The sequence below is a fragment of the Chryseobacterium taklimakanense genome, assembly GCF_900187185.1.
GTDB classification, from domain to species: domain Bacteria; phylum Bacteroidota; class Bacteroidia; order Flavobacteriales; family Weeksellaceae; genus Planobacterium; species Planobacterium taklimakanense.
In genome coordinates this window covers 1,497,203-1,958,575 of sequence record NZ_LT906465.1, presented here as the reverse complement: position 1 = coordinate 1,958,575, position 461,373 = coordinate 1,497,203, and the positions used below count along the sequence as shown (strand labels likewise).

429 protein-coding genes, 7 tRNA genes and 1 pseudogene (2 of these 437 only partly in view) are annotated in these 461,373 nt (G+C 41.0%); 183 read left to right on the top strand and 254 right to left on the bottom strand.

What is annotated here, in order from left to right; translation table 11 throughout:
- Positions 1-680 carry the end of a DNA recombination protein RmuC gene (rmuC, locus tag CKV81_RS09290; protein ID WP_095072680.1) on the top strand. It extends 832 nt beyond the left edge of the window, so only the last 680 of its 1,512 coding nucleotides appear in the window; its start codon lies off the left edge, out of view; its stop codon occupies positions 678-680.
- Positions 677-1,441 (top strand): TrmH family RNA methyltransferase, encoded by a 765-nt coding sequence (locus tag CKV81_RS09285; RefSeq protein WP_185116895.1) that lies wholly within the window; start codon positions 677-679, stop codon positions 1,439-1,441. Before rmuC ends, CKV81_RS09285 begins: the two co-directional genes overlap by 4 nt.
- Before the next feature lie 54 nt (positions 1,442-1,495).
- On the opposite strand, the gene CKV81_RS09280 is transcribed toward CKV81_RS09285, so the two are convergent.
- The 3 genes from CKV81_RS09280 to CKV81_RS09270 all read right to left on the bottom strand — a co-directional run bounded on the left by CKV81_RS09280 (position 1,496) and on the right by CKV81_RS09270 (position 3,638).
- Positions 1,496-2,850, bottom strand: a protein-coding gene (locus CKV81_RS09280; protein WP_095072675.1) for an IS3 family transposase whose coding sequence is annotated in 2 segments (ribosomal slippage) — positions 1,496-2,376 and positions 2,376-2,850 — 1,356 coding nt in all. Because the reading frame shifts where the segments join, the coding sequence is not laid out codon by codon here.
- A 79-nt stretch (positions 2,851-2,929) separates the two neighbouring features.
- Positions 2,930-3,163: a hypothetical protein gene (locus CKV81_RS09275; protein WP_095072673.1), complete on the bottom strand. Its 234-nt coding sequence runs from the start codon at positions 3,161-3,163 to the stop codon at positions 2,930-2,932.
- A gap of 136 nt (positions 3,164-3,299) precedes the next feature.
- Positions 3,300-3,638: a hypothetical protein gene (locus CKV81_RS09270; protein ID WP_095074412.1), complete on the bottom strand. Its 339-nt coding sequence runs from the start codon at positions 3,636-3,638 to the stop codon at positions 3,300-3,302.
- A 181-nt stretch (positions 3,639-3,819) separates the two neighbouring features.
- On the opposite strand from CKV81_RS09270, the gene CKV81_RS09265 reads away from it, so the two are divergent.
- Complete coding sequence (locus CKV81_RS09265; RefSeq protein WP_095072671.1) at positions 3,820-4,965, top strand: hypothetical protein; 1,146 nt, start codon at positions 3,820-3,822, stop codon at positions 4,963-4,965.
- Positions 4,952-5,527, top strand: a complete 576-nt coding sequence (locus CKV81_RS09260) for a hypothetical protein (protein WP_095072669.1) — start codon at positions 4,952-4,954, stop codon at positions 5,525-5,527. The genes CKV81_RS09265 and CKV81_RS09260 overlap by 14 nt, the downstream gene beginning before the upstream one ends.
- Here the strand turns inward: CKV81_RS09260 and CKV81_RS09255 are convergent.
- Genes CKV81_RS09255 through CKV81_RS09245 form a run of 3 tightly spaced genes read right to left on the bottom strand, consistent with a single transcriptional unit; the run spans position 5,479 to position 7,568 of the window.
- Complete coding sequence (locus tag CKV81_RS09255; RefSeq protein ID WP_095074410.1) at positions 5,479-6,051, bottom strand: 5-formyltetrahydrofolate cyclo-ligase; 573 nt, start codon at positions 6,049-6,051, stop codon at positions 5,479-5,481. The genes CKV81_RS09260 and CKV81_RS09255 overlap by 49 nt on opposite strands.
- A gap of 5 nt (positions 6,052-6,056) precedes the next feature.
- Complete coding sequence (locus CKV81_RS09250; protein ID WP_095072667.1) at positions 6,057-6,287, bottom strand: ferredoxin; 231 nt, start codon at positions 6,285-6,287, stop codon at positions 6,057-6,059.
- Between the two features lie 36 nt (positions 6,288-6,323).
- Positions 6,324-7,568 carry a peptidase U32 family protein gene (locus CKV81_RS09245; RefSeq protein ID WP_095072665.1) on the bottom strand — a complete coding sequence of 415 codons (1,245 nt, stop codon included), beginning with the start codon at positions 7,566-7,568 and terminating at the stop codon, positions 6,324-6,326.
- 280 nt (positions 7,569-7,848) lie between these two features.
- Between CKV81_RS09245 and CKV81_RS09240 the strand changes: the two genes are divergently transcribed.
- Positions 7,849-9,363, top strand: coding sequence for a trypsin-like peptidase domain-containing protein (locus tag CKV81_RS09240; protein ID WP_095072662.1), 1,515 nt, complete (start codon positions 7,849-7,851; stop codon positions 9,361-9,363).
- A gap of 145 nt (positions 9,364-9,508) precedes the next feature.
- Here the strand turns inward: CKV81_RS09240 and CKV81_RS09235 are convergent, their stop codons facing one another.
- Genes CKV81_RS09235 through CKV81_RS09225 form a run of 3 tightly spaced genes read right to left on the bottom strand, consistent with a single transcriptional unit; the run spans position 9,509 to position 13,022 of the window.
- Positions 9,509-9,958, bottom strand: a complete 450-nt coding sequence (locus CKV81_RS09235) for a hypothetical protein (protein ID WP_095072659.1) — start codon at positions 9,956-9,958, stop codon at positions 9,509-9,511.
- Between the two features lie 6 nt (positions 9,959-9,964).
- Complete coding sequence (locus tag CKV81_RS09230; protein ID WP_095072657.1) at positions 9,965-10,345, bottom strand: RidA family protein; 381 nt, start codon at positions 10,343-10,345, stop codon at positions 9,965-9,967.
- A 55-nt stretch (positions 10,346-10,400) separates the two neighbouring features.
- Positions 10,401-13,022 (bottom strand): putative LPS assembly protein LptD, encoded by a 2,622-nt coding sequence (locus CKV81_RS09225; RefSeq protein WP_258454125.1) that lies wholly within the window; start codon positions 13,020-13,022, stop codon positions 10,401-10,403.
- A 23-nt stretch (positions 13,023-13,045) separates the two neighbouring features.
- Here CKV81_RS09225 and CKV81_RS09220 point away from each other — a divergent pair, with 23 nt between their 5' ends.
- From CKV81_RS09220 to CKV81_RS09195, 7 genes are all read left to right on the top strand, one after another.
- The gene (locus CKV81_RS09220; RefSeq protein ID WP_095072655.1) at positions 13,046-14,344 is read left to right on the top strand and encodes an N-acetylmuramoyl-L-alanine amidase family protein; all 1,299 of its coding nucleotides are present in this window, start codon (positions 13,046-13,048) and stop codon (positions 14,342-14,344) included.
- A 67-nt stretch (positions 14,345-14,411) separates the two neighbouring features.
- Positions 14,412-14,483, top strand: a tRNA-Glu gene (locus CKV81_RS09215).
- Positions 14,484-14,785: 302 nt separating this feature from the next.
- Positions 14,786-15,514 (top strand): hypothetical protein, encoded by a 729-nt coding sequence (locus CKV81_RS09210; RefSeq protein ID WP_095072653.1) that lies wholly within the window; start codon positions 14,786-14,788, stop codon positions 15,512-15,514.
- A gap of 176 nt (positions 15,515-15,690) precedes the next feature.
- Positions 15,691-16,320: a type IV toxin-antitoxin system AbiEi family antitoxin domain-containing protein gene (locus CKV81_RS09205; protein ID WP_095072651.1), complete on the top strand. Its 630-nt coding sequence runs from the start codon at positions 15,691-15,693 to the stop codon at positions 16,318-16,320.
- Entirely contained in the window at positions 16,317-16,472 is a 156-nt protein-coding gene (locus CKV81_RS13365; RefSeq protein ID WP_198409815.1) for a hypothetical protein, read from the top strand. Before CKV81_RS09205 ends, CKV81_RS13365 begins: the two co-directional genes overlap by 4 nt.
- 91 nt (positions 16,473-16,563) lie before the next feature.
- Positions 16,564-16,818 (top strand): 30S ribosomal protein S20, encoded by a 255-nt coding sequence (gene rpsT / locus CKV81_RS09200; RefSeq protein WP_095072649.1) that lies wholly within the window; start codon positions 16,564-16,566, stop codon positions 16,816-16,818.
- A 10-nt stretch (positions 16,819-16,828) separates the two neighbouring features.
- A tRNA-Glu gene (locus CKV81_RS09195) sits at positions 16,829-16,903 on the top strand.
- A gap of 470 nt (positions 16,904-17,373) precedes the next feature.
- Here the strand turns inward: CKV81_RS09195 and CKV81_RS09180 are convergent.
- From CKV81_RS09180 to CKV81_RS09135, 11 genes are all read right to left on the bottom strand, one after another.
- On the bottom strand, positions 17,374-18,009 hold the full coding sequence (locus CKV81_RS09180) for a hypothetical protein (RefSeq protein ID WP_095072643.1): 636 nt from the start codon (positions 18,007-18,009) through the stop codon (positions 17,374-17,376).
- 10 nt (positions 18,010-18,019) lie between these two features.
- The gene (locus CKV81_RS09175; protein ID WP_095072641.1) at positions 18,020-18,331 is read right to left on the bottom strand and encodes a hypothetical protein; all 312 of its coding nucleotides are present in this window, start codon (positions 18,329-18,331) and stop codon (positions 18,020-18,022) included.
- Entirely contained in the window at positions 18,318-18,545 is a 228-nt protein-coding gene (locus CKV81_RS13360) for a hypothetical protein (RefSeq protein ID WP_157727399.1), read from the bottom strand. Before CKV81_RS13360 ends, CKV81_RS09175 begins: the two co-directional genes overlap by 14 nt.
- The gene (locus tag CKV81_RS09170) at positions 18,502-18,732 is read right to left on the bottom strand and encodes a hypothetical protein (protein WP_095072639.1); all 231 of its coding nucleotides are present in this window, start codon (positions 18,730-18,732) and stop codon (positions 18,502-18,504) included. The genes CKV81_RS13360 and CKV81_RS09170 overlap by 44 nt, the downstream gene beginning before the upstream one ends.
- An 8-nt stretch (positions 18,733-18,740) precedes the next feature.
- Positions 18,741-19,028, bottom strand: coding sequence for a hypothetical protein (locus CKV81_RS09165; protein WP_095072637.1), 288 nt, complete (start codon positions 19,026-19,028; stop codon positions 18,741-18,743).
- Between the two features lie 8 nt (positions 19,029-19,036).
- A complete protein-coding gene (locus CKV81_RS09160) occupies positions 19,037-20,239 on the bottom strand; it encodes a DUF6371 domain-containing protein (RefSeq protein ID WP_095072635.1) in 1,203 nt (400 codons plus the stop codon).
- A complete protein-coding gene (locus CKV81_RS09155; protein WP_095072633.1) occupies positions 20,223-21,575 on the bottom strand; it encodes a DUF3987 domain-containing protein in 1,353 nt (450 codons plus the stop codon). The genes CKV81_RS09160 and CKV81_RS09155 overlap by 17 nt, the downstream gene beginning before the upstream one ends.
- 5 nt (positions 21,576-21,580) lie before the next feature.
- Positions 21,581-21,805 carry a hypothetical protein gene (locus CKV81_RS09150; protein WP_095072631.1) on the bottom strand — a complete coding sequence of 75 codons (225 nt, stop codon included), beginning with the start codon at positions 21,803-21,805 and terminating at the stop codon, positions 21,581-21,583.
- A gap of 222 nt (positions 21,806-22,027) precedes the next feature.
- Positions 22,028-22,879: a hypothetical protein gene (locus CKV81_RS09145; RefSeq protein WP_095072629.1), complete on the bottom strand. Its 852-nt coding sequence runs from the start codon at positions 22,877-22,879 to the stop codon at positions 22,028-22,030.
- A 23-nt stretch (positions 22,880-22,902) separates the two neighbouring features.
- Positions 22,903-23,298, bottom strand: a complete 396-nt coding sequence (locus tag CKV81_RS09140) for a hypothetical protein (RefSeq protein WP_095072627.1) — start codon at positions 23,296-23,298, stop codon at positions 22,903-22,905.
- 158 nt (positions 23,299-23,456) lie between these two features.
- The gene (locus tag CKV81_RS09135; protein ID WP_095072625.1) at positions 23,457-24,833 is read right to left on the bottom strand and encodes a phage integrase SAM-like domain-containing protein; all 1,377 of its coding nucleotides are present in this window, start codon (positions 24,831-24,833) and stop codon (positions 23,457-23,459) included.
- A 253-nt stretch (positions 24,834-25,086) separates the two neighbouring features.
- On the opposite strand from CKV81_RS09135, the gene CKV81_RS09130 reads away from it, so the two are divergent.
- The gene (locus tag CKV81_RS09130) at positions 25,087-25,494 is read left to right on the top strand and encodes a type II 3-dehydroquinate dehydratase (protein WP_095072623.1); all 408 of its coding nucleotides are present in this window, start codon (positions 25,087-25,089) and stop codon (positions 25,492-25,494) included.
- 76 nt (positions 25,495-25,570) lie between these two features.
- Here the strand turns inward: CKV81_RS09130 and pckA are convergent, their stop codons facing one another.
- From pckA to CKV81_RS09085, 9 genes are all read right to left on the bottom strand, one after another.
- Positions 25,571-27,175, bottom strand: coding sequence for a phosphoenolpyruvate carboxykinase (ATP) (pckA, locus tag CKV81_RS09125; protein ID WP_095072621.1), 1,605 nt, complete (start codon positions 27,173-27,175; stop codon positions 25,571-25,573).
- A gap of 129 nt (positions 27,176-27,304) precedes the next feature.
- Positions 27,305-28,210, bottom strand: a complete 906-nt coding sequence (locus CKV81_RS09120) for a GYDIA family GHMP kinase (protein WP_095072619.1) — start codon at positions 28,208-28,210, stop codon at positions 27,305-27,307.
- A 5-nt stretch (positions 28,211-28,215) separates the two neighbouring features.
- Positions 28,216-29,094, bottom strand: coding sequence for an ACP S-malonyltransferase (gene fabD / locus CKV81_RS09115; protein WP_095072616.1), 879 nt, complete (start codon positions 29,092-29,094; stop codon positions 28,216-28,218).
- Positions 29,095-29,132: 38 nt separating this feature from the next.
- Entirely contained in the window at positions 29,133-31,043 is a 1,911-nt protein-coding gene (locus tag CKV81_RS09110; RefSeq protein ID WP_095074406.1) for a LysM peptidoglycan-binding domain-containing protein, read from the bottom strand.
- A gap of 38 nt (positions 31,044-31,081) precedes the next feature.
- Entirely contained in the window at positions 31,082-32,668 is a 1,587-nt protein-coding gene (bshC, locus tag CKV81_RS09105) for a bacillithiol biosynthesis cysteine-adding enzyme BshC (protein WP_095072614.1), read from the bottom strand.
- 123 nt (positions 32,669-32,791) lie between these two features.
- Positions 32,792-34,714, bottom strand: a complete 1,923-nt coding sequence (locus CKV81_RS09100) for a putative porin (RefSeq protein WP_095072612.1) — start codon at positions 34,712-34,714, stop codon at positions 32,792-32,794.
- A gap of 157 nt (positions 34,715-34,871) precedes the next feature.
- A complete protein-coding gene (locus CKV81_RS09095) occupies positions 34,872-36,344 on the bottom strand; it encodes a RagB/SusD family nutrient uptake outer membrane protein (RefSeq protein WP_095072610.1) in 1,473 nt (490 codons plus the stop codon).
- Positions 36,345-36,363: 19 nt separating this feature from the next.
- Positions 36,364-39,294, bottom strand: a complete 2,931-nt coding sequence (locus CKV81_RS09090) for a SusC/RagA family TonB-linked outer membrane protein (RefSeq protein ID WP_095072608.1) — start codon at positions 39,292-39,294, stop codon at positions 36,364-36,366.
- A 368-nt stretch (positions 39,295-39,662) separates the two neighbouring features.
- A complete protein-coding gene (locus tag CKV81_RS09085) occupies positions 39,663-39,863 on the bottom strand; it encodes a RagB/SusD family nutrient uptake outer membrane protein (RefSeq protein WP_258454598.1) in 201 nt (66 codons plus the stop codon).
- Positions 39,864-40,155: 292 nt separating this feature from the next.
- Between CKV81_RS09085 and CKV81_RS09080 the strand changes: the two genes are divergently transcribed.
- On the top strand, positions 40,156-40,851 hold the full coding sequence (locus CKV81_RS09080) for a hypothetical protein (RefSeq protein WP_157727398.1): 696 nt from the start codon (positions 40,156-40,158) through the stop codon (positions 40,849-40,851).
- A gap of 60 nt (positions 40,852-40,911) precedes the next feature.
- Here CKV81_RS09080 and CKV81_RS09075 read toward each other — a convergent pair whose 3' ends face one another.
- From CKV81_RS09075 to rimP, 5 genes are all read right to left on the bottom strand, one after another.
- On the bottom strand, positions 40,912-42,288 hold the full coding sequence (locus CKV81_RS09075) for a RagB/SusD family nutrient uptake outer membrane protein (protein ID WP_095072603.1): 1,377 nt from the start codon (positions 42,286-42,288) through the stop codon (positions 40,912-40,914).
- A 10-nt stretch (positions 42,289-42,298) separates the two neighbouring features.
- Positions 42,299-45,154, bottom strand: coding sequence for a SusC/RagA family TonB-linked outer membrane protein (locus CKV81_RS09070; RefSeq protein WP_095072601.1), 2,856 nt, complete (start codon positions 45,152-45,154; stop codon positions 42,299-42,301).
- Positions 45,155-45,426: 272 nt separating this feature from the next.
- A complete protein-coding gene (gene infB / locus CKV81_RS09065) occupies positions 45,427-48,225 on the bottom strand; it encodes a translation initiation factor IF-2 (protein WP_095072599.1) in 2,799 nt (932 codons plus the stop codon).
- Between the two features lie 77 nt (positions 48,226-48,302).
- Positions 48,303-49,538 carry a transcription termination factor NusA gene (nusA, locus tag CKV81_RS09060; protein WP_095072597.1) on the bottom strand — a complete coding sequence of 412 codons (1,236 nt, stop codon included), beginning with the start codon at positions 49,536-49,538 and terminating at the stop codon, positions 48,303-48,305.
- Between the two features lie 56 nt (positions 49,539-49,594).
- Entirely contained in the window at positions 49,595-50,062 is a 468-nt protein-coding gene (gene rimP, locus CKV81_RS09055) for a ribosome assembly cofactor RimP (RefSeq protein WP_095072595.1), read from the bottom strand.
- A gap of 128 nt (positions 50,063-50,190) precedes the next feature.
- On the opposite strand from rimP, the gene CKV81_RS09050 reads away from it, so the two are divergent.
- The 11 genes and pseudogenes from CKV81_RS09050 (at position 50,191) to CKV81_RS09000 (ending at position 61,596) form a co-directional block, all read left to right on the top strand.
- Entirely contained in the window at positions 50,191-50,379 is a 189-nt protein-coding gene (locus CKV81_RS09050; RefSeq protein WP_095072593.1) for a T9SS type A sorting domain-containing protein, read from the top strand.
- A 128-nt stretch (positions 50,380-50,507) separates the two neighbouring features.
- A complete protein-coding gene (locus CKV81_RS09045) occupies positions 50,508-51,818 on the top strand; it encodes a UDP-glucose dehydrogenase family protein (RefSeq protein ID WP_095072591.1) in 1,311 nt (436 codons plus the stop codon).
- Positions 51,819-51,838: 20 nt separating this feature from the next.
- Positions 51,839-52,831, top strand: a complete 993-nt coding sequence (locus CKV81_RS09040; protein WP_095072590.1) for a hypothetical protein — start codon at positions 51,839-51,841, stop codon at positions 52,829-52,831.
- 29 nt (positions 52,832-52,860) lie between these two features.
- Positions 52,861-53,709 carry an ABC transporter permease gene (locus tag CKV81_RS09035; protein WP_095072588.1) on the top strand — a complete coding sequence of 283 codons (849 nt, stop codon included), beginning with the start codon at positions 52,861-52,863 and terminating at the stop codon, positions 53,707-53,709.
- 85 nt (positions 53,710-53,794) lie between these two features.
- Positions 53,795-54,174 (top strand): annotated as a pseudogene (locus CKV81_RS09030) (four helix bundle protein).
- A gap of 171 nt (positions 54,175-54,345) precedes the next feature.
- The gene (locus CKV81_RS09025) at positions 54,346-55,638 is read left to right on the top strand and encodes an ABC transporter ATP-binding protein (RefSeq protein ID WP_095072586.1); all 1,293 of its coding nucleotides are present in this window, start codon (positions 54,346-54,348) and stop codon (positions 55,636-55,638) included.
- Positions 55,632-56,492 (top strand): glycosyltransferase family 2 protein, encoded by an 861-nt coding sequence (locus CKV81_RS09020; RefSeq protein ID WP_095072583.1) that lies wholly within the window; start codon positions 55,632-55,634, stop codon positions 56,490-56,492. The genes CKV81_RS09025 and CKV81_RS09020 overlap by 7 nt, the downstream gene beginning before the upstream one ends.
- A complete protein-coding gene (locus tag CKV81_RS09015; RefSeq protein WP_095072579.1) occupies positions 56,492-58,204 on the top strand; it encodes a glycosyltransferase family 2 protein in 1,713 nt (570 codons plus the stop codon). The genes CKV81_RS09020 and CKV81_RS09015 overlap by 1 nt, the downstream gene beginning before the upstream one ends.
- A 393-nt stretch (positions 58,205-58,597) precedes the next feature.
- A complete protein-coding gene (locus CKV81_RS09010; protein ID WP_095072575.1) occupies positions 58,598-59,515 on the top strand; it encodes a glycosyltransferase in 918 nt (305 codons plus the stop codon).
- Between the two features lie 16 nt (positions 59,516-59,531).
- Entirely contained in the window at positions 59,532-60,449 is a 918-nt protein-coding gene (locus tag CKV81_RS09005; protein WP_157727397.1) for a glycosyltransferase, read from the top strand.
- Positions 60,442-61,596 carry a glycosyltransferase family 4 protein gene (locus tag CKV81_RS09000; RefSeq protein WP_095072568.1) on the top strand — a complete coding sequence of 385 codons (1,155 nt, stop codon included), beginning with the start codon at positions 60,442-60,444 and terminating at the stop codon, positions 61,594-61,596. The genes CKV81_RS09005 and CKV81_RS09000 overlap by 8 nt, the downstream gene beginning before the upstream one ends.
- Here CKV81_RS09000 and CKV81_RS08995 read toward each other — a convergent pair.
- Both CKV81_RS08995 and CKV81_RS08990 read right to left on the bottom strand, forming a co-directional pair.
- Positions 61,573-62,322: an FkbM family methyltransferase gene (locus tag CKV81_RS08995; protein WP_095072566.1), complete on the bottom strand. Its 750-nt coding sequence runs from the start codon at positions 62,320-62,322 to the stop codon at positions 61,573-61,575. The genes CKV81_RS09000 and CKV81_RS08995 overlap by 24 nt on opposite strands.
- Positions 62,313-63,164 (bottom strand): glycosyltransferase family 2 protein, encoded by an 852-nt coding sequence (locus tag CKV81_RS08990; protein WP_095072564.1) that lies wholly within the window; start codon positions 63,162-63,164, stop codon positions 62,313-62,315. The genes CKV81_RS08995 and CKV81_RS08990 overlap by 10 nt, the downstream gene beginning before the upstream one ends.
- A gap of 129 nt (positions 63,165-63,293) precedes the next feature.
- On the opposite strand from CKV81_RS08990, the gene CKV81_RS08985 reads away from it, so the two are divergent.
- The 4 genes from CKV81_RS08985 (at position 63,294) to CKV81_RS08970 (ending at position 67,677) form a co-directional block, all read left to right on the top strand.
- Complete coding sequence (locus CKV81_RS08985) at positions 63,294-64,391, top strand: glycosyltransferase (RefSeq protein ID WP_095072562.1); 1,098 nt, start codon at positions 63,294-63,296, stop codon at positions 64,389-64,391.
- Positions 64,388-65,473, top strand: a complete 1,086-nt coding sequence (locus CKV81_RS08980) for a glycosyltransferase (RefSeq protein ID WP_095072560.1) — start codon at positions 64,388-64,390, stop codon at positions 65,471-65,473. The genes CKV81_RS08985 and CKV81_RS08980 overlap by 4 nt, the downstream gene beginning before the upstream one ends.
- Positions 65,474-65,671: 198 nt before the next feature.
- Positions 65,672-66,349 carry an NAD-dependent epimerase/dehydratase family protein gene (locus tag CKV81_RS08975; RefSeq protein ID WP_095072558.1) on the top strand — a complete coding sequence of 226 codons (678 nt, stop codon included), beginning with the start codon at positions 65,672-65,674 and terminating at the stop codon, positions 66,347-66,349.
- A 53-nt stretch (positions 66,350-66,402) separates the two neighbouring features.
- On the top strand, positions 66,403-67,677 hold the full coding sequence (locus CKV81_RS08970; protein ID WP_095072557.1) for a nucleotide sugar dehydrogenase: 1,275 nt from the start codon (positions 66,403-66,405) through the stop codon (positions 67,675-67,677).
- 12 nt (positions 67,678-67,689) lie between these two features.
- Here the strand turns inward: CKV81_RS08970 and CKV81_RS08965 are convergent, their stop codons facing one another.
- Positions 67,690-68,685 (bottom strand): glycosyltransferase, encoded by a 996-nt coding sequence (locus CKV81_RS08965; RefSeq protein ID WP_095074404.1) that lies wholly within the window; start codon positions 68,683-68,685, stop codon positions 67,690-67,692.
- 517 nt (positions 68,686-69,202) lie between these two features.
- On the opposite strand from CKV81_RS08965, the gene CKV81_RS08960 reads away from it, so the two are divergent.
- From CKV81_RS08960 to CKV81_RS08890, 15 genes are all read left to right on the top strand, one after another.
- The gene (locus tag CKV81_RS08960) at positions 69,203-69,760 is read left to right on the top strand and encodes an acyltransferase (RefSeq protein ID WP_198409814.1); all 558 of its coding nucleotides are present in this window, start codon (positions 69,203-69,205) and stop codon (positions 69,758-69,760) included.
- Positions 69,757-70,839 carry a DegT/DnrJ/EryC1/StrS family aminotransferase gene (locus CKV81_RS08955; RefSeq protein ID WP_095072553.1) on the top strand — a complete coding sequence of 361 codons (1,083 nt, stop codon included), beginning with the start codon at positions 69,757-69,759 and terminating at the stop codon, positions 70,837-70,839. Before CKV81_RS08960 ends, CKV81_RS08955 begins: the two co-directional genes overlap by 4 nt.
- A 73-nt stretch (positions 70,840-70,912) precedes the next feature.
- On the top strand, positions 70,913-71,545 hold the full coding sequence (locus CKV81_RS08950) for an acetyltransferase (protein ID WP_095072551.1): 633 nt from the start codon (positions 70,913-70,915) through the stop codon (positions 71,543-71,545).
- Positions 71,546-72,739 carry a TDP-N-acetylfucosamine:lipid II N-acetylfucosaminyltransferase gene (locus CKV81_RS08945; RefSeq protein ID WP_095072548.1) on the top strand — a complete coding sequence of 398 codons (1,194 nt, stop codon included), beginning with the start codon at positions 71,546-71,548 and terminating at the stop codon, positions 72,737-72,739.
- Positions 72,736-73,542 (top strand): glycosyltransferase family 2 protein, encoded by an 807-nt coding sequence (locus tag CKV81_RS08940; RefSeq protein WP_095072544.1) that lies wholly within the window; start codon positions 72,736-72,738, stop codon positions 73,540-73,542. The genes CKV81_RS08945 and CKV81_RS08940 overlap by 4 nt, the downstream gene beginning before the upstream one ends.
- Positions 73,539-74,558 (top strand): hypothetical protein, encoded by a 1,020-nt coding sequence (locus tag CKV81_RS08935; RefSeq protein ID WP_095072542.1) that lies wholly within the window; start codon positions 73,539-73,541, stop codon positions 74,556-74,558. The genes CKV81_RS08940 and CKV81_RS08935 overlap by 4 nt, the downstream gene beginning before the upstream one ends.
- Entirely contained in the window at positions 74,548-75,642 is a 1,095-nt protein-coding gene (locus CKV81_RS08930; RefSeq protein ID WP_095072540.1) for an acyltransferase family protein, read from the top strand. Before CKV81_RS08935 ends, CKV81_RS08930 begins: the two co-directional genes overlap by 11 nt.
- A complete protein-coding gene (locus tag CKV81_RS08925; protein ID WP_095072538.1) occupies positions 75,639-76,802 on the top strand; it encodes a glycosyltransferase in 1,164 nt (387 codons plus the stop codon). Before CKV81_RS08930 ends, CKV81_RS08925 begins: the two co-directional genes overlap by 4 nt.
- A 3-nt stretch (positions 76,803-76,805) precedes the next feature.
- Positions 76,806-77,384 carry an acyltransferase gene (locus tag CKV81_RS08920; RefSeq protein WP_095072536.1) on the top strand — a complete coding sequence of 193 codons (579 nt, stop codon included), beginning with the start codon at positions 76,806-76,808 and terminating at the stop codon, positions 77,382-77,384.
- A 62-nt stretch (positions 77,385-77,446) separates the two neighbouring features.
- Complete coding sequence (locus tag CKV81_RS08915) at positions 77,447-78,661, top strand: glycosyltransferase (protein ID WP_095072534.1); 1,215 nt, start codon at positions 77,447-77,449, stop codon at positions 78,659-78,661.
- A 74-nt stretch (positions 78,662-78,735) separates the two neighbouring features.
- Complete coding sequence (locus tag CKV81_RS08910; RefSeq protein WP_095072532.1) at positions 78,736-79,290, top strand: serine acetyltransferase; 555 nt, start codon at positions 78,736-78,738, stop codon at positions 79,288-79,290.
- Positions 79,291-79,452: 162 nt separating this feature from the next.
- Entirely contained in the window at positions 79,453-80,133 is a 681-nt protein-coding gene (locus CKV81_RS08905; protein ID WP_095072530.1) for a carbonic anhydrase, read from the top strand.
- Positions 80,134-80,241: 108 nt separating this feature from the next.
- Positions 80,242-80,541: a hypothetical protein gene (locus CKV81_RS08900; RefSeq protein ID WP_258454092.1), complete on the top strand. Its 300-nt coding sequence runs from the start codon at positions 80,242-80,244 to the stop codon at positions 80,539-80,541.
- A 145-nt stretch (positions 80,542-80,686) separates the two neighbouring features.
- Entirely contained in the window at positions 80,687-82,294 is a 1,608-nt protein-coding gene (locus CKV81_RS08895; protein WP_095072526.1) for a SulP family inorganic anion transporter, read from the top strand.
- Between the two features lie 91 nt (positions 82,295-82,385).
- Positions 82,386-83,021, top strand: a complete 636-nt coding sequence (locus tag CKV81_RS08890; protein WP_095072524.1) for a carbonic anhydrase — start codon at positions 82,386-82,388, stop codon at positions 83,019-83,021.
- Positions 83,022-83,084: 63 nt separating this feature from the next.
- Here the strand turns inward: CKV81_RS08890 and pth are convergent, their stop codons facing one another.
- Complete coding sequence (gene pth / locus CKV81_RS08885; protein ID WP_095072522.1) at positions 83,085-83,648, bottom strand: aminoacyl-tRNA hydrolase; 564 nt, start codon at positions 83,646-83,648, stop codon at positions 83,085-83,087.
- A 54-nt stretch (positions 83,649-83,702) separates the two neighbouring features.
- On the bottom strand, positions 83,703-87,071 hold the full coding sequence (gene mfd / locus CKV81_RS08880; RefSeq protein WP_095072520.1) for a transcription-repair coupling factor: 3,369 nt from the start codon (positions 87,069-87,071) through the stop codon (positions 83,703-83,705).
- Between the two features lie 342 nt (positions 87,072-87,413).
- Here mfd and CKV81_RS08875 point away from each other — a divergent pair, with 342 nt between their 5' ends.
- The 3 genes from CKV81_RS08875 to CKV81_RS08865 all read left to right on the top strand — a co-directional run bounded on the left by CKV81_RS08875 (position 87,414) and on the right by CKV81_RS08865 (position 89,786).
- A complete protein-coding gene (locus CKV81_RS08875; protein WP_095072518.1) occupies positions 87,414-87,806 on the top strand; it encodes a hypothetical protein in 393 nt (130 codons plus the stop codon).
- 98 nt (positions 87,807-87,904) lie between these two features.
- Positions 87,905-89,410: a GH3 auxin-responsive promoter family protein gene (locus CKV81_RS08870; protein WP_095072516.1), complete on the top strand. Its 1,506-nt coding sequence runs from the start codon at positions 87,905-87,907 to the stop codon at positions 89,408-89,410.
- A 28-nt stretch (positions 89,411-89,438) separates the two neighbouring features.
- On the top strand, positions 89,439-89,786 hold the full coding sequence (locus CKV81_RS08865) for a hypothetical protein (RefSeq protein ID WP_095072514.1): 348 nt from the start codon (positions 89,439-89,441) through the stop codon (positions 89,784-89,786).
- A gap of 3 nt (positions 89,787-89,789) precedes the next feature.
- On the opposite strand, the gene CKV81_RS08860 is transcribed toward CKV81_RS08865, so the two are convergent.
- On the bottom strand, positions 89,790-90,128 hold the full coding sequence (locus CKV81_RS08860; protein WP_095072512.1) for a DMT family transporter: 339 nt from the start codon (positions 90,126-90,128) through the stop codon (positions 89,790-89,792).
- Positions 90,129-90,206: 78 nt separating this feature from the next.
- On the opposite strand from CKV81_RS08860, the gene CKV81_RS08855 reads away from it, so the two are divergent.
- The 7 genes from CKV81_RS08855 to CKV81_RS08825 all read left to right on the top strand — a co-directional run bounded on the left by CKV81_RS08855 (position 90,207) and on the right by CKV81_RS08825 (position 100,590).
- Entirely contained in the window at positions 90,207-91,445 is a 1,239-nt protein-coding gene (locus CKV81_RS08855) for an MFS transporter (protein ID WP_095072510.1), read from the top strand.
- A 321-nt stretch (positions 91,446-91,766) separates the two neighbouring features.
- Entirely contained in the window at positions 91,767-93,374 is a 1,608-nt protein-coding gene (gene dnaB, locus CKV81_RS08850) for a replicative DNA helicase (RefSeq protein WP_095072507.1), read from the top strand.
- Positions 93,375-93,383: 9 nt separating this feature from the next.
- Positions 93,384-93,866 (top strand): ribonuclease HI, encoded by a 483-nt coding sequence (rnhA, locus tag CKV81_RS08845; protein WP_095072505.1) that lies wholly within the window; start codon positions 93,384-93,386, stop codon positions 93,864-93,866.
- Positions 93,867-93,927: 61 nt separating this feature from the next.
- Entirely contained in the window at positions 93,928-94,554 is a 627-nt protein-coding gene (locus tag CKV81_RS08840; protein ID WP_095072503.1) for an NAD(P)H-dependent oxidoreductase, read from the top strand.
- Between the two features lie 34 nt (positions 94,555-94,588).
- Complete coding sequence (nadB, locus tag CKV81_RS08835) at positions 94,589-96,187, top strand: L-aspartate oxidase (RefSeq protein WP_095072501.1); 1,599 nt, start codon at positions 94,589-94,591, stop codon at positions 96,185-96,187.
- 19 nt (positions 96,188-96,206) lie between these two features.
- Positions 96,207-97,070: a carboxylating nicotinate-nucleotide diphosphorylase gene (gene nadC / locus CKV81_RS08830; protein ID WP_095072499.1), complete on the top strand. Its 864-nt coding sequence runs from the start codon at positions 96,207-96,209 to the stop codon at positions 97,068-97,070.
- Between the two features lie 220 nt (positions 97,071-97,290).
- Positions 97,291-100,590, top strand: coding sequence for a TonB-dependent receptor (locus CKV81_RS08825; protein ID WP_095072496.1), 3,300 nt, complete (start codon positions 97,291-97,293; stop codon positions 100,588-100,590).
- Positions 100,591-100,655: 65 nt separating this feature from the next.
- Here the strand turns inward: CKV81_RS08825 and CKV81_RS08820 are convergent.
- Positions 100,656-102,010, bottom strand: a protein-coding gene (locus CKV81_RS08820; protein ID WP_095071642.1) for an IS3 family transposase whose coding sequence is annotated in 2 segments (ribosomal slippage) — positions 100,656-101,536 and positions 101,536-102,010 — 1,356 coding nt in all. Because the reading frame shifts where the segments join, the coding sequence is not laid out codon by codon here.
- 94 nt (positions 102,011-102,104) lie between these two features.
- Between CKV81_RS08820 and CKV81_RS08815 the strand changes: the two genes are divergently transcribed.
- From CKV81_RS08815 to CKV81_RS08805, 3 genes are all read left to right on the top strand, one after another.
- Positions 102,105-102,542, top strand: a complete 438-nt coding sequence (locus tag CKV81_RS08815; RefSeq protein ID WP_095072494.1) for a hypothetical protein — start codon at positions 102,105-102,107, stop codon at positions 102,540-102,542.
- Positions 102,543-102,793: 251 nt separating this feature from the next.
- Entirely contained in the window at positions 102,794-103,786 is a 993-nt protein-coding gene (locus tag CKV81_RS08810; RefSeq protein WP_095072490.1) for an aspartate-semialdehyde dehydrogenase, read from the top strand.
- Between the two features lie 65 nt (positions 103,787-103,851).
- On the top strand, positions 103,852-104,853 hold the full coding sequence (locus CKV81_RS08805) for a cation diffusion facilitator family transporter (RefSeq protein ID WP_095072488.1): 1,002 nt from the start codon (positions 103,852-103,854) through the stop codon (positions 104,851-104,853).
- Positions 104,854-104,987: 134 nt separating this feature from the next.
- Here CKV81_RS08805 and CKV81_RS08800 read toward each other — a convergent pair whose 3' ends face one another.
- Positions 104,988-105,416 (bottom strand): exosortase F system-associated membrane protein, encoded by a 429-nt coding sequence (locus CKV81_RS08800; protein WP_095072486.1) that lies wholly within the window; start codon positions 105,414-105,416, stop codon positions 104,988-104,990.
- On the bottom strand, positions 105,409-105,942 hold the full coding sequence (xrtF, locus tag CKV81_RS08795) for an exosortase family protein XrtF (RefSeq protein WP_095072483.1): 534 nt from the start codon (positions 105,940-105,942) through the stop codon (positions 105,409-105,411). The genes CKV81_RS08800 and xrtF overlap by 8 nt, the downstream gene beginning before the upstream one ends.
- A 59-nt stretch (positions 105,943-106,001) precedes the next feature.
- Here xrtF and CKV81_RS08790 point away from each other — a divergent pair, with 59 nt between their 5' ends.
- The 6 genes from CKV81_RS08790 to CKV81_RS08765 all read left to right on the top strand — a co-directional run bounded on the left by CKV81_RS08790 (position 106,002) and on the right by CKV81_RS08765 (position 110,259).
- Positions 106,002-107,021 carry an aminoglycoside phosphotransferase family protein gene (locus CKV81_RS08790; protein ID WP_095072480.1) on the top strand — a complete coding sequence of 340 codons (1,020 nt, stop codon included), beginning with the start codon at positions 106,002-106,004 and terminating at the stop codon, positions 107,019-107,021.
- Between the two features lie 174 nt (positions 107,022-107,195).
- Positions 107,196-107,612, top strand: a complete 417-nt coding sequence (locus tag CKV81_RS08785) for a RapZ C-terminal domain-containing protein (RefSeq protein ID WP_095072473.1) — start codon at positions 107,196-107,198, stop codon at positions 107,610-107,612.
- 9 nt (positions 107,613-107,621) lie between these two features.
- Entirely contained in the window at positions 107,622-108,335 is a 714-nt protein-coding gene (locus CKV81_RS08780; protein WP_095072471.1) for a nucleotidyltransferase family protein, read from the top strand.
- A gap of 3 nt (positions 108,336-108,338) precedes the next feature.
- A complete protein-coding gene (locus CKV81_RS08775) occupies positions 108,339-109,097 on the top strand; it encodes an LOG family protein (RefSeq protein ID WP_095072469.1) in 759 nt (252 codons plus the stop codon).
- Positions 109,098-109,151: 54 nt separating this feature from the next.
- Complete coding sequence (locus CKV81_RS08770) at positions 109,152-109,622, top strand: DUF6702 family protein (protein WP_095072467.1); 471 nt, start codon at positions 109,152-109,154, stop codon at positions 109,620-109,622.
- 205 nt (positions 109,623-109,827) lie between these two features.
- A complete protein-coding gene (locus CKV81_RS08765) occupies positions 109,828-110,259 on the top strand; it encodes a nucleoside deaminase (protein WP_095072465.1) in 432 nt (143 codons plus the stop codon).
- A gap of 127 nt (positions 110,260-110,386) precedes the next feature.
- On the opposite strand, the gene CKV81_RS08760 is transcribed toward CKV81_RS08765, so the two are convergent.
- Entirely contained in the window at positions 110,387-111,145 is a 759-nt protein-coding gene (locus CKV81_RS08760; RefSeq protein ID WP_095072461.1) for a type III pantothenate kinase, read from the bottom strand.
- Positions 111,146-111,165: 20 nt separating this feature from the next.
- Positions 111,166-113,010 carry a M1 family metallopeptidase gene (locus CKV81_RS08755; protein ID WP_095072459.1) on the bottom strand — a complete coding sequence of 615 codons (1,845 nt, stop codon included), beginning with the start codon at positions 113,008-113,010 and terminating at the stop codon, positions 111,166-111,168.
- Positions 113,011-113,137: 127 nt separating this feature from the next.
- On the opposite strand from CKV81_RS08755, the gene CKV81_RS08750 reads away from it, so the two are divergent.
- Positions 113,138-114,523, top strand: coding sequence for an aspartate kinase (locus CKV81_RS08750; protein WP_095072457.1), 1,386 nt, complete (start codon positions 113,138-113,140; stop codon positions 114,521-114,523).
- Positions 114,524-114,552: 29 nt separating this feature from the next.
- On the opposite strand, the gene CKV81_RS08745 is transcribed toward CKV81_RS08750, so the two are convergent.
- A complete protein-coding gene (locus CKV81_RS08745) occupies positions 114,553-116,226 on the bottom strand; it encodes a DUF6909 family protein (protein ID WP_095072455.1) in 1,674 nt (557 codons plus the stop codon).
- A 171-nt stretch (positions 116,227-116,397) separates the two neighbouring features.
- Positions 116,398-117,603 (bottom strand): NAD(P)/FAD-dependent oxidoreductase, encoded by a 1,206-nt coding sequence (locus CKV81_RS08740; RefSeq protein ID WP_095072453.1) that lies wholly within the window; start codon positions 117,601-117,603, stop codon positions 116,398-116,400.
- A 241-nt stretch (positions 117,604-117,844) separates the two neighbouring features.
- Here CKV81_RS08740 and CKV81_RS08735 point away from each other — a divergent pair, with 241 nt between their 5' ends.
- From CKV81_RS08735 to CKV81_RS08720, 4 genes are all read left to right on the top strand, one after another.
- Entirely contained in the window at positions 117,845-120,043 is a 2,199-nt protein-coding gene (locus CKV81_RS08735) for a glutamine synthetase III family protein (protein WP_095072451.1), read from the top strand.
- Between the two features lie 442 nt (positions 120,044-120,485).
- Positions 120,486-121,154, top strand: a complete 669-nt coding sequence (locus tag CKV81_RS08730; RefSeq protein ID WP_095072449.1) for a C40 family peptidase — start codon at positions 120,486-120,488, stop codon at positions 121,152-121,154.
- An 81-nt stretch (positions 121,155-121,235) separates the two neighbouring features.
- Positions 121,236-121,610 (top strand): hypothetical protein, encoded by a 375-nt coding sequence (locus tag CKV81_RS08725; RefSeq protein ID WP_157727395.1) that lies wholly within the window; start codon positions 121,236-121,238, stop codon positions 121,608-121,610.
- 104 nt (positions 121,611-121,714) lie between these two features.
- Positions 121,715-124,381, top strand: a complete 2,667-nt coding sequence (locus tag CKV81_RS08720) for a TonB-dependent receptor domain-containing protein (protein WP_095072445.1) — start codon at positions 121,715-121,717, stop codon at positions 124,379-124,381.
- Between the two features lie 127 nt (positions 124,382-124,508).
- Here CKV81_RS08720 and CKV81_RS08715 read toward each other — a convergent pair whose 3' ends face one another.
- Together CKV81_RS08715 and msrB are read right to left on the bottom strand one after the other, a co-directional pair.
- Positions 124,509-125,267: a murein L,D-transpeptidase catalytic domain family protein gene (locus CKV81_RS08715; protein WP_095072443.1), complete on the bottom strand. Its 759-nt coding sequence runs from the start codon at positions 125,265-125,267 to the stop codon at positions 124,509-124,511.
- Positions 125,268-125,398: 131 nt separating this feature from the next.
- Positions 125,399-125,842, bottom strand: a complete 444-nt coding sequence (gene msrB, locus CKV81_RS08710; RefSeq protein ID WP_095074401.1) for a peptide-methionine (R)-S-oxide reductase MsrB — start codon at positions 125,840-125,842, stop codon at positions 125,399-125,401.
- A 235-nt stretch (positions 125,843-126,077) separates the two neighbouring features.
- Between msrB and CKV81_RS08705 the strand changes: the two genes are divergently transcribed.
- Positions 126,078-127,322 (top strand): DUF445 domain-containing protein, encoded by a 1,245-nt coding sequence (locus CKV81_RS08705; protein ID WP_095072441.1) that lies wholly within the window; start codon positions 126,078-126,080, stop codon positions 127,320-127,322.
- Between the two features lie 9 nt (positions 127,323-127,331).
- Here the strand turns inward: CKV81_RS08705 and CKV81_RS08700 are convergent, their stop codons facing one another.
- On the bottom strand, positions 127,332-128,351 hold the full coding sequence (locus CKV81_RS08700) for a quinone-dependent dihydroorotate dehydrogenase (RefSeq protein ID WP_095072438.1): 1,020 nt from the start codon (positions 128,349-128,351) through the stop codon (positions 127,332-127,334).
- A 110-nt stretch (positions 128,352-128,461) separates the two neighbouring features.
- On the opposite strand from CKV81_RS08700, the gene CKV81_RS08695 reads away from it, so the two are divergent.
- The 4 genes from CKV81_RS08695 to CKV81_RS08680 all read left to right on the top strand — a co-directional run bounded on the left by CKV81_RS08695 (position 128,462) and on the right by CKV81_RS08680 (position 134,032).
- Positions 128,462-129,532 (top strand): DUF389 domain-containing protein, encoded by a 1,071-nt coding sequence (locus CKV81_RS08695; protein ID WP_095072436.1) that lies wholly within the window; start codon positions 128,462-128,464, stop codon positions 129,530-129,532.
- A 201-nt stretch (positions 129,533-129,733) separates the two neighbouring features.
- The gene (locus CKV81_RS08690) at positions 129,734-131,275 is read left to right on the top strand and encodes a glycine--tRNA ligase (protein WP_095072434.1); all 1,542 of its coding nucleotides are present in this window, start codon (positions 129,734-129,736) and stop codon (positions 131,273-131,275) included.
- A gap of 161 nt (positions 131,276-131,436) precedes the next feature.
- Positions 131,437-132,567, top strand: coding sequence for a serine hydrolase domain-containing protein (locus CKV81_RS08685; protein ID WP_258454067.1), 1,131 nt, complete (start codon positions 131,437-131,439; stop codon positions 132,565-132,567).
- Positions 132,568-132,811: 244 nt separating this feature from the next.
- On the top strand, positions 132,812-134,032 hold the full coding sequence (locus tag CKV81_RS08680) for an aminotransferase class V-fold PLP-dependent enzyme (RefSeq protein ID WP_095072429.1): 1,221 nt from the start codon (positions 132,812-132,814) through the stop codon (positions 134,030-134,032).
- A 19-nt stretch (positions 134,033-134,051) separates the two neighbouring features.
- On the opposite strand, the gene CKV81_RS08675 is transcribed toward CKV81_RS08680, so the two are convergent.
- Both CKV81_RS08675 and CKV81_RS08670 read right to left on the bottom strand, forming a co-directional pair.
- On the bottom strand, positions 134,052-134,465 hold the full coding sequence (locus tag CKV81_RS08675) for a DUF6146 family protein (protein ID WP_095072427.1): 414 nt from the start codon (positions 134,463-134,465) through the stop codon (positions 134,052-134,054).
- A gap of 69 nt (positions 134,466-134,534) precedes the next feature.
- Positions 134,535-135,728, bottom strand: a complete 1,194-nt coding sequence (locus tag CKV81_RS08670) for an endonuclease/exonuclease/phosphatase family protein (protein WP_095072425.1) — start codon at positions 135,726-135,728, stop codon at positions 134,535-134,537.
- Positions 135,729-135,926: 198 nt separating this feature from the next.
- Between CKV81_RS08670 and CKV81_RS08665 the strand changes: the two genes are divergently transcribed.
- Together CKV81_RS08665 and CKV81_RS08660 are read left to right on the top strand one after the other, a co-directional pair.
- Entirely contained in the window at positions 135,927-138,734 is a 2,808-nt protein-coding gene (locus CKV81_RS08665; RefSeq protein WP_095072423.1) for a TonB-dependent receptor, read from the top strand.
- Between the two features lie 22 nt (positions 138,735-138,756).
- A complete protein-coding gene (locus CKV81_RS08660) occupies positions 138,757-140,823 on the top strand; it encodes a DUF5689 domain-containing protein (protein ID WP_095072422.1) in 2,067 nt (688 codons plus the stop codon).
- Between the two features lie 49 nt (positions 140,824-140,872).
- On the opposite strand, the gene aat is transcribed toward CKV81_RS08660, so the two are convergent.
- Complete coding sequence (gene aat / locus CKV81_RS08655; RefSeq protein ID WP_095072420.1) at positions 140,873-141,514, bottom strand: leucyl/phenylalanyl-tRNA--protein transferase; 642 nt, start codon at positions 141,512-141,514, stop codon at positions 140,873-140,875.
- Positions 141,515-141,566: 52 nt separating this feature from the next.
- Positions 141,567-141,953, bottom strand: a complete 387-nt coding sequence (locus CKV81_RS08650) for a DUF3127 domain-containing protein (protein WP_095072417.1) — start codon at positions 141,951-141,953, stop codon at positions 141,567-141,569.
- Between the two features lie 164 nt (positions 141,954-142,117).
- On the opposite strand from CKV81_RS08650, the gene CKV81_RS08645 reads away from it, so the two are divergent.
- From CKV81_RS08645 to CKV81_RS08630, 4 genes are all read left to right on the top strand, one after another.
- Positions 142,118-142,199, top strand: a tRNA-Leu gene (locus CKV81_RS08645).
- 42 nt (positions 142,200-142,241) lie between these two features.
- Positions 142,242-142,314: transfer RNA gene (locus CKV81_RS08640), tRNA-Gly, on the top strand.
- 13 nt (positions 142,315-142,327) lie between these two features.
- A tRNA-Leu gene (locus tag CKV81_RS08635) sits at positions 142,328-142,411 on the top strand.
- A 76-nt stretch (positions 142,412-142,487) separates the two neighbouring features.
- Positions 142,488-143,045, top strand: coding sequence for a class I SAM-dependent methyltransferase (locus tag CKV81_RS08630; RefSeq protein WP_095072415.1), 558 nt, complete (start codon positions 142,488-142,490; stop codon positions 143,043-143,045).
- A gap of 191 nt (positions 143,046-143,236) precedes the next feature.
- Here CKV81_RS08630 and CKV81_RS08625 read toward each other — a convergent pair whose 3' ends face one another.
- The 10 genes from CKV81_RS08625 to rplU form a co-directional block, all read right to left on the bottom strand.
- Positions 143,237-144,835: a hypothetical protein gene (locus tag CKV81_RS08625; RefSeq protein WP_095072413.1), complete on the bottom strand. Its 1,599-nt coding sequence runs from the start codon at positions 144,833-144,835 to the stop codon at positions 143,237-143,239.
- Positions 144,836-145,399: an LptE family protein gene (locus tag CKV81_RS08620; RefSeq protein ID WP_095072411.1), complete on the bottom strand. Its 564-nt coding sequence runs from the start codon at positions 145,397-145,399 to the stop codon at positions 144,836-144,838.
- On the bottom strand, positions 145,399-146,685 hold the full coding sequence (locus CKV81_RS08615) for a sigma-54 interaction domain-containing protein (RefSeq protein WP_095072408.1): 1,287 nt from the start codon (positions 146,683-146,685) through the stop codon (positions 145,399-145,401). The genes CKV81_RS08620 and CKV81_RS08615 overlap by 1 nt, the downstream gene beginning before the upstream one ends.
- Before the next feature lie 75 nt (positions 146,686-146,760).
- The gene (miaB, locus tag CKV81_RS08610) at positions 146,761-148,209 is read right to left on the bottom strand and encodes a tRNA (N6-isopentenyl adenosine(37)-C2)-methylthiotransferase MiaB (protein ID WP_095074399.1); all 1,449 of its coding nucleotides are present in this window, start codon (positions 148,207-148,209) and stop codon (positions 146,761-146,763) included.
- 128 nt (positions 148,210-148,337) lie between these two features.
- Positions 148,338-149,045, bottom strand: coding sequence for a hypothetical protein (locus CKV81_RS08605; RefSeq protein ID WP_095072406.1), 708 nt, complete (start codon positions 149,043-149,045; stop codon positions 148,338-148,340).
- 95 nt (positions 149,046-149,140) lie between these two features.
- Positions 149,141-150,340, bottom strand: a complete 1,200-nt coding sequence (gene lysA, locus CKV81_RS08600) for a diaminopimelate decarboxylase (protein ID WP_095072404.1) — start codon at positions 150,338-150,340, stop codon at positions 149,141-149,143.
- 229 nt (positions 150,341-150,569) lie between these two features.
- Positions 150,570-151,796 carry a 3'-5' exonuclease gene (locus tag CKV81_RS08595; protein WP_095072402.1) on the bottom strand — a complete coding sequence of 409 codons (1,227 nt, stop codon included), beginning with the start codon at positions 151,794-151,796 and terminating at the stop codon, positions 150,570-150,572.
- A 56-nt stretch (positions 151,797-151,852) separates the two neighbouring features.
- On the bottom strand, positions 151,853-153,385 hold the full coding sequence (locus CKV81_RS08590; protein ID WP_095072398.1) for a helicase HerA-like domain-containing protein: 1,533 nt from the start codon (positions 153,383-153,385) through the stop codon (positions 151,853-151,855).
- Between the two features lie 171 nt (positions 153,386-153,556).
- On the bottom strand, positions 153,557-153,814 hold the full coding sequence (rpmA, locus tag CKV81_RS08585; protein WP_095072397.1) for a 50S ribosomal protein L27: 258 nt from the start codon (positions 153,812-153,814) through the stop codon (positions 153,557-153,559).
- 29 nt (positions 153,815-153,843) lie between these two features.
- The gene (gene rplU, locus CKV81_RS08580) at positions 153,844-154,272 is read right to left on the bottom strand and encodes a 50S ribosomal protein L21 (protein ID WP_095072395.1); all 429 of its coding nucleotides are present in this window, start codon (positions 154,270-154,272) and stop codon (positions 153,844-153,846) included.
- A gap of 434 nt (positions 154,273-154,706) precedes the next feature.
- Here rplU and CKV81_RS08575 point away from each other — a divergent pair, with 434 nt between their 5' ends.
- On the top strand, positions 154,707-155,795 hold the full coding sequence (locus tag CKV81_RS08575; protein WP_095072393.1) for an acyltransferase family protein: 1,089 nt from the start codon (positions 154,707-154,709) through the stop codon (positions 155,793-155,795).
- Between the two features lie 44 nt (positions 155,796-155,839).
- On the opposite strand, the gene CKV81_RS08570 is transcribed toward CKV81_RS08575, so the two are convergent.
- Complete coding sequence (locus CKV81_RS08570; protein WP_124785388.1) at positions 155,840-156,088, bottom strand: hypothetical protein; 249 nt, start codon at positions 156,086-156,088, stop codon at positions 155,840-155,842.
- A gap of 161 nt (positions 156,089-156,249) precedes the next feature.
- On the opposite strand from CKV81_RS08570, the gene miaE reads away from it, so the two are divergent.
- The 3 genes from miaE to CKV81_RS08555 all read left to right on the top strand — a co-directional run bounded on the left by miaE (position 156,250) and on the right by CKV81_RS08555 (position 158,929).
- Positions 156,250-156,828 (top strand): tRNA-(ms[2]io[6]A)-hydroxylase, encoded by a 579-nt coding sequence (gene miaE / locus CKV81_RS08565; RefSeq protein WP_095072389.1) that lies wholly within the window; start codon positions 156,250-156,252, stop codon positions 156,826-156,828.
- 17 nt (positions 156,829-156,845) lie between these two features.
- On the top strand, positions 156,846-157,466 hold the full coding sequence (locus CKV81_RS08560; protein ID WP_095072387.1) for a DUF502 domain-containing protein: 621 nt from the start codon (positions 156,846-156,848) through the stop codon (positions 157,464-157,466).
- 86 nt (positions 157,467-157,552) lie between these two features.
- Positions 157,553-158,929: a tryptophanase gene (locus tag CKV81_RS08555; RefSeq protein ID WP_095072385.1), complete on the top strand. Its 1,377-nt coding sequence runs from the start codon at positions 157,553-157,555 to the stop codon at positions 158,927-158,929.
- A gap of 247 nt (positions 158,930-159,176) precedes the next feature.
- Here CKV81_RS08555 and porW read toward each other — a convergent pair whose 3' ends face one another.
- From porW to CKV81_RS08540, 3 genes are all read right to left on the bottom strand, one after another.
- On the bottom strand, positions 159,177-161,567 hold the full coding sequence (gene porW, locus CKV81_RS08550) for a type IX secretion system periplasmic lipoprotein PorW/SprE (protein ID WP_157727393.1): 2,391 nt from the start codon (positions 161,565-161,567) through the stop codon (positions 159,177-159,179).
- A 117-nt stretch (positions 161,568-161,684) separates the two neighbouring features.
- A complete protein-coding gene (locus tag CKV81_RS08545) occupies positions 161,685-162,257 on the bottom strand; it encodes a Maf family protein (protein ID WP_095072382.1) in 573 nt (190 codons plus the stop codon).
- A gap of 45 nt (positions 162,258-162,302) precedes the next feature.
- A complete protein-coding gene (locus CKV81_RS08540) occupies positions 162,303-162,821 on the bottom strand; it encodes a KdsC family phosphatase (protein WP_095072381.1) in 519 nt (172 codons plus the stop codon).
- A 221-nt stretch (positions 162,822-163,042) separates the two neighbouring features.
- Between CKV81_RS08540 and CKV81_RS08535 the strand changes: the two genes are divergently transcribed.
- Positions 163,043-163,921, top strand: coding sequence for an IS982 family transposase (locus CKV81_RS08535; RefSeq protein ID WP_095070070.1), 879 nt, complete (start codon positions 163,043-163,045; stop codon positions 163,919-163,921).
- Positions 163,922-163,943: 22 nt separating this feature from the next.
- Here CKV81_RS08535 and CKV81_RS08530 read toward each other — a convergent pair whose 3' ends face one another.
- Entirely contained in the window at positions 163,944-166,631 is a 2,688-nt protein-coding gene (locus CKV81_RS08530; protein ID WP_095072379.1) for a carboxypeptidase-like regulatory domain-containing protein, read from the bottom strand.
- Positions 166,632-166,809: 178 nt separating this feature from the next.
- Between CKV81_RS08530 and CKV81_RS08525 the strand changes: the two genes are divergently transcribed.
- Entirely contained in the window at positions 166,810-168,324 is a 1,515-nt protein-coding gene (locus tag CKV81_RS08525) for a GH3 auxin-responsive promoter family protein (protein WP_095074397.1), read from the top strand.
- A 181-nt stretch (positions 168,325-168,505) separates the two neighbouring features.
- On the opposite strand, the gene CKV81_RS08520 is transcribed toward CKV81_RS08525, so the two are convergent.
- Positions 168,506-169,102: a superoxide dismutase gene (locus tag CKV81_RS08520; protein ID WP_095072377.1), complete on the bottom strand. Its 597-nt coding sequence runs from the start codon at positions 169,100-169,102 to the stop codon at positions 168,506-168,508.
- 168 nt (positions 169,103-169,270) lie between these two features.
- Positions 169,271-171,031: a transcription termination factor Rho gene (gene rho / locus CKV81_RS08515; protein ID WP_095072375.1), complete on the bottom strand. Its 1,761-nt coding sequence runs from the start codon at positions 171,029-171,031 to the stop codon at positions 169,271-169,273.
- Positions 171,032-171,174: 143 nt separating this feature from the next.
- On the opposite strand from rho, the gene CKV81_RS08510 reads away from it, so the two are divergent.
- Positions 171,175-171,564: a DUF4293 domain-containing protein gene (locus CKV81_RS08510; protein ID WP_095072374.1), complete on the top strand. Its 390-nt coding sequence runs from the start codon at positions 171,175-171,177 to the stop codon at positions 171,562-171,564.
- Positions 171,565-171,682: 118 nt separating this feature from the next.
- Entirely contained in the window at positions 171,683-173,521 is a 1,839-nt protein-coding gene (locus CKV81_RS08505) for an ABC transporter ATP-binding protein (protein ID WP_095072372.1), read from the top strand.
- On the opposite strand, the gene CKV81_RS08500 is transcribed toward CKV81_RS08505, so the two are convergent.
- The 6 genes from CKV81_RS08500 to rsfS all read right to left on the bottom strand — a co-directional run bounded on the left by CKV81_RS08500 (position 173,518) and on the right by rsfS (position 179,502).
- Positions 173,518-174,849, bottom strand: a complete 1,332-nt coding sequence (locus CKV81_RS08500; RefSeq protein WP_258454044.1) for a DUF389 domain-containing protein — start codon at positions 174,847-174,849, stop codon at positions 173,518-173,520. The genes CKV81_RS08505 and CKV81_RS08500 overlap by 4 nt on opposite strands.
- A 22-nt stretch (positions 174,850-174,871) precedes the next feature.
- Positions 174,872-175,525 carry a phosphatidylserine decarboxylase family protein gene (locus tag CKV81_RS08495; protein WP_095072370.1) on the bottom strand — a complete coding sequence of 218 codons (654 nt, stop codon included), beginning with the start codon at positions 175,523-175,525 and terminating at the stop codon, positions 174,872-174,874.
- 4 nt (positions 175,526-175,529) lie between these two features.
- Entirely contained in the window at positions 175,530-176,396 is an 867-nt protein-coding gene (locus CKV81_RS08490; protein ID WP_095072368.1) for a phosphatidate cytidylyltransferase, read from the bottom strand.
- 36 nt (positions 176,397-176,432) lie between these two features.
- The gene (locus CKV81_RS08485) at positions 176,433-177,014 is read right to left on the bottom strand and encodes an LUD domain-containing protein (RefSeq protein ID WP_095072366.1); all 582 of its coding nucleotides are present in this window, start codon (positions 177,012-177,014) and stop codon (positions 176,433-176,435) included.
- A 117-nt stretch (positions 177,015-177,131) separates the two neighbouring features.
- Entirely contained in the window at positions 177,132-179,111 is a 1,980-nt protein-coding gene (gene ftsH, locus CKV81_RS08480) for an ATP-dependent zinc metalloprotease FtsH (protein ID WP_095072364.1), read from the bottom strand.
- Positions 179,112-179,133: 22 nt separating this feature from the next.
- Entirely contained in the window at positions 179,134-179,502 is a 369-nt protein-coding gene (gene rsfS / locus CKV81_RS08475; RefSeq protein ID WP_095072362.1) for a ribosome silencing factor, read from the bottom strand.
- A gap of 86 nt (positions 179,503-179,588) precedes the next feature.
- On the opposite strand from rsfS, the gene CKV81_RS08470 reads away from it, so the two are divergent.
- The gene (locus CKV81_RS08470; RefSeq protein ID WP_095072360.1) at positions 179,589-180,302 is read left to right on the top strand and encodes a biotin--[acetyl-CoA-carboxylase] ligase; all 714 of its coding nucleotides are present in this window, start codon (positions 179,589-179,591) and stop codon (positions 180,300-180,302) included.
- Here the strand turns inward: CKV81_RS08470 and CKV81_RS08465 are convergent.
- Genes CKV81_RS08465 through CKV81_RS08450 form a run of 4 tightly spaced genes read right to left on the bottom strand, consistent with a single transcriptional unit; the run spans position 180,296 to position 183,659 of the window.
- Positions 180,296-181,390, bottom strand: a complete 1,095-nt coding sequence (locus CKV81_RS08465) for an LptF/LptG family permease (protein ID WP_095072358.1) — start codon at positions 181,388-181,390, stop codon at positions 180,296-180,298. The two genes, CKV81_RS08470 and CKV81_RS08465, sit on opposite strands and share 7 nt — an antisense overlap.
- Positions 181,391-181,426: 36 nt before the next feature.
- On the bottom strand, positions 181,427-182,563 hold the full coding sequence (tgt, locus tag CKV81_RS08460; protein ID WP_095072356.1) for a tRNA guanosine(34) transglycosylase Tgt: 1,137 nt from the start codon (positions 182,561-182,563) through the stop codon (positions 181,427-181,429).
- Positions 182,564-182,568: 5 nt separating this feature from the next.
- The gene (locus tag CKV81_RS08455) at positions 182,569-182,946 is read right to left on the bottom strand and encodes a DUF4296 domain-containing protein (RefSeq protein WP_095072354.1); all 378 of its coding nucleotides are present in this window, start codon (positions 182,944-182,946) and stop codon (positions 182,569-182,571) included.
- The gene (locus tag CKV81_RS08450; protein WP_095072352.1) at positions 182,943-183,659 is read right to left on the bottom strand and encodes a polyprenol monophosphomannose synthase; all 717 of its coding nucleotides are present in this window, start codon (positions 183,657-183,659) and stop codon (positions 182,943-182,945) included. The genes CKV81_RS08455 and CKV81_RS08450 overlap by 4 nt, the downstream gene beginning before the upstream one ends.
- Positions 183,660-183,735: 76 nt before the next feature.
- Here CKV81_RS08450 and CKV81_RS08445 point away from each other — a divergent pair, with 76 nt between their 5' ends.
- The 7 genes from CKV81_RS08445 to CKV81_RS08415 all read left to right on the top strand — a co-directional run bounded on the left by CKV81_RS08445 (position 183,736) and on the right by CKV81_RS08415 (position 190,438).
- Entirely contained in the window at positions 183,736-184,377 is a 642-nt protein-coding gene (locus CKV81_RS08445; RefSeq protein WP_258454036.1) for a DUF4271 domain-containing protein, read from the top strand.
- Between the two features lie 10 nt (positions 184,378-184,387).
- Positions 184,388-185,128, top strand: a complete 741-nt coding sequence (locus tag CKV81_RS08440) for a uroporphyrinogen-III synthase (RefSeq protein WP_095072350.1) — start codon at positions 184,388-184,390, stop codon at positions 185,126-185,128.
- 81 nt (positions 185,129-185,209) lie between these two features.
- Positions 185,210-187,249 (top strand): S9 family peptidase, encoded by a 2,040-nt coding sequence (locus CKV81_RS08435; protein WP_095072348.1) that lies wholly within the window; start codon positions 185,210-185,212, stop codon positions 187,247-187,249.
- Positions 187,246-187,614, top strand: coding sequence for a hypothetical protein (locus CKV81_RS08430; RefSeq protein ID WP_095072346.1), 369 nt, complete (start codon positions 187,246-187,248; stop codon positions 187,612-187,614). The genes CKV81_RS08435 and CKV81_RS08430 overlap by 4 nt, the downstream gene beginning before the upstream one ends.
- Before the next feature lie 126 nt (positions 187,615-187,740).
- Positions 187,741-189,288 (top strand): sensor histidine kinase, encoded by a 1,548-nt coding sequence (locus CKV81_RS08425; RefSeq protein ID WP_095072344.1) that lies wholly within the window; start codon positions 187,741-187,743, stop codon positions 189,286-189,288.
- A 56-nt stretch (positions 189,289-189,344) separates the two neighbouring features.
- On the top strand, positions 189,345-189,710 hold the full coding sequence (locus tag CKV81_RS08420; RefSeq protein WP_095072342.1) for a four helix bundle protein: 366 nt from the start codon (positions 189,345-189,347) through the stop codon (positions 189,708-189,710).
- A 41-nt stretch (positions 189,711-189,751) separates the two neighbouring features.
- Positions 189,752-190,438 (top strand): response regulator transcription factor, encoded by a 687-nt coding sequence (locus CKV81_RS08415; protein ID WP_095072340.1) that lies wholly within the window; start codon positions 189,752-189,754, stop codon positions 190,436-190,438.
- 46 nt (positions 190,439-190,484) lie between these two features.
- Here the strand turns inward: CKV81_RS08415 and rodA are convergent, their stop codons facing one another.
- From rodA to CKV81_RS08390, 5 genes are read right to left on the bottom strand one after another with little or no spacing between them, the layout of a single operon-like run.
- Positions 190,485-191,714, bottom strand: coding sequence for a rod shape-determining protein RodA (gene rodA / locus CKV81_RS08410; protein WP_095072338.1), 1,230 nt, complete (start codon positions 191,712-191,714; stop codon positions 190,485-190,487).
- Positions 191,711-193,804, bottom strand: coding sequence for a peptidoglycan D,D-transpeptidase FtsI family protein (locus CKV81_RS08405; RefSeq protein ID WP_095072336.1), 2,094 nt, complete (start codon positions 193,802-193,804; stop codon positions 191,711-191,713). The genes rodA and CKV81_RS08405 overlap by 4 nt, the downstream gene beginning before the upstream one ends.
- Positions 193,801-194,307, bottom strand: a complete 507-nt coding sequence (mreD, locus tag CKV81_RS08400) for a rod shape-determining protein MreD (RefSeq protein ID WP_095072334.1) — start codon at positions 194,305-194,307, stop codon at positions 193,801-193,803. The genes CKV81_RS08405 and mreD overlap by 4 nt, the downstream gene beginning before the upstream one ends.
- Positions 194,300-195,151 (bottom strand): rod shape-determining protein MreC, encoded by an 852-nt coding sequence (gene mreC / locus CKV81_RS08395; RefSeq protein WP_095072332.1) that lies wholly within the window; start codon positions 195,149-195,151, stop codon positions 194,300-194,302. Before mreC ends, mreD begins: the two co-directional genes overlap by 8 nt.
- 26 nt (positions 195,152-195,177) lie before the next feature.
- A complete protein-coding gene (locus tag CKV81_RS08390) occupies positions 195,178-196,203 on the bottom strand; it encodes a rod shape-determining protein (RefSeq protein ID WP_095072330.1) in 1,026 nt (341 codons plus the stop codon).
- 192 nt (positions 196,204-196,395) lie between these two features.
- On the opposite strand from CKV81_RS08390, the gene lepA reads away from it, so the two are divergent.
- A complete protein-coding gene (gene lepA, locus CKV81_RS08385) occupies positions 196,396-198,192 on the top strand; it encodes a translation elongation factor 4 (protein WP_095072328.1) in 1,797 nt (598 codons plus the stop codon).
- 168 nt (positions 198,193-198,360) lie between these two features.
- On the opposite strand, the gene CKV81_RS08380 is transcribed toward lepA, so the two are convergent.
- Positions 198,361-199,239: a cupin-like domain-containing protein gene (locus CKV81_RS08380; protein ID WP_095072326.1), complete on the bottom strand. Its 879-nt coding sequence runs from the start codon at positions 199,237-199,239 to the stop codon at positions 198,361-198,363.
- A gap of 180 nt (positions 199,240-199,419) precedes the next feature.
- Between CKV81_RS08380 and CKV81_RS08375 the strand changes: the two genes are divergently transcribed.
- From CKV81_RS08375 to CKV81_RS08365, 3 genes are read left to right on the top strand one after another with little or no spacing between them, the layout of a single operon-like run.
- Positions 199,420-200,730 carry a TolC family protein gene (locus CKV81_RS08375; RefSeq protein WP_095072324.1) on the top strand — a complete coding sequence of 437 codons (1,311 nt, stop codon included), beginning with the start codon at positions 199,420-199,422 and terminating at the stop codon, positions 200,728-200,730.
- Between the two features lie 26 nt (positions 200,731-200,756).
- The gene (locus CKV81_RS08370; protein WP_185116894.1) at positions 200,757-201,350 is read left to right on the top strand and encodes a SprT-like domain-containing protein; all 594 of its coding nucleotides are present in this window, start codon (positions 200,757-200,759) and stop codon (positions 201,348-201,350) included.
- A 1-nt stretch (position 201,351) separates the two neighbouring features.
- Positions 201,352-202,434, top strand: a complete 1,083-nt coding sequence (locus tag CKV81_RS08365) for a mannose-1-phosphate guanylyltransferase (protein ID WP_258454027.1) — start codon at positions 201,352-201,354, stop codon at positions 202,432-202,434.
- Here the strand turns inward: CKV81_RS08365 and CKV81_RS08360 are convergent, their stop codons facing one another.
- Complete coding sequence (locus CKV81_RS08360) at positions 202,435-202,818, bottom strand: group III truncated hemoglobin (RefSeq protein ID WP_095072320.1); 384 nt, start codon at positions 202,816-202,818, stop codon at positions 202,435-202,437. It abuts the gene before it with no gap.
- A gap of 89 nt (positions 202,819-202,907) precedes the next feature.
- Positions 202,908-205,034 (bottom strand): elongation factor G, encoded by a 2,127-nt coding sequence (locus CKV81_RS08355; protein ID WP_095072318.1) that lies wholly within the window; start codon positions 205,032-205,034, stop codon positions 202,908-202,910.
- Positions 205,035-205,279: 245 nt separating this feature from the next.
- Here CKV81_RS08355 and CKV81_RS08350 point away from each other — a divergent pair, with 245 nt between their 5' ends.
- Together CKV81_RS08350 and CKV81_RS08345 are read left to right on the top strand one after the other, a co-directional pair.
- The gene (locus CKV81_RS08350; protein WP_095072316.1) at positions 205,280-206,683 is read left to right on the top strand and encodes a nucleoside recognition domain-containing protein; all 1,404 of its coding nucleotides are present in this window, start codon (positions 205,280-205,282) and stop codon (positions 206,681-206,683) included.
- A 128-nt stretch (positions 206,684-206,811) separates the two neighbouring features.
- The gene (locus tag CKV81_RS08345; protein ID WP_095072314.1) at positions 206,812-207,192 is read left to right on the top strand and encodes a DUF6483 family protein; all 381 of its coding nucleotides are present in this window, start codon (positions 206,812-206,814) and stop codon (positions 207,190-207,192) included.
- Between the two features lie 46 nt (positions 207,193-207,238).
- Here the strand turns inward: CKV81_RS08345 and CKV81_RS08340 are convergent, their stop codons facing one another.
- The 16 genes from CKV81_RS08340 to mraZ form a co-directional block, all read right to left on the bottom strand.
- Positions 207,239-207,649 (bottom strand): BrxA/BrxB family bacilliredoxin, encoded by a 411-nt coding sequence (locus CKV81_RS08340; RefSeq protein WP_095072312.1) that lies wholly within the window; start codon positions 207,647-207,649, stop codon positions 207,239-207,241.
- Positions 207,650-207,927: 278 nt separating this feature from the next.
- The gene (locus CKV81_RS08335; RefSeq protein WP_095072310.1) at positions 207,928-208,374 is read right to left on the bottom strand and encodes a GatB/YqeY domain-containing protein; all 447 of its coding nucleotides are present in this window, start codon (positions 208,372-208,374) and stop codon (positions 207,928-207,930) included.
- Positions 208,375-208,459: 85 nt separating this feature from the next.
- A complete protein-coding gene (gene ftsZ / locus CKV81_RS08330; protein ID WP_095072308.1) occupies positions 208,460-210,325 on the bottom strand; it encodes a cell division protein FtsZ in 1,866 nt (621 codons plus the stop codon).
- 15 nt (positions 210,326-210,340) lie between these two features.
- Positions 210,341-211,705: a cell division protein FtsA gene (ftsA, locus tag CKV81_RS08325; protein ID WP_095072306.1), complete on the bottom strand. Its 1,365-nt coding sequence runs from the start codon at positions 211,703-211,705 to the stop codon at positions 210,341-210,343.
- A gap of 24 nt (positions 211,706-211,729) precedes the next feature.
- Complete coding sequence (locus CKV81_RS08320) at positions 211,730-212,707, bottom strand: cell division protein FtsQ (protein ID WP_095072304.1); 978 nt, start codon at positions 212,705-212,707, stop codon at positions 211,730-211,732.
- A 96-nt stretch (positions 212,708-212,803) separates the two neighbouring features.
- Positions 212,804-213,190: a GxxExxY protein gene (locus tag CKV81_RS08315; RefSeq protein ID WP_095072302.1), complete on the bottom strand. Its 387-nt coding sequence runs from the start codon at positions 213,188-213,190 to the stop codon at positions 212,804-212,806.
- A gap of 88 nt (positions 213,191-213,278) precedes the next feature.
- Positions 213,279-214,634, bottom strand: coding sequence for a UDP-N-acetylmuramate--L-alanine ligase (gene murC / locus CKV81_RS08310; RefSeq protein WP_095072299.1), 1,356 nt, complete (start codon positions 214,632-214,634; stop codon positions 213,279-213,281).
- Between the two features lie 54 nt (positions 214,635-214,688).
- Positions 214,689-215,801: an undecaprenyldiphospho-muramoylpentapeptide beta-N-acetylglucosaminyltransferase gene (murG, locus tag CKV81_RS08305; protein WP_095072297.1), complete on the bottom strand. Its 1,113-nt coding sequence runs from the start codon at positions 215,799-215,801 to the stop codon at positions 214,689-214,691.
- Complete coding sequence (locus tag CKV81_RS08300) at positions 215,802-217,043, bottom strand: FtsW/RodA/SpoVE family cell cycle protein (RefSeq protein WP_095072294.1); 1,242 nt, start codon at positions 217,041-217,043, stop codon at positions 215,802-215,804. It abuts the gene before it with no gap.
- A 27-nt stretch (positions 217,044-217,070) separates the two neighbouring features.
- Complete coding sequence (murD, locus tag CKV81_RS08295; RefSeq protein ID WP_095072287.1) at positions 217,071-218,420, bottom strand: UDP-N-acetylmuramoyl-L-alanine--D-glutamate ligase; 1,350 nt, start codon at positions 218,418-218,420, stop codon at positions 217,071-217,073.
- Between the two features lie 69 nt (positions 218,421-218,489).
- On the bottom strand, positions 218,490-219,731 hold the full coding sequence (gene mraY / locus CKV81_RS08290; RefSeq protein WP_095072285.1) for a phospho-N-acetylmuramoyl-pentapeptide-transferase: 1,242 nt from the start codon (positions 219,729-219,731) through the stop codon (positions 218,490-218,492).
- Positions 219,732-219,800: 69 nt separating this feature from the next.
- A complete protein-coding gene (locus CKV81_RS08285) occupies positions 219,801-221,261 on the bottom strand; it encodes a UDP-N-acetylmuramoyl-L-alanyl-D-glutamate--2,6-diaminopimelate ligase (protein ID WP_095072283.1) in 1,461 nt (486 codons plus the stop codon).
- Between the two features lie 57 nt (positions 221,262-221,318).
- A complete protein-coding gene (locus CKV81_RS08280) occupies positions 221,319-223,310 on the bottom strand; it encodes a penicillin-binding transpeptidase domain-containing protein (protein ID WP_095072281.1) in 1,992 nt (663 codons plus the stop codon).
- The gene (locus CKV81_RS08275; RefSeq protein ID WP_095072279.1) at positions 223,294-223,662 is read right to left on the bottom strand and encodes an FtsL-like putative cell division protein; all 369 of its coding nucleotides are present in this window, start codon (positions 223,660-223,662) and stop codon (positions 223,294-223,296) included. Before CKV81_RS08275 ends, CKV81_RS08280 begins: the two co-directional genes overlap by 17 nt.
- A gap of 31 nt (positions 223,663-223,693) precedes the next feature.
- A complete protein-coding gene (gene rsmH / locus CKV81_RS08270) occupies positions 223,694-224,587 on the bottom strand; it encodes a 16S rRNA (cytosine(1402)-N(4))-methyltransferase RsmH (RefSeq protein WP_095072276.1) in 894 nt (297 codons plus the stop codon).
- Positions 224,588-224,638: 51 nt separating this feature from the next.
- Positions 224,639-225,100, bottom strand: a complete 462-nt coding sequence (gene mraZ, locus CKV81_RS08265; protein ID WP_095072274.1) for a division/cell wall cluster transcriptional repressor MraZ — start codon at positions 225,098-225,100, stop codon at positions 224,639-224,641.
- Between the two features lie 252 nt (positions 225,101-225,352).
- Between mraZ and CKV81_RS08260 the strand changes: the two genes are divergently transcribed.
- The 4 genes from CKV81_RS08260 (at position 225,353) to CKV81_RS08245 (ending at position 227,908) form a co-directional block, all read left to right on the top strand.
- Positions 225,353-226,114 carry an alpha/beta fold hydrolase gene (locus CKV81_RS08260; protein ID WP_095072272.1) on the top strand — a complete coding sequence of 254 codons (762 nt, stop codon included), beginning with the start codon at positions 225,353-225,355 and terminating at the stop codon, positions 226,112-226,114.
- Between the two features lie 94 nt (positions 226,115-226,208).
- Positions 226,209-226,832 carry a ribosome biogenesis GTP-binding protein YihA/YsxC gene (gene yihA, locus CKV81_RS08255; RefSeq protein WP_095072270.1) on the top strand — a complete coding sequence of 208 codons (624 nt, stop codon included), beginning with the start codon at positions 226,209-226,211 and terminating at the stop codon, positions 226,830-226,832.
- A complete protein-coding gene (locus tag CKV81_RS08250) occupies positions 226,813-227,274 on the top strand; it encodes a GNAT family N-acetyltransferase (protein WP_095072268.1) in 462 nt (153 codons plus the stop codon). The genes yihA and CKV81_RS08250 overlap by 20 nt, the downstream gene beginning before the upstream one ends.
- A gap of 37 nt (positions 227,275-227,311) precedes the next feature.
- Positions 227,312-227,908 (top strand): DUF3267 domain-containing protein, encoded by a 597-nt coding sequence (locus CKV81_RS08245; protein WP_095072266.1) that lies wholly within the window; start codon positions 227,312-227,314, stop codon positions 227,906-227,908.
- Positions 227,909-227,958: 50 nt separating this feature from the next.
- Here CKV81_RS08245 and msrA read toward each other — a convergent pair whose 3' ends face one another.
- The 5 genes from msrA to CKV81_RS08220 form a co-directional block, all read right to left on the bottom strand.
- Entirely contained in the window at positions 227,959-228,615 is a 657-nt protein-coding gene (gene msrA, locus CKV81_RS08240) for a peptide-methionine (S)-S-oxide reductase MsrA (protein WP_095072264.1), read from the bottom strand.
- Positions 228,616-228,674: 59 nt separating this feature from the next.
- On the bottom strand, positions 228,675-229,646 hold the full coding sequence (locus CKV81_RS08235) for an ROK family protein (RefSeq protein ID WP_095072262.1): 972 nt from the start codon (positions 229,644-229,646) through the stop codon (positions 228,675-228,677).
- A 249-nt stretch (positions 229,647-229,895) separates the two neighbouring features.
- Complete coding sequence (gene secA / locus CKV81_RS08230; protein ID WP_095072260.1) at positions 229,896-232,970, bottom strand: preprotein translocase subunit SecA; 3,075 nt, start codon at positions 232,968-232,970, stop codon at positions 229,896-229,898.
- Between the two features lie 112 nt (positions 232,971-233,082).
- The gene (locus CKV81_RS08225; RefSeq protein WP_002662059.1) at positions 233,083-233,304 is read right to left on the bottom strand and encodes a DUF2795 domain-containing protein; all 222 of its coding nucleotides are present in this window, start codon (positions 233,302-233,304) and stop codon (positions 233,083-233,085) included.
- A gap of 183 nt (positions 233,305-233,487) precedes the next feature.
- Positions 233,488-234,510 carry a GDP-mannose 4,6-dehydratase gene (locus CKV81_RS08220; protein WP_095072258.1) on the bottom strand — a complete coding sequence of 341 codons (1,023 nt, stop codon included), beginning with the start codon at positions 234,508-234,510 and terminating at the stop codon, positions 233,488-233,490.
- An 80-nt stretch (positions 234,511-234,590) separates the two neighbouring features.
- Between CKV81_RS08220 and CKV81_RS08215 the strand changes: the two genes are divergently transcribed.
- Complete coding sequence (locus CKV81_RS08215) at positions 234,591-235,382, top strand: DUF2797 domain-containing protein (protein WP_095072256.1); 792 nt, start codon at positions 234,591-234,593, stop codon at positions 235,380-235,382.
- A gap of 96 nt (positions 235,383-235,478) precedes the next feature.
- Positions 235,479-238,154: a hypothetical protein gene (locus CKV81_RS08210; RefSeq protein WP_095072254.1), complete on the top strand. Its 2,676-nt coding sequence runs from the start codon at positions 235,479-235,481 to the stop codon at positions 238,152-238,154.
- Between the two features lie 12 nt (positions 238,155-238,166).
- On the opposite strand, the gene CKV81_RS08205 is transcribed toward CKV81_RS08210, so the two are convergent.
- Positions 238,167-238,517, bottom strand: coding sequence for a hypothetical protein (locus CKV81_RS08205; RefSeq protein WP_095072252.1), 351 nt, complete (start codon positions 238,515-238,517; stop codon positions 238,167-238,169).
- A gap of 196 nt (positions 238,518-238,713) precedes the next feature.
- The gene (locus tag CKV81_RS08200) at positions 238,714-240,825 is read right to left on the bottom strand and encodes a prolyl oligopeptidase family serine peptidase (RefSeq protein WP_095072250.1); all 2,112 of its coding nucleotides are present in this window, start codon (positions 240,823-240,825) and stop codon (positions 238,714-238,716) included.
- A gap of 106 nt (positions 240,826-240,931) precedes the next feature.
- Here CKV81_RS08200 and CKV81_RS08195 point away from each other — a divergent pair, with 106 nt between their 5' ends.
- Positions 240,932-241,123 carry a hypothetical protein gene (locus tag CKV81_RS08195; protein WP_095072248.1) on the top strand — a complete coding sequence of 64 codons (192 nt, stop codon included), beginning with the start codon at positions 240,932-240,934 and terminating at the stop codon, positions 241,121-241,123.
- A 144-nt stretch (positions 241,124-241,267) separates the two neighbouring features.
- Here CKV81_RS08195 and CKV81_RS08190 read toward each other — a convergent pair whose 3' ends face one another.
- Positions 241,268-241,813, bottom strand: coding sequence for a hypothetical protein (locus tag CKV81_RS08190; protein WP_095074388.1), 546 nt, complete (start codon positions 241,811-241,813; stop codon positions 241,268-241,270).
- Positions 241,814-241,933: 120 nt separating this feature from the next.
- On the opposite strand from CKV81_RS08190, the gene mnmA reads away from it, so the two are divergent.
- Positions 241,934-243,121 carry a tRNA 2-thiouridine(34) synthase MnmA gene (gene mnmA / locus CKV81_RS08185; protein ID WP_095072246.1) on the top strand — a complete coding sequence of 396 codons (1,188 nt, stop codon included), beginning with the start codon at positions 241,934-241,936 and terminating at the stop codon, positions 243,119-243,121.
- A gap of 42 nt (positions 243,122-243,163) precedes the next feature.
- Here mnmA and CKV81_RS08180 read toward each other — a convergent pair whose 3' ends face one another.
- The 7 genes from CKV81_RS08180 to CKV81_RS08150 form a co-directional block, all read right to left on the bottom strand.
- Positions 243,164-243,904 carry a LytR/AlgR family response regulator transcription factor gene (locus tag CKV81_RS08180; protein ID WP_095074386.1) on the bottom strand — a complete coding sequence of 247 codons (741 nt, stop codon included), beginning with the start codon at positions 243,902-243,904 and terminating at the stop codon, positions 243,164-243,166.
- A gap of 5 nt (positions 243,905-243,909) precedes the next feature.
- Positions 243,910-244,194, bottom strand: a complete 285-nt coding sequence (locus CKV81_RS08175) for a 2TM domain-containing protein (protein ID WP_095072244.1) — start codon at positions 244,192-244,194, stop codon at positions 243,910-243,912.
- Positions 244,184-244,483: a 2TM domain-containing protein gene (locus CKV81_RS08170; protein ID WP_157727392.1), complete on the bottom strand. Its 300-nt coding sequence runs from the start codon at positions 244,481-244,483 to the stop codon at positions 244,184-244,186. Before CKV81_RS08170 ends, CKV81_RS08175 begins: the two co-directional genes overlap by 11 nt.
- A 2-nt stretch (positions 244,484-244,485) precedes the next feature.
- The gene (locus tag CKV81_RS08165) at positions 244,486-245,817 is read right to left on the bottom strand and encodes a 2TM domain-containing protein (protein ID WP_095072240.1); all 1,332 of its coding nucleotides are present in this window, start codon (positions 245,815-245,817) and stop codon (positions 244,486-244,488) included.
- Between the two features lie 37 nt (positions 245,818-245,854).
- Positions 245,855-246,139: a 2TM domain-containing protein gene (locus CKV81_RS08160; RefSeq protein WP_095072238.1), complete on the bottom strand. Its 285-nt coding sequence runs from the start codon at positions 246,137-246,139 to the stop codon at positions 245,855-245,857.
- A 191-nt stretch (positions 246,140-246,330) separates the two neighbouring features.
- Positions 246,331-246,975, bottom strand: a complete 645-nt coding sequence (locus CKV81_RS08155) for a hypothetical protein (RefSeq protein ID WP_095072236.1) — start codon at positions 246,973-246,975, stop codon at positions 246,331-246,333.
- A 131-nt stretch (positions 246,976-247,106) separates the two neighbouring features.
- Positions 247,107-249,317 carry a TonB-dependent receptor gene (locus CKV81_RS08150; protein WP_095072234.1) on the bottom strand — a complete coding sequence of 737 codons (2,211 nt, stop codon included), beginning with the start codon at positions 249,315-249,317 and terminating at the stop codon, positions 247,107-247,109.
- Positions 249,318-249,508: 191 nt separating this feature from the next.
- On the opposite strand from CKV81_RS08150, the gene CKV81_RS08145 reads away from it, so the two are divergent.
- Positions 249,509-250,015: a superoxide dismutase family protein gene (locus CKV81_RS08145; protein ID WP_095072232.1), complete on the top strand. Its 507-nt coding sequence runs from the start codon at positions 249,509-249,511 to the stop codon at positions 250,013-250,015.
- A 140-nt stretch (positions 250,016-250,155) separates the two neighbouring features.
- On the opposite strand, the gene CKV81_RS08140 is transcribed toward CKV81_RS08145, so the two are convergent.
- Genes CKV81_RS08140 through rpiB form a run of 5 tightly spaced genes read right to left on the bottom strand, consistent with a single transcriptional unit; the run spans position 250,156 to position 254,814 of the window.
- Entirely contained in the window at positions 250,156-250,527 is a 372-nt protein-coding gene (locus CKV81_RS08140) for a YraN family protein (RefSeq protein WP_095072230.1), read from the bottom strand.
- A 17-nt stretch (positions 250,528-250,544) separates the two neighbouring features.
- Positions 250,545-251,477 (bottom strand): S66 peptidase family protein, encoded by a 933-nt coding sequence (locus tag CKV81_RS08135; RefSeq protein ID WP_095072228.1) that lies wholly within the window; start codon positions 251,475-251,477, stop codon positions 250,545-250,547.
- Positions 251,474-252,160: a LysE family translocator gene (locus CKV81_RS08130; RefSeq protein ID WP_095072226.1), complete on the bottom strand. Its 687-nt coding sequence runs from the start codon at positions 252,158-252,160 to the stop codon at positions 251,474-251,476. Before CKV81_RS08130 ends, CKV81_RS08135 begins: the two co-directional genes overlap by 4 nt.
- Positions 252,161-252,204: 44 nt before the next feature.
- A complete protein-coding gene (rnr, locus tag CKV81_RS08125; RefSeq protein WP_095072225.1) occupies positions 252,205-254,358 on the bottom strand; it encodes a ribonuclease R in 2,154 nt (717 codons plus the stop codon).
- Positions 254,359-254,385: 27 nt separating this feature from the next.
- On the bottom strand, positions 254,386-254,814 hold the full coding sequence (rpiB, locus tag CKV81_RS08120; RefSeq protein WP_095072222.1) for a ribose 5-phosphate isomerase B: 429 nt from the start codon (positions 254,812-254,814) through the stop codon (positions 254,386-254,388).
- 652 nt (positions 254,815-255,466) lie between these two features.
- Here rpiB and CKV81_RS08115 point away from each other — a divergent pair.
- The gene (locus tag CKV81_RS08115) at positions 255,467-256,657 is read left to right on the top strand and encodes a phosphoglycerate kinase (protein ID WP_095072219.1); all 1,191 of its coding nucleotides are present in this window, start codon (positions 255,467-255,469) and stop codon (positions 256,655-256,657) included.
- Positions 256,658-256,835: 178 nt separating this feature from the next.
- Here the strand turns inward: CKV81_RS08115 and CKV81_RS08110 are convergent, their stop codons facing one another.
- The 6 genes from CKV81_RS08110 to CKV81_RS08085 form a co-directional block, all read right to left on the bottom strand.
- The gene (locus CKV81_RS08110; RefSeq protein WP_095072217.1) at positions 256,836-257,669 is read right to left on the bottom strand and encodes a class I SAM-dependent methyltransferase; all 834 of its coding nucleotides are present in this window, start codon (positions 257,667-257,669) and stop codon (positions 256,836-256,838) included.
- Between the two features lie 28 nt (positions 257,670-257,697).
- Entirely contained in the window at positions 257,698-259,560 is a 1,863-nt protein-coding gene (mnmG, locus tag CKV81_RS08105; RefSeq protein WP_095072215.1) for a tRNA uridine-5-carboxymethylaminomethyl(34) synthesis enzyme MnmG, read from the bottom strand.
- Between the two features lie 181 nt (positions 259,561-259,741).
- Positions 259,742-260,152, bottom strand: a complete 411-nt coding sequence (ybeY, locus tag CKV81_RS08100; protein ID WP_095072213.1) for an rRNA maturation RNase YbeY — start codon at positions 260,150-260,152, stop codon at positions 259,742-259,744.
- A gap of 1 nt (position 260,153) precedes the next feature.
- Positions 260,154-262,319: a patatin-like phospholipase family protein gene (locus CKV81_RS08095; RefSeq protein ID WP_095072211.1), complete on the bottom strand. Its 2,166-nt coding sequence runs from the start codon at positions 262,317-262,319 to the stop codon at positions 260,154-260,156.
- Positions 262,320-264,767, bottom strand: a complete 2,448-nt coding sequence (locus tag CKV81_RS08090; protein WP_095072209.1) for a bifunctional UDP-N-acetylmuramoyl-tripeptide:D-alanyl-D-alanine ligase/alanine racemase — start codon at positions 264,765-264,767, stop codon at positions 262,320-262,322.
- An 18-nt stretch (positions 264,768-264,785) separates the two neighbouring features.
- Positions 264,786-265,373: a thymidine kinase gene (locus tag CKV81_RS08085; protein ID WP_095072207.1), complete on the bottom strand. Its 588-nt coding sequence runs from the start codon at positions 265,371-265,373 to the stop codon at positions 264,786-264,788.
- A gap of 98 nt (positions 265,374-265,471) precedes the next feature.
- Here CKV81_RS08085 and CKV81_RS08080 point away from each other — a divergent pair, with 98 nt between their 5' ends.
- The 5 genes from CKV81_RS08080 to CKV81_RS08060 all read left to right on the top strand — a co-directional run bounded on the left by CKV81_RS08080 (position 265,472) and on the right by CKV81_RS08060 (position 270,142).
- Positions 265,472-266,443 (top strand): hypothetical protein, encoded by a 972-nt coding sequence (locus CKV81_RS08080; protein WP_095072205.1) that lies wholly within the window; start codon positions 265,472-265,474, stop codon positions 266,441-266,443.
- A complete protein-coding gene (locus tag CKV81_RS08075; RefSeq protein WP_258453958.1) occupies positions 266,394-267,854 on the top strand; it encodes a UDP-N-acetylmuramate--L-alanine ligase in 1,461 nt (486 codons plus the stop codon). Before CKV81_RS08080 ends, CKV81_RS08075 begins: the two co-directional genes overlap by 50 nt.
- A 40-nt stretch (positions 267,855-267,894) precedes the next feature.
- Positions 267,895-268,569, top strand: a complete 675-nt coding sequence (gene rsmI, locus CKV81_RS08070; RefSeq protein ID WP_095072200.1) for a 16S rRNA (cytidine(1402)-2'-O)-methyltransferase — start codon at positions 267,895-267,897, stop codon at positions 268,567-268,569.
- A gap of 181 nt (positions 268,570-268,750) precedes the next feature.
- Positions 268,751-269,494, top strand: coding sequence for a 3-oxoacyl-[acyl-carrier-protein] reductase (fabG, locus tag CKV81_RS08065; RefSeq protein ID WP_095072199.1), 744 nt, complete (start codon positions 268,751-268,753; stop codon positions 269,492-269,494).
- Between the two features lie 72 nt (positions 269,495-269,566).
- Positions 269,567-270,142, top strand: coding sequence for a 5'-methylthioadenosine/S-adenosylhomocysteine nucleosidase family protein (locus CKV81_RS08060; RefSeq protein ID WP_095072197.1), 576 nt, complete (start codon positions 269,567-269,569; stop codon positions 270,140-270,142).
- Positions 270,143-270,184: 42 nt separating this feature from the next.
- On the opposite strand, the gene CKV81_RS08055 is transcribed toward CKV81_RS08060, so the two are convergent.
- On the bottom strand, positions 270,185-271,132 hold the full coding sequence (locus CKV81_RS08055; protein WP_095072195.1) for an isopenicillin N synthase family dioxygenase: 948 nt from the start codon (positions 271,130-271,132) through the stop codon (positions 270,185-270,187).
- A gap of 80 nt (positions 271,133-271,212) precedes the next feature.
- Here CKV81_RS08055 and menD point away from each other — a divergent pair, with 80 nt between their 5' ends.
- A complete protein-coding gene (menD, locus tag CKV81_RS08050; protein WP_095072193.1) occupies positions 271,213-272,919 on the top strand; it encodes a 2-succinyl-5-enolpyruvyl-6-hydroxy-3-cyclohexene-1-carboxylic-acid synthase in 1,707 nt (568 codons plus the stop codon).
- Positions 272,920-272,933: 14 nt separating this feature from the next.
- Here menD and CKV81_RS08045 read toward each other — a convergent pair whose 3' ends face one another.
- Entirely contained in the window at positions 272,934-273,560 is a 627-nt protein-coding gene (locus CKV81_RS08045; RefSeq protein WP_095072191.1) for an aminotransferase class IV, read from the bottom strand.
- A complete protein-coding gene (locus tag CKV81_RS08040; protein WP_095072189.1) occupies positions 273,544-274,488 on the bottom strand; it encodes an aminodeoxychorismate synthase component I in 945 nt (314 codons plus the stop codon). The genes CKV81_RS08045 and CKV81_RS08040 overlap by 17 nt, the downstream gene beginning before the upstream one ends.
- A 79-nt stretch (positions 274,489-274,567) precedes the next feature.
- Between CKV81_RS08040 and CKV81_RS08035 the strand changes: the two genes are divergently transcribed.
- From CKV81_RS08035 to CKV81_RS08020, 4 genes are all read left to right on the top strand, one after another.
- Positions 274,568-275,287, top strand: a complete 720-nt coding sequence (locus tag CKV81_RS08035; RefSeq protein ID WP_095072187.1) for a hypothetical protein — start codon at positions 274,568-274,570, stop codon at positions 275,285-275,287.
- Positions 275,288-275,349: 62 nt separating this feature from the next.
- Positions 275,350-276,087, top strand: coding sequence for a beta-carotene 15,15'-monooxygenase (locus tag CKV81_RS08030; protein ID WP_095074384.1), 738 nt, complete (start codon positions 275,350-275,352; stop codon positions 276,085-276,087).
- Between the two features lie 94 nt (positions 276,088-276,181).
- Positions 276,182-277,267, top strand: a complete 1,086-nt coding sequence (locus CKV81_RS08025; RefSeq protein ID WP_095072185.1) for an AI-2E family transporter — start codon at positions 276,182-276,184, stop codon at positions 277,265-277,267.
- Positions 277,268-277,278: 11 nt separating this feature from the next.
- On the top strand, positions 277,279-277,509 hold the full coding sequence (locus tag CKV81_RS08020; RefSeq protein WP_095074382.1) for a DUF3820 family protein: 231 nt from the start codon (positions 277,279-277,281) through the stop codon (positions 277,507-277,509).
- 108 nt (positions 277,510-277,617) lie between these two features.
- On the opposite strand, the gene CKV81_RS13705 is transcribed toward CKV81_RS08020, so the two are convergent.
- The 32 genes from CKV81_RS13705 to CKV81_RS07860 all read right to left on the bottom strand — a co-directional run bounded on the left by CKV81_RS13705 (position 277,618) and on the right by CKV81_RS07860 (position 310,146).
- A complete protein-coding gene (locus tag CKV81_RS13705) occupies positions 277,618-277,740 on the bottom strand; it encodes a transposase (RefSeq protein ID WP_157727391.1) in 123 nt (40 codons plus the stop codon).
- 169 nt (positions 277,741-277,909) lie between these two features.
- Positions 277,910-278,128, bottom strand: a complete 219-nt coding sequence (locus CKV81_RS13495; RefSeq protein WP_220096585.1) for a hypothetical protein — start codon at positions 278,126-278,128, stop codon at positions 277,910-277,912.
- Between the two features lie 792 nt (positions 278,129-278,920).
- A complete protein-coding gene (locus tag CKV81_RS08005) occupies positions 278,921-281,059 on the bottom strand; it encodes a heavy metal translocating P-type ATPase (RefSeq protein WP_095072179.1) in 2,139 nt (712 codons plus the stop codon).
- A 50-nt stretch (positions 281,060-281,109) separates the two neighbouring features.
- Complete coding sequence (locus tag CKV81_RS08000) at positions 281,110-282,345, bottom strand: efflux RND transporter periplasmic adaptor subunit (RefSeq protein WP_095072177.1); 1,236 nt, start codon at positions 282,343-282,345, stop codon at positions 281,110-281,112.
- A gap of 20 nt (positions 282,346-282,365) precedes the next feature.
- Positions 282,366-286,694: a CusA/CzcA family heavy metal efflux RND transporter gene (locus CKV81_RS07995; RefSeq protein ID WP_095072174.1), complete on the bottom strand. Its 4,329-nt coding sequence runs from the start codon at positions 286,692-286,694 to the stop codon at positions 282,366-282,368.
- Between the two features lie 112 nt (positions 286,695-286,806).
- Positions 286,807-287,079, bottom strand: coding sequence for a hypothetical protein (locus CKV81_RS13700; protein WP_407641686.1), 273 nt, complete (start codon positions 287,077-287,079; stop codon positions 286,807-286,809).
- Positions 287,080-287,327: 248 nt separating this feature from the next.
- Positions 287,328-290,243 (bottom strand): multicopper oxidase domain-containing protein, encoded by a 2,916-nt coding sequence (locus tag CKV81_RS07985; RefSeq protein ID WP_220096584.1) that lies wholly within the window; start codon positions 290,241-290,243, stop codon positions 287,328-287,330.
- Between the two features lie 7 nt (positions 290,244-290,250).
- Positions 290,251-292,377, bottom strand: coding sequence for a heavy metal translocating P-type ATPase (locus CKV81_RS07980; RefSeq protein ID WP_095072170.1), 2,127 nt, complete (start codon positions 292,375-292,377; stop codon positions 290,251-290,253).
- 36 nt (positions 292,378-292,413) lie between these two features.
- Positions 292,414-292,977 (bottom strand): DUF305 domain-containing protein, encoded by a 564-nt coding sequence (locus tag CKV81_RS07975; RefSeq protein WP_228438156.1) that lies wholly within the window; start codon positions 292,975-292,977, stop codon positions 292,414-292,416.
- 38 nt (positions 292,978-293,015) lie between these two features.
- On the bottom strand, positions 293,016-293,225 hold the full coding sequence (locus tag CKV81_RS13595) for a GDCCVxC domain-containing (seleno)protein (RefSeq protein WP_082423508.1): 210 nt from the start codon (positions 293,223-293,225) through the stop codon (positions 293,016-293,018).
- A 15-nt stretch (positions 293,226-293,240) separates the two neighbouring features.
- A complete protein-coding gene (merTP, locus tag CKV81_RS07965) occupies positions 293,241-293,870 on the bottom strand; it encodes a mercuric transport protein MerTP (protein ID WP_055042177.1) in 630 nt (209 codons plus the stop codon).
- 87 nt (positions 293,871-293,957) lie between these two features.
- Complete coding sequence (locus tag CKV81_RS07960; RefSeq protein WP_095072168.1) at positions 293,958-294,518, bottom strand: AAA family ATPase; 561 nt, start codon at positions 294,516-294,518, stop codon at positions 293,958-293,960.
- A 9-nt stretch (positions 294,519-294,527) separates the two neighbouring features.
- Positions 294,528-294,824, bottom strand: coding sequence for an MBL fold metallo-hydrolase RNA specificity domain-containing protein (locus tag CKV81_RS07955; RefSeq protein ID WP_228399656.1), 297 nt, complete (start codon positions 294,822-294,824; stop codon positions 294,528-294,530).
- A 117-nt stretch (positions 294,825-294,941) separates the two neighbouring features.
- Positions 294,942-295,283 carry a four-helix bundle copper-binding protein gene (locus CKV81_RS07950; RefSeq protein ID WP_095072166.1) on the bottom strand — a complete coding sequence of 114 codons (342 nt, stop codon included), beginning with the start codon at positions 295,281-295,283 and terminating at the stop codon, positions 294,942-294,944.
- Between the two features lie 230 nt (positions 295,284-295,513).
- The gene (locus tag CKV81_RS07945) at positions 295,514-295,765 is read right to left on the bottom strand and encodes a heavy-metal-associated domain-containing protein (RefSeq protein ID WP_157727390.1); all 252 of its coding nucleotides are present in this window, start codon (positions 295,763-295,765) and stop codon (positions 295,514-295,516) included.
- Positions 295,766-296,097: 332 nt separating this feature from the next.
- Positions 296,098-296,667, bottom strand: a complete 570-nt coding sequence (locus tag CKV81_RS07940; RefSeq protein WP_258453938.1) for a helix-turn-helix domain-containing protein — start codon at positions 296,665-296,667, stop codon at positions 296,098-296,100.
- 120 nt (positions 296,668-296,787) lie between these two features.
- Complete coding sequence (locus CKV81_RS07935) at positions 296,788-297,249, bottom strand: heme-binding domain-containing protein (protein WP_095072162.1); 462 nt, start codon at positions 297,247-297,249, stop codon at positions 296,788-296,790.
- A gap of 1 nt (position 297,250) precedes the next feature.
- Entirely contained in the window at positions 297,251-298,456 is a 1,206-nt protein-coding gene (locus CKV81_RS07930; protein WP_095072160.1) for an efflux RND transporter periplasmic adaptor subunit, read from the bottom strand.
- Positions 298,457-298,467: 11 nt separating this feature from the next.
- Positions 298,468-299,718: an efflux RND transporter periplasmic adaptor subunit gene (locus CKV81_RS07925; protein ID WP_258453935.1), complete on the bottom strand. Its 1,251-nt coding sequence runs from the start codon at positions 299,716-299,718 to the stop codon at positions 298,468-298,470.
- A complete protein-coding gene (locus CKV81_RS07920) occupies positions 299,715-300,962 on the bottom strand; it encodes a TolC family protein (RefSeq protein WP_095072158.1) in 1,248 nt (415 codons plus the stop codon). Before CKV81_RS07920 ends, CKV81_RS07925 begins: the two co-directional genes overlap by 4 nt.
- A gap of 18 nt (positions 300,963-300,980) precedes the next feature.
- Positions 300,981-302,939 (bottom strand): efflux RND transporter permease subunit, encoded by a 1,959-nt coding sequence (locus CKV81_RS07915; protein WP_095072157.1) that lies wholly within the window; start codon positions 302,937-302,939, stop codon positions 300,981-300,983.
- A 2-nt stretch (positions 302,940-302,941) separates the two neighbouring features.
- Positions 302,942-304,225, bottom strand: coding sequence for an efflux RND transporter permease subunit (locus CKV81_RS07910; RefSeq protein WP_095072156.1), 1,284 nt, complete (start codon positions 304,223-304,225; stop codon positions 302,942-302,944).
- A 14-nt stretch (positions 304,226-304,239) separates the two neighbouring features.
- A complete protein-coding gene (locus CKV81_RS07905) occupies positions 304,240-304,863 on the bottom strand; it encodes a DUF3347 domain-containing protein (RefSeq protein WP_095072154.1) in 624 nt (207 codons plus the stop codon).
- Between the two features lie 14 nt (positions 304,864-304,877).
- Positions 304,878-305,264, bottom strand: coding sequence for a hypothetical protein (locus tag CKV81_RS07900; protein WP_095072152.1), 387 nt, complete (start codon positions 305,262-305,264; stop codon positions 304,878-304,880).
- A gap of 225 nt (positions 305,265-305,489) precedes the next feature.
- Entirely contained in the window at positions 305,490-305,906 is a 417-nt protein-coding gene (locus CKV81_RS07895; protein WP_095072149.1) for a hypothetical protein, read from the bottom strand.
- 58 nt (positions 305,907-305,964) lie between these two features.
- A complete protein-coding gene (locus CKV81_RS07890) occupies positions 305,965-306,549 on the bottom strand; it encodes a hypothetical protein (RefSeq protein WP_095072147.1) in 585 nt (194 codons plus the stop codon).
- A 31-nt stretch (positions 306,550-306,580) separates the two neighbouring features.
- Positions 306,581-306,904: a hypothetical protein gene (locus CKV81_RS07885; RefSeq protein WP_095072145.1), complete on the bottom strand. Its 324-nt coding sequence runs from the start codon at positions 306,902-306,904 to the stop codon at positions 306,581-306,583.
- The gene (locus CKV81_RS07880) at positions 306,892-307,233 is read right to left on the bottom strand and encodes a helix-turn-helix domain-containing protein (RefSeq protein WP_059344231.1); all 342 of its coding nucleotides are present in this window, start codon (positions 307,231-307,233) and stop codon (positions 306,892-306,894) included. Before CKV81_RS07880 ends, CKV81_RS07885 begins: the two co-directional genes overlap by 13 nt.
- 392 nt (positions 307,234-307,625) lie before the next feature.
- Positions 307,626-307,699, bottom strand: a tRNA-Asn gene (locus CKV81_RS07875).
- 76 nt (positions 307,700-307,775) lie between these two features.
- Positions 307,776-309,113: an RIP metalloprotease RseP gene (gene rseP, locus CKV81_RS07870; RefSeq protein WP_095072143.1), complete on the bottom strand. Its 1,338-nt coding sequence runs from the start codon at positions 309,111-309,113 to the stop codon at positions 307,776-307,778.
- Positions 309,114-309,220: 107 nt separating this feature from the next.
- On the bottom strand, positions 309,221-309,682 hold the full coding sequence (locus CKV81_RS07865) for a hypothetical protein (protein WP_095072141.1): 462 nt from the start codon (positions 309,680-309,682) through the stop codon (positions 309,221-309,223).
- Between the two features lie 23 nt (positions 309,683-309,705).
- Entirely contained in the window at positions 309,706-310,146 is a 441-nt protein-coding gene (locus CKV81_RS07860) for a DUF6646 family protein (RefSeq protein WP_095072139.1), read from the bottom strand.
- A 114-nt stretch (positions 310,147-310,260) separates the two neighbouring features.
- Between CKV81_RS07860 and CKV81_RS07855 the strand changes: the two genes are divergently transcribed.
- On the top strand, positions 310,261-311,028 hold the full coding sequence (locus CKV81_RS07855) for a nitrilase-related carbon-nitrogen hydrolase (protein ID WP_095072137.1): 768 nt from the start codon (positions 310,261-310,263) through the stop codon (positions 311,026-311,028).
- Here the strand turns inward: CKV81_RS07855 and CKV81_RS07850 are convergent.
- The 10 genes from CKV81_RS07850 to CKV81_RS07805 form a co-directional block, all read right to left on the bottom strand.
- A complete protein-coding gene (locus CKV81_RS07850) occupies positions 311,025-311,519 on the bottom strand; it encodes a DUF6691 family protein (RefSeq protein ID WP_095072135.1) in 495 nt (164 codons plus the stop codon). The two genes, CKV81_RS07855 and CKV81_RS07850, sit on opposite strands and share 4 nt — an antisense overlap.
- 3 nt (positions 311,520-311,522) lie before the next feature.
- A complete protein-coding gene (locus CKV81_RS07845; protein WP_095072133.1) occupies positions 311,523-312,086 on the bottom strand; it encodes a YeeE/YedE family protein in 564 nt (187 codons plus the stop codon).
- A gap of 35 nt (positions 312,087-312,121) precedes the next feature.
- Entirely contained in the window at positions 312,122-312,421 is a 300-nt protein-coding gene (trxA, locus tag CKV81_RS07840; RefSeq protein WP_095072130.1) for a thioredoxin, read from the bottom strand.
- A 228-nt stretch (positions 312,422-312,649) separates the two neighbouring features.
- Positions 312,650-312,955 (bottom strand): rhodanese-like domain-containing protein, encoded by a 306-nt coding sequence (locus CKV81_RS07835; RefSeq protein ID WP_095072127.1) that lies wholly within the window; start codon positions 312,953-312,955, stop codon positions 312,650-312,652.
- A complete protein-coding gene (locus CKV81_RS07830; RefSeq protein WP_095072125.1) occupies positions 312,948-313,160 on the bottom strand; it encodes a DUF6132 family protein in 213 nt (70 codons plus the stop codon). Before CKV81_RS07830 ends, CKV81_RS07835 begins: the two co-directional genes overlap by 8 nt.
- A 126-nt stretch (positions 313,161-313,286) precedes the next feature.
- The gene (locus tag CKV81_RS07825) at positions 313,287-313,589 is read right to left on the bottom strand and encodes a hypothetical protein (RefSeq protein WP_095072123.1); all 303 of its coding nucleotides are present in this window, start codon (positions 313,587-313,589) and stop codon (positions 313,287-313,289) included.
- A 113-nt stretch (positions 313,590-313,702) separates the two neighbouring features.
- A complete protein-coding gene (locus CKV81_RS07820; RefSeq protein ID WP_095072121.1) occupies positions 313,703-315,109 on the bottom strand; it encodes an MBL fold metallo-hydrolase in 1,407 nt (468 codons plus the stop codon).
- A 185-nt stretch (positions 315,110-315,294) separates the two neighbouring features.
- Positions 315,295-316,086 carry a sulfite exporter TauE/SafE family protein gene (locus CKV81_RS07815; RefSeq protein WP_095072118.1) on the bottom strand — a complete coding sequence of 264 codons (792 nt, stop codon included), beginning with the start codon at positions 316,084-316,086 and terminating at the stop codon, positions 315,295-315,297.
- Between the two features lie 56 nt (positions 316,087-316,142).
- Complete coding sequence (locus CKV81_RS07810; RefSeq protein WP_095072116.1) at positions 316,143-316,751, bottom strand: Crp/Fnr family transcriptional regulator; 609 nt, start codon at positions 316,749-316,751, stop codon at positions 316,143-316,145.
- Positions 316,751-317,194, bottom strand: coding sequence for a hypothetical protein (locus CKV81_RS07805; RefSeq protein WP_095072114.1), 444 nt, complete (start codon positions 317,192-317,194; stop codon positions 316,751-316,753). The genes CKV81_RS07810 and CKV81_RS07805 overlap by 1 nt, the downstream gene beginning before the upstream one ends.
- Before the next feature lie 503 nt (positions 317,195-317,697).
- Between CKV81_RS07805 and CKV81_RS07800 the strand changes: the two genes are divergently transcribed.
- Entirely contained in the window at positions 317,698-318,186 is a 489-nt protein-coding gene (locus CKV81_RS07800; protein ID WP_095072112.1) for a YkgJ family cysteine cluster protein, read from the top strand.
- A gap of 112 nt (positions 318,187-318,298) precedes the next feature.
- Positions 318,299-318,763 (top strand): hypothetical protein, encoded by a 465-nt coding sequence (locus CKV81_RS07795; RefSeq protein WP_095072110.1) that lies wholly within the window; start codon positions 318,299-318,301, stop codon positions 318,761-318,763.
- A 253-nt stretch (positions 318,764-319,016) separates the two neighbouring features.
- Here CKV81_RS07795 and gdhA read toward each other — a convergent pair whose 3' ends face one another.
- From gdhA to CKV81_RS07780, 3 genes are all read right to left on the bottom strand, one after another.
- Positions 319,017-320,375 (bottom strand): NADP-specific glutamate dehydrogenase, encoded by a 1,359-nt coding sequence (gene gdhA / locus CKV81_RS07790; protein ID WP_095072107.1) that lies wholly within the window; start codon positions 320,373-320,375, stop codon positions 319,017-319,019.
- 185 nt (positions 320,376-320,560) lie between these two features.
- The gene (dprA, locus tag CKV81_RS07785; protein WP_095072104.1) at positions 320,561-321,670 is read right to left on the bottom strand and encodes a DNA-processing protein DprA; all 1,110 of its coding nucleotides are present in this window, start codon (positions 321,668-321,670) and stop codon (positions 320,561-320,563) included.
- Between the two features lie 31 nt (positions 321,671-321,701).
- Positions 321,702-322,475: a rhomboid family intramembrane serine protease gene (locus CKV81_RS07780; protein ID WP_095072100.1), complete on the bottom strand. Its 774-nt coding sequence runs from the start codon at positions 322,473-322,475 to the stop codon at positions 321,702-321,704.
- Positions 322,476-322,562: 87 nt separating this feature from the next.
- Here CKV81_RS07780 and CKV81_RS07775 point away from each other — a divergent pair, with 87 nt between their 5' ends.
- Positions 322,563-323,744, top strand: coding sequence for a DUF3078 domain-containing protein (locus CKV81_RS07775; RefSeq protein ID WP_258453914.1), 1,182 nt, complete (start codon positions 322,563-322,565; stop codon positions 323,742-323,744).
- Positions 323,745-323,759: 15 nt separating this feature from the next.
- On the opposite strand, the gene CKV81_RS07770 is transcribed toward CKV81_RS07775, so the two are convergent.
- The 7 genes from CKV81_RS07770 to CKV81_RS07740 form a co-directional block, all read right to left on the bottom strand.
- Positions 323,760-325,295, bottom strand: coding sequence for a YifB family Mg chelatase-like AAA ATPase (locus CKV81_RS07770; RefSeq protein ID WP_095072098.1), 1,536 nt, complete (start codon positions 325,293-325,295; stop codon positions 323,760-323,762).
- Positions 325,296-325,355: 60 nt separating this feature from the next.
- The gene (locus CKV81_RS07765; RefSeq protein ID WP_095072096.1) at positions 325,356-326,432 is read right to left on the bottom strand and encodes a calcium:proton antiporter; all 1,077 of its coding nucleotides are present in this window, start codon (positions 326,430-326,432) and stop codon (positions 325,356-325,358) included.
- 67 nt (positions 326,433-326,499) lie between these two features.
- The gene (locus CKV81_RS07760) at positions 326,500-326,829 is read right to left on the bottom strand and encodes a DUF6122 family protein (RefSeq protein ID WP_095072093.1); all 330 of its coding nucleotides are present in this window, start codon (positions 326,827-326,829) and stop codon (positions 326,500-326,502) included.
- On the bottom strand, positions 326,826-327,542 hold the full coding sequence (locus CKV81_RS07755; RefSeq protein ID WP_095074372.1) for a DNA alkylation repair protein: 717 nt from the start codon (positions 327,540-327,542) through the stop codon (positions 326,826-326,828). Before CKV81_RS07755 ends, CKV81_RS07760 begins: the two co-directional genes overlap by 4 nt.
- A gap of 83 nt (positions 327,543-327,625) precedes the next feature.
- Positions 327,626-328,840, bottom strand: a complete 1,215-nt coding sequence (gene hflX / locus CKV81_RS07750; RefSeq protein ID WP_095072085.1) for a GTPase HflX — start codon at positions 328,838-328,840, stop codon at positions 327,626-327,628.
- A 90-nt stretch (positions 328,841-328,930) separates the two neighbouring features.
- Entirely contained in the window at positions 328,931-329,188 is a 258-nt protein-coding gene (locus CKV81_RS07745; RefSeq protein ID WP_095072082.1) for a SemiSWEET family transporter, read from the bottom strand.
- A gap of 68 nt (positions 329,189-329,256) precedes the next feature.
- Positions 329,257-329,685, bottom strand: a complete 429-nt coding sequence (locus CKV81_RS07740) for an META domain-containing protein (protein WP_095072080.1) — start codon at positions 329,683-329,685, stop codon at positions 329,257-329,259.
- A gap of 83 nt (positions 329,686-329,768) precedes the next feature.
- Here CKV81_RS07740 and CKV81_RS07735 point away from each other — a divergent pair, with 83 nt between their 5' ends.
- The 3 genes from CKV81_RS07735 (at position 329,769) to CKV81_RS07725 (ending at position 333,006) form a co-directional block, all read left to right on the top strand.
- A complete protein-coding gene (locus tag CKV81_RS07735) occupies positions 329,769-331,904 on the top strand; it encodes a S46 family peptidase (RefSeq protein WP_095072078.1) in 2,136 nt (711 codons plus the stop codon).
- A 95-nt stretch (positions 331,905-331,999) separates the two neighbouring features.
- On the top strand, positions 332,000-332,470 hold the full coding sequence (locus CKV81_RS07730) for a YdeI/OmpD-associated family protein (protein ID WP_095072076.1): 471 nt from the start codon (positions 332,000-332,002) through the stop codon (positions 332,468-332,470).
- 2 nt (positions 332,471-332,472) lie between these two features.
- Positions 332,473-333,006: a GNAT family N-acetyltransferase gene (locus CKV81_RS07725; RefSeq protein ID WP_095072075.1), complete on the top strand. Its 534-nt coding sequence runs from the start codon at positions 332,473-332,475 to the stop codon at positions 333,004-333,006.
- Here CKV81_RS07725 and bcp read toward each other — a convergent pair.
- A complete protein-coding gene (gene bcp, locus CKV81_RS07720; protein ID WP_095072073.1) occupies positions 333,003-333,452 on the bottom strand; it encodes a thioredoxin-dependent thiol peroxidase in 450 nt (149 codons plus the stop codon). The genes CKV81_RS07725 and bcp overlap by 4 nt on opposite strands.
- Before the next feature lie 32 nt (positions 333,453-333,484).
- Here bcp and nth point away from each other — a divergent pair, with 32 nt between their 5' ends.
- On the top strand, positions 333,485-334,111 hold the full coding sequence (gene nth, locus CKV81_RS07715; RefSeq protein ID WP_095072071.1) for an endonuclease III: 627 nt from the start codon (positions 333,485-333,487) through the stop codon (positions 334,109-334,111).
- Here the strand turns inward: nth and CKV81_RS07710 are convergent.
- A complete protein-coding gene (locus tag CKV81_RS07710; RefSeq protein ID WP_095072069.1) occupies positions 334,108-334,461 on the bottom strand; it encodes a response regulator in 354 nt (117 codons plus the stop codon). The genes nth and CKV81_RS07710 overlap by 4 nt on opposite strands.
- Positions 334,462-334,655: 194 nt before the next feature.
- Entirely contained in the window at positions 334,656-336,455 is a 1,800-nt protein-coding gene (locus CKV81_RS07705; RefSeq protein WP_095074370.1) for a DUF885 domain-containing protein, read from the bottom strand.
- 186 nt (positions 336,456-336,641) lie between these two features.
- Between CKV81_RS07705 and CKV81_RS07700 the strand changes: the two genes are divergently transcribed.
- The 6 genes from CKV81_RS07700 (at position 336,642) to CKV81_RS07675 (ending at position 340,646) form a co-directional block, all read left to right on the top strand.
- Positions 336,642-337,103 carry a hypothetical protein gene (locus CKV81_RS07700; RefSeq protein ID WP_095072067.1) on the top strand — a complete coding sequence of 154 codons (462 nt, stop codon included), beginning with the start codon at positions 336,642-336,644 and terminating at the stop codon, positions 337,101-337,103.
- An 86-nt stretch (positions 337,104-337,189) separates the two neighbouring features.
- Positions 337,190-337,885, top strand: coding sequence for a MotA/TolQ/ExbB proton channel family protein (locus CKV81_RS07695; protein ID WP_095072065.1), 696 nt, complete (start codon positions 337,190-337,192; stop codon positions 337,883-337,885).
- 1 nt (position 337,886) lies between these two features.
- Positions 337,887-338,285, top strand: coding sequence for an ExbD/TolR family protein (locus CKV81_RS07690; RefSeq protein WP_095072063.1), 399 nt, complete (start codon positions 337,887-337,889; stop codon positions 338,283-338,285).
- Entirely contained in the window at positions 338,285-339,124 is an 840-nt protein-coding gene (locus tag CKV81_RS07685; RefSeq protein WP_095072061.1) for a ferric siderophore ABC transporter substrate-binding protein, read from the top strand. The genes CKV81_RS07690 and CKV81_RS07685 overlap by 1 nt, the downstream gene beginning before the upstream one ends.
- Positions 339,125-339,299: 175 nt before the next feature.
- On the top strand, positions 339,300-340,538 hold the full coding sequence (locus tag CKV81_RS07680; protein ID WP_095074367.1) for a bifunctional folylpolyglutamate synthase/dihydrofolate synthase: 1,239 nt from the start codon (positions 339,300-339,302) through the stop codon (positions 340,536-340,538).
- A 33-nt stretch (positions 340,539-340,571) separates the two neighbouring features.
- Positions 340,572-340,646: transfer RNA gene (locus CKV81_RS07675), tRNA-Val, on the top strand.
- Between the two features lie 153 nt (positions 340,647-340,799).
- Here CKV81_RS07675 and CKV81_RS07670 read toward each other — a convergent pair.
- The 5 genes from CKV81_RS07670 to CKV81_RS13590 are packed head-to-tail and all read right to left on the bottom strand — an operon-like array spanning position 340,800 to position 344,419.
- Entirely contained in the window at positions 340,800-341,696 is an 897-nt protein-coding gene (locus CKV81_RS07670) for a glycosyltransferase family 2 protein (protein WP_095072059.1), read from the bottom strand.
- Entirely contained in the window at positions 341,693-342,658 is a 966-nt protein-coding gene (locus tag CKV81_RS07665; protein WP_258453906.1) for a glycosyltransferase family 9 protein, read from the bottom strand. The genes CKV81_RS07670 and CKV81_RS07665 overlap by 4 nt, the downstream gene beginning before the upstream one ends.
- The gene (locus CKV81_RS07660; RefSeq protein WP_095072054.1) at positions 342,655-343,074 is read right to left on the bottom strand and encodes a SufE family protein; all 420 of its coding nucleotides are present in this window, start codon (positions 343,072-343,074) and stop codon (positions 342,655-342,657) included. Before CKV81_RS07660 ends, CKV81_RS07665 begins: the two co-directional genes overlap by 4 nt.
- 9 nt (positions 343,075-343,083) lie before the next feature.
- Complete coding sequence (locus CKV81_RS07655; RefSeq protein WP_095072051.1) at positions 343,084-344,190, bottom strand: glycosyltransferase; 1,107 nt, start codon at positions 344,188-344,190, stop codon at positions 343,084-343,086.
- Positions 344,191-344,203: 13 nt separating this feature from the next.
- The gene (locus CKV81_RS13590) at positions 344,204-344,419 is read right to left on the bottom strand and encodes a uroporphyrinogen decarboxylase (RefSeq protein ID WP_095072049.1); all 216 of its coding nucleotides are present in this window, start codon (positions 344,417-344,419) and stop codon (positions 344,204-344,206) included.
- Positions 344,420-344,578: 159 nt separating this feature from the next.
- On the opposite strand from CKV81_RS13590, the gene CKV81_RS07645 reads away from it, so the two are divergent.
- Together CKV81_RS07645 and CKV81_RS07640 are read left to right on the top strand one after the other, a co-directional pair.
- Positions 344,579-347,092: an ATP-dependent Clp protease ATP-binding subunit gene (locus CKV81_RS07645; protein ID WP_095072047.1), complete on the top strand. Its 2,514-nt coding sequence runs from the start codon at positions 344,579-344,581 to the stop codon at positions 347,090-347,092.
- A gap of 175 nt (positions 347,093-347,267) precedes the next feature.
- A complete protein-coding gene (locus tag CKV81_RS07640; RefSeq protein WP_095074364.1) occupies positions 347,268-348,311 on the top strand; it encodes a PA0069 family radical SAM protein in 1,044 nt (347 codons plus the stop codon).
- 55 nt (positions 348,312-348,366) lie between these two features.
- On the opposite strand, the gene CKV81_RS07635 is transcribed toward CKV81_RS07640, so the two are convergent.
- The 3 genes from CKV81_RS07635 to surE all read right to left on the bottom strand — a co-directional run bounded on the left by CKV81_RS07635 (position 348,367) and on the right by surE (position 350,846).
- The gene (locus CKV81_RS07635; RefSeq protein ID WP_095072045.1) at positions 348,367-349,407 is read right to left on the bottom strand and encodes a GMP reductase; all 1,041 of its coding nucleotides are present in this window, start codon (positions 349,405-349,407) and stop codon (positions 348,367-348,369) included.
- A gap of 45 nt (positions 349,408-349,452) precedes the next feature.
- A complete protein-coding gene (locus CKV81_RS07630; protein WP_095072043.1) occupies positions 349,453-350,010 on the bottom strand; it encodes an HD domain-containing protein in 558 nt (185 codons plus the stop codon).
- Positions 350,011-350,078: 68 nt separating this feature from the next.
- Positions 350,079-350,846 carry a 5'/3'-nucleotidase SurE gene (gene surE, locus CKV81_RS07625; protein ID WP_095072041.1) on the bottom strand — a complete coding sequence of 256 codons (768 nt, stop codon included), beginning with the start codon at positions 350,844-350,846 and terminating at the stop codon, positions 350,079-350,081.
- A 142-nt stretch (positions 350,847-350,988) separates the two neighbouring features.
- On the opposite strand from surE, the gene CKV81_RS07620 reads away from it, so the two are divergent.
- From CKV81_RS07620 to tsaB, 3 genes are all read left to right on the top strand, one after another.
- Positions 350,989-353,109 (top strand): carboxy terminal-processing peptidase, encoded by a 2,121-nt coding sequence (locus CKV81_RS07620; protein WP_095072039.1) that lies wholly within the window; start codon positions 350,989-350,991, stop codon positions 353,107-353,109.
- A gap of 88 nt (positions 353,110-353,197) precedes the next feature.
- Positions 353,198-353,950: an SDR family NAD(P)-dependent oxidoreductase gene (locus tag CKV81_RS07615; RefSeq protein ID WP_095074362.1), complete on the top strand. Its 753-nt coding sequence runs from the start codon at positions 353,198-353,200 to the stop codon at positions 353,948-353,950.
- A 9-nt stretch (positions 353,951-353,959) separates the two neighbouring features.
- A complete protein-coding gene (gene tsaB, locus CKV81_RS07610) occupies positions 353,960-354,637 on the top strand; it encodes a tRNA (adenosine(37)-N6)-threonylcarbamoyltransferase complex dimerization subunit type 1 TsaB (RefSeq protein ID WP_095072036.1) in 678 nt (225 codons plus the stop codon).
- A gap of 42 nt (positions 354,638-354,679) precedes the next feature.
- Here the strand turns inward: tsaB and CKV81_RS07605 are convergent.
- The 3 genes from CKV81_RS07605 to CKV81_RS07595 form a co-directional block, all read right to left on the bottom strand.
- Positions 354,680-356,034 (bottom strand): IS3 family transposase gene (locus CKV81_RS07605; RefSeq protein ID WP_095071642.1). Its coding sequence is split into 2 segments (ribosomal slippage): positions 354,680-355,560 and positions 355,560-356,034, totalling 1,356 coding nucleotides; the frame shifts between segments, so codons are not numbered across the junction.
- An 81-nt stretch (positions 356,035-356,115) separates the two neighbouring features.
- A complete protein-coding gene (locus CKV81_RS07600; RefSeq protein ID WP_258453902.1) occupies positions 356,116-356,607 on the bottom strand; it encodes a DUF6646 family protein in 492 nt (163 codons plus the stop codon).
- Between the two features lie 55 nt (positions 356,608-356,662).
- Positions 356,663-357,883 carry a PQQ-dependent sugar dehydrogenase gene (locus CKV81_RS07595; RefSeq protein ID WP_095072032.1) on the bottom strand — a complete coding sequence of 407 codons (1,221 nt, stop codon included), beginning with the start codon at positions 357,881-357,883 and terminating at the stop codon, positions 356,663-356,665.
- Positions 357,884-358,086: 203 nt separating this feature from the next.
- On the opposite strand from CKV81_RS07595, the gene CKV81_RS07590 reads away from it, so the two are divergent.
- The 4 genes from CKV81_RS07590 (at position 358,087) to uvrB (ending at position 363,684) form a co-directional block, all read left to right on the top strand.
- Entirely contained in the window at positions 358,087-359,643 is a 1,557-nt protein-coding gene (locus tag CKV81_RS07590; protein ID WP_095072030.1) for a S41 family peptidase, read from the top strand.
- A 116-nt stretch (positions 359,644-359,759) separates the two neighbouring features.
- Positions 359,760-360,134 (top strand): BlaI/MecI/CopY family transcriptional regulator, encoded by a 375-nt coding sequence (locus tag CKV81_RS07585; RefSeq protein WP_095072029.1) that lies wholly within the window; start codon positions 359,760-359,762, stop codon positions 360,132-360,134.
- A 143-nt stretch (positions 360,135-360,277) separates the two neighbouring features.
- Positions 360,278-361,591 carry a M56 family metallopeptidase gene (locus CKV81_RS07580; protein WP_157727389.1) on the top strand — a complete coding sequence of 438 codons (1,314 nt, stop codon included), beginning with the start codon at positions 360,278-360,280 and terminating at the stop codon, positions 361,589-361,591.
- 98 nt (positions 361,592-361,689) lie between these two features.
- The gene (gene uvrB / locus CKV81_RS07575; protein WP_095072026.1) at positions 361,690-363,684 is read left to right on the top strand and encodes an excinuclease ABC subunit UvrB; all 1,995 of its coding nucleotides are present in this window, start codon (positions 361,690-361,692) and stop codon (positions 363,682-363,684) included.
- A 2-nt stretch (positions 363,685-363,686) separates the two neighbouring features.
- Here uvrB and CKV81_RS07570 read toward each other — a convergent pair whose 3' ends face one another.
- From CKV81_RS07570 to CKV81_RS07540, 7 genes are all read right to left on the bottom strand, one after another.
- Positions 363,687-365,387: a M14 family zinc carboxypeptidase gene (locus tag CKV81_RS07570; RefSeq protein WP_095072024.1), complete on the bottom strand. Its 1,701-nt coding sequence runs from the start codon at positions 365,385-365,387 to the stop codon at positions 363,687-363,689.
- A 70-nt stretch (positions 365,388-365,457) separates the two neighbouring features.
- On the bottom strand, positions 365,458-366,009 hold the full coding sequence (locus CKV81_RS07565) for a DUF6973 domain-containing protein (protein ID WP_258453899.1): 552 nt from the start codon (positions 366,007-366,009) through the stop codon (positions 365,458-365,460).
- Between the two features lie 16 nt (positions 366,010-366,025).
- The gene (accD, locus tag CKV81_RS07560; RefSeq protein WP_095072023.1) at positions 366,026-366,877 is read right to left on the bottom strand and encodes an acetyl-CoA carboxylase, carboxyltransferase subunit beta; all 852 of its coding nucleotides are present in this window, start codon (positions 366,875-366,877) and stop codon (positions 366,026-366,028) included.
- A 71-nt stretch (positions 366,878-366,948) separates the two neighbouring features.
- Entirely contained in the window at positions 366,949-368,019 is a 1,071-nt protein-coding gene (gene fbaA, locus CKV81_RS07555; RefSeq protein WP_095072020.1) for a class II fructose-bisphosphate aldolase, read from the bottom strand.
- Between the two features lie 74 nt (positions 368,020-368,093).
- The gene (locus CKV81_RS07550; protein WP_095072018.1) at positions 368,094-368,960 is read right to left on the bottom strand and encodes an NAD kinase; all 867 of its coding nucleotides are present in this window, start codon (positions 368,958-368,960) and stop codon (positions 368,094-368,096) included.
- 5 nt (positions 368,961-368,965) lie between these two features.
- Positions 368,966-369,619: a CBS domain-containing protein gene (locus CKV81_RS07545; RefSeq protein ID WP_095072016.1), complete on the bottom strand. Its 654-nt coding sequence runs from the start codon at positions 369,617-369,619 to the stop codon at positions 368,966-368,968.
- A 175-nt stretch (positions 369,620-369,794) separates the two neighbouring features.
- A complete protein-coding gene (locus CKV81_RS07540; RefSeq protein ID WP_095072013.1) occupies positions 369,795-370,331 on the bottom strand; it encodes an RNA methyltransferase in 537 nt (178 codons plus the stop codon).
- Between the two features lie 100 nt (positions 370,332-370,431).
- Between CKV81_RS07540 and mutS the strand changes: the two genes are divergently transcribed.
- Complete coding sequence (mutS, locus tag CKV81_RS07535; protein WP_095074358.1) at positions 370,432-373,017, top strand: DNA mismatch repair protein MutS; 2,586 nt, start codon at positions 370,432-370,434, stop codon at positions 373,015-373,017.
- A 19-nt stretch (positions 373,018-373,036) separates the two neighbouring features.
- Here the strand turns inward: mutS and CKV81_RS07530 are convergent, their stop codons facing one another.
- On the bottom strand, positions 373,037-374,245 hold the full coding sequence (locus tag CKV81_RS07530) for a BaiN/RdsA family NAD(P)/FAD-dependent oxidoreductase (RefSeq protein ID WP_095072010.1): 1,209 nt from the start codon (positions 374,243-374,245) through the stop codon (positions 373,037-373,039).
- Between the two features lie 229 nt (positions 374,246-374,474).
- Here CKV81_RS07530 and CKV81_RS07520 point away from each other — a divergent pair, with 229 nt between their 5' ends.
- The 4 genes from CKV81_RS07520 to CKV81_RS07505 all read left to right on the top strand — a co-directional run bounded on the left by CKV81_RS07520 (position 374,475) and on the right by CKV81_RS07505 (position 378,797).
- Complete coding sequence (locus tag CKV81_RS07520) at positions 374,475-374,987, top strand: acyl-CoA thioesterase (RefSeq protein WP_095072006.1); 513 nt, start codon at positions 374,475-374,477, stop codon at positions 374,985-374,987.
- Between the two features lie 12 nt (positions 374,988-374,999).
- Complete coding sequence (gene thiL, locus CKV81_RS07515; protein WP_095074356.1) at positions 375,000-376,055, top strand: thiamine-phosphate kinase; 1,056 nt, start codon at positions 375,000-375,002, stop codon at positions 376,053-376,055.
- Between the two features lie 16 nt (positions 376,056-376,071).
- Positions 376,072-377,160 carry a biotin synthase BioB gene (gene bioB, locus CKV81_RS07510; RefSeq protein ID WP_095072004.1) on the top strand — a complete coding sequence of 363 codons (1,089 nt, stop codon included), beginning with the start codon at positions 376,072-376,074 and terminating at the stop codon, positions 377,158-377,160.
- 92 nt (positions 377,161-377,252) lie between these two features.
- A complete protein-coding gene (locus tag CKV81_RS07505) occupies positions 377,253-378,797 on the top strand; it encodes an IS1182 family transposase (protein WP_095072002.1) in 1,545 nt (514 codons plus the stop codon).
- 87 nt (positions 378,798-378,884) lie between these two features.
- Here CKV81_RS07505 and CKV81_RS07500 read toward each other — a convergent pair whose 3' ends face one another.
- Together CKV81_RS07500 and pepT are read right to left on the bottom strand one after the other, a co-directional pair.
- Positions 378,885-379,748: a UDP-2,3-diacylglucosamine diphosphatase gene (locus tag CKV81_RS07500; protein WP_095074354.1), complete on the bottom strand. Its 864-nt coding sequence runs from the start codon at positions 379,746-379,748 to the stop codon at positions 378,885-378,887.
- 141 nt (positions 379,749-379,889) lie between these two features.
- Complete coding sequence (gene pepT, locus CKV81_RS07495) at positions 379,890-381,149, bottom strand: peptidase T (RefSeq protein WP_095072000.1); 1,260 nt, start codon at positions 381,147-381,149, stop codon at positions 379,890-379,892.
- 230 nt (positions 381,150-381,379) lie between these two features.
- Between pepT and CKV81_RS07490 the strand changes: the two genes are divergently transcribed.
- Together CKV81_RS07490 and CKV81_RS07485 are read left to right on the top strand one after the other, a co-directional pair.
- Positions 381,380-382,228, top strand: coding sequence for a hydroxymethylglutaryl-CoA lyase (locus CKV81_RS07490; RefSeq protein WP_095071997.1), 849 nt, complete (start codon positions 381,380-381,382; stop codon positions 382,226-382,228).
- 53 nt (positions 382,229-382,281) lie between these two features.
- The gene (locus CKV81_RS07485) at positions 382,282-382,683 is read left to right on the top strand and encodes an OsmC family protein (RefSeq protein WP_095071995.1); all 402 of its coding nucleotides are present in this window, start codon (positions 382,282-382,284) and stop codon (positions 382,681-382,683) included.
- Between the two features lie 61 nt (positions 382,684-382,744).
- On the opposite strand, the gene CKV81_RS07480 is transcribed toward CKV81_RS07485, so the two are convergent.
- The 7 genes from CKV81_RS07480 to CKV81_RS07450 form a co-directional block, all read right to left on the bottom strand.
- Entirely contained in the window at positions 382,745-383,074 is a 330-nt protein-coding gene (locus CKV81_RS07480; RefSeq protein ID WP_095071993.1) for an SUF system Fe-S cluster assembly protein, read from the bottom strand.
- 8 nt (positions 383,075-383,082) lie between these two features.
- Positions 383,083-383,796, bottom strand: a complete 714-nt coding sequence (locus CKV81_RS07475) for a 3'-5' exonuclease (RefSeq protein ID WP_095071991.1) — start codon at positions 383,794-383,796, stop codon at positions 383,083-383,085.
- A 10-nt stretch (positions 383,797-383,806) separates the two neighbouring features.
- Positions 383,807-384,367 carry a hypothetical protein gene (locus CKV81_RS07470; protein WP_095071988.1) on the bottom strand — a complete coding sequence of 187 codons (561 nt, stop codon included), beginning with the start codon at positions 384,365-384,367 and terminating at the stop codon, positions 383,807-383,809.
- Positions 384,368-384,431: 64 nt separating this feature from the next.
- Positions 384,432-385,739: a Fe-S cluster assembly protein SufD gene (gene sufD, locus CKV81_RS07465; protein WP_095071986.1), complete on the bottom strand. Its 1,308-nt coding sequence runs from the start codon at positions 385,737-385,739 to the stop codon at positions 384,432-384,434.
- Positions 385,740-385,828: 89 nt separating this feature from the next.
- Positions 385,829-386,572, bottom strand: a complete 744-nt coding sequence (gene sufC / locus CKV81_RS07460; protein WP_095071984.1) for a Fe-S cluster assembly ATPase SufC — start codon at positions 386,570-386,572, stop codon at positions 385,829-385,831.
- Positions 386,573-386,768: 196 nt separating this feature from the next.
- The gene (sufB, locus tag CKV81_RS07455; protein ID WP_095071982.1) at positions 386,769-388,217 is read right to left on the bottom strand and encodes a Fe-S cluster assembly protein SufB; all 1,449 of its coding nucleotides are present in this window, start codon (positions 388,215-388,217) and stop codon (positions 386,769-386,771) included.
- Positions 388,218-388,289: 72 nt separating this feature from the next.
- On the bottom strand, positions 388,290-388,619 hold the full coding sequence (locus CKV81_RS07450; protein WP_095071978.1) for a HesB/IscA family protein: 330 nt from the start codon (positions 388,617-388,619) through the stop codon (positions 388,290-388,292).
- Positions 388,620-388,768: 149 nt separating this feature from the next.
- Between CKV81_RS07450 and CKV81_RS07445 the strand changes: the two genes are divergently transcribed.
- A complete protein-coding gene (locus tag CKV81_RS07445) occupies positions 388,769-389,614 on the top strand; it encodes a GLPGLI family protein (RefSeq protein WP_095071976.1) in 846 nt (281 codons plus the stop codon).
- A 67-nt stretch (positions 389,615-389,681) separates the two neighbouring features.
- Positions 389,682-391,036, top strand: a protein-coding gene (locus CKV81_RS07440) for an IS3 family transposase (protein WP_095071642.1) whose coding sequence is annotated in 2 segments (ribosomal slippage) — positions 389,682-390,156 and positions 390,156-391,036 — 1,356 coding nt in all. Because the reading frame shifts where the segments join, the coding sequence is not laid out codon by codon here.
- 65 nt (positions 391,037-391,101) lie between these two features.
- Here CKV81_RS07440 and CKV81_RS07435 read toward each other — a convergent pair.
- From CKV81_RS07435 to CKV81_RS07375, 13 genes are all read right to left on the bottom strand, one after another.
- Positions 391,102-391,752: a 50S ribosomal protein L25/general stress protein Ctc gene (locus tag CKV81_RS07435; protein ID WP_095071974.1), complete on the bottom strand. Its 651-nt coding sequence runs from the start codon at positions 391,750-391,752 to the stop codon at positions 391,102-391,104.
- Between the two features lie 107 nt (positions 391,753-391,859).
- Entirely contained in the window at positions 391,860-392,798 is a 939-nt protein-coding gene (locus tag CKV81_RS07430) for a ribose-phosphate pyrophosphokinase (RefSeq protein WP_095071972.1), read from the bottom strand.
- 263 nt (positions 392,799-393,061) lie between these two features.
- A complete protein-coding gene (ypfJ, locus tag CKV81_RS07425) occupies positions 393,062-393,916 on the bottom strand; it encodes a KPN_02809 family neutral zinc metallopeptidase (RefSeq protein ID WP_095071970.1) in 855 nt (284 codons plus the stop codon).
- Positions 393,917-394,003: 87 nt separating this feature from the next.
- Positions 394,004-394,513, bottom strand: a complete 510-nt coding sequence (ribH, locus tag CKV81_RS07420) for a 6,7-dimethyl-8-ribityllumazine synthase (protein WP_095071967.1) — start codon at positions 394,511-394,513, stop codon at positions 394,004-394,006.
- A 4-nt stretch (positions 394,514-394,517) separates the two neighbouring features.
- Positions 394,518-395,219, bottom strand: a complete 702-nt coding sequence (locus CKV81_RS07415) for a YfgM family protein (protein WP_095071965.1) — start codon at positions 395,217-395,219, stop codon at positions 394,518-394,520.
- A gap of 91 nt (positions 395,220-395,310) precedes the next feature.
- A complete protein-coding gene (locus CKV81_RS07410) occupies positions 395,311-395,847 on the bottom strand; it encodes an adenine phosphoribosyltransferase (RefSeq protein WP_095071962.1) in 537 nt (178 codons plus the stop codon).
- Position 395,848: 1 nt separating this feature from the next.
- Positions 395,849-397,006 carry a hypothetical protein gene (locus tag CKV81_RS07405; RefSeq protein WP_095071960.1) on the bottom strand — a complete coding sequence of 386 codons (1,158 nt, stop codon included), beginning with the start codon at positions 397,004-397,006 and terminating at the stop codon, positions 395,849-395,851.
- Positions 397,007-397,076: 70 nt separating this feature from the next.
- On the bottom strand, positions 397,077-398,408 hold the full coding sequence (locus CKV81_RS07400) for a quinol:cytochrome C oxidoreductase (protein WP_095071958.1): 1,332 nt from the start codon (positions 398,406-398,408) through the stop codon (positions 397,077-397,079).
- 14 nt (positions 398,409-398,422) lie between these two features.
- Positions 398,423-399,109 carry a c-type cytochrome gene (locus CKV81_RS07395; RefSeq protein WP_095071956.1) on the bottom strand — a complete coding sequence of 229 codons (687 nt, stop codon included), beginning with the start codon at positions 399,107-399,109 and terminating at the stop codon, positions 398,423-398,425.
- Entirely contained in the window at positions 399,102-399,623 is a 522-nt protein-coding gene (locus tag CKV81_RS07390; protein WP_095071955.1) for a DUF3341 domain-containing protein, read from the bottom strand. The genes CKV81_RS07395 and CKV81_RS07390 overlap by 8 nt, the downstream gene beginning before the upstream one ends.
- The gene (gene nrfD, locus CKV81_RS07385; RefSeq protein ID WP_095071953.1) at positions 399,610-401,004 is read right to left on the bottom strand and encodes an NrfD/PsrC family molybdoenzyme membrane anchor subunit; all 1,395 of its coding nucleotides are present in this window, start codon (positions 401,002-401,004) and stop codon (positions 399,610-399,612) included. Before nrfD ends, CKV81_RS07390 begins: the two co-directional genes overlap by 14 nt.
- 18 nt (positions 401,005-401,022) lie before the next feature.
- Entirely contained in the window at positions 401,023-404,187 is a 3,165-nt protein-coding gene (locus CKV81_RS07380) for a TAT-variant-translocated molybdopterin oxidoreductase (RefSeq protein ID WP_095071951.1), read from the bottom strand.
- A 22-nt stretch (positions 404,188-404,209) separates the two neighbouring features.
- Positions 404,210-405,586 (bottom strand): c-type cytochrome, encoded by a 1,377-nt coding sequence (locus CKV81_RS07375; protein WP_095071949.1) that lies wholly within the window; start codon positions 405,584-405,586, stop codon positions 404,210-404,212.
- 187 nt (positions 405,587-405,773) lie between these two features.
- On the opposite strand from CKV81_RS07375, the gene CKV81_RS07370 reads away from it, so the two are divergent.
- Positions 405,774-406,328 carry a sporulation protein gene (locus CKV81_RS07370; protein WP_095071948.1) on the top strand — a complete coding sequence of 185 codons (555 nt, stop codon included), beginning with the start codon at positions 405,774-405,776 and terminating at the stop codon, positions 406,326-406,328.
- A 48-nt stretch (positions 406,329-406,376) separates the two neighbouring features.
- Here CKV81_RS07370 and CKV81_RS07365 read toward each other — a convergent pair whose 3' ends face one another.
- From CKV81_RS07365 to CKV81_RS07345, 5 genes are read right to left on the bottom strand one after another with little or no spacing between them, the layout of a single operon-like run.
- Entirely contained in the window at positions 406,377-407,654 is a 1,278-nt protein-coding gene (locus CKV81_RS07365; protein WP_095071946.1) for a DUF6080 domain-containing protein, read from the bottom strand.
- A gap of 33 nt (positions 407,655-407,687) precedes the next feature.
- Positions 407,688-409,232 (bottom strand): protein adenylyltransferase SelO, encoded by a 1,545-nt coding sequence (locus tag CKV81_RS07360; RefSeq protein WP_095071944.1) that lies wholly within the window; start codon positions 409,230-409,232, stop codon positions 407,688-407,690.
- Between the two features lie 54 nt (positions 409,233-409,286).
- Entirely contained in the window at positions 409,287-411,677 is a 2,391-nt protein-coding gene (locus CKV81_RS07355; RefSeq protein WP_095071942.1) for a penicillin-binding protein 1A, read from the bottom strand.
- Position 411,678: 1 nt separating this feature from the next.
- Positions 411,679-412,140, bottom strand: coding sequence for a gliding motility lipoprotein GldH (locus CKV81_RS07350; protein ID WP_095071941.1), 462 nt, complete (start codon positions 412,138-412,140; stop codon positions 411,679-411,681).
- Entirely contained in the window at positions 412,133-413,458 is a 1,326-nt protein-coding gene (locus CKV81_RS07345) for a PSP1 domain-containing protein (protein ID WP_095071939.1), read from the bottom strand. The genes CKV81_RS07350 and CKV81_RS07345 overlap by 8 nt, the downstream gene beginning before the upstream one ends.
- 370 nt (positions 413,459-413,828) lie before the next feature.
- On the opposite strand from CKV81_RS07345, the gene CKV81_RS07340 reads away from it, so the two are divergent.
- From CKV81_RS07340 to CKV81_RS07325, 4 genes are all read left to right on the top strand, one after another.
- Positions 413,829-415,064, top strand: coding sequence for an OmpP1/FadL family transporter (locus tag CKV81_RS07340; protein WP_095071937.1), 1,236 nt, complete (start codon positions 413,829-413,831; stop codon positions 415,062-415,064).
- A 12-nt stretch (positions 415,065-415,076) separates the two neighbouring features.
- On the top strand, positions 415,077-416,537 hold the full coding sequence (locus tag CKV81_RS07335) for an SGNH/GDSL hydrolase family protein (protein WP_095071934.1): 1,461 nt from the start codon (positions 415,077-415,079) through the stop codon (positions 416,535-416,537).
- A 97-nt stretch (positions 416,538-416,634) separates the two neighbouring features.
- Positions 416,635-417,255: an energy transducer TonB gene (locus CKV81_RS07330; RefSeq protein WP_095071932.1), complete on the top strand. Its 621-nt coding sequence runs from the start codon at positions 416,635-416,637 to the stop codon at positions 417,253-417,255.
- Complete coding sequence (locus CKV81_RS07325; protein WP_258453872.1) at positions 417,256-418,140, top strand: DMT family transporter; 885 nt, start codon at positions 417,256-417,258, stop codon at positions 418,138-418,140.
- Between the two features lie 30 nt (positions 418,141-418,170).
- Here CKV81_RS07325 and CKV81_RS07320 read toward each other — a convergent pair whose 3' ends face one another.
- From CKV81_RS07320 to CKV81_RS07295, 6 genes are all read right to left on the bottom strand, one after another.
- Entirely contained in the window at positions 418,171-419,541 is a 1,371-nt protein-coding gene (locus CKV81_RS07320) for a tetratricopeptide repeat protein (RefSeq protein WP_095071930.1), read from the bottom strand.
- A gap of 94 nt (positions 419,542-419,635) precedes the next feature.
- Entirely contained in the window at positions 419,636-421,018 is a 1,383-nt protein-coding gene (gene glmM, locus CKV81_RS07315) for a phosphoglucosamine mutase (protein ID WP_095071928.1), read from the bottom strand.
- Positions 421,019-421,348: 330 nt separating this feature from the next.
- Entirely contained in the window at positions 421,349-423,385 is a 2,037-nt protein-coding gene (gene feoB, locus CKV81_RS07310) for a ferrous iron transport protein B (RefSeq protein ID WP_095071926.1), read from the bottom strand.
- 75 nt (positions 423,386-423,460) lie between these two features.
- Positions 423,461-423,673 (bottom strand): FeoA family protein, encoded by a 213-nt coding sequence (locus tag CKV81_RS07305; protein WP_095074347.1) that lies wholly within the window; start codon positions 423,671-423,673, stop codon positions 423,461-423,463.
- A gap of 175 nt (positions 423,674-423,848) precedes the next feature.
- Positions 423,849-424,733, bottom strand: a complete 885-nt coding sequence (locus CKV81_RS07300) for a GLPGLI family protein (protein ID WP_095071924.1) — start codon at positions 424,731-424,733, stop codon at positions 423,849-423,851.
- Between the two features lie 85 nt (positions 424,734-424,818).
- Positions 424,819-425,574, bottom strand: a complete 756-nt coding sequence (locus CKV81_RS07295) for a Rossmann-like and DUF2520 domain-containing protein (protein ID WP_095071922.1) — start codon at positions 425,572-425,574, stop codon at positions 424,819-424,821.
- Positions 425,575-425,730: 156 nt separating this feature from the next.
- On the opposite strand from CKV81_RS07295, the gene CKV81_RS07290 reads away from it, so the two are divergent.
- The 7 genes from CKV81_RS07290 (at position 425,731) to hemE (ending at position 431,572) form a co-directional block, all read left to right on the top strand.
- Positions 425,731-426,282, top strand: coding sequence for an RNA polymerase sigma factor (locus CKV81_RS07290; protein WP_095071920.1), 552 nt, complete (start codon positions 425,731-425,733; stop codon positions 426,280-426,282).
- Between the two features lie 13 nt (positions 426,283-426,295).
- Positions 426,296-426,892, top strand: coding sequence for a hypothetical protein (locus tag CKV81_RS07285; protein ID WP_095071918.1), 597 nt, complete (start codon positions 426,296-426,298; stop codon positions 426,890-426,892).
- A 7-nt stretch (positions 426,893-426,899) separates the two neighbouring features.
- The gene (locus CKV81_RS07280; RefSeq protein ID WP_185116893.1) at positions 426,900-427,523 is read left to right on the top strand and encodes a hypothetical protein; all 624 of its coding nucleotides are present in this window, start codon (positions 426,900-426,902) and stop codon (positions 427,521-427,523) included.
- Between the two features lie 163 nt (positions 427,524-427,686).
- Complete coding sequence (gene hemA / locus CKV81_RS07275; RefSeq protein WP_095071916.1) at positions 427,687-428,961, top strand: glutamyl-tRNA reductase; 1,275 nt, start codon at positions 427,687-427,689, stop codon at positions 428,959-428,961.
- On the top strand, positions 428,948-429,856 hold the full coding sequence (gene hemC / locus CKV81_RS07270; protein WP_095071914.1) for a hydroxymethylbilane synthase: 909 nt from the start codon (positions 428,948-428,950) through the stop codon (positions 429,854-429,856). The genes hemA and hemC overlap by 14 nt, the downstream gene beginning before the upstream one ends.
- The gene (locus CKV81_RS07265; protein WP_095071913.1) at positions 429,856-430,533 is read left to right on the top strand and encodes a uroporphyrinogen-III synthase; all 678 of its coding nucleotides are present in this window, start codon (positions 429,856-429,858) and stop codon (positions 430,531-430,533) included. The genes hemC and CKV81_RS07265 overlap by 1 nt, the downstream gene beginning before the upstream one ends.
- A gap of 10 nt (positions 430,534-430,543) precedes the next feature.
- A complete protein-coding gene (gene hemE, locus CKV81_RS07260; protein ID WP_095074345.1) occupies positions 430,544-431,572 on the top strand; it encodes a uroporphyrinogen decarboxylase in 1,029 nt (342 codons plus the stop codon).
- A 48-nt stretch (positions 431,573-431,620) separates the two neighbouring features.
- Here hemE and CKV81_RS07255 read toward each other — a convergent pair whose 3' ends face one another.
- The 8 genes from CKV81_RS07255 to CKV81_RS07220 form a co-directional block, all read right to left on the bottom strand.
- The gene (locus CKV81_RS07255; protein WP_157727388.1) at positions 431,621-432,010 is read right to left on the bottom strand and encodes a hypothetical protein; all 390 of its coding nucleotides are present in this window, start codon (positions 432,008-432,010) and stop codon (positions 431,621-431,623) included.
- Positions 432,011-432,020: 10 nt separating this feature from the next.
- Entirely contained in the window at positions 432,021-432,998 is a 978-nt protein-coding gene (locus CKV81_RS07250) for an endonuclease/exonuclease/phosphatase family protein (protein ID WP_095071909.1), read from the bottom strand.
- Positions 432,989-433,750 (bottom strand): rhomboid family intramembrane serine protease, encoded by a 762-nt coding sequence (locus tag CKV81_RS07245; protein WP_095071907.1) that lies wholly within the window; start codon positions 433,748-433,750, stop codon positions 432,989-432,991. Before CKV81_RS07245 ends, CKV81_RS07250 begins: the two co-directional genes overlap by 10 nt.
- Before the next feature lie 5 nt (positions 433,751-433,755).
- Positions 433,756-435,525 (bottom strand): DNA mismatch repair endonuclease MutL, encoded by a 1,770-nt coding sequence (gene mutL, locus CKV81_RS07240; RefSeq protein WP_095071905.1) that lies wholly within the window; start codon positions 435,523-435,525, stop codon positions 433,756-433,758.
- A 289-nt stretch (positions 435,526-435,814) separates the two neighbouring features.
- On the bottom strand, positions 435,815-436,462 hold the full coding sequence (locus tag CKV81_RS07235; RefSeq protein ID WP_095071903.1) for a DUF4126 domain-containing protein: 648 nt from the start codon (positions 436,460-436,462) through the stop codon (positions 435,815-435,817).
- Positions 436,463-436,523: 61 nt separating this feature from the next.
- Positions 436,524-436,883, bottom strand: a complete 360-nt coding sequence (gene rnpA / locus CKV81_RS07230; protein WP_095071901.1) for a ribonuclease P protein component — start codon at positions 436,881-436,883, stop codon at positions 436,524-436,526.
- An 8-nt stretch (positions 436,884-436,891) separates the two neighbouring features.
- Positions 436,892-437,647, bottom strand: coding sequence for a tRNA threonylcarbamoyladenosine dehydratase (locus tag CKV81_RS07225; protein ID WP_095071899.1), 756 nt, complete (start codon positions 437,645-437,647; stop codon positions 436,892-436,894).
- Positions 437,644-438,267: a TatD family hydrolase gene (locus CKV81_RS07220; RefSeq protein ID WP_095071897.1), complete on the bottom strand. Its 624-nt coding sequence runs from the start codon at positions 438,265-438,267 to the stop codon at positions 437,644-437,646. Before CKV81_RS07220 ends, CKV81_RS07225 begins: the two co-directional genes overlap by 4 nt.
- An 89-nt stretch (positions 438,268-438,356) precedes the next feature.
- On the opposite strand from CKV81_RS07220, the gene CKV81_RS07215 reads away from it, so the two are divergent.
- The 8 genes from CKV81_RS07215 (at position 438,357) to CKV81_RS07180 (ending at position 447,085) form a co-directional block, all read left to right on the top strand.
- A complete protein-coding gene (locus CKV81_RS07215) occupies positions 438,357-438,986 on the top strand; it encodes a TetR/AcrR family transcriptional regulator (RefSeq protein WP_095074342.1) in 630 nt (209 codons plus the stop codon).
- A 96-nt stretch (positions 438,987-439,082) separates the two neighbouring features.
- Positions 439,083-440,078 (top strand): outer membrane protein assembly factor BamD, encoded by a 996-nt coding sequence (locus CKV81_RS07210; protein ID WP_095074338.1) that lies wholly within the window; start codon positions 439,083-439,085, stop codon positions 440,076-440,078.
- Positions 440,079-440,117: 39 nt separating this feature from the next.
- Positions 440,118-440,441, top strand: a complete 324-nt coding sequence (locus CKV81_RS07205) for a DNA-directed RNA polymerase subunit omega (RefSeq protein WP_095071893.1) — start codon at positions 440,118-440,120, stop codon at positions 440,439-440,441.
- Between the two features lie 113 nt (positions 440,442-440,554).
- Positions 440,555-441,757, top strand: coding sequence for a bifunctional phosphopantothenoylcysteine decarboxylase/phosphopantothenate--cysteine ligase CoaBC (gene coaBC, locus CKV81_RS07200; RefSeq protein WP_095071891.1), 1,203 nt, complete (start codon positions 440,555-440,557; stop codon positions 441,755-441,757).
- A 36-nt stretch (positions 441,758-441,793) separates the two neighbouring features.
- Positions 441,794-442,699 carry a type IX secretion system protein PorD gene (gene porD, locus CKV81_RS07195; RefSeq protein WP_095071889.1) on the top strand — a complete coding sequence of 302 codons (906 nt, stop codon included), beginning with the start codon at positions 441,794-441,796 and terminating at the stop codon, positions 442,697-442,699.
- A gap of 78 nt (positions 442,700-442,777) precedes the next feature.
- Positions 442,778-444,427, top strand: coding sequence for a DNA repair protein RecN (locus CKV81_RS07190; RefSeq protein WP_095071887.1), 1,650 nt, complete (start codon positions 442,778-442,780; stop codon positions 444,425-444,427).
- A gap of 307 nt (positions 444,428-444,734) precedes the next feature.
- The gene (locus CKV81_RS07185; protein ID WP_095071885.1) at positions 444,735-446,201 is read left to right on the top strand and encodes a DUF5687 family protein; all 1,467 of its coding nucleotides are present in this window, start codon (positions 444,735-444,737) and stop codon (positions 446,199-446,201) included.
- Positions 446,202-446,374: 173 nt separating this feature from the next.
- Complete coding sequence (locus CKV81_RS07180) at positions 446,375-447,085, top strand: ABC transporter ATP-binding protein (RefSeq protein ID WP_095071883.1); 711 nt, start codon at positions 446,375-446,377, stop codon at positions 447,083-447,085.
- A gap of 36 nt (positions 447,086-447,121) precedes the next feature.
- Here the strand turns inward: CKV81_RS07180 and fumC are convergent, their stop codons facing one another.
- Positions 447,122-448,504, bottom strand: a complete 1,383-nt coding sequence (fumC, locus tag CKV81_RS07175) for a class II fumarate hydratase (protein ID WP_095071881.1) — start codon at positions 448,502-448,504, stop codon at positions 447,122-447,124.
- A gap of 372 nt (positions 448,505-448,876) precedes the next feature.
- On the opposite strand from fumC, the gene CKV81_RS07165 reads away from it, so the two are divergent.
- The 6 genes from CKV81_RS07165 (at position 448,877) to scpA (ending at position 455,406) form a co-directional block, all read left to right on the top strand.
- The gene (locus CKV81_RS07165) at positions 448,877-450,484 is read left to right on the top strand and encodes a fumarate hydratase (RefSeq protein WP_095074337.1); all 1,608 of its coding nucleotides are present in this window, start codon (positions 448,877-448,879) and stop codon (positions 450,482-450,484) included.
- A 92-nt stretch (positions 450,485-450,576) separates the two neighbouring features.
- A complete protein-coding gene (locus tag CKV81_RS07160; RefSeq protein ID WP_095071878.1) occupies positions 450,577-450,849 on the top strand; it encodes a hypothetical protein in 273 nt (90 codons plus the stop codon).
- Positions 450,850-451,283: 434 nt separating this feature from the next.
- A complete protein-coding gene (gene prfA, locus CKV81_RS07155) occupies positions 451,284-452,369 on the top strand; it encodes a peptide chain release factor 1 (RefSeq protein ID WP_095071877.1) in 1,086 nt (361 codons plus the stop codon).
- 63 nt (positions 452,370-452,432) lie between these two features.
- Entirely contained in the window at positions 452,433-452,714 is a 282-nt protein-coding gene (locus CKV81_RS07150) for a hypothetical protein (RefSeq protein ID WP_095071875.1), read from the top strand.
- A 137-nt stretch (positions 452,715-452,851) separates the two neighbouring features.
- Positions 452,852-453,148, top strand: coding sequence for a hypothetical protein (locus CKV81_RS07145; protein WP_157727387.1), 297 nt, complete (start codon positions 452,852-452,854; stop codon positions 453,146-453,148).
- Positions 453,149-453,288: 140 nt separating this feature from the next.
- Positions 453,289-455,406 carry a methylmalonyl-CoA mutase gene (scpA, locus tag CKV81_RS07140; RefSeq protein WP_095071871.1) on the top strand — a complete coding sequence of 706 codons (2,118 nt, stop codon included), beginning with the start codon at positions 453,289-453,291 and terminating at the stop codon, positions 455,404-455,406.
- Between the two features lie 81 nt (positions 455,407-455,487).
- On the opposite strand, the gene CKV81_RS07135 is transcribed toward scpA, so the two are convergent.
- A complete protein-coding gene (locus CKV81_RS07135) occupies positions 455,488-456,813 on the bottom strand; it encodes an alkaline phosphatase D family protein (RefSeq protein ID WP_095071869.1) in 1,326 nt (441 codons plus the stop codon).
- Between the two features lie 96 nt (positions 456,814-456,909).
- A complete protein-coding gene (locus CKV81_RS07130) occupies positions 456,910-457,185 on the bottom strand; it encodes a cytochrome C (RefSeq protein WP_095071867.1) in 276 nt (91 codons plus the stop codon).
- 67 nt (positions 457,186-457,252) lie between these two features.
- Here CKV81_RS07130 and CKV81_RS07125 point away from each other — a divergent pair, with 67 nt between their 5' ends.
- A complete protein-coding gene (locus CKV81_RS07125; RefSeq protein WP_095071865.1) occupies positions 457,253-458,245 on the top strand; it encodes an enolase C-terminal domain-like protein in 993 nt (330 codons plus the stop codon).
- A gap of 18 nt (positions 458,246-458,263) precedes the next feature.
- Complete coding sequence (meaB, locus tag CKV81_RS07120; protein WP_095071863.1) at positions 458,264-459,247, top strand: methylmalonyl Co-A mutase-associated GTPase MeaB; 984 nt, start codon at positions 458,264-458,266, stop codon at positions 459,245-459,247.
- On the opposite strand, the gene CKV81_RS07115 is transcribed toward meaB, so the two are convergent.
- Entirely contained in the window at positions 459,244-459,594 is a 351-nt protein-coding gene (locus tag CKV81_RS07115; RefSeq protein WP_258453851.1) for a DUF4251 domain-containing protein, read from the bottom strand. The two genes, meaB and CKV81_RS07115, sit on opposite strands and share 4 nt — an antisense overlap.
- A gap of 151 nt (positions 459,595-459,745) precedes the next feature.
- The gene (locus tag CKV81_RS07110; RefSeq protein ID WP_095071859.1) at positions 459,746-460,270 is read right to left on the bottom strand and encodes a DUF4251 domain-containing protein; all 525 of its coding nucleotides are present in this window, start codon (positions 460,268-460,270) and stop codon (positions 459,746-459,748) included.
- 119 nt (positions 460,271-460,389) lie between these two features.
- Between CKV81_RS07110 and CKV81_RS07105 the strand changes: the two genes are divergently transcribed.
- Together CKV81_RS07105 and CKV81_RS07100 are read left to right on the top strand one after the other, a co-directional pair.
- The gene (locus tag CKV81_RS07105; protein ID WP_095071856.1) at positions 460,390-461,199 is read left to right on the top strand and encodes a M48 family metallopeptidase; all 810 of its coding nucleotides are present in this window, start codon (positions 460,390-460,392) and stop codon (positions 461,197-461,199) included.
- An 87-nt stretch (positions 461,200-461,286) separates the two neighbouring features.
- Positions 461,287-461,373: the 5' portion of a DUF1049 domain-containing protein gene (locus CKV81_RS07100; RefSeq protein ID WP_095071854.1), read on the top strand. The gene runs 237 nt beyond the window's last position; the window shows 87 of its 324 coding nt (coding positions 1-87); its start codon is at positions 461,287-461,289; its stop codon lies beyond the right edge, outside the window.

The following is a 461,373-nucleotide window of genomic DNA, read 5'->3' as shown; positions in this document are numbered from 1 at the left end:
ATAATAAAGTGCTTTTCTCAGAATTCTCCGGGAAGAAAATGCGTCCCGACGCTGTAGTAAAATATCCCGACGAAAGAAATGTAATTATCGACTCCAAAGTTTCCCTCACCGCCTTCACCGAGCTGGTGGACGAAACCGACAGTGAAGTTTACCAAATGAAGCTCAACCAGCATTTGAATTCGGTGAAAAACCATATCACCCAACTTTCGCAAAAAGCCTATGACGATTACGGCAAATCACTGGATTTCGTCATGATGTTCATCCCAAGCGAACCGGCGTATATCGCAGCGATGCAGGCCGATCAGAATCTGTGGAATTTCGCTTACGAGAGAAGGATTTTACTTTTAAACCCAAGCAATTTAATCACATCACTGAAGCTTATTGCGGACCTTTGGAAGCGCGAATACCAAAATCGCAATTCGATGGAAATTGCGGAACGCGGCGCCAAGCTCTACGACAAATTTGTAAGTTTTGTTGAGAACCTCGAGAAAGTTGGAAAAAATATCGATCAGGCAAAAAATTCCTATTCAGAAGCCTACAAACAACTGTACGACGGCCGGGATAACCTGATTACTCAAACCCAGAAAATGAAATCTCTCGGAATCAAAAACAAAAAGGAACTGCCGGCAAGTTTGATTGAAAATTCTAAAATTGAGATCGATTTTACCGAAGAAAAATGATGATTGAAAGTTTACAGAACGAGAAAATAAAAACCCTCACGCGACTTTTAACCAAAAATTCGGACCGCAAGAAAGCAGGAGTTTTCATCGTGGAAGGAAGGCAGGAAAATGAAAGGGCGCAAATTTTTGGTTTTGAGCCGACCGAATTTTTCATCTGTGAAAAGATTTTTGACGGGAAAGTTCCGCAAGGAAAAATCAATTATGTCTCAGAAAAAATTTACGGAAAAATCGCCTACCGTGGAACTTCCGAAGGCATCATTGGCATTTATAAAACTAAAGAAAATAATCTCCACAATTTTCAGCCTAAAGAAAATGCATCAGTCATTGTGGTTGAAAGTGTCGAAAAACCGGGAAATCTCGGTGCCATTTTGAGAAGTTGCGAGGCTTTTGGAATCGATGCCCTCGTCGTGACCGATGCAAAAGTTGATTTCTACAATCCCAATGTTATCCGCTCCAGCGTTGGTTGCCTTTTCGGAATGAATGTGTTTCAAACATCCAATGAGGAATTATACGATTTCCTGCAAAAAAATAAGTTTAGTATTTACACGACTATTATGGCTGAAAATGCTGAGATGCTGAGTGAAAGAGATTTCACCAAAAAAGCAGCAGTGTTATTTGGGACAGAGCATTCCGGCCTATCTGAATTTTGGAAAGGAAAAGGAGAAAACACCCTGATCCCTATGTCGGGAACCATAGATTCATTGAATCTGAGCAATGCCGTCGCCATTACCTGCTATGAAATCCTGAGGCAGCGCCTTTAAAAGAGCATAAAAAAACCGTCCCAAAGTAGACTGCACCCAAAAGTTTAGACAAAATTAAACAATATTCTCAAAGGAAAGAGTTCGGTACTGTACCGGACTCTTTCCTTTGAGATTGAGTCTTATTCTATCATTGTTGTAATAGTGAATGTACTTCACTATTTCCATCTTAAGTTCCTGAATGGAACCAAACTTTCTGGTATAAAACATTTCTGATTTTATTGTTCCAAAAAAGTTTTCTATCACCGCATTGTCCAAACAGTTTCCTTTTCTGGACATACTTTGAATAATACCTTTTTCTTTTAACAAGTTTTGGTAATGTTTCATTTGATACTGCCAACCTTGATCAGAATGTAGAATGATGTTTTGTGTAGATTTTACTTTTCTGAATGATTTCTTTAGCATCCTGATGATTTGGCTAAACACAGGTCTTTCAGATAGGTCAAAACTGACAATTTCACCATTAAATAAATCGATGATTGGAGATAGGTAAAGTTTATTACCCGATACATTAAACTCTGTAACATCAGTTGCCCATTTCTGATTAGGAGTGTCCGATTTGAAATTCCTCTGTAGAACATTGGGCGCAATTTTCCCTTGCTCTCCCTTGTAAGATTTATATTTCTTCACTCGGATAATACTCTTTAAACCTAATATTTTCATAAGTCGTAAAACAGTTTTGTGATTAATCAAAATTCCTTTTTCTTTCAAAAGCAAAGTAATTCTTCTATAGCCCAACCTTCCTTTGTGACGATGATAAATCTGCTTAATCATTTCTTTTATTTCCGCATATTTATCTTTCATTTGAAATCGTTTTTGATAGTAATAAAAACTGCTTCTTGCCATCGATGTACAATGCAGCAGTACTGCTAAATCAAAGTCCTGCCTTAACTCTTCGATGGCTTTGGATTTTTCCTTTCCTGAATTAAGGCGTCTAACTTTTTTAAAATGGCGTTCTCGGCTTCTAAATAATAAATCCTCTCCAACAGTTCTTCCTCCCTTGTTAAGGGTTTGCCTGTTTTCTTTTTTTTTCGCTTGTAATTACTCATGGTTTTAGGTCTTCCCCTGGGTCTGTTTTCTAAACCTAAAATACCATTTTTTTTGTAATTACGCTGCCAACTAAGAATACTGGACTCCGCAGGAATATTAAACCTTCTCGACGCTTCTTTTAAACTTAAATTCTCTTTCTCAATTACTGATAAAATCTTTAATTTAAAATCTTTTGTGTAATGCGTATTGGAAAGCCGAACAAGTCCTGAAACTCCATAAAGTTCATAAAATTTTATCCATTTACGAACCAATGAACCACAAACTCCAATGCGTTTTCCTAAATCGTCTGTTCCAATGTCACCTTTGTGATATCTCTTTATAGCTTTTAATTTAAAGTCTACTGAATATTTACTTTTCCCCATAAAAAATGCCCCTAAAAAGTGTCTAACTTTTTGGGGGCAGTCCAAAGCAGGACGGTTATTTTTTTAACTGAATTACTAATTATTTAGCAGTTGCAGCAGCAGTTGAATCAGCAACAACTGCAGCACCAGTTGCAGCAGCCGCAGCAGAATCAGTAACAGCAGCCGTAGATGCAGTATCTACAACGTTAGCAGCAGAATCAACAACAGCAGCAGTAGAATCTACAGTACTTTCAGCTGCAGTTTCAGTTTCAGTTTTTTTACAAGCTACAAGAGCCAAAGCAGCGATAGCAGCCACGAATAATGATTTTTTCATAATAAATTTATTGTTTTAAAAGTTCTTTTCTCCTTAAGGCGTGCAAATATATATAAAATATTTACGCGAAGGGATCGTTTTTCAGAAAAAAACCGCTTCGCTGAGCGAAACGGTTCTATTTAATTGTGAGTACTAATTATTTAGTAGCTTCTTTTACAGCTTCTTTAGCATCTTTAGCAGCACCAGCAGCAGCGTCAGCAGCACCTTTAGCAGCATCAGCAGCACCAGCAGCAGCATCTTTAGCTACTTCAGCACCAGCAGCAGTTGTAGCAGCAGCAGCATCTTTAGCAGCGTCTACAGTAGCAGTAGCAGCAGAATCTACAACAGTAGCAGCAGAATCAGCAACAACAGCAGCAGAATCTACAGTAGCAGCAGCAGCTGAATCAGCAGGGTTAGCAGTTTCTACAGTTTCAGTTTTTTTACAAGCTACAAGAGCAAGAGCAGCGATACCTGCTACGAACAATGATTTTTTCATAATAAATAATTTAAATTTGTTTTGTTTATTTTCTTGTTTCACTTTTGTTCAATCATTTTGAACAGGACAAAGGTAGGGCGGTGAGAAAATTTGTGTTAGAAAATTAATTGTAATATCTTTGTAAAACCATTTTACAAAATAACATTATTGACAATCAACGTTTTAAACGTTTTTACATATTTTGGCAGATTTAGACTTACTACATTTTGAACAGCTGAAATCAGAGATTCAAACCAAATATCTGACGAATCATACCCCATCCAGTGAAGATATTTCTCATTGGAAAGGTATTGATATCATATATTTCCAGGAAGATTTGAGAAAAATCGCGAAAGGAAACATCAGCGAGAAGTCTTTTTACACCTATTTCAAGTCCACGCCGGCAACAAAACTTCCGAGGATAGACATACTCAATCTGCTGTCTGTTTATGCGGGCTACGCGTCATGGTACGATTTTAAAAAGAACCATCTTTTCGCAGATGAAATCCTGAGGGAACAGGAATCGGGTGAAGAAGTTCAGACAGCAGAAACCGAATCTGACCCGGGAAATGCCCAAAATCTGGCTTCTGATGGAAAAACAACGGGAAATGAGGCCGAAGAAATTCAATTAGAAGCCGTTTTACAAAACAACAGTACTGACAATCAGGAACATATTAAAAATGAAGATTTTTCGAACTTCTCCCAAAGTAAAGCAGAACCAAGGGTAAAAAAATTTGTAAAAAAGAACCTTTGGTATGGGATTTCTGGAATTTTAGCGCTTTTAGTTGGATTTCTAGGTTTAAAAGACCAGTTTATTTCAAAAAAATATTACTACACATTTATCGACGCGGACCGGAATTCAAAAATTAACGGTGATCTGCAGGTGAAAATTTTCAAGGAAAATGAGTCGCCTATCCTTTATACTGCAAAACCAAACGAACCTTTTGTCTATAAAAATCCAAGCTCAAAGACCTTGGTCATGGAAGTTTCATCGCCCTATTACAAAACAGACCGCATTGTCAGGAATCTGGAAACAGCTCCCGAAAGTGAAACCATAGAATTGAAGCCTAACGATTACGCCATTATGCTTTATTACTACTCCAATTCAAAGCAGGATATCAAACGTAAAAGGGAAAGGCTGAATTACCTGATCAGTGATAATGCCTTGATTTACCAGGTATACGATAATGACAAATATGGCGTGGAAACTTTGGACAAGCGGCGCTATATCACCTTAGTCACTACGCCGACTACATCTTTGAAAAACATGGAGGTTATTGATACCCAAATGGAAAAAGGTAAAATTGTATTAATAAAATTCAAAATCATCAGTAATGAAACACCATAATATCTTCTTCATATTGCTTATTGCAGTTTTTGCAGTAATCGCGTGTAAGAAAGAAGCTGAACTTTCCCTTGAAAGAGTGAAATACAACAATAATAAAACCACCTACCCGGAAACCAAAATGGACAGCGCGCAAGCTATAAACGCCATTACCAAGCAAAAAGTTCAGGAAGTGATTGACCTGTCGATATTGTACAGTTCCGGAAATCAGGACACTGAAATAGACACGGCTATGTACAGCCAGATTTTAGGATATTTCCACAAAGCGGATTCCACGACTTTGAAACCATTGCTGAGCGAACTCGACAGCCTGAAGGTAAAAAATGCACGGGTGAGCGATCTCGAAGTTTTCGAGAAAATTCATAAAAAGGATACGCTTAATTTTGCGAAATTCAATGTGGAATATTTTGATGCAAACAAAAAAGCAATCGCAACCAAACAGCGTGAAGCCCAATATATTCTGATGTCTGCGCCAAAGAAATTTAAAAAGGAATTTAAATTCTATTTCCTGAATTTTTACAACAAACCGTTGAACGACAGCACTTCCACCGGTGTTACAAGATAATCCAGCGGGATGTCATGCGGATTCAGATCTTCTACAACTTCATTTGGTGAGTAAAAGCCAACACCTACTTTTTTACATTTCCCGCTGATTTTCGCAAAAAAGCCGTCATAATAGCCTTTGCCAAACCCAACCCTGTTTCCGTGGGGATCACAGTAGAGCAGCGGTGTAATGATGTAATCAAAATCTGTCACACCGGCGTCTTCATCCGGCACAGTTTCAGCAATTCCCCAGGAATTTACCTCCATTTCTGTATTTTCGTCGAATGCCACAGCAATAATTTCATCATTAACTATTTTCGGAAGGTAAATCTGAATACCATTCTTCAGAAAATGCAAGATAAACAATTCGGTCTGTACCTCCTTGAACTTTGCAATGGAAATGAATATATGAATTTTCTGAAGTGGTTCAATTTCAAAGTTATCGACAAAATTTCTAAAAATCTTTTCAGAGAAAGACAAAACCTCATCATCTGACAAGGTTTTTCTCATTTCAAGATATTTTTTTCTGATTTCTTTTTTGGTCATCCTTTTTAAATTTCTTTTACTGAAATAATCTTCACCGGGCACGCTTTCGCAGCTTTCTCACAAGGTTCAAATGCATCAGGAAGCGGTGTTTTCAAAGTGAAAAACCCTTTCTTGTCGGTAGATTTCAATAATACGGATTTCCCGTCTTTCTTTGACATCCGGAAATACTCGGGCGCAAATTCTGCACAATAGTTGCAGCCGATGCATTTGTCGCGCTGTAATGTGATAATAACCATATAAATTCGAGATTCGAAATTTAAGTCACCATTGCTTTATGCCTGCACGATTTTGTACAGTTTATCCGAAGGTCTCACTCTGAATTGTGTTTTAAAGGTGATAACATCAGCCTTTGAAGCTTTTTCGGTCATTCCTTTTCCATCCACCATCAGTTCTGCAACTTCCATTTCCTGTGAACCGGTTGTAGGTCCCTGAATCAGGACTTTATCTCCCACATTTAGGTCATAGGCTTCAATCAGGAATTCTGCAATATTGGATTTTGGGTAAAAATGCCTTCCTTTTCCGATATAAATTTTCTTCTGGGTCGCGTTTGAACCCGGATTTGGTGACCATTCACCCAGTTCCTGCCCAAGATAATAGCCGCTCCAGAAACCTCTGTTATAAACGGTTTCCAACTGCTTCATCCATTCATCAACTTTTTCCTGAGAAAATGTTCCTTCTGCAATGGAATCAATTGCTTCCCGATAGCATTTGGTTACGGTGGCCACATACTCCGGCGCTCTTCCCCTGCCTTCCACTTTCAGGACTTTTACGCCTGCATCCACAATTTCATCTAAAAATCCGATGGTGCACAGATCTTTCGGCGACATCATATATTCATTGTCCAGCTCGATTTCAAAACCGGATTCCTGATCGATCACGGTATATTTCTTTCTGCAGTTCTGCTTGCACGCACCCCGGTTAGCAGAGGAATTATGAGAATGCAGACTGAGATAACACTTCCCGGAAACCGCCATACACAGTGCGCCGTGACCGAAGATTTCAATCTCAACCAAATTTCCGCTTGGGCCTTTGATCTGTTCGCGATCAATCTGGTCGCAGATTTTTTTGATCTGCGATATGGAAAGCTCGCGGCTCATCACCATCGTATCGGCGAACATCGCGTAAAATTTTACGGTTTCGATATTGGTAATATTGATCTGCGTGGAGATATGAACCTCCATCCCGATCTGCCTCGCGTAGGCAATCACCGCCTGATCCATAGCGATTACCGCCGTCAGATCCGCTGCTTTTGCTTTATCCAGAAGTGTTTTTATGATCGAAAGGTCATGGTCATAAATAATAGTGTTTAGGGTAAGATAAGTCCGTACTCCTTTTTCTTTACATCTCCTGGAAATTTCAGGAAGGTCATCAATGGTGAAATTCATGGAGGCGCGGGCCCTCATATTAAGCTGCTCCACACCGAAATAAACCGAATCAGCACCATTATCCAGAGCCGCCTGCAACGCAGTGAAATCACCTGCAGGAGCCATTAATTCTATTTTTCCGCTTTGCGTCATTTTTATTCTTGAAAATTTTTGCAAAGATAGGCTTTTTAAAATTCTGAATAATTGGACTTTTTATCGCACCGCTATCAGCCATATTGACAGGGAGATTCTGCTTAAAACTAAAGATTTTTGCGTTGTTTATTATAAAAACTTCTAAATTAGTACGATTCTTGTTAAATTATAGTTAAAAATGAAACAGTTGCATTTTATATAACACTTATTTAGCATTAAATTTGTTTACCCAAATATCAAATAACTGTTTAGTAAAAAAAAGAAAAAAAGAGATTATAAAATGAAGAATGAATTGAAAAAACTTTTACCTTACGCAATGGTTGGCGTGATTTCAGGCGCCACAGTTTTTGGAGGGATTAAATTCTCTGAGCGCAATAACGCCAACACTCAGGATTATTCCTACTTTACAAAAGCCAATGACACCAAATTTGCCGGAATGAATATGTCCGGGCTCGGTGAAGATTTTACTAAGGCCGCAAAAATGACGGTTCCTGCAGTAGTGACCATTAAAAATTATTCGAACCGCAGCGCTGGAAGATCAAGCGAGCAGGATATTTTCGAGTACTTCTTCGGGCAGCCGGGCAGACAACGCCAGCAGCAAAAGCCTGACAACATGCCTTCAGGAATGGGTTCCGGTGTCATTATTTCTCCGGATGGATATATTATTTCAAATAACCACGTTGTTGCTGGAGCGAGCAAACTTGAAGTCGTGCTGAACAACAGAAAGTCTTACATCGCAACTTTGGTTGGTACAGACCCAAACACAGACATTTCACTTTTAAAAATTGAAGAAAAAGGGCTACCTTACCTTAATTTCGCCAATTCAGATTTAGTGGAAGTTGGGCAATGGGTTCTAGCAGTAGGAAATCCGTTGGGTCTTAATTCAACGGCGACGGCAGGTATTATATCTGCAAAAGGCAGAGGAATTGGAATCCTTGGCAGCAAAGGCGAAGCCACAAATCCAATTGAAAGCTTCCTCCAAACCGATGCGGCGATTAATATGGGTAACTCCGGTGGTGCTTTGGTAAACACCAATGGCGATTTAATCGGAATTAACTCTGCCATTGCCTCACCAACAGGATATTACTCCGGTTATGGCTTTGCAGTGCCTTCTAATTTAGCAAGAAAAATTGTTGAGGACATCAAGAAATTCGGACTTGTACAGAGAGGTTTCCTCGGAGTAGGAACGCTTGACCTTTCAGATGACCAGCAAGTGGCACTATATAACAGAGAGTTTAAAACCAACCTTAAGCCGGGCAACGGCATGTATATCCGCGAAGTAACTGCAAACAGCGGTTCCGAAGATGCAGGCTTAAGAAAGGGTGATATCATCACAAAAATAGACAGTACTCCGATTACGGATTTTGCAGATCTTTCACTGGCGATCGGCAGTAAAAGGCCTGGTGACGCTGTGAACGTGACTTTTTTAAGAAACGGGGCCGAGAAGACTGTAAGAGTTGTACTGAAAGACCAGAAAGGTGGTATTTCTGCGAGAACAAGAGCCGACCTGACCGTGAGCGAAAAAATTGGTGGAGAGTTTCAGCCACTAAGCGAAAATTTCAAAACTAGATACGGGCTGAACAGCGGCGTGTTAGCGAGGAACGTCATTGATGGTGGCGAACTTTCTAAAATCGGCATCGTAGACAATTACATCATTATGGAAATAAACGGCAAGCCTGTAAATTCACAGAAAGATGTAGAAAAAATCCTGAACGGATTCAATGGAAACGTACAAATCAAGTATGTGGATGAGTACGGAAGAATTTATACACAAGGCTTCAGAATGCCAAACTAAAATATTTAATTTATAAAAAAGTAAAGAAGCCGTCTCACAACTGTGAAAACGGCTTTTTTGTGTTTTTTCTCGAGCTCTTGGTGGAGAGGTTTCCGTTTTAGACCATTCTCAGCCCAGATTACTTGGTTTTAAGACAGGTTGTTTTTTATTTGTTTATTTTCTCTGCGATTTTCCGTTTCCGGTTTCTTTCATAAATTACTTCAGTAATTTTACCGCCAAGCCAGGCAAAAGGAAAAAACGTAAGGAAAATACTGATTTTATAAAACGTTGGATGATAAGGGAAAATGATGATGTCGAGCATGGCGCAGAACAGCAGAATGAAGCCAATTAAAATCGCATAGGCAACTTTTGCATATTTGACGATCATCGCAGTAGCAACGCCACCAACAGACGCCCCAATCCCCGAAAGAAATAAGAGAAACACCCAAAAAGCAGTATTATTCCGCATCGAAAACAGGAACTTTTCCCAGTTCTGAAATGGCGAAAATTTTTCATAAGTCATCCAGTCCGGATTGATCCTGATCCCAACAGAAATGATAAGCCCGGCTACAGCCAGACCCACAATTACGCCTAAAGTGTTCCTTAAAAAATTCATCAATAACTAAAACTGATGAGCGATCATAGAAATTTCGATGTCAACATTTTTTGGAAGGCACGAAACCTGAACCGTTTCCCGCGCAGGGAAATTTTCGGCATCGAGGTAAGACGCATAAATATCGTTCATTACCGCAAAATCATCCATATTTTTCAGAAAGATTGTTGACTTCACTACATTTTTAAAACTCAAACCGGCTTCGCTCAAAATCGCTTCAAGGTTTTTCATAACCTGATGAGTTGCTTTTTCGATGCCTTCAGCAAGTTTCCCCGTAGAGGGTTCCACAGGAATCTGCCCGGAAATATAAAGGATCCCATTTGCAAAATTTGCCTGTGCATAAGGTCCGATTGCAGCCGGAGCGTTGGTAGTAGAGATAATTTTTTTCACGATACCGATATTTTTTTATCCAACAAATATAATACTATGTTTACGATCTTAAAAATTAGAATTTTGCACCCGGATCAGTGAAGCTTCGGTCCTTATATTTAATCGCATCGCGCAGGATATTCGCCTTGATTCCGATATAAAAATCATACACCTTGTACTGGCCGAACGGCACCCAGTTGAAATCTATGATAAAACTCCTCTGGTCCCGATGAAAACCCAATCTGGTGTACGCCAGTTTTTTAGTAATGAAATCGTAGTGCGTGCTACCGTTGATATTCCAGAATGGTGTAAGCTTTAAGCTGCCGTCGATTCCTACAGATGCAACTTTGTTCCCGAATCTCGTCATCCCTTTTGTATAGGCATAATTGGCATTAAGATTGAGCGACCACGGTTGTGAGAAATGTGCATAGTTATAATTATCAAAATAATAATTCTCATTTCGGATCTCACCCCGGGTGTTGTAAAGCTCTTCCGGTTTCTTTTTATCTTTATTGAACAGCGCATCGCTTAAAGGCACGGCAAACTGCACATTGAATCCCTGAAGATTGAATTTTCCGAAATTTTCAGTTCTTGTTCCCACACCCAACTCATTGTAAACCGTCTCATACGGATCGATGACCAAACTGGAATTTAAACTCACCTTACCGTCCAGTAACGAGGTTTGGCCATTCACGCTGATCATTGACCATTTGTGGTCTTTGGCTGCGAAGTTATAACCACCGGCAATATTGAGACTTTCGAAAAGTTTTACTTTTTTAATTCCCGTGGAGTCCTGCTTTGAGCGGACTTTCATCTCGATATTATTGCCGATGCTGTAAGTGAGCGCTCCAACCATTCCGGCACTTGGGGCACCGAAAATGCCGCCGTCGAATATGGAATATGGCGTCAGCTGCCCATTGGCATCGTAATAATTTCTGAAATAACCCCATTTCGATTCTCCGAAATCGGGCTGATAGGTAAAACCAATGCTTGGCGTCACCATGTGGCGAACCCGTTCAATCAGTGCGCCTTTCCGGAAATTGAGCATTCCGTAAAGTGTCGTTTGCAGGCTCGCATTGGTAGAAAAGGTTGAAAATCCTGCTATTTTTTTATTGTAAACATTTTCCACCTCGTTCGTTACGGGATTATAATTCCTGGTCAAAGTCTTAGTCGTTAAAACATTATTGGCCTGCGCCGAGACGGAAAAAGTGAAATATTTTGCTAAAGTTGTATTGGTACCGAGAGAAATATTGTTTTGTAAGCCGGTTTGCAGATTGTCCCACATTTGGGCCTTAAACATATCGCGCTCCTTCACATTACTTACAAAATTTGAGAAATTAAGACCGGTGTTAACGGTGATGTTCTCAAGCAAGCCTTCCCTGATGCCGCCGTTTCTTGGTTTGAAAAGATAAAACTGATTAATGGCGACGTTCATCTGTGGTAAACGAAGATTTACGGTATTATCCGCAAAATTCTGCGAATAGGAGGCTGCTCCTGTAATCGTTACAGGTAATGTAAGGAAACGTTTTGTAGCACTGATGGTAGAGTTCTGCTGTGTATTCAGAACCCTCTGGTTAAAGATATGGTTGTTGTTGATCGTGTTGTTGTAAAACTTATTGCTCACGATATCCACGGATGCTGAAAAATTGAAATACGGATTTGCTTTTGAGTCCTGCTGATGCCGCCAGCCGATGCGGTAGGTTGAAGATTTGCTGTAATCATCCAGGCCTTTGATTCCCCGAACCGTCGTTCCGACTTCTGAATTAAAATTACCGTTATACCGGTAATTCTTCTTGTAATTGACTTCCGGTCGGATGTTCCAGCTTCCTTTGGTAAAGAAATCAATCAAAACCTTCACGTCAAAATGTTCACCGATAGGCTGATAATATCCCAAACCATTCAGAAAAAATCCGACATCCTGCTTTTCCCCAAAGCTCGGAATAAGGATCCCCGCAGTCCTTTTATCAGAAAAAGGCAAGATCCCGAAAGGAAGCGCCAAAGGTGTAGGAACACGCTCAATGTACATCTGAACAGGGCCGGTGATTACCTGCGACTTATTTTTCCCTTTAATAAGTTTGATATTTGGAGCGAGCAGATAGTAATCCGCAATGGTATCTTTTTTCTTGATAAAGTACTCATCGGTGGTGTACTTACCCCGGCGCATAAAGAACACCGAGTCATTCACTTTCTTTGTTTTCTCAGCCACGATTACGCCTTCGCTTTCCTCTGTTCTGGCATTGTAGGCGATCGCCTGTTTGGTTTTATAATTAAAGTCGAAATAATCTGTTTCGTACTTTTTGCCGGCCTGTTCTGTAATTACGGGTTCTGTAACCCTTCCCTTTTCATCCTGCTTTCCGCGGGCGAATACCTTACCGGTACTCCAGTCGATTGAGATGTAATCTGCCATGATTTTCATATCCTGGTAAGTGACTACCGCATTTTTATTGAGGTAAGTCATCTTCTTTGGCGGATCTGTCCGCTGAAAATCTGATGTAAATTCTACGATATCCCGGAGTTGCTCGTTGGCTGCAATTACGGTATCCTTTTGGGAAACAGATGTGGTAACCCTCTCATTTTTAGGCAAATTTTGAGCATTTAATATTGCTAAAAAATTGTTAAAAATTAGGATAATTAAAATTTGTAATATATTTTTGAAGCCGATTTTGATTCGCTTTATATTAATTAATAATGGGCTCAAAATTAATTATTTTTACTTAAATAATGAATACTGATATTAAAACTCCAACTTTCACCAAATATTTTACCCTTGCGTTCTTGCTCCTTTTTATTTTTGGGGGCGCCCAGAAAAAATTTACTATTGTACTCGATGCCGGACACGGCGGAAGTGACCACGGCTCCAACAGAAGTTATCCCGATATTGGCTACATTGCCGAGAAAGACATCACGCTTTCAGTAACATTAAAAGTAGGCCGTATGCTGGAAAAAGATAAAGATTTCAAGGTGATATACACGAGAAAGACCGACGTTTATCCATCACTTACAGAGCGTACTGATTTGGCTAACAGAAGCAAAGCCGATTTGTTTGTATCCATCCACGTCAATGCCAATACAAAAACCTCCCCTTACGGAACAGAAACCTATTTGCTGGGGGTAGCTCAAAATAACACCAACCTGAACGTGGCCAAAGCAGAGAACGAGGTGATTTATCTCGATGCTCAGGACCGCCAGAGATTTGCATCTTACGATCCTACTTCACCGGAATCTCTGATTGCGCTGAAGCTTCAGCAGGCCCGCTACCGTGAGGCCAGCACTATTCTGGCTGGGTTTATAGAAGACCAGTTCGCCAATAAAGACAAAAGGCTTTCCCGTGGTGTAAAACAGGAAAACTTCCACGTTCTCCGGATGAATGCGATGCCTTCCGTTCTGGTGGAAATGGGATTTATAAGCAATTATGATGAGGCACATTATCTTGCATCAGAAATTGGGCAAAACGAGATTTCTGAGAGCATCTACAACGGAATTATGAGCTATAAAAAAGCTTATGACCGCAGAGGAGGTTCTGTAGCCGCAACCCCGGCACCCGAAAAGCCGGCAGAACAGCCACTGAAAAACGATTTCAGGATTTTGCTGATGAGCTCACCAAGCAAATACAACTCCGGAGATCCGGCGCTGAAAGGTCTGAATTACGTCCTTCCGATCAAAGAAGGTAATCTGTATAAATATTACTACGCCAATACCAACTTGGCCTCTGTTCGTGATAATAACCTGAAAACAGCAAAAGATGCGGGATTCAAAAATGCTGTTCCCATCGGTTTTGTACCCAACCAGAAACTGGGCAGCGGATATTACACCATAGAAGTTGCTGCTACGAAAGACAAACTGAGCAGTAATTCTTATGCAGTTCAAACGCTGAAAGACAAACTGATCCGCGAGAAGGTCAACGGAGTATTCTACTACACCTACGGAAATGCAAAATCACTTGAGGAAGCCATAGACCTACAGAAAGACCTTGACAAAAAAGGAATCCAAAATACCGTAATTCAAAAGGTGGTAAAATAATCCTGCCGCCTGTCTGATTTTGGAATTCAAAAGTTTTTCGATATTTTTGCAGGCCCAAATTTTTATTGGCCTATTCGTCTAGTGGTAAGGACTCAAGATTTTCATTCTTGCAACAGGGGTTCGATTCCCCTATAGGCTACAACTCACAAACTCGTTTAAACCAAACGGTTTTTTTATTGCCCGAACTTAAAACAATAAACGCCCTATTTATCAATAATAAGCGTTATTTTATCATTACCCCAATATCAGGAATACAAAAACAAATCCGGTTCAAAATCCGGTGAACAGTCGGCAAAGGTTCGAGCAAAGGAATTACCCAAAACACCAACTGCGTTTAAATTTGTGAGTGTATGATATGGAAACAATGAAAGTCTAACAAAGATTATTGGGAATGTTCCTTAATAATTTAGGTTTTGTTAATTTTGAATAAAACCTATGAATATGTTTTTTGGAGATTATCTTAAAAAAGACGAAACTGAACTCGAACGTCGATTAGCGCATTTTAATAAAAAATGCAAATGTCCCAATTGCAACAATGAACCGGACGAACAAAAGACACGAAAGTTTAAGTGCAAAAACTGCCAACAATACGTCTTTGTTAAAAAGAATAATGATAACTTTTATTATCTAACCGAACAACAATCGGAAGAAATGGAATACATTAAAAAATTTGTTTCATTTAAATACAAAAATTTTAACAAGTTGGTTAATTGTGGCTACGACAAAGAAATTCTACTTGAAGAATTTAACAACAGTTATATCGTTACATTTGAGCCTCTAAAGGAATTCATTTGGTCAAAATTCAATTTCTTGTTAGAATCACCAACAACCAAACCGCATCAATTCTCTCTTATTTATCCTTCAATGGCAAATTTCTCAAAAGAAGAAGGAAACCACGAACAAGTTATCGAATTTAGAAAGTTAGCATTGGATTCACAACTGAACGAAAACAGACGTTTTTTAAATTACCAATATTTCGAAGTCGAATGCGTTATTCTTTCTGTCAGTGGAACAGAATGTGAAAAATACGACAACACAGTAATTGAGTTAGAAAAACTGTTTGAGAATCCGCCTTTACCCCATAAAACAATAGAATTTGATTCTTGCCGTTGTCGCTATGGATTTCGGCCAAAAAAAGATAGTGAAGGTGACTGGTTGCTAAAATTATAGTCCCACCCCTTGCCTTTTTACGCTGATTATTATCTGCCTTGCCGATGTGAAAAATTCTACGGCATCGGCTTCAATTTTTTTTAAATTACTAAACAAGCAACATTAAAATTATGTAATTTTGAAAACAGATAATCGGAAATTATCCGATTATCTGTTATATTTTTTACATTTGTAGTGTGGATTTTGAAAAACAAATATCAGCCTTACATTCTCAGCCGATTCCTCATTCGGTTATGCTGTCGCTTTTGAAAAACTACAAAAGACCCAACGACAAAATTCACGAAATGATTCAGAAAGGAGAATTGTTATCTTTAAAAAAAGGTCTGTATACCCTTAATTCCGAACTGCTTCCGGAGCCTTTCGCTGTTGCAAATGCTATTTATGGCCCGAGTTATATCTCTGCTGAGTCAGCACTTTCATTCAGGGGAATTATTCCTGAAAAAGTTTTCAGCATTGTATCAATGACTTTGAAGCGTTCCAAAAATTTCAAAAACCAACTTGGAAATTTTGAGTTCATAAAAATTCCTGCGCCTTATTATGCTTTCGGGATTGAGCAAGTAGAACTGCGTGCGAATCAATTTGCTTTAATGGCAACGGCGGCAAAAGCAATTATGGATAAAGTGGTTACAACGCCAGGAATTATTCTCCGAAGCGTGGATTCTGCCGAAACCTTTATGCTGGAAAACATGAGGATGGATGAAAACCAACTAAAGGAATTAAACACCGCAGAAATGCAGAGTTGGATTTCCGGAGCGCCAAAAGAGGATTCGCTGAAGTTTTTAATAAAAGCCATTGAAAAATTATGATAAAGGACTGGGTTGATGAATATCAGCCAAAAACCGCGGAGGACTACAAACAGGCATTGCGGGAGATAATGCAGCAAGTGGCTTTGGCGGGTTTATCGAGAGGCGGTTTCTTTTCAAAAGCCGCGTTTTATGGCGGTGAAAAGAACGGGTGAACAATGATGAAAGTTTTTTTAATTTTTTTTAAAATAAATTTGTAGGAATAAAAAATAGTTATATCTTTGCACCCACAATTGAGAAACAATTATGGCAAATCATAAATCAGCACTAAAGAGAATCAGACAAAACGCAGCAAGAAGACTGCGTAACAGATACTATCACAAAACTGCCAGAACAGCTGTGAAAGTACTAAGAAATGAAGAGGATAAGACGGCTGCTACAGAGCAACTGCCAAAAGTTATCTCTTTGTTGGATAAGCTTGCTAAAAAGAACATTATCCACAAAAACAAAGCAGCTAACCTGAAAAGCAAACTGACTAAACACGTTAATAAATTAGCGTAATTTATACAGCGGCCCGTTCGTCTATCGGTTAGGACTCAAGATTTTCATTCTTGCAAGAGGGGTTCGATTCCCCTACGGGCTACCAAAAAAAGTATCAAACACTTTTTAATCAGGCATTTACATTTTATGTGAGTGCCTTTTTTGTATTATTTTTGTATTATTTCAATATTTTAGTACTAAAAATTCAATATTTCCTTAAAAGCAAAAAATTTAAACAAACATTTAATTAAACTTTTCTATTTGAAATATTCTTATATTTGCTGCGGTAGTTCCCCCACAGAAATACCATTATCTTTTTACAAATTTCCACTTGGTTTCCAGGTGGATTTTTTATTTCTCAAATACTTTATATAGGTGTATTTTACGTATTTTGCGTATTTAACCTTTATATAACTGATAATCATATCTTTACAAATTTGAAATATAGCGTATTTTGGGTGTATTTTAGGTGTATTTTCAGCGTATTTCATAAAGCTGGCATAAAAATGTGCTGGCCAACTATAAAAAAAACCGCCAGGATATTTCCCAGCGGCCACCAAAATATGAAGCGTACAATCAAACGCTGATTTGGATATATCTTCCTACATAACTTAACAAAGATGGTAATCTGTCTGTCTTTACACTCATATTCCCATAAATATCAATGGTGAACATATTGGGATAAAAGACTTCACGAAGATGTGTATAGCTACGTATTAAACCAGCAGCCTTGAATTCATTGTAAAGCTCCACCTGCTGCTCTAATAGTGAAATAAACTTCTTTTTCTCCGGTGTATCTACATAGGTGTAAAACTGCTGGAATACTGCCTGATCTTCATCAGCAATAAATTTTCCATCTTTGTACTGAAATGAATAACTGCTCCAGGTGTGTGCAAACTCTTTTCTCATTTCGTAAATAGGTTCCACGTTAATACCTAATGCATCCAGGTTAAACTGATCAGAAGCATTTGGAAACTGAAATCTGCTGGCAAGTTCTTCCTGCACCACTTCATTACTTTCTAAATGTAATCTTTTCAATTTGGCTGCTGAAAGATCACCTAAAACAGATTGCACCACTTGCACAAACTTGTTCAGGCTTTCCTCTGCTCGCTGCAGCTTTTCCTTCTCCCAATTTAGACGCATCTCGTCAATGTGGATAGGTTCTAATTTCCCTTTTTTTGGTAACTCTTCTTGAATAGTGAATTTTTTCATAATTGTACTTTTAATTTAAATTGTATTGTTCTTTAATTTGATTTAATAATTTTTCAAAATCATCCTCTGTAAGTTCATCCAGGATGTTTCCAAACTCCACTGCTTTGAGTGTCGGCAGAAAGAATTTAGCCATATCAAAAATGTACTTGAACCTTTCCTTTGGTTCTAATATCTCGAAATCATTCTGCAGCTCTTCCTTGTTCCTATCTACGAAATCAATAAAGAATTGCCTGATATTTTCTGTTTGCTTGTTCTTACTGCCTTTTGGCCTGCCTCCTCCCGGATTCCCAGGTGCGAAGGTGCCATCCTTATTCCTGCTCATCTTCAAAGGTTTTTAGGTTAAACTGCTTTTTAACTTCCTGATCAAAGAACAAAGGCATTTCTACTTTGGTTCCGGATCTGACTTCCTGCCGGTAATCTACTTCGGGAATTTCTATTCTGTTCCTGAAGAACATCATTCGATCATCAGCGTACATAAAGAAGTATTCATCTTTACTGCCGATTATCTGCTGTAATTTCTGTTTCCTGGTTTCCATTATTTTGTATTTTTTGAAGTTCTTTTTTTGTAGATTCGGAAAGATTAACCAAACCGCCCTCAATTATTGATAATTCAAATATTTCTAATTTTGCTGCATCAGATAATTTTGACAAAAATTCTTTACTGTCAAAAGCAGTATTAATTTCATTAATTACTTCTTGAAGTTTTTCTTTTCTTGTTTCCATAGATTCCGTTATTTTTCCGTTTGTTTATCGGGTTCATCATAAGTAATAAAGAAAGGCTTCTGCCTATTGAACCTCCACTTTGCTAAACTCTCCAAATATCTCTGCTTTGCTGCCTTGTAAACTTCCGGATCCTTCATAATTGAATGCTGCATTTTAACGTAATAGTATTTCCTGATAAATGCATCCCTTTGATCTTTATTTGCTTCTACGATAATTCCCGGTGAGCATAGCAGCCAAGTATAATTATCAATTTGAATTGTCCAATAGCTGCGAGAATTGTTTTTGTATATCATCATTTGTGTTTTTAGAATGGTGTTGAATTGAATAAAAAATAAGTGTTAAAGCTGGTGCAGTCTATAATGTTTTTTAAGCGCATTTGGGAAACTACATCAATAGGATTTTCGCCAGCAAAATGTTTTGAATCTCTAATTTTGTTCAGTAATACTTCAGCTGGTAAGGAATCGCACTCTTCGAGAATCTCACCGGCAAATGCTTTTAGATTATCAGAATTATATTCCTTCCTGGCCGGAACCGGTGCAGATATCTCTTTTGAAGCAGCCTTAAATAATTTCGGATCTTCCTTCAGTAAATCCATCACATAATCAGCAATATCATATCCGGCAGCTTTCTGATTTTCTGTAGCCATGTCTTCGATAAACCTGCACATTTGCACTTTTATCCCTGCTTCAACTGCTTCATCACAAATAAGTTTCCACTGATCAAAGGCTACGCTTTCCGGTGAAGTATCAGGAATCAGAAGTATTTTTCTTCCCTTCAGTTTACGCAGTTTGTTTACGCTTAAAGTACTTAAAGAACCTGAAGCCATCCACAAGTATTCCGGCAGAATGAAACTGCCTAAAATGGCATTCTTTGGACTTTCTGCAATAATTATTTCCTTTGAAGGATATACTTCGAGTAAATGCTCACCAAAAAAGCAGTTTGTTTTCTTCTCGTTATTATGGTAATCTGTAAGCCATTGCGGAATATTTCCTGAAGCTTTAAAATGATAATAGAGAATAGAATGCAGCCAATTTTGGTCAATAGTTTTATTTTCAGAATTAAAGACTTTCACTTGAACAGAATGCACTCTATTATGCTTATCAATGTAAGGAAAGCAGATACCACCGGCATACTTACCTTTGGTAATTGTTCCCACCTGATAATCTTCTACTTTCTTGATTTTCTCTGAAGGAATACCAGCCTTTTCCATGTTCTGCAGAAATACATTCTGATCAAAGTTCTTCCTGGTTTTTTGCAGGTATTCTTTAGGAAAGTAAACTTGTGGCTTTCTCACTGGTGCCACATAATCGGAAGTACTTTCAGAAACAGTATCAGGATAACGCAGATAACCGCATTTGTCAGCTCTGTCGCATCGGCCGAATTCATCCCCTTGATAATTTCCTGCAGCATCCTTATACTTGACAAGTTCCTTTTTACCGCATTGTGGGCAGATATACTTTTTGGAAGATCTATCCAGCTTGAATCTGTAGTTAATTATCGTTTCCATCTGCAATAAGTTTTTCGTAATTACCCTGCCCTAACTTCTTGAAAAGCCTTTTGTTTTTCAGGAAAGTATTAAAGGCCGTATGCCCTAACAATTTGTTATTCTTCGCAATCTGCTCTCCTTCACCGGTAGTAAACTGATCCGGAAGCATATCGTACAAAGTCAGTTTATTGGCATCCAAAGATTCTAAAGGATCATCCAGCTTCATGGCTTTGGTCATCTTTTCAGCATTATCCCGGAAGTATTTCACCAACTTAAGCGCATTTTCAGCAGTTTCTAATTCAATAAGATCATCATCATAAAAAGTACCTTCTACTGCCCTTTTCAGGATATGCAGAACCAAAGAAAACCTGATTGCATATATCTGCAGTTTTGCATCAAATAAGCGCATTGCGAAGTTATTTGCCCGGCTTTGGTTATTTCTCCAATTAACAAGTAATTCAGCGGCATCTCTTTCAAATTTTACGAGCCTGGATTCATTGTTTTCCGGCTGCATTTCAATTATTGATCTGATTATCTTATCCCATGTAGCATCCATACTTGCATCTACCGGGTCCAAGTTCCATTTTAATGGTGTAAGATTGTCAGCCACAACAAATAAGAATCTCGGTGCAAATCCATCAGAAAACATTTTCATAAATAGTTCGCTGGCTTCTTCCTTCTGAATTCCACCAATAAGCGTGAAGAAAACATTTTCAATAAAAATAGACTGATTAACTCTGTCTTTCATTGCTTTCTTTCCATTCCACACTGAAAGCCAAAACTGCCTATCATTACCTTTTCCACCTTTGTACTGTCCTTGTGAAGTCACAAAGCCTTTTATTTCATCTACATATCCCCCTAATCCACCTGGATTCTTTTCCATCCTATCAGCAAATGCTTCTGCAGTCAAATCCTGCATTATACGCTGCTTTCTGTAGGGCTTTGGAATATCCTGCTGCTGATCTAATGGAAGCGCTTTGTTCTTTTGGTATTGCTTTTCCTCCTCTAAAAATCTCTTATTGTTTTCTGATTCAATCTGCAGCAAAGGCTTCAGAAAAGATTCTATGCCTTCGGTTTTTCCGCTGCCACTTTCAGCAACTACCGATACATACAGCGAAGCATTTGTAAACATTCCCGGAATTAATTCTACTTTGAAAGAATTCCCAATAGCAATAGAAACCGCTGCAAGTGCTGAAGCAAATAAGAATTCCACCGCCAAGCTCTGCTTTGTTTTTTCAGAAATAATTTCACGTACCACTTCAGGAAATACTTCCAGCGGAATATTCTGCTGATCATCTTTGAAAGATTCTTTGATTGATTCCTTCAACTGATCTACATTCATTCTTACCGCATTCATGGCTGTTAGTTTGGAAATTTATAGTACTTTTTTCTTCCAATAAACACCGGTGCAATAAGACCATCCTTTTCTTCACGCCATAGCGAAGTATCAGATATGCCTCTTTTCTTAAGGTATTCCTTCCTGGTTAATAGTTCCGGCTGCGCATCTTTACCTTCCTGCAGTACCTGATCAAGTTTTGAATTGATTGTTGCGAGCTGCTTCTCAATTGCAGCAAATGGATTTTCCATCAGTAATAAGTTTAATAGTTTAACCTTACCACCTTTGGAAACTTTTGGAATTTGTATCTTTGAAGAAGATTAAGGGGTGCAATCTTTAATCCTTCGTTTGATACTTATCCATCGGTTTCGGCCGGTGGTTTTTCTTTTCACATTTCAAAGATAATCACGTCATATGCTGACTGTATTTATTGTTTTTTATTAATAAAATTTAAATAAAAATAAATCGTGTAATTATTTGTTTTTCTGTGTTTTAGCCAACTTCTGCTCATCACGATAATTTTCACTTATTTGCACATAGCACGAATTAAATTCATTTTCATTCATATCTTCCGTAATCAGGCGCAAGAATGGTTTTAGTCGAAATGGATCCACTAAAGTTCTCTTGCTTGCAAGTTCAGAAATATCTTTACCGGCGTTTTTGTAATCTCCAGCCTTTATTCTTTTCTTAAGCTCCCTGATTATTCTTTCTCTGCCCTCCATGCTTACATCCTTACCAAAGTATTCTTTTATACTTTTGACTAATCTCTTCTTTCTTTGGTTCACACCTTCTACATCAGCTGCAGCAAAAATATGATCAGATAATTGTCTGAATCTTAATATATTATTAGTTTCATAATCCGCATATGCTGCTAAAATTCCGCAGTAATAACCTGAATCAGTAATATTTTCATAATGTACAAGTGTACTTGCAAAACCATAGTAATGTCGCCACCTATCTATAAAATGATCATGTAAGGTTCTGATATGGTTTTCGCTTGGATCAATCGCTCTAAAATTATCAGCAAAGTACTTGAAACCATCAAAATAAGCCTGCCTGAATTTTGAAAATTGTTCTTCATCAGCAGTTTTGATATTGAGGTAAATCAAAGGATTAAATATGGTTATTCCATTTATTTTCCAATAGGATCCGCAAAACTCCTCTCTAAAATAACTCAAATCGAAGTTTGCTGGCGTATCCTGAATAAGGAACAATTCCACGCATCCTATAACTTCATAATGAAAGTGAACCTTACTTTGAATTTCCTCTAAAACTTTTAAATATTCAATCCAAAGATCTTCATCATTTGTTTGCTTTTCACTCATACCACTATCTTTTACTTCTTAATTTAACTGCATAATTCATCCATGTCTTCTTTCCGCATCATCCACCTGGAATAAGATTCTACAACTGCAATACCGGTGAAAGTATCTTTTAGTTCTTCAGGCTTGCAAAAAAAATCCCCTTCTGAAAATTCAGGATTCACACAATAAAACTTTATGTACTCCCCTTCAAATTTTGCAGCTCTAACAAAAAAATGTTTTTCTTTTGTTTCTGCTTCCATCCATTCTAACAGATAACACTTACCATCTTCAATTTGGATATTATTATAGAAATAGCAGTTCAATTCATCACCGGAAATAATTCCTGCACCTGGTTCTGTACTTCTCATATGTTCTGATTCAATTCTGAACATAATCTGATTAGTTCCAAATCTGTTTAATCTTGTTTCTTGTGTGTACATAATATTTAAATTTAAAAGTTAATTTCTACGAAATACGGACAAAATACACTTAAAATACGGGCAAAATACGCGTGTTTTTTGATTTATAATTGCTTGATTTTCATTTGTTTATATGTCAAAATACGGATAATACGCAAAATACGCCTATAGTATGTATTTTAATCTTTTGTAATATCAATATTCTGATAATAGTTTTTAATCATTTCAGATCTCGAAGCATCCTTCTTACCGATATACTCCAGCAAAGTTCTTTCTTCAGAATGTCCTGAAACTTCAAGTATTAAAGCAGTAGGAATTTTACCATAAAAATTGGTGCAATATGATTTTCTTCCGATATGGCTGCTGATCAGTTTATATTTTGGATAAACTCCTTCTACATTTCTCCAAACTCCTTTATCAATTTCAGTAAGGATTGAACCTTTTACTTTCTCTGTTAATCCGGAAAGCTCACAAACTTTTCTTATCTGATCATTATAAGCAGGTTCATCTATAGCTGCAGGAAAATTCATATCATTTTCTTTAAGAATTTTAACTACTTCCGGGTGAAGGAGCAAAGCCATCTTTTTATTAGTTTTTGCCTGAACAAAATCAATAAAGTAAGCAGTACCATCTCTACGGATCATAGTTTTTTCAAAGCGCATAAAATCAGAAATCCTTTGGCCTAAAAAACTGCTGATATAAAGCCATTTCCGAGCATTATCAAGTTCATCCGGAAGATCAGCATTCTTAATTGTCTGAAGTTCTTCAAATGAAAGATAAACTACATCCTTATCATCATAAGCCATTCTGAATTCCTCATACATTGGGCTTAACTCAATACCATATCTTTTGGAATAATTGCAGATAGTTCTAATGATCTTAATTGTTTTGGCAATGGTATTTTTTGAATAATGCATATTATTCTGCAGATAGGAAACTAAATCATATTTCAATAGTTCATCTACATCAGGAATTAATACCTGGAAAGAATATCCTTTTATTGAAGATTGAAATTCCTCAAAGCCTGCTACTATTTTTTTAGTATCCTGAAGCTTCAAGATAGTTCTTGGCTTCAACTCTAAACCTTTCACCTTGATATAGTTGTCGAAGTGCCATATAAGTTCGTTTGGTTTCTCCAGGTTCTTCTTCCTGGCTTCAGCTCTGATAATATCATCATAATATTCTTTAGCTACTGAAGAAAGCCATTCCTTACTTGGTAATGAATCACAACCTTCAGGATATGCAGCTTCAAATCTGTCAAGTATAAAAGATCTGAATTTATTCTGCTCTGAATTTATTCTTTCAATACGATTCTTAATATTGATATCAGAACCTTTGTATTTCTTAAATTCCTTCCAAAATCTTTGGCCATCTACTAAAGGCATTTCCTTAACCTCTTCCGGATTAAAAACGAATATTCTTGTTTTCACTTCTACGAAGTCAAGACCAAACTTATTGGAATCTGTAATTTTTGAAGGATTACTGAATTGTAATCTTGCAGTGAAAGGATCATTTTTTTTAACTGCAGAACGCAGTAAGAAATTAACTGAAGCCATTATCTATCTTTTTACACTTCAAAGATAAATAATATTTGTATTATTTCTGTATTATTTAATACAAATTCTGAAAGAGTTTTTAAACTGCTGAAAAAAGATATCATCGTTAAGTACTTCTAACAGCTTAATTAAGATTGCAGTACAATTATATTGAATTCGTTTGTATTAGTCCCCTACGGGCTACAAAAAAAACCTTCAGAAAATTTCTGAAGGTTTTTTGTTTTTATCTATATTTGAGCTAAAGTTTCAGGTCATGAAAATTCTTATTGTTAACGGACCCAATCTCAACCTTCTCGGAACACGCGAACCGCAAATATATGGCAACAAGTCCATGGAAGATGTTTTAGGCGAGCTGAAAGCTGAATTTAGCAGTGATGAATTTTCGTATTTCCAGTCGAATTCCGAAGGCGCAATTATAGACCATTTACAGCAGGCTGATTTTGACGCCTTGATCATAAATCCGGGTGCATATACCCATTACTCCTATGCGATTGCAGACTGCCTGAAAAACATTCAGAAAACTAAAATAGAGGTGCACATCAGCCATATTTATCAGCGGGAAGAGTTCAGACAGAAATCGGTCACCGCACCTTACACAAATGGGCTGATTTCCGGATTTGGAACCAAAGGTTACAGACTTGCGGTTTTAAGCTTAAAATAAGAAATTCCAGTTCAGAAAATAATAAATCCTCAAAGCGAACTTCGAGGATTCATCTGTACAAATTTAAATAGATTTATTACAACTGTGGCCCTGCAGCTACCAATTTTTTAGCCTCATCATTATCACAGTACTGCTCAAAATTCTCGATATATCTCGCAGCTAAATCTTTAGCTTTCGCTTCCCATTCGGAAACGTCGCTGTAGCTGTCTCTCGGGTCTAAAATTCCTTCAGAAACATTTGGCAAGGCCGTAGGAATTTCAAGATTCATAATTGGAATTCTGGTCTTTGGAGCGCTGTCGATTGATCCGTCGAGGATCGCATCAATAATCGCTCTGGTATCTTTCAGTGAAATACGTTTACCGGTTCCGTTCCATCCGGTGTTTACCAAATAAGCTTTTGCACCGTGCTCCTGCATCTTCCCGATCAGCGTTTTAGAATACATCGTTGGGTGAAGGGTAAGGAAAGCCTCACCAAAAGCCGGGGAGAATGAAGGCTGTGGCTCGGTAATCCCTCTTTCGGTACCGGCAAGTTTGGAAGTATAACCGCAAAGGAAGTGGTACTGTGCCTGATCATCATCCAGCACTGAAACCGGCGGCAATACACCGAACGCATCAGCGGATAGGTAAACGATTTTTTTAGCGTGACCGGCCTTTGAAGGGAGCACAATTTTATTGATGTGATAGATCGGATATGAAACACGCGTATTTTCGGTAATTGAGCCGTCTTTGTAATCGATTTCACCATTATCGTGTACCACAACGTTCTCAAGAAGAGCATCTCTTTTAATGGCTCTGAAGATGTCCGGTTCCTTTTCTTCAGTGAGGTCGATTACTTTTGCGTAGCAGCCCCCTTCATAGTTGAAGACACCGTTATCATCCCAACCGTGCTCATCATCACCAATCAGATATCTTTTAGGATCTGCAGAAAGTGTCGTTTTCCCTGTTCCGGAAAGTCCGAAGAACAAAGCAACATCGCCTTCCTCTCCTACGTTTGCTGAGCAGTGCATAGAGGCCATTCCTTTAAGCGGAAGGTAGTAGTTCATCATGGCAAACATTCCTTTCTTCATTTCACCGCCGTACCACGTACCACCAATGATCTGAATTCTTTCCGTAAGGTTGAACATCACGAAGTTCTCAGAGTTCAAGCCCTGCTCTTTCCAGTCTGGATTTGTAGTTTTAGAACCGTTCATGACGATGAAATCCGGTTTGCCAAAGTTTTCAAGTTCATAATTTGAAGGACGGATGAACATATTGGTCACAAAATGTGCCTGCCAGGCCACCTCCATCACAAATCTTACTTTCAGCCTTGTATCTGGGTTTGTACCGCAGAAAGCATCTACCACATAAAGTTTGTTGGAGCTTGCCAGCTGTTCAAGAACTCTCTCTTTACAGGACTTGAATATCTCCGGAGTGGTCGGAAAATTCACTTTTCCGTCCCAGTTAATCGTATCTCTTGTAACATCATCCAGTACGATATATCTGTCTTTGGGCGAACGTCCGGTAAAAATTCCTGTTTTTACCGCCACAGCACCAGATTCAGTCACAACGCCTTTTTCGTACCCTTTGTTTTTTTCAGACATTTCTGCCTGGTATAGTTCCTCGTAGCTTGGGTTATACGACACCTCCCGATAGCCGGTAATCCCCAATTCGTGCAGTTCCTGAATGATTCTAATGTTTTTCATAAATACAATTTAAATTTCTGTTTATTTTGTGTACCAAATTTACAATTATCTGAAAGTTTAGAATGTCTGAAAGTTACTGATATTAATCAGAATTCGCAAGAATTTAAATTGGCAGTAACGCATTGCCAATCAGTCTATTAATTCAGCATACGAAAAAACTGTACCGAAACCTTTTCCCGAAAAATAATCCCGGAAACCGCTAAACCGGGAAGCCATCACAAAATCGCCGCCCCAGGCGCCCAAACTTTTCACAAAGGAAGGGCAATCCGCAAAAAATTTTTCCTTAACGGTCTGCAAACCCAAAAATTCTGACAGTTTTCGTTCATGCTCAACCATCAGAAATGAAAATTCATCGATATTGCGGGCAACCAGAACCTTTTCAGTAATTTCAGAAAATTCATCGATCAGCGTGGGAGATTTTGTTTTGGAGCGGTAAAGACTGATGCCTTCCCGGGAATCCTGTTTTTGGTTCAGATGAATAAAAATTAGGTCTTTTGAAAATTCAGGATTGAAAGAGACGGGGTTTGAAATACGGGTTTGATCTTTAATCTGAAATAAGATCGCATTTTTTTCTTTTGCTACGGCAATATCGTATCCGCTTCCGCCAAGCGTGGAATCGCTCAGTAAATAAGCATCGGTTCCTGCCCATTCGGCAAGGTTGTTCATCAGGGTTGAACTGCTGCCCAAACCGAAATTGGACGGAAACTGAAGATTGGTTTTTAAGCGGTACGAAACGCCATTTTTAAATTTAATCTCAGAAAGCTCAGCAACTTTCGTTAAAACCTTTAAAATGAATTCGGCAGGCTCCTTAAGATTTGCATGCAGAATCCCTCCGTTTTTATAATCAATTTCTGTTTTTAACCAAAGTTGATTTTGGTGGTACGCCTCCCAATAAATAACCGATTTGCCATCGTCGGTTTCTTCAAAAAAAAACTCCTGCCCCAGCTGTGTTGGAACAGCCAAAGCAAGAGCTCCGTCGAGAACGACATATTCTGAAGTGAGTAATAATTTTCCGGGTGAAAATATCTTACCCATAATTTCTAGAGTGCTGAGGAAGCAGTAACTTCGGGATCAATTTTCTTAATTAAACCCTGAAGCGTCTTACCCGGACCAACTTCAATGAAGATTCCGGCACCGTCTTTAACCATATTCTGAATGGTTTGCGTCCATTTTACCGGGCCTGTAAGCTGAGCGATGAGGTTTTTCTTGATCTCATCCGGATTGGTAACGGCCGTAGTGGTTATATTTTGGTAAATCGGCATTGTAGCCTTACCGAACTTGGTCTTTTCAATCGCTGCGGCCAGTCTGTCTTGCGCCGGCTGCATCAAAGGCGAATGGAAAGCTCCGTTTACCGGAAGTTTTAAAGCTCTTTTTGCTCCAGCCTCTTTCAATGCTTCACAGGCAGCTTCTACCGCCGCGGTCTCACCGGAAATCACGAGTTGGCCAGGACAGTTATAGTTGGCAGGCACCACAATTCCGTCGATCTGGGCACAAATTTCTTCTACTTTCGAATCTTCCAAACCTAAAACCGCCGCCATAGCACTTGGATTTGCGTCGCAGGCCTCCTGCATTGCTTGTGCTCTTTCGGAAACCAAACGAAGCCCGTCTTCGAAAGACAGAACACCGTTGGCAACCAGGGCAGAGAATTCGCCCAAACTGTGCCCGGCAACCATTTCGGCACCAATCGCGTTGATGGCTTTCACTGCTGCTACGGAATGAATGAAAATTGCCGGTTGTGTTACGCTTGTTTTTTTAAGGTCTTCCTCGGTACCGCTGAACATTGCCGACAAGATATCAAAGCCTAAAATGTCATTTGCAGTGGTCATCAGGTCCTTAATATCTCTGCGGGAATCGTACAACTCTTTTCCCATCCCGACAAACTGAGAACCTTGACCGGGAAAAACTAATGCTTTCTTCATACTATTTTCATCAAATATTTACACTGAAACAGAATTTCTTAGTTCTGAGGCTCCAGCCTCACTACTCTGTACCCGGTGTTGATATATGCGCCATTCTTTTTGGCCCTTACGTATTCAAATTTTGTTGCCAGTTGTGTCTGTACCTTTCCGATCTGTTTGAAAACTTCTCCTTTCTTGTTTTCACGGGTTAAAATATCATTTACCACATCGAAACCGATCACAGCATATTTCGAAGGCGTTTTGCAGTACTTTTCTTTATAATCACCTAGAATTTCTTTCTCAAAACTGCCTTCTGTGTTGATTTTTCGGTCCATCAGATAAACCAAATGCCCAATCTCTTTTTCCTTTTTCTCAAAGCTGGAGCTGTAAGCAAGACTGAAAGATTTGGTTTGCGGAACCTCACTGTTCATCTGGATAATCCTGCTGGTAAAGGCATTGCCAAGCTCCTCATTGCTCGAAGCAAGGATTGCAATCACCGGCGCAGACTGGCCAGTCATCATGTTTTTATCCAGCTGTATATCGAGTGGTGAATTCACCATCGTGATATTTGGATTTTTAAAGGATTTCTCCAAACCGGATTTTACAAGGTTGGCATCGGCTTTATCTGAACCTGAAACGATATAGATTTTCTGGTCAGAATACACTTTACCCACCTCTTCCACGATTCTTTTTGCGTAAGAATCACCGGTAGTTTCCACGATGATCAGGTTGTCGTAACCATAGAGATCTTCCGAATTTGCAAAAGGTGCAACAACCGGAATTTTCTCTTTCTGAACGTAATTCAAAACTTCAACCACTGACGATTTGAAAAAAGGTCCGATAATTAGATCTGTATTGTTCTTATTGATCTGTGTAAGGCTGTTTTTGAAAGAAGCTTCATTACCCGCATCCACAACTTTCACGTCGAGCTTCTGACCGCTTTTCGCATTCCTTTCGATCGCAAGTTTCGCACCGGTAAGGAAATCTGTTGAAATGCTTCTGTATTTGCTGTCATTCGTATCAAACCCGAAAGGTAACATGATCACCACGTTCAGCGCATCGCCGGATTTTTTGACGTACTGGGCATCAAGTTTCTTGATTTTTAAGACCATTCCCGCTTTCAGACCGTTTGATAATTCAGGGTTCAGAGAAAGCAGTTCATCCAGAGAAACTCCAAATCTGTTCAAGATTCCGAAAACGGTATCACCATCTCTTACGGTATAAGTCACATAATCATCTGCAACAGCCGTAACCGTCTCCGAAGGTGATGGGCTTTGGGAAGCCCGCTCTGGTATCGTTTCTGCAGCTTTCGCTGCGCTTCCTTTTACTTTCAGCACATCGCCAGGCTGCAAACCCTTCTGTTCAAGACCCGGATTCATTGCAAAAAGCTGGTCCTGAGTGATATTGAAGTTTTTTGTAATCCTGTAGTAGTTGTCTTTAGGCTGAACGACATACGAATCTGCATCAGCATTTTGTTTTACAACGGTCCCGTTCGCAGTAGCAGTTTCTGCGGCTTTAGCAGCTTCCTGGGTTTGTCCGGCACCGTATTTTCTGATCTTCTCCAATGGCAGGGCCACCTTATCCCCAATTTTCATATTGGAATCCAGGTTAGGATTTATAGCTCTCAGTTCGGTTTCGGTTATATGGTACTGCTTGGTAATGCCGTAAACCGTTTGTTTCGGCTGTAGCGTGATGTATCCCATTTCACCGCTGTTTTTCGGTGTCGAAGGCACGGCAGTTTTTCTCTCACTTGCTGTGGCTGCAGATTTTTTATCCACTACCAGTACATCGCCAATGTTCACTTTACCGTCTTTCACACCGGGATTCAGCTTCAAAAGTTCATCCAGTGTAATTCCGTATCTCTTGGCAATATTATATGGATTGTCGCCCTTTGCTACAGTATGCTTTTTCTGGGCACTAACCGCCGAAAACATCGCAAACGCCGATAACAATAAGATCTTTTTTACCATTTTGTGAGTTCTATTTTTGCAAAAATAAGCCTTTAAAATCAAATCTGAATAATAAATAATTCCGATTTTTCTACATTCATTGTGCTGTAACAATTTTGAAGCCAATCCCGGCCTTCATCAGCATAAAACACGCTGAAATTCAGCACCCGTTCCTGCCAGTTTTTTGCAGGATGCACCTCAAGGAAAAGTTTTTCGAGACGGGAAAGTTTTTCGCTCTGTTTGATTTTCTCGGCCCTCAAAAGCCGCTTTCTCATCCTTTCATAAGACTTAAGCTGACGTTTTTCTTCGGCTGCAACAAGATTTTTGAAAGTAACATCAGTTTCCGCAGCCTGTTCTTTAATTTCTGAGAAAACAGATTTTACAGCATCTTCTTTTGCATCAAGAAGTGAAGTTAACCGTGAATTTTTAAGAATAATTTGGTTAATGACCTGAGTGAAATTTCTGAAGAAATCTTCAGTTTTAAGGTCGAGTTTTTCAGCTTTTTTAAGGGTCTTTTCCTTCAGGAACAGCATTGAATTTCTTGGGATAAGAATCGGGAACTGCAAGTCGATTTCGCGGAAATAATCCTTGATTTCCATCCAGTACATGATTTCGGCATTACCACCGATGTAAACAAGATTTGGAAGCACTTTTTCCTGATAAACCGGGCGCATCAAAGCATTAGGGCTAAATCTCTCCGGATAAGTTTCGAGCTCGTGCAAAATCTCGCCTCCTGTAAAGGAAATTTCCTTATCCACGACATTGTATTTTCCGTTGGCATATTCAATTCGGTCGCGGGTTTCCGAGAGGTAAAAAAGGTTGATTTCGCGGGGATTAACCTGAACTTTACCGTAATGCTCAGTGAGGAAATTTACTTTATCCTGGGAGCACTGAAAAAGTTTTTGATCGATAAGTTCCGCCTTGAAGATCTCTTTCATTTCATTTTTCAGCTTGGGGTCATCCCCGTCAATGATCAGCAAACCGTACTGTGAAAACAGCCGGTGCACCAAAATTGTGGTGGCCTGCGCAAGCGTATTGCCGGGCGAGTAAGCCTCCCTGATCCAACGCATGAGTTCTGTCCCGTAGACTGAATCTTTGAATTCTTCTTCAAATTCACGAATGAAATACTGGTCTTCAATTTGAATTCTTCCAACTGCACCTCCGGATTTCCCTTTGATTTCGTAATAATTGTTTTCTGTTTTAAAATGGTCGATTTCCTCAAAATCATGATCCTCCGTGGCCATCCAAAATACCGGGACAACATTGTTTTCAGGGAAGTGTTCAGTTAAATATTCCGCCGTTTTTATGGTTTGCAAGATCTTATAAATGAAAAAAGCCGGCCCCGTAAACAGGTTCAGCTGATGCCCTGTGACCACCGTGAAGGTATTGTCATTCTGCAGAGCGCTGAGGTTGGCTTCCTGATGCTCTGAAAGTTCAATCTTAGAAAGCTGGTCACTTAGAACTTCAAACAGAATGTTGCGCTTATGGGCAGTGAACTCGGATTTCTTACCTGAAATTTTTTGTCTAAAATTTTCGGGGCTGAATAAATCTTCTTTAAAATCCAAAAGTTTACCGTTCAGAAAATCTTTGATCAACTGGGGAATGCTTTCAATTTCCTGAAAGGGTATGTTTTTTAAATGCTTCAAATTCGATTTTAATTTTTTGAATTTAAACTAAAGGTCTTATACCCCATCGTCACATTATTTTTTTTTGTTGTGCTCCAGGATGCTTTCTCCAGAACACATTAACTGAAAATCAAAGATTTAATGTTAATGAAAAAGGTTCCAGACAATGCCGATATTTAACCTGAAATCATAAAACGGATAATACGGTGCAGTGTAAGTCCTGTTCTGAATAAAAGTTGTAGTAAAGTTCTGCGCCTCCACATAGAACTGCATCGTTTTCACCTTCATATTAAAATACGCATCCAAGACCGGCTGCCCGCCAATGGAGTATGCTTTCGAGTCCGGCAGAACAAACTCATTGATCACCGGAGAAAAATCCCGTGACGCGAATTTTGTAAAATAGTGAACTTTAAGCCCCGTCATGATCTCGGCAGCATCCTTGAAAGCCTTACTCTGCCAATAAATATTTGCTCTTCCCACAAAATTTGGTGCCGGCAGAAGTTCTTTATTGCTCAAATTGCTTTGAAAAAGCAACCGGGTGTTCAGGTGAAATTTGCTGTAACTGAATGTGGCATCACCGCCAATTTGCGAGATATTGAGCGATGAGCCGCTCTGCTGCGGTTGACCGGCAGAAGTAAAATAGGCGTAGTTATCAATCCTGAAATAATTGGCAAACACTTGAGCATCAAACCATTTTAAACCAACAGTACCACCGACTTCAAGAATGCTTTCATTTTTAAAATCCGTGAAATTGTAGTTGTGCCCTGTAATGGGTGAAACATTCAGCAGATAATTGAAACTAGGCGCCGCACTTTGAAAATTAACTTTCGCATCAACAAAATAATCCGGAATTGGCTCAAATTTTAACTGATTCGCCGAACGCAGATAATTGCCAAACTGTTTTCCGTTCGAATATTCCAAAGAAGAATTTAAGGCCAGCTTTTCCCAAAGACTGATTTTCAAATGTCCGACAGCCCCGAGACGGTTTTCTTTCAGTTCGGTCTCTGCCACCGATTCGGGACTCTGTATTGCATTGTTTGCTCCTAAAGTGATGCGCTGATGCCTGATGCCTGCGTCGAGCTTAAATTTTTCATTATCAAAGACAAGGCTTGCGGTATTGCTTAGGTTTTCGGAAAACTTTTTGCTGCTGAGGCTGCGGTTGGGAATGAGAGCGCCAAAGAAAGCTGAATCGCCGCTTCCCAGATTGAAGTAATATTTATTCCCCTGATGAAAAATAGTATGAGAAATTTTGAAAGGATAACGCTCCGGATTGAACGGCGCGAAACTGTGGCTGTAATAGTACCGCCTGTAAGAATACCGCGAATCTGAACTGTTGAGATTTACCTCAAGATTTTCGCGGCTTTTAAACCTCGAATCGCCACTAAGGAAGATGTCTAAATCAGAAATTCCTCCATATTCCTCATTGTTGACATTTTGGTGAATGAAGTGCGCAAACGCTTCATATTTTTTATTTTCGGAATTAAAATGTCCCGAAAACACCACACTGTTATTTGCCGCCAGACTGTTATTGTAAAATCCCTGTGAACGCAGCCCCATATATTCAACTGCGAGGTTGAGATTTTTACCAAAATTTTGAGTGTAAGTCGTCTGCAGCGCGGCACCGTTTCGCATTGCCGTGTGATAAATGAACGATGTTGTAGGCGTTTTTACATCATAGTATTTTATATCGCCAATACCTAGAATGAAATGCGATTTTCTCTCGGGAAGAAGGGAAAGATTGCGCTCCGGATTATTGTAATAAACCAAATTCTGGAAACCCGAACCGATGTTTGCAAACTGCACCTTGCCAAAATTATCACGGTTGTTGTACTGGGTATAGATGTAAGATTTCTGAACGGTGAACGCGGTATCAAAAACCTTCTGCTCACCGAACTGCGTCCGGAACCGGTAATCTGAAATGGTTGGTTTAAATATTTTGAGTGAATCTTTTTTACCGTTGTCCACCACCAGGGTATCATCCATTTTCACCTGGTTGGAATCGGTTTTATTGATCACTTGCGCCTTCAGCCCAAGACAGGCAAAAAGCAGCAGAATTATGTATCTCATGTAAAAAGTGTGAGCTACAAATTTAGCAATTATGGTTAAATAAAAAACCCCGCCGGGTGGCGGGGATTATAGATGAGTGACTAAATGTCTATTTGACGGTTTGGAAAGATAAAAACCACCCGAAGGTGGTCTTTTGAAAAATTTACTTGAAAACGAACTAGTTATCAGTCATAGCGGGGTTTAATGAAAGCTCTGCCGCCGGGATAGGCCAAATATATCCAACATCGTTCAGTGCTTTCGCAGGAGCTCCGCCGTGTGCAGGGAATGGCTTTAGCAAACGGGTGATGTCTCTGGTGCGGTGACCTTCACCCATGAATTCCATTCTGCGCTCATTGTCAACAGCTGTAAGGAAGTCTGCTGCGGTTGGAAAATCAGCGGCGGTGAAAACTTTTGCAGCATCCGACCTTCCGTGAACAGCATTCAGTAAAGCAATCGCCTGCGCATCTACTGCGTTGCTTGCCCTTACTTTAGCTTCTGCAAGGTTTAATAAGACTTCAGCATATCTGATGACCGGCACCCAATCCGTATATGGGCTTGGTGCTTTAAACTTCATATTCCAAAGTCTCGCTGAAGATCCACTTCCGGTTGAAAGCACAAACTCTCGACGCTTGTCAGCAGCTGTGAACTGTGTCGTATTTGCTAAAATACCGGCAGGATTAAGTGAATATTCACCGTTTCCTACTCCGCCACCCGTAGCTGGTGTCCAATAATAAGCGATTTGGTTTTGGGTCCCCGGAAAGTCACCTGCTGTAGCCGTCATCGGTAAAGAGAAAATGGATTCGGCGGTGGTATAACTTGAAAAGACATTTGCAATATTTGGCTCAAGCCTGTTTGCCACGCCTGATGTTGCAGTAAAAGGTGCTGCTGCAGAAACAATTTTGTTGGCCTCCGCAACAGCCTCTGTATATTTCTGCATAGAAAGATAAACTCTGGTTTTCAAAGCGATAGCCGTATTTCTGTGGATACGGGTTACATTGCTGGTACCACTGTAGTTCAGCGGCAAATCGGCTTCTGCTTCATTTAAATCCTTCAAGATCTGCGCATAAACTTCCCCAACTGTGCTTCTGGCCAATTGCGAACTGCCGGCGCCCTTAACGGCAGTAAGCCTTAAAGGCAACCCTGGCTTGCTGCCCGCCCCGTCAGCATAAGGTTTTGCAAAAAACTGCAGCAAACCGTAGTAACTTAACGCTCTGATTACTTTAACCTCCGCAACATAATTTTTGTAAAGCGCGTCACCAACAACAGCTTTGCCTTGTGTGTCCATACCTTCTATAAACAGATTTACATTGTTAATGGTATAATAAGACTGCGTCCAGAAATTTGTTATGGAATTGGAGGAGTTTGTTGGATTTTGAGCAAATATATCAGCCGCTGTCACCAGGTTTGATGTTTGCGACAGGATATCCTCTCCCCTTATATCATTGTAAATGATATACCGACCTCCGTGTTGATTACCGTGCTTGAAGGATCCGTAAACTCCTAAAAGCTGACTCTGAATTCTTGAAGCTGTAGCGAAAACCTGATTATCCAAAAAACTTGTTGGATTCTCCGGATAAAGCTTATTCTCATCCCTACAGGATGTTAGCAATGCAGCTAATGCCAAACTGCTTATTATTAATTTATTTTTCATTTTTAATTCTAATTTGATGTTAAAAACCTACATTTAATCCAAATAAAACCGTCCTTGCATTGCCAACAGTGTTTCTGTCCACACCAGGCGCGGTCTGTATGTTTCCATTGGATGACACTTCCGGATCCGGACCAGGATATTTGGTAATGATTGCCAAATTCTGTCCGCTTACATAAACCCTAATGTTATTGATATTGTACTGGCTAAGCGTTTCCTTAGGCAGACTGTAGCCCAGCGTTAAGTTTTTCAGTTTGATAAAATCGCCTTTAAAGACATTGACATCCAGCGGCATCGACGAACCGTTTGAAACGTTATCATTAAATACAGGCTTTGCATATTTTTTACCCGTATCGCCCGGCTGCATCCACGCATCTGTCAGTACGTCCACATGGTTATTCCACCAGCGCTGATCGTGAAGACCGGCATTAGATCCATAGTAAACATAATTACCACCTTGGAACGTCAGCATTGCATTGAGGTCAAAATTTTTGTAGCGGAATGTATTGTCGAAACCGCCATAAAATTTAGGCTGAGTATTGTAAGCCATATAACCGTCTGCAATAGAAACCGCGTTAGTCCTGGTAGTGCCGTCCGGCGTTAATGACCAGTTATAGGTACCGGCTGGCGCATAATACTGATAATAAACATTTTCGCCCTTGCTGTTGACAAAAATTCTTTTACCGGTTTGGGGATCAACTCCGTTGGTTTTCACCACAAACAAATAGCCGATAGAATAACCTGGCATAGTACGGTTAACCGTTTCAAGTCCTGAAGTAGCAGTCTGCAGGTTTGGCATATCAGGCGCCAAAGCCGTTACTTTGTTTTCGTTCAAAGAAATGTTAAATCCTGAGTTCCAGCTAAAGTCTGCAGTTCTTACCACATCCGCTTTAAGATCGAATTCCCAGCCCTTATTATACATACTGCCGATATTCTGAGGCACAGATGTTGGTAAACCTGTTGACGGAGACTGCTGTATAAACAAAATTAAATCATCAATCTTATTGTCATAATAAGTAATATCACCGGTAAGTCTGTTTTTCAGCATGGCAAAGCTGACACCAACATCCAGTTTCTTACTGGTTTCCCAGTGAAGATCAGGATTACCCACCTGTCCAAATAACAGCGTAGAAGCACCGCCATACAGCCCTGAACCATACAGATAGCTTGCACGGAAATCGCCAATACCGCCAATATTTCCTACTTTACCGTAACTGCCTCTTAATTTGAAACTGGAGAAAACATTTTCAGCCCCCATCTGGCTCCAGAAAGGCTCCTTTGCAACCTCCCAACCGGCACTCACACCCCAGAATCTACCTTTTTTGACTGACAGTGCAGAGTATTCATCCTGACGGATATTTCCACTGATGTAATATCTGTCGTCAAAATTATAGTTTGCTCTTCCGAAGAATGATACAAGGTAGTTTTCGGATTTACCCATTCCGATCGGATTGTTATTCACAAAACCTGCCTGTACCACGTCATATTCAGGGTCGGCAATTTTATCTCTTTGGATACCAAAGCTTGAGTAGGTTCCCCAGGTTTGCTCGTTACCCACAAGAACATTGAGGTTATGCCTGTCGAAATCTTTTTCTGCCTGCAAAGTATTCGTCCATAGCATTGTTTTGTTCTTATCGCTAATACCAAGAGCGTAACCACCATAACTGAAGCCGTCCCCAGCCTTTGGTGACCAGAACAAATCATTATCTGTCAGAAGATAGTCTATACCGAATTGGGTACGTGCAGTAAGCCATTCAAAAGGTTTTGCCTGGAAATAGGCATTACTCTGAACACGGTTGTTTTCACTGTTCGATCTGTTGTTATCCAATAAAAACTGTGGATTATAATATCCTATATTACTGCCTACCCCATTCATAAATGGGCTGTGGCCAATGGCTGCACCATTAAGGTTATAGGTACCATCAGCATTATAAACAGGAAGAATTGAAGGAAGCACAAACTGTAAACGTCCCAAACCCCCGGTACCAAAAGCGCCGCCTGCCAAAGATCCGGAGTTGGCAGCTGCCAGGTTTCTTTCATTAGAAAATGATAGTTTACCTCCTAATGAAAATATTCTACTGATTTTAGAATCCACGTTCAGCAACGCACTGATTCTTTTGAAATCGTTTTTCTGCACAATCCCTTCCTGATCGGTATAACCTGCTGAAAAGTAGTAGGAAGTACCTCCCATACCTCCGGAAACATTAATGTTATGATTGTAAGAAACACCTGTGCGGTAAACAATATCAGCCCAGTCTGTATCTATAGTTCTTCCTGCCGCGTCTATATTGGTGAAATTTACAGCACTTGCTGCCGGATTGTTTGCGGCGGCCATAGTTTTATACTTGATATATTCCTCAGCATTCAGAGTCTGCGGCAAACGGTAAGGGCTTGACAAGCTTAGCCAGTTGCTGTAATTCACTCTGGCTTTACCGTTTTTACCTTTTTTTGTGGTAATAAAAACCACACCATTGGCAGCACGGCTACCATAAATCGCTGTTGCAGCGGCATCTTTTGCGATTTCAACACTTTCAATATCTGCCGGATTAATGGATGCTAAAGGGTTACTTGCTGCATCTGTAGAACTGTTATTGCCCGTAAAGCTGGGCACACCGTCTACAATCACCAACGGATAAGAACTTAATGAAATTGAATTGACCCCACGGATCCTGAAAACGGGAGCAGCATTTAAAACTCCACTTGGCACCGTAATCTGCACACCGGTACTCCTACCCGCCAAAGCCTGATCAAAAGTTTGTACTGGCTTGTCTGCTAAGGCAGCACCTTTTACAGACGATAAACTTGCGGTAACGTCTTTTTTCTTTTGGGTACCGTATCCCACTACCACCACCTCGTCTATATCTCTGACTTTGGTCGTGTCACTTTGTGCATTAATTCCCTGAGCCAGGAAAAACAGTGCACCCGCACTTAACACTTTTAATTTTACACTCATATTAACAGTTATTATACATTCGGAGCAAATATGTTAATAATTTCTCAAACTAACAAATGTTAAACGCAAATTTATTCTAAAATAAATTAACATTTATCTACTTGATATTATGAATTTTAAATAGACATAAATGGTATAAAATGATTAAACATCTATTTTTGCCTCATTTACAACAGTATATGTCTTTAACATTTTTTAATACAAATACGATAATTGAAGTTGTCAATCTGATTTATGGATAACATATAACTCAACTAAGTTTAGCTCTTAATTACCAATGAATAGTAATTTTAATTAAAAATTATATAATAAAAAAAACCCCGCTTATAGCGAGGCTTTTACTTATATTGAAAAATTTAATTGCGATTCTATAATTCGTTCTGAACTACAAGCCCTTCAGAATTATCAATTTCAGATTGTGGTATTAACCAAGTCCATTTCTTATCATCACCAGGGACAGTCATCACATTATTCACAACTGAAGTCACAACATATGCACCAGTTCTGTCCAAAGGCAATGAAAGCCTCTTCAGATCCAAGAATCTAAAACCTTCTCCCCATAGCTCCAATCTTCTGCTGTTTAGAATTTCAGTTATATATGCAGCGCCGGTATTGGCCAAATATTACCAACATCATTCAGTGAAACTTGTGGCGCTGAGCCATGTTTCGGGAATGGTAATAAAAGACGGGTAAGATCTCTTGTACGGTGACCTTCACCCACAAATTCCATTGTGAGTTCATTATCTAAAGTAGTTAAGAACGCTGCAGTGTTTGATTTAAATTTTAATAAAAAACTTCCAATTATTATTAATAGCTAATATTATTAATATTTGGGTATCTTTGTTAAAAAAATTTTAAATAATGAAAAAAATAATAATTTTATTACTAATGCCAACTGTGTTTTATACACAAGTTAAAACAGACCTAGAAGCTTTCAATAACTCAAGGGGCAGTGTCTTTGATGTGACCAATACCAACTTTAAATCTTATCAGGGAATTGATGGATCGCCATATTTTAATGAACACTTTCTTCCTATCACAGTCGATGGCTACAATAAACATGTACCCAACGTGCGTTACAACGCCTATGAAGATGAAATGGAATTTCAGAATGGCAATAATCTTAATTATGTGATAAAGTCAGGTGACATGCGCATCATTTTCACCGGTTTGAATAAGGTTTACGTTTTGAGAAATTATATTCTAGATGGGACCTCAACAAATGGCTACCTTGTTGAAGTGGTAAAAGAAATCGAAGATAAATTCGGACTTTACAAAAAAGAGCAGATTCATATTGTGGAATATAATAACAATACAACAAACTCTTACCTTAAACAGCAGAATCCAAAATTTGAAAAAAAGAGAGATGTGTTTATAGTATTATATAAAGGTAATTATTTCAAACTTCCAAAAAGCCAAAAGGAATTAAAAAGCTGGTTTCAATACAACATACCGTCTGTCGATGTAAGTAGAACTAAAGATTTTGTAAAGAAAAACAATATAAATTTCACCAAGGAAGATGATGTTAAAAAATTCATTACTTTCTTAAATGCTTAAAATAAAAATGGCTCTCAAATTTGAGAGCCATTTTATTTTAATACGTGCTAAATTTAAAGATTAGTTGTCATAACCAGGGTTTGCAACAACTGGCGTACCAGATATATCCGTTTCAGATCTTGGAATTGGGAAAGCAAGCAAATCTTTGCTAACCGCTGCTGGCTTGAAAGAGTAATCACCCCATCTTAACAAATCCCACTGTCTGAAGCCTTCTCCAAGAAGTTCTTTTCTTCTTTCCAGTTTAATCATGTCAAGTGTTACGGCAGTTACTGCAGGAAGTCCACGATTTGTGATAATCTCGTTGTAATATTTAAGAGCTGTAGCAGCATTCCCACCATTAAGTTCAGCTTCAGCACCATTTAGAAGAGCCTCTTCATAACGGATCATCTTGATATTATCAGCACCAGTCCTGTTTAAATATTTACCTCTAGTTGAATAAGAAAGATAGTATGTACCTGAAATTAGTGAGATCAGATTCCTTCTTACGTCTGCCGTTGAGTAAAGATCATACGTTGATTTGTAAACAACAAGGTTTTTATACCCGTTGTAACTTAAGATTTGATTATAAGAAGAGGTACTCAAAGAAGAATCAGTACCAACTTCAAGTTCAAAGATCGCATTTGGAGCTGCACCCCTAAGTGTATAATCGAACGTAGGCTGAAGTAGATCTTTTGGTGCTACAGTATATTTACCATAAACCTCAGCAATTAATGTTCTTACTCTTGCATAATCTCCCTTATAAAGATAGAATCTTGACATTAAAACCTTCAAGGCATTAATTGAAAGTTCGGTTTTGTTTGATGGAGTATCATACGAAGATCTAGTAGTCATTACTGATAGCGCTTTATTGAAGTCTGATTCAATCTGTGCTTCGGTTTCCGCAATTGTACTTCTTGCTTGAAGTGCCTTAGGATCATATTTTAATGGCGTAACGATACCTAGTGTTCCTCCAGTATATTTTTGTCCATAAAGTCTTAATAAATCAAAGAAACCTTGAGCACGCAGTGCATAAGCTTGACCCTGATAATATTCAGCTTTTTGAATATCTTGAGGGGTTCCACTCAATTTATTTAGATCTGTATTAATTACAATGTTGGTTTTTCCAATCATTGTGTACATTTGATTGTATGTATCCCTTGCATATGCATCACTTGAAAGCATAGTGTACTGTCTTACAGTATTATAATACCCACTGCCTCCATTACTGAACATCTCATCTGAACGTATCTCCCCATACGCGAGGAAATCGCGTCCATAATATGTTGATGATCTCATAGAAACATAAGCACCCCTTACAAAGGATTGTACTTCCTGAAGAGAGGTTAAATCTGATTGAATAACGGATTGTTGAAACTCTCTGTCAACAAAGTCACTGCTACAAGATGCTGCAGATAGCATTCCAAGAGTTACAAATCCTATTTTAAATATGTTTTTCATTTTTTATATTTTAAAAATTTAAATTAACACCTAATAAAAATGATTTAAGTATCGGAAGACCTAAATTTGAAGACCCAGCTAAGTTAATTTCAGGGTCAAATTTCAACCTTTCGTCAAAAACATGAGTCCAAGCGTTATTAGCCATTACATAAATCTGTGCCCCTGTTAATCCAGTACCTGTAAGCAATTGTCTATCAAAAGAATATGAAAACTTAGCATTACTTAATCTTATGAAATCTGAATCATACAAAACTCTACTAGACACTCTATATGAATTTTTATTTCCATAATAATACATTGGCTTTGGATTAGCTGCATTAGGATTTTCAGGAGTCCAGAAGTTACCCATGATATCACCATAACCTGGATAATAATCTGTATAATATCCATCAGACCACATATATTGTGCCCAATCATCAAGAATTTTACCTCCAAATCCATAGGTAAACTGCAAATCAAGACCAAATCCTTTATAGGAAAGAGCAGTATTAGCTCCACCGTAAACATTACTCAACATAGAACCTTGAACTGCTTGTTTTGCTAAAGCGTAATTGTTTGTGGTTTCACCATCAATACCATTTAAATACCAAAGCGGATCTCCATTTGCAGGGTCTACTCCAGCCCACTTTTTGAGGTACCATGTTCTAACTCCTTCTCCTACTCTTAATGTAGTAGTTGATGTATTTACATCACCACCATATAACTCAGTAATTTCATTGTCTAATGTAGACAAATTAAATCCAAGATTCCAATTAAATTGGTCTCTGTCTCCTTTGAAAATATCAGCATTTAAAGAGAATTCCATACCTTTATTTACTAAATTTCCAATATTATCAACATAAGATGTCAAACCTTGTGATCCGGATAAAGGAAGATTATAGATCAAATCCTCAGTCTTTTTGTTGAAGTATTCCGCTGTTAGTGTTAATCTATTATTCCAAAACCCTAAATCCAGACCAACGTTAAACGGTCTAACTGTTTCCCAAGAAAGATTAGGATTGTAAAGACCAGAATATCCACCAGCTGCAAAATCGTTATAATTGCTTGTATAAGTATACAGGGCATAAGGGTTAGCACTAACCTGGTTTCCTAACTTACCATAAGATGCTCTGAATTTCATCATTGAAATTGCATCCATTTCTTTAATATAATTTAGCCTTGCTAAATCAACTCCAACTCCTAACGACCAAAAATTTCCAGCTTTCTTTTCAGGAACAAACTGTGAAAGCACATCCCTTCTAAATGAGCCGTCTAATATGAAAAGTCTGTCATAATCATAGTGGCCAGTAACAGCATATCCATATCTAGAAGACACACCTTTAGTACCATCATAACCATAAGGAACTACGAAATTTTGCAAAGTCTGAAGGGTTGGCGTACCCACAGTAATACCTGTAGCTGCAAGAAATTTATTATCAGACTTCCATGCTTCCTGGATTAAGGTTGCACCTACATTATGCAGATCAAATCTACGGTTCCAGTCTAGAATATTTTGAACATTGAAATTAAAATATCTGTTATTGGATGTTCTTTGATAACCACCATAAGTATAACCATCTCCATGAAGAGGATTCCAGTAAGTATCTTCTTCAATATTAATATATTCAGGAGAAAAAACAAATTTGTAAGTTAAGTCTCTAAATAACTTATATTCAATACCAAGATTTGCAAAAGCTCTTAAAGTACCTCCTTTCGCATAATTATTTCTTTGCAAATAAGGAATATTATACAATCCATTAGATAATCTTGAATTGGATGGTGCCCAATACCAAGAACCATCTTCATTGTAAATTGGGTCTGACGGTCTATTGAAATATTGCGCAAGAATCGGATTCGCAAATGCCCCACCTTGACTCAAAGTTCTTAATTTAGAATGAGAAATTTGAAAATCAGTATTAATTTTTAGTTTATCAGTAGCCTGATAGCCAACTTTTGTTGTAAATGCCAATCTGTCAAAACTGGAATTTCTAACAATACTTTCTTGTGTAAAATAGTTCGCAGATGAATAGTAGGTTATTTTATCACTACCACCTGAAACATTTAAATCAATATTTTGCTGGTATCCAGTCTTTTGGGTTACCTTTCTCCAATCCGTATCTACATCAGTTGTGAAAATGTTTTGCAAATCTGCACCTTCACCTCCTTGCTCAAGGAATGTATAAACCTCTCCAATGTTATTGAAAGTCTGACCCCAAGAAGGTGTTGCATTATAGGTGTTCATAACAGCATGTGCTAGATATTCTCTCCACTGCGCCATTGTCATTCCTTTATGTCCTTCTACTGCACGGTCGTTCATACCCGCATTCATGGAAAGATTGAATCTAGGCTTTCCTCTTTTTCCTGATTTAGTGGTAATAATAATTACACCAGATCCTGCATCAGCACCATAAACAGCTGTAGAAACCGCATCTTTTAGTACCGTTACATTTTCAATATCATCAGGATTCATATTTGCAAGGATGTTTGCGGTAGTGTTTCCTGTAGTCAAGTCGCCAGAAGCAACTCTTACCCCATCAACAACATAAATAGGAGAAACTATACCATTGATTGATGAAACACCTCGAACACGTACGCTCGCCATACCACCCGGCTGACCTGATGAACTGCCCACCTGGACACCAGTTACTCGTCCCTGTAACATTTTATCCACTGAAGCCACCGGAATATCCTTGATTTTTTCAGATTTCATAGTACTTACAGCACCGGTTACTTCCTGAACAGTTTTTTTCTGCCCAAATCCGACGATAACTACCTCGTCAATGTCTCTAGTTTTAGCTGTATCTTGCGCTATTGTTTGCGCAAATACGGCGTTACCAGCCATAAAGAACAGAGCACCCATTGTTGCCACTCTTAATTTTACATTCATATTAACAAAATTTAATATTATATTTCTACAAAAGTGTTAAAAAAAATTAACATAGCAAAATCGGAACATTCAAAAAATCATATTTTGAACCGTAATCGAAGGTGGCTTTCGGAATAAAACAAAAAAAAATCGCAACTACTAAATTTTTCTTAATATAATCACAACCAACGCATTGCCAAAAAACTACATAAAACATTGCTATTTAGAATCATTCAAAATAAAAAAAGACACCTGATATCCAGATGTCCTTTTTTTGGTATTTATAATTGAACTTACTTCAGCTTTTTCTTAACGGCAACTTCTTCGTAAACTTCAAGGATGTCGCCCACTTCGATGTCGTTGTAGCCTTTAATGTTCAAACCACATTCGTAGCCCTTGGTTACTTCTTTTACATCGTCTTTGAAACGTTTTAAACTTTCAAGTTCACCGTCGAATTTCACGATACCGTCACGCAGAAGCCTGATTTTGGAATTTCGTGTTACTTTTCCTGAAAGAACCATACAGCCGGCAATACTTCCAACCTTTGAAATCTTGAAAACTTCCCTGATTTCGACGTTACCGATCACCTGCTCCTTGATCTCAGGGGAAAGCATACCTTCCATCGCTTCTTTTACTTCATCGATGGCATCGTAGATGATTGAATAAGTTCTGATTTCAATCTCTTCTTTATCTGCAAGATCTTTGGCATTGGCACCGGCTCTTACGTTAAAACCAATCACAATCGCATCAGAAGCGGTTGCAAGAAGAATATCAGATTCAGTGATCTGACCCACACCTTTGTGAAGGATATTCACCTGGATTTCTTCTGTTGAAAGCCTTTGCAGCTGATCTGAAAGGGCTTCCACGGAACCGTCAACGTCACCTTTAAGGATGATATTAAGTTCCTTGAACTCACCCAGGGCAATACGTCTTCCGATCTCATCAAGCGTAAGGTGTTTCTTGGTTCTGATCGACTGCTCGCGCTGCAGCTGCTCTCTCTTGTTGGCAATGGTTTTGGCCTCTCTTTCATCAGCATACACCCGGAATTTGTCCCCGGCTGTTGGCGCGCCGTCCAAACCTAAAATGGTCACCGGGATTGAAGGCCCCGCGGCTTCCATGGCTTTTCCTCTTTCATCAAGCATCGCTTTGATCTTACCGTGGTTTTTGCCGGCAAGAACATAATCCCCTACTTTCAGAGTCCCGGATTCTACCAGGATTGTGGAAATGTAGCCTCTTCCTTTATCCAAAGATGCTTCGATAACCACACCCTGTGCATTTTTATTAGGATTGGCTTTCAGTTCAAGCAGTTCAGCCTGAAGGAGCACTTTCTCCAAAAGCAAATCTACGTTATTACCGAATTTTGCTGAAATTTCCTGCGCCTGCACGTTTCCGCCCCATTCTTCAACCAGAATGTTCATGGCAGAAAGCTGCTCACGGATCTTATCCGGATTGGCATTGGGCTTATCCACTTTATTCAGAGCAATAATCATCGGTACACCTGCCGCCTGCGCGTGGGAGATCGCTTCCTTGGTTTGCGGCATCACATCGTCATCTGCAGCAATAACAATAATTACAATATCGGTAACCTGGGCACCACGGGCTCGCATCGCCGTAAAGGCTTCGTGACCCGGCGTATCGAGGAAAGTGATCCTCTGTCCGTTTTCCAATTTTACGTTGTATGCACCGATGTGCTGGGTGATACCTCCGGATTCTCCGGCGATTACGTTGGTTTTTCTGATATAGTCGAGCAATGATGTCTTACCGTGGTCTACGTGTCCCATTACCGTAACAATCGGCGCTCTCGGCAATAAATCTTCTGCTGAATCTTCTGCCTCTTCCTCTGCAGATTCTTCCAGATCCGCATCAGAGAACTGGATATCATAACCGAATTCATCGGCTACAAGTTGCAGGATATCGGCTTCAAGACGCTGGTTCATCGTCACCATCACACCAAGTGAGAAACAGGTAGAGATCACCTCCGTTGGACTAACATCCATCAGCGCTGCAAGCTCGCCAACCGTAATGTACTCCGTGACTCTGAGCGTTTTGTCCTGTGCATCAAGCTCCTGCTGCAGCTCGTCCTGCTCACGGCGGAAGGTACGTTTTTCCTTTCTGTATTTGGAACTGCTGGATTTACCTCTTTTGCTGGTAAGTTTTTCCAGGGTTTCCTTGATCTGGTTTTTAACCTGCTCGTCCGTCAGCTCAACCGGCATCACGCGTTCACCTCTTCTGCCGCCCGGTTTGTTGCGGTTATTATTGTTCCCGCCACGGTTCTGGTTGTTACCACCCTGGTTCGGACGGTTTCCGCCCTGCCCCTGCGGACGGTTGCCCTGCTGATTTCCACCCTGGTTATTGCCTGTCTGCGCAGTTCCAGGTTTTTCTATACGCTTTCTTTTTCTTTTCTGAGAATTGGCGCCGCCCTCTTTTGGCTTGGTCTGGAACTGGGAAAGGTCTACTTTCTCTTTCAGGATTTTAGGGCCGTCAAGTTTTTGATACTGGGTTTCAATTTTCTCAGGTTCCTGTACGGCCGGTTTTTCCTCCTGCACTGCGGTTTGCGGCGCCTCAGCTTTAGGCTCCTCCTTTGCTACTTCAGCTTTTGGCTCTTCTTTTACAGGCTGAGATTTTGGTTTTGGTTTAGAAGAAGATTCAATTTGTGAAAGATCAATTTTACCAAGAATGTTGAATTCCTGTTTTGTTTCTTTCTTTTCCTCTGCTTTAGGCTTTTCCTGAATTTCAGGTTCGGGCGCAGGTTTTTCATCCGGAGTTTCTTTTTTAGGGTTAAGGTCAATCTTACCCAGGATTTTGGTTTCCGGTCTCAGCGTTGCTTTTGCCTTGATCACTTCAGGTTTTTTCTCTTCCGTTTCCAGTTCCAGTTTTTCTTCCGGAACCTTGGAGATCACCACCTCGTGCGAAGCTTTTCTTTGTTCGCTGTCCTTAGCGAATTCAACTTTCAGTGCAGAGTATGCCGCTTCTTCTAATTGAGCGTTGGGGTTTGCATCTACCTCGAAGCCCTTGGCCTGCAGAAATTCCACAAGTCTGGACATCGAAATATTGAATTCCTTTACCGCTTTATTTAATCTAATTTTTGGCATTTATAAAATGTACTTTTTATTTTTTAGTTTTGTGAAGAGTTGGGTTTGCTTTAAGACGTATCTTGTTAAAAAAATGCTTAATCTTCAAACTCTTCTTTAAGGATTTGCTTGATTTCCTCGATGGTTTCTTCTTCAAGGTCGGTCATATTCAGAAGGCTCTCGGTATCTTTATCCAATACAGATTTTGCGGTGTTAAGGCCTACTTTCTTGAATTCATCCAAAATCCACTGTTCGATATCATCAGAGAATTCATCCAATTCTACGTCATCATCTTCAGAAGTTTCCCTGTACACATCAATTTCATAATCGCTTAACCACGATGCCAGCCTGATATTCTGGCCCTGTTTCCCGATCACTTTTGAAATCTCCTCTACCGGCGTGTAAACAAGCGCGTAAGATTCTTCCGGATTGATTTCAATTTTATTGACGGTCACGTTTCCTAACGCTCTTTTCACCATGATTTCCGGATTCTTGGACCACTGGATCACGTCGATGTTTTCATTTTTAAGTTCGCGAACTACACCGTGGATTCTGGAACCCTTCACGCCCACGCAGGCCCCAACCGGATCTATTCTGTCATCATAAGCGTCCACAGCGATTTTTGCTTTCTCTCCCGGGATTCTTACCACTTTCTTCAGAATAATCGTGCCGTCCTGGATTTCAGGAATTTCCAGCTCCAGAAGTTTTTCAAGGAATTTAGGTGCGGTTCTGGAAACGATGATCTGAGGTTTTGTTCCTTTAAAATCAACGCTTTCTACGATGGCACGCACATTTTCCCCTTTCTTGAAAAAGTCGGACGGAATTTGGTTTTCTTTTGGCAGAATGAATTCATTGCCTTCATCATCCAACAAAATTACGTGTTTGTGGCGGATGTGGTGCACCTCACCCACAACAATTTCGCCGATCCTGTCGTGGAACTCCTCATAAAGCACCGCATTGTGATGTTCCTGAAGTTTTGTAGCCAAAATCTGCTTCAGCGTGAGGATATTTCTTCTTCCCAGCTGTGCGATCGGGATTTCTACCGTATATTCTTCACCCACCTCGAAGCTCGGGTCGATTTTCTTTGCTTCTGAAATTTCGATTTCAAGATCATCATCTTCTGACATTTCATCCTCCACAATGGTTTTGTTAAGGAAAATCTGGAAGTCACCTTTATCCGGGTTCACGATCACATCAAAATGGTCATCGGAGTCGAATCTTTTTCGTAAAAGTGTTTTCAATGCATCCTCTATAATCGCCATCAGGTCGATCTTGCTGATGCTTTTTTCGTCTTTAAAATCACCAAACGCTTCAATTAAAGCTATATTATTCATTACTAATTTAGTTTAAAGTTCAAAGTTCCGTGCTTCAGGTTTAAATCCTGAACCTGTTAAAATTTAATTACTACCGTTGCTTTTTTGATTTCGGAATAAGGTATTTCTTTCTCTTCTACCACATCCATTTTTCCTTTCCCCACCTCTTTCGGTTTTCTGTAGCGGAGAATCAGAGTTATCTTTTCGTCATCAGCCTTAACCAGCTCACCTTCGGTTTCGGAAGAATCGTTCAGCAACAGCTTTAGATCCCTCCCGATATTTTTCGCATACTGCCGTGGCATAGAAAGCGGCGCGCTCAAACCTGCCGACATCACCTGAAGACTGAAATCATGCTCCTCCCGATCCATATTGAATTCGATCGCACGGCTGGCATCCAGGCAATCCTGAAGACTGACACCATCGTCCCCGTCAAGGATTACAGTAATATCATCTGCCGCAGAAATCTTAAGGTCAATAAGAAACAGATCTTCTCTCTGCGCAAGGAAATCGTTCAGCAACTGCTCTATTTTATTTCTAAATTCCATTAATTAATTTGAGTTATCGGTACGAAAAAAGGCTTTCTTTCGAAGCCTTTTCATCTGTTTCCCGTTAATCCGATGCAAATATAGCAAATTATTTTTTATGCGGCAAATATCCTCACTTGGGGTCCATTATGGCTGCACAAAATGCCGGAAAGCTCGATGCTAAAGTTTTCGACATGAGCGGAAAAAATATCATGACGAAAAAATCTTCCGGAAGACAACTGGATATCGACCTGTCAGCGTTCGGACGCGGCATCTATATCCTTACCGTTACCGACAGTAACGGGAAAACCACTTCAGTGAAACTGATGGTTAAATAAGTTATATCATTTCCATAACTTTTGGTCCGCAGGCGTACATGCATGCGGACCTTTTTTTATCCGAGCCTGCAAACCACACTTTAGAAACATCATTCTTTTTCTTTACTTTTGCATAAATATAACCGCAAATGAATATCACCATTGTTGGCACCGGATATGTAGGTCTGGTTACCGGAACTACGCTTGCAGAAATGGGGAACTCTGTTTACTGTGTAGATATAGACGAAAAAAAAGTGGAAGGCATGAAGCAGGGCATAGTCCCGATTTATGAACCCAACCTGGAGGAAATGTTCCTAAGAAACATCCAGGCCAACCGGCTTTTTTTCACCACAAATCTAAAAGAAGCGCTCGATAAAAGTGAAGTGATTTATCTGGCGTTGCCAACGCCCCCCGGGGAAGACGGCTCCGCAGATCTTTCCTACGTTTTGAAGGTAGCCGGCGATATCGGCGCAATGATGACGGAATATAAGGTTGTCGTAAACAAATCAACAGTCCCGGTGGGAACCGCCGATAAAGTGCGTGAAACCATCGCTGCAAAAACCGACATCCCTTTCGATGTGGTTTCCAATCCTGAATTTCTTCGGGAAGGTTTTGCCGTGGAAGACTCTATGAATCCGGCACGTGTGGTGGTGGGAGCAAGTTCCCAAAAAGCCCGCGATATCATGGCAGATATTTATCAGCCTTTTACAAACACCGGCGTTCCAATTATCTTTATGGATGAAAAGTCCTCTGAACTTACCAAGTATGCTGCCAACTCTTTCCTTGCCGTCAAAATCACATTTATGAACGAAATCGCAAATTATTGCGAAAAAGTAGGCGCAGATGTGGACAAAGTCCGCCTTGGAATGGGTAGTGACGACAGAATTGGACACCGTTTCCTTTTCCCGGGAATCGGTTACGGCGGAAGCTGTTTCCCAAAGGATGTGAAAGCCTTAATTAAATCCGGAAAACAGGAAGATTTTAATTTTAAAATTCTGGAAGCGACGGAAAGCGTAAACCAACAGCAAAAAGTGATTCTGGTTTCCGAAATCGAGAAATATTTTGACGGAATCCTCACCGGAAAAAAGATTGCAGTGTGGGGGTTGGCTTTCAAAGCAAATACCGACGACATCCGCGAAGCTTCCTCTTTAGACAATATTAAAATTTTATTGGAAAAAGGAGCCGAAATTGTGGCTTATGATGCAATTGCAGAAGAAAATGTACGCAAAATCTTAGGCGATAAAATTTCCTACGCCAAAGATATGTACAGCGCGCTTGACGGTGCAGACTGCCTTTTCATCGCGACAGAATGGCCGGAGTTTAAAAACCCGAACTTTAAAATGATGGCCGAACGAATGAACCACCGGGCAATCTTTGACGGTCGCAATATGTTCCCCCTGGAGCTCCCCGAAAGCAACGGTTTTTTTTACAAGAGTATTGGAAGACGCACCGTGAAATAGCAGCAAACAAACAACACTTGATGAAATCCCGCAAAATTACAAACATTTTATTTTTAACCGTGTTGGCATTCCTGCTGAACACCTTTGTCTATTTTGCTTTTGGGAATATTTATTCATCCGCAATATTGAATTACTCTACCTTTCAGGAACAGTTTTCAGGCGGAATATATCAGTACAGAATCCTGAGCGTGCATTTTCTGCTCTGCATTTACGACTTACTTGGAACCCTGAATCTGGATTACAGTGTTTTTAAAGTGAAGTTCCTGAATCCGGATTCGGAGCCGCGGATGTTTTTGGCTTTTTATATGCTGAACACTGTTTTCTCGGCGTTAACTGCCGTCATGATGGTGCTGATTAGCGAATCGAAACAGTTTGCAGCAACCGCCTCCGAGAAACTTCTGATGGCAACCCTGTCCATGTTCGTGATTGCGCTTTCGCAGTTTGTGATTGTGCCTTATGATGTGAGCAGTTACTTCTTTCTGCTCCTGTTTTTCTGGGTTTTCCTGAAGTATTTGGATAACAAATCCTCCGGAAACCTTCTTTTGCTGGCAGTAATCCTTGCTGTTTCCACACTGAACCGTGAATCTGCAGCGCTTTCCGTTTCACTGGCAGCCACCCTGCTCTGTTCACGTTTCGGACTGAAAAAGGAAACCATCATTCCGGTAGCTGCCCTGGCAGGGACTTTCCTCAGTGTATATGTCGTAATGCGGCTGATGGCCGGAATCTTCACCACCAACGACGGCAGTTTGCTTCTTCAAAACTTCACCCAGCCAAAAAATATACTCGGCTTACTATTTTGGATTACTTTTTTCGCTTTCACGCTCTTGATTTCAAACGGAAAAGAACAGACCAGAAATATACTGGTGTTTCACTCGCTTTCCGCCCCGTATATTGTAATGTGTTTTTACACCGGCATTTTATACGAAGCCAGGCTTTATGTGCCGCTGTTTTTAACAGGTTTAATCTTGGCCAAAATATCTGCAGAAAGAACCCCTGGTGAATTATTGGATTAATTATTTTAAATTTGCGGAAAATAACACAAATGACTGAACCACAGCAGCAGTGGACTGAAACCATAGATTCCAGGCACTCCCTGTTCGACTTGAAATTAGGTGAGGTTTGGCGTTACAAAGACCTGATTTACATGTTCGTGAAACGGGATTTTGTCTCCGGCTTCAAACAGACAATCTTGGGGCCGCTTTGGTTTTTCATCAACCCTGTTTTTACCACCATTGTTTACCTTGTTGTTTTTGGCGGCATTGCCAAATTGCCCACGGACGGTATTCCGCAGGTACTTTTTTACCTTGCCGGGATTACGCTTTGGAATTATTTTTCATCCTGTCTGCTGGGCACGTCCAATGTTTTTACGGGAAACGCGGCCATCTTTGGCAAAGTATATTTCCCCAGATTGGTCATGCCGCTGACGATTGTGATATCCAACCTTATGAAATTCGGGGTTCAGTTTGCGCTCTTTTTGGTCGCGTGGGTATATTACCTCATTCAGGCAAAAATAGAGCCCAATATCTGGATTTTGGCCACTCCGTTGCTCATACTGCTGATGGCAGCTTTTGCACTGGGCATGGGAATGATTTTTTCTTCCCTCACCACCAAGTACCGCGACCTGCAGATGCTTTTAAGTTTCGGGGTAAGCCTGCTGATGTACGCCACCCCAGTGATTTATCCCATTTCTGCACTTTCCGGAATCTGGAAAAAACTGGCCATGTATAATCCGCTGACCGGTATTTTTGAATGTTTCAAGTATGGCTGGCTCGGTGCCGGTGACTTTTCACCGGTGATGCTTACCATCAGTTCGGTGATTATTTTTGTACTCCTTGCCGTTGGCACCGTAATCTTCAATAAGGTCGAGAAAAGTTTTATGGACACGGTGTAAGGAGGTGATGGAAGTGCTGGATGTGATGAGGTTAAAAGAGATGGTGATACAATTGAAGTAATTTTTTTTTAATACATAACCTGTTATGGATGAAAAAATAAGATCTCATAAAGATTTGCAAGTTTGGCAGAAAGCGATGGTATTGGTAACTGAGATATACAGGCTTTCTGAAAATTTCCCCGAATCTGAAAAATTTGGGTTAAAATCCCAAATTCGGCGAGTGCCATTTCCATACCTTCCAACATTGCAGAAGGTTTTGCCCGAAAAGGCAATAAAGAACTTATACAGTTTCTATACATTTCTATTGGCTCCCTGTCTGAACTGGAAACACAGTACGAAATCGCTAAAAATCTTAATTATATAAAAGAAGCAAAAGAAATTACTGACAAAATAATATTTATACGTATAATGCTGTCCAACCTTATAAAATCCATCAAGAATAAGCAACAGGGCGACGGGAAGTAATAAAGTGAGAATGGTAACAGAAGTGATGTAGTGATGAAGACGATAAAGTGAAGTAGCAATAAAAATTGGCGCCGGGCAAATCCGATAACCTCCATTACCCCATAACCACCATAACTTCCATAACCCCCATAACCTCCATAACCACCATAACAACCATAACTTTAAAAAAAAATGCTCGCACTAAAAGCAGAAAACATATCCAAACAGTACCGCCTCGGACAGGTGGGCACCGGCACGCTTTCGCATGACCTGAACCGCTTTTGGCATCAGATCCGTGGAAAAGAAGACCCCTATCTGAAAATTGGTGAAGCCAACGACAGAGCCACCAAAGGCGAAAGCGAATATGTTTGGTCGCTCCGCGATATCAATTTTGAAATAGAACAGGGTGATGCTGTCGGAATTATTGGGAGAAACGGTGCCGGGAAATCTACACTGTTAAAACTTTTAAGTAAAGTCACCAAACCGACCACAGGTAAAATTTATACCAACGGAAGAATTGCTTCCTTACTTGAAGTAGGAACCGGTTTTCATCCTGAAATGACCGGACGTGAAAATGTGTACCTTAACGGAGCAATCCTCGGGATGACCAGAAAAGAAATCACCCGGAAATTTGATGAAATCGTAGATTTTTCCGGTGTAGAAAGATACATCGACACGCCTGTAAAAAGATACTCCTCGGGAATGTACGTTCGCCTTGCTTTTGCTGTAGCTGCACATCTGGAATCGGAAATTTTAATTGTGGATGAGGTCTTGGCAGTTGGCGATGCCGAATTTCAGAAAAAATGCCTTGGCAAGATGGGCGATGTGAGTAAAGGCGAAGGGAGGACGGTGCTGTTTGTGAGTCATGATCTGCGCGCTGTGAACAGGCTCTGTTCGAGTGCCATCTCGTTAAAACAGGGTTCAATACAGGAGATTGGATCTACAGGAGAGGTAATTACGAACTATCTGAAGACCAACAACCAGCAGTGGAGCAATAAAGAGATTAATTTTCAGGTAACGCAGTCCGGGATATCAGTTACAAACATTAAATTTATTCAAAATCAAAAGCAGACTTTCACCCTTGAGCAGGGTCTGCCGTTCGAAGTACAGATAGACATCGACAATGCTCTGTCCGCGCCAACTTCATTTGAGTTCAACCTGGAATTGAAGAACCATTATGGCGAGGGCGTTACCAATTTTGGTAACGAATTTCAGCACAAACCCATGATGGTGCAACCGGGGCAAAACCATGTCCGTCTGGCTTTTAATGAACTGCCGCTGCGTGCCGGAGAGTACATGGTGGATGTCTGGGTAAACCTGCCGGATCTGAAAAAAAACATCTACATGCAGGAACTGCTCGAACTGCGAATAGAAAAAGCAGCTGACCTCTACTTTCTGAACCCGGACAGAATCTGGAGCAACTTCCCCAACCAGCCCCAACATGGGTACCTGCCGATGCATGCCAAAAACATTGAATTATGGTAAAAGAAGATATACTTCCAGAGAAAAATAAAGCGCAGCCATTAATCTCGGTAATCGTCCCCTGTTACAACCAGGCCCAGTATTTGGATGAGTGCCTGCAGTCGGTTCGGGAGCAGACGTATCAAAACTGGGAGTGCATTATCGTCAACGACGGTTCGCCAGATAATACCGAAGAAGTTGTAAAAAAATGGACGGAAAAAGACCCACGGTTTAAATATCTTAAAAAAGAAAACGGCGGTTTGAGCTCTGCTAGAAATGCAGGAATAAAAGCAGCGCAGGGAGAATGGATACTCCCTTTGGATGCAGATGATAAAATCGGAGACAGATATTTGGAGCTGGCTGAAAAAGAATTCGGAGAATCTTATACTGTAATATATTGCAAAGCAGAAAAAATTGGCGCACAGCAAGGAGCTTGGGATTTGCCGACTTTCTCAATTGAAAAACTTGCAGCTACCAATATCATTTTCTGTTCCTTTTTTTTTACTAAAAATAAATTTATCGCAGTAGGTGGTTATGATGAGAACATGAAAAAAGGACTTGAAGATTGGGAATTTTTAATAGCGTTACTAAAATCCGGAGGCAAAGTTATCCAGTTGGATTACTTGGGTTTTTATTATAGAATAAAAGAATCTTCGATGATTACCAATCTCGACACTAAAACTAAAGAACCCATTTATAAATATATTGAGAGAAAGCATTTAGATTTTTTTCACCAACATTTAGGCTCTATACATTTACTAAACCATAAATCTGAGCAGGCAGATTTATTAAGAAAAACAATCGAATCACAACAGAACAAACTAAGTTCTCGAAGATATAGACTTATCGATAAATTGTTATCTCTAATTGGTAAATAATGCAAAACCTCCTCGCCATCGTCATACCCTACTACAAACCGGATTTCTTTGAAGAAACCCTGAAATCCGTTGCGTCCCAAACTGATAAAAGGTTCACTTTGTATATCGGAAACGATGCAAGTCCGGATGATCCATTTCCGCTGATTGAAAAATATTTCCTGGAAAGAAATTACCATTATTTTAATTACAAAGAAAATCTTGGTGGCAAAAATCTCGCCATGCAATGGGAAAGAATTTTGGAGAATGTAAAGGAAGAATGGTTTCAAATCTTGGGCGACGATGATATGATTTCGGAGAATTTTGTGGAAGAATTTTATTTAAAATACGACAACTTGAAAGATGTAAACCTTATAAAATCAGCAAGTATCATCATCGATGAGAACAAGCAAGTACATCATTCGAAGAGCCTTAATTTTATAGAAGGCATGTACAACATTATTGATTTTTTCCTAGAGAAGCAGGAAGGAAAAATCAACAGCAGCCTGAGCGAGCATATCTTTCGGAATAGTGCATTTCAGAAAGTAGGATTCAAAAAATATCCTTTAGCTTGGCACTCGGACGATTTTATTCAGCTACAGCTTGGCATTTCAAAACCACAGTTTTATTTTCTATCAAAAACTGTAGTGACTATAAAAGAAACCACAAAAAGCATCTCCGGAAACTCAGACCTTCAGGAAATTAAAAGTAAAGCTGAAGATATTTTTTACAAAAATTGCATTGCCCATATACGAACGTATGGAAACAATAATCAAAGAGATAAATTTTCTACTATTATGCTAAATAATCAACAATCTATTTCAGCAAAAAAAATTTTCTTCAAGCTTCACCCAGCTCCTTCTGCATTGGTAAAGTTGAGTAGATTTTATGGATTCCGTATCTTAAAAAAAATCATTAATCCGAATATTAAAAAAATCTTAGCGCAGCTTCATAAGAGATTTACAGTCTCTATGTTTCAAATACAACTTAAAACAGATATCCTGCTTCGAAGGCAGATCAGCCGGCACGATGAGATACCAATTCTAATTATTAATTTCAATCAACTGAAATACCTGAAAGAGCAGGTGGATTTTTGGCTATCCCGCAACCATAAAAACATCATCATTATAGACAACTGCTCCACATATCCACCATTGCTGGAATATTATAAAGAAATTTCAAATCGGGTAACCATAGAGTATATGAAAGAAAATATTGGGCATATGGTATTCTTTGAAAATAAAAAATTACAAGAAAAATACGGCAAGGGTTTTTTTATGGTCACAGATGCGGATATTGTACCAAATAAAAATCTACCTGAAAATTTTATGAAGAGGCTAATATATTATCTGATCAAGTACTATTCCGATGTTACAAAGGTTGGTTTTTCCCTACGTCTGGATGACATCCCAGATTATTATCCTCTAAAGGAAAAAGTGTTACGTTGGGAAAAGCAATTTTGGAAAAAGGAAATTGAAAAGGATGTATATAAAGGTATGATTGACACCACTTTCGCGATGTATTCACCAGGATATAAATTCAAAAATCAGGATTCCTTTCTTTCAGCATTAAGGATAGGCGGTAATTTTTCTGCTACGCATGGTGGATGGTATATTAACCCAAATCAGTTGTCAGAGGAAGAAAAATTCTATATAAAAACTGTTGACAAATCAAGCTCTTGGAAACTTAATGAACAAGGGTTCCATGATAATAAAAGTATATCAAATTACGATTAATAACTATGCTAACCCCTCATTCACTTAATCCATTTTTTCAGATGGCAATCCTGAGAAGTTCCAAAAAATAAAGCAATCCTATATCTGATTAAAATTATAATATTTTGCATTCTAAACTCACAAATAAGAAAATTATAGTTTAGCAAAAGAAAGTATAGCTCCAAAATTTTCCATCAAAGTGCCTCGTTATAAACATCAATCTGGTATTAACGAAAAGCAAACCACTTTTTTTGCTATTGTTTTGATTAAAAATTTATAAGTGCTATTTTTTCGAAAACTTAATTTGATTTTTTTATTTGAAATTCCAGTACTCATAAAAAATACATCCAAAAAATAAATAAAACTTAAATATTAAAATTAAAAGTATATTTATAACCTAGAAAATTCATTTTAATGACAACCTCCGTAGCCCTCTGCACATATAACGGCGAAAAATATATCGCGGAACAGCTGGATAGTATTCTTAAGCAAAGCACCCCCGTTAATGAAATTGTAGTATGTGATGATGGTTCCACTGACGAAACAATGCAAATACTTCAAAAATACCATACAGAATTTCCTAATATTTTTAAAATCCATCAAAACAAACACACCCTTAAGGTTATAAAAAACTTTGAAAAAGCTATTAATCTTTGTACAGGAGATATAATTTTTCTCAGTGATCAGGATGATGTATGGTTTCCAGATAAAGTAAGGAAAAATTTAATGTTTTTTGAAAATAATCCAGACAAGGATGCATTATTCCACAATTTACTTTATTATAAGAATGGCCCACATAAAAACACAACCTTTAATCATTATTTATATTCGCCTACTGAAAATAAAGATTTGCTTGGACATCTTTTGATTAAAGGAAATGTCATTACTGGAGCAGCCCTAGCTTTCAGAAAACTAACAAATCTGGAATTTGATGCGACGCATGGCTTTCTACATGATGCCCAATTGGCCATTTACTTTGCCTTAAAAGATAAAATAGAGGTATTAGATGAGTGCTTAGGGTATTATAGAATTCATCCCCAACAGCAGATAGGCTCAGGGGAGGACGTAGACATTTACCAACAAAAGGTACAACATTTATTAAAATATTCTGATTTCAACACAAAGGCAAATTTTATTAGAAAAATTCGTGAGTCATGGGATAAAGATTTCATCTTATTCGAAAGGAAAAAAATTCTTAGTAAAATTGATAATGAATTTATTTCAATTAGAAATCAGTACTTGCTCAAGCTACCATATTTTAAAAGGAAACTATTAGTTTTATATTGGATGGTTACCAAAAAACATAATATTTCCATAAAAGATTTACTCTAAAAAACGCTATTAGATATTGAAGGCTAAAACAAATTTGCCCCCTATTTCCATCATCGTCCTCACATACAACCACCAGGATTACATTCGTGAAAATCTGGAGGGAATTTTCATACAGAAAGTGAATTTCCCGATAGAGCTGATTATTTGCGAAGATAAGTCTACTGACAATACGGATGCGGTAATCCGCGAGGTTCTGAAGGATGCGCCCGCCCATATAACGGTAAAATATACCGCCCATACCACCAATCTGGGCGCTACCCCGAACTTTTATTTTGCCTTAAAACAGGTAACCGGCACATACATCGCCTTCTGTGAAGGTGATGACTACTGGACGCACGACGGAAAACTGCAGGCGCAATACTGTTTTCTGGAAAGCCATCCCGAATACGCTTTGGTTTTTCATCAGGCGATGAACGTTTCGCCATATCCCGAAATCAACGGCAGCCCTTTTTCTTCTGTTGAAGACAGAGATTATTCACCGTTGGAAATCTACCGGCATTGGGTGGTGCATACTGCAACAGTCATGATGCGTGCCGAAGTCCTGAAAAGCACCGCCTTTCTGAACACCCTGAAGGATCCAAACTTACAGTATTTTGACACCGTGCTCTTTCTGGCCGCTTCGACCGTTGGGAAAATCAGAGGACTCAAAAAATGTTGGTCGGCTTACAGGCGGCACGATGCCGGACTGTCGTTTGGCGCAGTAAATTATAAAAGAGACCTGAACCACAACAGGCTCGATGAAATTATCGGTAACTTTCACGGCGGAAAAATAAAGGAGCATGCAGACTGGCAGATTTTTTCGCGCAGCAGAATCGACTTTATCTCTGCACTGAAAAAAGGAAGAACCCAAACAGCTCTCCAAAATTTAAAATGGATTATAAAAAAACACCGGAATCTGCGTGTGTATTTATTTAAAAAACTAAAAAATGGTTAGGAAACTCACGATAGGCTTCATCAGTTCCCGCCCATTGGAAGACCGTAAAAATTGGTCCGGCACCATGTACAGCATGTTCACCGCACTACAGAAACAGGGTTTTGAGGTGGTATGGATTCCCACGCCGGAATACAGTGTGGCAGAGCTTTCCATGTTCCGCAGCATCGGGAATTTTTACCAAAAAATCTTCACCCGCGGCTTCAATCAGCATCAGTTTATCCTGAAGGCGTGGCTGGCTTCCCGCAAAACAAAAAAAAGGATAAAGCAAAAAAAGATCGACCTTCTCTTTGCGCCAACCGCAGTTCCTGAAATTGCCTTCCTCAAAGTCAGACAGCCCATTGTTTATCTTAATGATGCCAATGTAGCACAGCTGCTGAACTATTACAGTTATTATTCTGGGTTTGGATGGGTGTCGAAAAAGATTACCCATTTCGTCGAAAAAAAAGCATTGGAGAATGCGGATCACATTGTTTACTCTTCCGACTGGGCCACGCATTTCGTTAGGAACTTTTATGGTATTCCAGCTGAAAAACTGAGTACTGTCAAGTTTGGTCCCAATTCAGAAGTCCCGGGACAGGTAAATTTCAACAAAGATTACAGCGGAGACATCACTTTTCTCTTTTTGGCGGTTTTCTGGGAGCGAAAAGGCGGTGATCTGGCTTTGCAGACCATCGAACTGCTTCGGAAAAAGGGATTGCCTGCGAAATTACTGGTGGTAGGCTGTGATCCCGGAATCCGCAGCAAAGCCATGGAAGTCATTCCGTTTCTGAATAAAAACATTCCGGCGGAAGCACAGAAAATAAAAGACTTTTTAAGAGATTCACATTTTTTGTTTATCCCAACCAAAGCCGACTGTACACCGATTTCATTTGCAGAGGCTGCGGCTTATGGTCTTCCCGTAATCACGCGCGACACAGGTGGTGTCTCTGCGATGGTAGAGGACGGGATCACAGGATTTACACTCCCGCAAAATGCCGGTGCCGAAGAGTATGCCAGAAAAATTGAACAGCTGCTGAAAAATCCGGAACTAGCAAAACAGATGTCGCACGATGCCCGCCAAAAATATGAACAGGAACTGAACTGGAAAGTCTGGGGTGAGAAAATGGGGAAACTGATAAACAGTCTAATTATTCAGGTAAATCAGTAGGTTTTCACCGCTGGTTCCAAGCTGGTAATCGTATTTGTCCAGAGCCCTGAAAAGTGTTTTTGCGGCATTTTTTCTCATACCGTCGTGGGTTTCCACAAGCAAAATTCTGGTTTTGGAAAGCCATTCATCATAGTTTTCCTCGAAGACTTCCTTCTCGGATCCCTCGATGTCCATTTTCAGGATATCAATCCTCGGGAAATGATAAGTCCGCATAAGATCTCCAATAGAAACTGCAGGTAAAGCTGTGGGATCATCTGCTGCTGTTTCTTTTACCATAAAACCCCAGCTCGCCACAGAGCTGTCTATTATTTTCAAATAAGTGGTTTTGTTCCACACTCCTGCTTTTACCGGGATAATATCTGGATAAGGTTTTGTGTTTTTCTGTACCATTTCGAAGTTGCCACTTTCAGGTTCCACACAGATAATTTTGGCATTGGGAAAACGGTTTTTAAAATGAACACTTGCCAGGCCGATATTGCCTCCGGCGTCGATAATATACTCCGCATCGAACCCTGTGTGGATTTTATATTCCTGATTGTAAATCACCTGTTTGAATACATCAAAATCCGAGGTTTTTCGGCGAAGAAACAACGGGTGTTTCAGTTCGCGGTTGCGAAACTCAATAATTGGTTTATCTGATTGGTGTTCGTCGCGATAAATGTTCCAGCCGCTTTTTCCAAACCGTCGGTAAAATTTAAACTGTTCTGCAAGTTTTTTTATATCCATTTGTGTTTTGTAAGTTTATTTAGAAAAGTAATTCCTGTAAACAGCGGCGAAATTGCAATAATTTTTTTAAATAATGGCAACTGTCGATTTTTGTTGGCAATATCCCAGTACACCTTGGCAAACTGCTTCTTTTCTTTCCAGCTTCTGGTACTTTTTATGCGTTCCAGCTGGGTTAGCATGGCATACTGCGGGTTTGATAGCATTCGCTTGTAAATATTTTGAGTTAGGCCATCTTCCAGATAGTCTCCCCTCGCCAAAACATGATCTGTAAAAAGAATCTGGTATTTTCGCATTAGTGGAAGTAGAACAAGAGCTTCCTGAGAAAACCGCTCGCCCTCGATGACTGGAAATTTGAACTCCTTGGCAACATCCAGCCTGAAAACAAATCCCATCTCCCCCTTTCCCGCAAAACTGTGCTGTCTGCTGTCCAGCCATCTCCTTTTACCATAATGATCTAAGTTTTCGTTCTGGTTTGTGAAAAATCTTAAATAAGAAAACCCTGCAAAATCTCGATCTTCAATTTCCTTCGCCATTTCAGTACAGGTTTCCAGCGCCTTTTCCACAAGGAAATCGTCGCTGTCTACAGTCATTATAAACTGCTCATTGGCTGTCTTGAGTGCAGTATTATAGGCAATATGTTTCCCCTGATTTTTCTGAAAATAATACCGAACAGGAATTTTCTGTTCACGGATATATTTTTCTATTAAATCCTTTGTTCCATCAGTTGATCCGTCATCGATCACCAGCCATTCAAAGTTTTTAACGGTCTGGTTTATCAGGCTTTGGTAAAGCGTGGGCAGCGTATGTTTTCGGTTAAAAGTGGGCGTGAAAACGGTAAACATTTATGATAAATAAGATTTGATCGCTACAGCAGAATGCGAAAAAGTAATTTCAAAAAACAAAGGCTCTAAATTCGAACACCGGAACGGTAAATATTTTTAAATTTAAATTAATTTTGTAAAAATACAAAAATGCCTTCACAAAAGATACTTGTGGTTTTTCAGCCCTGGAGAAAAATTTCCGGCAGTCTTCATCAGCAGCTGACCGACGGCCTGAAGTCGTTAGGATATGATGTTGACTACCTGGACACTGAAAATCCCCCGCCATTTCAGAACAAAAATCTGACAGATAAGTTCAGGAACATTTACGAAAGATTAGTACACCGCAATAAGCTTTATTCTCTAATTGCCCATAAAAACCACGTCAATAGATTTTACAGGAAAAAGATAGCGCAGCTTCCCAAAGACAAGATGTACGATTTGGTGCTTATTATAAAACCGGAAGAATACACGACGCAAAACATCGAAAAACTGAGCAGGCTGGGAAACAAAACTGTTGGATACATTTGGGACGGTCTCCGTTTATTTTTTAAACCGAGTCTGGTTAAAAGTTTGAAATATCTCGACGGCGTCTATTCTTTTGATATTGACAATATCGCTGACCATCCTGATCTTGATATGAAATTTTTAACCAATTACTATATTCCGGACATACCTTCAACACCTTTCGACAGCAGAAAAACGGACGTGTTTTATGTTGGCTCACTTGCCGGAACATTGGACACCCAACGACGGGACTGGAAGCTGGCAGAACTAGCAAAATTTTTAAGCGGAAATATTGACATTTCAATTTTTGCCGAACGGGGATTTTTAAATAACGACCACCGATTAGTAGATAGCACGAAGATAAAATACATTACATCGCCTACTTCAATCGAAGACACCTTAGAAAAAACAAAAAATTCAAAAATTGTTATCGATATTTGTAAAAAACATCATATTGGTTTGTCCTTCAGATTTTTTGAGTGCATGCTTTATGAAACAAAAATTATAACCAACAACGCCGATGTTGTCAATTACGACTTCTATAATCCTGATAATATTTTGGTGGTTGATTTTGATAACATTGAAAAATATAAAGATAAAATCCTTGATTTCCAGAAAAAACCTTACAAACAGATTCCTGAAGAGATCAAAACGAAATATAGTCTCGACAACTGGATTAAAATTCTTTTGAACGCGCCAGGCTCCAACCCGATCGTGCATAAAAATCACCTGGAAAAAAAATGAAAAAATCCATCCTCTTCATCGCCGACAAACCAAACTGGGCTTACCATAACCTCATCAGAACATGGGCGGAAGGGCTGGATAATGACTTTGACTGCTATATCGCATTTGCACAGGACTTTGCGCTGCGAAAAAAAGATTTTTCTTTCGGTGAAAGACTTATATCAAATCTTCTGAACCGTTTCCGAAACAAAGACCTGAAATATTTTGTAGACAAAAGCAGACGGTTTTCCTGTCCGGTGTACAAATACCCTCCGGTTTACAAAGTGCAGTCCGGTGAGAAGACGGAAAAGATAGATTTTGATCTGATTTTCGAATGCGCCTATTATTTCCAGTACACTACGGTACTGCCGTTCAGGAGCAGAAAAAAATACGTCGGCCTCTACACCGATTCTTTTCCGCACGAAGGCCCGGGATGGGATATACGGAACAGTACGAACGTACACAGCCTCAACCGGAACGATTTTTATCAGCAGTACCTGAAACACTACGACGGCATTATCGCCGGAAGCCGTAACCTGATTGAAGATTATCTGCCGCTGACACAAAAAATTACCTTCGCTAACGGAATCTACCGGCAGAACGAATTTGTAATAAACGAAAAAGCAGGAAGCAAGGAAGGCCTTACCTTAGGCTGGACAGGAACGCCGGACCGCCCGATGAAGGGCTTCCGGGAAATCATAGAACCGGCAGTGGAAATGGTGAAAAATTCCGGAAGGATCGTAACGCTGAAAACCAAATTTGCTGGACCTTACGAAGATTTGCTGGGCTTCTACAAAGATGTTGATCTTGCACTGATTGCCTCCGCCGCGGATACCGGCCCCTCCCTTTTTGCAGAAGCTGCACTGTCGGGAGTGCCTTCTGTTTCTACAAAAATCGGCTTTCCCAAAATGGTGATCCGCCATGGCGAAAACGGCCTTTTTATTGAAAGAAATAAAGAAGACCTGGCGGCTGCCATCATCAAATTATACGACGACAGGAAACTCTTAAAGACTTTTTCTGAAAAAATCCGGGAAGATTATATGAAAATCCTGGACAATCAAATTTCTGTGAACAATTTAAAAAAACTTTTCAACAACCCATGATCAGCACTGCAGTCTGGAGAATACGGGAGGCACTTTCCGTTTTAACGAAAAAAAAGAAGACCTTGGCGGCTTCTGAACAAGAATTGTTTATGTACGATGATTGGGAAGACATTGGCAATGAAGTCCTAACCAACTAAACTGCTACACCACTACCCTGTAACCTCCATAACCTCTATAACCTCATAACCTCCAAACCCCATGATCATCGGAAACGGCCTCATTGCCTCGCTTTTTAAGGAACATGACAGAGAAGATGTGATTTTCTTCGCTTCCGGCGTTTCCAATTCGCTGGAGAGAGATCCGGCGCAGTTTGCCCGCGAGGAACACCTTATCCGGAAAACCATTGCGGAAAATCCCGGAAAAATCTTCGTCTATTTCTCCACCTGCAGCATCTACGATTCCTCGAAAACGGGAAGCGATTATGTGCTGCACAAACTGAAAATGGAGCAGATCATCAAAAACAGCACGGAAAAATACCTGATCCTGCGCGTGAGCAATGCCGTTGGCAACGGCGGAAATCCGAATCTTCTGATGAACTATCTGGTGCGTTCCGTAAAATCCGGTGAAACCGTCAATGTTCACACCAAAGCTACGCGAAACCTTATCGATGCAGAAGATGTGAAAAACCTCACTTTCAGTCTGCTTGAAAATGGTCATCTGAACCGCATCGTGAACATCGCGTATCCACAGAATTATTCGGTTATTGAAATTCTGGAGATCATGGAGCGGTTCTTCAGTCTTAAGCTTAATCTCAACCTGATCAAAGAAGGCTCCGGCTACGAAATCAGTATTCCCAATGCTGAAGAATATTTCCGCAGAAACCAATTAATGAACAAAGAAGTTTATCTTTGCAGGATTCTGGAAAAGTATTATTAATGCTTCTTCATAGGCATTAAAATCAGACAGGCCGCACCGCAAAAGAAAAAATTTTGAAACAGATCGCCGTCATTGGTTTGGGCTATGTTGGCCTGCCGCTCGCAAAACTTTTCGCGTCCAAATATGCAGTCACTGCGTATGACCACGACCCGGACCGGATTTCCGCGATTTTGTCCGGAAAGGACAAAAACCGGCAGTTTACGCCGGAGGAATTAAAGGAAGTTCAGAGCGTTACAAAATCCAAACAGGGCGCTTATTTTACAAAAAACGCTGATGATCTGGACGGTTGCGACATTTTCATTGTGACGGTTCCTACTCCTGTCGACATTCATAACAAACCGGACATCAGCCTGCTCATTGAAGCCACAGAACTTATCGCGGCCAAACTGCCCAAAAATGGACTGGTGATTTACGAATCAACGGTGTATCTCGGCTGCACCGAAGAAAGATGCGTTTCGGTGCTGGAAAAAATTTCAGGAATGAAACTGAACACCGGTTTTTATGTAGGATATTCTCCCGAGCGGATCAATCCTGGCGATACCGAAAGACGGATTGAAAATATTGTAAAAGTCACTTCCGGATCATCTCCCGAAGCCGCGGAAATGGTGGATGAACTTTACCGGTCGGTTATTACAGCCGGAACGCATCTTGCACCGAGCATTAAAGTGGCAGAAGCGGCGAAAGTTATCGAAAACTCACAGCGTGACATTAATATCGCCTTTGTGAACGAGCTCGCAAAAATTTTCAGCCTGATGCAGATCGACACCAACGAGGTGCTGAATGCCGCTGCGACGAAATGGAACTTCCTGCCGTTCCGTCCCGGACTTGTCGGTGGACACTGCATCGGTGTGGACCCGTATTATCTCGCACAGAAAGCCACAGAGTTTGCCTACCACCCGGAAATTATTCTGGCCGGACGAAGAATGAACGATTCCATGGGTTATTATGTCGCATCAGAATGTGTGAAAACCATGCTTCAGCAGGGCATTACGGTAAGCGGCTCGTCGGTTCTCGTGATGGGCATCACCTTTAAGGAAAACTGTCCGGATATCCGGAACTCGAAAGTGAATGACGTGATCAAAAATTTAAAGGAATACGGCTGTTCAGTTGATGTTTATGATCCTGTTGCTGAACCGGATGAAACCGAAGCAGAATATCACATTCAGCTGATTCCGCAATTAACTGAAAAGAAATATGACGCGGTCATTTTCGCAGTTGCGCATCATGATTTTAAGAAGCTTGATCCTGAAAATCTTGTCACAGAAACAGGCGTTATTTTTGATGTCAAAGGAATTTTTCCCAAAAACACCCGGATTAAAAGACTTTAAAGCCGGGCTAAATCAGCTTCCCCATCTTTTCCTGAAAACCCAGTAACCCAATGCAGTGGGTAGTCTGTTGAGCAGTTCCTGTTTCAGAATAGAACGGTTATACTTTCCGCGAAGCGCATCGGACGCCTTCATGGGCGCGATTTTTTTATAGTTTCTGTAGCTCTCCTTCCACAGTTGTCTGTCGTTTTGTGCGCGCCAGTTCATTTGGAGCGTCATGGTTTTGAAGTTGATGAGGTGCTGCATCATCAGCGTTTTGCGCAGCGGATCTTTTTCTTCCTGAACTGCTTTTGCAAAATATTCTGCGATGGTCCGCCAGTTGTCAAAATGCGTTTTTCCCCGGTTATGAATGACCGACTTTTCATGAAGATAATAATCATAAGTGATCTTCCGGGAGAAAGCGATCGAAGTGATCTTCAGCATGACATGAAAAGTGTGCAGCGAATCCTGGGCGAAAAGTCCGGGCACAAAATACAGCTGGTTTTCCTTTAAAAATGACGTAAGTATCATTTTGTTCCACGAACTGTCCGGAATATTTCCCTGAATATAGGAAGTGAAAATCTCGCTGTTGCCGTTCAGTTCATCTTTTGTTTCTTTGATGGGAAACGGAAAAGAAACCTCACCGTCCGGAAGCCTGATGCCGCGGCAGCTTCCCACCGTCATCTCCGCAGCGGTTTTTTCAGAAATAGCGACCAGGGTTTCAATACAGTCTGGCGTGATAGTATCGTCGCTGTCGAGAAAAAAAAGATACTTTCCCTGCGCAGTGTCAATTCCTTTATTCCGAACCACGGAGAGACCAAAATTTTTCTCAAGGTGATAGATCTTCCAGTTCTGAAGCTGATGTCTTTCGATATACTCTTCGGCAATCTTCAGCGAACTGTCAGGCGTCTGGTCATTGATCAGCGTCACTTCCAACGCAGGATAAGTCTGCATCCGGATGGAATCCAGACATTTCTCCAGGAATTCTTCACATTTAAAAATCGGAACCGAAACCGTAACCAGAGGCTGCATTGGCTTGTTTTTGCAAAAATAAGAAAAATGCATCATTGAATATTGAGGAACAATGGCAAAGTGCCTCACTGTATTGCGTAGATCAACGAAGTGGCTTATAAAAATATTTTAAACACTTAAGTGACACTAATAAACCTCTCATGAAGTCACCTAAGAACACATTAGCAGAAAACCTACTGTTTTCAAACTTTAGTGGCCTAAAGTGACTTTTTAAAACAGCATGAAAATAAAACTTAAGTGTTTTAAAATTATTTAAAAAACATTTAAGCAACACTGTTAAGTCTCTCTTTAAGTCACCTAAAAACACGTACACAGAAAACCTCCGGTTTTCAAACTGTAGTGCCCTAAAGTGACTTCTTAAAGCAACATGAAAATAAAACTTACATGTCAAAAAAGATATTAAGCACTTAGATGCCCTCCAGCGTTCTATTACAGCAGCATAAGAATAAAACTTAAGTGTAAAAAAGATCCGGACATACACATGATAAAAAATAATATCTTTGTACAAACAAACACAATGCTGAACGCCCTCTTTTCACGCCTCTACGGTCTGCTGAAAACAGCCGATGCCGCTTCCAAGAGAAAACGCTTTTTTTTGAATCCCAAAAGCCGCATACACAGTTCATTCCGTTTTGGTGCAGATAACTTTGTGGACATCTCACCTACAGCCACTTTCGATATTGCAGAGCATGTGCACCTCAACGAATCCAACAGCATTGCCGTGAAAAAAGAAGGTCACCTTAAAATAGGAAAAAACACCTATATCACCCGTGCAACCATTGCCTGCCTCGACAGGATTGAAATCGGTGAAAACTGCATCCTGGGAGAGGGCCTGAAAATTTTCGACCACAACCATCAGTACACCCGTGAGCCGTTTTCAGTTTCAAAGACAGAATTCAATACCGCACCTGTAAAAATCGGCAACAATGTGTGGAGCGGCGCCAACTGCATAATTCTGAAGGGCGTTACCATCGGTGAGAATGTGATTTTAGGTGCCGGATGCGTCATTCATAAAGACGTGCCCGCCAATTCAGTCATCATTAACAAGCAAAATCTCGAGATAAAACCGATATGATTCCCGTAACCAAACCCTTTCTGCCTCCGCAGGGCATTTACCAGAACTACCTCAACGGTATCTGGAAAAGACAGTGGCTCACCAATATGGGACCTCTGGCAAGCGACCTGGAAATGCAGCTGAAAGAACATCTTGATGTGCAGCACCTCCTTTTCGTGACCAACGGAACCGTGGCGCTGCAGTTCGCCATTAAAGCCCTGGAACTGCAAGGCGAAATCATTACCACGCCGTTTTCTTTTGTGGCGACCACCAGCTCGATTGTTTGGGAATGCTGTACCCCGGTTTTTGTGGACATCGATCCGGAATCGCTGAACATTGATGCGGATAAAATAGAGGCCGCCATAACGGAAAACACTTCTGCGATTTTGGCAACCCATGTTTATGGCAACCCCTGCGATGTGGAGAAAATTGAAGCGATAGCCAAAAAGCATAACCTGAAAGTGATCTACGATGCCGCTCATGCTTTTGGAGTAAAAATCAACGGAAAATCAGTTTTTGAATATGGTGATATTGCTGCCTGCTCGCTGCATGCCACCAAGCTTTATCATTCTGTGGAAGGCGGACTGGTCATCACCAAAGATCCTGAACTGCTGAAAAAAATTGCGTATATGCGGAACTTCGGTTTCGACGGTCCGGGACATTTTGCCGAACTGGGAATTAACGGAAAAAATTCGGAATTCCATGCAGCGATGGGACTGGCCAACCTGAAATTTGTAGAAGACATCCACGAAAAACGCAAAAGCATTACGCAGCGCTACGATGAGAAACTGAAAAACCTCAAAGCGGTAAGACCGGTATGGCACAAAGAATCGGAAAACAATTTCGCGTACTATCCGCTGGTTTTCGAAAGCGAAGAACTGATGGTGAAATGCGCTGAACACCTGAAGCTTCACGAAATATTTACGAGAAGATACTTCTATCCTTCGCTGGCCGATTCGCTGCCTTATGTGAAGCCGCAGCACCTGCCCGTAACGGATGATATTTCGCGGCGTGTCCTCTGCCTGCCGTTGTATTATGACCTGACCAGCGAGGAAGTGGATCTCATCTGCCGCCTCATTTTAAGAGTTCAAAACAACTGACCCACAACCAGAACTTTATAACCTCATAACAGTCTTAACTTCCATAACTTTATAACCAAACAACCTCCCCAAAATGCTCATCCTCGGTGCCAAAGGCTTTGCCAAAGAAGTTCTGGAAATCCTCCATCAAAACGGGGACACGGAAAAGCTGTGTTTCTATGATGATGTTTCAAAAGATGCACCGGATGTTCTGTTCAATCAGTTTAAGATATTAAAATCTGAAGACGAGGCAAAAAGCTACTTTGAAAATATGGATCCGCGTTTCACGGTGGGTATTGGAAATCCTAAACTGCGGAAACAGCTTTATGAAAAATTCTCGAAATTAGGAGGGAAATTTACTTCGGTTGTCAGCAGCAATGCAGAAATCGGAAGTTATGGCGTTAACATCGGTGAAGGCTGCAATATTCTGGGCGGCGTAAGAATTTCGAACGATGTACAGATTGGAAAAGGAACGATGCTTTACTATAATTCCGTAATTACGCACGATGTATGTATTGGTGATTTTTGCGAAATTTCACCTTCTGTTACGATATTGGGTCGCGCAAAAATCGGCAGCAACTGTCAGATCTTTGCAGGAGCCATCATTTTCCCCGATGTAAAAATCGGTAATAATTCAGTGATAGCAGCCGGTTCTGTCGTTCGCAGCGACATCCCGGAAAATGTAATGGCAGCCGGCATTCCGGCGGTGATAAAGAAGATATTTTAAATGGAAAATTCTAAAATTGTCCATTTTATGGACCTTGCCCTTTTAAGTCCATTTTTTATTGAAAGTTTTAAGAAAATTTCCGATGATTCTGTCTTCTATATTTTGTCAGACTCAGGCTTCGAACCGGACTACGTTGATAATAGTAACGTTTTTGCCTTAAACACATCAAGCATTTCTGATATATCAGAAGTGGTTTCTAATATCAATAAAAGCTCGATAGATTGTGTCATATTTCATTTTCTTAACAGAGAGAAAGAAGAAATTGCAAACAAGTTACAAAAAGAAATAAAAAAGGTATGGTGCATTTGGGGGCACGATCTGTATAATCAAAATTCGTTCTTTCCTTATCGTCAGTATGAAAAAATAACAGAAGAATATCTAAACAAAAACTCTTCCTTAAAAGACAGAATTTTTAAAAAGCAATTAGTAAAAAAAATAATTTTTGAATTTTTATTATTTAACAAAAAAATTGGACTTAATTCTAAATTTCACGCACGATATTATGAATCTTTCGGTGTAGATAAATATCTTACTATTCAAAGTTTTGATGCAATTTCATTTATAGTTCCCAAAGAAGGTTTATTAATCAGTAAAATTTTTCCAGATAAGAAATATTTGCATTTATATAGCGATCCTACTCTTCCCTTTTTTGCTCATTTCGAAACAATTAAGCCAAACTCTAAAAATATTTTAGTAGGTAATTCGGCGGCATTTACAAATAATCACCTGGATACATTTAATCTAATAAAAGATTACAGTTTGGATGACAGAAAAGTAATTGTCCCACTCAGTTATGGCGGTACAAAAGATTACATTGATACAGTAATAAAGAAAGGTCGCGAACTTTTTGGAGAAAACTTTTTACCATTAATTGAGAGAATGCCTCTCAAAGAATATTCTGAATTATTAAGAACCTGCGGTGTTGCAATCATGAATCAACGCAGACAGCAATCTGGGGGAAATTTATTTCATCTTGTAGGTTCTGGTGTAAAAGTATTTATTAATCCTAATAATGGATTCTACGATTATTTTAAAAAAAACCGTATTTCAATATTTAGTGTAGAGGATTTACACGAAAGCGAAATCAATAACATTCAACCTCTTACGCAAAATCGCCAAGCCATTTTGGATCTTTACTCACACGATCATTTTAATAATGAGATAAACAAACTTCTAAAAATTCTTGGTAAATGACCTTCTCCATCCTCATCGCCCACTATAACAACTTCGCCTATTTCACCGAATGCTACCGAAGCATTCTGAAACAAACGTATCAAAATTTCGAAGTCATTTTGGTAGATGACTGCTCCACGGACGGGTCTCTGGAGAAAATTCGCGAGCTTGCAGTGAATGATCCCAGAGTTAAGATTTTTAAAAACGAACAGAACAAAGGAGTTGGATTCACGAAAAGAAGGTGTGCAGAAAATGCATCCGGAGAGATCTGTGGATTCGTGGATCCTGATGATGCTATTGTTGAAAACGCTCTGGAAAGAAGCATCACGGAATATAAGGATCCCGAAATTGTTGCGACACATTCCCAGTTTCAGATTTGCGACAGCAGACTGAAGATCAACAGATTATTTCCGAGCACAAAATCGGTAAAAAACAAAAATCCTAAATTTTTTAACATCAATCTGGAAGTGAACCATTTTTTCACTTTCAGAAAATCCGCTTATGACAGAACTTCGGGAATCAATGCCGATCTCACTTCTGCTGTAGATCAGGACCTGTATCTGAAACTTTATGAAACAGGAAATTTTAAATACATCAAAGAACCGCTCTACCTTTACCGTCTGCACGACAAAGGCGTATCCCAGGATCAATCAAAGAAGGAAAAGCTGAACAAAAACTGGCAAACAGTCTTGCAAAACGCCTGTGAACGGAGAAGTATTTCAAATCTGTACGGTCGCCGCATTTCAGAAATAAAAAACCTGCCGGAGTTTATTTTCAAAAAACAGAATACGCTCATTTCTAAAATATTAAAAAGACTTTCATGACCGACATCTTTATCAAATCCTTCAACCGCCCGTTCTATCTGGACCGCTGTCTGACTTCAGTGTACCGGCTGGTGTCGGGCAGTTTCAGAGTGACGGTGCTGGATGACGGAACGCCGCAAAAGTATATGGAAAGAATCCGGGAGAAATTTCCGGAAGTAAAAATCCTTACTTCAGAAAATTATCCTAAAAAAAATGAAGCGATTGCAGAAAATCTGAGTTCAGGAAAGGAGATCAACGGTTTTGAAATCCCCACGGAACTCTGGATTAGTGTGGCGCAGAACGCTACGGAATATTTCATCATGACCGAAGACGACGTCTGGTTTACCCGCGAAATCAATATTGACAGCCTGGTTTCCGAAATGAAAAATCTGGACGTTTCACTGTTAAAACTGGGCTGGCTGGGAAATTTCAGGGATGATCAAAACCTCGAAATCGAAAATCTTTCTGAAGATATCCAGCGCACTGTGCCGAAAAATCTGTTCCTCGGAAATGAAAAAGTGATGGAAGCGTTTTTTTACAACAAACTGAAATTTTTCACTTTCCTGTATAAACTGGGGAAAGTGGACAATTTTACACAGCGGAAATACTGGGCGCTGGTTTCCATTCTCATGGGACTTTACCGCAAAGATTATTGGTTGGAAACCTGGAAAAACATCCACGGAAAAGTGGACGAAAAACGGCAGCTGACAAATGCTGCGGCCTTTTACCGGAACAATCAGAACAACCGCAATTTTATCGCCCGGCTCAACCGCGAAGCCTTAAAAACCACCTTCCAGAGCTCAGCCACGAATTCCTATCACAGATACGGGAATGCCTTCGATGTGAACCTGTTCAATCATCAGATCAGTGAGTCATGGCTGAAGGGGGATTTCGATGCGATGCAGAATTTCCCGGACGATTTTTCAATAGAATACTTCGAAAAGTTTCTGGATGAAAAAATTGACAGAAACGAAATGAGAAGCTGGATCGGACAGTTTAAACAGCAATATAAAAACCTGGGTTGCGATGTCGGATAACACAGCTGAACTCAAAAAATTTTTCCCGGCACTCACGGGATTTCGTGCCATCGCGGCGTGGATGATTTTCGTGTACCATTTCATGCCGTTTGCCAATCCAAAATATCCGCTGTGGATCAAGCAGATTGTCTGGGAATTTCATATCGGCGTGGATATGTTTTTTGTGCTGAGCGGTTTCCTCATTACCTACCGCTACTTCAACGACCATCCGATTCACTTCCGGAAATATATGGTAAACCGCATCGCGAGAATTTATCCGATGTATTTCCTGATCACGGCAGCGGTTTTCTTGGTATGGTATTTCCAGAACGGAACCTGGAACATGGAAAAGACGGTGGAAGCCATTGTAAGTTTCACGATGACAAAAGCGTTGTTCTCGAAATTTCATCTTGGCGGAATTCCGCAGGGATGGACGCTCACGCTGGAAGAAATGTTCTATCTCACCGCGCCATTTTACTTTATCCTAATCCGCAAGAAATCGTGGTGGCTTTTTGCACTGCCTTTTTTAATCCTGATTTCAGGACTTTTACTGAAAAATATGACGGCTGTTCCGCAAAATATCTGGGGCTTTTTGCAGCCTGCCGTTTATACCTATATTTTTGAATTTTTCGCCGGCATCGGTCTGGGCTGGCTTCTGTTAAAGAAAAAATTCACCGCATTCAAATTTCCCACTGCAACAGTTTTCGGCATCGCTGTTTTGGCGTTCTATCTTGTAGGAAAACATTGGGCTTCCGGGTTTATTGATTTTAAAACAGAAATAGGCCGCGCTGTGGAAATGATTTTTCTTTCGGTGTTGGGCATCGCGCCGCTGCTTTTGGGTTTGATTAAAGAAAAAAGTATGATCAGCAAAATTCTCGGCGGCCGGATCATGGTCTTGCTCGGCAAGAGTTCTTATATTTTTTACCTGATTCACAAAGGTTTTGTGCCTGTTTTTATTAATGATTATATTTCCGACAATAAGCTGGTGATTTTCATTCTGCTGAATATTCTCTCCGTGATTCTGTTCATATATCTTGAAGAACCGCTGAACCATTATATCCGGAAAAAGTTTGGGAAACCCGCTGTGAAAGCTGTAGAAGCATGACAAACACAAAAAAAATAAATGTCCTCTTCCGCCACCGCTCCATGGAAATGGGCGGCGTAGAGAAAGTGCTGCTCTCGATGCTGAATAACCTGGACAAAGATAAATTCGATCTTCATCTGGCGCTGAACCTTTTCCAGGGCGAACTTCGCAATGAAATCCCCGAAAATATTCCGGTAAAAATCTTGGCCGGAGGAAAAGAGGACTTCCCGAAAAACAAACTCCTGAACAAAGCTGCCTTCATCGCGAGAGGCTTCAAACTGCTGCTTTTCCGGAAATTTCCGTGGCTGGCCGACAATTTCATCCTGCACAACGACGCTGATGTGGAAATCGCCACAGGCTACACCATGTTCAGCGACGTCCTGAATTCCTCCAATAAAAATTCTAAAAAAATCGGATGGTTTCATTCGGATATTACTTTTCCCAAACTTCAGCCTGCAGTTCCTTTGATCTTGAAACAGATACCGCAGTTCGATTATTTTATTTTCGGGTCACAGCAAACCAAGGATATCCTGCTGGAAACTTATCCTCATATTGCGCTGCAGGAAAATCAGGTCATTCTAAATGCCATTCCCATCGAAGAACTCAAGCAGAAGGCCGCAGAATTTATGCCCGATTTTGAAACTGAACATCCCGTTTTTGTAACGGTTGGCAGACTTCATTCCAGAAAAGGCCATCATAAATTAATGGAAGCTCATGCAAAGTTACTGGCCAAAGGTTTTCCGCACAAAATATTCGTCATTGGCGACGGCGAGGAAAATCAAAATCTGGAACAAATGGCTCAACGTTTAGGTGTACAGGATTCCTTTAAAATGTTAGGTTTGCTGCTGAATCCTTATCCATACGTTAAAAATGCCGATTTCTTCATCATGCCTTCAGAATCTGAGGGATGGCCGTTAATTATCGCGGATACATTAATTCTTCAGAAACCCATTATCGCAACTGATGTCGGCGGAATTCCGGAAATGATTGATCATAAACGCAATGGGTACCTCATCCGTTATTCCACGGATGAAATCGAGGCAGCGATGAAAACCTTTCTCACCGATAAAAATCTGGTGGCCGAAATTCAGGAAAATCTTAAAGACTCGGAAAAACAGTTTGACAATCAGAAAATTTTTGATGCGGTTGAAGAAATCATCCTTAAATTAGCAAAAAAGTAACCGATGAATTTCCTTTACCGGCTTTTTCTGAAACTGCACACACTCTGTCGAAACTTTTATGATAAAGCCTACATCGAGGTTTGCAAAGCGCGCGGTTTGAAAGTTGGACAGGGCGTGATTTTCATCGAAGCACCCAAATTCGGTTCGGAACCTTATCTGATTGAAATTGGAGACCGCACGAAAATTACGGCAAACTGCACGTTCATCAATCATGACGGCGCGATGTACGTAATCCGCTCGATGGAAAAATATGCTGATGCGAGAAATTTCGGCAGGATTAAAATCGGAAAAAACTGTTTCATCGGCAACAACTGCACGATCCTTCCCGGTGTGGAAATTGGCGACAACTGTATTCTGGGCGCAGGTTCTGTCTTAAGCTCCTCCATGCCTGCAAATTCCGTTTACGCCGGAGTCCCCGCAAAATTCATCTGTACCATTGATGAATACGGCGATAAAGCACTTAGAAACAACGTAATGTATCCCCGCGAACTCGAAAAAAACCGTCCGCAGCTCGATGCATACATCAAAAAAAATCTGCCGCACACCTACAAACCTGTACGACTGCCAAAAGATAAAGGGTAGATAAAGAGTACATAAAGGGTACATAGTGTATAGATGAAGCATGGATAAAGCATGGATAAAGCATGGATAAAGCATTAAAACAGTATGAAAAAGATTCTGATAGGATCAGGAAAAAAAAGAAAATCCTCATCCGTATCGGTTCCCTGCGTCATGGCGGCGCAGAAAAAGTGCTGGTGACCTTTCTGAAAAACCTGCCGCCCCATAAATATGAAATAGACCTATTGCTGAATCTTTACAGCGGAAAATACCTGCCGGAAGTTCCGTCCTGGATCAACGTTCTTTACCTCAACAAAGGCGTAATGATTACCACCAACCGTCCGCAGGACATTCCAAAAAAGGCGTTTCGAGTAATTTATCAGAGTCTTTTGAAGAAGTTTCCGAAATTGTTGTATTCTAAAATTTTAAGTAATAAAAAATATGATGTTGAGTTTGCCGCCATCCACGGCTTCAGGGATGAGATTTTGAATTCGCCGCTGAAATCTTCCAAAAAAATCGTCTGGATTCACAATGATCTCCGCAAAACCCATTTCCACAATTATACCGATGATGAAATCCGCAAGTTCTTCGGTTTTGATAAAATTTTGGTCATTTCCGAACACATTCAGAAAGATTTTGAATCACTCGCCAGGACTGAGGACGAAAAAAGCCGTATAGTCCGAGTTTACAACCCTTTGGATACGGAGGAAATTCTTAGAAAGAGCCAAGAACCAAGAGTCAGGAGCCAAGACCAACAACCAGAAACCAGCAACCAGCAACCAGTCTTCGTTTCGGTGGGAACGGTTTTTCCGCAAAAAGGCTTCGACCGGCTGCTCAAAGTTCACAAGAAACTTTTGGATGAAGGGTTCAGCCACAGAATCAAAATTGTGGGCGACGGTTATGATTTTGAAAATATTAAAAATCTAAGAAAAGAACTTCACGTAGAAGAAACGGCTGAAATGACCGGCTTTACCGACAATCCTTATCCTCATTTTAAAAATGCTGATTTCTATGTCTTGAGTTCGCGTTACGAAGGTTTCCCCACGGTTTTGTTTGAAGCCATTACCCTGAAAAAGAACATCATTGCCACGGATGTTTCCGGAGTGCGCGAAATGCTGGAAGACGGAAAGCTGGGACTTATTGTTGATAATTCCGAAGAAGGCATTTATGAAGGCATGAAGCAGGCGCTTAAACACCCTGAAAATTTTTCAAAATATCGGGCCGCACTTATAGATTACCAAATGCCGTTCAACCTGCAAAATTCAGTCAATAAAATAATTGAAATCATCGACAAACTCTAAGGTTATAAAACCAGCGAAAAAAATCTGCGTAAAATCTGTGCAATCTGCGGGAGATAAATTTTATCTTTGTCTAAATGTCCGGCAAAAGCATCATACAGAAAGACTTCTTCAGAGAAAGCGGCAAATGGCTGTCTACCACAGAAATTTGGGCCAAATGCGCCAATCCGAACCTGCACTTCACCTACCTGCTGAGGAAAAGCCAGCAGTATCCCAGGAAATCTTTTAAAGGGATGTTTTGGCGAATGATACTCCGCCATCATCAGATCAAATATGGATTTCAGATTTATCCCGAAACAGAAATCGGGGAAGGACTGTATCTTGGCCACTGGGGTCACCTGGTAATCAACCCGAAAGCGAAAATCGGAAAAAACTGCAATATTGCACAAGGCGTAACAATTGGCCAGGCCAACCGCGGAAAAAACGAAGGCGTTCCCGAAATCGGCAATGAGGTCTGGATCGGACCAAACGCGGTTGTTGTCGGCAAAATACGCATTGGCAACAATGTGCTGATTGCTCCAAATGCCTACGTAAATTTCGATGTCCCCGGAAATTCTATAGCGATGGGAAATCCTGCACAAATCATCGCCAAAGAAAACGCCACCGAAGGGTATATTAATAATAAGGTATAATGATGATTATTGATTGATGATTGATAAATTAGAAATGACGCATTACAGTTATAAATCACTGGCGAGGCAATATTAAACCACCAAACCACTAAATTACTAAACCACTAAACACTAAACCACTAAACCACTTATCACTAAACCACTAAACCACTAAGTTATCCAATGAGCAAAACCTACGAAACCATCTTCGAAAACAATAAAAAATGGATCGCTGAAAAATTGGGCGAAGACGCTGATTTTTTCAATAAACTTGCAGAAGGCCAGAAGCCGGAGTATCTGTACATCGGATGCTCTGATTCACGGGCTACCGCCGAAGAACTTATGGGCCTGAAGCCCGGTGAAGTTTTCGTACACAGAAATATCGCCAACGTGGTGAATACACTCGATATGAACTCCACCGCGGTGATTGAATATGCTGTTCGCCACCTGAAAGTAAAGCACATCATCGTTTGCGGGCATTACGGCTGCGGCGGTGTGAAAGCAGCAATGACTCCTGATGACCTCGGGCTTCTCAATCCATGGCTTCGGCTGATTCGTGATGTTTACAGGATTCATCAGAAAGAACTGGATGCGATCGAAGACGAGCAGCAGCGATACAACCGCCTTGTAGAACTGAATGTGCAGGAACAGTGCATCAATATCATCAAAATGGCCAGCGTTCAGGAACGTTATATAGTAGATGATTATCCTATCGTTCACGGTTGGGTTTTCGATATGAAAACCGGGGAGTTGCTCGATCTTAATATCGATTTCGAAGAAGTCCTGAAGGACATCCAGAAAGTGTACGACCTTACTAATTCTGAATGGGTGATGAGCAGAACCAACAATAAAAACGTTCACTAATTATAGATTTGCAATATTAAATTTTTGTTAAAGTTTAGATAAAATCTATAATTAAACTTGTTTTTTAGAAATTCTTGTTATATTTGCACCCTCAAAAGAAAAATTTTTTTGAAGAAATTTTGGAGCATATTGGTTTTGTTGATATTCGTCAACTTTATGGCTTTACCAAGTATTGCTACAGTTTTCGATTTTGAAATTCCGCAGACTAATGTTGTACTTTCTGAGGAAGAAACACATTCTTCATCGGTTTCAATTGTTTACGAAAAAACAATTCCGAAGACAATGAACGTCCACGATTTCATCAAATTCTTTGAAACTACTTCCGATCAAAAGGCGTTCGTTTTAACTGACGATTCCAGTCATATTTCGCCTTATCTTCTGATATTTTCTCCGCCTCCAGAAGCTTAACTGTTAAATTTCAGCAGGGATAATTATGTCTTTTTCAAATCGAAGAAGTCAATATCTCAACTTGTTTATCAGTTTAAATTCAACTTTGCAAATGCTTTAAAAACTACAAATCAAGTGTTTGCATCATAAAACTCTATGTTTAAAAATGAAAAAAGCAAAAAGTTTATTCGGCGGAATAAAAGAAAATCTCCCATCGGGAGTTGTTGTCTTCTTAGTTGCACTTCCACTGTGTTTAGGAATTGCCTTAGCTTCCGGAGCACCGCCGCTATCCGGAATTATCGCAGGGATTATTGGAGGAATTGTGATCGGATTTTTCTCCAACTCTAATATTTCTGTTTCAGGTCCGGCTGCAGGTTTAGCTGCTATTGTTTTATCGGGAATTACCGAATTGGGCGCATTCGAACTGTTTCTTTGTGCAGGATTAATCGCCGGAGTATTACAGCTGATTTTGGGATTTCTAAGAGCCGGAAGTATTTCCAATTATTTCCCGAACTCTGTAATTGAAGGAATGTTGGCCGGAATCGGTTTAATTATTATTATTAAGCAAATTCCTCACGCTTTGGGTTATGATGCTGATTCTTTCAGTAGCGAAAGGGTTTTCGAAAACGGCTACAATTCCTCAACAATCTTACAGTACGTTTCCAATGTTATAGCGTCGCTTCATCCGGGAGCTATTGTAGTGACAGCGATTTCTCTGGCAATTTTAATTGCATGGGACAAAGTTCCTGCCCTTAAAAAAATAAAACTTTTGCCGGGAGCTTTGGTTGCTGTAGCAGTAGGAATTCTGTCCAACGAAATTTTTAAAATGACAGGAAGTTCTTTGGCAATTATGCCGGAACATTTGGTTACGCTTCCGGCTCCGCAAACTGCTGAAGAATTTAAAGCATTAATTACCATGCCCGATTTTTCGGGATTTATGAATCCAAAAGTTTGGATTATTGGTGGAACGATCGCCATTGTTGCTTCAATTGAGACTTTATTATGTATCGAAGCTTCGGACCGACTGGATTCTCAACGCAGAATTACCGACACGAATAATGAACTTCGTGCCCAGGGAATTGGAAATATCGTAAGTTCTTTAATTGGTGGACTTCCAATTACTTCAGTTGTAGTAAGGAGTTCCGCAAACGCTAATGCCGGTGCAACTTCAAAAGCTTCCACCATTATCCATGGTGTTCTTCTGTTAGTTTGTGTACTGGCAATTCCGGTGATTTTGAACAAAATTCCATTGGCGACTTTGGCAGCAGTGCTTCTGTTGGTAGGTTATAAACTGGCAAGTCCGGAAAAAATAAAAAATTTCCTGGCAAAAGGGAAGTTTCAGTACGTTCCCTTCTTGGCAACAATTTTAGCGGTAGTTTTCACAGATTTGTTAACAGGAGTTGGAATTGGTTTGGCCATCGCTATTTTCTATATTCTGCAGGGAAATATGAAACGTGCGTATTATTTCAGCAAAGAAGAACTTGAAGGTGCAGATTCTGTAACAGTAAAATTAGCTGAAGAAGTATCCTTCCTGAATAAAGCTGCTATAAAAAAAACGTTGAAAAATATTCAGCCGAATTCAAAAGTAATTATCGATGCCAAAGGAACTTCCTATATCACCACCGATGTTCTGGAAATGATTCAGGATTTTGCCAATATAAGATCAAAAGAAGAAGATATCCATGTTGAACTTATAGGTTTTAGAACCAATTATAACGATTACGCTTCAGACCAGCATTCTCACATTAGCATTAATCACAGAAGAGCGATGTAATTAACTGTGAACGGTCAATCATTAAAAATTCAATTCAAATAAAATTTAAAAACATCAGAAACTAAAATCTAATACCTAATATCTAAAATATATGAAAGCACATACATTAGAAACCCAAGCTACAATTACGCCGGAAAAAGCGCTACAATTCTTAAAGGAAGGAAACGACCGTTTCGTAGGAAACCTTAAAGTGAACAGGAACCTTTTGGAGCAAGTGAATGATACTCGCGAAGGACAATGGCCATTCGCAGTGATTTTGAGCTGTATTGACAGCCGTACTTCTGCGGAACTCATTTTCGACCAGGGCTTAGGAGATATTTTTTCCATTAGAATTGCTGGTAATTTTGCAAATCAGGATATTGTAGGCTCTATGGAATTTGGCTGCAATGTTGCCGGCTCAAAATTGGTTGTTGTTCTGGGACACAGCAAATGTGGCGCTTTGAAAGGCGGACTTGATGCAGCAAAAATCGAAGAATTGGGAATGGATAACCTCAACCATTTGATTTACCATTTTGATGAATGTATTAATAATGTAATTAAAGATGGCGAAGAACGCTCATCCAAAAATGAGGACCTTCTGGAAAGACTGAACGTTTGCAATATCAAAAAAACGATGGAAGATATCCGTCATCAAAGTTCTACTTTAAGAAAACTTGAAAAAGAAGGAAAAATTAAGATTGTGGGTGCAAACTATGATGTAGAGACAGGTGTTGTAACCTGGTTATAAGAGAAACTTTATTCATCTCCTATAGTTTTTATGAAGCCGGATGTTCTTATGAGCATTCGGTTTTTATTTCCCGTTAAAAGCAGACATCGTATTCTGAATTCCCGCAAAAACAAAAGAAAGACAGGCTTTGGAAAACTTCTCGATTCTTTCGGGAAGTTTTTCTTTTTCCTCATCATTCCATTTTCCAAGAACATAATCCACTTGTCTTCCTTCGGAAAAATCCGCGGAAATTCCGAATCGCAATCTGGGATAATTCTGCGTCTGAAGCTCTTCCTGTATACTTTTCAAACCGTTGTGTCCCGCATCAGATCCTTTCATTTTCATTCTTAAAGTTCCGAACGGGAGTGCCAGATCATCGGTAATCACCATGATATTTTCTAAAGGAATATTTTCCTTCTGCACCCAGAATTTGATGGCTTTCCCGGAAAGGTTCATATAAGTGTCCGGTTTCAGAATCAGGACTCTGCGTCCTTTATATTTTCCGTCAGCAAGCCAACCGAAATTGGCGGATTTGAAGGATGCTTCAATGGTTTCAGCAATTTTTTCAGCAACTTTAAAACCAATATTGTGTCGGGTTTCTGTGTATTCTTCGCCTTTATTGCCGAGCCCGATGATGAGGTATTTCATGATGATGTGTAATAAAGTAAAATTTAAAAAATGGGCTTTAATTCCAGCAGTTTTCTACTTGCTGACATTTCTCTCAAAATCCAGAATCCTTACCAGCACACCGTTTACCTCATCCACATTTTGCACTTTCTCTTTGCGCATCAGCAGTTGGTTATTCTTTTCTTTCAGTGTAGCTTCTGTCGGATTTTGGTTTAAATATGAAATAATCTGTTTGAATTTGTCTCCCGAATAAAATTTATCCTGCGGATTTGCCGGGAAATATCCCAGAAATATACCGTTTTTCACAACAATTTTTTCAAAACCAATTTCTGCAGCCAGCCATTTCAGCTCTACAGACTTCAGAAGATTCTTCGCTTCTTTTGGGAGTTCTCCGAAACGGTCGGTCAGTTGATTTTCAAACCTTTGCAGTTCGTTTTCGTTGGGTATTTCTGCCAGCTTTTGGTAAAGCGTCAGGCGTTCCTCTGTGCTTTGAACATAAGAGTCAGGCAGCATCAGCTCCATATCGGTGTCGATATTTACGTCTTTTGTCGTGGTGATGAGCTTTTTGCGCTCCTCTTCGTTATCAAAAAGATTTTCAAATTCTTCATCATTCTGCAACTCTTCAAGGGCTTCCTGCATAATTTTCTGATAGGTTTCAAAACCCATTTCGTTGATGAAGCCGCTCTGTTCCGCACCCAGCAGATCGCCGGCACCGCGTATTTCCAGATCTTTCATCGCAATCTGGAAACCGCTTCCCAGATCAGAAAACTGTTCAATGGCCTCCAGGCGTTTCCGCGCATCGGAAGTCATCAAATCATAAGGCGGCGTAATGAGATAGCAGAAGGCTTTCCGGTTGCTGCGACCTACCCTTCCGCGCATTTGATGCAAATCGGCCATCCCGAATTTCTGCGCATCATTGATGAAAATCGTATTGGCATTCGGAACATCAACACCAGATTCCACAATCGTCGTGGAAACCAGCACATCGTATTTTCCTTCCATAAAATCCAGAACATTCTGCTCCAGTTGCTTGCCTTCCATTTGTCCATGCCCGGTAATTACCCGTGCATCGGGAACCAACCGCTGAATCAGCCCTGCAATGTCCTTTAAGTTTTCAATTCTGTTATTGATGAAATAAACCTGCCCGTCCCGATGAAGTTCGTAAGCCACAGCATCGCGGATGATTTCTTCATTAAAACCAATCACCTGCGTGTCCACCGGCTGCCGGTTTGGCGGCGGCGTCTTGATCACCGATAAATCCCGGGCAGCCATCAGCGAAAACTGCAAAGTCCTCGGAATGGGCGTCGCAGTAAGCGTCAGCGTATCAATATTATTTTTTAGAGTCTTGAGTTTGTCTTTCACATTTACGCCAAATTTGTGCTCTTCATCAATGATTAATAGCCCAAGATCCTTAAATTCAATGTCTTTTCCTACAAGCTGATGTGTTCCGATGACGATGTCAATTATACCGTTTTTCAGTCCCTCCTTCGTTTCAGATTTCTGTTTTGCAGTACGGAAACGGTTGAGGTAAGAGATGTTCACCGGGAAATCTTTTAGCCTCTCTTTAAAACTTCTGTAATGCTGAAACGCCAAAATGGTAGTCGGCACCAAAACCGCCACCTGTTTGCCGTCCGTTGCCGCCTTGAACGCTGCACGAATCGCAACTTCCGTCTTTCCAAAACCTACGTCACCGCACACCAAACGGTCCATTACGGTTGGTGCTTCCATGTCTTTTTTAACATCAATCGTTGCCTTTTCCTGGTCAGGCGTATCTTCGTAAATGAAGCTGGCTTCCAGTTCGTTTTGAAGGTAAGAATCCGGTGTGAAGGCAAATCCCTTCGCGGATTTTCTTTGGGAATAAAGCTTGATGAGGTCGAAAGCAATCTGCTTGACTTTCGCCTTAGTTTTTTGTTTTAAAGATTTCCAGGCTGGCGAGCCGAGTTTCGACAAGACGATTTCCCGGCCTTCCGGACCGTTATATTTTGAAATTTTATGAAGCGAGTGAATGGAAACATACAACAAATCCTGATTTTTATAAACCAGTTTGAAGCATTCCTGCACCTTTCCATCGTTGTTCACTTTTACCAAACCCATAAATTTCCCGATACCGTGGTCGATATGCGTGATGTAATCGCCGATCTTCAGCGACATTAGATCTTTCAGGGTCAACTGTTCCGATTTTGCAAACGCGTTCTTCGCCTGAAAACGCTGATAACGGTCAAAAATCTGATGATCTGTATAAACCGATATTTTTAGTTGAGCATCAACAAAGCCTTCATGAAGCTCCGATTTGAAGGACCTGAAATCTGTCTCGGTACTGATTTCTTCCAGAATACTTTCAAGCCGTTCCTTTTGCTTTTCGGATGAAAAGGAAATCCATGTTTCGTAGCCTTCCTTTTTTTTGTTATTTAAATCTTCAGCGAGGAGCTCAAAATTTTTATGAAAACTTGGCTGTGCGGTCTGGCTGAGCTGAACCGTTTTCAAATTTAAGCCCGAAAGTGCCTGTGCCGTAAAATCAACAAACTTAAATTTCTGAAGATTCTGGTGTAATATTTCTTCCGAAATAAAAAGTTCCTGCGGCGTCTGATGTTTGAGCTCTCTGCTTAATTTTAAAAAGTTTTCTTCAGCTTTTTCGTAAAAATCACGGATCTTCTTTTCACCAAGGAACGCATTTCTCGCCACAATGATGCTGTCATTATTCATCAGGTCAAAAAATGGAACTTTACTTCCTGAAACTGTAAAATTCATATTGGAAACCAACTGGAATTCATCAATTTTCTGTTTCGAAAGCTGGGTTTCTATATCAAAAGTTTTAATGCTTTCCACCTCGCTGCCAAAAAATGTAATTCGGTACGGTTCTTCATTGGAATAAGAAAATACGTCCACAATCCCGCCACGCACAGAAAATTCGCCGGGTTCGGAAACAAAATCAGTTTGGTGGAACTGATAGTGCGTCAGAAGCTCATCCACAAAATCAAAATCCAGCGTATCGCCAACTTTTATATGGTGCGAAATAGCTTTGAAATCTTCTTTTTTGAGAACTTTCTCGCTCAGTGCCGCAAACGGCGCTACAATCACTTTGGGTTGGGTTTCAGAGTTTAAACGGTTCAGAACCTCGGTCCTCAAGACCAGATTTGCATTCTGCACTTTCTCGATCTGGTAAGGCTCCAGATGCGACGGCGGAAAGTAAAGCACATTTTCCTTACCTAAGAGTTCCTCAAGTTCAGAAGTTGCATACAGCCCTTCTTCCTTATCATTTAAAAGAAAGAGAACCGGCTTTTTCTGAATTAAAAATAGTTCCGCCGCAAAAACTGATGGCGCCGATCCCGCAAAACCTTTTACAGAAATGCTTTGGCTGTTTTCAAGCTCATTAAAGATTTCGTAGCCGAAATTCCTTTTCAAAAGTTCGGGCAAAAGCGTTTCGCTGATATTTTTTAACTGCATTTATTCAATTTATACAAAACAGAAAAGCGGTTTCAGATGTCTCCGGAACCGTAACTTGATGCAAAAATACAATTAATGGCTGTTAACATTGCCGATGGAAATAATAAAATCATCACAAATATGTTAAAAGTATTATAAAACAGCAACTTATAGCACGTGATTTGCAAATAGAAAAGTACTGAATGCTAAACAAAGTATTTTAAGTTAATAAATGACTCTCTGCTTCGCCTCATTTGGGGCGAAGTTTTATTTTATAATTTTCCTTATACGTTTCATTATTTCCATTGTATCGTAAAGCAAGCACTATTTTTGATGGCAGGTTTTCCAGTAAAATAAAGTATTATGAAAAATTATTTTAAAATTTTAGGGCTTTTACTGATGTTCTTTTCACTTATCAGCTTAGGTTCATGCAGCAGAGATGATGATCCTGCGGATAATGATTTTTTTGCAGGAACCTACAAAGGCTCGGTGTCTTACCGAGATGGCGGATCCACTAATATCAGTACCGATAACGGTAGCGTTTTTGTAACGAAAATCGCCAGCGGCACAAAGTACAATTTCACTTTTTCGAACAGTATTCCCGCACTTAACGGAATTGAATTTGAGAAAAAAGGAGACAATGCGTTGGTAATGATTGGCTCTACCGCAACTTCATATATCAGAATTACCAGTGGTAAACTTGAAATGTTTTATATGAGCGGCGGACGAACCTGGACGGCCAATGCCACACGATAGAAAAACATTAACGCTCTAATAAAAAACTGCTTCAGCACCGGAGCAGTTTTTTTTGATTCGTAAAGAAATCCGCATTTTAAAAACATTACATTTGCATCATGCTGAACTTCCTAAAAAAGACTGCCGCTAAAGTTTGGGCAAAAAACCATGTAAAGCAGAGTGAAAACTACAAGAAAAATGCTGTTGAAGACCAGCAAAAGCTCCTGCTTCAGCTTGTAAAGACCGCAGAAAAAACACTCTTCGGAAGAGAACACCGTTTTGAGGAAATAACCTCGGTTGAAGATTACCAGAACAGGGTGCCGATCTCGGATTATGAAGGCATAAAACATTATATCGAGAAGGTAAAAAGAGGCCAGCGAAACATACTGTGGACCGATACTCCGGAATATTTTGCCAAAACCTCCGGCACAACTTCCGGTGCAAAGTATATCCCGATTTCCAGGGAAGGAATGCCGTATCAAATTGCGGCGGCTCAAAGCGCGCTGTTCCATTATATCAGCCAAAAAGGAAATGCTGACTTCGTAAACGGGAAAATGATTTTCCTTCAGGGAAGCCCCGAGCTTGAAGAAATATTCGGCATAAAAACGGGCCGCCTCTCCGGCATTGTTGCCCATCACATCCCAAATTACTTGCAGAAAAACCGCCTGCCGAGTTTAAAAACCAACCTCATCGAGGACTGGGAGACCAAAGTGGACGAGATTGTAAAGGAAACTGAAAAGGAAAATATGACGCTGATTTCGGGGATTCCGCCGTGGCTGATCATGTATTTTGAAAAACTGATTGAACGCAACGGCAAGAAAATCACCGAACTTTTCCCCAACCTGCAGCTTATCGTAACTGGCGGCGTAAACTTCGAACCTTACCGTGAAAAGATGAACGAACTTCTGGGAAAACCCGTCGATACGGTACAGACTTTCCCGGCGAGTGAAGGTTTTTTTGCATTCCAGGACGATTATACCAAGGAGGGCTTATTGCTGCTCACCAATCACGGGATTTTTTACGAATTTATTCCCCTGGAACTTTACGGGAAACCGGATGCACCGCGCCTCACATTGAAGGATGTGGAACTTCACAGAGATTATGCTTTGATTCTCACCACGAATTCCGGGCTATGGTCTTATTCCATCGGCGATGTCGTTCGTTTTATTTCAAAAGACCCATACCGGATTTTAGTCTCCGGCCGCACAAAACATTTCACGTCGGCATTTGGTGAACACGTGATTGCGTTTGAGGTGGAAGAAGCGATGAAGGCGACGGTTGAAAAATTTCCAGCTCAGATTACTGAGTTTCACCTGGCGCCTCAAGTCAATCCCGCGGAAGGGCTGCCCTATCACCAATGGTTCATTGAATTTGAAAAAGAACCCGGAAATTTCGAAGCTTTCAAAAAAAACCTTGATGACGAAATGCGGAAACGCAACACCTATTACGATGATTTGATTTCCGGAAATGTTTTACAGCCTTTAATAATCACAAAACTGAAGAAAAATGCATTTCAGGAATACGCTAAATCTGAAGGCAAACTCGGCGGCCAAAATAAAATTCCGAGGTTGGCGAATGACAGGAAGATTGGGGATTTTTTGGAAATATTTAAAATTAGTCACTGAGATTTTTTATTTTTAAAGAAAAATTCAGATGAAATACTTTTTGGTTTCGGCACTGGTACTTTTCACTTCCTGCGCAAGCGTAAAATATGATGTTTCGAGATCACCACAGGATTTTTCTGCAGTACGAAAAGATGTGAAATACGTGATCTGGACGAACGACGGTCTGCGACAACGAATGAAGATTACCGCAGTGGAAAATGATTCCGTCAAAGGATTTCACGGGAATCAGAATTTTGGACTGGCCAAAAATAATATTTCAAAAATCCGCAAGAACAATACTGGCGGAACGGTAGTTTTGAGCTATTTAGGAGCCAGTATCGCGTTGTTTGCAGCATTTGGCATCATGTGGACAACAGCACCGCGAACCGTTGAATGATTTTCAGCTACTCACCACCTTCAAACCCACCACAGAAGCAATCAGCGTAAACACGAAAAACATCCGCCAAAAGGCCACCGGTTCATTGAAGATAAAAATCCCGGCCAATACGCCACCGACTGCTCCAATCCCCGTCCAGACCGCATAAGCTGTACCAATCGGGATCGGATTATTCCCCACAGAAATTGCCCTGTACATCATAAACATCGAAATAAAAAGGCAGGCCGCAAAACCAACCCACCAGAGAACACTTTCCCTGCCCTCAGTTTCCTGCGCTTTCCCCAGGCACGTTGCAAAACCGGTTTCAAAAAGCCCGGCGATGATCAGAATAATCCAGTTCATAGCTGCAAAGATAAATTTTTAGGCGAAAGTAGCTTTTATATTGAATGATGCGTGGTGGGAAACTCCTATTTTTGCACAATGATTTCCGCAAAACCAATCGAAACACTCAGGATTTCTGAATTCAGGAATTTGATGACCGGCAGATTTTTCCTCATCCTTTCTTTCAGGATGCTCGCCACGCTTCTCGGATGGTGGATCTATGACCTTACCAAAGATCCTTTCGCAATTGGCCTAATCGGACTTTCTGAAGTCATCCCTGCGTTGAGTTCAGCATTATACGCCGGCCACGTCATCGACAATACCGAGAAGAAAAGGCTGCTGCTGATCATGAATTACTGCTATGTATTTCTCATCGGGCTTCTGGCGCTTTTAGCATTTTACGAAAAGGATCTGCATCATTTCAGCAATAAACAGCTCACCTATTTCATATACGGAACCATCTTTTTTACCGGGATTTGCCGCGCATTTTTAGGCCCGATCATTCCTTCAATGATTCCAAAAATCGTGGGCACAGAAAAGCTTGCTTCAGCAATTACCATCAACCAGGCGACCTTTCTTACCGCATCGGTTACAGGCCACGCGCTGGGCGGATTTTTCATTCATTGGTTTAACATTTCAGGGACGCTGTTTATCATTGTCGGTATTATGACGTTTGCCTCCCTGTTTTTCTGGTTCATCAACAGGCACTATTCTGAAAACGCCGGCAAAGAAATCAAACTGCTAGAAAGCATGAAAGAAGGCGTTGCCTATATCTTCAAAACCAAAGAAATCCTTGGCGCGCTGCTCCTCGATATGTTTGCCGTTCTATTCGGCGGCGCAGTGGCGATGATTCCCGTTTTCGCAAAAGATATCCTGAATGTCGGCGCTGAAGGGTTCGGCTTTCTCAATGCGGCTTCAGACATTGGCGCCATGCTGGTAATCATTACATTAAGCTTCATTCCACTGAGGAGAAATCAGGGCAAGATCCTGCTTTTCGCTGTGGCCGGTTTCGGGCTCTGCATCATTGCGTTCGGGCTTTCGAAATGGTACTGGCTCTCGTTCTTCTTCCTGGTTCTGAGCGGGATTTTAGACGGCATTTCGGTCGTCATCCGCGGAACCATCGTGCAGCTGAAAACCCCGGAACATATCCGTGGCCGGGTTTTAAGCGTGAATTCCATTTTCATCATGTCGAGCAACGAACTCGGCCAATTTGAGAGTGGCCTCGCAGCAAAACTCCTCGGCGTGGTGCGTTCGGTGGTGTTTGGCGGTACCATGACGCTTTTAATCGCTTTAATCGTAGGAAAAAACTTCCCGAGCCTCCGCAAAATGAATTATTGATTTTTAGGAGCAAGGCGTTTTTACTTTTTTCAGGACGCACGGGCCGGTTTTCCGCTGTATCTTTTTTGTTTTTCCGGAAAAACAAAAAAGGATGCCGCTGCAACCCGGGCTATAAATTCGTTTCAGGGTAATTTAGGCTTAAGCAAGGTTATTTCACATTCAAGGCGCAACTGTCAGTCTCAGCCCGTCAAAGCCCCGTCATCTCTACCACCTAACTTATTAACACAGACGCGACCTGATAATCAATAATTTAAAGTCAAAACATCATCTATTGTGAATTAATAAATTCATTTCAATCTGCAAAAATTCTATCTTTGCCCTATGGCACAGAAGGAAACTTTATCGTCTCTCATACACGGTAATTTTGCGCGGGAACTCTCCATATCAGAAGGAAAATTGCCGCCCAATGCAGTAGATTTTGAAAAACTGGTCATCGGAACATTCTTAATAGACAAAAAGGGGCTGGATTATTCCATCGACCTGCTTCAGCCCGATGTTTTTTATGATCCCAGACACCAGGTGATTTTTTCGGCAATCCTGAAATTGTACGAAGGCAATCACCCTGTGGACCTGATGACTGTAATTCAAGAACTTAAACGGGAAGAAAAACTGTCGCTGGCCGGCGGTGACCATTATATCATTGAACTGACTTTGGGAGTAAGTTCCTCCGCACACATCGAATACCACGTGCGCGTCATCCTCGAAAAATATATTTTGAGGAGCCTCATCAATGTTTCCGCCAACGTGATTGATAATTCTTACAAGGAATCTACCGACGTTTTTGAACTTTTGGATAAAGCAGAACAGTCATTCTTTGAAATCACCAACGGAACCATCAAAAAAGGTTTCGATACAGCCAATTCCCTTGTAAAACAGGCCATTGAATCCATAAAATCTCTCCGCGACAAGGAAGGGCTTTCCGGCATTCCGTCCGGATTTTCCGCATTGGACAAAGAAACCGGCGGCTGGCAAAATTCTGACCTCATCATCATCGCAGCCCGCCCGGCAATGGGTAAAACGGCATTCCTGCTGTCTATGGCGAGAAACATAGCGGTAGAACACAACATTCCGCTTGCACTTTTCTCGCTGGAAATGGCTTCAGTTCAACTGATAACGAGGATGATTTCGTCAGAAACCGGCATTTCTTCAGAAAAATTGAGAAAAGGGCAAATGCCTGACGAAGATTGGGAAAAATTATTCGCCAACGTTTCCGCACTGGAAAATGCGCCACTTTATATCGATGAAACACCTTCACTTTCAGTGTTTGATTTCAGGGCAAAATGCAGAAGGCTGGTAATGCAGCACGGCGTGAAAATCATCATGGTGGATTACCTTCAGCTGATGACCGCAAATTCTGGCGGAAAAGGCGCCGGAAACCGTGAACAGGAAATCGCGATGATTTCCAGATCACTCAAAGCCATCGCAAAAGAACTCAATGTACCGGTAATTGCACTGTCGCAGCTTTCCCGAAGTGTAGAAAACAGGCCGGGAAAAAGGCCTCAACTTTCCGATCTGCGGGAATCGGGAGCGATCGAGCAGGATGCTGATATTGTATCATTTATCTTTCGTCCTGAATATTATAAAATTACGCAGTGGGATAATGATCCGCCGGGCGAAGAAACACCCACTGAAAACCAGGCAGAGCTCATAATTGCCAAGCACAGAAACGGCGCCACGGCTGATGTAAGGCTATCTTTCATCAAAAATTTAGGAAAATTTGCCGATCTGGAAGCATATGGAAGCGGATTTGGTTACCAGCCGTCGAATTTTGGACAGAAAGATGAACCCAGCGGTTTCGAAAGACTGAAAACCACAATACAGCCGGGCGCAGCTTTCGACTTACCGGACAACTCAAGTTATGCCGGACTTTCCGGATCATCGATGAACGATTTTGATGACGAGGACGAAGATAACGCACTTCCATTTTAAGAATCTGATTTGGGCTACAAAATAGAAATCTATACCGACGGAGCCTGCAGCGGTAACCCCGGAAAAGGCGGTTACGGGATCCTGATGCGCATTCCCCAGGAAAATTATCAGAAAACGTTTTCGCAGGGCTTTCAGAAAACGACCAATAACCGCATGGAACTGCTTGCGGTAATCGTCGCTTTAGAAAAACTGAAAACCAATGACAATGAAGTGCATATCTACACCGACAGTAAATATGTAGCCGATGCGATCAACCAAAACTGGATTTATGGCTGGATAAAAAAAGGCTTTAGGAATGTAAAAAATCCGGATTTGTGGCAACGCCTCATTCCCTTACTCGAAAAACACAGGCCAAAATTCCACTGGATTCGCGGGCATGCCGGACATCCGGAAAATGAAATCTGTGACAAATTAGCCGTTGCAGCTTGCAACTTGCCCGTCCTGCAAGTTGATCAAGGTTTTGAAAATCAAAGTTCCGGCGGTTTGTTCTAGCCTGTATCCGCAATTTATAAATGCAATAATTGCTAAAAATTTTATTCAGTAAATTTGTTGGATGAATTACATCGAAGCCCTTCAACGAAGATATTCCGTAAAAAAATTCAACAAAGAAAAAATTACTGCTGATGTGCTGAAGCAAATTTTGCTGGCGGGGAAACTTTCGGCGAGTTCGCTCGGCCTTCAACCCTATAAAATTTATGTGGCGGAAAGTGATGCGGTTTTAAACCAGCTTCAGGACGCCTTTTACAATAAATCTCAAGTTTCAACCTGTTCGCACCTCATCGTTATCACTTCAAAAAAAGATATTGAAGACCAGTACATCGACGGCTATTTCAAGCATATCGCCGAAGTGCGCGGCGTGGAGCCCGAAAGCCTGCAACCCTTCCGAAAAAGCATCAACTTTTTCAAAGATTCTGTAGAAAAAGATAAAATTCATTCCTGGAACGAGAAGCAGGGTTATATCGTTTTGGCAAATCTGATGTTTGCAGCCGCTTTGGAAAATGTTGACAGCTGCCCGATGGAAGGTTTCATTTCCCAAAAAATTGAAGAAATCCTTAATCTCGATGCTGAAAAAGAATCGGTAAACGTGACGCTGGCTCTAGGTTACCGCGCTGAAGATGATTCCTTTCAGCACATGAAAAAAGTACGCAAACCGGACGAGAAATTGTTCAGGTTTTTGTAATCACTTTCTTAACTTTGATTTTAAATAAAAAAAAATGACTAAAGCTGATGTCCTCGTCATCGGTTCCGGAATCTCCGGACTTTCTTACGCGATAAAAGTTTCCCAGCAAATGCCGGACGCAACCATTATAATCGTAACCAAAGCCGATGAAGATGAGAGCAATACGAAATATGCACAGGGCGGGTTAGCTGTGGTGACCGACTTTGATAAAGATAATTTTGAGAAACATATTGAAGACACCATGCGCGCCGGCGACGGCGAAAACAAGCGCGACGTGGTGGAAATGGTGATCAGGGAAGGTCCGGCGAGATTTCAGGAACTTGTGGATTGGGGAACACATTTCGACCAGGAAAACGACGGGGATTACAAACTGGGACGCGAAGGCGGACATACCGAAAACCGCATCGTTCACCACAAAGATATTACCGGTTTTGAAATTGAGCGCGCCCTTTTGGAAACCATCAAAAAATCTCCGAATATCGAGATGCTCGATCACCATTATGTGATTGATTTGCTTACGCAGCACCACGTTCCCGGAAAAGACTGGGACACTGAGGAAATTGCGTGTTACGGCGCCTATATTCTCGATGAAAGGAATAAAAAAATCAAGAAAGTGACCGCGAAAATCACTTTGGTAGCTACCGGAGGAGCGGGACACGTCTATAAAAACACGACAAACCCGATTATTGCGACCGGTGACGGAATCGCCTTCGTGCACCGTGCGCGCGGAAAGGTTTCCAATATGCAGTATTACCAGTTTCATCCGACGGCGATGTATTCGAAACGCGACGGAATGCTGTTCCTGATTTCTGAGGCAGTTCGTGGCGACGGTGCAAAACTTCGCCTGAAAAACGGTGAAAAATTTATGCACAAATATGATGAGCGCGAAGAGCTGGCTTCCCGCGACATCGTAGCCAGAGCGATTGATAACGAACTGAACATCAGCGGCGATGATTATGTCGGACTGGACTGTACCGCGATGGATCAAGTGAAATTCAAGGAACACTTTCCGAATATCTACAATAAATGCATCGAGGAAGGCATCGATCCTTTCGCGGAAATGATTCCGGTGGTTCCGGCGTGCCATTATCTGATGGGAGGCATCGATATTGATATGGACGGGCAGTCTTCCATCAAAAATCTTTTTGCCGTAGGCGAATGCACCAATTCGGGGCTTCACGGCGCGAACCGACTGGCTTCCAATTCGTTACTTGAAGGACTGGTATTCGGGCACAATGCAGCGATGAAAACTGTGGAACTTCTGAAGGAAAACAATTTCAACTTCGATGATTTAAAGGCCATCCCGGAATGGAATGAGGAAGGCATGAAAATGATGGATGAGATGGTGATGGTAACTTATCTGCGTAAACAGCTCCAGGAACTGATGAGCGATTTGGTTGCCATAGTAAGAAGCAACACCAGACTGGAACTTGCGAAAAAGAAGCAGCGTGACATTTACGAAGCCGTAACCGAACTTTATAATTATTCCATCCTGTCGCCACAACTTTCAGAGCTTCGTAATTTGGTGAATATAAGCTACTTAATTATAAAACATTCCTTGAAAATGACCGAAAATAAAGGAAGTTTTTATAATAAGGATTTGGCGACAAAACCACTGATGATTGCTGAATAATCCTCTAATTTTGATATCAATGAAAAGACCACCATACGTAACCGACAAAGCCTTAAAGCAATTTATAAAATCCGCACTCGAAGAAGATATTCAGGACGGCGATCATTCAACACTTTCCACCATTCCGGCGGATCTGGTGCAGAAAGCGCGCTGCATCATCAAACAGCACTGCATCGTCGCAGGTGTGGAACTGGCGGCATTTATCTTTAAGACTTTTGATAAAAATATGTCGGTTGAAGTGATGATCAAAGACGGTGAGTCTGCAAAACCTGGTGATATTGCGTTCATTGTTACCGGTAAAGCACAATCGATCCTCCAAACCGAAAGACTGGTTTTGAACTGCATGCAGCGTATGAGCGGTATTGCAACTTTGACGCACGATTGGGATTCACGTCTGGTCGGTACAAAAACCAAGCTTCTCGACACCAGGAAAACGACGCCTAATTTCAGGATTTGTGAAAAATGGGCAGTCGCCATTGGTGGTGGCACAAACCACCGGTACGGGCTTTATGATATGATCATGCTAAAAGACAATCATATCGATTACAACGGAAGCATCACCAATGCCGTGAAAATGTGCAAAGAGTACCTGAAAAAGAATAAAAAGAAACTGAAAATTGAGGTAGAAACCCGCAATCTGGACGAGGTAAAGGAAGCCATCAATGCAAAAGTGGACCGCATTATGCTCGATAATATGGACGTACCAACCATGAAAAAAGCGGTAGAACTCATCAACGGGAGATGTGAAAGTGAAGCTTCCGGCGGAATTACCAGAGAGATGTTAAAAGATGTGGCTTCTACCGGCGTTACTTATATTTCTGCGGGTGCACTGACGCATTCCGCTGAAAATATTGATATTAGCCTGAAGGCCGTGAAGGATTAAATAAATTATGATGTAATTAAATTTTCTTAATATTTTTAAAAATAAATAAATATCTTTGCCAAAGTTTAAACGCACGATTTGAAACACAAATCACCTGAAAATCAAAGAGAAAAAAGGCTATATTAACAAAATTTTAATAATTAACATTTTGTTAATATAGCCTTCCTTTTTTAGAATTAATTTTGCACCGTGAAAATTTAATTTTTATAAATAAATTGATATGAATTTTAGTCCTTTAAAAAAGTCGGTTCTTATTGCTGCGATTGCATTTTGCGGCTATGGAACTTTACATGCGCAGGTTACTACGAGTAGCATCCAGGGTGTAATTACACAGTCTGCAGGAGCTACCGTAACCGCAACACACCTTCCGTCAGGTACTGTTTACACAGGTGTTGCAAACGAATCAGGAAGATTCAACATTTCTAACATGCGTGTTGGTGGCCCTTACAGAATCGAAGTGAGCAGACCAGGTCAATCCGCTGAGGTTTACGATGATGTATATTTGGAACTTGGCCAGCCTTTCGTGCTTAACCCAAGTGCGTCTGTAAAAACTAAAGATATCGCTGAAGTTGTAGTAACCGGAGCGAGATCAACTACCAACCAAAACAAAACTGGTGCAGCAACGAACGTTGGACAAAAACAAATTCAGGAACTTCCTCAAACTACGAGAAGCATCACGGAATTTACAAGACTGACTCCACAGGCAAATGGTGTTTCTTTTGCAGGTAGAGATGCGAGGTATAACAATTTACAAATCGACGGTGCTAATTTTAACAACGGTTTTGGTTTGTCTACTAACCCACTTCCTGGCGGTAACTCACAGCCGATTTCCTTGGATGCAATTCAGGAAATCTCTGTAAACATTGCTCCGTTTGATGTAACTCAATCAGGCTTTACTGGTGCTGGGATTAACGCTGTAACAAAATCAGGAACCAATAAATTCCACGGTTCACTTTACGGATACTACAACGGTAAAGAACTTAACGGCTGGAAAATCAATGGCAATAACATCGATAAGGTAAGCGGTGCTAGACTTGTGAACGGTCTTACCATTGGTGGCCCTATCGCTAAAAATAAACTATTCTTCTTCATCAGTGCTGAAAGAGAAACTGCTACAGGTGCAAATGCATCAGGTGCAAACCTTTGGAGAGCGTCTCAAAACGGTGTAGCAAATGTTGCTCAAAATATCTCTAGAGTTAAAGAATCTGACCTTATCGCAGTGAGAAATCACTTGATCAATACTTGGGGATACGATCCGGGTAGATATCAGGGATACGCAAATGAAGCTGAGCAAAAAGGAGATAAACTATTGGCAAGATTAGACTGGAATATCAGCGATAAGCACAAAGCGGCTTTCCGTTATAACATTCTTGACGGATCGTCAATGCAGGTTGCAAATGGTAACTCAGGTCCTCAGCCACGTTCTACTTGGAACAGGGTAAGCGAGAATGCTATGACTTTCGAGAATGGTAACTACTCGTTTTCAAACAAAGTTCAGTCTTTCACAGCTGAATTGAACTCAACCTTCAACTCTGCAGTATCAAACAAGTTCTTATTCACATATTCTAAAATCCAGGATACAAGAACCACACCTTCAAGCAACCTTTTCCCTTTTGTAGACATTTGGGACGGTTCTGCAACAGGTGGTAACTACATCAGTTTTGGTACAGAATTATTCTCTTACCTTAATGATGTGATCAATGATAACCTGTCATTCACAAATAACCTTACTTACAACACAGGAAAACACACTTTCACAGGTGGTTTAGCATACGAGCTACAAAAATTCGGAAACTCATATACACGTATGGGTACTGGTTACTACAGATATGCTTCTGTAGAAGATTTCCTTAAAACAGGAACTGCACAGGAGGTCGCTCCAATTATGTTTGGTCTAACTTATCCATATGAAGGTCAGGAAACTTATTCAAGAGTTAACTTTGGACTAGGTTCAGCATACATTCAAGACAGAATTACCGTAACTGATAAATTTAACTTTACGCTAGGTTTAAGAGCTGAAAAACCTTTCTATCTGAATGACCTTACGGCTAACCCATCTATTGACGCTCTTGAATTACTTGACATCAACGGAAACAAGCGTACTTACTCTTCAGGTATGTGGCCAAAATCAAAAATCCAGCTATCCCCTAGATTTGGATTCAACTTTGACGCACTTGGAGACCGTTCATTAATCTTCAGAGGTGGTACCGGTATCTTCACTGGTAGGGTACCTTTCGTATGGTTAACTAATATGCCAACTAATGCCGGTGTTCTTCAGAATACTATTGAGCCAAACGGTTATAACACTATAAGCGGATGGATTAAGAATGTAAGATTCCACCCGGAAGATATTTACTACCATTTGAAAAATGTACCTGCAGGCGCAGAAAATGTTTTCATCACTTCACCAAGTGGAGGTACTCCTAGTACAATTGCTTTGGTAGACGACAACTTCAAAATGCCATCTGTATGGAGATCAAGCTTTGGTGTAGATTTCAAAATTCCTGAATCTCCGATCACTTTGACATCTGATATCCTTTATACTAAAGATGTAAATGCGGTATTCCAGTTTGCAGCTAACAGAAAAGCATCAGGTCAAAGAATGACTTATGCTGACCGTGAGTTCTATCCAACTCTTGCATCTTATCAGTATAATAACAAAATCGGAGCTAATAACGTTACAGTTCTTACAAATACCGATCAGAAAGGTTATGCATTTTCTGCAACATTTGGTGCAAACCTGAGGCCTTGGAACGGATTATCCGGTTCATTATTCTACACTTACTCTGATGCGAAAGATATTACCAGCAACCCTGGGTCTTCTGCTAACTCATCTTGGTCAGGACTTCCGTCTATCGACAACCCGAATGAGCAAATTCTTGGAATTTCTGACTTCGCAATTCCACACCGTGTAGTTGGTACTCTAAGCTACAACTTCAGAAATACAACAATCGGTATTTACTACAACGGAGCAAATCAAGGTAGATTCTCTTACATTTATGCTAATGACGTGAATGGTGACGGAATTACTAGCGACCTGCTTTACATTCCTACCAATACTTCTGATATCAATTTCACAGATATCAAAGACAGTAAAGGCGCAGTTTTGTTCACTGTTCAGCAACAGAGAGATGCTTTCGACAAATTTGTAACTGCAAACGGACTGGAAGAGTACAGAGGCAAAATTGTTCCGAGAAATGCATTCTTAATGCCTTGGAAAAACAGATTTGATGTAAAATTAACACAGGATCTTTTCAAAGATATGTTTGATAAAGGACATAAACTATCTCTAACTCTTGACGTGGTAAACTTCGGAAACCTTCTAAACTCTGAATGGGGAATCCAGGATCAAATACTTTCAAACGGTAGATCTGTCCTTACAAGAACTGGTTCAGTAAGTGCCAATCCAACTTTCCAAATGTTAAGAGACGGTAATAATCTGGTTACTTCACCTTACAGATCTGTAAGTTCAAGATCCACAACTTGGAGCGCGACATTCGGTATGAAATATTCATTCTAATCCACTGAGTTCAAGTTCTTAATAATAATCCCGGCAATAGACTGCACCCAAAAGTTTAGACAAAATTAAACAATATTCTCAAAGGAAAGAGTTCGGTACTGTACCGGACTCTTTCCTTTGAGATTGAGTCTTATTCTATCATTGTTGTAATAGTGAATGTACTTCACTATTTCCATCTTAAGTTCCTGAATGGAACCAAACTTTCTGGTATAAAACATTTCTGATTTTATTGTTCCAAAAAAGTTCTCTATCACCGCATTGTCCAAACAGTTTCCTTTTCTGGACATACTTTGAATAATGCCTTTTTCTTTTAACAAGTTTTGGTAATGTTTCATTTGATACTGCCAACCTTGATCAGAATGTAGAATGATGTTTTGTGTAGATTTTACTTTTCTGAATGATTTCTTTAGCATCCTGATGATTTGGCTGAACACAGGTCTTTCAGATAGGTCAAAACTGACAATTTCACCATTAAATAGATCGATGATTGGAGATAGGTAAAGTTTATTACCCGATACATTAAACTCTGTAACATCGGTTGCCCATTTCTGATTAGGAGCGTCCGATTTGAAATTCCTCTGTAGAACATTGGGCGCAATTTTCCCTTGCTCTCCCTTGTAAGATTTATATTTCTTCACTCGGATAATACTCTTTAAACCTAATATTTTCATAAGTCGTAAAACAGTTTTGTGATTAATCAAAATTCCTTTTTCTTTCAAAAGCAAAGTAATTCTTCTATAGCCCAACCTTCCTTTGTGACGATGATAAATCTGCTTAATCATTTCTTTTATTTCCGCATATTTATCTTTCATTTGAAAGCGTTTTTGATAGTAATAAAAACTGCTTCTTGCCATCGATGTACAATCCAGCAGTACTGCTAAATCAAAGTCCTGCCTTAACTCTTCGATGGCTTTGGATTTTTCCTTTCCTGAATTAAGGCGTCTAACTTTTTTAAAATGGCGTTCTCGGCTTCTAAATAATAAATCCTCTCCAACAGTTCTTCCTCCCTTGTTAAGGGTTTGCCTGTTTTCTTTTTTTTTCGCTTGTAATTACTCATGGTTTTAGGTCTTCCCCTGGGTCTGTTTTCTAAACCTAAAATACCATTTTTTTTGTAATTACGCTGCCAACTAAGAATACTGGACTCCGCAGGAATATTAAACCTTCTCGACGCTTCTTTTAAACTTAAATTCTCTTTCTCAATTACTGATAAAATCTTTAATTTAAAATCTTTTGTGTAATGCCTATTGGAAAGCCGAACAAGTCCTGAAACTCCATAAAGTTCATAAAATTTTATCCATTTACGAACCAATGAACCACAAACTCCAATGCGTTTTCCTAAATCGTCTGTTCCAATGTCACCTTTGTGATATCTCTTTATAGCTTTTAATTTAAAGTCTGCTGAATATTTACTTTTCCCCATAAAAAATGCCCCTAAAAAGTGTCTAACTTTTTGGGGGCAGTCCACAATCGCCGGGATTTTTTTATATTTGCAGCTAACCTTTAAAAAATATTTTATGGACACGTTTTACATCATGCTTCAGGCACACAGAGGATTTGCTTATTTACTTCTTTTGTTGATTGCCGTTTTTGTCGTTGCCCTGTTATTGACAATGTTTGGTTATTCCGGAAACATTTCAAAATTCTTGAGAAAATCTACGCTTTTTACCATGATTTTCTTCCACCTTCAGGCACTGGTAGGTTTGGTGATGCTTTTTTTCTTTTCACCGGGCTTTAAAGCAGCAAAAGAGGCCGGCACATTGATGAGCGATTCCGTATCGAGGCATACTTATGTAGAACACCCAACTGCAATGATTGTTGCTGCGGTTCTTTTGACCATTTTAAACAAAAAATTCAAAACACAGGATAAACTGACGATGGGCAATGTAATTATGGGGCTTATCGCTGTGGCACTGATGCTTTGGGCATTCCAGTGGGCGAGACTCTTCGGGTAAGAAACAGTTCAATCTGGTTTAATCTGGTTCCAAAAGTTCAATTCGTATAGCATCAGTAAAAAGATTTGAGGATCTAGATATCTGATATCTTTCGCGATTCTCTGTAATAGAAAATCGCTATTTCAACGGATAACTTATCAAAACTGATTAAAAGGCCTAACTAAAAATCTTATATAGATCTCGATTGAACAATTTTGAACAATTTTGAACAATCTTAAAACAATACTGAAATTATTCAAACTAAAAAACATATGAAAGTAGCGGTAGTAGGCGCGACCGGGATGGTTGGCCAGGTGATGCTGAAGGTTTTGGAAGAAAGAAATTTTCCTGTCACGGAACTTATTCCGGTGGCATCGGAGAAATCTGTCGGGAAAACTGTCAATTATAAAGGCAAGGACTACTCCATTGTTTCAATGCAGGATGCCGTCGAGATGAAACCTGCCATCGCTATATTTTCAGCAGGGGGCGGAACTTCCTTAGACTGGGCACCTAAATTTGCAGAAGCTGGAACTTTCGTAGTGGACAATTCTTCCGCCTGGAGAATGGATCCTACAAAAAAGCTCGTTGTTCCGGAGATCAACGCAAACGTTGTGGAAAAGGAGGATAAAATCATCGCAAATCCTAACTGTTCCACAATTCAGCTTGTGATGGTGCTGCACCCTTTAAACCAAAAATATGATGTGAAGCGCGTTATTGTTTCCACATATCAGTCGGTAACCGGTACCGGTAAAAACGCAGTAGATCAGCTGAACGCAGAGATCAAAGGTGATGATTCTGTAGCTAAAGTTTATCCGTACGAAATTTTCAAAAATGCTTTACCGCAATGTGATGTTTTCTCGGATGATGATTATACTAAAGAAGAATTGAAACTGATGAAGGAGCCTAAAAAGATTCTAGGCGATGATACCTTCAGCCTCACCGCAACAGCAGTGAGAGTTCCGGTGCAGGGCGGACATTCCGAAAGTGTAAACATCGAATTTGAAAATGAATTCGATTTGGCAGACGTAAAGAAAATCCTGTCTGAAACACCGGGAGTTATTGTGATGGATGATGTGGAAAACAACATTTATCCGATGCCGCTCTATTCCGAAGGAAAGGACGAGGTTTTCGTTGGAAGGATCCGCAGAGACAAGTCTCAGCCAAAGACGCTCAACCTCTGGATTGTAGCAGACAACCTCCGGAAAGGTGCCGCTACCAACGCAGTGCAGATCGCCGAATATCTGGTACAGAAAGAATTTGTATAAAAATCGAAATCCCGCCTGGTGCGGGATTTTTTTTGTTAGATAACTCAAACTTTAAACTTCAGAATATGGAAGTTACCAAAACCCCGGAGCAGCAGAAATTCAGTTTCCAGCGGAATGTGGCTATTGTGGGTGTGCTTCTTTTTATTGGGAAACTCATCGCGTGGCACCTCACCAATTCCGATGCTGTTTTTTCGGATGCGATGGAAAGTATCGTGAATATCATTGCAGCTTTTATGGGCCTGTATTCGCTTTATCTTGCCGCAAAACCGAGAGACTACGACCATCCTTACGGCCACGGAAAAGTGGAATTTGTAACTTCAGGTATTGAAGGTGCGCTTATCATTTTTGCCGGAATCATGATTATTGTGGAAGCGACAGACTCGATGCTTCACGGTAACCAGCTTCAGAAACTCGACTGGGGAATCCTGATTATCGCTGCCACCGCGGTAATCAATTATGTTATGGGTTATATTTCTCTAAGAAAAGGGATTAAAGAAAATTCCCTGGTGCTGCAAAGTTCAGGCAAACATCTGCAAAGCGACACCATAACAACCGGCGGCGTTGTGCTCAGTTTGATTTTGGTTTATTTTACCGGCTTAAACTGGATCGATGCTGCAGTAGCCATAATTTTCGGGGGCTACATCATTTTTGTAGGTTACAGAATTATCCGAAAGGCCCTTAGCGGAATTATGGATGAAGCCGACCTGGAGATGGTGGACCGGCTCGCAAAATTCCTTAACGAAACCCGTAAACCTGAATGGATTGATGTGCATAACGTAAAAATCCAGCAACATGGCAGCACGCTTCATCTCGACGGGCATATGACTCTGCCATGGTATTTTGAACTGAGAGACGCCCACGAAGAAATGGAAACCATGGTAAAAGCCATCGCTGCTAACACCGAAAGAAATGTAGAATTCAATGTCCATATGGATGACTGCAAGCCGTTTTCCTGCGAAATCTGTCAACTAGCCGAATGTCCGGTTCGTCAGCATCCTTTTGTAAAAAAAATAGAATGGACTGCAGAAAGCATTTCCCAACCACAGAAACATAATTATCCTGAATAATTTAAACCAAAAACAGAAAGAAATCAGCGTATTGTGCACAACCCGCGGGAGATTGAAACACATCCCACGAAATTCCTGAAAAAAAAGATTTTAGGAAACCTACGCAATCAGTAAAACCTGCCAGAAAACCAGCATTATTTTCTATCCAAAAACTGCTTCCTGTAATAAAACATCGGCACAATGAGCAGCAAAATCAATGGCTGAATCACAAACCGCCGCATATAAAAAGAAAAAAGGTATCCAATTTCGAATTTGGTATATATGCAATAAAGATAAATGGGCATTGTCACGATGAATACTATCGCCAGCAAAGCAAGCCCCTGAACTGTCCACCGCCTGTCTTGGAACAGCGCCTGAATAATTACAGCTGAGAAAAGCAGGTTCAGCAAAAACCTGAAAATATAACTCAGAATCAATGGGGTCCACTCAAATTCAGGAAAATGTGCTTTTTTGTCGGCAGATGAAAAATATTGCAGAAAGGGATCGTAAAACGCCTGATGCTCGATCACCCGCACACCGATTAGACCAAGAACTCCAGCGATAACAAATAACCATTTAAGCATTTTGGGAAGGCTTTTTGGCAAAAAATTTAATCCAGACCAGCCACAGGATGACTACACTTCCGTATATGATCGCCGGAAAAAAATAATCGTGACCAATTTTAGTATATTTCGGATATTCAACGATTAAAAGGTTCAGTCCGGCAATCCGCAACACATTTATGATGTGCAGAAAAACCAGTCCTGCCAATCCAAAAACAAAAGTTTTGGCTCCATTGTAGAATGCGAAAATGAAGGCCAGGAAAAGTATCATGATGGAAATCGCATTGCAGCCTTCCACCATCCTTGAGCGATATGCACCTTCTACGTAAAACCATGAGGTTTCGCGCTCAGGCTGGTCTACCATTTGCGATTCGTATCCCAGAAAATTCTGTACAGAATTACTTTGGCCGCCCACCCATTTGGAAACCGGATCCAGCCCCTGCCCGATGAAATAATTGAGGTACAGCTGATAAAGCCCCAGCAACACGAGGTAAATGAGCAGAAATCTCAGCAGGATCATCAGTACGGGTTTGAAATCACTGAACATGGTGCAAATATAGAAAATCGGGCACAATTTATTATATTTGTACCAATACACTCGGAGCTTTGGAAGAAGAAAAAGATTTTTTTGATGACTTTTCAGGAGGCAGGACCTCAGCTTTTTATGCTTTGCCCCAAAGCGGCTCTTCCCGCAAAAATTTTATCGCTGAAACAGATCAACATACATACGTTGTAACCAGAAACGACAACCTCCCTGAGAATGAAAGTTTCTTTTATTTTTCGGACGTTTTTTCGAACCTCAGTCTTAATACTCCGAAGATTTATAAAATTTCCGTTGACCGTAAAACGTACATCCAGCAGTATTTAGGCAGCAAAACATTATCCGAAATCATTCAGGATGAAGGGTTAAGCGAAAGGGTTAAAATTCTGGTTAAAGAAACTCTGAGCAAACTCCACCACTTGCAGAAAGTTACCATTGGAAAAATTGATTATTCCAGAACATTTGAATACGAAAAATACGACAGCCTGCCGATTCTTCACGATTTGAATTATTTCAAGTTTTTTTTCGCAGACATTCTGGAAATACCATACCATAAGTCTACACTGCTGAAAGAATTTAATACACTGGCACAATCCATTGTAAATATAAAGCCTAAAGTTTTAATGATCCGGGATTTCCAGGCGAGAAACATTATGGTGGATGAGAATAACGGCGTTTATTTCATTGATTACCAGGCAGCAATGGAAGGCCCGGCGATGTACGATATGGTGTCTTTTCTATATCAGGCTAAAGCCAATTTTCCCGATGAATTTAAAGGAGAAATGTTGGATTTCTATATTTCATTATTTGATGGTGAAAATGAAAGGCAGTCTTTGAGAAAATCAGTTTTACCAATCAGGCTGCTCCGCAATCTGCAGGTTTTAGGAGCGTACGGTTTCCGTGGACTGGTGCAGAAAAAAGAACATTTTATAAAAAGTATCGATCAGGGGATTAAGAATTTAATTCAAACTTCACAATCATGGGATGAAATGGGGAATTATCCTGAATTGAGAGATTTAATTGAAAGGCTAAAAACGGACGCTGAAGAAAAAATTAAGAAATTTGGTAACCGCAGGGATTGGTAATCCACCTTTTTTAAAGTAACATTTCAAACTCAAAAAAACCATTTATCAACGAGTTTTCAATGCCTTACCCAAATAATATTGATCATCAAAATCCTTAGCAGTCTTAACGCCATCTTTGATTCCTGTTAAAATAGAACCTCTTGAAAAATAAAACTTAAGATTTAAACATAAAAAATGAGCAAACTAAAAATAGAAATCCACAGTTTTTCCTACAAAAAAGGCGGCATACCAAAAGATGAAAGCGGTAACGGTGGCGGCTTTGCTTTCGACTGCAGAGGAATCCTGAACCCCGGAAGAGTTGAAGAGTATAAACTGCAAACCGGCAAAGATTCAGGCGTGCAGGAGTACCTTGAACGCCAAACCGAAATGCCAAAATTCCTGGAAACCATCCACAATCTGATTTCTATTACGATAGATAACTATATCCAGCGCGGTTTCGGGAACCTGCAGATCAATTTCGGATGTACTGGCGGCCAGCACCGCTCAGTTTACGCAGCCGAGAAAACTGCAGAATTCATCAGAAAAAAGTATCCGGAAGTGGAAGTAATCATTAATCACGACGAACAACCCCAACTTAATGCTCATTTCTGATATAAATTTATGAAAGCTTTAATATTTGCCGCAGGAAAAGGCACCCGCCTAAAACCTTTTACCGACCATCACCCCAAAGCGATGGCCAGGGTGAACGGCATTCCGCTGCTTGAAAGAAATATAAAATACCTGCAGTCGTTCGGGATCAATGATTTTGTGATTAATGTGCATCATTTCGGCCAGCAAATTGTTGATTTCTTGAAGGAAAACAATAATTTCAACGCGAAAATTGAAATCTCTGATGAGCAGGCCGAACTCCTGGAAACCGGTGGTGGTTTGGTTTTTGCAAGGAGATTTCTGGATTTTGGAGAGGATTTCCTCATCATGAACGCTGATATTTTAACCGACATGAACATCACTGATTTTGTGAATTACCATCAGAAAAACAAAGATTTTGCGACGCTGGCGGTATCCGACAGGAACAGTTCCCGCAAATTGCTCTTCAATGAAGACATGATCCTTCGCGGATGGATGAATGTGCAGAGCGGCGAACAAAGATTGGCAGAATTCAATAAAGGCTTTAAAGCATTGGCTTTCAGCGGGATTCACTGCATTAATCCTGAAATTTTTAACAAAATAAAAAGAACCGGAAAGTTTTCAATCATGGAAGAATATCTGGATCTGATGCTTACAGAAAAAATACACGGCTATGAGCACAATGCCCAGCTGGTAGATGTGGGCAGGCCAGAATCCGTATTGGAAGCGGAACAAATTTTCAAATAAATTATGAGCAAAATAAAACGTGGCAAAGGTTTAACCAAAGTCATCACAGGCCCGGAACTGGAAATTGACCAGCGGGTGCAAAGCCATTTCAAGGAAAAAACATGGGACGAGACCATTAGCAAAGACAGCTGGATGGTTTTTAAAATTATGGCTGAATTTGTAGACGGCTACGAAAAACTCGCTAAAATTGGACCCTGTGTTTCGCTTTTCGGCTCCGCAAGGTTAAAGGAAACTGATAAATATTACCAGGTGGCCGTAGATATTGCTGAGAAAATTACACAAATTGGCTTCGGAATTATAACGGGGGGCGGACCAGGAATTATGGAAGCGGGAAACCGTGGCGCCCGAAAAGCCGGCGGAAAATCGATTGGTTTGAATATCGAGCTGCCTTTCGAACAGCACTTCAATCCATATATCGACAAGCATTATTCAATGGATTTCAATTATTTTTTTGTGCGGAAGGTGATGTTTGTAAAATATTCGCAGGGTTTTGTGGTAATGCCCGGCGGATTTGGAACCTTAGACGAACTTTCTGAAGCGATGACGCTCATCCAAACCCAAAAAATAGCACGATTCCCAATTGTACTGGTAGGTTCAGAATTTTGGGCAGGCCTGTTAGATTGGTTCAGAGACACTTTACTCAAAAACGGGATGATTGCTGAGGAAGACCTGAATCTCTATCGTGTGGTAGATACGGCTGATGAAGCGGTAGCGCACATCAAGGCATTTTATGACAAATACTCGATCAACGTTAATTTCTAGTTGGCATTATATTTGAAAATGAAATGTAAATTATCGTTGTAATTTAAAACAGTAATGAAGAAAAATTTTTACATATTCGCAGTTTTAACATTTTTTGTGATGATGAGCTTTGCTGCGGCAGACTTTTTCTCATCCATGACAAAAGTAGATTATGTAGAAGGGAGCAAAACGCTTAAATTCACCACAAAACTTAATACAGACCACATTTCAAACGCCATAAAAATCCGTCCGGAAACAGCAGGCTTTGAAGCCGAAGTGAAGAAATACGTGAATAAAACTGTTGATGTCTACGTCAACGGACAGCCAAAAAACTTAACTTTCACTGGCAGCCAGGTCAACGGCGAATCGGTTTGGGTATATTTTGAAACCAGTGGAGTGAGTGATTTAAACAGCCTGAAAATCAGAAATGCTATCCTTCTTGAAACCTATCCAAAACAGCTCAACGTGGTAAACGTCGCTTATAAAGGCCAAATGAAGACATTAAATTTCCTTCGGGGCCGGGAAACAGGTGAAGTCAACTTTTAAAAAGTAACCATAAAAAAATTAATAAAAGCCATTGCAGTACGCAGTGGTTTTTTATTGAATTTTTTAATCAATTTCTGCCCACATTAATTTTCCGAATGACTTGCATGAACGCACAAAATGATAGAGAGACTTCAGTTTCTGCTGCAAATTCTAAAATTATTTTTAAAATAAATAAAAACTTTAGTTTTGCACTGAAGCTTTTTTTATGTTTACCGACGAATATTTTATGAAAATGGCGCTTCAGGAAGCCGAAGCTGCCTTCGAAAAAGATGAAGTTCCTGTAGGCTGCATCATCGTATCCAGCAACCGTGTGATAGCAAGGTCGCACAACTTAACAGAAACTTTGAACGACGTTACCGCACACGCGGAAATGCAGGCCATCACCTCAGCAGCAAATTTTTTGGGCGGAAAATACCTGCAAAACTGCACAATTTATATCACGCTGGAACCGTGCGTCATGTGCGCTGGTGCGCTAAACTGGTCGCAGATTTCAAAAGTTGTAATCGGTGCCAGAGACGAACAGCGTGGTTTTATCAATAAAAATCTTACGCTTCATCCAAAAACAGAAGTCGTAACCGGAATTTTAGCAAACGAATGTTCACAAATCGTTTTGGATTTCTTTCGCTCGAAAAGGTGAATTTCTCTGAGTGAGTTGTTAAAGTATGAATTCGCTGCCCTGTGAATTTCTTCACGAATTGCGAAACGTGAATTTAAAAGCTTTTGCGGTTACTTTATTCTTTCGCCTTTACTCTTTTATATTTTACTCACAAATCTTTCCCTAAAAAGTAAAGCCCTTTCAAAGTATGCAACCGGTCCAAAACATGGATTTTATCGGTTAAAGGCTTGTAAATGTGGGAAACTCCACCGGTAGCAATGACAAAACAGTCATCCTCAACCTCATCATTGATCCGCTCAATAAAACCTTCCACCATACCGAGGAAACCGTAAACCATACCGCTTTGCATACAGGAAACCGTGTCGAGGCCAAGAACGGATTTTGGCCTCACCAGTTCAATTTCCGGAAGCTGTGCTGTTTGTCCCACCAATGAATTCAGTGCGGTAACGATTCCCGGAGCGATGATGACACCGATGGTTTCACCGTTTTCAGCAATACAGCTCGCAGTAAGTGCTGTTCCAAAATCGATAATGATTTTCTTTTTACCTGGATAAAGATTATGCGCCGCTACCAAATTGGCGTAAATATCCGTACCCATCTGTTTGGATTTGGCCTGCACTCCTGAGGGCGTATCGCGGTCCACCAAAACCGGAGCTTTGCCGTGAAGTTTTTTGATCGCGCGGATGACGTCCTGTGTGATCTGCGGCACTACTGAGCCGATGATGATCTTGTCCACAGATTCAGCTTCTATCTTGTGTGTTTGATAAAGCATCATAAACTGAAGGATTAGTTCATCGCTGGTTTTATATGGCTTTGTATTGATTATCCACGAAATATCACAGTTATCGTCATCAAAAAGCCCGAAACGGATATTGGTATTGCCGATGTTGATTACGATGGAGGTCATTTTGCTGATTTTTAAAATTATTATCTAACCTCAACAATATTATCCGCCGGATTCACATCTGCCATTCTCTGCGAAAAATCAATCCCCAAAGCAGAAATTTCAGCTTTTGTGAAAGGAATCGTGAATTTGTATTCCTTTTGTGTCCATGGCCAATAGTTCAGAGTTGTAAAATTCCCGTAGATGTCCTTCTTCTTCCACTCTCTCGTCATATTCACCGGAATTTGGTAATTCACCACCTTTTTGTCTTTGGTTAAAACGCTGAAATCAACCGGCATCGGAACGCCACCTTTATTCACCAACGTCACCGTTGTTGCGCCGTCGCCATATTCTACATTTTTCACAGCGTAATCAATTGTTTTTGTAGTATTTATCCAGTAATTATTGAACCATTTCAAATCCATTCCGGAAATTTTCTGCGCGATGTGAAGAAAATCTCTGTCTGTTGGATGTTTCATTTTCCATTGGTTGAAATATTCCTTCATAATGAGTGAAAGCGTTTGTTCGCCGACAATGTAGCCCAACTGCACCAGATAAAGTTCACCTTTCGTATAACTTGCCACAGAATAAGCTCTGCCATCATCGTGATGATCTGCCAGCCACGAAGCCGGCTCCTCCTTCCCTGTTTTTACAAATTTCGTGTAGGAATTGATCGTTCCCACAAAAGGATTCGCCACTGGTTCTGCCGGTGGAAACAGCTGATGCATAACCAAAGTTTCCGCGTAACTGGTAAAGCCTTCATCGAGCCACGGCTTCGTACTTTCATTGGTCGCAAGCATCTGCTGAAACCAGGAGTGATTGCCTTCATGAACCATTAAACCAACCAAACCTTCCAGGGTTTTAGCCTCACCTAAAATCATCGTTGTCATTCCGTATTCCATTCCACCGTCACCACCCTGTACAAATGAATAACTTGGATAGGCGTAGCGCCCAAAAGTGGCATTCATAATCTGGAAATATTTGGTGATTAAAGGCTTGCTTTCTTCCCAAAACTTTGTCTTTTCTGATTTTTGATAGACATAATATATCTGCGGCCCGTCTAAAACCGTAAAAGTTTCAACGCTGAAATCTTTATCCGCAGCCCAGGCAAAATCCAGTAAATTTTTCGCCTGCCATTTCCAGGTCGCTTTACCGTTGGCATCGGTTTTTACATTTGCACTCTGCGAATAGCCTTTTACATCATTTTGGTTCAAAAGCGTTCCGCCGGCACCAATCACGTAGTCTTTATCAATTTTAATATTAATGTCAAAATCTGCAAAGGGTGCGTGAAATTCCCTGCCGATATAGTCGAAAGCATGCCATCCATCATAATCATATTCAGCAATTTTTGGATACCACTGCGTCATGGTCATATCAACACCTTCGCGGTTATTTCTGCCGGCACGGCGGATTTGTTTTGGTACCACAGCATCCCATATCATCGTAAAAGTTGTGCTGGAATTTGGCTTGATTGGCTCTGCCAACTGCACCTTCATAATGGTTTCCTGAATTTCAAATTTCAGGGTTTTGCCGTTCTGTTTGATCCATTTGATATTCTGGGCTCCTTCTTCTTCTTTTGGAATTGAAGCCAATCTGGAGATTCCGTTCTGCTGAAGCCTGCTGTCACCGTTAATGCCCTGGCTCTGTACACGCTGATCCATCATCGAACCAGCTTTAAACGCATTCCAGTAAAGGTGAAAATAAACTACTTTAAGTTCATCCGGCGAATTGTTGGTATAAGTCAATGTCTGTTTTCCCTGATAAGTAAAGTTGGGCGCATCCACATCAATATCCATTTTATACTTGGCATATTGCTGATAATAAGGATATTGCTGGGCGGAAACAAAACCAAAAAACGTTAAAAGTATGAGTGAATACAGTCTTTTCATTAAGTAAAATTTTTCGAAAGCGAAAGATAAGAATTTTTACTCAACTCCCGATGGTTACGATTGTCATCAGAAATCTGCACCATATATATTTGAACTTTAGTACTTTTGCACCCGGAAGAATTAAAATATGCTTACGGTAGAAAAAATTGGCGGAACATCGATGTCTCAGTTTCAGGATGTTTTGCAGAACATCATCACAGGAAAACGCGCGCCGGAACAAATGTATAACCGCATTTTCGTGGTTTCGGCTTATAATAATGTTACCAACTGGCTTTTAGAACATAAAAAAACCGGTGAACCGGGCGTTTACAGCAAATTTCTAAACAGTGAAGATTATCCAAAGGCTTTGGATGAACTTTGCGGAAAACTTATTCAGATTAATGAAAGCCTTGTAAATATCGGTTTAAATCTGAATGAGGCCAACCAGTTTATCACAAACCGAATCAATCAGGCAAAAGCAATGCTCGAAAGCCTAAGAAAAGTTCTCGCCTCCGGTTACGTGAATGCGAAAGATATACACCTCGCAGCCCGCGAAATTTTAGCATCGATTGGTGAAGCGCATTCTGCATGGAATTCGGTTAATATCATCCAAAATAATAGCATTAATGCCCTGTTTATCGATTTATGCGGCTTTGATGACAACGAAGCTCTGACCATTGACCAAAGAATCACAAAAGCATTTTCCGGAATAGATTTTAGTGAAGTAATCTGCGTGGCAACAGGCTATACCAAAGGAACTGAGGGCATTATGCGGGCTTTCGACCGCGGTTATTCCGAAGTTACTTTCAGTAAAATCGCCGTCGATGTAGAAGCTGATGAAGCCGTCATTCACAAAGAATACCACCTTTCCAGCGCGGACCCAAACATCGTCGGCGTTGAAAATTGTGTCCCTGTAGGGCTTACCAATTACATCATCGCGGACCAACTGGCGGATATCGGGATGGAAGCGATTCACCCAAAAGCCGCAAAGCCACTGGAACTGGCGGGAATCAATATCAGGATTAAGAACACTTTCGAACCGGAACACGAAGGCACGCTAATTTCAAAAGATTACAAATCACCGGATACCAGAGTCGAGATTGTTTCAGGCTCCAAACAGATGATCGCCGTGGAAGTGCACGATCCCCTGATGGTGAATGAAGTTGGCTATGATGCCCGAATCATGAGCTATTTCCAGAAGTACAATATCAGCTATGTTTTGAAATCCACCAACGCCAATTCAATTACCATGGTGATCTGGGAAAATCAAAATGCTGAAAAACTGATCGAAGAACTGAAACAGGTTTTCTATCAGGTAAATGCAGTTCCCGTGGCGATGGTCTGTGCGATGGGAAGCAATATTTCGGGGCCGGGATTCCTTTACCGAGCTACAAAGGCCCTTTATGAAAACAATATCAATATTGAATGTTACGGCCAGTCGCTGATGCAGGTCAACCTGCAGTTTGTGATTCGCCGGGAACATTATGAAGCCGCGATAAAAGCCCTGAACGGAGCACTTTGCCAAAATCCGTAAATAAAAAAGTTACCGAATTGGCAACTTTTTTATTTCGGGGAATTTAGAATCTTTTCAATGATCCGGTACGTAATCATGTACGTCGGTTTCACGCCGGTAAGTCCAAGTCCGCCGGAAGAAAGCGTACTTCCGGTTTCAAGAGGATTATCCGAAGCGTAGTATCCGTACATCACGAACAAATCCGGAGATATGTGGTGACGGATCTTGCTGGCAACCTGAATTGCTTTCTGATAATGCGCCCCTTCCATTTCAAGGCCAACCGCTTTCCACGTCGTGTTCATAAAATAGGAAAGAATGTCCTTGTTCTGAAGCGAAGTTCCAAGTACGGTAATCATCGGACCTTCATACGCTGTTATTTCATCATCCTGAAAATCTTCAAGCTTCAAAGCGTTTTCAAAAACATAATTGTCGGCAGTTCCTTCAAAAATATGGGAGGTCGGTATCATGATGTCGCCTTTGCCGCCAGTTAAAATTCCAGCTTTTCCCATTATGGAAATCGATTTTACCTTCATCGTGTATACTTCACCATTGAATTCATACGGACGGAGTAATTCATCCATGATCTCAAAAGCCTGTTCCCCAAAAGCGTAATCAAACACCAAAACTACATCCTCACCGGAATATTTCGCACCTGCAAAAGGCGTATTTTTCAGATTTGTTTTGCTTAAATCGATGATCTGAACGTCAATATTACTGCCGCTGACGTCATCAATATAGATTAAACCTGATTTTTGAGAGTGATTCAGCACTTTTTCCTGCAAGACCTTCTTGTTGCTGATGTCCTGGTAAAGCGAGTAATCTACCTCTTTGGTTGCTTTTTTATCCAAAGCATCGTTGGCAAACAGCATATTTTTCACCGAATGCATGTTCGCCGAAATGATATGCAGCGGTCTCATATGCAGATTATTTGATGCCAGAACCTCCTTTACTTTATTTGCCCAGCGCTCACCAAAAAGATGGTGCCCAACACGTTCGCGCAGAATGGCGCTGAAGAAAATCTCGCGTTCCCTTGTTCCCTTCATATCATCCAGACTGGCTTTCCCCAAATGATAAATGATTTTAAAAAGGCGGTCAGGATTTTGATCGTCGCCGAAAGAATTGTACGCATTCAATACCTCATCGAAAGTCCTTCCCAATAATGAAGACAGGTGAATCAGCGCGACTTCTTTTTCTTTGCGGCTAAATTTTTTCTCGCCTTTGGCGACCTCTTCAATTATTCTCCAGGCTCTGGTTGGCCGGTAGTCCTCATCTTTAATATAGGCGAGTTCGCGGATTTTGTCTGCCTCGATATAAAGAAAAGTGAGGTGCGTCAGGATATCATAAATCTCTGAACGGCCGAGTAAAACCTCAATGTTCATCTGGTGTTCATCAATTCTATAGCAGTTTCTGCGGCGTTTCTTGGGAACAATCACCTCGAAACCTCCTTTTTCAAAACCTTCATCGGAAGTGAGGTGTACGAAAGCGGTTTCTTCAATCCCTTCCGGAAGACGGTCGAGAACATACAAAAGTCCGTCCAGCTCCACCTTGTTCGAAATGCTCATCGAACCGTAGATTTCGGGAGAAATGGTCATTAAAAGGTTTCGTATGGTTTCGCCGGAAACGCCGCCCGGTTTGAAAAAGCCCCTGTAGAAAAGGTGCCGCATCGTAACGTAAAGCCTTTCGATAGCTTCCGTCGTTTCACGTGCTCTTAGATTTGTTGCCATAAATTATATATAGTTTTGTTAAATTTATAATTAATGACGCACAAAGTTAATAAATTTAAAATTAATGATTTGTGAACTGTTCTTTTTCAATGCAAAAACACAAATAACAATAAATTAGAGCATTTGTCCATTTTTACCTTATGCACTTTGTGATAAAACTTTAAGGAAAGACTATCTTCGGAATTTAAAGTATTCAGACAGTTCGTGCTTCCTGTTTTTCAGAAAGTCAGAAACCATTTCCATCCCAATCACCGAGAAAGTTATTCCGTTTCCACCGAAACCCAATACAAAGTAAGCGCCCGGAAAGTCAGGATGTTCGCCTATGTACGGCAGTCCGTCTTTGGTTTCCCCGAAAGTTCCGCCCCATGAAAAATCAATCCGCATATCATAATCCGGAATGTATTTTCCTAAAGTTTTCTGAAGTTTTTTTGCTTTTTTTTCAAGCAGCGCATCCCGTTTTCTGGCATCTACAAAATCTTCATCTTCGCCGCCGATCAAAATCCGGTTGTCATCCGTCGTGCGCATATACAGGTAAGGTTCGGCGGTATTCCAGATGAGTATATTTTCGAGATGCGGCATTCCTTCTTCCGAACTTTCACTTACAATGGCATAAGTTGACAATAAATCAACAAATTTTTCCTTAATGATCTCGGTACTTTCAAAACCATTGCAATAAATGATTTTTTTAGCTTTGATGAAATTGCCGTATTCCGTAGTAATTTTCACACCTGTCTTTGAGTACTCTGTTTTGGTGATTTCTGTTTTATCGAAAATCTGCAAACCTTTTTTATGGTTGAACCTTAGAATATCGTGTGCCAGACGAAAAGCATCAATACTTCCGCCCTGGTCTGAAAGAATTCCGCCATACGTGTTTTTTAACTGGTAGTGTTTTTCAATTTCATCAGCTTCCAGCCATTTTACAGGAAATTTTGCTGCCTTTCTTGCTTCAAACTCCTTCTTTAACCACGAAACATCTTTTTTTAGTGCCGCAAAATACAAGGATTTCTTCTTTTTGAAACCCGCTTCCGATTTCACCTCTTGATGAACCTTCTGCAAATCATCAATCGAATCAAAACACGCCCAGTAACTTTTCTCGGCACCGTCATTCCCAATCATTCCGGTAAGTTCATACAACGGGACATCAATTTCATACTGCAGCATTGAGGTCGTGGCGGAAGTGCTCCCATTACATACTTCTCTCTTATCAATCAGGACCGTTATGTAACCTTCCTTTATGCACTGATGAGCAATCAAACTTCCGGTAATTCCGCCGCCTACGATAAGGATTTCGGTTTCAATATTTTCTCTTAATGATGGGTAACTTTCAAGAATGCCGTTTTTTACCAGCCAGAAAGGTTCAGAAGTTTTAAGTTTCATAGGTATTAAATCTTTCACAAAAATAACTTCTACACCATATATATATGTTACAAAATTTACGCCTGACACTTTGCGGTCATATTTTAAGGTTTAAATTGACAAATATCAACAACCACCCCTTATTTTATAAAGTATAAAGCTCAAAATAAGTAAAATTTTATTTTTACCCCCTAAAATTTTATAGTTTTTTATTTGTGAATTGATTTTTTATATAAATTTGCACCATTAAAACCCCACTTCAATGTCAACATTAAGATTTAAAGCGCTTGCTGAACTGCCTTTCAGAAATTACAGAAAGGACAACGCGGTGGAAGTTCCTAAAAAACTTTCCGAACTGTTCTGCGAAAATGTATTCTCGGAAGAAACAATGAGGGCTTACCTTACCAAAGAAGCCTTTACATCGATACAGGACGCCATAAAAAAAGGATCAAAAACCCCAAGAAATATCGCCGACCAGATCGCCGTAGCGATGAAAGACTGGGCTCTGTCCAAAGGCGCAACGCACTACACCCACTGGTTTCAACCGTTAACAGGCTCGACAGCAGAAAAACACGATTCATTTTTCACACCATTTGAAAGCGACCGAGCGATTGAAAGATTCAACGGCGGAATGCTGATTCAGCAGGAACCGGACGCATCTTCGTTCCCGAACGGCGGCATCCGAAACACTTTTGAAGCACGGGGTTACACCGCATGGGACCCGACTTCACCGGCATTTATCATCGGAACCACACTTTGCATCCCTTCCATATTTATTTCTTACACCGGGGAAGCCTTAGATTATAAAACACCTTTACTAAGGGCTCTTTCTGCTTTAGACGACGCTGCAACAGATGTTTGCAAATCATATTTTGATAAAAACGTCACGAAAGTTACCGCCACTTTAGGCTGGGAACAGGAATACTTCCTCGTAGACAGTGCTTTGTACCAGTCAAGACCGGACCTGGTGTTCACGGGCAGAACTTTGCTTGGCCACTCTCCGGCAAAAGGGCAGCAACTGGATGACCACTACTTCGGTTCTATTCCTACCCGGGTGATGAATTTTATGAAAGAACTGGAAATAGAGTGTATGAAACTGGGAATTCCTGTTACCACGCGTCACAACGAGGTTGCACCGAACCAGTTTGAACTGGCGCCAATGTTTGAGGAAACCAATGTGGCTGTTGACCACAACTCCCTGTTGATGGACATTATGGCCCGGGTGGCACATAAACATCATTTTCACATCCTTTTCCACGAGAAACCATTTAAAGGCGTTAACGGAAGCGGCAAGCACAACAACTGGTCGATGGCCACAGATACTGGCGAAAACCTTTTAAGCCCTGGAAAAAATCCTAAGAAAAACCTTCAGTTCCTGACATTTTTCGTAAATTCATTGAAAGCGGTTTACGAATATTCTGACCTATTAAGAGCAAGCATTGCCACCGCAAACAACGATCACAGATTGGGCGCAAACGAGGCACCACCGGCGATTATCTCTGCATTTATCGGAAGCCAACTGTATGGCGTGCTGGAAGAGCTTGAAAAAGTGACGGACGGTAAACTTTCACCGGAAGAAAAAACTGAGCTTAAACTGAACGTAGTGGGTAAAATTCCTGAAATTTTACTGGATAATACCGACAGAAACAGAACTTCACCATTCGCTTTTACAGGAAACAAATTTGAATTCCGCGCTGTGGGCTCTTCGTCAAACTGCGCCGGACCGATGACCGTTCTCAATGCGATTATGGCCAAACAGTTGCGAACTTTCAAAGGCGAGGTTGATGACTTAATCGACAATAAAAATCTTAAAAAAGATGAAGCAATCTTCAATGTCCTGAGAGAATATATTAAAGACTGCAAATCTATTTTGTTTGAAGGTGATGGCTATTCTGAAGACTGGGCAAATGAGGCAGCAAAACGCGGCCTGAACAACCTGAAAACCACTCCGGAGGCCCTTAAGAGTGAGATGAACAAAAAGTTTATTGAGCTGTATGAAGAACTTGGCATCTACACCAAAAGGGAGTTGGAGGCGAGAAACGAGGTTAAACTGGAGAAATATTCTACAACGATTGATATTGAAGCAAAAGTTTTGTCTGACATTGCCAGAAACCACATTATTCCGGCGGCGCTGAACTATCAAAACCGTTTGATCGATAATGTAAAAGGATTAAAAGAAATTTTTGGCGACAAAGAATTCGAACCTTTAGCTAGAGAACAGATGGATCTCATTAAAGGCATTTCCGCCAATGTAGCCCAAATAAAAGTGGGCGTGGATGAACTGCTTGCAGCTAAAGAAACCGCTTCCCAAATGCACGGTCAGAAGCAGGCCGAAGCCTACTGCAACGACGTAAAGCCAAGATTTGACAAAATCCGTGAGGCCAGCGATGCTCTGGAAATGATGGTGGATGATGAACTTTGGCCGATGATGAAGTACCGGGAACTACTGTTTACGAGATAAAATCAATCAGTTCAATATGATGAGAAATCCTGCTCACTGCAGGATTTTTTTATTTTAAAAAAGTTATTTTAAAAAAATGCCCCATAGTGTATTAATCTACAGGGCGAAATCAAATATATAAGAAGAAAAGAGTTGTTCTTAAAATGCTAAACAAATTTATAAAATAAAAAAGTTAAATTTTTATACAATTATAGGAATGGTTAATATAATTAATAGATAACAACGAAAAAGTGTTAAAAAATCTTAATAAAAAGCAAAGCCGTAAAACCTAAATAAAGGGATTACGGCTCTTTTTTCTTTAACATACCCTTTAGATATGTTAAAATGTGTTAAAAAAAGGTTTTTGAAATTTCAAAAAACATTGTCTTTTAGTGCTATTAAATACTTTTGCCTTGTCAATCGAAAGTAAAAACTAGCATTTTAACACAGAAATCAAATATATATGAAGAAAAGAGTTTTATCGTATCTGACTGTAATTTTATCTGTATTTTCACTACAATCTTGCGTTAGCAATTACGTTGTATCTCAACCAACAAACTACAAAACTGATGCCAAACTGGCATCCATCACTCCAAATAAACTTTCTGAAGCCAAAAAAGAAATTTCACCGGCAAAACAAATCGATATAGCTTTGGCCAATATCGAAAAGGCAAACAAAAGCGCTGAAATCCAGAAAACTATTCTTTTTGAAAAGAAAATGGACGATATGCTGGCTGAAGCTGAATCTTATTTGGGAACACCATACCGATATGGCGGTACTACAAGAAGCGGGATTGACTGTTCAGCTTTTGTACTTTCCGTATTCGGAGCCACTATGGGGATGCATTTGCCAAGAGTTGCAGCAGCCCAGGCTCAGGAAGGCGAAAGAGTTGCAAGAGAAGACATGAGAAAAGGTGATTTGGTATTTTTCTCAAACGGTGGCCGCATCTCTCACGTAGGAATCGTTCACGATGTGGATGAAAACGGCTCAGTAAAATTTATCCACGCATCAACTTCCCGCGGCGTTATGATTTCTCCGCTTACTGATTCTTACTGGGGTCCGAAATTCCGATTTGCAAAAAGAATCGTCAACGATGACATCATAGACTACTCTTCACTGGCTCAAAATTAAATGACTAAATAATTGAAAATAAAAAAACCACCTCATGAAGGTGGTTTTTGTTTGCAGGAAAAATTGTAGCTTTGCATTGTGATGAGAAGGATAATGCCGATTTTGATGATGCTTCTTACTTTGGGACTGTTGATACTTCCCAATAAGAATCTCCTTGCTCAAAAATCAGTATCAGATTGCTGCAATACAGAGCAGACGGATAGTTCCTGCCACGATTCCAAGCAAAAAAAAGAATCCGACTGCTCGAAAAATCACAAATCACACGATGGCTGCACCGATAACTGCTGTATGCACTGCAGCGGCTGCCACGCATCTTTCATACCGTCTTTCGAACCTGCGGAGACAGTGAAAACCGTTCACAATTTTTCTACAGATAAAAAATCTGATTTCAACTACAACAGCCCCCACTTTTCTACAGGGCTTCAGGAAATCTGGCAACCGCCTAAAATAGCTTAATTTATTATGTTTAAAACCCAAAGGTATATCCTTTAGGTAACTTGTGTATTTCTTCAATGAAAGAGGGAATACATCAATAATAATATTTAAAGCTATTTAATATAATGAAAAAAAATCTGAAAACAGGACTGGCTGTCCTCTTCAGCCTCATATTCCAAACCTTTTTATTTGCACAAACTACCGGAACATTTCTGGTAAAAGGAAACTGCAGCATGTGTAAAGACCGGATCGAAAGTACTGCCAAAAAGAATGGCGCCAAAACAGCGGTCTGGAATTCTGAAACCCAAACTTTACAGGTCGAATTTGATCCCAACAAAACAACTGCAGATGGCATCCTGAAAAAAATCGCAGATGCCGGCCACGATAACGAAAAATATACTGCACCCGACGCTGTTTACAGCAAACTTCCGGGATGTTGCCTGTATGACCGCGAACCTTCTTTCATTAAACAAAATGCCTCTACGCCAACTGAGAAGAAGGTCTTTTTTGTGAAAGGCAACTGCGAAATGTGTAAAGACCGGATCGAAAGCACCGCTAAACAGGCCGGCGCAACCACTGCAATCTGGGACGCAGCAACACAAAAAGTAACATTGGATTTCGATTCTGCTGAAACTACGGCCGAAGCTATCCTTAAAAAAATTGCAGATGTGGGGCACGACAATGAAAAGTTCAAAGCCCCAGACGAGGTTTACAGAAAACTTCCCGGATGTTGCCTTTACGACAGGACTACAGAATTTACAGAACCCAACCCACATGTGCATTCTGACGGTAAAGAAGCTGTAGCGCCAAAAAAGGATTTCAGCAGTCACGATGAACATTTTGATAAGCAAATTGAAGGCGTGACTGTGACGAAAGCACAGGCCGCAACTGCAATCGACGGAAAAAACGCAGGTTTGACGTTTAATATCAGTGGAAAAGAACTTTTGAAAGCGGCCTGCTGTAATCTTTCAGAAAGCTTTGAGACCAATGCCACTGTTGATGTTTCATACAGCAATGCCGTAACGGGCACCAAACAGCTGAAAATGCTGGGCCTTGACCAAAAATACACTGCTCTGTCTAAAGAACTTTTACCGGAAATCAGAGGTTTGGCTGCAGCTTACGGATTAAATTTTATCCCGGGTCGCTGGATTGGCGGAATTCAGTTAACCAAAGGAGGAAGTACCGTCACTAACGGTTATGAAAGCATTACCGGACAAATTAACACCGAACTTTTGAAGCATCAGGATAAAACGGAAACTTCAATGAACATCTTTGGAGACATTAATGCCAGAACCGAATTGAATATCACCCACGTTTCGCCCCTAAACGACCATTGGAACCAAAGTATTCTGTTCCACGGGAACGGAACCTTTGCAAAAGTAGATTCCAATGATGACGGATTTCTGGATCAGCCGACCGGCACGCAAATGAACGCAACTTATCTTTTGAATTTCAGCGATTTGGAACATTCCGGCTGGGGCACGCATTTTGGGATTAATGCGTTGCAGGACAGAAGAAATGCCGGGCAAATGAATTATAACAAAGCGCTGGATCAGTCTGAACAACCTGCTTATGGTGTTGGTATCGATATTTCCAGATTTCAGGTTTGGAATAAAACAGGCTATATTTTTAAAGGAAAACCTTATCAGAGTATTGGCTGGATGAACCAATACACCTATCACCAGCAGGACAGTTTCTTTGGTTTAAGAAATTATTTCGGGAGGCAGAACACCCTATATTCGAACTTAATTTTTGAAAGCATTTTCGGAAATACCAATCATAAATATAAAACAGGTGCAAGTTTTCTTTATGATAAATACGATGAAGATTATCTTAGCTTAAACTACAGGAGAACCGAGACCGTGCCTGGTATATTCTTTGAATACACCTTAACCGGTGCAAGATACACCTTGGTCGCCGGAGCCAGAACCGATTTTCATAATTTGGCGGGAACGCAGTTTACACCGAGGTTGAATTTTAAATATGATTTCACTCCGAAAACCATTCTACGGTTGTCTGCAGGAAAAGGATTCCGTACTGCGAATGTTTTTGCAGAAAGCCAAGGTTATTTCGCCTCGAACAGAGCCATTGAAATCCGAGACAACGGCGGGAAAATTTATGGGCTGAAACCTGAAATCGCGTGGAACTACGGTGCGAGCCTTCAACAGGATTTCAAAATTTTTGGAAGGAAATCCACTGTAATTGCTGATTTTTTCAGAACAGATTTTAAAGATCAGGTTTTATTGGATCTGGACCAGTCGCCACAGAAAATGGTGTTCTATAATCTGGACGGAAGATCCTTTGCTAACAGTTTCCAAACCCAATGGGATCTGACTCCAGCGAAGAATTTTGATGTGCGTCTGGCCTATAAATACTACGATGTGCAGGCAGATTTCGAAGGCGGCAGGCGTGAAATTCCTTTTATGGCAAAACACAGAGGTTTCGTAAACCTGGCTTACGCTACGGCCAAAAATGACAAAGGTGGCTTCTGGACGTTTGATACAACACTGAATTTAGTCGGAAAGCAAAAACTTCCTAATTTGAATTCCAATCCTGCAGAATTCAGGCTTCCGGAATATTCTGATCCGTATAACACTTTAAATGCACAGGTTGCGAAAAATTTAAATGATAAAACCCGAATTTATTTGGGCGGCGAGAACCTGACATCAACGATGCAGAAAAATCCGATTATAGATGCCAAGAATCCGTTCGGAAATTACTTTGACGGCGGAATGATTTACGCTCCGGTTATGACGGCAAATGTTTATCTGGGCTTAGATCTGAAATTTTAGACAAAAGCCACACACGCTCGATTCACTTTTTAAGGGTAAATTGAATGTAGTCGCAGCAAAGACTAAAGCAAAAAGGCGTTCAAAAAAATTTTGAACGCCTTTTCTTAGCAATTATTTAACAGTATAATTATGAATTTAACCACTTCGAGGAACTCAAATAACCCTGATCCGGATAATATATAAAAAGAACATTTTGTCCCTTAATGGTGTTGATGATCGGTGCAGCCAGATTTCTCGGTACCGCAGGGCAACCCCAGCTTCTGCCGATTCTTTTGTGCTGAGCCGCAAAAGCCTCACTCACATAATCAGCGCCGTGCATAACTACTGCTCTTTGCAATGCTGCATCATTATAGCCTTTATCTTTTCCCAAAAGCCTTAATGAATATCCATTTTCGCCTTCATAGGTTGCATCGGTCACATAAAATCCCATACTGCTCTGCAAAGAATTTTCTCTGTTGGAAAAGTTAGTTGCGTATTCTTCGCCGGTATTTTTGCCATGAGCAACCAAAGAATTGAAAAGGATTTTACCAGTCTCAGTATCAATCACCCAAAGCCTTTTCGTATTGGAAGAAAGTGAGAAATCGCAAACGGTCAAAAGGTTCGCAGAATCACTGATTTCACCGGCTTTCTTCAGATTGTTAAAACCTTTTAATGCTTTTTCAAATACATCAAAACTCAATTTTGTTCCTGATGAGAAATCAATATCCTGGTATAATCTCTCAGCTGCAGAAAGCATTTTGGTCTCGATGGGTTTTGCATTGTTGATTCTTACGGGTGCCGCTAAAGTATCGGCAGTTACTGCTTCAGAATTCACAACTCTGTCGGATGATATATATGAGGTGGCGACAGCAAACGTAACCGTAAGAGCTAAAACTAATTTCTTCATCTAAATATATTATGTTAACTTAAATCCGGGTGCAAATTTATAAAAACATAAATATCAGATGGTTAAAATGAAAAACTTTAACTCAATTTTATAATACTTTAACTTTTAAAGTGAAATATTTTATAGGGAAATTATTTCTTTTCCGGAACAAAATCCAGGCTTACTGAGTTCATGCAGTACCGCATTCCTGTTGGCGCTGGGCCATCATTGAACACATGCCCGAGGTGGGAATCGCATCTTTTGCAGACCACTTCTATCCTTTCCATCCCATAGGATGAATCGCGTTTGTACGCCACGCCGTTTTTATCCGCTTCAAAAAAACTTGGCCAACCACAGGTGGAGGCGAATTTTTGGTCACTTTTGAACAAATGGTTTCCGCAGGCGGCACAATAATACTCACCAACCTGATCGAATTCGTTGTACTTTCCGGTATGGGGCCGTTCCGTTGCGGCGTTTCTCGCAATATCGTAAAGTTCCGGCGAAAGGATTTTTTTCCACTCATCATCGGAGATATTTACTTTTGCCGTATCAGTTCTGGAGAAATATGGATTGTTTTTTGCTGATTGATTTTCCATTGCAGTTGATTTTATAGGTTGATTGGCCTGCGAGCATGCTTGCAGAAAAATGAACGTGAATATGAGATATAAAAGCTTCATAATATAACCACAAAAGTTACAAAAGAACAAGGTAATTAACCATTGTGACAAGAGAACACAAAGTTCACATCGAAGATCTGTTTTTGTTCGCTTAAAAATAACCAAAAAACTTTTCTCCCTTTTGTGGCTTATAAATTTACTAAATTTGTTTTAAATGACCGACCAAGAAAAACGCAGACAACTCCGTAAATACAAAGCATTTGCCACCGGGCTTTTTGTTCTGATGGCGACGGTTTTTATTATAACGACCATTCTTCAGAAATCTGATAATTCGCACTGGATCGGGTATGTTCGTGCGTTTTCGGAGGCAGCTATGGTTGGTGCGCTGGCAGACTGGTTCGCAGTTACGGCGCTTTTTCACCATCCATTGGGTTTGAAAATTCCTCATACCAATTTAATTCAGAACAAAAAAGATCAGATTGGCGACAATCTTGGGAGTTTCGTGGTCGGGAATTTCCTTTCACCGCAAAACATAAGGCCCTATATTTTAAAATTAAAGGTGTCGAATTTTGTGGGCGAATGGCTTTCAAAAGAACGCAATCAGGAACTCTTGATATCAGAAACATCAGTTATCGTTCTTGATATTTTAAATAAACTTGAAGACAAAAGCGTCGTAAACTTTATTTCAGGAAAGGCTAAAGAAATGTCGCATGACTGGAAAATCAACCAGATTGTTGGCAGCGGGCTTCAGTATATTCTTGAAAAAAATGACCACCAGCGGCTGGTGACTTCACTTTCAAAACAAATTAAAGATTATGTGCTGAACAATCAGGAGATGGTGCGTGAACGGGTGAAAAGAGAAAGCTTCGCCCTGATTCCGAAGTTTGTAGACGATGCGATTGCGGATAAGATTACATCCGGGCTTTCCAAATATTTTGAGGAAGTAGAAAATGATGCAGAACATTCACTTCGACAGGAAATTACTGGTAAACTGATGGTATTCTCCGAGGATTTAAAGGCAAATGAAAAATGGCAGGATGAATTTCAATCCATAAAAGACAGTTTCCTGAACGAAGAAAAAATACAGCAGTACGCGCAGGACATCTGGAATTCAATTAAAAAATCTTTGATTAAAGAACTTGAAACAGAAAATTCCGCCCTAAAAAATTATATCAGAAAAAACATCATTGAACTCTCTCACAACTTACAAACTGACGAAAAACTTCAGCACAAAATCGATCACTGGATCCGCTTCACGGCTTATAAATACATCCTGAAAAACACACACCAGTTCGGTGATCTGATCTCTTCAACCGTGGGCAACTGGGAAGGCAAGGAACTTTCCAACAAACTGGAACTTGAGGTTGGAAAAGATTTACAGTTTATACGTGTAAACGGGACTTTGGTGGGCGGCCTGGTCGGGTTGCTGATCTACACGCTTTCGCATTTCTTAATTTAAAATTTGGGGCTACGAATTTGATTTTCGCGGACTTAACAGCGCCTGGTTTATTTCTCTAATCAGCTGCGGGCCTTCATAAATAAATCCGGTATAGAGCTGAACAAGGCTTGCGCCGGCTTCCAGTTTCTCGAGCGCATCTTCTGCAGTATGAATTCCACCGACACCGATGATGGGGAATGCTTTACCACTCTTTTCCGACAGGAAACGAATGACCTCAGTGGAGCGTTTCGCCAGTGGCTTCCCGGAAAGCCCGCCGGTTTCTTTTTTGTTTTCAGACCTCAATCCTTCGCGCGATAGCGTGGTATTGGTTGCGATTACGCCTGCGATTTTGGTATCCTTTACAATATCTATGATATCAAGAAGCTGCTCCTCGGTCAAATCAGGGGCAATTTTCAGGAGAATTGGTTTTTGCTTGGGCTTTTCCAAATTCATCCTCTGAAGCTCACCTAAAAGCTTAGTTAACGGTTCCTTATCCTGTAGCGCACGAAGATTTGGGGTGTTAGGCGAAGAAACGTTTACCACAAAATAATCCACATAATCAAACAGTTTCCCGAAACAGATCTTATAATCGTTGACCGCTTCTTCATTCGGCGTGACTTTGTTTTTACCAATATTTCCGCCGATGAGTACGTTTTTGTTTTTCTTAAGGCGCTCTACAGCCGCATCTACTCCACCATTATTAAAACCCATTCTGTTGATGATGCCGGAATCTTCAACCAATCTGAAAAGCCTTTTTTTATCATTGCCGGGCTGTGCTTTTGGCGTAAGCGTGCCTATCTCAATAAATCCAAATCCGAGATCAGAAAGCTCCTTGAAGGCAACGGCATCTTTATCCAAACCCGCAGCCAAGCCTACCGGATTTTTGAATTTAAGGCCAAAAACTTCACGTTCCAGGCGTTTGTCTTCAACGGGTTTAGCCAAAAAATATTTTGAGAGAAAACCAAGTTTTTTAAGCACTGAAAATGTAAGGTGGTGCGCTTTTTCTGGATCGAGTTTGAAGAGAAAAGGACGGATGATGCTTTTGTACATTGAAAAAAAGGTTTTGCAAATTTACTGAATTCCTGATTTTAATAAAAGTTTATTTCATCTAGATTTCTCTTTCGCGAATTTTTAGATAATTTTGTTTAAAACCGATTTTGATGCCTTACAGTTTTAAAAATACCCTGCGTCTCCCGAAGGAGGAAGAAGAAAAACAAACTTACGCCGAGATCGAGGAAGGGGTATATTTCCGGGGGCACAATCTTTGGCTGCTGGTGCTTTCCATGGGTATTGCCTGTGTGGGGCTCAACATCAATTCTCCCGCGGCAGTGATTGGGGCAATGCTCATTTCACCGCTGATGGGGCCGGTGGTTGGTTTGGCTTTCGGGCTTTCCATCAAAGCCAAAGGCCTCATCAAACTTTCGCTCTGGAACTGGACAATTATGGTCTTAACCGGCCTTTTGGCGTCAACAGTTTACTTTGTCATCACTCCATTTCATTCAGAAACCTCACAGTTGGCAGCTTTTAAGGATGCTACCGTCTTCGACTGTTTTCTGGCGCTTTTCGGTGGGTTTGCATGGTTTTTGGGAATTACCAGAAAAGAGGCGATTAAGGTTATTGCCGGGGTTGCGGTTGCCACAGCCTGTATTCCGCCGCTTTGTACCGCAGGTTACGGACTGGCGAACCTGAACTGGGAATATTTCTTGGGTGGGTTATATTTTTATCTGATTAATTGTGTTTTTATCGGCGTGGGCACGTGGATCTTAAGTATAATTCTCGGCTATCAGAAATATTATCTGGAAAAAGACAACAAGATGAACAGAAACGCGTCAATTCTCGTTACAGTTCTTTCGATTCTTGCGGTTTTGCCCAGCCTATTCTTCACCATAAAAAAATGGAATGACGAAAACCTGAAACAAAGAGCCGATAACTATATAAAGCGCATCAGGGAGAAAAATCCGGAAATCGCTATCCTTAATTATAGAGCTTTTGAAAATAACAATAAAAAATATCTGGACATCACCATTCTGAATGACAGCACATTCATTCCAAAAGATGAACTTCTGCAGCATGACCAGATGATAAAAGACATCAACCTGATCTGGCATTATTCCAAAACGGCGAGGAACAATACAGATATCGAATATTTACAGAATCAGATCAATGCACTGAGATTGCAGCTCGAAAATCAAAAAAATCAAAATATCCGTATCGAAAAAGGGAAAAAATAATGTAATCGTTTCTCTTAGTAAAATTAAGTAATCAACCCGTTCTTATTTGAATTGCCAAACCGCTTCGGTGAGGTGTAGATTTTTATAGTTTTGACGATTATCTTCAGTTAAAAACCTTTGATGAGATGCAATTGAGGCTGCCTTTTCTTTTATAAAATCATTTTAAAATCCCTATTTTTGTGCAAATTCTATTTTAAGATTATGGCAAAACAGGAAGATGTTTTCAGGAAGGTGATTTCTCACGCAAAAGAATACGGTTTTATATTCCCAAGTTCAGAGATATATGACGGGCTTTCAGCGGTTTACGACTACGGTCAGAACGGCGCCGAGCTGAAAAACAATATCAAGCAGTACTGGTGGAAAGCGATGGTTCAGCTGAACGAAAACATTGTGGGGATCGACGCTGCCATCCTCATGCACCCAACCACCTGGAAAGCTTCCGGGCACGTGGATGCATTCAATGATCCGTTAATCGATAACAAAGATTCCAAAAAACGTTTCCGCGCCGACGTTTTGATTGAAGATTACTGCGCAAAACTGGAAGACAAAGCCCAGAAAGAAATAGAAAAAGCTGCGAAACGTTTTGGTGACGCTTTCGAAAAAGAACAGTTTGAAAACACAAACGCCAGGGTGATGGAATACCGTGAAAGGCAGAAAACCATCCTTTCCAGAATGGCAAAATCCCTGGAAACAGAAAACCTTGCTGATGTAAAAGCATTGATTGAAGAGCTTGAAATAGCCGACCCTGACACCGGTTCCAAGAACTGGACGGATGTAAGGCAGTTCAACCTCATGTTCGGCACAAAACTCGGAGCATCAGCAGACAACGCGATGGATCTGTACCTGCGTCCGGAAACTGCGCAGGGTATTTTCGTTAACTTTTTAAATGTTCAGAAGACTTCCAGGCATAAGCTCCCGTTTGGTATTGCACAGATCGGCAAAGCCTTCAGGAATGAGATTGTTGCGCGGCAGTTTATCTTCAGAATGCGCGAATTCGAGCAGATGGAAATGCAGTTTTTCGTGCAGCCGGGAACCGAACTGAAACATTATGAAGAATGGAAGCAAAAACGCCTCAACTGGCATTTGGCTTTAGGTTTGGGTGAAGAAAACTACAAATTTCACGACCATGAAAAACTGGCCCATTATGCAAACGCTGCTACTGATATTGAGTTCAAATTTCCATTTGGTTTTAAAGAACTGGAAGGCATCCACTCCAGAACTGATTTCGATTTAAGTGCCCACGAACAGCACTCTGGCAGAAAATTACAGTATTTCGATCCGGAAAGAAACGAAAATTACACGCCCTATGTGGTGGAAACCTCAATAGGACTCGACAGAATGTTCCTTGCACTGATGTCGCACTGCCTGAAAGATGAAGTTTTGGAAGACGGTTCCGAAAGAACTGTACTTTCACTTCCGCCGGCATTGGCTCCGGTAAAAGCCGCGATTTTACCTTTGATGAAAAAAGACGGACTGGGCGAATATGCTGAGAAAATTTTCAACGATCTGAAATACGATTTCAACCTCATCTACGAGGAAAAAGACAGCATTGGTAAACGTTACAGAAGAAATGACGCCCTTGGAACACCGTTCTGCATCACCATCGACCATGATTCGTTAACAGATCATACGGTAACTCTTAGGGACCGTGATACCATGCAGCAGGAAAGGGTTCAGGTGGCCGATTTGAGAAGAATTATCGACGAGAAAACCAATTTCAGAAACCTGCTTTCTAAAATTTAATCTGCAAGTTTATTGACTCTGTTCCACGGTACATATAATAAATTTTGTATGCTTTGTGAATGCCCGGTGCGCTTTGTGTCGCAAAAATCTATTCAAAATATAAATCAAGCTCCGACTTTTCGGGGCTTTTTTATTTAAATTTGTTTTCAAATCTGTTTACAGTGAAAATCTTAAAGGGAATAGCCGTTTTTCTGGCAGTTATTGTGGTACTTGCCTACACATTCCGGTACGAATATCTTTTTAAAGGTATCGCGAAAACTTATTTGCGCGGCGAGAACAGCGCAACGATTGACGACGGCGGTCTTTTTCCGAGCCATACAGTAATTGCCGGCACCGCAAAACCATGGCAAAAAGATGAGAATTATAATAAAAAGAAACTTCCCGAGAAATTATTAAGAGATTTGAAGGCAAGCAAAACCGCTTCTTTTCTCATTATAAAAAACGGAAAATTACTCCACGAAGAGTATTGGGATGGCTATACTAAAGATTCGAAAACCAATTCTTTTTCGATGGCCAAGGCAGTCACCGTACTTTTATACGGAAAAGCCATAGATGACGGCAAAATAAAATCACAAAATGAGCTTTATTCCGATTTTTACGACAACTACGCCAATGTTGAACTTGGGAAAAACCTCACTCTGGAAAACCTGGCAAAAATGGAAGCCGGGCTGAACTGGAACGAGGATTACAAAAATCCATTTACTCCAAATGCAAAGGCTTATTACGGCAACAGCCTGGCAGAAGCCGTCTTTCTGAAAGGTTTTAAAGAAATGCCGGGGACAAGATTCCAGTATCAAAGCGGCGCAACGCAGCTTTTAGGGTTTGCGGTCCGCAAAGCGGTTAACCAACCTCTGGCAAGCTACCTTTCATCTAAAATATGGCAACCGCTGGGAATGGAGCACAACGCCGAATGGAACACCGACGACAACGGAATGGAAAAAACTTTCTGCTGCATCAACGCCATTCCAAGGGATTTTGCTAAACTGGGGCAATTAATGCTCAACGACGGAAAAGTAGATTCCCTGCAGCTTTTCAACAGGAATTTCATCCAACAAATGCGCACGCCCACCAAGCTCTCAAACGAAGCTTACGGCATGGGACTTTGGATCAATCAGGATGCGAAATACAAACACTATTATTTTTGGGGACTTCTGGGCCAGTATATCATCGTGGTTCCCGAAAAACAAATGGTCATCGTAAGGACCGGAAGCTACGACAATCAGCCAAAAGATAAAAAGGGAAGACCCGTTCAGGTGGAGTTTATTGTCAATCAGGTGGCGGATAATTTTTAAATTTCAGAAATAATTTCTGCCAGATAAAATTAGCATTGCGTGTCCGAAGGATTGGGCGCAGCTTTCTTTAATTTCAGTAAGGGCAATTTTTGTAAAGCCAACCCATAAACCACGCATTTTACAAAACCGGGCTATCCGCTGCAATCTTTTGTGCCCCGCTTTTCCATTTCATACAAAAGGATTTCCGCTACTATCCCTATTGCGGAAAATATTCCGTAAATTTGAACCATTCTAAATAAGAGCAATGTTCAATTTACAGTACATCCGGTCACAATTCCCGATTCTTCAGCAGCAGATCAATGGCAAACCATTGGTTTACTTTGATAATGCTGCCACTTCGCAAAAGCCTGTTTCGGTGATTGAAAGCTGGACCAAATATTACGAAACCCTCAATGCCAACGTCCACCGTGGCATCCACACTTTAAGCCAGTTGGCTACTGAGGAAATGGAGCTTTCACGGAGGAAAATTCAGAAGTTCATCAATGCTAAGCATGATTACGAGGTGATTTTCACCAGAGGAACGACGGAAAGCATCAATCTTCTGGCTTACGCTTTAACCCAAGAAATAAAAGCCGGCGACGAAATCATTATTTCTCATCTGGAACACCATTCCAACATCGTTCCCTGGCAAATGCTGTGCGAAAGGACCGGCGCAAAGCTGAAGGTGATCCCAATGGATGAAAACGGCATCCTTCAACTCGATTTTTTAGATAAACATTTAAACGAAAAAACAAAAATTGTCTCCGTAAACCACGTTTCCAATGCATTGGGAATCTTAAACCCAATCGAAGAAATCATTTCAAAAACAAGAAAAAATTCAGGTGCCTTTATTGTGATCGACGGCGCCCAGTCAGCACCTCATTTCGCAATAGATGTGCAGAGGATGGACTGCGATTTCTTCGCCTTTTCAGGACACAAAATGTACGCGCCTATGGGTGTCGGAATTCTTTACGGCAAAGAAGATATCCTGAGGAAAATTCAGCCTTTCCATGGTGGCGGCGAGATGATCGCGACCTGCTCCTTTGACGGCACAACTTATGCTGACCTCCCTTTTAAATTTGAAGCCGGCACACCTAATGTTGGCGGCAATATTGCTCTGGGAGCAGCTGTAGATTTTATTGAAAGCATCGGTCACGAAAATATTCAAAACCATGAAAATGCCCTTCTGGAGTACGCTCAAAAAAAACTCCTGGAAATAGAAAATCTAAAAATCTATGGTGAGAAAGCAAAACGCACTGGTGTGGTTTCCTTCACATTAGAAGGTGCGGGAATTGCTTCAGATGCGGGGATGATCCTGGATAAAATGGGGATTGCAGTAAGAACAGGGCACCACTGCACTCAGCCGATTATGGATTATTATAAAATTGCCGGAACGGTACGTGCAAGTTTTGCGGTTTATAATACTTTCGAAGAGATCGATGCTTTGGCCGAGGGCGTAAAAAAAGCCCAGCGAATGCTGAGCTGATTTTTTATGAAATTTATTTTCATCGCCGGTCTGTCGCACTTAAGCCCTGCATTCGTAAGCCGTATTTCCAGTGCACGTAGGCGAAAACCTGGTAAAGTTTGTACTCGAACTTTAAACCATAATTTTCATTGGGATCATAATCAATCGCTGATTCGATAACATTCCGATAGCGGCCGCTGTAGTAGTAAGAATTCCATTCGCTCACCAAAAACTGATTTCTGGTTTTCAGGTAAGATTCGGTGTACATGCTCATCGGTTTGGCAATGGCGTTCAGGAAATAATCATATTGAGAGTCGATCACATCAATATCCCACTCGCCGTCATCATTTTTCTCCGGTTTCATTACGGTCTGATTTTCCGGATTTGGTTTTTGCGGCGTGCAGCTTATGGTAAAGACTGCCAGAAGCGCTAACAGGTAAAATGCCTTTTTCATAATAAGAATTTACGAATTAATAATCAGCAAATTAAGAGCCAAAAAAACCGCATTGCTGCGGCTGATTTTTTATTTCTTTACAAATTCTCGCTGTACCACCGCGACGGCCGGAAAGTGGTCGCTGTACCCACCTGTATACACATCGCCACTCCATGAGCGGAACGGGTAACCCTTCCACTGCCCCTCTCGGGTTATCATATAAGGCGGAGCGTAAATTTCAGCCTTGAAAATTGAATATTTATCAGAAATTTTATCAGAAACCAAGTTTTTGGAAACGATGATTTGGTCAAATAGATTCGGTGCATCACGGTAAGCCAGTGAAGCTACGCCGGCCTTGTAAAGTTTTGTCATTAAGTTATAATACGGTGAAGAATCAGAAAGCTCTTTCGGGTCACCTACAGCGCCAAGGTGTTTTTTAAGTGACGGGCTCACGGGATGGTCATTGAAATCGCCCATCGCAAAAAGCTTAACCGAAGGATCTTCTTTTCTCAGCCTATCCATTTCTTTTTTCAAAACTGCAGCCGCAGCATTTCTCCTCGCCATCGATCTTGCTTCACCACCACTTCTGGACGGCCAGTGATTCATGAATACAGCGATTTTCTCACCATCCAAAAGGCCTTCTGCCACCAAAATATCTCTGGTGTATGACCTTTTGCCCTCATCATCAAAGTTTACAACTTCTTTTTTATAAGTTTTCGTGGGTACAAATCTTTTCTTTTGGTAGATGATTGCGACATCAATTCCTCTGGCATCATAAGAATTATAATGAACGATCCCATAATCGTATTTTGCAAGGGTGGGATGTTTTACAATCGCTTCCACAACCTGCCTGTTTTCCACTTCAATAAGTCCGACAATTACAGGAGCGTTATTCGTGTACTGCCTACCAAGCTCTGAAATTACTTTTGTAATATTGTTCAGTTTCTGATTAAAAACTTTGGTATTGTAATTCTTAGGGCTTTTTGGAGTGAATTCGTCGGCGAGGATCTGATGCCTGATTACTTTTTTACCGATAAGTAGAGAATCGCTCCAAACACCTTTATAATCTTCAGTTACGGGAAGATACTTTAAAGAATCGATTGGTACACTCCGGTGAAACCTCGGGTTATTGAGCGGTAAAGTTCCGTCGATATAATCCGCTGACGGGATGGTATCCCAAACGTTTTCAACATTTAAAAAGGCTACAGTTGCCCGCTGCACCTGCTTTTGACAGAATATAAAACCAAAGCTTAAAAGAGTGGCAAAGATAAACAGTCTTTTCATTATTAGTAATTGTGTTACAAATTTAAACAATCTGTATCTTAGATTACTCGTTTATCCTAAAATTAAATCAGGTTAATATATTTTAACATATCAATTACATAAAATAAAGGTTTTAAGTGCATACTAATAATTTAAAAATATTAAATTTGCAACCCCACTTTTAAACTGGCAAAAACCTGAAATACAATTTTTTAAATCATGATAAAAAAATTATCACTAATCTCACTTTTTACTTTGCTTCCGGCATCGTTTTACTACGCGCAGACTACTGTCTATGCTTACGTAAAAGACGCACAGGGAAACCCTGTAGAGAGAGCTGACGTAGATTTAGTACAGTCATCCGATGATGTTACAGCAGACAAGATCGGGTATTTCCAATTTGTAAACCTGCAGCCGGGGCAATATCAGATCATTGTTTCCAAAGCCGGTTTAGAAAGCAAGACCGTAGATTTTGCTGTAACAGAAGGCGAGAAAAGAAAGGATTTGGGTGTGATCAGCCTTATTCCAGCTGCTACAACTTCAGATCTGGGCGTTATTGTAATTGACGATGCCGCGGCAGACGATGACGGCAGCTCCATGCAGCCGACGGTTGGCCTCTTAAGCTCCGGCAGAGACGCCTTCCAAAATGTAGCAGCATTTGAATTGGGAGCTTACTGGTTCAGGCCCAGAGGCGTTGACAACAGATATGAAGATGTTTTGTTCAATGGGGTGTCGATGTCTAAAAATGATGACGGCCGTATAGATTTCAGCAACTGGGGCGGCCTAAACGACGTTACCAGATATCCACAGGAAAACGTTGACAATATCACGCCATCCGAAAATGCTTTCGGTAATCTGGGCGGTTTGGTTTATTACAATACCAGAGCTTCCAATTACAGAAAAGGAACTTCATTAGCTTACTCCTTTACAAACAGAAGTTACAGACACAGAGCGATGGCGACCTATTCTACAGGGATGTTGCCGAGCGGCTGGGCGTTTACTTTTTCTGGAAGCCGCAGATGGGCAGAAGAGGGCGTAATTGATGGAACATATCAGGATTCTTACGCATATTTCGGTTCTATTGAGAAAAAGTTCAGCGACAGGTTTTCTATGAACCTTACCGCATTTGGTGCGCCCACTTACAGAGCATCAAACAGCCCGAATACTCAGGAAGCATATGATATCATGGGTAAAAACTACAACTCATACTGGGGTTGGCAAGACGGTGAAAAACGAAATTCCAGAATCCGGAAAACGTTCGAGCCGATCTTTATGCTTCAGACTTATAACAAAATTGGAAAAGCCAGCAACTGGAACAATACATTTTCTTACCAGCAGGGAAGCGACGCCAGAAGCCGCTTAGACTGGTTTCATGGCGCCGATCCCAACCCAACTTATTACAGAAAATTACCAAGCTTCGGAAATTATACTGAAGATGAGTTTGTAACCAACAGCCAGATCGACTGGCTGGGACTATACCAGCAAAACTACGGCGTTGCTGCTGCAAAAAATTATATGGGAATAAGCTACGGCAAAGATGCTGCAGGAAATGACATTGAAGGTAGAAGAGCCATTTACACCCTTGTAGACGACGTGAATGAAGACAAAACCTACAACTTCGTCTCTCATTTTGATACCAAGCTGAGCGATACCTGGAAGCTGAACCTCAACTTTAATTATCAAAAATTAAATTCTGATAATTTCAGAAGGATTAAAGACCTTTTGGGTGCAGACTTCGCGCTTAATCTTGATGCGTTCGGGGCAGACAACAGATTCAACCTGGACAGCGAAGATGTGAAGGTGTACGAAGGACAAAGAACCCAGTACTCTTACGAACTTTTCCGCGACAGCTACGTTTTCAATGCGTCTACAGAAATTGATTTTCCAAAATGGAATTTGATGGCTTCCGCTTTCGGTGGCTATTCAGAATCTCAGAGAAACGGGCATTACAGGAATCATTTCTATCAGGACAATTCCAAAGGGGAAAGTGCAGTGTATGACGCCTTCGATGCCGGACTAAAAGCCAGAGTAACTTATAAGATCAACGGTAAAAACTTTATCGTGTACAACGGAACTTTATTCAGCCTGGCACCGACGCTTAATGAAATTTTCATCAACCCAAGAGTAAGCGATTATGTAACACCTGGCGTAGACAATCAGATTATCAATTCAAACGAATTAAGCTATATTGTAAGAGGGCAGGTTCTTAAATTGAGGCTTTCCGGATATTGGACCGACATCAGCAATGCTACCGAAATTTCAAGGTATTTTGCCGAGCTTGACGATTCGGGACAAGGCGACAGATTCACCACTGAAGTATTGGCAGGAACTGAAAAAAGATACAAGGGCATAGAACTTGGTGCGGATATCAAATTATCACCAACCTTCAATATCATCGCTGTCGGCAGTTACGGGGATTATACTTACCAAAACAATCCTGATGTTTACATCAGTACCGACGACGAAAAATATGCCAGAGGTGCGGAATACTACGGGAAAGCCAATATCAAAGGCTATAAAATTGCCGGCACCCCACAGAAAGCAGCTTCGTTAGGCTTCAGATATAACAGTCCGAAATTCTGGTGGTTTGGAGCCTCTGCGAATTATCTTGCAGACCAATATCTTGATTTCTCCGTTCTTAACAGAACGCCTAACTTCTACACCAATCCATTAACAGGGGACAATTATCTTCCGATTACGGACTCCCAGACAAAGATTGAAATTCCTGGTGCAACTGAAGAAAATGTGGCTGCGCTGCTGAAGCAGACCAAATTTGAAGATCAGTTTATGATTAACGCCAACGCAGGTAAAACATTCCAGTTTGGCAAATACAGGGTGGGAGCCAGCATCAGCGTTAATAATATCCTGAACAACAGAGATTATGTTACCGGCGGATTCGAGCAGGGCAGAAAATCAAATTTCCGCGAAGCCTATCTTGAAAGCCAGAGAGAAACCCCGCTTTTCGGGCCAAAACTTTGGTACGACAGGGGAACAACCTTCTTTGCAAATGTTTACTTTAGATTTTAATTAAAATAAAAATTCACAAGAAATGAAATTTTTAAGTTCATATATAAAGTTGTTACTGGTAATCCTTTCGGCATTACTGCTAACAGGTTGTGTGCACGATGATAAATACGGCACACCGGATCTGTCCTATCAGTGTGGCGACCTGAAGGCTACAAAAACTCTTGCCGAACTGAAGGCTATGCCACAGGACCAGACTTTCACTACAGATGATGTCGTTGAAGGTTATGTCTCATCTTCAGATGAAACAGGAAACATATACAAATACCTCTACATTCAGGATAAACCGGAAAATCCGACTCAGGGTCTGGTCATCAGTGTGGATGCTGTCAGTACTTATGCTAATTTTCCACAAGGGTCCAAAGTCTACATCAAACTGAAAGGCCTTGCAATGGGTAAATATGGTGATTTCATACAGCTGGGCGCAATGGATGCCGCTAACGTGTTCGGCAGAATTCCTGAGAAAATGGTTCCAACCAATATCGTGAAATCTTGTACTGAAAAAGCTGCCATCATCCCGAAAGTGATGACTCTCGCAGAGGTGAAGCCAGCGAACGATGCTTTGGTAGGAGCCCTAATCCAAATCAACAATGCGGAGTTCCACGCCAACACACTTTGCTTACAATATGCTCCGGATGGAACAAGTGCGGACCGGGGACTTACAGACCCTACCCACACTGCAGCTACTACAAAAGTAGCCAGAAACAGCGGTTACGCGACTTTTGCTACCAAAACGCTCCCTTCAGGCAACGGTAAATTCGTAGGTATTCTGAGCAAATTCAGAACAACTTACCAGTTCTATATTGTAAGAGATACAGACCTGGAAATGAACGGCCCGAGACTCGACAAAAAAGTTGCACCTTGTGCTGCAGACCCCAATGCTTCTAAACTTACCGTAGCTCAGGCAAAAGCGATTTACAAGTCAGCAACCAATCCGACGTTAATAAAAGATAACGCAACACTTACAGCAAAAGTTACAGCCAATGACCAGACAGGAAACCTGTTTAAATATCTTTATGTAGAAGATGCAACGGGCGGTATCAGAATCAATATCAATATGAATGACCTTTATCTGGACAAAAGATTCCAGGTGGGAAGAATGCTTACAGTAAACCTGAAAGACCTTTATATTGGTGATAAAGACGGCGAACTGCAGCTTGGCGGACTTTTCAACGGAAATGTGGGCCAGGTAGAACTGGCAGATACTTACAAGCATTTCTTTGCCAACGATACCCCTATTTCAGCGGTTACTGCTACTGAAAGAACGATTTCATCCCTTACGACTGCAGATGTTGGAAAATGGATAAAAATCAAAGACCTGCAGGTTACAAACGCCGATCTTTGGAAAAACTTTGCCGACGGTACGTCAGATACCAACAGAACTCTTGAAGACTGCAGTGGCAATAAGATTATCCTGAGAACAAACGGCAGAGCAGATTTTGGAACAAAAGATGAGCCGCTTCTGGCAAATAACGTACAAATGGACACCGGAAAAGGAGACGTGTACGCTGTTCTGCAAATATTCAGAGGAGCTTATCAGCTTAGGATTACAAAACTGAGAGATATCGATCTTGATAACCCGAGATGTGACGGAACATTGCCTCCAAAAATGAAATTCACAGCTATTTTCGAAGATCCGTTTGCTGACCTTACCAAATGGAATGCCGTAAGCATTACCGGAACCCAGGGCTGGAGAACCCAGACCATTTCAGGAAACACTTTCGCCGTAATAAGCGGCTTTCAGGGAGGTAATTTTGCCAACGAAGACTGGCTGATCAGCAAAAATGCCGTTGAACTGACGGGTTACGATAAGTATTTCCTTTCATTCGACAACGACAAAAGATTTGCCGGTAATGATATCGAAACATACATTACTGAAAACTACACCGGGAATCCGGCAACAACAAACTGGGTGAAACTGAACCCAACCCTTGATACAGACGAAGGTGCCTATGGATGGGCTAACTCCGGAAATATCGATCTTGCAGCTTATGCAGGCAAGAAAATATTTGTTGCTTTTAAATATACTTCGACCACCAGTGCAGCTGCAACATGGGAAATTGACAATGTGAAAATTTCAGGTGCTAAATAATAAAACCTGAAAGAAAAACAGTATGAAAGGCCGCGTAATGCGGCTTTTTTTATTTTGTGTAAAGAATTTTCAGATATGCCAGCTTCGGAATCATCCTTGCCCCAAGACTTTCCAGATGTTCAGAATGAATCTGGCAGTCAATCAGCTCAAATTCATTTTTATATTTTTCCACGAAGTGAATAAATCCCGCTTTCGACGCGTTGCTGACTTTAGAGAACATACTTTCCCCACAAAAAACATTATTTACAACCACTCCATAAAAACCACCTACCAACGCTTTATTTTTCCACACTTCGACGCTCATGGCTTTTCCTTCTTGGTGAAGCTGCACAAAAGATGAAATGAGTTCTTCAGAAATCCACGTTCCATCCTGGTCTTTTCTCGGAACCTGCATGCAGCTGCGCATCACTTCTTCAAAATATTGATTCTCGGTAAAGGTAAAGACCTCATGCCGGAGGATTTTCCGCATGGATTTTGATATTTTAAGCTCGTCCGGATACAGCACAAATCTGGGATCCGGGCACCACCACAGAATTTCTTCCCCAGGATTATACCATGGAAAGATTCCCAGCTGATATGCAAGCCAGATCCTTTCCGGTGACAGATCGCCACCATAGGCCATCAATCCGGTCAAAGGATGATAACTTGTGGGATCGGGGAAGAAAATCTCATTTTCGCTTAACTGTACCATAAAAAAATCCTACCGTAAAAGTAGGACAATTCATTTATTCTTTTCACTAAAATCAGAACGGCAAATCATCATCTTCCTCTTCAGCGAAAGGATTATCAGGAGCTGAAGCTGTAGTAGCATTTGCTGAAGGCTGAGCTTGTGTAGGTTCATTGTAGCTGTTTCCGGCAGCAGCTTTTTCCAGCCTCCAGCCCGTGATCGAGTTGAAATACTTGGTTTCTCCCTGTGGTGAAGTCCATTCCCGGCCGCGGATGTTGATCCCAACTTTCACTTCATCCCCTTCTGAAACATTATCCAGCAAAGATATTTTTTCAGATAAAAATTCGATGCTTATCGGCTGGGGATACTGCTCCTGCGTTAATAATATCATTTCTCTTTTTTGGAAACCGCTTGCAAAAGTCTGGGTTTCAAAAAGTTTCTTCACTGTGCCTTGTAATTCCATAGTTTTAAAATCTTGAGAATGTAAAAATAGGAAAATCAAAATAAAATCCCGAAAAATCTTTATCCTTAATTGTTAAAAAAATTTTTTCAAAAAAATTTGTTTTTAAAACTAAAAAAGCTATATATTTGCACTCACAAAAAAGAAGAGAAGTTCTTTAATCAAATGCGGATGTGGTGTAATTGGTAGCCACGCCAGACTTAGGATCTGGTGCCGTGAGGCGTGGGGGTTCGAGTCCCTTCATCCGCACTTTTTGTAAATTTCTAAAATTTGATTTTAGAAATTTTTTTTGCGAAAATAGCTCAGTTGGTAGAGCACAACCTTGCCAAGGTTGGGGTCGCGGGTTCGAGTCCCGTTTTTCGCTCATTTTCTACTTCGCCCTGGTGGTGGAATTGGTAGACACGCAGGACTTAAAATCCTGTGTCCGCAAGGACGTACGGGTTCAAGTCCCGTCTGGGGTACTTAAAAACGCTGTTAATCTGTGATTGGCAGCGTTTTTGTTTTTACTGATAATCAACCTCTTTTACACACAGTTTTATGCAGCAAGAGGAAATTTCAAAACCTTACCACGATTTTATAGACACCCATCCGGAAAGCGGCGCAAACGAGAGCCTGATTTCACTCTACAAAAGGCTTTTTGAACTGGGCCTGAAATCAGATTCTACGGTGTTGGAATTGGGCTGCGGTGTTGGAAATTTCACGAAACTGCTGGCCAAGCGCGTAAAAAGAGGCATTATTGAAGCCGTAGATTTAAGCGAAAAGAGCATTGAAGCCGCAAAAAAGCAGCTTGCTGAAAAAACTAATATTTTGTTTACTGCGGCAGATGCGGTGAAATATATTCCACAAGATAAAAATTTCAATTTCGTAACCCTGCTCGATGTGATTGAGCATATTCCCCTTTCATTACACGGGAACCTGTTCCGCCAGATTTCCACTTATACGGACGAAAACTCGATCGTTTGCATCAATATCCCCAATCCGGAATACATCGAATACGTGCGTGAACATGAAACTGCAAACCATCGACCAATCCGTACAGCTGCTTCCCCTTCTTCAACATCTGGAAGGTGTAGGTTTCGAAATGATTTTCTTTGAAAAATACAGCATTTGGGTACGGGAAGACTATCATTTTATGGTCTTTAGAAAACGCTGCCCATTCGCCGTTCGCAAACTAAAAGACGAAAGAAAATTTTCAGACAAAGTGATCAATAAAATCGAACGGAATATTGATAAGTTGCGATACTCGTAATCCGAAGGCTTCGTGACTTCGGGAATTAACAAATGATTTATTTCCCGCTTCGCAAATCCTTCACCTCCCTGATTTTTTCTGCAAAATAATCTGACTTTTCAGGATGTTTCTGCTGCAGGACTTCGTAAGCTTTAATGGCTTTGGAGTAAAGTCTTTGCTCAACGTATAATTTTGCCAGAGTTTCCGTCATCAGGTGGGAAATATCACCAGCTTTTTCCTTCACAACAGAAGTGGTTTCCTCCTTCAATTTGGAAATTTTTGGTTCATTTTCAATAAATTTTTCGATCGCCTTCTCCTTGATTTCTTCTTTTGACGGTTCCGGTTCTCTGCGCTCAATCTTCAGCCACTTTTGCCATGTGTTGATAAACTGCGGAACGTTGCTGTCCTGAGGCTGTACTTTATCCTCAGCTTTTGAAATCACCAGTTCGGCCGCTTTTTCTTCCTCAATTTTCGAAACGCTCGGCGCAAAGAATGACACATTGAAAACCGGTCTTTCCTCTTCTGTAATTTCTCCTTGAAATTCTGCTGCCTTATCTGGCTGATTTTTAGCTGCTTCCTGTTTCTCTTGAAGCTTCAAACTTTCTTCCTTTTTAATTAAACCATCCGGTGTGTTTGTAACCAATGACATCGGTTTCCAAGCTGTATTTTGGACTGGAATTTTTTCCGGTTGAATTTCTTTGGGTTGTTGTTCTACAGCTTCAGAAGTTTTATCACTATCAGTTTGTACAGTTTCTTTTGCGGGTTCGTTTTCTGTTTTTTTAAGATTAAACTCCTGCGTTTCTGTAAAATTGGTTTCAAAATTCGGCATATCTTCCTCTTCAGTTTTTTCTGCAGCCGGTTGTGCCTGTTTCCTGGCTTTTATTTTAGCTTCCACTTCAGCGATTAAACGTTTCATTTCTTCTTCATGACGGTTTGGCGCATGTTTTGGCTGGTAGTTTTCAACCTTTTTTTCAACAGGGACTGCAATATTTGGAAAGAAGTTATCAATTCCATGAAAACTGACTTCCGAAGAAACCTCTTCATTCAGATCAACTTTTTCAGGTCCTTCTACAATTTCCGTATCGTCAATTTCTGTGCTGGAGTTTCTGGCAAGCATTTCAGTTTCAGAATTCTGTGTTTCTATGATTTTTTCTTCTTCATAAACTATTTCCCCCGGAAAGATTTTTTGCTCAACAATATCTTCAGGTTGATTTTGCGTTAAAGAAACTCCGTCGTTTTCTTCTTCGTCTTTAAATTCAAAGAAATTTTCCTCTCCTTTAAACAAAATCCGGTTTTTCTCACCATTAATTTCAACATACGTTGGTTCTTTTACATTGCTGAAAGTAACGTCTGCGGTCTGCTCTAAATTTTCCTTCTGCGGCTGATTGACCTGTCCCTCAACAGAAATTTTTTCAGCTTCGCCAACCGATTTTTTATTGATGAAGTGATAAAGAATTTTCTTATCGGTGGTGTATGCGGCGGTTTCAGAAAGAATTTTCTGATAAATCTCGGGATTGAAACGATGCGTCCCTAACAAATGCAAAGCCCTGATATTTTGAATATAAGGCTTAGATTTAATCTCGCTTTCAAGCAATTTTAAATCGTCGGACTGAATATTTTCAGGATTCTTTAATAATTCTAAAACTCGCACATTCATTTACCAGTCTGCTATAATATCGTTGAAAATTTTGTTGATGATCCTCTCGTTCACAATTTTAATCTGCGAAGCTTCTATCTGATTGATATCCAGATCACTGCTGAAAACCGCCTCGTCCGAATAAGTACGGTCAAAGCCCTTTTCAGGTTCAATCGCATTTTCGTAGTGGACCTTTACGGTAATCGTCAATTTATTTTGTGCCGCCTGAATTTGCCCGCCTACACTGTTTTCTACCGGCGATGAAATCGTGGTGGGGGATATCGTATAGTCCGTGATTTCGCCTTCAATCAGAATGTGGGGATTTTCGGTTGCCCCTTTCAGGGTGGTGCGTTGCAGGAAACGGTTATTGATGTCTATCGTAAACTGCTGCGCCAAAGTTGGATTTACCAATGCAGCATTGTTGATGAAATCTTTGATCTGAATCGTTTTCACGTCCGGATTTAGTGACGAGTTGGTAAAACTGTAACAGGCCTGAAGAAAGAGGAGAAAAGAGAAAAAGGAAATTGTGAAAAGCCTTCCAAAGCTCTTCTGAAATCCGTAATTCGAATTCTTAAATCTTTCCATTAATCTTCTAAATTATACTGTTTTATCTTTCTGTAAAGCGTTCTTTGGGAAATTCCCAGTTCGTCAGCGGCTTTATTTCTCCTCCCTTTATGTTTCTCTAAAGCTCTCACAATCAATTCTCTTTCATTGTTTTGAAGTGACAGTGAAACGGGTTGGGCTTCCTCCACTTCGATATCTTCAACATCATCATAATCATTTTCATTAGGGCTTGAAATGATTGTTGGATTTACCGGATTACGGTTGCTGTTTTCGAAGTAAAGCAGCGAATTTGGATTAGCACTCTGCTTTTCCGGAGTATAAATCCTGTTGATCAAATCCTGCTCCTGGTTGCTGAAGCCGCCGGTTCCCCTGTTCTTTATCAGTTCCGAAGTTAAGGATTTTAAATCATTTATGTCGTTTCGCATATCGAAAAGGATCTTGTACATGATTTCCCTTTCGGAGTGAAATTCTGAGGTGGAAATGCTGCCTGGCTGATTTTTCTGAACTACAGCCGGTAAATTGGCCTGCACAGGAATATATTCTGCGAGACACACGGAGTTTATTTCACGTTTTTGCTCCACAACGGTCATTTGCTCCACCAGATTTCTCAGCTGCCGCACATTTCCCGGGAATGAATAATTTTCGAGGTATGAAACCGCATCATCGGTCAGTTGAAGTTCCGGCATTCGGTATTTTTCGGCAAAATCAATTGCAAATTTCCTGAAAAGCAGATGAATGTCGCCTTTCCTGTCACGCAATGCCGGCATATCGATTTGCACCGTATTCAACCGGTAATACAGATCTTCACGAAAACGCCCGTCCTGAATGGCTTTCATCATATTGACGTTGGTGGCTGCCACAATTCTCACATCTGTTTTCTGCACTTGTGAGGAGCCGACTTTCATAAATTCGCCACTTTCCAGCACTCGAAGCAAACGGACCTGCGTCTGCAGAGGGAGTTCTCCAACTTCGTCCAAAAATATAGTTCCGCCGTCGGCCACCTCAAAATAGCCTTTTCTCGTGGAAGTCGCACCTGTAAAAGCGCCTTTTTCGTGTCCAAAAAGTTCGGAATCAATTGTTCCTTCGGGAATTGCCCCGCAGTTCACGACGATATATGGCTGATGTTTTCTTCTGGATTCAGAATGGATAATTTTCGGAATAAATTCTTTTCCGACACCCGATTCTCCGATGACAAGAACTGAAATATCAGTCGGTGCCACCTGAATGGCTTTTTCCAGAGCCCGGTTGAGCGCAGGATAATTGCCTATGATGCCGTAGCGTGTTTTTATGGATTGAAGGTCGGTCATTTTCTGTTTAAAATTTTAATATTTTTCTTTCAAAGTAATAGTTTGCTGATGATTACCATCAAATACAAGTAAGATTTATACGCTCACTATATCCGCTTTTTTTCCCAAAAGTGTACCCTGCGTATTATCGTAAACAAAAACAGTCACGATGTCACCAACTTTCTGGCCCTCTTCCTTATCGAAAACGCAAACAGCATTTTGGGAATTGCGGCCTTTCCATTGATTTTCATTCTTCTTGGAAGTTCCTTCGATTAAAATTTCATGATTCCGTCCGACATATGAACTCATTCTTTTCCGGGAAAGCTCGCCCTGCAACTTAATGATTTCAGCCAGCCGTCTTTGTTTTACCTCTGGCGGAACATTGTCTTCCATCCTTTTGTGGGCCGGAGTTCCCGGTCTTTCAGAATAGGCAAACATATAACCGTAGTCATACTCAACTTCTTTCATCAAGGAGAGGGTATCTTGGTGATCTTCCTCAGTTTCACCGCAGAAACCGGTAATCATATCCTGTGAAAAGGCGATTTCAGGCACCAATTTTTTGGCTTCTTGGATGAGTTCGAGATATTCTTCACGGGTATGCTGACGGTTCATGGCCTTCAGCATGTTGTTGCTACCGCTTTGCACCGGCAGGTGAACATATTTACAGATGTTGTCATATTTCGCCATCATCCTGAAAACATCCAGGCTCATATCCTGCGGATTGGAAGTTGCAAAACGGATGCGCATTCCCGGAACTTCTTTGGCAACCATTTCCAGCAAATGTGCAAAATCTACTGCCGTGGCCTTCTGTAAATCAGTGGCTTTAGCAAAATCTTTTTTCGGTCCGCCGCCGTACCACAGGTAGCTGTCAACGTTCTGGCCAAGCAAGGTAATTTCCTTGTAGCCGTTTTCCCAAAGTTCTTTGCACTCCGCCAAAATTGAATGGGGATCGCGGCTGCGCTCACGCCCTCTGGTGAAAGGAACTACGCAAAATGTACACATATTATCACAACCCCGCGTGATCGTAACGAATGCAGTAACACCGTTTCCACCCAAGCGAACCGGAGAAATATCAGCGTAAGTTTCCTCTTTTGAAAGGATTACATTGATGGCATCACTTCCGCCTTCGGTTTCTTTTAGCAGGTTTGGCAAATCACGGTAAGCATCAGGCCCCACGACTAAGTCCACCAAATGCTCTTCTTCTAAAAACTTGCTTTTGAGACGTTCAGCCATACAACCGAGAACGCCCACGGTAAGCCCCGGATTGTTTTCTTTCTGTTTTTTGAACTGTGAAAGGCGCATCCGAACGGTCTGCTCAGCCTTCTCACGGATGGAACAGGTATTAAGCAAAATTAAATCTGCTTCTTCAACATTTAAAGTGGTATTGTAACCTTCATTATTCAGAATGGAAGCCACGATTTCACTGTCGGAAAAGTTCATCTGGCAGCCGTAGCTTTCCAGAAAAAGTTTTTTGGTGTTTTCCGGTTTTTCCGCGATCGCGTAAGCTTCGCCCTGTTTGGTTTCGTCTATATATTTTTCCTGCACGGTATTATGGTTCAATATGGTTCGAAAGTTCAAATTTATTTAAAAAACAAGCCATTTGAATTAATTTCGAACACGATTAGCGTGCAAAGATAAGGAAATTGTGCCAGAATGGCAGAATTGCATTGAAGTTAGTTAGTTCGGATGGAGATAGGCAATCTAAACTGGGTTACCACAGGAATTCCCTTGTATTCAGCAGGTTTCCACTTTATTTTTTTTGGACCCTGCACGCAGGAAGTTACCATATCGACAAAACCTGGGTTACCAAAATCGCTATCAATAAAAATATTCTGAACCCCGCCGACAGTGTTGATTTCAAAGTTTATAACAAACCGCAAATCACCAGAATACCTGTAACTTCTTGAGTCGAAACAGCTCATAAATTTTTCCCGATATTTAGTGATCCCACCGGGAAATTCAGCGTTCTTTGTTTCTTCATCTGTTACAACCAGATCACCTTTTAGAAGGTCATTAGGAGCAAACAGCAAATGCGCGATAGCTTTTACTTTCTCATTATTTACAGTGGCAGGTTGCCAACCACTGGTATATTTTAAAGCATTTTTAGCTAAATCATAAGCACATTTATTATTACTGGTCGCAGCAGTATCCTGTTCATACACCAGTTTTATTTTAGCATCTTCGGCAACCATAACTTTTAGTGCTAAAGCCTCATCTTTTTCGCATCCATTAGGCGTATTTTTCTGAAGAATTTCCTGTAATTCTTTATTAAGAGCAATTCTTCCGCCTTTGTATGGTTCCTGCCCTTCAGGATACCTCAGGAGTACCTGACTGTGAGATGCAGCAAAAAACATGATAAAAAATAAGGCAAAATATTTCATAGTACTTGTTTTTTATTTCGCTAAAAATACAAAAAGACTTTGCTATCGAACAAAGTCTTCTTTTTCAAAGTGTAATTTTTATTAAGATAGAAATTTTACAAAACCTCAATCTGATTTTTCAGTAAATCTTCAAATTCATCCCTTTTCCTTATCAGATGCGCTTTACCATCAATGTAGAAAACTTCAGCCGGCTTTAATCTTGAATTAAAATTTGAGCTCATTTCATAACCATACGCGCCGGCATTCCTAAAAACGATGATATCGGTTTCCCGCACTTCGTTTATTTTTCTGTCCCACGCAAAAGTATCGGTCTCACAGATATTCCCGACAACAGTATAGATCCGCTCCGGGCCGTTTGGATTTGAAAGGTTTTCAATGATGTGGTAAGAATCGTAAAACATCGGGCGGATCAGGTGATTAAACCCAGAATTCACGCCCACAAAAACCGTCGCCGTGGTCTGCTTGATCACATTGGCTTTTACCAAAAAATGCCCCGATTTTGAAACCAAATATTTTCCAGGTTCAAACCATAACTGAAGGTCTTTCCCGCTTTCTTTCAGGAAGCTGGTGAATACCTTTTCCACTTTTTTTCCGAGTGTCTGCACATCGGTTTCCATATCGTCTTTTTGGTAAGGCACTTTGAAACCGCTTCCCATGTCGATGTATTTCAGATCCGGGAAATGCTCCGAAAGTTCAAACATAATTTCCAGGCCCTGCAGAAAGACATCGGCATCCTTGATCTCACTTCCGGTGTGCATATGAAGCCCTTCCACCAAAATATTTGTAGATTTCATTACACGTTCGATGTGGCGCATCTGGTGAATCGATATCCCGAATTTGGAATCGATGTGCCCAGTAGAGATTTTATGGTTACCTCCAGCATAAATATGTGGATTTACACGAATAAAAATTGGATATGAGTTTCCGTATTTATTGCCAAACTGCTCCAGAATCGAAATATTATCGATATTGATGTGCACTTTGTGAGCCATGGCTTCCTCTATTTCTGCAAGGTCAACGCAATTTGGCGTAAACAGGATTCTCTCAGGTTCAAAACCGGCTTTCAGGCCAAGTTTTACTTCATTGATCGAAACGCAGTCGAGATCGGCACCCAGCTGATTGACGTATTTTAGAATATTGATATTCGTCAAAGCTTTACAGGCGTAAAAAAATCTTGTGTTATCTGAAAAGGAATTTTTCAGCTTCCCATATTGTTCTTTAATCGACTCCGCATCGTAGACATATACCGGCGTCCCGAATTCTGTGGCGATGTTGATTAAATCCTGGTTTGTCATATATTTTCTTTTAATTATTAAAAAAAAGCAGGTTCCCGAAAAGAGCCTGCCTCGCAATGATATACAGAAAACGGCTCAATTTTATACAGGTTTTTTAGAGAACTTTTTGCTTCCCTTCTTCATACCCTTTTTTGATGCATAAACCGTTTTCAATTTTTTATTTTTCTTAAAAAATTCCGTCAAAAGTAATGGTTATTCGTCATTTGCGCAAAATTCATTTGCAAAAATACTACTTTTCAGGCATTTGAATTATTTCCATATCACCTCTGATTAGCGCCAGTTTCAGGTCATTCTGAAGATCCTGGGCAGATCCCGGAATATTGATTTTGAGTTTATTAATTTTTTCCTTTGTCTGAATCTGAGTGTGAAATTCATAAAATCCAAACGAAGTGAGTTTTCCGTTTTCGAAAAGCAGAAAAGCTTTTTCTCCTAAAACTCTGCCGTTAGTCGTCCAGACTTCATTTCGCTTTTTAAGGTTGATTTTTTTGGTAAACTCCTTAACATCAGAATATTCTTCTTTTGATTTAATAAAATTCAAAGCTTTTAATGCCTGGGTAAAGGATTTAAACTTCACCAACGGTTTTTCATTCTCAACCAGCGCATTCTTCTCGACCAAATATTTACCGTTACGGTGAAACAATCCGAATGGGAGATTTTCCTTCTTTCTGATGCCTTTTGTTTTCATCAAGAGCTTTGCAACGACCACATTTCCTGTAAGTTCGTAGTGTATCTGTGCAGAATTTTCCTGAAGCGGTTTGCATTTCTTTGATTTTGAGTTAAAAATTTTTTTCGCAAACCGGTTGATATCATCCACAAAATCCGAAAAGAGAATCTTGCCTTCCGCATCCTGAAAGTAGATGATTCCCTGCTCGTTCGGTAAATCCTGAGTGAGGTCGCGAATTTTGTTCACATAAGTCTTGGCGTTGGTTTCGTCGTGCTGGCTTTGGATGATTTCATTATCAGTATCTTTGGAAATCAGAAGTTTAAACAAATCTAAAGTCGCGCGGGCGTCACCACCTGCTCTGTGTTGTTCCACCAAAGGTATTCCCAGAGATTTTACCAGTTTACCGAGCGAATAACTCTCCGCATCGGGAATCAGTTTTTTAGCAAGCGGAATCGTATCTAGAATATTGATTTTGTAGTCGTAGCCCAACCTTTTAAACGACTGGCGAAGCATTCTGTAATCAAAATCGATATTATGCCCAACTAAAGTGGTTCCTTCTGTAATTTCGATGACTCTGCGGGCAATTTCATGAAATTTTGGGGCAGTTTTCACCATTTTTGGAGTGATACCGGTGAGTTTTTGTACAAAGCTGGTGATGTCACTTTCGGGGTTTACCAACGAAATGAACTGGTCCACAATTTCGTGGCCGTCATATCTGTAAATCGCGACCTCAATAATACTTTCCTGCCGGAAACCTGCGCCGTTGCCTTCTATGTCAATTACTGAATACATTCTATACTAAAAACAAAGTTTTGCCACTGCTGACGAAACCTGCTGAATTTTAAATTTTATCTTCTCCTTCCGCCTAAACCTAACATTCCCAGAACAAATTTTGCCCCCTCGCGAGCCAAAGTGGAAGTGAAGGTCCTCCCTGCGCGGCTGTTCATCACGCTTTCAAACATTCCCGGTTCTTCTTTTGGCTTTCTTGTGGTTTTAGGAACCTCCGGCGGTGCATTTTTCACAGCCTGTTCCATTCTGCTGGTCAGCATTTCGTAAGCAGAATCCTTATTTACGGTTTGCTCATACTTAGCAACCAAAGCCGAACGCGAAGTCAGATCCGCAACCTCAGCATCAGTCAAAACATCCATTCGTGATTCCGGAGAGATCAGATAGGTGTGCACCAAAGGTGTCGGAATTCCCTTTTCGTCGAGCGCAGTGACGAACGCTTCACCAATTCCGAGATTTTGGATCAGCTGGCCGGCATTATAAAACTCCGTAATCGGGTAATTTTCTACGGCTTTGTCGATTTCTTTGCGGTCTTTTGCGGTAAATCCACGCAGTGCGTGCTGAATTTTTAAACCCAACTGAGAAAGCACATTTTCGGGTACATCACCAGGAATTTGGGTGATAAAATAAATCCCAACTCCTTTTGAACGGATGAGCTTCACCATGGTTTCAATTTGGTTCAAAAGCGTTTTTGAAGCTTCCTTAAAGATCAAATGGGCTTCATCGATGAAGAGAACCAGTTTTGGTTTTCCGGCATCGCCTTCTTCCGGGAAAGTCATATAAATCTCCGCAAAAAGCGACAGCATAAATGTAGAGAAGAGCTGCGGCTTGCTTTGGATGTTTCCGACCCTGAGAATATTTACCACACCTTTGCCGTCTCTCTGCTGCAATAAATCTTCGACATCAAAGCTCGGTTCCCCAAAGAATAAAGCTGCGCCCTGCTGCTCCAGTGCCACGATGGAACGCAAAATTGCTCCAAGCGAAGCCGGTGATATGGAACCGTAATTATTGGACAAATCAGCTTTACCCTGCGGATTATCCGTCACATATTGCAGGACTTTCTTTAGATCATCAAGGTCAATGAGCGGCAGTCCTTTATCATCACAATATTTGAAAACAATCGACATGATGCTCGACTGGGTATCATTCAAATCCAAAATCTTGGAAAGCAAGACCGGCCCAAACTCCGTAACCGTCGCACGAAGCTTTACGCCACGTTCACCGGAAATCGACATCAGCTCGACCGGAAAAGACTGTGCCTGCCAGTTCAGAAGCGTTTTGCCATATCTTTCATCTATAATGGCATTTCGCCTACCCGGTTCTGCAATCCCAGAAAAGTCTCCTTTGATATCAAGTACCAAAGACGGAACGCCGGCGTGTGACAGCTGCTCTACAAAAACCTGCACAGTTTTGGTTTTACCGGTACCTGTTGCTCCTGCTATCAACCCGTGGCGATTGATGGTTTTCAGTGGAATGGTCACATTCACTTCCGGAACCACTTCGCCGTCTAAAATTCCTTTTCCTAAAATAATGCTTTCGCCTTTTGGGGTGTACCTTGCATTTAAATCCGTGATGAATTTTGCCTTGTCCGCCATTTGCTGTTTATTTTTATAAGGGTTAAAATTAACAATTATATGTCAGATAGCCCTAAATTTTTCCACCAGAGTTTCTGCTGCAATAATGCAAATTATTAACAATCAGTATGTAACCTAAAAAAAATCCCGAACCTTGCGATCCGGGATTACTGTTTTTTATAAAACGCTGTATTATGCGTTTGGCTCTACAGATACGAAAGATCTGTTGTTTGCTTTCTTTCTGAAAACTACCTTACCGTCCACCAATGCAAACAAAGTGTGGTCTTTACCGATACCCACGTTTTCACCCGGGTGGTGCTGCGTACCTCTTTGTCTTACGATGATGTTTCCGGCAACTGCTTCCTGACCTCCGAAAATCTTCACACCTAGTCTCTTTGAGTGAGATTCTCTACCGTTTTTGGAACTACCAACTCCTTTTTTGTGTGCCATTTTATTTTAAGGTTTTTTTGGTTTAAAAATTATTCAGCGCTCTCAGCGTCTGCTTTTTTAGTGGTTTTTTTAGCCTCCTTTTCGCCAGCTTCAGCCTTTGCTGTTTCATTCGCAGGAGTTTCCTTCTTAGCTTTAGATTTTTTGTCCTCAGCTCCGGTAATTCCCGTGATTACGATTTGCGTAAGCTGTTGTCTGTGTCCGTTCTTTTTAGCGTATCCTTTTCTTCTTTTCTTTTTGAAAACGATTACTTTATCCGCCTGAACGTGTTCTAAAATTTCAGCATCAACAGTGATACCGCTTACAGCCGGGGCGCCAACAGATGTAGTACCGTTCACAGTAAGAAGAACTTTGTCGAAAGATACCTTCGCACCTTTGTCTCCTTTCAGACGGTTTACAAACAACTTTTGGTCTTGCTCAACTTTGTATTGAAGCCCTGCTATCTCTACAATTGCAAACATTGCTTATAAATTTTATTTGTTAATATTCTATTTTGAGTGTGCAAAAATACAAATTTTTTCTGAAACACAAAGGGTTATCTGCAAAATTTTAGCAGGAATTTTTAATCGTGAAAATGCGGTTTTTTAATCAGGAGCTTTATCCGGCTTTTCGCTCATACTCCTCGCTCGGTCGCTCCACTGCGTTCCGCTCCCTCGCTGTGGGGTAACCGCTGCAATCCGGGCTAGTAACGATGCGGCAAGAGCATGAAAATCTCAATAAAAGAAATGAACGGTTTTTTCTGACACACTATGCATGTCGAAGCATTCAACTTGAAAATTGTTGAAGAAGATCAACCCAAACTGTAAAAATCTGCGTTAAAAAAAACTTCCAACCTCCGCCGTCCATATACCGTTGGCCAACAAAATTTCTGTACTTTTGATTTAATCAAAAATATATGAAAAGAGACCTCTACATTGATTTTGCGAAAGGTGCCGCCACCATTGCCATCATTTTCATTCACACCGTTTTCTGGAGCGGGCAGTTTTATGTGCCTACTGAATGGCGCGTCATTTCTCTCCTTTTTGACGTACCTCTTTTCTATGCACTCAGCGGAATTACCTCCGGCGGAAATGTTGAAAAGACCTTCTACCGCCTGCTGAAACTGCAGATCACTTATATGATATTTGTGACATTCCTGTTCTTTCTCGATTATTTTTTCAAAGTTTTCGGGCTGAATGTTTTTGGGTTGGAGTGGATGAAGGATTTCTACTCCACTTTCGGCAGCAAATACGTTCCGCAGAACATTTCTGATGTTCCCCAATGGCAGAATTTAGGCAACTGGTATCTTCACAGCTACTCCAACGCTGATACGTTTCCGGTAGTGATGGGCAGTTTCTGGTATCTGAAAGTTTATTTCATCCTTACGGTTTTCGGAGTTCTGATTTTAAGATTTTTTCCGAAACATGTCAATTGGTTTATTGCCCTATGTCTGGCATTAACCCTTATTTTCAATGTTTTCCCACAATATTATCCGTCGGGACAGGTGGGCTATGTTGCGTTTTATCTTGGACTGTTCCTGATTGCCAATAAAATGAAGGGCCAAAAAATCCCGACAAAATGGATTCCGGCGGTTTATGGCATGGTTGCTTTGCTCTTGCTGTGGATGTTCTGGAGCTATGGCACTGAGATTTTCTTCAAGATGAACAAGCAGAAGTTTCCACCCAAAATTCCCTATATCGTTTGGTCGCTGTTTTCGCTTGCCACATTATTCGTTCTGTACAACCGCCTGAAAATTTCCAGCGAAAGCATCATTACATACATCGGCAAGAATGCAATCTTCTTTTATTTCGCACAGGGGATAAGTTCATCGCTGGTTTATTTCCTCGTTGCAGCGCTACAGGGAAAATTGCCTTGGTATATTTTAATGGTCCTGATTTTCATTATCAATGTTATTTTAGCAATCATCATTGCCTCCGGTCTGAAAAAAATTGATTCGCTGGGCTGGAAAACTTTGGAGTTCCTGCGAAAAAAAACCGCTTCGTAAAAAATTACGGAGCGGTTTTCTGAATGTAATATGAATGTAAAGTGTTATGCCGATCTTCTGTTACCTCTCGCAACCACTGCGATTAGCGCAATAAGCAATAAAGCTCCGATAATCCAATAAAGCGGATTGGTAAACCACTCTTCAGTAGTTGTGGTAGTAGTTGTTTCTGTAGTGTTGATGTCTACTTTTGGCGTGGTAGTTTCCTGTGCAAATGCGATGACGCTTGCGAAGAACATCACGGTTAATAGAGCCAGTCTTTCAAAATTTCTTTTTACTATTGCTGCAGTTTTCATAATTTTTTTATTTAATGTTAATTGAAGCAGAATTCTCAATAGTGATGCCAAAACCTCTAAACCTTCAATTTTGATGAGAATTTTATAAGCCCTGTTAATAATTGTGAAAAAGCACGTTCTTTTTAACAGAATATTTATTTTTACACCAAATTACTTCATAAATGTTTAAGCTAAAATTACCAACAGATCCACGCTGGGCCAATATAGCCGAAGAAAATATAGACGAAATCCTCACAGATCACGCCTGGTGCGAGCAGAAAGCAGCCACCAATGCCATCACGCTTATTACAATGCTGCCGGAACATCCGGAGATCGTTACCGAACTGCTGGCAATCGCCCAGGAAGAGCTCGGCCACTTCAACCAGGTGCACGAAATCATCAAGGCGAGAGGCTACGAACTGGGCCGCGCCCGAAAAGATGATTACGTAGGAGATCTTTTCAAATTTATCGTGCAGGGCAGCAGAGAAGACCTGATTGTTGACAAAATGCTTTTTGCTGCGATGATTGAAGCCCGGAGCTGCGAACGCTTTAAAGTTCTCACCGAAAATATAAAAGATGAAGAACTGAAAACCTTCTACCGCGAACTGATGATTTCCGAAGCCAATCATTACACGACCTTCATCGGATTTGCAAGGCAGCTCGGCGATCCCGAAAAAGTGAACCAACGCTGGGAAGAATGGCTGGAATATGAAGCCAAAATCATCCAGAGCTACGGGAAAAAAGAAACCATCCACGGATAGACCGCAATAACCGAACAATGCCCCTAAAAACAAAAGAAGATTACCTGAATTTCTTCCTGAAATATTTTTTTCAGGGATTAATGATCATTGGGCCGTTCGGACTGACGATTTTTGTCATCTGGTATATTGTATCGTCGATAGACAGCAGCATCCCTTTCCTTTCAGAAAACCTTTATCCGGGAATTACTTTTTTACTGGTTATTGCAGCAACAGTTTTAATTGGATTTCTGGGAAGTAAATTCGTCTTTGGAAGGCTGATTTTCGACCGCGTTGACAGTTTCCTCGAAAAAACACCCGGCATTAAACATATTTACACTCCCACGAAAGATGTCATGTCCTCATTCGTAGGCGATAAAAAGAAATTCAACAATCCGGTTTGGGTAAAAACCAACGAAAACCCAGAAATCTGGCGCATCGGATTCCTGACCCAAAAAGAAATGGGTGAAGTTGAGAAGCACAATTATGTCGCAGTGTACCTGCCCCATTCTTACGCGATTTCCGGTTGGGTGATCATTACCGAGGAAAAAAACATAAAACCCGTAGTAGGCATGTCCGCTTCAGCCGCAATGAAATTTGCTGTGAGCGGAGGTGTTGCAGGATTTCACTCAGACGACAATGTTTTCAAGGCACCGGAGTGATTTTGAATTAATAATGAACAGTGAATCAATTATAATTTTTAGTCGCTGGATTTTTTTAATTATTAATTTAAACTCATTCCTTACCAATGAAATTACCATACGCGGAACCTTACCGCATCAAAATGGTGGAGCCCATCCGCCAATCTACTAAAGAAGAAAGAGAAAACTGGATCAGCGAAGCCCATTACAACCTCTTCAACCTAGAAAGTGACAAAGTTTTTATCGACCTGCTGACCGACAGCGGCACCGGCGCCATGAGCGACCGGCAGTGGGGCGCCCTCATGACGGGTGATGAAAGTTATGCCGGCTCACGATCGTTTCAGGAGCTTTATCAGTCTGTAAACAAAATTACCGGTTACAGATATTTATTGCCGACACACCAGGGAAGAGCGGCGGAAAACGTGCTTTTTTCTGTTTTGGTGAAAGACGGCGACATCGTTCCGGGAAATTCCCATTTTGATACCACGAAAGGGCATATCGAATTCAGAAAGGCCCACGCGATCGACTGTACCATTGATGAAGCTTTTGATACTGAACTCATCCACCCTTTCAAAGGAAATATCGATTTAGTAAAACTTGAAAAAGTTTACCAGACGTATCCAAAGGAAAAGATTCCTTTCTGCCTGATTACGATTACCTGCAATACCTCGGGTGGGCAGCCCGTTTCTTTGGAAAACATAAAAGCTGTGCGCGATCTTTCCAACAAATATGGCATTCCGGTTTATTTCGATTCTGCCAGGTTTGCAGAAAATGCCTATTTCATCAAACAAAGGGAAGACGGACAGCAAAACCGCACCATCAAAGAAATCTGCAAAGAGATTTTTTCCTACGGCGACGGCATGACGATGAGTTCCAAAAAAGACGGCCTGGTAAATATTGGCGGCTTCATCGCGCTCAACAATGAAGAAATCTTTAGAAAAGCTTCAAACTTTACAATTATTTACGAGGGTTTCATCACTTATGGCGGGCTCAGCGGCAGAGATATGGCTGCCCTCGCAGTAGGTTTGGATGAAGCCACAGAATTTGGATATCTGGAAAGCCGCATTTCTCAGGTGGAATATCTGGGAAACCAACTGATCGAAATGGGAATTCCGGTACAAAGACCCATTGGCGGACATGCAGTTTTTGTTGATGCCCTGAAATTTTTACCAAATGTAAAAAGAGAGGAATTTCCTGCTCAGACTTTAGCTGTTGAAATTTACAAAGAGGCCGGAATCAGAGGTGTGGAAATCGGGGCAATCCTCGCAGACAGAGATCCCGAAACCCGGGAAAACCGCTATCCAAAAACGGAATTCGTGAGACTTGCAATTCCGAGGCGCACTTATACCAACAACCATATGGATTATATCGCTGCTGCGCTCAAGAATGTTTTCGACCGTAGGAACGAAATCAGCTCAGGTTACAAAATCTCGTGGGAATCTGAAATTATGCGACATTTCACGGTAAAACTCGATAAAGCATAAAATGAAGAATGTCTTAAAACCAAATGATGTAGAGCTGAGAATCGTCTAATGAAAACCTTTCTCCATCAGAAGGTCGGGAAAAACGCCCAGAAAAGCCGTTTTCACAGTTGTGAAACGGCTTGCTTTTTTAATCTTTTTTGGGGAAGTTTATCTTTACAAATCTTTTTTCTTATCCAATTTCTGCACTGGCACTATTTGTTGACGCTAAGTGTTTTCGACTTTTAAATGCAGTTTAATTCTACTGCACTTAATTGTCACCGTTAGACTCTGGCCGTCCAATTTGCGATCTTTCCTTTTGAGAAACAGGCCCCGCATTTTCCGGACGCCCGGGACCCGGAAATCCCGTTTGATTTCCAGCCTCATCGGTTGGGACCATCTGCAGGTCACTTTTCAGATATTGAAGCATTTGTGCAGCTTTTATACCTTCGCTGGTTTTAGGATAACTCAACGCAAGCTGCTCCAGCTGGAGGATCATAATTTCTTTACCTGCGGTTTTCCCAGTATTGAATGCGTTGAGCAAGGTAAATTTAGGAACTAAGGCATCTTTCGGATATTTTTCAATTGCCTGAGTGATCAAGGCCTGCGATTCACTGTATTTTTCCTGGGTATAAAGATTAAAGGCATCGGTATAAAGCTTTTCTACATCAGTTGTTGACTTGGAAAATCCTGTACTTTTCGGGTTTTTAACAAATTCGGCATAAGAAGTATACGGGAACTCTGATAAAATCATTGCTTTTGCGCGTTCTGCAGCTGCGGGATTCTTTTCATAATTCATTGCAAAAATCCTGTAAAGTGCCTGAAGTTTAACATCCTGTTCCGGATTGGCATCCACCAAATCGTAAAGCGTTTTGGTAGCCAGTTCCGTATCAGAAAAATAGTTCTCATACATCCTGCCGAGTCCTAAACTTGCGGTATCGCGGTCTTTTTTCAGGGCCTGGAGCTGGAGGGCATCGGTAGGGAGTTTCTCTATATAAAATTCCGGTTCAAACCTTCTTGGATTCTGGACGGTTTCCAAACCGAGCGCCTCATTTCTTACATCCTCTATTGAAGCGGAACGGCTAGAAAATCGCCAGTCATCCACCAACGACCTGTTTCCCCAGATTTGCCTGAATTCTGACTGGCCTTTAGAAACCGTATTTGAATTTGCGAAATAAAACCCGCTTTTACCACCGGTGATATTGCCAAAATCCTGAAAATTGTTTCCTCTGCTGTTGGCAAATACCGAATTGGCATCATAATCACCAGTATCAAACCCTTTATTACGTTCAGATTTCTTTTTTTCTGCTTCTGCCATGGCTTCTTTCGCCTTTATTCCTTCAATATACTTGTTGAAAAATGCCCGTTTTTCTTGTTCCGGCATTTTGCTCAAAGCAAGAATGCTGTCATTTTTTTTGATCAGGTAATAGTTGCGCGAAACGTCCTTAATATTTTTGGAAATAGACGTAAGATCCTGTTTAGACGGTTCATAACTCATCACTGCCAACGCGGAATCATAGTACGCTCCGGCCGAGATATAATCATTTCTGTCTGCGTAAAACTTCCCAATTTCGTAAAAGGTAAGACCTCTGATCTGCGGATCAGAAACTTTTTCTGATTTTGCTTTGTTGAAAAATTCCTGGGCATCTTCGGTTTTTCCGGCTTTGTTCGCCATTAAACCCAATGCGTAATAGAACTCATTTTTTCTGGAGGCATAAGTTCCCTTCCTGCTGATATCCTCCAGATACTTCTTTGCACCTTCGTAATCATCACTGGCGCCGTTGAAGGTTTTGGCAATTTCAATCTGTGATTTCACCTCAAACTCAAAATCATTCGAAAATTTGTAAGCGGTGATGAAACTTTCCCGCGCTTCCTCATTTCTCCCCAAATTCGCTAAGATCTGGCCGCGCAGAAAGGCGATCCTGCTTCGAAGCTCCCTGTTTTTATTGCTTGAAAAAGCTTCATCCAGCTGGCTCGCGGCTTCTTCCTTTTTGCCGGCTGCCAAAAGCATTTCGGAATAATAAACGGTATAAAGTTTTTGATATTCTGACTTTAAATCTTCATTTTTCAGTGCCAGAAAAATTTCATTGGCCCTGTAATAATTTTTCATCTTCGCATAAGCCTGTGCCTGGTAAATCCTGGCCAAATTAATGCGCTTATCCTTTTTCATATTGCTGAAAATATAATTCAGCGCTTCAAGAGCCTCGAGCGGCTTGTTCATATAAAGCCTGGACTGTGCCAGGAGAAGATGAGCATTAAACATCTGTCTATTCTTTTCCTCGCCATCTTTTAAAACAGAATATTTATTGATGGCTTTCAATGCTTTAGCCTCGGAAATTTGCAAAACACTCGCTGATTTGGAAGAACCCGTGCCTTTTGGGACAAAACTTGGGTTATCACCAAAGAAAGAGGCATCGCCAATTTCAGCGCCAAGCGGCTGTTCATCGTATTGTAACAACGGGATATATGGTGCATAGAAATTATCTACATAAGCCGATTTTCGGGAACGAAGTTCTGTTTCCAGGGCATCTTTACTGTTGAAAAGCGTATTGTAATAGGATGAAAAACCTGCAAGTGTGCCACTTTTTTTCTCGCTGCTCCGCGATTTGCAGGCAACCAAAATCATGATCACTGTAAAAAGAAAGAATATATTTTTTTTCATCGTAGGTTCATAACTGCACTTTGCCGGATTTATTGTGCAAAAGGCTAATTTTTAGAATTATACCGCGCCGGAGTGGATTCAAAAGTATTAATTTTTTAAATCGGGGAGAAAATTTTTCTAGTTTCCGGTTAAATTTTTTAATTCTTCATAAATGATATGCGCCGGCAAACCCATAATCGTGTAGAAGCTTCCTGTGATGCTTTTCACTTTTGCCATGCCGAGCCATTCCTGTATGCCGTAGCTGCCGGCTTTATCAAAAGGTTTGAAATTTTTGATATAATATTCGATTTCCTCATCGCTGAAATCTGAAAATTCAACATGCGCCACGTCTGTCCTTGTCACTTCATAATCTGTTGTTCTGATGGTGATTCCTGTATAAACTTCGTGGGTTTTGCCGGAGAGCTTCCGAAGCATTTCCCTCGCATGGTCTTCATCTTTTGGCTTGCCTAAAATTTCACTGTTTAAAGCGACTATGGTGTCCGCCGTTATCAAAACCTCGTCTTTTTTTAAACTTGAATAAGCATTAGCTTTCAGTCGGGAAAGGTAGCCGGCAATTTTTTCGGTTTCCAGATTTTCGGGGAAAACCTCATCACAATCGATCGAAATCACATCAAAACTGTATCCCAACCTTTCCAGAAGCTCTTTTCTTCTGGGAGATTTTGAGGCGAGTAAAATTTTATATTTCGTCATTTATTTTTTGCAACAAATACATCTGTTGCCTCCGTATTTCTAAACTTAAACCGACTGAGTATTATCCTCAATCCACTTCCCGTGAATTTTCATCACCTGCTCAATCACATCGCGCACCGCACCTTTACCACCGTGAATTGGCGAAATGTAATCTGAAATTGCCTTCACTTCAGGAACTGCATTTATGGGGCAGGCTGCAATTTCAACCTGTCGCATCACCGATATATCCGGTAAGTCGTCGCCCATCATCAGAATTTCTTCGTTTTTGAGATTATTTTTTGATTTAAAATCTTCAAAATCTACCAGTTTATCTGGAGATTTCGGGTAATAATCGGTTATCCCAAGATAATTGATTCTGTGCCGCACCATAGGATCGTCGCCGCCGGTGATGACACCGATTTTGTAACCGTTTTTGATGGCTTTCACTACCGCATACCCGTCGAGCACGTTCATCACTCTTGACATATGTCCGCCAGGCATCAGGTAAACGCTTCCGTCGGTGAAGACGCCGTCAACATCAAAAACGAAGGCTTTTATATTTTTAAGTTTGGTTTTGTAAGACATTTTTCTTGTTTTTCAGGCACATGGAGACATTGATTTACGCTCCCAGAAATGTGCTGATAATTTATTCCCAAAAATAATTCATTTTAAGGAAAATAAAAATTCCCGAAAGATTTCGGGAATAGTTTTTCAAACCTGTTGTGCATTTAGAAATTAAAAAGAAAAAAGATTGTTCATTTGATTAAAAAATCGTATATTTAATTGGTTACCAAGCCATTAAATACATGAACAATCTCATTCAAAACTACGAAATTATTTTAAAAGAATTGACAAAAACCTGCAACCATATCACCACTAAGAAGCAAATCAGACTTCCAAAAATGTCCGACTTGGAACTTGTGGCACTTAATATTACCGCAGAATACATGTCGATTAACTCTGAACTACAGTTGTTTAGGTGTATTTCGGGAACTGGTTTGGACGAAAAGATAGAAAGAAGCGTATATAACAGAAGGAAAAGAAAACTTTTCCCTTACATTGAGAAAATTCGGGAAACTCTGAGCGGAAAGTTTGCAGACTTTACCGACGTCTTCATTGTGGATTCAACACCCATTGAAATATGTAAAATAAGCAGGGCAAATCGTTCCGCAATTTGCTCTACGGATGAAATCAAACCTGCATTTGGATATTGTGCGGCGCAGAAGTCAAGATATTTTGGCTATAAACTACATGCAGTTTGTGATAAGAATGGAATCTTTCACTCTTTTGATTTTTCGCCCGCAAATGTCCACGATGTAAATTATCTTTTCGATATTAAAGAAAATTTTCAAAATTGTTTATTAATCGGAGACAGAGGATATATCAGCAAAGAATTGCAAGTGGATTTATTCAATTTCTCCAAGATTAACCTTTCGGTTCCTATGCGCAGGAATCAACATGGTTTTGTGGAGTTTTCAAGGACGAAATCAAAAATAAGAAAGAGAATTGAAACCAATATCTCGCAACTGTGCGGACAGTTCACCATAAACACGAACTTTGCAAAAACCTTTCAAGGTCTTGCGACAAGAATAGTGTCAAAAATAACTTCTTTCACAATGATTCAATACCTGAATTTCTTCGTGTTTAAAAGAAGTTTAAATAAACTAAAAGTTAATTTGTGCTAAATGCACAACAGGTTTTTTCAAATTATTTAAAATTAAATTTCACGGTGAACATCACCTGGCTTGGACGGATTTGGATGGCGCTTCTGAATGTAGAAAGGTTTACCGCATCGTAGCCAATGGTTTCAAAAACTTTATTGTTTCCGATATTGAGCCATTTCAGTTCAAAATCGATTTTTTTCTTTGCCCAGGTGTATTGGTAGCTGGCATCAAAAAATTTATTTCTCCTGCTTTCATTGCTTTGGGTAGAAGTCATATCATCCCAGAAGAAACCAAAAGTATGATTTTCTTTCGGATAGAAATAGGCCGCTAAATTGTGGTTCCAGCCCGAAGATTTATTGGTGGAATTTCTAAAAAGGTTGGTGTTTTTGTTCCAGTTCATAGAAAGGTTGTAATCCAAGCTCATCCAGGAGAAATAAGTATTGTTGAATTTCAAACCTGCAGACTGGCCGTTGCTTTTATTTTCAATAAGATTATCATTAAAATCCAAACTCAGTGAATTAGAATCCCTGTTCGAGAAGCTTAGGGAAAGATTGGTTTTATATTTCGGGAAATATTTGCCAACTTCCACGGCTTCGGACTGTGACTGTGTGGTATTGTCGTAATCCACCATTTGGAAGATGCTCTTTGAACCACTGATCAGCGAGGTTTTTCCGATCAGTTTTCTTTTCGTCTGGTTGTAGCCATACCTTACGTTGAAGAAAAGGTTATTCAGTGGATTTCTGTACTCGATCCGCGGCCCAAAGGTGATAAAACGGTTTTCCGGAATGCTGGAGTTTTTCACGTTTGGTGAAAGCGGGCTGGTGAACATTTCACCGTTGTACACCGAGCCGAAGTCTCCAAAATCATAATTAAGATTTGCGAAGGCAGAGAATTTCCAGAACGAAGCGAAATCATACATCATCCAAACGCTCGGCTCAAATACTGTTTTGCTCAATTCCTTGCTCACGCCGGTGATGTGGTCTTCGTAATCGATACTCCGGAAGTTTACCGGCATATTGATGTTTAAGCTCAGTCCGCTGTTTTTATAACTTAGTTCCAAAGCTGTGTAAGGATTCAGCTCGTTCCACGTAATATCGTTGCGGAATCTGTTTTCGAGTAAAGTTCTGTCGCCATAGAGCTTGGACTCCATGTCGTTGAATGACAAATCCAAACCTACCCTCGGCGTAAACGTCCATTTTTTATAACTGAAACCTACGGATGCAGAATGACTGATGTTCCCCGTCTTCAGCCACAAATTCTGGTCAAGCCTTGAATAATTCCTGCCGCTGCCGAAAAACTGCGCCAGATCAATCCCTTCGTATAAGGTAGAAAGCTGCTGCTTATCCTTCTGGTAGCTTACGTAGCTCATAAAATTCACTAGTTTCTCTTTGAACGGAATAATCGTACTCAAAGAGTTCTGGAACATACTCGCCGGCGTATCGAAACTTTCATCCATCTGGTAATTTTCATTTCGTACCGTGTTGTCGGTGTTTTTTATGAAGCCGCGGTCCAGATTCCAGAAACTGTTCCAGGTGGTGGTGTTTTTAAAGAATCCTTTTTTAGCATTTTTAGAGAAGATCACCTCGCCTTTCAGTTCATTATCATAGAATTTATTCCTTCTCTCCGAAGTTACTTTACCGTTCGGAAACTGTGAATTGGCATCAAAGACCGTTTCAGAAGCAGATTCTCTCGTAATGGTATTGTTGGTATAGTTGCTGTTGATTTTCAGCTCCCATTCTTTGTTTTTAAACGGATTGGTCAGCAAATTGGCAGAAAGATAATGCACGTTGTTCATCAGGTAACGTTTTTCAGGAACTTGCGGTGTTCCGGCTTTATCCACACCAAGCCAGTTTCTTTGCGAGGCCTGTATACGACGGCCTTCCCATCTGTTGCCGAATGCCAGCATATTTCTCTCATTTTCCACAGCCTCGCCGTTGTTGTTGGTTTTATAATTCAGAACCCATTGACTTTTTTGGCCAAAAAACATAGGCGTAAGCTTCAAATTCCAGAGAAACGGCGAAAGCCCAACACCGGTTTCTCCCCGACCGGTCATGGTAACACTTTTCTTCAGTTTAATGTTGATGGCAGCTTTATCTGAAGGCACTTTGTCCTGGAGGATTTTTAACGGCTGGTGATTTTCCATCACTTCCATTTTCTGCACCGCATCCTTAGGAAGGGAGTTTACGATCGCTCCGTAGCCGCCTTCCATCAGGTTTTTCCCGTTTACCGTAAACTGGCTGATTGGCTCTCCCTGATAAAGGATTTGCCCGGTAGAATTCACTTCAATTCCTGGAATTTTCTTGAGGACATCGGATAAAGTGCGGTCAGCTTTACTGTCGAATTCGCTGATGTCATAGGAAATGGTATCGCCTTTTTTGGTGATGAGTTTGGTTTTCAGTTTTACTTCTTTAATCTCTGTAGCTTCGCTCTGCAGGCTGAAATTCACGGTTTGCGTTTCATTGGAAACCTGTCTAACCAGAGGTTTTTGGTTAAAGGCTTTCACCTTCACATCCACGTTGGATTCATTTGAGGTAAATGTAACCTTGTATTCCCCTTTTGAGTTTGAAATTCCGTAGGCGATAATCGCGTCTTTGCCGGGCTCTTCAACCGTAACGGACGCACTTGGAACCGGCTGCCCGTCATCATCCATAATTTTTCCGGAAAGAGTTTTCTGCGCGAAAGAAAATACTGTAAAACACAATACAAACAACAGGGCGAGAGTTTTCTGCATATTAATTTTTAGGTTATAAGTATCGTTTGAAATTCATTTGTTACAGCAAATGTAGAAAACATCACTAATTGAATAGTGATACATCCTAAAATTCCGGAAACTACTGTATATTTTCTTCAATTTTAATGGAATGAAAACCTCTTGTGCAGCGGAATTTTTTTTTCTACTTTTGTTATCTATGGCAACCAAAGCACTGTTCAATTCCGTTGTAAATTGGTTCATCAAGCAGCGTATCGATCAGATTCAGAATTTTATGAATCATCCTGTTGATACCCAAAAAGGTGTGCTTTTTTCGCAGCTTTACCACGCTGAAGACACAGCTTACGGAAAACAGTTTGGTTTCCGTGATATTTCCACCATCCGTGATTTTCAGAACCAGGTTCCGATTGTAACCTATGAGGATTTCGAACCTTATATCGAAAGAGCCAGGCGCGGCGAACGTGACGTGATCTGGCCCGGATTCATCCGCCATTTTGCAAAATCTTCAGGCACTACGAATGCGAAAAGCAAATTCATCCCGATTTCTTATGAAAGCCTGGAAGAATGCCATTACAAGGCCGGAAAAGACCTGATTTCGATTTACGCCAATAACCACCCGGAAAATCAGCTTTTTACCAATAAAAATCTGCGTTTGGGCGGAAGTGCCGAGATCTATGAAAGCTACAATACCAAGTACGGCGATTTATCTGCAATTTTGATTGAAAACCTTCCGTTTTGGGTTGAAATTACAACTATACCAAGCAAAAAAGTTTCCCTGATGAGCGAATGGGAAACCAAACTGAAAGCTATTGTTTCGGAAGTGAAAAACCAGGATGTAGGAAGCATCACCGGCGTTCCGAGCTGGATGATGGTGCTGCTGCAAAGGGTTTTAAATGAAACCGAAAAAGCATCAATCTCAGAACTTTGGCCCAATATGGAAGTGTTTTTCCATGGTGGAATCAGTTTTAAACCGTATCGCGAACAGTATCGCCAGCTTATTGGTAAGGATATCAATTATTACGAAATCTACAACGCGTCCGAAGGTTTTTTCGGAATCCAGGACCGCAGCGGAAGCGATGAGCTGCTGTTGATGCTGGATTATGGAATTTTCTATGAATTTATTCCGATGGATCAATTCGGGTCATCAAATCCGAAAACACTAACGCTCGGGGAAGTTGAAGTCGGTAAAAATTACGCGCTGGTCATCAGTACAAACGGCGGCTTGTGGCGTTATTTGATTGGTGATACGGTTCAGTTCACCTCATTAAACCCATTCAGAATAAAAATTTCCGGCCGTACGAAACATTATATCAACGCTTTTGGTGAAGAACTGATGATTGAAAATGTGGAAACGGCTCTTGCTAAGGCGTGCACAGAAACCAATTCATCAATAAAAGATTTCACAGGAGCTCCGGTGTATATGAAAGACGGTGAAAGCGGTTCGCACGAATGGATTTTTGAATTCAGCAAACTTCCGGAAGATCTGGAGCAGTTCGCAGCTGTTTTTGATGAAACACTAAAAGCCGTCAATTCGGACTATGAAGCCAAGCGTTATAATGACATGACCCTGAAAAAACCAGTGATACATGTGGCCCGCGAAAACCTCTTCTACGACTGGATGTCGCAGCGCGGTAAACTTGGCGGACAAAATAAAGTTCCACGGCTGAGCAACGAGCGGGAGTATATTGAGCCTTTGTTGAAAATGAATTCTTAGGCCATTTATTTTGTCTGAACAAAACAAACGGAAAATTCAAGAAAAGCCACAGAAGAAATTTTAATTTTCTTAACGCAAATAACCCCTATTTCAATTTCTGTCTAAGCTGAAATAAACTTCGGTTTATTAAATAAAAAAACCGTCACAAAGACGGCTTTTATCCATAACAGTTTAGATCATGTTATTTGTTGTAAAGTTCTTCAACTTTATCCCAGTTGATGACATCAAAAAAGGCCGTTACATAATCTGGTCTTTTATTCTGATATTTTAGGTAATAAGCGTGTTCCCAAACATCCAGTCCTAAAATTGGTGTTCCCTGGCAGTCAGAAACCGGCATCAAAGGATTGTCCTGATTCGGTGTTGAACAAACTGTTACTGAACCGTCCTCTTTCTTGCAAAGCCAAGCCCAGCCTGAGCCGAATCTTGTTTTAGCAGCTTCAGCGAAATCAGTTTTAAATTTTTCCATTCCGCCGAACGCTTCCAAAGCTTCTTTTACTTTTCCTACTGGTTCTTTGCTTCCGCCCGGAGTTAAAATTTCCCAGAAAAGTGTATGGTTGAAGTGTCCACCTCCGTTATTTCTTACTGCAGCTTTATCAGTTCCTGTTTTGCAGATTTCTTCTATGGTTTTGCCTTCAAGTTCTGTTCCTGCAATTGCTTTATTCAAATTGTCAATATACGCCTGGTGGTGCTTTGTGTGGTGAATTTCCATTGTTGCTGCATCAATGGTTGGTTCAAGCGCGTCGTAAGCATAGCCTAGTTTTGGTAATTCAAATGCCATAATACTATTTGTTTTTAAAGTTTCCCAAAGATAGCATTTAAAAAAAATTTCTTCGTTATAAATTTTCTTAAATTAATTATAAAACTGAGCGAACTGAATTTTGTAAGTAAAAAAAACCGCTCCTTAAGGAAACGGTTTATATATGAAATTCTTTGTCGAACTATACATCTATTTATTCATAGACATCAGGAATTCTTCGTTGCTCAAGGATCCTTTTATGTTTTTCTCTACAAATTCCATCGCTTCCACAGGATTCATGTCAGAAAGATACTTTCTGAAGATCCACATTCTCTGCATCGTAGATTCGTTGTGCAGCAAATCGTCGCGTCTCGTGCTTGATGCAACCAGATCGATTGCAGGATAAACACGCTTATTGGCGATTTTCCTGTCGAGTTGAAGCTCCATATTTCCGGTTCCTTTAAATTCCTCGAAAATTACTTCATCCATTTTTGAACCTGTATCGATCAGTGCTGTTGCAATAATGGTCAGTGAACCGCCGCCTTCAATATTTCTGGCCGCACCGAAGAATCTCTTCGGTTTATGAAGCGCATTGGCATCCACACCTCCCGAAAGCACTTTTCCTGAAGCTGGTGTGACGGTATTGTAAGCTCTCGCCAACCTTGTAATGGAATCAAGTAAAATCACGACATCGTGGCCACATTCTACCATTCTCTGGGCCTTTGCCAAAACTAAATTGGCCACTTTCACGTGTTTGTCGGCCGCTTCATCAAACGTTGACGCGATTACTTCTGCATTCACACTTCGCTCCATGTCGGTAACTTCTTCAGGTCTTTCATCGATTAGAAGAACCATCATATACGCTTCCGGGTGGTTTGCAGAAATCGCGTTCGCAATGTCTTTCAGCAACATCGTCTTCCCTGTTTTAGGCTGTGCCACAATCATTGCTCTCTGCCCTTTACCAATCGGCGCAAATAAATCTACGACTCTGGTAGAAACTGTTGCCCCTTTGCCGGCCAGGTTGAATTTTTCTTCCGGAAAAAGCGGCGTTAAATATTCGAAAGCCACACGGTCTTTGATGAAATCCAGATCTCTGCCATTCACTTCCAAAGGTTTCTGAAGTGAGAAATATTTTTCCCCTTCTTTTGGCAAACGGACGATACCTTTCACAGTGTCACCGGTTTTCAAACCATAATTTCTGATCTGTGCTGTAGAAACATAAACATCATCAGGAGAAGAGATATATGAAAAATCCGATGAACGCAGGAAACCATAGTTGTCCGGCAGGATTTCCAAAACACCTTCAATCGTTACAATTCCGTCGAAATTGAATTTGTTTTCCTGTTCGTTCTGCTGCTGATTTTGATTCTGATTTTTTTGCTGGCCGTTTCCGTTATTATTTCCGTTGTTTCCGTTAGAATTTTGGTGGCCGTTATTGTGAGATTTGTTTCCGTTTTGCGGATGTTGCTTTTTCTGCTGCTGTTGATTTTGCTGAGGTTGAGGTTGAGGCTGCGGTTCTTCAGTTTTTTCCTCTTTGATTTCCTCTGTTGCTGGCTGAATTTCTTCGTTCGAAGTTTCTGCAGCCGGTTTTGCTATCCTCCTTCTTTTGTTTTTTTGCACCGGTTCCGGCGTTTCTGTTTCCGCCGTTTCAGCAGGAGTTTCTGTTTTTGGCTCCACCTCTTTTACCGCTGTAGCCGTTTCAGTTTTTTCAGCTGTGGGTTTTGCGGTTCTTTTAGCGGGAGTCTTTTTGGTTGCTGAAGTTGGTTTTGGAGTTTCAGCAGTGGCGGTGGCAGAGTTTTCAGTAGTAGTGAAAAAATCTTTTGCGATTTTAGGATTAGAAGCCTGAAAGTCAAGAATTGCAAAGATTTTATCGTTATCGGTGCTGTTTTTAGCCAGTTTCACACCGAATTCCTTGAGTATAAGAGCCAATTCCGCATCGGATTTTGACCTTAACATTTCAATGTTGAACATAAAATTGTGTATGTAAAATGTATTTGTTAAAAGTATGTGAGTAAGAAAGTTAAGCCGGGCGACTTGTCCTTTATTGAATCAATATCTGTGCAAATCTACATTAATTTTTGAAAAATGCAAAAAAATATGGTATTTTTGCACCTATGTTACAGAGAATACAATCGGTTTGGTTACTTATTGCAGTCTTGGCACCTGTATTTTTGTTTATTACAGGCCAGGATGTGGATGCTTTTGGTAACGCTCCGCTGCTGATGATAGCCTGCGCTGCGCTGGTGATCCTGGGAGCACTGAGTATTTTCAGTTTCAAAAACAGAAAAAGACAGATCATGCTGAATAACATCAGCATCTTCATAAACGCTTTGTTGATTGGTGTATTGATTTACTGGCTGCTAAACTTATCCGGAGGAATTAATTTTCCTGAGAAGGGTATTGAGCCAATATTCCCGTTCCTGGCGATTGTAAGTTTGTTTTTAGCAAACGTATATATCCGCAGGGATGAGAGGCTTGTAAAATCTGTAGACAGACTTCGGTAACCTTACAACGATTTTTTTTTGAGTGTGACAGTCCCAGATTTTGGGGCTGTTTTTTTATTGTCTTTGTCAAAAAATCAAAATATTTAATTTCCGTATTTTTGCCCATTAATCATATTGAATGAAACCGCTGCAGCGTATTTTACATTTCGCAAAACCCCATCAGAAACACCTTTACCTAAGCATATTTTTCAATATCCTTTATTCTGTCCTTAATATTTTTTCCGTAGCCACAATGCTGCCGATTTTAGGTTTGATGTTCGGAACCATGGAAAGGATCGATACCACCAAGGAACCTGTCTACAGCAGAAAGTTTGCAGATTTCTTTGATCATGCGAAAGATTGGGTGTATTATAAAATCCAGCTGAGCATCGATAATTACGGCGCCGTGAAAGTGCTGGCTATGCTTTGTGCCATTACCGCTTTTGCATTTTTGCTGAGAAATATTTTCAGGTATTTGGGTGCTTTTCTTTTGGTTAATTACCGCGTGGGAATCACCAAAGATTTGCGCACGGCGATGTATGATAAATTTCTAAAACTTCCGGTTTCATTTTTTACTGAAAAAAGAAAAGGTGATATGATGTCGAGGATTTCCAACGACATTAGCGCGGTGGAAGGTGGCATCATGGGAGCCTTGGTGGATGTGGTGAACTCGCCGTTTATGATTATATCGTCGCTGATTACATTATTTATCCTTTCCCCCAAACTTACCATGTTTTCATTATTGGTTTTTCCGGTAATGGGCTGGCTGATTTCTGCTGTGGGTAAAAGCCTTAAAAAACAGGCAACATCTGCACAGGAAGAACTGGGAAACCTTTTTTCTTTGGTGGATGAAACACTGAAGTCTTCCAAGGTCATCAAGATTTTCAATGCCGATAAAATCCTGAAAAACCGGTTTAACACCACCACCGACAACTGGAGAAGACACGCCATCGGAATGAGCCAGCGCCGTGAAATGGCCTCTCCAATGAGTGAATTTCTTGGCTCCGTAACCATACTTTTGATCACCTGGTTTGCCGGAGTTCAAATTTTGAACGAGAAATCGATGGATCCTGAGACTTTTCTGGTTTTCATCGCGATGTTTTTCCAGATTTTGGAACCGGCGAAAAAATTATCCAATGCTTTTTCTTCCATTCAGGGGGGATTGGCGAGCTTGGATAGGGTCTCCGAGGTTTTAGATTATGATATTAAAGTTGAACAGGTCCCTAATCCGAAACCTATTTCAGATTTAAAGGAAAAAATTGAATTTAAAAACATTGGTTTCCACTACGACCCTGATAATGTCATCCTGAAGGATTTCAGCCTCACGATTCCGAAAGGAAAAACCGTTGCGCTGGTAGGCCAGTCTGGCAGCGGTAAAACGACGGTCGCCAATCTTTTGGCACGTTTTTATGATGTGAAGGAAGGTGAAATCCTGATAGACGGGACCAATATCAAAGAACTGCATCTGGAACAGTACCGGCACCTTCTGGGAATGGTTACCCAGGAATCTGTCCTGTTCAATGATTCCGTTTACAACAATATCCTGATGGGTAGACCCGACGCCAGCAAAGAAGAGGTGATTGCAGCTTCAAAAATTGCAAATGCTGATCTTTTCATTTCACAGTTTCCAGAGGGTTATGATACCAATATTGGTGATGATGGCGGTAAACTTTCCGGAGGACAAAAACAAAGGGTTTCCATCGCACGAGCAGTCCTGAAAAATCCACCAATTATGATTCTGGACGAAGCTACTTCCGCACTCGACACTGAAAGTGAAAGGCTGGTACAGGATGCACTGGAGCACATGATGGAAAACCGCACGTCGCTAGTGATTGCCCACAGGCTTTCCACCATTCAAAAAGCAGACTTAATTGTGGTGATGGAACGCGGTAATATTGTTGAGCAGGGCACGCATTCCGAACTTTTTGATAAAAACGGCGTGTACAGAAAACTGGTAGATCTTCAGAATTTCGGCTAATTTTCTCTTTGCTGAAAATTAATATTGAGATCAGCATCTTTCAGCCTTATTTTCAAAAATTCCGAAATAGCTGCCTGCTGCTTAGCAGAAAATTTTTCATCTGAAATTACCAAAACCACTTTTGAGTTTGCAGGTTCTGAGTTGTTTTCAATTTTAACATTGGAAAATGAAAAGCCAGATACCCGTTCATCGAAGAGTCTCAGTTCTTCGAAAATTTCTTTTGAAAGTTTTTGCTCCCTGGTGATGCTATCCTGAATTTTTATCATTTTACGGATGTTATCCTGTTCCAGGGAATTGGGCTTGTTCAGTTCCAGATTTTTATCATTATTCTGAACAAAATTAAAACCCTGTTTCACAATTATTTTAGTTCCCATAAGCTCGTATTTAACAGCCTTTCTGATGAGTTGTGAAAAGTCTTCCTCGCTGAGTTTTTGCCCTCCATAAATAAGTTCGATCTGGTTTTTTTCAAAATTTATTTTCTTTGCCAGCAGAAAGTTGTTGGGGAACGTAGCTTCACGGGTTATAAAGCGGTTGGCATTTTGTTCAAAATTATTTTTTTTAATCATTAAATAGCCGAACCAAATACTGGGAACTAAAGTGATGACAATAATAAACCACATAATGATGTTCCATTTTTTTTCAGTTTTGGATTCTGTGAAATGATATTTTGGAAAATTCAGAATCTTTACCACCAAGAAGGTTGATGATGCTATAAAAACCGTATTGATGATATATAAATAAAGTGCTCCGGAAAAATAACCCCACTGGCCTGTGGCCAAACCGAAACCTGCCGTGCACAAAGGTGGCATTAGAGCTGTTGCAATAGCCACACCCGGAATTACATTTCCCTTTAGGCGGCTTCCGTTTGCGATCATCCCCGCACAGCCGCCAAAAAAAGCAATCAGTACATCATAAATATTGGGAGAAGTACGGGCGAGTATTTCGGAATGGGCTTCGCTTAAGGGAGAAATCAGGAAATATAGTGTAGAGGTTGCCAAACCAGTAAGAGTTGCAAAAGCAAAATTTTTCAGAGAAAATTGCAGCATCATAGGTTTGCTAATTGCTACGGAAAAGCCGATCCCCATAATGGGCCCCATAAGAGGTGAAATAAGCATCGCCCCGATTATTACAGCTGTTGAATTCACATTGAGCCCAAGGCTGGCAATAAAAACAGCAAAAATAAGAACCCACAGGTTCGTGCCCTTGAAAGGGATGCTGCTTTCTATATTTTCTTTAACGTTATCGAAATCTTCTTTTTCAGTAAAAAGGCTGAAAACCTCTTTATTTTTCCAGTCATAAAAAAATGCTCCCAAAATAATCAGGAGCAATTTATGAAAAATAAAATTCAGATTATTCTCTCATTTTAGCAATTACATCGATTCCGCCGGTAGTTTTATCCCCGATTTTGCAGATAATTTCTGAATCTAAAGGAAGAAAAACATCCATCCGCGAGCCGAACTTTATAAAACCGAATTCATGGCCGGCTTTTGCAGCATCACCCTCGTTACAGTAGAAAACTATTCGTCTTGCCACATAACCAGCAATTTGGCGAAACACCACTTTATGGCCTGTTAAACTTTCTACAGCAACAGTAGTTCTTTCGTTTTCGGTAGAGGATTTTTCGTGCCACGCGACAAGATATTTCCCGGGATGGTATTTTTTATAAATCACTTTTCCGGAAACTGGAAAGCGGCAAATATGCACATTGAGCGGCGACATAAAAATAGATATCTGGATGGCTTTTTCTTTCAGGAATTCGTTTTCCTCAACCTCTTTTATCATCACCACTTTACCGTCAACAGGCGCAATGACATTTTCTTTATGATCCAGGATTTCACGGTCCGGCACACGGAAAAACCAGAAAACCAAACCATAAATCACGAGAAGCGGCACAATGACCAACAGCGACCATTCCTTAAGGTAATAAACAGCAAGAAACGCCAGCACAGCAAACAGTACGCTTGCGACGATTATGGTTCCTTTAGATTCCCGGTGAAGTTTCATAGTCTTAAATTATATTTTCTAAAATAAAGTACAAATATACAACCGGCGCACAAATAATGAAACTGTCGAGACGGTCGAGAATCCCACCGTGCCCGGGGATGATATTACCGCTGTCTTTCACGCCGAAATTGCGCTTCAGCTGACTTTCTACCAAATCTCCCAGTGGTGCAAAAACGGATACTAAAAACCCAACCACCATCCAGTTGCCGCGCAGCTCAGGATAATATTTTTCGATAAAAAATCCCAGAATCAAAGTCAGAATCACGCCGCCCGCGAAGCCTTCCCAGGTTTTTTTAGGTGAAATTTTCGGCGCCATTTTGTGTTTCCCAAAAAGCCTGCCGCTGAAATAGGCAAAAGAATCGCTGCTCCAGATAAGCACAAAAAGCATAAAAACTTCCAGTGAAAAATAACCTTCCGCGCTGAATTCAGGCAAACCCAACGCAAAGCCGAAAGTCAGCGGTACATAAATCACGGTGAAAATGAGTTTGCCACTTTCGAAATAGAGCTCGTCTTTAAACCTGAAAAGCGTAACTGCCGCAATTACAATGAGAAAAAGTGCTAAAAATTCCGAAAGATTAAAGTTATAGGAAAACCCTTGCATGAAATATCTTTTGGAAAAGAGATAAAACACGTACATTGAAACCGGAATCACCGCAAAACGTTCCCAGCCTTTGCCGAATTTCATGATTCGGATGCATTCCCAGATGCCGACCAGCATAAAGAACGTAATCATTCCGTAGTAAAGCTGGTACTGTTTGATGTCCGGGAAAACTTTACCGATATATTCTGCGCCTAAAGGTGTGGTGCACAAAACAATCACTAATCCGTAAAAAAATCCTGAAATAAGGCGCTGAAGTAAATTTTTGTCCAAAACTTTTATTTATTAAAGAAAAGTAAACCCGTAGGTTTAATCTTCGAGCAAAAGTAAGAAAAGTTTTGTATTGTCTTTGTTCGGAGTATCGAGTTTAGACTGGTTTCCGCTGATTGAAGTCAGGTTTTTTAGCGTGCCTCTGCGTTTCACTCTCATCATAGCGTCACCCAAGTTAGTAACGATTTGCGAAACGTTGGCCATGATAATAATTTTCTCAGGCAGCCGTGATGAGTGGTAATGCAGGATATTGTTGTGGGACAGCATAATTCTGCCGTCGTAAGCAATAAGGTATTCGCAGGTAATGAAAGCCGCATCGTTGAAAAGTTCAAGCTCCGGCGTATAAGAAACTTTCACGACATTTAAAAAGTTCTTCAAATCCTCATCGCAGCAAAAGACCGATTTTATGTCTTCAATTTTTACAATTTGGTTAAGCACCTGCAAAGCTTCCGCTTCATCCTGGCAATAATTGAAAAACCCACCTGAATGCGTGAAGAGCTGGGCAAACTTATAATCGAGGTCAGCATTCTTCAGCTGGTCGCCAAGTTTTACCAGATCATTCTCCTCATCCGTTTCCGGCTGATTAAGAATTTTACCTACAAATTTCTTGAAAAGGCTCACTTATTCAATGGTTTTTATTCAATTATTAACACAAAAATAGAAAATATATTTTATTGAAAAACAATATTACTTAAAATCCTGACTTCAATCTTAGATTAAAGTCAGGATTTGTAAATATTATAATTGATTTCCGTTTTCGGGACCGATCACCACATCAGGATCTTCTTCCTTCAGGCTTTCGTTAACCGGGTTTTCAGTTAGTTCCGGATCCCAAGCTCTCTTACCGAATATTTCCTCCAAATCTTCGCGGAAGATCACCTCTTTTTCAAGAAGTTTTGCAGCAAGCGCATCGAGTTTCGGGCGGTTTTCTGCAAGGATATTCAACGCTCTCTGGTATTGGGTTTCAATAATTTTTGAAATTTCCTGGTCGATGGTCTTAGCAGTTTCTTCGGAATAAGGTTTACCAAAATTGTACTCGCTCTGCCCCGAACTGTCGTAGTATGAGATATTTCCGACTTTATCATTTAAACCATAAACCGTCACCATCGCCTGAGCCTGTTTTGTAACTCTTTCCAGGTCAGAAAGTGCACCTGTGGAAATATTACCAAAAACAGTCTGTTCCGCAGCTCTACCGCCTAATGTGGCACAAAGCTCGTCGCTCATCTGTTCAGTAGTCGTCAGTGAGCGCTCTTCCGGTAAATACCATGCAGCACCTAGTGAACGCCCTCTCGGAACGATTGTTACTTTTAGAAGTGGTGCAGCGTGTTCTACCAGCCACGAAATCGCGGCGTGACCGGCTTCATGATAAGCCACACGTCTTTTTTCTGATGGTTTGATGGCTTTATTTTTCTTTTCAAGTCCGCCAATAATCCTGTCTACAGCATCAAGGAAGTCCTGTTTTGTTACGGCTTCGTGATTGTTTCTTGCTGCGATAAGTGCCGCTTCGTTACAAACATTCGCAATGTCAGCACCGCTGAAGCCCGGCGTTTGTTTGGAAAGGAAATCGCGGTCAACAGACGGATCGAGTTTTATTTTTGACAAATGCACATCAAAAATCTGTCTTCTCTCGTGGAGTTCCGGCAGGTCTACATAAATCGAACGGTCGAAACGGCCGGCTCTCATCAAGGCTTTATCCAAAATATCGGCACGGTTGGTCGCCGCCATTACGATAACGTTGGTATCAGTACCGAAACCATCCATTTCCGTAAGGAGCTGGTTCAGTGTATTTTCTCTTTCATCATTTCCGCCGGTAAAGTTGCCTCTGCCTCTGGCTCTACCAATCGCATCAATCTCATCAATAAAAATAATTGCCGGAGATTTTGCCTTCGCCTGTGCAAAAAGGTCACGAACTCTGGAAGCTCCTACACCCACAAACATTTCAACGAAATCGGAACCTGAAAGCGAGAAGAAAGGAACCTTTGCCTCGCCCGCAACAGCTTTTGCCAACAATGTTTTACCCGTTCCCGGAGGACCTACTAAAAGAACACCTTTCGGAATTTTACCACCTAATTTGGTGTACTTTTCGGAATTTTTAAGAAAATCTACAACTTCCTGTACTTCTTCTTTAGCCCCTTCCAGGCCGGCTACGTCTTTGAAAGTTACGTTTACTTTTTCTTTTTCGTCAAAGAGTTTTGCACGGGATTTACCGATAGAGAAAATCTGTCCGCCGGGACCGCCGCCGCCAGCACTCATTCTTCTGAAAAGGAAGAAATAGAAAAGCCCAAGAACCGCCACCCAGATCAGAACCGAAAACAGAAGTTCTGAAATCGGGTTTTTGCCAAGTCCGAATTCCATTTTGGTTTTGATGTTCGGATTGGCTTTTTTAATCTCGTTATAGCGTTCCTGAAAATATTTTAAATCACCAAAAGTGAGTGAATAGTCGGCTGATGGTGTAAACTGAAATGCATTGAACGGCATACTGTCGTTCTCGGTTTTTTGTACTGTGGCCGTTTTGGCTTCTTTGGTCAGGTAAACATCGGCTTTATCGGTGTCTTTGTACACCATCACCTCCTGCACTTTACCTTCCTGCACGAGTTGGTAAAATTGCTCTTCATCAATTTTTTGGCCTTCCGTATTAGACATCATAGGCTGCAAAAACAGGAAAAGTATCACAGCGATCGCAATCGGGAAAAACCAGTTAAATCCTTTATTGTTCATTATATATTATTCTCAAAATCAGTTATAAAATATCTTCTATCGCGGTGATTTTAGCATCGCCCCAAAGTTCTTCGATCTCATAGTAATCACGGATCTGTCTTTGGAATACGTGTACTACCACGGAAACATAATCCATAAGGATCCACATGGCATTATCGGTACCCTCTACGTGCCAAGGTCGTTCCTTTACTTCGTTACGGACTTTTTTTTCGATGTTTCCGGCGATAGCATTCACCTGGGTGTTTGAATTTCCGCTGCAGATAATGAAAGTTTCTGCCACGGAATTTTCGATTTTTGAAAGGTCAAAGATTTTGATGTCTTCACCTTTTGTATCTTGAATCGCTTCTACGATTTTATCAATTAATTGTTGCTTTTGTGTATTTTTACTCATTCAAAAAGGTATAATCTGCAAATTTATTGTTTTTTGTTTATTGTACTACTGTAATTTAAGCATTTATACTCATAAAGTTTTCTTAAATGTTTCCGCTTTTTTATCTTGAAAAATGCAGCTCGACCAACGACGAAATTCTTTATTTTGTAAAGGAAAATCGCTTGCCTGCAGCCGTTTACACATTTAACCAAATCAATGGCAGAGGCCAGTATGGAAACACGTGGAAAACCAACAAAGATCGCAACCTTGCTTACAGCATCGCTCTGAAAGTTCGGGATTTTCAGATTTCCGGTAGTTTATTCAATTTTCGTACCGCCTCGATTTTGCGGGATTTTATTGCCAAATTGACCAAAAACAGTGTTGAAACGAAGTGGCCCAACGATATTATCATTAATGGTAAAAAAGTTTCCGGAATGCTGATTGAAAAACAGAAAATTGAGGGTGAAGACTATTACATCGCGGGCATCGGAATCAATATTTTACAGACTGATTTCTCCGGATTGCCGAAGGCAGGCTCCATATTGACGCAAACTCAGCAGCGATTTGACCTTGAAGACTTTACGGCAAAACTTCACACTCATTTCTGCTCCTCATTTCAAAATGAGCATTCAGCAGAAGACATTCTGGAAGATTTTAATGAAAATTTGTTCCGTAAAAATAAGATTTCTGTTTTTCAACTGAATGGCGTGCGACAAAATGGCATAATAAAATACGCTGACGAAAATGGTTTTCTCTGGATAGACATGGAAAAAGACGGTTTGCAAAAATTCAACAACAAAGAAATTGAACTCCTTTACTGATTGGCTCTTTTAAAATAAAGAAATGCAGCCAGCGGTGCAAAAATGATGTTGGGAAGCCACATCGCGAGCAGTGGTGAAATGGTATTGTTCTCGGAAACCACCTTTAAGACCTCAAAAGAAAAAACGAAAATGAACGCCAGCGAAATCCCGATAGCGAGGTTCGCACCAAGCCCACCACGCTTCTTTTGTGATGAAAGCGACAAGGCCAGAATCGACAGCACAATGATGGAAACCGGCATCGAAGTCCGCTGATAAAGCTCATTAAGGAAGAAATTCAGGTTTTTGTTGCCTTTTTCTTTTTCCTGGCGGATGAGTTTCAGAAGTTCGGGCGTGGTCTTAGTCTGCCCCAAGAGCTCATCTGGGAAAAGCTCTTCCGGCGAATGGCCGAAATCCAGGTCTTTGGTATCGCCGTTGGTAAGAATTTCAGATTCGTTTACTGAAGCTTTTCTATGCAGATAGGCGCTAATGGTGAATTTCTTCTTTTTAGCGTCCCAAAAAATCTCGTTAGCTGAAGTTTCTTCGATCAGCTTCCGGTTTTTATCAAATTTCTGAAAAAGAAAACTAGAACCGCGCTTCTCCTTCCGGTTGTAATTGTTGATGAAAATATATTCAGTAGGTGAAAGCTGGGTTGCAATCTCCACATTTCCTAATATTTTCTCCCGGTTGCCTTCGCTGTAGGTATAAACTTCGAGCTTGTTTTTCTGCACATTAGCCCACGGCAAAATAAAATGATTGGTGGCAAGCGCAAACAGCGCGATAATCGCCGAAGCGATGAAATATGGCCTTGCAAAACGGTGAAAACTGGCGCCACTGCTGATAATGGCTACAATCTCAGTATTATTCGCCATCCTGGAAGTAAAATAAATAACCGAGATGAAAACAAGAATCGACATGAAAGTGATGACCAGGTAAATCATCCAGAACGGATAAAAATGTACGAGAAAATATCCTACCGTAAAACCGTTGCCTTCGATACGCGGTGATTTACTCTGCACATCGATCACCACAACGATGATTGACAGCAACAGCAGCATAAACCCGAGTGTACCCAGGAATTTTTTGATGATGTAGCGGTCAATTATTGGCATTCTTAAAAATAATAACTATTGATAAAAATAAAAATTTTAAAGCCTGTGTCTTAATACAGGGACCACAGAATCTTTCCACTGATAGAAATCTCCTGCCAAAATATGCTCTCTCGCTACACGCACCAAGTCCAGGTAAAACGCAAGATTATGGATTGAGGCGATTTGTTTCGCAAGATATTCCCTGGAAACGAAAAGGTGCCGTACGTAAGCTTTGGAATATTCCCTGTCCACAAAACTCGTCCCAAACTCATCCAGCTGCGAAAAATCGTTCTTCCATTTTTCATTTTTGATATTGATGACGCCTTGCCACGTGAAGAGCATTCCGTTTCTGGCATTTCTGGTTGGCATCACGCAATCCATCATATCTACGCCCAAACCAATGCTTTCCAGAATGTTCCACGGAGTTCCGACGCCCATCAGATATCTTGGTTTTTCGATCGGCAAAATGTCAGTAACTTCATTGGTAATCCGGTACATTTCATCTTCCGGTTCGCCCACGGAAAGTCCACCGATCGCGTTTCCTTCAGCATTCTGTTCTGAAATAAATTCCGCAGAAATCTTTCTTAAATCCGAATAGGTTGAACCCTGCACAATAGGGAAAAGCCTTTGCCTGTGGCCGTAAATTTCAGGATTTTCATCGCACCACTTGATACATCTTTTAAGCCAGCGGTGCGTCATTTCCATCGATTCCTTAGCTTGGTTGTATTCGCATGGATAGGGCGTACACTCATCGAACGCCATAAAAATATCTCCCCCGATCTGTCTTTGTATTTCCATGGATTTTTCAGGAGAAATAAAATGATAACTGCCGTCGATATGCGATTTGAATTTCGAACCTTCTTCGGTGATTTTTCTGGTATCTGAAAGCGAAAAAACCTGGTAACCGCCGGAATCGGTGAGAATCGGCAAATCCCAGTTCATGAATTTATGTAACCCGCCGGCTTCCTGCATCACATCCATTTTCGGACGGAGGTAAAGGTGGTAAGTGTTGCCAAGAATAATCTGTGCCTTGATGTCCTCCTTCAATTCACGCTGATGCACGGTTTTTACGGACGCCACGGTTCCTACCGGCATAAAAATCGGCGTCTGAACCTGCCCGTGGTCGGTCGTGATTACGCCGGCTCTGGCTTTGCTTTCCGTGGTTTTTTCTATTTCAAAAAACTTCTTTTCCATAAATTTTATCGTGCTGAAGGCGGCACAGTATTGCCAATTTCCTTCAATTTTTTATCAATAAACTTCTCTGCATCCGCATCCTGGGACTTTATGATGTCCTGGGCTTCTTCCAAGATATCTCTTACGGTTGCGGGTGAGCTAAGGTAATATTCGTAGCTTTCTGTAAACTGTTTTGCAGTAACGGCGTGCTTATTCAGAATAAATCTTGCGCTGGTATCCAGATTTCCGCTGGGATTCATCATGCCCATTTGGTCACTGATTGCAAAATCGGCAATGAGCGCGGCCATTTTATCCTTTTCGATAAGGTTATTAGGACGGTTGACCGGTTTTGAATCTTTGCACGAAAACAAAATCAGCACAAAAAGAAAAATCAGTTTTTTCATAATTTTCCGATTAATGATTTCCAGCGGAGCTTCAGGATTCCGAAGATGGCTTCTCCGATAATTCCGCCATTCATCTTGCTTTCACCCAATAACCTGTTGGTGAAAATGATCGGCACTTCCACGATTTTCATTCCTTTCTGGAAAACGCGGTATTTCATTTCAACCTGAAAACCGTAACCTTTCAGTTTTATTTTGTCCAATCCTATTTTTTGCAGCGTTTCCCTTTTAAAACAAACAAAACCGGCAGTGGTATCGTAAACCGGAATTCCCAGCACGAAACGCACATATCTCGAAGCAAAATAAGAAAGCAAAACCCTCCCCATGGGCCAGTTCACCACATTTACACCCTGTGAATACCGGGAACCCACCGACATATCAGCGTTTTTACAGGCTTCATAAAGTTTGGGCAAATCATTCGGATTGTGCGAAAAATCTGCATCCATTTCGAAAATGTAGTCGTAACCTTTGTCAATGGCCCATTTAAATCCGTGGATGTAGGCTTTCCCGAGGCCGTCCTTTACTCTTCTAACAGTTAGATGAAGAAAACCGGGATGTTTCTGCTGCAATTTTTTTACAATTTCCGCGGTTCCGTCGGGTGAGGAATCGTCAACGACCAAAATATGGAAATCATCATTCAGCCCAAAAACAGCAGTGATGATGGTTTCTATATTTTCTTTCTCGTTGTAAGTAGGGATGATGACGAGTTTCTTCATTTCGGGTGCAAAGATAATCTATTTTGCTTTGTTTTTTTCGGGCTGAATAATTCTTATTTTTGCAAAAAATTTACCTTTGGTAAGACTGGCACAACAAAATGATTGGGTAATATTCATAATACTGGGCGCGATACTGGTATTTATAATCGTGATGCAGTATCTGCAGAGGCAATCGGGACTTGGCGCGTTTTTCACTCAAAATTTTATTGATTCTGGAAACATTTTCCCAACCTGGCTGATTGTCTCAGTAGTCTACGCTGTTTTGCTGGCGACTTTTATCTCGTCCTATATCCCAATACTGCCAAAATTTATCGAAGAATTCAGTTTTTTTGGCTATTCGCTGAATAAATTTGGGTTTGCGCTGCTGGCGGTTTCGGTATTTTACATCCTCAAGTTTTTCTTTACGTTCTTTTTGTATTCCTCAATCGGGCAGGACAAAAAATGGGGTCGGCTGTATTTTGTGAGTTCGAAATTCTATATGGCGGTTTCTATCCTGCTGATTATCGCCAATATGGTGAATTATTACTTTAATACTGACCGCGAAAAGCTATTTGCTATTTCGGTACTTTCAGCTGCTATGATATTCATTTTCAAGAATTTCTTCTACGCGTTCAACCGCAACTACATCCTGCCAAACGAATGGTATTATAAATTTTTGTATATTTGCACGCTGCAATTTGCACCGGTTTTAGCGCTGTGGAAATTGCTTTTTTATTAAAACAAAATTGATGGCAAAAATTAAGTCTATTTTAGTTTCACAACCGTCTCCCGCGGAATCTTCACCTTATCTGGAAATCGCAAAAAAGGAAAAAATCAGGATTGATTTCAGGCCTTTCATTCATGTAGAAGGTGTTGATGCGAAAGAACTCAGAACTCAAAAGATTGATCTGTCGCAATATACCGGGGTGATCTTCACGAGTAAAAACGCCATCGACCACTACTTCAGGCTCGCTGAAGAAATGCGTTTTGCTGTCCCGGATGCCATGAGGTATATCTGCCAGTCTGAAGCAATTGCCAATTATTTGCAGAAGCATATAGTTTACAGAAAGAGAAAAATCAGTTTCGGAGAGAAAAACTTTGCTGATTTGCTGCCGCTTTTCAAGAAGTACCCGAACGAAAAATATCTCGTGCCGGCTTCTGATATCATGAATTCTGATATTGCTACTGTTCTCGACAAAGCCAATGTTGACTGGACCAAAGCAGTGATGTACCGAACCGTATGTTCCGATCTTTCTGATATCACAATCAAGGATTACGATATGCTGGTATTCTTCAGCCCGCAGGGAATCAAATCTTTGCACGAAAACTTTAAAGACTTCAAACAAGGAGACACCAAGATCGCAGTTTTCGGTACTACAACACAGAATGCTGCAGAACAGTCGGGACTGAGAGTGGATGTAATGGCTCCCACAAAAGAAACCCCATCCATGACGATGGCGATTGAGAAATTTATAAGAAACGGTAAGTAAACCGTTGAGAAATATTGAACAAAACCGTCTTTTCCTATGGATAAGATGGTTTTTTATTACTTTTAAAGTGTAGAAAATACGATGCAGCCACCAAAAGCAAAAAAAACAGACAAAATCCTGGAAATACACGGCGACCGTCGCGTGGATTCTTATTTTTGGATGAATGAACGCGAAAATCCGGAAGTCCTGAAATATCTGGAAGAGGAAAATGCCTACTGCGACTTCGTGATGAAAGACACGCAGGAATTGCAGAACGAACTCTTTGAGGAAATGAAAGCCCGCTACAAGAAGGATGACGAGTCGCTTCCGTATTTTTTTAATGAATACTGGTATTTCGTAAAATATCAGGACAACAACGAATATCCCATTTTTTCCAGAAAACATCTAACGCTTGAAAACCCTGAAGAAATTATTCTTGATGTGAATATTTTAGCTGAAGGTAAACAGTTTTTTGAAGTAGGAAGCGTAGCTGTGAGCCCAAATAATGAGCTGGCAACTTTTTCTTCGGATCATGTAGGGAGGCGGATTTACAACATACAAATCAAAAATGTAATAACCGGCGAAATTCTTCCGGACCAAATCCCAAATACAACGGGAAAGGCAGTTTGGGCGAACGACAACCAGCATGTTTTCTATATCAGGAAGGATAAGAACCTGCGGGCTTTCCAAGTTTACCGCCATAAAATCGGAACCGATTCCAGTGAAGACGTTTTGGTTTTTGATGAAAAAAATGAAGCATTTGATGTCAATATTTTTAAAACAAAATCATTAGAATACATTTTTATTGCCAGCTCAAGCACCATTTCAGATGAGCACCGGTTTATTCCGGCGGCGGATGTTTTTGCAGAGTGGAAAGTGGTTAAGCAAAGAGCAGACGGTCTGGAATATTCCGTCGAACATTTTGAGGATGAATTCTATATCATAACCAATGCTGACGGGGCAACCAACTTTAAACTCGTAAAAACAAAAGTTGGGAACTGCGGCATCGAAAATTGGGAAGATGTCATTCCGCACCGCGAAAACATCCTGCTTGAAGGTTTTGAAATCTTTAAAAATTATCTGGTTCTGGAGGAAAGAAATCAAGGACTCCTTCAAATCAGGATTATTGAAACCCATTCCGGAGAATCGTATTATATTCCGTTTTCCGACCCCACCTATACAGCTTATATTGGGTTGAATCTGGAATTTGACACAGAAAAATTACGCTATGGTTATACCTCAATGACCCGGCCAAGCGCCACCCTGGAATTTGACATGAAGGAAAAAACATCCAAAATCTTAAAACAGCAGGAGGTTTTGGGCGGAAAATTTTTTCAGGAAAATTATATTTCAGAACGGATTTGGGCGCCAGCGCGCGACGGAAAAAAAATCCCGGTTTCTTTAGTTTACCATAAAAATACGGTGAAATCAGCGGAAACGCCATTGTTGTTATACGGCTACGGAAGTTACGGACATACCGTAGACGCGAGTTTCTCGAACGTAAGGCTTTCGCTTCTCGACCGTGGATTTATCTATGCGATTGCCCACATCCGCGGTGGAGAATATCTTGGCCGGGACTGGTACGAGGATGGTAAAATGCTGCATAAAAAGAATACTTTCTTTGATTTCATCGATGCTGCAAAATATTTATTTACAGAAAATTATACCTCACCAAAACACCTTTACGCGATGGGTGGAAGTGCCGGTGGCCTTTTGATGGGCGCTGTGATGAATTTCGAGCCGGAACTTTTCAACGGCATTGTGGCACAGGTTCCGTTTGTGGATGTGGTGACGACGATGTTGGACGACACGATCCCGCTCACAACCGGAGAATATGACGAATGGGGAAATCCGAATCAGAAGAAATATTACGATTATATGAAATCGTATTCACCATACGACAACATCGAACAAAAAAGATATCCCAATATACTAATCACCACAGGGTTACACGATTCGCAAGTGCAGTATTGGGAACCTGCTAAATGGACAGCGAAACTTCGCGACCTGAAAACCGACAGCAATATTTTGATCTTCAAAACAGATATGAGTTCCGGTCACGGTGGAGCGAGCGGGCGTTTCGAATCGCTGAAGGAAGATGCGCTGGAATATGCATTTTTATTAAAACTTGAAAGAAAATGAATGAATCAGAACTTTGGAAAATAGTTGACCGGTTTTTTCAGGACAATTTTGGAACTGAACCCAATGTTCCTATTGAGACCATTCTATATTTAATCGGGATCCAGGAATTGGGCTCCGGCAAACAGGAATACAGCAAGGATGACAAGGTGAATCTCATTCACATCGCGGTTTGCAGGCTTTTGCAGCCCTTCGGATTTTTTGAATTTTCACATTACGACGATGATGGTTTTCCGCATTTTACTGAGAAGGAACCAATCCCGGAATTAAAACCAAATGAACAGTCGCTTCTTATGAAAAAGGCTGTGATACAGTATTTTATTGATGAAAAACTATTTGATGAAGAAGTTTTAAGTTCATTGGGCTAAACGTTGTTTAAACTAAATTCGTTAAAAATCAGTTTTTTAAGAAAAAATGCACAATATTTTGGTGCATTTTTTGTTCTCATAATGTTAAAATCAGTAATTTTAACATTCGTAATTTAAAATAATTCAATGAATCAAAGATTTATTCCGATAATTTCAATACTGATGTCCATCTCTGTCGTGATTTTCGTCACGCTGCAGATCAAATGGCTGAAGGAATATTATGGCGCTTTGGATCAGGATTTTTCAAACAAAGTGAGCATCGCTCTTGACCAGTCGGTGAAAAAAATCGAGGACATCGAATACAACCAGCTTATCAATGAAAATTACAAGAATTTCGGGAAGACTGTTCTGGCCAACAATGCGCAGCCGAGTTCAACCATCATTCAGCAAACTGAAGATTCTGCGAGCAAAAGAACGATTACCTACCAGAAAAACATCATCGAAAGAGAAAACCTTCCCATTTCCAATACCGGCGACAGCCTGAACCGGATAAAACTGTGGACCGATGAAAACCTGATAAAAATCCAGCGCGACACCACGAAACGTGAAGCATTGACCGCAGCGCTCAATTCATCCATAAATTCCGGGGAATTCAGTCTGAAGGAATTTGTCCGCGTGGAAGGCAGCAACAGACCGATTGAAAAACGGGTTTCTCCGCAAACCATTGATTCTGTGGTGTCGAATGCATTGAAAAACAATGGGATTACGAGCGGTTTCGGCTACGGCATTTTTGATAAAAACAATAAACTTACCACGCTTACCAACGAAGATTACAGAAAACAGCAAACCAACACAAAGTATGACAAAGTCCTTTTCAGGGACAGCAAAGACAACCCGCTTTATACGCTGTCTTTGGTATTCCCGAGAAAAGATGTTTCGCTGATAAAAAACAATCTTCCGATGCTGCTGGGAACTTTCCTGTCACTGCTCACCATTCTTGGGATTTACATCACTTCCATCAACTATATGATGCAGCAGAAACGTATTGCGGATGTGAAGACCGATTTCATCAACAATATGTCGCATGAGTTCAAAACGCCTTTGGCAACAATTTCTGTAGCAACTGATTCTTTGGCAAATGACACAATAGCGACCAATCCGGAAAAAGTAAAATACTATTCGCAGCTGATAAAACAGGAGAACCTGCGGATGAAAAAACAGGTTGAAAACGTATTGAATATGTCGAAACTGGAGCGCAATGAAGTACAGCTTTTCCTGAAAGAAACCAATATGAGACAGCTCATTCGGGACATCAGCCAATCTTTCCAATTGATCGTCAATGAAAGAAATGGATCACTGATTCAGGAATTTGATGCGGACCGCTACATCGTGAAAGTGGATGAATTCCACATCTCGAATATGCTGGTAAACCTCTTGGACAACGCCAATAAATATTCGCCGGAAGCACCGGAGATAAAGGTGAAAACCAAAAACGAAGGCCACTGGTACGTGATCGAAATCTCCGATAAAGGGATGGGAATGGATGCCATCAATAAAAACAAAATCTTTGAAAAATTCTTCCGCGAAGAAACCGGAAATATCCATAACGTAAAAGGCCAGGGGCTCGGGCTGTCTTATGTAAAGAAAATCATCGAGCTTCACAAAGGACAAATCCACGTAGAATCAGTAAAGGGAAAAGGCTCTACGTTTACGATAAAACTACCGATGAGCTGATTACAATTAATAATTAACAATGAAAAATTAATAATTATTAGAACCGAAAACAAACTATGAAAAACCCGACTGAAAATCCTATTAGACATAAGTCTTTTGAATTTGCTGTTAGAATTGTGAATTTATATAAAATGCTTACGTCAGAGAGAAAGGAATTTGTAATGTCTAAACAATTATTACGTTCGGGGACATCAATCGGAGCAAATATTGAAGAAGCGGCTGCAGCTTTCAGTAAAAAGGAATTTATTGCCAAAAATCAAATCTCATACAAAGAATCTTTCGAGACGTCTTTTTGGTTGAGGCTTTTAAACAGAACAGAATATTTAAACGACAAAGAATTTCAATCGATGTTTGATGACAATGAAGAGATTATTAAAATTCTTACATCAATTTTAAAAACCAGTAAAAACAATGAAGATTAAAATTCTTCATTATTATTTTTTAATTATTAATTAATAAAGATATGAGCAACAGAATCTTATTAGTAGAAGACGACCAGAGTTTTGGTGCGGTGCTTAAGGACTATTTAACCATCAATAACTTTGAAGTGACGCTGGCGACAGATGGCGAACAGGGTTTGAAAGAATTTACAGAAAATGAATTCGATATCTGCATCTTTGACGTGATGATGCCGAAAAAAGACGGTTTCAGCCTGGCTGAAGATGTGAAGAAAATCGATAAAAACACGCCGATTATTTTCCTTACCGCAAGAAATATGCGCGAAGATATCCTGAAAGGCTATCAGATTGGCGCCGACGACTATATCACAAAACCGTTTGATACGGAGCTGCTTCTTTACAAAATAAAGGCGATTCTTCAGCGCAGCACAACTCTTGAAAATGAAGAACAGGAACAGTTCAAAATCAGCAATATTTTCTTTGATTCCATGCTGAGACAGCTGCGTGTTGGCGACAATGAATACAAGCTTTCGCCAAAGGAAAATGAGCTGCTTAAGCTGCTTTGCATTCACAGAAACGACTTTATGCCGAGAGATTTAGCATTAAGAAAAATCTGGAAAAAGGAAAACTATTTCACCGCAAGAAGTATGGACGTTTACATCGCCAAACTTCGTAAACTCCTGAAAGACGACGAAGGGCTGGAAATCATCAACGTGCACGGCGAAGGTTTCAGGCTTTTGGTAAAGAATTAATTCAATTTAAGTAAAAAATCCCGTTTTTTTTTACGGGATTTCGTTTTTATACCAAACTGTTTTTATCAGTATAATTAAGCTTAAAGAAAATCGCAGTCATAATCGAAAAGGCAAGCAATGAACTTCCGCCATAACTGAAATACGGTAACGGAATCCCTACGGTAGGGAAAAGCCCCATCACCATCCCGAGATTAATTCCAAAGTGAATTAAAAGAATTGAGGCAAAACAGTAACCGAAGACCCGGTTGAAGATGGTTTTCTGATTTTCAGCGAGAAAATAAATCCGGCCGATGTAAACGGCATACGCCAAAACAAGTAAAACGCTTCCAAAAAAGCCCCATTCCTCGCCTACTGTACAGAAAATATAGTCAGTTTCCTGTTCGGGCACAAACTTTCCCTGAGTAACGGAACCCTGTTTGTAACCTTTACCAAAAAAACCTCCGGATCCGATAGCCGTCTTAGAATATAAAAGGTTGTAGCCTGAAGTATCGCGGAATGCTTTTTCGCCTTTATAAAGAACCTCAATTCTTTCCCGTTGGTGCTTAGGCATTTTTTCCAGAATTTTTGGGGTAGCCATCGCTAAGCCGCACAAAACCCCAACTGCGCCTATAATTGAAGCAATAGAAATTACATTCCAGGAAATTCTGCGGTAGTTCAATAGAATCAAAATGCCGGCTAAAGCCAGAATTCCGAAAACAACATATAGTGGATTCACGGCCAGCGAAATAAGAAATACCGCTGCTAAAATCCCTATTACGCCGAAAAACCATCCGCTCAAGCCTTCACGGTAAAGCGCTATCACAAAAGCTCCGAAAACCAACAGTGAACCAACATCCGGAATTGCTAGGACCACTATTGCGGGAATGCCGATAATCGCAAGCGACGTCCACAATGATTTTTTATATCTGAGATTAAAATCCGGACCGGCAACGTAGTTGGACAACATCAAGGCTGTTCCAATCTTTGCAAACTCCACCGGTTGCATGGTAAATCCGCCGAATTTATACCAGTTTTTCTGACCCAGAATTTCAGTTCCGAAGGGAAATAACCCGATCAGAAGCAAGACACCGCCAATATAGAAGATACCCGACAGGTTCTCGAAAAACTTGGATCGCGTAACGAATATGATGAAACCAATGAATAATGACAGGATAAAGAAAATCAGCTGTTTTTTGCCCAAACCTTCATCCACACTGTAGATATTGGCTACAGCGAAAAGGCAAATCAGAATATAAAGTCCGATTCCGGTTTTATCTAATCCTTGCGCCCACTTCATTTTGGTTTGTTTGGTGTTTGGGTTTGTAACTGTTTTTTCTTCAGAGCCTCGCGCTGTTTCGCGGCCTGCCTTTCATTGAACCTTAGTTTTAAAGAATCTCTTTTATAAATTAAGCTGCTTCTGAGATTTTTGTCTGTAATGGTTCGCAAACTGTCCTCGATACTGATGATCCTTAACGAATCTTTATCCGGCTCTTTATAAAGCCCTTTCCTCTTCAGGTCGGCGATCCATTGCCTCCGGTATTCGCCCATAAAACTCGAAGTCACCATTTTCTTGTAAAGGTGTTCGCGTTTCACGGTTCCGGTAAGATATTTTTCTGCAATTACTGCACTCGCAGGCCCTGCCCAGGTTGCACCAAAACCAGCGTGCTCCATAAGCGCTACCACCACAATCTTGGGTTTGTCGGCCGGAGCAATAAGTACGAAAACCGAGTTGTCCTTCCCCTGGGGAACCTGCGCGGTACCGGTTTTTGCAAGCATGGTGAAATCGTTTGATTTAAGGCCTCTCGCCGTTCCGGCCTGCACTACGGCTTCCATTCCTTTCAGTACCGGTTCGAAATGCTTTGGGTCTACCAATGTTTTGTGTTTTACCTTAAAGCGGGGATCAGGATTGGGTTTCCCGTCGATTGATTTTACAATATGCGGCGTGTAATAAAACCCTTTATTGGCAATAGCTGCAACACCATTGGCCAGCTGCAGCGGCGTAAGCATGACGTCTCCCTGGCCCATCCCGTTAAAAACGGCTCCTGTTGCAAGTGGATCCCATTTTTTCGGATCAGCTTTATTGCCGCTGGCTTTGTAAATGGAAGCCATTCTTTTTTCATAAAATTCACCGGTGGGGATTCTGCCTTTCACCCCGGCTGCGAGGTCATTGTTAAGAAACTCTCCGAAACCGAAACTCTTCATAATTGCTTTCCACTCATCCACGCCTTTGCTCGGGTTTCCGGGATATTTGTTAATGATGGCCAGGTAAGCATAAGAAAAATAACAGTTGCTCGAAACCTGAATGGAAGGAATAAGCGGATCTGCACCGCCGTGACCTTTAATTCTCAATCCTCTGTAGTTGAAACCACCACCGCATGGGAAAACCGTTTTCTCGTCCATAACGCCCATTTGCATTGCAGCCAAAGCCGTAAACATCTTGAAGGTAGAACCCGGCATGTGCGCTGACTGGATTGAGCGGTCAAACATCGGCTGGTTAAATTTATCGTTGACCAGTTTGCTGATTTCTTTGGACTTGTTTGGACCAGTAAAAATATTTGGATCGATATCGGGGCCGGTTGCCAGCACCAGGATCTCACCATTATTGGGATCCAGCGCAACAATTCCGCCGCGCTTGTTCACCATCATTTCTTCTGCAATCCGCTGCAGGTCATAATCGATGGTTAACGTAATGTCTTTTCCGGTAATAACGTCTTTGTCCAGTTCGCCGTTTTTGTACGGGCCCACATTTCTTAACTTAATATCTTTCTGGATGTACTGAACACCTTTTATACCCCGCAATTCCTTCTCGTAAGCCTTTTCAACACCTGACTTCCCGATATTATCTCCGGGAAGATAATACAGAGAATCTTTTTTGAGGTCGTAATCATTCACTTCGCTTGTATAGCCCAGCAAATTGCCGGAAGTATTGACTTCATACTGGCGCTGCGGCCTCTGAACGATACTGAACGCCGGATATTTAAAGATAATTTCCTGAATTCTGGCGACTTCTTCACGGCTTAAATTCTTCATAAAAGTCATCGGGGTGACCTTCGAATAATATTTTTCCTTTTTTAAATTCTGAATTCTTTTAATAAAATCCTGTTTGCTGATTTTCATTAAATTACAAAATCCTATTGTATCGAAATCGGGCTTCAGTAGTGCCTGTGTAAAAGAAATCTCGTACGAAGGCATATTTCCTACGAGGATTTTTCCGTTACGGTCGAAGATAATTCCCCGCTGTGGAATGATGTATTCGGTTTTAATGGAAGTGTTCGCAGCATTAAGCGCATACCTGTCTGTGAACAGCTGCAAATAAGCAAGCCTCACTATAAAAATGAGAGCAAGGGAGACAAGGACGGTTAATATTTTAAAATACTGGGACTTCACACTTTCTGTTTAATCTTTAATGCCAACGCATAAATCAAAATAAACACAAATGAAATTAAACTTGTTGCTAAAATATTGAAAAATACCTCAAAAAAACGGCTCAGTTTGAAAAACTCGAGGAGCTGCACCACCAGCTGGTGAAAAAATATGCTTGAAAGTATGAAAAATAAAAACTGCGACCATTGCAGTGACTGAAAAGAGAAGAAATCAGTTGACGTATCTGTGGATGTCCTAAAAATGATTGTCCTGAAATACGCGACGATCGTAGTCGCAAAAGCGTTGATTCCCCAGGTTCCCAAAAATGCATCTATGGTAAGACCAAGCAGAAAACTAAGTCCCAGAAACACATACCGGTTTCTGAAAAACGGGTAGAACATCACAAATACAGGATAGAGCACCGGCGTAAACTTACCAAAAAGCGTAATGCGGTTCAGCACAAAGATCTGCAGTGCCGTAAGCAGTGCGATCATCAATATATCTGTGGCTATATTTCTGCTAATCATCTCTCTCCATTGCTGCTTTTAGAGTGTCTTCGATCTTGCGGACTTCAGCTTTCTTCAGGTTTTTAACGACGTATATTTTACTGATATTGCCCATCGTCTCGCTCAGCTCTACTGAAATATCCCAGAATCCTGTTTTGGTGTCAACCTCATAGCCGGCAACGCGGCCAATCATAATTCCCTGCGGGAAGATCGCTGACTTGCCGTCTGTAACCACCGTGTCGCCAACCTTCAGAGGAACATATTTAGGAATATCCGAAAGGTGCATCAGTCTGGAATTTTCGCCGCGCCAGCTTAAAGTTCCGAAATATCCCGACTTCTTAAGCGCCGCATTGATTTTAATCTTATTAGTGCTTAGGACCGACTGCACCAGCGCGTAATTATCTGTCGTATTCACCACGATCCCGGCTATACCTTTCGGCGCAATGACGCCCATTTTCGGGCCTACGCCCTGCAGCCTTCCGCGGTTGATGGTGAAATAATTGTCTTTACGATTGATACTGTTATAAACAATGTCGCCATCAACAAATGTATAGATCTGTCCGCCGCCGACCGTATCATGAACTTTTCTGAAAACCGGATAATTCCCCTGCTGTTTTCCGTAGAGCTGCTCCATCAGCTGCTTGTTTTGAGCAACCAGCTGCTCATTGGTCTGTTTCAGTTTGAGGTAAGAAGTACCTTCATCAATATATCCCGAAACAGTGGAGTTGAATGCCGCTGTCTGTCCTGCAATCCAACTCTGCTGCATAGAGTTTCTGCTGAAAATCAATACAAGAGCAAAGATTTGCAAGAATATAAAGAAGACGAACAATCCGTTCTTCGAAAATAATCTCAACAAAAACCCCATCCAAAAAAAGCCGTGAAAATTTTAAATTATCTAATCAGGAAATTGAATTTATCCATGTTTTTCAGAGCGATACCTGTCCCACGAACTACCGCACGCAAAGGATCTTCCGCTACGAAAACCGGCAAACCTGTCTTTTTGTGAAGCCTGTCTGCCAAACCTCTTAAAAGCGCTCCGCCGCCGGCAAGGTAAATTCCTGTTTTATAGATATCTGCAGCAAGTTCCGGAGGTGTAAGCGAAAGCGTCTCCATCACCGCATCTTCAATTCTGATGATCGATTTATCAAGAGCTCTTGCGATTTCCTTGTAACCCACCATGATTTCTTTTGGCTTCCCTGTGATCAGATCTCGTCCCTGAACCGGGATATCTTCGATGTCTACATCAAGTTCTTCAACCGCTGAACCAACTTCAATTTTTACTCTTTCCGCAGTTCTTTCACCGATGTACAGGTTGTGGTGTGTTCTTAAATAATAAGCAATATCACTGGTGAAAACGTCGCCCGCGATTTTTACAGATTTATCGCAAACAATTCCGCCAAGCGCGACTACTGCAATTTCTGTCGTACCGCCGCCTATGTCGATAATCATGTTACCTTCAGGCTTTTGCACGTCGATCCCAACACCTATTGCCGCTGCCATCGGTTCATAAATCAACCTTACTTCCTTAGCGTTTACTTTCTGCGCAGAGTCACGAACGGCTCTTTTTTCAACTTCGGTAATCCCTGATGGAATACAGATTACAATTCTAAGTGCTGGCTGAATCAGTTTTCCTTTGATTCCCGGAATTTTCTTAATGAATTCCTTGATCATGTGTTCAGAGGCGTGGAAATCTGCAATTACACCGTCTTTCAGCGGACGGATTGTGCGGATGTCTTCATGCGTTTTCCCCTGCATATGTTTGGCCTGCTCCCCAACTGCAATCGGTTTACCGCTGGTACGCTCAATTGCCACTATTGATGGCTGGTCAATTACGATCTTGTTATTATGTATAATCAGTGTGTTAGCCGTCCCGAGGTCAATCGCAATTTCTTGCGTGAACATATCAAATAAACCCATTCTTTCTTCTAAATTAATAAGTGTACAAAGATATAAATTTAGAGCTATTCTAAAAATTGATATCCTCTAATATTTGGTTAAAATTTTATTAAAGTTTTCTGTATTTCTGTATAATTTACAGAAGGATAGCCCCAACAAAACTTATATAATCATTTAAAAAAACTTAAATTTGCACACTATTTTAAAAATTAAATGAAAAACATAAGGAATTTCTGCATAATCGCGCATATCGACCATGGTAAATCTACGCTTGCAGACAGGCTTCTGGAGTACACCAACACGGTGACGCAAAGGGAACTGCAGACCCAGACCCTGGACGATATGGACCTGGAAAGAGAGCGTGGCATCACAATCAAGTCGCACGCGATCCAGATGGATTATGAATATAAAGGTGAGAAATACGTTCTAAACCTCATTGATACACCGGGACACGTGGATTTTTCCTATGAAGTTTCCCGTTCAATCGCTGCCTGCGAAGGAGCGCTCTTGATTGTTGATGCTGCGCAAAGTATACAGGCACAGACCATTTCTAATCTTTATCTGGCGCTTGAAAACGACCTGGAAATCATTCCGATCTTAAACAAAATCGACCTGCCTTCTGCAAATCCTGAGGAGGTTACGGATGAAATTGTGAATCTTTTGGGGTGTTCACCAGACGATGTTCTGCGTGTCTCGGGGAAAACGGGCGAAGGTGTTCATAATCTTTTAGAGCAGGTTGTAGAGCGAATTCCTGCACCACAAGGTGATGAAAACGGGCCCCTGCAGGCACTGATTTTTGATTCCGTATTTAATCCGTTCCGTGGAATTGAGGCTTATTTTAAGGTGGTGAACGGCAGCATTAAAAAAGGCCAGAAAGTAAAATTCATGGCGACGGACAAAACGTACGATGCTGATGAAGTTGGAACTTTGAAGCTGAAACAGGCGCCGAAACAGGAAATTAAATGTGGTGACGTAGGCTATATAATTTCAGGAATTAAAGATGCCCGCGAAGTAAAAGTTGGCGACACCATCACCTCCACCGATAACCCTGCACCGAAAGCAATCGAAGGTTTTGAGGAAGTAAAACCGATGGTATTTGCTGGAATTTATCCTGTGGAATCCGAAGATTTTGAAGAATTAAGAACATCTCTTGAAAAATTAAGACTGAACGATGCTTCACTGGTTTTTGAAGCTGAAAGTTCTGCAGCTTTAGGATTCGGTTTCCGATGCGGATTTTTGGGAATGCTTCACATGGAAATTGTGCAGGAGCGTCTGGACCGCGAGTTTGATATGAACGTCATCACAACCGTTCCGAACGTATCGTATATTGGATACTCCAAAAAAGAACCCGAAACGCCAATTCTGATCAACAACCCCTCTGAAATGATGGATCCGTCAATCCTCGACCGGGTTGAAGAGCCCTATATCAAAGCTTCCATTATCACGAAATCTGATTTTGTAGGTGCGGTGATGACTCTTTGTATCGAGAAAAGGGGAGAAATTGTGAACCAGTCCTATTTAACCTCAGACCGTGTGGAATTGGTGTTCAATATGCCTTTGGCGGAAGTGGTCTTTGATTTTTATGACCGTTTAAAATCCATTTCCAAAGGTTACGCTTCATTTGATTACCATCCAATAGGTTTCCGCGCATCGAAACTTGTGAAAATGGATATCCTGATTAATGGCGATATGGTCGATGCCCTTTCTTCATTAATCCACGAAAGCAATGCTTACCACATCGGTAAAAAAATGTGCGAAAAACTCCGTGAGCTGATTCCAAGACAGCAGTTTGACATAGCAGTGCAGGCAGCCCTGGGAACAAAAGTCATTGCCAGGGAAACGATCAAAGCACTACGGAAAGACGTAACAGCAAAATGTTATGGTGGTGATATCTCTCGGAAGCGTAAACTTCTTGAAAAACAGAAAGAAGGTAAGAAAAAGATGAAGCAAATCGGCCGCGTTGAAGTGCCGCAATCAGCATTTATGGCTGTTTTAAAATTGAATGATTAGGGCGAAAAAGACAAGTTTAGTTTTAATTTTTAATAATAAAATCAAATGTCTCAAAGCCAAACGATGTAGGCTGCGCATCGTCTAAAACCTCTATCTATTACGAGGAAAAAAACGCAAAAAAAGCCGTTTTCACCAGTTGTGAGACGGCTTTTTTGGTGTTATTCATTTTTATTTCGGCAAGCCCTTCTTTAAAGCTACATTAGCTCTGGAAATGGCTTTACGCTCTTTCCATTCCATATATTTTTTCTTGAAGCGCTTTTTCATAAAATTATCAAAACTTCGCTGAACAGTTAAGTTCCATAATGAATGGGCTTTAACCTTCCATTTGTCCCAGGCTCTTAGCGAAATGGAGAAACTGCCGTCTACATACTTCATCCAGTGCCACCATCCTGTCGGCATAAAAAGCGTATCACCGTGCTCCAGGAAACACTCAATGCCTTCTACGCCATTAAGCGCCGGAAATTTCTCAAAATCAGGATTTTCGATGTCATAATCCTCAAGAGCGTAGGTTGCGTACGGTATTTGGTAGAGGCGGTCCTTCCACTTGTAATCAAAAAGCATAATGTGCTTTCTTCCGCCAAAATGGGTATGGAAGATATGCGCCATATCAATATCGAAATGCAGAAAGGTTACCGAACCCTTCCCGCCAAAAAACATATTGGGATATTTATCCAGAAAACCTCCCATCAGTTCTTTTGGTGCAATATAATCCTGTAAAAGCTTCGGTGCGTGGACAATAGGGTCGAACAGGAAAATCCGCAGATCGGTAGGTTTTTCTTTAATCAAATCTATATAATCCCCAAATTTCATTTTGGCTGCAGATGCATTGATCGGTGCCGCTGGGTCTGCTTTCGAAGAGTCATACAATGGCACCTCCACATCTCCAACGACTTCTTTCATATAATCCAGGTTCCATTTTTCGTAGGCCGGCCACTTACGCGCCATATTCCTGATAACCACAGGTTTTCTGGGCTTCAGATATTTTATCACGAACTCTTCCTGTGTGATGTCTTCTACAACGTCAATCGGGTTCAAAATTAATCCCATCTCTTATATATTTCGCTGCAAAATTATTAAAAATGGAATAAGAAAATGTAAATTATAATCTTGATATTGAAACTCGTATTATGAAATATTTCATAGGCAATCTTAAAGGAAATAATAAGCTTCCGGTAGATATCTGTAACAAAAAATGGAATAAAGCGTCTAATCCAATAAATTATCACAATGAAACGAGCTTTTGCGGGTATATTTTCTTTGGCGTTTATACTTTCTTTTTCGCAGAAAAAATGGACGTTGCAGGAGGCAGTGGATTATGCGGTGCAGAACAATCATCAGGTGATTGCAAACAGCTACAACAAGCAGCTGCAGGACAAAAATCTGGAAATCGCACGCAGGCAAAAACTTCCTTCAGTTTCAGGGAGCGTTTCAAATAATTTCAGCTTCGGGCAACAGCGGTATATCAACGTCACACAGCGAAATGACAACTTTACCAACAGTGCAAATGTAGGTGCTGATATATTGCTTTATAACAACGGCAGGCTCGAAAAAATGTACCGTAAAACTGAATTCGAGGTGGAAGCCGCTAAATATGATGTAGAAAGCATCAAGAACAACATCTCGCTCCAGATTGCACAGGAATATCTCTCGGCGCTTTTAAACAAAGAAATTGTCACCATCAATAAAAGTGCTGTGGATAATGCTGAACGCCTTTACAAACGGGCAAAGATAACTACGGAAGTAGGAACAACACCGCAAACAATTCTGGCTGAAGCTGAAGCAGCACTGGCGCGCGAAAAGCAAAATTTAAAAGCCTCTGAAATTAATGTGAACAGGAGTCTGTTTTCTTTAGCCCAACTTCTTCAACTACCCGATTATAAAGATTTTGATATCGAGGATGTTCCGCTACAGAATAATATCGAAGCTCCTTTATATGCCGCTGACGCCATTATGAACACGGCGTATCAGCAGCAGCCACAAATCAAAGCGGCTGAAAACCGCATCAAAGCGGCCGAAGCTCAAACAGAAATCACCAAAACCGCTTTTTTCCCAACCATCACGGGAAATGCTGGGCTGCAGACTAATTATTTTAATCCGTTCAACGCCAATAACAACGGTTTTTTTAAACAGTATGCGGACAATTTTGGGCAGTATGCCGGCGTAAGTGCCAACATTCCGATTTTCAATAAAGGGATCACCCGAATTCAGGTAGAACAAGCCAAAATAAATGAAGACGCAGCCAGGACTTCTCTGCTTCAACAAAAACAGGAAATAAGACAGAACGTACAAAAAGCGCAGTTCGACGCCGAAAGCAATTACGAAAATTACCTCGCTGCCGTGGAAGCTGAAAAAAGTTCCGCATTGGCACTGGATTTTGCGGAGAAAAGTTATGCCGCCGGCAGAACAACCATTTATGACCTGAATGCCGCCCGAAATAACCATGCCAGCGCAAAAGGAGCCGTGGCACAGGCGAAATACAACTATCTTTTCAGCCTGAAACTGCTGAATTTCTATGCGGGAATTCCCTTGTCTTTATAAAACTTTTTCGGATATTTGATGTAGAAATGTCTATTGAAACTTTAAAGAAATATCTGCCGGAAAACACTCTGCCTTTTCTTAAAAACTGGTTTGGACCGTATTTTATCCACATCAAAATAACCAGAGAACGAAATTCAAAATTAGGCGATTACCGGAAACTGCGCGACAACAGCCACGAGATTACGATAAATTCAACACTGGAACCGCAACTGTTTTTCTTTGTTCTCACCCATGAACTGGCACATATGCTGTCTTTTGAAAAGTTTGGCCACCGGATCGCGCCGCACGGCAGTGAATGGAAACAAACCTTTCGGAATATGCTCGTCGAAAGCATATCCATCTACCATCAGGATTTACAAAAAATAATTCTGGAATTTGCCAAGTCGCCAAAAGCAAACTTCATGGCAAGCCCGGACCTCGTAAGGTATTTTCGTTTAAAAGATAATGCCGGCGGCCATGTTTTTGTTGAAGAGCTTGAACCGCATAACGAGTTCATTTACAACAAACAAAGATATATCTTAATTGAAAAGTTAAAAAAAAATTACCTTTGCAGGAATTTGGACAATGGCAAAACTTACAGCTTCAGAGGTTTAGCCAGCGTACAGAAATTAAATCCATAAAATGCCTACATCAAATAATTATTGTGTGATAATGGCCGGCGGCATCGGTAGCCGTTTCTGGCCAATGAGTACCATGAAGTTCCCGAAACAGTTTCAGGATATTTTAGGTACGGGGAGAACGATGATCCAGCAAACCTATGACCGTGTGAGCCAGCTGATCCCGAGAGAAAATATCTTCGTAATCACCAATAAAGAATATGTGGGACTCTGCGCACTGCAGCTCCCGGAAATTCCGGAAGAAAATATCGTGGGCGAACCCATGATGAAAAACACCTCAGCCTGCAACCTGTACATGGCCAATAAAATTGCCCAAATTAATCCTGAGGCAAAACTGGTCGTATTACCTGCTGACCACCTGATCCTGAAGGAGCAAAAATTCATTGCGAAAATAGAGCTGGCTTTCAAACTTGTTTCTGAAAATGATTACCTGGTGACATTGGGAATCAAACCAACGCGTCCGGATACCGGCTACGGCTACATTCAGTATCTGTCGAATGACACGGATGAAGTCTTTAAAGTGAAAACCTTTACCGAAAAACCCAGTCTTGAGATCGCCAAAACGTTTATCGAAAGTGGCGACTTCCTTTGGAATGCGGGCATTTTTGTATGGAGTTGTAAATCAATCTTATCGGCATTTGATAAATATCTGCCGGAAATGGTTCAGCAATTCAATTATTGCGAATATAATTCTAATGCTGAAGGTGACTGCATTGACATGATTTATCCGAAAGTTGCAAAAATTTCAATCGATAACGGAATTCTGGAAAAGGCTAAAAATGTTTACGTAATACCGGCAGACCTCGGCTGGAGCGACCTTGGAACGTGGACGTCTGTGTATCAAAATGCAGAAAAAGATGACTCCAATAATTCCCTGAATTCCAAAAACGTTTTGATGTACAATTCGAAAGGAAATATCCTGAGGCTGAAAAATAAAAATAAAGCCGCTGTTATAGACGGGTTGAAAAACTACATCATCGTCGATACCGATAAAGCGCTTCTCATCTGTCCGCGCGACAACGATCAGCTTATCAAAGATTATGTACTCGACCTAAAGAACTTCAAGAAAGGCGAACGCTTTATGTAATCAGGAAAGGCGTCGCGCCATCTCCATTTTATATGCCATAAGCTGGGAGATGTTATTGGCCTTATACACCGCCATATCAGCTTTGACCCCTGTGAAGAGTTCCTCCACGGTCTCTGTCCACAGTTTTAGCCAGTGCTCAAAGTGGTATTTTTCCATCGCAACCATTTCATTGATTGGAAAATGGGCAGCCATAGGATTTCCTTTGTAAGAAATCTGTCCGAAAAGCAGCGTTTCCCAAAATTTGTACATTTTTGACAGATGCTCATTCCAGTTTACCTTGGCCACATCATTGAAGAAAAAACCAATGGTCTCATCTTTCTGAACCTTTTGGTAAAAAGTATTGACCAAAAGTTCAATATCTTCCCGTGTTTCAAGTTTTTTCATTCTGCAAAATTAGATTATTAATCAGGAAATGATCTAAAAAAATGCCGAAGTATATTTCCGGCATTTTAAGGTTAGCTTTGATTAAACCTTTACGAGTCCACCCTTTCCGCAGTGTATTTTTTCACCAAATCCTGCTGTACATTTGGCGGAACAAGTTTATAATCGGAAAAACTCATCGAGAATTTCGCTTTCCCACCGGTAATTTGGCGAAGAGTGGAACCATAATCATCCATTTCAGCCAAAGGAACCTCAGCGATGATTTTCTGATAATGCCCTTCGGAATCCATTCCGGAAATAACAGCGCGGCGCGCCTGCAAATCGCCCATCACGTCGCCAGTAGCATCGTTCGGACAAAGGATTTCTACGTGATACATTGGCTCAAGCAACTGCGGCTTTGCGTTTTGGAAGGCTTCTTTAAATGCTCCTGATGCTGCCAACTGGAAAGAAATATCGTTACTGTCCACACTGTGCATTTTGCCGTCGTAAACAGAAACGCGGATATTTTGGCAAGGTGAACCTGTCAAAGAGCCGTTTTTCATCTGCGACATAATTCCTTTTTTGATGGCGCCGATATATCTGGAATCGATGGCGCCACCCACGATACACCAATAAAAGGCCAATTTTCCGCCCCAAGGCAAATCCTCAATCTCTTTCTGGCGGATATTGAAGTCTTGCGGGTCTTCCATGCCTTCGTAGAAATTTTCAACACGCATGTGAATTTCGCCAAACTGGCCGGCACCTCCCGACTGTTTTTTGTGCCGGTAATCGGCGTCTGCTTTTCCGGTGATCGTCTCGCGGTATGAGACTTTTGGGTTTTTCATCTGCATTTTCACACCGAATTCTTTTTCCAGACGCTGTTTTACCAAATCGATGTGCAGTTGCCCCTGCCCGCCAAGAATGGCTTCGTGCGTATCGTGGTCTATATCCACTTTCAGCGTTGGGTCTTCTTCTTTAATTTTGTTTAAAGCAGCGAAAAGTTTCTCGGTTTCAGCAGAAGATTCGGCAGAAACCGCTTTTCTCACGCGGCTTTCAGGGAACTCCATCGGACGGACTTTCCGGTTCAACCCTCTAGCATTTAAAGTATTATTGGTGTGTGCGGATTTTAGTTTTACGGTAACGCCCAAATCTCCGGCTTCCAGTTGATTAACGGGAGTTCTGTCTTTACCTTCGGCTACAAATAACTGCGAAATGCGCTCAATTTCACCATTATCCGCGTTAATGAGTTCATCGCCCGGCTTCAGGGTTCCGCTCAATACTTTAAAATAAGAAAGCAGACCAACCTGCGGCTCAGAAGTTGTTTTATAAATGAAAATCGTGGTCTTGTCATTCGGGTCGTAAGCCACTTCGCTGCCGTCTTCCATCACGCGTTTTGGCCGGTCCATCGGCGAAGGTGCGATATCGTCGATAAAGCCCATAATTCTTCCGCTGCCCATATCTTTCAGTCCGGAAGCCACAAAAACAGGGAAAAACTGCTGGTGGGCGAGCGCAATGGTAATTCCTTTGGCGAGTTCTTCTTCGGAAAGATGACCTTCTTCGAAATATTTTTCCATTAAACCTTCCTCGTTTTCTGCAGCGATTTCCACCAAAGCGTTGTGCATCTCATTGGCGCGCGCCATTTCACTTTCAGGAATGGGTTTTTTCTCCGGTTTTCCGCCGTCTTTAGGGAACTCGTACATCACCATCCGCAAAGCATCCACAATTTTGTTGAAGCCTTCCCCGGAATTTAAAGGATACTGAACCGGCACGAGTTTGCTGCCAAAACGTTCTTTTGCCTGAGTTAAAGTGGTCTCGAAATCTGCTTTAGGATGATCCATCTGGTTGATGACAAAAATTGCAGGAGTTTTGTATTTTTCAACATATTCCCACACCAGTTCGGTACCCACTTCCACGCCCGCAGCGGCGTTTAAAACAATGAGCGCCGTATCTGCAACCTTGAGGGAAGAAACCACTTCGCCTACAAAATCGTCGAATCCCGGCGTGTCTATAATATTGATCTTGTTGTTTTTCCAGTTCACGAACATCTGGTGCGAGAAAATGGTTTTGCCTTTTTCGTGCTCAATATCCGTAAAATCGCCGACCATGTTCTGCCCTTCCACAGAACCGCGGCGCCTGATGGCCCCGCCCTCGTATAACATCGTCTCTATAAGCGTAGTTTTACCGCTGTCGGAGTGACCCAGCAAAACCACATTCCGTAGATCTTTGGTTGTTGCACTCATAGTATGTATTATTTTAAATTATTTTCTTGAGCTGCAAAAAAGAAATGGTGTGCATTTGAATTTTTGGAAAACTAAAGTTACGAAAGTTTTTAATTGAAAATGTAGAATCTGGATGAGAAGGAATGTGATATTTGACACAATTCTGCAAAAAAGCCAAAGATTATTCACAAATCTTTTAATAATTGGAACAAGAAAAACCTTCGTGAATTCACTCCAATTCTTTATTTTTACTTAAATTTTTCGGAATGGTTTTAAGCAGAATTTGGTCGGCATTTATTATCGTGGCCATTGTGGTGGCAAGTATTAAGTATCTCTTTTCGCCGAATTATAAAGACATTTACAATGATATGGTGGTCGGCAAGGGCGGCGATACCGTGCAGATTGCGACCAGACCGATGGCTGAACTCAGTCCTCAAATACAGCAGAACCTTCTGAAAAAAGCCGATTATACTGAAAGCCACATCAGTTACAAAACCGATTCGCTGAAACAGAATGTTCAGGTTTACCGTGTTTCAGCTGCCGACGGCGTGATTGGAACCTCCGAAACCGCGGTAAAAATCTGCCTGGGATTGATTGGAATCATGACGCTTTTTATGGGCTTTATGAGCATTGCTGAAAAAGCCGGCGGCATCAATTTGCTTTCAAGGTTAATTCAGCCGTTTTTCTCGAAACTTTTTCCCGAAATTCCTAAAAACCACCCTTCTTTCGGACATATGATGCTGAATTTCAGCGCAAATCTGTTAGGTTTGGATAATGCCGCAACACCTTTTGGGTTGAAGGCAATGGAAAGCCTGCAGACACTGAATCCATCCAAAGATACCGCAAGCAACGCCCAGATTATGTTTCTGGCACTTCACGCCAGTGGTTTAACTTTAATTCCCGTGTCGATTATCGCCATCCGTGCCAGTATGGGCGCGGAAAACCCCACCGATATTTTCCTGCCGTGCCTCATTGCGACTTTTGCTGCAACGATGGCGGCGATGATTATTGTTTCCATCAAACAGAAAATCAATTTGTTTCAGCCCGTTGTTTTGGCTTATGTGGGCGGGATCTCTGCCGTTATCGCGGCCTTGGTGGTGTTTTTATTAAAACTGAATCAGTCTGAATTGGCAGAATTTTCAAAGGTATTAAGCAACGGAATTATCCTGTTGATATTTTTTGCCATTGTTTTGGGTGGCGTTTACAAGAAAATCGACGTTTTCGATTCCTTTATTGAAGGGGCAAAAGAAGGATTCTGGACCTCAGTGAAAATTATTCCGTATTTGGTGGGAATGCTCATTGCGATCTCACTTTTAAGGACTTCCGGTGTTTTTGAGGTGATTATCGACGGTATGAAATGGATTGCCGATGTTGCCGGGGCGGACACGAGATTTGTGGATGGACTTCCGACAGCGCTCATCAAGCCGCTTTCCGGTTCCGGCGCCAGAGGAATGATGGTGGATACGATGACGACGTTCGGACCAGATTCGTTTCCCTCCAGATTGGCAGGTGTTTTACAGGGCAGTTCGGATACTACTTTTTATGTGATTGCGGTGTATTTTGGCGCGGTGGCCATTAAAAACACGAGATATACTGTTGGTGCGATGCTATTGGCGGATCTGGTGGGGATTATCACGGCGATTACACTGGCGTATTTGTTTTTTGGGTAATTGATCTCCCGCAGACTGAGCAGATTGACGCTGGTGTTTTTGAATCGGACAGATTACACGGATTTTCTTAAACATAATTTAAACTGAAACTCTGAACCATTTGCAACTATAACTCCTAAACAAAACTTATGATTCACGATAAAGACTACATCATCCGCATTGTAAAGCAGTTCTCCGAAATGATTGCCAATATGCTTTTAGGTAAGAATGAAGGAACTTTGGAAGAACAGCAAATGGTTTTTGAAACCCAGATGAAGGATGTTTTCAAGATGGGTTTTGAGGAACTTTCTGAGATGAGCATCAACGAGATTTCGTCCTGGGTGAATGCCAAGGATGAGCCGCATCACACGGCTTATTATGAACTTCTCGGGCATTTATTTTATTATAAATTCAAAGATGAAGGTAAAAGGGATTTTGCAGATAAAGCCAGAACATTCTATGAACTGTGGCTGCAAAAAAGCCAGATTTTCTCTTTGCCGGTAATGGGCAGGATCAACGAACTGAAATGAAAAAGGCTGCAAATCTGCAGCCTCGATTATTTAATCATTACACTTTTTAGCAATACTCGTCGTACGCCGCCTGAAGGTTTGCAGCGATGGCACCTGCCGGATTTCCTTCAATATGGTGTCTCTCAAGCATATGAACCAATTCTCCATCCTTGAAAAGTGCTACACTTGGGGAACTTGGCGGGAACGGTGCCATGTGTTTTCTGGCTTCTGCAACGGCATCGCTGTCGAAGCCGGCAAAGACAGTCACCAGTTGGTCAGGCTTTTTATCTCCGGTTAAGGAATAGATCACGCCTGGTCTTGCAGCTCCGGCTGCACAACCACACACGGAATTTACCATTACCAATGTTGTCCCGGATTGCTTAAGCGCATCGTTCACCTGTTCTGCTGTTGTAAGGTCCTGGAACCCTTTATCTGTAAGTTCAGCCTTCATCGGCATTACTAATTCTTCTGGATACATAACTCGTTGTTTTAAGGTTTAACTATTTAAATTTTGAGAATTCAAATTTAATCAAATATCTATATCAATTCTATTGATTTATGTTATCAAAATTATTCCGTTTTTGAATTGTGGACAAAATGACCTTTATTTTTAATTTAAAAAAGAAAACCCGGAACAATCGCCTGCTCCGGGTTAACAATCAAATCGATATGCAAAGGTTGGATATCCTAAAAAATATTTGCGCCAGGAGATGCACAATACAATTTATTTAAAATTGAATTTCCGCTCTTACCTAACTATGAGAGAAGTTTCTTCGCCATCTCGGAAATGCTTTTACCGTCAGATTTACCGCCTAAAGTCTTGGACGCCACACCCATTACTTTTCCTAAATCTTTAAGGGTTTCAGCGCCCGTTTCGGCGATGATGGCCTTCATCTCTGTTTCGAGCTCTTCCGGAGTCAACTGCTTCGGCAGAAATTGCTCGATGACTTTCATTTGCGCCTCTTCCACTTCTGCCAGGTCATTTCTTCCCTGCGCTGCGAACTGCTCGTAAGAATCTTTTCTCTGCTTGATCATCCTCTGAAGGATTGCAATTTCCTGCTCAGCGGAAACTTCGGCGCCTTTTCCTTCAGTTTTAAGCAGAAGAATCTGCGATTTAACGGCGCGGAGTGAATCCAAAGCTATTTTGTCTTTCTCACGCATTGCGGTTTTAATCGCTTCGTTGATGGTGTCTTCTAAACTCATTTTTTTAATGTAATAGCGTATCAATTTACCAATCTACCCCCAACAACTACATTGGTAAATTGGTCCATTGATACTTTAATTAACTCTAGTCAACATCTTTATTTAAAAATCTGTTTTCTCTCAGTTGCATTTTTCCGTTGTTTTCAGAAAGAAAAGTATTGATGCTCTGCTCGGAAGCATTGAAGTTGTCAATGGAAATATTTTTTCTTTTGAAGGCAGGAACGGTCTCAAAATCAGAACTTTCATCAAAATTCTGGTAACGGGAATTGAATTCCTTCAACTTGTTTCTTCTTTCATTTACTTTATCGTTTGCTGTAGATTTGCTGATGAAGGTGAATTCTTCTTTTACCTCAACTTTGGATTCAGTAATAATTTGCTGCTCTTTGTAAACCGGTGCCGGAACCGGAGTTGGTTTTGCAACCGGCTCTTCAGGAATTTCGTTTTTTACCTGCTCAGCTTCTTCTATTTTTTCTTCTTTGAGGAATGGCTCATTTTCTACAGGTTCGTTTACAAAGAAGCTGAATTCTACCGGTTTTTCCTCGGAGAAAGATGATTTCTGAGGCTCATCTTTTTGAACCGGTTCTTCAACTTCAAATGAAAAAGACTGTGGCTCAAGCTCTTCCCCGAAGCCTTCGTAAGTGAATAAATCGGGCTCCTGCATCATTTCAGGCTCTTTTCTGAAAGAAACCGGTTCATGAATTTCTTCTTCCTCTTCTTCAGCAAAGAATTTTACCTGAGTTTTAGGCTCTTCTTCAACAATCATTTTTTTTTCAGAACTGCTCACCCGGAACTGCGGTGCATCATCTTCCTCATCATCTAACCTGAAAAGGCTTTTGCCTTCAAATTTCTCAATTTTCTGCTCCTCCCTTTCAGCTTTGGTTCTGAATGGAGATTCCTTCTGAACTCTTGTTTCCGAAGCTTCATCCAAAGGAATTTTAATGGTTTCTGTTGGCCCGTCGTGTTTCGGATTGTCTTTCGCAAAACCTGTCGCAATCACCAAAACGCTCACTGCATCACCCAATTCTTCATCAGTTCCAACACCAAAAATAATTTCTGCGGTATGTCCTGCTTCTTTCTGGATGTGGTCCATGATTACCCCGATTTCGTCCATCGTAGCTTCTTCGGCACCACTTCTGATGAGAAGGAGAACGTTTTTAGCACCCGTGATTTTGTTATCATTCAATAATGGGGAATCAAGCGCTTTTTTCACGGCTTCCTCAGCTTTATTTTCTCCGGAAGCTTTACCTGTTGACATCAGTGCCGTACCTGAATTTGCAAGAACGGTCTTGGCATCGCGGAAATCGATATTGATATCGAAATATCCGGTGATTACCTCTGCCATACCTTTCGCAGCGTTGGTAAGCACCTCATCAGCTTTCGAGAATCCCTGCTTGAAACCAAGGTTTCCGAACTGCTGGCGTAATTTATCGTTATTGATCACGATAAGTGAATCCACGTTATTTCTCAATCTGTCTAGCCCGCTTTCTGCCTGCTCCAATCTTCTTTTACCTTCAAAGCTGAAAGGAACGGTGACAATTCCTACGGTAAGAATGCCCATTTCCTTGGCAACCTTTGCAATAACCGGCGCTGCACCAGTTCCGGTTCCACCTCCCATCCCTGCAGTGATGAAGACCATTTTTGTGTTTTGCCCCAAAGCCGCTTTAATCTCGTCGATACTTTCGATGGCTGCTTTTTCACCCACTTCCGGGTCTGCGCCTGCGCCAAGCCCTTCTGTAGTAGAAACTCCAAGCTGAACTTTGTTGGCCACCGGATTATTGTCGAGTGTTTGCGCATCGGTATTACAGATCACGAAATCTACACCGTGAATTCCTGTTTCGTACATGTGCTTCAAAGCATTGTTGCCACCGCCGCCAACACCGATAACTTTTATGATTGATGAATTTCCCTTCGGTAAGTCAAATGAAAATCCCTGTGTTCCTATGTTTTCCATTTTGTATAGTGTTTTTTATTCTACTTCTTCAAAAAATTTTTTAACGCTTTCCATAATCTTCTGGCCAATAGTAAGTTTAGTTCTTCTTTTGGCTTCGGCAGTTTCTACAATTGTCGGTTCTTCGTTCTGGATCGAAGCTTCAATTTCAGAATTTACCTTTTCCACTGCCGGCTGTTCAGAAATGACTTCTTCCTCCTCGTTTACAGACGTCTTTTTGTCTCTGATTTTCAAACTTTCCATTAAAAGTCCGATCGCTGTAGCATATTCCGGACCCTTTAATAACTGGTTTTTATCGTTCGAAATATATTCATTGGCATACCCCAGACGGCTGTCGAAACCGGTGGTATAATTTGCCAGCTGCCGGATGTGCTTCAAATTGGATCCGCCGCCTGTAAGTACGATTCCTGCAATCAGTTTTTTCTTTTGTTCAAAGGCGCCGTAAGCTTTCAGTTCTGTATTGACCATTTCGAGAATTTCCTCGACGCGGGCATTGATCACCTGCGCTAAAGTTTTCAAAGAAATTTCCTTATCCTGACGACCATGCAGACCAGGAATAGTGACAAATGTACTGTCTTTTTCCATTTCAGGAACTGCGGAACCGAATTTTACTTTAAGCTGCTCAGCATGCTTTTCGATGATGGAGCAACCTTCTTTAATATCATCAGTAATAATTCCGCCACCGTAAGGAATTACGCAGGTGTGACGGATGATGTTATCCTTGAAAATCGCAATATCCGTAGTACCGCCGCCGATATCTACAATGGCAACGCCGGCTTCTTTTTCTTCTTTTGTTAAAACCGCTTCGGAAGATGCCAACGGTTCCAGCGTCAGGGCCTCCATTTCGAGGCCGGCTTCGCGCACGCATCTGGCAATGTTTCTGATGCTGCCCATCTGCCCCACAACCACGTGGAAATTGGCTTCCAGACGCTTGCCGTGCATCCCGATAGGTTCCTGAATTTCACCTTCAGAATCCACTTTATATTCCTGCGGAAGAACGTGGATAATCTCCTCGCCCGGCAGCATTACCAATTTTTTTACCTGTTCCTTTAAAGCTTCGATGTCCTCATCGCAGATGAATTTGTCCGGATTTTCACGCATGATATAATCCGAGTGCTGCAACGAGCGAATGTGCTTGCCCGCAATTCCCACGGTAACCTTGTGAATTGGTACGCCGGCGCTTTTCTGCGCTTCCTCCACCGCTGTTTTTATTGAGCTGATGGTCTGCGAAATGTTGTTCACAATTCCCTTGTGAACGCCGAGGCTTTTGGCCTTGCCGAGACCGAGAACTTCAATTTTCCCGCGGCTGTTCCGGCGGCCGACAATGGCGACAATCTTGGTTGTCCCAATGTCTAGTCCTACTGAATACTCCTGATGTTCCATTTGTTTATGTCGATTTGATTTTTTTTAGTTCTTTTTATCTGTGTTTTTCTTTTTCGGTTCTTCCTTCTTTTCCGTGACCTTTGGTTTTTCCCTGGCTTTGGATTCAGTTTTCTTTTCTACCTTTTTTTCTGCAGGTTTGGCAGCTTCAGGCTTTTTTTCAACGGGTTTTACTGAATTATTCTGCGTTGCCTGTGCGAGGGCTTTTTTCCGTACAATCTCGGGCGCTTTGTCAAATTCTTTTTTCCGCGCGGAGATAATGCTGTCGTTCTCCTTGTAATTTGGATTTAGGGTGGTCACAATCTGATTATCGTACCGTACCGAAACCTTAGAATATTTCTGCGGATCCTGATAAACCAGAAATTTCTCTACAAAGGCCTTGAAACCTTTAACCTTAAATTCAATATGATCCAGATCACCGATTTCTACCCTGAAATTTCCTTCGCTGGTAAGCAGATAATAGCTGTTCTTTTCTTTTTTAATCCCTATAAAATACTTGCGGCTGAAATCGTCTTTATTAATTTTTTCCACCAGTTCTGCAAGTTTTAGATATTCGCCTCTCTTCACATCGCCCGTCACCAACATTGACGGGTGCGAATAATTTTTGGAAATCGGGAATTCATAGCCTTTTTTATCCACATAAAAATCCTGTCCGTTTTTATTCAATCTGAATGCCGGAACTTTCTGCACAATGTCTACGTTCAGGTTACCATTAAGATTCAGATACACATTGGCGCTGTCTACCGACGGGAAGTTGTTGACTTCTTTTTCCAGCATCGGAATATCGATATCCCCGATTCTTTTGCTTGGATTTGATTTTTTTATGAAGTCTTTCACGTCCTTTTCATCAATGAAATATACTTTTTCATCGTTATGTGGATACACCATATTAACCGACACCTTTTCCATCGAAGCGTTATTGAAACGTTTCAATGAAAAACTCAGCAAAAACCCGAAAATGATTACGGTGCTAAGGATCTTTAATATTCTCCACTTGTTTTTCATTATTTCTTTATAATCGCAAGGATAGACTAGGGTTTTTTACAATTTTTTACTTTTTTTTGATAAACAAAGAGCGCTTCGCTTGGTTACAAGGTTAAACTAATCTTCGTCAAGCCCGTTTGCAATTCTTTTAACTCCGTCTTTAAATAATCTTTGGTTAAAGTTTAATAACATTCCTAATTTGTAATTGCCAAGTCTGAGGTAGTTTTTAAGTTGAGCCTTATCAAAACTTGTCAGATTTTCTACAGATTTAATCTCCAGGACAACTTTATTTTCAATTACAACATCCATTTTATACGCGTTTTCAACTTTTAAATCTTCATATTCAATATGCTGGTGTTTTTGTCTCTCAACATTTAATCCCGCCTTTTGAAGTTCATAAATCAAGCATTCCTCATACACCCGCTCATAAAGCCCGACACCCAGTTTCCGGTGAATTTTTAATCCACAATTGAAAACAATTTTAGAAATGTCATTTTCGGTCATCTGGTGTCTCTTTGCAATTCGCTTCAGCGAATCCTGGTTTATCTTATATTTTCATGCTGTTGCAAAAAATCTTTGTTTGTCATTGCGTTTACAGATTTCCAAGCCATTCCACAATCGGGTCGTACAGCGTATCGATATTTCCGGCGCCGACGGTGAGCAGGATGTCAAAATCTTTTTCTTTTATTTTATTAAATGCTTCGCCTAAAGACGAAACTTCTTTCTTTTGGTGGTTTACTTTTTCCAAAAGCCAATCCGAACTTATTCCGGGATAGTTTTCCTGAAGTTCGCGCGCCGGATAAATGTCTAAAAGCAGGAGCTCATCGCTGTTTTCAAGGCTTTGGGCAAACCCCTCTGCAAAATCTCTGGTCCGGCTGAACAAATGTGGCTGAAACACAACCAATAATTTCTTATCCGGATAAAACGTCCTGATAGAGCCGATTACCGCATTGAGTTCGGTTGGGTGGTGGGCGTAATCGTCGATATAGACTTTTCCACCATCAAAATTGTTGATGGTGTAGCGCCTTTTGATGCCTTTGAAAGATTTGATGCCTTTCTGCAGCGTTTCAAAATCAACCCCAACGGCATTCAGCATGGCGATGGCCGCCGTTGCGTTTTCCACATTATGAATTCCCGGAATATGCCACTCAAAAGGAACAGTTTGGCTTCCGTTGTGGAAATCAAAATGCATCATTCCATCCTCCGCACGCAGATTGTCAGAGTAATAATCTGCTACCTCATTCACTGCATACGTTTTACCCGCCCGGCCAATATCAATGCCTTTTCTTATAAAAAGTTGATCTTTGTCCGGAACCAGCGCCGCAAATTCATTGAAGCCTCTCTCAATGGTAGCTACATCACCGTAAATATCCAGATGATCGGCATCATTTGACGTGATAATCGCCCAGTCCGGTGACAAATTCAGGAAACTTCGGTCGTATTCGTCGGCTTCCAGCACTGAATATTGATTTCCGTTGTACAGGAAATTTGATTTAAAATTCTCAGAAATTCCGCCTAAAAAACATGAGAAAGGCAAATCCGCCACCAGGCAAAGATGCGCCACCAAAGTTGAAGTCGTTGTTTTCCCGTGAGTTCCTGCAACAGCGATGCACTCAGTATTTTCGGTGATAAGGCCAAGGACTTTTGCACGCTTCAGAACGGTAAATCCGTTTTGACTGAAATAATCAAGAATTCCCAACACTTTGATGGCCGGCGTGTAAATAACCAGGGTAGTTTCTTTGTCGAGCCCGGTAATTCTTTCATCAATTTTATCTTCAAAAACAATATCAATTCCTTCGGACATCAAGGCTGAAGTAAGTTTGGTTTCCGTTTTGTCGTAGCCCAGAACTTTCTTGCCGGAAGCGTGGAAATAACGCGCCAAAGCACTCATCCCAATGCCGCCAATGCCAACGAAATAGAAGTTTTGATATGTGTCTAAATTTATCATTTATTGTTGTTATGTATTATGTACAAAGTGAAATGCACATAATGCCTAATACTTTTACAGTTGTACAGCTTTAATTATTTCATCTACAATTTCTTTCGCTGCGTTTGGTTTTGCGAAGAATTTCATGTTTTCTGACATTTCCTTTCCCAAGGTTTCACTTCCCGTGATTACCATCAAAGTGGGCCAGAATTTTTCTTTCATTTCGGAATCTTTCACCATTCTCGCTGCATTTTTTTCAACCAGACTCATCGCATTTACGGTTTGATGGTCTTCTGCGGCAAACGGGAACGGTACCAAAAGCACCGGTTTCTGTGCCACCGCCAATTCGGAAATGGCAATCGCACCGGCTCTGGAAACAATAACATCCGCCGCGGAATATGCCAGCGCCATATCGGCAATAAATTCCTTCAGGTGGATTCCAGTATCTGGGTTTGAAGTTTGAGCCTGTGTCTCCTTCAGCAAATTTTGGTAATCTAAGCGCCCGGTCTGCCAAATAAGCTGATAATCTTTCTCTAAAACTTTCTCCAAATTTTCTTTCCAGGCATTGTTCAAAGTCCGCGAACCTAAGGAACCGCCAACCGAAAGAATTGTGAGTTTATAAGGGTTGAAGCCCAATTTTTCTTTCGCGGTTTTGGCATCAATCAGTCCGTCCGCAATATTTTGCCGGATTGGGTTCCCTAAAAACTTAATTTTTTCTGGCGGGAAGCCATTCACATTGGGAAAAGCCGTAAAAACCGCTTTTGCCTTTTTACTCAGAAATTTATTCGTTACCCCTGCATGCGCATTCTGCTCCTGAAGAAAAGTAGGAATACCCAGACTTGCCGCCGCATACAGCGCAGGTCCGCTCGCAAAGCCGCCGGTTCCCACCGCAAAATCCGGTTTGAATTTTTTCACCAGATTTTTTGCTTTCAAAACACTTGCAATTGCTTTGAAGGGGAGTTTAAAGTTGGCTAAAATATTGCCCCGCTGGAAGCCTGCAATGTTCAGTCCTTCAATTTTATAGCCTGCCTGCGGAACTTTTTCCATTTCCATTTTTCCAATGGCTCCGATGAACAGAAATTCGGCATCCGGAAACCTTTTCTTGATCTCGTCTGCAATCGCCACCGCCGGAAAGATGTGTCCGCCGGTTCCGCCGCCGCTCATTAAAATTTTTAATTTTCTGTTCATTTACGCGATATCGTTTATCTCTTCAATACTTTGTTTTTTGCCCATTCCTTCCTCATCATAAACCTGAATTCTGGAACTTACATTCAGCACAATTCCCAACTGGAAATAGGTGACTAGCATCGATGTCCCGCCATAACTTATCAGTGGCAAAGGTTGTCCGGTAACTGGAATTAAATTCACCGCAACGGCAATGTTCACAGCAAGCTGCACGAAAATCATCAGCCCCATCGCCAAAACCAGCAGCGATCCGAAAAACGCCGGCATTTTACTGGCTATCATCACAATACGGATAATCATAATCAGGTAAAGTGTGATGAGGAAAAATGCACCGATAAATCCATATTCTTCAACAATAATTGCAAAGATGAAATCGGATGCTGACTGTGGCAACATCTGTTTCAAGGCGCTTTTGCCTGGTCCCATGCCTGTGATTCCCCCGTGTACAATGGCGGCTTTGGCCTGCATTACCTGGTAATTTTTTGCCTTCATTTCCTCAGATTCAATTTCTGAAGGTTTTGTTTTCGCCGTGGTGAAGGTTTCTATACGGCTCATCCATGTATGAACACGGTTTCCGCCGATCATATTGGTATTCAGTGCTACAATAATGAACATTGCCCCGGCAATAAACGCTGCAGAAATGAATCCCGCGACATATTTCCAGTTCAGCTGACCGATGATTAAAACAGCAATAGACACCATCATAATCATCAGAGCCGTAGAGCCGTTGTCTTTGGCTACCAGTAAGAAAACCACAAGGATAGGTCCGAATATGTAAATAACATTCTCAATCGGGAGCCTTTCCCGGTTTATTTTTTTGGTTAAATATCTGCAGAGGTAAATGATGAGCATTAAATAAGCAAAAGACGACGGCTGGAATGAAAACGGTGTTCCCGGAATCCTTAACCATCGCGACGCACTGGCTCCATCGATCTGCTGCCCCGAAAACATAGTAATCACCAATAAGAGAATTGAGAAACCGAGCAAAATCGCACTGAGTTTACCAATGTGTTCATATTTTACAAAACCCACTGCACGCATAACCGCAAGGCCCAGCACAACGAAGAACATATGCTTCATCAGGTGGCCGGTCGTGGTTCCGGTGTTCACGATATACTCCAGGTTTGAACTGGCAGAATATACCGGGAAAATGGAAAACGCAGAAATCAAAATAATGGTTATCCAGAGGACTTTATCGCCCTTCAGATACTCAAGTTTGCTTTCTCCGGTGTATTGTTCGTTCATTTTATGAATTAAAAATTGATATTTTTACTAATTCTCAATTATTACCTGTTCATTTTTTAAGACTTCTTCTTTAAATTTTTTTCCTCTGTCTTCGTAGTTTTTGAACAAATCGAAACTTGCGCAACACGGTGACAGCAACACGGTATCTCCTTTTTCAGATATAGATTTGCTGATTTTCACGGCCTCCTCCATACTAGACGTGTCGTATATAAATTCCTTTTTATCTCTGAAAAATTCTATAATCTTCTCATTGTCAACGCCCAGACAGATGATCGCTTTTACTTTTTTCTTTACCAGATCTTCGATCTCGGCATAGTCATTTCCTTTGTCCACACCGCCAACGATCCAGACGGTTGGTGTTTTCATACTTTCTAAAGCAAAATAGCAGGCATTCACGTTGGTCGCCTTACTGTCGTTGATGTATTTTACACCTTCAATATCCGCTACTATTTCTAACCTGTGCTCCACGGCCTGAAAGGTCATCAGGGAGTTTCTGATGCTTTCGTTACTGATTTTCAAAATCTTACCCGCAATTGAAGCAGCAAGAGAATTCGCAACGTTGTGTTTTCCGACCAATGATAAATCTTTGATCTTCATCGAGAATTCTTCCTGCAGTTTCACAAAGATCCTATCTTCAGTCGCATAAGCACCCTCGGAGACTTTTTCTTTCATAGTGAAAGGCAACATTTTCGCTTTTATGGCAAGTTTTTCCAAAAGGTTCATGCTCATCTCATCATCCTTGTTATAGATGAAAAAGTTGTCATTCTCCTGATTTTCAGCGATTCTGAATTTGGCTAAAGCGTACTCTTCATAATTGTAATTGTACTGATCCAGGTGATCCTGACTTAAATTCAGCAACATAGAAATATACGGTCTGAAGTTTTGAATATCATCGAGCTGGAAGGAGCTCACCTCCAGAACATAGTAATCGAAACTCTCGTCCGCAACCTGTTTTGCAAAGCTTTTTCCGATATTTCCGCCCAACCCGACATTCAGTCCGTCATTTTTTAAAATATGGTAAATGAGCGATGTTGTCGTGGTTTTCCCGTTGCTGCCGGTAATGGCGATGATCTTTGCATTGGTAAATTCCGAAGCAAATTCAATTTCAGATGAAAGCCTGATCCCTTTCTGATTGGCTTTGAAAATGATGTCCGCTTTCTTTGGAATTCCCGGGCTTTTCACGATCCAGTCTGCATTGAGGATTTTGTCCTCAGTGTGCATGCCTTCCTCGAAATCAATTCCGTTTTCCATCAACAGCTGCTTATAGCTTTCCCGGATCTCACCTTTATCGGAAAGAAATACTTCCATCCCTTTCTTCTTGGCAAGATACGCTGCACCAAAACCGCTTTCGCCTCCTCCTAAAACTACAATTCTCATTTTTTGCTTTCTCTCTTTTTATCCGCAGGATTCACCTACGGCCATTCAAACTGAATCCTTCGGATTCCCTTATCTCACTTTCAACGTAATCAAACAGATGATCGCCAGCATAACCCCAATGATAATCATACGGTTAACGATTTTACTCTCGTGGTAACCGCTTTTCTGATAATGGTGGTGCAGAGGTGACATCTTGAACAATCTGTTGGCCTGGGCATATTCTAACCCAAATTTTCTTTTTCTGTATTTAAAGACCCCCACCTGCAGCATCACGGAAATATTTTCGATGAGGAAAATCCCGCAAAGCACCGGAATCAGGAGTTCTTTTCTTAAAATAATTGCTAAAACCGCGATCACGCCGCCGAGCATCAAACTGCCGGTATCGCCCATGAAAACCTGGGCCGGATAAGTATTGTACCAGAAAAATCCAATCACGGCACCTACCATCGCGACGGCAAAAATGGTGGTTTCACCCATATTTGGCAGGAACATAATGTTCAGATAATCTGCAAAAATGATGTTCCCTGAAACGTACGCGAAAAATGCCAGCGTCAGAAGTATGACGGCACTGGTCCCGGCCGCAAGCCCGTCAATTCCATCAGTAATATTGGCGCCGTTCGACACCGCCGTTACGATGAAAATCACCAGCGGAATGAATACCATCCACGCATTTTCGTGTCTCTCATCAGCATCCATCCAGAACAGAACGCCGCTGTAATCGAACTCATTGTTTTTCACAAATGGCACGGTGGAAACTGTTGCTTTTTCTGTCTCCATAAAATTTTGCTCCACATTGTTACGGTTAACCACCTGTGCATCAGCATATTTTCTTTTTACAACCACATCCGGATGGAAATACATCGTGACGCCCACGATCAATCCTAAGCCAACCTGACCGATAACCTTGAATTTCCCGCTTAAGCCGTCTTTATTTTTTTTAATTTTCTTTAAATAATCGTCAATAAACCCGATAGCTCCCATCCAAACCACTGAAATCAGCAGCAAAAGAATGTACACATTCAGAACCTTTGTGAAAAGCAGCACCGGAATTATGGTTGCCAAAATGATAATTAAACCTCCCATTGTTGGTGTTCCTTCCTTTTGTTTCTGCCCCTCCAAGCCGAGATCCCGCACGAGTTCGCCCATCTGTCTGCGTCTAAGGAAATTAATGATTTTCTTTCCGTAAATCAGCGCGATCGCAAGCGACATCAGAACAGAAATTGCAGCTCTGAAAGAGATGTACCTCAACAGGTTAAGTCCCGGAATGTGAATCCCGTTTGCGGTTAAATATTCGTAGAGATAGTATAACATATCTTTTGTTTCAAATTCAAAGTTTCAAGTTGAGATTCTGCACTTCGTTCAGAATGACAGTTTAACTTGTTATTTTCCCATAATCTTTAATAATTCCTCAATCACTTCGCGGTCATCAAAATGGTATTTTTCACCATTGATTTCCTGGTAGTTTTCGTGGCCTTTTCCGGCAACTACGATAATGTCCCTTGGTTCCGCAAATTTTATAGCCATTTTTATGGCGTCTTTCCGGTCGGGGATCGACGTGTATTTGCTGTAATTCTGAGCCTCGACACCCTGTTCTATATCTTTTATGATATCAGCGGGGTTTTCATTCCGCGGATTGTCTGAAGTGATGATCGCCAAAGTGGATTTCCGTGTCGCAATTTTTCCCATTTCCGGGCGTTTCGCATGATCACGGTCGCCTCCGCAGCCAAAAACGGTAATCAACCGCTCATTTTTTGTACGGATTTCATTAATGCTGTCTAAGACATTCTCTAAAGCATCCGGCGTATGCGCATAATCCACTACGAAATAAATTCCCGATGGGGATTTGATGGTTTCAAACCTGCCGTGCACTCTTTTCAAAGTTGAAATAACCTGCAAAACCTCCTCTTCATTAAATCCCAATTCAACCGCCACTGCAAAAACCAGAAGCAAATTATAAGCGTTAAACTTCCCGGTTAAAGTGGTCCAGAATTCTTTGCCGTTGAAATTTAAAAGCATTCCGTTAAAATCTACTTCCAGGATTCGGCCGTGAAAATCCGCCATCGTTTTCATTGCGTAGGAAACTTTTTTTGCTCTCGTATTCTGAAGCATTATCTTTCCGTTTTTATCATCTACATTGGTGATGGCAAAAGCCTCTGCCGGCAGTTCATCGAAAAATCTTTTCTTCGTTTTCAGGTATTCTTCAAAGGTTTTATGATAATCCAGATGGTCGTGGGTGATGTTGGTAAAGCCGCCAACTTTAAAGTGCAGTCCTTCGGTTCTGTTCTGATGAATCCCGTGGGAGCTTACCTCCATGAAGGCATATTCGCAACCTTCATAAACCGCTTTTGCCAAAATCTGGTTGAGCGTGACCACGTCCGGAGTGGTGTGCGTGGATGGAATGACCTCACCGGCAATTCTGTATTCAACGGTAGAAATCAAGGCACATTTGAAACCCAAAGCCGTGAACACATCAAAAAGCAGCGTGGAGACCGAAGTTTTACCGTTGGTTCCCGTAATTCCCACCAAAGTGAGCTGCTCGGACGGATTACCATAATAATTAGAAGCCAGTTGCCCTAAAGTTTTTGATGAATCTTTTACTTTAATATAAGTGATTTCCGGATTGAAATTTTCAGGCAAAAATTCACAAATAATGACTTTCGCACCTTTTTCAACAGCAGAATCTATGAATGAATGCCCGTCAGCAAGTGTTCCTTTCAGGGCTACATACAGCGAATTCTCCACAGCTTTCCGGCTGTCGAAAACAATTCCGGATACTTTGCGGTTCATTGCTCCGGAAGTTTCCAGGGTTGGAATTCTTTGTAATAGCTCTGTGAGGTTCATTAAATCTTTTTTTACAAGTTTAAGATTTCAAGTTTAAGGTGTTTTTGCTTATCCGTTCTAATTCTGCAGCTGCAGATAAATTCTTTGGTTTTTATTAATTACAGTGCCTTCCAGCGGGAATTGCTCCCTTATTTTCCCTACACCTTTATAATCTACTCTGTAGCCTGCATTTTCAAGCTGCGGAATGACATTTTTCCCGATCAGGCCGGTTACTTTAGGCATTTTGCGGTTGTTCACAGTCACTTTCACGTTGGCTTCTGTCAGTTTTGACAAATCAACTTTCTTATCAACCAAAAGCTCCTGTTCCACATTTTGTGGAGTTTTCAGGAAAGTCTTTCCGGCAATTTCCTTAAAGACTGGTGCAGCAACCGTAGCTCCGTAAAATCCTTTTGCAACATCAGGCTCACTCACCATCACATAACATGTATATTTCGGATTGTCAGCCGGATAAAAACCTGCAAACGAAGCGCGGTATTTCATTTTACCCGGCAACCAATATTCAAATCTTGCGGTTCCTGTTTTTCCTGCCATTTTCAGGTTTGGGGTGAAGATGCTTTTTGCCGTTCCTTTTTCTACAGCTTTGGTTAAAGCGTGCGTCATCATGTTGATCGCTTCCGGGGATGCCATTCGGTTTACCATTACTTCTGGTTTTGCCTCATAAAGCGTTTGCCCGTCTTTCATGATTTTTTCAATGAAAAGCGGTTTCAGCATTTTTCCTTTATTGGCAATTCCGTTGTAGAAAGTCGTCAGCTGCAGCAAATTGAAGTTTGTGGAATAACCGTAAGATATAGACGCTAAAGTCGCAGCGTTCCATTTAGAGTGTTGCGGCGTGTAAACAAACGGTTTGGTAATTCCCGGAAGTTCGATGTCCATTTTATCAAACATTTTCCACCGTTTCAAGTGATCCAGAAATACCTGAGGCTTACTCGCATAATATTGCGTGATTAGCTTCGCAGTTCCTACGTTGCTGGATTTTGCCAAAACATCACTGATCTCGTAAGTTCCGCCACCGTGACCGTCAGAAATTCTCTGTCCTGCGTAATTCCAAACCCCGCCGCCGACATTTACTGTTGTTTTTTCGGTGATAAAGCCATCATCCATGGCAGCAAGCAGAGAAACCGTTTTGAAAGTAGAGCCGGGCTCAATCCCGTCTTTCAGAATATAATTGTAGGCGTCGACATAAATTCCAGGCTCTGTGCGGCGCAGATTTACCATCGCTTTTACCTTTCCGGTAGCAACTTCCATCACTACCACGCAGCCGTGAACGGCATCAAAATTAATGAGCTGTTTTTCTAGAGCCGAATGCGCAATGTCCTGAATTCTAAGGTCCAAAGTCGTGTAAACATCCTGCCCGTCAACCGGTTCTTTGGCTTTCCAGTAATCAATGGGTTTCCATTGTGCGGAATTGACTCTTTGTTCGAGCCTCGTTCCATCCTGGCCCTTTAAATATTTTGAAAAAGCCGCTTCAAGACCGGATTTTCCGCGGTGGTCATCCATACCGATGGTTCCGGCGCCGATTTCGGTGGTTGCGAGCTCTCTTTTATAGTTTCTGTCAACGATGAATCCGCCTCTGTTCTTCCCTTTCACGAAAATCGGAAACTTGCGGATTCTGTCGTACTGATCAAAATCCAAACCTTTAATCAAAGAATAGTACTGGTTTTTCTTCGCTTTCTGAGCATCAAATTTCTGACGGAAATAGCTTCTTGGTTTTCCAAACATTTGACTTAAAGAATCTGTAAGAGCACCGATATTCTGAGCGTAAGTTGTATCACGGATTGTCTTGAAATCGATATAAATGTCGTAACGCATCACTGTAGTTGCAAGAATGGAACCGTCTGACGCATAGAGGTTTCCACGAGCAGCCTTCAGGGTGGCTTCCCGATAATTTTTGCTGATATAATCTTCTTTGATCTCCTTTACATTAGTATTCTGAAGGATGATGATGCGGCCAAGAAACACCACGAACAGCAGAAATGCGGCAAAGGCGAAGACATAGCCCCACCTTAGAGTTTTCTTTCTTTTGATATCGTAATCACTGTGTTTTTGCATCGGTACTGTCGAGTTTGATCAATAATTTGTGCGGATGGCTCTCCAATGTCATTAATGAGTCCGAAATCATCTCCTTACCGAGTTCAGACTCCATTTTCACTTTTATAAGGCGGCTTTGTGCAAAAGCGTTCCTGGATTTGTATTCTTCAGCCTGCTCCTTCAGCGCATTCACTATTTCAATTTTCTGATTTACAAGGTGATTGCTGTAGATCATGATCATCATCAGCGCAAAAAGCAGCAGGAAATATTTGTAGTGCACCTTCAGTTCATCTCTGTTCAGGAAATTTCCCTTTACAATATCGATGAAGGTCAGTTTCTTTTTCGGTTTATATGTTACTCTTCTCTTTGCCATTTCAGATGTCTGATTTCAGATGTCTGATGTTTTATAATTTAATTCCAGTCCTCATTTTTGCACTTCGCGCACGGGAGTTTTCTTCAATTTCTTTTTCATCCGGAATTGTTGCCTTACTTTTTATCAATTCGAAAGCTTTCGCATAATTTCCGTAAATATCCCTTTGCGGCTCGCCCTCAAACATTCCGTTTTTCAGGAATCGCTTTACCAGGCGGTCTTCCAGAGAATGATATGAAATAACGACCAGCCGTCCGCCGGGTTTTAAAATTTTATACGCCTGAAGCAGCATTTCTTTCAACACCTCCAGTTCTTGGTTTACTTCTATTCTTATGGCCTGGAAAACCTGCGCAAAGAATTTGTTTTGCTTGTGGGGCGGTATGTAGCTGAAGAGTTTCTTCAAATCCTCCGTCGTGCTGATTTTTTTACTTTTTCTTTGATGAACGATTTCTCTTGCCAGTTTCCGGGCTTCTCTCAGTTCGCCATAGTGGTAAAAAATGTCAGCGAGCGCCTCCTCCTCATATTCATTGATCACTTTTTTGGCATCCAGGCTCTGCATTACATTCATCCGCATATCCAAAGGCGCATCGCTTCTGGTTGAAAATCCGCGGTCTGCTTCGTCAAACTGGTGGGAAGAAACCCCCAAATCCGCCAAAATACCGTCAACCTCTGAAATTCCATACATCAAAAGCGAATTTTCCAGAAATCTGAAATTTTGGTTGATAAGAGTAAACCGCTCATCATCAATATTATTTTTAAGAGCATCTAAATCCTGATCAAAGCTGTAAAGCTTTCCCCTTTCGGAAAGCCGGCTCAAAATTTCCCGGGAATGCCCGCCACCTCCGAAAGTGCAGTCCACATAAATTCCGTCAGAGTTCGTCACCAAATCATCTACGCTTTGCTGCAGTAAAACCGGATTGTGATACACTTTTATTTTAAGGTTTAAAGTTTAAAGTTTCAGGTTGGCGCCCGCCATTCTTTACTCCTCTGTATAAATATTCCCCATTACCTCTTCTGCCAGCTTTGCGAAATCCTCTTCTGTGGTAGAGATCACAGCTTCGTAAGCGCCTTTATCCCAAATTTCAAAGAGTTCACCCGCGCTTGTAACCACCACATCTTTTGTAAGATTCGCAAAAACCGTTAAGTCTTTGGAAACCTGTATTCTTCCAGCATTGTCAAGCTCCACGGTTTTCACTCCGGCAGTAAACATTCTAATGAAGTCGGCATTTTTCTTCTGAAAACGGTTCAGCTCGTTTATCTTTGTCATCAGTTTTTCCCAATGTTTCATCGGGTAAACCTCCAAGCATTTCTGGAACACGGAACGCTTTACCACAAAGGATTCATCACCAAAATCCTCCATCTGTTTTGCCAGGGATGAAGGTATTTTCAGACGTCCTTTATCGTCAATTTTGCATTCGTATGTGCCGATAAAATTCTTCATTTGGGACAAATTTATATATTTATTTCTAAAACTTCCCACTTTTTCCCACTTTTTGACTTAATGTTTATAACTTTTGATTCTGCGGGATAATGTTTTGATTTAAAACCTGTTACAAAGGCATTTGATAAATAATAAATTTTTTTATAATTCATTGAGAATCTTGCATTATTTTTTTTATTTTTAAACCTGCCATCATTTATACAGAAACCTAATCGCAGAATTTGTATTTTTGCCTTTGCTATAAAGCATTATATGTTATTTAAGACCAAAAAAGAAAAAAAGTTCCAATTTATTTCGGAAGGCGAAGGCCAGCCAATCGTCCTGTTGCAGGGGCTGATGGGCGGCTTGAGCAATTTCACCAAATTGATCAGCTTTTTTTCAACCCAAGGATATAAAGTTTATTTCCCGGAACTCCCGATTTATGACCTGCCGGTACTGAACACCAACCTTACCAGTTTGGCAAAGTTTGTAGCTAAATTTATTGAGGAGGAAGTTGGCGAACCCGCAACAGTGGTAGGAAATTCCATGGGTGGACATGCGGGGTTAATTCTCACGCTTTCCCGTCCGGAGCTGGTTAAACATTTGGTTTTAACAGGAAGTTCCGGCCTTTATGAGCGTTCATTTGGTGACAGTTTCCCACGAAAAAGTGATAAGGAATACATGAAACGGAAGGCACAGGAAGTTTTCTACGATCCCGAGGTTGCCACAGATGAACTTGTGGATGAAGTTTTCTCGATTGTAAATGACCGCGGGAAAGGCATTAAAACCGTAATGCTCGCCAGAAGTGCCATAAAACACAATATGGAAAACGAGCTTCACAAAATCCAGGTTCCGACATGCATTATCTGGGGGAAACAGGACAATGTAACGCCGCCCGAAGTTGCTGTAGAAATGGACCGGCTGATTCCTGATTCCGATTTGTTCTGGATCGATAAGTGCGGGCACGCAGCAATGATGGAAAAACCCGATGAGTTCAATGAGATTCTTTACAAATGGCTTGAGTCCCGAAAATAATTACAATAAAAACATACCCCTCGCAGGTTTGGCAGATGTTGCAGATTTTAAAATCGCTTTTCGCCGGACCTGCGAGTTTTAATTTAAAAATAAGATGGTAATAAAATCAGCTGAATTTGTTAAAAGTTCCGGCAAATGGCAGGATTGTCCGGAACCCAACATTCCGGAGTACGCATTTATAGGGCGTTCGAATGTGGGGAAATCTTCGCTCATCAATGCGATGATGAACCGCAAGGATCTTGCAAAAACCTCACAAACACCGGGCAAAACACAGCTGATCAATCACTTTTTTGTTAATGAAGAATGGTATCTGACCGATTTGCCGGGTTACGGTTATGCCCGGGTTTCGAAGGTACAGCGCAAAGATTTTGAAAAACTCATCACCAATTACATCCTGAACAGGAAAAACCTCGTCAATCTATTCGTTCTGATTGATGTGCGGCACACGCCACAAAAAATCGACATTGAATTCATTGAATGGTGCGGAGAAAACGGAATCCCTTTTTCCATCATTTTCACAAAATCTGACAAACTAAAGCCAAATGCCGTTTTGAAAAATGTAGAAAATTATAAGAACGAACTTCTAAAAACCTGGGAAGGGCTGCCGGAAATCTACATCACTTCTGCAGAAAAAAAAGAAGGCACAGAGGCCATCTTAAGTTTCATTGCTAAGACAAACGAATTTTTAAAGAATAACAATGTCAGCTTCCAGGAATAATATGGTTTGGAAGATCAAAAGTTTTGACCAGCTCTCCGCTGATGAACTTTATAAAATTCTGCAGGCACGGGTAGATGTTTTTGTGGTGGAGCAGCACTGTCCCTATCCTGAACTGGACGGTTACGACCAGAGCGCGCTTCATCTTTGGGCAGAAACAGATGATGAAGTTTCGGCCTACTGCAGAATTTTCCCGCCGGGAATAAAGTATGACGAAGCCTCAATTGGAAGGGTTTTAACCAAAAAAAATTTCAGAGGTCTGAATTTGGGAAAAAATGTGGTGAAATTTGCACTGAACACCATCGAATCCCGGTACAAAATAACTTCTGTAAGAATTTCTGCGCAGGATTACCTTTTAAAGTTCTATGGCGATTTTGGGTTTCTGGATAGCGGAAAAAAATATCTGGAAGACGATATTCCTCATACAGAGATGCTAAGACCGTAAAATTTTAGTATGTTAGTGAAACGTTATTATCTAAAAAATGGATTTTTCGAATTACAACAAAGAAATGCTGACGATCGATCTTGCCAAAGCCAATGTTGCGGCCATTAAATACTTCGCATTTTTTGCTTTAATTTTCGGCCTTCCCTATTATTTCATCTGGGGATTCAATTTAAAGCCGATATTTGAAACTGAAAACCTGATTCTTAACATAGCTTTTCCTTTTTTTCTTTTTCTATTCGGAATTGTCATTCATGAATTAGTGCACGGAATTTTCTTTGCAAAATATGCTGAAAAAGGTTTTAAATCCGTAAGGTTCGGCGTGCTATGGAAGATGCTCACGCCCTATGCCCACTGCAAAGAGCCTTTAAAAATAAAACAATATACCGTAGCGTTACTCGCTCCTTTAGTTATAGTAGGAATTATCCCTTCAATAGCGGGACTCATTGCCGGCAGCGTATCACTTTTGTTTTTTGGAATTTTTTTAAGCGGGGGTGCTGCGGGAGATTTAATGATTTATAATCTTATAAAAAAAGAAAATCCTGAAGATTATGTTCAGGACCACCCTAGTGAAGCGGGCTGTTGGATTTATAGAAAAAAGACGGTTAGTTGCCACGAATTCACGAATTTCCTTTAAATAAATGGGTTTTTTCTCTTTATTAATTCATGCATTCGTGGCTTATATCACTAATTTTCCTCCGGTTTTAGCCAACCTTTTTCACCAAAATAATCTTTAAATTTCTGAATTTTAGGCCCAACAACTGCCGAACAGTAAGGCGTATTTGGGTTTTCCCAGTAATATCCCTGGTGGTATGTCTCCGCAGGCCAGAATTTTTCAAGTTGCGCAAACTCTGTGACGTACTTTCCCGGCCATTTTCCCGATTCTTCTGATTTTTTCAGAGCTGCTTCGGCTTTTTGTTTTTCAGCTTCATCTTTGTAGAAAATCACCGAGCGGTATTGTGTGCCGATATCATTTCCCTGTCTGTTGAGTTGCGTAGGGTCGTGAAGAAAAAAGAAGACCTCCATCAGCTGTTCATACGAAATAATTTGCGGGTCATACGCAATCTGTACCACTTCTGCGTGTCCTGTTTCTCCGGTGCAAACTTCTTCGTAAGTAGGGTTTTTTGTATGTCCGCCAGAGTAGCCTGAAACTGCCTTATCCACACCGTTCAGCATATTGAAACAGCTTTCTACACACCAAAAACAGCCGCCACCAAAAACTATGTATTCAAGATTATTTTTATCGATATTCATTTTCTTTAATTTTTTATTAATAGGTCTTTGTTCCTGTCCGCTGCAGGAAATGAGCATCAATGCCATCAGAAGCAGGAAAAACTTTTTCATCTTTTAATAACGGTGATTTGAGATTAAAATTTGAAAATATTTATAATTTAATTTAAAGTTTACGCATTTTCCCAAACCAAGGCGCTTGCACCCAGAATAGCGGCATCCGCTTCATCAAGTTCGCTGAAAACCAGCTTTACTTTCCCCCTGAAAATAGGCAGAAGATTGCGCTCCATGTGCAGCTTGGTAGGTTTTAAAATAAAATCACCGGCCTTGATCACCCCACCAAAAAGCAAAATCGCCTGCGGTGAAGAGAACATCACAAAATTGGCAAGCGCCTCACCCAGTTTCTGGCCTGTATACCGGAAAACCTCGATGGCGGTAGGGTCGCCTTTTTGGGCACATTCGTACACGGTTTTAGAGTTTATCTCATCTTCAGCATATTCATTCATCATCGATTCAGGGAATTCTGCACGCATTTTTTTAGCAGTAATAACGATTCCTGTTGCCGAGGCGTAGGCTTCCAAACTGCCTTCAGAACCAGTACTCCAGTGTTTTCTGCCGCCAGGTTTTACAATCGTGTGCCCAAGCTCGCCAGCAAATCCGTCGTGCCCATAAACCAGGCATCCGCCGCAAACAATTCCACTGCCAACACCGGTTCCCAAAGTAATCATTATAAAATCTTTCATACCGCGGGCCGCACCGTACATCATCTCCCCAAGTGCCGCTGCATTGGCATCATTCGTCATTTTACAGGGAAAACCGAATTTTTCGGTCATCATTTCAGCAAAGGGAATTATGCCTTTCCAGTTGAGATTTGGTGCGTGCTCAATCGTTCCAGAATAGTAATTGGCGTTCGGCGCACCAACACCTATTCCTTCGATGGTTTTGTCCTGACAGTGCTCATCAAGCAACGGTTTTATCGTACGGTAGAGCTCATCAATGAAGTCTTCAACCTTCTCATAATTATCTGTTTTTATGGATCCTTTGGAAAGAATCTCTCCACGGTGATTGACCAAACCGAATTTGGTGTTCGTGCCGCCTATATCTATGCCCAAAGCTACCTGCTTCGATAAATCTATTAATGCCATCGGGTTCTGAAATTGAGACAATAAATTTAATAAAAAATTAATATTCGTCGGTTTTATTCAAGATTAAATTTCAGTTTTTAAGTTGAAAAAATCTACCGCGACTGACGGATTGACTCCGGCTACAAATGTGTTTTTCATTAAAATAAATTTAACTAAATTTTCAGGTCAAATAACAGTCCTGATTATTTTTAAATAGAAAACTTCCCCTAAAAAGAGGAAGCTCATATTTAAAATGATTTTTATTAAAAATTATGCAGGAATTTCACCTTTGTAAAGGAAAGAAATTGTCTCCTTGTTTACTCTCTCAACCATTTCGCTGAACAGGTAGAAAGATTCCTGTTTGTAGATTACCAGCGGATCCTTCTGCTCGTAAACCGCGCCCTGCGATGAACGTCTTAAATCATCCATTTCGCGAAGGTGAAGTTTCCAGTTTTCATCGATGATGGCCAGGGAAATATTCTTCTCGAAATCATCAACCAGGCTTTGACATTTGGTTTCATAGGCCTTCTGAAGGTCGGTTACAATCGTCATCGTTTTGTGCCCATCAGTAAACGGCACCTGAATCATCTTGAACATGGACCCCTGATTCTGATAAACATTCTCGATAATTGGGAACGCTTTTTCCTTCATCAGTTCAAGTCTTTGCTTATAATCTTCCTGGGCGGCAGCAAAAACGATTTTAGTAAGTTCTGGAACCTGTTTACTCTTGAATTCACTTTCAGAAACCGGAGCTCCCATCGTGAAATACTTGATGATTTCGTATTCAAAATCTTTGTAATCGCCTTCCATTTTGGTTTTGTTTACGATGGAGTGTGATACATCGTAAATCATATTGGTAATGTCGAACTTCAGATGGTCTCCGAAAAGCGCGTTCCTTCTTCTTTTGTAGATCACATCACGCTGTTTGTTCATCACGTCATCGTATTCAAGCAATCTTTTACGGATACCGAAGTTGTTTTCCTCAACTTTCTTCTGAGCTCTTTCAATAGATTTGGTAATCATGGAATGCTGAATGACTTCACCTTCCTTGTGCCCCATTCTGTCCATCATTTTCGCGATTCTCTCAGAACCGAAAAGACGCATCAAATTATCCTCAAGAGAAACATAGAACTGTGAGCTTCCCGGATCTCCCTGACGGCCGGCGCGACCTCTCAGCTGCCTGTCAACACGTCTGGAATCGTGTCTTTCTGTACCGATGATTGCGAGACCTCCGGCCTCTTTCACGCCTTCTCTCAGTTTGATGTCGGTACCACGGCCTGCCATGTTTGTAGCGATGGTAACCTGTCCCGGCCTCCCCGCTTCTGCTACGATTTCAGCTTCTTTTTTGTGAAGTTTTGCGTTCAGAACCTGGTGGTTGATTTTTCTTAACTGCAGTGCTCTGGATAAAAGCTGCGATATTTCAACAGAGGTCGTACCAACAAGTACTGGCCTTCCCGCAGAAGTCAATCTTTCAACTTCATCGATGACAGCGTTATATTTTTCACGGTTGGTTTTGTAAACCAAATCTTGCCTGTCGTCTCTCTGAATTGGGCGGTTGGTAGGAATTACCACCACATCCAGCTTATAAATTTCCCAAAGTTCGCCGGCCTCAGTTTCTGCAGTACCGGTCATCCCCGCAAGTTTGTTGTACATACGGAAATAGTTCTGCAAAGTGATGGTTGCAAAAGTTTGGGTTGCCGCTTCAATTTTTACATTTTCTTTCGCTTCAATTGCCTGATGAAGACCGTCTGAATAACGTCTTCCTTCCATGATACGGCCAGTCTGCTCATCAACGATTTTTACTTCACCGTCGATTACTACGTACTCGTCATCTTTTTCAAACAGTGTGTAAGCTTTAAGAAGCTGGTTCAGGGCGTGAACACGTTCTGATTTTTCAGCAAAGTTCCTGAAAAGTTCTTCTTTGGCAGCAAACTCTTCTTCTTTGGAGAGATTTTTAGCCTCAAGTTCAGCAATTTCAGTCCCAATGTCCTGCAATACGAAGAAATCTTTATCCTCATTGCCGGCAGACATATATTCCACTCCTTTGTCGGTAAGGTCGATTTGGTTGTTCTTCTCGTCGATTACGAAATACAGGTCTTTATCTACAATCGGCATATCGCGGTTGTTGTCCTGCATGTATTGTGCTTCAACTTTTTGTAAAAGCGCTTTGTTCCCCGTTTCTGAAAGGAATTTAATCAATGGCCTTGATTTTGGCAGGCCTCTGTAAGCCTGAAGCAGTTTGAATCCCCCTTCTTTTGTATTTCCGGCAGCGATTAATTTTTTAGCCTCGTTGAAGATATGCGTTACAGTTTGTTTCTGCACGTTTACGATTCTGTCAACAGAAGGTTTCAGGACATCAAATTCCTGTCTGTCCCCGTGAGGAACCGGCCCGGAAATAATGAGCGGCGTTCTGGCATCATCCACCAAAACCGAATCCACCTCATCCACAATCGCAAAGTTCAGTTCACGCTGCACCAGTTCAGACGGGGAAGTCACCATGTTATCCCTAAGATAATCGAAACCAAATTCATTATTGGTACCGTAAGTAATATCTGAGTTGTATGCGTTTCTTCTTCCGTCAGAGTTTGGCTGGTGGTTATCGATACAGTCGATGGAAAGTCCGTGGAACTGGTAAAGCGGGCCCATCCAGGCGGAGTCCCTTTTTGCAAGGTAATCGTTCACCGTAACCACGTGAACCCCGCGTCCAGGAAGTGAATTTAAATAAATCGGAAGCGTACCGACGAGTGTTTTACCTTCACCGGTTGCCATTTCCGCAATTTTTCCGCTGTGAAGCACCACACCACCGATGAACTGTACGTCGTAATGTACCATGTCCCAAACCACGTCGGTTCCGTGTGCGTTCCAACGGTTTTTCCAAACGGCCTGATCACCTTCGAGTGTTACAAAATCTTTCCCGGCGGCAGCCAGCTGGCGGTCCCAATCGCCTGCCGTAACACGTATTTCTCCGTTCTGCGCCCAGCGCCTTGCGGTTTCTTTAATCAAAGCAAAAGCTTCCGGAAGAATTTCGTTCAATACCTTTTCTTCGATCTGGTAGGAATCCTTTTTTAAAGTTTCTATTTTAGAGAAAAGAGCTTCTTTTTCATCGATATTTGATGTTGTCTTGATCTGCTCCTGTGTCTGTTCAATCTGGGCGGTAATATTGGCAGTAGCGGATTTAATTTTTTCCTTAAATTCTGCTGTTTTCTGTCTTAATCCGTCGTCTGTAAGCTGCTGAACTGCTGGCTCAACTGTTTTTATCTTTGCTACTACTTTTTTTACTTCTTTCAGGTCTTTGGCGTTTTTATCGCCCAAAAAACCTTTGAGAACCTGATCTAAAAAACTCATATAATTATTGCTTTCGGCTGTCAGCAAAAGGCTTTCAGCGCTGTAAAACTGCTTTTAAAATAAATGGGCAAAAACAGCAGAAAGCAGACTGCTGGTTGCCGGCTGCTTTCTTCTAATATTCGTCTTCGTTCCAAAGGAAGTCTTCGTCCGTAGGATAATCGCTCCAAACTTCTTCGATGGATTCGTAGATTTCGCCTTCATCTTCAATGGCCTGAAGGTTTTCCACCACTTCCATCGGCGCACCTGTTCTGATGGCATAATCAATAAGTTCAGCCTTAGTCATCGGCCAAGGCGCATCGCTTAAATATGAAGCTAATTCTAATGTCCAGTACATATCTTATTCAGTGTTTTGTAATTTTCTGCAAAAGTAAAAAAATAGATGATAAAATAAGCTTTTTTATATCTGATTTTCAATCTTTTTGAGCAATCAAATTCAGGACGGTTTTTAAGGTTAAAAGCGGTCTGTTCCACTTTAAAGATTTAAGTCTCCAAATTAAAAGCCGAGCCCTGAATTCGGTCATTTTCTCAAAAACCATTCCACAAACTTTTTTATGCCATTTTGGAAATTTGTGCCCGGCTGGTAACCGATCAGATATTTCGCTTTGCTGATGTCGGCATTGGTTTTGGAAACATCCCCGGGCTGCATTGGCATTGGTTTTTTGGCGGCTTTTTTTTGCATTTCATCTTCAATTGCCGATAGCATTTCTTTCAAATTAATGACTTCATTTTCACCGAGATTGATAATTTCATACACATTTTCAGTATTTTCAAGATAGGTAATGGACTTTATTATTCCATCAATAATATCATCAATAAAAGTGTAATCTCGCGCCGTAGTTCCGTCGCCATAGAACGGTATTTCCTTGCTTTCTGAAATCAGTTTTGTGAATTTGTGAATGGCTAAATCCGGACGCTGCCTCGGCCCGTAAACAGTGAAAAACCTCAGCTGCACCATATCAATCCGGTAAAGGTGGTGGTAAACATGGCCTAAAATCTCACCGCATTTTTTGGTTGCGGCATAAGGGGAAATCGGGCGGTCAACATTATCAGTTTCCGAGAAGGGCGTTTTTTCATTATTGCCGTAAACACTTGATGATGAAGCGCAAACAAATTTAGTAATGCCAAATTCTTTGCAAAGCTCCCAGAGATTCATCGTCCCGCGAATATTGACTTCTTCATATTCCAATGGTCTTTCGATAGATGGACGAACACCGGCAAGCGCCGCCAGATGTACTACCAAATCTATTTTATAATTATTAAAAATCTGCTGCAAAGAAACTTTATCCCTAATATCCTGATAATAAAGCTTATAAGTTTCAGAGTCGGTTTCGCTGATGAGTTTTTTTATGTCAGATTCTTTATCTGTAAAGGCGAATTGGGTCTTTTTACCAAGAGATTCTAAAGTATTGTTGATTTTAATTTTGTAATCATAGAAATCATCAAAATTGTCAATGTTTATGACAGAATGTCCGTTTTTCAACAATTCTTCAACGAGGTGAGAACCAATAAACCCACTGCCGCCCGTAACGAGATAAGTCATCTGTTTATTTTTGAGAAAACAAATTTATAAAATTTAGTTCTTGCAGTGTTATTTCCTATTTTTACTAAAAATTTAAAAAAATGCAGTTTAAAGGCCAGGTTCTGAAGATGTCGACCTATAACGATAAGCCGATACAGTATTTTCTGAATCTTTCGGGAGATCTGATCCGGATGAATTCTCTAATTGGAAAAACAATAAAACTAAAACATATTGGCTACGAATGCGTAAACTGCGGTAGCGAAGAAAAAATCTACAGGATGGGCTTCTGCAAAAAATGTTTTTTTGAGAGCCCGTACGCCAGCGACACGATCATACGCCCAGAACTGTCGCGAGCACACCTGGGTGAGGAAGAACGGGATCTGGAAGTGGAGAAAGAGATTCAACTGGTTCCACATGTGGTTTACCTCGCATACACAGGTGATGTAAAAGTTGGTGTGACGCGGGAGCACCAGGTGCCCACGCGATGGATTGACCAGGGCGCAACCTTCGCCCTTCCCATTGCAAAAACTGATAACCGCTACGAAGCCGGAATGATCGAAGTTGCGCTGAAAGAACACCTTCCCGATAAAACCAATTACAAAAAAATGCTGGAAGATGATTTCGAGGATGAAGTGGATTTGGCTGATTTCCGCAACAAAATCGAACAGTATTTCCCTGAGAATTTCAAAAATTTTTACACGATGGAAGGCGAAATGCTGCGTCTGGACTATCCTTACGAGAAGCCGGAGAAAATCACAGCTTTTACATTAGATAAAAATCCCGAATTTGAAGGTGTGCTGAATGGCATAAAAGGTCAGTACCTGTCTTTTGAGGGCGGTCATGTCCTGAACGTCCGCAGCCATGAAGGTTATCTGATAGAACTTAGCTTTTAACATTTATAAATTCTATAAGAAACAGTAATCATCTTATAATTTTCTAAAGGTTCTTTAATTTTATTTTGCATTTTACATCAAAAAAACACTTACACAATGACGAAAAATACCAGAAAAATCGCAATTGCCCTTGGCGTTTTGGTGCTGTTATTTGTGGTCGCCAACTTCGGCGTGAATTACTGGTTAAAAAGATACCTTCCCAACTATATAAAAAATAATTCTGACTATAAAGTTTCATACAAAACCCTTGATATTGATCTGGGTACAGGAAATATCAGATCGACCGGAATTACCGTAGCTTCGAAAAATCCCAACAACCAAAACGTAATTGGCCTCGACGGTACCGTAGATTCCCTGAAGATAAGCAGAGTGGGGATTTATGATGCTCTTTTTAATAAGCGCATCAATTCCTCAGATTTTCTTATGGTGAAGCCTAATCTTAAAATTACGCTCGCAAAACCAATCAATGATAAAACAGGGAAAAAGCGGCAGCCCCTGCTTTTTAAAAATCTTAAAATTAATGACGGAAACATCGAGATGCTCCGCCACACCAGACAGAAGTTTTTAGCCGTGAACAGCCTCAACCTGAGTGTTTCAAACCTTAGAATGACAGAGGAGGATGTGGAAGATAAGCTTCCGGTTGTTTTTGACCAATATACAATTAGTGGTAATAATTTTTATTTCCGTCCGGATAATGTTTACGCCCTGAAAGCCAAGACTGTAACAACGGATAACGGAAAGATGAAAATAAAGGATTTTGAGTTGCGTCCCCTACTTTCTTATGCTCAGTTTGTAAGATATTACCCCAAAAAAAGAAATCTCTTCGATTTCAAGACCAGGGAAATGGATTTCAAAGATATCGTGTTGAAAGACAATAAAGTGACACTCTCGGAAATGCGTTTTGAAGATCCGGACCTGAAAATGTACACTACCAACGTAAAACCTTCCGAGAAGCAGAAAGACTTCAAATTGGTGGTAAACCTGCAGGACGTTATAATGCACAATGCCAAAGTTCAGATCCTGAAGCCCAACGGAAACAAACTTTTTTCTGCCGGAAACTTAAACATGGATGTGAACAAACTGGTCATGGATGAAAATACCGTGAAGGGAAATATTCCGTTTTCGTACGAGAAATTCCTGATTACCGGGCGGGACCTCAACTACCTGACCGAAACCCAGGACGTGAAAGTGGCCGCAGTGAATGTCAATCCGAATTCTGCAGATTTAAGAAGTGTCGTGATCAAACCGACGGCACAAACCTCAACAAAAACGCTCGCAGACCTTGCGGCAAAGCAGATTTCGCTGAAAGTGAACAAATGGAATATGAAAGACAACAAGCTGGAAATGGACGCCCAAAACCTTTATATCAACGGTTTGATCGGCAAAATCGTCGCGGCCGACAAAAAACCTTCCGGAAAGAAAATGTCTTTTGATAAAATTAAACTTCCGTTGCTTGTACGAAATATTGTGGTGGACAATTCCAGAATCGGTTATTCAAAAGGTGAAGACTCGCAAACCTTCGATAACCTTCAGATCAAAGTGAAAGATTTTGAGATCAATGAAAAAACCTCAAAAGAAAAACTGCCATTCAAAACGGGAAACTACAGCATCACCTCGAAAAATTTCAGCAAAAAAATCGACCGCTTTTACGTAATGAGCGCTGGCCTTCTGAAAGTCGGAAAACAAAACATCCAGCTGAATAATTTTGCACTCAAACCCATCGTTTCGCGCGCACAGTTTATCAGAATGATCCCAAAAGAGAGAGATTTGTATGATTTGAAGATCAACCAGATTACTGCAACAGGGAACATCGACCTGACCTCTGAAAATAAAATTGTAGATGCGAACCAGGTAACCATTTCAGGACTGAATGCTAATATCTTCAGAAGTAAAATCCCTGCGGATGATAAAACAGTAAAACCTCTATATTCCGAACTTCTACGTAAAATTAAATTTCCGCTGTTCATCAAAAATACCGATATTAAAAACTCCGTCCTGGTTTATGAAGAAGATACTAAAAAGAGCGACGGACCAGGGAAACTGACCTTCGGAAACTTTAACATGAATATTAAAAACCTGAATTCTGCAAAAATGAATGGCCGGCCAACGCAGGTGCCGATTACCATAAACTGCAGTTTTATGAACATTTCCCCAATGAGGGTCAACTGGTCGTTTGATACCGCAAATACAAGCGATGCCTTTTCGATCTCCGGTAATATTTCAGATTTGCCGGCGTCGAGTATCAACCCTTTTGTTGAACCTTACCTTAAAATTCAGACTACGGGTTTAATCAGGGATTTGGTATTTAATTTTAGAGGAAATAAAGCCGGCTTAAACGGCACGCTGAATATGAAGCATCAGGATTTGAAAGTTGCCATCCTGAGGGAAAGCGGCGAAAAAAACAAGCTGCTTTCCGCAGTTGCAAACTTTGTAATCAAAAGCAACTCGGGAAATTATCCGGAGAGTGTGGTGGTAGACAATGTTCAGCGGGACAATACAAAATCATTTTTTAATTTGTTCTGGAAAGGCATTGAGGAGGGTCTGAAGAAAACTTTAATCGGAAGTAATGTTGAAAAAACTGAAGAGAAAGTAAAAAACACCGTGCAAACCACGAAAGAAACTGTGAACAAAGCCAAGACAGAAATCCAAAATACCACCGCTACAATAAAGGAAAAGAAAGACAGCACCGTAATAAAAGTGCAGGAAACAAAGAAAAACCTTGGAGATAAACTCAAAGGCATTTTCAGAAAAAAAGAAAGAGCAGAAAATTAATTCCTGCCTTTGTTAGTTATTTTCAAAATTGTATTCTTCGCTTTCCTCTACCGGGATTTCCCTGATAAAATCATCAAACTTATCACCAGGATAATTGCTGTCTGCACCATAAGAATCTATGATGATCCCTTTATTGCCATCGGTGTCTTCTGCAACATAAAGTACCGCATTGTCATCCGGATTGCTGTCGCCTTCAAAACGGTAGGACCTTAAAATTTTCAGGTCTTCAGGTTTGTAGTTTCTGTCGCCGTCATTAAATTTCATTTCGCAGTTTTCATTCATTCTGAACTCCTGTGAGATACCTCGTTGAGCGAGCTTAGACATAACCTGGCTCATGGTAAGCATTGGTTTTGGTTGATTCATAATTTTATTTTTTGTGATTTAAACCAAAACAACAAATACTGTGCAAGACTTCCATATTTTATGAAAAATTAAAATTTTAACGCAAATTAACAGGCCTCTGGCTCATCACTCTTCAAAGCAATATGTCTATATTTTAATAATAAAAAAAACCGTTTCATCAATTGTGAGACGGCTCGTTTTGTGACTGATTGAAAATTTACTTCAGGCTTTTGAAACCCATTTCGTAAAGTGTGAAACTCAGTTTATCAGCATTTTCATTAATCTGCTGTTCTGTGGATTTCCCTGCACCGTGGCCGCCTTTGGTTTCAATTCTCAATAAAACCGGGTTGCTGCAGCTCTGTTTGTCCTGGAGTTCCGCACCGAACTTGAATGAATGTGCCGGCACTACCCTGTCGTCGTGATCACCTGTGGTAACCATGGTAGAAGGATAGCAAACACCTTTTTTAACATTATGAAGTGGCGAGTAGGATTTCAGATATTCGAACATTTCCCTGCTGTCTTCAGCGGTTCCGTAATCATATGCCCAGCCGGCGCCAGCTGTAAATTTGTTATAGCGAAGCATATCTAAAACGCCAACCGCAGGCAAGGCAACTTTTGCCAGGTCAGGACGCATCGTCATGGTTGCACCAACCAGAAGCCCGCCGTTTGATCCACCGGAAATTGCCATGAATTGTGGTGAAGTGTAACCGTTTTTCTGAAGATATTCTCCGGCTGCGATGAAGTCGTTGAACACATTTTTTTTCTGAAGTTTGGTGCCGGCGTCGTGCCATTTTTTACCATATTCTCCACCACCTCTGATGTTTGGCACTGCGTAAATTCCGCCGTTTTCCATCCAGATTGCATTAACTACGGAGAAGCCCGGCTGCAAACTGATATTGAAACCGCCGTACGAATATAGGATTGTCGGATTTTTCCCGTCTTTCTTCAGTCCTTTTTTATATGAAATCATCATCGGCACCTTAGTTCCGTCTTTCGAAGTGTAGAATACCTGCTCGGAAACATAATTTTCTGGGTTGAATTTTACATTCGGTCTGTAATAAACTTCTGATTTTCCGCTGTCTACGTTATACTTGTAGATTGTTCCCGGCATCACATAATTGCTGAATGAATAATAAAGATCTTTTTCTTCAGCTTTTCCGCTAAATCCTCCCGCGGTTCCCTGACCGGGAAGTGCGATCTCGCGAACCAGCTTTCCGTCATAAGTCATTTGTCTTACGTATGAAACCGCATCTTTCATATATTTTGCGAAAAGGTATCCACCACCGGTAGTTACGCTTAAAACATTATCGGTTTCAGGAATAACGTCCGTCCAAACTCCTGGTTTCCTGATATTCATTTTTACCAACTTCTGATTCGGTGCGTTTTTATCGGTAATCATAAAAACTTCATCACCTTTGGAATCTACAACGCTGGTGTTATAATCATAACCTTGCTGAACCGGAATGAAATCGGTATTGTTTTTAAGATCTTTAATGTAGAGTTCGTTTCCGCTCGTTGCATTAGAAGCACTCAGGATCAAAAACCTTTCGTCATCGGTAAGACCTGCGCCGAGATATCTTCGTTTAAAATTTTCGCCGCCGCTGATCAGTTGATCTTCTGTCTGAGGTGTCCCCAGTTTGTGATAGTAAACCTTGTGGGTATCAGTTTTTGCAGAAAGAGCACTGCCCTTTGGTTTATCGTAACTTGAATAATAGAAACCCTCTTCACCTTTCCATGAAAGGCCGCTGAATTTTACGTTTTCAATAGTGACGTCAATAACTTTCTTCGTAATGGCATCCATCACGATGATTTTATTCCAGTCGCTGCCGCCTTCAGATATTCTGTAAGCTGCAAGGTTTCCTTTTTTATTAAATGATACTCCGGAAAGTGAAGTGGTTCCGTCACTGGAAAATTTATTCGGATCGAGGAACACTTCGGTGTTACCGTTTTTATCTGTTCTGTAAAGCACGGACTGGGCCTGTAAACCATCGTTTTTGTAGAAATAGGTATAATCTCCTTCCTTGAAAGGGGAACCTAATTTTTCGTAATTCCAGATGTTTTGCAACTGTTGGCGAATCTGGTCGCGGAAAGGAATTTTTGCTAAATAATCATTGGTAAAAGCAACCTGCCGCTGCACCCAGTCTTTGGTGTCGGCAGCCATATCATCTTCCAGCCAACGGAATGGATCTGACACGTTTTCACCAAAGTAGGCATCGCTTTGCTCCGTTTTTTTGGTTTCGGGATAAGTAAACTTTTGGTTCATTGTTTGGGTGGCACAGGAGGCCAGAAACAAAACTCCTGTGGAAAGAATTAGTGATTTAATCTTCATTTCTACTGATTTTTCCCAAATTTAAGCAATTTTTTAACAAAATTTAAAATACCGCTAACCATAAACGGAACATATTTTGTTTATAAAACCCTACAAATTAATCTATATGAAAAAAGAAACAGGAGTATTGGTAGCAGGGGCAGCCGGCTTATTGGCTGCTGTGGGCTTCTTTATACTGAGAAGAATATTGAGCAACACTGATTATCACGACGAATATCACGACTACCACAGGCATTTTTGCAGAAAAGATAATAGAAACGAAGAACATCACGGCGTAGAATATCTTTCGATGATGTAAAAAATTAAAGAAATATCCTAAAAGCAAATGTTTATAGGCTGAGGGTCGTCTCAACGAAAATCTCACTTGATCACAAGCTCGAGAAAAAAGCAAAAAAGCCGCTTATACTGTTGTGAGGCGGCCTTATTTTTTGTTTGATTTTGCTTAAAGCCCGTAAACAATTCCCACATTCGGGATGAATCCGCCGCCAAAAATGGATTGATCCTTTTTGTACAAAACATTATACATCCCGCCGATTTGCATATAGACTTTATCACCTAGTCTTTGCATATAACCACCGCCTAAGTAAAGAGCAGCTTCATTGCCATTATATTTTAATCCGTTCACTTTATCTTTCTGAGAATAGAAATATTCCTGAAACATTCCGCTCAGGTAAAAGCTTCTGCCAAAATAATAGTTGGCAAAGGGTCCAACTCCCAAAGTCGAGGAAGAATAATATTTAGAGTTCTGCCAGTTAAGATTGGTCGCCATACCCACTTCGAAATTTTCTGCGACTTTATAACCAACTCTCGGCGTCACATAAAGTGCGATGCCGCCGCCAGTTCCGAATGCTCCGCCCAAACCGGCATATCCACCGAACGTCCATCTGGTTTCTTCATTGCTTGTTTTTGTTGAAGGAAAAGATGTTCCGATCTGTGCAAAACTTACTGTAAATGAGAATATTGAAGAGAGAAACAATAATTTTTTCATCATAAATGACTTTATTGATGGCATCAGCGAATTCTGTACCACAATCTAAAGGCTTTAAAGAAATAATAATCCGTAAATTTGCAGCGCAAAACTTTCCCTTAACGAAAGCGTAGCCAAAATATGAAAATAGTAGTAGGACTTTCCGGAGGTGTGGATTCCAGCGTTGCCGCCTACCTCCTCCAACAACAGGGACACGAAGTTGTTGGTCTCTTTATGCGCAACTGGAACGATGCTTCCGTAACCCTCGAAGATGAATGCCCCTGGATTGAAGACAGCAATGATGCGCTGATGGTAGCCCAAAAACTGGGAATTCCTTTCCAGGTGATTGATATGAGCGAACTTTACAAAGAACGAATCGTAGATTATATGTTCGCTGAGTATGAAAAAGGCCGCACTCCAAATCCTGATATTCTCTGCAACCGTGAGGTGAAATTTGATGTTTTTCTGGAAACGGCACTCGCGCTTGGTGCGGATAAAGTGGCAACCGGACATTATGCACGCCTGGACTCCTTCAAAGATGAAAACGGAAAAGAAATTTACCAACTTCTTGCGGGGAAAGACAACAATAAAGATCAGAGTTATTTCCTTTGCCAACTCAATCAGAATCAATTATCTAAGGCCCTTTTTCCCATCGGTGAGCTTACAAAACCGGAGGTTCGGGAAATTGCCAAAGAACTTGGTTTGGTAACTGCCGAAAAAAAGGATTCGCAGGGTTTGTGTTTCATCGGGAAAGTGAGTTTACCCGAATTCCTGAAGCAGCAACTCCAGCCAAAAGAAGGCGAAATCGTAGAAATTTTTGATGATTTTGTTGAATTTTCTAAAGAAAAACCTCTTTTTTCATCAAAACTGGAAGAGTTGGAATTTCTCTCATCTAAAATCAAATACCGGAAATCTGACGGAAAAGTTATCGGCAAACATCAGGGGGCACAATATTATACTATCGGACAAAGCAAAGGACTCGGAATCGGAGGCCATAAGGAAAGCTGTTTCATCATCAACCGCGATATGGAAAACAATATCCTTTATGTTGGTGAAGGGAAAAATTTCCCCGGACTCTACCGGAAAGCCTTGAAAATAGAAAACTCCGAGGTTCACTGGATCCGTGAAGATTTGCGGTTACAACACGGCGAATCGATGGATGTTATGGCCAGAATCCGCTACCGCCAACCCCTTGAGAAAGCAACGCTTTACCAGTACGGGAATGCTTTTTATATCGAGTTTGAGAATCCACAATCTGCCATTGCAGAAGGCCAGTTTGCAGCGTGGTATAAAGATGAGGAACTGCTGGGAAGTGGCGTGATTTCATAATTGTTTTGCACAGATGCGCGAGTTATCGTGCGTTCCCATTATTTATTTGCTCAGCCAATCCTTAAAATCCTTCACGCGTTCGCGGCTCACGGTAATTTCTTCTTCCGGCTGAAACTGCATTTCGACTTTGTAATACGGCGAGGTGTGAATGTTTTTGATAAAATCTAAATTGATGACAAACTGGCGGTTCACCCGGAAAAATTTGCTTTCATCGAGGTTTTCCTGAAGTTCGTCCAAAGTAAAATCCGTGGGAAATGAACGTTCTGAAGTCCGGGCGTACACAATTTTGTTCTCGCTGTAGAAACAACTAATTTCATTGGTTTGCAAAACTTTCAGATTGTATCCGATTTTAACCAAAATTCTGGAAAGCCATGATTTTTCTTTTTTAATTAATTCTTTGAAATTCAAATTGTTATATCGCTGTTCCTGCGGCACAAAAGATTTGTACTTTTCCAGAGCGTTTCTCAAGTCTTCTTCCATGATGGGCTTCAAAAGATAATCGATGGAATTCAGTTTGAAGGCTTTCAGGGTATAATTGTCGAACGCCGTGGTATAAATGATAAAACTTCTGGTCGGAATTTTTTCAAAAATATCAAAAGAAAGTCCGTCGCCCAGAACAATATCAGAAAATATTAAGTCAGGATGCGGAGTATTTTTAAAAAAATTTATTCCCTCTTCCACAGAATGGATGGTTGCAATCAACTCAATATCAGGAAATAAACTCAAAATCCGTTCAAGTTTTCTTGCTGCCGGCTTTTCATCTTCGATGATGATGGTTTTTATTCTATTCAAGGTTTCAAGTTTTTCTGTTTATCCATAAGTTCGCGTATTTTGCGTTCCTCCCAGTTTCTTCCAAGAAAAAAATTTGGCAAGAAAACGGATGCGCCATGCGCTGCCAGTCCCACTCCCCAAAGACTGGTTCCCCAAACATTAAAATCGATTTGCCCATGTTTCATGAACTTTAAGCATACCAAAAACACATTTACCAGTATAAAAACTCCTGCGTGAATATAAAATCCTTTGATCTGCTTCACCCGCTTTTTAGCTTGTTCGTATTTGATATTATTTTCCATTGTTTTTGTATTTTTCCATAAGTTGCCTTGTTTTACGTTCTTCCCAATTGTGCAGTCGGGGTACAAACAGGTAAATGCCGTAACCCAAAAGAAAAATTCCCTGCAGAATCAACATATAAACAATGTATTCGCTATTAAAATTAAAAATATTTTTGCTGTAATCCGTGAAAAGCAGCACGATTGCAACAATAATATAACCGGCTACAAACCAGTAAAAGTTTGAAATTTCCTTCACCCTTTTCTGTGCTTTTTTATAAAGCATTTCCTCGTGTTTTTGCTTATTTTCCATGATTATCTCCATTTTTTGGCGTTTTCTTCTTCTTTTTGCATATACTTACGGATTTGGCGTTCTTCCCAATCGCTGCTAATTCCGAACGTTTTAATCCCATGCGAAATCACACCGATGCCCCAACCCAACATCGGCCAAAATGCCCACCAGTAATTGGGCGACGTCTTCCAGTTAATCAGGAATAAGAAAGGAATAAAAATAGAGTAGGAGATCAGATTTCCGTAAAAACCTTTGAGTTCTTCTACTCTTTTTGCGGCTTTTTCGTAAGCCATTTGTTCACTGGTGGCATTTTGTGTAGTCATTAGGTTTATTTTTTCGGTGAGTAAAGGTATTTTTACTTTGAAATTTTGTTCAGATTTTTCGATGAAGACATTTCGGTCGGTAATCAGTGCATAGCGCTGCACAATATTGGAAAGTCCGATTCCCTCACGGTCTTTGCTGACTTCTCTTTGTTGCAGGTTATTTTCAACGCACAGAAATCCATTCTCTGAGAAAATTCTGATATTCAAGGGTTTTACGGATGTGGCAAAATTGTGTTTGATGCAGTTTTCCAGCAATAACTGTAGCGATAACGGAACGACGAAACCTTTTCGATCTTGTTCATTCACTTCAAACTCAAAGTTAACGCTGTCCTCGAACCTTGTTTTCAGCAAATCGCAATAGGTTTTTGCAAAATCCAGCTCTTCTTCTACCGTAACTAATTCTTTATCCTTTTGCTCCAAAACATAACGGTATATCTTTGACATTGAGGACGTAAACCTTTGGGCGTGATTTGGATTCTCATCAATCAATGAACTTAAAACATTTAAAGAATTGAACAAGAAATGCGGATCGAGTTGATTTTTTAAGGTTTCAAACTGGGCGTTGGCAGATTTTGCAATGAGTTTCTGTTCCACTACCTCTTTTTTCGCAGATTTTTTCCATTCTTCCATAAAACTTTTGGCGTGGAGAATGGCCGAAACCAACAGAGAGATATTCACGGTAATCCAATTAAAAATTCCCATATTTCCGCTGAAGAACTTCGTGGGATCACTTCCCTGAATTACTATGAAATTGATATAATTACAGAAGAAAACCAGGATCACGTTAGCCAGCACTGTGCCGATAATGCCGTAGATGACACGTGTTCTGGTTTGCTCAACCCAGGAAAATTTCCTGCTCAGAAAATCATTCACTAATCCGTTTCCCACTCCAATGACGAGGGTATACATCACTGTGATTCCGAAGGTCAGTAAAGCGTTTGTCAAGGTTTTCTCACCATTGGAAAAAGCAAATATGAAAATGCTGATTCCAAATGAAACCCAGATTAATGTGCTGAAAAATTTTCTGTTCATATGAATTTTTACCGATTAAAAATAGGAAAAGAACGCTTTATTTGTTCATCATTTCTCTAATTTTTCTTTCTTCCCAATCGTCACCCAGAATCATCTGCGATCCAAAAACCGTAAGTCCGTGCGCCAACAATCCAAACCCCCACAAAATCGCTGTGTAGTAAGAGTCCATATCTGCAAATCCATTCTTTTCTGCAAATCCATTGCTAAATATAATGAACAGATTTACAAGCAGATAAACCAGAGCATGAATGTAAAATCCTTTAATTCTTCTCACTTTTCTTTTTGCACGTTCAAGTTTTTCACTATTGCTGCATGTTTCCATTTATTTTAAAATTTTTAATTATTGATTTGATTTTGATGATATAAAGGTAGTTCAGCGCAAAACCCAAAGCCAACTGTTCTTTACCGAACCGTATTTTTTGTAGACTGAATGGTAAAAGTTCTTTTTCTAAAAATAAAAGCGAATGAAAAAACGGGCGAAAAATGCCCGTTCATCATGTTAAACTGGCTTCGTTACGGTTTCTGTGCCAGGAAATACTCCGCTTCCGCTTTTCCCCAGTTTGGATGAAGTGGTGATGCTGTTTTGTAAATTTTAAACTGCTCCAGTGCTTTCTGGAAAAGTTCCAGACCTTGGGATTTGCTTCCGCCAAACTGCTCTGGCGTAAAATAGGTATCTTCTGCTTTCAGTAAGGTAATTCTTGGATTGGCGGGATCCTGTTTTTCGGCCTTGGCGAGATTTTCGGCGCCCAGAGCGCCTTCCGTCATATAGCGTTCCATTGGGTTCACCATCATTTTCAGGTTGTGAATCATCTTTTGAAGAATGAACAGTTCGGCATTATCCTTACTCAATTCCATGGCTTTGTCCAGGGATTTTTGTGCTTCAGATGCAACAGCATCCAGTTCCGACATTTTCTGTTCGCGCATCAAAATTCTTCCTTTCTGGATTTGGGCAAATGCGGCGTAGTAATACGGCAGCCATTGTGTTTTTTCAGCATTTCCGATTCTGGTGAAATCATTAGAAAGCGCTTGGAATTCGTCTGTTTTCAAATGCTGTTCAATTTTGGCGACTTTTTCGGTCATTGCTGTTTCGAATTTGGTCTGTGCAAACCCGAACACTGTAGATGCTGCAACAGCCGCAGCAAGGAATAATCTTTTCATATTAATTGATTTTTTGTTGTTTTAAAATTCTGATTCAAAGATAGTTCTGATGAATGTTTCACGTGAAAATTTTGTAACTGAACCGTCAAATTTCGTCACTGAATCGTCATGCTTCTTTCGTTATAATCACCTTATAGATTGTTATTAATTGCCTCATTTGTTTTATCCACTCCGAAACTGATGAAAGCACCCAGAAAAACAAACGTGTTCACCGGCGGAACTACTGCGGAACTGCGCAAGCCGTCATTGGAAAAATTATAGCCGTAAACGTTTTTATTCCCTAAAATATTTGATATGCTCAACACCAAAACGGTAAACGCCTTGGAATCCTTTTTGCCTAAATTCGGCAGGTAATTTAAACTGAAATTCAGTGCGTTATAATCTTTTAGCCGACCTTCGTTGCGAATGATATTATCTCCGTTCTGCGAAACAATATCATAATAAGGACGGCCCTTCGAGTAAGTGTATGAAAGATTAAATCCTGTTTTCCAATTGGTTACAAATTTTTTGGCCACAGCCGAAAGCGTGTGTTCCGAAGCAAAGCCCGGTTTCAAACTTACCGGATAGTTTAAATAATCTCGTTTGGAATCCAGGTAAGAATAACTCAGCCAATAATCAATATTTTTGATCGTTTTTTTATCTCTCCAAAATAACTCAAGCCCCTTTCCATAGCCCTTTCCACTGTTACTAATTGCCGTCTGAAATTCGTGGTTTCCTTCTGTTTTTACAAGATTTTTATAATCTTCGTAAAAAGCTTCCAGCCTCAAACTTCTGCCTTCCGAATTTCTCTGAAGTTGAAAAATATAATGTTCGGCTTTCTGAAAACTTAACGACGCAGGTGAATTCAGATATTTGCTCTCCGGATTTTGGTAGAAAATTCCGTAAGCGAGGGAACTCGTCCACTTTGGGGAAAGGCGGTATGCCAACGCCAGACGCGGCGCTAAATTGGTTTTTTCGAAGTAAGAAGAATGTTCAGCCCTTAAACCTAATTTTGCTGAAAGATTATTGCTGAATCCCAAATCTGTTTCTGCAAATGCTGATGAGATAAGGTCTCTATAAAGTTTATTGAAATTCCCGAAATCCGTTTTTTCCGAGGCATGATTCAGTTCGAAGCCTCCGCGAACTGCACTGATCTTGTTGATTTTCCTTTCTAATACAGTTTTGAAATTCACATAATTATCATCCTTTTTAATAGAATTTACCGGAGACTCCACGTTATTCTCAATAGTTGAAAATCCTATGTCGGTTGTGTTGTAAGAATAAGACGTGCCAACATTCAGCAAATATTTACCGAATTTTTGACGGAAAGAAAGGTTGTGCGATGTGTTGGCTGAATTCAGATTTACTTTGCTGAAATCGAATTCCGGTTCCAGACTTTCGTTTTGCACCGCCATTTTATAATGGTCGAAATTTCCATAATATTTTAGGAAGCCACCTTTTTTATTTTTAATTCTGAAATTAAAATCGCCGTCAAAACCTTGGGGAGCCGTAACAAAATCGGTATTGTAATTGAAGATTTTCTGCACCAGTTCCATATTGAAATAGCTTAAACTCGTCCCGAAAGACGCATTCTTATTCTGAGTTAATTTCTGAAAACTTCCGCTTAAAAATATCGGCGAGACCCCAAAATCATACGAACTTGTCTCCGGCAGATCCACGCTTTCCAAAATCAGCACACCGGAAAGCGCCTGCCCGTAAAGTGCAGAATATCCGCCGCTTGAGAAAATATTTCCTTTGAACAATGATGTATTAAAACGGTCGCGCCCGGCAATTCCCGGCACGGAATTCGAGAAATAATTGTTTACCAAACTGCCGTCCATAAAGATTTTGGACTCGGTTCCGCTGCCGCCACGGATGAATAAACCTTCGCTCTCCCCTACTTTCTGCACTCCGGGAAGATAATTCAGTGCTGCAGAAATTTGTCCGTCGGCTCCGGCGGTGGTGTAAATATCAATTGGCGAAAGAATTGCCGTTGCCCGTTTTTTGTCGCTCGCTTCTATCGCGCCGGCTGTAATCACCACGGCATCAATTTCGCTGATGCTTTCTCTTAGCGTAGTATTTTTCTCAATATTGTGGTTTCCGATGGTAATGTTTTCTTCAACCTCTACATATTTCGGATGCGAAAAAACCAAAGTCTGGCTGCCTTTTTCCGAAGTTTCAAAAGAATAGTTTCCCTGTTCATCGGTTGTTGCGCCGTCGTAAGTGTTTTTAAGGGTTACGTTGATGTCTTTGAGGCCTTTTCCTTTGAAGGAAACTTTCCCGTAAATCTTTATTTGAGCCACACCGGCTACAGAAGCCATTACCAGGAATAGAAAGCAGATTTTCGCGAAGTGTGTTTTCATTGTTTCGAATAATATGCCTCAAAAGTAAATGGCGAAAATTCTTTGGTAAAAACAGATTGGCTGAACGGTAGTTTTTTTTGACTGAATGGTTAGTTTTTACAGAAATTTGTCTTAAAATTTCAAATTAAACATCTGGAAACAGCCCGCAGAAAAATATTTCTTATTTTTATGACCATTAAAAATCCAGTTTTATGAAACTTTTATCACTTTCTCTTATTTCGGCAGGTGCTTTATTAGCGGTATCCTGCACCACTACGAAAACATATACGATTAACGCCAAAAGCGATACACAAACCCAGGGGACCGCAAAATTTACCCAAACAGGAAAAACGGTTGAACTTGATATGAATGTGTATAAACTTAATCCGAACGGTATTCACGCTGCCCATATTCACGAATTTGGCGACTGTTCAGCATCTGACGGAAGTTCAGCAGGCGGACACTGGAACCCAACCTCTCACCAGCACGGAAAATGGGGAGTGGGCGAACACCATGCGGGTGATTTGGGAAATTTGAAAGCAGATAAAAACGGTACAGCAAGATTAGTGATGAAAACAGACAAATGGTGTATCGGATGCGCTGACGAAACTAAAAATATTGTAGGAAAATCTATAATTATCCATGCAAAGGCAGACGACTTCAAAACGCAACCTACAGGAAATGCCGGTGGCAGAGTTGGTTGTGTGGAGATAAAATAAATTATGAAACTATGAAAAACGCCGTCTCACAACTGGTGAAAACGGCTTTTTTTTGCGTTTTTTATCGACCTTATGGGGAAAGAATTTTCCTTTAAAACCATTCTTAGCCTACATCATTTGGGTTGGATACACTTTTTCTTTTAATTGGCATCGAAACTGTCAAAAGCGCCTTCAATATGTATAAGCTCCAGTTCTCTCTCCTGGCTTGGTAAAACTGAAATAATATCAAAACGCACATTCTGTTCGCTGTTTCTCTCTTTCATAAATTCATCCGCGGCTGAAACGATCAAGCGGATTTTTCGCTTGTTTACGGCTTCGTGCGGTTCGATCAAAGCATCGATGCCGCGGGCCTTTACTTCAATGATAATGATGGTGTTCTGAAATTCCGCGATGATGTCTATTTCCGCTTTCTGGAATCGGAAATTACGTGCAAGAATGTGGTAGCCTTTTTCTTCCAGGTAAGCTGCTGCGAACTGCTCCGCTTTTTTACCAAATTCGGTATGTTGGGCCATAGATTTTAATTTGAAAATTAAAATTCAACCTCTGCTTTATCCTTCACTTTTATTTTTACCTCAGCGCCGATAATTAAAGGTCTGTTATCAAAAATATGACCGTTAGGAAAACCGAAAACTGTTGGGAAATCATATTTCTTAATTCTGTCAGAAATCAGTTGGTAGGCAAAACTGTCGAAACTCTCTTCGTATTCCTTATTCTCAGCTTCCTTTCCCATATTGATCATTCCACCCACGATTAAACCGTTAATCTTCTTGAAAACACCGGCCAGTTCAAGGCTCATCAACATTCGGTCGAGCGAGTAAAAGTTTTCACCTATATCTTCAATAAAAAGAATTTTATCTTTAAAATCAAATGAATACTTTGTACCCAAAAGCGCATACACCAACGCCAAGTTTCCACCAATTAGCTGTCCTTTTGCCCTCCCTTTTTTATTAAATTCATTGTCTTCAACTAAAAATTTCGGTAATTCACCGCTCAGGATATCAAAAGTCATTTTGTAACCTTCTTCTATAACTCCAAAACTTGACGTTTTGATGGTTTGTGCGTGGATGGATGCATAACCTTCTTTAAGTAAATAACTCTGAATTACCGTATTATCTGAATAGCCAATGTACCATTTTGGATTTTTCCGGAAATGCTTAAGCTTCAGATGGTGTAAAAGATGCTGGCAACCATATCCACCCCGGGAAGCCCAAATTGCGGAAATATCATCATCATTCAAAGCCCAGTTCAGGTCATCAATCCGCTCCTGTTCCGTTCCGGAATAAGGATAGCCTTTATCAAATCTGCCATAAACATGCGCACCCAAAACAGGCTCATAGCCTTTAGATTTAATTAGATTCAAGCCGCTTTCAAGCTGTGATTCCTCTACATATCCGGCGGGAGAAACAATTGCGATTTTATCCCCTTTCTTAAGTGATTTTGGGAAAATGATTTCTTTACTCATTGCGATTTTTGATACTGTACTTCTTTCTTCTCGGCTTCTTCAAGGCGCTTGTCGAACTGGTTGAATTTTTTAAAACTTTGAAGGAAAATCAGAAAACTGAAGATAATCAAAATGATACCTACTCCCCTTCTGATCGCATTAGCGAGATTTTGTGTGAGTTTGTAGTGAAACTGTTTTGCAAGAAAAATCTTTATCATATCAACCAGCAAATAAGTTGCAATAACAATCCCCAGATAAAGGGTAAAGCCGCTGGTATCAGGATACTGGTTCCGCACTGAGATGACCGTGACCAGCCAAAAAAGTATTACCCCAACATTCAAAAGATTAAATAAAAACCCATTGATAAAGGTTTTGAAATAATTCTGGTTGATAAACTTTTCTTCATTGGGGATATGCATCTGGGTTTTGGTAACCATCATATATATTCCGTAAACAAAAATGATCATCGCAGTAATGCGGTAAAAACCAGGATGTTTATCAATAAGATATACAATATCTGCACTGGCAAAATAAGCAGCAACAATGCATAGAATATCTGCCAGAACCACGCCTACATCCAGCGCGATCGCATGTTTTGGGCCACGGGAAAAACTCGTTTCAATTAAAAGGAAAAAGATGGGCCCAATGAAAACCAGGCTAAGCATAAATCCCAGTCCGATCGCAGAAAGGATTAGTTCAAGCATATCTGTAAAATGAAACTATATTTTACAAATATACATTTTACAGATTAATCCACGATTTTGAAATCCAGCTGCTTGGCAATCAGGTTCGCTTTCATCACCTTGATCTTTACCTTATCGCCCAACTGGAACTGCCGTCCGTGGCGGGTACCGTAAACGGCATGGCTCTTCGCATCGTACATATAGGAATCATCGGTCAGGTCGCGAAGTTTTATCAGCCCTTCTGCCCCGTTTTCTGGAATTTGAACCCAGAAACCGAATTCTGCAACACCGGAAATCACCCCTTCAAAAACTTCACCAATGTGCTTCTCCATAAATTTCACCTGCATAAACTTGATGCTGTCGCGTTCCGCATCTGCTGCCAGCCTTTCCATTGCTGAACAGTGCTTCGCCTGCTCCTCTACTTCCGGTTTATAAGGTGATTTGCCGCCGTCCAGATAATGCTGCAGCAGCCGGTGCGCAATGAGATCCGGATATCTACGGATTGGCGAAGTAAAATGCGAATAATATTCAAATCCAAGTCCGTAGTGGCCGATCGGATCGGTAGAATAGACGGCTTTACTCATCGAGCGCATCGCCAGAGTTTCAATCATATTTTCTTCCGGTTTTCCTTTTACACCTTTCAGGAGGGCGTTCATACTTTCCGTGGTTTGTTTGGTGCTGGCAATATTCATTTTATATCCAAAAGTTCCCACAAAATCACGCAAAGCTTCAAGTTTTACAGGATCTGGATCGTCGTGAACCCGGTAAATAAAAGTATTGTTGGTATGTTCGCCTTTTCTGTTTAAGGAGACATATTCTGAAACTTTACGGTTTGCTAAAAGCATGAATTCTTCAATCAGGTGGTTGGAATCTTTGCTGATCTTAAAATAAACACCGATTGGTTCATTGTTTTCATCAAGATTAAAGCGAACTTCACTTCGATCAAAGGTGATGGCGCCATTTTTAATACGTTTTTCTCGCATAATTTTCGCCAAACGGTCAAGAACCAGAATTTCATCCGCCAAATCGCCCTGTCCGGTTTCTATGCGTTCCTGGGCTTCTTCATAAGTGAATCTTCTGTCTGAATGGGTGACGGTCCTGCCAAACCACTGTCTGCGTACTTCAGCCTGATCATCCATTTCAAAAACAGCGGAAAAGGTATATTTATCTTCGTTTGGACGAAGCGAACAAACACCGTTGCTCAAAACTTCCGGCAACATCGGCACTACCCTGTCAACTAAATATACTGATGTTGCTCTTTGGTAAGCCTCTTCATCCAGCAAAGTTCCAGGCACCACATAATGCGAAACATCAGCGATATGAACCCCGATTTCCCAGTTTCCATTATCCAGTTTTCTAATGGAAAGTGCATCGTCGAAGTCTTTTGCATCTTTCGGGTCGATGGTAAATGTCAGAGTTTCACGCATATCCCAGCGTTTCGCAACCTCGTGGTCACGGATTTCGCGATCAATCTGGTTGGCTTCTTTTTCCACTTCTTCCGGAAACTCGTAAGGCAAACCGTATTCCGCTAAAATGGAATGAATTTCGGTTTCGTGATCGCCAGGAGCACCAAGGACCTGAATGATCTCCCCTTCCGGGTTTTTATCCCCTTTCTTCCAACCAAGCATCTTTACCACGACTTTATCGCCGGGTTTTGCACCATTGAATTTATCTTTTTTTACGAAAATATCTGTATTTATCACCTTTTTATCAGCCACTACAAAACCAAACTCCTTGTGGGCTATATAATCCAGTGTTCCTACAAAGTGAGTTTTGTTACGTTCCAGCACATCTACAACAGAGCCTTCCAGTTTTTTACCCTTGTAATGATAGGTTACGATAATCACCGTGTCGCCCTGCAACGCATCTTTAACGTTTTTCGAGTGAACGAATACATCGTCTTCCAGGCCTTCAACTTTTACATATGCATTTCCGGACTGATTGAAATCGATGACGCCGGTCAGAGTTCCCTGGATTTTTAGGTTAAGGATGAATTTTCCTTTTTCTACTTCCTGAATTCTTTCCTCCGCCATCAGTTTATGTAAAGCTTGGATCACCTGTTCCCTTTGTCGGGGGTTTTTATAGTCTATCCCATCTGCAATTTGCTTATAATTGTAGATTTTAGATGATTTTTCGTTCATAAAAGCTACGATTTTTCTTCCGATTTCCTGAAGCTTATGATTGTTTTTGTGGGATATGAATTTTGATTTTTTTGACATAAAATATTTCGTGTGATATTGTGATTTTTAGCAGGATATCTTATTGACCCTGTTTTCGTGACGCCCGCCCTCGAAATCTGTATTCAAAAATCTTTCCACAGTTTCCAGAGCCAGTTCTTTTGCAATAAATCTTGCAGGAATTGCGACCATATTGCAGTTGTTATGCTGACGCGCAAGTTCAGCCAGTTCCGGCATCCACGCCAAAGCGCAGCGGATCCCCTGATGTTTGTTTGCCGTAAGCTGAACGCCCTGGCCACTTCCACAGACTAAAATTCCCATTTCGTTTTCTCCCTGTTCTACGGATGTTGCTGCGGGGTGTACAAAGTCCGGATAATCCACACTCTCCAATGAATGGGTTCCGTAATCGGTGATTTCATATTTATCCTTCAGTTGCGATTTCAGAAATTCTTTATACTCAAAACCTGCGTGGTCAGCAGCAATGGCCAGTTTTTTCATTTTAAAATTTTTAAATAGATTTCTACAAATTTAACTTATAATTCCCTAAAATCACTTTTATCAACATAAAGAAATAATAAATAAGAGAGTTACAGTTTTATTAAAAGACTGATTACAAGTGAATTAAACAAAATGTTAACACTATAATGTCCTGTAAATGTATTAATTAACAAAACATTAAAATAGATGTGAATTCTTGTGATAAATGTTGTGGATAAAACTTAGAAATTTCTCCTTTACAAATTCAGATTTAATTCATATTGGAAAAAAATTTGTGGTGTGGCGTCAGAAACTTTTTGTGAGTTTAAACTTATAAATCGGCAACATTTCAATACACGATTTTTCAATAAGCCATATATTTGGATAGTTGTTCACAAGTGTTGATAACTGGTATAACCATATAAAGATCAATTGTTTAAAATGTGAACTAAATATGAACAATAACAAAACTAAATGTTATGAAATATTGTAAAAAAGTTATCCGCAAAATTCACAACATATAACAGCCTACAACAGTTCTTTTTCTTTTTTTAAATTTAAGATTGATAATAATTATTGATGTATGATGTTGGGAAAATTTTTGGTTCGCATGATTTTTTTTCCGGCTTTTAAATACTAAATTTGTGAAACATAATTCTAACGAAATTCTCTTATGAAAACCATCAACGATTTTAATTTTAAAGACAAAAAAGCCCTGGTTCGTGTAGATTTCAATGTACCGCAAAGCGCGGACCTGCAGGTGACGGACAATACCCGCATTGTAGCAGCAAAACCAACAATCGATAAAATATTGAATGATGGTGGTTCGGTAATCCTGATGACTCACCTGGGTCGGCCGAAAGGAAAAGTAAGCGATGAATTTTCTTTGAAAAATATTGTGCCGGAAATAGAAGCTGTTTTGGGCAGGGAAGTACAATTTTGCGCGGATTGCTTAGGGGAGGATGCTACGAATATGACCGGTAATTTGAAACCCGGTGAAGTTATTTTATTGGAAAACCTAAGGTTTTATAATGAAGAGGAGGAGGGTGACAAGGAATTTGCAGAGAAACTGTCAAAGTATGCCGATGCTTACGTGAATGATGCTTTTGGAACAGCGCACAGAGCGCACGCGTCTACTGCAGTAATTGCCCAGTATTTTCCTTCAACTAAATTTTTCGGTTTATTAATGGCGAAAGAATTGGAGGCGATTGATAAAGTTTTGGGAAGTGGTGAAAAACCAGTGACTGCAATCATTGGCGGATCTAAAGTTTCTTCGAAAATTACCATCATTGAAAATATGCTTCCGGCAGTTGATAATCTTATTATCGGTGGTGGGATGGCATTTACATTTATCAAGGCTTTAGGTGGCGCCATCGGAACTTCAATCGTGGAGGAAGATAAGATGGATCTTGCATTGGAAATTTTAGAAAAAGCAAAGGCACAGAATGTAAAAGTTCTTCTTCCGGTTGATGTGGTTGCAGCCGATGAATTCAATAATGACGCACAAAGAAAAGAGGTGGACATTTTCGATATTCCGGAAGGATGGATGGGTCTTGATGCAGGTTCAAAGACCAATGCATTATTCCATGATGCGATTTTGAACTCAAGAACAATTCTATGGAATGGTCCGGTTGGCGTATTCGAGATGCCGAATTTTGCAGCCGGAACTATTGCTTTAGGTGACAGTATTGCAGAAGCGACTAAGCTGGGAGCGTTTTCTTTAGTCGGAGGCGGCGACAGTGTGGCGTTTGTAAAACAAAACGGTTATGAGAATAAAGTTTCTTATGTTTCAACAGGTGGGGGAGCGATGCTTGAAAGTCTGGAAGGTCTGGAACTTCCGGGCGTAGCGGCGATTAACAATTGAAAGAAACTAATTTTTTAGTTTATAATTAGCAAGAAGTCGTTTCACCAAGTGAGACGACTTCTTTTTTTAGTTTTTTTGATCTCCCGATGGAGCGAGATCTTTCGTTCCGATGATGCTTAGCTTTGCTAAAATTAAGATTTCAATTAAAAGTCTTAAAATTTTGGCGTTCAGAAATAGCTCAAAAATCGACTTTCTGTTTTTTTTCGATAATATATATCAAACTGGAAAATTCGCCGGTTTTAGAGGCTTTAAAATTGGAAATCGCTCCTACAATGCCTCCTTTTAGCCACGAAAGTGGATTTTTTTTATATTTTTCACTTAGTATGGAGATGTAATAGGAATCGAGTAGGAGAGGTTTTATTTTTTTGAGTTTCCAGTTTTCATCATTAAATAATTTTTCCATTCCACTTTTTGAAAAATGGTAAATGTGTCGCGGAACATCATAAGCCGCCCAGAATTCTTTATAATATCTTGCGTCGAACGAAGTATGATTTGGCACTGCAATGATCAATAAACCGTTGTTTTTCAGTTTTTTATAAAAATTATGAAGCATATTAGCCTGATTATCAATATGTTCGAACACATGCCACATCGTAATCGCGTTCAAAGAACCATCTTCAATTTCGCTAATATCAGAAATTAAGGTTGCTTTCTTCACTTTGTTTGTGGCTGCCTTTCTTGCATCATGATTTGGTTCGTATCCTAAGACAGAGAAATCATTTTCTATAAATTTGATGAACTCGCCCGCACCGCAACCGTAATCCAAAATTTTTGCATTTTGGAAAGTTTCTTTTGCAAGAATATTTCTCTTGTAATTCAGATTAAAGTGTTGAGCAAACTTGTATACTTTCTCTTTTAATCTTCCGCTGTCCTGATGATGAGAAATATAATTTTTACTCGCGTAATACTTTTGCAAATCGGACGGAACCGGAGATGTTCTGAGAATACCCGGAATTTCTGTTTTCTGCAATTCAAAGGATTCCTGTGTGAGAAATAGGTCTTTTACTTTCATATACTAAAAAATGTTTCACGTGAAACATTTACCTTCCTAAATAAATAAGAAGGACATTAATATCTGCCGGAGAAACGCCACTTATTCGTGACGCCTGAGCAATAGTCTTGGGTTTTACCGAAGTCATTTTTGTTTTAGCCTCAGCAGAAAGAGAAGAAATTTTGCTAAAATCGAAATCGTCTGGAATCCTGATGTTTTCCGTACGCTGAAGTTTCGCTACATTTTCGCGTTCTTTGTCGATATAGCCTTTGTATTTAATATTGATTTCTGCCTGTTCACGTACTTCATGATTGTACTTTAGCGAAACTTCCTTTATAAAATCAATCTCATCAAGTTTTTCTAAAGTCATGTTTGGACGCGTAAGAATCTGTGCTGCCCGGTAAGCCTGATCAACAGGGGAGGATTCAATTTTTTCCAAAACCGGGTTGATAATTCCTGGTTTTAAAGAAGTCTCTCTAAGAAATGCTTCCAGTTCCTGCGATTTTGCAATTTTCTCTTCTACTTTTTTAAGTCGGTCTACCTTTGCCAAACCAAGTTTATAAGATTTTTCAGTCAGGCGAATGTCCGCATTGTCCTGTCTTAATAAAAGTCGGTATTCTGCACGGGAAGTAAACATTCGGTAAGGTTCTTCGGTTCCTTTGGTAATAAGATCATCTACCAAAACTCCAATATATGCTTCATCGCGGCTTAGGATAAATTCAGGCTTTCCATGAACCTTATTGTGAGCATTTATTCCGGCAATTAAACCTTGTCCAGCTGCTTCTTCATAACCGGTGGTACCGTTGATTTGTCCTGCGAAATAAAGGTTTTGAATTAGTTTTGTTTCCAGAGTATGGTTGAGTTGGGTAGGAGGGAAGTAGTCGTATTCGATAGCGTATCCCGGCCTGAAAACTTTTACATTTTCAAATCCAGGGATGTGTTTCATCGCTTTGATCTGTACCTCTTCCGGAAGTGAAGAACTGAAACCGTTGACATAGATTTCGATGGTTTTCCAACCTTCAGGTTCTACGAACAGCTGGTGCCGTGTACGTTCTGCGAAACGGTTTATTTTATCCTCGATACTAGGGCAGTATCTTGGTCCTAAGCTTTGTATCGTCCCGTTGAACATTGGGCTTCTGTCGAAGCCTTCACGTAAAATTTCGTGTACAGTTTCATTAGTATAAACGATGTGGCAACTGCGCTGTTCGGTGAGTTTTGGACTGTCTAAATATGAGAATTTGCCTGGATTTTCATCTCCTTTCTGTTCTTCCATTTTAGAGTAATCGAGGCTGCGTCCGTCAACTCGTGGTGGAGTCCCCGTTTTCATCCTGCCGGCCGTGAAACCTAATGAGACCAGCTGTTCCGTAATTCCAAATGCACGTGGTTCGCCCATTCTACCGCCACCTAACTGCTTGTCTCCGACGTGAATCAGCCCATTCAGGAAGGTGCCGTTGGTCAAGACAACCGATTTTCCTTTGATTGGAATACCCAAGGAAGTGATGACTCCTGCAACACGGTCGCCATCTATAATTAAACTCTTGACCATATCCTGAAAAAAATCAAGATTAGGAGTATTTTCAAGAGCTAAACGCCATTCTTCTGCAAACATCATCCGATCGTTCTGTGTTCTGGGAGACCACATTGCTGGACCTTTCGAAAGATTAAGCATCTTGAACTGGATTGCTGATTTATCGGCAATGATACCAGAGTAGCCGCCCATAGCATCAATTTCGCGCACGATCTGGCCCTTGGCAATTCCGCCCATGGCGGGATTACAGCTCATTTGCCCGATCGTTTGCATATTCATAGTTACCAGAAGGGTTTTCGAGCCCATGTTGGCAGCGGCTGCAGCGGCCTCGCACCCTGCATGGCCGCCCCCAACTACGATAACATCATATATTTCTGAAATCATTTTTTCTAAATTTTAACTAATGTTTCACGTGAAACATTGAAAAATCTTTCTATGGCTGGCTGATCTCTAGCCCCGATTGCAGCGGTTACCCCGCAGTGCAGGCGCGAGCGTAGCGAGCACCGAAACGAGGAGTATGAGCGTAAAGCGGGATAAAGCTCCTAGTAAAACTCTCAATGAATAATCAGGATCGCAGTGCCAAATAAAAATCTTCTTTGCTTCGCATTTCTTTCTCTTCTTCTACAGTTTTATCCTTATATCCGCAAAGGTGAAGGATGCCGTGAGCGAGTACACGATGCAGTTCATCTTCGAATTTTTTGGAATGGGTAGAAGCGTTGTCGGAAATGCGGGGCAAAGATACAAAAATATCACCGCTTATGGTTTTACCCTTGACATAGTCAAATGTGATGATATCGGTATAATAATCATGCTGAAGGTAATCTCGGTTGATCTGCAGCAAATACTCATCGTCACAGAATATGTAGTTGATTTCACCAGTTTTTTTATTCTCGTTCAGGATGATGGTTTTTAACCAAATTGTGGTGGATTCGGAGATTTCTATTGCATTAATTTGTTCAAAAAAGTACTGTACCATATTAAAACCAATGTCCGAGAATCACTGTGAATAAACCCTGATTATCTTTGTTAAACGACTTGCTGTAATTGAGTTTGATTTGTCCGAAAGGTGATTTATAGCCAGCCGTAATACCCGCTGAAGAATAATCAAAATTGAAAAATTCTGCACCTTCCACGTCGTCGAACATTGTTGCAAAACTGATATTAGGGATTATGTATAAATTTTTGTGGATTTTGAACTGCATCTGGTTATCGGCAAGAACTAGATTTTTGGTCTGTTCCTGCCCAAACTCATATCCAGCAAGCCTAACAAAATTTCCGAGATTTTGTTCGAAAAGACCACCCGATCTGAACTCATAAAAACGGTTGATATCTTCACCAAATGAGAGACCGCCAAAAACACGGATACGGTTGGTAAACCAGCTTGTCACTGGGATATTAATTCTGGTATCTGCTTTGAATTGAAGGACTTTATCCTTATCTTTTTTTCCAAATAAATCGAGTATTTTTCCTTCAGCATACAAATAAAAGCCTTTGGTTGGAAAACTTTTATCGTCCTGAGAATCGCTTTTTAAGAACGCATATGGATTGAAAAAATTCTGATTATCGCTGATCGAGGTTGATGGTATGCGGCTTTGGTAATAATCGTGGCTTAAACCGCCGCCAATGGCATATTTATCCCGCCAGATTGACTGTATAAAAGCCTCGTTTCTAAACCATGTCCAGTTCTCCGTGATATCAGAATTTTTATCAAAAAGATCGAATTTCATCCCTGATGCGTAAACACCAAAGCCTGGGATATAACCATTATCGATAAAATAGTTGAAATAATAGCGTGGTTTGTCCCCGACGACCATATCCAAAGCTATCGTTGAATTGCTGAATATGAGCCTTTTCACCGTAGCATTGAGTAGAAGACCGGTTTTAAAAACCTCGTCGTAATGCAGGCCAAATTTCAGGAAAAACCTCGTATCATCTTCAGTTACATTCAGTTTAAGGATGTTTTTATTATTTTGGGAAGTAATATCATAATTGATCAGCCGGTAGTTATTGGTGGCGTAAAGCCTATCAATCATCTTATTGATTGCGCCATAGGTCTGCATGGACGGGACTTTAAGGTTCATTTTTCCCAGGATGTAATTGCGTCCAAAAATTCTGTTATTTTCAACCGTTATGCTGTCGATCTTGTAAACATTTGAGAATATTGAACTGATGGGCGCACGCAAAACCTGATGGTCCGTTTTTGGTAACTGGCTTAGAATGTCCGTATACTTTTTTGCTTCAGTATAGCCTTTCTCCAGAATCTTTTCCTTGTCGCCGTAACTTGTTGCGGTCATTCCTGTGAGATCAGGATGAATGTTGATATCCGTGTATTGATACTGATTTTTAGTTTCTTTCTGAATACCGAAGTCGATTACCTGGTTTAATATGTCAATCAAAGAGTTAAGTTGCTCACGTTTAACCAAACCCTGACTGAGGTCAACGCCGATCACAATATCCATTCCCTTATCTTTTAAAGGTTTTGAAGGATAATTCACCGTCATTGCACCGTCTATGTAGAGACTGTCACCAATCTTAACGGGATCCATCAGCGAGGGAAATGCGGAGCTGGCCATAATCGAACTTACCAAATCACCTTTTTCAAAAATTTCCATCTTCCCACTTTCCAGATTGGTTGCGATACACAAAAACGGAATTGGAAGTTTGGAGAAATCATCAACGTTTGCGACGTTTTTAAATAGCTCCTTCAGCATATAGATATTCTTTTGACCGGTAGAAATTGCCTTTGGAAGGACGTTAATTTTACCGTCTTTTATCGGAACTGTGAGGAGGTATTTATCATTGGATTTATTGAAGAAAGTTGTCTCCTGGCGTGTTTTTTCATTGGCAATCAGGGTGTAAAAATCAGTTTCTAAAACGATTTTCTCGATATCCTTTCCAGTATAGCCAGACGCATATAACCCACCGACGATTGAACCCATACTCGTTCCTGAAATATAATCTACTTTGACTCCGAGGGAATCAAGGATTTTCAAGACTCCGATGTGTGCGAAACCTTTGGCTCCGCCGCCGGAAAGGGACAAGCCGATTTTTGGATTTTTGGGAATTATGAGTCCTTCTTTAATTTGTGATTTTAAAGAAACATTGATAAAAATCAGCATAAAAATAAGAAGGAGCTTTTTCATTTAATTTTTGATATAAATCCGTTTTACGCGCCTCGAAATCGATGTTAAAACTTCATAAGGAATTGTTCTGCAAGATTCGGCAAACATTTCAAGAGTGGGATTCGAGTTAAAAATCACTACTTCATCGCCTTCATTTGCATTCAAATCTCTGATATCCAGCATCATCATATCCATACAAATATTTCCGACAATAGGGACGAGATGTTTATTGATACCCACTTTTCCAACTTTATTGCCTATCAGCCTGGGGATTCCGTCTGCATAACCAACGGGAATTGTGGCGATTCTTGTATCTTCATCAGCAATAAATCTCCGGCTGTAACCGACTGATTCGCCTTTTTTTACATCAGAAATTTGAGATATAACAGTTTTGAAACTAACAGCGCTTTGAAGAAGTCTTTGAACCTCAGGATTATAGGATATACCGACCATTCCAATTCCAATTCTTACCATATCGAACTGGTAGTCAGGATAAAACACAATTCCCGATGAATTTAATATATGCCGAATTGGCTGATAACCCAAACCGGAAATCAGTTGGTCTGTCACTCTTTGAAATGTATTGATCTGCTGCATAACGAAGCCGTGCTCTGATAGATCATCAGCCGTTGATAAGTGGCTGAAAACCGATTTTACCTTAACATTTTCCGACTTTAATTTTTGGATTAAGTCATCCATTTCATCTTCCTTGAAACCAAGACGATTCATTCCCGTTTCAATCTTTATATGAATCGGATATTCACCGGATACGCCTTTACTTTTAAGCTGTTCACAAAACAATTCCAAAACCCGGAAACTGTATATTTCTGGCTCCAGATTATAATCGATAATCGTACTGTAGCTGTTCTGCTCGGGATTCATCACCATTATTGGTACTGTGATGCCATTTTTTCTTAAATCAACACCTTCATCCACGTACGCAACAGCAAGATAATCAATATGGTGGTATTGTAAAAACTCTGCAATTTCATAACCGCCAAGACCGTAGGAAAATGCCTTCACCATCGCCATCATTTTGGTTTCTGGCTTTAACAGCGATTTGTGTACATTGATGTTATGTAGAATGGCATTTAAATTTACCTCTAACACGGTATCGTGCTTTTGAAGCTCCAGAATGTTTTTAATCTTTTCAATTTCGAATTTTCTGGCGCCTTTAAGCAAGATCAGAGAATTTTCAATTTGATTAAGTTTAAGGCTTTCAATTAGTTCACTTGTGCTGTTGAAAGCATTAGTTTCAGATGTGAAAAGATTTTGGCAGGCTGAAATTTCAGCTCCTATCAGTAAAATTTTATCAAAATTTTGTTCGTTGGTGAGGTTTGCAACTTCCTGATAAAGCGTATCAGAGTTTTCTCCTTCAATAAAATCTGTAAGCACCAGGACTTTCTTCGGCTTATTATATTCGTTGATAAATTGATAGGCGATTTTAAGAGAGTCTAAATCAAGATTATAGGAATCGTTGATGATCAGATTATTTCGTAAACCATTTACACTTTCTAAGCGCATTTCGACTGTTTTAAGATTATTGAGTTTTTCAACAATCCTGGTATTTTCGATCCCAAACTCTTTCATAACGGCGATCGCCGCAAGGGCGTTGGATAAAGTCGCTTCGTCACGCTGATTTGCTGGAAACGAAAACTGGTCACCAAAATAACTGATTTTGATCTCAGTATTCCGGTCTTTCCAGTCATTTGTTATCTTTAGATCATTATGATTTTTTAATCCGAATGATATTAATTTTTTGCTTGAATATAGTTCATTTATTTTATTATAAACCAATTGATTATCCCCATTGAAAATAATGATTTCGGAATCTTTGAATAATTTTAGCTTTTCATCAATCAGTTGATTTTCGGTTTCGAAATTAGCAATATGTGCAGAGCCGATATGGGTTAGGATTCCTATTTTTGGTGAGAAGAAATTCGCCAGTTTCTCCATTTCCTGAGGTTTCGAAATTCCTACTTCAAAAATCCCTACTTCGTGATCAGGTTTTATCTGTAACAAAGAGAGCGGCAACCCAATCTGTGAGTTGAAGCTTTTCGGACTTTTTACCGTTTTAAATTCATCCCAAAGGCTTTGATAAAGCCATTCCTTAACTATTGTTTTCCCATTGCTGCCTGTAATACCAATGGTTTTTAGATTTGGAAATTGCCGAATATGGTGATCTGCTAATTTTTGAAGAAACTCCACCGAATTTGGGGTGATAATCCACGTAACATCATCAAAACCGTCGGTTTTATGTTCCGAAATAATAATGTTGATACCCTTTTCAATCACCGAAGAGATGTATTTTTCACCGGAATTTTTTTGTGTTGTTATTGCTATAAAAGCCGTATCCGTTGTTGAATAAATAGTTCTGCTGTCGAAAGCGATATTTTTTACACAAAGATTTGCATTGCCAATCAGTTTAGACTGGGTGATTTCTGCGATTTCTTTGGCAGTATAATTCATTTGAAACTAATTAGTAATCTATTTCTTCTTATTCAAAACCTCTTCCACGAAAACCTTTCTGCTTACCGCTTCGTAACTGTCTGTCTCGCCAAGTTCCACAAGATCAGTTCCCGCAGATTTCCGCATTGAATAATTGGCTAAATTCCCTGTGGTTCTACAAATAGCATGTACTTTGGTCACATATTCTGCTGTGGCCATAAGATTCGGCATCGGTCCAAACGGTCTTCCCAAGAAATCCATATCCAAACCCGCAATAACTACCCTTATTCCGTTGTTAGCCAACTTATTAGCTACATCAACAATATCATTATCAAAGAACTGTGCCTCATCAATTCCCACCACGTCGCAGGTTGATCCCAACAATAAAATTTCGTTTGAACTTTCTACGGGAGTACTGCGGATTTTGTTTTGGTTATGCGACACTACCTCCTCATCATCGTACCTGGTGTCAACTTTCGGCTTGAAGATTTCAACTACCTGGCCGGCCATTTCTGCGCGCCGCAAACGGCGGATCAGCTCCTCAGTTTTCCCCGAAAACATAGAACCGCAGATCACTTCCATCCAACCGCTCTGTTTAGCGTGATTAATTGTATTTTCTAAAAACATTTGTTAAATTAGCCGTAAGTTTCGAACCTTCAAAATTAACGAAAATTAATAAGACAAAAGTTATGCAACACCTTGAGGAAATTCGGCAAAAGTATTTTATGGAATGTAAAAAAATCATTTCTGAGTTGCTTTATACAGAGAATGCGCAGGACTTGGCAGACAATAAATATCAGGTTGATAAACTTTTAGAAAAAGTTTCATTTCTTAAGGTAATGTCCGAAATTCCCGATTTGTTTTCATATCAGATCAACGATAACCAGCCGGTTTCAGAACGTGATGAAGTTTTTGAATTTTCTACAAATGAAAAGAGCAATTTTGAAGAGGAATCGAACTTTGAAGTGGACAACAATTTGGAACTTGACGAGAAGCTAACTGAAACATATGAATCTGTTGAAGATTCAGATGAAGAAAGAGAAACTGAACTAGCTGAAATAGATAATACAGTTGATAATCCTGCTGCTGAGGAAGAAGTTATTACTCCTTCAAACGAAAATGAAGAAAATACGGTTGAAAATCTCGTGACGGAAGAACTGATTGAAGAGGCTGCAATGAGTGAGGAAGCCTATCAAAAGTCTGCTGAGCTTGCCGAAACAGAATCAGACAAATTTCACGAAACCGTGGAAACTGAAAAACGTGTCGCTGAACCGGGTAATTCATTTTTTGAGGAAAGCTCTCATCATCCGCACAAATCAGAAAAAAAATTCAAACTTCCGCATATCAAGGGCTTGAAAACAGTAGAATCCTTGTTTGACGACAATCCTTTGGAGCACCAACCAAAACACGAAGATTCGGGAAGCCTCGTAAAATCCAATGTTTCAATTGATTTTATGGAGGCTGAAAGACCGAAACATGAATTCAAACTGGATTTAAATGACCGTATTGCTTTTTCTAAACTCCTTTTCAACGGCAGCCAAAGCGAAATGAATGATGTGGTAGCTCAGCTCAACAGCTTTAAAACTTTAGACGAAGCCAAAGAATTTTTAAGCGATATCTACTACCGCAAAAACTGGAAAAAAGTGGATGAGTACGCGCAAAGGCTATGGCAGCTGGTTGAAAATAAGTTTCAGTAAGCGCAGGTTCGCGCCAACATTTTTTATAAATTTTATGGTTAAAGATATTTCAAATTTCCAAAACGTCTTTTTCATTGGTGTTGCCGGTGTTGGAATGAGCGCTATTGCGCAGTATTTAAAAGGAATTGGAAAAAATGTTTCCGGGAGCGACCGCTACTTTCATCCCAACGAATACAACAAGACCAAAGAACAGCTTGAAGCCGAAGGTATCAGGTGTTTTCTTCAGGACGGAAGTGGAATTGATGAAAATACAGAATTAGTCGTAGTTTCCACAGCGATTGAAGACACGGTTTACGAAGTACAAAAAGCCAGAGAATACAATATTCCTGTCATCAAAAGGAGCGAACTTTTGGCGTTGATTGCAAAAAGTAAAAAGACGATTGCTGTTGCCGGAACTTCAGGTAAATCAACAACTTCGGCAATACTGTTTCAAATTTTGGCGGATGCCGGTTTGGAACCGAGTATTATTTCGGGAGCAGGCTTGACCAGAATTATCAAAGAAGGGAAAATTGGAAATGCAGCGGTAGGAAAAGGAGACTGGTTGATTATTGAGGCTGATGAAAGCGACGGTTCGGTTGTACAGTATGAACCAGAAATCGGAGTTCTGTTAAATATTGATAAAGACCATCAGGAAATTAATGAACTGATTGAAATCTTCACTGTTTTTAAAAATAACACACAAGGTTTATTTATTGTAAACCAGTCAAATACATTAGCAAAAACTTTGTCTGCAAATCCGGAGAATGATTTTGGTTTTGAGGATGAAAATGCAAAATACACGGTTACCGATTTTAAGCAAAACGGTTTTGAACTGTCTTTCAGAATCGTCGGCCAAGCGTTTTTGATGAATTCCGTTGGAAGACACAGCGCAGAAAATGCTGCAGCAGCAGTGGCCGTCGCCAGTCAGATAGGGATTGATCTAAAAATCTGTGCTGATTCTCTGGAACATTACGAAGGTATTTATCGCCGTCACCAGATTTTAGGGCAGAAAAACGGAGTTTGGATCATTGATGATTATGCCCACAATCCCGCAAAATGCGCCGCCTCGATTAAGGCTTGTCAGCCGCTGGCAGAAAAAGTGGTGGCGTGGTTTCAGCCGCATGGTTACAAACCGACGCGGTTTTTACGCCAGGATTTTGTGGAGGAAATTTCCGATGCACTCCGTCCGCAGGATGAAATCTGGATGAGCGAAATTTTCTACGCCGGTGGAACAGCGGTAAAAGATATTTCAGCCAATGATTTGATAGAAGACATCAAGGCCAAAGGAAAAAATGCCTATTTTGTTGAGCATCGTGAAGAACTTTTGGATAAGATGCGTCCGCATTTGGATGAAAATACGGTGCTGCTTTTGATGGGAGCCCGCGATCCGAGTTTGGAAGAATTCTCTAAAAATTTATATCAAAAATTATAATTTAATAAAAGCACCCAATATCAGCGAGACACCGGGAGTAATGAGTGGCACTTTATATTTTGTACCTACACCGATCGGGAATTTAGAGGATATGACTTTCAGGGCAGTGAATGTACTGAATGAGGTGGATTATATCCTGTGCGAAGACACCAGAACTTCGGGAATTTTGCTCAAACATTATGATATTTCAAAACCAACAAGATCGTATCATCTTCATAATGAACACACTGCGACAGAAAAAGTGATTCAGGACTTAAAGAATGGACAAAACATCGGCATCATTACCGATGCGGGAACACCGGGAATTTCCGATCCGGGCTATCTTTTAGCAAAAGCGTGTGCTGATGAGAATATCGAAATGATTTGTTTACCGGGTGCAACGGCCTTTGTTCCGGCTTTGGTTGTTTCCGGATTGCCGAATCACGACTTTTATTTTGCTGGATTCTTACCTCAAAAAAAAGGCCGTCAAACCAAACTGAAACAACTGGCCGCGGAGAAGAAAACAATCATACTCTACGAAAGTCCGCACAAAATCAATACAACTTTAGAACAGATAAAGGAGTTTTTCGGAGAAGAAACGAGAGTGAGTTTGAGCCGGGAGATTTCTAAAAAATTTGAGGAAACCAAACGCGGGACAATCAACGAATTGATTGAGTTCTCCAAAAGCAAAACTTTAAAAGGCGAGATTGTGCTTGTCATTAATAATACAGTTTAAATTTTTCCGCTAAATTTGTCTTATGATTGCCCAGGAGCATATCCGCCGAATTGAGTTTATTACTAAAGATTAGTCTTACGAAGATTATTTTGAAGAGTGGATAAAGCAAAATGTAATCATCACAAATATTGAGATGATTGGAGAGGCTTTTAAACCTAAAACGAATTAGATATAGAAAAATATGAAACTGTTAGAAGGAAAAGTCGCCCTAATCACGGGCGGAACCAGAGGAATCGGGAAAGGAATTGTTGAAGTTTTTGCAGCTCAGGGCGCAAAAGTGGCGTTCACGTACGCTGGTTCCGTGGATAAAGCGAAGGAATTGGAAAATGCTTTAAGCTCTTCCACGCAAATAAAAGCTTATCAGTCAGATGCTTCTGATTATGATGCCGCCCAAAAACTTATTGATGACGTGATGGCAGATTTCGGACAAATTGATATTTTGGTGAACAACGCCGGCATCACAAAAGATAATTTGATGCTCAGAATGTCGAAAGACGATTGGGATACCATCATCAAAGTGAATCTCGATTCTGTATTTAACCTAACAAAAGCGTTAATCAAACCGATGATGAAAGCAAAAAGCGGCTCGATCATCAACATGACTTCCGTGGTTGGTGTGAAAGGAAATGCAGGACAGGCGAATTATGCGGCTTCAAAAGCCGGCGTGATTGGCTTTACAAAATCTGTCGCATTGGAGCTGGGATCCAGAAATATCCGCTGCAACGCGATTGCGCCGGGTTTTATTGAAACTGAAATGACTGCGGCTCTGGACGAAAAGACCGTTCAGGGTTGGAGAGACGCCATTCCACTAAAACGCGGCGGACAGCCGGAAGACGTGGCGAACGCCTGTGTTTTCCTCGGCTCGGATATGTCGGCTTATGTAACCGGGCAGGTTATGAATGTGGACGGCGGAATGCTGACTTAAATTTTTTGAAATATTTACATAATAAATTTTGCCAGAGCCTAAACTTTGGCAAAGTTTGTTTAAAGCATTATCATGATTATCGACGGAATAAGATACCGAAAACCTGTGTTGGTTTTCGCCCTCGAAAGCGAAGCAGGAAATGAATTTGAAAATTTTGATAAAATCTTTACCGGAATTGGGAAAGTGAATGCTGCATACGCGCTCTTAAAACATCTCAAAAACAACAGACCGGACCTTATTATCAATCTTGGAACTGCGGGCGGTTTTGGATTTGAAAAAGGAGAAGTGGTTTGCTGTACGAAATTTATTCAGCGCGATATGGATGTCCGGGAACTGGGTTTTGAACGTTATAAAACACCGCTTTCTGATGAACCCGTAATTTTAGATTATGGATTGAAAATTAGTGGCTTACAGGAAGATGTTTGTGGTACGGGCGATCATTTTGAAACGGCCCATTCTACTGATGCGTATAATGTTGTGGACATGGAAGCGTACGCACTGGCTTTGGTTGCAAAACGTGAAAATATCCCTTTTCTCTGCTTAAAATATATCTCCGACGGTGCCACTGATTCTGCCGCCACCGAATGGAGCGAGGAACTACATAAAGCCTCGGATAAACTTAGAAAGACCTTAGACAAAATAAAATAGTCCGACGAAATGCCGGACTATTTTTCTTAATTGCCTGTAAGATTATTTTATCAATCCCAATTCTACAAGCCTTTCATGCAAAAATTCACCTGCAGTGGTATCAGGATAAAGTTTTGGATTGTTTTCGTCATAAGTTCCTTCCAGTGCATCAAGCTTCATTTCGCTCACCGGATGCATGAAGAACGGAATCGAATATCTTGAAGTTCCCCAAAGTTCACGATCCGGATTCACCACTCTGTGAATGGTGGATTTCAGTTTGTTGTTCGTATGTCTGGACAGCATGTCACCAACATTAATCATCAGTTCGTCTGGTTCGGCGATGGCATCGATCCATTCGCCTTCGTGGTTTTGTACCTGTAATCCTCTGCCCTGTGCGCCCATCAGTAGAGTAATCAAGTTGATGTCGCCATGTGCTGCTGCTCTTACCGCGTCTTCAGGCTCCTGGGTAATTGGCGGATAGTGTATTGGCCTCAAAATAGAATTTCCTTCAGCAATATACTGATCAAAATAAAATTCATTCAACCCAAGATAAAGGGCCAAAGCTCTCAGAACATATTTTCCGGTTTTCTCGAGCATTTGGTAAGCTTTTTTGCCCACCTCGTTAAATTTTGGTACTTCCGCAACCGTTACATTGTCCGGATAAACATCACTGTATTTTGAATCTTCTGCCAGGTACTGCCCGAAATGCCAAAACTCCTTCAGGTCAGCTTTTTTAAATCCTTTCGCCGTTTCTTTTCCGAAGCCTACATAACCCCGCTGCCCGCCGATTCCAGGGATTTCGTATTTCTGCTTTGTTTCCACAGGCAGATCGAAGAAGTTTTTAACCTCTCCGTACAGTTCTTTTACAAGGGCATCGTCGAGGAAATGACCTTTCAGTGCAACAAATCCTATGTCTTCATAGGCTTTTCCGATTTCATTTACAAATTTCTGTTTGCGTGCCGGATCATCCGACAGGAAATCACGCAAGTCCACACTTGGAATTTTGTTCATTTAGTTTTTTGTAAAAATTAACTCCCAAATATAAGGTTTTATAATTTTTAAAAATCTATAAAACTCATACCTTTGCCGTTATGAAAAAATTCTCATCAAAACGCAGTATTCAGGTGCTTGCTCACATTATGAAGGAGTACGGAATTTTAAATGTGGTTATTTCTCCGGGTTCACGCAACGCGCCTTTGGCGATACATTTCGGGGAAATGGATGAGATGAATAGCTACAGTATTGTTGATGAGCGGAGCGGCGCCTTTGTTGCTTTAGGAATGGCGCAAAGCACGAAAATGCCCGTTGCTGTTACATGTACATCAGGTTCCGCGTCAGCAAATTATTATCCGGCGGTTACAGAAGCATTTTACCAGAACGTTCCAATTTTAGTGTTAACTGCCGACCGGCCAACAGATTATGTTGATATTTTCGATGGACAGACAATTCGCCAAAAAGATCTTTATCAATTACATTCCTATGGTGATTTTCAACTGATGGAAGACGATAGAGACGGCTCGGAAGATTATAATTTTCAAACGGTAAAAAAAGCAGTGGAGCTCTGCATTGAAAAGCAGGGTCCGGTGCACATCAATATTCCATTGTCTGAGCCGCTTTATGATTTGGTAACGGAATTGCCGACGTTCCCAAGTATTGAGAAAACAATTCAGAAAAGACCTTACGACCTGCCGCCGAATTTGGTAGCAGACTGGAATATCTCCAAAAGGATTTTGATTTTAGTGGGAACCCGAGCGTATTCCGAGGAACTTCAAGCTCAGCTTTCTCAATTGGTTAAAAATCATTCAGTTGTGGTTTTATGTGAAGCGAATTCAAATCTTCACCACGAAAAGTTTTTCAGGCATATTGACCGGTATATTTATAATTTTTCTGACGAGGATTTTAAAATTTATGCTCCAGATTTGTTGATTACAGTTGGACAGAATGTCGTTTCTAAAAAAGTAAAACAGTTTTTAAGAAAATCACAACCGAAAAATCACTGGCATATCGATGAGTTCTGGCAACCGGATACTTATTTCTGCCTGACACAAAAAGTAGAAACCAAAGCGGAAGTTTTCTTTGGTAAATTATTGAATCACATCAAACTGGAGCCACAACCTTATTATAACCTCTGGGATGTTCTGAGGGACAAGAAAGATGCAAAACATAAGGAATATGTAAACAGAACCGGATTTTCGGATTTTAATCTTTTCTGGTTGATTTCACAGAAAGTTCCGGCAAATTTCAATATTCATTTCAGCAACAGCTCAGCAATTCGCTACGCGCAACTCTTTGATTTTAATCAAAATAAAATCTACTGCAACAGAGGCACCAGCGGTATTGACGGCTCTACATCTACAGCGATGGGTTTCGCCATCAAGAATGAAAACCCTACGCTGCTGGTGACGGGCGATCTGAGTTTTTTCTATGACATCAACGGGCTGTGGAACCAATATATTCCGCCATACACGAGAATTATCATTTTCAATAACGGTGAAGGAAATATCTTTAAAATTATTCCCGGTCCCGATAAGGCAAATTCAAATATTTTGGATGAATTTATCGCCACGACTCATCAAAAAAATGCAGAACACCTGGCAAAACATTTCGGTTTTGAGTATATAAAAGTCGAAGATGATAACACGGTGGAACGGGTTCTGGATAATTTTTTCAATCCGGATGTTCAGCCAAAAATTCTTGAAGTCTGCACACAGGCCGTTGAAAATGCAGAAGTGTTGCGCTCTTATTTCGATTTCTTAAGCGGTAAAGATGTGAAAACACCTTGGGACGCGGATAACTGATTGATCCAAAAAAATCAAAGTTCGATATATTCGCTGCTTTCGGGAAGATTCAGGATTTTGTGCAACGGATACACGAACATATCATCGAAGTCATTCATGGCATTAATGATCTGAAAATGAGAGAATTCCTTCAGATTCTGCAATGTAATTTCGGCTTCTTTTATTTTTTTGTTCTTCAGAAGATATTGCCTTTGCACGCCGTTCAGCAGATAAGTATTTGGTGTGTACCATTCTTTTCCTTTCAGGAAGAGCAGATTTGAAAAAGATGTATCGGTAACCCGGTTGTTTTTTACGATGATGATTTCTTCACTCCTGGCTTCTTCTTTCATCACGCTAAATTCCTTTCGGTTTTCGTATTTGAAGGAATAATCGATGTTGTTGTTTTCAACCAGCTGAAAATCATCAATTTCCGCTATGGCATACGGAATAAGCTGAGTTGTAAATTTACGGTCCAGATCGTAAACGATGCGCAGTTTATAAAGTCCGTCTTCGTCGTGCTGCAGGTTTTTGAATATTTTTTCCAGATCGATGGAGGTTTCTTTGCCAAACTGCCGGAAGGTTTCGTTGACGCGCTTTTGGTGATATTCTAAAAGGAAGATTTCCTGATCTTCAATCTTGATGCTTTCAATAAACTGGTACATAGATTTTATTTTTCATTTCCTGGTATTCGTCGGCAAGTTTGCTCAGGTGGGTGATGCCGCCACCGCTTTTAAAGTACAATATACCGTTTTCTTTTTCTATAAAACGAATCATCACGCACGAGTCAAGGTTTTTACCGTCAAACCAGCCGCAAACGCCTGTGTACCAACCCCGTTCGTAGCCTTCAGATTCCAGAACAATTTCCATAGTTTTAGGTTTTGGAGCTCCCAGAATTGATCCTGCCGGAAGTAAGTTTCTCATAATACTGCCAATTTTTCCTTCAAATTCGGGTTTGAGGTTTCCTGAAATTTCGGAGCTCATGGCGTACAGGTCTTTTTGTTTGGTTTTAATAAAATTAATCCGCTGGAATTCTTCAACCTGCACTTCATCGGCAACCATGCTGAGATCATTTCGTAACAAATCAACTACCGTGTAGTGTTCAGCTTTCTCCTTAGTGTCGTTCTTCAAGGTTTCCACGGCATTTTCCAGTGAAGCATCGATCGTGCCTTTCATGGGGTGGGTGAAAATCTGGTTATCCTTTATTTCTACAAAGGTCTCCGGGGAAAAAAGGACAAATTTGTCTTTGTAGAACAGTTTGTATTTTGCTTTTGAAAGATAAAAAATTTCTTCTAAAGTTAAATTCGTTTCGATTTTGGTTTTTCTGGTGTAATTAACCAAATACGAATTTCCAAGACTGAGATTTTTCTGAACGAATTCGAAGCCCTTTCTGTACTCGTCCTGAGATTCAGGAAAAGATTTTAACACAAATTCATCATTTGTTGCGAAGACCCCTTTAGTATTTTTAATATTTTGAAAATCAATCATTAAACCAGAATTCAATATTTCGCTTTCCATATAAATTTCAATATTTTCCATCAGGAAATCGATGATGAAAAAGAAAGGAACTTTCTGTTGGGAAAGCTCGTCCATTCTTTGAAAATTCGGATGGTTTGATGTTTTCACTTCACAAAAATAAATTTTTAAACTTACTTTTGCAGCAAATTATTTTATGCAGACCAATTATCCGCAGAAAAAAGGAATCGGTTTTATTTTGAGTGAAGCTTTCGCCTACTGGAACCGCACGCTGGTGTATCAGATTCTCTTCAGCCTCATTTATTTTTCAGTTTTGTTTGTGGTACTTTTTTACTTCGCAACCAGGTTTGGAATCATGGAGCAGTATATCGGTCTTTCCGAAAAACTGAAGCAGGGCATGGAAGTTTACAGAAAAGGAGTACAGGAAATTGCTGATAACCCTAACTTCCTGAAATTCCAAATTATATGGCTTCTTACCATGGCATTTCTTTTCCCTTTGAATTTAGGTTTAATGAAAATGTTCCGGAAGCTGGATCAGGGAGAAAAGCCTGCGATGGAAGACCTTTTCGCGGGTTATGCGGGGACCAATTTCTTTATTTATACCAGTTTCTTTCTGTTTTGGTCCATCATTTATGTTTACACTGTACCGACAATTTTTCTTGCTCTGATTTGGGTTTTAGTAACGCTGTTTTGTGCGCCGCTGATGTTCTTTATGGATAAGAGAATCCCTGAGGCTGTTGCTCTTAATTTTAAGGCTTTACGACTATATCCATTAGAAATTTTGGTGTGTACGTTTGTGGCCTTTGCATTCAAGTATTTTGGAATTCTCACCTTCATTGGAGCTATTTTTACACTACCGTTTTGGAATGCTGTGATTTACGCGCTGTACAGCAAAATTTTCAGAGAATTAAAATAAAATTCTTTTTGTTTTGTTTTTTGTGTTGTCAAAAAAATTATCTTTGGTAAAAATTGGCAATTATGGAAAACTTTACAGCATTTGAAAAAACGGGAACAGTTCCTGAACGCAACACCGGAAGCATTATTTCTCACGCTTTCGAAATGTACAAAGGTTTGATAGGCTACGCTATATTAACGATGATTTTATACGTTGTGGCGAGTTCATTGATTCAGGCTTTTTCAGGTATCGATCAGCAGGCGGTCCTGGATCATGTAAAATCCTCAGAGGGAACGGTTGATTATACTGAAATCTGGAAAATTGAAGGCATGAAGGAATATTACGGCCTGTCTGCACTGCTTTCCTTTCTTTTGGGACCGCTGCTTGTAGGTCTGGTTTATATGGCTCACAAGGTGAACAATAATTTGAAACTCAATTTCAGTGATCTGTTCATCGGTTACCGTCAAAACTTTCTTAACATTTTAATTTACAGCTTTATTTCCAGCATCATTATTGGTATTTCCTTTATGCTGTGTTTTCTGCCGGCGCTTTTTATCGGTCCGATGCTGCTCATTGGGTATCCGGTTTTACTTTTTGAAAATGCCAACGCCATAGAAGCGCTGAAGAAAACGTTTTCGGTAGCTAAAGAAAATTATGGTACATTTCTTGGTGCCGGGCTTTTAGGCATGCTGATCAGTATGTCAGGCCTTTTGCTTTGTTTTATTGGTGTTTTTATTACCGCACCTTTTATTTATGCGGTTATGTATTCTGCTTATGTTGCTTACGTTGGCAGGCCAAGGCAAATCATTCACAACTCGTAAAAATTTTACTTTAAAATATAAACGGGAATCACAAGAGTGTGTAAATTTGGGTGGCTGCACTATAGTCACTTTTCATAATGCTATTTCTAAGGCTATGTCGAACCAATACGAGCAAATCAGCGGAAATAAAATAAAGCAGATTTTCCTTCTCCTCATCATCACCACATTGGCAGGACTTATCGTGGGGAATCTTACGATGTTTATACCATCGCTTTTAGGCGCGCTCACGCTGTATATCGTGTGCCGTAATTTTAACTTTTATCTTCAGGAAACCAAAAAATGGAAACCGATGTGGGCTTCTTTATTTATCATTTTGATCTGTTTGGTGGTACTGATTATCCCCATCTATCTGCTTGGGGATATGCTGATCGAAAAACTTGGAGACTCCAAAGCCTATATGGCTAAATTCAATGTATTTCTCGATAAGATCAACGATTTCATTTATGATAAAACCAAAATTGATATCCTGAGCAAAGAAAATCTGGACGGTATAAAATCCTCTGCAGCAAAGCTTTCAACAAATGCGGTAAGCTCAACGTTTAACACACTTTCTATTGTGGTGTCCATGTTTTTCATGCTGTATTTTATGCTGGAAAAGCCAAGGCTTTTTGAAAGGGTAGTTTCGAGTGCTGCGCCGCTGAAAAAAGCGAACATTACCTTAATTGGCGAAAAATTCAGGAAGCTGGTTGTTGCAAATGCCGTTGGTCTTCCGGTTGTTGCGCTCGGTCAGGGGTTGGTGGCGCTCATCGGTTATTTTATTTTCGGTGCGCCGAGTCCGATGCTGCTTTTTGCACTCACAGCAATTGCATCGATGATTCCGATTGTAGGTGCGGCGATTGTCTACGTTCCTGTTGGGATCTTTATGATTGCGGAAGGCAATACCGGAAGCGGAATCGGTGTGTTGATATATTCGCTGATAGCCGTTGGCCTCACTGATAATGTGCTGCGTTTTACTTTACTCAAAAAACTGGAGAATATACACCCTCTAAATACGGTATTTGGAATTATCATGGGCATGAACCTCTTTGGATTTATGGGCTTGATTTTCGGACCGATTCTGGTGTCAATGACCGTACTTCTCATTCAGGTGTACCGCGATGAGTTCAGCGGTGAAGAAGAAACTGAAATCATTATGCCCGAACCAAAGGAAATCGAGAAAAAAATCGATCTCACTATCTGATGGGAGGCAGCATAAAACCTGAAATTTTAAAAGAAATCTGTATTGTGAAGATGCCTTTCGGTAAGTACAAAAATACAGTTCTCGCAGATTTGCCGGTTTCTTATCTGGAATGGTTCGTACGAAACGGCGGCTTTCCAAAGGGAAAATTAGGAATGCAGCTTTCTACTATTTATGAGATTAAAATCAATGGATTGATGGATTTGCTGGTACCGATCCGTAAAATGGTCATCGAGAATAAATAGCGTAAACTCTATAAAATAAAAAGAAGCCGTCTCAAGACAAAATTTTGAGGCGGTTTTTTTATTTTCCTTATAAAATTGGAATAAAAAAAGTTGGGTTTAAAGTGGCTTTTATGCCACTTTCTTTCTTAGGTTGTGTGCAAGAGCGTGTAGTCCGAACTCTATTTTCACTTTTTTGAGGGATTTTAAGGTAAATCTTTTAAAATTGTGGTTGTGTTTTAATTGGGCGAACACCGGTTCCACGATCCAAAATCTATTAATCCAGTTTTTTTAAGTATTTGAATTTTACAAAACTTGCAACTATATCGACTTCTGGAAATAAAGTAGCTTGGTTGAAACCAAAGCTTTCCAGTTGTTGTAATATTTGAGTTTTAGACTTTTTATCGATAATAATTCGTTGATCTTAATCACTTCCTCTTTCAATCCATTTTTTGTTAAATTTAGCCATTGGTTTATATAACCCGAAAACAGTAAATAATGATGGACTAATACCAAAAATTAAGAATGCCCCATGTTGCTTGGCAATCCTTGGGTTGTCAAGTTTAGGTTTAACGGCATAAACAGAAGAAACATCTTTCGGATCGAGATTTATCTTCACGAATGTTATGTAGTAATTTTCCAAAATATGTTTGACTGCATACTTCAATTGAGTCCTGAAGTTCTTTGCGGAAGTGACTTTGCAACTTTTCAACAAAAAAATATCTAAAAATGTTAACTTCTGAATTTGTTACAAGAGGAAACCTTACTTTAAATAAATTTAGAAAAGAATTAAAGACATGCCGAAATGGGTGCCCGTCATTTTCTTCGTAGCCCTCAATTATCTTCTCTTCATTGTCATTTAAAAAATTTAAAACTTTTGGGTGAATTTCATCAAAATGCTCATGTAGTTCCACAGGGAGTTTTTATTTAAACCAATAAAGCAATGTAAATCATCATTTTACTGACAGTAACCAAGTTAGATAATTTTGTAAAAGCATAAGGCATCGTATAAACCATTAAACAATCCCCGATTTAGTCCCTGATTTTAGAAGTAGGGACTAAAAATACCCGCATCAAAATCTACACAACATTAATTATTAACGTACTGCCAACAGCCTGCGGAATTTCCTCTATAAATGTCAGTTTAGAAAATATGGGTAAAATTGATGCTGATTTTTTAGCTAAGTGACCTCGAGACCATCGAAGAATATCTGGTACGCGGTCGTCATTGCGGTATGTGCGCCGGCACATAGGAATATTGCTGTGCGCGGTGGCGAAAGTGAATAATGCTGCTATATCATTCCGCGGAGAAACAGTATTTTATTTGATAATTTATGTGATCAACTATTAGATTTTTGCACCAATTTTCTGCGTCTATACGCAACACTTAATTTTTTACCCAGAAAGAAAAAAAACGGACCGAAGCCCGCTTTGTTTAAAATTTCATTTTCTGAATTCTTACTGCATTTAGTATGGCAAGCAATGCTACGCCCACATCTGCAAAGACTGCTTCCCACATTGTGGCAAGACCACCTGCTCCTAATACAAGTACAACTGCTTTTACTACAAATGCAAGGGTTATGTTTTGCCAAACAATTTTCTTTGTTTGCTTGCCGATATTTATTGCCATTGGGATTTTGCTGGGCATATCATCTTGTATCACCACATCGGCGGTTTCTATGGTGGCATCACTGCCTAAACCACCCATTGCAATGCCTACATCGCTCAAAGCCACTACTGGCGCATCGTTCACGCCATCGCCCACAAATGCCACGGTTTCGTTTTTGGCTTTGATTTCTTTTACTTTATTCACTTTGTCTTCGGGCAATAAATCGCCAAAGGCATTTTGAATGCCTAATTTATCGGCAACAAATTTTACCACGGTGCTTTTATCTCCGCTCAACATTGTAGTTTTTACGCCTAATGCTTTTAGTTTGTCAATTGTAATCTGTGCATCTTCTTTAATACTGTCGGCAATGGTAATGTAGCCTGCAAATTTTCCATCGTAAGCAATGGCGATTAAAGTGTAAACAATCGTACTTGGGTCTAAATCATAACTGATATTGAACTTGTCCATCAATTTGAAATTACCTACCAATAATTCTTTTCCGTTTACGTTGGCTTTTAAACCGTGACCTGCTATTTCTTCTGTGTTTTCTAATTTTAGGGAATTGTCAATTTCTCCTACATATTGATGAATGGCTGTGGCAACAGGATGTGTACTTTGACTTTCTAAGGCATTTACCAATTTCAGAATTTCGTCTTTATTTAATTCAGGTTTCAAATTAACTTCCTGTACTTTGAAAACGCCTTCGGTCATTGTTCCGGTTTTATCCATCACAACATTCTGAATACCTGCAATCACATCTAAAAAGTTACTTCCTTTGAATAAAATCCCATTTTTGGAAGCAGCACCAATTCCACCAAAATAGCCCAATGGAATACTGATAACTAAAGCACAAGGGCAAGAAATTACAAGAAAAACTAATGCTCTGTACAACCAATTGCTAAATTCATAATTGCTCACAAAAAAATAAGGAACAACCGTAATTAGCACTGCTAATAACACAACAATCGGCGTATATATTTTTGCAAATTTGCGGATGAATAATTCTGTTGGTGCTTTTTGTGCAGTGGCATTTTGTACCAATTCTAAAATTTTACTTAACTTGCTATCTGTGTATGCTGTGGTCACTTTTACCTGTACAACGGTGTTCAGATTTATCATTCCTGCCAATACAGTTTCACCTTTGCTCTTAGTGTCGGGCTTACTTTCTCCTGTAAGTGCTGCTGTGTTGAAGGAAGCGGTTTCGGATAGTAATTCGCCATCCAATCCCAACTTTTCTCCGGGTTTTAATTGGATGATATTGCCGATGCTTACAGTTGCTGCTTTTACAGTTTTAGGTTGGTTATTTTCTAAAATCGTTACTTCATCGGGTCTTTGGTCGAGCAGGGTTTTAATGTTGGCTTTGGCTCTTGTTACGGCTAATGTTTGGAACACTTCGCCAACGGCGTAAAACAGCATAACGGCAACACCTTCGGGATATTCGCCAATGACAAAAGCTCCGATGGTGGCAATGCTCATCAATAAAAATTCTGAAAAAACATCGCCTTTACCAATACTTTCAAAAGCTTCTTTTATTACAGGAAATCCGACTGGTGCATAAGCTATTATATACCAAACAGCTCTTACCCAACCTGTAAACCAGGATTGCGGTAGCCAATTATCAAAAGCAATAGCAATCATCAATAGCACGAATGAAATGATTGCAGGCAAGAACATTTGAAGGGTGGACTTATTTTCATCGTGGCTATGGTCGTGTCCATCATCGTCTGAATGTTCGTTGCTGTGGTCGTGGTCTAATTCTTCTTTGAACCTTGTACCGTGAAAATGACCATCGCCTTTGAAGTGGCGCTCTCTTGTTTTTTCTTCAATAACGGGTAAGGCTTTGGCACCTTCCTGCTGCACCAATTTTTCATCGGCTTTTTCATTTATTTTTGCTTCCTGCGGCGTGCAGCACAATTGATTGCCATTTTCGTCGTAGGTATGTATATGTAATTTATTATTTGACATAAGTTATATTTAATAATGTATTGTAGTTTTTTATTTTGACGTACTATTTCTTAATGTCCATGACCTTCCTCTCCCTTATTATTCATTTTAGCTAAGATAAAGAAGGCATTTTTAACTACTACTTTAGCATTGCCGGGAATTATTTTTAAAGGTGTAATTTGAGTATAGCCCAAATCTGTAACTCCTTTAGCAACCGGAATTTTCTCAAAGCTTACTTCCTTTTCCTCAGTTGTTTTTTTGTTACTTTCCTTTTTTAAAGCTGATACTTTTTCGTTTTTTCCTTCTTCTTCGTGCTCGTTCTGTATAATAAAGATAAAATCCTGACCCTTATCATTCACTATAGCTTCGGTAGGAACGGATGCAGCAGTTTGATTATCAAGACTTATGACTGCGGCAACATTCATGCCATCAATAAGACCTGTCCGGTCTCCGACGACTTGCGCGTGAACAGGAACAGTTTTACTTTCTCCTTCAAAGGCTGTACCTATTGAAGTTATTTTTGCATCGTACTCCTTTCCTGGACTGTTTGTTAATGTAAAGTGAATGGTTTGCCCCGGTTGTACTTTACCCAGATCTTTTTCATATACATAGATATCCAAATGAAGCGCTGAGTTGCTTACAATTTCGGCAATTGGCGAAGCCATGTCCACATTACTCCCTATTTGCGCTATCACTTTACTTACCGTTCCGCTGATGGGCGCGCGAACAGAAAGGGACGAGCTGTAACCCTGAGCAGCCCCAATGCTGCCCAGCTGTTTCTGCAGTCCGGAGCGCTGGCTTCTTAATGTTGCAAGATCTGTCTGTGCCTGCTGAAATTTCTTTAGCGGCGCGGCATTACCTTTATAAAGCTGCTGGGCACGGGTAACCTCCAGCTCTGCCATCCGGATCTGACCATTAACCTGCTGAAGCTGCTGCTGCATCACAATTAAATCGGGGTTTGAAATGGTTGCTATAACTTTTCCCTTTGATACATAGCTTCCAGGCTGTACGTACAGGGAGCGTACTATACCGCTGTACGAGGGCGTAACAAATGCCTTATTCTGGTTAGGCACCGTCAGCATACCGCTTACTTTTATGGTATTAGAAAGTTCCTTACTTTCAATGCTGCCCATCTGGATACCAACAGTTTTTATCTGTTCTTCGGTGAAATGAGCCACATTGGGATCTTCGTGCTCATCAGGCTTCTCTACTTCAGTTGCTTCTTTGGTTTCAGTGGCTTCTGATTCTTTTTTACATCCTGTCAACAAGACAGAGACTGCAAAAATAAGGGTGATATATTTTTTCATGTTATATTCTCTTTTTGAACTTAATTTTTAATGTAATAGTTATATTGAATTACGGCCATGTTGTACTCGTTTAATGCAATCAGATAATTTTTTCTGATGTCTATTGCCTGGGTAAAGAACTGGTGCATTTCAGAAAAACCTATTTCACCTGCTTTGTAACTTAACATTGCCGCATCAAAGATCTGGTCTGCCTGTTTCAAACCTATACTTTCATAATATTTAAGCATTTCAGAAGCTTTTAGAATTTCGGTGTAGCTGGTGCGCGTTTGTGCAGCGAATTGGCTTTCCTGATAGCGCAGCTGCGACTGCTGAATTTCAACTTCTGCTTCGGCAGCCTGCAATTTGGCTTTATAGGCAGTTTTTCCAAAAATGGGAAATTCTACCGCTACAGAAAAGCCGGTTATGGGATCTTTCATTCCGTATAATCTCTGGGAGAATACCCGGCCGGAAAAGTCAGGTTTATTCTGCATTTTCTGAACATCTATATTAGCTCGTGCAATTTCGATATTTTGCTGCTGCAGTGCCAATGAAGGATGCAAACTGTCTGAGGGAAAATCATCCACATCCAGTTTCCGCAAATTGGTGTCTTCCGGTAAGTACAGCACATGAGTATTGAGAAAAAGGCTCAACTGCTGCTGTTGTGCTGCAATATTCTGTAAATTCTGTTGGCGTTGGGCCTGAAGCTCCTTCATCCGAGCTTCTGCAGCAATATTTTCAAGACCGGCTGCTTCGCCAGTTTTGAAACGAAGGTTAGCAGCTTTGTACATGGACGTATAATACTCATCCAGTTTTTGGTAGAGTTTACCCACATCCTGAAGGTACCATAGCTGGTAAAAAGCGGTATTTACTTCCCTTTTTATCACCGCGTCCAGCATGTTTTTGTTCAGTTGGTGAAATTTCAGCTGCTCCTCAAAATATTTTCTTTTCGCCTTATATAATCCCGGCCATTGTATGGATTGCTGGATTCCAATTTTAAAATCGCCATCCGGATCACTTGGTCTCATATCCTCGTTTTCTACGAAGAGGCCTGTCTTGGGAATTTCACGTGCGGTTTTAGTTTCCAGTAAAGCTTTAGTTACCTGGGCATTGTTTACAGTGTACTGTAGATTATTATCTAACGCTATTTTCACTGCGTCATTTGGTGAAATTCTTTCCTGCGCACTGAGTGCACCTACGGAAGAGCACAGTAAAATTATTAGCGTTAAAAACGATTTGTTTTTACTATTTCTCAATTTGTTTTTGATTTGATTCTTAGAATTAAAGATGATATAGAGTAGTGGCAGAACAAATAAGGTAAGGAAAGTTGCTGTTACTAAGCCGCCAATTACCACGGTTGCTAATGGTCTCTGTACTTCTGCACCGCTACCATTTGAAAAGGCCATGGGAAAGAATCCGAATGAAGCTACCGCTGCAGTCATCAGGACTGGGCGTAAACGTATACTGGTCCCCTGAATCACCCTTCGAAGGATATTAGTAACCCCAGATTTCTGAAGATCCTTGAAGGTGCTTACCAGCACAATACCATTCAGTACGGCTACACCAAACAGCGCGATAAATCCTACTCCTGCTGAAATGCTGAAGGGCATGTCCCTTATCATCAGTGCAAAGACCCCTCCAATAGCACTCATTGGTATTGCAGTAAAAATAAGCATGCTGTCTTTGAAGTTACGGAAGGTGAAGTACAGTAAAAGAAAAATAAGAGCTAAGGCTACAGGAACTGCTATTTGCAATCGTGAAGAAGCCTGTTTCAAATTTTCGAACGTTCCGCCATACGTATAGTAATAGCCAGCGGGCAAGATATTTGCGTCGTTCAGTTTTTTCTGAATTTCGGTTACTACACTTTCTACATCTCTATCTTTTACATTAAAGCCTACAACAATCCGGCGCTTGCCATCTTCACGACTGATTTGCGCCGGTCCGTCTTTATATTCAACCTTTGCTACCTGAGAAAGAGGGATTTGCACGCCGTTTTCAGTTGGAATAAACAGGTTACTCACATCGTCGATAGAACTTCGGTTAACACTGTCGAGCCGTGCGACCAAATTAAACTTTCTTTCGTCCTCGAATACCACCCCAGCGGTTTCGCCCGCAAAAGCGGTGCTCACTGTATGGTTTATATCCTCAATATTCAATCCATAAGAGGCCAGCCTGGCCCTGTCGTAAGTAATGGTTATCTGGGGCAAACCCACCGTCTGCTCAATTTGTGGTTCGGTGGCACCTTCTACTGTTTGTACTATTTTGGCAACTTCCGGTGCCAGTTTCGCAAGGGTGTCTATGTTTTCACCAAATATTTTAACCGCTACGTCCTGGCGCACTCCCGTCATTAACTCGTTGAAGCGCATCTGTATTGGTTGGGATACTTCGAAGAATACTCCCGGAATCATTTCAAGCTTCTCCATCATCTCAGCGCTCAAATCCTCATAAGATTTATTGCTGTCCTTCCATTCTTTTTTGGGTTTCAGTGTCACAATAAGGTCAGTTGCCTCGGGCGGCATGGGGTCTGTGGGAACTTCGGCACTACCGGTTTTACCCACTACGGTGTTCACTTCAGGAAAAGATTTCAGAATTCGGCTTGCCTGCATTGAAGTTTCAATGCTTTGAGAAAGTGAGGTACCCTGTGGTAAAATACAGTGTACTGCAAAATCGCCCTCCTGTAGTTGTGGGATAAATTCACCTCCCATTCTTGAAAATAAAAACAGCGAAACAGCCAGTAATGCAATTGCTCCACCCACTACTGCATATTTAAACGCAATCGCCTTTTGCAGCAGTGGGATATAGACGCTATTGATCCCGGACATCATCCTGTCCGCGAAAGTCTTTTTTGCACTGATATTTTTAGATAGAAATAAGGCAGACATCATTGGTATATAAGTAAGGGAGAGAATTAACGCTCCTATAATTGCAAAAGACACTGTTTCTGCCATTGGGCGGAACATTTTACCTTCAATCCCCTGAAGTGAAAGAATAGGGAGATATACAATGAGGATAATTATCTGACCAAATGCTGCAGAACTCATCATTTTTTTTGCACTTGCTTCCACAGCCCGGTCCATTGTGTGCTGCGAGAGTTTTTGGGATTTGTGGTGGACCGCGAGAAAGTGAAGGGTCGCCTCTACAATGATTACTGCGCCATCTACAATAAGCCCGAAATCAATAGCTCCCAAACTCATCAAGTTTGCACTGACTCCAAAAACATTCATCATACCTAAGGCAAAAAGGAGAGAAAGTGGAATGGCAGAAGCCGCAATAAGCCCTGCACGAAAATTACCCAGAAACAGAACGAGCACAAGGATGACAATAAGAGCGCCTTCCACCAAATTTGTTTCTACGGTACGGATCGCCCGGTCTACTAAGTTAGTCCGGTCCACGAAAGGTTCTACGATAATATCCGCTGGAAGGGATTTTTGAATGGTGAGCATTTTTTCCTTAACCCGACTCACTACTTCCGCGGAATTTTCACCTTTGAGCATCATTACAATACCCCCGACAGCCTCTTTATCGCCGTTATAGGTAAGGGCCCCATATCTAACGGCACTGCCTATACGTGCCTCCGCGACATCTTTGATAAGTACAGGGATACCGTTGACTGTTTTTATTACGGTGTTAGAAATATCATCTAAAGAAGAGATCAGACCGATGCCGCGAATAAAATAGGCATTAGGTTTTTTATCGATGTAAGCACCACCTGTATTTTCGTTATTTTTCTGAAGGGTTGTGAAAATATCGGCAATGGTCACATTCATAGCTTTAAGTCTGTACGGATTGATTGCCACCTCGTACTGCTTAAGTTTACCGCCAAAACTGTTAATTTCAGCTACGCCCGGTGTACCGTAGAGTTGGCGGGCCACAATCCAATCCTGCATTGTTCGAAGATCGGTAGCGGAGTATTTGTCTTCTGACCCTTTTTTAGGGTGAATAACATATTGATAGATTTCTCCTAAGCCTGTGGATACCGGAGACATTTCTGGCGTACCGATACCTTGTGGAATGTTTTCCTCGGCCTCTTTCAGTTTTTCAGTAATCAGTTGACGGGCAAAGTAAATATCCACGCTTTCGTCGAAAACGACCGTCACTACGGACAAGCCAAATCTTGAAATTGACCTCATTTCGGTAATTCCGGGAATGTTGGCGAGGCTCTGTTCAACTGGATAGGTGACCAACTGTTCTGTTTCTTGTGCGGCTAATGTGGGTGTACTGGTTATGATCTGAACCTGATTATTGGTAATATCAGGTACAGCATCCAATGGGAGTTTAGTAGCACTATACACGCCCCAGATGATTAGTGCCAAAGTCATGAGCCCAATTATGAGCTTATTCTTTACACTAAACTGTATAATTTTATATAGCATTTGTAAAAATTAAGGTTAATTGAAGGATAGAGCATATTCCGTATTGTTCACGGAAATGCACGACTATTAAATAGCCGTATAATCCTACGAATATAAATCCGAAGGAAAAGTATTAACCTATTTTTGGGGGGTGCCAGACACCGGCAGGGTGGAGAGTCTTGTGATCATATTTCCTATCAGGAAGAATATCTTTTATTACAACCTTGTGGTGCTCAGGAAGTAACGTATTAATCTGTGAAACTGATAAAGTCATACCACAACAATTGCAAACGCAGAAAGGAGAACAAAGATCAGCGTGTTGATCCTGGCTTTGTTCGAGGTGAACATCCTGATTCTGACAAAATTTTTCGCTTAAACCCTTTGCCGCGTCGTTGCATGGCACCATAGTAAGCACCATAAAGAACAAGGATAAAGAGAAGGCCAAAAATTTCACGGTGCTAATTTAATAAAAATATATTTACTTCAATTTATGTCTTAGCTCATATTACTGCAATGATTCCTCAGGTTGTAGGCTGGTATTGTTTGCCTCATGAGAATCTGTGTTTCCGGCGGTCGTTATACGCTGTAAAAAAGAGTGCAACCGGTCTTTATTTGGCAGCTGCACTCTTTAAAATCGACACAATAAAAACTCCTTTAATAGTTCAGTGTAATCCCTGCACCCCAGCTCATATCGCTGTCGTAGTGGGTTGAGATTCCGATATTTTTTGTGACGATATATTTAAGACCTGCCATATATTCTTTGTCGGTATTGACCATGAATGCCCCGCGCAAACGCGCAGTCAACGGAATGTCTTCACGTGTCAGCTGCAATCTTACAATACCGTCGGTAAATATTTCTGCCTGCAGGTCCACCAACATCGGGAGTTTATACATGATACCAGCGCTGAAAGTTTTTCTTTCATCTTTAGTAGATGCCTGTCCAAAAAGGTTTTTTTCAATATTATTCCTGTCAATCTTTCTATAACGATAGTTAAATCCGATAAATGGTTTCAGCCACTGCATACGGTCCACATACCTGCCGAGTTGGGTTTCCACCTCGTAGCCGTGATGGGGATTGTAACCTAAACGCCATTCTGTTCCCAATTCCCAGCGGGCATTTGAGATCCTCGCCATCCCGTCGTTACCATTAGTAGCAAAATCGTTTTCGGCCATCAGGTGCCACATGTTACTTTCGCGCTGGAGCTTTTTGTAAGCTGAAGCTTTATCGGGCAGCAAAGGATTCTGATAATCACCAACAGCAAAAACACGGTTCATCCCCGCCATCATGTGATAGAGGATGTGACAGTGGAAAAACCAGTCCCCGTCAGTTTTAGCTTCAAATTCGATGACATTAGTTTCCATCGGCATAATATCCAACACATTTTTGAGGGGTGCCTGAAGGCCATTTTTGTTGAGTACCCGAAAATCAAAACCGTGCAGGTGCATCGGGTGACGCATCATTGAATTATTGAATAGGGTAATGCGGAGAATTTCGCCTTTTTTTACCAATATTTTGTCAGATTCTGCCAGGACTTTATCGTCCATGCTCCATATGTAGCGGTTCATGTTTCCCGTAAGGGTAAACTTGAGCTCGCGCACGGGACTGTCTTTCGGGAGTGAAGTGTCATAAGGCGATTTCATCATCCCATAATTCAATGTGGTAATCCCGGAAGCAGGCATCTGATGCTGTGAGTGATCCATTTGCGCATCGTTGTTGTCCATCTTGTCCATCGGCATTGCTGCATTATTTTCAGCACTAATTTCAGGATACATCACCTGATTCATATCCATCGTCTGATAACTCATCTTCATGCCCATATCTTTCATGTCACCGTTCATCTTCATCATGTCGTTCATCATCTTCATCCCTTCAAAGTATTTGAGTTTGGGTAATGGATCATGGGATTTCGTAGCTCCTTCTCCAATAAACACTGACGCAGATTTTGTGCGGTCTTCGGGTGTAACAAGGAGTTCGTAGGAGGTGTTTCTTTCAGGAATTTCCACTACGATATCCACTGTTTCAGAAACTGCCAGAATAAGACGGTCCACTTCTATCGGTTCAATGTCCAATCCATCACTGGCCACTACTTTTATTTTTCCTCCTGCATAATTGAGCCAAAAATAGGAGGACGCACCGCCGTTGGCAATTTGAAGCCGCACTTTGTCACCGGCTTTGTATCCTGCGAGCTGGCTTTCTGTTTTACCGTTAATCAGAAAGGCGTCATAATAAATGTCACTCACGTCCATGGCAAGCATCCGCTTCCACTCGTTGGTGAGTTTTGTTTTAAAGTGTCCCTCTTTTATGGCTTCTGCATAACTTTGAGTACTGCCTTTTTTTATTGCGAACCAGTCATTGGCGTTGTGAAGCATCCGCTGAACATTATTGGGGTTCAGGTTTGTCCACTCGCTCAGGATAAGGTGCTCTGTGGGCAGATCATCAATCCCCGGCCGGAAAGTAGGATCTTCGGGACGTTTTTTCAGAATCATCATCCCATACATTCCAACCTGCTCCTGCAGGCCAGTATGTGAGTGATACCAGTGGGTTCCGTTTTGGATGATCGGAAACGAATACGTGTAGGTTGAATGTGGTGGAATGGGTTTCTGGGTAAGCCAGGGAACCCCATCTTCTTTATTTGGAAGATGAAGACCGTGCCAGTGCAGAGAAGTTTCTTCGTCCATTAAATTATGGACAATCACTTCCGCCGTATCGCCCTCATAAAACTCCAGTTTTGGCATCGGAATCTGCCCGTTTACGGCAATGGCGCGTTTCTGTTTGCCCGCGAAATTTACCAGGGTGTCTTTCACATAAAGATGGTAGGTCACTTTGCGTCCGCCTTTTAGGTGCTTTTCGGGCATGGGCATGACCATTTTGTGTTCACCATGTATCTGCATGTTTCCGTGTGCAGAATGATCTTCCTTCTTTCCTTTTTGAGGCACCAGATTCATACCGCACTTGGGACACTTTCCGGGTTTGTCCGATATCACCTCGGTATGCATCGGGCAGGTGTACATCTTTTGCGCTTCTTCATGCTGATGCGCATCTGAAGTTTGATGTTCCGGGGTTTTGCCGGTAGACTGATGCCGGCCGCTTTCCTTCTGAGGGACCAGATTCATACCGCACTTGGGACACTTTCCGGGTTTGTCCGAAACCACCTCGGGGTGCATCGGACAAGTATACATCTTTTGCGCTGCTTCATGCTGATGCGGAGCAGGTGTTGAATGTTCCGGCGTTTTGATGCTCGCTGGGTCTTTTGGTACTGCTTTAGTCTTTGGCATCACCGGTTTTTTAACTTCCGTTACCGTCTTTGTTTTTGCAGCGGTAATTTCAGGTTTCTTACCCGTAGTTTTTTTAATTACGGTGGCCTTTTTAGGAGCGGCCGCGGATTTGGCCGCCGTTTTTTTCTCAGTAACGGTTTTCTTCACCAAGGTCATACCGCAAATGGGGCAGTTACCGGGTGCTGATTTCACGACCTGCGGATGCATCGGGCAGGTGTACACGGTTTTGGTGCTCTGTGAATAACTGTTTATGGACATTGCCATAAATAGAAAGAGCGAAAATATATATTTCATCTTGTGATTATTTAATTTTTAACAAACTTGCATTAAGTGCGACCACGATGGTACTGACACTCATCAGCACTGCGCCCATGGCGGGACTCAGGACATATGTGGGATACAGAACACCCGCAGCAAGTGGAATCGCCACGACGTTGTAGCCCACTGCCCATACGAGATTCTGGATCATCTTGCTGTAGGTTTTCTTTCCAAAATCTATCATTTTCACCACGTCTCGAGGGTCACTGTTGACCAGAATAATATCTGCGGTTTCGGCAGCAACATCAGTTCCGCTGCCAACTGCAATGCCTACATCTGCTGCTGCCAAAGCCGGTGCATCATTTACGCCGTCACCTGTCATCGCAACGATTTCCCCTTTATCCTGAAATTCTTTTACTTTTTCCTGTTTGTGGTGCGGAAGTACATTTGCCAAATATCCGTCCATTCCTAACTGCTTTGACACCGCCGCCGCTACCTTTTCGTTATCACCTGTAAGCAGGAATGATTTAATGTTCATGCTTCGAAGTTGGTCAATAGCTTCTTTTGCGCCTTCGCGAATGGTATCTGCTAAAGAAACAATACCCACGGGCACGTCATCAATCAAAATAAAGTTCACTGTTTCTGCATCCTGGTTGATTTCTTCCGGAATGGCAGGTACCTGTTTATTGTTTTGAACAAAATAATTAGGACCAGCCGCGACAACCGATTTACCGTTTACGATTCCTGTCACTCCAATTCCCTGCATGTAGCGGAAATTGTCTGACTTCCATAGCTCCAGTTTTTTCTCGGAAAGGGTCTGCATGATTCCTTTTGCAATGTGATGTTCGGAGTTCTGCTGCACTGCTGCTGCATACTGGAGTAAATCGTTTTCCGAATAGTGTTCCGTTAGAGGAATGATTTTCTGCACAGTGTGGGAACCTTTCGTAAGGGTGCCGGTTTTATCGAAAATAATGGTCGATAATTTTCTCGTGGTTTCAAAAGCCGTTCGGTTTCTGATTAGTAAACCATTTGTCGCTGAAAGTGTAGTGGAAATGGCCACCACCAGAGGGATTGCCACTCCTAAAGCATGAGGGCAGGCCGTTACCATTACCGTTACCATCCGTTCCAGAGCAAAAGCCAAATCTCCCATGGTGATGTACCAGTAAGCGAAAGTTCCTACTCCCACCACAATTGCTACTATAGTAAGCCATTTGGCTACTTTATCCGCCAGATTCTGAGTGTTCGACTTTGCTGCCTGCGCATCCTGAACCAAATTAATGACCTTATTGAGGTACGAATCCTTTCCAACCCCTGTTGCTTTTATCTTTAAAGCCCCGTCTCCATTGATAGACCCTGCGATAACCTTTCCACCGGCCTCTTTTCTTACAGGAACACTTTCTCCCGTCAGCATGCTTTCATTTAAATAGGAACTGCCCTCGACAATCAGACCGTCAGCGGCGATTTTTTCGCCCGGTCTTATGATTACGGTATCTCCGTTTTTCAGCTGTTCCAGTTTTATTTTTACCGGACTTCCGTTACGCTCGACGGTTACGTCATTTGGTAGTAAGGCAACTAGAGATTGCAACGCTTTTGAAGCTGCCATCTGTGAACGCATTTCGAGCCAATGACCCAGAAGCATGATGACAATTAGGGTGGCGAGCTCCCAAAAGAAATCCATGCCCGGCAGCCCGAATACGACGGCAACGGAATAGACATAAGCTACGGTAATCGCCAAAGCAACGAGCGTCATCATCCCAATAGCTCCGGCTTTCACTTCGCCCAAAAACCCTTTGAAAAAAGGCATTCCACCGTAGAAATAAATAATACTTCCCAAAACCAACAGCACGTATTTATCGCCTTGAAAAGCTATGGTGAAACCAAGCCACTGCTGAATCATGTGGGAAAGCAGCAGCACCGGGACAGAAAGTACCAGTGTAATCCAGAATCTTTTTAGAAAATCCGAAGTATGATGACCTGCATGTTTGTCAAATCCCGCCGCTGAACTATCAGATTCTGAGTGATGATCATGATTCTGATGATGATGGCTGCGTTCGTCTTTTTCAGGTCGGGCGGTTCCTCCCAAGGGAATTAAGTTCATTCCGCAAAGTGGACATTTCCCCGGTTCGTCCTTCAATATCTGGGGATGCATGGGACAGGTGTATTTTGTCATAATTTAATTTTTTGCGTTAAATTCTGCTATTTGAGATTACTTCCGGGTTTGAAGTTCCTTAATTTTCGCCCTCATGACGGCAATTTCCTCCTCCTGTGCTTTGATAATTTCCTCGCCCAACTTTCTCACTTCCGGATCGACCAGATTACTTTCTTCGACCATAAGAATAGCCCCTGCATGGTGTGGAATCATGGACTTTAGGAACTGGACATCTCCCACGGCTGTCTGCTGCCGAATGCCAGACCAAAACAGCACCATCGCCAACACACCGACACCCATCAGTACCTTGTTGAGTTTTTTATTGGGATACATCTTTGCCATTAACAGCAGTTCGATGATCAACATAGGAGAAGCCATTAGTCCGGCCATATAAAACTGATTGATATTGGGAATCACATTGGATAACCGATCAACCATCGCATACATTAATATAAACATGGATACGAAGGAAATGAGAAGCATCCAAAACAACTTTTTGTATGCCCCGCTGTGATCCATTTGTTCACTTTCTTTTTTTGAATCCATATTCTGTGTAGAATGAGTTTTCCCCGAGGCACTATGGTCCGGAGAAACTTTGTGGCTGTGCGTTGATTTGTCCATTAAAATGGTTTTTGTTATTTAGTTAAACGTAAGGACTTTTAGCAACATTTCTTGTCCTGCTGAACTGGGGGACAAGGCACTGTTCCGTAACTGCAATACACACAGCAGTCGCCCTGTTTTGGTTTTAAAACGATCCTGCATTTTTCGCATTCGTAGAAATACTGGCAAGAATCTGTAGGCATTGTTTCCTCCTTCCTGTGTCCGCAATTGGGGCAGGTGATTATTGACTGTAATTTGACTGTATTCATCTGTTTAATAATTTATTATGGTTTTTCAGGACCAAGGGTTTCCAATTGATATTCTTTTTTGTCAGTTACTACATATCCGGTAGCGTTTATGGCGTTTTCGATTTCATCAATGTTTGTTTTTGAATCATCAAATTTCACAACTGCATTTTTGTTTTCGTACGAAGCGTCTGAACTTATAATTCCCGTCAGTTTATTTACTTCGCTATTGACATGTTCACCACAGCTTGCGCAGGTCATACCACTAATTGTAAATTCTATTTTACGGATATTAGATTGATCTACTATTATAATTTGCTTTTCTGTTTTTGGATAGAAAACAGCTGAATAGTAGGGGAAGGCAAGCATAACGACTGCAAATAGGGTAACAATCCCTAAAAACATTTTCGACTGCGTGAATGGTATTTTTTCATCTTTCTCGCAGCTACAGTCTAATTGTTTTTTGGGTTTTAGTTTAAGATACCAGGCAAAACCAAGAACGAAAACTGTTAACGCGATTAAATAAGGCCGTAAAGGTTCGAGCCAGGAAAAAGTCGCAGCAATTCCGCTTGTTCCTGCTATTAAAACCAATACTGGTGTAATACAACACAATGAAGCGGTAACTGCTGTCAAAAGTCCTGCTCCGATTAATTTTCTGTCTGTTTTCATATTGTTTTAAGTTTCTACTTGATATTTAAAGATCTAAATTAATGCTAATTTCAAAAATAGATTTATTTTGTTTGACAATGGTTTTTCTTATAAATTATTTAAAATATATTGAACTCTTTCTGCAGGAGGCAAAACCGGAACAAAAACGATAGGGAAACCGAGATTGGTATAAGTTTCTATTATTAACATATGAATTACTTTTTGATCGTCTTCATTTTCCGTTCTCGCGTAGTCTTTGGTAAAAGGCAATCGGTCTAAAATAAAGATTTTTTTGTAGGAAACCCGGTTGACGGCATTAAGTAACTTTTCATCATAATCCAAGTTTAAAAATTGATAATAAGCCATTGCGTCCGGGATAGCCCTGTCCAAAAAAACCATATCCTTCTTATTGAGCGATCCTTCTTGGGCAATCTGCATATCTAACACGCCCAATTGAAATTTCTTCTTATTGCTTCTAATTTCTTTAACGGAATTTCCTTCATTATGCATGGTATCAATGTAATGCCTTGCGTGTTCTATTGTCGTATGGTAACCTTGCTTCTGAAGCAAATCAATGGTCGTTGTTTTTCCGGTACTGGGTCCGCCGGTAATCACATACCAGTTGGTCTCTTCTGAATGCTTGATTTTACTGTCCCTTATATGATTCATATCTCCAAATTATAATTCTTCAATATCATAAAGTTGCGGTATTTGGGAATCCCAGCCGTAGGTTTCTTTTATGCCCAGCTGCAGCGCTTCTGCGCCTTCCTTCTCCCCATGTACGATGAAAATTCTTTCCGGAATATTTGTTATTCCATTCATCCAGCCAAGGAGTTCATTGTGGTCTGCATGTGAAGACAGTCCTTCAATTTCCGCTACTTCCATATTGAACGGCACCCATTTTCCGTACACTTTTAATTCTTTCTCACCCTCCAATAATTTTCTTCCACGGGTTCCTTCGGCCTGATAGCCCACAAAAAGCAGGGTATTATCATAGTTTTATGCCTGGGTTTCAAGGTAGTTGATTTTAATTTGGTCGTTAGGATGTAGATAAAAAGAGTGGCAATCATTAAAATCACCACCCGTTTTAAATTACGCTGCAATTTTCCGGCATTCTTCGGCGCATTTTCTACAAGCTTCTGCACATTCACGGCAATGATCCATTCCATGTTGTGCATGTTTTTCACATTCTGCAGCACATGCTTCACAGATGTCGGCACAAATGCGGCAAATTTCTTTTGCTTTGTCGCTGCCGAGGCTCATTAACTGTGCTGAGGCATAGCAGATCGCTGCGCATTCCATGTCTAACTGAATGCATCTCGCCATCATTTTTACATCTTCTTCCTCAGTGCATGATGAAGCACAGTGATTACATATTGCAGCACATTTTAAACATGCTTCAATACAACTTTGGTACGTGTGATAACCTGTCATAATTGTTGGTTTTTATGTTAATAAATAGGTTGGTTTTTTCAATAAATATGCAGTTCCTGCGCTGATCCTGTCGCAATCATAAGTGCGTTTGATCAGGCAAGCTATTGCTGGCTACTTTGATTTTTTTTAAAAAATTTATTTGCTTCTTTCACTTAGTTTTCAGCGGAGCATTTCTACCGTTATCGTTCACATCGTACTAACGTTATACTTGCCCGCGCAGTTCATACTTTTCAACAGCAACAGGAGCCACCAGACTTTGTTAAATTCTCATCTACGGAAGCGCCGGCAATACTATAACCTACTTTCGCCAAGGCTTGCGTTAACTGCGCTGTATTAATCGATTTCTCTGCTTCAATAACTGCGCGCGGTGGATGCAGACTCGCTTTTACATTCTGTACGCCATCAATTTCTTTCAACGCTTTTTCGACATTTTTAACGCAGCCTTCGCAGGACATTCCTGTTATTTCAATTTGTTGTTTCATTTTGTTTGATTTTATTATTTTATACATTGTAAATTTCCCACTATCCGTTTAAAATACGTTCTGTGAGCCGTATTTTGACCAAACTCGTGTTGCAATAAAGTAGTTTTTGAAAGCGAGCTGGTTGTAATTACTACTGTAAAAGTACAAGTTTCTTAAACGGATGTTCTGCATAATTTTCGTTAGTTTCTGTATAATTTCGCTTCGAAAAAAAGGCCAAGTAACATCAAAACTATACCTGAAGTTTATCGAGAGTTGCGCAAACGTCCCTGTGATTGCCGTTTCTATTTCGCAACTATTTCCTATTTATAATTTCATACGCCTAAGTTCTAAGGTTAACTAATTTCATCATAGGGTCTTCGATTGGCTAGTTCAGCATTTTTATACTCAGTCATGCTCTCTCCGGTAATCTCTTTAAACTGTCTAGATAGGTGGTTGACGCTGCTGTAATCCAGGAGATGCCCTATTTCTGAAAAGGTGTACTGCCTGAGTTGAATAAGTTCTTTTACTTTCTCTATTTTTAATTTAATAAAATATTTTTCCACAGTTATATTTTCAATGTGGGAGAATAGCTTGCTTAACGATTTATATTCATGGTTGAACTCCGTGCTTAAAATTTGAGATAGGTTTACCGTGGAATCGAGAGGTAGCTCTTCTATTTTACGAAGTAAAAAATGTTTGATTTTTTCGACGAGCACTTCCTCTGGACTATGGATTATTTCAAATTTATTGGTATGGAGAACGCTTTCAATTTTCTCCATAATTTCATTATGATTACCGGCCGTCTCGTCGATTACCAATACCCCGAGTTCAATTGATGAAACCTTAATTCCCAGTTGTTCAAGCTCTTGCCTAAGCACTTTGAGACATCGGCTGCAAACCATATTTTTAATATTTAATTTCATCACGTTGTTTTTAATTTTTGTTGATTCTACAGCACAGTCTTTTCCGATCCTTTTTTATTCTAAACGACCATTTCTGATACTCTAAAGACCACAGGCGAGCGTCATTTCTTATGTTCTGCGTTACTTACTATATTCGTTGTCACGAAAAAAATCTAACAGTTCTTTTTTTTCATCCGCTGATAATCTGGCGTTTCCGTGCATCATGCGGTATGATTTTAAAGGCATTTCGTCTTTCTCAATCTGGCTGATGATGCTTTTTATTTTTGCTTTTTTGCGTCTTTTTGAATAATTATTGAACTCATCAAAATTGAGTTCTTCTTTGCCTTTTTTAATATGCCGGGCCATGAACCACGCGCCCGGCTGTAATTCCGAATACCAGGGATAACGGGTATTATTTGAATGACAGTCATAGCAGGAAACTTTCAGAATAGCAGCCACGTTGGCGGGCACCTTTTCGGTTTTTTCAAAACTTTGACCTGCCGGCACGGTGGAGACATTACGCTCCACCGGTATGAACTGAATGGCTAAAACAACCGCCACTACTATCACCGCCAGCCAACCTATGATATTCAATTTTCTCATATTACATATTGCTCATGTCGTGCCCGGCCATGGGGTCGGCGCCTTTCTTAAATTTATATTCGCTGTTCAGAAGGTAGGCCCCGGACACCACTACTTCGTCTCCCGCCTTAATTCCTGATGTGATTTCTATTCTGTCTTCATATTCGAGACCCGTTTCCACCATTCTGTTGACGAAGGTGTTCTTCGCGGTTTTCACCCACACCGTGGAAGATTTGCCATCCCTGATTACCGCATCCACAGGCATTGAAAGACCATCACGGGATTTGTTTTCCACCAGAACATATACCGGCATGCCGGGTTTCAGCAGATTTCCTTTGTTGGGCACGGAAATGCGAACCAGATTTATCCTGCTGGAGGCGCTTATTTCCGGGTTTGTAAAATCAACCTTCCCATTAATCTTCAGATTATCCAGATCGGGAATATATACGGTGACCTTGCTGTCTTTCTGAAGGAGAGCCATTTGGGAAGAATAGACCTGCGCCTCTGCCCAAAGCGATGAAAGATCTGCCAGATTCACGATGGTGCCACCTTCGGCAAGATAATCGCCTTCGGCAATGCTCAGATCGGTGATGTAACCGGCTGCATTGCTGAACACGGTAGTGGTTGGCGTGGCTTTTCCTGATCTTTCCAGCTGTTTGATCTGGCCTTCGGACATTCCCCATAAATAAAGCTTGTTGCGGGAACTTTGGAGCAACTGATCAAAATCAATGGAAGTATTACCGACGAACAGCTTGCGTCTTTCAAGCGCCAGCAAATATTCCTGCTTTGCATTATTGAGTTCTTCACTGTAAATATCGACCAACGGCGCCCCCTTCGGAACAAAATCGCCAATGTTTTTATAATACAACCGTTCAACTCTGCCCATTACTCTGGAACTTACTGCCTGCATTTGGTACTGATTAAAATTAAGTGTTCCGGTAAGCGTGAGCTTATCAGCCATGGAACCGTCAGAGAGCGCGACTGTTTTGATATTCCCAAGTTTAACCTGCTCGTCATTCAAAACAATTTCGTTAGGATCCGCATTCTTTTTCTTCTCCACAGGCACCAAATCCATGTGACAAATGGGGCATTTTCCGGGTTTATCGGAGACTACCTGCGGGTGCATGGAACAGGTGTAGTAGATATCGTGGCCGGCATGCGGATCTTCCTCCTTTTTACAGGAGTAAAGAAAAACCAGCAAGGCAAGCATTAAAATATTGAATTTCATCTTATCAATTTTTATCTGTTAATTTTTATGAAACTTTCGCTGTCCATCAGGTACTGTGCATTTTCGGCAACTCCATCTTCAGGAAGCAAACCACTGACGATCTGAATTTTATCGCCTACCACCGCGCCGGTAACAACCTTGTGGGCAATAAAACCGCCTTCAACTTTTTTGAACGCAATTTTATCAATCCCCAAAGAAACCACCGCTGATTTCGGCAGCCAATCTGCCATTCTGTTGTGGCTCATAATCTCCGCTTTAACCTGACTTCCGACAGGAATTTTTGCGGTGGAATTATCAAAATAGACCCGCGCCGTTACGGTTTTGCTGCCCTGCCTGAAGAACGGTTCAATAAAACCGATGGTTCCTTTGAAGCGATTTTCAGGATTGGCTTCCGGGATGATCATGACTGACTGTCCTTTGCTGACCAGTGCAATGTCTTCAGAAAAAATATTGATCTGGGCCCAGGTTCTGTTGGGATTGTAGACACTGAAAATATTCTGTCCTTTTTGAAGATACATTCCCTCCTTCAGCGGTAGTTCTGCGGTGACCGCGTTATTTGAAGCCATTGCGGGTGCAGATTGTGGTGATGACCCCATGCTTCCGGCCGATCCTGCCTGCTGAATGTGTCCGCTGTAATTGCTGAAAACCGGAACTGTGAGATCAGGTTTCCCTCGCTGGATGACTTTCTGAATCTGTGAAGCCGGCATTCCCAAAAGAAGGAGTTTCTGGCGTGAAGCATCGATCATCGTTTTGTTTGAGCGGTCATTTTTAATAACGAAGAGCAGGTTTTGCTGTGCTGTTAAAAGTTCCGGGCTGTAAATATCTAAAATACGCTGCCCTTTCGACACTTTCTGGTATTTATACCGCACATAGAGTTTCTCGATACGGCCCGCAACGCGTGAGGAAATACTGCCAATCTGTCGAGTATCGTATTCTACCGTCCCTAAAGCATCAACCGTGGTGGGTATGTTTTCTCTTTTTACTTTTATTACGGGCTGTTCCGACAGTACAAATTCATTGGTTGGTTTCAGCAGATCGTCGAGTTTAATCCCCTCTTCCTTTTTTTCAGGGGCATCTTTCAGGACCAAATCCATCCCACATTTGGGACATTTGCCGGGTTTGTCTGAAATCACTTCCGGGTGCATCGGACAGGTATAAGTATGCATTGCAGCTTCTGCCGAGTGCTTATCTTCCCAGAACTTAACTTTGTCACACGCCGTCAAACCAAATAAAAGCATAGTGAATATTATAATTTTTCTCATCTTCTTTCAATTAAGCGGTCAATTTCAGTTTGCGTCTGCAGTGCTTTGGTAAGGATCTCGAAATATTCCAGTTGGGCCATATTCAGCTGTTCCCATGCGTCATATAACATGAAGAGTTCTTCCGTATTCTGCTCATAGCCCAACTGCATGGATTTGTAGTTGTTTTTTAAGGCCGGAATAATGGTGTCTTCATAGAGTTTCAGCTGATTTTTATTCAGGTCCAGTTCATTGCGCATTCCGTAGGCCATTCCACTGTATTCGTTCACCATCATTTCTTTCTGCGCCTGCAAGGCCTCTTCTTTCAGTTTGAGGCTTTCAATATTGGCTTTATTCATGCGTGAAGCCCAGGAAACAAACGGCAGCTTTGCCATCAGCATCAGAGAAAACTGCATGGGCTGGCCGCCAAAACCAAACATGTTTTCGAACTTTACGCCAAATTCCGGTTTCAGATTCTGCTTTTCCAGATCCTGTTTGAGTTTGGCAATATTGATTTCCCGGTCGATGCCGCGGAGATCACTTCTGTTCTGATAAAAGAGATCCTGACCAAAAGTCTCGAGAGAATAATCATTCAGGTTGTATTCGGGCTCAATCTCCAGCGGTGCGAGCGCGTCTCTTCCCATGAGGGCATTCAACCGGATCCGGTTGACGCGAAGGTCATTCTCGTACATGAGCTGCATGTTTTTGGAACTGCCAAGCGCAGCTTTTGCTTTGTAATATGCCGATATTTTACCGAGTCCGTTTTTGTACCGGATTTCGGCGTTTCTGATCATGAAATCCAGCATCTTTTCGTTTTCCTTTACGACCTGCAGCTTTTTATCCAGGACGATTGAACTGTAATACAGTTTTTTCGCATCCTGAAAGTTTTCATTGAGGGCGGCATAGAGTTTTTCCTTTTCTACGGAAGACATCGCCTTCATCAGATTTTCGTTGGCATCAAGTTTCCTTGTGTTGGGAAACATCTGCTCCACAGAAACTGCTACTGAGCCCATACCGAGCATATCGCCGTCGCGTTGCCAGAGTTTTGGATTATAGGGTGTCATGAAGAACCCGGCTCCAACGGTTGGGGGCATCCAGCTTCTTGCGCCTTTGGCCGCAGCGTCCATTGACCGGACTTCCGCATTATACATTTTAACCACCGGATGGTTGGCTGCGATACTGTCCATTACAGCGGGCAACGGCATCCGCTGAGCATCAATATTGGTGTAAAGCAAGGCCAGTGCTCCTGTTATTATGAATTTTTTCATTTTGTAATCATTTAAGTATTAATGGGAAGCGTCGAGCACGTCAATTTTACCCAACTTGTTCAGTTCCCATTCCTTCTGCATATAAAAGATAATAGGCGTTACCAAAAGAATGTGAATGGCCGAAGTGAAAACGCCACCGACCATCGGTAATACAATGGGTTTCATCATATCACTTCCCACACCGTGGCTCCACAGGATGGGGACTAGGCCGAAGAGGGTCACACAAACCGTCATAATCTTCGGTCTTAATCTTTTTGCTGCACCATGGATGACATATTCACGAAGTTCTTCATTGCTAATGGTCTCCCGGGAGTTGCCGTTCTTCGTAGTAAGCTGAATCATGGCATCGTTCAGGTAAATAACCATCACAATTCCCGTTTCTACCGCAAGTCCGAACAACGCAATAAAACCAACTGCTACGGCTACGGAAAGGTTCACCCCCCAAATCGAAATCATAAAGACACCCCCGATTAGGGCAAAAGGAATACTGATGAGATTAAAGAAAGCTTCGCGGTAAGAATTGAACGCAAAATACATGGAGAGGAAAATCACGACCAATACCAGAGGCATAATCATTTTTAAAGTCTGCTCGCCCCGAATCAGGTTTTCGTACTGACCGCTCCATTCCACGAAATAACCTTTTGGCATTTTGTTCACCATGTTATTGAGTTTTGCCTGGGCTTCTTTTACGGTACTGCCTAAATCCCGGTCGCGTACGTTGAACAGAACCGTTCCACGCAACATTGCATTTTCAGAATTGATCATTGGTGGTCCTTCTGTAAGACGGATGTCGGCTACTGCACTCAGCGGGATGGAACCAAATTCCATCGTCTGCATGGGCAGTCTTCTCAGAGATTCCAAATTATTTCTGAAATCCTGGCCGTACCTGGCGTTTACCGAAAAGCGCTGTCGGCCTTCAACGGTTGTGGTGAGTTTCATTCCGCCGAGGGCACTTTCCACGACGGCATTTACATCATCCACACTTAGGCCGTATCTTCCTATTTCTTCGCGTTTCACTTCAATATCCACATATTTTCCGCCGGTAATGGGTTCTACATACATATCCTTGATTCCTTCAATTCCCGTGAGTTCCTTTTTTATCTTTTCTGAAAGGACGGCAATACTGTCCAGATTCTGGCCGTATACTTTTACTCCAACATCCGTTCTAATCCCCGTTGAAAGCATATTGATCCGGTTGGAAATCGGCATGGTCCAGCCATTGGTTACGCCCGGAATCTGCAGTTTGGCATTCAGTTCATCGATCAGATCTTCTTTTGTTTTGCCGTCGCGCCATTCGCTCTGCGGTTTCAACAGAATAATGGTTTCTATCATGGAGATGGGTGAATTATCCGTCGCCGTGTTGGCTCTTCCAGCTTTTCCAAGGACATGATCCACTTCCGGAACTCCTTTAATGATTTTATCCTGCACCTGCAGTAATCTTTTGGCCTCAGAGTTCGAAATATCGGGAAGGGTTACCGGCATAAAGAGCAGGGATCCTTCATCCAAAGGCGGCATAAATTCACGCCCGAGGTTCATAATCATTGGAATACTGATGAGCAGGGCCAAAATATTAATGCCAAGCGTCGTTTTTTTCCATTTCATGCACCATCTGATAAGCGGTTCGTACACCCTTTCCAAGCCCCTGTTTATTGGGTTTTTATTATCGTCCTTAAATTTTCCTTTCATAAAAAAGGAGATCAGCACCGGTGCAAGGGTAAGCACCAGGATTGCATCAACAATCAGGATGAATGTTTTAGTGTACGCCAGCGGATGAAAAAGTTTACCTTCCTGACCGGTCAACATAAATACCGGGAGAAAAGAAACCACGATGATTACCGTAGAAAAAAATACGCCTCTGGATACCTGTAAGGATGATTTTTCGATAATCTTCAACCGAATGTCTTCGGGAATTTTAACGTAACTGTCTTTCTCCTTATTCTTTTTTCTGAATATATTTTTAAACCAGTTGGTTTTCATTGTTATGGGTTTTTATTTTGTTGATGGTTCTGCCAATCGGAGAGATTTTTATAGGCATTTTCGGACATGATAATTCCGTTATCCACGATCACCCCAATTGCCAGCGCAATTCCTGTAAGGGACATGATATTGGAGGAAAGTCCAAACGCATTGAGCAGAATAAAGCTGATGGCAATGGTGACCGGAATCTGAATGATGATGCTCAATGCACTTCGCCAGTGGAATAGGAACAGAATAACAATGATTGCCACCACGATAATTTCTTCAATCAGCTTGGTTTTAATATTGTCTATTGCCCCTTCAATCAGGGTACTGCGGTCGTACGATGTCTTGAAGGTGACGCCTTCAGGGAGTCCTTTTTCAACGTCCTTCATTTTCTCTTTCACATCGTTGATGACCTTATCCGCATTTTCGCCATACCGTGCCACTACGATACCGCCCACGACTTCGCCTTCACCGTCTGCATCAAAAATACCCAGACGCAAATCACCACCCATCTGTACAGAACCAATGTCTTTCACCCGCACAGGAATTCCGTTGTAATTTCCCAAAGCAATTTCCTCGATATCTGCTACGTTCTTGATATAACCCAGGCCGCGAATGATATAGGCCATATCGGCCATCTCAAATTTACGTCCGCCCACATCATTATTGTTGGCTTTCACTTTGTTCATGACATCCATCAGAGAGACGTTATAGTACTGGAGTTTTACAGGATCTACAATGAGTTGGTACTGTTTTTCGAAGCCGCCAAAGGAGGCAACTTCGGCCACACCTGGAACGGTCTGCAGGGCAAATTTCACGTACCAGTCCTGAAGAGCGCGCTGGTCTCCTAGATCCATTTTGGGTGCATCCAAATGGTACCAGAAAACGTGACCAACACCGGTGCCATCCGGTCCGAGCGTAGGGGTAACATCCTGCGGGAGTAGGCGTTGGGCATAGTTGAGGCGTTCCATTACCCGGGTTCTGGCCCAGTAAATGTCCACGTTATCTTCGAAAATAACATACACGAAGCTCATCCCAAACATGGAAGAGGCGCGGATGTTCTTAATTTTCGGAATTCCCTGAAGGTTGCTGACCAGCGGGAAAGTCACCTGATCTTCAATAATCTGGGGACTTCTGCCCATCCACTCCGTAAAAACGATGACCTGGTTCTCGCTCAGATCCGGAATGGCATCGATGGGATTGTCCCTTACCGCAAAAATACCCCAGATAAAAAGGCCGATTGCTATCAGCAACACGAAATACCTGTTGCGGAGGGACAGTTTGATTAAATTTTGAATCATGGTTCTGTACAGTTTTACTTAATTTCTTCCTGAACCTCGCCACAGGACAGCATTTCTTTGCCATAATAAGGATTCTTCACCTCACGTGAATCGCTAAGCCAAAAAGCACCTTTTTTATCGTTATACATTGGACAAAATACTTTGTACACCGGTTTTGGAGTTCCGAAATCTTTCAGCAGATCGTAAAAATCGACACTCATTAAATCCAGATGTTCCCGCTGATGATCAATATTCCCAGCGTTATCTGCAATGTGCTCCGCATGTTCACTGATGCTTGATTCCAAATCCGCAAATTCTTTCTTCTGTTCATCGGAAAACCCATTTTTGTCTATTTTAGGAAAAGAGGCCAGGATCCCTTTCGCTGCACTAACCGCTTCTTTATCATCATCACCGGACAAAGCGAATGTAAGGTGGGTGTAATGGGAATAAAGCTCCGTAAGATCAGCGGAAGACTTTTTGGCTTCAGTAACGGTTATCTCTTTATCCGTTGCCATATTGCCCATCGCTGCACTATCGGACATTGTGCTCATATCGTGCTTCATGGAAGTTTCAGTGGTGCTTTTCTGTTCTTTGTTTTCTTTGCAGGAAGTAAGTGCAAATGTTCCGACTGCCAAAAGGCTGAATAGTACTGTTTTCATTATTTTATAAGTATTTATTTTTTATTGAAAAAGGCTTCGTAGTTTGCTTTGTTTTCGAAGTACACGACATTGTCGTTTTTATCGGCTATCGCTATAATTGCGGTTGCTTTATCGATAAGTTGGTGAGAAATCGGATCGTATGCCATCCGCGCATTTTCTTCCTGCGGGATTCTCAGTTTGCAGTTTTCGCAGCAGCCGTAATACGTTTTGCCGTCGTGCTGTACTTCGAGTTGTTTTTTACCCATATAGGCGTTGTTTACCATACAGACCTGGTCGTGGGGGACAATATCGCCGGTCTTGAACTGTGCATTGGTAATTTGGGTAGTTTCTACTTTTGAATTGGTGCAGGAAACGAGGAACACTGCTACAAAAGCCAGTATTCCTAAAAGAATATTCTTCATTAAATTTTAGATTACAGGTTAATTTAAGCTTCCGTGTTTAGAAACTGCTTACGAACATCCAGATCTTCAAAAGTGTCCTTAATCAAAAGGAATCTATTTTGAAAGATTTACTCTTAAAAGAGTAGTAGAAGTTCAAATTCATTTACAGCGCCGCGAAAATAACAGCGATAAAGTGTTAAAAAACACTTCACGACCGGGTATAATTCGGGCTGTAAAAGAAAGTGATTAACCTATTTTGGGCGGTTCCCAAATGGTATGGAATCCACCGGAGTAATGGGGATTCTGATAAAAGAAATTAGAATTTTTGTCATCGTAACCGGACGCTTCATTTTTAGAATCCTCTAAAAATTTACTATCCGCTAAAAAAGTGTATTGAGCAGAACTGCAAAGGTTTCCGCTACAGTTTCCTGAGCATCCATCGGTTTGACAATTGTGTGATTTTGGGTGACAGCATTCTTCTTTGCAATCGCCGCTGTCGCAAGACGGCTGTATCTGTGCAAATGACTGTTTTATGAAAGTTTGCGAACTGGTCGCGGTTTTAATAACCTGCTTCTCCTTTGTACTGCAAGCCTGAGAAATCCCTGGCGCCAGAAATAACGCGAGTGTAAGGGAAAGCAACAGTATTTTAAAATTTCCGACCATTGTAAGTAAACAGCACAAAGATAGGGAATTATTTTAGAATGGACAAATAATTTTTAGTCTACCTACTCTCATACCCCTCCTTAAACTTCAAAAACTTTTCTGCGTCCTTTGGATTTTTCTTCATCCATTTTTTCATTAGTGCGGTATTGTGCTCCAGCTGTTTTACTTGCTCTGTTTCATAAATCGCCTTGTTTTCATCCTTGATCTCCTCCAGGATTTCCTCTCGAACCTCGGTCTTGGTGCGGATGCTTTCGCGGTACCAGTTTTTTCCGAGATAAACAGTTGCTGTTAAAATAAAAAATGCAACCAGCAATAGAGCTACGATTCCGAAAAACCAATTTTTAACTGTATCTGATTTCTGATGGAATTTTTCCAGATGCTTTATACCGTCCGGAGATAATTCCGCCACAATATTGTTTGGGATGGATTTAAGCAATGCCTGCCGCTTAAGATTTTCTTCATGTGCCAGTGCCTGGATTTTCTTCACATCCTCCTTGATATCGCAGTATATGTGGAAAATCGCCTTCCCCGAAATTTCTACTGCCTTATTTCTTTCTATGACCCGGTGCAAAAGTTCGATGCCTGCATCTTGTGAAGAATAATTTTCTGTATTCTCTTGGTTGTTAAATTCGTTGTTGTTCATTTTGTTTTTTTTTGATGTTTTTTTTAAAGACCTATCGCCTCCTTTTTCTCTTCCTCAGCAATTCGTCGTCAGCCGCCGGTGTGTAGCTCGGTTTGAGGAGTTCCTTCACGGCATTTTCAATCTCCCTGAGGGCTGATTTTTCCGGATGTTTTATTTCGTTCGTTTGTGGATTACTCTGACTGAAAATCGCCGACTGGTGGTTTTCCGCATTCTGGTTTAGGATTTCTTTGATGTCCTTAATCTTCAGTTTGCTGGTGATCTCCGAAAGTTTGAAAATGGTAGTGGTCTCGGAAGCGGTTTGGTAGAGTACTGGGATTTTTTGCTCTTCAGCCGGCTTGTTGGTTATTTCTTCCATCTCTCCAGAATTTCCTGCTCGAATGCATCGTAGTCATCATTTTGTATTTCCTCCACATTATCCCCCAGAAGATAAGCTTCCAGGTCTTCTTTGCGAAAGTAGATTTTCTTTTGCCCCTTCTTTTTGTAGGCCTTCAGTTTGCCGTGGTGTTTGAGTTGGTAGAGATAGTCCGGATCCAGGTTGAGGAACAGCGCGGCCTCTTCCTTGGAATAGATCTTCTTGGTTCCGAGGGCGAGCATCTGTAGCGCCTTGGAGGTAAACTCTTTTTGCGAGTTTACCAAGGTGGACATTTGGCTTTCTAGCGCAGCTAGTCTTTCTTGGTCTTTCATTTCGTTGAATTTTGTTGAGGCCAAGATATTTCCCAAAGAAATAGCCGCCTAAAAGCGACTTAAAAAGTTTTTTGTAAAATAAAACAACCTAAAGAAATGTGCGTTCAATAGGAGGTTTTGTTTGATAATGGTTTAGTCAATAAACCATTAAAAGCGACTAACTGTCGCCTTTATAATTCTGGTTATCAGACAAATATGATTTTTAAAGAGAAAATGTTTTTTTGGATTTTAGACTATATATCATCCTGAACATCGCTGTTGGAAAGATATTTTGAGAGGTTCCTGCTTCTTACACAAAAATAGCATTAAAATAAAATACTTTTGTTCGTGAAATGTTCGTGACAAATATAAAAAAAGACACTCACATTTCTGTAAGTGTCTCATTTTCAGTGCTCCTCTTGCTGGGCTCGAACCAGCGACCCTCTGATTAACAGTCAGATGCTCTAACCAACTGAGCTAAAGAGGAATTTAAGCTCTTGCGTTAAGCGTTTGCAAATATAAAACTTTTTTTATTTTCTCCAAACAAATTTTGAAAAAAATCATTAAAATTTTCCGGTGATCCACTTAACGATGTCATTTCCAAAGATCAAGATCATTAATCCAAGAAGGAATATTACGCCAATCATCTGTGCATTTTCCAGAACTTTCTGTGGTACAGGTTTCCCCGTAATCATTTCCCACAAAGTAAACATAACATGACCTCCGTCTAAACCTGGAATTGGGATCAGGTTAAGGAACGCCAACCAAACGGAGAACATTGCTGTAAAGCTCCAGAAAAACTCCCAGTTGATGTCTGTCGGCATTTGTTTGATGATTCCGATGGGGCCGGAAACTTTTTTATAACCCTGGGTCGTGCTGTTGAAGATAATCTTAAACTGCTTTACCTGCATCACCAGCACATCGATGGTTCTTGTAAAACCTCTCGGAATAGCCTCTAAGAAAGAATATTTTCTGTTTACCGCTGCTTTGTCAAGCTCAGAAAGTATCACCTTCTGATCGGGGGCAAAACCTAATTTTCCTTCACTGTTTACTTTTATATTGACAGTTAGAGGCTGATTGTTTCTGAAAACGGTGATCGGGACTTCCTGATTTTTTAAGTTCTTCAGTTCATCAGACAGCTGGTCGAAGAACTGCACTGGCTTACCATTGATTGCTGTAATTTTGTCACCTTTTTGAAGTCCGGCAGATGCAGCGCCGCTTTTTGGCAAAATGCTGTCAACAACAGGGGTAAATCTGGGTGAAAAATAAGCTTTTGCTTCGTTTGCTTTTAAAACATCAGCAACGCCGTTTTCATTAATCGGGAACGTAACTTCTTTTCCGTTTCTCAAAACTGTAACTTCATCAGCGAAAAGCATGTTTACAGTAGAAGTTTCGAATCTGTCAGCAACTTTGCCGTCAATTTTTAAGATCTTGTCGCCGCTTTGCAATCCCATTTTCCGTCCTTCATCACTTACGGCAATACCATGTTCAAATTTCGCGTTGTCGTGGTACTTTTCACCGTTAAAGAAGGATAATGCGGAATAAATAAGCCATGCCAGGAAGAAGTTTACCGTAACCCCACCCAACATTATAATCAGCCTTTGCCAGGCCGGTTTGCTTCGGAACTCCCATGGTTCAGCAGGTTTCTTAAGCTGTTCGGTGTCCATACTTTCGTCTACCATCCCTGCAATTTTTACGTAACCGCCCAATGGAAGCCAACCGATACCATATTCAGTATCACCGATTTTCTTTTTTACGAGTGAAAACCAAGGGTCGAAGAAAAGATAGAATTTTTCAACTTTTGTTTTGAACCATTTTGCCGGTAAAAAGTGGCCAAGTTCGTGTAAAACAACAAGAATGGATATACTTAGGAAAAACTGAAACAGTTGTGCTGTAGTCATTAAATATTATTAAAAATTAAAGTTTTGCAAATGTACTAATTATCAAAAGTATGCCAAACAAAAAAGACCCCCAAACAGGAGTCTTTAATTATAATTGTTTCTTAATCTTAGAATGTAAATCTGAAACCAGCGTTAAATCTTCCCGCTTCAGCATCAGAGTTGTCACCAATGATGAATCTAGGTCTCCAGTCCATTGAAAGATCAAGTGGAGCTCCAGGAATTTTAAAATCCAAACCTAACATTGCGGATGGAGCAAATTCTGTAAACCCATCACCAAAGATGATTCCAGGACCTGCACCAACATACCACTGTAGTCCGTTCGCTCCTGCAAAAGGTTGGTGGTACTGATAGTTTGCCTGTGCTACAGTTGCACCATCTCCAAACAATACGCTGAATTCTCCTGCGTGATTTGCTTTGAAAAAATGTTTCACATGTGGACCAACGAAGGTTGAGCCATCACCAAAATCTACCAATACACCAGCGCCGGTTTTGTAAGCCTGTGCATTTGCATCAGAGAATCCGAATACTGCGGCAGATACTATCGCTGCCATTGAAAATAATTTTTTCATAATAATTTATTTTAAAAATGTTGTTATAAATTGATAGATACCCCCAGGCTACCGTTGTTACCTGCTTCCAAGAACGCCCCGAATTTATCATTGAAGAAATATCTTACGCCGATATGTGCTCCAAGCCCGAAGGTATTTCCCAGAAGACCTAAATCTAATCCCGGGTAGATATCCCATTGTTCAGGAAGTCCTAATGGCTCCTGAAGATGGGCATTTAATCTTCCAAATATAAAAAATCTATTGTCTTTATTATCATCTTTATAATTGTCAAAATATAAATTAGCGCCAGCACCTACAGAGAGTAAATTGCTTATGCCGTAGTCGTATGTTCCTGTGATACCCGTACCGTTGCCCCATGCTCCGAGCCCAATTTGAACTTTTTGATCTGCTGTTCCGTTCCACGCCTGCGCTGAAAACAAGTTAAAACCGAGTACAAGGGAGAACGCAACAATAACCTTCTTCATAATTCTTTATTTTTTATTTTCTAATCCGAGTCCAAAAATGAGACCAAAGAAGTTTCTGTTTAGGGTTTTTTAATTAAAATTGTTAATTTTAAAAATAATTCAGAAAGATGATTTATGAAACGTTTAAGAATTGCAGGTTTAAATTTTGACATCAGGTGGAAAGAAAAAAAATTTAACTTTCAGCAGATTGAAGCATGTTTTAAAAACATTGAAGCTGATCTTTTTCTTTTGCCCGAAATGTTTGCAACCGGATTTTCAATGGAACCGGAAGAAATTGCCGACCGCCAAGATGAATCCCTGACCTGGATGAAATCTTTTGCAAAGAACCAAAATACAGCCGTTTGCGGAAGTGTTTCTGTAGAAGAGGATGGAAAATTCTATAATCGGATGTATTTCGTAAAACCAGATGAAACCTACCACCAGTACGACAAGCGGCATCTGTTCTCTTTTTCCGGGGAAGATAAAGTCTATTCACCGGGAAAGGAAAGAATTGTTGTGGAATATCTTGGCGTAAAGATCCTGCTGCAGATTTGTTACGACCTTCGGTTTCCGGTTTTTTCCCGAAGCAATGGTGATTATGATTTAGCACTTTACGTTGCTAACTGGCCGGAGAAAAGGGTAGAAGCGTGGGAACATCTGCTGAAGGCCCGAGCGATTGAAAATCAGGCGTATGTTTTCGGACTCAACAGGATTGGCATCGATGGAAATAACTTGGTTTATCGCGAGAGCTCCCACTGTTTCTTTGCTGACGGATCTGAAGTTTCTGAAAAATCAGGAAATATCATTTCTGCAGACATCGATCTTGAAAAACTTCAAAAGTTCAGGTCTCATTTCACCTTTCTGAATGACCGGGATGATTTTGAGATTAAATTAAATTTTTAATGCGGTAGTTTATCTCTGAATTTACCGTAAACCCACGTTCCCAAAATCGCTGAAAACAGCGTGACCACAATTGCCGTGGCACCGGTCCCAATCTGTGCGAACAGCGGTCCGGGACACGCGCCGGTCATTGCCCAACCCAATCCGAAGATCAAGCCGCCATAGATATTTCCTTTATTGAACTTCTTGTCCGCAAGCTTTATCGGTTCACCGTTAATGCTTTTGATTTTAAATTTCCTGATGATTAAAATAGAAATCATCGCCGTAAAAATTGCGCTACCGATCACCCCATACATAAAAAATGACTCCAGCCGAAACATCTCCTGAATCCTGAACCAGCTGATCACTTCGGCTTTGGTGAAAACAATCCCGAATATAATCCCGATAATCACATATTTAATATTGTACCACATTGGATGGCTGTGTTCGTTTTCATTCACGCAGACCGCATCCAGCTCGCTTTCTCGTAAATGTTTTATTTCTTGCTGATTCATTTTTTAAAGGTTTAAGATGTAAGGTAAAATAAGATTGGCCATGATAAATCCGCCAACCATAAAACATATTGTAGCTACCAGCGAGGGCCACTGCAAATTAGCAATACCCGTAATTGAGTGCCCGCTGGTGCAGCCGCCCGCATATCTGGTTCCAAAGCCAACCAAGAAACCACCAACAACCATTAGCAGTAAGCCTTTTATTGTGAAAAGATTTTGCCACGTGAACAAATCAGCAGGAACCAAAGTTCCCTTATCCGAAATTCCTTTTTCTGCAAGATAATTTGCTGTCTCCGTGCTTATTTTAATTTCTTCAGGATTTTGTAGAAATTGTGCTGCGATAATTCCACCAATCAGTATGCCTGCCACGAAAAAAAGATTCCAGATTTCTTTTTTCCAGTTGTAATTGAAGAAAGGAATGTTGGCGGGGAAACAGGATGCGCAGATGTGCCTAAGCGACGAACTGATCCCAAAAGATTTGTTGCCCAGTAATAAAAGTGCCGGCACTGTTAGCCCAATGAGGGGGCCTGCCACGTACCAAGGCCATGGCTGCCTAATGATTTCAAACATAACAATTGAGTGATAATTTTGAACAAAAAACTAAATCAGGCGTGCTGATTCAGAAGGTTGGTGAGGGTGTTCACATCGTGTACGCCGCTTTCCTTCCAAAGGAGCTGCCCGTTTTTGAATATTGCTAAAGTTGGAACCCCACGCACACCGTACTCCGCTGCGATTGCAGGAAACTGGTCCACATCTATTTTTACGATTCTGGCTTTTTCGCCCACGTTTTCTTTAACTGAGGTTAAAACAGACGACTGTACCTTGCACGGCTGGCACCACGTAGCAAAAAAATCAATCAGCACGGGGCGCTCCGAATTGATAAGTTCCTGAAATTTTTGTGACATAATATTTTTACTTAAAATTATCTTATGGTTTTTCTTCTTTTTAGGTTAAAGGAAGTTCACAGTTTCCGGCCGCACAACCAAAACGAAAAACCGCCATTGATATGAAATAAATACCGAAAATAGCGACCCACCAGATCTGATCTTTAATCGCCGTAACGATGAAGAAAATTCCTCCTAAAAGATAAAAAGACCTTCTGATATCCCACTATTTAAGAATATTCTCCATCATTAAACTTTATTCTGAAGTGAAGCCCAGCCGCCACCGTTATAAACCTCGAAGCCGTTGTTTTGCAGAATTTCTTTTGCAGAAGCACTCCGTATTCCGCTGGCGCAGCAAGTGACCACTGGTTTAGTTTTATCAAGCGTGTTGATTTGGCTTTTCAGCTCCTGAAGGGGAATATTCTTTGATTTTTTGATATGTCCGCCGGCAAATTCAGCTTTTGTGCGTACATCCACGATCTGTGCGCCCCTGGCAATCAATTCTTTATAATCAACAGATTTTCTTCCGAATATTTTCTTAAGGATACTAAGCATTATCTTGTGGCTTTTTAGATTTTTCAAAAACGGAGAAAAGCAGGTAGGCCATCACAGAACCGTAAACCGTGGAGTTGACTGGCTTTGAGGTAATGGCGCATGAACCCGTGGTGCAACCGATAAAATAATAATAAGCGTAACCAAGGATTGCACCGATCATAACGCCAGCGATGCTTAATTTGTATTGCGTGATAAATTCTTTCATTTTTCAAGGTGATTAAAATGTCGTTGTCGGACGCCGGATCCGTTCATTGCATCCCCACAAAATCCTGGTAATGCCTTTTATTTCTTAAACCAACATCGTGTCCGGAATCGAAAACCTGACTGAGTTTTACATTTCTTTGGTTAAAATAAACACATTCTCCTTTCCTTTGCCGATTACCTCGTGTTCTGTATCCACAGGGATATCATAAGTATCTCCTTCCGAAAAAAGATTTTCCTCACCATTGATTTTAAAAAATATGGAGCCCTTCACCATAACGAGATTTGTCGGCACCGGTGTAATATGTTTTTTAAGTAGAGTTTCCTCGCCCAGTCCAACTGCAATCTGCTGGATTTTATCAGTCTTTTTGATGACATAGGTCGAAGGTTTTTCTTTACTGAAAACCAGGTGATTCAAAAAATTTTTTGGCATAATGTAAACGTTTTCAAAGTTTTGGGTTTTGCGATAGTTTATCCCGTCACCCTTCGTTATTTTGAATGCTTTGCTGGAATTTCTTCCGGGGCTGCAGAAGTTGGGTGCTTATTTTAAAGTTTGCTTTGACAAATAAAATCTGTTGTTGGAACTTTTCCGGTCTTTTTAATACCGTTGAACCCCCCTTCCACTTCAGTGAAATTTCTGATTCCTCTTGAGTTTAAGATACTCGCTGCAATCATACTTCTGTAACCTCCGGCGCAGTGCAGGAAGAAATGTTCCTTTTCATCTACAGTTCCGGCCCATTCCGAGATTGCATCCAATGGTTTGCTGTAAGCGTCATTTACGTGCTCAGCAGCATATTCTGTTGGTTTTCTTACATCAATAACTTTAGAATCCGTATTGAACTGGTCAGCGAATTCTTCAGGTGAAATTCTCTTTATTTCGTCAACTTCTTTACCAGACATTTTCCAGCTTTCGAAACTTCCGTCCAGATATCCAATCACATTGTCAAAACCAACCCTTGAAAGCCTTGTAATCGCTTCTTGCTCAGTTCCGGGTTCCGTTACGAGCAATAAAGGTTGTTTCACATCTACGATCATGGCGCCAACCCAAGGTGCAAAATCACCTTTTAAGCCAATGTTTACAGCATTCGGCACAAAACCTTTATGAAAATCTGCCGCTGGCCTTGTATCTAAAATCAATGCGCCGGTTTCTTCCGCTGCAGTCTCGAAATCGTTTGGTGAAAGTGGATTTAATCCTTTATTCATCACATTTTCGAAACTTTCGTAGCCGCCTTTATTCATGGCGACATTCATACCGAAATATTTAGGTGGCGCGGAAAGACCGTCTAAAACCGCTTCAATAAATGCTTCTCTGTTCTGCTGGTTGAGAGCGTAATTCGTTTTCTTTTGATTTCCAAGTGTATCCACGGTTTCTTTCTGCATATTTTTCCCACAGGCAGAACCTGCTCCGTGTGCCGGATAGACGGTGATATCATCGGAAAGAGGCAAAATTTTGTCCGTAAGGCTGTCATAAAGCAAACCGGCCAGTTCTTCCTGAGTAAGGTTGGCAGCTTTCTGTGCCAAATCGGGCCTTCCAACGTCACCTAAAAACAGAGTGTCTCCAGAGAAAATAGCAGTTTCTTTACCTTCTTCGTCGATCAAAAGATAGGTTGAGCTTTCCATCGTGTGGCCCGGTGTGTGAAGAACTTTTATTTTTGCGTTACCGATTTCAAAAATCTGATTGTCCTCAGCAACCAGTGCGTCAAACGAAGGCTCGGCAGTAGGCCCGTAAACAATGGGAGCGCCTGTTTTTTTGCTCAAATCAATATGTCCCGACACAAAATCTGCGTGGAAATGTGTCTCGAAAATATATTTTAAAGTCACGTTGTCTTTCTCAAGCCTGTCCAGATATGGCTGAACCTCACGCAACGGATCAATAATCGCCGCTTCGTTTCCGGACACGATGTAATAGGCGCCCTGTGCCAGACATCCTGTATATATTTGTTCTACTTTCATATTATTTCTTTTGGTATTGTTAAATGCAAATTTCGGACTATGTTTTTAGATAAACTGTAACAAAGATTACATTGTTGATAGATATAAACTATTTTGCTGTTTCTTCTTTTTATGCCATCATTTGGCCTTCATTTATTGTTGATTTGATTCTGCATCCAGTTCAAATACTATTCAATATGATTTTTTTATTTTAATAATAGTTCGGTGACGATAATCCAGATACCCATCACCAGGACAAACCAACCAAATATTGGTTTAAGCTTGCGCGGCTCAATCCTTTTAGAAAGGGCTACGCCGATCAAGATTCCTATGATTGAAAGTGAAGTAAATGAAAGGAGAAAAGCCCAGTCAACAGGGATTTTGTCGAGTGATGATGCAAATCCAATAAACGAATTGATTGAAATGATGAAAAGCGATGTGGCTACCGCTTCTTTCATAGAAACGCCAAGTAACATCACCAAGGCCGGAACAATCAGAAAGCCGCCACCCGCACCAATAAATCCGGTCACAATCCCTACAAGAAGCCCTTGAGAAACAAGGAGCGTATAATTGGTCTCACTTTCTCGCGGTTTACGAACTCTTTCTTTTCTCTGAATCATTTTTATGGCAGAAAGGAGCATCAGCACCGCAAAAAGTATCAGAATAAACATATCTTTAGTTAAAGTTATGCCCCAGCGGTGAATAATGTACTCCGGTAAATGCGGCAAAACCAACCTCCTGGAAAACAGAATTCCCAAAACAGAAGGTATCCCGAAACGGAACGCCGTAGTAAAATTTACATAACCTTGCCTGATGAAACTTACGGATCCTACCGAACTGGTAGCGCCAACCACGAAAAGTGAAAAAGCAGTCGCTGTAATAGCGTCAATATTAAAGAGATAGGCGAAAACGGGAACGCTTAAAATACTGCCTCCGCCGCCGATAAGTCCCATGACCAGGCCAATGATAAGCGCAAAAAAATAACCTAAAATGTGCATCGAAAAAAATTTTCTGCAAATGTAAAGGCTAAAGATAAGTATTTTTGAAACTTTGGTTACAGAAGCTCAATGCGGTTGCGGCCGAGTTGCAGTTTATGATCTTCCTCAAAAGTTTTTAGAATTCGTGAAACCACAACACGCGCGGTTCCCAGTTCATTGGCGAGCTGTTCATGTGTTGCAGTGATGATTTTCGAGCCGGTAAGCTCTGATTTCTTATGCAAGAGATTTATAAGCCGGTCATCAACCTTCCTGAAAGTCAACTCGTTGATCATATCAAGGAGTTCCTCAAATCGTTTGTGGTACATTTTGAAAATATAATCCAGCCACTCGGGATTTGTTTTTATAAGGGATGTAACTTTGTCCGTTGGTAAAAAGAGAATCTCCGCGTCTTCTTCTACTTCTGCCTTTACTTTGCTGGTTTCACCGTGGAGCCCGCCAAGAAACGACATCACGCAGCTTTCTCCGGCTTTGATGTAATACAGCAGGATTTCCCGGCCGTCTTCTTCGGTTCTCATTACTTTAATGCTGCCTTTCGTTACGATCGGGATGGAGCGGATACTGGCATTTTCGTCCAGGATCAGCTCGCCCGAACTGTAATTTTTTACTGTGCTGAATTCGTAAAGCTGCGCTAAAAGTTGAGGCGACACCGAAAGCTGATTTTCCATTACGAAATGGATTTTATTTCGAATGTGTTTGTTCCCATTTCTACCGTGTCTCCCACTTTCTTATTTTTCAGTTTCTGAAAAATTGGGGCGTCCGGCGATATGCAGAAAATTTCTTTACCGTTTACCGTGAATTTTGGCAGCGGTACCGCCATGAAAAAATAATTCTTGTCGGTCTCTACCAGCGCACCGAGTTCCGCTTGGGTATAGTTTTTATTTCGCTCAGCCTGTACGAATGCCATATCCTTTTTCTCTTTGGCGAGCATTTTCTCGAAGCGCAGCTGCATATCTTTCGCCTCGGTTTGGCGCGCCAGGTCGTCCGGGTCAGAAGTATCGTCTTCATCCAGGTCTGATGCTGTCTTGTAGCGCTCTACGGACTGCAGTAAATTGTCTATGACTCTCTGCTGTTCCTCGATAATTTTTCCAAGGATTTCCTCTCTGTTCATCGTTAAAAATTTTTAGGGTTTGGTAAAAAATATTGCCTCTGCCTGCAAGCTTTCTGTGAAAACAGGTTTTGAATGGGCTGCCGGGCATTTTTGCAATAAACTAATTTACGAAAATTTTGTGAGATAAAATATGGAATGGAGTTTTATATTCAGGAAACAGAAACTTCCTATAATATTATTCTAAAAAATCGCAGTAAATTATTTTGCGAGCCCCATATGCAAAACAGGATAGGGTTTTCCCGTGGCATCAACCGCTGACCGGCTTACTGTTTCTGGATCCAATTTTTTGTAAAAATTTGCAGCCTTGGTCATTTTGTTCATTAGCCTCTACTTTTTTTTCATGAATTTTTTTTAATGGAATGAATCGGAACTTTTTTACCAGGATGTCTGCATCTTAAGTCCGGATAAACGAACAGCATTTCCCGTACCGCAAAATAAATCTTGCATAGGAGGAAAATTTCCATTTAAAACATAATTTTGCACCATTAATTTTATTCAAAACCTTGAATCTCGATTTCTACAAAAACCAGGCTGTACAAAAGCATAAGGACCACAAAAAATTTTTAGACGGAATTAAAAAGAAACCGCCTAAAAATCTGGATTATGTAGTGCAGGAAACTCACGAAGAAGTTTTTGAGGAAATCAACTGCCTGAAATGTGCCAACTGCTGCAAAACCACCGGCCCGCTTTTCACAGAAAAAGACATTGATCGAATAGCCAAACATTTGCGGATGAAACCTGCTGACTTCGAATTGAAATATCTAAGAACCGATGAGGATAACGACAAGGTGCTGCAGAATCTTCCGTGCAGTTTTCTTAACGGTGACAACACCTGCTCCATCTACGAGGTGCGCCCTAAAGCCTGCCGCGAATTTCCGCATACTGACCGCAAGAAAATTTATCAGATCAACCACCTCACTTTGAAAAATACGGTGATTTGCCCGGCCGCACATATTTTTTTGGAAAGACTAACAGAAAACCTGAAAAAATAAAGTTAGAATATCCTAATAAGTATTAAACAATCATAAAGTTCGTGTTTCGAAATAATTCGCGCAACCAAAACAGCGTTTTCATATCACCTAACAAAAAAATAAATTTAAGATTATGAAAAAATTATTGTTATGCGCTGTCTTCTCTACAGCCGGATTTATGTTTGCCAACGCTCAAATTGTAAAAGCTGATGCTAAAACAGATGTGAAACCCGCAACCGCTGGGAAAGCCCTTGAAAAAACTAGCGAAAAAACTGAAAGTACAGTGAGCCAAATCCTTAAAGGAACGCAGGAGAATGCTGAGAAAGCGGCAGCTCCCGCTTCACAAACAGCACAGTCTGTTCTTACCACAAACGGTCAGGGCGTTAAAAATGCGGCTCCTCAAAACGCTGCCAAAACCGATGTTAATTTAAAAGCGGACGCCAATGCTAATGTAAATGCTCACGAAAACGCAAATCCAAATGCAGCAATCACCACTCAGACGGAAGTGAAAGGCGAGGCACAACCTGAAACTCAACCCGCGGAGAAAACTGCCCCAAAGAAAAAAGCAAAAGTAAAGAGTAAAGCTAAAGTAGATTAAATTACAATAAACAGAAATGAAAGAGCTCCGGATTTCCGGAGTTTTTTTGTGGCGCGAGCGAAGCGAGCGCCGATGACCAGCTTAGTATTAGAGATGAGATTTAGTTTTTCGAAACCATTAAATTTTAATTCATAAAAAAATAAAAGCACTGAAGACCAGCGCTCTTATTCTCTCATTTTACTTTTTCCCATTATCCCGGGACAGGCTATTCTGTTAAAAACAAAAGCCCGATATTTTTCGGGCTTTATTTTTATTACACAACTCCTTGAGCCAGCATCGCTTCAGCCACTTTTACGAAGCCCGCAATGTTTGCCCCTTTAACGTAGTTCACGTATCCGTTTTCTTCTTTTCCGTAGTCGCGGCAAGCTTTGTGAATGCCGATCATGATTTCTTTCAGCCTTGCATCAACCTCTTCTGACGACCAGTTTAGACGGATTGAGTTCTGCGTCATTTCAAGTCCTGAAGTTGCAACACCTCCGGCGTTTGAAGCTTTACCTGGGCTGAAAAGCACCTTATGATCAAGAAAATAACTGATGGCATCCAAAGTTGATGGCATGTTCGCAGCTTCAGTGACACAAATTACACCGTTTGCTACAAGGGTTTTAGCATCCTCAAGGTGAAGTTCGTTCTGTGTTGCTGCAGGAATTGCAACATCACATTTCACTTCCCAAGGCCTTTTGCCAGCGAAGAATTTAGCTTCCGGATATTTTTTCACGTAATCTTCAGCTCTGTTGTTGCCGGATGCTCTCAGTTCAAGCAGATAGTCGATTTTATCGCCGCTTATTCCAGTTTCATCATAAACATAACCGTCTGGTCCGGAAATCGTTAGGACTTTACCGCCCAGCTCGTTGATTTTTTTCACAACTCCCCAAGCCACGTTTCCGAAACCAGAAACCGTGAACGTTTTACCTTTGATTTCTTCGCCTTTTGTTTTAAGCATTTGCTCGCAGAAATAAACAACACCGTAGCCAGTCGCTTCCGGTCTGATCAGTGATCCACCATATGCCAAACCTTTACCGGTAAGTACACCCGTGAATTCGTTTCTGATTTTTTTGTACTGTCCGAAAAGGTAACCGATTTCCTTCGCACCTACCCCGATGTCACCAGCGGGAACGTCAGTTTCCGGACCGATATGTTTGCAAAGCTCCGTCATAAAGGCCTGGCAGAAACGCATGATTTCCATATCAGATTTTCCCTGTGGATCGAAATCTGCACCACCTTTACCACCACCCATTGGCAAAGTAGTCAATGAATTTTTGAAAACCTGCTCAAAAGCTAGGAATTTCAATACAGAAAGGTTTACGGTAGGGTGAAAACGGATACCGCCTTTGTATGGGCCAATCGCAGAGTTCATCTGAATTCTGTAACCTCTGTTTACCTGTATTTCGCCTTTGTCATCAATCCACGGAACTCTGAAGATAATAATTCTTTCAGCTTCGGCCATTCTTTCCAGAAGTTTCATTCCATTATACTCTTTCCTGGTTGCTATGAAAGGAATTACAGTAACTGCCACTTCTTTCACTGCCTGAAGGAATTCAGGTTCGTTAGGGTTTCTCGCTTCGATTTTCGCAATAAACTCCTGGATTTTTTGCTCTACGTTATGGTGCTCCATATGGTTTGAAAATTATTACCATCAAATTTAGCTTTTTTCTCAAATTTTGCAAATGTTCTTTTTAAATTTGATAAAAATTCATTATTTTTAATTAATAAATTTATTAAAATCATAATTTATCAACTAAAATTATTAATAATATTAAGTTAACAATTATTTAGTGAATAATTAAAAAACGAAAAATCTTATATGACCTGAAATTGACGTCCCGAAAACGACTTGATATAACCCAAAATTTCAATTTCGAGAAGTAGAGGAAGGATTTTGTAAGTGGCCACATCCGCAATTTCTGAGAGTTCGTCTAAAGTGATCTGAGGATGATTTTTAATAATATTGTAGATTTGAAGCTGCTCATCAGTCATTTGCAGCCGTATTTCGCTTTTTGGAAACAGCTCGCCGATTTTTTCTTTAGGTTCGTTAAGTCCTAAATCTTTAATTAAATCTTTTACGGTTGAAATGGTTGCAGCCTTGTGCTGCGCAATGATTTGATTGCAGCCCTGGCTGTATTTATCGGTAATTTTTCCCGGCAAAGCGTATACGTCGCGGTTATAGCTGTTGGCAAAAGTCACCGTGCTGATGGAGCCACCCCCGAATGCTGTCTCCACAACAATTGTCACTGGTGAAATGGCGGCTACGATTCTGTTTCTCTGGATGAAGTTTTCCCGGTCAGGTTTTTGCGAAGTATTGAATTCTGTGAAAAGCGCGCCCAAGTTTTCAAGGATTTTTTCTGAAAGAATTTTGTTTTTTGAAGGATAAAGCGTGTGAAAGCCGTGAGCCAGGACCGCGGTTGTGGGAATATTTTTTTCTAAAGATTTTTGGTGCACTTCCGAATCTACGCCCAAAGCGAGCCCACTTACAGTTTGAATACCCAAAGTTTTCAGCTCCTCGAGAAGTTCCTCTACAAAATGTTTTCCGTAGGCGGTAATATTCCTGGTACCAACAATACTTACTGGGAAAATTTCTTCATTAAATACGCCTTTCTGATAGAGAATAGCTGGCGCATCGTCGCACTCCTGAAGAAGTTTTGGCAGATCTTTCCTGTGGCGGAGATGGATTTTGATTTGATTTTTAAGACAAAATTCAATTTCCTTTTCTGCGAATTTCAGATGGTTTTCATTTCCGATATCAGCAGAAATCTTCTCGCCGATGCCGTAAGTTTTTGTGATTTTTCTTTTAGGAAGTTTCCATACCTTTTCTGCCGAACCTTCAGCATCAATCAGCCTTTTGAAAATGGCGTCGCCCACCAGTGCGGACTTACGTAATGCGATGGAATACAGATGCTCGTCTGAAAACATGTTTTAGTAATTTTTCCAAAATTAGAAAAAATCAACTTCTTTTCCGCAGTTCATCAAGCTGTTCCCAAACCGCATCTTTCTTTTTCTGCGGCATTTCCCTGAAATCTTCAGGATGGTTTTCCTTGTACTGCATCCATAGTTTATCGTCTTTTTCGTTGTAATAATCCGGAAATTCCCAGATATATTTCTTTTTCTTTTCCCCTGAATTTTTGAAGATAAATGCCAGGATAACCCCAACCACCGCTCCGGATAGATGCGACTGCCAGGAAATTTTGCTCGGCGCGTCGAGGTTGTAAAAAAGTTCCTCAGGAAATACGCCCCAGACCAAACCACCATAATACATTCCTACAAGCAGGGTGACCGCCAACAGCTTCAAATCCCATCGAAAAACACCGCTGAAAAACAGGAAAAACGCCATCACATAAACCAGTCCGCTCGCGCCTATGATACATGAGTAATAAAAATCGCCCGTCATAATATCAATCGGCGGTAACAGCCATACCAAAAGTCCCGTAGCAATCCAGCCTGTAAAAAAAACCTTACTTGCAATGGGCTGGTAAAACTGGTAAAGCAAAAACATAAGCACCACAATCGGCAGCGAATTGCCGATGATGTGCTCCAAATTTCCGTGAAGAAACGGGCTGAAAAAAACGCCCTTCAGACCTTCTGGCGTTAATGGAATGATTGAACCTGAACAGTCCCGGAACAAACCAAACTGCTGAAGAAAAAATCCCGTCCACATAGCCGCAAGCATAAGCATCGGATAGAAAATTGCCTTCGGGGATAGTTGAAAATTTTTCAGCATAAGCGAGTTTGGCAAAAAAACTGCCAACAGTAAAATTGAGAAATTTTGTCTAATTTTTCACAGCTTAGATGATTTACAGGACAAAAAATGCAAATTCCTGAACCTCGACTTAAGCAAATGAAGCTGATTTTTTACATTTGTAGAGAAATGAAAGAAATTATGAAGCAAGGATTACTGTTTATCTTCGGCTTTTATACGTTTTTTGCATCTGCGCAGAGAACCCCTTTGCAAAAAGAAATAGACTCCATATCGCAAAGCCGCTGGATTAAAACGCTGCCAAATCTTGACAGCCTTGCAAATCCGGTCATCGAAAAAATTGAGGTCATAAAAGAAGATACCATCATTGTGAGAGCCGAGGTCATCATTCCGCAAATCCCGGAAGAGATCCCCATTACCCCTTTTAATTTTTTAAATTCAAAAGAAGAAAAACGCTGGTTCTTTTATGGTCAAAACAACCTTCTGTTCAATCAGGCCGCATTTTCCAACTGGAATTCCGGGGGGAATAACAATATGGGAGTATTGGGAAAAATCAATTACAATTTAAGCTACAAAAGAGACAGGCATTTCCTTGAAAACCTGCTTCAGTTAGGCTATGGGTTCGTTGCAACACAAGGTCAGAGCACAAGAAAAACGGAGGACTTCATCAGCATCGCGACCAACTATGGCTATGACCTTGGAAGGAATTATTATCTGTCCACCGGTTACCAGTTTTTGTCGCAGTTTACACCTGGATACAATTATGCTTTAACGCCGGATCCCAATTATGACGACCGCGTTTCCAAATTTATGGCGCCGGGTTATCTGAATGCGGGTATCGGTATTTCTTATAATCCGAATGAAAATTTTCAGGTGATATTCAGGCCGGCCAACGGGAAATTTACTTTTGTGCTCGATCCAAAACTTCAGCTTGCCGGTAGATATGGCCTCGAGCGCGACGGACAAAGTGTGAGGACTGAGTTGGGTGCTATGCTGAACCTTCTTCACCGGATTAAGATTTATAAGGATGTTAATCTTGTAAATCAGCTCAATTTCTTCTCAAATTATGTGAATCATGCTGAAAGGGTGGATATCAATTACTCTGGCGTGCTGAATATGAAATTCAACAAATTTATCTCTGCCATCATCGGTGTGGATGTGCTTTATGACCATGATCAAATTAAACGGACACAGATGAAGCAAACATTGGGCATCGGCTTTACTTATAATTTAGGGTCTGATGTGCAACCCAAGAACACCAATAAAAAGAGCATCAAACCTTTTGTAAAGTAATCCGGCGAGCGAAGGTCAGGCGTTCCAGAATTCCCGGTCGAGGCTGCGGTACTGTATTGCTTCGGCAATATGGTTTGAAAGGATTTGTTCAGAATTTTCCAGATCGGCAATCGTTCGTGCAACCTTCAGAATTCTGTCGTAAGCGCGGGCAGAAAGATTGAGTTTTTCCATCGCATTTTTGATGAGGTTTTGTGAAGCGGAATCCAGTTCACAGTATTTTTCAATTTCTTTCGGACCGATTTGTGCGTTGTAGCTGATGTCCAGGTCTTTATATCGCTGTTCCTGGATCTCGCGGGCTTTCAGAACACGTTCGCGTATTTTGATGCTGTTTTCACCTTTTCTTCGGTCAGAAAGCTGTTCAAATTCTACTTTTTGCACCTCGATATGGATGTCAATCCGGTCAAGAAGAGGTCCGGAAAGTTTATTCATATAGCGCTGCATTTCGAAAGCTGAAGAAGTATTGTTAGGATCATCAGGGAAATAACCACTCGGGCTGGGATTCATGCTCGCCACCAACATAAAACTTGCAGGATAATTCACTGTAAATTTTGCACGGGAAATGGTAACTACACGGTCTTCAAGCGGCTGCCGCATAACTTCGAGAACCGTCCTTTTAAATTCCGGCATTTCATCCAAAAATAAAACACCGTTGTGCGCCAGTGATATTTCTCCTGGTTGCGGATAGCTGCCGCCACCAACCAAAGCAACGTCTGAAATCGTGTGGTGCGGGCTGCGGAAGGGCCTCACCGTCATCAGTGATGTTTCTGCTCCAATCTTTCCGGCAACGGAATGTATTTTTGTAGTTTCCAGCGCTTCTTTAATGGTTAAAGGCGGTAAAATACTGGGTATGCGCTTCGCCAACATCGTTTTACCACTGCCCGGAGGACCGATGAGAATGATGTTGTGGCCACCAGCTGCTGCAACTTCCATAGCGCGTTTTGCGGTTTCCTGGCCTTTAACTTCAGAAAAATCAAAGGGGAAAGAATCTATTTTGTCGTGAAATTCTTTTCTGGTGTCAATCTCGGTTCGTTCCAGAGGTTTTCCTTCATTGAAAAAAGAAATAACTTCTTTAATGTTTTCAACGCCGTAAACCTCCAGATTGTTTACGATCGCGGCTTCTCTCGTATTTTGTTTTGGAAGAATAATGCCTTTGAAACCCTCTTCTCTGGCTTTTATGGCGATCGGTAGAACTCCTTTAATAGGTTGCAGTCCGCCATCCAAAGAAAGCTCGCCCATGATGATGTACTCTCCAATACTTTCAGCTTCGATTTGGTTTGAAGCCGCTAAAATTCCCAGGGCAATGCTCAAGTCGTATGCCGAACCTTCTTTCCGAAGGTCTGCGGGCGCCATATTGATGGTTATTTTCTTGCCAGGAATATTGTAACCAACATTTTTAAGGGCTGCCGAGATTCTGTAGGAGCTTTCTTTGATCGCGTTATCCGGCAAGCCCACGAGATGGTATCCGACACCGGCACCGGCGACATTAACTTCAATGGTGATAATTTGCGCAGAAACCCCGTGGATAGCGCTTCCGTAGACTTTTACGAGCATAGTTAGATATAATTTTTAATAAAAGTAAAAAAAATATTGATATGCCTGAAAAATAAATAATTAAGGAAATATCACCGTAAAAATATAAGCCGCCAAATTGACCAGCAGTACCGTGCCATAAAGCACATTCGTTTTTCCGTGGCTCAGGGAAAGCATCGTAATAACCACCGACAGACCCAGCAAAATAACAGATTTGATGTCGAGCCCCAGGACAAAAGGAATATCATAGATTACGCATACCGCTGATATTGCCGGTATGGTAAGGCCAACACTCGCCAATGCTGAACCGAGCGCAAGATTTACCGAAGACTGGATTTGGTTATTTCTTGCAGCGCGCACGGCGGCAAAACCTTCCGGCAGCAAAACCACCGATGCGATGATGACTCCCACCAGGGCTTTTGGTGCGCCGATGCTTTTAACGAAGCCTTCAATTACCGGTGACAAGCCTTTTGCCATAAAAATTACTACAGCAAGGCAGATGATTAGCAATACAAGGCTTACGGTTGTTTTTAATATTGAGGGCTTATCTGCTTCATGGTTTTCATCGCCGTTATCATCAACGAAATAATTTCTGTGCCTTACGGTCTGCACCATTAGGAAGGTGCCGTAAATGGTGAGACAGGCCAATGCAACGAAGATCAACTGCGGTTCTGTGTAGAAAGGACCTCTGATGCTTGAGGTATAGTTCGGTAATATAAGCGTTAGAACCAAAATGGCAACAAGGCTGACAAGATAAGTCGTGGCAGAACTTTTGGCGAAAAACTGCTCACGGTAACGCACACCGCCAACCAAAATACACAGGCCGAGAATACCGTTCAGGATCAGCATTACGGCCGCAAAAACGGTATCCCTGGCATAGGTGAGAGCGCCTTTGCTGCCCGAAAGCATAAAAGAAATGATAAGTCCAACTTCAAGAATGGTAATGCAAACTGCAAGGATGATGGTTCCGTAGGGTTCGCCAACCTTGTGGGCTACCACTTCTGCGTGGTGAACGGCTGCCAGAACACTGCCAAACAATAATGTGGCACCAACTGTATTTGCTAAAGCGCTGTATCCCAAAGCCCCGCTCAGGTAAAAGATTGAAGCCAGCAAAGGCACAATGACGGTCCAGTGAAAAAAAGTTTTAAATTTTCTCATTAAATTGATTTGTGACAAAATACAAAAAATCGATTTAAACCGAAAAAATTATTTAAAAAATGTATAGCTACTTCCAAAAATAAAAATCCTGAAAATCTGTGAGCATATGGAATAAAAGCCCTACCGCAACTATTTTATAACCTTTCCGCAAAATAATGCTCAAAGCATACAGCCCAATCATAGGGTAGGTGTGCAGTGGATGGAAACCAATACTGTTACGGTTTGGATCAAAAAGCGGATCGGCAAAAATATGGTCCAGATCTACCAGCATCGTGGCGAGCATCATCAGATAGGCTTTTTTCCAGTTTTTCCTGAAAAAAATCAACGCGATGAAAACGGGAAAAACCAGGTGCAGAAAATAATGTGCAATTTCACGTATGGTTACCGAATCCATCATCTTCTGCCTTTAAGATAATCCTGCCGCAAGTCTTCATCCAGTTTTTCGATGGCGTAACGCAGGGATGTACGCGGCATTTTGTGGTAGTGTTTATCCAGAAACTGTAATAATTCGGCTTCATTCTTTTTGCCCATTTCGCGCAGCAGCCAGCCGTTTGCTTTGTGCATCAAATCGTGGGAATGATAAAGATTTTTTAAGGCCAGTTCTTTTGTCAGATCAAATTCACCTTTTTTTATAAGGTACATCGTGCTGACAATCCCGATTCTTTTGTGCCACATATTTTCAGACTCTGAAAGGGATTTTAAAATATTATAGTCCGCATTTTCAAAACAATGCCGGCCCAAAATTTTATAACAGGAATTATCTACCAGATCCCAGTTGTTGATGTGCTCTAAATTTTCGAGGTAAAAATCTGCGATTTCTGATCTTTCTTCGTCAAACTTCGCTTTGCCGTATTTTGTAACAAGGATTAAAAGCGCCGTGTGGCGGTGCTCATGGATTTTTGAAGATAAGAGTTCGCCCAGTTCCTTCAAAGAAATTTTGTTCCAGAATTCCTGGGCAATTTTCCGCTGGTCTGGAACTGTCACACCGATAAACTGATCACCTTCAGCATAGTCCCCCGGTCCGGTTTTGAAAAACTTTGGGTAGAATTCTGCTTTTTCTTTTTTGGAAAGAAATTCAATAGCGGATTTTATTTCTTCAACGGTATTCATTTTTTTAAACACACAGCAACTTAGTTTCCACGGAGCTCAGACCCAAAAAAGTTTTCTCAGTAAAAACGCGGTATCTGTGTGGTTTAAGCTTCCTCTTCTTCCTCAAAATACTCAAACAAAAAGTCGTTGTACGGGAACCTCGAAATATGGATTTTGTGCACTTCGTCGTAGATCATTTTCTTCATTTCCGGGAAGTTTTCTTTCGTTAGCGCAGAAATGAAAACCGTCGGGTGCTTGCTTTTCGCCATCCAGGTCTTTTTCCATTCGTCCAGGGAAATATTTTTCCTGGTTGAAGGCGTTAGATCATCTTCATCTTTCTTCTCGTAAGCAAATGCGTCGATTTTATTGAAAACCATGATCATCGGTTTCTGGTGCGCATTGATTTCCATAAGAATTTGATTTACTGAATCGATATGGTCTTCAAAGCTTTCGTGAGAAATATCAACCACGTGAATCAGCAAATCGGCTTCGCGAACCTCATCGAGCGTAGATTTGAAGGATTCTACTAGTTGCGTCGGTAATTTTCTGATGAAACCCACAGTGTCGGTAAGCAGAAACGGAAGGTTGCCGATGACGACTTTCCTCACCGTAGTATCCAGGGTTGCAAAGAGCTTGTTTTCCGCAAAAACTTCAGATTTCGACAGGGAATTCATCAGCGTGGATTTTCCGACATTCGTGTAGCCGACCAAAGCGACGCGCACCATTTTACCCCGGTTTTGGCGCTGTGTGGACATCTGTTTGTCGATGGTTTTGAGTTTTTCCTTTAATAATGAAATTCTGTCGCGGATAATTCTTCGGTCGGTTTCAATTTCCGTTTCACCGGGACCGCGCATCCCAATACCGCCCCGCTGTCTCTCAAGGTGAGTCCACATTCTGGTGAGTCGTGGCAGAAGATATTCATATTGGGCGAGTTCCACTTGGGTTCTTGCATATGAAGTCTGCGCCCTTTGAGCAAAAATATCAAGAATCAGGTTGGTTCTGTCGAGGATTTTTACTTCAAGTTCGCGTTCAAGATTTTTTAATTGCGAGGGTGAAAGCTCATCATCAAAAATCACAGTTCCAATTTCGTGTTCTTTGATATAATTACGGATTTCCTCAGCTTTTCCGCTTCCTACAAAGGTGCGGGAATCGGGTTGCGACATTTTCTGGGTGAAGCGTTTTTCCACAGTAGCACCTGCGGTGTAAGCCAGAAACTCCAGTTCATCCATATATTCGCGAAGTTTCTCTTCGTCCTGATCTTTGGTGATTAAGCCCACCAATACGGCTTTTTCGTAAGCGTGTTCTTTTTTTTCTAACATATATATGTCTGTCGGTTCACAGCATTAGGCGCTGTGTTTTTACAAAAATAATGAATTTTAAAATGCTTCTGTATTAAATGGGTCGTGTTCCTATTTATATTTTAATTTTAAAACAATAAGGATCGCCGTAGCAATTACAGAAATGGAATTGGTGACAATCATTGAAAGGTGTCCGTTCATGATCCCGTACCACAGCCACAACCCGGAACTCACCACACCGATGATACAGGTAAGCAGAGCGATCTCTTCAGCAGATTTTTCTTTGATGATTTTAATGATTTGTGGCACAAAAAGAGCCGAAGACAAACCTCCGGCAACAAATCCTATGATTTCGGGATTGATTTCCATTGGGTAAAATAAAATCTTTACCCGCAAACTTTCGTTTTAAAATTTCCGTTTTTTGCTTCAGAATTTCCTTAATCCCAATCGGCAGCAATGAATTTCATTTCAATGCCTTTTTCATTTGAAAGTGTAAGGTTGTGCCCTTCAATTTTATATTTGGTCATGGTCGGCAAATCTTTTGCAAAATCAGATTCCAGATCCATTCTTCCTTCGCAATACATCATGGTACTGCCCGCATCGGAGAATTTTACAGTTCCGTTTTTGAAGAAATCTGCACTGAGAAACATTCTATTGCAACCCATAAATGCACCATACCGGGTTGATTTAACAGGCGACAGATCAATCTGCGCTTTGCTTTCGGTGAGGAAGGCTTTGCTGTAATCTTTGTAAGCAACCATCATCCACTGTCTTTGAAATTCGCCTGGCGGTAATTTTTGCGGTGAGCAACTTTGAAGTGCCAAGCTTAATAGAATTCCAAGCAGTAATGAAAATACTTTATTCATAACCGGGTTTTATTTTTTTAGGACCGTTATTCCCAAAAATGCGCCAAAAAACCGTAAATTGCAGGAAAATTTAACTTTATAGTATGAAACGTATATTTTTATTACTCACATTTATGATGAGTTTCCTTCAGGTGAAAGCTGATGAAGGAATGTGGCTGATGATGTTGGTGAAAAGACTTAACGGACAGGACCTGCAGAAAAAAGGGTTGAAACTCACTCCAGAAGAAATTTATTCTGTAAACAATTCCAGCCTGAAAGACGCCATCGTGCAGTTTGGCGGGGGCTGTACTGCAGAAATGGTTTCAAAGGAAGGACTGCTGTTCACCAATCACCACTGCGGTTACGGAAATATCGCGGCACTCTCTACACCGGAAAGAGACCATTTGACGAATGGTTTCTGGGCAATGAAAAAAAGTGAGGAACTTCCTGCAAAAGGTCTTTCTGTAAGATTTTTGGTAAGAATGGATGACGTAACTCAGCGTATCAATGCCAAACTGAACAACACGATGTCTGCTAAAGAAAGAAGAGACATCATTGCTGAAGAATATAAAGCGATCGAAAAAGAAAACAGCGAAAACGGTAAATATGTTGTAACGGTAAGAGATTTCTACAACGGAAACGAGTTCTACTATTTTGTTTATCAGGATTATAAAGATGTTCGTTTAGTGGGAACTCCGCCAAATTCCATCGGTAAATTCGGTGGTGATACCGATAACTGGGAATGGCCAAGACATACGGGAGACTTCTCTGTGTTCAGAGTGTATGCAGATCAAAACGGAAATCCTGCGGAATATTCACCTAACAACGTTCCGCTGAAACCAAAACACCACCTGCCGATTTCTCTGAAATCTTTCAAACCGGGTGATTTTGCAATGATCATGGGTTATCCTGGAAGAACTAACCGTTATCTGACGTCTTACGGTATCGACCAGATGGTGAACAAAGATTATCCGGGTTGGGTAGCAGCTTCAAAATCTGCGATGGATGTAATGAAATCCTACATGGATCAGGATCAGGCTACAAAACTGAACTATGCATCACAATATGCTTCCGTGGCAAACTACTGGAAAAACAGAGCCGGGACAATTGAGTCTGTAAACAAAAACGGAACCATCCAGGATAAGCAAAAACTTGAAGAATCCTTCCAAAAATGGGCTTCAAAACCAGAAAACCAAGAGCTGTACGGCAATGTTCTTGCTGATATCAAGAACTATTACAGAACTACTTCCGCAAGAGGTGTGGAGAGAAACTACGCGGCACAGATGACCAGAAACTCCAAATATCTGAGCTATGCTGCAGGTTTAGGCTCTATGTTTAAAACTTATATGGCTGAAACCGACGCTGCTAAAAAAGCTGAGCTGAAGAAAACAATTTCTTCCAGAATCGATGCGATGTACGAAAAATTCAACCCGGCGCTGGAGCAGGAAATGTTGAAAACGATGGTACAGCTTTACAGAGATAAAGTAAGAAACGAAGCAGCTTCTCCTTATCTGCAGACGGTAAATCCACAGTTGTTGGGTGATGTAGCGAAAAACTCAATCTTTGCTAGTGCAGCGACTGCGAAAGCATTCCTTAATAATCCTGATGCGGCGAAACTGAACACCGACGCACTTTTAAAACTGGCCACCGGCTATAACGCTGATGCTAAAGCATTGAGCGATAAATATGTGGCATACGACGACCAGTTCAGCAACAGCAACAGGCTTTATTTTGACGGCCTTAGAAAATCTCATCCAAATCAGGAGTTCTATCCGGATGCAAACTCTACAATGAGAGTGACTTTTGGTAAAATTGCTACCCTTCCTGTAAGAGCTGACAGAGATTACCACGGCGTGAAAAACAATTTCTACACCGATATCGACGGTATGGTGGCGAAATATAAAAAAGGTGACGAGGAATTCGACCTTCCGCAAAGACTGATCGATCTTGCAAAAGCGAGAGACTACGGTCAGTACGCAGATGCAGCGGGTTACCTTCCTGTGAACTTCCTGTCAGATAACGATATTACAGGTGGCAACTCAGGTTCGCCAATTATGAACGGAAACGGGGAACTGATCGGGCTTGCTTTCGACGGTAACTCTGAGGCGCTTTCTGGAGACATCGTTTTCGAAGAAGAATGGCAAAAAACCATCAACGTAGATGCGAGATTTGTACTTTGGGTCATCGATAAATTCTCCGGTGCAGGGCATCTTCTAAATGAAATGACTTTGGTTAAATAATCACCGCATAATTTTCAACATAAAAACCACTGAAATTTTTCGGTGGTTTTTTTGTTAAATTTGATTTAAGGAAATGAAAGCTCAAATGCCTTAACATGAAAAAAATTGAATTTGAAGCACCGGTTCTTCAGCATCAAAACATGAATGCGGCTTATGTTGAATTCCCATTTTCAGCGGAGGAATTCTTTGGAAAGAAAGGACAGGTTAAAATAAAAGCTGTTTTTGATAAAAAAATTGAATACAGGGGAAGTCTCGCAAATATGGGCCAAGGATGCCACGTTTTGGGATTAACTCGGGATGTGAGAAAATCTTTGAGAAAAACTTTTGGTGATATGGTTGCTGTGGAGCTATGGGAAGATAAAGAAGAACGGACCGTTGATATTCCTGAAGATGTGGTCGAAATCTTTAACCAAAATGAAAAAGCAAAGAAACTTTTTGAAAAAATGAGCTATATGCACCGCAAGGAATACATCCGCTGGATTACATCCGCCAAAAAACCGGAAACCCGCGAAAACCGAAAAGTGAAAATGATCGAAATGATTTTGGCGGGTAAAAAAGGAATTTAACGATGAAAACAAATTTTGAAACAGAAAGGCTTTACCTCAGGCCAACCAGTCTTGACGATGCAGATATTAACCTGAAACTCCTGAACACGGAAGAGTTTAAAAAATATGTCGGCGACAGAAATGTGAATACGCTCGACGAATCTCGGGAGTACCTGAAAAACAGAAACCTCCCGCAAATTGAGAAACTTGGCTACGGAAATTTTACTTTAATTAAAAAAGACACGGGCGAAAAAATCGGTAGCTGTGGCCTGTTTCACAGGGAAGGTTTGGATGTGGTGGATATTGGCTTTGCCTTTCTCCCGGAGTATTTAGGAAAAGGATATGGTTACGAAGCGGCCAGCCGCATTCTCCGCGCCGGTTTTGAAGAATACGGATTACAGAAAATCAGCGCAATTACGGTGAAAGAAAACGTCGCGTCACAAAAGCTGATTGAAAAACTGGGATTGAAATTTCAAAAAATTGTCCGAATCCCAAACGATCCGGAAGATTTGCTTTATTACGAAGTCAGCAAACAAGAATGGCAAAAAAACAATTAGTTCTCTAAAATCTGCGCTGCAGCTTCCTTAGATTTCACTTTGTCGATCACTCTCACACAAATTCCGTCTTCATCAAAAATAAAAGTCGTGCGTACGATTCCCATATAGGTTTTGCCAAAAGTTTTCTTTTCCTGCCACACGCCAAATTTTTGGATAATTTCTCTGTTTTCATCGGCAATTACATCATACGGAAAGCTGTATTTTGTGTGAAAGTTCTTCTGTTTTTTCACACTGTCGGCAGAAATTCCCAATAATTTGTAGCCGGCTTTTTCAAGCTCCGAGTAATTGTCGCTCAGGTTGCAGGCTTCCACGGTGCAGGTTGGCGTGTTGGCCTGGGGATAGAAAAATACCACCAGTTTTTTACCTTTAAAATCAGAAGATTTCACCGTTTCGCCCTCCTGATTCAATCCCGAAAATGTGGGTAATTTATCGCCGGCTTTCAGCATAATGACTATTTTTGTTCAAATTTAAGTTTAAAATGACAAAAAAACAAAGGGCCGAAACCGTGATGGCTGAGCTGGAAAAGATTTATCCTGAAGTTTCCGTTCCTTTAGATCATAAAGATCCTTATACTTTGTTGGTTGCAGTTGCCCTTTCGGCGCAAACAACGGATAAGAAGGTGAATGAGGTGACGCCCAAACTGTTTGCGGTTGCCGATACACCGGAGAAAATGGCTAAACTTGAAGTTTCTGAGATTAAAGAACTGATTAAGGAAATCGGGCTTTCAAATTCAAAAGCGAAAAACCTAAAGGGAATGGCTGAGGTTCTGGTTGAAAAACATAATTCTGTTGTTCCGCAAACCTTTCACGAACTTGAGGAACTGCCCGGAGTTGGCCACAAAACCGCTTCCGTTGTCATGAGCCAGGCGTTTGGCCATCCTGCTTTCCCGGTCGATACCCATATTCATCGCCTGATGAAACAGTGGAAACTCACCAACGGTAAAAATGTGGAAGAAACAGAAAAAGACGCCAAGCGCCTTTTTCCAATCAGTTCGTGGAATAAACTCCACCTGCAAATCATTTTCTACGGCCGCGAATATTCGCCGGCGCGGGGTAAAGGTGATAAAGATTTCCTCACTAAAATGCTTTTTGAAAAACCGGATTAGGGAAAAAAAACTTTGACTTTCTGCAAAAGGTCGCCGGAATCAAACGGCTTCGCGATATAATCGTCTGCACCGGTCTCCTTGCCCATTTTTTCCGCGTTAGGAATTGCGGACATCATTACAATCTTTATATCCGATGTTTTGGGATCGCCTTTTATTTTCTTAACAAGGTCGCGCCCATCCAGGCCCGACATCATCATATCGGTAATGATCAGTTTTGGCTTTTGCTGCTTCACCATCTCGAAAATATTAATCGGATTGGTGCAGGCCCTGACCTTATAGCCTTCGGTAACCAACAAATATTCTACAATACCGCAGATATCTGCATTGTCATCTACAATAATAATACTCATTCTTCTTTTAAATCTGTTTAGAAAGGTCCTGCTTTAATTGATAAAAAATTTAAAAACATTCTTTGTTCCTGAATATTTAATGGTTTGAATTATCACAGAAATCTTATTACAAATTTAAAAAATTTTATAACATATACAATAAATTGTATTTTATCCCTAACAAATTTAAAATCTGCCGTGCAAATCTTTAGTGTTTAGTTTTCCTGTCTTTTAGCCCAAAGATTCATTTTCCTTTCCAGGACATTCAACGGAAGGCATCCCTGGCTTAAGACCTCATCGTGGAAGGAAGCCAGTTTAAATTTTTTGCCCAGTTTTTTTTGGTATTTATCACGCAGTTCACGGATTTTCATTGAACCGGTTTTGTAGCTTAGAGCCTGCCCAGGCATCGCCATATACCTTTCTATTTCTGCAGTTGCGCCAGCTTCATCGTATGCTACATTGCTCAGGAAATATTTGATGGCTTCCTCGCGCTTCATCTGGCCGGTGTGCAAACCGGTGTCGATTACAAGCCTTACTGCGCGCAACATTTCGTCACTCAAAGCACCCATTTTCTGATAAGGATCTGTATAAAGTCCCAGTTCCGGGCCTAGAGATTCTGTATAAAGCGCCCAGCCTTCACCATAAGCGCCGATCCAGCCAAAACGCATAAATTTTGGGATTGCAGTATTTTCCTGCTGCAGCGAAACCTGATAGTGATGCCCCGGAATGGCTTCGTGCAAGAACAGCGATTCCATTCCCGAAGCCACATTGAATTTCGTAGGATCCGGCAGCGGAATGTAGAAAATTCCCGGCCTTTTGCCATCAGGCGTTCCCTGTTTGTACTCGGCGCTGGCAGACGCTTCGCGGAATTTTTCGGTTTGGCGGATTTCAAAACCTGTTTTCGGGGTATTGTTGAACATCGTTTTCAGCTTGGGAGTAATTTTGGTTAAAATGCCCTGAAATGCATCCAGAACTTCCTTCGATGTTTTATAGGGCATAGCTTTCGGATCAGATTTTATGTGGTTTAAAAATTCTTCCAAAGTGCCGGTGAATCCTAAAGTTTGCTTTACTTTTTCCATTTCTCCGCGTATTCTGGCAACTTCTGCCAAACCGGTTTTGTGAATTTCGTCCGGCGTCTGGTTTGTGGTCGTCCAGCTTTTTACGTAATAAGAATAGATGTCGTTTCCTTTCGGTAAAGCGTTGTATCCGCTGGTGTCGCGGCCTTTCGGCAAATATTCCTTTTCCAGGAAATCGCCCATTTTCGTATATGCCGGAATTATTTTGCCAGTGATGATTTCTTTAAATTCTTTTGTGAATTTTGCTTTTGCGGCATCAGACATTCCTTTTGGGAAATTTCGCACGGGGCCGTAAAATATATTCTTTTCAAAATCTGTGCTTGTAATTTCTTCCGCTCTCATCTGCGGAATCATCTTTACAATCAGGGCTTTTGGCAAAACCATGTTAATTTTCATCCCTTCCCTGAAATTCTCGGTCGCAGCTTCCATCCAGTTTGGGAATTGGTTCATCCTTTTCAGCCAGTTTTCATAATCTTTTTCATTTTTAAAAGGCTGGGCACCTGCACCGCTTCCTAATACCGGAAAATCAAGCGGCAAACCGCCAAACTGCGTAAAAGGAATATATTCCGGGTGATAGGCGTAGCGTTCAATTTTGTCCTTCAAAGTAGAATCCAGAACATCGTAAACTACTTTTTTATCGTCGGTCAGGGAGTTGTAATCGATGCTTTTCAGTTCTTTTTGAACATCATTATAAAAGGCAATTTCGCCGGAAATGAAATCTTTATCGATGTCCACCGGCAAAAGGTCGTTGTAGCGGTCGTCACCCTGCATGGTCGCTTCCAGCGGATACATTTTGAGGTATTGCTCATAATAATTGGCTGCGATAGAATCCACCTCAACCGGAGTTACTTTGGTAAGCGGAAAGTCTTTTCTTTTGCACGAAACCGCGAAAAGTATCGTGAAAACTGCTAAAATTGTTTTATAAAGTATGTTTTTCATCTCGGTAAAAATTGATAACGCTAAATTAAAGATTATTCCTTTTCCAAACATTATTCACAAACGCAGCAGTGCAGGGATTTTTCGATTTAAAAAATAAGTTTTAAAATGTTTTTGTCTTTAAATCAAATTTTTATCTTTGCTTAATAACACACAAAATAACTAAACCCAACTTTTTATCCTTAAGAAATGAAAGGGATTTTAAAAATTTATCATCCGGACGAGACCTTAAAATACCACATAAAAAATACCTACTGCAAGCCAGTTTACAGCAACAAGCAGCATTTTCTCGAAGTTGAGATCATTACGGATGACAGTTTAGATCATGTGGAGGATGATTCGCTACAGTACAATTTCCCGCAAATCTCTTTAGATATATTTGATTTTCCGATCAGTTCTGCCGATTTGGAGGGAAAGACCTTTCATATAGAAGATTCTGATGAAGAAACTTTCACGGAGGTAGATCTGTTCGATGACGAGGAAGCTTACCTTTACCAGAATGAACTTTCTTTTGATGTAAATGATGAAGGCGAACTGGAACTGATTTGGACAGGAAATATCGATGATTTCTACACGGGGTCTGATGAGCCGATTCCTTTCAAACTGAAATGCGATTTCAGACAGGAGGAAATTGTGGTTGATGAAGATTAATTCTTTTTTTTAATTCTTTAATTTGTCAAAACCAGCAAAGCCATAATATTTATGGGCTTTTTGCGTTAATTTAAAATAAAAAAAATATGCAGGACAGCACAACGGTAGTATCTACTGCCACCAATGCCGTACAGTTACAGCCGGAAAAGCAGGTTTTCTCGCTTTGGGAAATCCTAACCAGCGGCGGAATAATTGGTAATGTCATTATGATTCTTATTTTCCTTTTGGGCGTTTTGGCGCTTTATATTTTTCTTGAAAGATATTTTTTCCTGAAAAGAGCAGCCAAAGAAACCCCGAATTTCCTTGAAAATATTAAAGATTTCGTAGAGGAAGGTAAGATCCAGACCGCCGTAGATTACTGCAGAACTATCAATTCTCCGGAATCAAGGATGATTGAAAAAGGCCTGGCAAGGATCGGAAGGCCAATTTCCGACATCTCGAATGCGATGCAAAACCAGGGGCAGCTCGAAGTTTCAAAATTTGAAAAAAATTTAAATATCCTGGCTTCTGCATCCGGAGCAGCCCCGATGTTAGGATTTTTAGGAACTGTAATCGGGATGATTATGGCGTTCTTTGAAATTTCAAATGTTACAGGAGCGGTAAGCCCGAAACTTTTGGCGTCAGGAATTTATACCGCCATGGCAACTACGGCAGCCGGATTGTTGGTGGGTATTCCGGCGTATTTTTTCTACAATTTTCTGGTAACACAGGTAGACAGAATGGTTCTTAAGATTCAAACCCATGTGAATGAATTTTTAGACACCTTAAATAAACCTTTGTAAAATGGAACTGAAACGCAGAAACCGCATCAGCGCGGAATTCAGTATGGCATCAATGACGGATATTATTTTTCTGTTGTTGATATTTTTCATGATTACCAGTTCCGCCATCAGCCAGAGCGCGATTGAGGTAAAACTGCCCCAGGCCGCCTCCACAAACCAAAGTGCCCAGGATCCTACCTCTGTAACCATCAGTACGGACGGGAAATATTATATCGCAGACAAAGCTGTGCCAAAAGAACAGTTGGAACAGCATTTGGTGAATACGCTTCAGGGTCAGCAAAATCCAACCTTTACAATTCGTGCCGATGAAAACACCAGGCACGGCGACGTAGTTTTTGTAATGGAAATTGCTGAAAAACATAAATTTAATTTAGCCATCGCCACAGTACAGAAAGATTAATGAGCTATACCATCAGCCATAACGAGAAAAACGACCGCAGGAAAAGTGCCATCATCACTCTTCTTATTTCGCTTTTGGTTTTACTTGCGCTTTATTTTTACAAATTTTCAAGGCTCATTCCCAAAGAGGAGCCGGTGACAACAATGCTCATCAATTTTGGCGACCATCAAAACGGGGCCGGCTTCGAAGAACCGGCAAATCAGGACGGTTCACAGGAATCCTCGGCAGAAGTAACTGTTGAGGAACCGCAGCCGCAACCGGAGCCAAAACCAATTGTTCAGGAGAAAATAATTACCGGCACCAGCAAGTTGGCCGCTGCACCAAAAGTGGAAAACGTGGAAAAAAAACCTACGCCTGCGGCGAAAGTTACACCAGTTAAAGCAAACACTGCCAAAACCGTTACCAACACAAAAACTTCTACAACCCCAACTAAGAGACAGGGCGATTCCAAAGGTACGGCCGCAGTCGGTAACCTAATTCGCGGCCGCGGAAAGGCCGCGGGCTCGCAAGGTACGATGGGAACCACCGGAAACGCTGGAGACCCTCTGGGCAGCGATGGAAACGGCGACAGCAGAATTGGTGTAGACCGAAAACTTATCGGTTTTATTCCCGGCACGATGGGAAGGGGCGGTGCGCAACCTTCGCATAACTGTTCGGCTTCCGGCATGATTACGATTTCTTACACCGTAGATAAAGCCGGGAACGTAATTTCCGCAAGACGGAGCGGGGGAATTTCTGATGCGTGCGTAGCCTCAACTTCCGTTGCGTGGGTGAAGCAATATGTAAAAGCGGAGCGGGCTAATACCTCGTCTACAGGAACCTACAGAATTACTTTTTAGCATTTTTAAAATTTTACTGGAACTTCATACTGTCATTTTATCTTTTATGGCATGGATTTCTTCTGCTCATCTTTAAATGAGATTTGAAATTGATCAGGAAACTTTACCCATTAAATTCGATTTTTTTAACAAAAAAATAACTTTGTACAACCAAAATTTTCGTCATTTTTGCACAATGACAAAAAACGACTATCAAAACGAGCTGGAATGGCTGTACAAGCAGGCTCCCAACTATCAAATCGACGGAAAACGGGCATATAAACCCGGACTTCAGAATATCATCAAACTTTGTGAATTCTTCGGGAATCCTCAGGATAAAATCAAGACCGTACACATTGGCGGCACCAACGGCAAAGGATCTACCAGCAACATGCTGGCGTCTGTTTTGCAGGAGGCTGGCTACAAGGTTGGACTTTACAATTCACCGCACCTTATTGAATTTACCGAAAGGATTAAAGTAAACGGGCAGAATGCCGAACCTGATTTTGTTTATGATTTCATTCAGAAGCTGAGAGACTTGCCGGCAGACATTCGCCCATCATTTTTTGAATTTACCACTGTGATGGCGTTTGAATATTTTCACAGACTAAATGTCGATGTGGCAATTATTGAAGTTGGTTTAGGTGGAAGGCTTGATGCTACCAATATCATTAAACCAATGGTTTCTGCGATAACAAATGTTGCGCAGGATCACCAGAATATTCTTGGTGACACCGTCGAAGAAATTGCTATACAAAAAGCGGGAATCGTAAAGCCGAATATACCAATAATTTCTGGCGACGAGAACGAAGCAACCAAGAATATCATTCACGATAAAGCAGTTGAAAATAATGCGCCGTTCATTGATGCCACGGAAATCAAAACTGATTTGGTAACTGACCTGAAAGGCGTTTATCAGAAAAAGAATATCCGCGTTGTGCTTGCTCTAATTTCAGAACTTCAGAAATCAGGATTTAATATCAGCGAGGAACAGGTACAAAAAGGGCTTTCAAATGTTCATAAAAACACCAATTTCCTTGGCCGCTGGTTCGAGTTTTCGCAGGATCCGCTCACCATTTGCGATACAGGGCATAATAAAGCAGGGCTTGAGCAGGTATTCAGCCAATTAAATTCTGTAGATAAATTTAAGCATATCATTTTAGGTTTTGTAAAAGACAAGAAAATTGACGAGGTTTTGGAAATGCTTCCGGGAAATGCCACCTATTATTTTGTAAAACCAGAAATAAAACGTGGCCGTCACCCGAATGATTACGAACATCAGCTAAAGAAATCCGGAATTTCTTATAAAATTTTTGATGACGTACAAAGCGGATATCTTTCTGCAAAACAGGATGTTAAAAATGGGGAAATGATTTTTATTGGTGGAAGTAACTTTGTAGTGGGAGATTTTTTAGAAAAAAATTTGCAGAAATAAAAAATCGTCGTATATTTGCCGAACCAAAAACAAGGGTTCTTAGCTCAGTTGGTTCAGAGCATCTGGTTTACACCCAGAGGGTCGGGGGTTCGAATCCCTCAGGACCCACTTATAAAGAAAAATCTCACAGAAATGTGGGATTTTTTTGTTTTATAATCTGTTGTTTATGTGTTTTCGTAAACTGGCATCATATTTTTAAATTGCCAAATTAAGAACAGGCCCCGTTGAGGTCAAAATATTTCAGAGAAGTTTGAGAAATTTTTATTTTGATTTTTCTGTTAAAAGCCCCAGTTTGTAGAAGTCGAGATATTTTAGACTGCACTCAGCCTCGAGAAGTTTATTTCTGATCGCTGCCTTTCTTACGGCGAAAAACCTCCTGAATATTCTTGCGCCACCTCTTATATGCAGATAATGATAGGCTTTGACTAACTTGACATCTTTTATTTTCGGGGCCGTTTTAGTATTGACCAGCATTTTGTGCAGGCTTTCAATAGATTCTTCAACCTTTTTCAGGTAAATTTCATTAGATTCCACATCGTTATTTAAGATGGGATTGTCGATGTGGCGTACCGGGATTCCGGCATGGTTCAGATCCATTGCAAAAAGAAGGTCTTCATAGCCGTACTTCTGAAATTCAGGATTGAAGTTGACTTTTTCCAGCACTGATTTTTTAACGACAAAATTATTCGTTTGGAAGGAGAGATATGGCCGAATCAAGCGTTTGTTCAAAGGAAGATTTTCCCGCTCATTTGCATATCGCCATCGCAGCAGATGGTTACTGTCAGGTTGAAGTTCTGAAACTTTTCTGCCTCCATAAACCGCTTTAACATTATTTTTTTCGATGTAGCTTAAGTAATTTTTAAGGAAATGAGGATTTGTAATTTTGCCGTCGCAGTCCAGAAACAGAAGGTAGTCGCCACTGGCATAATAAAGGAATAAATTCCGGATCTGTGACCGGCCGACATTTTTTTCAAGAAAAACAAAGTTCTCAACTTCATTTTCTATTCCTTTATTAATTAGGACATAATGTTGGTCAGAGGCATCATCAATCAGGAGGATTTCCGCATTAATTTGATACTTTGTAATTTCTTTTTGCAGGTCGCGGACCAATTCCCGTACATCAAAGTTATAGACCGGTATGCAGACTGAAAGTTTCAAACTTTTTCAACGATTTTTTGAATGTCAATTTCTTCCAGACAGGCGTAATCACCGCGGTAGCATTCTTTATCACCAAAAACAGAGCATGGGCGGCAAGTCAGGTCCTTAACTTCAACAATATCATCATCACTTTGTCCGTAACCTAAAAATCCGGCAAAATGGTGCGTGGAGCCCCAGATTGAAATACAGCGCGTGCCTACCAAACTCGCCAAATGCATATTGGCTGAATCCATTGATATCATCACCTCAAGTTCAGCGATTTTTTGGAGTTCTTCTTTCAATGAGAGCTTGCCCGCAAGACTTTCGGTATTTGGGAGCTTCTGTGCCCAGGTGTTTAAAATTTCAGTTTCTTCCTTTCCGCCACCAAAAAAGTAAATTTTATGAGTTTTTGAAAGGATTTTAGCGAGTTCAAAAGATTTTTCCAGAGGCAACATTTTGCCTTTATGCTGTGCGAAAGGTGCTACGCCAATTCCCTCTTTTACAGAACTTTTACTTCTGTAATGATGTGATAAGTTTACACTGTAACCCAAATTCCGGAAGACATCTGCGTAACGCTCTATATTACTTTTGAGCTTTTTCTTGTTAAGGTTCCAAACATCAGTCAGCTCCTCTTTTTCTTCTTTTCCTTTGTTTATAAAAGAAATTTTGTACCCTTTTGCTTGAAAAATTTTCTTAAGAATTTTGGTGCGGATAACATCGTGCAAGTCTGCAATATAATCGGGCTGAAATTCTTTTATCAATTCTCTTGCAAGGCGCCTTAAGCCAAGAAAACCTTTGTAATCATCCAAATCAACACCTTTAAACTTCAGGTTGGAGATATCATCAAAAATGGCGGAGAAATTTTTCCGGGAAACAAAGACAAGTTCCACATCGGGGTTCTGCTCCAGGAACTCCCGGAAAACAGGCGCCGTCATCGCTACATCACCAAAGGCAGAGAACCGGTATGCAAGAATCCGTGTCAAGATTTCAACTGGTAGGCTACTGCGTAAAACTTAATCTGCTTGGTCATCGCCATCAGTCCGTTGGCGCGCGATGGTGAAAGGAATTCCTGCAAGCCGATTTGTGAGATGAAATCGAAATCAGAATCCAGAATTTCTTTCGTAGGATGCCCGCTGTAGATGGAAACCAGAAGCGAAACGATGCCTTTGGGCAAAATACCGTCACTGTCTGCATTGAAATAAAGTTTTCCGTCTTTGAATTCAGCGTCGATCCAGACTTTGCTTTGGCAGCCTTTGATGAGGTTTTCATCGGTCTTTTTATCTTCCGGCAAGGCTTTTAGTTCTTTGCCGAGATCAATGATATATTCGTATTTCTGTTCCCAGTCGTCCAGAAACTCAAAATCTTTTACAATTTCCTGCTGTTTTTCCTTGATGGTCATTTTGCAAAATTACTGAAAGTTTTCTGTTTGCACTTTTTTAAACAATTCAATCAGTTTCGGCTCTTCGTTTTCCCAGCAAAGCTGGGCAGCAGCTGATACAAGCCCTTCCGAGTAAAACTTTTTTCCTTTTGTAAGAACCCTGGTGATTTTGCTTGAAAGTTCCTGTTCAGAGTGGTTCGTTATACATTCCCCAACCTCAAATTGTTCAATAATTCTTTTCATTTCAGGGAAATTTGAAACCACAATCGGGATCCCCGCCTGTATATAATCTGATATTTTATTTGGTAAAGAATAGTAGTAGCTTTCGCCGTTATTTTCTTCGATGCTTAAGCCCACATCAGCTTTTACAGTGAGTTTTCTTAATTCAGACGGTGGCAATTTACCGAAAAACTTTATTTTCTGTTCAAGTTTATTAGATTTGGTTAATGCTTCATATTCTTTTCGCTTGGGGCCGTCTCCCACAATCCATAGCTGAGCGTTCCCGATCGTTTTCATTGCCGGAATAACCTTGTCCAGACCTCTTGAAGGATTAATGACACCCTGATAAAGGATGATTTTTGGGTAATTTTCAGTTGAAGTATCATCGGAATGCGAAATCTTAACCGGAAAATTCTGAACCACAACCGGCTTTTTTATATGATACTTATTTTCAAACCAGGTGGCATAGCTGTCGCTTGCCGTTATCATATAATTAATTTTTGGAACCAGATTTCTTTCCAGTTTTCGCCATATTTTCTGGGTAAACCTTCCGTTAACGGCCGGCATCTCTGTAAAAATTTCATGGCTGTCATAAACCAGGGGAACATTTAATTTTTTTGAAACTAAATAGCTCGCAGCAAGCGTATCCAAATCATTTGCAAGCAGAACTGTATTTTTATCAGCCCTTTTTAAAAGTTCACGATATAATTTAAGGTTAAATTCAGGATAGGCCAGCTTTAGATTTCTGGCGTTTAAATTTATTCGGTGAAAAGTATACGGGCGGTTCATCTCGGGAAGTCCGCCCCATGAACTGCCGATAAGTTCGATTTGATAACCGTTTTCGAGCAGCGATCTGCAGACTTTTTCTACACGTTGGTCGGTATAAAGATTATTGAATACGCAGACTATAACTTTCACATCTACAAATTAATCATTTTTTCAAAAGATGAAAAACCTGTATAATACACAGAATTGCGTTCGGAATGATTACCGGCCACAGCATGCCAATAAAAATGCCATAAATTACAAAACATATACAGCCCAGAAGATTAACAAGCCTCACTTTTCTTAAATCTTTCAGCATAAAGCTCAATATGATAAAAAAAGAGGCTGCATAACCGATATAGCTGGCAATTTCTGGTGTCATAAAGATAATTATTGGGCTGCAAATGTAATCATTTTCAAGGAGATATAGCCTGGGTTTCTGCCATATCGTCATTTTTTAAGTTTTGGTAAAGTATTTGTAACTTTTGGAGAACATAAAGGCAGAAATAACTACCTTTATATTAAATTATGAGACCAAATTATGGATTATAAGTTTTCAGACGGTTTGGACAAAGTGTTCAAACAAAGCAAAAACGAGGCACGAAGACTGAAAAGTGAGTTCCTGAACACAGAGCACCTGCTGCTGGGCATCATCAAAACTGATAACTCTGCACGGGAAATCCTTCAGAACCTGAATGCCGACCTTACACAAATCAGAAGAAAAATTGAAACGATGAACGTTTCCGGCATCAACCCTTTGGCGGAAGAGGTTTCAAACATTTCTTTTACAAAAATGGCAGATCAGGCAGTAAAACGTGCTGAGCTGGAATGCAGGCAATACCGCAGCGGTGAAATTAATACAGTTCATCTTCTTCTTGGAATTCTTTACAAGTTCGAAGATCCTACTTCCAGTATTTTAGGAGCTTATGACGTAGATTATGAAAGAGTTTCCAGAGAATATCAGACCATGCTTAAAAATTCCGGCGAAGGACCGAAAATGAGTGCTTACGACGATGATGATGAGCGTGAAGAATACGGACAGATGCGCAGACCCACCGGTAATATCGGAACAGGGAAGAGCAAAACGCCTACGCTGGATAATTTCGGTAGGGATTTAACCGCTTTGGCTAAAGACGGCAAGCTTGATCCGGTAATCGGCCGTGAGAAGGAAATTGAACGCGTTTCGCAGATTCTCTCCAGAAGAAAGAAAAACAATCCACTTTTAATTGGTGAGCCGGGCGTTGGTAAATCTGCCATCGCAGAAGGTTTGGCGCTTAGAATTCATCAGAAAAAAGTTTCGAGGGTTCTTTACGGAAAACGTGTGATTACTTTGGATTTGGCAAGTTTGGTTGCCGGCACAAAGTACCGCGGGCAGTTTGAGGAACGTATGAAAGCCATCATGACCGAACTCGAAAAAAACCGTGATGTCATTCTTTTCATTGATGAATTGCATACGATTGTTGGAGCGGGAAGTTCTACCGGAAGTTTAGACGCATCAAATATGTTCAAACCTGCGCTGGCAAGAGGCGAAATTCAGTGCATCGGTGCTACAACACTTGATGAATACAGGCAGTACATCGAGAAAGACGGTGCTTTGGAGAGACGTTTCCAGAAAGTTATGGTAGAGCCAACTTCCATTGAGGAAACCATTCAGATTTTAAATCAGATTAAAGATAAATACGAAGATCACCACAACGTAACCTACACTGATGAGGCGATTGCAGCGTGTGTGAATCTTACTTCGAGATATATTACCGACCGTTTCCTTCCGGACAAAGCTATTGATGCGATGGACGAAGCTGGTTCTCGTGTTTACATCAAAAACATGAAAGTGCCTACAGAGATCATTAAAAATGAAAAGAAAATAGAAGAGATCAAGGAACAGAAACAGCAGGCCGTAAAAGCCCAGGATTATCTTGAAGCCAGAAAACTGAAAGATGAGGAGGAGCGTCTGGTAATGGAACTTTCTGCAGCTCAGGAAAAATGGGACAAAGATGTAAAGGAGAAAAAAGAAACCGTAACCGAGGAAAATGTGGCCGAAGTGGTTTCTATGATGAGCGGTGTACCGGTAACTAAAGTCGGTAAAAATGAGTTGGATAAACTCGCCCAGATGGATGATAAATTAAACGGAAAAGTAATCGGACAGGAAGATGCGGTGAAAAAAGTCGTGAAAGCGATACAAAGAAACCGTGCCGGACTGAAAGATCCGAACCGCCCGATCGGAACATTTATTTTCCTTGGTACAACCGGTGTGGGTAAAACCGAATTGGCGAAAGTAATGGCTCGCGAACTTTTCGATTCAGATGAGGCATTAATCCGTATTGATATGAGTGAATATATGGAAAAATTTGCCGTATCAAGATTGGTTGGTGCGCCTCCGGGATATGTGGGCTACGAAGAAGGCGGACAACTGACCGAAGCGGTAAGAAGAAAACCTTACGCCGTTGTGTTATTAGATGAGATTGAAAAAGCCCATCCGGATGTTTTCAATATTCTTCTCCAAATTTTGGATGAAGGCCATGTGACCGATTCTTTGGGAAGAAAAATCGATTTCAGAAACACGATTATCATCCTTACTTCAAACATCGGGACCAGAGATTTGAAAGATTTTGGTGACGGAGTCGGTTTCGGCACAAGTGCTAAAAAATCAACGTCTGACGCGAGAGCGAGAGCGACAATCGAAAATGCCTTGAAAAAAGCCTTTGCTCCTGAATTCCTCAACAGGATTGATGACATCATTATTTTCAATTCGCTTCAACAGGAAGACATCAGAAAAATCATTGATCTTGAGCTTTCCAAACTTTATGGCAGGCTTGAAAAACTTGGCTACAAAGTTGAACTTACCGATGAAGCCAAAGATTTTATCGCGGAGAAAGGCTGGGACAAAGATTTCGGAGCAAGGCCGCTGAAACGTGCCGTACAGAAATACATCGAAGATTTATTGGCAGAACTTTTAGTCAATAAGCAGATTTCTGAAAATGAAACAGTAGTACTGAGGCTGAACGACTCGAAAGATGCGCTGGAAAAAGAAGCTTCAGTAACTGAAAAAGCTTAAGCATCTTACAATTAATATTAAAAGCCTGTTCGGTTGAGCAGGCTTTACTTTTTTAAATATAAGGACTAAGTTTAGCAAGGAGTATAGCGTTTACAGGATTTATATCTTGATATAAAATATAGCTCAAATATTTATTATTATGTTAAATTACATCACTATCTTTGTTTCTTATAAAATGGAACGAAGCAATCACATCAAAGGACAGGGTGCGCAGCGAAACGTCATAAACCGTTTCGACAAATACACTTATGAGCCTGAAGATGAAGATTTTGAAACCGTGAAAACGACCTTCACTGAAGTGTTTCCAAAGTCCATAGTGAATCCTGTAAAAAGCCCGGATTTATCTATGGAATATTCTTTAAATCCATATCAGGGTTGCGAACACGGCTGCTCTTATTGCTTTGCAAGGCCAACGCACGAGTATTGGGGATTTTCTGCCGGAATTGATTTTGAAAGGAAAATTATGGTGAAGAAAAACGCTCCCGAGCTTTTAGAAAAATTCTTTAAGAAAAGAGGTTACACACCGAAAACCATTGTGATGTCGGGAAATACTGACCCTTATCAGCCTGTTGAAAGAAAACTTGAAATCACCCGAAAACTGCTTCAGGTATTTTTAGATTACCGTCACCCTGTCTCATTCATCACCAAAAACGCACTGATTTTAAGAGATTTGGACTTGCTGATACAGTTAGCCGAAAAAAATCTGGTTTCGGTGAATTTGAGCATTCCGACGATTAATGAAGATTTAAGAAAAGTGATGGAGCCACGAACTTCCTCAGTTAAAAATAAACTGAAAGCGCTCGAAATCTTATCGCAAAACGGAATTCCGGTGAATGTTATGGCAGCGCCGGTAATCCCCGGACTCAATTCGGAGGAAGGGTTGAATATTTATAAAACCGTTTCCGAGCTGGGTGCCAAAAGTGCCCATCACGCTCTTATCCGGCTTAATGATACTGTAGAGCCGGTTTTTGTGCAATGGGTAAATGCGCATTTCCCGGAGCGTTCGCAAAAAGTTTTAAATCTGATTCGTTCGATGCGTGCCGGAAATCTCGGCGAAAAAAGATATTTTGAACGTTATAAAGGCGAAGGAAACATTGCAGAAATGATTCACCAGACTTTTGCACTCGCACGCAGGAAATACTTTCACGGAAAACACATTGCCCCACTTGCAACTGAACATTTTACAGGCTCAAAGGAGCAGCAGCTCAGATTGTTTTAAAAAAACCTTTTTAATGCCGATTGAAAAATTTAATTCAGTGCAGCAGTGGCAGCTGCTAATCTTTAAAAATCTGATTTTCCTGCTCCTGAACACGGATAAAAGTCGTCCTTTTTGACAGTTCTCTTAATTCCGAAGCGCCTACATACGTGCAGGTTGAGCGTACGCCGCCCAAAATATCTTTTACCGTTTCTGAAACCGGACCTTTATACGGAACTTTCACTGTTTTTCCCTCGGAAGCACGGTATTCAGCAACGCCACCAGAATGTTTGTCCATCGCGGTTTTGGAACTCATGCCGTAGAAAAGTCGGTATTTTTTTCCGTTTTCTTCCATCATTTCGCCGCCGCTCTCGTCGTGTCCGGCAAACATTCCGCCGAGCATCACAAAATCTGCACCGCCACCGAACGCCTTTGCCACATCTCCCGGTACTTTACAGCCGCCGTCTCCGATGATGTGGCCTTTCAAACCGTGCGCTGCATCGGCACATTCAATAATTGCGGAAAGTTGCGGATAACCGACACCGGTTTTTACACGGGTAGTACACACGGAACCGGGACCAATGCCGACCTTAATAATATCTGCGCCGGCCAAAAGCAGTTCTTCCACCATTTCGCCGGTCACCACGTTTCCGGCTATTATTATTTTATCGGGAAAATTTTGCCGCGCCTGCTTCACAAACGATACAAAATGCTCGGAATATCCGTTTGCCACGTCAATGCAGAGAAACTGAATTTTAGGATGGAGTTCACAAATTTTTTTTATCTTTTCTTCATCCGCCTTTCCTGTTCCGGTGCTTAAAGCGATATAATTATATAATTCGTCGGGCTTATCTTTCAGAAAATCAGTCCATTCCCCGATCGTGTAATGCTTATGAACCGCGGTAATTATTCTATCTTTTGCTAAGGCGACCGCCATTTCAAAAGTTCCCACGGTATCCATATTTGCAGCGATCACGGGCACTCCTTTCCATTTTTTTTGCGTGTGGAGGAAGGTGAATTCCCTTTCAAGATTCACCTCCGAACGGGACTTTAGCGTTGATCTTTTTGGGCGGAACATTACGTCTTTAAAGCCAAGTTTTATATCGTTTTCTATGCGCATACTATTGATATTTATAATTAAAAATAAAGAAAAATTTTTGATGTTTTACCTTCTTTTAATTTTTTGAAGGCTCTGCTCTACCGCTTTTATTGCTTCTTTCCGAAGTTCAGGGTTTCCTTTGTCAAGTTTCTTCAGAACCAAGCTTACTTCGCTTAAATAAACGCGTGCAAACTGCGGGTCCTGATCGGAGATTTCGAGGCTGTTGTCCAGAATATCAGAGTATTTTATGGTTTGCGAGTCTGCAGACGTTTTCTCCAGCCTTGCAAGTTCTTTGCTTTTTCTGGTTCGTCTGTTCAGGTTTGGGAAGTCTTTTTTTACAAACACGTCAGACAGTTCTACCACAAGTTCTGCAGTGCGTTCCGCCTGCTGTGCAGTGAGCAGAGTTTCCAGAAAATCCTGCATTTCGGAGCGCGTTACCGGGGTGTCTTCCAGAACATCGTGAAGCAGGGCCGCCGCAAGAATCGTGATATCGTCGGTATAACTTTTTAGTTTTTGCATTACACGCACGGGGTGAACCATATAACGGTCCGGCGCGTATTTCCGGAGCTGTTCGCCATGTGCCTGATCGCCAAAATCAGTAATTTTTGCCAGGATTTCGTCCATACATCTGTTTTGAGGAGAAATTCAAATTTTATTCCGTAAAAAAAGCCTTCCAAAGAAGACTTTTCTTATTAAGTATTCAATACCTTTCCTATGTTCTCCAAATGTTCATGTGCCGTAAGGTCAAACTTCACAGGAACCACAGAAATGTAACCTTCGCCAAGTGCGGTCTCGTCCGCATCTTTGCCATCATCCATATTGTTGAAATAGCCGGTAAGCCAATAATATTTTTTGCCGTGTGGGTTGGTTCTTTCATCAAAACTTTCTTCCCATTTTGCATTGGCCTGGCGGCAAACTTTCACGCCTTTTATTTCTTCTTTTTTTAGTTTTGGAATATTGACGTTCAGCACAACGCCTTTTGGCAAAGGGTTTTCCAAGGTTTTAAGGACGATCTGCTGAATATATTCCTTAGCTTGAGAAAAATCTGCATCCCATGAAAAATCTAGCAGTGAAAAACCGATTGCCTGCAACCCTTCAACACCAGCTTCCACAGCTGCTGACATGGTTCCGGAGTAAATTACATTGATTGATGAATTTGCGCCGTGGTTAATGCCGGACACTACGATATTTGGCTTTCTATCCAATATTTTATCGAGGGCGAATTTTACACAGTCCACAGGCGTACCGCTGAGCGAGTAGTCGGTTTGTGGGCCGTCCAGAGAAATTTCTTCAAAAGTTAAGGTGGAATTGATGGTAATGGCGTGGCCTTTCCCGCTCTGAGGTGAGTTGGGCGCTACCACGACCACCTCGCCGATTTCATTCATAAATTCAACTAAATTCCTTATTCCCGGTGCTGTAATTCCGTCGTCATTAGTCACTAATATCAGTGGTTTTTGCATCTTTTATAATCTTTTTCAACAAAAATAATTAAAAAATAACCGGCTTTTTGTAAATAAGGTATTAAATTTGATCCTTTGTAGTGCCTTTTGTAACAAAATCAGGGCTTTTTACAACCAATTAATTAAACTATTTTCAGAGCATATGTTCAAAAAATTTAAACTTAATACACTTCTACTTTTTCTGCCGCTTACTACACTAATTTTCTGTTTCAATTCTCCTAAAAATGATGATGAGAAAATGCAGACGATTATGGTAAGTGTAAAAAACACTTTAAGCTATCTTCACTACAGCCCAAAACCCATCAATGACGCCTATTCACAGAATGTTTATGATAAATATCTGGAGATGATCGATCCTGCAAAAAGGTATTTCCTGCAGTCGGACATTGATGAATTTGCAAAGCATAAGACAAAACTTGATGATTATATCAACAAAGGCGACCTGGTATTTTATAACCTCACCTACAACAGATTATTCGACCGGATAGACAAGATCGACAAGGCAACTAAGGACATTTTAAGCAAGCCCATAAATCTTGATGAGGACGAAACCATAATCCTTGAGCCAAAAAAGAAAAAGTTCCCGGCTACAGAACAGGAGCAGTACAATGAATGGAAGAAGTTCATTAAATACAACATCCTTCAGGAAATTGAAACCCTGAATGCGCGTGAAGAAACCCAGAAAAAGAAAAAAGATTCTGTACAGAAACATAATCTAAAAGACACGATCAAAGTTGAGATTTTGACACCGGAACAGAAAAGGCTAAAGGCAACAAATGAGGTGAAAGACCTTGTAACTGAATCGTTTAAGCGTATCAAGAAGAGGAAGAAAATGGACTGGTTCACGGTTTATATGAATGCTTATACTGAAGTCTTTGATCCGCACACGAGCTATTTCTCACCAAAAGATAAAGATGAATTTGATTCTCAATTCAAGGGAAAAATTATCGGTATCGGTGCTTTGATCCAGGAGAAAAAGGGGTACCTTTATTTAGGTCCGCTTACAATAGGCGCTCCTGCCTGGAAATCGAAACAGCTTAACGAAGGCGATAAAATTTTGAAAGTCCGCAGCAAACCGAATGAGGAGCCGGTGAATGTTGTGGGAATGCTTTCCGATGAAGCTGTAAGGCTTATCCGCGGTGAAAAAGGAACAAAAGTAACTTTAACCGTAGAGAAAAAAGACAAAACAATCCGTGAAGTTACGATGATCCGTGAGGAAGTTGCCATTGAAGATACTTTCGCAAGAAGTATTATCATAAATGCACCAAACGGAAAGAAATATGGATTCATCAACCTGCCGGGCTTCAACGCTGATTTTGAAGACGCTAAAGGAAGAAATGCTTCCGATGATATTAAAAATGAAATTATCAAACTGAAAGCCCAGGGCATTTCAGGAATTATCCTGGATTTAAGGAACAACGGTGGCGGTTCGCTTACGGAAGTTGGCGACATCATGGGACTTTTCATGAATGAAGGCCCTTATGTTCAGGTGAAAGAAGGCAACGGAAAAATCCAGACCTTGAGAAGCAAGACCAACGCACCCATATGGACCGGTCCACTGGTGATTATGCAGAACGAACTATCAGCATCAGCGTCTGAGATTTTAGCCGGCGTGATTCAGGATTATGGCCGTGGTGTTGTCATCGGTTCGCCTCAGTCCTTTGGTAAAGGAACTGTGCAGACTTTTGTAGATTTGAACAGGTTTTTAAGTTCCAATGATGATTTTGGTGCATTGAAGCTGACCATTCAGAAGTTTTACAGAGTAACCGGCGAATCCACACAAAGAAAAGGTATTGAATCTGACATTAAAATGAACGATTATTTCACCCATTCAGAAATCGGTGAAAGGTTCGACGAGTATGCGCTGGCTTGGGACAAAATTGCTCCCGCGAAATTCAATAGGCTTACGTCATTTGATATTGCAAAGCTGCAGAAAAACAGTGCTGCAAGACTGGAAGTAAACAAAGCTTACCAATTGCTTCAGGAATCTGCGAAATGGAAAGAAGATTTGGATAAGGAGGAAACGATAACCCTTAACCAAACCAAATTCAACGAGCTAATGAAACACCGAAAAGAGCAGATCAAGAAATTTGAATCTCTCAACAAATTTGAAAACGGACTGAAATTCGTGCGCTATACCGATGAACTGGCAAGGGAAAAAACAGACGAAGCTTTCAAGAAGAAATCTGAAAACTGGATTAAGAATCTTCAGCGCGATATCTATCTGAAAGAAGCTGTGAATATTGTTTCAGAAATAAAATAAAACAATATATTTTAAGAATTTAATCGCTAAATTTATGGTTGCAAAATCAGATTTGGCGATTTTTTATTTACCAAATCATTTACCAAAAATGAAAACGATATTCATCACCGGCGCAACTTCCGGAATTGGGAAAGCCTGCGCAGAATTGTTTGCAAAACAGGGAAACAGACTGATCCTTTGCGGAAGAAGAGAAGACAAACTCGCAGAGTTAAAGGAGCGTTTTTCCGGAACAAATGAAGTTCATACCCTAAAATTTGATGTGAGAAATGCCGATGAGGTTGAAAACGCCATTAATTCTCTACCTGAAGGTTTCAAAAGCATCGATGTCCTGATCAATAATGCCGGAAATGCCCATGGGCTGGAACCGGTGTGTGACGGCAGCTTCGCAGACTGGGACGCGATGATGGACGGCAATGTGAAAGGTTTGCTCTATGTTTCAAAATTCCTGATTCCGGGAATGAAAGACAGGAAAAGTGGCCATATAGTGAATATCTCGTCGGTCGCGGCAAGGCAAACCTATGCGAACGGCGTAGTTTATTGCGCCTCAAAACGTGCAGTTGATGTGATTTCTGAAGGTATGCGGCTGGAACTGACAGAATTTGGGATAAAAGTGACCAACATACAGCCTGGAGCAGTGGAAACGGAGTTTTCTGAAATCAGGTTTAAAGGTGATAAAGAACGCGCAGCAACCGTTTACGCCGGTTATGAAGCGCTGAAACCAGATGACATCGCTGATGCCATCGGTTATTGCGTGAATGCCCCAAAACATGTTTCCATTTCAGATTTGACTATCTATCCCAGTGCGCAGAGCGAGCCGCGGACTATCCACAGAAATCTGTAATTTTGCAGGATGAAAATCTTACACCTGGAAACCTCTTCAAAAAACTGCTCGGTCGCCATTTCTGATGGTGAAAAACTGCTTTGTCTTTGCGAAGAAGTTTCGGAAAATTATAAGCAGAGCGAAAGCCTGCACACGTTTGTTGAATGGGCTTTTGAAGGTGCTGAAATCAGTTTGAAGGACATTGATGCGGTTTCATTGGGGAAAGGTCCGGGTTCCTACACCGGATTACGGATCGGCGCTTCGGCGGCTAAAGGATTTTGCTTTGGGTTAAATGTTCCTTTGATTGCAATAAATTCTATGGAGACCATGGTGGAGCCGTTTGTGGACCAGGGATTTGAATTAATTATTCCTTTAATTGATGCCCGGCGAATGGAGGTTTACACTGCAGTTTATGACGGAAAAATCGGACAGGAACTTTCCAAAACCGATAATCTTATTTTGGATGAAAGTTCGTTTCAGCAATATTCCGGCAAGAAAATTTTGTTTGTTGGAGACGGCTGCACAAAAGCCAAAGAAATTTTAAAATTAGAAAATGCGGAGTACAAGGAAGATATATTTCCTTCGGCACAATATTTAATTAAAAAGGCTGCAGAAAAATTTAATAATAAAGATTTTGAAGATGTGGCCTATTTTGAACCTTTCTATCTTAAGGACTTCCACGGCGTAAAGAAATCTGAAAAATCATAAAAAAATCCCGAGATTAGACTGCACCCAAAAGTTTAGACAAAATTAAACAATATTCTCAAAGGAAAGAGTTCGGTACTGTACCGGACTCTTTCCTTTGAGATTGAGTCTTATTCTATCATTGTTGTAATAGTGAATGTACTTCACTATTTCCATCTTAAGTTCCTGAATGGAACCAAACTTTCTGGTATAAAACATTTCTGATTTTATTGTTCCAAAAAAGTTCTCTATCACCGCATTGTCCAAACAGTTTCCTTTTCTGGACATACTTTGAATAATGCCTTTTTCTTTTAACAAGTTTTGGTAATGTTTCATTTGATACTGCCAACCTTGATCAGAATGTAGAATGATGTTTTGTGTAGATTTTACTTTTCTGAATGATTTCTTTAGCATCCTGATGATTTGGCTGAACACAGGTCTTTCAGATAGGTCAAAACTGACAATTTCACCATTAAATAGATCGATGATTGGAGATAGGTAAAGTTTATTACCCGATACATTAAACTCTGTAACATCGGTTGCCCATTTCTGATTAGGAGCGTCCGATTTGAAATTCCTCTGTAGAACATTGGGCGCAATTTTCCCTTGCTCTCCCTTGTAAGATTTATATTTCTTCACTCGGATAATACTCTTTAAACCTAATATTTTCATAAGTCGTAAAACAGTTTTGTGATTAATCAAAATTCCTTTTTCTTTCAAAAGCAAAGTAATTCTTCTATAGCCCAACCTTCCTTTGTGACGATGATAAATCTGCTTAATCATTTCTTTTATTTCCGCATATTTATCTTTCATTTGAAAGCGTTTTTGATAGTAATAAAAACTGCTTCTTGCCATCGATGTACAATCCAGCAGTACTGCTAAATCAAAGTCCTGCCTTAACTCTTCGATGGCTTTGGATTTTTCCTTTCCTGAATTAAGGCGTCTAACTTTTTTAAAATGGCGTTCTCGGCTTCTAAATAATAAATCCTCTCCAACAGTTCTTCCTCCCTTGTTAAGGGTTTGCCTGTTTTCTTTTTTTTTCGCTTGTAATTACTCATGGTTTTAGGTCTTCCCCTGGGTCTGTTTTCTAAACCTAAAATACCATTTTTTTTGTAATTACGCTGCCAACTAAGAATACTGGACTCCGCAGGAATATTAAACCTTCTCGACGCTTCTTTTAAACTTAAATTCTCTTTCTCAATTACTGATAAAATCTTTAATTTAAAATCTTTTGTGTAATGCCTATTGGAAAGCCGAACAAGTCCTGAAACTCCATAAAGTTCATAAAATTTTATCCATTTACGAACCAATGAACCACAAACTCCAATGCGTTTTCCTAAATCGTCTGTTCCAATGTCACCTTTGTGATATCTCTTTATAGCTTTTAATTTAAAGTCTGCTGAATATTTACTTTTCCCCATAAAAAATGCCCCTAAAAAGTGTCTAACTTTTTGGGGGCAGTCCAGATTAATCCGGGATTTTATTTTGAACTAAATTTCAACTTATTTAGTAAGGTCGAAAGAAGCACCAACAGCAAATGCAAACTGGTTGTTCAGCAATCTGTAAGAAGAAGCTTCCGTGTTGAATTTCGCGATTGGAAACTGTGCCTCTGCGAAAAGTCCGAAACCTTTATCGAAAAATACTCTTGAACCTACGTGGCCGCCGAAATTCTTCAAACCTAAGTTCAGTCCAGGATAGATGTCAAAGTTTTCCGGTAATCCCAAAACATCGCCAAGGTGTGCACTCAATCTCGCTTTTGCATCAAAGCGGTGAGTTCCGGATGGTTTTTCGCCATCATATTCTTTAACACCTAAAAGATACCCAGCCTGAGCACCGATAGAAAAGCTTTCGCCTAAACCGTAATCCAAAGATGTTTGAATACCTGTACCACCTTTTTGGAAGTTTGCACCAACATTTACTCTTGCGTCACCTTTACCACTGAAAGCGTCGTTTTGCGCGCTGGCCAGTCCGAATGCTGCAAACGCAAATGCCAACAATACTTTTTTCCATAATTCTATTTTTAAATTTTACCCGGCAAATTTACACATATTATTTTTGAGCGATTTTAAAGAGTTTTCCGCTGTCAGTAATCGCGTAGAGATTGCCGTCTGCTGCACTAAGTACATCCCGGAACCTTTCGTTTTTATCGGTTAAAAGCCATTCTTCGCCTACAACTTTATTATTTTCAATCATCAGTCTGATTATTTTTTGTCCGCTGAGGCAGCCGATCATCAGGTTGTTTTTCCATTCCGGTATATTTCCTTTGTAAAAATCAATTCCACTCATGGAGACTGATGGATCCCAATAGTAGATGGGCTGTTCCAATCCTGCTTTTTGTCCGATTCCCTCTCCAACTTTTACGCCGCTGTATTCTTCACCGTAAGTTATGGTTGGCCAGCCGTAATTTTTTCCGGGTTTTATGAGGTTGATTTCGTCACCACCCCGCGGTCCCATTTCAGCTTCCCAAAGTTCGCCCGTTACCGGATGAATGGCAGTGCCCTGTGGATTCCGGTGTCCTGTCGAATAAATTTCAGGTTTCCAGCCTGCGATTTGCGGATTTCCCGGTGCGGGTTTGCCGTCTTTTGTTATCTTCACGATTTTCCCAAGATATGTGGTTTGATCCTGTGCTAACGGTCTTGTTGCCAGATCGGACCGTTCGCCGGTGCTTACAAAAAGATATCCTTCTTTGTCAAATGCGAGACGGCTCCCGTAGTGCAGTTTTCCGTCATAAGTTGGCGTGGCCCTGAAGATGACCTGCGGGTTTTCTATGATTTTTTCGTCAGCGGAAAGTTTCCCTTTTGCTACAGCCGTATGATTTCCGCCAGCGTAAGGTTCGGAGAAGCTCCAAAATATCATTCGGTTAGAAGTAAAATCCGGATCCAGCGCAACATCTAAGAGCCCGCCCTGTCCACCGTCATCGACTTTTGGGATTCCCGTGATTTTGGTAACTGTTTTCCCGTCATTAGAAATAAGATACAGAAAGCCGGATTTTTCGGTAACCAGGAATTTTCCACCGGGAAAATCTGTAATTCCCCACGGGCGGCCAAGGTTTTCTGCAATAACAGAAGCCTCGTAAGGGGTTGAGGTTTTTATTCCTTTAATTCTTGTTTGTCCCTCGAATGCCGGTTTAATTTCCGTATTAGGAGTGCCGGTCTCTGGATTTTTATTTGAAACTGAATTTGTCGGCGCGCCGTTTTCGGAATTGGTTGGGTTGCCATTCTTACATGCTGTGAGGCACAAAATGGCTGCTGCTGCAATAATATTTTTCATACTTTTTATATTTTGGTTTTTAAAGTTAACGAATTAATTTTTTAGTTTGTATTTACAACTGGACGTTTGATATAAATCGGCTTTAACTTTTATCTGATTTATTTATCTATAATAAGTGCTGTAAAATGAAATATTAACCTCAAATAAACTTTGATTATAATATTAGTTTTATAATTTTATGCACTTAAAAATTTTTATAGGATATGAACATTAAAAAATATTTATTTGCAGCAGCTCTAGGCTCGCTTGCACTGGCTACATCCTGCCGCAGTGAAGATCCTGCGCCGGAGCCAACACCAACACCTCCGGCAACCACCGTTGATCCGGTAAACGAATTCGTGTGGAAAGCGATGAACTCCTGGTATTACTGGCAGGCGAATGTTCCGACTCTGGCAGATTCCTACAAGAATGATGCAGCTAAATATGCCGCACTGCTAAACGGAAAAACGCCGGACAAACTTTTTTATGGAAGTTTACTCTACGAATATGGTAAAACCGACCGTTTTTCCTGGATCGAAAACAATAATAAAATCATTGAAGCGAGCGCCAGAACAGCGGAAGTTGAGAGCATTACAGGTTTAGAACTGTCGCTTTTCCCGAAAGGAGGCGGTTCTGCTAACTATGTAGCGCTTGTAAATTACGTTGTTCCGGGTTCTTCAGCAGCAATTGCGGGAGTGAAAAGAGGAGATGTTATTACCAAAATAAACGGAACTTATTTAACGCAAACCAATTATGGCGGCTTATTCGGTGATTCATTTACAATTACCAGAGCTGAGACGGCGACCAGCGCTGTTATAGGCAATGCGTATGTGGTGACCACAACCGACAAGAATGAGAACATCCCAATCGTAAAAACAAATATAGATGAAAACCCCATTGCATTCTACAAAGTTTTTGAAATGGGCGGCAAAAAAATCGGTTACTTGGTTTACAACGGGTTTAAAATCGATTATAATGATGAACTGAATGTGCAATTTGCAAAAATGAAAGCTGACGGAATCACCGATCTTATCCTTGACCTCCGGTACAATGGTGGTGGTTCGCTTACTTCTGCCAGCGGCTTAGCAACCATGATCAGCGGAAATACATCCAGCAATTATGTGTATCTGGAGTACAACAGCAAACACCCGAACTGGAGCGGCTATGATCCGCTTTTACCAAATATTGATATTTATAATGTAGTAAACGGCCATCCGGAAAAAACTGGAAGCCAGCCGATCAATACCGTTGCCTTGCCAAAAGTTTATGTTTTGGTTTCTTATCAAACCGCTTCGGCGAGTGAGCTGACGGTTATTGCTTTGAATAAGATTATCCCTGTTGAAACCATTGGCTATGTAACAGTTGGTAAATTTGTAGGTTCACATACGCTGTATGATTCACCAAACGACAACTGGGTTTCGTACGAGAAGCGAAATACATCTCATAACTGGAAGCTTCAGCCAATTACTTTCAAGTATTATAACAGTGCCAAAGATCCGCATCCGACCGTAACATATGCAGACGGAACGGTAGAGGAAGGAATATTACCGAAATCCGGAAACAGAGTACATCCTTACCAGTGGATCGGTAATGTGAAAGAATTCGGAGCAACGACAGATCCTGAACTTAAAAGAGCGCTGGAATTAATTACCGGCCAGCCGGTTTCCAGAATGGCGGTGCCGTTTGTAGAAACAACGCAGAAAGTTATCTCTCAGGAGAAAAACACCAGTGGATTGCATATCGATGACATCAACGATTACCTGAAAAGAAAGAGAAACTAATCAACTCTAACACAATATTCAAAAACTTCAGAAATTTTCTGAAGTTTTTTTGTTTAAAAACTTGCATATTCAAAAATTAATTCTACATTTGTAGAGTAAATAATATTTTTGTAGAAATGGAAAAGTTAACCGATGCTGAAAAAGAACTGATGGAAATCCTTTGGGAAAAGGAAAAAGCCTTTATGAAAGACGTTATTGAGGCTTATCCGGAACCGAAACCCGCAACCACAACCATAGCAACACTGCTCAAAAGAATGCAGAATAAAAATATGGTGGGTTACAAAACTTTCGGTAATTCCCGTGAATACTTCCCGATGGTCGAAAAGGGAAAATATTTCACGAAGGAAATGAACGGAATGATTGGTAAATTCTTTAACAATTCGGTAACGCAGTTTGCGTCGTTCTTTACCGCCAATGCCAAATTGAGCGAGAAAGATCTGCTTGAAATCAAGAAAATTATAGAAAGCGAAATCGAGAAAAAGCAAAAGTGATGGAAACTTATTTATTGAAAATGATTTTATGTTCCTTCATTTTGATTGGATTTTATTATCTGATTTTGGAACGGCAGAAATCTCATCATTTTAAAAGATTTTATCTTTTGTCGAGTATTTTGTTTTCAATGCTTATTCCTTTTATGTCAATAACTTACGGAGTTGAAAAAGAAGTAAGTGAAAAATTAATTTTTATTGAAAGTCAGGGTGAAGCGATGACGCCGATTGTTGCAGAGCAATCCATTTTTACATTCGAAAATATTATTTACGGCGTTTATATTTTAGTGACAACGATTCTTCTGGTGAGGTTTTTAATCAGTTTAAATGCTTTAAGAAAAGAAATCGCTTCGGGTAAGAAAATCAAAAAGGAAAACTACACATTGGTTTTGCAGGAAGAAAAATTAACCGCTCACAGTTTCTGGAACTATATTTTCCTCAACCGGAAAGATTTTGAAGACGGAAAAATTGATGAAAAAATCATCCGTCACGAGGAACTTCATCTAAACCAGAAACACAGTTTCGATGTAGTGTTGATTGAATTTTTACTGACGGTATTTTGGTTTAATCCGGCATTTTACTTTTACAAAAAAGCAATGCTAACCAACCACGAATTTCTGGCAGACGAACACGTACTGAAATACGATGGCAACATCAGGTCTTACCAGCAACTTCTTTTAACGGAACTTATTTCTGAAAGAATATTATTTACAAACCAGTTCAATTTAAGTAACACCAAAAAAAGAATTAAAATGATGACAACACCTAATAACAAAAAATCTAAATTTTATTCGTGGCTTACATTGCCGCTCGCAGCAGGACTGTTCTTTGTGTTTGTGGAGAAGGTTCCCGCACAGAAAGAAGAAAATTCCTCAAAAAATGTAAAAGGTGGGCATGAAGTTCCACAAGCAAAAATTAAAAATTTTGAAAAAGAATTAAATAAATCTGTAGAAAGCGGAACAATTCTCAGTGCGAATGCAGATACGGTAAAACCAAAACAATCTGCAGACAGATCAATTCCACCGCCGCCGCCAAAAGAAGAAATGGATAGTGAAAAATCACCGGTTGCTGAAAATCCACCGCCGCCACCTCTTTCGCTCAATCCAAAAGAAGAAAAATCTTTGAGAGAAGCACAAAGCGAAGTTGATAAACTGCCAATGTATCCGGGCGGAATTAATTCAATGAGAGCAAAAGTTGCAAACAACTTCGATGTATCAAAAATGAAAGGCAATGAAGGCTTATTGAAAGCCACAGTATATTTTGTTATTGATGAAAATGGCAATACATCAAATTTCACAGCGGAAGGTGAAAATTCAATATTTAATAAAGAAGCTTTGCTCGCAACAAAGGCAGCAAATACCACTGTAAAATGGGAACCGGCCTTAAAAGATGGAAAACCGGTCAAGTATATGTTTAAGCTGCCGTTAATAATGAGTTTCGAAGCATTTGATAAAAAATAATATCCCCAAAGAGCAGGAATTCCTGCTCTTTTCTTTTTCCATAATTTTGTAAAAGTTCAGAGACTTTAAAATTTTATCTTTGTTCTTTATTCTACAAAATGAAATTCAATCTTCAGTCCGAATTCCAACCTACCGGCGATCAGCCCAATGCCATCGAAAAACTGACCGAAGGTGTACTGATCGGTGAGAAATACCAGACTTTGCTGGGCGTTACAGGTTCCGGAAAAACTTTTACCATTGCGAATGTGGTAAACAATATCCAGCGCCCTACTATTGTTTTGGCGCATAATAAAACTTTGGCCGCGCAACTCTTTATGGAGTTCAAGGAATTTTTCCCGGAGAACGCGGTAGAATATTTCGTTTCCTACTACGATTACTACCAGCCCGAAGCTTACATTTCGAGCACCGGAACTTATATTGAGAAAGACCTTTCGATCAATGAAGAAGTAGAAAAATTAAGACTTTCTGCGACGGCCAGTTTGCTTTCCGGAAGACGGGATGTGCTGATTGTAGCATCGGTTTCCTGCATTTACGGTATTGGGAATCCAGCAGAATTCCATAAGTCATTGATTTCAATTGCGGTTGGTGATAAAGTGACACGTACGGCATTGCTTCATTCTTTGGTTAATGCACTGTATGCGAGAACCTTAAACGAGTTTCAGCGCGGTACGTTCAGGGTGAAGGGTGATGTGATTGATATTTATCCGGCATATGCTGACAATGCGATCCGTGTTCAGTTTTTTGGTGATGAAATTGAGAAAATTCAGACTTTCGATCCGGTTTCAGGAAACGTGGAAAGCAATTTTGACCAGATTCAGATTTATCCGGCAAATTTATTTGTGACGTCAAAGGAAACTCTAAACGGTGCGATCCGCGATATTCAGGATGATCTGGTGAAACAGGTCGCGTTTTTTGAAAGCATAGAAAAACCGCTGGAAGCCAAACGCTTGCAGGAGCGTACAGAACTCGATCTTGAAATGATTAAAGAACTGGGCTACTGTTCCGGAATTGAAAATTACTCAAGATATTTAGACGGAAGGTTGCCAGGCTCACGGCCGTTCTGCCTTTTAGATTATTTCCCTAAAGATTATCTGATGGTGATTGATGAATCCCACGTAACGGTTCCGCAGGTTCACGCCATGTACGGCGGTGACCGCAGCAGAAAGGAATCTTTGGTGGAGTATGGCTTCCGTCTGCCCGCAGCGATGGATAACCGTCCTTTGAAATTTGAAGAATTTGAGGGCATGCAGAATCAGGTGATTTACGTTTCCGCTACGCCGGCCGATTACGAACTGGAAAAAACCGGTGGCGAATACATCGAGCAAATCATCCGTCCTACCGGACTTTTAGACCCGGTGATTGAAATTCGCCCGACCATCAACCAGATTGATGATTTGATGGAAGAAATACAGAAGCGCGCAGAAATTGATGAAAGGGTTCTGGTAACCACATTAACCAAAAAAATGGCAGAGGAACTCACGAAATATTTCACAAAATTTGGCATCCGCTGCCGCTACATCCATTCCGATGTGGAAACTTTGGAACGTATCCAGATTATGCAGGATTTGCGGACCGGTTTGTTTGATGTGTTGATTGGGGTTAACCTTCTTCGTGAAGGCTTGGATTTACCCGAAGTTTCGCTCGTAGCCATTTTGGATGCCGATAAAGAAGGTATGCTGAGGTCGCGCCGTTCGATGATACAAACCGTGGGTAGAGCGGCAAGAAACATCAATGGAAAAGCGATCATGTACGCCGACAAAATGACCAGTTCGATGCAGAAAACCATCGATGAAACCAATTACCGCCGCCAAAAACAACAGGAATATAACGAAGCCCATAACATCACGCCAAAGCAGGTCAACAAGAAAATATCTGAGGCATTGGTTGGCAGAGCCAAGGATTTCCCGGACGACAAATACACCCAAAAAGAAATCCTGAAACAGGTTGCCGAGCAGCGCGCTTCTTATGGTGAGGCTGATCTTGATATGCTCATTGCCGAAAAACAAAAAGCGATGGAAGCAGCAGCAAAAAATCTGGATTTTATAAAGGCTGCGAAATTGCGGGACGAGTTAGCGGTATTGAAAGGCGGATAATTTTATAAAATTCTAAATATCGGATACCTCATATGTGTTTTTTCATAATACTCGGAATTCCGGTAAACCCAATCCAGTTGAGCGCGTCCGTCTTCTGCAAATTTTTGGTCTTCGGCTTTCTTTTTCTCCAGGGCTTCACGAAGTTTTGGGTTGTTTTTAAGGATTTCGGCACCCGTATCTTCGAAAACATAATCGGAATAGTATTCTTTTTGGCCGAGGATGGAATCAAACAAATTCCAGTTGAAGAAGCTGTCCACAGCTTCCGGTTCCAAAGTTTCGAGAAGGTATTTTACGCCTTTTTGATTTAAAGAAATAAGATAATCTCCTTTTCTGAATTTTACATTTTCAGCTGAGGCAGAAACTTTTGTGTCGTAATGTGCATAGTGCCCTTCGTACGGCCGCTGGTAGGTTTTGAAATCTGCAATCTTGTATTGCTCAACAGTAATCGTGCTGTCTTTTTTCAGCGGTTTCATTTCTATTTGGTTACGCTTCAGGTGCGCCAGAACTTGCCATTCAGATTGTGGCACAACATAATATCTGGGAATCGTAATTTCTTTTGTGGCGGTATAAGTATCATAAAAAGGAATTTTCTTTGTGTAAGGCTTATTTCTGTCGTAGAAAAGCCTGGGTTTTCCTGATATTTCACTTGGTTTCATTCCGGCTTCATAACCTCTGAATTCTATAGTTTTTGTTTTGGTTGAGTCAATTTTCCACTGGATGCCGTACTTCATTCCCGGTTGATATTGTCCCAGGTTTTTCTGTCTTAAATCCTTGATTTTCGCAATATTGTCATCAAGATATTCGATCGTGGAAAGCATATTCTCGTAAGTTACTTTTACACGGTCTTTATAGGGTTTCAGCATATGCGTTTCCGGCACTTCACCCAAAGTATTGAACAGAGAAGTATAGCCCGTCGCGTATCTTGGCGAATCCATGAAGGTTTCGTAGCCCAGTTCCGGTTTCAGACCGTTGATTTCTACATAAGGTGTGGAGATAATTCCTTTTTTTAATAAGTTTTCTTTAATCGTTGGTGACATTTCATCATTCTGAAAATTTCCTAAAATCTTCCCCAGCCTTTCTTTATTGGTGTTGATATAAGTAAATGTGTACTGGTAATCGGCACCGTTACTCACGTGATTATCAATGAAATAAATAGGATTAACATCATGAAACATTTCCTGAAAACTCATGGCGTTTCGGGAATCTGTCTTGATAAAATCCCGGTTCAGGTCGTAATTTCTTGCATTTCCGCGAAAACCGTGTTCTTCCGGTCCGTTTTGGTTCGCCCGTGAGTATTTTCCGCGGTTCATCATTCCACCGATGTTGTAGGATTCCATTACCGCGATGATGAGATTTTTAGGGGCCTTCAGTTTTCCTTCCGCAAAATTTCGGAGCATCATTATCGAAGCGTCGATTCCGTCCGGTTCGCCGGGATGAATGCCGTTATTGATGAGAATGACGGATTTATTTTTATCGAATTTACCGTCATTACTGAAAAAAATGACCTTCAGCGGTTCTCCGCTGTCCGTCAGTCCATAGGTTTTTATGCAAATACTTTGGTGTTTGGCATCCAGTTCATCATAAAACCTGACCATTTCCTCATAGGTTGGCGTTTGGTTGCCGTTACCTTTTTCGTAGGGTGTTTTTTGATTTTGTGCAAAGATCAGTTGGCTTATAAGCAGAAGAAAGAGTATTTTTTTCATTTTAAAGAATCGAAATGTTTATTTCAAATTAAATATTGAGTGGAATTTTATGCAACCTAAATACGAAGAATTAAATCGTTAAGTAAACCAACTCGTTTCCCGGGTTGTCATCCACACTTTGCAAAATTACGGCGGTTTTTGTTTTTTCTAATATCTTATCAATCAGAAAGCCCGTTTCAAAAAACTGGCGGTGAATTCCCGGAAGCATTTCCATAAAGATATTGAGGCCAACCTGATTATTGTGCAGATCCATTTTAGTCTGGATAGGCTCATTGGGGAAAAGCTCTTCGTGCATATCTGTAAACCTTTTGCAGAATACATAAGATTTTTGAGGTGAGGAGATTTTGCAGCAATACATCATTGCCAAAGCGGTCCAAAGCGCATGTCGAAACGCATTGCCGATCCCGTCATTGGAATTAGTTTTCGGGAAATATTTTTTTGCTATAGAATAGGTTTTAAGCGTCGCATAAAAACTCAAAACCGAAAAAAGAGGATGTGGTAAAGTCAAGCGCAAAAGCCTGACTATCTTACCAAAAGAAAGTCTTCTCGCGGAGTTGAAAAAAACCTTGAATGCATTTCTCATAAAACAAATCTCACCTGAATAAGGTGAGATTTTTATCATTTTGTTACAAATATTTTTAAGCGTGGGTTAAAAGCGAGACCGTCTGCGCCACTTTCGCTTTTGCATCATTTCGTTTTACAATGAAATCAACAAACCCTTTTTCCACAAGGAATTCAGAAGTCTGGAAGCCTTCCGGCAAGTCCTTACCAATGGTTTCGCGGATAACTCTTGGGCCTGCAAAACCGATCAGTGCGCCCGGCTCAGCCATAATGATGTCGGCAGTCATCGCAAACGACGCCGTAATACCGCCAAATGTCGGGTCGCACAGGTAAGCAATGTACGGCAAACCTTCATCAGAGAGCTGCGCCAGTTTGCTTTGAACTTTTGCCAACTGCATCAGTGAAAAAGCCGCTTCCTGCATCCTTGCTCCACCGGACTGACAGATAATCATGTACGGAAGTTTGTTTTTAATGCAATAATCAACCGCTCTTCGGATTTTTTCCCCCATAACCGAACCCAGCGAGCCGCCGATGAAAGCGAAATCCATACAGGAAATCACCATTTCATGGCCACCAACTTTACCCACAGCATTTCTGATAGAGTCATTAAGTTTGGTTTTGGCTTTTACTTCCTTCAGCCGGTCGCTATAGGCTTTCGTGTCTTTAAAATTAAGCATATCAACACTTTCTACACCTGCATCAAGTTCTTTGTATTTATTGTCATCAAAGAACATTTCATAAAACTCATTACTTCCGATTCTTACGTGGAAACCGTCTTCCGGAGACACATAATTATTTCTGCGGAGCTCATCGTGTTCTACGATTTTTCCTGAAGGCGTTTGGTGCCAAAGACCTTTTGGAACGTCCTTTTTATCTTCAGTGGAAGTGGTGATGTTTTTTGCTTTTCTTTTAAACCAGTCGAATGCCATAGTTCAGCTCTTATTAGAAGTTTGAAATTTGATTTTGCAAAAATATCAAATTCCAAACTCTGAATTTCAAATTATTTTAAAGTATTTACGTTGTTCAGGTCTTCAAAGGCCTGCACCAGTCTTTTTGAGAAGGTTTCTTCACCTTTTCTTAACCAAACTCTAGGATCATAGAATTTTTTGTTTGGTTTGTCGTCACCTTCAGGGTTTCCAATCTGAGTTTTAAGATAATCTACTCTTTCACCCATATAATCTCTGATGCCTTCTGTGTATGCAAACTGAAGGTCTGTATCAATATTCATTTTGATTACACCGTAATCGATCGCTTCTCTGATCTCCTCCAGTGAAGAACCGGAACCACCGTGGAATACGAAATTGATCGGCTTCTCGCCAGTTCCGAATTTCTCCTGAACAAATTTTTGTGAATTGTCAAGGATTTTTGGTGTTAGTTTTACGTTTCCTGGCTTGTAAACACCGTGTACGTTTCCGAAAGCAGCGGCAATAGTGAAGTTTGGAGAAACTGCTTTCAGTTTTTCGTAAGCGTAAGCCACTTCTTCAGGCTGAGTGTAAAGTTTTGAAGAATCAACTCCGGTATTGTCTACACCGTCTTCTTCACCGCCGGTTACACCAAGTTCGATTTCCAGGGTCATTCCCATTTTTGCCATTCTTTCGAAATATTGGGTTGAAATATCCATATTTTCCTCCAAAGGCTCCTCGGAAAGGTCAAGCATGTGTGATGAATAAAGAGATTTCCCGGTTTGTTTGAAGAATTCTTCGTTAGCATCCATCAGTCCGTCGATCCAAGGCAAAAGTTTCTTTGCACAGTGGTCTGTGTGAAGGATTACTGTTGCTCCATAAGCTTCGGCAAGTGTGTGAATGTGTTTTGCACCGGCAATACCACCCAGGACTGCAGATTTTTGCCCGTCGCTGCTCAAGCCTTTTCCGGCGTTGAAAGCTGCACCACCGTTAGAAAACTGAATGATCACTGGTGCGTTTAGTTTTGCAGCTGTTTCCATCGTAGCGTTCACATTGCTGGAACCGATAACATTCACTGCAGGAAGCGCGAACCTGTTTTCTTTTGCGTACTGAAAAATGTCTGTAACCAATTGTCCTGTGGCAACACCTGCCGGAAACATTCTGCTCATAATTTTTTTACTTTTTTAGAAATTTATTTATGGATTTTTAATCACGTAAAGTTACGAAAATTATGCGAAAAGCCCTAATTTCTTTTATCCCGTCCCCAAAGCAGCTTTTGCCTGATGGTCTCATAAAAACTGAGGCTTTTTGGCTGAATGAGTGCCATGCTGTAACGGGCTTTCCGTATCACGATTTCTACATCTGTATCGATGTGTACAAGTCTTGAATCCAGGGACAGGGCATACTGAGGTACGCGGCTTTCAACTTTTAATCTGAATTCGGAATCGTCCTTTACAATTAAAGGCCTAACGTTGAGATTGTGCGGTGCAATCGGCGTAATTACAAAATTGTCGTTTTCGGGAGAGATAATTGGCCCGCCGCAGCTCAACGAATAGGCGGTAGAACCGGTTGGCGTAGAAATAATGACACCGTCGCCCCAAAAAACATTCAGAAATTCATTGTTTATATAAGAATCAACGGTAATCATCGAGGTGGTTTCCCGTCTTGAAATGGTGATGTCATTTAAAGCAAAAGGAAAAAACAGCTCCGACTTGGGAGTAACCACTTCAATTACAGAACGTTTTGAGATTTTAACGTCGCCGTCAATGATGTCATCCAGTTCCCTAAAGGCATCTTCTTTGGTGAAACTTGCAAGAAAACCCAGGCGGCCTGTGTTGACGCCGACTACAGGAATGTTCGTGTCCTGCACAAACAAGAGCGAGGCTACCAGCGTTCCGTCGCCGCCAAACGTAAAAAAGAAATTGGTGTTGTTTTCAAGCAGATCTTCCTTGTTGCTGAAGGTGACAAAATCTTTTGAAAACTGCATAGATTCTGCCATTCCGGAGAAAAGTATGGATTTCACACCTCTCTTATCCAGTTCAGAAATAAATTTGCTCAGATAAAGAAATGTATCCAGATCGCTTTTTTGCGTATAAATTGCGGCTACCATAATTTTTAGAATTCAAGGTATTTTTGGAAAAAGCCAAAACGGTCTTTCATCAGTTCTTCTTTTTCGTCACCGTAATGTTTATTCACTACGTTGTAGCCGTATCTTTCAAAAGTTTCATCGATCGAGCTCAGATTATCATTGCTGATTTTCAAAGTTATCAAAATACTGTCGTCATTGATTCCGCTGACGTAACAGCCGTACATTTTTGCATTATTGCTCTCCACAATTTTTGCAATTTCAGTAAAAGAGTAGTAAAGATTATTGCTCTGAACCGTCAGGATGGCGCCATTTTCCGAAAAGAGAGGATATTTTGAGAACTCACTGAAAATATCGTCGCAGGAAATATAACCAAGGTATTTTTCGGTTTGCGTGATTACCGGAACTACATTTGAGTTGAAAATGTGGAATAATTTCACAGTGTCCAGAATATTTCCGTCTTCCGGAATTGCAAATCTGTCATAATGGATTTCCAGGCTGCCGAGCGTGCCTTCAGGGCTTTCTTCCAGAAAACTTTGACTTAAAGCACCAACATAAACCCCTTTTTTCTTTATAAAAACGTGAGAGTACCCAAATTCAGTCGCTATTTCAGAAGCTACTTCAATTGAATCTGTATGATTGAATGCAGGATAGTCTTTCGAGATATAATCTTTGATAAACATTAGGCTAATTTAAGAATTTCCTGAAAAAAAGAAGCCAAAATGAAAATTTAATAAAATTCCTAAAAAAAATCTTGGATCATATGTTTCCGAAGAAGTATATTTGCAGCCTTTCATTTTTACTTTTTATTAGATTTATTTAAAACTGCACTGTCCCTCAGGATTTTGCGGTTTTTTTTTATTTCAGTTTTTTAAAGAAATCCCACATCACAATTCCGCCGCATACGGAAACGTTCAGCGAATGTTTGGTACCCAACTGTGGAATTTCAAGAAATGTATCGTATAGATGAAGTGCTTCTTCGCTCAGTCCATCTACTTCATTACCAAGGACTAAGGCGTATTTTTTGTTTGGGTCAATTTTGAAATCTTCAATGTTTTGACTGTCAGAGGTCTGCTCAATTCCAATGATTTCAAAACCTTCATTTTTAAGGTTTTGCAGCGCTGCTGAGATTTCTTTCTCAAAAATCCAGTCCACGCTTTCGGTGGCTCCCAGCGCGGCTTTATGAATTTCCCGGTGTGGCGGAACCGGCGTAATTCCGCAAAGGACAATTTTTTCTATAATAAAAGCATCCGCCGTTCTGAAAACCGCCCCCACATTGTGCATGCTGCGGACATTATCCAAAACCACAACCAAGGGAATCTTTTCCGTGCGCTTGAAGGTTTCTACATCAATTCTGCCCAGTTCCTGGAGTTTCAGTTTTTTGGTGGATGACATTTTCGTATTTTTGGCAAAATTAAAACTTAAACACGGAGCACACAAAGTTTTTGCGCGGAGTCCACTATATCAAACTTTGAAAATCTGTGATAAAACTGCAATGTCAAAAGCGAAGAAAGAAACCCCTTTAATGACACAGTACAACAGCATCAAGGCGAAATATCCGGATGCTCTTTTGCTCTTTAGGGTAGGGGATTTTTACGAAACTTTCGGGACCGATGCCATCAAGGCGTCGCAAGTTTTGGGCATAGTTTTAACCAAAAGGAACAACGGTGATTCGCATATCGAACTGGCGGGTTTTCCCCATCATTCCATTGATTCTTATTTGCCAAAGTTGGTTCGTGCTGGGCTACGGGTAGCGATCTGCGATCAGTTGGAAGACCCTAAAATGGTAAAAGGCATTGTGAAACGTGGTGTTACTGAACTGGTTACGCCCGGGGTTACTTTTAATGATCAGGTCCTTAATTCCAAGAAAAACAATTTCCTGCTTTCCATTCATAAAGAAAAGGAGAAGTATGGTTTGGCCTTGGTGGATATTTCTACCGGGGAGTTTCTCGTTTCCGAAGGCAATCTCGAAAAATTACTCCACATCGCCCACACGTTTGATCCGAGTGAAATTATTTACCAAAGGACGAAGGAACTGCCGTTACAACTGAAAAATAAAAATTCATTTAAACTCGAAGACTGGGCTTTTCAGTATAAATACGCAACGGAAAAACTCACGAATCATTTTAAAACCAATTCTTTAAAAGGTTTCGGTGTCGAGAAAATGGAACTGGGAATTACCGCTGCGGGTGCCATCTTCGCTTATTTGGTTGAAGATACGCACCACGATTTGCTCACACACATCACCAAAATTCAGAAAATTCCGCAGGAGGATTATTTGATGATGGACCAGTTTACACTCCGGAATTTGGAAATTGTTTTCCCGTCAAACAAAGAGGGAAAAAGCCTGCTCGATATCGTGGATAAAACCTCTACGCCGATGGGCGGAAGGCTGCTGCGACGAAGAATCATTCTGCCCCTGAAGAACGTCGATGAAATCAATAGAAGGCTTTCTTTGGTTGAGTTTTTTAATAATGAAGATTATCTGAAATATGAAATTCAGGGCTTACTGAAATCCATTTCTGATTTGGACCGGTTAATGGGAAAACTCGCGGCCGAAAAACTCTCCCCGAAAGAATTGGGTCATCTGCGCCAGAGTTTGGCTTCCATCAAAGAAATTAAAGAAAAACTGAAACCGCACCACGATTTTCTGGCTTGGCTGGAACCTCTAAATGATCTTTCGGATTTGATTGAATATCTGAAATCCCACCTGAATGATGAGCTTCCAGTGAATCTGGCAAAGGGAAACGTCATAAAAGAAGGTGTGAATGAGGAACTTGACCGTCTTCGCAACCTTCAAAGCAAAGGCAAAGGGTTTTTGGATGAAATGTGCCAGCGCGAAGTGGAACGCACCGGAATTTCTTCGCTGAAAATCGATTTCAACAACGTTTTTGGTTATTATATCGAAGTCCGAAATACCCATAAAGACAAAGTTCCTGCTGAGTGGATCCGGAAACAGACTTTGGTAAACGCAGAGCGCTACATCACCGAAGAACTGAAAGAATATGAAACCCAAATACTGGGCGCGGAAGAGAAAATTTCGGTTTTGGAACACCAACTGTACCGCAAAGCGTGCGAATATGTGATGAATTATATCGATCAGATTCAGGAAAATTCAAACATCATTGCGCAGCTGGATGTTGCAGTGGGATTGAGCGAACTCGCTGTTTCTGAGAGTTATACCAGACCAATTCTGAATGAAGGGTTCGCGGTCGATTTAAAAGAGGCGCGCCACCCAATCATTGAAAATGCACTTCCATTGGGGGAAAAATATATTCCCAACGATATTTATCTGGATAAAGATTCCCAGCAAATCATTATGGTTACGGGGCCGAACATGGCAGGTAAATCGGCGATTCTTCGTCAGACTGCCGTGGTTTGCCTTCTGGCCCAGATTGGAAGTTTTGTACCGGCAAAGCATGCAGAAATTGGGATTTTGGATAAAATTTTCACCCGGGTGGGGGCTACGGATAACATTTCTGCAGGTGAATCGACATTTATGGTGGAGATGAACGAAGCCGCGAATATTCTCAACAATATTTCTGAAAGAAGTTTGATCCTGTTGGATGAAATCGGTCGTGGAACTTCTACTTACGATGGCGTTTCCATCGCCTGGGCTATTGCGGAATATCTTCATCAGCATCCGGCACAGCCGAAAACGCTGTTCGCGACACATTACCACGAACTGAACGAAATGACTTTGAATTTTGAAAGAGTCAAAAATTTCCACGTCACCATTCAGGAAAATAAAGGGAATATTATTTTTTTGAGAAAACTGGTTCCGGGCGGAAGCGAGCACAGTTTCGGAATTCACGTGGCAAAATTGGCAGGAATGCCTTCAAAAGTTGTGAACCGCGCCAATGAAATTTTAAAGACCCTGGAAGAAAGCCGAACTCAGGGCAGCTCCAAAGAAAAAATCAAGAAAGTGACTGAAGAAAATTTACAGCTTTCGTTTTTTCAACTGGATGATCCGGTTCTGGAAAATATCCGTGAAGAACTTACTAAAATCGACATCAACACACTTACCCCCATCGAAGCGCTGATGAAACTGAACGCGATAAAAAAGATGATTGGGAGATAACCATCACACTTTTTAGAAATTATTTCGAATTCAAATCCTGCGCAATCAGCCAACCTTCACTCCAGCACGCCTGAAAATTGAAACCGCCCGTCACCGCATCAATATTTAATACTTCACCGGCGATATAGAAATTTTCCAGGATTTTTGAGGACATATTTTTGAAATTAATTTCCTTCAGTTCCACGCCACCTGCGGTTACAAATTCGTCTTTAAAGGTGGATTTTCCGTCTACTTTAAAGGTTTTTTTGCAGAGATTTTCCAGTAGGGTTTTTATTTCCTTTGCTGAAATGTTGGCGATCTGTTTTTCGGGATTGATGCCTGAAATTTCTAAAAGTTTGTTCCAGAAACGGCTGGTGACATCGAAAATCTTACTTTGTCCGATGGTTTTTTTGGGATGATTCTGTTTAAATTCTAAAAATAGTGCTTCGGCTTCATACATGTTTTTTGCAATGAAATTCACCTCAATTTCAAACTGATAATTTAAACCGAAAAGCTCGCGCGCTTTCCACGCAGAAATTTTCAGGATTGCCGGTCCGGAAAGTCCCCAGTGCGTGATAAGAAGCGGGCCATTTTCTTCCGTTTTCAGTTTTGGGATCGACACTTCGGCATAATCGAAACTGGTTCCGGGCAAATTTTTCAGCAAATCATCTTTAATATTGAAAGTGAAGAGCGACGGAACCGCCAAAACGGTTTTGTGACCTAAATCCTCAAGGATTTTAAGGGATTTTGGCGAACTTCCGGTGGTGTAAATCACAAAATCTGCAGAAAAATTGCCCTTATTGGTTTTGATGAGGTATTGATTTTCCTCTTTCTGAATGTCCAGCACGGTTGTTTTGGTCAGAATTTCAAAGTTTTTTTCTGCAATTTCCTTTTTGAAGCAGCCGATAATGGTTTGTGAGGAGTTGCTTTCTGGAAAAATCCGGTTGTCATTTTCAATCTTCAACGGGATATTTCGGTTTGTGAACCATTCCATTGTATCGCCTGGCTGAAATTTACTGAAAACGCTCATCAGTTCACGGTTTCCGCGAGGGTAGAACTGTACAAGTTCGCGCGGATCAAAGCAGGCGTGTGTCACATTACAGCGTCCGCCGCCGGAAATTTTCACCTTTTGAAGGACATCGGAATTCTGCTCCAGGATTTTAACTTCAAATTTCTCTGGATCCAGATTTGCCGCACAGAAAAAACCTGCTGCACCGCCGCCGACAATGATGATTTTCTTTTTGTTCATAGGAGAGGAGCGCTATTAGGGCTTCAAGCCCTAACAGCGTTTGCAAAAATACTATTTTTTAAACCACCTTTAATGCGTAATTTTGAGGCGATAGTTTTACGGGGAATCTCACGCAATAGGGATGGAAACGGAAATCCTTTTTTGTAAAAAAAGATTGCAGTGAACAGCCCGGCCCCACGCAGCTGCTTTGCATGGGCGTGGGGATTGCCCAAATAAAAAAATAAAAAATATGTCTGTATACTACCATAAATTTGAAGTGCGCTGGAGCGATATCGATGCGAACCGTCACTTGGCGAACTCGTCATATGTTGAATACTGCGCACAGACGCGGATGGCATTTATGTCGAACCATAAAATGGGGCTTAGTGAGCTGAACCGCTGGGGAATAGGGCCAGTGATTCTGCATGAAAGATATTCTTTTTTCAAGGAAATTTATATGGATCAGGAGGTTTTTGTGAGCCTGGAAATTGATGGTTTTGCCGAAGACGGCAGCATTTACCAGTTTGTTCATAAGTTTTATCTGCCGGACGGGACACATTGTGCAACAGCCGAAGCATTCGGCGTTTGGATTGATATGATGCTGAGGAAATCTACGACGCCGCCGGACGAAATTCTGGAGGTTTTGAACACTTATAAATCGCCTGACGCCAAAGTTTTCACCAAACAAGATATCAAGGCTTTGCCTTTCCGCCCGGAAAATTTGGATCCGAAAGTCTTTGAAGATCAAAAGTGGAAAAATTAACTTGAGATAATGATGCTTGAAGATAAAAACCAACACTTAACACCAATTTCCGCATTAGGAGAATTTGGTCTCATAAAACGCCTTACCGAAAAATTTAGTTTAAAACAGGATTCATCTGAACTTTCGGTAGGAGATGATGCCGCAATCATTAATCCCGATGGAAAAAAAGTGGTAGTTACAACCGACATTTTGGCGGAAGGTGTGCATTTTAACCTCGGATACGTGCCCTTAAAACATTTGGGATATAAAGCCGTAATCGTAAATCTAAGTGACATTGCAGCGATGAATGCAGCTCCCACGCAGATTTTGGTTTCACTCGCAGTTTCCAACAGGTTTCCGGTTGAGGCGCTGGACGAAATTTATGAAGGTATAAAGTTGGCGTGCGGAAAATATGGTGTTGATTTGGTAGGTGGCGATACAACGAGTTCAACGTCGGGGTTGGTGATGAGCATTACCGCAATCGGAATGGAAAATTCTGATAAAATTGCTACCCGAAAAAATGCAAAACCAAACGATCTTTTGGTTGTTTCCGGAGATCTAGGCGGTGCTTATCTGGGATTGCAGATTCTGGAAAGAGAGCACGCCGTTTTTCTGGCAAATCCAAATATGCAGCCTGAAATGGAAGGTTATGATTATATTTTGGAACGGCAACTAAAACCGGAAGCAAGAACCGATGTGAAAAAAATTCTGGACGAACTTGAGGTTTTGCCCACATCGATGATCGATGTTTCCGATGGTTTGGCTTCAGAAATCCTTCATCTTTCAGACCAGTCCCAGGTCGGTTTCAGGCTATATGAGGAAAAGATTCCTATGGATACGATGACGATCACAACTTCCGAAGAATTCAATCTAAATCCTGTAATGTGCGCCTTGAGCGGCGGCGAAGATTATGAGCTGCTTTTCACAATTTCGCCAAACGATTTTGATAAAATTAAAAATCACCCGGATTTCACCGTGATTGGCCACGCCGTAGATTTGGAACAGGGCAATTACATGGTTTTAAGAGGTAGAAACGAACTCTCTCAGCTTACGGCACAAGGCTGGGATGCATTTTTGAATAAACAATAAACTGAAATACCAGAAAATGATAAAGCAAAATTGGACCACAGAAGAAATTTTAGAAATTTATAGTCTCCCTTTTCTTGATTTAATTTATAAGTCAGCGACCGTTCACCGTGAACACCATGACGCTAACAAGGTGCAGGTTTCTTCGCTAATTTCGGTAAAAACAGGGGGTTGCCCTGAAGATTGTGGATATTGCCCTCAAGCCGCAAGATACCATACCGAGGTGAAAATTCATGGTCTATTACCTGTGGATGAAGTGAAAAATCAAGCGATGACCGCCAAGGAAAACGGCATTTCCAGGGTTTGTCTCGGTGCCGCTTGGCGCAATGTAAAAGACGGACCGGAATTCGAGCAAGTTTTGGATATGGTTCGGGAAGTGACAAAACTCGATATGGAAGTATGCTGTACCTTGGGGATGCTTACCGAAAATCAGGCAAAGAGGCTGGAAGAAGCCGGTCTTTATGCCTACAACCACAATATCGACAGTTCTGAGGAATATTATAAAGAAGTCATTTCTACCCGTGCATTCGAGGATCGTCTGGAAACGATTGGAAACATACGTAAAACCTCAATCACGCTTTGTTCTGGCGGAATTATAGGAATGGGAGAACGTGTAGAAGACCGTTGCGGGATGCTGAAAACATTAGCCAATATGACACCCCAACCTGAAAGTGTCCCGATAAACGCCTTGGTTGCCGTGGAAGGAACACCACTCGAAAAAGAAAAACCGGTTGATATTTTCGAATTCGTGAGGATGGTAGCCACTGCCAGAATCGTATTGCCTAAAACGCAGGTGAGACTTTCTGCGGGTAGAACGGGACTTTCGCAGGAGGGGCAGGCTCTGTGTTTTTTCGCGGGAGCAAATTCAATTTTTGCCGGAGATAAACTCTTAACGACACCTAATCCTGAAATAAACGAAGACAAAAGCCTTTTTAATAAATTAGGAATAGTGCCACAAGCCCCTTTTGAAAAACATGCTAAAAGAAAAGTGGTAGAAAAAGAAGATTCACAGTATGTTCCGTTAGGAGAAAATCCCAAATGGACGAGACCGGAACATACCATCGAGAGAAATGAAGCGGCCAAACAAAAAGCAAAAGACTTAAAGTAAACAAAAGAATCCGTCTCACAACTGAGGCGGATTTTTTTTGGTTATTATTTAGGATTTTTGTATATTTATCATTGATAATCAGATAGTTGTTTATGAATTTCAAGCATTATAACCAAAATCAGCTGGTGCTGTTTCCTTATAGTTTTGAGGAATTGATTCCCGAAAATCACCCTGTTCGGATTGTCAATGATATTTTGGAGAGGATTAATATAGATCCGCTTCTAAAAGCCTACAGCAAAGAAGGAAATCCCAGTTATCATCCCGTGATGATGCTCAAAGTGATGGTTTTTGCGTACATGAATAATATTTATTCCTCCCGGAAGATAGAAAAAGCGCTTCGGGAAAATATCAATTTTATGTGGCTTTCCAACATGAGCATTGTGGATCACAATACCGTGAACCGCTTCCGGAGCAATAAGCTGGAAGCGGCTTTCAAGGATATTTTCTCGCAAGTAGTTTTGCTTTTGGCAGAGGAAGGCTTGGTGAGTTTGAGACAGGTTTTTGTGGATGGAACGAAAATCGAAGCACAGGCAAACCGCTACACTTTTGTTTGGGCAAACGCCATTAAAACCAATAAAGAAAAAATGCTCCGCCAATTGGAAGATCTTTGGAAATACGCCCAAAGCGTTGCAAGAGAGGAAGACAAAGACCCTGAGCCGCCTGAGTTTAAAGAAATCAGCAAAGAAAAGATCCAGCAAACCGTAGCAAATATCAATGCCAAATTGAAAGGCAGCGACGGCAAGACCGATTCCGACAAAAAAGCTAAAGCCAAGCTGAATTACATTAAAAATAATTTTGAGAAAAACCTCGATAAATACGAAGCTCAGGAAGCGATTTTAAAAGAAAGAAACTCTTACAGCAAGACGGATGAAGACGCCACTTTTATGAGAATGAAGGATGATCACATGCAGAACGGACAACTTAAACCCGCCTACAATGCACAAATTTCTACCGAGAATCAAATCATCGTCAATTATACCATTCATCAGCAGACCAATGACTTCAATACCCTGGAGCATCATCTTAAAAATTTTGAGGAACTCTATGGGGAAAAAAGATTGGCTGAATTAGAAGAACTCACTGCCGATGCAGGTTATGGGAGCGAGCAGAACTATGAATTGCTGGAACAGAACAATATTACACCTTATGTAAAATACAACACCTTCGACAAAGAGCAGGATGCCCATTATCAGGCGAAACACAAAACATTCAGCAAAGAAAATCTGCACTACAGCCAAGAAGAAGATTATTACGTCTGTCCGATGGGTCAAAAGATGGAAAAAACACACGAAAGCACTCGGAAAACCAAGACCGGTTACCCTCAGAAACTCTCGCATTATCAGGCTAAAAACTGTGATGGATGCCCAATCAGAGGCGTTTGTCACAGTTCCAAAGAAAATCGCAGTGTAGAGCGAAACCATCATCTGGAGCAGTACAAAGAGAAAATCAGGGAACTCTTAAACAGCCAAGAAGGCATTAAAAAACGCAGACAACGCTCAGTTGAAGTAGAACCCGTGTTTGCACATCTGAAACATTGCAACAATTTTAAGCGGTTTACCCTGAAAGGTCTGAAAAAAGTAGAATTGGAGTTCGGATTGCACGCATTAGCACACAATTTAAGAAAGAAAGTTGCCTAAAGAAGACAACTTTTTCTTTTTCCAAAACATTGAAGATTGGAACTGCAATAAAAAATCCGCCTCAATTTTTATTGTGAGACGGATTCTTTATGCCAAAGTTTGTATGGTTTTTTGGACAGTGAATGCAGCAAGCGTAGTGGGATGGATGAGTTCTTCCATATTCACGCTCATGTCGTAGGTTTCAATTTCGGGCTTTTTGAACTTGGTTTCGTCAAAGAAATTGAGCGACCATTTTCCTTCATTGTATTCTAACCAGGAAAGATTTTCAATCCAGTCGCCGGAATTCAGGTAGTGGGTTTTTCCTTTTTCTGTTACCACCTCTCTGTCCGAAGGCATATGAATGTGCCCGCAGATCACATACTCGTAATGATTGTCGATCGCCAATTCTATCGCTTTTTCCTCGAAATCTGCAATGAATTTCACGGCTTTTTTCACCGAATTTTTTATTTTTTTGGAAAGCGAGACTTTCTGCCGACCGATGCTGTCTAAAAACCAATTGATGGCCCGGTTCAGCAAAATCAGCCAGTCGTAACCGATTCCGCCGATTTTTGCGATGATTTTTGCGCCGCCTTTGGTCGTGTGGTCAAAGATGTCGCCATGGAAAATCCAGTGTTTTTTTCCGTCGATTTCAAGTAAATATTTATCGGTAAGGAAAAGGTTGCCCATTGATAGATCAGTGTACTTACGCAGGAATTCATCGTGGTTTCCGGTGATATAGATAACTTTGGTGTCCTTCTGCATCATTCTGAAAATTTCAGAAATCACCGCCATGTGCGAATTGGGGAAATACCTTTTGGAGAATGCCCATCCGTCGATAATATCACCGTTCAGAATGAGGAGTTTTGGTCTTACACTTTTCAGGTAAGCCACCAGTTCGGTCGCATGACAGCCGTAAGTTCCCAGATGGATATCGGAGAGAATTACAATTTCTACGTCGCGTTTATCGGGCATTTTGAGTTTTTCCAAAATTAAAACCTTAGTGTTTCGTGAATTTTAACTTAAAATTAAATTTCTTATTTAAATAAAAACCGCGGATATAATCCACGGCAATTCAAATTAAACCCTTCGGGTTCTGAGAATGTTTTTAATTAACTATTTCTTTTTTACTGCTCGGGCGATATTCACAATCACCTTCACCGCTTTTTCCATGGTTTCCAGGGCAACATATTCGTATGGGCCATGGAAATTCATGCCTCCAGCAAAAATGTTTGGGCAGGGCAGTCCCATATAAGACAGTTGTGCGCCGTCTGTACCGCCACGAATCGCTTTTATTTTTGGTTCTACATTGGCATCCTTCATGGCCTGAGCTGCGATATCAATGATGTGCATTTTGCCTTCAAACTGCTGTTTCATGTTGCGGTATTGTTCTTTTACCTCAATTTCTGCAGTTCCTTCACCGTATTTTTTATTTAATTCATCCACTTTTTCCTGAATGAATTTTTTTCTTGCCTCAAATTTTTCTGAATCGTGGTCGCGGATGATATACTGCAGCTTGGCTTCGGAAACATCTGCGGACATCTCCGTCAGGTGGAAAAACCCTTCAAAACCTTTGGTTGTGGCTGGGGTTTCATTTTCGGGCAGCGTTTTCACAAATTCAGCAGCCAAAAGTGCTGCATTAACCATTTTCCCAAAGGCATAACCGGGGTGAACGCTCAGCCCGTGGATTTTCACCACCGCGCCAGCGGCATTGAAGTTTTCGTACTCCAGTTCGCCGGCTTCGCTGCCATCCATGGTATAAGCCCATTCTGCCCCAAATTTTTCAACATCAAATTTATGGGCGCCGCGCCCGATTTCCTCGTCAGGCGTAAAGCCTATGGCAATTCTTCCGTGTTTGATTTCAGGATGTGCGAGTAAAAACTCCGCTGCGGTGACGATTTCTGCAACTCCGGCCTTGTCATCAGCGCCTAAAAGCGAAGTTCCATCCGTTGTAATGAGGGTTTTTCCAACATAATCTTTTAAGCTTTCAAATTTATCTGGCGAAAGCGTGAAGCCGGTTTCTTTGTTTAAAAGCAAGTCACCACCGTCATAATTGTCCCAAATTTGTGGATTGACATTCTCACCGTTAAAATCGGGTGAAGTATCGTAATGCGCGATGAAACCTATGGTCGGCTCGTCGTCATGTTCAAGATTTGAAGGAATATAGGCATAAATATAGCCGTTTCCGTCAAGCTCTACATTCTCGAGTCCGAGAGATTTCAGTTCCTCGAAAATATATTTGGCAATATTCCACTGCTGCGCGGTAGAGGGCGTGCTTTCACTCTCCGGATCGCTTGTTGAGTAAATTTTTGCGTAGTTGATGAAACGGTTTTGTAACTTAAGTTTCCATTCCAGGGTGAAGTCTATCGTCTGCATATTTTTGAAGTTTTCGTTTGTAACAAAGGTAGGAAAAAGCGGGAAGACGGCAGATGGAAAACAGAAGATTTCCCGGTTTCATCAATATTGCAAGGACGAATAAATGTAAAATTTCGTGTTCAACGAATTATTTATCGCTTCCATAGTCCGCTTTCCATTTCAGTCTGCCAACTTCCATTTTCCCGCTTCCAACTAAAAATATTATCTTTACGAAAACCTAAACAAGTAAAATGTTTCTTACCGAATGTCCTCGTGATGCGATGCAGGGTTGGGGTGAATTTATCCCGACACAGAAGAAGATCGATTATATCAACTCACTGATGAGCGTGGGTTTTGATGTGCTGGATTGCGGCAGTTTTGTTTCCCCTATAGCCATACCACAAATGGCTGATTCCGGAGAAGTTGTGGATCATATTGACAAATCTCTTTCTGAAACCCAACTGTCTGTTATTGTCGCCAATATCAGCGGTGCAGAACGGGCTTTGAAGCATGAAAATGTCGATATTCTGGGGTTTCCGTTTTCGATTTCAGAAACGTTTCAATACCGCAATACAAATAAAGATCAGGAAGAGGCGTTCCGGCAGATTCAGGAAATCAAAAGGATGAGTGAAAGCGCCGGGCGTGAACTGAATATTTATTTTTCTATGGCTTTCGGTAATCCGTACGGTGAAACCTGGAAATGGGAAGAGGTTGACTATTGGGCAAAAAGATTCGCGGAAATTGGTATAAAGGAAGTTCAGCTTTCAGATACCACTGGGGTTGCTACAGTAGAAACCATTGATTTACTGTTTGATAAAATTCCCCCAAATAATCCTGAAATGAATTTTGGAGCACATTTTCACAACCGTTATGAGGATTCTTATTCTAAATTAAAGGCCGCTTACAACAAAGGCTGCCGGAGATTTGACAGTGCAATAAAAGGAATTGGCGGCTGCCCGATGGCAAAGGATGATTTGGTCGGAAATATGCCTACCGAACAGGTGATCAATTTTATGGCTGGGGAAAAAATCAGCCATAAACTTAATTTGCTCAACTTCGAAAGCTCGTATAACAGGGCGAAAGATATTTTTCATTTTTAATTGTAATCACCCGAAGTTTTTTGAAATTTTACGAAGCATAACAATATCTCATCATGACATCAAAAGTAACCTATACCGGCGATCTGCGCTGTGAAGCTGTACATCTCCAGAGCGGAACCAAAATTTTGACTGATGCCCCCACTGATAATCACGGGAAAGGCGAGAAATTTTCACCGACTGACCTCTGCGCCACATCTCTGGCGGAATGTGCCTTAACCACAACTGCAATTCTGGGGAAAGACAAAGTAAATATAACCGGCGCTACCTGTGAAATCCAGAAAATCATGCTTTCCAATCCGAGAAGAATCGGGGAAATCGTTTGCTATTTTGAATTTCCTGGGGAGTTTTCCGATGAAGAGAAAGAGTTTATTGAATCTACTGCCCACAACTGTCCGGTTGCACTGAGCCTGCATCCTTATCTGAAGCAGACTATGAAATTCAAATACGGAAAATAAAAAAAGCGATGAAATTTTCAACGCCGAATGTATCTCAATAAACCTAAGGGCTTTATTAAGCTTAAAAAAGAATTCCTAATTCAAATTTCGCTTCTTCGCTCATCATATCCTTGTTCCAGGCTGGCTCGAAAGTGAGTTCCAAATCGACATCCTTCACGCCCTCCACAGCGGAAACTTTTTCACGTACTTCAGCCGGCAGGGATTCTGCTACGGGGCAGTTTGGCGTCGTGAGCGTCATCACTACTTTTACCTCGCCTTCTTCCGAAATCTGTACGTCGTAAATTAATCCAAGTTCGTAGATGTCTACCGGAATTTCCGGGTCGTAAACTGTTTTTAAAGCCTGTATGATGCTATCGCCAATCACGGCGATTTGTTCGTCTGTGTAATTCATTTTAATTGTCAGTCTGAGCTTGATGCGGAGTCAAATCGTTCCAATAAATCTTCCTGTCGAAGCCGACGGAAAACATTTGCCAAAGTTAAGACATCTTTTTCACAATATTTAACTATTCTAATTAAATCTTTGTCTATGTGATAAATTGATGAAACCATTGAGCCGTCGATATCGTCTTTTGGTGTTGGAATATTGAAAACGTGAGCGAGCAGCTCCAGCGAAACATAACTTTTGTAATCACCGAACTTCCACAGTTCCATCGTGTCAATGTGCGGGATTTCCCAGGGTTTTTTGCCATAAAGCTGAAACGGAACCGGCGGCTGCATTCCGTTAATCAGAAAGCGCCTTGCAATCCACGGAAAATCGAATTCCTTTCCATTGTGAGCGCAAAGAATGACATCACGCAGTTGCGGCCGGTTGAAAAGTTCACCGAATTCTTCAAGCAACGTTTTTTCATCATCGCCATAAAAACTTTTGATGAGAAGTTTGCCGTTTCTTTCAGTTTTACCAATCGAGATGCAAATAATTTTGCCGAATTCTGCCATTACTCCTGCACGTTCCATGTAGAAATCTTCGGCAGTGTACTGATCTTTTCGCTGCTGAAATGTTTTTTTATCCCAAAGTTTCTGCTCAGATTCCGGAAGGTCATCCCAGGCAGAAGCATTTGGAACGGTCTCGATATCAAGAAATAATACTCTTTCGATTGGTATTGAATTAATCATGGTTAAGTTTTTAACTGATGTTTTCCGAAGGTGGACTCTGTAGCTGTTTTTCGCCTCTTCTGATTAAAATTTCATCAAGCAGCTGCTCAACTTTTATTTTTTCCTCTGCATATTTTTGCTGAAGTTCGGAGCCTTCACCCATTCTTCTGTAATATTCCAGGGCCTTTTGTGCAAACTGTTTCCTGTTAAAATCCGGTGCATCAGGAATATGCGGAAACACCTTGTGAAAAAGCATCTCGGTATAAGCCTGCCATTCTCTCTCATTTTTGTCTTCAACCAAAGATTCCGGCGCTTTTTGCCTTACATGCAGCATTTCGTGGGCCATCATATTGAGCACTAAGGACAAATCGAAATCAAAGAGATTCTTTGGAATTTTAACGGTTTGTCTTGCGCCAATTTCGCCTTCCGCAGTAAGGAGAATTGAAGTGGCAGAAAGTTCAGGGCGGAAACTGAACCCTGCAAAATTCTGATGATCAAGACCTAAACTTCGGATCAGATAATCAGCGGCATCCAAAATCTGGTCGTGCGCCTTGTAAGCATCAATATGGTTTTGAAAATTTTCTAAGTTCATTGATCAAAAATAAAAAAATCTGTAATCAAAAGACTACAGATTCTGCCAATAAGGTTTATATAATTTAAAATTCAAGGCTTACTTCCAGCTTTTCGGCTAAAAGCTTCGAAATTTTGTTCTTAAGCGGTTCAATGTCAATATTCTGCATCGCATCGTTGGCAAAAGCGTAAAGCAACAGGGCCTGAGCTTCTTTTTTTGAAATTCCTCTGGCTCTTAGGTAAAATAATGCATCTTCGTTCAGCTGCCCAACCGTACAGCCGTGTGAACATTTAACATCATCAGCAAAAATTTCAAGTTGGGGCTTGGTGTCTATTGTTGCGCCTTCGCTCAGCAACACGTTGTTATTCTGCTGATAAGCGTTGGTCTTCTGTGCAATTTTATCTACGAAAACTTTCCCGTTGAAAACGCCGTGCGACTTATCCTTAAAAATTCCTTTATAATTCTGGTAAGATTCACAGTTTGGCTGGTTGTGGTGAACCGCGGTATGATGATCGACCAGTTGCTCATTTCCGATAATCGTTATACCGTTCATAAACGAGTTGATATTGGAACCGTTCTGAATGAAATCCAGATTGTTTCTCACGATTTTTCCCCCGAATGAGAAGGTATTCACCGTCGTGCGGCTGTCTTTTTCCTGCTTGGCGAAAGTGTGGTCAACCAAATACGATGTTTCGCTGTCGTTCTGAAGTTTGTGCCAGTCGGCTTTTGCGTTTGGATACGTAAAAATTTCCGTAACCGAATTGGTGAACACAAAATGGCTGTCAAAATTGTGGTGGCTTTCAATCACTTCCACTTTTGAAGACTCTTCGGCAATCAGTAAATTTCTTGTGTTGTAAAAAGTGTTATCTTTCTGATTCTGAGAAAGATAGAATACATGGATCGGTTTTTCAATCACCACATTTTTTGGTACTTTCATGAAAAACCCGTTGCGGCAATAGGCAAGATTTAAATTGGTAAAAGCCAGCTCCGGATCAGCAATCTTGTTGAAGTATTTATTGAAAACCTCTTTGTAGCGGTCGTCATTCAAAGCATGTTTAAAGGACATAAATTCCACATTTTCAATGGAAACTTTTGAAAGTTCCTTGTGAAGTTGCCCGTTGATGAAGACAATCCAGTCGAAGTTTTCTTCGCCAAGATGCAGCTCATCCAACTGTTCTTTGGTGATGTTGTGATGTTCAGTCGGGAAAAGGTTATAATCTTTTTCCGTGATTTCACGCAGGTTTGTGTACCTGTACTCCTCGTCTTTTCTGGTTGGAAAACCGGCGTGAAAGAATTTTTTCAGCGCAGAAACCCTGGTTTCATCTAAAAAGCGGTGCTTTAAAGTGTCCAGAAATGCGGAGTGATTATTTTGTATGTTTTCGAGTAAAGCCATTTCATTTTCTTTGAGGCAGTTTGATATAGTTCAATGACCTTGAAACAGTTTGTCATCAAACCATTTCAAATTTTTCAAACGATTTCAAACTAGTTTAAAAGCCAGTCGTAACCTTTTTCTTCCAGTTCAAGCGCAAGCGTTTTATCGCCGGTTTTGATGATTTTTCCGTCTGCCAGAACGTGAACAAAATCGGGCTGAATATAGTCCAGAAGTCTTTGGTAGTGCGTAATAAGTAATACGGCATTTCCTTCATTCTTGAAAGAGTTTACACCATCGGCAACAATCCGCAATGCATCGATATCCAAACCGGAATCAGTTTCGTCCAAAATGGCGAGTTTTGGGTTTAGCATCAGCATTTGGAAAATTTCGTTTCGTTTCTTCTCCCCTCCGGAAAAACCTTCGTTCAGTGAACGGCCGAGAAAATCCTTTTTAATGTTCAGTTTTTCTGAATTTTCACGAACCAATGCCAGCATTTCTTTCGCAGGCAGTTCTTCCAGGCCTTTGGCTTTTCTGGTTTCGTTGATGGCTGCTTTGATGAAATTTGTAACCGTAACTCCGGGAATCTCAACCGGATACTGGAAAGAAAGGAAAATACCTTTGTGCGCCCGTTCTTCAGGAGCATCTTCAGATATTTCTTCACCTTCAAAAAGAATTTCACCTTCCGTAACCTCATAATCTTCTTTTCCCGCAATTACGGATGAAAGTGTAGATTTTCCGGCGCCGTTTGGCCCCATAATCGCGTGCACTTCGCCTGGTTTTATTTCTAGGTTGATTCCTTTTAAAATTTCTACGCCGTCTTCAATCTGGGCGTGTAAGTTTTTGATATGTAGCATTTTTTTAATTTTTTATCACAAGGATAAACAGAGTTATTTTGAAAGTTCCTGTCTTTAATTCAAGCTAGGCCGCTTCGCTTATCCATGATAATCATTTTTTTCCTCGTTTTATTTTGATCAGGGTTTGTGCTTTTTTTATCTTAAAAATGTTTTCACGTAAAGAATGCACCTTTGTTTGCCCTTGCGTTAATACAATCTAACCTACGCTTCCCTCCAACGAAATTTCCAGCAGTTTCTGAGCTTCAATGGCAAACTCCATAGGTAATTTATTTAAAACTTCTTTGCTGAAACCATTCACAATCAGTGCAATTGCTTTTTCTGTATCGATACCACGCTGGTTGCAGTAAAAGATCTGGTCTTCACCAATCTTTGAAGTGGTGGCCTCATGCTCCAGCTGTGCGGAAGGATCTTTGATTTCAATGTACGGAAAAGTGTGCGCGCCACATTCGTTGCCCATCAAAAGAGAATCGCACTGTGAGAAATTTCTTGCGCCTTTTGCCGTCGGCATTACTTTCACCAGCCCTCGGTAGGAATTATTAGATCTTCCAGCCGATATCCCTTTGGAAATAATGGTCGAACGCGTGTTTTTTCCGATATGAATCATCTTTGTTCCGGTATCCGCATACTGATAGTTGTTGGTAACCGCAATGGAATAAAATTCTCCGATGGAATTGTCACCTTTCAGAATACAACTTGGATATTTCCAGGTTACGGCAGATCCGGTTTCAACCTGTGTCCAGGAAATTTTAGCATTTTTTTCGCATAAACCCCTCTTGGTCACGAAATTGTAAACCCCTCCTTTTCCTTCCTCATCGCCCGGAAACCAGTTTTGCACGGTGGAATATTTAATTTCAGCATTATCCATCGCAATCAGTTCCACAACTGCTGCGTGAAGCTGGTTTTCGTCGCGCGCTGGTGCGGTGCAGCCTTCGAGATAGGAAACGTAGCTTCCTTCATCAGCAATTACTAGGGTTCTTTCAAACTGCCCGGTTCCGGCCTGGTTGATGCGGAAATATGTGGAAAGTTCCATTGGGCACTTCACACCTTTCGGGATGTAGCAGAAAGATCCGTCAGAAAAAACTGCCGAGTTCAGTGCCGCATAGAAGTTATCGCCGCGCGGTACCACTTTTCCTATATATTTTTGTACAAGGTCCGGATATTCGCGGATTGCTTCCGAGATTGACATAAAGATGATGCCTTTTTCCTTCAGAGTTTCCTGGAATGTGGTCTTCACCGAAACCGAATCCATCACGATATCCACAGCAACTCCCGCCAGTCTTTTCTGTTCTTCAATGTTGATTCCCAGTTTTTCGAAAGTTTTCAGAAGTTCCGGGTCTACCTCATCCAGGCTTGCCAGTTCCGGTTTTTTCTTTGGCGCTGCATAATATTTGATTGCCTGAAAATCAGGTTTTTCATAAGAGATATTGGCCCAATCCGGCTCTTCCATTTTCTGCCAGATCCGGAAAGATTCCAAACGCCATTCCGTCATCCATTCCGGTTCTTCTTTTTTTGCAGAGATCATCCGGATGATGTCCTCGCTAAGGCCGGTTGGAAAGTCCTCGTATTCTATGTCGGTGTAAAAGCCGGCCTCATATTCTTTGGTTTTGAGGTCTTCTCTTAAATCGTCTTCTGTGTATTTTGCCATAATTAAGATTTCAGATTTCAGAGTTCAGATTCCAGACGCTCGGTCTGAGGTCTTGTGTCTGAAATCTCGTGTCTATAAACTGAATGATTCTCCACAACCGCAAGTCCTGCTTGCATTTGGATTATTAAATACAAATCCTTTTCCGTTCAGTCCTCCGGAATATTCAAGGGTTGTCCCGGCAAGATAAAGGATGGATTTTTTGTCCACGACGATTTTTACGCCGTTGTCTTCAAAAACCTGATCGGTTTCTTCTTTTTTATTATCGAATTTCAGCACATATTCCAGACCGGAGCATCCGCCGCTTTTCACACCGACCCTTATAAAGTCCGTGGCAGGGTTGAAGCCGTCTTCAGTCATCAGGATGGCTGCTTTTTCTTTTGCGTTATCACTAACTTTAATCATTTATATTTATTTAGAATGATTTTAGATTGCAAAAATACGAACTATAAAACTCATAATCAAATATAGCCTACCTTTTTAACTATAATTATCATTGATGGAAATTTATTTAACTTTAAGGCCACCATTTTATCAAAAAGAAAATATTTTATATGAAAAAAGCACTCAGCTTTGCAGGAATAGCCATTTCCTCGCTATTGTTTTCGCAGACATCAAGATTTGTTTACCAAGCGACTATGAAAGCGAATTCCGCTGATAAAACAGATGTCAGAACCGAAAACGTTTACCTCGACGTATCTCCTGAAAGATCAGTGTTTGTTGCTGAAAACAGAGTAAAGCGTGACTCGCTGATGGAAAGAATGCGCACCACAGGAAATTTCAACCGTGATGCTATGGAAAATCTTCGCTCGAATATTGAATACACAGTAGAGAAGGATTTTAAGACTCAAAAATCCGTTTTTAAGCAAAGAATTGGACGGGATATTTATGCGTATGAGGAAGACAGAACCTTTGACTGGAAAATCCTTCCAGAAACCTTGATCATCGGGAACTATAAGGCTCAGAAAGCTACAACCAGTTTTGGCGGAAGAAACTGGAATGCGTGGTTTACGACTGACGTTCCATTTCAGGACGGGCCATATAAATTTTCTGGTTTGCCGGGGCTGATTGTAAAAGTGGAAGATGAAGCCGGTGATTACAGTTTTGATCTTAAAGAAACCAAAAGAATCTCAGAGGCTGCCACATTGCAGGACCGGGGTAATGTGTTAAAAGTAAAACGTGCGGATTTTGATAAACAGCAGGCCAAATTTCTCAAGGATCCAATGTCATTTTTTAATATCGGAGGACCAGGCGCTCCACCGCCGCCGCCAAGCGCATCTGGAGCACCTTCACCGCCAGTGATGCGAAATAACCCCCAGCGTATGAAGGAAATGGAAACAAGGATAAAGACAGAAATTGCTAAAAACAGTAACCCGATTGAACTTCCGGAGAAGAAATAAAATAAAAAAACCTGTCGAGCGACTGGACTGCCCCCAAAAAGTTAGACACTTTTTAGGGGCATTTTTTATGGGGAAAAGTAAATATTCAGCAGACTTTAAATTAAAAGCTATAAAGAGATATCACAAAGGTGACATTGGAACAGACGATTTAGGAAAACGCATTGGAGTTTGTGGTTCATTGGTTCGTAAATGGATAAAATTTTATGAACTTTATGGAGTTTCAGGACTTGTTCGGCTTTCCAATAGGCATTACACAAAAGATTTTAAATTAAAGATTTTATCAGTAATTGAGAAAGAGAATTTAAGTTTAAAAGAAGCGTCGAGAAGGTTTAATATTCCTGCGGAGTCCAGTATTCTTAGTTGGCAGCGTAATTACAAAAAAAATGGTATTTTAGGTTTAGAAAACAGACCCAGGGGAAGACCTAAAACCATGAGTAATTACAAGCGAAAAAAAAAGAAAACAGGCAAACCCTTAACAAGGGAGGAAGAACTGTTGGAGAGGATTTATTATTTAGAAGCCGAGAACGCCATTTTAAAAAAGTTAGACGCCTTAATTCAGGAAAGGAAAAATCCAAAGCCATCGAAGAGTTAAGGCAGGACTTTGATTTAGCAGTACTGCTGGATTGTACATCGATGGCAAGAAGCAGTTTTTATTACTATCAAAAACGCTTTCAAATGAAAGATAAATATGCGGAAATAAAAGAAATGATTAAGCAGATTTATCATCGTCACAAAGGAAGGTTGGGCTATAGAAGAATTACTTTGCTTTTGAAAGAAAAAGGAATTTTGATTAATCACAAAACTGTTTTACGACTTATGAAAATATTAGGTTTAAAGAGTATTATCCGAGTGAAGAAATATAAATCTTACAAGGGAGAGCAAGGGAAAATTGCGCCCAATGTTCTACAGAGGAATTTCAAATCGGACGCTCCTAATCAGAAATGGGCAACCGATGTTACAGAGTTTAATGTATCGGGTAATAAACTTTACCTATCTCCAATCATCGATCTATTTAATGGTGAAATTGTCAGTTTTGACCTATCTGAAAGACCTGTGTTCAGCCAAATCATCAGGATGCTAAAGAAATCATTCAGAAAAGTAAAATCTACACAAAACATCATTCTACATTCTGATCAAGGTTGGCAGTATCAAATGAAACATTACCAAAACTTGTTAAAAGAAAAAGGCATTATTCAAAGTATGTCCAGAAAAGGAAACTGTTTGGACAATGCGGTGATAGAGAACTTTTTTGGAACAATAAAATCAGAAATGTTTTATACCAGAAAGTTTGGTTCCATTCAGGAACTTAAGATGGAAATAGTGAAGTACATTCACTATTACAACAATGATAGAATAAGACTCAATCTCAAAGGAAAGAGTCCGGTACAGTACCGAACTCTTTCCTTTGAGAATATTGTTTAATTTTGTCTAAACTTTTGGGTGCAGTCTAGACACGACAGGTTTTTATTTTTAGAAAATCAAATTTTTTATTCTGCAGATTCAGCAGCTGGAGCTTCAGCAGCAGGTGCATCACCATCAGCCACCGGAGTTTCTTCATCATCATCATCAGCTGCACCGGCACCGGCTTTCATTGCATTTCTAGACATCTTCACAGCGGCAACTACGGCGTTGTCAGGATGCATGAATGTGAAACCTGTAGTCTTGATGTCGCCAACATAAAGCTTGTTTCCGATTTTAAGCGGTGTTACATCAACCACGATTTCGTCCGGCAAGTTCGCAGGAATTGCTTTTAATTTCAGTTTTCTGAAAGACTGGCGAAGAACACCACCCGCCACAACACCTTTTGCACGGCCTGTAATTCTTACAGGAACTTCCATAATTACTGGCTTATCGTCTGCCAGCTGATAGAAGTCTACGTGAAGGATTCTGTCTGTAATTGGGTGAAACTGGATGTCCTGAAGTACGGCAGGAATAGTTTGCCCATCAACCTCAATAGATACCGTGTGTGCTTCAGGAGTGTAAACCAGGTTTTTGAATGATTTCTCTTCAGTAGAGAAGTTCAAAGGTTCGCCGCCTCCATAAACAACACAAGGAACTAATTCAGCATCACGTAAAGCTTTTGTAGACTTTTTGCCCACGCTTTCTCTTTTTGTACCTTGAATTGTAATAGATTTCATAAGTAAATAAATATTATTTTTTGAGGGTGCAAATATAGAGATTATTTTCAAAAATAAAAAATCCTTCCGGAGAAAGAAGGATTAATATTAATTTGATTTCTAAAGTCTTAAATGATGAATTTGTCGCTTATTGATTTGTGTTCATGAACCATCTTCATCACATCAGCGAACAGTGCTGCACATGACAGAACTTTGATCTTGTCTGAAAGTTCTGTTTTTACCGGAATAGTGTCGGTTACAATAACTTCTAGAAGCTGAGAATTGTTGATATTTTCATAAGCTTTTCCTGAAAGTACCGGGTGAGTTGCCATAGCTCTTACCGATTTCGCTCCATTTTTAAGAAGGATATCTGCTGCTTTGCAAAGCGTTCCCGCAGTGTCGATCATATCGTCGATGAGGATTACGTTTTTGTCGGTTACATCACCGATCAGGAACATTTCTTCGATCACATTTGCCTTCTTACGCTCTTTGTAAGCAATTACCACTTCAGCACCAAGATGTCCGGCGTAGTTTTTTGCTCTTTTTGCACCACCCATATCCGGTGATGCAATCGTAAGATTGTCAAGTTTTAAAGAGTTGATATAATCAATAAAAATTGTGGATGCATAGAGATGATCCACCGGAATTTCGAAAAAGCCCTGTATCTGATCCGCGTGCAGATCCATCGTCATCACTCTGGTTGCTCCGGCTGCAGTGAGCAGATTTGCCACCAGTTTGGCACCGATGGGTGCTCTTGGCTTGTCTTTTCTGTCCTGTCTTGCAAGTCCGTAGTACGGAATTACTACTGTGATGCTTTTAGCGGAAGCTCTTTTTGCTGCATCAATCATCAGGAGAAGTTCTAAAAGATTGTCTGCCGGTGGGAAAGTGGAGCCGATGAGGAATACGCGTCCGCCACGTACTGAAGTATCTAAAACGGGTTCAAATTCACCGTCACTAAACTGCTGAAAATTAATAATTCCCATTTCCTGTCCATAGTGCTCAGCAATTTTTTCTGCTAAAGCCTTCGAGGTTCTGGTTGAAAATAGGTAGCTCGCCTGATCTGCCATTTTTACTTTTTTAGATTGCTGCAAATTTAAGAAAAAATTAATGTAGGCGGAATTGGGTTATATTAAATCTTGCGGCCGTTTGTTTTTTCATATTTCAAGTGGTGGACTTGCCTTCAGAAATACATTCTATTGGGAAGGGTATTATTAATTCATTTAGCAAGCTTCAGCAATTTAGTTTTCAAATAAGTAAAATTTTAATTTCATTAAAAATAAAAAATCCTTCACGAAAACGGAAGGAATCTCTAAATCTGTTTGTTGAAAAATTATCTCAGCAGCTGGTCGAAAGTATTTCCCTGACGTATATCTCCAGAGTTATAGCCTTTCATAAACCATTCTTTTCTCTGTGCCGAACTGCCATGCGTAAACGCTTCCTGATTTACGTAGCCCTGGCTTCTCTTCATGATATTGTCATCACCTACAGCTTCCGCAGCGCTTATAGCCGCATCAATATCGCCCGGTTCCAGGAATTTTTCCCTGTTATCGGTATATCTGGCCCAAAGCCCCGCATAGAAATCCGCCTGAAGTTCAGTAGCTACGGATACTCTGTTCAAATCTGCTTCGGAATATCTTCCGCTCCTTCTCAGTTGTTCAGTTTTACCTAAAGTGCCCAATACATTCTGTACGTGGTGTCCCATTTCATGAGCCAGAACGTATGCTACGGAGAATTCAGTTACTTTTGCACCGAATCTGTCCTGCAGTTCCTTGAAGAAACTTAGGTCCATATAAACCGTTTCATCATTCGGACAGTAGAATGGCCCCATCGCAGCCTGCGCCGTTCCACAACCCGATTGCGTTATTCCTTCGAACATTACTACCTTGGCCGGCCTGTACTGCATTCCGTTTTCCTGGAATATTTTTGTCCAGGTCTGTTCGTTTTCAGCTGTAAGCATACTGATAAACTGTGTTACCTGTTTTTCTTCTGCAGAAAGTTCGCGCTGTTCAGTTTGTGGCCCTGCGCTCCCCATTCCCGAAGATAAAATTGCAGAAGGGTCGCCTCCCAAAAAGAAAATCACTGCCGCAATGATCAGGGTTATTAGTCCGCCTCCGAGTAATCCTCCGCCGCCGCCCATTCCACGACGGTCTTCCACATTACTGCTTCGGTCTTCTGTCCATTTCATAAAGTATAGTTTATTTTTATCGCAGATAAAATTACAAAATATAAAAATACGGGATTAGCAAAATTCAGTACAATTATTACAATTTTATCAGAAACCGATGTGAGCTTTCCTGCCCGAAAGATTTTTTTTGAAGTCGATCATTTTCAGGGCGGTAACGGCAGCTTCCACACCTTTGTTTCCCAAGTTGCCACCGCTTCGTGCAATGGATTGTTCCTTGGTGTCATCAGTAAGAACGCAGAAAATGGTCGGCGTCTCTGTAAGTATGTTACAGTCCTTTATTCCTTGTGCTACCGCCGAACAAACGTAATCAAAATGCGGTGTTTCACCACGGATCACGCAGCCAATGGCAATCACTGCATCAAACTTTCTTTCTTTACACAGCTGCATTGAAGCGTAAGAAAGTTCAAAAGCTCCCGGAACAGGATACAGTTTTATGTTTTCTGTTTTTACGCCTTCTTTCTGAAGAATTTCCAAAGCGGCATCGCGCAGGTTGAAGGTCACAAAATCATTCCACTCGGAAAACACAATGCCGATGTTGAACTCATCGGCATTAGATATTTGCAGTGGCTTGTAATCTGAAAGATTTACTGTTGCCATATTTTTAAAAATATTTTACCATTTCTATGTAAGAATCAGACATTCCGTTGTCGTATTCTTTGTATTTTTCATCAATTGAAGAGAAGTATTTCTTAGCCTCAGCTTTTTTCTTCAGTGCCAAAGCCATGATTCCCGCTTTTCTGGTGAAGTAGTAAGACGTGTAAGGGTCGTCTGAAGCCGATGAAGCTTTATCCAAAAGTGAAAGTGCATCATCAGCCTTGTTAAGATTAGCTGACGCGTCTGCCATCGCCCCGTATTTTAGAGCCATCAGGATTTTATTGTCCGAAGAAAAATCATCCAGTAAGTCGTATGCTTCTTTGAATTTGCCTTCTTTAAACTTCAAAAGTCCGGCGTTATATGCAGAAAGTTTACCTGCATCTGTGTTGGAGTAGTTGTTGTACGTTCCCAGGAAACCAGGATTTGCAGCAGATTTGCCGCCCAATGCTTCAGGTGTTTGATTATTCTGAAGTTTTGCGATAGCCGCGAGGTAACCTTTTGTCGCTTCTTCATTTTTAGGAGCAATCACAAACTGCTGGTATGCAAAATATGCTAAAACCAACAGAACCAAACCTCCGAAAATCATTGAAAGAAGTTTCGAGTTTTTCTCAACGAAACGCTCTGTCTGTAGCGCTTCTCTGTCAAGATCTTTGAAGAACTCTACCGTTTCTTTCCCTTCAACTTCGTTTGTCTTTGTATTTTTTGCCATAATTTTTTTTGAATGAGGTGCAAATTTAATTGTTTCTGAATGATTTACAAAATAAAGCTGATGAAATGTAGTATCAGCGGCGTTCTTCTCCTTAATATTCTAATACAGTGTAAACTTCAGCATTAAATTTTTTCAGTCTTTCAGCACCATTGAGGTCTTTTAAACCTATAAGAAAGCTGAATTCTGAAACTATGCCGCCCTGTTTTTCAACAAGCCGTGCCGCAGCCTCTGTTGTTCCGCCGGTTGCCAATAAATCGTCATGGATCAGGATTCTTTGGCCCGGTTTCAGCTGGCCTTCACGCATTTCAATTTCTGAAGTGCCGTATTCCAGGTTATATTTTTCAGAAACGAATGGCGGTGGCAGTTTCCCTTTTTTGCGAATTAGGATGAAAGGTACTTCGAGCGCTACCGCAATTGCAATTCCGAAAAGATAGCCGCGGCTTTCGATTCCGCAAACGGCATCAACTTTCCCGCGGCTGAAATTGGCCAGGTCTTCAATCACCTCTTCGTAAAGTTTGGGATTGAGAAAAATTGGCGTGATATCTTTGAACTGAATTCCCGGTTGTGGAAAATCAGGGATATTCTGAATGGTCTGCTCGAGCTTGTGTATGAGTTCCTTTGAAGCCATTTTAATTAATGTTATAGCTTGAAATTTTCCATTCACCGTTTACATTTTTCAACCCGAAAGTTACCTGCAAAGCCGTTGTTTTGCCATCTTTACTGGTCACATCATAAGTTCCGCCCACTGAGGCGGAATTGGCACCTGTAGATTTGGTTGATATGCTTTTTACGTTTACATTTTTCACGCCGCCAAAACCGGAAGTAGGGTTTGAGAAAGTTTCATAAGATCCCCAGTTTGGATTTTCAGAAACCTCATAGGCGCCGCGAAGGTTTTGGGCACCAAGATTATTGAGGAAGCGAGTTACGGTAGTCTTCGGGTCACCAGCTGGAGCAGGAGATACCGCGTCTGTGGAAGAAGGTTGGTTTGTGCCGCCGGAAAGGTCATCCGGCACAGCAGGCACAGTTTCTACAGGTTTAGCCACTTGTGGCATCAGTAAGGCTTTTGGATTTACTGCAAGGCCGATTTTTGACATTTTATAATCCTTATTGGTGGTTTTTACAGTGACCGAAACGTCTATTTTGTTGTCTGATATTTTCTGCGAAGGCAACGCTTCCATTCTCAAGGTAAATCCACGGAAATCGTTATCCTGCATGAGATTTTTAGAAGTCAGAATTCGGTTACCGTTACTGAAAACTTCCAGTACCGTTTCCAGCGCAGCGCCTGAAAATTCTATCGGTTTTCCGGCGGCATCCACCAGTCTGGGAATCACCTGGATTGCTTTGGGACCGAGCACAGAATCTTTTAAAGTTTCAAAAGTTGTAAGGCTCAGAGATTTTGCTTTAATATCATTGGGATCGAATTCAGTGGCTTCGTCGGCCCCGAAGATATTCATTTCGCCAAGTGACGGCGGGCCCGTGCTGGTCCACGCAATGCCGTGTTTTTGCGCAGTTTGGTCTGCCATGGCCAGAATCTCTGGAACTTTTTTTCCGTTTAAAAGTTTTCCCAGTGCTGAAAGTTTTTCCACGTCTGATTTACCTTCGACCCCAAAAGTCTTCAGGATGTACAGTGCTTCACTAAACTTGACCTGCTGAAGGGTATTGAGCCTGGAAGCCATATCATTAATACTTGACTGAAAGGTCTTGGTATTGGTTGCATCTACAGAATCTTTTTTGCAGGATGTAAGCCCAAGAAGGAGCAAAAGCAGCAGGAAATATAAACGTCTCATATTCGTGATTTTATACAAAAATAAAAAAATCCCGACAATATTGCCGGGATTTGATTATCTGGTTGCCTTTTTAGAAAGGATATTCGTAAATCTTGGATTCGTGCAGGAAAGGGTTTCCTGTAGGAATAAGTTTAAGTTTTGTAAGCATGGTCATTACTACGAAGATAAACAGACCTACGAAGAATACCACTGCTCCAATGACCAACATGAGAACCGCGGCGTTTCTCCAGTAAGGACCAACCGTTCCCGGCATTACCATATTGAAGTAATCTACGATGTGACCGATGATTACCACAACTGCCATGATTGTAACCACTTTATAATTTCTCTTGATGCTTGAGCTTACCATCACCAATAAAGGCGCTACGAAGTTTAATAAGAGCATTGGCAGGAATGTTTCCTTATAGTGTTCAAATCTTCCAAAGAAATAGTTCACTTCTTCAGGTACGTTGGCATACCAATAAAGCATGAACTGACAGAACCATGTGTACGTCCACAGCATTGAGGTTGCGAAAAGGAATTTCCCTAAATCGTGTAGGTGATTGTCATTGAATTCCGGCAAGAATCCTTTTCTTTTAAGATAAACACTAACCAGAATGATCAGGGCAATTGCACTGGCAAGGCAGCTCACCATTGCATACCAAACATACATTGTAGAATACCAGTGGTGGTCGATCGACATTAACCAATCCCAAGCCCAGCCTACGGAAGCAAATCCGAAGAATACAATGTATCCTACCGCCCATCTGTAAAGCATTTGGTAATCTCTTCTGTCTTTAGTTTGGTCAACTTTTTTAGATTGAGATCTAAGTTTCCAGGCAAAGAAAGATGCACCTGCTACGTATAAAATATTTCTGAAAACATACCATCCTACATTGAGGAATTTGCTCTTTTCTAAAGTAAGAACGTCAAAGTTAGGGCTGTTCGGATCAACCAAACTCGGATCCATCCAGTGGAATAAATGTCCGATGTGCATTACATTCAGAACCATGATGATAAGAAGCACTGCGCCGACCCAAGGGATAAATGAAGCGATTGCTTCCATCACTCTTGTAATGATGATTGACCAACCTGCGTGTGCCGCATGCTGAATAGAGTAGAAAAACAATACACAGCAAGAAGCCGCAAAGAAGAATACTGCAACAAGGTGAAGCGCAGCCAATGGCTGGTTCGCAACCTGCATCATTGCGTGCTCCAGGTGAGCAGAATGATCCTGCGGGCCTACAGTTTCGCTTGAGTGTGTAGGTGCCGTGTGACCGGCACTGTGTACCGCCTCCATCATATGTTCTACAGACGCCTGATCGTAGCTTTTATTAATGAAGTAACCAGCTGCAAAAAGAACCAATCCTGCAATAATAAGAATTATAGAAGTTAATCTTAATTTGGGTGAAAAACTATACATTTTTTGTCTTTTTATTATTTAGTTGCTGTAGAATCTGTTTTTGGTGCAGCAGCATCACCGGCCGCCGGTGCTGTCATACCACCTTTAAACGCGTTCATCACGTACATTGATACTCTCCATCTGTCGCCAGGATTCAGCTGGCCTGCGTACGAACCCATTGCGTTTCTACCGTTTGTAAGAACGTAGTGCACGCTACCTACAGTGATTTGTCTGTCTGCATAATTAGGAACTCCGGAATATGCACCGCTGGCTACAATAGGTCCCTGCCCGTCACCACCAGTACCGTGGCACGCCGCACAGGTTCTTTCGTAAAGTACTTTTCCTCTTTCCAGATCTTTTGCAGAATTTGCCGGATTTAGTGGAGAAGCAGTAACCATTTTAGAAGCGTCGTAGCCTGCATTGTATTCATCAACATTTTTAGGAAGAAGCGCTTCCTCAAAAACGCCGTCTTTGTTTTGAGCAACTGTACCTTCAACAGGAGTTAAGCCTGTAGCACCGTTCATCTTTACGAAAGCCGGAATTTCATTGTCATGTTTAGAATATGCATCTTCCGCTTTCTGCAACGGATCATAAGCTACGGGAAAATACATATCGGGAAAATATACCATTGGGGGATTTCCTTTCCCGCAAGAAGTTAATATTAAACCGGCAAAACCTAAGACTGTTGTAACTTTTAAAATATTCTTTTTCATCTTAAGCATCTTTTACGGATATTTCTTCAGCACCTGTTTCTACAAGAAGCTGTTTGATTTTTTCTACATCGTCACTCACAAATTCCATCATGAATTTGTCATCTGTAGTACGCGGATCTGGGTTTTGTGGTGCAGCCCCCGGATACATTTTATTTCTTACAAGAAACGTAAGGGACATCATGTGTGCAGCACAGAATACCATCAGCTCAAACATGGGAACTACGAAAGCAGGCATATTGTGACCCCACCAGAATGCGGGCTTACCACCAATATTTTGAGGCCAGTCGTGGTTCATCATATACCAGGTAGTCAGTGCTCCGAGGGTAACACCATATACCGCATACATAAAAGCAGCATCTGAGATTCTGGTTTTTTTAAGTCCAAGAGCCTTATCCAGGCCGTGAACCGGGAATGGTGTATAAACTTCGTTGATATCGATTCCTTTTTCTCTGAAAGCTTTTACGCCGCTCATCAAATCGTCGTCGTCAGCGTAAAGGCCGTATATAATCTTAGTGGTGCTCATCTCCTTCTTTTGCTTTATAAGTTTCACCTGAAATTTTCAAAATAGATTTCAATTCAGCCTGTGCAATTACAGGGAATGTTCTTGCGTAAAGTAGGAATAATACGGAGAAAAATCCTATAGTTCCTAAATAAACTCCTACATCAATGATGGTCGGTTTAAACATCGTCCATGCTGAAGGAAGGTAGTCTCTGGAAAGGTTGATTACGATAATGTCGAAACGCTCGAACCACATACCGATGTTGATGATCAGTGCCACGATGAATGTCCAGATAATATTGGTTCTAAGTTTTTTGAACCAGAATGATGCAGGAACAACAAGGTTACATATAATCAACGCCCAGAATGCCCACCAGTAAGGACCGGTTGCTGCACCGGGAGTAAGGTACGCAAAGTCTTCGAATCGTGAACCTGAATACCATGCTACGAAATATTCTACCGCGTAAGCTACAGTTACCATTCCTCCGGTAACGATGATTACGATGTTCATGATCTCGATATGGTACATGGTGATGTAATCTTCAAGGTTTGCCACTTTTCTTGCAACAAGGAGAAGCGTCTGTACCATCGCGAATCCCGAAAAAATAGCACCTGCCACGAAGTACGGAGGGTAGATTGTTGAGTGCCATCCCTTGATTACCGATGTGGCGAAGTCGAAGGATACAGTGGTGTGTACCGAGAATACAAGTGGAGTTGCCAAACCTGCAAGAACCAAAGAAAGTTCTTCGAATCTTTGCCAGTGTTTTGCTTTACCGCCCCAGCCAAACGCCAGGAATGTGTAGATTTTTTTTGTCCACGGCGTCTTGGCTCTGTCACGGATCATCGCAAAGTCTGGGATAAGCCCCATGAACCAGAATACTGTAGATACCGAGAAATAAGTAGAAATCGCGAATACGTCCCAAAGCAGCGGTGAGTTAAAGTTAGTCCAAAGTGAACCGAACTGGTTTGGAATAGGGAATACCCAGTAACCAACCCAAACTCTACCCATGTGAATTACCGGGAAGATTGCGGCCTGTACAACGGCGAAGATCGTCATCGCTTCAGCAGAACGGTTTACCGACATTCTCCATCTTTGTCTAAATAATAATAATACTGCGGAGATCAGCGTTCCGGCGTGGCCAATACCTACCCACCATACGAAGTTGGTGATATCCCAACCCCAGTTAATGGTTCTGTTTAGTCCCCACGCTCCAATACCGGTACCGATAGTGTAAGCGATGCAGCCGAATCCGTAGATAAAAAGAACAAGAGCTGCGTAGAATGAGATCCACCATAGTTTGCCTGCTCTTTCCTCGATAGGTCTTGCGATATCTTCGGTGATATCGTGATAAGTTTTGTGACCAATAATTAAAGGTTCCCTAATCGGGGCTTCGTAATGTGACATTTTTTACCTTATTATTATTTAAACTTTGTTTTCTTTTCTGTTTCTCACTTTGGTATGATAGAAGACGTTTGGTTTGGTGCCAATCTCTTCAAGAAGTGTGTATCTTCTGTTGCTTGCATAAAGCTCCCTTACTTTCGAAGTCTTGTCATTCATATCCCCGAACTGTAATGCCCCCGTAGAGCAAGCTTTCGAACAAGCTGTCTGGAACTCACCATCCTTGATCGTTCTGCCTTCTTTCTTCGCTTCAAGAATTGTTGTCTGCGTCATTTGGATACACATTGAACATTTTTCCATTACCCCTCTTGTTCTTACTACAACATCAGGATTAAGAACCATACGTCCTAGATCGTTGTTCATATTGTAGTCGAACCTGTCATTCAGAGCATAGTTGAACCAGTTGAACCTTCTTACTTTGTACGGACAGTTGTTTGCACAGTATCTTGTACCAACACATCTGTTGTATGCCATTTGGTTCTGGCCCTGTTTACCGTGAGAGGTTGCTGCAACCGGACAAACCGTTTCGCACGGAGCGTGGTTACAGTGCTGGCACATCACCGGCTGGAAGATCACATCCGGATTTTCTGCCGGATCGATCAGGATATCATAAACCTGCGGAACATTAAGCTTCTTGTCAAGCTGTTCCTTAGTAGTGATTTTTTCTTTTGCAGAATAGTAGCGGTCGATTCTCAACCAGTACATATCTCTGGACATCCTTACCTCTTCTTTACCAACAACCGGTACGTTGTTTTCAGCCTGGCAGGCGATGATACACGCTCCACATCCTGTACAGGAGTTCAGGTCTACAGAAAGGTTGAAGTGCGGACCGTCTGTGTCGTCGAATTCATCCCAAAGGCTGATTTTTCCGGCAGGGGTAGACTGAGTTAAAGTATGGTATTCCAGAGGAATGTTCCATCCCCGCGGATGTCCGTTTTCGATGGTTTTATCGTCATAAGCCACATTAAGGAAAGTATCCAGAGGAACTTCTTTGGCAATGTCATAACGTCCCATCAGGGTATTCTGAAGCTGCATTCCTGCAAATTCATGCATTCCCGATACTTTTTCGATTTTTACATTCGATAGGACCGTATTGTAACCGTCGAATAGTGGGTAAGCATTCACACCTGTTTCTGCAACTTTTCCTGAATCTTTTTTACCGTAACCAAGAGCCAGACCTAATGATCCGTCTGCCTGACCAGGTTGAATGAAAACAGGAACATCTTTTAGAGTTACACCGTTTACGGTTAGGTTCACCTTTGAACCGTCTAGCTGCATTCTTGCATTAAGATCGTTTTCAAGGCCTAATCTTTCAGCGTCTTTTGGAGAAACGGTGAGATAGTTATCCCAGGAAAGTCTTGTAATAGGATCCGGTAACTCCTGCAACCAAGGGTTGTTGGCCTGTGTTCCGTCACCGATTGATGTATTGGTGTAAAGTACAAGTTCAAGATCAGAAGCTTTGAAATTGCTTAATTCAGCTATAGCCTGTGCGCCGTTTCCGCCGCTGTAGCCCATATTTCCGCTTCTTTGCACTGTTACCGGAGCGACAGCAGCCTGAGTCTGTACAGAAGTGCTGTCCGTTTTTACGGTATTTGTGGCAGCAGATGCTACAGCAGAAGCCGCAGTTACGGATGCTCCGTTGATACCGTTATAAAGCCCTTTGTTGAAGCTTGTTCCGCCTAACAGAGTGGTCGCATTTGCTTTAAGGTAATCGTAATAATTGTTTGCAGGATGTCCTTTACCGTTAATCCAAACTAAAAGAGATTCCTCAATCTGTCTTGGTTTGAAAACTTTAGAAATCGTAGGCTGCATAAGGGAGTAAACTCCGGTTTGCGGTGTAAGGTCTGCCCAAGACTCTAACCAGTGCGCCAGCGGGATTACCACTTTTGCAGCTTTGTACATTTCGTTTTTCTTATCAACAACAGCGACTACGTGAGGAACTTTTGCCAATAATTTCTGGAAATCTGCACCTTTGTTTGATGAGTAAACAGGGTTAACGTTGTTAGCGATCAGTACGCCAACCTGACCTGTGTTCATCCAAGAAAGGAATTCGTTATATCTTGCTCCGTCGAATTCCTTCAATAGGTTGGATTTTCCTGTGAAAGCGTTGGAGCCTAATTTTTGATTGATTAAGTGCGCTAAAACATAAGCCGCTTTGGAACCATCAGCGAAAACAACCGCTTTGCTTCCTTTAGCCTGCAGTTCTTTAGCAATTTTTGCAGCTTCTCCGCTTACCGCAGCTCCGTTTAGAGCATTGTAAACGTCAACCAACATTTTGTTCGCTGCACTTGGTTTCACTCTGATTCTTTCGTCAGCATTAGCACCGGTAAGAGACATGTTGGATTCTACCTGAATGTGTCTCAACATGTTTGCGCCAGGCTTTTTAGCCGCTGCGTATGAAGTTTCAAGGCTTCCGCCGTTATAATTTCCAAGGAAGTCCGCATGGAAAGAAACCACAAGTTCAGTTGCAGAAAGGTCGTAAACCGGGAGGCTTCTTTGTCCGAAAACTTCCTGGGCTGCATCCAGAGCCGCAGCATGTGAATATGCGTCGTAAGTTACAAGTTCTGCAGCAGGATACTTCGTTTTGAAATCTGCGAATAATTTTTTGAACGTCGGTGAAGGGTAAGAGTGTGATAAAAGTACAATCTTTTTACCGCTTCCCTGAGCTTCATTAAGAGCCTTTAGAACGTAATCGTCAACTTTATCGTAAGTTTCGTCTTTACCGTTTAGTTTTGGCTGCTTTACTTTATCATTGTCATAAAGTGAAAGTACGCCGGCCTGAATTCTGGCACTTGTTTTCCCAAGTTCGTTTGCTGCAGGATTCGGATCAATTTTGATGGGCCGTCCTTCTCTTGTTTTTACCAAAACGCTTGCGAAATCCGAACCGTCAAAATATGAAGTTGCGTAATAATTCGGAACACCCGGAATGATGTCGTGAGGTTTTACTACGTAAGGAATGGTCTTAATTACCGGAGCCTCGCACGCAGCCAAAGTAACAGCTGCAGTAGAGAATCCCAATAATTTAAGGAAATCCCTTCTGGAAGTCCCGGAATTATTCATCTTCTCGGCATCTCCCAGAAATTCATCAACCGGAATTTCTTCCTGAAACTCTTTTTGAGCCAACTTCTGAGTAAGTGTTGGATCTTTCAGTTCGTGAATACTTCTGAATTGTATTTTGTTTGAAGCCATTTATACTTCTGATTTTTTGTTATTAATAGTGACATTTACCACACTCAAGACCACCGATAGCGTCTACTGTAATCTTACCTTCAGTTTTAGGATACTGTTTTTTAAGTTTCTCGTGAAGGTTCTTGAAATACTCCTTGTTGTATCCGTTGTTCATATCTACTTCTGTAGTTCTGTGACACTCGATACACCATCCCATTGTAAAATCGTTGGCCATCTGTACCACGTTCATGGTATCAACTTTACCATGACACGCTTTACAAACCACATCGATCTGGTCGTTAGGATTTTTCTTGTTGTGTGAGCTGATGATCGCCTGTTCGCCTGCTACAACGTGCTGTGCGTGGTTGAAGTAAACGAAATCCGGCATATTGTGGATTCTAACCCATTCCACAGGCTGTGGTTTGTTTTTGTAAGACTGGCTTTCCGGATCCCAACCTGTAGCAGCGTAAATCTTCTGGATTTCACCGTCGTAGAAAGCTTTGTCTTTACCAGGTTCCATATAGGCTCCTTTGTATTCAGAAATGTTTCTGTGACAGTTCATACAAACGTTCATTGAAGGGATTTCTGATACCTTGCCGTATTTCGCGGAGGAGTGGCACATTTGGCAGTCAATCTTGTTTTCACCTGCGTGGATTTTGTGAGAGAAATAGATTGGCTGATCAGGCTTATAACCTTTGTAAACGCCGATTCCCATTAATGAATTCCAAACGCCATAGAATGCAAGCAGTGCTAAAACACCTAAAAGCGCCTTACCGACAAAATGGTATTTTTTGTATAAATCCCCTAAAGAGTAAGCTCTGGTAGCATTAAGTTCAGCAAGCTCTTCTGTCTGGTTCAGTTTTACGAGCTGTCTCAATCGCATCAGCAGCCATATAAGCAGACCTGCGATTACCAGAAGGGAGATTATAAGAATTTTTGAATTTGTACTTTGTTTTTTTGCCTCTTCCAGTGCAGCAGCCGAGTTTTGGTCCTGTGCTGTGCCAGTTGCTGCAGCGCCTGCTGCTGGTGCCGGTGCCGGCGGATTTGAAGTGTAGGCAAGAATGTCGTTGATGTCCGTATCAGAAAGATTTGGGAACGGAGTCATCGCCGTTTTGTTGAATTTTTCGTAAACCTCATTAGCGTATTTGTCGCCGGATTTACGCAGGGCTTCGTTGTCTTTAATCCACTTGTGAAGCCAGTCCGTATCCAGATTTTGTTCTTTTTTCAATCTGTCTACAACACCTCCCAAAGCCGGACCAACCAATTGCTTGTCTAATGTGTGACATGCGGAACAGTTCGTTTTGAAGAGTTTTTCACCATTGGCAGGATCACCTTCCTGTGCGTGAACTGAAGCGGTGGTTGTTAGCAATAAACCTATTGCAACCAACCCCTTTTTGTAATGCTTTCTCCAACTAATCATTTAAATAATCTTGGGTTAGTAAAATTGATGGTATACATTCAATTCTGCAAAAGTAAGCTTTTTAACAGTAATTTAACAACCCCCAAAAACAGGGTTTACGGCTTTTCTTATAATTTGGAATTGTTCTAAATAGTAGGTTTTTGGTATAATTTTTATTTGTATTAAATTTGCCCAAAATAACTTCTTGATGAAAAACTTTCATAAATATTTGGTTCTCGTTTTTGTAGCAGTTTTTTATAAAATTGATGCACAGCAGGTTACAAAAAATGATACCATTTCGGGGACTCCGCTTATAATTTCTATGGACAGAAATATCAGCGAATCTCTGGAAAAACTCGAGGAAAACTGTGCACTTGCCAATGTAAGAGCGGCAGAGCGCAGGAATTATGATTCCGCGGAGAGAAATACCAACACGGAGACGCGGAGAGAGACGAAGACTGTTGCAAGCAGAGCGATGACTACCGCAGAGATCTGCAGGCAAAATCCGAGAATTTTGGGTGTTAAAATACAGATAGCTGTAGTGAAGAGCAATGAAGAAGCGAACGAGGTGAAGTCCTATTTCAGAAGAAGGTTCCCAAGCATAAAAGTTGAAACCGATGCATCCCTGAGGCCAAACTATAAAATCCTTGCGGGAAGTTATTTCAACAAGGGGACGGCTGCCGGAGATTTAGCAAGAATCAGGCAATATTTCAAATCAGCAATCCCGGTTCAGTACAGAGTTTTCTGTGCAGAAGCGAAATAATTTTTAATAATTTATAAAAAGAATAATCCGGTAATTTTCCGGATTTTTTTATTTCTGGTAATAAGCATTCAAGAAGCTGAAAAACTCCTCAAGCCGAATAAAATTATTGATGCCGAGATAAACAGTCATTGTCGTTACTAAAATTAAAATGGCTGAAAATTTCTTCGGTGAATTCCGGTAACTGTAACAAAGCCAACCCAGTAAAAGCGGATAAACAAACACAAAATGACCACCGTAAATATACGAGGTGTGAAGCCCAAATTTCAGGATACAGTGAATGATAATGTCAACGGCAAACGAAATCATCAGGATCTGAACAAGCTTGTTTTTGAAATTTTTGATGTAAGCCCAAATAACCAGCGCAACTAAAACCCCAATAAAAATATACGGAAACCACGATGAATAGACATCCATAAAAAGCGCTTTATACTCAAAACCTTTCCTGTTGTGGTAATCTCTCGTGATGAAATTTGAAAATAAAACGTTCCCGCCAAAAAACCACGACGCAACCATGTCCCACAGCGGTGTAACCTTTGGTTTTGAAAATTTCTCGTATTGTTCCCCTGTTTTGCTGAGGAACTTCATGTAATCAAAATTGAGACGGTACATAAAAAGCAGCCCAAAAACTGCGACGGCAACAATTCCCCTAAGGACCGCATTTCCAAAGTTTTTGAAATTCTTAAAGACCTCTTTTTCAAAAAGTACGGGAATGAAAACTTTCACCGCATTTGTAACGGTCAGCCCGCCCACTGCTACGGTGCCTGCTGTAAGTGCCAACATTGAAATTTTTTCTTCTTTACGAAGTTTCAGCGCGGCGTAATAATTAAAAAGGCACAGGAAAAACAGCGTATAAGTATAGGTTTCGGGAGTGAACGAAAGTAAAATATTGGTTGAAAAAAGCGAAAAGAATATCACGATTAAATAAGACAGCCAAATAGGAAGCCTGGTGATGTTTCTCAGGTATTTGTAAATCTGCACCAAGCTTAAACTTACTGTAACTACGCTGAACCATGCCAATGCCAGCCTGAAATTCGCATCCATTTTTCCGCCCGATACCAACAGTGCAAATTCCCGGATCCAGCCAAAGAAGTAATTGGAAAGCGGATGCCGCTCAAAACCGCCGCCCGTCATCACAATGGCACGGTTATCGAAACTGAAATAGGCATCCCAGGGAATCCGGTTATCAAAAATTATCGTGTAGCCTAACGCGATTTTCGTAGCCAAAATTCCATACAGCAGCGTGAATCCTGAGAAAACCAGAAATTCCTCTCCGCGGCTTGGGAAAACCGTTTTGAAGACATCTGCCGTTTTTTGTTTTAAGTTCAAGTGTGAAAAATTTGGCTGCAAAAATAATCAATTTTAGGAACTGCACGAGAGCATCGAGCAGCCAGGTGTGTCATCGTATTTTGCCGGCCGTTTTACACTAAATTCAGGATATTTTTCAACGTAGGGGTTTTGCAAAGCATTGACGATCTTATTCAGCAAATCTTTTTTTCCGTTATTTAATTCATCAATACATTCAAAAAGCAAATAATTCCGAAGTGTAAATTTGGGATTGCTTTTCTGCATTAAATCCAGACTTTCTTCGCGTGAAATTTCATTTGCGGAAAGACGGGTTCTATATTTTTTGATAAAATCATCCAGTTGTTTATAATCGTTTTCATTTAAATCTTTATAAAATATATCGCCAAAAAGTTCTTTCGAGCTTTCGCATTTATCCAAATACTCAAGTTTAGTAAAAAATAAGGTATAATCAACTTTCAGTTCCTGCATCATACGCTGCCAATCGTTGAAGAAATCCTCATCAGATTCTTTTAAATCATCAAAACCAAATTTTTTGCAGAGCATCTCATCATGTTTCAGCCAAAAATAATTTGAAAATTCATCCAGTGTTTTCTGAAGCGGTTGGCTGTCTTCGATCAGTGGGAAAAGTGCGTTGGCGAGTTGCCACAGGTTCCACTGCGCGATTTTTCCCTGCTGCCCGAAAGCATACCTTCTGCCGGGCAGATCGGTGGTATTGGGCGTGAAATTAAGGTCGTATTCATCAATCATCGAAAACGGGCCATAGTCGATGGTCAAACCAAGTACCGACATATTATCGGTATTCATTACGCCGTGGGTGAATCCTACTCTGGACCAGCCGACAATCATTTCTGCAGTCCTCTTTGAAACTTCATTGAAGAATTCCGCATATTTTTCTTTTCCTTCCGAAGTGATTTCCGGGAAATAATATTTAATGGTGAAGTCGGCCAGTTTTTTCAGTAAATCATACTCTTTCCGTGCGGAAACCAGTTCGAAATGCCCAAAACGCAGAAAACTTTCCGCAGTTCTGATCATCACAGCACCCATCTCCGGTTTCGGATTTCCGGAATACATGATATCGCGTACTACATTTTCACCGGTGAAGCTCATACTTAAACCTCTGGATGTTGGAACATTCAGAAAATGCATGGCTTCACTCATCAAATATTCACGCACTGTAGAGCGCAAAACAGCCCGCCCATCGGCATTTCTGGAATAGGGTGTGGCTCCGGCGCCTTTCCACTGGATTTCTGTTTTCTGTCCTTTTTCATTAATGATTTCCCCGGCATAAATTGCGCGGCCGTCACCCAGCTGACCGGCCCAGTTTCCAAACTGGTGGCCTGCATAAGCGGTGGCGTAAGTTTTTATTTGTGGTGGAATGTAATTTGAGTGGAGGAAAGCTATATCATGGTCAGATTCGGTTTTCCCCAAGCCTATTTCCTCGGAAAGTTTTTCATTGAAGATAATTAATTCCGGATTTTCAAAAGTCACTGGGTTTACCAGGGAAAAGAGCACACCGGGAGTTTGGCGTTGGTATGTATTGTACGAGAGGTCTCCCGGAAATTCTTTGGTGAATGGTTGTATGATTTTATCTAAATTCATTTTCTAAAGTTATCATTAAAAAAATAAACCTCCAGGTTTTGGAGGCTTATTTGATTATTTGTTGAAATCAATTTCGGAGTCTTTATTAAGATTCTCATTGATGTTGTCTTCCTTTTTTGGCTGTGTTGCCTTAGGTGTCGTGCCGGTTTTCGGCGGGTCATTTTTCGGGGTCGGATTTTTCAGCTCATCCAAAGTTTGCAGGCCGCCGTCGTCTCCGTAACCGCCTCCAAGTCCCTGAAGATCCGAACAGTCACCAGTCCAGTTCGATGGCTTGATGAATTTGTCTTCCGGAGAAATATTGAGCTCTTTATCTGCGTAAACCTTTTTCATAAAAATAGCCCAGATCGGTAATGCCATCTTCGCACCCTGTCCTTCACCGGTACTGCGAAAGTGTGTGGCACGGTCTTCCCAGCCTACCCAAACGCCGGTCGCCAGATTAGGTGTCATTCCGATGAACCAGCCGTCGGAGTTATTCTGTGTTGTTCCTGTTTTTGCTGCGATTTCTACTTCTTTGGGAATTCCTCTTCGCTGCAGTTCGCCGGATGCTGTACCATATTGTGCAACACCTTTCATAAGGTCGATCATGGTATAGGCATACATCTCGTTCATCACTTCCTTAGTCTGGTTTTTCACCTCGGTGATTACCCTTCCGTTGGCATCTTCAATACGCCAAATCATTTCAGGTTTTACATAATTTCCAAAGTTTGCAAATGTGCTGTACGCACCAAGCATTTCATAAATCGTAATATCTGATGAACCGAGGGCAACAGCATATTCGTTCGGAATTTCTTCTGTCACTCCTAAATCCCTCGCCAGCTGAATTACTTTTTTAGGGGTGGCCATTTCAATTAAACGTACAGCGACAGGGTTTTTAGAATGAGCCAGCGCATCCCTTAAGGTCAGTTGCCCTCCACTGCCTTCAACTTTCCAGGATCCTTTGGTATAAGTTGCGTTGGAAACCTGCGAACAAGGCGTCATACCCAGATTCATAATTGCAGTGGCATATACAAATGGCTTGAATGTGGATCCCACCTGTCTTTTTCCCTGTTTGATATGGTCGTACTGGAAGTGCTGCCAGTTGATGCCGCCTACCCATGCTTTGATTTCACCGGTTCCGGGTACCATCGACATCAAACCGGCCTGTGCGATCTGCTTGTGGTAGCGAATGGAGTCGTAGGGTGACATTTCCACCTCTTCTTCACCATTCCAGGTAAACCTTGAAGTTTTAATAGGTTTTTTGAAATCAAGCATAATGGAGTCTTCAGGAATCCCCGCTGCTTTCAGCTGCTTGTACCTCCCGGTTCTCTTCATAGCCTGAAGCATGATCCCGTCGATTTCTTTATCCGAAATCAAATAGAAAGGCCTTTGTTTTCTTCCTCTCTGCTCGTTGTCGAAATTTCTCTGAAGGTCGGTAAGGTGCTCCTTGATGGCTTCCTCTGCATATTTCTGCATTTTAGAATCCAGAGTTACGTAGATTTTAAGGCCATCCTTGAAAAGGCTGAGCGGTTTTCCGGTCTTTTTTTCGTACTCCTTCAGGTACTGATCTATTTCCTTTCTAAGATAAAATTTATAGTAAGCAGAATAACCTTCATCAATGGTTTTTATCGGATGGAAATCTACCTTTATCGGTGTATCAACAGCTTTCTGATAAGTTGCCTGGTCGATGTATCCGGTGTCGAGCATCTGCCCAAGAACAACATCCCTTCTTTTCTTGGCTCTTTCAGGGTTTCGCAAGGGGTTGTTTGCGATCGGCGCTTCCAGCATCGCTACGAACATTGCAGATTCCGGTAAGGTAAGCTGCTTTGTAGATTTATTGAAATAGATTTTAGAAGCCATTTCAATACCGTTGGCATTATAAGTAAAATCAAATTTGTTGAAATAAAGCTTTACAATTTCTTCTTTCGTGTACCTTTTCTCCAAACTGACCGCTACTACCCATTCCTTAAGTTTCTGGAAAACCCTTTTTAAGGGATTTGATGACGGATCCTGAGTGAAAAGCAGCTTAGCCAGCTGTTGAGTAATCGTGGAACCACCACCTCTGTCACCACGGAAATAGACCGCTCTGGCCACAGATTTAAGGTCAATCCCGGAGTGTTCCTTAAAACGTTCGTCTTCTTTCGCCTGCAGTGCATAAATCAAATGGGCAGGTAAATCTTTGTATTCTACCGGCTGGGTTTTTTCCTTCTCGAATTTTCCCAGAAGAACACCGTCGGATGAATAAATTTCGGATGCGACGTAGATATCCGGATTTTCGAGCTGTTTTACATCCGGCATCTCGCCAAGGAATCCCTGAGAAACCGCAAAAAACAGACCTGCGATCCCTAAAACTAGGGCGATAAGCGCCATCCAAACGAATTTTATCCATTTTTTGTAGCCGGTATTTTTTACCTTTTTAGGAGGTAAAGGAAAAGTGCTGCCTGTGGTTTTCGTCTTTTTATTTTCCATCTTATGGTTTAGCTGGTACTATTTTTATCCCAAAATCTTCGATGCCTTTCAGCGTGTCTCTTCTCATGCCGTGCTGTACATCAATGAAATACTTTCCGTTTTTTGGGAATTTGTAATTTAATTTATACTGAAACAGGGTTTCCTTAGTGTCGCCAAATCCGCTGCCGATCCATTCGCCGTTGGGTTTGGCCAGAACATAATTCACCGTATCGCTTTTGCCTCTGTTTTCTTTGCTGTATAACCTGCTGAAGAGCCAGATGTTGCTGTACGGATAATCATTATTGTTCCTTACAACAAAAATAATGTTTTTTGGATTTGGAGCGTCTTTTATTTCAAATTCAAACTTTTGTGTCGCTTTCTTGTTCCAGTTTCCGTTCAGCGAATGGATGTAAACGTCTTCACCCGAAACATTGCAGCCCAGCAGGAATAATAACGGCAATAATAACGGCAAAAGTTTATTCATTATTATTCGGTTTTGGGGTATTCTTTTTATAGTTTTTCTTGAAATTTTTCTTTGGCTTTTTGCCTTCATTAGGTTTAGAATCTTTTGCTTCCACGTTTCTGTTTGGCTTGCCTTGATTCTGATTCTGATTCTGACCTTGGTTGTGGTTTTTGTTCAGAGGCTTGCGGTTCTGGTTATCGTTGTTGCGCCTGTCCTTCTGGCTTCTGTTTTTGTTTGAAGGACGGTTTTTCTTGTCGAAACGGTCAGGATTATTTTCCTGAATCAGGTCAACTGTCTTCACCGTCGCTATTTCTTCAGAAACCAGGTCTTCAAGCAATGCTGATTTCTGTCCGTTCTTATTTTTTCGTATCTGCTCTTTAACTTTATTGATTTCAATACCATACCACGCTACCGGACTGTCGGCGTAAGCAAACCACATTTTTCTCTTGAAAACATCGATTTTTATACAGAAAGCCCTGCCTTTTTCTGTGTCAAGGGTTGTATTTGAAGAAGGAAAATCAGAAAGCGCATCCAGATAGCTGTCGAGTTCGTAATTCAGACAGCATTTAAGCTTTCCGCACTGTCCTGCCAGTTTTTGTGGGTTGATGCTCAACTGCTGGTAGCGCGCCGCGTTGGTATTTACCGAACGGAAATCTGTTAACCACGAAGAACAGCAAAGCTCGCGGCCACAGGAGCCAATCCCGCCTATTTTTGCCGCTTCCTGCCGGAAACCGATCTGTTTCATATCGATCTTGGTACGGAATGCCGCAGCATATTCTTTGATTAACTGCCTGAAATCCACCCGGTTGTCCGCCGTGTAATAAAAAGTTGCTTTCGCACCATCACCCTGGAATTCAACATCCGTGATTTTCATTTCCAAGCCAATTCTGGAGGCAATAATCTTTGCCTGAGTTTTGATGCCGTCTTCTTTTTTTCTGGCCTCCTGCCAAACTTCAACATCTTTTTGGTTTGATACCCTGTATATTTTAAGAGCCTGATCTTCAGAGAATTTTTTCTTTTTCATCTGAATTTTCACAAGCTCGCCTGTAAGGCTCACAATTCCAACATCGTGCCCCGGACTGGATTCTACGGTGACGATACTCCCGATATGCAACGGCAGGCGGTGTGTGTTCCTATAGAAACACTTTCTGTCGTTCTTAAATCTTACTTCTACATATTGTTCTTCGTTTTTCTGGCGCGGACTGTTCACGTTCGAAAGCCAGTCGAAAACACTTAATTTATAGCTGTTGCCGCAAGTATCTACATTTTCGCATCCTGTAGCGGCTTTAGTTCCGCAAGAATGACCGGAATCGCCGGATGTTTTACATCCACAACTCATAATAATAGTTTAATTAAATTCCTGCAAATTTAGTATAATTTTTCACAAACCCATCCGGTGTCTGACAATATTGCTGTTTCCGCAAATCTTAACCCAAGTTAGATTTTGCTTAATAAATAATTAAAGGTATTTATTTTTTGTTATAGATTAGGAAAAAACTAATTTTTCAGTATTAGGATAAAAATTTGGCCTGCTTAATTTTAAACACTTGTTTTGTAAAATATACATAAGTTTGTGATTGCATGTGAATTAACAGATTAAAAATCCTTAAACCAATGCTAGAAATAATAATTTGTTTAAATTTGTTAAGAAAAATTAACATCCCATTATAAAATAATTTTAAATTTGGCAGTAATAATACTATAAAAATATGAGAAAATTAATCGTTTCAGTGTCTCTTCTTGCAGGTGTTATGGTGTTTGCCGGTGGCTTCAGGGTATCTCTGCAGGGGGTAAAGCAATTGGCAATGGCACATACCAGTGCACACGCAGAGGACGCAAGCGTAGCATTCTTCAATCCTGCCGGAATTTCCTTTATTCCCGCGAAATTAAGCGTGGCAGCAGGTGGTTTTGGTGCGTTGTCTACCGTAACTTATCAAAACCCTTCAACTTTACAGTCTTACGACACGGATAATCCTATCGGAACTCCTATTTATGCAGCAATTGCTTACAAACCGGTAGAAAATGTTTCTGTAGGACTGAGTGTTACCACGCCATTTGGGAGCACGGTAGACTGGGGTGAGGACTGGGCTGGTAAGGAGCTGGTACAGAAGATGGCTCTAAAATCATTCTTTATCCAGCCAATGGTCTCTGTAAAATTAGCACCATGGGCTTCTGTTGGTGCAAGCTATATTTATGCGAAAGGCGAAGTAGACTGGGACAAAGCCGTAACACAGCTTGGCGGTTCAATGAACATCAATGACAGCAAAGCAAAAGGAAGCGGTTTTGGACTTGGTTTCTATTTCCAGCCGGATGAGAACTGGGATGTGAGTTTAGCATACCGTAGCCCGGTGCGAATGAAGGCGGACAACGGTACGGCGACTTTCAAGATTTCAAGTGCATTGTATCCAAGATTAGGGCTTTCGGCTTCAGGAACTGACAAGTTTAAGGCAACGCTTCCTTTGGTGGATGAGTGGACGGTAGGTGCAGCGGTAAACGTAACTCCTAAATGGAAACTCGCAGCAGATTTCAACTATACAGGATGGTCACAATATAACAAGCTTACGCTCGATTTCGCCAATGCGCCAGTGGGTAACCAGCCAAATGACCCAACAGTTTTGGTGACTCCGAAAAACTTCCACGATACCCGGACCATCAGATTGGGAACCGAATATAAATTCACAGAGATGATCGCCGGTAGAGCAGGTTGGTACTATGATGAATCACCATACGAGGACAAATATTTCATCCCGGAAACACCTTCTTTTGATGCTCACGTGGCAACAGCTGGTCTGGGGCTTAATTTCGGGGCTTTGGGTGTGGATCTTGCGGGTGCAGTTTCCTTCCCGAAAGCAAGAACTTTCAACAATGATTATTATAACTTCAGAGGGCAGGCAAAAGCTAAAACGTATTACTTCGGTTTAGGCCTTAACTATAATCTTAAATAATTTTAAAATAATATGAAAAAGATATTTATATCGGCATTTGCAGCCTCAATGTTGTTGTTCACATACAGCTGTAATTCTGATTTTGAAAACGATGTTACCGGAATTGCAGTTTCGAAGGGAAATGCAGACTTCACTAAATATGTAGCGCTCGGTAACTCCCTTACTTCCGGTTACAGGGACGGTGCATTATATATCGACGGTCAGAATGAATCTTACCCTAACATGATCGCTGCCCAAATGAAATTAGCAGGAGGCGGTGAATTCAAGCAGCCGCTTATGGCAGATAATCTCGGCGGTATTCCCGGCGTTTTAGCTAATAAATTGGTTCTCGCAGTAGATGCATCAGGTAGTTTAGGTCCTGTTGTAGCTGGAGGAAGTGGCACAACAACCCTGGCAAGTATTTACGGTTCTGGCCCATATCAGAACATGGGAGTTCCGGGAGCCAAATCTTTTCACCTGGTTGCCGACGGTTACGGAAATGCGGCTGGTGTAAAGGATGGTAAAGCCAATCCATATTTTGTTCGTTTTGCGTCATCCGGCACCACAAGTGTCCTAAAAGATGCGATGGCTCAGAAACCAACATTTTTCTCGCTTTGGATTGGTAATAATGATGTACTTTCTTACGCCACTTCAGGAGGTTCAGGAAAAGATCAGACAGGAAACATGAATCCAGCAACCTACGGAGGAAATGATATTACGGATCCAAAGGTTTATGCGAGCGTAATCAAATCGATCCTTGACGGAATGAAAGCTGCTGGTGCTACCAAGGGTGTTTTGGCTAATATTCCGAACGTAACATCCATTCCTTTCTTTACTACGGTTCCAGCGAAGCCTATTGCAGGATTAACAGATGCACAGGTTACAGCTTTGAATACAGCTTATGCAAAATATAACGGTGGTCTTGCTTTGGCGAAAGCAGCAGGAGCGATCAAAGATGCAGAATATCAGCAAAGATTAATCAAATTCACTGGTGGTGCCGTTGCAAACGGCGCGGTGATCGAGGATAAGGATTTGACGGATTTGTCCGCGTTGGGACTGCCTTCATACAGACAAACCACTTCTGCAGATTTTATCCTTTTAACAACTGCAGCTGCGCTTAAGACTGGTGGCGGTACACAAACACCACTTACCAATGCCCAAGTTCTTACTGAAAAAGAGACATCAAGAGTTCTTACTGCAACAGCAGCTTACAATGCATCACTTTCTCAACTGGCTGCAGCTTACGGTTTAGCTTTGGTGGACGCTAACTCAAAAATGGTTCAGCTTTCTGCGGCTTCAGGCCTACAGTTCGACGGTGTGAAATACAATACCACTTTTGTTACCGGAGGTGCTTTCTCGCTTGATGGCGTACATCTTACCGGTAGAGGTTATGCGGTCATTGCAAACGAGTTTATATCTGCAATTAATTCAACTTACGGTTCCAATTTGCCAATGGTTGAGGTAAACAAATACTCAGGAGTTACATTTCCATAATCAAACGATTATTATTTTGAAAGAGCCGGTCAATTTGTACCGGCTTTTTTTATTTTCTTAAAGTACAATTGCTATTTTTACCAAAGATTTTAAGATAATGTTTTACAGGTTAGGCATACTTTTGCTGTTTTTTTCCAATTTGGTATTTGCGCAGCAGAATCAGGATTTTAGGGATGTTAAGGAACATTTTGACAGGCAAAGGAATTTAATTACCAATGAATTTAAGAATCGGCTGGCTGATTTGCCTGCCAATGAGGTAGCAGAAATGCAGCAGCAGTTCATTGAATTTATGGTGAAACTCGACAGCGTGCAGAATTCAACCCTTACCAGAGCTTTGATTAAAGTGAAAAACGAGGAAGATTTACAAAAAATCTATAAAGCTCCAGTTCAGGATATCCGGCAACAGCAGCAACCGGTTTCGGCCGTAGAAAAAACTCCGGAATACCCCGGTGGAATCAATAATTTGAGAACACAGATTGCAGATCTTTTTTACTTTGATTCTGATACTTCCGACAAAATCCTGAAAACCAACGTTACATTTCTGGTAGAAAAAGATGGATATATCTCAAATGTTTTCGCAGAAGGTGATAACCTCAATTTTAACCGGCAAGCCATGATTGCGGTTTATCTTTTACCCGAAAAATTCACCCCGGCAACGGTCAACGGAACCGCTGTGCGATATATGTACCGCCTGCCTTTAACCATGAATTTTGAATAAATGAAGCTGAGTAAAGAAAAGGAAAAATGGGTACTTCTTGTGGTTCTTACGCTGATCTGGGGTTCTTCATTCATTTTAATTAAAAAATCTCTCCTGCATTACAATCCCTACGAAGTTGGCAGTTTGCGGATAGCCATTGCGTCTGTTCTCCTGATGCCGCTGGCAATTATAAACATCAGAAAATTTCCCAGGAAACAACTGAAATATCTTTTGGTAGCAGCCGCTTGCGGGAATTTTATTCCTATGTTTCTGTTTCCAATGGCAGAAACCGAAATAAGCAGTGCCGTTGCAGGAATCATCAATTCGGTGATGCCGATTTTCGTCATTATTCTGGGGGCACTGTTTTGGAACACCAAAACTACAAAACAGCAAATCATCGGTACGGTTATAAGCTTTTCCGGAGTTTGCATTCTTACTTTGGGTGGTGGTGAAGCCGGTGAACTGAAAATAATCCCGATATTACTGCTTCTTCTGGCGACCTTACTTTATGCGATCAACAGCCTGACGGTGAAAACGAAATTAGGACACGTGGAACCAAAGGCACTTTCGGCGTTTGTTTTTGGGTTTGTGCTGTTTGTACCCTCACTTATAGCATTGGTTTTTGCTGGTTTTTTCAGGGATTTTTCTTTTTCAAAAGATAATTTTGAAGGCCTGGTGTATGTCTCGATGCTTTCAGTTTTCGGCACGGGTCTGGCGATGATGCTCAACTACAGACTTTTAAGCGTTTCAAGCGCGCTGTTTAGTTCAACCGTGACATTACTGATGCCTATTGTTGCTATCATATGGGGGATTATTGATGGTGAAGAGCTGTCGGTGATGCAGTTTGTCGGTGCAGCGGTAATCATTGCGGGACTGATATTCCTCCGCGGAAAAACCCAAAAATAAAAAAACCACAACCGAAGCTGTGGTTTGAAATTATTTCTTTTTGGATTTTACTTTTTTCATTTCATCCTTTATGTAAGGATATTTTTGCTGCATATCCTCGGCCAGTCCTGGATCCAGTTCCAGGGCTTTTCTCAGCGCCTCGCGGCCTTTTTCGTCTTCTCTCAGATGATAATAGCAGTTGCTTAACTGATAGTAAAGCTCTGCGCGCTTGTGCTTTCTTGTAGCTTTTAAAAGGGTTGTCACCGCATCTTCGTAATCGCCCAAAAGCATAATCACTTCCGCATAAGCATACCAGTTGTAGAACCGGTTCGGTTCGTGATCTACCAGTTTTTTCAGGCAGTATAAACTCTCTTCAAACTTTCCGGAATCGATATACAGAAATGCCAGACGCTTTTGATAATCAAGATTATTTTCGTTCAGATTTGTGGCTTCTTTGGCAAAATGCAGGGCTTCTTTCATCCCGCCCATTTCTTCGTAAATGTAGCTTTGCTCCATCATTGCCAGGTAAAACTGCGGGTCCTCAATCAAAGATTTCTGAAAAGATGAAAGCGCGTTCACCAGCTGCTTCATTTCCTTGTAGCAAAGGCCAATCTTATAATAAGTGAAGGCTTTTGTATATTCCAGTTCGAGCATTTCGCCGTAGACATCGATAGCTTTTGAGAAGTTTCCCAATGCTTCATAACACGCCGCTTTATTTGAGTAAACACCAACTGATGAGGAGTTTATGGCCAAAAGATAATCGAATCCCCTGATCGCTTCCTCATAATTTTTTCTGTTGAAGTGAAACTGGCCGTACTCGAACCATGCCGTTTCTGAGAACGGAAAATCATCCAGATATTCATTCAGGAAGCTGATGGCTTCATCGTATTTTTTCAGGTCGCTGAAACAAATCATTGTGTTTTCAAGAGCATAATCATCATTTGGATCGGCTTTTAAAGCTTCCTTATAATGTTTCAATGCACTGAAAGGATCGCCAAGATTCACGAATTCATCGGCAATGAAATTGTGAAGGAAGTTTTCTTCCTCTTCCAGTTCCAGCGCTTTTTGGCAATATTCAATCGCCCTTCTGGGATTGCCGAGGTTTGAATAATATTTAGCGCAGCAAACCAGAAAATCGGTACTCTCCATACATGAAGCTTTCAGTTCTGTGATGAGGTTTTTTGCCTGATTGTAGTCCTCAAGCTCAAGTAAAACTTCCAGTTTCTTGGTTTTAATTTCGATGGAATTCGGGTGCAGCTTCAGGCCGAAATTTACCGCCATTTCTGCATAGGAAAAATCTCCCAGTTCCAGATAGTAAATGATGATATCCTCGAGTTCTTCGGTATCGAAGTAAAACTCTTCATTGTTTTCAATCATCTCCTCGAACTTTTTTGCAAGTTCATTTTCAAAAAATTCTTCCAATATTTTATCTCAAAGTCTTTTCAATGCAGGGAAAATCTATCTCAACTTCGAAAAAACATATAAATTATAATCTTTAAATATAATAAAATCTGACCTAAATCAAACTTTTAATCTTGGCAATAATATCATCGCCCAGTTTATCGGCTTCTTCCTGCGATTTGGCTTCTGTATAAATCCTGATAATCGGTTCTGTGTTCGATTTTCTCAGGTGAACCCAATTTTCTGCAAAATCTATTTTAACGCCATCTACGGTAGACACCTGTTCATTTTGATACTCTTTTTCCATTTTGGTTAAAAGCGAATCTACATCGATTTCCGGAGTGAGCTCAATCTTCTTTTTGCCCATAAAATACGCTGGGTAAGAATCGCGCATTTCGGAAACTGTCTTGTTTTCTTTGGCTAAATGCGTCAAAAACAGCGCGATACCCACTAAAGAATCTCTTCCGTAATGCAGATCGGGATAAATGATCCCCCCATTTCCTTCGCCGCCAATCACCGCATTTTTTTCTTTCATTAAATTCACCACATTCACTTCGCCTACGGCACTCGCGAAATATTCTGAGTTATGTTTTTGTGCCACATCTCTCAATGCGCGGCTCGAAGACAGGTTGGAAATCGCAACCCCATTTTTGTTTTTCAAAAGGTAATCTGCAACGGCAACCAAAGTATATTCTTCGCCGAACATTTCTCCCTTTTCGTCAATTAAAGCAAGTCGGTCAACATCCGGGTCAACTACGATGCCCAAATCTGCATTTTCTTTTTTTACAAGCTCGCAGATATCAGTTAAATGCTCTTTCAAAGGCTCAGGATTATGCGGAAACTGACCGTTTGGCTCACAGTAAAGTTTGATAACTTCACAACCCAATTTTTCTAAAAGCGGCGGCAGTGAAATTCCACCTGTTGAATTGACAGCATCCAAAACGACCTTGAATTTTTTGGCTTTCACGGCATCTGCATCAACCATCGGCAAATCAAGGATTTTCCTGATGTGGATGTCGAACGCATCGTCTCGGGTTTCATATTTTCCTAAATTATCTACTTCAGCGAATTCAAAATCTTCATTTTCAGCGATTTTTAATACTTCTGCGCCGTTTTCACCACTGATGAATTCTCCTTTTTCGTTCAGAAGTTTCAGGGCGTTCCATTGTTTAGGATTGTGAGAAGCGGTAAGGATAATGCCACCGTCAGCATTCAGTTCAGGAACCATAACTTCCACCGTTGGCGTGGTTGAAAGCCCCAAATCCACTACATTGATCCCCAGTCCCTGCAGTGTTGCGGTGACCAGTGAATTCACCATTGCTCCGGAAATCCGCGCGTCGCGGCCAATAACGAGGGTTAAATCTTTTTTGTTTTTATTTTTTTGAAGCCAGCTTCCGAATGCAGCAGTGAATTTCACCACATCTACCGGCGTTAAATTATCATCTACTTTCCCGCCGATGGTTCCGCGGATTCCTGATATACTTTTGATTAAGGACATAAAAATCTTTGTTTGAAATTCAGAATTGAAATTACTGCAAAGTTATGAAATCGCAGAGTTAATTTTTCTTAATGAGCGCATTTGTGGAAAAGTTAAGAACAACCACAATCACGGTCGCATCCCGTTCTTTTACTTTTGAATTTTGAAGGCGAAAAATTCTTTTTTATGATTTTAAAAATGGAATATCCCGCAAACAAAACGATGGCTACAACGATAATATATTGTAAAAGAAGTGTGTTTTCCATTTTTATGTGTTTGATGTAGTTTAAAAGTTTGAACTCTTCTGTTCAACTACCCAACAATGTCGAACAATTTTCAAACCATTCCAAATTATTTAAAAAACTGATACGCTGCCATTGCCACAATATAGGCGAGCCCCGTCATACCAACGAGTTGGATGAGCGTCCATTTCCAACTTTTTGTTTCCCTGTAAACAACTGCGATAGTTGAAATACACTGCATTGCAAAGGCATAATAAATCAAGATTGAAATCCCGGTCGCGAATGAGAACACTTTTTCTCCGTTAGGTTTCACGTCGGTGCGCATTTTTTCCAGGATTTTCTGTTCAGGCACATCGTCATCCAAACTGTAAAGTGTTGACATTGTACCTACAAAAACCTCCCTCGCTGCGAAACTTGAAATGACGGAAACGCCCATCTTCCAGTCGTAACCCAGCGGTGCAACCACCGGCTCAATTCCACGTCCCAATTTTGCCAGATAAGAATGATCCAGGTGAACATCCGTCGCCACAATTTGGTTTTCATTCTGTTTTGGACCGATATAACTCAATGCCCAAAGAATCACGCTCACTGCGAAGATAACTTTTCCTGCTCCAGTAATAAAATCCCACACTTTTTCGAGCATCAGTTTAAAATCATACCCGAAAAGCGGCATTTTATAAGGAGGCAAATCCATAATCAGGAAGCTTTTATAATTCTGTCTTATCACCTTTTTCAGGATTAATGATGATAAAAGCGCCGTAACAAACCCCAGAAGGTACATCACCAAAAGCGCGATCGCACGGTAATCGATTCCTAAAAATTTCTTTGCGGGGATAACTAAGGCAATAATAATGCTGTAAACCGGAAGCCTTGCAGAACAGGTCATAAAAGGTGTCACCAGAATCGTAATCAAGCGTTCTTTTACATTTTCAATATTCCGGGTGGACATAATGGCTGGAATTGCGCACGCCACACCGGAAATTAACGGTACGATACTTTTTCCGTTGAGGCCAAAAGGCTTTAAGAATCGGTCCATCAGGAAAATAACCCGCGACATATACCCGGAATCTTCCAAAAGATAAAGGAAATATAGCAGGATGCCGATTTGTGGTGCAAAAATGATGATTCCACCCAATCCCGGAATAATTCCGTCCGAAATCAAACTGTTTAGAGGGCCTTCGGGAAGGGTATTTTTTGCAAATTCAGAAAGCCATACGAAACCGCTGTCGATCCAGTTCATCGGATATTCTGCCATGAAAAATACCAGTTGGAAAATCAGCAGTAAAATCGCTCCGAAAAAAACATAGCCCCAAAATTTATGAACCAGAAGTTTATCGAGTTTCTCGGTGAATAGTTCCTTAAACTGCGGCGTTTTTGAAACAACTTTCTGTACGGTTTTATCTATGTTCTGATACCTTCTGATGGTTTCCTGTGTCTGCAAACGCTTGGGAACGATACACTTGGTATCATTTTCGTTCAGTTTGTCATCAAGCGTATCAAGCTTTCCAAGATAAGTTTCTGATGACAAAAGGGTCCAGACTTTATACGGATTCTTTTCGTGGGTTTGAGAAGCGATTTTGTGAACTACAGCACGCTGCTCCATCGGTATTTCAAAAGAAACTTTTTCCGATTTTTGAAATTCATCCTGATAAATGGCTTCCCGCAAATCTTCAAGGCCAATTTTCTCTTTGGCGTTTGATTTTATAATTTTTACGCCTAATTCTATTGAAAGCTCATCAAAATTGATGGTAGTGCCGCGGCGTTCTGCCTCGTCTAACTGATTGGCAACCAGAATGAGTGGAATGCCCAAATCCTGAATCTGCTGGAAAAGCAGCAAACCGCGCTTTAGATTCATGGAATCCAAAACGTATACTACTCCTGAGTAATTATGCTGTTCCTCAATTAAAAATTTTGTGAAAATAGCTTCGTCCTCAGAACTGGGATAAATACTGTAGGATCCCGGCAAATCGATGACCTCTACTTCCTCGTTGTTGTAAGTGTAAAAACCGGAGTGTGAAGCCACGGTAACGCCAGCGTAATTCCCGGTCTTTTGATTTTTATTGCAAAGCGCGTTGAAAATGGTCGATTTTCCGACGTTGGGATTTCCGACTAAAAGAACTTTTTTATTTTGAAGGTTACTTTGCATTTTTTTTGAACCAAAAGGAACAAAAGTTTAATGGATTTTTAAGATAGAACTTATCCTCTAAAAAAGTTCACAAAATTAATTAGGTTCTACAATGATGAATCTGGCTTCTTCCTCACGCAGAGCGATACGGCTTTTTTCTGCGCCAAATTCTATGTAAAGCGGCCCGTTGAAAGGTGCCTGATACAGGATTTTGAAAGGCGTATCCGGAAGGAGCCCCATCTCAATAATTTTTCCCGGCATCTTCAGGTCGTCATTATCGTAATCGGTGATTTTTCCCTCTTTATTCAAGGGGTAGCAGCAAAGTTTACCGGAATCATCTCTTTTCAAACCATTATATTTTGGACTGCAAATATACGTTATTTAAATTAAATCTAAATAAGACTTGACAAAACTCATAAACTAAAAATCGGAAGCAAATAAATCTGCTTCCGACTCCCTGTATAATATAGTTAAACTATGATTGCTATTTTTTAGCCGGTGTATAAAACTCGATCGGATTGTCTGTAGAGTTATAGAAATCTTTGGTTCTTTTTTCCTGATCTTTAATCATTTCGCCAATTGTTTGGTCGCTGCCAGGCATTTTCTGGGACATTATTTGCGGCGTCATATGAGGTCTGAATGAAGCAAACGGATCTTTTTTGTAATCTGCAAATGTCTTTTCAAATTTGTCTCGTTTTACTTCGGTTATCTGTCCGGCACCGCCCGGCATCATTTTCTCCATATAGGTCAGTTCTTCGAAGTTTGGTACTTTCTTATTGCCTTTCAACTCCCAAGAATAGTTTTTGCTGGCGTCTTCTATTTTTACAATCAGGCCTGGCAATCCGTTGAATTTATACGGTCCGTCCTGGAAAGGCAGGTCAGTGGAAAACCAGGCGGTCCATTTTCTGCCGCCGAACTCTGTGGTTGCTTTTTGTGCGTTGTATTCACCGATTTTTGCTTTTTCATTGGAGATTGCCCATCTGAAATCCGGTTTTTCCTTGTACATCAACTGTACGGGCGTCATTCCGTTTAAGATGGTTTCGACATACTGCACTTCCATTGAGGGATAGGTTTTGGTCACTTTGTAAGAAAATTTCGGCATTTTCATTAACTTAGACAAATCCGTGAACACCCCAGATTTCTGCATCATTTCCACTTTAGACTTGATTAGGGAATCCTGGGAAATTGTTGTAAAATCTCGGAACAGGGATTTTTCCGGAGTGATGTCCAGAACAGTCATCACTTTATCCATTCTTGTGGAATCCTGTTTCGGCTTGAAGGTCAGTTCATAGAAAAAACGGTTGGCAGTTACCTGGGCACTTGCTGCCAGGGTTATCGCCAAAAGTACAACTGAAAATAATTTTTTCATTATCTGTAGATTTTTTTATAATAAGTATAGCTTCTGGTTTTTTTGTTACAGTAAGTCTAAAAAAAATATGTTGACTAATTATAAATTACTTCAACCCATACATTTTCATGATGGATTCGTTGAGCGCTTTGTACAGTTTCAGATGCTCTTCATTTGTAATGAGTTTTTCATGAAGCTGCAGAACACGGCCGTCGTTTCGAACAGCTGGACCGGTTTGCGCATCTTTTGGATCGAGGTAATGAATTTTTCTTACGGTTTCATCAATCAACGGAATGAAAAACCCGAAAGGAATGTTTTGCGAATCAGAGACTTCTTTAGCCCTTGCAAAAAGATGATTCACGAAATTGCAGGAGAAAACAGCGGTTAAATGAACGTATTTCCGTTTTTCATAATCAGTAACCATCACATTTTCAGAAATTCTCAAGGCAATACTTTTAAGGAATTTCTGGTCTGCATCATTTTCAGCTTCGGTGAAAAAAGGAATCTGGCTGTAATCTAGGTCTTTCGGTTTTGAGAAAGTTTGTAACGGATAAAAACTGGCTTTTCGGTATTCCCCCACAAGAATTTCTTTCGGAAGCGAGCCGGAAGTATGCGCAACCAGACAATCTTTTTTATCAATGATTTTTGAAATTTCTTCAACAGCTGAATCACTCACGCAGATAAGATAGAAATCTGCGTCCGCAAGGTTTTGAGTTGAGTATGGAATGTTGTTTTCTTCAGAGATTGTTTTTAAGGCTTCTTCGTTACGGCCAAAAATCTGTTTTATGGCGATTCCGTTTTGTGTAAATGCCTTTGCCAAATGATAGGCAACATTTCCTGAACCGATGATTACTGTTTCCATTTAACAAAGATAATTAATAAAAAAATCTTGCCGAGCTGCACTTTTTCACGATTTTTGATTACTGATAAATTCATGCCCTGAATAAGGATTCTTTAAAATTTCGGGGAATATTTTTAACTTTAGCCAATAATAGTAATCAAACCACCGAAGCATCTGATGAAGATTAAAGACGCAGAAATAATTGCGATGATGTCTGAAGAGCGAAGCCGCGAAAAAGGCCTTCGAACTTTGATGGATGCTTATCAGAGCAGGCTGTATTGGCATATCCGCAGATTGATTGTAGACCACGATTTGGCCCAGGACGTACTGCAGGAAACTTTTATAAAAACATATCAGAATTTCCACCAGTTCAAACAGGACAGCCAACTGTACACCTGGCTTTACAGAATCGCAACCAACGAAGCGCTGCAGCAGCTCAATAAAATGAAGAAGATGCAGAAAACCGATGAAGATGCAGATTATTATATGCAGAATCTGGTTGCGGACAACGCAGGAACTGGTGCCGATGAAATTCAGATGCTCCTGCAGCGGGCGATACAAAGCCTGCCGGAAAAACAGCGGCTCGTTTTCACGATGAGGTATTATGATGACCTGCCGTATGAAGAAATGAGCAAAATTCTGGACATGTCGGTTGGAACCCTGAAAACCAACTACCACTATGCCAAACAGAAGATAGAAGATTACATCAAAGAAAATTACGAAGAATAAATTTTTTCAAACCATGAAAAATTTTGATATAGAACAGCTGGAACGAAAAAACATTTACAAAACTCCCGGGGATTTCTTCGCAGGGATGCAGGAAAATGTTCTGAAACAGACTGTTCACCAAACTCCAACTGCAGAAACAGCAGGGCCGGAAGGCAAAACAATTCCAATGAAAACCAACTGGATTTATGCAGCCGCAGCCGCGCTTGCCCTTCTGCTCGGTGTAGGATTTTTTATTAAAAATATGAATGCAGCTCCTGAAAACCCACAGCCTACCGCTGCAAGCACCTTAAAAACTGAGACTCCGATAACACAAACAATGGCAGGGGAGCAGCCTCAACTCATGGCGTCAGACGTTCAAAAACCGGAAGAAAACGTAACGCAGGATTTAACTTTTGAAAAAACGGAGTATCAAACGGTAAGAAGAGAGCCACAGGTTATACAGGTGAAAAGCTTCGCAAATGTAACTGAAAAATCAAAAGCCGCACCGTCGAAAGCAGAAAGAATAAAGAGAGAGGATGTAGATCAGATTCTGACTTCGTTTACCTCATCAGAGTTGGCAGAAATGTCTAAAGATGCGGAAATGGATGTTTATCTGGACTTATTTAACTAGCAACCGTATGAAGAAATTATATTTAACCTTTGCAATTGCCTTTTTATCAGCAGTTGGTTTACACGCCCAGATAAAATCGAATCTTGACTGGAATAAAGCCAATTCGGCGCAGAGAAAGGAGATGATAAAAAATATGTCGGCCGAGGAGCGTAAGGAACTTCTGAAAAAGTTTCGCGAAAATATGCTGGTTGAAGAGCTGAAAGTTCCTGAGAAAGACCGCGAAGATTTCAAGAAAATCTACAGCGAATACCAGGAATCTCAACAAAAAATTAAAGAACGTTTCAATAATGATTTTGATCCTGAGAAACTTTCTGACGTAGAAGCCCAGCAAAAACTTGAAGAAAGCTTTGACCTGGCGCAGAAACTGGTAGACAACAGAAAAGAATACGCGCGGAAAATGCAAAATGTGGTAAAACCGCAGCAGGTGCTGAAAATGTTCCAGAACGAAGGCCAGATGCGCGACAGAATTATGGACAGGCGAATGGAATACAACGACGGCAGCACAAGAAACCAAGGTGTAATGAGGAACAATTCTTCAGTGGAAATGAGAAATAATATACCTTCTCAGCCAATGAGAACGCCATCAGCAGGAATGAGAACCGGTGGCGGACAAAGAGGAGGTACAAGATAAGAAACCCCATAATAGTTTATTTTTTTAATGTTAGGCGACCCTTGCGATTTATTGCAGGGGTCGTTTAATTTTGCTGCATCCGAACCTATTTTTTAAGGAATTTATGATGATATCGGTCATGAGCTTTTTAAATTTAATTTGATTAAATTTGCATCCGTTTATTATGCCTCAGAATTCCAACATACCTCAAACCTCTAATTTTGTTGTTCTTAGTGTCAGCTTCGAAAAAGCTGATGCCGAAACACGGGGCAAATTCACCTTCTTTGATAATCATGTTAAGAGTTTTGTAAACCGCATCCACAAAGAGAATCTGGGCGACGCGTTTGTGGTTTCTACCTGCAACCGGACCGAGATTTACACAACCACATCCAATTACCTTTCAATCGCAGAGGAATTCTGTAAGGAAGTTGGTGTAGAACTGCTGGAGTTTATGGAATACGCCACTGTTTTGAAAAAAGGAGAAGCACTTAACCATCTTTTCCGTGTCGCCGCAGGTTTGGAAAGCCAGATCCTGGGCGATTTTGAAATCATCGGGCAAATAAAGAATGCATACAACCGTTTCAAGAAAGAAAAAAGAAACTCCAATCCGTATATGGAGCGGGCTATAAATTCAGCCATTCAGATTTCAAAAAAAATCAAGAATGAAACCGGGATTTCAAATGGAGCAACGTCTGTTTCTTATGCAGCGGTTCATTATATTCTAAATTCTCAAAAACAACTTTCAGACAAGAATATTCTGCTTCTGGGCGTTGGTGAAATCGGGCAAAATACCGTAGAAAACCTTGTAAAACACATTTACCAGCCAAAAGTAAAAATCGCCAACCGGACTACAGAAATTGCTGAAAAAATTGCTGAGAAATACAATATTCCGTATATTGAGTTTGATGATTTTCACAGAGAGCTTCAGGAAACTGATATCCTGATCGTCGCCACCGGAGCCTCGAAACCGATTGTAAAGCATGAACATTTTGTAACACCAAAAGAAATGCTGGTAATCGACCTTTCAGTACCCAATAACGTAGAGAAAATCGTTGGCGACAAAAGCCATATCGAGCTGGTTGACGTAGATATTCTCTCCAGACATATCAGCACAACAATGGAGCAGAGGAAAAAAGAGATCCCAAAAGCGGAGGAAATTATCAGGGAAATGACAAAGGATTTCGAGGAGTGGGAGAAGAAAAGAAAACTCGCGCCAAACATCCATCATTTCAAGGCGGTCCTTAAAAATATGGAGCGCAATGAGATGCACAATATTCACCGCAAGCACAAATATATCGACATCGATGATATGGAACTTTCTGACAAACTGATCCAGAAAATTACCAACCGTTTTGCGAAATATATCATCGATAATCCTTCCAAGGCTGAAGAGATCAGCAGCCTGATGCATGAAATTTTAGTGGAACAGCCAAACAGAGAATTTAATGAAAAACATTAGAATCGGCACCAGAAATTCCCCTCTTGCGATGTGGCAGGCAGAAACTGTAGCGGCAAAACTGCAGCAGCTGGGCTGCGAGACTGAGATTGTGCCGATCATTTCTTCCGGCGACAAACATCTGGATTTGCCACTTTATGCGATGGGAATTACAGGCGTTTTTACCCGTGATCTTGACATCGCTCTTTTGCAGAAAGAAATCGACATCGCGGTTCACTCACTTAAAGATGTGCCAACACAACTTCCTGAAAATGTGGAGTTAATTGCTTATCTTGAGCGCGATTTCCCACAGGATATTCTGGTGAGAAGTTCAGCAGCAAAAAATAAGGATTTAAAAGATCTGAAAATTGCAACCAGCAGCTTGAGGCGTCGCGCATTTTGGGCTAAAGAATTTCCGCATACTGAATTTACAGACATTCGTGGAAATGTGCAGACCCGATTGAGAAAGCTTGATGAAGGCGTGGCAGATGCCACAATGTTTTCCAGAGCGGGAATTGAAAGGCTTGGCTTGCCGGTTGTTTATGAAGAACTTCCGATGATGATTTCCGCACCGTCACAAGGCGTGGTTGCCGTAGCCGGGCTTTCAGAAAATGTTGAAATTAATGAAATTGTAAGAAAAATCAGCGACATCAAAACACAGATTTGTGTAGAAATCGAGAGGGATTTTTTAGCAGTTCTTGAAGGTGGGTGTACCGCGCCTATTGGTGCTTTTGCTGAATTTAATGAAAATCAGATCCGCTTTGTCGGAAGGCTTTGCTCGCTCGATGGGAAAAATTGCATAGAAACAGACGAAATTTTTGATTATGATGAAAATAAAAATTTCGGGGAAGAAATGGCCAACAAAATCCTGGATAATGGCGGCAGGGAACTGATGGACGAAATAAAAAAAAGTTTGTAGTGAGTATTCTGTTTACAAAAAAAAATATCGATAAAAAGCTGGTTTCTGAATATCTCGGGAATCAGTTTTCTTATGAATTTATCGATGTGATCAGGATAAAACCCACCCCGGTGGAGCCCTTTGATTTGAAGGACAAGTCTCTTATTTTCACCAGCATCAATGGCGTGGAATCTTTTTTTGAAAGCGGTTTTAAGCCAAATGAAAAATTCACTGAGCACAACTACAACAAGATTTACTGTGTCGGGCAAAAGACGAAAAATGCCGTGAGAAAATACGGTTTCGGAACTTTCAAGGTTAAAAAGCATGCCCAGGACCTTTCAAAATTTATTATTCAGAATTCGCAGGGCGAACGGTTCCTGCATTTTTGCGGAAATCTGGCGTTGGATGTGCTTGACCGCGCATTGCCTTTACAGAATATTTATTATAAAAAAATCCCGGTTTACGAGACAGAACTGCTCTACCCGGTGGTACACGAGGATTTCGATGTACTGGTGTTTTTCAGTCCGAGCGGCGTGAGAAGCTTTGCCAAACACAATTCTCTGGAAGGGAAAAAAATATTTTCTATCGGGCTAACCACCGAAAAAGAAATAAAAAATTTTACGAAACAAAAAATATATACCAGCCATGAAAGCAACCTCGACGATTTGCTGCAGCTGATTGTACAGGAACTTTCTTAAAACTGAAATTATGGTTAAAAACGATTTATATTTAAGAGCATTACGCGGCGAAACTGTAGAAAGGCCACCAGTTTGGATGATGCGCCAGGCCGGAAGATACCTGCCGGAATTCATCGAGCTGCGCAATAAATACGATTTTTTTACGAGATGCCAGACTCCGGAACTTGCTTCTGAGATCACAGTGCAGCCAATCCGCAGATTTCCGCTGGACGCTGCAATTTTATTTTCAGATATTCTGGTTGTGCCGCAGGCAATGGGCATTGATTTTAAAATGAAGGAATCCGTAGGGCCATGGCTGGATAATCCAATCAGGACTACAGAGCAGGTTCAGGCGGTTCAGGTTCCTGATGTCAATGATGCTCTGAGCTACGTGTTCGATGCTATAGAAATGACTTTGGAAAAACTTGACCGCGAAATACCGTTAATCGGTTTTGCAGGCTCGCCATGGACGATTCTTTGCTATTGTGTTGAAGGTAAGGGAAGTAAAGCTTTTGATATTGCAAAATCTTTCTGTTTCACCAATCCGGAAGCGGCCCATCTTTTACTTCAAAAAATTACAGACACAACGATTGCCTATTTACAAAGAAAAGTAGAAAAGGGCGTTTCTGCCGTACAGATTTTCGATTCCTGGGGCGGAATGCTTTCTCCGAAGGATTATCAGCAGTTTTCGTGGCAATATATCAACCAGATCGTGGAGGCTTTGAGCGAGGTTTCGCCGGTAGTTGTTTTTGGTAAAGGCTGCTGGTTCGCTTTGGAAGAAATGTCCCAGTCAAAAGCGGCAGCTTTAGGTGTTGACTGGACGGTTTCACCAGAGGTTGCAAGAAAACTTACGAATAACTCCATCACACTTCAGGGAAATTTTGATCCGGCGCGTCTGCATTCTTCACCAGAAACCATCAAAAATATGGTGAATGAAATGATTAACCGCTTTGGTAAAGACCGGTATATCGCTAACCTTGGTCACGGTATTCTGCCTAACATCCCGGTTGAAAACGCCGAAGCGTTTATCCGCGCGGTTGTTGACTGGAAGCCGAACTAAAATTTTAATTAATACATAAAAAAATCCACAGCTGGTTGTGGATTTTTTTTATTGTGCAGGTTCTGTGTTTTGCAATGGCGGCCCAAGTTCTCTTTTCTGTTTGTCCGCTTTTTTCCTTTTGTCGCTTTCTTCCGCTTTCTTTCTTTCGTCCTCTTTCTTTTTGGTTTCGTCGTCGAGCTTAGCTTTTTTATCGGCTTCCTCTTTTTTAATTTTTGTGGCGATTTTCTGTTCATCATTCTTTGCCAATGCCGATGAATCTACCGCCACACGGTTGATAATCACATTTCCAGGATTTGCTCCCGGAGCAAAGGAATCTATTGCCGTCGTGTCATAAGGCAATACCGTGCTTTCAGTCACTGTACTTTCCTCAGCAATTTCCTGTTTTTTGGCACAGGATAGTGTTGTGACGCCTATTATGGTAAGAATTATTTTCTTCATTTTTAAAACTTTAAAAATCAAAAGTCGCAATTACCGGAAAATGGTCGGAGAGTTTAACGCTGCGGTCCACTTTATACGATTTGGGTTTTATTTCTTTGGAGGAAAAAATATAGTCAATCCTTATCGGAAATTTATAATCATGGAAACTTGTCGCACTGCCGGTTCCGGCCACCACAAAAGCATCCTGCAAACCTTCCGATAAATGATAATATTCCCATGAATTCGGGACAGAATTGAAATCGCCGGTAAGAATAACCGGATACGGCGATTCTTTTACTGCCTTTCGTATATATACAATCTGTTCCTGATGCAGTTTAAAGGTTGGCACCAAACGCCTGATTAAATTTTTGGCCTTAACCGTATTCAGGTCGGCATCGGCTGTCGGCCTTACCATACTTTTTTCTAGCATAAAAGGCTCCAGATATACATTTATGAATCTGATAATTTTCCCGTGAATCTCAATATCAGCATAAAAGGCGTTTCCGTTCGCAGCAGTTTCAATAATGTTGCCGTGTTTCAGGAGCTTGTGTCTTGTTTTTAATGCTACAATCGGGTACTGCAGATATCCGGGATGTTCGCCCTCAAATCTGTTTTCCTGGAACAGCACCACGTCGGCGTTTTCTTTATCCATAAACTTGAAGAGTTCATCTTCGTTTTTATGCTTGGCGTATGCATGATTTTTTGTATTGAAAGATATGATTTTGAGGCTGCCCTCCTTTCCTGAATCAGGTGTATAATTGATCCACCGTCTTACCGGATTGAAAAACATCAATGAAATTAAAAGAAATACAATCGCCCTTTTTTTCCAGGTCAAAATCCAGAATAGTGTGAGGCAAAAATGTACAGTCATCAGCACCGGAAAGCCCAGTGAAAGCATATTAAGGTACCCAAAAATTTTAGGTGGAACGTATGCATTCAGAAGCGTTCCACACAGAAGCGCAACGACAATAATATGGATTATGAGAAAAAGAGCCCGTATTAATCCCATCTTCGGATGTGTTTCTTTCGGTAATAAAGTGCCATAAGAAAACCGACGATCGCGCCACCGATGTGTGCAAAATGTGCTACACTTCCCATTTGCCCGCTAAAGCCAAGGTAGAGCGAAACTAAAATAATGATTGGCAAAAGATATTTGGCTTTAATCGGAAACGGAATAAAAAGGAACATCAGTTTAGCATCCGGAAACATCGTAGAAAACGCCGCTACCACGCCGAAGATCGCTCCTGAAGCGCCAAGCATTGGGCTTCTTAAAGCTCCAAAAAGTTCCTGCGACAGAGCCATGGCCTGCTTAGAATTTGCTGAAATTGACATATCGCCGCTATAATTCAAATCAGACTTCCTGAAAATTTCAGCCACGTTCACTCCTAAATTTGAAAGTTCGGTAGTCAGCTGATTGATTTGATAAAAGTTCCAGACATTAAATAGAATGAAAGCGCCTAATCCGCTCAAAAAATATAGTAAAATAAATTTTCTTCCCCCCAAAACCTGCTCCAGAACTGGCCCAAAACTCCACAGCGTGAACATGTTAAATAATATATGGGTCAGCCCCACACCTTCGCCCATAGGCGCGTGCATAAACATATGCGTGATCACCTGCCACGATTTGAAATTTGGCGAAAAAGGGTAGAACGCCGAAAGAATTTCATACAGCTTTCCGTTGAGCAGAAAATTCGAGGCTAAATAAACCAAAACATTCAGAATGATGATGTTCTTGGTCACGGGAGTAATATTTCTGAACATTTCTATTAAAATTTATTTTTAAGTTCCTCCAAAGGCAGCTCTATAAAGCACTTTTTACCGTTTGGTGTATAGTTAGGGAAGCCAATTTTAGTGAACTCCTTGATCAGCTCTTCGGCTTCATATTTATAAATGAAATCGAAACGCGACTTCGAGTGCAGCTTATTCCACTGGTATTCGTAATAATTCATAAAGTCTTCTTCCGTGCGGTATTCCAGGATTTCAAAAAGATTTTCGAGGAATTTGATCACCTGCGTATCTTTCAGACCTTCGGGAACTGCATCGATCCGCAGCACGCTGTCGTGCGCAATCGTCATATCAAAACCGAGACCAGGGAGAAATTTCTTGATGGATTTGTATTTGTTTTTCTCGATTTCGTTCATGTGATATTCCAGCGAGAAGAGCAAAGACTGGCTTTCAGTACTGCGTTTTTTGCCTTTGTTGCGGTCTGCAACCACAATACGGTGCATTCTCCCCAAATCCAGCATCAGCGTTTTGTCACCTTTGTTGAAGAGCCAATAGCCGTTGGGCAGACGCATAAGGTCTTCATCAAAATCCTCGTCCTCAAAGAGATTAATTTTCGAAGGTGCTGCAGAAATGTTCTGGTCGTACATTTCCTGCAGGTTCACGACTCCTGTGGCCGACACTGAACTTTCTTCCTTAAAAGGATTAAAATCGCGGCTTACAGAAACAGAACTGCTGCTGCTGTTCATCGCGCTTCCGGAAGGCTGAGGTTTAAAGAACTCATCCATCTGCGGATCCCGGTCAAAATCCAGGCTCGGTGCAATATTGTAAATGCCGAGCGCTTTTTTGATGGTGGAACGCACCAATGCAAAAATCAGGTTTTCATCCTCGAATTTCACCTCTGTTTTTTGTGGATGTATATTCACATCGATTTTCTCAGGATCGATCTCCAGAAAAAGGAAAAAGGACGGCAGATAGCCCGGCAGCAAAAGCCCTTCAAAAGCATCCTGCACCGCACGGTTCAGATAAGGGCTTTTGAAAAAACGGTTGTTTACGAAGAAAAACTGTTCCCCACGTACTTTCTTGGCGCCTTCGGGTTTTGCCACGTATCCGTTTAGTTTTATCCAGTCCAAATCTTCCTTTATGGGGATTAAAAGTGGCTGCAGCTTGCGCCCAAAAATCTCTACCACGCGGTGCATCGGTGTTCCCCGGCGCAAGCGGAAGATGATATCATCGTTATGGAACAAATCAAACTCGATGTCAGGATGCGCCAGGGCTACCCTCTGAAATTCATCAATGATATGACGAAATTCCACATTGTTATTTTTCAGGAACTTGCGTCTTGCGGGAACGTTGTAAAATAAGTTTTTAACAGAAAAATTAGAACCCTCAGCTGTTTGAACCGGCTCCTGAAACTGCAGACCACCGCCTTCGATATAGATGTTGGTGCCGGCGGGTGCGCCCTGTTTTTTAGTCTTAAGCTCTACTTGCGCCACAGCGGCGATCGACGCCAAAGCCTCACCGCGAAAGCCTTTAGAAGAAATTTTGAAAATATCATCGGTGGTTCTGATCTTAGAAGTGGCGTGCCTTTCGAATGCCATTCTCGCATCTGTTTCCGACATTCCGATGCCGTTATCTACCACCTGCACGAGGTTTTTGCCCGCATCTCGGATGATCAGTTCTACCTTGGTGGCCTGTGCATCAATCGCATTTTCCAGCAGCTCCTTCACAATCGAAGCCGGTCTCTGCACCACTTCACCAGCCGCAATCTGGTTGGCAACGTGGTCCGGTAAAAGCTGAATGATGTCTGACATGTGTTCGGAATTTAACAAGCAAAAATAATGATTACAATCGGGAATAAAAATTTTTTTTGGGAGCCGGGAACCTGCTTTCGCTACTCGCTTTTTTTGGTGCCTTCGCAAACCTCAGTCACCAAAAAAGAGCTCAAACATGCGCTCAATCAGGGCTATGAGGAAACAACCGTTTTAAAAAAATGTTAAATTTAGATGGGATGCCCGCGATGTGGTAAGTAGGATTATCGGTTGCGTCTTTCTTATAAACAAAAAAATCCTCTGAGCCTCAGAGGAATATTTTTTATAACACTTATTCTAGCTGTCTTCTGTCAACAGCTTCCACGTCAACGGTTTTCGAGGGGCGGTCACTGTTGTAATCCCTGAATTTATTCCAAAGTTTTCTTCCCAACACGATCACTGTAATGATCAGGATAACAGCTGCAATTGCTGCGATGATAGGGGCTGCAATCGCCAGAAAAGACATAATTCCTGCTCCCGCTGTTTCGGTTGTTGCAACGACAGAATTGCCGAGTCCTCCTGTGGTAGCGGTCGAAGCCGCCCGTGTTCCTGCAAATCCCGAACTTATCGCCGCTGCAGTCCCGCCGCCGGCAATCAGTGCTAACGCCCACTGCGGAAATGTCCCGATGTCGGCAAACTGGCTGGCAAAAAGCACCGAGCCCGCTACAGTAGCCAACGGAACCGAAAGCGTATCAAGCAAATGATCAACATAGGGAATATAATAAGCCAAAACCTCCACAACCGTTGCGATACCGGTCGTAATTAATGTCGGCAGGCCGGAAAGCCATGCAAAGTTTTCATTCATTGGAATCCAGCCCATGTATGAAGCCAGGCTTACGGCGAACATGGGTAAAAATACCCTGAAGCCACTCGCTGCCGCCAGCCCGATTCCGATAAAAGCACTGATGGCGTAGGGTAAATAAGGAATGTTGTCTAACATCGGATTTAAGATTATTGTTTCACCCAAATTTACAAAAAGCGTGCTAATGTATTTTTGAAATTTATTTTTTTGATTTACAAAGGTTTAGAAAGTCTTTCTGTACATCGTTGAAATGTTCCGGCATATCCTTTGAAGCCCAGAAAAGCATTGATAATGAATGAGTTCCAAAACAGTCCGTGAAGACATTTTTATTCAGCCGGTAGGCTTCGCGAAGGAGCCTTTTGATCCGGTTTCGGTCAACCGCTTTTTTGAAGTTACGTTTTGAGACAGAAACGCCAACTTTTTGATTTAGAATCGAATCATCCTTCACAGAAATGATGCGGATACTGCCGAAGCTACGCCATTTCCCCTTCTCGAACAAGAAAGAGATTTCCTTTTTTTGCTTAAGTTTTTCATGTGTCGCGTACCCGTACTTTTTCATTTCAGAAATTAATCTTCTTCCGGTTTGTTGCTGCTGTTTCCCTTTTTCAATAAATAATTGATTACCTCACCGGCCGCAAACAATCCGAAAGCTGCAGGGATATAGCTTATTGTTCCGTAAAAGGACCGTTTAAAATTGGTGCCGTCAGTCAGCTTTAGGCTGTCTTCCCGTTGAAGCTCAGATGAAAATACACATTTAAAACCTTTCTGCAGGTTGCTTTCGCGTTTCAACCTTTTTCTAACCTGTTTTGCGAGATAACAGTTGTAGGTTTTGCTGATGTCTTTCACCTGTATTTTTGATGCGTCCATTTTTCCGCCGGCCCCCATACAAGAGATGATTTTAATTTTTCGGCGTCGCGATTCTTTAATCAAAGAAAGTTTTGGGGACACGCTGTCGATACAGTCCAAAACGTAATCGAAATTTTGGGAATCCAGGATTTCACCCATATTTTCCGGGTTCAGGAATTCGGTCTTTACGGTGAGTTCCAGTGCCGGATTAATGTCTGTTAATCTCGCAGCAACAATTTCGGCTTTGGTTTTTCCGACAGTAGAGTGCAGCGCCGGCAACTGACGGTTGATATTGGTTATGTCCACGGTGTCGCCGTCCACTATTGTCATCTTTCCGATTCCGGATCTTGCCAGAAATTCTGCCGCAAAGGAGCCGACTCCGCCCAAGCCCACTACCATCACATTGGCATTCTGGAGTTTTTCAGTTCCTTTTTCCTTTATTAAAAGTTCCGTGCGTTCCAGCCACTTTTTACTCATAAATTCCTGATTCGTTCTAGGTTTTCAAATATTTGATTTTGAAGATCTTCCGCGGTGATATTTTTTAATTCAGAAACTTTTTCATAGAGTTCGGCGATATCAAAATCGGCGTCATCGGTTTCCAGAAACATCCTTTCAACGGGAAAATCTTTTACAACAGTTTGCAAAGATACATTATGAAAAACTGCCCTTCCAAACGAGAGATAAAATCCGGAATTTACCAATTCATCAGCGATGCTTTGTTTTTTATTGAATCCATGAACGATTAGGGGAACTGCAGCGATTTTTGAAAATCTTATGAGCTGAAAAAATTTCCTTACGCAGTGAATGATTACCGGCTTTTTTACGTCATTAGCCCAAAGAATGTGTTTTTCAAAAACGGTTTCCTGCAGTTTTTCATCAACATCTGTTAAACCGTCGAGGCCGCATTCTCCTATCGCCCCGCAGTTTGATTTTAAACTTGCCTCTTTTACCCGACGAAAGTCACTTTCCCATTGTGAACTGATATCTTTTGGGTGGATGCCTGTGGAGAAAAGGTGCTCGGGCGTCTCGTCGCGAAAATTCAGGTTGTAGATACCGTTGAGGTATTTTTTATGATGGTGAAAGTCGAAGAAAGACATCTTCAAAATTAAACAAAAAACGATATTGTTTTTTTAAACACTTGTTTGTTAACGGAAAAAAAGATATTTTTACTCAAACAAAGAATGGTATGAAAAAAAAATTTACAGATAAACAGCTCAAGATTCTGGATGTGGCTGAGGAACTGATTGCTAAAAAAGGTTTCGACGGCACGTCTGTACGTGATATTTCTGCAAAAGCCAACATCAATGTCGCTATGATTTCCTATTATTTCGGCTCTAAGGAAAAGATGCTGGCTTACCTTTACCAGTACCGGGTTTTGCGAACCAGGGAAAGTTTTGCCGAATTTGCGCAGACGATCCGCGAAGGGAAGCCTGAAATGCAGATGAAAGAAATTATAAAATTCATCGTAAACCAAATGTTTAAGTATAATTATTTTCATGCATTTGTAAAACAGGAAGTTCGGCACACAGACTTGGTAAAAGATGAACTTGTGGAGTTTTACCGCACCGCGACGGATAAAATTGATGAGGTGATTAAAAAAGGAGTGGCTTCCGCAGTTTTCCACCAAACGCCAAAAGCGGAAGATGTGCTGACGATTATTATAGGCACAGCAGTTTTCGCGATCAGGAATAAAGTTTTCTATGAAGTTTACCTTCCGGGAGATGAGGCAGACTTTTTGAAAAATGCCGAACAGAAAGTGAAAGCCAGCAATTACCAGACAATATTTTCACTGCTTGGTTACCAACCCGAAGGATAACTGCGTTAAAGTATCTTAAAAAAGAATCTATTGCCAAAAAAATCCTATTTTTGCAAATTGAAAATATAATCGCAATACACGATTTTGACTGATTTTATGAGAAAAATAATCACCCTGTTTATTTTGGTGTTTCTGGTAAGTGCCTGCAACAAGAAGTTTGATGATGCCATGAAAAGTGCAGACAAGAACCTTATTTTACAAACGGCAAATGAGTATTTTGCCGATCAAAAATGGACCCAGGCAATAGCTTTATACGAAAGACTTCCAAATTTAGTAGCCGGAACCGATGATGCAAAGACGGTAGTCTTCAACACAGCATACGCCAATTACTACGACAAACAGTACCGCGTTGCAGCCCACCATTTCAAGAATTTTTCTGTAACATTTCCGGAAGATCCACGAGCTGAAGAAGCAGCTTATATGTCCGCCATTTGCTACTATGAAGGATCTATGGATTATAACCTGGACCAGAAAAACACGGAATCTGCAATAAATGAACTGCAGAATTTCCTTACAAATTATCCCAATTCGGAAAAAGCTAAAAACATCAACGAAAGGATCGATGATCTTTCCTACAAGCTTGAGTTCAAGGCGTTTGAAAATGCAAGACAGTATTTCAAAATGAACGAGTATAAAGCAGCTGTGGTAGCTTTCGAAAATGTTTTGGCAGATTTTCCAAGTACAAAGCTTCGCCCGAAGATTAATGATTATATCTTGAAGTCTAAATATCATTTGGCGATGAACTCAATTTACGATAAAAAGGAGGACAGGCTGAATGAGGCAGTAGCTTACACAAGATTTATCGAGAAAGAAATGCCTGATACAGATACTTATAAAACGGCATTGGACTACAGAGAAAAACTGGAAGCTGAAAAAGTGAGATTCGCAAAAGTGAAAGAGCAGGTAGAAGCAGAAAAAGTTAGGATTGCCGAAAAACAAAAGGCTGCACAGGCAGTACTTGACGCTAAAGAGAAGAAAAAAGAAGACCAGATCCTTCACAAAGCTGAAGCCGATGCTCAGCAAGTAAAAGTTGACAGCGCTGCAGCGGCACAACCACAATCGGGTGCAACTTTCAAGATTAAAAGAAATTAATTATCTTTGCAGCCCAAATAATTAACAAATCACCTGAAAATGAGTGTAAAAGATACAAAAGCAGAACTGTCTACCGTAACTTACGACAGAGATAAAATTGAAGAAAAAGTAGGCTCAATCTACGAAGCCATCGTAATTATGGGTAAAAGAGCTGAGCAGATCAACGCGGAAATCCGTGCGGAACTACATTCTAAATTAGACGAATTTGCGGTGCACAATACCACTTTGGAAGAAGTTTTCGAAAACAGAGAACAGATTGAAATATCCAAGCACTACGAAAAACTTCCCAAGCCCACATCAATCGCTATTGAAGAGTGGCTGAATGAGGACATCTATTTCAGAAAAACTGAAGAAAAGAAATAATCTGTATTTTTACAGTAAGCGAAAGTCGCATCGGTCACGGTGTGACTTTTGTTTTTTAGCAGGTTCTGAAAATAATTAAAATCCTTACCTTCGTTCAATCCAAAAAACATAAAATGTCACTACAGGGAAAACGGATTTTGCTCATCATCACAGGCGGCATCGCAGCTTATAAAATGAATCACCTGGTTCGTGATTTTATAAAAAAAGATGCGGAAGTAAAGGTCGTCCTCACACCTTCGGCGGAAAATTTTGTTTCGAAACTGACGCTTTCTACGCTTTCTAAAAATGAGGTTTTAACTGATTTTTACCGGGAAAACGGAAGCTGGAACAACCATGTAGAACTGGCTCTTTGGGCAGACCTGATCCTGATTGCGCCCTGTACTGCAAATACTCTGGCTAAAATTGTACACGGCCAATGTGATAACCTCGCGATTGCTGCTTATATGTCGGCAAAATGTCCTGTCTTCATCGCTCCGGCAATGGATTTGGATATGTATGCTCACCCTTCCACAAAACAAAATTTAGAGCTGGCGGAAGATTTTGGGCATACGATTATTCCGGCCGAATACGGTGAGCTTGCAAGCGGTTTGACAGGGCAGGGAAGGCTCGCTGAACCTGAGACAATTTTGAAAACCGTAGAAGATCATTTTAATAAAAATTACTCTCAAAATTTAAAAGGAAAAACAGTTCTGATCACTGCTGGCCCAACTTACGAAGCCATTGACCCGGTGCGTTACATCGGAAATCATTCATCGGGAAAAATGGGATTTTCTCTTGCGGAAGAAGCGGCAAAACGTGGGGCAAAAGTGATTTTAGTCTCGGGGCCGTCTTCACAGAAAACAAGTAATCCTGAGATAGCGTTACACCGGGTAACATCAGCAAAAGAAATGTTTGATGAAGTTTTCAAACATTATGAAAATGTGGATATTGCCATTGCCAGCGCTGCCGTTGCGGATTATGCTCCGAAGGAAGTCGCCTCAGAAAAAATCAAGAAAAATGACGATACTCTTGTCATTGAACTCGTAAAGAATCCTGACATTCTGAAAACAATGGGCGAACGGAAACACCGGCAGTTCCTCGTTGGTTTTGCTCTTGAAACCCAGAACGAGGAAGAAAATGCCAAAGGAAAACTTGAGAAAAAAAATCTCGATATGATCGTGCTTAATTCGCTGCGTGACGAGGGGGCCGGCTTTAAAAATGATACCAACAAGATCCACATCATCACCATGCATGAAAACCGGGAATTTGCTTTGAAATCTAAGGATGATGTTGCCAAAGACATTATGAACTTCATCGAGGAAAAGACTTTAAAATAAAAACCCGTTCTTTCCGTTTCTAACAAAAAATTTTTGATGAAAAAACTACTTTTGATACTGTCACTTTTATCGGTTTTTAATTTTGCCTATTCGCAGGAAATTCTGGCAAATGTGCAGGTGAATTACAGCCAGCTTGGCGGCAGCAATGTGCAGGTTTACAGGACTTTGGAAAAAAGCCTTCGCGATTTTATCAATAATACATCCTGGACAGGGAAAAAACTTCAGAATTTCGAGAAAATCAAGTGTAATTTCGCCATCGTCATCAGCTCAAAAGAAGGGAACAACCAGTACCAGTCGTCAATCGTGGTGCAGGCGGTACGGCCGGTTTTTAATTCAACTTATGAGTCTCCGTTATTAAACATCAATGATTCCAATTTTTCTTTTGAATATAATGAAAATGAGAACCTTACATTTAATGAAAGGCAATTCTCCGGGAAGAATCTGATTGATGTGGTCAGCTTTTATGTGTACACGATCTTAGGTTATGACGGCGACAGTTTCCGGGCAAATGGCGGCCAGGAATGGTTTGTAAAAGCACAGAAAATTTCCCAAAATTCCCAAAATCAGAAATTCAGCGGCTGGTCAGTCGTTGAGGGTCCGCGAACAAGGGGAAATCTTATTGACAACATCCTTAAGCAGGAAAATTCAGTGATGCGGAATACATTTTATGCCTATCACCGGAATGGTTTGGATAATTTGTGGAATCAGGATCAAAGCTCTGCCAAAAGAGTCATCGCAGAATCTCTCCTCAACTTGAAATATTATGAAAACAACTTCCAGATGAATTATCCTTTCAATATTTTTATTGAAAGCAAAAAGCAGGAAATATATGATATTTTCGCCAGCGCAAACAATGCGAATTTGAACATCAACGATTTGAAAAACCTTATGAATACGCTTTCACCTAAAGACACTGAAAGCAAATGGAGCAAATGGAAATAAGCCTTAGTTTTGTTTATTAATTTGGGTTTTAAAATTATTTAAATCCTCTATTTCTCGTAGTTTCCGTATTTTTGCAGTATGCTCAACCGAATTTTTATACAGAATTTTGCGCTTATCGATTCGCTGGATATCAGTTTGGATAAGGGTTTACAGGTCATCACGGGTGAAACCGGCGCCGGTAAATCGATTATTCTTGGAGCTTTGCGCCTGATTTTGGGTGAGAGAGCCGACCTGAAAGCCATAGCAGATGCCGGCAAAAAAAGTGTGGTTGAAGCCGAATTTACTGTTCCCCAACAAGTGCAGGGTTTCTTTGAAGAACATGATCTGGATTTTGAAACTCCAACCATAATCCGCCGCGAAATTTTGCCGGCAGGAAAGTCGAGAGCGTTTGTAAATGATGTTCCCGTAACGCTGGAAGTGCTGAAAAACCTTTCTGCAAACCTGGTCGACATCCATTCGCAGTTTGAAACATCCAATCTTTTTTCAGAAGATTATCACTTTAAAATCATAGACGGGCTTTCAAAAAATAAAACTTTAATTGCAGGCTACCAAAGCGAATTTTATAAAGTTAAAAGTATTGAGAAAAACCTTCAGAGCCTAAAAAATCAACTGGCAGAAGGAAATAAAGAAGCCGATTACAAAAATTTTCTGCTCAGCGAACTTCAGGAGATTAATCTTGATGAAACCGATTTTGAGGATTTGCAGACCAAACTTTCCACCCAGGAAAATGCGGGAATAATTTCCGAAAACCTTGCCAGTATTTTTGCCAGGTTCGATGCGGAAGAAATCGGTGTCTTGGATGCGGTGCTGGATTCCAAAAGCAAACTTTCGAGAGTGGCAGATCTTTCACACGAATTTTCTGAACTGAAACAGCGTTTCGAGGAAAATTTTGTGGAATTAAAGGATATTCTTTTCGAACTCCAGAACAAAGCAGAGCAGATTGAGGTGAATCCGGAACTTCTGGAGGTACTCAACTCAAAAATCAACAAATTAAATGCGCTGTTTCTGAAGCACAATGTAACGACGGTTCCCGAACTTATTGAAATTCGTGAAAAATTTTCCGGCGAGCAGAGAGGGTTTGCCGAACTTGAAAATTACATCGCTGAAAGTGAAAAAGAACTGGCCGCAACCTATGAAAATTTAGAAAACCTCGCTGCTAAGCTTTCAGAAAACAGGAAAAAATCCGCACCGGTTTTTACCAAAAAAATTGAAGAACTCCTGAAGCAGCTCGGTTTGGAAAAAGCCAAATTCGAAGTTCAGTTGGATGAATCAAAGGATTTTAATCTGTTTGGAAAAGAAAATATTTCAATCCTGTTCCAGGCAAATTCCGGATTCCCGCTCAAGCCGATTCAAACTGCGATTTCCGGTGGTGAGCGCTCCAGAGTGATGCTGGCCGTGAAGAAAATTATGGCTGAAAACGCTGAACTTCCGACACTGATTCTCGATGAAATCGATACCGGAGTTTCCGGTAAAGTTGCTGATGAAATGGGTAAAGTAATGCAGGAAATGTCCAGAGATATGCAGCTGATTGTGATTACGCACCTCGCACAGGTCGCCGCCAAAGGCAACAACAATTACAAAGTGGTGAAAAAGGAAATTTCAGGCCGCACCCAATCCACAATTATTTCTTTAAACTCCGAAGAAAAACTTCAGGAGATCGCACAGCTTCTTTCAGGCTCAAAAATCACGGAAGCCGCCTTGAAGCAGGCGGAAGAACTGATGAAATAACTTTTTGTAGAAAGGTCATTCACCCTTATCATTTACAAGACTGTTTTTAATCATTTATGAAGGTTTGCTGATAATTTTCCTGTACTAAAACAGGAAGTGCAGGAAAGCGATGCTGTTGTTTTCCACAAAATACACTAATTTCATTGGGTGCCGCGCATTTGCAATATAAATTTGGCCTGATAATGCAATTCGTGAAAATTGGCTACAAATTGCCCAATTGAGATGAAAACCGGAAAAAATTTATCCTTTAAGCCATAGAAGTGTAACAATTACTATTTTTTTGGCACTAATTCATAAAACTTAAACTATGTATCTGCGCCTCCTTTCCCTGGAAATCAAAAGTTTTTTCCGCAGCCCGCAGTTTGGGACAAATCTTGCGGTGAAAATCCTTGCGGCTTTCGGAATTGTTTACTTCGCTTTGGTGTTTCTTGCGATGCCGTTTCTTTTTTTTAAGGTTTCAACCGAAGAATTAGGAATGGAACCTTTAAGGCTTTTCAGCAGGTTTTTTATCTATTATTGGGCCCTGGATTTGGTGATCAGGTATTTCGTACAGCAAATGCCAACGCAGAATATTAAACCGTTTCTTACACAGAACATTACCAAAACAAAAGTGGTTAATTATACGGTTCTGAAAACTTTTTTGAGTGCGTTCAATTGGCTGAATCTGCTCTTTTTAATTCCGTTTGCGGGGCTTCTGATTTTCGATGCCGGACTTTCACCGGTGAGTGTTGTTATGTTCATCATTGGAATTATCTTTGTCTTTTATTTCAATAATTTTTTGAATATTTTGCTGAATGGTAAAGATGCCGTGCTCTGGGTCGTGGCTGCAGCCGTCATTATCCTGGGTGCTTTAGACTATTACGGAATCATCCATTTAACGCAATTTTCTGAAAAGTTTTTTTATTCATTTTACGAAACTCGCGGTGTCTTTCTCATTCCGGTGTTTCTCACGGCAGCTGCGGCATTTTTTGCCCATAAGAACATTAAAAACAATTTTTATCTCGATAAAGGCCTTGAACTGAAAAAAGCAGAAGGTAAAACTGAAAACATCGAATTCCTGAACCGCTTCGGCGTTACCGGGACATTTATCAATAACGATGTCCGCCTCCTGAAACGCAGCAAAGCAGCCCGCTCTGCACTACTGATGAGCATAGCTTTTTTGTTCTACGGGCTTTTTCTTTTCAATGGAGCTTACAAATCAGATTTTATGCAGCTTTTTGCAGCAATTTTCGTCACTGGCGGCTTTATGATGATGTTCGGGCAGCGCGTTCCGGCTTGGGACAGCTCGTATTATCCGCTTATGATGACCCAAAATGTGCCCTACAGGCAGTACCTAAAGGCAAAATGGTCCATCATCGTTCTGGGAATCTTCATATCATTAATATTATCCGTGTTTTACCTCTACTTCGGCATGGAAATTTGGCTGACAGTTTTAGGGGCCGGACTTTACAATCTGGGCGTCAATTCTTATGTCACGCTTTTGGCAGGAGCATACAACAAACAGGCGATCGACCTCAATTCCAGTGCGAAATCCTTTGGTGGCGGCAAAAATAATTTCAATATCAAGATTTTGCTGCTGCTGATTCCGCAGTTACTCCTGCCAATGGCGGTTTACGCTTTGGTAAAGTCGTTTGCAGGGCAGCTTCCCGCGGTTGCGGCTCTTGGAATTCTTGGAATTATTGGATTTTTCCTGCGCGACCGGATCTTCGCTTTCATCGTAAAAGTTTATAAAAACGAAAAATATTCTACATTGACGGCCTTCAAAAAAGTTTAAAATTTGGGCGTGTCCCTCGCAGCAGCATTGCCACCGCCCGGGTCGCTACGTCCGCTGCAATCTTTTTTGCAGAGCAAAAAAGGATTTCCGCTGCCATCGCTCACGCAGGAGCCCCAAAAAGCCTAATCTCAACCGGTTGAGCAAAATTAAACCACACTAAACCATATAAAATAATGATTTCTGTACAAAATATTTCGAAAATTTACGGTGACCGAAAAGTTTTAGATATTCCCACTCTTGAGATTCCTAAAGGTGAAAGTTTCGGCTTGGTCGGCAACAACGGTGCCGGAAAAACCACCCTTTTCAGTCTTTTACTTGATTTGATCGAGCCGAGTTCCGGATTTATTTCCATTGATGGCATTAAGGTCAATGAATCTGAACTGTGGAAAACCAAGGTCTCGGCCTTTATTGATGAAACATTTCTTATCGGTTATCTTACACCGGAAGAATATTTTTATTTCCTGGGCGAACTGCGCGGACAAAACAAAGCAACTGTGGATGAATTCCTGAAACATTTTACCGATTTCTTTAATGGCGAAATTCTAAATGCCAAGAAATACATCCGAGACCTTTCTAAAGGAAACCAGAAAAAAGTCGGAATTGTTGGCGCCCTTATTGGCAATCCTGAAATTATCATTCTGGACGAACCTTTTGCCAACCTCGATCCTTCCACGCAGATTAAACTCAAAAAACTCATCAAAGATTGGCGGCAGAATGAACAGGTCACGTTCCTGATTTCCAGTCACGATTTGGCACATACCACGGAAGTCAGCAATCGGATTGTCCTTTTAAACCGCGGTGTCATCGTGCGGGATATTCAAACCAGTCCCGAAACTTTACAGGAACTGGAAAATTTCTTCGCCGGAACCTCCGAAATTGAATAAACAAAGCCCCATCGCGGGGCTTCTAACTTCCATCTGTCACACCATATCCTCCGGTTTTACCCATTCATCAAACTGTTCTTCGGTCAGCAAACCAAGATTGATGGCTTCTGCTTTTAGCGTTGTTCCATTTTTGTGGGCAGTTTTTGCAATTTTAGCGGCATTTTCGTAACCAATATGTGTGTTCAGGGCGGTTACAAGCATTAATGATTTATCAACCAATTCTTTTATCCGGGGTTCATTCGCTTCAATACCAACCGCACAATGATCATTGAAGGAGATACACGCATCGCCAAGCAATTGCGCCGACTGCAGGAAGTTATAAGCCATCACCGGCTTAAAAACATTCAGTTCATAGTTGCCCTGAGTTCCCGCAAAAGAAATCGTAGTGTCATTACCCAAAACCTGTGCGCAAACCATGGTTAACGCTTCATTTTGTGTTGGGTTTACTTTGCCGGGCATAATGGAAGAACCCGGCTCGTTTTCGGGAATAAAAATTTCGCCAATTCCTGATCTCGGTCCGGAAGCCAGCATTCTGATATCCTGTGCAATTTTGTAGAGTGCGACGGCAAGTTGTTTCAGCGCGCCGTGAGTTTCTACAATGGCGTCGTGTGCGGCGAGCGCTTCAAATTTATTTTCAGCGGTTTTGAAAGGATGTCCGGTAAAATTTGAAATATAATCGGCAACTTTCAGGTCGTATCCTTTTGGTGTGTTTAGCCCGGTTCCAACGGCAGTTCCGCCCAAAGCCAGTTCTGAAAGGTGAGGCAGTGTATTTTTAATAGCTTTCACTGAAAAATTTAGTTGAGCAACATATCCGGAAAATTCCTGACCTAAAGTTAAAGGTGTTGCATCCATCAGATGCGTTCTTCCGATTTTGACAATATTTTTAAACTGCTTCGCTTTTTCATCCAGTGTTGATTTTAACTTTTCAACCGCAGGAATGGTGTGTTCCACAACTTTTTTATAGGCTGCAATGTGCATTGCCGTTGGGAAGGTGTCATTGGAACTCTGTGATTTGTTCACGTCATCATTTGGGTGAATTTCAGATTTTTCTCCTAACACTCCGCCATTATTCGCGTGGGCTTTATTCGAGATTACTTCATTCAGGTTCATATTGCTCTGAGTTCCGCTGCCGGTTTGCCAAATCACCAGAGGAAACTGGTCATCAAGTTTTCCTTCCAGAATTTCGTCACAAACTTTAGCGATCATGTCTCTTTTTGCGGTCGGTAGAACGCCTAAATCTGCGTTGGTGAATGCGGCGCCCTTTTTAAGAATGGCAAAAGCCTCAATGATTTCCTTCGGCATACTTCCTTCTTCGCCAATTTTAAAATTATTACGGGAACGTTCGGTCTGTGCACCCCAGAATTTATCTGCAGGAACCTGCACCTGGCCCATTGTGTCGTGTTCTGTTCTGTAATCCATAGTTTGAAAAATTTTGTTTTTACAAGATACAATTATTTGCAGAATTAGTAATTTTATAAAAATTAAAAAAACTGATGTCTGAAAAAACAATTACTGCAGCCCACTGTTTTTTGCGGTAAACAGAAGGCCATAAATTATCTTGACATTCGCGGTAACCCAATTTGCAGAATTGTTGAACAAGGTTAGGAAACACAAATGATGAAATAAAAAAAGCCGTCTCACCACCAGTGAAAACGGCTTTTTTTGCGTTTGTTCCCGACATCCTTATGGTGAGTGGTTTTCGTACAGATCATTCTCAGCCTGCATCAATTTGTTCTGAGGCTTTTTTTCCATCCCCAATTTTCCGTAAATTTACCCATCAAAATATATAAGATGGAATTTCAGTATCAGGATCCTTATCCTATTCTAAAAGACGACACCCAATACAAAAAACTCACTTCAGATTACGTAAAAGTTGAACAACATGGCAACAGGGAAATTCTTACCGTTGATCCGAAAGGTTTGGAACTGCTTTCAGAACACGCCTTGGCCGATGTTTCCTTTATGCTTCGCTCTTCGCATCTTGAAAAATTACGAAAAATTATTGACGATCCCGAAGCAACAGATAACGACCGTTTTGTGGCATACAATCTTCTGCAGAACGCTGCAGTAGCGGTGGAAGGCGCTTTGCCGAGTTGTCAGGATACCGGCACAGCAATCTGTGTGGCCAAAAAAGGCCAAAATGTTTACACCGGCGTTGATGATGCAGAATGGATTTCCAAAGGAATTTTCAATACCTATCAAAACCGCAATTTAAGGTATTCCCAGGTTGTGCCTTTAAGCATGTTTGAGGAAAAAAACTCCGGATCTAATTTACCTGCGCAGATTGATATTTACGCCGATAAAGGCGATACGTACAAGTTTTTATTTCTGGCAAAAGGAGGCGGTTCTGCCAACAAAACTTTCCTTTACCAAAAAACAAAATCGCTGCTCAACGAAAAATCTTTAGACGAATTTGTGAGAAAAACCATCCTCGATTTGGGAACTGCGGCTTGTCCACCTTATCATTTGGCTTTGGTCATCGGTGGAACTTCCGCGGAAGCCAATTTAGCAGCCGTGAAAAAAGCAAGTGCCGGCTATTACGACAATCTTCCGACTGAAGGAAATATGGGCGGACAAGCCTTTCGCGATTTGGAGTGGGAAGCCCGTGTTCAGAAAATCTGTCAGGAATCCTCTATTGGCGCGCAGTTTGGCGGAAAATATCTAACCCACGATGTTCGGGTGATTCGACTTCCGAGACACGCGGCAAGTTGTCCTGTAGGAATGGGCGTTTCCTGTTCTGCGGATAGAAATATTAAAGCAAAGATCACCAGAGACGGTATTTTCCTGGAGCAATTAGAAGAAAATCCTAAACGTTTCCTTCCCGATACTCCTCCACATTTGGAAGAGCCGGTAGTGGTTGATTTAAACAGGCCAATGAAGGAAGTTTTGGCTGAACTGTCACAGTATCCTATAAAAACAAGGCTGAAACTCAACGGAACATTAATCGTCGCCCGTGATATTGCCCACGCCAAGATCAAAGAAATCATCGACAGCGGAAAACCGATGCCCGAATATTTCAAAAATCACCCTGTTTATTATGCCGGACCTGCCAAAACACCGGACGGAATGCCCTCGGGAAGCTTCGGACCTACAACAGCTGGAAGAATGGATGTTTACGTTGATGAGTTTCAAAGCCATGGGGGCAGCATGATCATGCTCGCAAAAGGAAACAGAAGCAAAGAAGTTACCGATGCCTGCGCAAAACACGGTGGTTTCTACCTTGGTTCCATCGGCGGACCTGCAGCCATTTTAGCAAAAGAAAATATTTTGAACGTAGAAGTTGTAGATTTCCCGGAATTGGGAATGGAAGCCGTGCGCAAAATCGAAGTCAAAGATTTTCCCGCATTCATCATTACCGATGATAAAGGAAATGATTTCTTCGCCAGTTTAGCACATTAATGGCAGGAAAAAGCAATCAAGCTGCACAATTCCGCAACAAAAACTTTTGTAATAATAGAAAATAACTTAATTTTGCTCAAAATCTAAGAAAGATGTTAACAGTATTAGCGCTTTGGCCTTTTTACCAGTTCCTTTGGTTCGTATTTTTCCTTACCATGTTCCTAATCGGTTTCTGGTGTATTTTCATGTTCTTCGGAGTTGTAATTCCAATGTGGCTTACACAAGGTTTAGCGGAATATTTCGGTAAAACAAAACCTTTCGATCCGGAAGATATCCGCCGCAGAACTGTAGTGGAGCAGGGTGCAGAGGTTATTTACAGCAATCCAAAAGGCGAAGGCCCGTTCATACACCACGATCATCATTAATTGGTGATATCGCTCTTCCGACATGTTTTCCGGAAAGAGGGATACTCAAAGCAAAACAATATATTGATGTCAGCTTCTAAATTTTTTAGGAGCTGATTTTTTATGGTGGGAGCACCGGATTAATTTTAAAATTAGAAGCATAACGGTTTCTCATTCTTCAGCACATCACAGCCCGCTGTCCGCACTCGCTCTTTTTTGTTGGCTTCGGGAACCTCAGCCATCAAAAAAGGAGCTCAAACAACCGCTCCCATCGGGGCTAAAAGCACTTTCCTCTTTCTTTAGACATTTTCTGTATTTTTTTATTAATCGCAAATTGAGGATCCGGTCGAATTACTTTATTTCAAAACAAAGAGCAGATTTTCCTATCTTTGCGCACAAATTTTTTACAGATCAGTGTATTCCACTCTGCAACCTGTAACCTTAAATCCATTAAAATGGCTAAATCCCTAATTCCCAAACTCGAAGCAATAAAACAGCGGTACAATGAAGTAGCAGATCTTATCATTCAGCCGGATGTGATTTCGGACCAGAAAAAATACGGCCAGCTCAATAAAGAATACAGCGACCTCGGCAAAATCGTGAAGGTTTACGATGAATACAAAGGCGCACTCGACACGATTGCAGAATCCGATGAAATCATTGCCGACGGTTCCGACAAAGATCTGGTAGATCTTGCCAAAATGGAAAAGCAGGAAGCCATCGAAAAAATTCCTGATCTGGAAGAACAATTAAAAGTCCTTCTGATTCCTAAAGATCCGGCCGATGACAAAAACGTCATCGTGGAACTCCGTGCCGGAACTGGTGGCGACGAAGCCGCAATTTTTGTGGAAGACATTTACCGCATGTATACCATGTATTTCAAAACCAAAGGGTGGCGCCACGAAGTTACCGATGCCAATGAAGCATCCAAAGGTTATAAGGAACTCGTAATGAAAGTGGAAGGCGATGGTGTTTACGGAATTATGAAATTTGAGTCCGGTGTACACCGCGTACAGCGTGTTCCTGAAACAGAATCGCAAGGTCGCGTTCATACCTCGGCAATTACTATTGCTGTATTACCCGAAGCTGAAGAAGTGGATGTGGAAATCAACCCTGCAGATATCGAGATGCAGACTTCCCGTTCAGGAGGTGCCGGAGGACAGAACGTAAACAAGGTTGAAACAAAAGTACAGCTGACGCATAAACCTTCAGGTATTGTCGTGGTTTGTCAGCAGGCGCGTTCACAGTTGGCAAACAGAGAGTTGGCCATGGAGATGCTCCGTGCAAAACTGTACGATATCAAACTTCAGGAAGTTGTGGGCGATATTGCGGCACAGCGTAAAACCATGGTTTCCACTGGTGACCGTTCCGCAAAAATCAAAACCTACAATTATCCGCAAGGCCGTGTAACAGACCACAGGATCAACAAATCGGTCTACAATCTGGATGCTTATATGAACGGTGATATCCAGGAAATGCTGGACGCCGTCATTATGGCTGAAAATGCTGAAAAGATGAAAGGCGAAGAGGAAAATTATTAAACATTTTGTTCCGATAAAATACTATATTTGTCACGAACATTTTAATCACTTAATTTTATTTTTATGAAAAAATCAATTTTAATCATCGGTGCAGTAGCCGCTGTTTCACTGGTGTCTTGCAAGAAAGCAGAAACAACGGAAATGGAAAATGTAGATTCTACGGCAACTGCGGTAGTGGTGGACAATGATTCCGTTCCAATTACCAACAACCCAACGGTAGATTCAGTGGATGATGCTGCTGAAGGAGCCCTGGATAACGCAGGAGATGCAGTAAAAGAAGGTGCTGGCGAAGTAAAGGACGCAGCAAAAGACGCGACCGACGGCGACGGGAACGTGAGAAAATAATTTCTGAAGAACATTTTGATCGGACATCCTTTCGGGGATGTTTTTTTTTAATTATTATTCTGAAATTTTTAAAGAAAAAACTGGAAATCTTGTTATATTTAAAACAATTATTTTTGATGTACCATAAAAAGATTGTTATGAAAAATTTGATTTTTAGTGCAGTTCTGCTTGCTTCATTTTCCTTGATCTCGTGTGAGAAAAAGACAACCACCACGGTAAACGAAGACGGCGGAACGACAACAGTGGAAAGAGTGGGCCTGGATAATGAACAGATTGACTCAACCGCCCAAAACGTAAAGGAAGGCGTACAGAATGCAGCCGAAAAAACGGGTGAAGCCCTGGAAGATGCAGGTGAAAAATTGAAAGAAGGCGCCAGGAAAACAGAGCACGATATCCGGGAAGCCACAGACGGCGACGGAAATCCCAAAAAATAAATACTCCTTAAAATAATATTTTCGGAATTAAAATTACCTCGGAGCACGTTCTTTGAGGTTTTGGTATATATCAAATCACTCAAAATTTAAATCTAAAAACCTAAAAATTCGTAACTTTACTTCTTACAAACTGAAGAAGAATGCGCCAAAAGATTCAAAATCAAAATCCTGATTTTTCCGTAATTTTTGAAGATAAACTTCCCTATTTTTTTGAAAAAGACGGGATGAATATGAAATCTGCGTACACTGCAGCCGACATTAATAAAGAAATTTCTGCTTCAAGCGCTGGAATTGCACCTTATCTTCGCGGTCCGTATTCCACGATGTATGTGCAGAAACCTTGGACCATCCGTCAGTACGCAGGTTTCTCAACGGCGGAAGAATCCAATGCCTTTTACAGGAGAAATCTTGCGGCGGGACAGAAGGGGCTTTCCGTGGCGTTTGATTTGGCAACGCACCGCGGTTACGATTCGGATCATCCGCGCGTAGTCGGTGATGTCGGAAAAGCCGGCGTGGCGATTGATTCTGTGGAAGATATGAAAATCCTTTTCGATCAGATTCCACTGGATGAAATCTCGGTTTCAATGACGATGAATGGTGCAGTTTTGCCAATTTTATCATTCTACATCGTGGCTGCGGAAGAGCAGGGCGTTTCCCAGGATAAACTTTCCGGAACGATTCAGAATGATATTCTGAAAGAGTTCATGGTGCGCAATACCTACATTTATCCTCCGACACCTTCAATGAAAATCATTGCCGATATCTTCGAATATACTTCTCAGAACATTCCAAAATTCAATTCGATTTCCATTTCGGGATATCATATGCAGGAAGCCGGAGCAACGCCGGTTCTTGAAATGGCCTATACGCTTGCCGATGGTCTGGAGTACGTTCGCACCGGCATAAAAGCAGGAATGAATGTGGATGATTTTGCGCCGAGACTGTCTTTTTTCTGGGCCATCGGAATGAACCATTTTATGGAAATCGCTAAGATGCGTGCAGCGAGATATATTTGGGCGAAACTTTTGAAACAGTTCAATCCACAGAATCCAAAATCGCTGGCTCTAAGAACACATTCGCAGACTTCCGGCTGGTCTTTAACCGAACAGGAACCTTTCAACAATATTACGAGAACCGCGATTGAGGCGCTTTCTTCTGCATTAGGCGGAACCCAATCTTTGCATACGAATGCCCTGGACGAGGCGATCGCCTTACCTACCGACTATTCGGCGAAAATTGCTAGAAATACGCAGATTATCCTGCAGCAGGAAAGCGGCATCTGCGATGTGGTAGATCCTATGGGAGGGAGTCATTTGGTGGAAACTCTGACGCAGCAAATGATTGATGAAGCCATGAAATACATCGATGAGGTAGAAAAAGAAGGCGGAATGACAAAAGCGATTGAAGCCGGGATTCCAAAGATGAGAATCGAAGAAGCTGCCGCCAGAAAGCAGGCAAAAATCGACAGTGGCGAGGAATTCATCATTGGAGTGAATTCTTTTAAATCAACATTAAAACAACCGGACATCGAAATCCTGGACATCGACAATACAGAAGTCCGCAGAAAACAGATCGAAAGGCTCAACAAAATAAAATCCGAACGCGATCCGTTAAAAGTTTCTGAAATTTTAGAACAAATAAGAAAATCTGCAAAATCGGGAGAAGGAAACCTTCTTGCTCTTTGCATTGAAGCTGCCCGCAGAAGAGTCACTCTAGGTGAGATGAGCGATGCGATGGAGGAAAGTTTCGGGCGTTATAAAGCCAATATCAGAACCATACAGGGAGTTTATGCTATGAATGCCAATAAGAATGAATATTTTGAAAAAGCCATCGCTTTAACTCAGAAATTTGAGGAAAACGAGGGCCGCCGCCCGAGAATTATGGTTGCAAAAATGGGGCAGGACGGTCACGACCGTGGCGCAAAAGTTGTAGCCACCGCTTTTGCAGATATGGGATTCGATGTGGATGTGGCGCCATTGTTCCAAACTCCGGAAGAAGTTGCAAAACAGGCGGTTGAGAACGATATTCATATTTTGGGTGTATCGTCTTTGGCCGCCGGACATAAAACGCTCGTTCCACAGGTAGTGGAAGAATTGAAGAAACTTGGCTCTGATGATATTACGATCGTTGTAGGCGGAGTGATACCGCAGCAGGATTATGAATTTCTTTATGCAAACGGCGCAGATTTCATTTTCGGGCCGGGAACCAATCTGCCGAAATCAGCATGCGAGGTCTTAGAAAGATTTTTAACTGCTTAAATTCATTCACCCAACCTTATAAAAAAGAGGAATTTCCAATCGAGATTCCTCTTCGTTTATTTAAATCAAAAAGCTTGATATTTACTGCAGTTCCTTCAGTGTAATTACTTTATTCCAAAGCGTTTTCCCGTCTTTATCAAACAATTCAAGTTTCAGCGCCCTGTTGTCTTTGTTTCCAAAGAATTTCAGTAACCCGAAGTTATGCTGCATAAATAGGCTGCCTTCCACACGGTTTTCATTGGTTTCTTTCAGTGCACTGGTTGCCACACCGGAAGTGAGCGGGGAAACCGTCCAGTCATAAAGTGTATATTTTCCAGGCCTTTTCAATCCGGAAAGTTCAGAAAAGTGGCGGTCTCCGCTTAAAAAGACCACACCTTTCACATTATTTTTCTCCAATTCATCCAAAATATATTGCCTTTCTTCATGATATGTGGCATAATTCTCAAATTTCGCAGCTGAATTGAGGAACTGGCCGCCAATCACTACAATTTTAAATGGGAATTTAGAAGTGGTGACCGCATCAATAAACCATTCCAGCTGTTCTTTTCCGAGAACGGTTCGCTCACCGGTTTTCCTGTCATTAGGGGATTTGTGAAAGCGGTTGTCCAGAAGGAAAAATTCTGCATCGCCCCAGTTAAAGGTTGAGAAGTTTCCGTTATTCTGCTCGGGATTATTGCCGTAAGATTTATTTGCCCAGAAATCTTTAAAAGCCTCTAGAGTCTGGTGTTTGAAGTAGTAACTCCTGTCAGCGTCATTGGGCCCAAAATCGTGGTCGTCCCAAATGGCAAAATTTTGTGAGTTTGCCATAAGCGGCTGCAGTTCCTTTTGCTGCCTGGTCATCGTGTAGCGGTGATAAATTCCGGTTTTGCTGTCCCAATCGGCTTCGCGAAGATAAATATTGTCGCCGCCCCATAGCATGATGTCCGGTTTCTTGTTTCCGATGCTGGTGAAAATTTCAAAATTACCGCCGTAGGGCGTTCCCGGCCGGTCCACTTCCGGCTCATTCATATAAGCACAACTTCCAAGTGCCACGGTGAATTCAGGAGCGTCTTCGCGCCACTGCCACAGTTTTTTTGCAGTGAAAGATGTTTCGTAATTAAATTTTAATGGTTGATTGTTGATTAAAACTTTGTAATTGTATTTTTTTCCGGGACGGATCTTCTCAAGGATTAAATGAGCGGTGTAAGCATTGTCTTTCACCGTCGAAACTTCATTGCTGATGAACGTTTCAGAAGGGTTTTCCGGAGAGGAATATTCCACTTTTACTTTCGCCGGCGCTTTAGTCTGTACCCAGATTTTTGCTTCAGTCATTTCAACATACCCAAGCATCGGGCCGGATTGCAGAAGGTTTTGCTGTGAAAAGGTGGAAGTAAACGCTAAAAGAAAGAGGATTTTTAAAAGTTTCATCTGGATAAAATTTTAATTTCAAATTTACCCATAAAAACTGAAGATTCCGTTAATTTCACATTAAAAAAAACTTCCTGAAACCGGAAGTTTTTTATCTTAATTATTTGCGGTTACATAATCGTAAACCATCGTGCCCTGAGCATCTGTAAGCTTTGCCTTAGGCGCCATTGCGTTCACGATTCCGGTCCACTGTGCATCGGTGTGCGACTTCGGATTTGGAAGGTCGTGGCACTTTCCGCAGGAATTTTCGAAGATTACCTTTCCCTGTGCGATTGATTCGGCTTTTGTAATTTTTCCGTCTGCGATGCCTTTCTGCGTACACGATACCGCCAATGCGGATCCCGCGATTGCCATAACTAATAATTTTTTCATAGACTAAATTTTAAGTGATTAAATTTAGCTAAATTTATTAATTATTCTTCAGGCCAAAAATTTTGATATGAAAATTGAATGGAAAAGGACAAGGCTAAAATTAAAGGAAACATTTTCAATATCTTACGGAAGTTATGATTTCCGTGATGCGCTCCTGGTTTCGCTTTCAGAAGACGGAAAAACCGGTTATGGCGAATGCGTTGCCATCAATTATTACGGCATCAATCTCGATAAATTTGATGAAATACTTAGGGAAATTCAACATTTAATCGAAGCCCATGACATCGTTCATCCTAAAGTTTTTTTTGAATTTTTAAAAAGTTTAAACCTTCATTCTTTTCTTCTCTCCGCTCTTGATTGTGCCTACTGGGATCTGTACGGAAAACTTACGGACAGAACTTTCAGCGACCTTAATGATTTGAGTAACAATTATTTGCCGGAATCATCATACACGATAAGCATTGCCGGTATTGATGAGCAAATCAAGAAAATTCAAAAGTCAGAATGGAATAAATTGAAAGTGAAATGTAAAGGGCTCAACCGTGAAAATATCTATAAACTTTTAGATACAGGAAAAGGAATTTCCCTCGATTCAAATACGAGTTTCTCTGATGAAGACTGCGAATTCCTGCAGGAAAACGAATTTTCAAAAAACTTTCTTTATGTGGAGCAGCCACGACCTGTGGGCGAGTATTTTGTTTTGAACAAATCAAAAAATGTCAACTGGATGGCTGATGAAGATTGCCAGGACATCACTTATCTGGAAAAACTGCAGCCCCATTATTCATCCATTAACATAAAACTGATGAAATGCGGTGGTTTAACGCCAGCTTTGGAACTAATTTCGGAAGCAAAAAAGTTCGGTTACAAGGTGATGATTGGCTGTATGACGGAGTCCTCCGTGGGAATTTCTGCAGGTATCGCCATCAGCGGCTTGTGCGATTTTGCGGATTTGGATGGCGCCAGTTTAATTTCAAACGATTTTGCGAAAGGAAGTTTTGTTGAAGGCGGTAAACTCATCCTTTCAGAAGAGCCCGGTCTCGGAATTTCTTTGCTTTAAATTCGTAATTTTGAACTGATGAATATTTCCACAGAAACTCTTATTGAAGGTATAAAATCGGGAGACAAGCGTCTCATCGGTAAAGCGATTACTTTGGTGGAAAGCAAAAAGGCCGAACACCGCGAGCGTGCGGAAATATTACTGAAGGAAATAATGCCCTTCACCGGAAAATCTATCCGTATTGGCATTACCGGCGTTCCGGGCGCAGGAAAATCTACTTTTATCGAAAATTTCGGTAGGCTGGCGATCAAAAAGGGAAAAAAAGTTGCAGTTTTGGCTATCGATCCCAGTTCGACACTAAACAAAGGCTCAATTCTCGGCGATAAAACAAGAATGGAAGAATTGGCAAAAGAGGACAGCGCATTCATAAGGCCTTCCCCAAGCTCCGGCTTCTTGGGTGGCGTTGCGAACACGACTTTTGAGACGATGCTGATCTGTGAAGCTGCGGGTTATGATTATATTTTAATAGAAACGGTGGGCGTGGGACAGAGTGAGGTTTTGGTTTCGGATATTACCGATGTATTTCTCTTTTTGAAAATTATTGGCGGTGGCGATGAGCTGCAGGGAATCAAACGCGGGATTATGGAGATGGTGGATTTGATTTTCATTAATAAAGTTGATGAAGCCAACAGCAATAAAGCCAAATCGACCAAGCAGGAACTTTTGCGCGCACTATTTTTTATGCCTGAAAAAGAAAAAGGCTGGAAAACCCCCGTTCTTTTAGGTTCAGCATTAAATAATCAAGGTTTGGAAGAGGTTTTTGAGAAAATCCAGGATTTCATTGCATTAAAAATCAAGAATAATTCTTTCTCAAGAATCCGTGAGCAGCAGGCCGAAAAGCGGTTCGAATATTGGGTACAGCAATTGATTCTTCAAAAAACCAGGCAGGAGTCTGCAATGGAAAATTCGTACGAAAGACATAAAAAAAATGCTTCTGAACTGAAATCAAATCCAAGTACAGAAGCAAAATTGTTTGTGGAAAAATTATTTAAAAGAGGCTAATTTTCAATAAATCCGTTATATCCTGCAGGAGACCGCCTGCTTGAATTTACTGTTATGAACGCCGTACCAGATTTATTAACCTCAATAATCATTTCCTGAACACCAGTTGTGTTTTCTGGTATTACAGTTACCGTCCAGTTACCGTTAGAGTCGACTTTAGAATCGTAACTATACTTTGATCTGAATTTAAAATCAGCGTTAGTGGCATCTGTTAGCTGTGCATCTCCGAAGTAAGGGAGGTAAACATCTATAAAATCCGGTGTCAATTTTATATACTGAGCTTTCGGATCATCGAAGGTTCTTACAGACTGCGTATTCTTCATCACATTCGTTTGGGCGGGCTTCACTTGATTTACGTAAACTGTAAAATTTTTCGACCATATTACATCTCTCAACAGTTCGGGTGCTATTGCGGCAAATTGAGATGTTGAAGCGGCACCTCAGGAAAATAGTAAAAATAATGTAGCTGCAAAGAATAATTTCAGTAATTTCATAGGATTAATTTTTGTTTTGTTCAATGTTTCCGTCATAAGATATTGGTTGCCTGTCATTGGCATCCACCGAAACATAAGCCCTTCCGTTCGGAAATATTTCCATAATTATTCTCCTGATATGGCTCACATCTGATGGAATAACGGTGAAAACTGTAGAATTTTTCCTTCCTTCTGTTTTTATGACTTTATAGTTCTTACTGGTAAACCTCAAACTCTCTTTATCTCTGTCCATACTTGGACTGTAGGCTCTGCCGAAATATGGAAGGGTTGACACTAATTCATTTTTTTTGATCACAATTCCGTAACCATAATCCAAATTCAGCATTCGCGAGGATGAAGAGGTAGGAAGAGAGTTCATCACATTGATAACATCGTAATTTGAAGGATGAGCACTCTTAGCCATAAAAGTGAACTCCTCATTTTTGACCAAGTTTTCTACAGTTTTAGAATCCAGGTAATGTTGAGATCCACATGCGTTGAATAACAGTAATACTGAAAAACTGAGTAATAATATGATGTACTTTTTCATCGTTTCAAGAATTTTTGAATTTATTGCAATATTTATGCTAACATGTAGTGTAAAGTTACAATTTTTTACATTTGGAATAGAAATTGTTTTTACGCAAGAAATTTCAAATATTTCATACTATGAAAATTAAGAACTTATTAAGTATTGGTGCAGTATCAGTTGCTCTTGTGGCATGTACAACCAACCCAATTACGGGCAGAAAATCTGTACAGCTGGCAAACGATCAGCAAATTGCTACCATGGCGGCAGAACAGTATCAGCAGGTTTTAAATCAGGCAAAAGTTATCAGGGGAACCACGGCTGCGAACCAAGTTAAGACTGTAGGTGTAAGGCTGCAGAATGCTGCCAGAAACTACTACCGTCAATTAGGCAGGGAAGGTGATTTAGCAGAATTCAATTGGGAATATAATTTACTGGATGATAAGGCAGCGAACGCATGGTGTATGCCGGGCGGTAAGGTTGCGGTTTACACAGGTCTTTTACCGATTTCTCAAAATGAAAATGGACTGGCAGTAGTTTTAGGTCACGAAATTTCGCACGCTTTGGCCGGTCACGGAAATGAGAGGATTTCTCAGGCTATGATCGCGCAGTATGGCGGAGCAATTTTGGGAAGTACAATTTCCAGTGGGCAATGGGCACAAATTTTCTCTCAGGTTTACCCGGTAGGGGCGCAAGTTGCATTGCTGAAATATGGCAGAAATCAAGAACTTGAGGCTGACCAAATGGGATTATATTTAATGGGCATGGCCGGTTATGACCCAAGAGGGGCACAACCGTTCTGGCACAGAATGGAATCGATGTCTACCAGCCAAAACAGACCACCGGAATTTCTTTCCACTCACCCAAGCCCGGACAACAGAAGACAGCAGATTGAAGTTCATTTACCGAAGGCTTTAGAATATTATAAAGCTGCCGGAGGTAAAGTGTAACACCTAAATCTTTAACATACCAACCTTTCCTTATTTTTTAATAAATTTGGGAAGGTTTCTTTTTTAGAATTTAAAATAAATCAAACTATGAAAAGCGTAACTTTTATCGGTATTGTAATGCTTATTCTTGCAGCGTTACTTTTCTATCTTACCACCGATTTTGCTGTGGAGCAG

Coding starts and splice junctions, on each gene's coding strand:
- CKV81_RS08060 (WP_095072197.1), top strand. CDS start 269,567: ATGATTATCGACGGAATAAGATACCGAAAACCTGTGTTGGTTTTCGCC.
- CKV81_RS07405 (WP_095071960.1), bottom strand. CDS start 397,006: ATGAGACGTTTATATTTCCTGCTGCTTTTGCTCCTTCTTGGGCTTACA.
- CKV81_RS07180 (WP_095071883.1), top strand. CDS start 446,375: ATGATTTCTGTACAAAATATTTCGAAAATTTACGGTGACCGAAAAGTT.
- yihA (WP_095072270.1), top strand. CDS start 226,209: ATGGTAATAAAATCAGCTGAATTTGTTAAAAGTTCCGGCAAATGGCAG.
- CKV81_RS07295 (WP_095071922.1), bottom strand. CDS start 425,574: ATGGAAACAGTAATCATCGGTTCAGGAAATGTTGCCTATCATTTGGCA.
- CKV81_RS08040 (WP_095072189.1), bottom strand. CDS start 274,488: ATGGACGAGCTTTCCCAACAGAAAGTTCCTTTCTTTTTCATCATCGAT.
- CKV81_RS09160 (WP_095072635.1), bottom strand. CDS start 20,239: ATGGAAACGATAATTAACTACAGATTCAAGCTGGATAGATCTTCCAAA.
- rseP (WP_095072143.1), bottom strand. CDS start 309,113: ATGACTACAGCACAACTGTTTCAGTTTTTCCTAAGTATATCCATTCTT.
- CKV81_RS08280 (WP_095072281.1), bottom strand. CDS start 223,310: ATGCAAAAACACAGTGATTACGATATCAAAAGAAAGAAAACTCTAAGG.
- CKV81_RS07415 (WP_095071965.1), bottom strand. CDS start 395,219: ATGGCAAAAAATACAAAGACAAACGAAGTTGAAGGGAAAGAAACGGTA.
- CKV81_RS07205 (WP_095071893.1), top strand. CDS start 440,118: ATGAGTGTAAAAGATACAAAAGCAGAACTGTCTACCGTAACTTACGAC.
- CKV81_RS07585 (WP_095072029.1), top strand. CDS start 359,760: ATGGAAAAGTTAACCGATGCTGAAAAAGAACTGATGGAAATCCTTTGG.
- CKV81_RS07370 (WP_095071948.1), top strand. CDS start 405,774: ATGAAAAACTTTCATAAATATTTGGTTCTCGTTTTTGTAGCAGTTTTT.
- CKV81_RS07110 (WP_095071859.1), bottom strand. CDS start 460,270: ATGAAAAAGTACATCATATTATTACTCAGTTTTTCAGTATTACTGTTA.
- murD (WP_095072287.1), bottom strand. CDS start 218,420: ATGAGAATTGTAGTTTTAGGAGGAGGCGAAAGCGGTTTTGGTGCAGCG.
- fabG (WP_095072199.1), top strand. CDS start 268,751: ATGAAACTGTTAGAAGGAAAAGTCGCCCTAATCACGGGCGGAACCAGA.
- mraZ (WP_095072274.1), bottom strand. CDS start 225,100: ATGAAGAATTTTATCGGCACATACGAATGCAAAATTGACGATAAAGGA.
- pth (WP_095072522.1), bottom strand. CDS start 83,648: ATGAAATACCTCATCATCGGGCTCGGCAATAAAGGCGAAGAATACACA.
- CKV81_RS07985 (WP_220096584.1), bottom strand. CDS start 290,243: ATGAAATATATATTTTCGCTCTTTCTATTTATGGCAATGTCCATAAAC.
- CKV81_RS08055 (WP_095072195.1), bottom strand. CDS start 271,132: ATGAACAAAATTCCAAGTGTGGACTTGCGTGATTTCCTGTCGGATGAT.
- lysA (WP_095072404.1), bottom strand. CDS start 150,340: ATGACAAACCAGGATTTAATCAACATCGCCACAGAATTCGGGACGCCG.
- CKV81_RS08540 (WP_095072381.1), bottom strand. CDS start 162,821: ATGTCTTACAAAACCAAACTTAAAAATATAAAAGCCTTCGTTTTTGAT.
- CKV81_RS09020 (WP_095072583.1), top strand. CDS start 55,632: ATGGTAAAAGAAGATATACTTCCAGAGAAAAATAAAGCGCAGCCATTA.
- CKV81_RS07390 (WP_095071955.1), bottom strand. CDS start 399,623: ATGAGCACCACTAAGATTATATACGGCCTTTACGCTGACGACGACGAT.
- mfd (WP_095072520.1), bottom strand. CDS start 87,071: ATGCAGTTAAAAAATATCAGCGAAACGCTTTTGCCCGAACTTTTGAAA.
- CKV81_RS08430 (WP_095072346.1), top strand. CDS start 187,246: ATGAATGAATCAGAACTTTGGAAAATAGTTGACCGGTTTTTTCAGGAC.
- nadB (WP_095072501.1), top strand. CDS start 94,589: ATGACTAAAGCTGATGTCCTCGTCATCGGTTCCGGAATCTCCGGACTT.
- CKV81_RS07360 (WP_095071944.1), bottom strand. CDS start 409,232: ATGAATTTAGATAAAATCATACAACCATTCACCAAAGAATTTCCGGGA.
- CKV81_RS07290 (WP_095071920.1), top strand. CDS start 425,731: ATGAAGATTAAAGACGCAGAAATAATTGCGATGATGTCTGAAGAGCGA.
- CKV81_RS08860 (WP_095072512.1), bottom strand. CDS start 90,128: ATGAACTGGATTATTCTGATCATCGCCGGGCTTTTTGAAACCGGTTTT.
- CKV81_RS07995 (WP_095072174.1), bottom strand. CDS start 286,694: ATGCTATATAAAATTATACAGTTTAGTGTAAAGAATAAGCTCATAATT.
- fbaA (WP_095072020.1), bottom strand. CDS start 368,019: ATGAGCAGAATGTTTCCGGCAGGTGTTGCCACAGGACAATTGGTTACA.
- CKV81_RS07950 (WP_095072166.1), bottom strand. CDS start 295,283: ATGACAGGTTATCACACGTACCAAAGTTGTATTGAAGCATGTTTAAAA.
- CKV81_RS08660 (WP_095072422.1), top strand. CDS start 138,757: ATGAAATTTTTAAGTTCATATATAAAGTTGTTACTGGTAATCCTTTCG.
- rnpA (WP_095071901.1), bottom strand. CDS start 436,883: ATGAAAAAGTACGGGTACGCGACACATGAAAAACTTAAGCAAAAAAAG.
- CKV81_RS08235 (WP_095072262.1), bottom strand. CDS start 229,646: ATGGCATTAATAGATTTATCGAAGCAGGTAGCTTTGGGCATAGATATA.
- CKV81_RS08955 (WP_095072553.1), top strand. CDS start 69,757: ATGATTCCCGTAACCAAACCCTTTCTGCCTCCGCAGGGCATTTACCAG.
- rpmA (WP_095072397.1), bottom strand. CDS start 153,814: ATGGCACACAAAAAAGGAGTTGGTAGTTCCAAAAACGGTAGAGAATCT.
- CKV81_RS08720 (WP_095072445.1), top strand. CDS start 121,715: ATGAAAAAAAATCTGAAAACAGGACTGGCTGTCCTCTTCAGCCTCATA.
- CKV81_RS07225 (WP_095071899.1), bottom strand. CDS start 437,647: ATGAGTAAAAAGTGGCTGGAACGCACGGAACTTTTAATAAAGGAAAAA.
- CKV81_RS08545 (WP_095072382.1), bottom strand. CDS start 162,257: ATGACGAAATATAAAATTTTACTCGCCTCAAAATCTCCCAGAAGAAAA.
- CKV81_RS08035 (WP_095072187.1), top strand. CDS start 274,568: ATGCAGACCAATTATCCGCAGAAAAAAGGAATCGGTTTTATTTTGAGT.
- CKV81_RS08000 (WP_095072177.1), bottom strand. CDS start 282,345: ATGAAAAAATATATCACCCTTATTTTTGCAGTCTCTGTCTTGTTGACA.
- CKV81_RS08785 (WP_095072473.1), top strand. CDS start 107,196: ATGAGCAAACTAAAAATAGAAATCCACAGTTTTTCCTACAAAAAAGGC.
- CKV81_RS09015 (WP_095072579.1), top strand. CDS start 56,492: ATGCAAAACCTCCTCGCCATCGTCATACCCTACTACAAACCGGATTTC.
- CKV81_RS09075 (WP_095072603.1), bottom strand. CDS start 42,288: ATGAAAAACATATTTAAAATAGGATTTGTAACTCTTGGAATGCTATCT.
- CKV81_RS07595 (WP_095072032.1), bottom strand. CDS start 357,883: ATGAAAAATATTATTGCAGCAGCAGCCATTTTGTGCCTCACAGCATGT.
- CKV81_RS08205 (WP_095072252.1), bottom strand. CDS start 238,517: ATGAATCAACCAAAACCAATGCTTACCATGAGCCAGGTTATGTCTAAG.
- CKV81_RS07190 (WP_095071887.1), top strand. CDS start 442,778: ATGCTCAACCGAATTTTTATACAGAATTTTGCGCTTATCGATTCGCTG.
- CKV81_RS07540 (WP_095072013.1), bottom strand. CDS start 370,331: ATGTCATCCACCAAAAAACTGAAACTCCAGGAACTGGGCAGAATTGAT.
- CKV81_RS08665 (WP_095072423.1), top strand. CDS start 135,927: ATGATAAAAAAATTATCACTAATCTCACTTTTTACTTTGCTTCCGGCA.
- CKV81_RS07725 (WP_095072075.1), top strand. CDS start 332,473: ATGAAAACAAATTTTGAAACAGAAAGGCTTTACCTCAGGCCAACCAGT.
- CKV81_RS13365 (WP_198409815.1), top strand. CDS start 16,317: ATGATAAAGGACTGGGTTGATGAATATCAGCCAAAAACCGCGGAGGAC.
- infB (WP_095072599.1), bottom strand. CDS start 48,225: ATGCCAAAAATTAGATTAAATAAAGCGGTAAAGGAATTCAATATTTCG.
- CKV81_RS07550 (WP_095072018.1), bottom strand. CDS start 368,960: ATGGTAGCCGCAATTTATACGCAAAAAAGCGATCTGGATACATTTCTT.
- glmM (WP_095071928.1), bottom strand. CDS start 421,018: ATGTCCTTAATCAAAAGTATATCAGGAATCCGCGGAACCATCGGCGGG.
- CKV81_RS08355 (WP_095072318.1), bottom strand. CDS start 205,034: ATGAGTGCAACAACCAAAGATCTACGGAATGTGGTTTTGCTGGGTCAC.
- pckA (WP_095072621.1), bottom strand. CDS start 27,175: ATGAAAAACATTAGAATCATTCAGGAACTGCACGAATTGGGGATTACC.
- CKV81_RS09100 (WP_095072612.1), bottom strand. CDS start 34,714: ATGAGATACATAATTCTGCTGCTTTTTGCCTGTCTTGGGCTGAAGGCG.
- CKV81_RS08895 (WP_095072526.1), top strand. CDS start 80,687: ATGAAAAAAGCAAAAAGTTTATTCGGCGGAATAAAAGAAAATCTCCCA.
- tgt (WP_095072356.1), bottom strand. CDS start 182,563: ATGGAAAAGAAGTTTTTTGAAATAGAAAAAACCACGGAAAGCAAAGCC.
- CKV81_RS08505 (WP_095072372.1), top strand. CDS start 171,683: ATGAAACCGCTGCAGCGTATTTTACATTTCGCAAAACCCCATCAGAAA.
- secA (WP_095072260.1), bottom strand. CDS start 232,970: ATGAGTTTTTTAGATCAGGTTCTCAAAGGTTTTTTGGGCGATAAAAAC.
- CKV81_RS07805 (WP_095072114.1), bottom strand. CDS start 317,194: ATGAACAGAGAGGAAATCCTTGGAAAAATTATCGAGGAACAGCAGAGA.
- CKV81_RS07500 (WP_095074354.1), bottom strand. CDS start 379,748: ATGCCCGATAAACGCGACGTAGAAATTGTAATTCTCTCCGATATCCAT.
- CKV81_RS07475 (WP_095071991.1), bottom strand. CDS start 383,796: ATGATTAATTCAATACCAATCGAAAGAGTATTATTTCTTGATATCGAG.
- CKV81_RS07395 (WP_095071956.1), bottom strand. CDS start 399,109: ATGCTTAAGATGAAAAAGAATATTTTAAAAGTTACAACAGTCTTAGGT.
- CKV81_RS07580 (WP_157727389.1), top strand. CDS start 360,278: ATGTCAATAACTTACGGAGTTGAAAAAGAAGTAAGTGAAAAATTAATT.
- CKV81_RS07765 (WP_095072096.1), bottom strand. CDS start 326,432: ATGAGAAAATTTAAAACTTTTTTTCACTGGACCGTCATTGTGCCTTTG.
- porW (WP_157727393.1), bottom strand. CDS start 161,567: ATGAAAAAAAATATATTCTTTCTTTTTACAGTGATCATGATTTTGGTT.
- CKV81_RS07220 (WP_095071897.1), bottom strand. CDS start 438,267: ATGTCTTTCTTCGACTTTCACCATCATAAAAAATACCTCAACGGTATC.
- CKV81_RS07630 (WP_095072043.1), bottom strand. CDS start 350,010: ATGGACGAAATCCTGGCAAAAATTACTGATTTTGGCGATCAGGCACAT.
- CKV81_RS07485 (WP_095071995.1), top strand. CDS start 382,282: ATGACATCAAAAGTAACCTATACCGGCGATCTGCGCTGTGAAGCTGTA.
- ybeY (WP_095072213.1), bottom strand. CDS start 260,152: ATGGTACAGTACTTTTTTGAACAAATTAATGCAATAGAAATCTCCGAA.
- CKV81_RS07640 (WP_095074364.1), top strand. CDS start 347,268: ATGGAACGAAGCAATCACATCAAAGGACAGGGTGCGCAGCGAAACGTC.
- hflX (WP_095072085.1), bottom strand. CDS start 328,840: ATGTTAGAAAAAAAAGAACACGCTTACGAAAAAGCCGTATTGGTGGGC.
- CKV81_RS08985 (WP_095072562.1), top strand. CDS start 63,294: ATGCCTTCACAAAAGATACTTGTGGTTTTTCAGCCCTGGAGAAAAATT.
- nth (WP_095072071.1), top strand. CDS start 333,485: ATGACAAAAAAACAAAGGGCCGAAACCGTGATGGCTGAGCTGGAAAAG.
- CKV81_RS09040 (WP_095072590.1), top strand. CDS start 51,839: ATGAAATCCCGCAAAATTACAAACATTTTATTTTTAACCGTGTTGGCA.
- CKV81_RS07850 (WP_095072135.1), bottom strand. CDS start 311,519: ATGAATCAGCAAGAAATAAAACATTTACGAGAAAGCGAGCTGGATGCG.
- CKV81_RS08620 (WP_095072411.1), bottom strand. CDS start 145,399: ATGGAAAGATTTAAGAATTCGAATTACGGATTTCAGAAGAGCTTTGGA.
- CKV81_RS08175 (WP_095072244.1), bottom strand. CDS start 244,194: ATGGAAAATAATATCAAATACGAACAAGCTAAAAAGCGGGTGAAGCAG.
- CKV81_RS07125 (WP_095071865.1), top strand. CDS start 457,253: ATGAAAATTGAATGGAAAAGGACAAGGCTAAAATTAAAGGAAACATTT.
- ribH (WP_095071967.1), bottom strand. CDS start 394,513: ATGGCAACAGTAAATCTTTCAGATTACAAGCCACTGCAAATATCTAAT.
- CKV81_RS07780 (WP_095072100.1), bottom strand. CDS start 322,475: ATGCTGAAAAATTTTCAACTATCCCCGAAGGCAATTTTCTATCCGATG.
- CKV81_RS07355 (WP_095071942.1), bottom strand. CDS start 411,677: ATGGAAAATAAAAAGACGAAAACCACAGGCAGCACTTTTCCTTTACCT.
- nadC (WP_095072499.1), top strand. CDS start 96,207: ATGAAAAGACCACCATACGTAACCGACAAAGCCTTAAAGCAATTTATA.
- CKV81_RS08875 (WP_095072518.1), top strand. CDS start 87,414: ATGAAAAATTATTTTAAAATTTTAGGGCTTTTACTGATGTTCTTTTCA.
- CKV81_RS07815 (WP_095072118.1), bottom strand. CDS start 316,086: ATGCACATTTTAGGTTATTTTTTTGCGCTTATCATTGGCCTGGTCATG.
- sufC (WP_095071984.1), bottom strand. CDS start 386,572: ATGCTACATATCAAAAACTTACACGCCCAGATTGAAGACGGCGTAGAA.
- CKV81_RS09155 (WP_095072633.1), bottom strand. CDS start 21,575: ATGAATGCGGTAAGAATGAATGTAGATCAGTTGAAGGAATCAATCAAA.
- CKV81_RS08455 (WP_095072354.1), bottom strand. CDS start 182,946: ATGAAAAAACTGATTTTTCTTTTTGTGCTGATTTTGTTTTCGTGCAAA.
- CKV81_RS08115 (WP_095072219.1), top strand. CDS start 255,467: ATGAAAACCATCAACGATTTTAATTTTAAAGACAAAAAAGCCCTGGTT.
- CKV81_RS09090 (WP_095072608.1), bottom strand. CDS start 39,294: ATGAGTGTAAAATTAAAAGTGTTAAGTGCGGGTGCACTGTTTTTCCTG.
- CKV81_RS08140 (WP_095072230.1), bottom strand. CDS start 250,527: ATGGCCCAACATACCGAATTTGGTAAAAAAGCGGAGCAGTTCGCAGCA.
- CKV81_RS08605 (WP_095072406.1), bottom strand. CDS start 149,045: ATGAAATATTTTGCCTTATTTTTTATCATGTTTTTTGCTGCATCTCAC.
- CKV81_RS07185 (WP_095071885.1), top strand. CDS start 444,735: ATGTATCTGCGCCTCCTTTCCCTGGAAATCAAAAGTTTTTTCCGCAGC.
- CKV81_RS07845 (WP_095072133.1), bottom strand. CDS start 312,086: ATGTTTGAAATCATTAGGCAGCCATGGCCTTGGTACGTGGCAGGCCCC.
- CKV81_RS08260 (WP_095072272.1), top strand. CDS start 225,353: ATGTTATTTAAGACCAAAAAAGAAAAAAAGTTCCAATTTATTTCGGAA.
- CKV81_RS07565 (WP_258453899.1), bottom strand. CDS start 366,009: ATGATAAAAATCTCACCTTATTCAGGTGAGATTTGTTTTATGAGAAAT.
- CKV81_RS08625 (WP_095072413.1), bottom strand. CDS start 144,835: ATGAATGTGCGAGTTTTAGAATTATTAAAGAATCCTGAAAATATTCAG.
- CKV81_RS09070 (WP_095072601.1), bottom strand. CDS start 45,154: ATGAATGTAAAATTAAGAGTGGCAACAATGGGTGCTCTGTTCTTTATG.
- CKV81_RS08160 (WP_095072238.1), bottom strand. CDS start 246,139: ATGGAAACATGCAGCAATAGTGAAAAACTTGAACGTGCAAAAAGAAAA.
- CKV81_RS09180 (WP_095072643.1), bottom strand. CDS start 18,009: ATGAAAAAATTCACTATTCAAGAAGAGTTACCAAAAAAAGGGAAATTA.
- CKV81_RS08560 (WP_095072387.1), top strand. CDS start 156,846: ATGCCCCTAAAAACAAAAGAAGATTACCTGAATTTCTTCCTGAAATAT.
- CKV81_RS08275 (WP_095072279.1), bottom strand. CDS start 223,662: ATGGCAAAGAGAAGAGTAACATATAAACCGAAAAAGAAACTGACCTTC.
- CKV81_RS09135 (WP_095072625.1), bottom strand. CDS start 24,833: ATGGCTTCAGTTAATTTCTTACTGCGTTCTGCAGTTAAAAAAAATGAT.
- CKV81_RS08420 (WP_095072342.1), top strand. CDS start 189,345: ATGAAAAACCCGACTGAAAATCCTATTAGACATAAGTCTTTTGAATTT.
- CKV81_RS08995 (WP_095072566.1), bottom strand. CDS start 62,322: ATGGATATAAAAAAACTTGCAGAACAGTTTAAATTTTACCGACGGTTT.
- prfA (WP_095071877.1), top strand. CDS start 451,284: ATGGCTAAATCCCTAATTCCCAAACTCGAAGCAATAAAACAGCGGTAC.
- uvrB (WP_095072026.1), top strand. CDS start 361,690: ATGAAATTCAATCTTCAGTCCGAATTCCAACCTACCGGCGATCAGCCC.
- CKV81_RS08855 (WP_095072510.1), top strand. CDS start 90,207: ATGATTTCCGCAAAACCAATCGAAACACTCAGGATTTCTGAATTCAGG.
- CKV81_RS07410 (WP_095071962.1), bottom strand. CDS start 395,847: ATGGCTTCAAAGGAACTCATACACAAGCTCGAGCAGACCATTCAGAAT.
- CKV81_RS07505 (WP_095072002.1), top strand. CDS start 377,253: ATGAATTTCAAGCATTATAACCAAAATCAGCTGGTGCTGTTTCCTTAT.
- CKV81_RS08940 (WP_095072544.1), top strand. CDS start 72,736: ATGACCTTCTCCATCCTCATCGCCCACTATAACAACTTCGCCTATTTC.
- hemA (WP_095071916.1), top strand. CDS start 427,687: ATGCCTCAGAATTCCAACATACCTCAAACCTCTAATTTTGTTGTTCTT.
- CKV81_RS07545 (WP_095072016.1), bottom strand. CDS start 369,619: ATGTTTATCAAAGATTATATCTCGAAAGACTATCCTGCATTCAATCAT.
- CKV81_RS08380 (WP_095072326.1), bottom strand. CDS start 199,239: ATGGGATTAATTTTGAACCCGATTGACGTTGTAGAAGACATCACACAG.
- sufB (WP_095071982.1), bottom strand. CDS start 388,217: ATGGCAAAATACACAGAAGACGATTTAAGAGAAGACCTCAAAACCAAA.
- CKV81_RS08890 (WP_095072524.1), top strand. CDS start 82,386: ATGAAAGCACATACATTAGAAACCCAAGCTACAATTACGCCGGAAAAA.
- CKV81_RS08155 (WP_095072236.1), bottom strand. CDS start 246,975: ATGAAAAGATTATTCCTTGCTGCGGCTGTTGCAGCATCTACAGTGTTC.
- CKV81_RS07400 (WP_095071958.1), bottom strand. CDS start 398,408: ATGTATAGTTTTTCACCCAAATTAAGATTAACTTCTATAATTCTTATT.
- CKV81_RS07755 (WP_095074372.1), bottom strand. CDS start 327,542: ATGAATACCGTTGAAGAAATAAAATCCGCTATTGAATTTCTTTCCAAA.
- CKV81_RS07590 (WP_095072030.1), top strand. CDS start 358,087: ATGAACATTAAAAAATATTTATTTGCAGCAGCTCTAGGCTCGCTTGCA.
- CKV81_RS07855 (WP_095072137.1), top strand. CDS start 310,261: ATGAAACGTTTAAGAATTGCAGGTTTAAATTTTGACATCAGGTGGAAA.
- CKV81_RS08705 (WP_095072441.1), top strand. CDS start 126,078: ATGACCGACCAAGAAAAACGCAGACAACTCCGTAAATACAAAGCATTT.
- CKV81_RS07710 (WP_095072069.1), bottom strand. CDS start 334,461: ATGAGTATTATTATTGTAGATGACAATGCAGATATCTGCGGTATTGTA.
- CKV81_RS13595 (WP_082423508.1), bottom strand. CDS start 293,225: ATGAATACAGTCAAATTACAGTCAATAATCACCTGCCCCAATTGCGGA.
- aat (WP_095072420.1), bottom strand. CDS start 141,514: ATGGTACAGTTAAGCGAAAATGAGATTTTCTTCCCCGATCCCACAAGT.
- mutS (WP_095074358.1), top strand. CDS start 370,432: ATGTCAAAAGCGAAGAAAGAAACCCCTTTAATGACACAGTACAACAGC.
- CKV81_RS08470 (WP_095072360.1), top strand. CDS start 179,589: ATGTTTCCGCTTTTTTATCTTGAAAAATGCAGCTCGACCAACGACGAA.
- CKV81_RS13700 (WP_407641686.1), bottom strand. CDS start 287,079: ATGGTGCCATGCAACGACGCGGCAAAGGGTTTAAGCGAAAAATTTTGT.
- CKV81_RS08745 (WP_095072455.1), bottom strand. CDS start 116,226: ATGGCAACAAATCTAAGAGCACGTGAAACGACGGAAGCTATCGAAAGG.
- CKV81_RS07925 (WP_258453935.1), bottom strand. CDS start 299,718: ATGAGAAAAATTATAATATTCACTATGCTTTTATTTGGTTTGACGGCG.
- CKV81_RS08615 (WP_095072408.1), bottom strand. CDS start 146,685: ATGACCGACCTTCAATCCATAAAAACACGCTACGGCATCATAGGCAAT.
- CKV81_RS08190 (WP_095074388.1), bottom strand. CDS start 241,813: ATGAAAAAATTATTGTTTCTCTCTTCAATATTCTCATTTACAGTAAGT.
- CKV81_RS07775 (WP_258453914.1), top strand. CDS start 322,563: ATGCAAATTCCTGAACCTCGACTTAAGCAAATGAAGCTGATTTTTTAC.
- CKV81_RS07130 (WP_095071867.1), bottom strand. CDS start 457,185: ATGAAAAAATTATTAGTTATGGCAATCGCGGGATCCGCATTGGCGGTA.
- rplU (WP_095072395.1), bottom strand. CDS start 154,272: ATGTTTGCAATTGTAGAGATAGCAGGGCTTCAATACAAAGTTGAGCAA.
- mreC (WP_095072332.1), bottom strand. CDS start 195,151: ATGGGGTTTTTGTTGAGATTATTTTCGAAGAACGGATTGTTCGTCTTC.
- CKV81_RS08695 (WP_095072436.1), top strand. CDS start 128,462: ATGCCTTACAGTTTTAAAAATACCCTGCGTCTCCCGAAGGAGGAAGAA.
- CKV81_RS08350 (WP_095072316.1), top strand. CDS start 205,280: ATGGTTTTAAGCAGAATTTGGTCGGCATTTATTATCGTGGCCATTGTG.
- fabD (WP_095072616.1), bottom strand. CDS start 29,094: ATGAAGAAAGCATTAGTTTTTCCCGGTCAAGGTTCTCAGTTTGTCGGG.
- CKV81_RS09130 (WP_095072623.1), top strand. CDS start 25,087: ATGAAAATTCTTATTGTTAACGGACCCAATCTCAACCTTCTCGGAACA.
- CKV81_RS08335 (WP_095072310.1), bottom strand. CDS start 208,374: ATGAGTTTAGAAGACACCATCAACGAAGCGATTAAAACCGCAATGCGT.
- CKV81_RS07280 (WP_185116893.1), top strand. CDS start 426,900: ATGAAGAAATTATATTTAACCTTTGCAATTGCCTTTTTATCAGCAGTT.
- CKV81_RS08765 (WP_095072465.1), top strand. CDS start 109,828: ATGTTTACCGACGAATATTTTATGAAAATGGCGCTTCAGGAAGCCGAA.
- tsaB (WP_095072036.1), top strand. CDS start 353,960: ATGAAAATCTTACACCTGGAAACCTCTTCAAAAAACTGCTCGGTCGCC.
- CKV81_RS08145 (WP_095072232.1), top strand. CDS start 249,509: ATGAAACTTTTATCACTTTCTCTTATTTCGGCAGGTGCTTTATTAGCG.
- CKV81_RS07345 (WP_095071939.1), bottom strand. CDS start 413,458: ATGAGTTGTGGATGTAAAACATCCGGCGATTCCGGTCATTCTTGCGGA.
- CKV81_RS08730 (WP_095072449.1), top strand. CDS start 120,486: ATGAAGAAAAGAGTTTTATCGTATCTGACTGTAATTTTATCTGTATTT.
- CKV81_RS07285 (WP_095071918.1), top strand. CDS start 426,296: ATGAAAAATTTTGATATAGAACAGCTGGAACGAAAAAACATTTACAAA.
- CKV81_RS09045 (WP_095072591.1), top strand. CDS start 50,508: ATGAATATCACCATTGTTGGCACCGGATATGTAGGTCTGGTTACCGGA.
- CKV81_RS13360 (WP_157727399.1), bottom strand. CDS start 18,545: ATGGAAACCAGGAAACAGAAATTACAGCAGATAATCGGCAGTAAAGAT.
- CKV81_RS08910 (WP_095072532.1), top strand. CDS start 78,736: ATGTCCGGCAAAAGCATCATACAGAAAGACTTCTTCAGAGAAAGCGGC.
- feoB (WP_095071926.1), bottom strand. CDS start 423,385: ATGCAAAGTAACCTTCAAAATAAAAAAGTTCTTTTAGTCGGAAATCCC.
- CKV81_RS08935 (WP_095072542.1), top strand. CDS start 73,539: ATGACCGACATCTTTATCAAATCCTTCAACCGCCCGTTCTATCTGGAC.
- ftsZ (WP_095072308.1), bottom strand. CDS start 210,325: ATGGAAAACATAGGAACACAGGGATTTTCATTTGACTTACCGAAGGGA.
- ypfJ (WP_095071970.1), bottom strand. CDS start 393,916: ATGAAATGGACAGAAGACCGAAGCAGTAATGTGGAAGACCGTCGTGGA.
- CKV81_RS07165 (WP_095074337.1), top strand. CDS start 448,877: ATGGAATTTCAGTATCAGGATCCTTATCCTATTCTAAAAGACGACACC.
- CKV81_RS07910 (WP_095072156.1), bottom strand. CDS start 304,225: ATGATTCAAAATTTAATCAAACTGTCCCTCCGCAACAGGTATTTCGTG.
- CKV81_RS09210 (WP_095072653.1), top strand. CDS start 14,786: ATGTTTTTTGGAGATTATCTTAAAAAAGACGAAACTGAACTCGAACGT.
- CKV81_RS08525 (WP_095074397.1), top strand. CDS start 166,810: ATGGCAACCAAAGCACTGTTCAATTCCGTTGTAAATTGGTTCATCAAG.
- CKV81_RS09035 (WP_095072588.1), top strand. CDS start 52,861: ATGACTGAACCACAGCAGCAGTGGACTGAAACCATAGATTCCAGGCAC.
- CKV81_RS08735 (WP_095072451.1), top strand. CDS start 117,845: ATGTCAACATTAAGATTTAAAGCGCTTGCTGAACTGCCTTTCAGAAAT.
- CKV81_RS07330 (WP_095071932.1), top strand. CDS start 416,635: ATGTTTTACAGGTTAGGCATACTTTTGCTGTTTTTTTCCAATTTGGTA.
- CKV81_RS07905 (WP_095072154.1), bottom strand. CDS start 304,863: ATGAAAACAGTACTATTCAGCCTTTTGGCAGTCGGAACATTTGCACTT.
- CKV81_RS08780 (WP_095072471.1), top strand. CDS start 107,622: ATGAAAGCTTTAATATTTGCCGCAGGAAAAGGCACCCGCCTAAAACCT.
- CKV81_RS08675 (WP_095072427.1), bottom strand. CDS start 134,465: ATGAAAAAGGCATTTTACCTGTTAGCGCTTCTGGCAGTCTTTACCATA.
- CKV81_RS09145 (WP_095072629.1), bottom strand. CDS start 22,879: ATGAGTGAAAAGCAAACAAATGATGAAGATCTTTGGATTGAATATTTA.
- CKV81_RS08755 (WP_095072459.1), bottom strand. CDS start 113,010: ATGAAAAGACTGTATTCACTCATACTTTTAACGTTTTTTGGTTTTGTT.
- CKV81_RS08200 (WP_095072250.1), bottom strand. CDS start 240,825: ATGAAGATTAAATCACTAATTCTTTCCACAGGAGTTTTGTTTCTGGCC.
- CKV81_RS08075 (WP_258453958.1), top strand. CDS start 266,394: ATGAGTACGCGCAAAGGCTATGGCAGCTGGTTGAAAATAAGTTTCAGT.
- CKV81_RS09235 (WP_095072659.1), bottom strand. CDS start 9,958: ATGAATTTTTTAAGGAACACTTTAGGCGTAATTGTGGGTCTGGCTGTA.
- CKV81_RS08520 (WP_095072377.1), bottom strand. CDS start 169,102: ATGGCATTTGAATTACCAAAACTAGGCTATGCTTACGACGCGCTTGAA.
- ftsH (WP_095072364.1), bottom strand. CDS start 179,111: ATGAACAATAAAGGATTTAACTGGTTTTTCCCGATTGCGATCGCTGTG.
- xrtF (WP_095072483.1), bottom strand. CDS start 105,942: ATGTTCAGTGATTTCAAACCCGTACTGATGATCCTGCTGAGATTTCTG.
- CKV81_RS09095 (WP_095072610.1), bottom strand. CDS start 36,344: ATGAAAAATAAATTAATAATAAGCAGTTTGGCATTAGCTGCATTGCTA.
- CKV81_RS08575 (WP_095072393.1), top strand. CDS start 154,707: ATGAAAAGAGACCTCTACATTGATTTTGCGAAAGGTGCCGCCACCATT.
- CKV81_RS08250 (WP_095072268.1), top strand. CDS start 226,813: ATGTCAGCTTCCAGGAATAATATGGTTTGGAAGATCAAAAGTTTTGAC.
- CKV81_RS07690 (WP_095072063.1), top strand. CDS start 337,887: ATGGAACTGAAACGCAGAAACCGCATCAGCGCGGAATTCAGTATGGCA.
- CKV81_RS08130 (WP_095072226.1), bottom strand. CDS start 252,160: ATGCTTGAACTAATCCTTTCTGCGATCGGACTGGGATTTATGCTTAGC.
- CKV81_RS07145 (WP_157727387.1), top strand. CDS start 452,852: ATGAAAAATTTGATTTTTAGTGCAGTTCTGCTTGCTTCATTTTCCTTG.
- CKV81_RS07150 (WP_095071875.1), top strand. CDS start 452,433: ATGAAAAAATCAATTTTAATCATCGGTGCAGTAGCCGCTGTTTCACTG.
- CKV81_RS08960 (WP_198409814.1), top strand. CDS start 69,203: ATGCTGAACGCCCTCTTTTCACGCCTCTACGGTCTGCTGAAAACAGCC.
- CKV81_RS07520 (WP_095072006.1), top strand. CDS start 374,475: ATGTCTGTATACTACCATAAATTTGAAGTGCGCTGGAGCGATATCGAT.
- fumC (WP_095071881.1), bottom strand. CDS start 448,504: ATGGATTACAGAACAGAACACGACACAATGGGCCAGGTGCAGGTTCCT.
- CKV81_RS08450 (WP_095072352.1), bottom strand. CDS start 183,659: ATGAAGAAACTCGTCATCATCCCTACTTACAACGAGAAAGAAAATATA.
- CKV81_RS09165 (WP_095072637.1), bottom strand. CDS start 19,028: ATGATGATATACAAAAACAATTCTCGCAGCTATTGGACAATTCAAATT.
- CKV81_RS08110 (WP_095072217.1), bottom strand. CDS start 257,669: ATGAAAGTAAAAGACCTATTTCTCACACAGGAATCCTTTGAATTGCAG.
- CKV81_RS09175 (WP_095072641.1), bottom strand. CDS start 18,331: ATGAGCAGGAATAAGGATGGCACCTTCGCACCTGGGAATCCGGGAGGA.
- CKV81_RS08930 (WP_095072540.1), top strand. CDS start 74,548: ATGTCGGATAACACAGCTGAACTCAAAAAATTTTTCCCGGCACTCACG.
- CKV81_RS07895 (WP_095072149.1), bottom strand. CDS start 305,906: ATGGTCGGAAATTTTAAAATACTGTTGCTTTCCCTTACACTCGCGTTA.
- CKV81_RS08465 (WP_095072358.1), bottom strand. CDS start 181,390: ATGCCAATAATTGACCGCTACATCATCAAAAAATTCCTGGGTACACTC.
- CKV81_RS08080 (WP_095072205.1), top strand. CDS start 265,472: ATGGAATGTAAAAAAATCATTTCTGAGTTGCTTTATACAGAGAATGCG.
- CKV81_RS08440 (WP_095072350.1), top strand. CDS start 184,388: ATGGCAAAAATTAAGTCTATTTTAGTTTCACAACCGTCTCCCGCGGAA.
- CKV81_RS09110 (WP_095074406.1), bottom strand. CDS start 31,043: ATGGTAAAAAAGATCTTATTGTTATCGGCGTTTGCGATGTTTTCGGCG.
- CKV81_RS08775 (WP_095072469.1), top strand. CDS start 108,339: ATGAGCAAAATAAAACGTGGCAAAGGTTTAACCAAAGTCATCACAGGC.
- CKV81_RS07615 (WP_095074362.1), top strand. CDS start 353,198: ATGAAAACGATATTCATCACCGGCGCAACTTCCGGAATTGGGAAAGCC.
- CKV81_RS08315 (WP_095072302.1), bottom strand. CDS start 213,190: ATGACCGAAAATGACATTTCTAAAATTGTTTTCAATTGTGGATTAAAA.
- CKV81_RS08530 (WP_095072379.1), bottom strand. CDS start 166,631: ATGCAGAAAACTCTCGCCCTGTTGTTTGTATTGTGTTTTACAGTATTT.
- CKV81_RS07860 (WP_095072139.1), bottom strand. CDS start 310,146: ATGAAGAAGGTTATTGTTGCGTTCTCCCTTGTACTCGGTTTTAACTTG.
- CKV81_RS08375 (WP_095072324.1), top strand. CDS start 199,420: ATGAAACGAGCTTTTGCGGGTATATTTTCTTTGGCGTTTATACTTTCT.
- CKV81_RS07795 (WP_095072110.1), top strand. CDS start 318,299: ATGAAAAAATTATTGTTATGCGCTGTCTTCTCTACAGCCGGATTTATG.
- CKV81_RS07935 (WP_095072162.1), bottom strand. CDS start 297,249: ATGAGAAAATTGAATATCATAGGTTGGCTGGCGGTGATAGTAGTGGCG.
- pepT (WP_095072000.1), bottom strand. CDS start 381,149: ATGCAGACGATAGACTTCACCCTGGAATGGAAACTTAAGTTACAAAAC.
- CKV81_RS09010 (WP_095072575.1), top strand. CDS start 58,598: ATGACAACCTCCGTAGCCCTCTGCACATATAACGGCGAAAAATATATC.
- CKV81_RS07960 (WP_095072168.1), bottom strand. CDS start 294,518: ATGAATCATATAAGGGACAGTAAAATCAAGCATTCAGAAGAGACCAAC.
- CKV81_RS08725 (WP_157727395.1), top strand. CDS start 121,236: ATGAGAAGGATAATGCCGATTTTGATGATGCTTCTTACTTTGGGACTG.
- CKV81_RS07890 (WP_095072147.1), bottom strand. CDS start 306,549: ATGAACAACAACGAATTTAACAACCAAGAGAATACAGAAAATTATTCT.
- CKV81_RS08090 (WP_095072209.1), bottom strand. CDS start 264,767: ATGAATTATACTGCCAAAGAAATCGCAGAAATCACCCAGTCTAAACTG.
- CKV81_RS07705 (WP_095074370.1), bottom strand. CDS start 336,455: ATGAAAAACATACTTTATAAAACAATTTTAGCAGTTTTCACGATACTT.
- CKV81_RS07660 (WP_095072054.1), bottom strand. CDS start 343,074: ATGACCATCAAGGAAAAACAGCAGGAAATTGTAAAAGATTTTGAGTTT.
- CKV81_RS08805 (WP_095072488.1), top strand. CDS start 103,852: ATGGAAGTTACCAAAACCCCGGAGCAGCAGAAATTCAGTTTCCAGCGG.
- CKV81_RS07695 (WP_095072065.1), top strand. CDS start 337,190: ATGCAGGACAGCACAACGGTAGTATCTACTGCCACCAATGCCGTACAG.
- CKV81_RS09285 (WP_185116895.1), top strand. CDS start 677: ATGATGATTGAAAGTTTACAGAACGAGAAAATAAAAACCCTCACGCGA.
- rpiB (WP_095072222.1), bottom strand. CDS start 254,814: ATGAAAAAACTGGCCATTGCTGCTGACCACGCAGGTTTTGAGTATAAA.
- CKV81_RS07255 (WP_157727388.1), bottom strand. CDS start 432,010: ATGAAGAAAATAATTCTTACCATAATAGGCGTCACAACACTATCCTGT.
- msrA (WP_095072264.1), bottom strand. CDS start 228,615: ATGAAAAAGTTTTTCCTGCTTCTGATGGCATTGATGCTCATTTCCTGC.
- CKV81_RS07945 (WP_157727390.1), bottom strand. CDS start 295,765: ATGAAACAACAAATTGAAATAACAGGAATGTCCTGCGAAGGCTGCGTT.
- CKV81_RS08630 (WP_095072415.1), top strand. CDS start 142,488: ATGCAGCAAGAGGAAATTTCAAAACCTTACCACGATTTTATAGACACC.
- bioB (WP_095072004.1), top strand. CDS start 376,072: ATGATAAAGCAAAATTGGACCACAGAAGAAATTTTAGAAATTTATAGT.
- CKV81_RS09270 (WP_095074412.1), bottom strand. CDS start 3,638: ATGAAAAAATCATTGTTCGTAGCAGGTATCGCTGCTCTTGCTCTTGTA.
- CKV81_RS08800 (WP_095072486.1), bottom strand. CDS start 105,416: ATGCTTAAATGGTTATTTGTTATCGCTGGAGTTCTTGGTCTAATCGGT.
- CKV81_RS09140 (WP_095072627.1), bottom strand. CDS start 23,298: ATGTACACACAAGAAACAAGATTAAACAGATTTGGAACTAATCAGATT.
- CKV81_RS07645 (WP_095072047.1), top strand. CDS start 344,579: ATGGATTATAAGTTTTCAGACGGTTTGGACAAAGTGTTCAAACAAAGC.
- rho (WP_095072375.1), bottom strand. CDS start 171,031: ATGTTCAACATTGAAATGTTAAGGTCAAAATCCGATGCGGAATTGGCT.
- CKV81_RS07745 (WP_095072082.1), bottom strand. CDS start 329,188: ATGGAAATCAATCCCGAAATCATAGGATTTGTTGCCGGAGGTTTGTCT.
- dnaB (WP_095072507.1), top strand. CDS start 91,767: ATGGCACAGAAGGAAACTTTATCGTCTCTCATACACGGTAATTTTGCG.
- CKV81_RS07810 (WP_095072116.1), bottom strand. CDS start 316,751: ATGGAAAATCAGCTTTCGGTGTCGCCTCAACTTTTAGCGCAGCTTTAC.
- CKV81_RS08225 (WP_002662059.1), bottom strand. CDS start 233,304: ATGTACTGGACATTAGAATTAGCTTCATATTTAAGCGATGCGCCTTGG.
- CKV81_RS08030 (WP_095074384.1), top strand. CDS start 275,350: ATGGAAAACTTTACAGCATTTGAAAAAACGGGAACAGTTCCTGAACGC.
- CKV81_RS08555 (WP_095072385.1), top strand. CDS start 157,553: ATGAAATTACCATACGCGGAACCTTACCGCATCAAAATGGTGGAGCCC.
- CKV81_RS08915 (WP_095072534.1), top strand. CDS start 77,447: ATGGATAAAGCATTAAAACAGTATGAAAAAGATTCTGATAGGATCAGG.
- CKV81_RS08680 (WP_095072429.1), top strand. CDS start 132,812: ATGTTCAATTTACAGTACATCCGGTCACAATTCCCGATTCTTCAGCAG.
- CKV81_RS07325 (WP_258453872.1), top strand. CDS start 417,256: ATGAAGCTGAGTAAAGAAAAGGAAAAATGGGTACTTCTTGTGGTTCTT.
- CKV81_RS08005 (WP_095072179.1), bottom strand. CDS start 281,059: ATGTCAAATAATAAATTACATATACATACCTACGACGAAAATGGCAAT.
- coaBC (WP_095071891.1), top strand. CDS start 440,555: ATGTCACTACAGGGAAAACGGATTTTGCTCATCATCACAGGCGGCATC.
- CKV81_RS08150 (WP_095072234.1), bottom strand. CDS start 249,317: ATGAAAACACACTTCGCGAAAATCTGCTTTCTATTCCTGGTAATGGCT.
- CKV81_RS08740 (WP_095072453.1), bottom strand. CDS start 117,603: ATGAAACTTAAAACTTCTGAACCTTTCTGGCTGGTAAAAAACGGCATT.
- CKV81_RS08435 (WP_095072348.1), top strand. CDS start 185,210: ATGCAGCCACCAAAAGCAAAAAAAACAGACAAAATCCTGGAAATACAC.
- CKV81_RS07930 (WP_095072160.1), bottom strand. CDS start 298,456: ATGAAATTCAATATTTTAATGCTTGCCTTGCTGGTTTTTCTTTACTCC.
- CKV81_RS07760 (WP_095072093.1), bottom strand. CDS start 326,829: ATGATGGATTCGGTAACCATACGTGAAATTGCACATTATTTTCTGCAC.
- CKV81_RS08245 (WP_095072266.1), top strand. CDS start 227,312: ATGGATTTTTCGAATTACAACAAAGAAATGCTGACGATCGATCTTGCC.
- CKV81_RS08690 (WP_095072434.1), top strand. CDS start 129,734: ATGGCAAAACAGGAAGATGTTTTCAGGAAGGTGATTTCTCACGCAAAA.
- CKV81_RS08760 (WP_095072461.1), bottom strand. CDS start 111,145: ATGACCTCCATCGTAATCAACATCGGCAATACCAATATCCGTTTCGGG.
- CKV81_RS07210 (WP_095074338.1), top strand. CDS start 439,083: ATGAGAAAAATAATCACCCTGTTTATTTTGGTGTTTCTGGTAAGTGCC.
- nrfD (WP_095071953.1), bottom strand. CDS start 401,004: ATGTCACATTACGAAGCCCCGATTAGGGAACCTTTAATTATTGGTCAC.
- thiL (WP_095074356.1), top strand. CDS start 375,000: ATGCTTGAAGATAAAAACCAACACTTAACACCAATTTCCGCATTAGGA.
- CKV81_RS08300 (WP_095072294.1), bottom strand. CDS start 217,043: ATGAACGAACAATACACCGGAGAAAGCAAACTTGAGTATCTGAAGGGC.
- CKV81_RS07105 (WP_095071856.1), top strand. CDS start 460,390: ATGAAAATTAAGAACTTATTAAGTATTGGTGCAGTATCAGTTGCTCTT.
- CKV81_RS07740 (WP_095072080.1), bottom strand. CDS start 329,685: ATGAATAAAGTATTTTCATTACTGCTTGGAATTCTATTAAGCTTGGCA.
- CKV81_RS07380 (WP_095071951.1), bottom strand. CDS start 404,187: ATGGCTTCAAACAAAATACAATTCAGAAGTATTCACGAACTGAAAGAT.
- murG (WP_095072297.1), bottom strand. CDS start 215,801: ATGAACAGAAAATTAAAAATTTTAATGAGCGGCGGCGGAACCGGCGGA.
- mraY (WP_095072285.1), bottom strand. CDS start 219,731: ATGTTATACTATCTCTACGAATATTTAACCGCAAACGGGATTCACATT.
- CKV81_RS08370 (WP_185116894.1), top strand. CDS start 200,757: ATGTCTATTGAAACTTTAAAGAAATATCTGCCGGAAAACACTCTGCCT.
- CKV81_RS08340 (WP_095072312.1), bottom strand. CDS start 207,649: ATGTATCCAGAAGAATTAGTAATGCCGATGAAGGCTGAACTTACAGAT.
- rpsT (WP_095072649.1), top strand. CDS start 16,564: ATGGCAAATCATAAATCAGCACTAAAGAGAATCAGACAAAACGCAGCA.
- CKV81_RS08425 (WP_095072344.1), top strand. CDS start 187,741: ATGAATCAAAGATTTATTCCGATAATTTCAATACTGATGTCCATCTCT.
- CKV81_RS07350 (WP_095071941.1), bottom strand. CDS start 412,140: ATGAATAAACTTTTGCCGTTATTATTGCCGTTATTATTCCTGCTGGGC.
- CKV81_RS08215 (WP_095072256.1), top strand. CDS start 234,591: ATGCAGTTTAAAGGCCAGGTTCTGAAGATGTCGACCTATAACGATAAG.
- bcp (WP_095072073.1), bottom strand. CDS start 333,452: ATGCTGAAAGCCGGCGATAAATTACCCACATTTTCGGGATTGAATCAG.
- CKV81_RS08810 (WP_095072490.1), top strand. CDS start 102,794: ATGAAAGTAGCGGTAGTAGGCGCGACCGGGATGGTTGGCCAGGTGATG.
- CKV81_RS07470 (WP_095071988.1), bottom strand. CDS start 384,367: ATGAACTTAGAAAATTTTCAAAACCATATTGATGCTTACAAGGCGCAC.
- CKV81_RS08840 (WP_095072503.1), top strand. CDS start 93,928: ATGAATTACATCGAAGCCCTTCAACGAAGATATTCCGTAAAAAAATTC.
- CKV81_RS08345 (WP_095072314.1), top strand. CDS start 206,812: ATGATTCACGATAAAGACTACATCATCCGCATTGTAAAGCAGTTCTCC.
- trxA (WP_095072130.1), bottom strand. CDS start 312,421: ATGTCACAAAAATTTCAGGAACTTATCAATTCGGAGCGCCCCGTGCTG.
- CKV81_RS07975 (WP_228438156.1), bottom strand. CDS start 292,977: ATGGACAAATCAACGCACAGCCACAAAGTTTCTCCGGACCATAGTGCC.
- rsmI (WP_095072200.1), top strand. CDS start 267,895: ATGAGTGGCACTTTATATTTTGTACCTACACCGATCGGGAATTTAGAG.
- CKV81_RS08285 (WP_095072283.1), bottom strand. CDS start 221,261: ATGAACCTCACAGAGCTATTACAAAGAATTCCAACCCTGGAAACTTCC.
- accD (WP_095072023.1), bottom strand. CDS start 366,877: ATGGCATTCGACTGGTTTAAAAGAAAAGCAAAAAACATCACCACTTCC.
- CKV81_RS07250 (WP_095071909.1), bottom strand. CDS start 432,998: ATGGGATTAATACGGGCTCTTTTTCTCATAATCCATATTATTGTCGTT.
- rsfS (WP_095072362.1), bottom strand. CDS start 179,502: ATGAGTAAAAATACACAAAAGCAACAATTAATTGATAAAATCGTAGAA.
- CKV81_RS07135 (WP_095071869.1), bottom strand. CDS start 456,813: ATGAAACTTTTAAAAATCCTCTTTCTTTTAGCGTTTACTTCCACCTTT.
- CKV81_RS09025 (WP_095072586.1), top strand. CDS start 54,346: ATGCTCGCACTAAAAGCAGAAAACATATCCAAACAGTACCGCCTCGGA.
- CKV81_RS07215 (WP_095074342.1), top strand. CDS start 438,357: ATGAAAAAAAAATTTACAGATAAACAGCTCAAGATTCTGGATGTGGCT.
- CKV81_RS09170 (WP_095072639.1), bottom strand. CDS start 18,732: ATGGAAACAAGAAAAGAAAAACTTCAAGAAGTAATTAATGAAATTAAT.
- lepA (WP_095072328.1), top strand. CDS start 196,396: ATGAAAAACATAAGGAATTTCTGCATAATCGCGCATATCGACCATGGT.
- CKV81_RS07480 (WP_095071993.1), bottom strand. CDS start 383,074: ATGAATTACACAGACGAACAAATCGCCGTGATTGGCGATAGCATCATA.
- CKV81_RS09150 (WP_095072631.1), bottom strand. CDS start 21,805: ATGGAAAATCCATTTGCTGCAATTGAGAAGCAGCTCGCAACAATCAAT.
- CKV81_RS08965 (WP_095074404.1), bottom strand. CDS start 68,685: ATGCAGCCTCTGGTTACGGTTTCGGTTCCGATTTTTAAATGTGAAGAA.
- CKV81_RS09245 (WP_095072665.1), bottom strand. CDS start 7,568: ATGACGCAAAGCGGAAAAATAGAATTAATGGCTCCTGCAGGTGATTTC.
- mreD (WP_095072334.1), bottom strand. CDS start 194,307: ATGATTAGCAGAAATATAGCCACAGATATATTGATGATCGCACTGCTT.
- CKV81_RS07770 (WP_095072098.1), bottom strand. CDS start 325,295: ATGCTCGTAAAAGTCTACGGAAGCGCTATCCACGGGGTTTCTGCGCAA.
- CKV81_RS07685 (WP_095072061.1), top strand. CDS start 338,285: ATGAGCTATACCATCAGCCATAACGAGAAAAACGACCGCAGGAAAAGT.
- mutL (WP_095071905.1), bottom strand. CDS start 435,525: ATGTCAGACATCATTCAGCTTTTACCGGACCACGTTGCCAACCAGATT.
- CKV81_RS08595 (WP_095072402.1), bottom strand. CDS start 151,796: ATGTATTCAGTAATTGACATAGAAGGCAACGGCGCAGGTTTCCGGCAG.
- hemE (WP_095074345.1), top strand. CDS start 430,544: ATGGTTAAAAACGATTTATATTTAAGAGCATTACGCGGCGAAACTGTA.
- CKV81_RS07430 (WP_095071972.1), bottom strand. CDS start 392,798: ATGGCAGATCAGGCGAGCTACCTATTTTCAACCAGAACCTCGAAGGCT.
- CKV81_RS07830 (WP_095072125.1), bottom strand. CDS start 313,160: ATGAAAGAATTTATCACGCAATACAAATTAAGCATCGCTGGCGTTATG.
- CKV81_RS09240 (WP_095072662.1), top strand. CDS start 7,849: ATGAAGAATGAATTGAAAAAACTTTTACCTTACGCAATGGTTGGCGTG.
- CKV81_RS08170 (WP_157727392.1), bottom strand. CDS start 244,483: ATGGAAAATAAGCAAAAACACGAGGAAATGCTTTATAAAAAAGCACAG.
- msrB (WP_095074401.1), bottom strand. CDS start 125,842: ATGGAAAATCAATCAGCAAAAAACAATCCATATTTCTCCAGAACTGAT.
- CKV81_RS07940 (WP_258453938.1), bottom strand. CDS start 296,667: ATGAAATTAAATATTAAAAATATGGTTTGCAGCCGATGTCTCAAAGTG.
- CKV81_RS08365 (WP_258454027.1), top strand. CDS start 201,352: ATGCCTACATCAAATAATTATTGTGTGATAATGGCCGGCGGCATCGGT.
- CKV81_RS08825 (WP_095072496.1), top strand. CDS start 97,291: ATGAATTTTAGTCCTTTAAAAAAGTCGGTTCTTATTGCTGCGATTGCA.
- CKV81_RS08095 (WP_095072211.1), bottom strand. CDS start 262,319: ATGAAAAAGCTCCTTCTTATTTTTATGCTGATTTTTATCAATGTTTCT.
- CKV81_RS07245 (WP_095071907.1), bottom strand. CDS start 433,750: ATGTTCAGAAATATTACTCCCGTGACCAAGAACATCATCATTCTGAAT.
- CKV81_RS07530 (WP_095072010.1), bottom strand. CDS start 374,245: ATGAACAAAAAGAAAATCATCATTGTCGGCGGCGGTGCAGCAGGTTTT.
- CKV81_RS08415 (WP_095072340.1), top strand. CDS start 189,752: ATGAGCAACAGAATCTTATTAGTAGAAGACGACCAGAGTTTTGGTGCG.
- merTP (WP_055042177.1), bottom strand. CDS start 293,870: ATGAAAACAGACAGAAAATTAATCGGAGCAGGACTTTTGACAGCAGTT.
- CKV81_RS08390 (WP_095072330.1), bottom strand. CDS start 196,203: ATGGGTTTATTTGATATGTTCACGCAAGAAATTGCGATTGACCTCGGG.
- dprA (WP_095072104.1), bottom strand. CDS start 321,670: ATGTTTTCAGACGAGCATCTGTATTCCATCGCATTACGTAAGTCCGCA.
- CKV81_RS08865 (WP_095072514.1), top strand. CDS start 89,439: ATGAAATACTTTTTGGTTTCGGCACTGGTACTTTTCACTTCCTGCGCA.
- CKV81_RS09275 (WP_095072673.1), bottom strand. CDS start 3,163: ATGAAAAAATCATTATTCGTGGCTGCTATCGCTGCTTTGGCTCTTGTA.
- CKV81_RS07900 (WP_095072152.1), bottom strand. CDS start 305,264: ATGAAGAATATTCTTTTAGGAATACTGGCTTTTGTAGCAGTGTTCCTC.
- CKV81_RS08220 (WP_095072258.1), bottom strand. CDS start 234,510: ATGACTTATCTCGTTACGGGCGGCAGTGGGTTTATTGGTTCTCACCTC.
- ftsA (WP_095072306.1), bottom strand. CDS start 211,705: ATGGAACATCAGGAGTATTCAGTAGGACTAGACATTGGGACAACCAAG.
- CKV81_RS08980 (WP_095072560.1), top strand. CDS start 64,388: ATGAAAAAATCCATCCTCTTCATCGCCGACAAACCAAACTGGGCTTAC.
- CKV81_RS07700 (WP_095072067.1), top strand. CDS start 336,642: ATGAAAGGGATTTTAAAAATTTATCATCCGGACGAGACCTTAAAATAC.
- miaE (WP_095072389.1), top strand. CDS start 156,250: ATGTTTAAGCTAAAATTACCAACAGATCCACGCTGGGCCAATATAGCC.
- CKV81_RS08650 (WP_095072417.1), bottom strand. CDS start 141,953: ATGGAATTACAAGGCACAGTGAAGAAACTTTTTGAAACCCAGACTTTT.
- CKV81_RS08165 (WP_095072240.1), bottom strand. CDS start 245,817: ATGAACAGAAAATTTTTCAGCACATTAATCTGGGTTTCATTTGGAATC.
- CKV81_RS07820 (WP_095072121.1), bottom strand. CDS start 315,109: ATGAAAGTAGAACAAATATATACAGGATGTCTGGCACAGGGCGCCTAT.
- rimP (WP_095072595.1), bottom strand. CDS start 50,062: ATGGAATTTAGAAATAAAATAGAGCAGTTGCTGAACGATTTCCTTGCG.
- CKV81_RS08570 (WP_124785388.1), bottom strand. CDS start 156,088: ATGAAAACTGCAGCAATAGTAAAAAGAAATTTTGAAAGACTGGCTCTA.
- CKV81_RS08920 (WP_095072536.1), top strand. CDS start 76,806: ATGAATTTCCTTTACCGGCTTTTTCTGAAACTGCACACACTCTGTCGA.
- CKV81_RS07435 (WP_095071974.1), bottom strand. CDS start 391,752: ATGAAATCTATTACAATTCAAGGTACAAAAAGAGAAAGCGTGGGCAAA.
- CKV81_RS08870 (WP_095072516.1), top strand. CDS start 87,905: ATGCTGAACTTCCTAAAAAAGACTGCCGCTAAAGTTTGGGCAAAAAAC.
- surE (WP_095072041.1), bottom strand. CDS start 350,846: ATGCAAAAACCACTGATATTAGTGACTAATGACGACGGAATTACAGCA.
- CKV81_RS09260 (WP_095072669.1), top strand. CDS start 4,952: ATGAAACACCATAATATCTTCTTCATATTGCTTATTGCAGTTTTTGCA.
- CKV81_RS09050 (WP_095072593.1), top strand. CDS start 50,191: ATGGCTGCACAAAATGCCGGAAAGCTCGATGCTAAAGTTTTCGACATG.
- mnmG (WP_095072215.1), bottom strand. CDS start 259,560: ATGATTTCAGAAATATATGATGTTATCGTAGTTGGGGGCGGCCATGCA.
- gdhA (WP_095072107.1), bottom strand. CDS start 320,375: ATGGAGCACCATAACGTAGAGCAAAAAATCCAGGAGTTTATTGCGAAA.
- CKV81_RS07450 (WP_095071978.1), bottom strand. CDS start 388,619: ATGATTAAAGTTAGTGATAACGCAAAAGAAAAAGCAGCCATCCTGATG.
- CKV81_RS08360 (WP_095072320.1), bottom strand. CDS start 202,818: ATGAAAAAACTTGAAACACGGGAAGATATTGAACTTTTGGTCAATACT.
- menD (WP_095072193.1), top strand. CDS start 271,213: ATGAAAAAATTCTCATCAAAACGCAGTATTCAGGTGCTTGCTCACATT.
- CKV81_RS07375 (WP_095071949.1), bottom strand. CDS start 405,586: ATGATTAGTTGGAGAAAGCATTACAAAAAGGGGTTGGTTGCAATAGGT.
- CKV81_RS08510 (WP_095072374.1), top strand. CDS start 171,175: ATGTTACAGAGAATACAATCGGTTTGGTTACTTATTGCAGTCTTGGCA.
- CKV81_RS09080 (WP_157727398.1), top strand. CDS start 40,156: ATGAAAAAAATAATAATTTTATTACTAATGCCAACTGTGTTTTATACA.
- CKV81_RS08975 (WP_095072558.1), top strand. CDS start 65,672: ATGATCATCGGAAACGGCCTCATTGCCTCGCTTTTTAAGGAACATGAC.
- CKV81_RS07735 (WP_095072078.1), top strand. CDS start 329,769: ATGAAACGTATATTTTTATTACTCACATTTATGATGAGTTTCCTTCAG.
- CKV81_RS08025 (WP_095072185.1), top strand. CDS start 276,182: ATGTCGAACCAATACGAGCAAATCAGCGGAAATAAAATAAAGCAGATT.
- CKV81_RS09120 (WP_095072619.1), bottom strand. CDS start 28,210: ATGGGTAAGATATTTTCACCCGGAAAATTATTACTCACTTCAGAATAT.
- CKV81_RS07920 (WP_095072158.1), bottom strand. CDS start 300,962: ATGAAAAAATTCATAATAACAGGAGCACTGGCCTTGCTTTACACCAAT.
- CKV81_RS07570 (WP_095072024.1), bottom strand. CDS start 365,387: ATGAAAAAAATACTCTTTCTTCTGCTTATAAGCCAACTGATCTTTGCA.
- CKV81_RS07880 (WP_059344231.1), bottom strand. CDS start 307,233: ATGAAAGACCAAGAAAGACTAGCTGCGCTAGAAAGCCAAATGTCCACC.
- CKV81_RS08495 (WP_095072370.1), bottom strand. CDS start 175,525: ATGAAACTTCACCGGGAATCTAAAGGAACCATAATCGTCGCAAGCGTA.
- CKV81_RS07340 (WP_095071937.1), top strand. CDS start 413,829: ATGAGAAAATTAATCGTTTCAGTGTCTCTTCTTGCAGGTGTTATGGTG.
- CKV81_RS07835 (WP_095072127.1), bottom strand. CDS start 312,955: ATGCTTAGTATCCTTAAGAAAATATTCGGAAGAAAATCTGTTGATTAT.
- CKV81_RS07335 (WP_095071934.1), top strand. CDS start 415,077: ATGAAAAAGATATTTATATCGGCATTTGCAGCCTCAATGTTGTTGTTC.
- CKV81_RS08905 (WP_095072530.1), top strand. CDS start 79,453: ATGAGCAAAACCTACGAAACCATCTTCGAAAACAATAAAAAATGGATC.
- CKV81_RS07490 (WP_095071997.1), top strand. CDS start 381,380: ATGTTTCTTACCGAATGTCCTCGTGATGCGATGCAGGGTTGGGGTGAA.
- CKV81_RS09255 (WP_095074410.1), bottom strand. CDS start 6,051: ATGACCAAAAAAGAAATCAGAAAAAAATATCTTGAAATGAGAAAAACC.
- meaB (WP_095071863.1), top strand. CDS start 458,264: ATGAATATTTCCACAGAAACTCTTATTGAAGGTATAAAATCGGGAGAC.
- CKV81_RS08195 (WP_095072248.1), top strand. CDS start 240,932: ATGAAAAAAGAAACAGGAGTATTGGTAGCAGGGGCAGCCGGCTTATTG.
- sufD (WP_095071986.1), bottom strand. CDS start 385,739: ATGGCTTTACTCGAAAACATACAAAATAATCACTCCGCATTTCTGGAC.
- mnmA (WP_095072246.1), top strand. CDS start 241,934: ATGAAAATAGTAGTAGGACTTTCCGGAGGTGTGGATTCCAGCGTTGCC.
- CKV81_RS08770 (WP_095072467.1), top strand. CDS start 109,152: ATGAAGAAAAATTTTTACATATTCGCAGTTTTAACATTTTTTGTGATG.
- CKV81_RS07980 (WP_095072170.1), bottom strand. CDS start 292,377: ATGACAAAATACACCTGTCCCATGCATCCCCAGATATTGAAGGACGAA.
- CKV81_RS08750 (WP_095072457.1), top strand. CDS start 113,138: ATGCTTACGGTAGAAAAAATTGGCGGAACATCGATGTCTCAGTTTCAG.
- rodA (WP_095072338.1), bottom strand. CDS start 191,714: ATGAAGTGGGCGCAAGGATTAGATAAAACCGGAATCGGACTTTATATT.
- CKV81_RS07680 (WP_095074367.1), top strand. CDS start 339,300: ATGACAAAAAACGACTATCAAAACGAGCTGGAATGGCTGTACAAGCAG.
- porD (WP_095071889.1), top strand. CDS start 441,794: ATGAAAAAACTACTTTTGATACTGTCACTTTTATCGGTTTTTAATTTT.
- CKV81_RS08925 (WP_095072538.1), top strand. CDS start 75,639: ATGACAAACACAAAAAAAATAAATGTCCTCTTCCGCCACCGCTCCATG.
- rnr (WP_095072225.1), bottom strand. CDS start 254,358: ATGTCAAAAAAATCAAAATTCATATCCCACAAAAACAATCATAAGCTT.
- CKV81_RS07620 (WP_095072039.1), top strand. CDS start 350,989: ATGTTCAAAAAATTTAAACTTAATACACTTCTACTTTTTCTGCCGCTT.
- CKV81_RS08815 (WP_095072494.1), top strand. CDS start 102,105: ATGGACACGTTTTACATCATGCTTCAGGCACACAGAGGATTTGCTTAT.
- CKV81_RS07445 (WP_095071976.1), top strand. CDS start 388,769: ATGAAAAAAGCACTCAGCTTTGCAGGAATAGCCATTTCCTCGCTATTG.
- CKV81_RS08320 (WP_095072304.1), bottom strand. CDS start 212,707: ATGAAAAACAAGTGGAGAATATTAAAGATCCTTAGCACCGTAATCATT.
- CKV81_RS08715 (WP_095072443.1), bottom strand. CDS start 125,267: ATGAAGAAATTAGTTTTAGCTCTTACGGTTACGTTTGCTGTCGCCACC.
- CKV81_RS08670 (WP_095072425.1), bottom strand. CDS start 135,728: ATGAAAAGACTGTTTATCTTTGCCACTCTTTTAAGCTTTGGTTTTATA.
- CKV81_RS08085 (WP_095072207.1), bottom strand. CDS start 265,373: ATGTTTTTAGAAAATACAATTAATCACGCTAAACAGAGCGGTTGGATG.
- CKV81_RS08945 (WP_095072548.1), top strand. CDS start 71,546: ATGGAAAATTCTAAAATTGTCCATTTTATGGACCTTGCCCTTTTAAGT.
- CKV81_RS08950 (WP_095072551.1), top strand. CDS start 70,913: ATGCTCATCCTCGGTGCCAAAGGCTTTGCCAAAGAAGTTCTGGAAATC.
- CKV81_RS08135 (WP_095072228.1), bottom strand. CDS start 251,477: ATGAGTAAAGAAATCATTTTCCCAAAATCACTTAAGAAAGGGGATAAA.
- scpA (WP_095071871.1), top strand. CDS start 453,289: ATGCGCCAAAAGATTCAAAATCAAAATCCTGATTTTTCCGTAATTTTT.
- CKV81_RS07635 (WP_095072045.1), bottom strand. CDS start 349,407: ATGCGCATAGAAAACGATATAAAACTTGGCTTTAAAGACGTAATGTTC.
- CKV81_RS07865 (WP_095072141.1), bottom strand. CDS start 309,682: ATGAAAAAATTATTTTCAATGGCAGCGATAGTATCTGCCGCAGTATTC.
- CKV81_RS08535 (WP_095070070.1), top strand. CDS start 163,043: ATGAACAATCTCATTCAAAACTACGAAATTATTTTAAAAGAATTGACA.
- CKV81_RS09220 (WP_095072655.1), top strand. CDS start 13,046: ATGAATACTGATATTAAAACTCCAACTTTCACCAAATATTTTACCCTT.
- CKV81_RS07300 (WP_095071924.1), bottom strand. CDS start 424,733: ATGAAAAAATTATTTTCAGTTGTACTTTTGGCGATAACCCTGGCAGCA.
- CKV81_RS09000 (WP_095072568.1), top strand. CDS start 60,442: ATGGTTAGGAAACTCACGATAGGCTTCATCAGTTCCCGCCCATTGGAA.
- CKV81_RS08210 (WP_095072254.1), top strand. CDS start 235,479: ATGACGAAAAATACCAGAAAAATCGCAATTGCCCTTGGCGTTTTGGTG.
- CKV81_RS07730 (WP_095072076.1), top strand. CDS start 332,000: ATGAAAAAAATTGAATTTGAAGCACCGGTTCTTCAGCATCAAAACATG.
- CKV81_RS09250 (WP_095072667.1), bottom strand. CDS start 6,287: ATGGTTATTATCACATTACAGCGCGACAAATGCATCGGCTGCAACTAT.
- CKV81_RS08590 (WP_095072398.1), bottom strand. CDS start 153,385: ATGGCGGACAAGGCAAAATTCATCACGGATTTAAATGCAAGGTACACC.
- CKV81_RS07825 (WP_095072123.1), bottom strand. CDS start 313,589: ATGCCAAAAAATTTTTTGAATCACCTGGTTTTCAGTAAAGAAAAACCT.
- hemC (WP_095071914.1), top strand. CDS start 428,948: ATGAAAAACATTAGAATCGGCACCAGAAATTCCCCTCTTGCGATGTGG.
- nusA (WP_095072597.1), bottom strand. CDS start 49,538: ATGAATAATATAGCTTTAATTGAAGCGTTTGGTGATTTTAAAGACGAA.
- CKV81_RS08700 (WP_095072438.1), bottom strand. CDS start 128,351: ATGTACAAAAGCATCATCCGTCCTTTTCTCTTCAAACTCGATCCAGAA.
- CKV81_RS13590 (WP_095072049.1), bottom strand. CDS start 344,419: ATGACACCAGAAATTGCCAGCTATATCGGTTATGCAGCCTCTTTTTTT.
- CKV81_RS08045 (WP_095072191.1), bottom strand. CDS start 273,560: ATGTACCAGTTTATTGAAAGCATCAAGATTGAAGATCAGGAAATCTTC.
- CKV81_RS07915 (WP_095072157.1), bottom strand. CDS start 302,939: ATGAAAACCAACTGGTTTAAAAATATATTCAGAAAAAAGAATAAGGAG.
- CKV81_RS07235 (WP_095071903.1), bottom strand. CDS start 436,462: ATGTTAGACAACATTCCTTATTTACCCTACGCCATCAGTGCTTTTATC.
- CKV81_RS08990 (WP_095072564.1), bottom strand. CDS start 63,164: ATGTTTACCGTTTTCACGCCCACTTTTAACCGAAAACATACGCTGCCC.
- CKV81_RS07885 (WP_095072145.1), bottom strand. CDS start 306,904: ATGGAAGAAATAACCAACAAGCCGGCTGAAGAGCAAAAAATCCCAGTA.
- CKV81_RS07160 (WP_095071878.1), top strand. CDS start 450,577: ATGTTAACAGTATTAGCGCTTTGGCCTTTTTACCAGTTCCTTTGGTTC.
- murC (WP_095072299.1), bottom strand. CDS start 214,634: ATGATAAATTTAGACACATATCAAAACTTCTATTTCGTTGGCATTGGC.